This is a genomic window from Oligoflexus tunisiensis (assembly GCF_001748245.1).
GTDB lineage: Bacteria > Bdellovibrionota_B > Oligoflexia > Oligoflexales > Oligoflexaceae > Oligoflexus > Oligoflexus tunisiensis.
Genome location: NZ_BDFO01000001.1, coordinates 3552551 through 4013923, shown reverse-complemented (window position 1 = coordinate 4013923; position 461373 = coordinate 3552551). Strand labels below are relative to the sequence as shown.

Genomic DNA, 461373 nt, shown 5'->3' with positions numbered 1-461373 from the left:
CGTCCTTTTCAAGCGAAAGGTACGGTCGGTCATGAAGTCGAGGGGGTCCACTTTAGCCTGGTTCCCGTCATCGGCTCGGGGCAAGACAAGAGCTGCGTTTTTCAGTATGTTCGGGGCAGAACTATCGAAGTGAGGCTGCGTGTTATGAATCAGGATTGGATCAATGCTTTGCTGGGCGGGGTCGTGATCGGTGCGGCAGTGTCGCTCATGCTGCTCCTGAACGGTCGCGTGACCGGCATCAGTGGAATTGTCAACGGGGCGCTGACACCCGTGAAAGGGGACGTGGCCTGGCGCTGGCTGTTCGTCGCCGGCCTTGTGCTGGGTGGACTGGTCATGCGGTTTATCCAGCCCGAGGTCTTCTCGGGACAGCTGGAGACCGGCCTGGGTTCCACCATTGCCGCGGGACTTTTGGTGGGCTTTGGAACGGTGATGGGCAGTGGCTGCACCAGTGGTCATGGCGTCTGCGGTATCAGTCGACTCTCGCCCCGTTCGCTGGTGGCCACGATCACCTTTATTGCGGCGGGCATGGTGACGGTTGTGCTGCTGAGAAATCTGGGGATACTGTCATGAAAAATGGAATCAGCGCTTTGCTTGTCGGTTTTATATTTGCGATCGGTCTCGGCATTTCGGGCATGACCCAGCCGCAGAAGGTCGTCGGTTTTTTGGATCTCTTTGGAAACTGGGATCCGTCCTTGATGTTTGTCATGGTCGGTGCGATCGGCGTTCACTTCATCACCTATCGCCTGATACGAAAAAGGAGTTCGCCGCTTTTTTCCAGGCAGTGGCTTGTGCCTGAGAAAAAGGACATCACGCCGGCGCTGGTGATCGGTGCGGTGCTGTTTGGCATCGGCTGGGGTCTGGCCGGTTTTTGCCCGGGCCCTGCGGTCGTTTCCGTGGCCAGCCTGGGGGTGAAACCACTGGTTTTTGTGGGAGCCATGCTTGCAGGTATGGTGCTGTTCCGGGCGGTGGATGCGAAACTGAAACTGCAGAAGTGATCAGAAAGGGGGGAGTCGGATCTGACAGAGGTCCGGTCCCACCCCAAGCCTTTTTACTATTGATCCTCCTCCTGTTTGAGGTGAGTTAAAGAGCTGACTTGAACCAGCACGCGGGTCGATAGCCAATCTCATAATTCATATACTGCGTACAGGTATGTTTCGCTGAAATCATCTCGGCCTCGGGACTGTTGCGTTTGCTGCCGAGGTCCTTGCCGGGAATCAGGTTCATGTCAAATTCAAGATCACAGACGGCGCCGGCCATCATCGTATCGAGACGGCACTGACTTTGCGGATGACCGTTGTAGGTCTTCGATACGGTTTTGCTGTCAGGCGTATCCCAGGCTACGGATTTATTGCTGACCGCAGCGGCCAGGTCAGCGATGGATTTGCTGGCCAGCATTAAGCGGTAGCACAGATTCTGCTCATCTTCGGTTTTCCAAACGGCATCACACTGAGCTTTCGGCCACTCAGGAATCTCCTCGCGCGCCTCGGCATTTTTCGAACGGTTTTCTTTCCATAACTGCCGCGCGCAGCTTTGAGTCGCAAAATAATCCGACTGCCCTTCGTTGGCTGCCCATGCTGCGGAGAAGGGATAACCTCCCAGGTGATGACCGAGTTCATGACAAAGGACCAGAGTAAAACCATCAAGCGTGACTTCAGGCCGCCGCGCGAGGCCTCCATACATATTCACGTGCCAGGTCCTGCCGAATTGCATGGCGCTGGCATTGACCGTATTGGTGTCCCAGAGTCGGCTCACTTTGAGTGTGGCACCATGCTGTTCCTTGAGGATGGGGCCATACAGGGCTTCCGCCTGGTCGATCACACCATTGAAATCCTCTTCCGTGACATTCGCATCCCGCAGAAGACTGTCTTCCAAATGCAAATCGTTGGGTGGGAGAAAATCAGCAAAGGCAGGTGCCGCGACGAGAGGAAAACATGTAAATAAAAACTTGTAATATCCAGTTAGCATCTTCTTCTCCTAACAAAAAATTTCCTGCTTACGCATCGCCAGAGTCTTTTGATTGGCTGGTCAAAACAATTTACGATTGCTAAATTTTTCGGGACTTGTGACTCCAGGCTTTTTTTCTGCACCTCCCTGAAGCCGGCATGGAAAAAAGCCTCCCAGTCCTTTTTGGTGATTTCGCGAATAACCCATTTGAGGTGAAGCAGCAGGCCGACATGGGATCTGATCTGCAGGCTGACCAGACCGCGCGACTCACGTTTTTCCCCAAAATGCCGAGGACAGATTCAAGCAATCGTCTCTTCAGGGAAATTTGCATGCGCCTCGTGCTCGTCGTCATCACTGCCTTGACTCTGGCCTGGCCCTTTGCGGCTACGGCACAGAAGCTTACGGCGCAGGACGGACGGCTGACTCTGCCGCAGGAAATTTTTCGCGACCGGATCTTCGATCTGAATGGATCCTGGCGCTTTTACCCAAACCAAATTTTACCCATCGATGCCGCCTGCACAGGGGGAGGCCTTCTCGATCTCATGGATTACTGGCTGGCGGCGCAGCTGCAGCAGCACCCGGAATGGAACGGGACGAGCACGTTCTGTTTGGAAATCGACAATCCCAATGTGCAGACGCTCAGCTTCTGGTGGCCGGAGCGCAGCGCCGTGGATGTTTATGCCAACGGTCGCCTGGTCTTCGGTCGTGGTCTTTTCAAGAAAGGCGACAATGCGGATCGTAATCGGCGACAGACCGGAACGATCCATCTGCCCGCCGAGAGAAAAATTACCGTTCTGATTCATGCGAATAATGAATTCATGCGCTGGCGCAAAATTCGTGGCCAGCTTCTCCTCGGCGATACCATCGGCATCTCGCGAGGCAAGGAACACAAACTCTTCAAAGATACGGGCATGGTCACGGCGCTCCTGGTCACCGGCTTTTACCAGTTCGCCCTGTTTGTGATCCATCGCACGCGCCGGGAAACTTTTTTTCTGGGCTTTTTCTGCTTCTTCCTGGCCCTTCGTCATGCCTCCGTCGGTCATAGCAATGTAGTTAGCATCATGGCGCCGGATCTTTTAGGTAACGCTTCGTTCGCGGTGGGACACGTCGGCTATTTTATGGCGGCGTCCTGCTTTTATCAATTCCTGAGCATCAGCTATCCGGGTCTCATGCATCGCTGGATCCTGAAATGTCTTTGGGTTCTTTCCGTCACCTTTTCCTTGATATGTGCGGTCCTGGGCAGCCCTGTCTATGCTTTTACACTCCTGAGCTTTCATCTTTTTGGTTGCGTGGCCATGCTGTCAGCTCTCTATGGAGTGGGCCGGGCCTTGTGGCAAAAGCGGGAAGGCTCCCTGGTTCTGGCGATCGGTACGGTATTCCTGAGTCTGACGGCCTCGGGGGATATGCTGCGTTCCCAGGGCATGGGGCTGGGTTTTGATGTCTTTCCCATCGGTCAGCTCGTCTTTGTAACGGCCGCGAGTCTGCTCGTCTCCATCCGCTTCTCTTACGCTTTCGATGTCCTTTCCCACCTGACTCAGGAACTTTCCAAGATCGTGCCCTTGCATGTGATCCCGCTGCTGCGCGCGGGCACGAGGCTCGAGAAGTGCATGCCGACGATCGAACAGGAGGCCGTGGTTCTGGTCTTTGATGTGGTGGGTTCCTCGAAGGTGAAACATCCGGATTTTCGGAAGGCCCTGGATACCTGCATGGGTCGATTTTTTGATGCCATCAATCATGATTACGATGCCGAGCGTCTCGAGGCCACCGGTTATCGCGTCAAGGAAATGGGCGATGGCATGATCTGTACGGTGGGTTTTCCTTTCCGCGTTCCCCAAGGCAAAGCTCCCGATACGGTGGCGCTGCGACTTGCGCAAAGGATGTGTGCGATCTTTCATGAAGAGATGGCCCGGCTCGATACCCCGGAGCCGGTGTACTGTGGCATTGGACTGGCCCGCGGCCGGGTGGAAGGCTTTTTCCCTCGTTCGGGTCAGAAGCAGTATGATCTGCGCGGCGCGCCGCTGACTCTGGCCACGCGTTATGAAGCCATGCGGAATCCGGTTTACCGACGCTTTGGCAAGCAGGGCAGTGTGATCTTTATCCACGATGCCGTGTATCAGAACCTCGCAGCCGCTGACAAGATGGGTTTTCAGCGCTGGGATACGTCCCTGCCAGGCCAGGCAATTCGTGATGATGAAAAAGCCAGCCAGGCCTGGTTCAAATTTGTGGATAAGGACAATGAAATGATGTTGGAGGTATCATGAAACGCAGGGAATTTCTTAAGTTCACCGTGGCCACGCCCTTCGCGATTCTGCTGAGTCCGCTGGCGCTCTCCTGCACGTCGCGTAAAGTGACTCTGGCTGGTACGCTGGATCTGATCGCAAAGCTGAAGGGTTCAGCCGATTTGCGCAATAACGGGAAGCAGACTGTGCATCAGGTGATCCGACACTGCATCCAGGGCGTTCACTGCGCGCTCGAGGGTTATCCCGAAGTGAAGGCTGCATGGTTTCAAAATTCCATCGGCAAGGCTGTGTTTCACATCTTTACCATGCTGGATACCATGAAGCATGATCGGAATGATCCAACGGTTCCGGGCATGCCTGCGCCCGCCGCGGAAGGCGATATCGTCCTAGCCCTGACCGAGCTGGAAGAGGCCTTTCGCCGTCTGGAAGCGGCCGCTGCGGTTAAACCCCACTTTTTCTATGGCGAGCTGAGCCCTCAGGATATGCTGCACGTCCACCTTCTGCATTTCTACGATCATGTCGGCGATCTCAGCTGGAAGGCGGCCTGAGCCAGCGGCGAACTCAAGGCAGAAGCTCCTCCTCGTAGTCATGGGCGGAGCGATAATATTCCGCGTCCTCCTCGACCTCTGGCGGTGCCACGCTGGTGACAGGTTTCGTCCAGGGCGCACTGAGCCAGCCAAAGAATAACCCCAGAGCAAAACCGATGGCATGCGTGCGATAACTCACCTGTGGTTCGAACTGGGTCGGCACCAGAACGACCAGGACAAAGGCCAGCGCGCGCATCACGCGATGCGCCCAGCTCAAATAATCAGCATATCGCAGAAAAAGAAGCAGCCAGAGTCCCACCATAAAATAGACCATGCCGGAGGCTCCAATGAGCCGCGTATTCGGTCCATAGGTAAGCAAGGCCAAGGCCCCCGTCGCCATGCCGCCGAGCAGCGAAAGACTAGGAAAAGCCCAGAGTCCAAAATAATGCCGGAGGAATAGTCCGAAGATCACAAAGAGGCCGCTATTGGCCAAAAGGTGGGCGATATCCGCATGCACCCAGAGTGTGGTCATGAGACGCCAGATTTCACCCTGCTCATAAACAAGGCTCTGCGTGGCGGCGAGGTGATTCTCATGCGGATGCATCCAGGACCAAAAGGAACCGGCGCAGAAGAGCAGAAGCAGGAGCGCTGCCGGCATGAGACTCTGGCCCTGTGGCCTTTGACCCAGAGGATGCTGACGCAAATCCGGTCGCTGGATGATATCGTCCTCGCGTTCCTCGCCGAACTCCGGATGCAGGATGCGCGGTCGGCTGGAGCGGTAGCGTCGGGGCCTGGGCCATTGGGGGAGTTCGGATTCAGGGAGCGCCATGATCGGTTCCTTTCAAGGAAAACGCCTGTTTTCCCAATGTAAGTCCGCTTCGGCATTTGTCAAATCCCAGGCGCCCGCCTGCTTAACCTATCAATGGTATCGGTGGCTTGCGTTAGAATTCATAACCCACCTGCAGAGTGGTTTTTTCGTCCTCACGCGAAACACCGGGAGCCGTTTGCAGGGACTCGAAACGATAGAAGTAAGCGTACTTCAGGTAAATCCGTTTGGTCAGATGCCAGGCCAGCGAGGATTCCAGCGTCCAGCTATAATCATTTTTTTCCACACCGGAGACAGGATCCACATTTTTTCGCGTCACTGGAAGATAGAAACCGACCAGTGAAAATTTGGTCAGATCCGTATCATAATTGAACTTGAGTCGAGCCGAGATCACTTTGTCATCCTTGGTCGTCACCCGGTTTTCCGTATAGGGCTGATTGTCGGCATCCAAAAGTGTGGCGTTGTATTCGGTTTGTTTGGCCCGCTTGAGATAAGCGACCCCGACATTCAAGGTGTAGGCCGCATTCCGCATGATGTCGACCTTGACCCCGGCTCCGCTGAGCTGCGTATAGTTCAGGCCGAGCACCCGATTGCTTTCCCAATCCAGCAAAAGAAAGAGCCAGAGGTGCGAGCCGATGTAGCGGTCATAACCGAAGAACGCGTGACGGCGATCATCGACGGTTTGACCTTTGCTGCGCAAATAATTGCCGTCCGCATTCAGTCGCACTTCATCCAGTCCGTTTTCATATTTGGTCCCGAAATTGGTGGTGCGATTGAGATAGGAGGTCTTGCCGGCTGCGTGGTTCTGGCCATATTCGATCTTGAGGCCAAAGGGTTTCGGATTGTCGCGCGTCAAGGCTGGTTCGTCGTAAACCCAGGGGGAAGGCTGCGGAGTCTCGGCTTGCAAGGGTTGCGTGCCCAGGAGGGCGAGTAAAATCAAGCGTTTCCAGATCATGTCCTGTCTCCTTCATGGTGCGGCCTCAACCCTAAAGGATGATTCCTGGTGTTGCAAGACGGAATCACGACAAATCACATCACAAATTGAGAGTGGCGATGAACAGCGAAAAAAAATCCGGGGCACTATAACGAGACTGTCAGATAACAGTTCAGGCAAAGGATGGATCATATGAAACAGTTCTCTTCCCGTAAACGTCTCTGGATGGCTCTTCCCCTGGTTTTGACGGCGGCCTGCGGCGATGGTATAAGCCCTTCCGACCTTGACGCCGGTTCTGCCCAAGGTGTCATTATTCGCTCGGACAAAGGGCGTTCGCCCGCCGATATTCAGGATACCGTGGATCTCTATCGCCAGGATCTCGGTGGAGACAATAACCTGGCCGCGGTGGGAACACAGCCCGAGGGTCATCGTGAGATCAATTGGGATGGCGTGCCGGCCGCGCAATCCGCCCCCAACCTGTTCCCCGGTGATTTTTTTAAAAACCGCGGAATTCTGATCAGCGCCCCCTGCAATCAGCTGCAGGTCAGTGCCAAGGTCGGTGAAGCGGACGTTGAATTCGGCAATATCAACCGCATTTTGCCAAAACTTTTCCGCAGCTTCAGTCCGGAAAAATTGTTCGCGCCGCTTGGCAGCAACATTCTGGAGATGACCTTTACCGTGCCGGGCAGCCTCACGCCCGCAACCGTTACCAGTTTCGGTGCCGTGTTCACCGATGTGGATCTGAAGCATGTTTCCAAAATCGAATACCTTGATGAAAAGGGTCGCCGCTTGCTTTCCGTTCCCGTGGATGCGGTGCCCAACAGCAACGAAAGCCTTTCATTTCTGGGCGTGAAATTCACCGACGGTCGCCGTATCGCCAAGGTGCGGATTACCAACGGCAGCGTGGCTCTTGGCTATACCTCGGCGGAAACGCATACCAAGGACGCGGTGGCGGTCGACGACTTCCTCTATGGCGAACCCGCAAAAATTAAAGGCTGGTAGGAACGGGCCTGCCTTGTCCGCTGGGACAGGGCAGGTTTCCGGCTCCCCACAAAAGCTCGCATTGACTTCATTTCCTGTCCCCCTGACAATGGTTATCTGGGGGAATCAGGATGAATCTCGACCGCTGGATGAGCTCCATCATCTTCAGTTTCGGTGTCTTTTGCCGTGCATCCGTGGAGGCGGCGCCGCAGGAGAAAAAATCCGCGGTCGGCGTGCCTCTGCAGTTGAACGTCGGCATGATGGAATATCATCCCTTTCTCATCCCCGATGACGATGGCCCCAAAGGTTTGATCATCGAATACACACAGGACATGCTGGCCAGCCTGGAACTTCCGCTCACGTTTCAGACGGTGCCGATCAATCGTTCAGTCGAACAGCTGCGCAACCAGCAGCTGGATATCATGCTCGTTCTTTATAAAACACCGGATCGGGAAAAATCCGTGCTTTATGCACAGGAACCGCTCTTGCATTTGGGTCAGGGTTTCTGTACGGCTGTGCCCATGGAGCTGAAACCACTTCATGCCGGCTCGCGGCTCGCTTATGTTCGGGGGACTGTCATTCCCAAGGCGCTGCAGGGCATGACGCAATTTCCCGTGGCTGGGGATCGGGCGCAGGAACGCATGCTGCAGATGCTGCACAAGGGCCGCGTCGATGCCGTGCACAGTCCCATGCCGGGCGTGCTGGTCCTTGCCGCCCAGCATGCGAACATTCAGGTCGCGCTGCATTGCTATGAAATCAAAAACACCCGGCTGCCTGTTTATTTAGGTTTTTCGAAGGGTCTGCCGACAGCCCTGAAGAGGAAACTGGAAATCATGCAGCAGAAGAGGATTGCGAAAGAGGATTTCGACACGTTTGTGAAACGCCGCTTCATGAGCCAGGGTTTCACCTACCCACCGGTGACTTTCATCGAATCCTCGCAGCTGCCGCAGGCTCCTGATTAACCCGTATTCCTTAGACCCCCGGCAATCGCATTGATGGTCAGAAGCAAGGCCTCAAGGCTGGAGTCCCGCTCGGGACTGTTCTCCGGCCAGGCGCGCCAGGTGCGGAGCTGCTCGATCTGCAGGCGATGCAGGATGGCCAGACTGGGTTCCCTCAGTTGAATGGTATTCACCACATGCGGGCGACGGGCCTCGACCGTGGCCCCAAAGATTTCAATCAGAAGCTGGCGCGTGCGCCGGAATTCAACCAGGATAGGATCCATAAAACGGGCCCGCAGGGCCGGATCTGTTACGAGATTCGCATAGGCGTTCATCTGGCTTTCACTGGCCGAGGCCACCGTGGTTTCCACATTGTAGAGGACATAATTCAGAAGTTTCAGCTCCGGCAGACTTTGCTTCAGCTTTTGAAAATCGTCCGGTCGCTGATTCCTGATTTCCTCGAGCGCGGTGCCAACCCCGTACCAGCTCGGCAAATAAAAGCGCGCCTGATTCCAGGCAAACACCCAGGGAATGGCCCGCAGATCCTCGAGACTCGCCTGACCGCTGCGCTTCGGCGGGCGACTGCCGATGCGGGAATGTTCCAACGCATCAATCGGTGTGGCCTGACGAAAGAAGGATACAAAATCGGGATGCGTGATCAGGCTGCGATAGGTTTCCCGGCTGCGGCCTGACAGCTCCTGCATGACTTCCATGAACCAGGGATCGACTTCCTTCCGTTTGCGACTGAGAAGGGTTTCGGCCGTGAGGCTCGCCTGCATCAGTTCCACATTGTAAACGGCCGTGGCCTGGTTGGCGAACTTCCTGGCGATGGTTTCCCCCTGCTCTGTCATGCGCAAGGTGCCGTTGACGGCGCCCTTGGGCAGGGCCTGAAGGAAACGGTGAACCGGACCAGCCCCGCGGCTGACCGTGCCCCCGCGACCATGGAAGAAGATGATCTCGATGCCGTGTTTGTCCCCGAGGGCGGCGAGTTCCTTTTGGGCCAGATAAAGATGCCACTGACTGGCAAGGATGCCACCATCCTTGCTGCTGTCGCTGTAACCAATCATCACCTGCTGCTGCAGTTGCGTATGGCCCTGCAATTGAGCCTGCAGCTGCAGACTGCGCCGCGTGATGGGATGCGCAAGGAATTCATCCATGATACGGGTGCTGTCCACCAAATCATCTATCGTTTCAAAGAGCGGCACGACCGGGATCGGACAGACGAGTTGGGCATCAGATACCTGAGCCAACCCGGATTCCCGCATGAGCAGGTATACCGTGAAGAGATCCTCAGCCGTGTGGGTCATGCTGACAATAAAGGAACCGATGCCCGCATAGCCGTATTTTCGAGTATAGTCCGCGACCACTGCATAGGAGCTGAGCACCGACTCAGCCGGGCCATCAAAGGGATACTGGGGCAGGGAGAAGGGTCGCACCACGCCGAGTTCCTTGTGAATCAAAGCTTTTTTGGCTTCGAGGTCCCACTTCGGATAATCCCGACCGTTATCCAGTCCCGCGGTATGCAGCAGCATCGCCATCGCTTCATCATGGAAGCGGCTGTTCTGTCGAATATCAAGTCGGGCGGAATGAAATCCAAAGGCCTGAAGGGTGCGAACGGCGTCCTTCACTTCGAGCTGGGCCAGTCGATGGGCGCGAATGGCTTCCAGCCCTTCCCGCAGGTAGGCGAAGTCCTCCATCACCTGAACCGGGGACTGGTAGCAGAAGGGACGCTCATCGAGTTGCGTGGCATGATCCCGCACCACCTGAATGGGCAGGCGGGCCACCATAATGTTGATGAGCACTCGAAATGATTCGCCGCGATTCGCGCGCTGTGCGTCGGCGAAGATCTCCGGATGATTTTTTTCATACCAGGCGAGGCGTTCCGTGAGAACGCGCGGTGGCGTCTGCATCTGATCCGAGAGACTGACTTTCTTGACAAGATCGGTCAGCTTGCGGCGCAAAACGATCAAGGCATTCAGCCGCAGATCCAGCAGGGCTCTTTGGGTGATATCCGCCGTCACCAGCGGATGCCCATCGCGATCACCGCCCACCCAGGTGCCGATATCAAAGCGTGGATAGTGTCCCCGCATGTAATCAAGCGGGCACTGAAATCCCGCCTGCTGCCAGGCTGTTTCAAACCGACGATCGAGCCAGGGCAGAATCTGCGGGAAGACATTGCGCAGATAGTGCATCATGTTGCGCAATTCATGGCGAACTTCCGGCCTTTGCAGATAGATTTCCCCGGTTCGCCAGAGGCGTTCGAGTATGGTTTTGACTTCATTCTTCAGCCACTGCCGTTCCACGGGCGTCCACATCTGGTTTTCGCGCTTGACGAGCTGCAGATAAAGATCGCGGTGATGATCCAAGACGGTGGCCCGTTTCGATTCGGTCGGATGCGCGGTGAGCACGGGCTCCACATGCAGGCGTTGCAGGGCTTGCAGAATTTCCTTTTCGGATAATTGCGCCTGCTTCAAAAGATCAAAAGCCCAGGGCCAAAGTCCGGCTTCCTTTTCCAGCGATCCGGAGGCCTGCTGCAACCGACGATTTTGAACGGTGATGTTCTCTTCAACCATGCCGAGAAGCTGAAAAGAGATCGAGAGGAGCTGGACCAGACGATAGGAGGAGACCGTTTCAGGCAGGGCGGTATCCTGCGGCTGGCCGAGCCAGGGAATAAAGCGAATCAGTTCCTTGTGCTGGAGATCCTCCAGCACCTCCTTGAGCGATTCCATGAAGAAGGCGAGATCCTGATCCAGCTTATCGGTTGTGTTGTCAGCCACGAGGCACCTCAACGCAGGAGCAAAAGGACAAACGTTGTGAAGTGTAGAGAAAGGCAGACGAGGAAACAAGTGTGAGTCTCTGGAACACGCGAGGAAGGTTACCAGGTGGTAAGCTGCGGCTGACGGATGGATTTTCTGCATTCTGGGGTGGACGGATGGAGGAATATTCATTATTCGGACTGTTGAGCTTGTGAATGGGGAAAATTACATGATGTCTCTTTTTCGCTGGGTTGGTCGTTTTGAAGGGCTGTCGTTCCTGATCCTTTTGGGCATTGCCATGCCACTCAAGTATATTTGGGGTGAGCCTCAAGCGGTGAGGGTGGTCGGGATGGCTCATGGCGGCCTGTTCCTGGCTTATGTGGCCATGGCCAATTATATGGCCCTGGAGCTGCGCTGGAAACGCAATGTCTGGCTGCTGAGCATGGTGGCCGCTGTGCTTCCATTGGGCACCTTCGTCTTCGAAAAAAAGCATCTGCCCTGATCGGAATTCCTGCGAAAAAAATACGGCGCTCTTCGTTATCTGGACAGACCCGATGGTGAGGGAAGGGGAGGACTTTGTCCTCGCCCTGAGCTCACCTGGAGCTGACATCATAACGAGGAGAACTTATGAAATCGCTCTGCCTTTTTCTTGCACTGACGGCCTGGGGTGCGGTCCAGGCCAGACCCATCGAGTCCCCGCTCCCACCGACCTGCAAGGACCATCCGTCTGAACCGGCGGCCTGTGCCATTCTTGAGCTGGGGGCCCCGGCTGTTGCCGTGGGTCCGCTGCAGTTGGCCTTTCGGGATGTTCAGGACAGCCGTTGTCCCTTGAATGTGGTTTGCGTCTGGGCCGGTTTTGTCACCACCACGATCGCCCTGGATAGTGAAGACGGATCGGTGCCGGCGCAGAAAATTCAACTCAGTCTGGATCCCCGCTACCCGGAGACGGATGTCTGGATGGATGAGGCTTCGGGATTGATGGTGCAGCTCGTCGATGTTTCGAGGACGAAAGCCGGACCGCAGCCGATTGGCTTGAAGCGTTATGCGAAGGTGCTGGTGGGCTATGATCTGAAAATCGACCGGTGAGAACAGGACCACATCCCTGGTGCAGGGATGTGGTGCAGCGGATCAATTGGCTTCCATTTTTACCAATTTCAGAGCCGACGCGTTGAGATCGAAATCGCGATGATCGGCATCGGAGCCGGCGACCGCGTTGTTCGAGATCAGCAACTGATTGCCCTGGACAGAAAAGACCCGGTAGACGGTCGTTGAGGTCTTTTCGTCTTTCTTGCCGATGGTGAGATCCAGAGCGCTGTCGGATCCAGCCACGTAACTGCCTTTCAGAGTCAGCAGAACAGTTCCTGCATCACTGCAGTCCTTCGTGCTGAACGATACGGACTTGAACTCCAAAGAGCCGTCGGCGCGGAATGTATAGATCGCGCCGGACGCTGTGGTCTCGGAGTCTTGAGTACATTGTTTCCAGGAACCCAGCAGATCAGAAGGAGCGTTCAGAGGAATCTGGGGACGAACGGGAGTCACTGCATCGTCCTTGTCCTTATCCTTGGAACCACAACCCACCAGAACCGGAACCAGGATCACAGCAACAGACAGCATTTTTTTCGACAGCATGGAACAACCCTTTTCTAAAATTGCGTCTGGGTTTTCTGCCAGACGAAGGGCCAATTGCACAAGCTGTTCTTTAATATTACTGAATGAAAACAACTAGTTATAGCGTACTAAAAGGCCGGGAATGTGGCGGCTGTCAAAAGATGTGACAGTTTCCTGGAAGCTGAGAACATTATTTGGCGTGAAACGCTTGAAAACCCTGTTGTCAAGAGACTATAAGGTCAGATAGGTCACACCATGGAGGTTGTCCCTTGATTACGTTATTTGAAACATTCGATGTGATCCAGGCCGATATTTTAAGAGCTCAGCTGGAGGAGCTTGGCATCAAGGCTCATGTTTATTCAGCGGATCTCCATGGCCTGAGCCCTTCTCTCGCCTTCGTTACACCGATCAAAGTGCTGGTGCCTGAACCACAGCTGGTCGAAGCTCAACGCGTGTTGAAGGACTTGGGTTTTTAGCGATAAACCATGCCCCCGTCGATCAAAGGCGCCTGGCCCGTCATGTAATCGGAATCAGGACCGGAAAGAAACGATACGAACGCGGCCACGTCTTCCGGTGTCTCAGCGCGACCGAGCGCAATCCCGCCGACATATTTCTTGTAAGTTTCACCGATGGCTGCTCCGGTCAGCTCGGAAAAGCGCCTGTCGATCTCAACCCACATATCAGTCCCGACCACGCCGGGGCAATACGCGTTCACCGTAATGCCAGCGCTGGCATATTCCTTGGCCGCAGTCTGGGTCAGGGCACGCACTGCGAATTTGGTGGCGGCATAAACTCCGAGCATGCCGTAACCTTCATGCCCTGCGATGGAGGATGCGCTAATGATTTTTCCCTTTTGCTGACGCTCCTTGAATTTTTTAGCCGCGGCCTGAATTCCCCACAGGACGCCTTGTACATTCACCTTGAATATCTTGTCGAATTCCTCGGGCGTGACGTCGGCCAGGGCCTGAACCTGAACAATGCCTGCGTTGTTGATCATGATGTCGAAACCGCCAAGCCTCCTCTCCGCATCGTTGATCGCCTGGTAGACTTCATCACGATGCGAGACATCCGCCCGAAAGATGCTGGCCTTGCGGCCTATTTTGGAGACTTCGTTCGCGACGTCAGTCATCTTGTTTTCATTCATGTCAACAATTGCAATATGGGCACCGTCCTGAGCCAAGCGTAAAGCGATGGCGCGCCCGATGCCTTGCCCCGCGCCAGTAACCAGGGCAACTTTTCCATCAATGCTCATGGTGAACTCCTCGGGAATGGTCGAGTCGAAAGTCAAGTCTTTCGCTGCTGGCACTTTGAGCGCCCCGCGAGCCCATTGCAAAGGCTTTTGGAAATTCTGCGGGAAAAGAAAACTTTGGGATAACTCAAGCGTTCGCGTTTCCCGCTAAGAAGCTCTTTCGGAAGGCATCACCGGATCGGTATGAGGCGCTTCGATCCAGCACGTCGCGGGAAGCAGCATTTCAAAACTGAAGGGCATGCCTTCGTGGGCTTCGTCCTGGCCCATGAAATGCAGACGGATCCGCGCGCCTTTCTGTTCGAGCGCGGCCCGAACGGCATCAAGCCCAACCCCACGTCCTGAAACGAGGGAGGCCTCAGCCTTCGTGCTGAATCCTGGGGAAAAGATCAATTGCTCCAGACGCGCGGCGGTGAGGCGTTCATGGACACGCAGAAGACCACGATCGTAAGCTCGCGCGAGAATCTTTTGCAAATGCAGGCCGTGACCATCATCATGCAAATGTATCCGAAGGTTTTCCCCTTCGCGTTGACACTGAAAGTAGAGGCGACCTTGCGGCGTCTTGCCGGCCGCGATACGCTCCTCCGGGCTTTCAATGCCGTGATCGATGGCATTTCGCAGAAGATGGCCCAGGCAGTCCGTGAGAAGATCCGCGGTGGATTGCGTCAGGTAAATGCCGTGGCTTTCCAGGATGACCTCGGGCCTGTGTTTGCCCAGATCCTTGGCCAGCTTGCCGAGCCCCTGGCACACTTCGCGAAAAAGCGTCTCCGCGGGAATAAACACTTCCGGCAGCAGGACCTCTTCGAGACGTCTCAGGCGTTGGGTCACGACAGGATTCTTTTCCAGCAGAACCTCTTCAAGCTTCTGCCGGACGGCTGTCAGCCGATCCTGGCCCGCAGGCCCTTGGATATGTCGATGGAAGAGGGCCTTATAGGATTCAATTTTCGACTGAATCTGCTGCAATCGCAGCTCCAGGTTTTCCTGGGCATTGTTTTGAAGAATCAACTCCGCATCATGAATGAGGCTGGCCAGCTCGTCCAGACCAAAGGATCGCGCATTGCCTTTGACCGTATGCAGATCGCGAAAGGCTGTGCGCAAACTCCGACCCGCCGGCTGTCCCGGTGCCTCGCGGGCCTTGCTGATAAGCTGAAGGCTGGAATCCAGAAAACGCAGAAAGCGCTCGGGTTTGGCCGAAAGTATGATCTGCAGGAGCTTCATTTCCTCCTGATTCCGGCGGGCATCGGACTGCAGCTGGCGCAGGCTGGTCACGTCGCGTGCGGTAATCAGTATTTTGTCGATCACGTCCCTGTCGTCCGCTATCGCAGCCCAGGAAAGTTCAAGAATTTTTTCTTCATGGCCATGAGTGAGGTACACTTCGGTGGGCAGATTGGAGGCATTCACCTCGAAGTTGACAGAGTCTTCCCCCAAACTCGCCTGCAGAGCGGCGATCATCCGGCTGCGCTGATCGGCTCCCAGCCGGCAGCGATCCAGGACGGTCTGTTCAAAACTTTGCCCGGCAATGTTCGGTGTGCCTAGGATGGTTTCCAGGTGCTCGGAATATTCCGCATGGATCAGCAGGTCAGGGCCGGTCAGCATGAAGATGCCCTGCTGGATATGTCCCAGAATGGAGCCGATCTCCCGGGTTTTTTCTTCAACCAGTGCTTCCACCTTTTCCACATGGACCTGCAGCGCCGCGTTCAAACTCTGGATGTCGGTTAAAAGCTTCGCCTGAGTCTGGAAGGCGTCTTCGCGTTCCGCCTGATAGCGTCGCACCAGGATCAGCAGCATGGCCAGCAGTGTGACCAGACCACCGATGGGAATCATGGTCGTGATCGGTGACCGAAAATTGGCCGAATAGCGGACAATATCGTGAACGGCCGAGAGCGCCATCGCCAGGCTGCCTACCATCAGAACGCGGGCTTCGGTATTGCGATGAAAGGCCGACCAGATGATCAAAGGAATGAGGCCCAGAAGACTGGGAAAAACGGCAATATGCAGAAGAGGAAGCAGATACCAGGCATGAATGCCACCGAAACCGGAAGCCACCGCCACCGTGAACGCCATGCCCCAGTTCAACCAAAAGACAAAGCGGATCAGGCGACTCCGGGATTGGGCGACAATGGACAGAAAGGAAACGAGACAGGCTGCGGACAGGTAAATCCCAACCAGATCAAAGTAACTCCAGCTCCGTGGTGGAAGACCCGTGTAAGGTTTGATCAAAGAATCCTGATTAAAAAGGACCCACGATGAAACGGAGATGGACATCAAAGCGAAATAAAGAAAAAGATCCACCTGGCGCCGCATGAGGGCGACGGCCAGAACCACGAGACCCATGAGGCCGAATGCGCCGGCGAGGTAAATCAGCGGAATGGATTTGCCGGTATGTTCCCCCAGGGCTTCCGATTGAAGTCGAATGACGGGATAGAGCGTCCGCATCACATAGCTCAGGGCGTAATGGGTTCGAATCTCAAGGCGCTGATGGCTGTGTTCAGGTCCCAGTGGAATCGCGTGCCAGACCTGAGGGCTGACTTCATCCCAGGCTTTCCGGAACGACCCATAGCTATAGACCAGCTCACCGTTGATATAGACGGCAATATCCTCAAGCCCGTTGGCAAAATACAGAACGTGGCGTTGATCCGGGATCGCCGGCAACACATTCCACAGCCAGATTGTTTTATTGATGCCCGGCGGCACAGTGGCGGCCTGATAGGGTTTCCAGCCTGTCAGTCTCTCGGGCTGGACTAAAGCTTCGTCACGGGACCACGCCGCGGGCTCGTCCTCGGTCAGATACCAGGGCTGCTCAAAGACAGGAGGGCGCGCGGCTTCCGCTGTCCCGCCGAGCCCGAGACAGCCAACTCGTATAATTAACCATAATATTCGCTTCATAAGGGGAAACCGCTCCTTATGCATATCTAACGGCGAAGCGGACTGAAATGTGAGGGGAAGGCTGTGATTTTTCGGTAGTGTTGATGACCAGGTCGCGGATTGCCGTAAGTTGGATCCGCGGACTTTGGCCTGATCCATGCTCCCTTGGAATTCTGGTGGTTTCGAGCACGCACGGCGTGTACCAACAGATGAGGTGAATTATGTATCTGCCCTATATTGCTCTTGTCGGAGCCGTTTTGATCTTTGGATTTTTTATCTTTTACTTCATGAAGCGGAATAAAACGCTGGAGCAGGCCAAGGAGGATCCCAATAAGAAGATCGCGGGGGAATATGATGCAATAGGCCGGAATATTATCGTGGACAAACAGGGACGGGAAAGTCGAACCTGATACGAGGGTGGGCAGCGCATGGGCCCACCAAGGCTGAAGAGTGGCAGGAACCCCGCAACCGAGGTTGAGGCGATGATCACGTTATTTGAAACCTACGATAGGATCCAGGCTGATATGCTCAAGTCGCAGCTGGAAGAGCTTGGAATCAAAGCCCATATTTATACGACGGATGTCGGCGGGGTTCAGCCTTCTCTTGCCTACGTGACACCGATCAAAGTGCTTGTCCTGCAGGAACAGATTGAAGACGCCAGACGGGTGCTCAGTGATATGGGCTTCTAATGCCTGAATCCGCCTTGCTTATAACCCCTACCTGTCCGCCTAACTTTTTTCACGACAGCATAAAAAAACCCGAGACAGAGCCAGCATCAAAGGCTACATTGCCCTCATCCAAGACTCATAAGTCGTAGGTTTTACCAGTGCAACCTGCAAACGGCGCCCTTCGGCGTTTTGCGCGGTGCATACCCTCGTCCATGGAGTGAAAGATGATCAACGTCAGGATTTCGGCATGCGTCCTCGTGTCCGCTCTCGGTTTTTTACACTATGCCTGCAGTGATGGGCATGAGGCACCGGGCTCGCAGCCCGATCCATCCGCCACGGTCGTCCCGGCGCCTGAGGCGACGCCGCCCGCTCCCGTTGAAGGCACTCCTGATCAGCCGGCCCCTGTTGACAGGGCTCCTGATCAGCCGACCCCGGTCGTGGCGGAACCGATCCCGCCCGTTGAGACCCTGCCGGAAACTCCGGTGTCTCCAACGCTCCAGGAGGCCATGAAAAAGCTGAAAGAGGCACGAGCGGGTACGGCGGCCTTTGCGTCCGGTCGCATTGCGGACTATGGCCAGGCCTTTTGGATCGGCGATGGATACGACATGCTCACGGGAGCGCGCAGCCCGTCCTGCCTGGATCCCGAAGGCCTCGAAACCCAGGTTCAGCCACTCTATGAAACACGCGACTCGTTTCAGTTCGTGCATAGCTATGTCGACCTCTATAAAAAGATGGAAAGCGAATTCGGTACGGAAATCGGTGGCGCCTGGCAGATGTTCTCGGCGTCCATTTCCGTAAAGACCAGCATGCTGCAGGAAACGCAGATCACATCCGATGACCTGGTCGCGGTCACCAGCTTTTCCTATCTCAAGGACAGGATCTCGCTTTATAAAGCGTGGCCCGACTATGCGCCCTTCTTCCGTCAGCTTCAGGAAAAAAGTCCGCAGCTCTTTCGGCGTCAGTGCGGCGACCGTTATACCCAGGACCTGACGGTCGGTGCGGGACTTTATCTGGTCATCAAGGCGAAAAAACTCGATAGCTCCAGCCACAACCGTTGGGAAGTGGAAGCGGCGATTCAGGCGGGTATCGCCAATATCATCACGATCGGCCGGACCTTTGCTCACCTGACCAACGAGCAGAAGCAAATCCTGAAAAGCTATTCCTTCTCGACCCGATGCTACAGCATGGGCACGAGCGCGGATGTTTGCGGGGCCTATAGCCTGAATACGCAGCTGGATCTCCTCGCCGATTCCGCCCAGATGCAGCAGAAAATCAATGAAGCCCGGCAGAAGATTATCAGTGAAGTGAAAGAGGGGAATAACCTTGTTGTGATGCGGGAAACGCTGAAGGACTATGAAGTCAGTCTGGATAGCTGCAACGGAAGCTGGGAAAATCCCTGTCCGGATCGCTGGTCGATGTTCTATGATTATCGTCCACGCGCGGACCTGGCTCAGACGCTTCTGGATCGGAAACATGAAGTGGAGGAGGTCTGTACCTATGCTGACTTCTGGCCGAAGCGCTGCGCCCGGGCCAACAAGGATTTGCAGACCGCGATCCTGAATTGCCTGAGCGTGAACGAAACCTGTGCGAATCCGGATTTTTCGATCGTGAACAGCGTGCTCACGGCCCGCAATCCCGGGGTCGTCCGCGTCTGGGAGGATTCCCATCGCCGCGGCAAATTCCAGGAGATGAGTTTCAACGATTACGCCGTTCGCGGATCCAACCGGCCGCTTCAGTTCTTTTCGATTCATTCCCTCGGCTGGCAGAAGCTGAACGATGAAATCACCAGCATCGAAGCCCTTCTGCAGCCGGGCTGGACCATCCGTGCCTATGAACACACGGATCCACGGGCGGCCGGGAACTACTGGGATCTAACCGGCAACCACTATGTGAGCAATTTGCAGTGGTTCAATGACAAGGTCTCGGCCTTCATGCTGATCCCGCCTGCCGACCTGCCCTGAAGTTGAGGACGCGCCGCGCTGGTCAAGGCCAGCCGGCGGCCCGAATCCTGATGAATCTCAGGCAGCCGTGTCGTTGGCGCTCCAATGATACTCGTCGAACAAATTCAGCGGCAGACGGATGACCAGGGAAAATGGATGGAAATCTTTTGTCTCTCTTCCCTCACTTTGCAGGGCAATGGCTATGGATCCACCATGCCGTTGAATAAATCGTTTCACAGCATCCATGCCGACGCCACGTCCGGAAATTTCGGTGACTTGATGGGCTGTCGACAGGCCGGAATCGAAAATAAGCTCAGCGACGCGTTTGATATCGTTTGCGCTGTTGGTATCCAGGAGGTTGCGGGCCAGACCGATGGCGCGGATCCTGCCGATGTTCAGACCTCGGCCATTATCTGAGTAAGTCAGGGCCACAGTGTCGCCAGACGGTTCCATCAGAATTTTGAGCGTGCCTTGGGGATTCTTGCCCGTGCGGATGCGCTCCTCGGCACTCTCGATGCCGTGATCCATGGTATTGCGGAGGAGGTGAACGAAGATATTGCGGAAGAGATCTTCCGCACGCTCTCCAATCCGAATGCCATTCGTTTCGATCTCGACCCTGGGGACTTCCTTTTGTAAATCCCTGGCCAATGCAGGCAAACTTCCACAGAGCTCCTTGATGACGTCACGGGCATCCTTGAAGATCCTGGCGTGAAAAAGATTTTTCACAAGCGAAATCCCAGCCTGAACGTCCGCGGGCAGCACCTTCCCCTGGGTTGCAGCAGATAGGACCCGGTAGGCGTGTTCGATTTGTTCCATGCCGAATTCGACGATATGGATGGGATCGGAGCTTCTGCCCAGCTTATCCCGGGCGATGCCATCATAAAGGTCAATAATCCTTTCGGCCTCAGCGAGATCCTTCTCCATCCTGTGGAGGTCCCACGGTGCCGACGGGCTTTTCAGGAGATCCGCATAGTACTGCTCAACGGCATGAAGAACGTCCGCCATTTTCTGGAGATAAAGGGAGCGGGCTGAGCCCTTTATGGTGTGAATATTGATAAAAAGCAGTTTGAGAACTTCGGTATTGCCGTTGTCAATTCCTTGCGATTGGATGAGGTTCTTGTTCTCCTGCATCAGATCCCTGCAGGATTGAATCACACGCGTAAAGCGCATGGCTGGCACGCGAAGAATCTCACGGATAAAATCCAGTTCTTCTTCCTGGTATTTGCTGCGCGCTTGCAGCATGCGGATATCGGTTACATCCCGCATTGTGACCAGAATCTTATCCGTGCGGTGTTTTTCATCCGTGATGGATCCCCAGGTCATTTCGAAAATTTTCGAAGGCCCATGGCCTTCCCTCCGATGGATTTCCAGAGGAAGCGCATGCGAATTGGCATCGAAATTCACAATATCCTCGCCCAGTGAGGCCTCCAGGCAACTGACCGCCTGGCTGAGTTCGTCGGGGCTGAGATTGCTGCCCGAGAAGATCAGCTCTTTCGCGTCCAGGCTTTCGATGGACTCCTTGGGAAAAACCTGAAGGATATTTTTCGAGTGGTCCTTGTGAATCATCATATTGTCCTGGATCATGAAAATCCCAAGCGGTATATGATCCATGATGGAACGGATGTCCCGAACCTTCTCCTCCACCTGCATTTCGAGATTCCTGCTGTATTGCTCCAGCCTGTTCTTGTAGTCGTTGATCTGATCCGCCAGACCGAGCGATACCACGATCATTTCGAAGCATAGGGCGAGGCTGAGAGCGTTTTCCGTGAGAAAATTCAACGGCGCGTAGCGGTACTGCCCTGCGGCCCAGATCAGCACAAAGATGCCAAAGCCCAGCCAGCCAAGAACATAAAAACGCATCATGCGATGTTTATGAGGCGGGAAATTATAGAAGACTGCCATTGTAATAAGGGCGGTGAGAACAAGGTTCAAATCCGTGACGTAGACTATGCGCTTCGTCACGCCTGATAAGAGCAGCGTTCCGCCGATCAATCCGATGACGACGCAAAGCGTGTAGAATCGATGGACACCTTTCTTATGCCCCGATGCATTCACATAATACTGGGCAAAGAGGGCTGTGCCGGCCACTGTGTAGTTGCCGAAAACCGGCAACAGGGAATTCCAGCTGTCGGTGCCCAGGAAATAGTAGGACAAACCGCTCAAAATAAAGATGGCATTGGACATGAGGAGAGCGATCATCGCATGGAATAGGAACACTTTTTCGCGAGTCAGCAGGAAAAGACCGACGTTAAAGGTGGTCATTGCGAGGAGGATTCCGAAGAACACCCCTATGTACTGCATAACAGTGTCAGGCTTTGCGGCCGCGTTTGAATCGGCCTTTTCCATGGTCAGGCTTAGAAATTCGCTCAGCCCAAATTGTATTTTAAGAAGCAGGTCCGTCTTCTGGAATGGACCAAGGGTGATGGATAGGGTTGGAATGCGGGCCTGAATGCGTGCGATGCTTGCGATGTCAGGGCCGGGATTCATGATGAAGGTTTCGAAGTGCGATATCACCAGATTCCTGGCGGCCAGATTCACGGATTGGGTGGTGTTCGCGCTGTTTGTAAGAGGGAGGTGAATCCAGTAGTATCCATCGGTGTAGCCTCCCTGGAGCACCTCTGGAATCGGCCTGCCTGCGGAGAGTACGATTTGTTCCATTTCGGCCCGACTGCGTCCTGCTTCATCCAGGACGGCTCTTCCGAAACGCGTGATGTCCTCGGAACCTTCGATTTTGGAAATATCCAGAGGGTCGGGTTCTGCCGCGAAAGATGGAGAGGTCAGCAGCAGTATATTCAATATGATGGCAAGCCATGGAAATTTCATCTGTGTTCGCCCCCTGGAACGGCAGGAGATCTAAAAGTTTTGTGACGATTGATCATGATACCACATAGTTCCAGGCCTGGCGTGTTGGAGGAAGGGGAGCCCGAACGTGCTTTTGAGTTGAGATTTTCGCAAAAAGAGGCAAAAACGGGGGGAGGGATAGCTCACTTGAGTTCCGTGCACCATTTAAAGGAGTTAGGGCATGAAGAAAACAGATGAACCCGTTTCATTTGGTCGCGAGCAGGCGGATTCCTATGATGAAAGATGGGTGAAACTGGCGCCTATGATTGATGGACTCCACTTTCTGAGCCGCATTGTGCTCAGTGATCTTCCAGCGGATGGGAGTGTTTTGTGCGTTGGTGCAGGGACAGGTTCGGAACTTATCGCTCTGGCTCAGGCTTTCCCTGCCTGCTCGTTCACGGCGGTGGATCCGTCGGGTGCCATGCTGGATGTCTGCCGGAAGAAGGCGGAGAGGGCTGGTGTTTTATCGCGATGCCAATTCCATGAGGGATACTTGAATACTCTGGCCGCTGATAAAAGGTTTGATGCGGCGACCTCCATTCTGGTTTCCCAATTCCTGCCCAAGGAAGAGGAAAGGCGGAGCTTTTTTCGTGAAATCCTGCGCCGCCTGAATCCCGGTTCCTCTTTGATCAGTGCGGATCTCGCGTCCCCGGTCGAGCCGTCTGTTTATGGCAATTTAATGGAATTCTGGGTGCGGGCCCTTATGTACTCAGGCTTTCCGCGGGAGACCGCTGTGGCATCGACATCGCGTTGGGGGCATGAAGTCGCGGTGTCAAAGCCCAAGGAGATCGAAGCCATCATGGCTTCGAGTGGATTTGAATATCCGACGCTTTTTTATCAGGCGCTCTTTATTCACGCCTGGCATGCGAAAGTTCCGAGTCACCCTTGACGTCGCGAAGCTGAAGGCATGATCCTGAGCCAACGGGCCAGTCCTTCAGCGCCGGCATGCTGGAGAGGATCATCACCTTTGAGGAAGGCCTCCATGGGTTCAAGGGCATCCGCTCCCCAGAAAAGTTCGTTGTTGACGATCATAGTGGGCACTCCAAAGACTCCAGCCGCCAGGGCCGCATCGGTCTGCTGTCTGAGCAACGCTTTGATTTCTGCTGAAGCGGCGGCATCCAGGATGGGCTTGGGATCAAGTCCAGACTCCTTGATCACTTCAGCCACGGACCCCGGCGTTTCGATTTCAATGCCGCGTCCCCAGGCCGCTCGGAACAGGCCATCGATCAGGCGTTGACGCGTCTCGATTGCCTGAGGTACGGTCGCGACGCGCAGAGCCAGCAGGGGATTGAACGGATGCGTGGGTGGAGCTGTGAACGGTACTCCCAGGCGGTGCGCGCGCCGGAAGATATCCTTAAAAAGATAAATGCGTTTCGGTGGCACTTCCGCTGGGCCCTTCTGTCCGTGGGCATCGAGCAAGGCGGCGAACAGAATGGGTATGGGTTCAACGGTTGCGTTCACTCGTTTGGCCACAGTATGAATCTGTGTCCAGGCCAGGTAAGCGTAAGGTGAAATGAAATCGAAATAGAAAGGGATGGTGATGCTGGACATTGCTGTTTGCTCCTCGATGGGCTGAAAGCCATGGAAAATCCCTTCCCATGGCAGCCAGCCCACATTTTCCTTATTTGACCGCGTTCAGGCGCTCTTCCAGGCGGTCCCAGGTTTCGGTGATGCCCTGGAGCATGCCCATGTCCATGACAGCCTTGAGGGCTTCCGCCGACGCATATTCTCCACGGCTGACGAGCTTCGTCCTGCCACCGAGATCGATGAAACTCATCGTGACTTTGGTGGATGGCATGGTTTCATTCTCATTGCCGTCAGCGTCCGAGAAGTAATCCATGTAGACAATTTTTTCCGGCTCAAGGATTTCCTGATAAACCGCTTTGCCCCAGGCTTCCATGCCGTAGTATTCACCTTGATTCTTATCAGCGCATTTCATGCAGTAATGCCAAACGCCGCCCGGCCGAAAATCAACCTTGCAGACGGGAAGCTCCCAGCCTTTCGGTCCCCACCAGTGCTTGAGGTGCTCGGGATCCTTGAACATCTTGAAGACGAGATTGCGTGGCGCGCTGAAAACCCGTTCCAGGACCAGGACCCGATCGTTTTCCACGCGCGAAATCATTGCGTTGTTGGTCATTGCGAATTCCTCCTCATTCGAATGGAATACCCTAATTCGTTTGGGAATGACATGAAAACGGTTCTTTCGCAACCTGTTGAGAACGTTGTTGCGCCATCGGGACAGTTATCGGTCCTGATAGGTTCCGCAGGTTGACTTGCAGCAAAATGCAGGAGAGCCCGTCTTCCGGGTCAGTGGCTGGAGGAATATCTATGGTAGCCAACAATTTTGATAAAACCTTTAGCCTGGAAGGGGCGGCCAATTTCAGGACCCACCGCCTTGTCCCGGTCACGCGACAGCGCATTGAGATGAGACCCACGATAGGAAATCGCCTGTTCAGCACCTGCTTTATCGCGCTGCCAGCGGCATCCCTTGCCTACTGGGAACCCGGCTGGATTTTTGCGCTATTGGCCCTGCCTATCCCGATCCTGGGGCTGGTGATGCTCCTCAGGACCCAAACTTTTATTTTCGATCAAGGTGAAGGTCAATTCCGTATCACGAGGATCTGGCCCAGTGAAAAAGATCAAGCGATCAAACTCCGTGATATCGAAGCTGTTCAGTATCTTACGGGGCAAGCGGATGACTATGCGGCGGGTCAAATCAATCTCTGTTTGAAGAACGGGCTGCGCTATCACGTGCTGACCCACGCCCGGCAAAAGGTCCTGCGTGTCGAGGCGGAAGCTTTGGCTGCTTTCCTCAATGTTCCACTTGCTGTTTGAGTCCATTCCGAAAGGGGGGCGGATTCAGCTCGCTTTCTTCGCGGAGCTGTCGTTGAGTGATTTCGAGAGGTCTGCATCGCGAAGATCCTGCTCGATTCCCGTCTCATGAACTCCTTTTCTGGGTGTTAACCAGTAGGAGAGGGCCACCGAAACAAGCAGGGCGATAAAGGTGCCAACGGCCGTAATGATCTCGCGGTCGAGCATGGAGGGTCCTCGCAGTTCATGGTTAGGTCATAATGCTTTAATGTTACACTACAGTTGGAATGGAGTCCAATTGATGGACGACCAGGGAGAGCCGTTCAAACATTCAAATAAAAGCTGGCGATGTTCCGGCCAACGGCCGGATTAACATCGCCAGGCGAAGTTAGATAAACCCGTTACTCGACAGGTATTGGTTGTGAAGGCTGCTGAGGCTGAGTGGGTTCGCTGGCGCCTTGTTGGAGTTGTTGAGCGCTTTCCAGATTTTCCTGGGTGACGGGACGGAACTCGCCGATGGCTGCGATCAATTCAGCATCAGCATTGGCCTGCTCAACTTGAGTGTAAAGACCGAGAGCTTTTTCGTGGTTGGTGATCAGAGCCTGGATGGCAGCCGCGCGGAACTCTTCATCCGACTTCTCGCTCAAAGTCTGGATGTCCAGTAACATTTGCGCTTCAATCATTTTCGCGGTTTCAGTCAAGGCCTCAGGAGCCAGGCTTACACTCTTGCTGGCCGCCAGCTCTTCGAGCTTTTGGGTAACCATAGTCACATCCTGTGACAGTTCCTCGACGAACTGTTGAAGTTCAGCGTCGGGGCTTCTTTGGCTAATGAGATCAATGATCTTCATTTCCGATTCGACGCCAATGTGGAGGACCTGGATGACTTCTGTGGCGTTGGTGACTTCAACAGTGACAGGACCTGGCTCCTGGGCAGGTGATTGTCCTTCGGTTCCGGGTTGAGCAGCCTGGGCTGCCATGCTCAGGGAAGAAATTAAAAGGCCAGCGCAGATCTTTGAAAAAACAGACATGATGGGTCTCCTCAAAATAGATGGATTCACATTTGAACCTTCGTCATCTCTTTTAAAGGGATATTTCGATAAAAAATATCCGGTGTAACCCTCATCGCGAAAATTTTTTGCAAGAATGTCTTTTATTTCGACGTGTGGGAAAATTCTTGCTGTATGTGGATGCCGACAAGCAGAAGGCAGAGAGGAGCCGGGATTGCTCGCTTGATGAGCACGTGGCCCCCGCCTGTCCATACAGGTTCAATACTGAAGCTATGATTCCTTGGGGTACGGCCTGGGTCGCAGGCACAGCTTACCCAGGTCTGAACTCATGATTTTTCCATAGTGCCTTTGGGGATGTATGGCAATGACTTGGATGCTGCTATGGTGCGAATAATATCCATTCGACAGCTTGGATCCAAATACAGGAACTCGATGCCAAAGCCTGCTGATAAATCCTTTTCATCCTGCAGCCGTCGCCACAGCACCACACCCATTCCTTTCAATTGCATGCCTGACATTTGAATTTCAAAGCTTACTTTATGCCCGCGTCGAATTTGAGGTGCATCTGTTTTCAGGAACATTCCACCCCGGCCAAGACTCATCACGGGGTTGGCCTTTCCTTCGTCACTTAATTGAAAATGATGTGCAACGTGGGCTGCATTCGGATCCAGGAACGATTCGGACCATTTTTGTTCCATAGGGGTTTTCTTATGCTCAAGCAGGTTCTGCAGGTCAGATAGTCGGAAGGGTTTGCCGAAATAACCATCAGCACCGGCATCATAGGCATCCCAGAACTGAACATCGGTATGCGCGCTCATGAGAACCACGGGTGGCTCAGTCCCGAATTTCGACCTGATGTTTTTCAGGAGATGAAAGCCAGTCACTTTCGGCATGCGAATGTCCGTAAGGACAACATCCACGGTTGTGCTGCCTAGGAGTTCGATGGCTTCATCTGCGCTCTGTGATTCTATAACGTCCCATCCCAAGTCGCGGAGATCGTCGCGGATGATACTTCTGATTCCCTCTTCATCATCTACGAGTAGGATTCGTGCCTGCATGAACAATCCTCTGATTAGACGGAAGTCGGGTGTTCCGACTTTAAAATGATGCACCTCACGATGCTGGTCGACGCTGCTTCAGTTTCGGTGCTTTTTGAAAAAGTTTGATTGATTCCTCGGATGCTATTCCTTCTGACGAAAATATGCGGTAGCAGCAAATATCGCCCTGTGAGGCTGCTATGCCATCAACCAGAGCTGCGAAGTCTATTTCCGGGACCAGTGCCTTCGGATCATTGGGGTTATTCAACTCCTTGGCCTCAACAGATATCGTCAGATGGGTATTGGTTTGCTGAGCATGCAAGATTTTTTTCCTGAGACTATGGGCCTTTTTGCCGATTCCGGTAGTTGGACCGGATTTGACTTTTTCCAAGGATTGAAGAGCTCTCTCGTATTCGGAAAAGCGTATATGGGCGAGCGACAGATTATAGCATACAGTATCATGAGCATGTCCCCACGGAGGAGGCAGAGCTTCCAGAGCACTCTTATAGAGAGCGATCCCTTCTTCAAATTTGTTATTTCTTACGAGGGCCACCGCTTTGTTGTTGATAAATGCCACGATGCGATGGAGGGATTCCAAACTGGCCATGGCTTTGGTTGCTCGCTCAGCGTCGCCTGAACCTAATGCCAGCTGAGCTTCCGCTTCCAAAACCAGAATATTTTTAGCGTCAAGGTTCTTCGCCTGGAGAAGTTGATCCTCGGCGTCTTCGAAATCTCCCATTTCAGCACAAAGGCTGGCCATGCGACATGCTCTTTCGATGTTGGCGGGAGACAAGGATTGAGCCTTCTTCATGCATTTCAAAGCTGACTCAAAATCTCCCAGCTTCATGAGAGCCTTACCCAAAAGATTAAGAAGCTCAAGTGAGTCGTGGGATTGCTTGAGCGCAGCTGATGCCAATGTGCAGGATTGCATATAGTGCCCTTCATAGAAAGCATATTCAGCTTCCATTCTTCGCTTTCCTGCATCATCATAGTCCGGATTCGAGAGGTAGATGCCGATGAGGCGGTTCGCCTCAACTTTGTTTCCCAGCTGCAAACACTGGATGATTTTGCGATCCATCGAGATCTGCTCGGTCGGATATTGCTGCTGCTGAAGCAGGGTAATAATCTCGGCCATGAGTGTGGCATTGTCGAAGGGCTTCTCAACAACCGCGTTGACTCCCATTTCTTTCACCAGTGGAACTTCTGACTGAGAGACGAGGGAACTGACGACCATGATTGGCACCGAGATTAACCTCTGTCGAACGCGCTGGATAAACTGCACGCCAGTCAGATCAAGGGTTCGCCATTCCATGATAATGAGGCTTGGCTGCTGCCCGTTGCTTATCCAGTCCCATGCTTTTTGCCCCGAATCAAATACTTCAAGGTCCTGGACGCCCGCGCCAGCCATGACCTGCTTCACCGACTGTTGAACGGCAGAGTCCGGATCGACGAGAATAGCCGACTGGATGCCCAGAGCATTTAACAGAGGGCCTGTCATATCGAGTGGTTCCAGGTCGTCAAAGAGCTCGTCCTCTTCGTCTATCAAAATATAATTGGCCTTCAGCTGATCAACCTGTGCGGAGAGAGACGGGTTCAGGAGCTTGACCTGCTGCAGTGTACGCAGGCCGCTTTCATGGTCACCACTCGCCAGTTGAGCTTCGCCTATGGAAAGCAAGGTATCAGTTGTGCCAGGAAAAAGTTCGAGCAGGGCTTTTTCGAGTTTGATGATCTCGTTCCATTGGCGTTTGGTGCGCAGCATACTTCTAATATAGAATGCCGAAATCAGGGTTGCATTCAATGAGGTGTTTTTAACGACCCTGAGAAGCCCCTGCAGCTCGTCCGGAAGTCTTGAAGGCATCTCAATGTTGTGGGCAGACATCAGTCCCATTTCAAAGGCAATGGGCAGAATGTGCTCCTCCGAGTCCCGATACATGAGGCTAACCCTCACTTTGCGGAACTGGGGCTCCTCAATACAGAGTTTCAGGATATGCAGGGCATTAACTTCCGTGGAGGCAAACGCGGCCGTGATGATCCAGTCAACCGACTCAACCTCCAGTAGATCCAGGAAGCTTTTGAGGTCTGTATAGCCGATAGCCCCCTCAATCCCCAATTGTCGCAAGGCTTCAACGATTTGAAAACGCATGGCAACCAGGGGTTCGATCACATACACACGTGCACTTTTCAGATTAGAAAAGAATTGAGCCACCCGAACCTCATCAATGGAATCTTATAAGCTTTTCGCATTTTTTGGAAAAACTGGAAGAGACGGACCAATATATGCACATTTTCTTATAGTATGATGCAAGGTTTCCGTGAATGCAATCCAGCGTTGCGACCTGCAACGGGCCGAATGTCGGGATAACTATGCATTTATTCGGATTCCAGTAGGAATAAACTCCCTCTGAAATACGGATGCTGTCCTGAAGTATAATTTATAAGGAGTTCCAGGATCAATATTCCAGAAGGTTTGCTTCTGGCATTTCTTTGGAACGAGGGTATACAATGACTGTCATCATTCTTGTCCTGATGGTCCTCAGCATTCTCTCGCTGTTATACATCATACGGCTGCGTCGCATCGTTAATGAATTGAGTGAAAGAGAGAAAGCCCAACCGGGCCGTATTCAAGGTACGGAATCTCATGCCCAAAGTATGCTATCCAGCATGGACTTGGGAGCCATCGTTGATAAATCTATTGGCATTGTGCGCTTTGATGCTAACCATCGCTTAGTTTATGTGAATGAAGTTTTTACGAGCATGCATGAAACAGTTGCTGCAGAGTCCATTGGCAAGGACATCGCCGAAGTTCTCGGTATCAATTCCAAAATATCGGCTCCCACTCTGGAAAGTATCAAAGGCGACGAAATATGGAAGGGGGAAATAAGAGGGCAGAAAAAGAACTTCAAAAATTATTGGTCCGGTGCCGTTGTTCTTCCAGAGAAAGACGGGAGCGGCCAGTACAAAGGCAGCCTTCTGCTTCTCGTTGACATTACCACGCAAAAAAAATCGAGCATGCTTTCTGAAAGAGAAAGACGCCTTACCGGATTTAAGCAAATTGTCAAGGGCATGGCCCATGAAATTAATAATCCCCTCACTATTATTTCGACTCAAGCAGAGCATCTTTTGCGTCGTATTGACTCGCATAAGCTTGATTGCGACAGCTTAGCAAAGGGTCTGGAGAAAATCCTGATAACAGCAATGCGGATTTCCAAGATTGTCCAGTCAATGAACTTTCTGTCTCAAGGCGACATCGAACAATCGGAAATCAATATTGAATCCATTGAAGAGGTTGTGAACGCCGCGCTGGCTCTGAATCATCAGAGAATTGCTCGATGCGCAATCGATGTGCAAATTGATTGGGGAAGATGTCAGACTAAAACCATCCTTAGCCATAGGGTTGGATTAACTCATGTCATTGCCTGTGTGATTGAAAATAGCATCGATGAGATTGTCGAGAGAGGAATTGCGCAACCTTGGATTCGAATTGCTATGGAATTCATCACCGGCCCCATGGACAACGATATCATCCGAATCCTTATCAGCGATCCAGGAAACGGCATAGATGCAGCCTATCGCGACCACCTCATGGAACCTTTTTTCACAACCAGGGATGTTGGAGAGGGGAAAGGTTTGGGTTTGAGTTTCTCTCAACACATTATGGAGTTGATGGGTGGGCGGATATACTATGAGGACCAAAGCGTGAACACGACCTTCGTCCTGGAGTTTCCCTGCTGTTCACCGGAACGGCAAACTTCAAAAGTTTCATAGATGCAGAGCAAATCTACAGCAAAAGTCATTTTGAAAATTTTTCTTAAATTGCATGACACCATCACATTGTTATGTTAAAAATTAGTAAGATTTTGAGAACAGCCCGTCTCTGGGTCCTCTATTAACCCGAAGAATCCATTCTTTTCCCGTGGCATTTATAGGCCATGGAAAGACTGCTATTGGCTTGCATAACATCTAAGGATGGAGCCTGCGGAGAAGTATGCAGCGAGAGTCGATCCTGGTTATTGATGATAGCCCTATCAATCTTAAGCTCATCAAGCTTCTGCTTTTATCTGAAGGCTATGAGATTCGAACTGCAACCAATGCCCCTGAGGCTTTGACTGTCCTGGAGACCTTCTCGCCTAGCCTGATTTTTATGGACCTGCAGTTGCCGGGGATGAGCGGTTTGGATTTAGTCCGAAGTCTGAAGAAGCAACCAGCTACCAAAGACATCATCGTTATCGCTCTGACAGCTTATGCCATGCTGGGGGATCAGCAGAAGGCTGAAGCTGCAGGATGCGATGGGTATATCACCAAGCCGATCGATACACGAGCACTTCCAGGTATGGTGGCCGAATTTCTTCGTCGTGCGCGTAAAAGCGGGAGTTAAGCATGGCACAGACAATATTAGTCGTGGAAGATAATGCAATTACCCGCAAAATGTATCGTCATGCCCTTGAGAGTGAAGGCTATTCCGTGCTGGAAGCGCCGGATGGTCAAGCATCCTTGCGTTTGATTCATGAAAACCGCGTTGATCTTGTGCTTCTGGATATACGATTGACTGATAGCAGTGGCAATGATTTGGTTCATCAGTTACGAATGCAGTCGCTCAGGCTGGATTTGCCGATTATCGCGATTTCCGGCGCTGTGGGTGCTGCTGATGGAGTCGATAAAACCTTCACGGCCGCGCTTCTGAAGCCGGTTTCCGTGTCCACACTGCTTAAGGCTGTCAAAGCCCATCTGGTATCCGATCATGATCCGGAATCACCAGGTCGTGGCAGGCGAATACTGATCGCTGACGACGATCCAATCCAATTGAAATTGTTGAAAGTACAGTTGGAGCAAGCGGGGTTCGTGGTCGTGACCGCGGTGGATGGGGAGGATGCGCTGGAAAAGGCGGTACTCCTGCAACCCGATGGCATCGTCAGCGATGTGCTTATGCCACGCATGGACGGCTTTCGGCTTTGCCTCGGGGTACGAAAAGATTTTAGGACCTCCAAAATTCCTGTCTTTCTGATTTCTTCCGTATTTATCGATGAACAGGATCTGCGCCTTGCCAATTCTGTCGGGTGCAACAGGTTTTTTTCACGACAGCCTGATAGCAAGGAAATTGTCGATGCCCTGATTATTGCCCTGAATGCACCATCTGTCGAGCCGCTAACTTCCCAGCAACCTGCGGCCAATCAATATATCGAAAGGATTGTGGGACAAATCGAGCGGCAGGTCGGGCTAAAGGAAAACCTGACCATGCAGGTCGCCCTCTTGGAGGCGCAGCTGTGCATGCTCGGGCGATTTGCCAGCAATCCCATCGATGTCCCTATTTTCGAAGACATGCTCAATGATCTGCTGCAGACCAGCTTCGATGCTACGGGAATATCCCTGGGAGCCGTCTATCTCCTGGATGATAATGACGCTTTCAAACTCAAAGCATTCGTTGGCCTGCCAAAGAATTCCGCAGACGCACTGCTGGACTTTTGTCGTCAAAGCTCTTGTTTGAAGCAGGTATTGGAATTCGGGAAGCCGTTGGTGCTTCCATCTCCTGTCTTGAAGAATGAAGAGGTGGAACTACTGTTAAGGCGTTTGAAGGTTGGTTCGCTGGTCATGACACCCGTTGTTATCGACGATCAACCCATCGGAACGTTGCTTTTCGTGCCATCCCAGCGGGAAACCATGGAAAGCGCGAACAATCTGGCCATTACCCTCAGCATTCAGATCGGCCATGCGATCAGCCTGGTTCGTATCATAAGGAGTTCTCGCGAGGCCCAGATACAACTGCTCGAATCTACCAAGCTGGCGACTCTTGGTCAGATGGCCGGAGATATTGCTCATGAGATTAAAAATCCCCTATCAGTGATTCTTGGCAAAAGTCGACAGATCCTTTCTCTCTTATCGACTGAGCCGTTATCTGTTAATCAGATCAACAAACACACTCTGCAAATCTTTGAAGCAGCGGATAGGACTTTAAAAATAGTCAATGGCTTGCGAACGATTTCCCGTCTGTCAGACGAGGATCCCTTTCTGGAAACCAAGGTTGTCGAGCTTGTTGAAGATACTCTCTCCCTGTGCGAAGGAAGATTTAAACACGAAGGCATCAAATTCACGATCGGGGAATATCCAAAAAATTTGACGATCGACTGCCGCGCCGCTGAAATCAGTCAGGTTTTACTCAATCTTTTCAACAATGCCTGCGATGCGATAGAGTCCCAGCCTGATAAATGGATCACACTCACAATCCGAAGTGATCGTGACGTGATGGAGTTCGCTGTCATGGACAGTGGGTCAGGAATTACGTCTGATATTCGTCAAAAAATTATGCAGCCGTTCTTCACAACCAAGGAGGTGGGCCGTGGCTTTGGGCTCGGTCTCAGCATCTCAAAGGGCCTTGTCGAAGGACATAACGGACAATTTTCATTGGATGAAAGCAGTCCACACACCTGCTTTATCGTGAAACTGCCACTGCGGCAGAAATAGGCGGCAATCGCATTGGAGAAGAACCTGCCAACGAATCTCCAAAATGTACCATCAGATACGCTGACATTGATTGTTCGCGTTCACACGCTCTATTGCGCTATTCCTCTGGTGAATGTTACCGAAATCATGCGCCCTCTGCCGCTTGATAGGATGGCGGGTATGCCTGCGTTTGTCCGCGGCGTTTCTGTCATTCGTGGAGCTGCAACCCCGGTTGTGGATTTGAGAGCTTTTTTAGGCATTCCGGACGGCAGCCCAGGACGACTTGTGACTCTGCGGGTGGATAATCGGCAGGTTGCTCTTGCGGTCGATGAAGTTCTCGGTGTCCAGAACTTGAACCAGCCAACTCTCCAGAATCTTCCTCCCTTGCTTCACGGTGCGGCGCAGGAACATGTTGAAGCCGTTGGCAGACTGGACGCTCACCTTCTCATTATTTTACGCAGTGGATGGACGTTGTCGGAGGCTCTTTTTCAGGACCTCCAAATTCAAGGGGCTGGCTCTTGGCGATAGAGATTCATCGGGACGACATAGAATGTTTTCGAAAGTTGATCAGCGATAGGCTCGGTCTCCATTTTGATGACGGAAGACTTGACTTCCTTGCTGACATCCTCCGTCAGCGGATGCAGGGATCTGGGTGCAATCTCGTCCCTCCTTACCTCAACAAGCTGGCGTCGTCAGCTCTTGAAAGGCAGGAGATTCGAAAGCTCGCGACTCAGCTTACCGTCGGAGAAACCTACTTTTTCCGTAATATCGCTCATTTCAACGCTATGGCTGAGGTTGTCATCCCCGACCGTATGCGAGTCCTTAGCCATCTTCGCCAGCTTCGCATCCTCTCTGCTGGATGCTCGTCTGGGGATGAGGCTTACTCCCTTGCCATTCTTCTGCGGGAACGATTCCCGGAGCTCGCTTCCTGGGATATCACCATCCAGGCCTTCGACATCAATCCCCTGATGATTGAAAAAGCTTTGAAAGGCCGGTATTCCAACTGGTCGCTCCGGGAAACACCGGTCGAATGGCGCCAAAAATACTTTCGAAACGAAGGGCGCGACCTTGTGTTGCATGACAGCGTGCGGGGCGCTGTATCCTTCAGCGAACGGAATATCGTTGAAGAGGATCCAGGGTTCTGGCATCGAGGAGCCTTTGATGTGGTTTTCTGTCGGAACGTAACCATGTACTTTGCACCATCCATTGCTCAAGCCGTCATAGCAAGGATCGCAGAGGTGCTTGCGCCAGGAGGATTTCTTTTCCTCGGTCACGCGGAAACCCTAAGAGGAATTTCTCAGGAATTTCACCTGCGCCACACCCATGGCACCTTCTATTATCAGCAGGGGGAAGAGAGTGATACATTCATAGAGCAGCATGCCGGGCCTGCAGAGTCCGAGACTTTGACGAAGCCATGGTTTGAGGCTATACAGGAAGCATCCGAACGCATTGCCAACCTTTCGCAGATAAATATGGAAAAGGACGCAGGAAAGGGACTTAATCCCCTGCGGCCTGCCCCACCGCCACACTGGGATCCAGCATCAATAATCGCACTTTTGTGGCAGGAGCGTTATGCGGAGGCTCTGGAAACCATGAGAAACCTGCCTCTGTGCGCCAAAGCCGATGTCAATGCTCAGCTGCTGCTGGCTGCCCTTCTGACCAACAGCGGAAATCTCGAAGAAGCCAAAAACGTGTGCCAGCAGCTTTTGGACGTCGACGAACTCAATGCTGGCGCGCATTATCTGATGGCTCTTTGCTGTGAGCATTCAGACGATCTGAACGCTGCCATGGAACACAACCAGGCTGCCGTCTATTTGGATTCAACATTTGCCATGCCGCATCTTCACCTGGCCCTCATTGCACAACGTAAAGGCCACATGGATGTTGCAGCGAAAGAGTTTGGATACGCCGCGGACTTACTGCCCAAAGAGAATTCAACGCGTATTCTTTTATTTGGCGGCGGTTTTACCCGGGAAGTGCTGATGAAGATTTGCGACAAAAGGCAAAGTGCTCACGGAGGAAAATCATGAATACCGAATTATTCAGCCCGGAGCGGATTCAGGAGATGCGGCAAACGTTCGATGATGCGTTCGCCAGGCCTCACTCTGAACTTCATGATCAAAGCGAGGATATTCTTGCCATTCGCATCGCTGGGGATCCCTATGCGATCAAGATAAGAGAGATCATCGGTCTTGTTAACAGGAAGAAAGTTATACCCTTCCCAAGCCCCGTCCCCGAACTGCTGGGTTTTGCTGGTATTCGCGGCGACATCGTCCCTGTATATAGCCTGGCCGCGCTTCTTGGTTATAGTCCTGAGGCAGACCCATCCGGATGGTTGATCCTTTGTAAAGCTGAAGCAGCTTTGCTTGCTCTCACATTTCATCATTTTGAAGGCCATTTCCGGCTGTCATTACCAAAGATTCAGACCGCGGACGTGGAAAGGTCAGGGAGGAAGTACGTGAGCAACATTGCGCACGTGCAGGGTGAGGCTCACACTCTCATCAACCTTCCATCGTTGGTGGATTTCGTTCAAGAGCTTTCTGCTGGAGACCATACACCCCAGGAGGGATGATCGATGACCAAGACTTGGAGTTTCAAACGCAAAATTGGTACCGGGCTGGCAGTGGTCGTAGCGCTCACTGTCTTGATCAGCGCTATTGCGGTCTATGCCCTGAACACCGTCATTGCAAGCAAGGATCGCGTCATCTCCGAAAATGCCCAGGTGCTCACGGATGCAGCTCGACTTGATGCGGCCCTGGAATGGAAGGTCTCGGCCGGGCGAGGCTTCCTTCTCGCCCACGAAAGCGATTACATTGACAAAATGAAGAAAGCTCGTGGCGAATTCCACAAAATATTGGGCCAGATTAGATCGCACGTGGACATGAACAGCCCATCGCAGCGGCTTATTGATCAGATCGAGCAAGCCGAAGGCGAACATCAAGCTGCTATGGATCAAGTCATCGCACTGAAAATGGAGGGGGCCTCCGCCGAGGCCGTTTCAAAAGGTTTTTCTGAGAAAACATCGCCACGACGCGAGGTTCTTAACCAAAGAACGACAGCCTTTGTCTCACACGAGCAGAGCCTCCTTGCGGAGGCAAAGAAGGCTGCGACGGACGCGGCTTATTCCGCCATGTCCATAGTCATTGGCATGGCGATCATAGTCGCACTTTTTGCCGTCTGTATCGCCTATTTCCTGACTCGCACCTTGACCAACCAGATCGGGGATGCAGTCCACCATGTCCAGAGTTCTTCAGCTGAGCTGCAGTCAGCCGCCAACCAGCAGGCTTCGGGGGCCAAAGAAGCTGCAATGGCCATGACAGAAATCACGACCACGATCAGCGAGCTGCTGGCGACCTCACGACAGATTGCTGAGAGCTCACAGAGAGTCGCCCACATTGCGGCTGAAACTGCATCGTCGGCGCGGGAAGGTGACCAAACGGTGCAGAAGACACATGATTCGGTTGTAAGCATTCAACGACAAGTCGATCTCATCGTGACTCACATGCTCGAGCTCGGCAAAAAGTCTCAGCAAATCGGTGGCATCCTTGAGATCATCAATGAGCTGGCGGAACAGACCAATATTCTTGCGATTAACGCTACGATAGAGGCCGCCGGTGCTGGCGATTCCGGCAAGCGCTTTGCGATCGTAGCGGACGAAATCCGTAAACTGGCCGATCGAGTGGGTGGCTCAACCAAGGAGATAAAAGCGCTTATTGATGAGGTTCGAGCCGCCGTGAATACAACCATCATGGCGACGGAGAGTGGCAGTAAAGCTGTGGATGCCGGCGCTCGACAGTTTTCGGAAGTTGCTTCCGCTCTCAAGCAAATCATCGGCATGGTAAAAACCACGACCGAGGCAGCTCGTGAGATTGAACTCAGTACAAAACAACAGTCGACGGCGGTCGAGCAAGTAAACTTCGCAGTTTCGAATGTCTCGCAGGCCACGCGAGAGACTGAGGCCAGTTCTGGCCAGACACTGGAAACAGCCACGCAGCTCAATGAGCTTTCGCGCCAGTTGACGCGTCTTATCTTGCCCAACATGAGTGCCTAATTTGATGACGAAGGATCCCTACAAGTATTTTCGTATCGAAGCTCGTGAGCTTCTGGAAGCCCTTGAGCAAAATATGCTCGCATTGGAGAAGGATGATAAGGGAAAGGAATGCATTGAACGAATCCTGCGCCTGGCTCACACGCTCAAAGGAGCGAGCCGCGTTGTAAAATTGCCAGACATTGCCGAGTGCTGCCATGTCATCGAGGATACTTTTGAACCTTTCCTGGACAAGAACACCAAGGTATCAGCAGACGTCACGAGCCGAGGCCTTGAATTGCTCGATGCCATCGCCAATAAGATTGCAATCATAGAGCCGGAGGTCCCTCGCATAAACGGGGCTGTGGCGCAACCCAGTCCGGAAGAGACGTTCGAAACAGTGCGGGTTGAAATACAGGAGGTGGATTCTCTGCTCAGCAGTTTATCCGAGGCCTCGACAGCCCTGTCGGCTTTGCGAAGTGCTGTCGTGATGGCCGAGAAGATACGAAGACTCACTGAAACGCTTGGTCATCAGGTCATCCACTGGACACCGGATCGTCGCGATTCACAAGCCTTATCGCGCCTGCCATCATTTGTGGATGAGCTCCGAGCCTATGCGACGGAACACGAGCGCAATCTTGCGTTGAGCTTCAGGCAATTGGAGACTCAGATTGCTCAGGTTCATGAGGCCACAAATCGTGTCCGTCTTCTCCCCGTCAGGACAATTTTTTCTGCTTTGGAGAGAGCAGCGAGGGATGCCGGTGAATCCCTGCATAAAAAAATTCAATTCACTTCTTCAGGCGGTGAAATCCGCATTGATGGAGCTGTGCTCGCTCCCATTCGCAACGCTTTACTCCATGTTGTGCGAAACGCCGTGGCTCATGGTATCGAGACGTCATCAGGACGCGCAAACTCTGGCAAAGCCGCTCTGGGTAGCGTGGAGGTCAGTGTGCAGAGGCGAGGGGGGTGGGTCGTCTTTGTCTGTCGTGATGATGGGCAAGGCATTGATTTCGAAGCCATTCGCCGCGCTGCGATCCAGAAAAAAATGTTGACGGTTGCAGATGCCAGCTCGCTCACTCATGAGGAGGTTGTTCACCTGATGCTGAAGGGCGGGATTACGACCTCTGCTGCTGTCGATGATGTGTCGGGAAGAGGCATCGGCCTCGACGTTGTTCGAACGACTGCGGAACGTCTCAAAGGCCATATCAAAATTGAGAGCATCCCCGGCAAGGGATCCACTTTCGAAATCTGTGTTCCCCTTTCTCTGTCCTCACTTATGGCCCTCCAGGTTGAAGTGGGTGGGATGATTATCTCTGTTCCTCTGGACGGCGTGCGTCGAACACTACGTATTGCCGACCATGATCTGGCGCGATCCTCGGAAAACGATTCCATCATCTGTGACGGGCAGATCATGCCCTTCGCTCCTCTTCACTCGCTCCTGGGGAAAAGGCAAATTTTAGGGTCGAGGCGAAAGATATGGTTGGTTCTGGTGCTGGAAACCGCGACAGGGTTAGCTGCGGTTGGGGTGGACCGTCTATTGGGGACGGCAGACATTGTTATGAAACAACTGTCCTCGACGACAAGGCTTGATGCCATTGTTGCTGGCGCTTCCCTGGATGCCGAAGGTAATCCACAGCTGGTCCTGGATCCCGATGCATTGATTCGGGCAGTTTCTGTGAGGAAATTGCCTATCGCGAGTCCCACCAGGACTCATCACGCCCCTATTCTTGTCATCGACGATTCTCTGACGACGCGCATGTTGGAACAGAGCATTCTCGAAGCCGCTGGCTACGAGGTACACTTGGCATGCTCGGCCGAGGAAGGTCTGACCAAAGCGCGTGAGCGACGTTTCGGGCTTTTTCTGGTCGATGTTGAGATGCCGGGGATGGACGGTTTTGAATTTGTGTCTCTGGTCCAGTCTGATCATCAGCTGCGCGAAATCCCGGCCATTCTGGTGACATCCCGGAATGCCGAAGCGGATCGCCGTCGCGGTGCGCAGGTTGGTGCCCAAGGCTATATTGTGAAGGGTGAATTTGATCAGGGGCATTTGCTGCAAATGATCCATAACCTGACAGGATAAGAGATGCAGAGTATCCGCATACTGGTCGTTGAAGATTCGCTCACGGTTCGCAAGCATATCGTTGAAATCCTGAATGCTGAAGAAGGTTTCGAAGTCATCGGCGAGGCGGAGAATGGTCAGGTTGGTATTGAAAAGTGTCGGCAGATGCGGCCTGATGTGATGACTCTCGATATGATGCTGCCGGTTATGAGCGGAGTCTCCGTAACCGAGTACATCATGGCCTATTGCCCAACGCCTATTCTTATCGTCTCGGCATCGACCAATCGAGGCGAGTTATTCAAAACTTATGAGGCACTGGCCGCGGGAGCGGTTGATGTATTGGAAAAGCCGGTCGGGGACGACTGTGATCAGGATTGGGGACAACGGCTCATTGAAGCCGTACGGGTGGTCTCACGCATCAAAGTCATTACCCACATCCGTGCAAGACTCGAAACGCAGGGCCACGCCTTGGCCGCACATGATCTGGAAGCGAAAGATCCTTTCACCCCTAGAAACGTCGTTGCCATAGGCGGATCCACGGGAGGCCCGGGTGCGATAAACCAAATCCTGCGGCAATTGCCTGTGGGATTTCCCCTGCCTATCCTGCTCGTGATCCATATCAGCGAACCCTTCGGAACAGCTTTTGCGGATTGGCTCAATGGACAATCGACCCTCACGGTTCGGTACGCCGAGGACGGTGAGCCAGTTCCGAGGTTTGGCCAGGCCGGAATCTTTATGGCCCCTCCTGGTCGGCATCTGATTGTGGAACGCGGGCATTTGAGACTGAATACATCCGCCGAACGGCACTCATGTCGCCCGTCCGTTGACATCCTGTTTGAATCTCTCGCCAAAGAGATGGGACCGGAAACTGTGGCCTGCCTCCTCACAGGCATGGGCAAGGATGGTGCGAGTGGCCTGCTGGATTTGAAACGCGCGGGGGCCCTGACGCTGGCGCAGGACGAAGCCTCCAGTGTGGTTTTTGGAATGCCGCGTGAGGCGATTCAGATCGGTGCCGTTGATCGGATCCTTGATCTGGAACAGATTGCTTCCACATTGACTGCCGTGGCCAAAGGCGATGGGCATGGGAGAAAAAAGTGAAGCCACAGGTTCTTATCGTCGATGACAGTCTGACAGTCAGGATGGATTTGGCAGAAGCATTCGTAGCAGCAGGCTTTGAATGCGCACTTTGCAGCAGTGCAGGGGAGGCCCGTCAAGCGCTTTCACAGAGAATGTTCGGTATTATGATCCTCGATATCGTGCTGCCAGACGCTGATGGGATCGATTTCCTACGTGAAATTAAGAGCAGTTCAGCCACCGCCGCCGTTCCTGTCCTTTTACTGTCATCCGAAACGGAGATTCAGGACCGGGTTCGAGGGCTGACGACTGGTGCAGACGACTATGTTGGCAAGCCATACAATCTTGACTATGTCGTGGCACGCGCTCAGGACCTGCTCGGCCTGCGGGGACAGGAGGGCCCACCATCAGAAGCGAGTAAAGTTCTTATCATCGACGATAGCGAAACGTTTCGCCGTGCTCTGCAGGAGGAGCTGGAGGCTGCCGGATATGGAGTGATGACCGCCAGTAGTGGAGAGGAGGGCCTTCGGGCTGCTTTCGCCTTCCGTCCGTCGGCGGTTATCGTGGATGGTATTCTGCCTGGCATTGATGGGGGAACCGTCATCCGTAAAATTCGAGCGGATACTTTATTGAGGCGGACACCGACCCTTCTGCTGACGGCTTCGGAAGACAGAACCGGCGAACTCAAGGCTTTGGATGCGGGGGCAGACGCCTATGTCCGCAAAGAAGAAGACATGAGTATCATAACCGCTCGCTTGAAAGCCATGCTGCGGTCAGCGGGATCCCCGCCTGAGATTTCCACAACTGCCAATCTCCTTGGGCCGAAAAAGATCCTCGCTGTGGATGACAGTCTCACCTATCTTCATGAAATTGCCCCTCACTTGCGGCAGGACGGATATGATGTAATCTTTGCACAATCGGGAGAAGAGGCGCTGGAGCTCCTTTCGGTTCAGACTGTGGACTGCATTCTTCTGGATCTCGTCATGCCGGGGCTTTCCGGCAAGGAAACCTGCCTTCGCATCAAGGGTTCTCGCAAATGGCGTGACATACCCTTGATCCTCCATACGGCACGCGAAGAGCAGGATGGAATGATTGAGGGAATTAATGCCGGCGCAGACGATTACATTTCAAAATCGAGCGAAATTGAGGTCTTGAAGGCAAGGTTGCATGCCCAACTCAGAAGAAAGCAATTTGAGGATGAAAATCGCGCCATTCGCGAGCAGCTCGTCCAGAAGGAACGGGAGGCGACGGAGTCCCGCTCCGCTCGCGAGCTGGCCGAAACCCGAGCTGCGCTTCTCGCTGACCTTCAGAAAACCAATATCGAGCTTTTACGGGCCAAAAGTGAGCTTGAAGATAGGAATCAGCGCGTCCAGGAAGCCAATCGCCTGAAAAGCGAATTTCTTGCCAACATGTCCCACGAATTGCGTACGCCGTTGAATGCGATCATTGGATTTGCCGAACTCATGCACGATGGCAAAGTTGGATCCGTAACGGAGCAGCAAAAGGAATATCTGGGAGATATCTTGACCAGCGGTCGGCACCTCTTGACCCTCATCAATGATGTGCTGGACCTTTCCAAAGTCGAAGCCGGCAAGATGGATTTCCGACCGGAGAAGACCAATCTTGCGGTTGTGGTTCGGGAAATTACGGATATCGTCCGCGAGCTTGCTGCGAAAAAACGTATTTTGATTGAAACCGACATTGACGCGAGCTTGACGGAACTCTTTCTGGATCCTGCAAAGCTCAAGCAGGTGCTCTATAACTACCTGTCCAATGCCATTAAATTCACAGGTGCGGAGGGAAGGGTCACCGTTCGGGCTCGACCTGAAGAGGAAGGAAAGTTTCGTGTCGAGGTCGAAGACACCGGGATAGGGATTGAACCCAAGGATCTCGATCGTCTCTTTGTTGAATTTCAGCAGCTAGATTCCAGCTCGGAAAAGCAGTATCCAGGCACCGGTCTGGGCCTCGCCTTGACAAAAAAAATCGTGGTCGCTCAGGGAGGTCACGTGGGTGTTCGGAGTGTTCCCGGGCAGGGCAGCATATTTTTCATGGTCCTTCCTTGCAGGCCGTAGGCGGGAAAAAACCCATGGGTTCCAGCTCTTGACGGGCCAGCTGATCAGAGGCATAAAGCGGGAAAACAAGGAGACCGCCGATGAGCTGTCAGTTGGCAAACAAGGAAGAAATCAAACAGGCTTTTGCCCAGGTTCATAGTGTTTGGCCCCATGATCCTGATCCCGCCGTTCACCTGCAAAAACGCCTGTCTTCCGTGCAGCATCAAAGGGCGACCTGGTTTGTCGTCAAGGAGTCCGGGCAGGTGGTCTGCAGTCTGGGAGCCTATCCCTTCCAGCTTTTCGGTCCGGACGGGGATCGACCGGCCCGGGCCCTGGGCGCTGTGTTTACGCCTGCGGAACATCGCGGCAAGGGTCACGCCCCGAGGCTTATTCGCTGGGTCTGTGATTACTATGCGGCGCAGGGAACGCAGGATTTTATCCTCTATTCGGATATTGATCCGGCCTATTATCAAAAGCTCGGCTTTCAAAGCCTGCCGTCCTATGAGTGGAGCTGGGAACTGCCGGCGTCCGTACCTCAGGTGGATCTCACCGTGTTTCCGGCCCGGCCCCTTGATCCCAGCCTCGCAGGCTTTCGCTATGGCATAAGGCGACAGACGGAAGAGGCGCGCTGGGTTCAGGAGAAGCAACACAGCTCCCTGCGCCTTAGCCGCTGCCTGGCCTCGGGAAAGTGGCTGCTTTCACGCCAGGATCATGGTACCTACACCCTTCTGGAAAGCAATCTGGACCAGACCGCCGCCCGCTGGCCCGAACTGGTGCGTCTGGTGGAAAGTGACGCGCGTCAGGCCCAGTGTCATCGCGTCAAGGGCTGGTGGGTCAGCCCCGAGGCGGAGCCTGCGCCCGAGCTGCGTGACCGGATACGGCCCCGCTCTGAGGAAATCCTGATGTGGGCCTCATTACGTGGCGACGAGGATCCCTGGCGGGCGGATATCAGCCGTCATGGTTTCCGTGCGCATCTGAGTGAGCATATTTAATCGAAGGAGTCAGTCCCATGGAAGGATCCAAACTCATCCATATTGAATTCATGAATGAACAGCGGCCGATTCGGGTCGTGGACTCGTTCGACACGTTTCTGGATGAGTTTGCCGTGCAAGTGGGAGGGCAGCTCACCGATGAGCGTTGCCCCTTTGGGGTTCTGCTGTGGCCGAGTGCCCGCATCGTGGCCCGCTGGCTGGTCAAGGAAGCTCCCTGGGATCGCGATGCTCCCTTGCAGATTGTCGAACTCGGCTGCGGGGTTGGCTTTTTATCCTGTGCCCTCGCTCTGCTCTTTCCCAAGGCCAGCATCATCGCCTGTGATTATGAAGAGCATCTGGAACGGTATGTGAAGGCCAATGCCGCGGCCTGGGGTGTGGGGGACCGCGTGCAGTTTCAACAGATCGACTGGCGGCAACCGGTGCCGGCGGATATGAAGGGTCAGGCGGATTGGGTTCTGGGTGCTGATGTCTTCTATGATGACAGTCACTTGAAGCATCTCCCGCCCTTTGCCCGTGAGCTTCTCAAACCCGATGGCCTTCTCACGCTGGCCGATCCCAAACGCTTTCGATTTGGAACGGCCTTCGACATCCTGAAGGGTCATTTTACGCTCAAGCGCTGGGTGGAGGAGGACTGTGATATCGAGAGGGAGGGTATCGAGGACTTCATGGTCAACAGCGGAGTGCTCAAGCTGAAGGTCTCCATACTTGAATTCGCACAGCGCCGTGGATCGAACAGGGCCCCTCCCGAAGGAAGGGCCACGGAATAGAAGGGAGTCTCTCACTTCCCGTGACAACCAACTAGGAATGACGTCACGCCCATTCAATGGCTCCCGCCGGCGGCCGCATCCTGCAGATCATTCGCCTTCAAAGTTGCGGCTGGGAATCGCCTGATTCTCAGGTGCCTGGTACAGATAAGCAAAAGCCAAATAAAGTGACTGCTGCTCCAGGTTCTCTTCATCCGTCAGCTGGGTGGGTTTGGCAAACTCCCACGCCGCCTGACTCATGGCCTTGCGCTCGGGCGCACTGAGAACAGCCCCATTCCCTTCGATCTTCTGCAGCTCGCCGTCTGCATTCATACTCATTTCGATTCGATGCTGGTTCACCTGTATCTGAACATCCACGGTCTGCCGAGGGGCATCAGTTTTGGTTTCATAGATGATAGCAACGACCTCACCATCGACATCATATTGAAGACCATTCCGTGGGCCTTCCTGCTGAGGCTTGGGAATGCCACAAGCGACAAGAATCAATGCTGACAGAGTGAAAGACTTCATAGGAGTACCTCATGGCTAACTGGACTTTCAATCACCATCGGCCGCCGGGCGGGTCCTTCAATCGGAACGGCCGGGGTGCGTCAAGGATCTGAATTCAGACAGGTCCTGGGTGCGGTATTCCTTTTTTAAAGTTTCTCCCATCCCAAGCCGCCCGGCGGGGCTGGGAAAAGACTGCCTCTTTTTCACGAGGACGGGGTGTCAGCTAAAATGGAAGAAGAGCAGAAATATTCCCGCCGGGACTTACAATAAAATCATTTTCTTATCAACCGCAGTGAATTCCTGGGAAAAACCGCCGACTATGGTTTAAACCCGAAATTGTAGCAAGCTAGGGAGGAAGGTGCATGGGTATGGCTTTGGCCGTGACGGTGGCTGTGGGGCTGGTAGGCAGTTCACTCACCTGGCTATGGTTTCGTATGTCGAATGATAGGCCTGCGGACCCGGATATCGAAAGTCTCGTCAAGCAGCGCCGCGCGACGTTCGAGGAAAATGTACAGAGTGCGGAAAAGCTCATCCGCAAGGGATGAAGCCAGGGTCAGGCGGCCGGTTTCCCCTGGCGTTGCAGCTCCTCGAAGATCCGATTTCTTTGCAGTCCATTCAATCCCAGAATTTTCGCACCGTGCTTGAAGCGGTGCTGAACGACCTTGCCCCAACGGATTTCTATCGTAAAACTCGATAGACCCCATTGGTGGAGTCGGGCCATCAGTTCCTCGTCCTCGACATCCAGGCTCACATCGAGCGTCACATCCTTGGCCAGAAAGATATCACCGACCAGAGCAAGGCCGGTGCGGGAAAAATCGGTGATTTCAAAGACACCGTGCTCCGAGCGAAGGAGGATCTTCAAAGGCGGCAGCTCCAGCCGCTCCTCCATCCGTTCAAAGCGGGCAAAGTCCCAGTAAAGGCGTTCGGCGCGTTCAATCGCTCCGGGCTGGGCGTGAAAGGGATCCACCTGCCAGGCCTTGACCAGCTGCAAGGAATGTTTGATGCGCACATGGCGCGGGATCAGACAGCTGTCATCGGCCCAGGATTGCAGAAGTTCGCGCGTGTCGGAACCGATCATGATGCGGAAGGGCTCGCAGGCGCTTTCCAGGCGTGCTGCGAAATTCACGCCGTCACCGATCAGCGTGAAATCGAAACGGGTTTCATTGCCGATGTTGCCAATATAAACCTGGGCCGTGTTGATGCCAATGCGAGCCGGGTACAAGGCCTGGCCCCGCGCATGCGCGTCGATACAGTGTTCATAAAGGCGCCTTTGAATGGCCATGGCGCATTTTACGGCCTGGTCGGCATGCGCGCTTTGCGTTTGACCCAGAAGGTTGTAGCCGAAGAAGCAGAGCAGCCCGTCACCCAGGGTTTTGTCGATCACCCCTTCATGCTCATGAATGATGCGTGTGGCCCCATGCAGCAGGTCCTTCAACTGATCAAAGGTTTCCCGCGGGGGCAAACGCTGGGAAGTCAGGGAAAAACCCACCAGATCGAGAAACATGATGGTGACCTTCTGGGAGGAAGGTTCCGTCATCAGGGCTTTGGGATTTTCCAGAATTTTCTGCAGCTGCTCAGTGGCAATCACGTCCGCAAGGGCCGCGCGCAGGGTTTTGTGCTGGCTGTCACGGCGAATCATTTTCCAGGAAAAACAGCTGAGAGCCATCAGAGCAAAGCCCAGATCCGGCCAAAGCCAGAAGACCTTGAGATGAACCAGCGTGAACAGCCCCAGACCCGCGGAAGCCAGGCCCGCTGTGCCCAGCAGAAAGCTGAGGGTAAAGGCGAGAGGCTCCAGCAAAAGCCCCACGATCACACCCAGGGTCGTCCAAAGAAGAAGGCTGAGCAGCGAGGCAGGAATGGTTTGAATCCACTGACCCGTGATCACACTGTTGACCATGGAAATCATGAGATATCCACCCGGGATGGAACCATAGGGCGACTCCACGCGATCGGCGCTGCCGGTGTACATGGCCGGCATGATCAGCACGATCTGATCCGGGCGGATGACATCCGCGAAGCTCGCGCCCTTTTCCGTGCGCTTGATGGCGCGATCGAGACTGTAGGATTGGTTCAGGATCGCGGCGCGGTCGACAAAATTGACAAGCACCTCCGTGCCCCGGGTTGTCACGCGCTGCTCGTTGACCAGAATGCCTCTGGCATCCACCCGCACCTGGTCCGCTGCCCATAGACTCCAATGGGGAATCAGAACATCAGGCGCCGGTCGATGGAAAAGTTGCACTGTGCCGTCGCCGTTATAATGCGCATGACCGAAGAGCGAAACGCTTTGCTGCACATCAGGGTGCGGTCCATAGACGGCCTTGGGCGTCACCGGCAGCCAGGCGGGATCCACATCAGCCGGCATCCAGCGTTCACGGGCCCAAATGCTTTGAGTCAAGGCAATCGGTTCGACGAATTTTAATGTTTCATCCGTAAGGAATACGATGGAGGCGATCGGCACGCCCATCTCCAGAAGCCTTGCCCGAATCTGTTCGGGATCATAACGGCCGCGTGGTGTGGCAAAGACCTTGTCGATCATGATGAGACGCGGTCTGGCCTTGGCGACGGCTTGAAAGAATAGACTCCATTCCTGAAAGTCGAGATCATCGCGACCCAGGCTGCGCAGCGAACGATCATCCATGAAATAAATTTTGAGGCGTGGATCCAGTGCAGGACCCTGATCCCAGGCGGACCGTGAACGGAATTCCAGCACCTGCACGAGTCTTTGATCGACAAGCTGTCCAAAGGAACTCGTCTGGATCATGCGCAAACCCACAGCCAGCACCGCAGCCAGCAGCAGCCATCGGAAGAGGATGCCGCGGTGAGCCTCACGGGCGTCGAGCCAGGTTTGTAGCGCTTTTAACATGCTGCCTCCCCGAAAGGTTTCGGCAGCTTCGGCCTCTGGATAAAGCTCAAATCCTGGGCGGCTGCAAATCTTTAGTCGGAGGCATGGGAAGGCATTAACCGAATCAATTTCATGGGATGGAGCGCTCGGGAAGCCGGCATAAAAGCCGAGGAGGTGGGGCCGATAAGCCCAGGATGAGATAAGGAAATTCCAATGATATTGCGATTTGCACCTCACCAGGTGATTGTATCTTTGGCTCTGATTCCCGTCCTGCTGGGCGCCTGTGTGCCCGGCAGCAGCAATAAGGATACGCGGCAGATACCGGCGGCGGAGGAAAGAGGAGGGCCGGCTAACGGCAGTCAGGATCCCGATATCGAGGAGCTTGGGGCGACCGATCCTGTGTCGATCGCCGGGGTGAACCTGGTCGCGGATTTTGACAACACCCGGGCTCGCTGTGAATTCAAAAACACTGCGGATGATCAATATGAGATCTTTTGTCGAGTGACCATTACCAGCGAACTCGGCAGTGAATTCATACCGCTGCGGATCAAGCCCTCTCTCCGGCTCGCCTGGCAGCAGCCGGTGCAGTATCGCGGGGACTTCCTCCTGGACCGTTGTCTGGAATCGAACGACCACCTCAGCATTCAATGTTCCGGTGAACTGCGCTCGGGAACGTCGGCCCTGGAATTCCCTCTCCTGATTACGGACAGCGATCGCCAGCAGACCCGCACCGAGCGGCCGGAAGTGCTGCTGCCTTACTTTGTGGGCGTGATTGAAGGTGACTTCAGCGATACCCACCGTTCCTTTACGGGTCTGCCCGAACTGGAAAGCGACAGGCTGTCGCTTGAGAATCAACCGGTGCAGGCCGGCTTCTTCCGATCAAAGGTGGAACGACTCGACCATAAGGTCAACGTGCAGGATGTCTGTGATCATGAAGACCTCGTGATCATGGCCAGTCCCACCTATATTTATATCCATGATCGCAAGACGGACGAGGTCCGTCCCATCGCGGGCCGTTTTGATGAAAACGTGCGGTTCAGCTATCAGTTTGAAGATCCCATGCGCTTGAATCATCAGACCTGGCGCGTGGTCTGTGGCGCCAATGGATTCACCACGTTTCATGCGAACAGCGGCTGGGATATCGACGTCAGTGGCAATTTCTCCAGCGCCCTGCGCGCCCTGTACTTTGATTACAACGGACGGCTGCTTCGGGCCGTGGATACGCTCACCGATGGTCTGACCGGACGCGTGCTCGTGAACAAGACCAACCGCAACCTCGCGGATCTGGGAGCCTCACGGCAACGCATCAGTACCCAGTCCAACTTTGATGGGGAAAACTTCGTCGTTGTGGATGTTGTCAAGTCAGCGGATAAGCTGGTGTGGATCGCCAGCACCTATGCGCCGGACAAGGCCGATGCCATCGGCACCCGCGTGATTCAGACCCTGGATATCAGTGCCGGGGATGGGATCACACCGGGCCTGACGGATCCCTCAGTGCTGACCCGTTTTGTGCGCGATCGGCAGGAAGTGCTGCTGTACTCCGGTTATTGCAATTATGCCCTTTACGATCTGAAGGCCGGTCGTCTGCTCCGCGAAGTGGGGCCGAAGAAAGCGGTGGTGACCGCGCCGGGCTCCTGTGCGGATGATACGGTGGTTCCCGCTCGTGAATTTGCCCGCTTTGGGGTTGACTCTTTTATCTACCGGATCACCTTTGAAAACTGGCGCACGGTGGACAGTCAGCAGCAGATTCGAACCTTCGGCGAGGGGACATTCAACTGGACGACCGAGCCGGTGGACCTTATGAAGCAGGGCCAGACCGTGGCCTTTGATGGCCGTTTTCCCGATAATTCCAGGATTTATCCCCTGTCGGGTGAGCGGATGCTGGTCACTAATATGGAATACCTGGGACTCGTGCACGGCGATAAAATTCAGCTGATCACAGCCAACGATCGGCAGCGCTCGCCCGAGGTGGGACGCATCAACAATATCTTCTGGGAATCGTCCACGCAAAGAGTTCTGCGCATCTATAACCGGACCGTTTCGGGCGCGAGCACCGCAGTGGTCGAGATCTTCCAACGCGAGCAGTTCCAGCCTTTCCTGGAAATTCCCTGTAGCGTCATCGTCGGGAGCGGCAGCTGCGCGGAATATATTTTCAAGACCGGCACTCAATCCGCGAGTTTCCTGGTGACCACACCGGGGCCCAACAGTACAAGTCCCGATCGTTCGGATGTCATCACGTATGATGCCGCGACCCAGCTGGTGACGAATACCGCCAGTCATGCGACGCCACGGGCCTATCGTTATCGCAATACCCGTGGGGAATCTATGTCCAACCGTTTGATTCTGCGGCACGAAAGTCAATCGACCTTCATGCTCTTCGACACGAGCAGTGGAGTCACGACGGCCATCACTCTGCCAGCCAATGCGTATTTGGATTCCACATCGATCTATTCCATCAGCGATACCACGGCCTCGCTCGACCTGCTGGTGGCCAATACCTTTGAATCGGATCCATCGAAGTCCTTCTCGGTCTATCATCTGGATCTCAACGCTCCGGTGAGCACAGGGTCTGTGGCGGGACTGGTCAGCGTTCCGGCAGCCGGATCAGGCAATGCGGCGCTGCCTTATACCACCCCTGAGGATGGATTGAACATAGGTTTGAACATGGGCTTTCAAGCCAACGCCAAGGCCTTTGATCAGCAGTCGAATTTGTACTTCTATTTGCCGTCTGCCATCTATATGGCGCCCCGCGGTTCCACGAAACTGGTGAAGCTTCTGGATCTGGAAAGTGCGCCCGACTGTGGGGGACAGGCCTTTCAGGGCTCGGCCAAGGACGGGGATCTGCGCGTCAGTCTGAAGACCACGATGAAGAATCTTTGTTACAACAAAACGGATGGCTTCTTTGTATCGAATGGCTGTTCGGATAAGCAGGGCTTCATAAACTTCTTTATTCGTCAGTACTACGGATCCGAAAGTGCGAATCTGACTCTGGTGACAGCGCCCTGTACCTTGCTTCCCTGATGTGGTTATGACAAAATTGCAGCTTGCAGTTTCTTTCATAAGCGGCGAAACAGAAACCGTAACATTTGTCGAATATTGTGAGCCAGTCGCGTGAGTCAAACATACAAAATACTGGTGGCGGAAGATAATGAGCTGATGCTTGAACTCCTGGCTACCGAGGTGAAGGATTATCTGGTGAACGTGTCGCTGACCCGGGCCCATGATGGTCTGGAGGCGATGAAACAGGCCATGTCCCAGACCTTTGATCTGATTCTGTCCGACAACGTCATGCCGGGCATGTTGGGTTCGGCCGTCCTGCGCGAAGTGCGGGGGAGTTCAGGACCCAATCAGGATACGCCTTTTATTTTTTGTTCAGGCAATTTCTCGCAGGATGAGGTCAAGGGCATCAAGGATTGCTATCTGCTGCAGAAGCCCTTCGACATGAGAAAGCTGCATGGACTGCTGGCCCGCCTCCTTCAGGTCGAGAATCCTCACTTCGCCTGCACCCCTGGAATGGACTGAAGCGGTCCTTTGAATTTCCCTTTGAGAGTATCGACACCTTCCTGCGGTTTGGCGAGTTTGGTCAGATCGCTGCGCAGTTTGCGTTTTCCCGACACCGAAATATCCAGTTTCTTTTCCATGGTCTGCACCAGACCTGGCTGAGCTTCTCCATCATGATTAAAAGACCAGGCCAGCATCGGCTCGCCATAGGGCAAGGGGTCGCCCTTTTTCTCCATGTTGCCCGTGTTCCAGACATGCCAGGTCTTGCCATAGGAATTCATCTTGGTCCGCATGAGCGCCTTTTCCGCAGCATCCGGCAGACGGGGAGCCACCAGCTGGCCCGAGAGGATTTCGTAGTTGTGCGGATGCCAGAACTGGCGTTCCTCCTTGGGCAGCTGTTCAAAGAGCTTTTCGGAAATGATGTATTCGATCCCATTCATGTTGGCATTTTTCGTATGACCATCGAAGAGCACACACTGGGCGAAGTCTTCATTCACCTGGCGACAGAAGTGATGCGCTTCCATCTGATGCTCCGGGTGCTCCTTCATGGGATGGAAACCAACCAGGTGAATATCCAGAGCATCGACAGGCGCATCACCCTGCAGGACCTTGGAGCCTGTCTCCAAAGCCCTGGTCTTCGTGGTTTTCTCCGTGCCGGGAGGAGCCGCCCTGGTCTTGTCCGCTTGCGCCAGCAGGGGTGCAGTGGCGAGACTACACAGGAGTATGAAGGGGAAAGTTCCTGGTCGAATTTGCATGAAAAGCGCTCCAGCTTTGGTGTCCCGATGTCCCAGGAGAAAGCTAGCTGATCATGCCGATGAAGTCGAGACTGGGGAGATTACCAAAGGTGGGTCTTCATGAGCGATGGGGCAGACGCGGGCAGGCGAGTCCATAGTTTTTATAGAGCGCGCAGAAGGTCCCCTGCTTTTTGATCTGCCGCAGGCAGCCGTCCATCTCCTGGAGGAATGCCACGCGATCGGGTATGCGCCGTGAGTTATTCGACACCGCCGTATAATATATTCCATCGTGAGCCACCCAGTCCAGAGCCTTCACCTTGTCGGCGTAGCCCAGGCGCTGCGCGGCATACTGAGCCGGTTCCGCAGCATTGACAAAGATATCAATGCGGCCTGCCAGAAGCTTGCGAAAGTTCTGCTCGGTGCTTGAGGCTTCATCAATGGTGTTGGCCAGCCGGCGGCGTTCCACATACTTCATGAAGTCCGGGGAATAGCGCAGACCCAGAATATGACCGAGGCGCAGCGTGTCGAAGTCAGAAATTTTTTTTATCGTGATGTTGGCATCAGCCCGCACGAAGGGTCGGTATTCCGTGCGGAAGAGGGCTTCATGACCAAAGGTGACAAAGCTTTCCCGGCCCTTGTGATAGGAATAGGTGTGAATATCGATCGAGCCCTCCTGCATGGCGACCTGCATCCGTTCAATCGGAAGATCCACGAAAATAAAGGGGCGCTTGATGCGATTCAGGCAAAGGGTCAGGGTTTCGGTGGTGATGCCGGTCCTTTGACCCTTGTCATCGAAAAAGTAATAGGGTGGAAAGTCAGGAAAATTGATCTGGATCGGAGCCCGAGGCGACAGGCCGTAGCCCGCACTCAGCTTCGGGAAAGAGAAGATCAGCATCATCCATATCAGGTGTCGCAGCATAGGCATCACGCTTATTTGAGAACACAGGGCAGTTGATAGGTCTGCAATATTTTGCAGTAGGTTCCATCCTTCTTGAGATCAGCCAGACAATGGTCAAACTCCTGGACGAAGGCCCTCGGGTTGATAACCCGCGGCGACTTTTTGGAAAGGGAAAGATAGTAGTCACCTTCGTAGATCCGGAAATCCAGCAGACGAATGCGATCCAGCACGCCCATATCCGCAGACAGGCTCCGAATCGATGAAGCATCCGCGACAAAGGTATCGATACGGCCGGCCAGAAGTTTTTTCAGGTTGGATTCGTTGCTGGGTGTTTCATCCAAATCGTTCCGCTGCTTGCGCTTTTGGATATAATCCCAAAATTCCGGCGCATAACGCAGGCCAATGGTATGGCCGAGTTTGTATTTGTCGAAGTCGGCCAGGGACTGAATCGTAATATTCGCATCCTTGCGAACAACCGGCTGGTATGCCGTGCTAAAGGCCAGTTCCTTGCCGAAGGTCACAAAACTCTCGCGCTCTTTTTTGTACGAAAAGAAATTGATATCGATTTCGCCCGACTGCATCAGGTTCTGCATGCGTTCGATGGGAAGCTGCACATACTCAAAATTTCGCTTCATGCGGGGCAGGCATATCTGGATGATATCCTTGGCCAGCCCTGCTTTCTGCCCGGGAGCGCGGTCCTGGTAAAAATACGGGGGCCACGTGGCGTCATTGATGCGAATGGTCGGCTGGGGCGCTTCAGCCCCGAAGGACACCTGATTCGCCAGGAGGAGGGTCATCAGAATGTATCGCAGTTCGACCATGCGTAGCTTCCCCTGCAAAGATTTCCCAGCTTCCATCTTATGTTTAAATGCAAAAAGCCGAAAGGTGGGAAAGCGAAAACCATCAGGAAAATCATGATCACCCTGCGCACAAAAATTACGATTATCGTGAGTCTTGTCACAGGTGTGTTGATGGTCGGAGCGGCAAGCTATGAAGCCCATCATCTGATCGAGCAGGGGCAGAGTCTGGAACGGGAAAATCAGGCCGTGCAGATTGCCAACATCCTGCCATCGGTCAGCGATGGCCTTTGGGACTTTGATGAAGTCCGCACGGAATCCGTGATTCGTGGGCTGTTTGATGCGCGCGCCACCCGCCGGGTTCAGGTCATCGATCCGACCGGTGCCGTTTATCTCGGCCTGGCTCGGGAAAGCGCCGAAGCTCCGGCGGCGGTTGATACCCAGCCCCGTCTCACAAGGGACGAGGCGCGGCAGGCCCAGGTTCCCTGGAACGAGACCCGCCTGCAGACCTTGAAGTTCGTGCAGATGGATCCCACGCGCTGGCAGGCCCTGGCCCCGCTCTGGCATCACTCCGCACGGGAACCGCAGAAATTCATCGGCCATCTTCTGGTTGAATATTCGACGGAAGAGAGTGTGGCCCGCTCCGAAAACATGCTCTATCGCCTGCTGATCGGTGGCTTTTTCATCGCACTCCTTACCGTAATATTGCTCTCGATCGCTCTCCAGTATTTTGTCCTGAAACCCGTCAACATCCTGATGCATGGCACCCAGGCGATCGCCGCCGGGAACTTTGAAGAGCCGGTGGGTCTCAGGACCAACGATGAGATGGCAATTCTGGCCCGCAGCTTCGAAACCATGCGTGTTACCCTGCGTGACTTCACGTATAAACTGCAGGACCTCGTGAACCTGCGTACCGCGCAGTTGGAAGAGGAAAAGCGCAAGATTCAGAACATTCTGATTCACATCAATGAAGGGATCCTGACCTTTGGCAGCGACTTCCGGATTGATGCGGAGATCTCCGATCAGTTAAGCCGGATTCTGCAGGAGAGCCCCGAGACGATCGTCGGGGGGCATGTGCTGGACCTCGTCTTCCGCACCGCGCAGCTGTCGGCGAATACGCGGGATGAAGTGAAGGCCAGTCTCTTTTCCATCATTGGCGAGGACCTGCTGGGGTTTGAGGTCAACAGTGTCCACCTGCCAGGGGAAATCACCCGGGGCCCGGATGGAGCTCAGATTCTGGATCTGGATTGGATGCCGATCGTGGATGCCAGCTCGGGTCTTGTGTCACGCATGATGCTGACCCTGCGCGACATCACCGAAAAACGGAATATGGAACGCCAGATGCAGGAAACGCAAAAGGCGCATGAACTCTTCATGCGGCGCGTGAGCGACATCGTGCAGGCGGGTGTCGGACGCACGGACAAGGCTTTGGACGATGCGGAACTGCGCATCAACGGTCTTTTGGATCGACTGCGCGCGGCCGGATCCTTGACCCATCAGGAATCCTTTCCCATCCTGCATACAGTGAAGGGCAACATGCGCTCCCTCGGGTTTGAGCCTTTGACTGAAAACATCCACCTGGCCGAAGAGCTGATTCTGCAGCAAAGAAGCGGGAAAACCCTGGATCAGGAACGCCTGCGGACACTGCTGGAGAGTTTCCGTCGGGAGTCGGCCGCCTATCGGAATACCCTGGAACGGGTCTGGGGGAAGCGTTCCCATCAGCGGCATCATTTTGTATTTGCGACGGTCGATCAGGTGCTGCTCGAAATCCGCGAGGATTTACAAAAAGCCGGCATCACGATTCAACGTCTTGATGTGCAGGATGGTTTCGTGCAGTGGAGTGCGCAGGGCATGAGTCTTCTGTCCGACATCCTTTTGCATGCCCTGGCCAACTCCCTGGATCATGGCTATCTGAAGCCCAAGGCGCGCGGTCAGACGGTGGGTCCTTTTGTGTTTCACATGGAAGCCCAGCCGGTGGACGCCAACGTGCGGCTTGTGATTCGCGATGGTGGCTGTGGCATTGGAATGGAAGCTCTGCGTGCGCTTTATCAGCAAAGGGGGCGGCCATTCCATGAGCAGGATCCCCTGCGCATCCTGTTTGAAAGTTCCGTCAGCACAGCCGGTGAGGTGACCACACGCTCCGGACGTGGGGTCGGACTCTTTGCCGTTCAGGATCTGGTGCAGAAACATGGGGGCGAGGTCACGGCCCGCTCAACGGAAGGACAGGGTTTTGAATTGGATATACTCCTGCCACGGGCCATCATGGGCCAGGAGAGCCGCACCATTAACGCCGCCTAGTTTCATCCTTCAAGGCTTCGGAAAGGACCCGGCCTTCTGCGCCGCTGGGGGGCAGCGTGCCGCTCAGGAACGCCAGTGTCGGCGCAATATCCACGATGTTCACCACTTCTCCATAGCGGCCCGGTTTGATGCCAGGGCCGGCCATCAGGAGCGGCACATAGCGATCATACGAATAGCCCGTGACGTGCACCGTGGGAACTTTGCTGTAAACGTGATAGGGCTTGGGAATGAAAATGATATCGCCACTGCGACCTTCCACATAAGTCTTCAGAATCTGATCGGCAAAGATCCCCGGCGGCAGCGTGCGTTCCCGCACATCCTCACCGGTGAAAGCATACTGAATGCTGTCCATGATTTTGGCCTGTCCCCGCACACTCTGTCCCAGTTTTTTGCGCGCCGTCACCAGATCAAGACCCGCCGCCTGCAGCGCCTTGTGATTGATGTAATAATTCAGGTTGGTGTAGCCGCGCATCCAGGAGCCGTGTCTGGCCTTGCCGAAGGCTTTCACCATGATCTCTTCACAGGTCTTCAGAATCTTATCTTCATCAATGCGTCCTGCCGGAACGTTGACGGATTGAAGGTATTCCGTCAGCGGGGAAGCGCCGTGATCGGAGGTGAGCACGAAGAGGGTATTCTTCAGCCCCACCTTCTGGTCTATGCTGGTCAAAAGTCGCGACAGCATCTTATCCTCAAATGCAGCCAGGAATTCCAGCTCGCGGCTGTTGGTGCCAAAGGTATGAGCTACCGAATCATGACTTGAATAGCTCACGGCCAGCACATCGGTGTGAGGCCCTTGACCGAGTTTCATGGAATGAAGGGCCGCCAGGGCCATGTCCGTGGTGATCTGCACACCAAAGGGAAAAAGCGCGGCATGGCGCGAGCCGGTTTTGGTCTTGTGCGGGAAATTCACCCCGATTTCATCAAGCGGCGCTTTTTTTTCCAGGAGCCTGTTGTCCGGCAGCGACGTTCCGCTTTCCTTCGCGTCGGCTTCCCAAAGGAGCATGTCCTCCTGCTGGGCCTTCAAAGGGGTATTGATGGCATTGACCCAATCGGGAAGTTTGCCCTCAGGCAGATAGTAACGGCTGGACACCCAGGCCGCGGCTTCCCTGTTGAACCAGAGAGCCAGATCCGCCCGATGGCCGCCGAGCAGCACCGCGGACCGTTCCTTCAAGGCAATGGACACAGCCTTGGTCTGATAGCCGGAGTTTTTCAGCTCATCAATAAAAGTTGATCCGCTAAGGTTTTTCGGTGAGATCCCCTTGTCGGGAAAACCTTTGGCATCCCCGACGATCGGGTACCGTTCATCGGTTGGGGCATGGATCACCTGGCCGGTTTCCGGATGGATCCATTCATTTAAAATGATTTGATGCTGATAGGGAAAAGCGCCCGACATGATCGTCGCATGACCCACGGCCGTGAGTCCTTGCAGATGCTGATACTGGGCCAGGGGAAAGTAGGCCCCTTCCTCCATCAGGTAGCGAAAGCCCCCTGGTGTTCCCGATTTGCTGCGAGCCGGAAGAAAGCCCTGGCTCCAGCGGGGCAGCTGGTCGGCACGCAATTGGTCGATCACGACCACGACCACAAGTTTGGGTGGCGGCGTCTGGGCTTCAGCAGCAGCTGTCAGCCAGACAAGGGAAAGGCAGGCAATCCCCTGCTTCCGGACCAGGCGCATGTTGGACCCTCACGTTCAGTTTTTCCTGATTGTACCATGAGTGACTAGGGTTTGGGTAAAATATCCAGTACTGACTGAAGAGGCTCCGGGATTTGCTTGTAGCGAAGATGGGAGGCGAAGATGGTTTGATCGGGCAGCTTCTTGTTGTGATAACGGAAGAGACTGTCATCCACCGCGGTCAGCATATGATCGGGCAGCACAGCGATGCCAATGCCCTGTCGCACGAGTTTCATGATGGCGGTCATCGAATTCACCTGAATGATCCGACGCGGATGGCGGCGTCCGAGCTGCAGAAGGTGATCACCGGAACCATAGGTGATCCAACGGTGATCGCTCAATCGATCCAGGTCCACTTCGAACGCGGACACGAGGACGAAGACTTCATGCAGCACGGGCCGCGAGACGATCAGTTCACTGTCGATTTCAAAGGGCGTGAAGACCAATTCAAAGCGCCCGGCCTCCAGACCTTCCCGCAGCGCGGGAAGATCGGCCATGGTGATATTGAAGTTATGGTCGTTCTGCTGATAGTAGGGGCCCAGGAGCGTTTGAAACCAGCTTTCCAAAAGCCCATGAGGAATGCCGACGCGAATCAGACTGCGTTCGCCGTCGGCCAAAAGACTTTCCGCTTCCGATTGAAAGTGTTTGACCGCATCATAGAGCCGTTTGCCTTTGGCGGTCAGGGTCAGGTGTTTCGATGAGCGAATCAAAAGCTCATCGTTGACCGATTCCTCCAGGAGTTTCACCTGACGACTGACGGCTGATTGCGCAATGTTGAGTTCCTCGGCGGCCTTGGAAAAACTGCCCTGTTCTGCGGCAGCAAGAAAAGCTTTCAGATAGCGAAAGTCCATGAGTCCTCTTTATTTCTGGCCAGGTGCTGAACGAAGCATGTCATAGCAAGCGGCTGTGCTCCCCGAGTAGCTGTATCTCTCGATGGATTTCTGACTGGCATCCGTAAAGAAGCTGATCTTGCAGTTTTCACTCTGCGTATAGATCTCCGGACGGCGCCAGTAGCCCAGCGTGCGGGAGTAGAGCTCGCTTGCTTCAAAGGTCAAAACCTTGTTGCCTTTTTCCATGACATACACGCTGCGCGGGGCACCCCAAAGTTCCACCAGCTGATCGGGATGTTTTCCAACCCAACCTTGCAACGAGGACTCCAACCGCTCACTGTAGTGGGCACAGGCGCTGAGGATCGCGCTGATGAAAATCACGTAAAATTTGGATTTCTTGTAAACCATGACACATACCTCCGAGACATGGTGAAGCCATTCTATATCCGTTTTTGGGTAAAGCAAAGCCCCGTCCTGGCGTACAGGACGGGGCCGACCCGGATGAGGTTTCGATTAGAAAGTAAAACTGGCCCCCGTCGTCACATAGAGTTGCTCCTGTTCATCGAGGTCGTTCACATCCTCGTCGGTTTCGACAACGTAGTTGACCGAGGCTGCCACCACCTGCCAGGCAGCGCCGGCCGTCAGAGTCAGGTGGCTGAGGCCATCCTCGCCCGTTTCACGATCCAGGTAAGCCAGCGTGCCCCCAAAGCTGCCCGTGATGCCGTATCGCGCAAAGATTTCCTCTTTAAGCCCCAACTCATAGTAATTGGTATCGAGAATCCCGCCGCCGACCCCGCGAAACGCGGCAAGGGTCGGGTTGAGCAGCGTCGGAAGAGTGATCCTGAGCATGACCTCCTGGTCATTGTCAAAGTCGGATTCGGGATACATGTATTCGGTGTAGCCGACGGACAGGAGCAGGGCATCCAAGGGAAGATCAAAGCTGGCAAAGGCGTCGACCTCCTGCTCCAGTTCGCCGTTCTCGGCATCGAGCGCCCGATTGCCCCAGCCCCCCAAAGTCAGACCGCCCGACTGAACTTTCAGGAGCGGCTGCAGGACCGGATTTTTGTTCACCGTCGTGCCGCGGAAAATATAGGCCGACGCGAGGTCGACACCGGCCGTGGCGCTCAGGTCGCGGCCGGGGGCGAGCCGTTCCATGTCCACAGCCCAGGCGGGCAGGGCGGTGAGGGCAAGGAATCCCAGGGTGATGCGGGCATGAAGCATAGTGAGTCCCTTTCTTTTGTCGAATGATTCGATGGCTGAGCTGATTCTGGATTTTGCTGCTTTTTCGTGCAAGCCAGGCCGGCATTTTTTCGAACGCCATGATCCTACGCTAAGGTCGCCTTCAACCTCCGTTTGGAAGCTTTTTTTGGGAAAACACCAGGCGGATGTCGTCCTTTGCGGTAATTTGCCTTCAGGCCTTGCGGGCGGCTGCCGATGGGAGACCTAGGAGATTCCCGCATGCGGCAGCGCTTGAGATTCAGCAAGAGATGGCATCCGATCCTGTTCGGTGCCTGGTCTGCCCTATGTCTTGCGGGTCCCCTGCTGCATGGGCCGAAGGCCTGGGCCCAGAGCCCAACCGAGGATCAGAAGAAGGCTGTGGCCGAGGAGCCGGTGACATCAGATTTTGGCGGCATGCCTCTGCTCTTTCGCACACCTGAAACGGGTCTAGCCATCGGCGGTGTTCTTCTTTATACCTCGGGCCTCGACAAGAAACGCCCTTCGCCGATTATTTCCGGCCTGATGTACACCGAGAAAAAACAGATCCTGTGGGGTGTCGGCGCAAGGGAGATTCTGGATGGCGAGGAAAGTTCGGTTTACGCGTACACCGAGATCGCCAGGTTTCCGCAGACCTTTTTCGGAACCGGCCGGGATACCGATCGGGATGATGCCACCGCCTATGAAGAGGAGCGGCAGAGCCTGGAATTCGGCGGGGATCGGGAATTGATTCCCCACCTGAGCGTCGGGGGAGGTTTGATCCTGCGCAATGACAAGTTCAAAACCCTGGAATCGGATGGCAAGGGCCTCCTGGGTCACAACCTCTACCATGGCGAGAATGGTGGCCCGCAGCGCGGGGCTCAATTCTATCTGCTCTGGGAATCCACCAATGACAATTACTTCCCCAGCCAGGGCATGAAGATTCAGCTCTTTTCCCGGCATTATTTCAAGCAATGGGGCAGCCGCTATCCGTTCTCAGGACAAAAACTGGATGCCCGCTTCTATCACATGCTCGGACCCAATTGGATTCAGGCGCATCAGTTCTTTGCCCAAAATGTGAATCACGATCCACCCTTTTATCAGCTGGCGCAGCTGGGCGGGAACGACCTTTTGCGAGGTTATTACAAAGGCCGATATCGCGATCGCAAGATGATCGTCATGCAGACCGAAACCCGGTACCGCTTCTCCAAGTACTGGAATGTTGCTGTTTTTGGTGGCTTCGGTAATGTATCCCACGACTGGGATGCCATGCCTGATCAGGCTTTGAAACCTTCCTATGGGACCGGTGTGCGTTATCAGATCAGTCCCAAGCAGAAAATCAATGTTCGTCTGGATGTCGGTTTGGGCGAGGATCAGGGTGGACCACAGCTCTATCTTTACGTGATGGAAGCCTGGTAAAAGAAACAGGCGGAGCATCGCCCCGCCTGTCGTGGAAACTCAAACTCAAAATTTAAAACTGATAGCGCAGGGCGATGTCCGCCGAACGATCCGTCATTTTCTGACGAATGTCCTCGACGCCCTGACTGCGACGTCCATAGTGCAGGTTTCCTTCCATGCTCCACGCTGCATTCCAGCGGTACTGCAGTCCGGTCGCCACACCATAGCTCGAACCGCTTTCCACCTCATAATTTTCGGTTTCGGCGGCGGCCAGGTAGCTGCCATCAAAGCCGAGATTCCAGCGCCAGTTGTCGCTGACGACCAGATCATAACTTATCGCCAGTCGCGCGAAGTCAACAAAGGCTTCTTCCAAACCCAGTCGGTTCAAGGGCTTTTGGACCACGAAGAAGTTCTGTTCACTGCCGAGTTCCAGACCGAGATGCCAGCGATCGGCCATGGTCAGATCACCGAACACACTCAACTTGTAGAGCTGGCGCGAACGGCCTTCGAAGCGGTCATCGGATGTGTCGTCATAGGCGGCGTTCTTCAACCCCAGAGACAAACCCACGCGACTATCCACTGTAGGCTTATAGTAGGCATCAAAGTCGACCAGCGTCTGCAGCTCGGAATCCACTATGCTCTTGAAGCTGCGCTGATGATCGACGGCTTCCAGCTCCTCCTTGGACAAGCCAAGACCCAGTTTGAAACCAAAGCGGGCGGAGTCTTCCTGTTCCATGCTGCTGGCCGGATCCTCGACGGGAGCAGGTTCAGCAGGCTGATCGGTCGCGGGTGCCGTCTCCTGGACCTCAGGTTCCGGCGTGGGTTCCGCCGCGATCGGATCATCATCGCTGATGCGGATGATCTGATCGGGATAAATGCGATCGGGATTTTGGATGTCCGGGTTCTTATCCAAAAGTTTCTGGAGGGAACCCTGAGCGCCCCAAACGGGCCGGCCCAGTTCGCGACCGGCTATATGGGAAAGTGTGTCACCCTTTTGAACAGTATAGGTTCTCGCTTGCAGCGTCTGGCTGTGCAGAACAACGGCCAGCAGCGCGAGGTTTATGTGCATTGTGCGGCTCATCTTCGACTCCAATTTGATCATCGACTGGCGGATGATGGCTGCCGGTTAAAAGCCGGGAAATACCACTGTGGTATTGCCGCAGGTCAGCACTGCGAGACCACCCCACTTGTCAAGCTTACAGGTCTTAATGTTCGACAGCATGTTGGAGAGCTGGCTGATCTTCGTATTGGTCGTCGACGCATAATTGTCGAAATCTTTGCGCAGTTTTCCATGCTTGGTTTTTAGAGCTTCAAAATCGTCACGCTGATCCTTCAGACTGTCCTTCATGCTGGAAAGACTGATGTCCATTTCATCCGCCCGGTCCTGAAGTCCTGTGACATATTCGGACAAATTGGGCAGGAGAACGTTCATAATCGTGTCGATGCGCTCCGCTTCGTCATCAATCTGACCTTCCAGAGTCGTCTTCAGGTTGTTGATGTCACCGGTTATCTTGGTGAAATGAGTGTCGATCGCGGCATGGGTGGCCGCTTGCTCGGCGACGAAAGCCTCGAAACGTGTCTGCAAAGTGTCGAGCTGACCCTGGGTTGCGCTTTGGCTCTGCTTCAGAGCCAGAATTTCTGTCAGCAGGGCAGCGTCCTTGGTCGATAGTTTTTCCACTTCCTCTTTCAGTTTGGCTTCCACCGCCTCGATTTCTCCACGAAGCCTGGCGTGTTCCTGGGCATTGCCGATGGCCACAACCAGGATTTGAGCCTGAAGGAAGACATAACCGCGCCAGAGATTGCGGATCTTGCTTTCCGTGCTGTCGATCACGTCATCCACGCGATCATCCAGACGATTGATTTCGTCACACAGGTCCTTGCGGATATCAGCATCGGCATCCTGCAGAGCCTCGATTTCAACTTTGAGTTCCGCTTTTAACTCTTTGAGTTTTCTCGCGGCGTTTTCGGCAATGGCCTGATCCCTATCTTTACGCCGCTCCCGCTCCGCTTGGATGCGATCCCGAAGATTCTTGATCTTTTCCTTGGTTTTTTCTTCCAGGGTTTCGAGGGAGGCCAGCAGACGACTGTCAGCGTCCTCCAGATCGAGCCGCAGAGCGTCCAGAGCCGCTTCCTGCAGGGCAGCCTGCTCGTCAATTCTGGCATTCATGGCGTCTTCAAGGTCGATCAGCGCCTGAGCCTGCGCATGGATTTCTTCTTCATGATGTTCGATCATGCCATCAATATCGTTGAGACGGACGTTCACACTCGACGCCTGATTTTCCAGGGTCTTGAGGCGGGATTCGTGCAGGTTCACCGCTTCCCGCAGAAGGGCGGCCAGCGCTTCGGTCGCGCCCAGACGGTTATAGATATCCTTGATTTTGGTTTTCAGATCATCCTGTTGAGCCTGAGCATCAGCCGATTCACCGGGCTTAAGGTCGTCGGCCAGCACCACGCCGTTGTCCGAATTACAACCCTCAAGGGCACAGGTCATGGGACGACTGCACGAAAGGGTGAGGAAGCTGCTGAGCAGAACAAGACGCAAAGAATGCTGTGGCCACTGACGACTCATGGTTCGTCTCCTTGGGATTGCGAAGGATTGAGTTTGGGGAAATACGAAAGCAAAATGTGAACCGTGCAAACTCATACCCGAAAGGTAATGGAATGCGCAGGTTTGGGTCTTGATTCTTACCCGAAAGGCTGACCAGATTTGTGACGTGTAGTACTTCGAAAGTGACAGGGGAGGATGAGGAGGGGACCCGGGGTCCCCGAGGCTTTAGAACATCATGCCGGCGTGAAGGCTGATTCCGTAGTTGATATCCCAGGCTTCCGTTTTGAAATCACGCTTGTTGCGGCGCTCGCGTTGTTCACGATCCAGGATATCGCCGCTGCTGCTGGTGCTGAACGAGGAACCGGTGAATGGAATATAGAGATCGACCCAGTCCACCCCATAAGTCCACGATCCGCTTTGCCATTGATTGCCAAAGCCCATCTGCAGGAACACCTGGCTGACGTTGCCTTCGAAACCGTAAGTGCCCGAGTCGGCGGTGGAGACAGCCTGTCCTTCGTCAATGGTGGCCTTGATCTGGGTCAGATCCAGTGCGCCTTCCAAAAAGAAGGAACCTTCCAGACTGAAGCGGCTTTGCAGGCTGACGGTGGTCAGAGCCAGCTCATCAAAATGGGAGATATCCTTGCCGGTGTACTGACCAATTTTTAAACCGTAGGTCTGTTCCTCATCACGGTACCAGCTGAAGCGCAGTTCCGCACCCGGGCCCTTGCGAAAGCCCGCACCCAGTTCAACAGCATACTGAAAAGTGGGAACATCTTCGGCATTGGCGATGTCGCTTTCAATTTCCGCTTCCACTTCCGCCGGAGTTTGAGCGTCCGCCGGGGTTGGCTGAACTTCCGCCGGGGTCGGCTGAGCTTCCGGTGCTGTTTCTGTCGTCTGAGCCAGAGCGAGGGTCGATCCTCCGAAGATCATCAAGAGAGCAGCGAGTTTTTGCGACATTACCAACGCTTCCTTTTTACAAAATAAGCTTCGTCACCCCTATTGTACCGAAAAGCAGGTCTTTAGGAAATGTACGGCATGATCCTGCACCCGAACCGCGAGCTGTGATGACGGGAAATTCTGCCGACCTTGCTGTGCTAAAGTGATGAAAGGACGCCCTTTGGCGTGGGCGGTTGATCAGGACGTCATGCGCAAAAGATTGAATAAAACCCTGAAGCATCTCCTCTATATCGGACATCCCACGGTGGATGATCCGATGTTGAAATTGCGTCTGCTCGCCTTCAACGGAACGGTGATGGCGGTGGTTTCGGTCTGTTCCCTCGTCCTCTTCGTTTATCTGGGCTTCGGCTATTTGGATCGTCTGCCTTCCCTGATTCCCTGGCTGATCGTCTTTCCCTTTATGATGTATCTTTGCCATCGTGGACATTTTTTGCTCGCCCGTGTGGGCTTCATGGTGTGTGCCTGGGGCGGCATCGGCGTGGGCGTTTATCTCTTTGGACGTGAGGGCATGGTCGGGCTCTACTGTCTGCCGGCGACCTTCTTTCCCTTTGTGCTTTTCACCGGACGGGAATGGCGCTGGCTGTCGCTTTTTGCCTGCGGTTCCCTGTCGCTCTTTGCCTTTGTGCAGCTCGTGCATGAGATCCCGGCGGCCTATCCATTGCCGCGGCATCTGGCGGAAACCTCCGCCGTGATCCATACCACGGCCGCGTTCCTGATGGCGGTTCTGCCTTTCACTCTGCTCTTTTTCCAAAGCGAGTTCTTTTATCGCGAGATCCTGCGCAAGACCGAGGAGCGCGTGCATGCCGAGCGCATGGCGGATCTGGGGCGCATCGCCGCGGGCACGGCCCATGAGGTGAACAATCCCCTCACCATTGTGCATTTCGTTCTGCAGCTTTTGGAACAGGATGAACTTCTGCGCCATCGTCCGGATCGGATCGAACGCATTCATAAGGCCTTCGAAGCCATCGAACGCATCAAAACCATCGTGCAGCGTCTCCTATCCCTGACGCAAAGTCCCATGGATGCCTATGAATCCATCCAGCTCGTGGACTTTCCGGATTTCGTCAAACACCTTTTCGGCGAGCATATGCGTGATGCCGGCATTCGCTTTGAGATTCTGCAGCAGGGGCTCGACCATGCGGTGATCTATGGGCAGAAGGGACATATTCTGGAGATCCTGATCAATCTCATCTCGAATGCCATGGATGCCGTCAAGGATGGACCCAATCCCTGGATCCAGGTGAGCTTCCGTCGCGAGGCCGAAACGTTTTCGGTCCTGGTTCGTGACAACGGCCCGGGCGTGCCCAAGGAAAAAGTCGAGCGCATCTTCGCACCTTTCTTTACCACCAAGGAAATCGGCAAGGGCACCGGCCTCGGCCTTTCCAGTTCCCGCAGCATCGCCCGGCATCATGGAGGCGACCTTGCCTGCATTCCGGGTCCCGGGGGCCAGTTCCTTCTTCAGCTGCCGCTTTTCTATCAGCCTGCACAGGCCGTATCCGCAGCCTCCTGATCAATTTGCCGTCTTGCGCATCCCGGAAAAAGGCCGCATTCTCAGGCCAAACTTTTCCAGGAAAGGGCATCACCTTGTCAAAAATAGCCTTTGTTACCGGCGCCTCGACCGGATTGGGCCACGAGCTGGCCAGGCAACTGGTGCAGGCGGGTTATGATGTCGCGCTGGTCGCCCGGCGCTTCGCTCTGCTTGAAGCTCTCAAAAAGGAACTCGACCCCCTGGGCCGCCGGGTGCTGGTGATCGCTGCGGATGTCAGCCGGTGGGAGGACATCAAGGGGGCGGTCGATCGCACGGAAAAGGAGCTGGGACCCATTGATCTTCTGATCGCCAATGCCGGGGTCTCGCTGGATGCTCCGCTCAAGCGCTTTAATGTGGCGGAAGCGCGTCTGGTTTATGAAGTGAATGTGATCGGCCTGATGCAGACCGTGGCCGCGGTCCTGCCTTATTTTATGGAACGGAAGCGCGGGCATATCGTTGGGGTTTCCAGCCTGGCGGCTTATCTGTCCTTCCCACGCTCCACGGTCTACTGTTCGAGCAAGGCGGCGGTTTCGAGCTATCTGGAAGGGCTGCGCATCGAACTCATGCCTTTGAAAATTCCCGTGACCACCATCTGCCCCGGTTTTGTGCGCACGCCGATGACGCAAAAGAATAAATTCAAAATGCCGTTTCTGCTCGATGCCCCGGACGCTGTTCGCATCATGATGCGTGGGATTGAAGCCCGCAAGGCCACGGTGCATTTTCCGTCCTCACTCGCCGTGATCGTGCAGCTTCTGCGTTTGGTTCCTAAACCGCTCTTCCGTCAGGTGCTGCTGCGTCTACGTCCCGGTTGAGTCGTCCCAGGGGGAATGTTACAGTGAAGGCTTGGTAACATTTCTCTCGTCATAGGAACGTCCATGACCTCGACCTCCAGCCAGGCTCGCGTCCGTTTTATCTTCTTTACGATTTTGCTCGATGCCATGGGCATCGGTATTCTGATCCCGGTGATGCCGGATATCTTCCGGCGTTTCAGTACCGATGCCACCGACGTGAGCCGCTATTACGGGCTTTTTATCGGCGTTTATGCCCTGATGCAATTCGTTGCCGCTCCGGTGCTGGGGGCTCTTTCAGATCGTTTTGGAAGGCGGCGCATTCTTTTGATCTCGCTGCTGGGAGCCGGGCTGGATTACCTGATCATGGCCTTTGCCCCGAATCTCGTGCTGCTCTTTATCGGCCGCATCATCTCGGGCCTGACCGGCGCGAGCATGACCGTCGCCAGCTCCTACATGGCGGATATCAGCGATGACAACAACCGTTCCGCCAACTTTGGAATGATCGGGGCCGCGTGGGGGCTCGGCTTTATCACAGGACCCATGATCGGTGGTGCCATCGGTTCATTGGGACCCACGGCTCCGTTTGTGGCGGCGGCTGTGCTGAATCTGGCCAACTTTCTGTTTGGGATTTTTGTGCTGCCCGAATCCCTGCCGGAGTCCATGCGGCGACGACTGGAGTGGCGTCGGATCAATCCCTTTGCAGCACTGGTCAAAATTCTACGACCTTCGCCGATTCTCGTGTTGCTCTGGATCTACTTTGTCGTCTTCATCGCCGGCCAGGTGCATCCAGTGAACTGGACGCTTTATACGCAGCTGAAATTCGGCTGGACGGCCTGGGAGGTCGGCGTCTCGCTGTCCTTTGTGGGCGTGGTCTTTGCGGTCGCGCAGGGTGTTCTGCCCCGTTATGTGATTCCGAAGCTGGGAGAACCCCGCTCTCTGACGATTGGGCTGTTCCTGTATGCGCTCGCGTTTGCCGCCTATGCGCTGGCCACCCAGGGCTGGATGATCTATGCAATCACCGCGGCCTCATGCCTCTCCGGAATCGCGATGCCCGCTCTGCAGTCCATCATCACCAAAGGCGTGCCGATGAATGAACAGGGGGAACTGCAGGGCAGCCTCGTTTCGCTCGGCAGTCTGGCGAGCATCATAGCTCCTTTCGCCTATACCGAACTTTTTGTGCGGTTCACAGCTCCCGAGTCCCCGATCTTTTTTCCCGGTGCCGCCTATATCGGAGCCACTGTGATCTGTCTCGTGGCGCTGGGACTCGATCTTTTGGGACGCTCATCCACGGTGGCGGCCAGTCGTGCCAGCACGGGGGCGTGAGTGCACCAGGGAGGCCAGCATAGCGACAGTCATGCCGGCGACCCAAATCCCGGCACGGACGATAATCCAATGTTTTTTCGTTTCCATGGAACCTCACAACGCATATATGACAGACTGGCTGATGCCAGTGCGGACGAGTTCTGTCCTTTGTACGGGACGCGTTAAAACGGAAATTGCTGCTTTTCCATACTAGCAAGTCTGCATTCAGCGCAAAATGCTGCATGTCCGGCATGGTCTCTTGTGCGTGGCAGTCGCTTCGTCTCAAAAAAAGTGCCAGGTATTCCCGCTAACTGCTTTTCTTTACTGCTTCTTTCCTCATTTTCTGTTACATACAAAAGTCTCGCCCAGTCGATGAGGACAGGTGCGCCTGCCTATCATTCAGTCGTAGCCTTCTTCATAAAAGATCAAGACGGCGACATGGAGGCGTTGAAAAGGCCTCTCAGACCAGGCGCGAGAGAGGCGAGCACCGGAGTGTACACTGGTACATGAGGAGCGGTGCCGACTGAAGCAACGCAGAATGAGGGGCCTTTTCAACGCCCTCCTATTGGTTGTGAATCGAATTGCTGAGCATGGGACCTTATGACTTTTATTCAGCCGAAACCCAATGCGGGTTCTTCCTCGAAGTCCGATTCAGGTTCGGCTGAGAGCCACCCGACCTCGAATCATGGCCAAAGGTCCGGGAAACCCAACAGGGAGATCCCCGCCAAGGGGAAGACGCGGCATTTGAATGCCAGTCTTGGCGAAGGCACCTATATCGTCTTTGATATAGAAACGACCGGCGGCAATCCTGAGAAAAACGGCATCACGGAAATTTTCGCCCTGCGCTATCACAAGGGCGAGATCATCGATACGTTTTATAGCATGGTCAATCCCGGCGTTTCGATTCCTCCGATCGTAAGGCGGATGACCGGTATCACCAACAAGATGGTCCGCGATGCGCCTCCGATCAAGGCGATCATGCCGGAATTCATCCGCTTCATCGCCGATGATATCCTGGTGGCGCATAACACCATTGGGGATATGAAATTCATTCGCTATTTCGCTCAGCATGAATGCCAGCATGAGGTCACGAATTACTTCATGTGCACGCATCTGCTCGTCGAGAAGATGGCGCCGAATGCCCCGGATAAATCATTGCGGGGCCTGGGTGACTTCTTCAAGCTGCCGACTGATGCGCAGCTGCACCGGGCGGAAGCGGACACCTATCTCACGCTCGAACTGTTCAAGGTCCTTCTGCAAAAACTGGAAGACAAGGGCATCAAATCCATTGCGGATGCGATCCGCTTCCAGGGGGACTTTGAATCCGGCACAAGGCTGGGCTGGGGCGTCAAGCCCGAGGCTCTCGCGCATCTGCCGGATACCGAGGGTGTGTTTTATCTTTACGACTTCAGCGGGCATGTCACCTTCCTTTCGAGTGCCCATAGCATTGCCCGGGAAGTGAAGCGCCTGCAGAAATTGAACGCGCTGCCGAAGCAGCTTCTGCGTGCGGTGCTGTCGAGTTCCGACATCCGCATCGAGGAGACGCCAACCGCCTTCGCGGCCGCGCTCCTGGAAGCGCAGAGCCTCGTGCGGCATCGCATTCGCTTTGATCCTGCCAACTGGCATCAGCGCACCGCGAATTTCATCTACATCTGCAAGGACGAGGATGCCTATCGCTTGACGACAGGACCTTTGGTGGCCGATGTGGTGAGCTTCCTCGGTCCGATTCGCGGCGGCAAGGATATCACGACGCTGCTCGATCACATCGCACGCATCCTGGGGCGAAAGCCGGCGAAAAAAGGTCTGCAGATCCTGCCCGAGGAATGGCCGATACTTGATACCTTCTTCCGGCGCAAAAGGCTGGTGCCAACGCTGAAGGAAAAGTTCCTCTCCTTCTTCCCCCGTTTCGAGGAAAAGTCTCGCCACCTGCAAAGGATCCGCGATCAGCTGAACGAGATTGCCATTCCTGAAGATCTCCATGGCGCCAGCATCTGTTCCGGAATCGTGGCCGTAGCTGTGGAGGAGGATCGCTGGCATCTTTACTGTGTGGCGGTGGGCCGCCTGCAGTCGGAGTTCAGCGTGCAGGGCGACCTTGTGCAGGGTTTGAAAAAGAACGATTTGAATATTCGCGTCTATCGGCAGCTCAAGGATGCCTTGCGCGAGATCAGTGCCGTCAAGCAGCCCTTGACCTATGGCGATGCCATTCTTTTGAACCGCATGTTCTGGTGGGCCTTCTTTGGCGAGCGTCATGAAAATGTGCGGGTGATCCCGCTGGATACTCTGGCCCGACTATGATGCCTTAACGTGACGATCGACGAATTCCAAAACCTGACGGACGCTGAACGGCTTTTCCAAAAAAGCGATACACCCGGCGTCCAGAGCCTCCTGCCTCCAGCTCGACATTCCTGAAAAAGCCAGCACCGGAATTCCCCGGGATCGCGCGTGTTCAATTACGGACCCAGCCGACACATCCGGCAGACACATATCGAGCAGCAGAAGATCCGGTCGCGCCTGGTCGAGAAGTATTTCGAGCTGTAAGAATTGCCCGGGTCGAATGACCTGCAGGCCACGTTTTTTCAAGAGCGATTCCAGGACCGCTGCACTCTCCTGGTCATCATCGCAAAGCAGAATTTTGATCATGCTGTGTCCCCCGCTTTCGAATAAAATACCTCGCCCATTATACGCGAAAACCCGCAAACGGTGAAATTAGCCAAAATAGTATAAGTTTCGGACTTTCGGTAAGAATTTCAACTCGTGGAAACGATGAACCAAAGAAAGGCAGGAGGTCGTGGTTGCCAAAAATAACGCGGGAACCTCTCAAGAATCGGCAGATTTTGCCGACACGATGCCTGCACAGTTTCCCTGGAAAGGGGATTGTCGAGGGATCAGGATGTTAGAGGAGACAGCCATGTTAGGAAGCAATCCTGCCCTGATGACGAAGTGATCCAGGAATCCATTAATATCCGCTTTGCGGGGATGCAAGTCCTCGGGGGAAGGAATCATGAGATACGTCGTGAGCGGTCTCGTGGGATTCGTTGTGACGCTTGTGATCAGTCTGCCCGTGCAGCATCTCATGCAGATCAAGGAAGCCCGAGCCTCATCGTTGGGAAGTTCGAAGGTCAAAAGTCGCGCCGGCTCTCGCGCCGTCACCGAGCTTTTGGTGGACGTGCCGCCGCTTGCCGGTGGGATCGATCCCAAGGAACCGCGGATTAAATTCATGCCGCAGTATCCGACGGAAGCCGCAGAACAACAGCTGGAGGGTTTTGTTGTTCTCAGCTTTCAGGTGGGCAGCGATGGTTCGGTGCAGAATCTGAAGGTCGTGGAATCCGTTCCACCGATGGTTTTCGATAAGGCCGCGAAACGCGCGGTCTCGCGTTGGAGCTTCCGCCCACTGCCGGCTGGCAAGGATGCCGCGTCAGCCGACAACGAGCAGAAGCTGCGTCTGAATTTCAGCCTGAAAAAGGCGCTGGCCTCAGAAGATTCTTCCAATCCCAGCTTATAGCCTGTTACAGGCAGGTCCCCGGTGTGGGCCTGCTCTGTAATTTCCAAACGCCATCCACTTTTTCCATGGATTGACCACTCGTCACGAGCGGCAGATGCACGGCGCTCACGGTCCCGTCAGGGCCTTTGAAGCCGGCCCTGTTCTCCGGTCCGCCGTAGATCACCGCATCGATCGGCAAGACGTCGCCTGTGATCGCCGTGGCCTTCATCGCAAAGAGACCGATCGCATCGGCGGCTGTTCCACCGTTCTGCAGGCCGCCTGGGAAGCTTTCCGCCTGGAAGAAATTCGGGCTGAAGTTCTGGGCGGTGCTTTTCGGTCCGCCGATCACCACACAGCCGCCCGCCGGTAAAATGCCTTTCAATTGATAACGAAGGTTCGCATAGTTTTGCCCACCGGCGCCGATCGCATATTCGGCAAGATCGAGATCGCGCCCGCTGGTGTTCATGATCTCAATCCATTCCAAGCCAACATCATCCCCGCTGGGGTCGAAGAAGACTTCGGTCAGACTGATATCCTGAGCGATCAGGATCATCGTCCAGCTGACTTCCGATCCTGGAAGGCGGGCCCTGACCGTGGTGCTGCCCGGTGCGAGACCGCGCAAACTCAGGCTGATCTCCTGCTGCCCGGCGGCGAGCCGTGGCTCGGTGAGAACCTCGATCATGCCGGCGTCGAAGGTGAGCTCAATCGCTTCCCCGGTCCCAAGGAACGAAGCCGGCAGATCCGTGCGCAAGGTGATGACGCTGGTGGCGCCGACACCGGCCCGCAGCTGATCCTTTTCCAAGGCAAGAAACTGGGGCTTCGGATTCTTCAGAACTGTAACCGTGGTCTGCACTTCAATATCCCGCAGACGGGCGATCACCGGAACAGCGTCGGGGTTCGCAAGAAGACCTTGAAAGGCGGGCACAGTCACGGTGCTGGCGCCTTGCGGCAGGATCACACGGGCCGGGACTCGCAGTTTTTCCGGAGCCTGGCTGGTGAGCGTGATTTCCAAATCCTCGGGTGCCGGACGATCGATGGTCAAGTGCAGGGCCGGTGTCACGAGTCCTTCATAACCCTCTTCACTGAAGGCATGCTTCTGGCTGAAGCCCAGGAGGACAGGCTGCCCCGGGTCCTTCATCTCGATATCCTCGGGGCCGCGCGGTTCCAGATAAAAACGACCGGAGAACTTACGGAGGATTCCACTGACGAACACCGTGGAGCCGCGCAAAGGTTTGGGATAAGTCGCGAGATATTGGCCCACTGCGATCGTCTGATCAATATAGAAGGCGGCGCTATCATTCGCATCGCTCGGCCACGAGACAAGGCCGGAGACGGCCGTGCGCACGAGCACACCTTCCAGGGATTCAAGGGCAGCCGGATCATTCCAATGAGCCGCTGTCAAGGAATGGAGGGGCAGGGTTTGTCCTTCCGCAATCGTTTCCATGGCCGTCAGGTCCTGCAGCTGATACTGATCCCTATAGACATCATAGGTGGCTGTTATGCGAATGGTTTGACCCAACTGTGGCTTTTGACCTTTGGGTTGATACACGAAAATGCCGGACGGCTTCGTGGACTCACCATCCTGCAGATAAAAGCCGGTGGAAGCCACGGCGGTGACAAGGCCACTCAGATGAACCTTGGCCTTCAGTTTAATACCCTCGAGACCACTCACCGGAAATTTCAGCTGCTGGATCGCCTGCACCGGGCAGGACTGAAGGTCGGGGTTGCTGAGACTCGCGCAAGGATCACAGAGATCGCCCCGACCATCCTGATCAAAATCCAGCTGGTCGGCGTTTTTTAACAAAGGACAGTTGTCGCGATAATCCGGAACCTCATCATGATCCCGATCCTCGGCACGTGCCTGCGCACACAGAGCCTCGCCATCACCGGCGGGACAGACGTCACAGCTGTCGCCGTGGCCATCCTGATCAAAGTCCGCCTGAAGACCATGATCCACCGGGCGAATTGGATTGAAGACCTTGGGGCAGTTGTCCGCAGGATTCAGAACACCATCCCCATCGCCATCCTCTTCCTTCGGGCCTTCATAGGATCCGGCGCGCACAGGTTCGCAAACCGGCTCCTCGGCGGGCTTTTCACAGAAAAAGAGTGGATAGTCGTTCTTCACCGCCTCCTGGAAGGCCGCAAAGTCGGCAATGCCGGCAGCTTTCAGAGCGGCGGATTGATTTTCATAACAAAGCTTTTTGGGCGTGCCGCAGACATCGATCTCCTGGCAGCTCGCTTGCATGCTATCCAGCAAAGCCGCATCTCCATAAAGCACCTGGCCGCCGCGAATCACCAGCGCGGTGTCGCGAGCCTCAGCCTGGAAAACCGCCTGATACGGATTGCGCGCGTCCTGGGAACGATATATGGCCACGTCCGCTATCAAACCGGGAACCAGGCGACCGAGACGCTGTTCCGCTTTCAAAGCCGAGGCGGCCTGAGCGGTCACCATCAGCCAGAGATCGCGATCGGAGAAGGCATAGTCATAGTATTTCGCATTCAATTGCGCAGCGCATTGAATTTCCCGATTGAGGTGGGCCGATCCCGAGGGCGTCCAGTCGGTACCCAGGGCGATGTTAATGCCAAGCTGCCGATAAAGAGTCACCGGCGCGGTGTTGCCATAAAGGGAAACATTCGAACGCGGTGACCACACCACCGCGGTGCCACGCGCGGCCATTTTTTGCGCATCCGGTGTCAGAAGACCGATCGCATGCACATAGGAATTGTTGGGTGCAGTGACATCAAAGCCACCTTGTTCCGCGCTGCTGAGACAAAGGAATTCATTGCGTGCTGCATCATCGATTCCTTCGGCGACATGCATCAGATTCAAACCATAGGCCATATCCGGAATATATTTCTGCCTTGCATACGCACAGTCACCGACGCGGAAATCATAGTCACTGCTGTTTTCCAAAGGAAAGGTGTTGTAGTACACCGGCTCGGTGATCAGACCTTCCAGATAGCGGCTGTCATCCAGATTGCGCAGAAATCCGGCCACTGCGGAGGAACCGGCGATCGATGCCGTGCCGATCATCAACTGACGGATTTCGCCCAGGGCGTTGGCCACATCATCACCGGATTTGGGCACCCGGATCTTGTCATGCTCCCGCTTGCCGCCACGCCAGTCATTGCGGTGTTCAAAGCGCTCCTGACCCCAGTCGCCGGGTTTGGCGGCGGCCCAGCCCAGGTGATCATGCGCGTTGATCAGCGCCGGGGAAATCACGGCATCAGGGCACGAGAGACGTTTGGCCTGACGGGCGATCGCTTCCTCCCGACAGCCGCAGCCGGTACAGGTCAGGACACCCTGACCGTTATAAAGTATACCGCCCCCAATCACGGGCTGCTCAAAGGTCAGGACGGTGCCTTCGATATAGGTCCAATCGCTGGAACCGGCTTCGGTCTGGACGCAGGTGGTCGGGGCTGATGTGACTTCAAGGGGCTGGGGGCATGTCAAAGCGTCTGGCAAAGGGGCGGGGTTGTCTGGAATATCGCTGGGCGGAGGCGGCTGGTCGGGATCCTGCGGCTGAATCGGTTGATCAGGAACAGGTGCAGCCGGCGGCGGTGATGAGCTGGATTTGGAATGGCAGCCCAGCAGGCCTCCGAGCCCTATAAGAAAGACGAGCAAAACTCGTAACCTTGCGCTTCCAGGATTTGACATGGTTTACCTCTGCCTTTTGGTGTTTAGCAAAAGACGGTTAGCACAAAAAGGCTTGCGGGACAAGGTTTTCAGACGAAATGGAAGGGTGAGATAAATTGAAGTTGCGTGTGCGGGGGAAGAACAAAGGGCGGTTCCCCAAGGAACCGCCCTTCCGGATGACCGTTCAGGATCGATCAGCTGCCGAAGTATTCCTTCAGGCCTTGCTGGTCAGCACGCATGGTCTTCTTGCCTTCAGTCCAGTTGGCTGGGCAAACGTCACCATGCTTTTCGTGGAACGCGAGCGCATCGACGAGGCGCAGCATTTCATCAATGTTCCGGCCGAGCGGAAGGTCATTGACGGTCTGCTGACGCACGATGCCCTTCTTGTCGATCAGGAAGGTGGCGCGCAGAGCCACGCCGTCTTCATGAAGAACGTCGTAGTCGCGGGTGATGGTCTTATGAATGTCCGAGATCACAGGGTAGGTCACGCCTTCGATACCGCCGTCTTCATGCGGGGTATTCAACCAGGCCAGGTGAGAGAATTTACTATCCACCGAGCAGGCCAGGACTTCCGTATTCTTGGATTTAAACTCGTTCAATTTCTCTTGGAATGCATGGAGCTCCGTTGGACACACAAAGGTGAAGTCCAGTGGGTAAAAGAAAAGAACGACATTTTTCTTGCCGCGAAAGCTGGACAGACTGATGTCCTGGAACTCTTTATTCACAACAGCTGGTGCGGTGAAATCGGGAGCCGGTTTGTTGACGAGTACGGCCATTTTTCACTCCTTAGGCAAATGCAATTGAACCAACAGAAACTTGTCGCCATCGAAACATAGAACCCGACGACTGTCAAGGACAGCGTCGGCTGGGTTCGCAAAGCCGGACGCTCCCTCAGCTCTGCATATAGGGATAACGGAAGTCGGTGATCGGGTGAAAGGTCTCCTTGATGGTGCGATGCGAGCACCAGCGCAGGAGGTTCCAGATGCTGCCGGCCTTATCGTTGGTTCCCGACGCACGACCGCCGCCGAAGGGCTGCTGGCCCACCACGGCGCCGGTGGGTTTATCGTTGATATAGAAGTTGCCGGCGCTGTGTTCAAGAGCACGGGTCAACTGCGCAATCACGCGGCGATCCTTCGCAAAGATCGCCCCGGTCAGGGCATACGGGGAACTCGTGTCACAGAGCGTCAACGCCTCATCAATCTTCGCATCATCATACACATAAACAGTCAGGACCGGTCCGAAGATCTCCTCCTTCATGCTGCGGTAGTGCGGATCCAGGGCTTCGATGATGGTCGGCTGGATGAAGTAACCAACGCTGGCATCACAGTCGCCACCAAAGATGATGCGGGCATCCTTCGATTGTTTGGCATCATCGATATAGCCTTTGATTTTGTTAAAGGCCTTTTGATCGATCACAGCGCCCATGAAGTTGCTGAAGTCAGTCGGGTCACCCACCTTGATTTGTTCCGCGGTCTGCACCAGCCCTTCCTTGACCGCAGGCCAGAGGCTCTTCGGAATATAGGCACGGGAGGCAGCGGAGCATTTCTGTCCCTGAAATTCAAAAGCGCCGCGGATGAGTCCGGTCACGAGTTCCTCAACGCCGGCACTCGGATGGGCAAAGATGAAATCCTTGCCACCGGTTTCGCCGACGAGACGCGGATAGGTCTTATAACGATCGATATTCTGACCCACGGTTTTCCACAGCATGTTGAACACACCCGTGGATCCTGTGAAGTGAATACCGGCCAGGTCCGGATGAGCCAGGGCCACCGAACTGATCACGGCCGGATCGCCCACGACGAGGTTGATGACTCCGGGAGGCAGACCAGCCTCTTCGAGCACCTGCATGCCGACCCAGGCGGAAAGCAGCGAGGTTGGGGCCGGCTTCCACAGAACCGAGCAGCCCATCAGCGCGGGCGCGGTGGGCAGATTCACGGCGATCGAGGTGAAGTTAAACGGACAGACGGCATAGACGAAGCCTTCGAGGCCGCGGGCTTCGCTGCGGTTCCACATGCCGGGAGCGGACTGCGGCTGCTCACTGTAGATGCGTTCCGCGAAATGCACGTTGAAACGGAAAAAGTCGATCAGTTCGCAGGTCGCATCGATCTCGGCCTGGTGCGAGGTCTTGCTCTGACCCAGCATGGTGGCAGCGTTGATGATGGGGCGATATTTGCCGGCAAGGAGTTCCGCCGCTTTCAAAAAGACCGCCGCGCGGTCCTCCCAGTTCAAAGCCGCCCATTCCTTGCGGGCTTCGAGATTCGATTGAATGGCGGCCTGCACCTCATCGGCGGAGGCGGCGCTATAGGTGGCCAGGCGGTGCGCGTGCTTGTGCGGACTCACGACAGCGTGTTCGGCCTTGGTGTTCATCACCTTGTTCGTACCGATGACCAGAGGAATTTTCTCTTCGGTCGCAGCCTGTCGCTTCAGCTCGCTGATCAGCGTCGTGCGCTCCGCGGTGCCTGGTGCATAACTCAGCACCGGTTCGTTGCGTGGAGGAGGGGTTGTACTGCGAATATTCGCCATATAAGTATCCTTTCTTCTGACTTCCAGGACAGGCGGTAAAGAACCCCCAATATGCGGCGACGGGCGTTAAAAGGCAAGACCTCCGGCTGTCCCATCCACCCATAATGGCAGGGAAATTCAGGGCGCTTCAGAGCCATCTCAAGATTCGAAGGTTTTTGCCGATAATGCATCTACGGAATTTTGCGTCTGTCATGAATTTGACTCCAGTGGGGGGAGGTCAACGCATGCGTATTGGGTTTCTTCGGATGCACCATATTTTCATGGTGTCCACCTTGATTGTAGCGTCCTGTACTCAATACAAGCCGTCTGGTGGCCGGTTTGGCAAGACCACGACCGGCCCTGGCTCGGCCATCAATTCCAATGTGCCTTTGGTCGATGTTTCCGTCGTCATTGCCAATACCAAATTGGCCGTCTTAGGTGGGAATTTGACGGCCAAAGTCACCTACAATGACCAGTCCGCAACCCAGCCCTTTACGCCAACCGGGACCCAGTCCGAACTCAAGGGGATTAAGCTCCCAGCCGGCACCGCAGGCGTCATGAAGGTGGAAATCCTTCAGAATGATTCCATTAAATTTGTGGCCAAACGCGCCAACACCAGTGTGCAATCTGGTGGCAGCGTGGTGATTGATGATTGTTTGATCCTTCGTGCTCCCTGGGCGGGGACTGTCAACGAGGGCAGCTGTGAGTGGAATATTACAGAGGTGACCAATTAGGTACCCGATTGATTTTGGATCGTGGGGCACACGAAATCACTGCAGGGGAACAAGGTGAAATATCATATCCACGCTTCGATCGTAATCTCTCTCTTGGCCTTTGCCTGTGCTGAGCAGCGCTCGTCCGTGACAACGTGGGGTCACGCCGAACGTGGCAGCGAGGAATTCAGTGCCCAGGTGCGGATCGGCTATGGTTTCAACCATCCGGCCATACCCCGTCCGGGTTCATCCTTGAATCTTACCGGGCAGGATAGCAGCGTGTTCAGCCTCGCCATGGATCCGGCGGCTGATATCTGGCAATCCGCGCTTTTCGATACGACTCAGCAGAGTCTGATCCCTTCTGAGACTTCGCTCGTCGATTGGAGCACCCAATATATCGCCAGCCACAAGGCTGAGCTTGGTCTGGATGTGAGCGAGCTCGCCCATTTCAATAATACGCTTTACGAACCCTTCCCGGATCAAATTTACGTGACGTTCCAACGGCAATTTGAAGGCCGTGAAGTCCGCGGTGCCTTCGTGCAATTTATCTTTGTGCGCGGAGCCGACGGTTATCGTCTGCGTGAGGTCCAGAACAACAGCTATGGTCCCATCGCTCTGGGCAGTTCTGCGACGGACTCTGTAAGCGCGCAGGCGGCTGTGGATGCGACAGGCATTCCTTCGCTGGAGCCTGTCTGGCAGAAATCTCTTATCTATCCCCAGCTGGGCGCGGATGGTCGCTATGAATTCCGCCAGGCAACGGAATTTGAGCTGGCGGACCATGCGCAGGATGAAAGTTACAAAATCATTCTCGATAACGATACGCAAACCATCCTGGCTGCTGAAGGCAATCGCTATCACGCGAAGCAGCAGCTGACGATGGAGACTTTTAAGAACAGTTATATCACCAAAGAGGTCGTGGTTGGCCCGATGTCGGGAGTCCAGGTTGATACTCTGACTGCGGACGCCAACGGTACGTTCGACACCAACGCGACTCAGGCCACCGTAACCCTGACAAGCGCCAAAGGTCCCGTGGTGAGTCTCACCGGGAATCAGCAAAATTTGACTCCCTATTCCTTCCCTGTGACCTTTGCCGCCAATGGTGTCACCAAGGTTGCACCAAGTCCGAATGTCGATGCAGCGGCGTTGAATGCTTATGCTGCGCTTCTGGAGGTGAATGACTGGGTGGGGCGTTTCCTTACACCGCAGCAGGCACCCATTCTGGCGACTGGTATCCTGGTCAAAGTCAATATGATTGATGGGGGGGAAGTTCCGTTTTGTAATGCATTTTTTTCGGCAGGTTCGCTGAACTTCTATGCCCAGGGGGCGGTAGGGGGCGTAACGTGTCCGAACACGGCCCTGATCAAGGACGTTATGTACCACGAGTGGGGGCATGCGCTCGACTTTGATGTCGGTGTTGTCAAGAACACCATTACGGATGGCGCTTTTTCGGAGGGTATCGGTGATATCACGGCGACGCTGGCGATGGGTGATCCCGTCGTGGGACGTGGTTTCACGCTGAATAATCCCGACAGCAAGGTGCGTACGGTGGATCCCGCGGGGACGCCCGAAGAACCCATTCGGGTTTATCCACCTGCCAACGCCACGGAAGCCGCCGTGCATTCCCAGGGGCAGATCATTGGCGGGACATTCTGGGATCTGCGCAGAAACCTGGTCGCCCTCTACGGACCTGAAGAAGGAACGACGCGCACGGCCAACTTTTTCTTCAAGCACCTTTTGGTGACGGATCGCTATATTGATTCCTATGCTTCTGTGTTGCGCCTTGATGATGACGATAACAACCCAGCGACGCCATCGCCTCACTATTGCGCGATCAACAAGGCCTTCGGCAAGCATCGTCTGATCGGTGCGGCCACCCTGGAAGGTCCCTCGTGTGTGGACCAGGATCAGGGTTTGAAGGTTCGCGTGGATGTGGATAACGGTGACGGGACACTCAATCTGCTCGCCTCGTCCTTCGGCGCTGCTTCGATCGTCTTCTGTCCTGGCAAGGTGACTAGCTGCCCGGCCGATGCGAATACGGTCGAGTTCACCTCTACTTCAATCACAGGCCTGACCGCCAGCGAAACGAAGAAATTCTATCAAGCAGCCGGAACCGTGAAGGTGAAGGAAGGGGAGATGTATACCCTGATTTCCCGCGATTCCAAGGGCGCTGCAGTCGGCTTGAAGACTCTGACCTTCGGCAAGCGTGATCAGAGTTCAGATTTGTCGCAAACTCTCAAATAAGACTGGAATGACAGAATCAAGGGTGGGGCTGGTGTTGTGAAGCACCAGCCTTTTTGTTTTTTGTCAGGCGGCCATTAGCTGGTTCATGGTCCCGGTCAATTCCTGAATTCTTTCATTTTCCGCCTTCACATGCGAGGTGATGCCAAGCCACCTGTTTGGAAGCCGCGGCGTTGGCCTGCCCGGTCTTATCGATGACATCCATCCTCTCGGAAAAGTCGGTCATGCCGATGGGTTTGTTCGCGTTCTGTTGGCCGGTTTGATCCTCGAAATTTTCCGCTTTCAGAAGGTCCGCTTTTCCACTGCAAACTTACTCTGTTCCGCCTGTACAACCTGAGTGGCCAGAAGGTTCAAGGTATGGCAGGTGTTGAGCTTCCACTGCCATTAGTTGGCGGTACTTTAGCACTATCAATGGTTGGATGAACCCTAATTACTTTCACTACGGTGACTCAAATTCAATAATTGCGGCATATTGAGGTCTATGCTTGCCTGGATATTCGGCCGGATTGACAAATGAGGGCTGCTGTCCTATACCCATTCCGGGCATGTCAAAGAGAGCTATATATGATGATTCAATATTTTTCGATCCTTAGTCTGCTTTTCTTGGGTCTAGGTTGTCAAAGACTCGACAATGTCGTAGACGACTCTCAGGTGACCTGCGGCGTTAAAAGCGAAGCCCATGATCGACTTATCAAGATTGAAGGTGACAGCGATCTGGATGCTGTTTTCATGGCCCATGATGGCGTTCAAAGTAAAATCCAGCCGACCGCCAAAAACTGTCTGCTCGTGCCCCCTGAAATGGATGGCACCCTCTATATCAGAGAGAAAGAAAATCACGACCAGGGTCTGAGCATTCTCACGGAAAATCTCATTCGGGGGTTATCTTTCCATTCTCTTTCCAGCAGTGATCACTTGGTCCAGAAAACGCGGCGCCTCAAGTGTCCGGATAACGGAGCAATTCAGAGCCAGGTTGTTCTCAGGACTTTGAGTGCAGATTCGTTACGGGCGCACCTGCCGTCGGCGAGGGTCACTCTCTTCAATAAAGAGAACCAGATAATAAGTAGGAAGGTTGCTATTCTGAGTGAAGAGACGCTGGCTTTGCCGCTACTGCTTGACGAAGGAAAATATCGGCTGTCCTTAGAGAATTTCGATGCGTTTGAGCCTGATTCCCTGGAACCTGGAATTACGTGTGAGCTGACTGTCGACAGGAGCCCGCCTCAGTTGGCAGCTTCCAGGGAAGGGGTGGTCGAAGTGAGACCGGGCCAAGTGCTGGAATTTCCGTTGGATGATGCCTCACCTGCCCAGCTCTATGTATGCGCCAGAAAGCGTGAAAATGAAGACAACGCAACTGCAGGCTGTCAGGAATCAGAATTCCTGCCAGCGTCATCCTATGTTGTACCAGAAGACAGCGTATGGGATCTTCAATATTTTGCAAAAGATCAGGCCGGCAACACCAGCAACATCAGGCAGCAAGTGATTGCGGTATTCCACCGGGACACGATTGAACAAATAAAACTGCTTAGCAAGGAATTCCAGCGTTTAACTGCGACCACTACACAACAGTATAGAGCTTTCAAAACTTATCAAAAGCTGGTGAACCTGGCTAAGAAACTGACTCTTAAGGCTGAGATTAATGAGGTCTATTGGAAACTGCTCGGCAACTTCGCTACCGTATCCCAACTGACCTTGGTTTCGCGAGAAAAAATGCCCAATGGACCTGGCTCCAGACCTGCCGGCGTTGGAAACCTTAAAACGGTCGAGTCGCAAGATCAGGACTATCCCTATCGTGTGACGATCGTTCGCAATGGTCTGCAGCATGAACTCAAGATTTATGACATGCGTTATCCAAACATGAAACCTCTGGGCCAATCCATCAGTGCCGATGCGACCGAAAATAGCTTGGCGGCGATTCTGAGTTTTCACCCGACCATTCCATATTTGGTCTATGTTGCAGCAGGTCGTTTCCTCCTGGAGTTCGATCTGCGCGCCATACACTACTCGGGGTCTGGCGATAGCTTGACGATGGAATTTCCGTGGTCGGATCCCTATTTGCGGCAGGTTTCGGCGGAATCAGTGATATCAGACATTATGCCTGCGGCCGATGGTCGTCTCGTGACGGTAGCTACGCTTGGCGGCTGGCTTGAAACCCACGCTTTGAACAGTGCCAATCAAAGCCTTTGGCCACATAAGAAAATGTGTGGTCGAGGAATTTGTCGCTACAATGCCGAGCGAAGGACAAGCGTTTCCTTCAATCAGGAATCCAGAATTACGATTTGGCAGTCGGACAAGGATGATGATGAACGACAGATCGAAAGCCCAGTGGATATTTACGATTTGCTGGAACTTGACAACGACACTGTTCTGCTAATGGGCAAGGATGGTTCCTTGTATCTTTGGATGCTGAAGACGGGTGAGTTGCACAAAGCTGGCAGTACATCGACGCAGCCATATGCAGCCTATGAGATGACCCAGTTCCATGCTGTAATTATCGAGGGTGGGGATCATTCCGCAGTGCTCCGGAAAACTGCCCATGGCTGGGAACTTCTCAACCAAACCTTTCCGGGTGAAATCATCCGCGTTCCGAATTATCCTTTGCCGGTCTTCAAGCGCGAGGACGATGGGTTGCAATACGTGATCGACATTTATGACACAAACTTTATGCTCAAAAAGACCATGCCTGTGAACCCATTGCATCTGGATGCGATCTTCGTGAAAGATCACGTTCTTTATTATGATAACCGAGGTTTGGTGGAACGTATTGACATCAGTAGCCAGAAAAATCTGCCGCCACTGATTTTGCCAGACGGGTATGATGTGGTAGGAGGCGCTAAAAGTCTTGTGCTGAAAAGATGGAATAGCAATGACAATGCGTTCGCTTATTTTGAATGGATACCATTTGACGGCAGTCTAATGCCTATCGAATCCTCGACCGTGAATTTTGAAAGCAAAGAAGGATCCGTTGTCGACGCGGACGGTGAACGCTTCTTTCTATCGCCGTCGCAGTACTTTTTCCTTGATGAGTTCCATGGCGTGCACCTCGACCGTGATGATGACAACGTGATCCATAAGGATGTTTTTACCGTTGAACCCAACTGGTTTGACGAACAATTACGACAACGTCCATTTTATGGCGATCCTGAGTAAGGTCCAAGAGCCCCAACCCATCTCGTCGAGCTTGCGCGGTTTTTTTCCGCTAGGTATTGGTTCCAGTCTGAATCTTCCAAAGACGGGCATAAAGCCCATTCGTTTGCAATAATTCCTCGTGCTTACCCGACTCCATGACCTGCCCATCCGCCAGCACCAGAATCCGATCCGCATGCCGAATGGTCGAAAGGCGATGAGCGATCACGATCAGGGTTCTTTGATGGGCCAGCTTTTGAAGGGATCTTTGAATCACTTCCTCGGTTTCATTATCGACCGCGGAGGTGGCTTCATCGAAAATCAGAATCGGCGGATCGCCGAGTATCCCGCGCGCAATGGTAAGTCGCTGCCTTTGTCCACCGGACAAACGTTGGCCGCGTTCGCCGATCGAAGTGTCCAGACCCTCCGGCATCTGCGCAACGAAATCCCGGGCGGCTGCGATATCCAGCGCTTCCCAGAGGCGTTCATCAGGGAGTTCGGGTTTGCCCATTTTCAGATTCTGGCGAATGCTGGTATCGAGCAGAAACACATCCTGCCCCACATAGCCAATGTTCCGCCGCAGTTCCTTTTGGGAAAGCTGGGTCAAAGGAATGTCATCAATTAAAACCTGGCCGCGGGTCGGATCATAGAAGCGAAGCAGCAGTTTGATGATCGTGCTCTTTCCCGCGCCGGTCGGTCCCACGAGGCCGATAAATTCCCCGGGTTGAATATCCAGATTGAAATTTTTCAAGAGGGGAGGGGCATCCGCATAGGCGAAGTCCACAGCCTGAAAACGAAGGGCTCCACGACTGCGACCCAAGGCCTGGGTCTGGGGAGGATCGATGATGCCGACCGGTGCGGTGATCAAATCCAGGGTGCGCTTCGCGGAAGCCATCGAGCGTTCAAAAAGATCCAGGAGTTCCCCAAAGGCCGTGAAGGGCCACAGAAGTCTCTGGGTCAGGAACACGAGAACTGTATAAGCCGCCGGGGACAGTTCTCCCTGCAGCGTCTGCCAGCCGCCGAGCACCAGCGTGAAGAGAAAGCCGGCAAGCACCGACATGCGAATGATCGGAACAAAGGCCGAACTCAGGGCGATCGCCTGCCGATTGGTTTCTATGTAATTTTGCGAAGACTCATGGACGAGCTGCACCTGCTCATCCTCGGCCACCGCTGCGCGAATGGTCACCACGCCCGTGATAATTCCCGACAGGCGTGCTCCCAGCATCGAGGCCGCCTCACGCACCGCCGCGTAGCGTCCTGCGAGCCGGCCACGGAAGCGAAAGCCTCCATAGAGGATCAGGGGAATCGGCAGGAGGGCAAACACCGCCACGAGCGGCGAGAGATAGAAGAAGACAGCACTCACCAGAAGACTCGAAACAAAGAGCTGAATGAACTTATGCGTGCCCTCGTTCAGAAAACGCTCCACCTGGTTCACATCATCATTGAGAATGGACAGCAGGCGCCCGGAATTTTGTTTCTCGTACCAGGATAAACTGAGCTTTTGAATGTGCCGCACCCCATCCATCCGCAGGGCATGCTGCAGCTGCTGGGCCAGATTCCGCCAGCGCACCAGCGCTCCATATTCCGTGATGGATTCCAGGAGCCAGATCAGAAAGGTAATGAAGGCCAGCACCGCAAGCTGCTGCCCCGGACTTGTCAGGCCGAGACGCGCGAGGAAACTTTCTTCGCGCGCGACCACGATGTCGATGGCTACACCGATCAGAACCTCAGGCAGCACATCAAAGATCTTGTTCAGAATCGAAAAAACAGCGGCCACCACTGCCTTTCGGCGCAATGGGGTGGCATAATCCCAAAGTCTCTGCAGAGGGCTAAGGCGATCCGGGCCAGGCATGACAACTCCTGTAGCTGGTTTTGCAGGACCTAACCTTTAACACAGAGCCCCGGCCTCGCCAATCCCTCTCAGCGTCCCACCAGTTCACGCGACGACGCGCCGTAGCGGGCTTCCACGGCATCCTCGACGGTGCCGAGGACGAAACCACGGTCCCGTAAGGTATCAATCAAGGATGGCAGCGCGTCAACGGTCGCCGCATAGACACCGTGCATGAGGACGATTCCATAGGCCCCCGCGTCGACCCGCTGCATAACGTTGTTCGTGACACAGGCCGCATCGGGACAGGTGTAGTCGAAGGCATCAATGGCCCAGCCGATATGAACGCCATGGCGGGCCACCACGGACGCCACCTTTTCAAACTCCGGCGTGGGGAAGCCCGGCACATGATCGCGATAGGGTTCGCCATAAGGTGCGCGCACCAGGTTCAGAGGCGGGGCCGCGGGACCCAGGATCTGCGCGGTGAGACGTTCCACCGTGGCGATTTCATGTTCAATGTCCGCGGCGCTCAAGGCTCCGAGATGCGGATGCCGCGCCGTATGATTGCCAAGCTCATGCCCTTCGCGGGCCATGCGACGGATGAGCTCCTGCATGGGCGCTTCCGTGGGCACGTTTGACCAGTTCGAAGTGTTGATAAAAAAGGTGGCGGTGACATTCTTCTCGTTTAAAACATCCAGCACGCGGGCGGTGTGATTCCAATCGGGAACATCATCAAAGGTCAGAGCGATGAAATGATCGGGAAGGTAGGACGGTCGTGCAGCGAAATCCAGCATCAAAGGGTCGATCCGCGGCTCCTGATCATTCAAATCACTGGAAGCATCCCCGCAGGCGGCGAGGACCCCGAAACTGATCGCAAACAAGGCAGGCTGCCATGAATGGAAAGTGGGCATGCGTGAACTCCTTTCCTGATGAGGAACATGGAGTTCATCCTAACGCACGCCCGCTCGGCGTAAATTTATTTTTTCGGCTTGATAAAGCGCAGGGTCATGCGATCACTTTCGCCGATGGCGAGGTACTTTGCTCGATCCTGATCCTTAAGTGCCAAAGTCGGAGGCAGCGTCCAGACGCCTTGCGGGTAATTCTTGGTGTCCTTGGGGTTGGCATTGATCTCCGATTTCGCATCGAGTTTGAAACCGGCCTTGGTTGCCAGACGGATGACCTCGCTTTCCTTCACATAGCCGCTCTTGTCCTTGGGATCCATTTTGGTTTTTTCATTGGCCCGATGTTCGACCACACCGAGGATGCCGCCTGGCTTCAGCGCGGTGTAAAAGGCTTTGAAGGCCTCATCCGCTGAGTCATTGCTGGTCCAGTTGTGGACGTTGCGGAAGGTCAGGACCAGATCAGCCGATTCGGGTTTCGCAAAATTGGTGATATCGGGTGGCGTGAAGGAAACGTAATTCATCTTCACATTCGGATGCTGAGCCGCCCATCCGGAAAGGGTGTCATAGGCTTTCTTGAAATACTCATTTTTCTCCGGAGGCACGATGGCGGCTACATAAGTTCCCTGGTTGCTCAAATAGGGGGCAAGAATTTGTGCGTACCAGCCCGCGCCGGGCCAAATTTCAACGACAGTCATATTGGGTTTGATGCCGAAGAATTTCAGCGTTTCCACCGGGTGGCGATAGATATCGCGTTGCATGTTTTGCGGGGTGCGAAAAGGCGAAGCGACAGCCTCTTCCAGGGTTTTGGGCAGTTCCTGCTGCACCACCTCGCGTTTGGTTTCCGTGCTGGGCGTGGCTTCAGGAGTCGGGCTCGTGGTCGTACAGGCCGCAAGAAGGCTACCAACAAATAGAATCGGAGTCTTTCTCATGAATTGTCCTTTCCGGTAATGGGACTCAAAGCCTACCAGAGACGCGGGCTGTGACCCAGCGAAAAAGTCCGAAATGTCCTGGTCAGGGGACTCTAATCTGCATGAATTAAGTCTTATTTACCTATAGTATCCAGGAGTTGCGGACTTTCCTTAAGTTTGAATCAGGTCCACCGAATTTGAGCGCATAAGGAGGGATCTATGAAAAAATTACGTGCGATTCAGGAACGCGTGGGTTCTGAATCGATTCCCAATGATCTACGGGGTGTGGGACAGACGCCGGTTCTGGCAGAACTGCCGCCGTGCCCGTATCTGGTGGTCGATGGTTCTGATCTGCCCACGCTGGAAAAAGTGGAAAAACTTTTCACGTTGCAATTGTATCCGCAGGATCGGGTTCTGGTGCTGGAAAGCGCCTTGGATGAAAGTCATAAACATAAGGCCTTGCGCCTTTGGTATGCGTCCCGATTTCTCCTTCAGCAGTATCCCAGCCTCAGGCTGCAGCTCGGTGAACGCGATCTTCTGCGTGAGACGCTTTTGGCCAACATCAATCAGACGAAGTTTTTTCATCCCGATCGTTTGCGCCGCGAACCCGTGCCTTTGAATCTGCCGCAGCCGGGCCACCTGATCCTGACTGTTCTCGTCCAGCATCTGCTCGTTCAGATCGGTTATCCCCTCGAGGTCCATGATGAGGATATCGTGGTGCAGGCCGGTGATGCCATCTTCCAGTTTGAAGTTCCCCTCACCCCGCCTCAAGCGATTGCGGTTTAGGAGTTTTCACGATATGCCGAACCTTTTACCTCTTCTGATGCTGACGGTGATCTGGGCCGGTTCCCTTGTGATCGCCACACTGCCCCTGTCCTTTGCTTTGACTCAATCCAATGCCTGGTTCATTCTTGGAGCCTTTGTCCTCTTTCCCTTCCTCTTTGTGCCGAGTTATATCACGCTCGCCGGATTGATGAGCCGCTTCGCTCATTCGAAGATTATTCCGGGCCGTTTCCCGCGTGAGGCCTTTCATAAGATCTATGGCTGGCGCCGGGTTTATGGCATCTGCTGGACGCAGGTCTTTTACTTCAAGCCGGTCTATGCGATCTGTCTCGCGGTGCCGCGTTTCAAGAGTTACATGCTGAAGCTCTTTGGTTACAAAGGGGCTTCGACCTCCTTCGTCGTCTATCCCGATACCTGGCTGCGGGATCTGCCGGTTCTCGATATCGGCAAGGACGCTTACCTGGCGAACCGCTCCACCATCGGCACCAATATCTGTTTGAACGATAACACCATCATGGTCGATGCGATCCGGATCAAGGACAAGGGACTCGTCGGGCACCTTGCGGTGCTGGCCCCGGGCTGCAGTATTGAATCCGGTGCGGAAGTGGGGGTGGTAACGTCGATCGGCCTTCGAAGCTGGATCGGACCGCAGGTTTCCATTAAACCCAACTGTCTCATCAATCACGGCTGCAATCTGGAAGAAGGTTGTGAAATCGGCACGCGATCCTATATTGGTCTGCGTGTTCGTATCGGCAAGGGGGTCAAGGTCCCGGCCGGCGCCAACATTCCGGAAGGGGCGGTGATCATGAATCAAGGCGATATGGATCGTTACTATAGTTCAGAAACACGAGTGCTGCAGGACTTTGCAGCATCCCTTGCGGTGGTGAAGTAAATTGGAATCGACACCCAATCCAGCTCATCAGCTTGATCCGGACGCCCGCCTCGTGCGGGAAGTCAACCGGCGCCAGGCTGTGCTGGCTTTGGTGTTTGGTTTGGCTTTTGGATTTTATGGTTTGACCAGTTTCGAGTTCATTCGGACGTTTAAACCGGAGCTGACGCTGTGGGGGAACGTCTGGCCACGCCTGCTGCTGAACACGCTGCCATACTTTCTCCTGGCCTGGATCAGCCATCGCCGCCTCCTGAGTGATCGCCTGACCGCGCGACTCGGCATGCTGGCCTTTCCCGGAATCTTCATGGTGGCCTGCATGATCCATGTCTGGCCTTTGATGGCCGATGGTCACTCCGGTCTTTATGGTTTTGTGCACGGGCCCAACATCTTCATCATGGTCATTACGCTGCTCGTCCTGAGTCCGCCGATTCCCCTCCTGCTGCAGTTGATGGCTGGATTTTTCGTGTGCTTTGCCCTGCCGGTCATAGGCATTCTTTGGCAAAGCGGGAACACGGTCCTCCTTCAGCTTTTTTTCAACGACATGCTCGTCATGATGCCCGTCACATTTTTTCTCGCTCGTAAAATTCATCGCACCCAGCGGCGTCTCGCCCAGGCGGAACATGATTTAAAGCGTCGGGTGACGCCTTTCCTTGGGCAGTATGTGGCCTCGGCCCTCTATGAAAATCGCTATGATCTTTTACGGGACCGGCATTCACAGGGGCTGATTCTCAGCCTCGATATTCGCGGGTTTTCCCGCCTGATGCGCGACCTCGGGCCTGGAGAGTTGAATGAATTCCTGCGGCTTTACTATGGACTCGTCGGGCGGGTGGTGCATGCGCTGGGCGGGCATGTGCATAAGTCGATGGGCGACGGGCATTTGATATCCTTTGGGGTTATGGATCTGCCGGATCTCAGTGACATTCCCGATCTGAAGGATGCCCTGACTCAGGCGGAGACGCGCCGTAAGAATGAATTGTATATGCATGCGCTCACCGCTTTCTTTGAGATTGAAAAGTCGTTTATCGCGCTGCTGCGGCAGTTTCCGCGCCTGCCTCAGGAGGGGCTGGGTCTGGGAGCCGGCATGGCCTTTGGTGATGTGCATCTGGCCACCTACGGGGATGAGGCGCACAAGCGGGAATTTGAAATTTCCGGTGAAACGGTGGTGCTCAGTTCGCGCCTCGAACAATATACCAAGGTCCTGCGAGAAGAAAACAGCGCGTGGCAGCATGGATTTTTCAGTGTGGTGGTGACCTGCGAGCTGCCCCCGGTTTTGCAGCAGGATGCGACGGCCAGGACCTGGCAGCATCTGCGAACGCTCCAGCAACCTATTCCGGATTTTCCTCAGGTGAAATCCGTCTGGTACACCGGCCTTGTCACGGGAGCCAGGTCGATGCCGGTGTTTTCGCGGGTGGGTTGAGTCCTTCTTGCGAAATTCGCGCACCGGCCTTTTCCGCAAGTTGACTGAATTTCCGGCAGCTGTTTATGATAGTACGAAGATTCCGCCCCCGATCTGTAAAAGAAACGGAGATTGTCATGCCCCGTCTGCTTTTCGTCTGCCTCGCGATGTCCGGCTGCTTCTCGGCCAAAGGCCCGACGCTGGACACCAAGTCGGAATCAGCCCCGGAAGAAGCATCCCTTGTGGAGAGGCCTCCGATCAAACCCACCAATTTTCAGGCCAAGGTTCAGGGGCAAACGGTTTCCCTGAGCTGGGACGCCATCTCTGGCGCCCGGAAATATCATATGCAATGGGCTGCGGTTGCCGCGCCTCATGTTGTTCTGGGCAAGGCGTCGATCACCACACCGAATCTCAAGGTGCGGGATCTGGACGAAGGCCGGTATATTTTTCATGTGGCTCAGGAAACGACACGCGGGCCGGGACCAATGGAGTCCCTGGAAGCGACGATTGAGTGAACGCCCGTCTGCGCATGGCATCCCAGGGACGACCTGGGGCAAGCTGAAAACCATATGAGGAGACCGGCTGTGAATATTCTGATCTGCGAAGATGATGAAGACCTGGCCACCATGCTGGCAGAAGAATTCGTGGCTTTTTTTGATGATTCCATTTGCACGATCGTGGCCAACGGGGATCGGGCCTATCAGGAGCTGGAAACGAACGCCTATGACTTCATCAACATGGATATGAATATTCCCGGCATGATGGGGCACGAGGTCATTCGGCGGATCCGGGCAGGGCAGGGGCCCAATCATAAAACTCCGATCATCCTTCTGAGCGCCGAGGTCAACGACAGCAGCGAGGCCTTTGCCACGGACTCGATTGTCAAGATTCATAAACCGGTGCAGATGGAGAAAGTCCTGGAAATCGCGGCTGTGATGACCAACTATTTCCCCAAAATGGCCTGAGTTCAGGAGCGACTGCCGCGCGGCAGCCCTGGATCGGCTTGCCAGAATGTATCGAATTTTGTCATAATGATGAAACTCTATCAATTCTGGACGAGGCGTCGCTCATGAGGCAGTTTTGGAGCTTGCTGGGATTCGTCACCGTGGTTTTTGCCTGTCAGACCACGACTCAGCCGGCCGTACCGGGCGTGGCCACGGAAGTCACGGACGCCGCGCCCCCGCGTTTCAGTGCGCGTTCCTATATCAGTTTTGTGGATATCTGCAAAAACCCGGCGGCGCCGGCCGCCATGCGGCAGACCATGCAACAACTCAAACAGGAAATCGCCGTCGAGGACTGCGATGAGGCCTGGATTCAGCTGCAAAAGCTCGACCAGCTGGACCTGACGGGTTTTGAAATCAGCGACGTCACCGCTCTCGCTGGCCTGACGCAGCTGCGCGTGCTGCGCCTCGGCAACAATCAGATCGAAGACCTCGGACCCCTGGCCCGCATGAATCAGCTCGACACGCTGCAGCTCAACGATAACAAACTGCAGGATCTCACGCCGCTCAGTGCTCTGGATCAGCTGCGGGTCCTCGATCTCGGTGGCAATGCGAAACTGGAACACATCGGGGCACTGCGTCACGTCAAAGGTCTGCGTGAACTTTATCTCAGCAGCACGGCCCTGCAGACCCTCGCGGCGCTCGCCGATCTGCGCGAGTTGCGGGTACTGGATCTCGGCCACACCCGGCTGACGGCGATCAAGGCTCTACAGGATCACAGCAAACTCGAATGGCTGGATGCCTCCGAAAACGACATCACCGATCTCAGCCCCCTGCGGAATCTGAAAGCCCTTTGGTATCTCTCGCTCGCCAACAATCAGATCGAATCCATCGAAGCCCTCAGTGGGCTTGAACAGCTGCGTGAACTTTATCTGCAAGGCAATCGCATCACCAGCCTCAAACCTCTGCGTCAGCTCAAGAATCTGGAAGGGCTGGCGGCTCATGGCAATCCATTGGTACAAACCGAGTGCCCGCGCGGCGCGGACGTGCCGGCTGCCCTGGATGAAGCCTGCAACAGTTGATGTGTCGAGGCTTCTGGACCTGCCGTAGCTGAAGGGTCGACGCTCCTGCACCTGCCGCAGCTGAGGTGTCGAGGCTTCTGGGCCTGCCGCAGCTGAAGGGTCGACGCTCCTGCGCCTGCCGCAGCTGAAGCACCGGGACTCCTGTAGGCCAGCTCACGACTCTCGCCGCAAAGCCGGCCTGCTATTTCAAGGATTGGTGTAGATCATCAGGTTCGGCGAACCCGCTCCTGGCCAAATGATAATATCCGGCGTCGCATTCTCCTTCATCAGGGCATCGACTTCCGCGGGAGTCGCGCTGGGATTTTTCTCCAGATAAAGAGCGATCACGCCGGTGACATGTGGTGCCGCCATCGAGGTTCCACTGATCGTGCTGGTGGCCGTATCGTTTCGATTCCAGGCGCTGGTGATGTTCGTTCCCGGGGCAAAGATATCCACGCATGGGCCAAAGTTTGAATAAAGCGCACGCCAGCTGGATTTGTTGGTGGCACCCACGGTGATCGCTTCCGGAACATGAGCGGGCGAAACCAGGCAGGCATCACGGAATTCATTGCCGGCTGCCGCCACAAACACAACGCCCGAATTCACGGCCGCTTTCACCGCATCATCCACGGATACCGACACATCACCGCCCAGACTCATGTTGGCCACAGCGGGCCTGATGGCATTCTCCGCCACCCATTCAATCCCGGCGATCACACCGGCATCATCTCCGTTGCCGGTGCAATCCATCACACGCACGCCGTGAATGGTCACATCCTTCGCGACACCATACGCGGTGCCTGCGACCGTCGCGGATACATGTGTACCGTGTCCATGGCAATCTTCAGCTCCGCGCCCATCATCGAGGGCGGAAAAACCTTCCCCAACGCGACCTGTGAATTCTGTGTGGGTGGCGCGAATGCCCGTGTCGATGACATAAGCGTGAATGCCTTTACCGGTCGCACTGTAAGTATAAACGCCATCCGTTCCTTCGCGGGAATCGACGCGATCGATACCCCAGGTGGCCGAGGCCTGCACAGCGTGCGTCCGCATGGTTTTGTTGGCTTCAATGCGTTCGATCGCAGGATCCTGCATGAGCGCTGCCAGCTGCTCATCATTCGCCTTGATGGCAAAACCTTCCATAACTTTGGAATACTGCCGCATCACCGACACGCCATACGTTTGACTTAAACGCTGCGCTTCCTGCCGGACGAATTGTTTGGCGGTAAATTCATGGCGATCGCTATCGCTTTTAAGTTTGATGATGTACTGATTTGGTATTCGATTGGGACTGTCTTTATCGATTAGGGTGGCAGCGAAAACACTCCCACTCAAAACAAAAGCACCGACACACACGAAAGACTTCATGCCCAGACCTCCTCATATGCTTTGCGTTCCAGTTGCCCGAACTATAACGCAGAATGCACACTGTGGGTCAAGTGAGAGTTATTCCATTCGATTGAGAGTTCTTAGGGATTGATCCGCCGCAACTTCAGAGTTTGCGGCATCGGGTGAGCGCTTCGCTTGTTTCCGTGTTCTTCACATATTTATGATCATCCAAATCGGTGAGGAACTGGGCCGCGTAGTAGCAATGCATTTTGCTGGTCGGATGAACCTGATCCCAGAATTTGTAGGCAGAAGGCTGCTGACAGAATCCTGGCTGGCCTGGAAAGCGCCCCAGGTAATCGCCGTTGTAGCAGGCATGTGTGATGTTGCGGAAACCAAATTCGGCCGGACGCTGGAGCGTGGCCCGATTGATGTCATAGGCCTGAAAAAACGCGAATCGTTCGTCGGGACGCTCCTGCTCCAGTTTCTGGATCAGGTCCTTCAAAGCTCGGTTATGCGCCCGGGTATAATCTCCGAGTTTGCGGTCATGAGCCGCGGCCGATGGATGTCTATAGGCGGGCAGACCGCTGAGTTCCGGCATGGTGCCGATCATGAAGTGCTTGATTCCACTCTGAAGGAGCTGGCGTATGGCGATTTCCATATCCTTCAGGGTTTGGCTGACATCGCCGGCATCCGGATCCGCAAGATAGTTATTCGGCCCGATCCAGATCACAGCCAGGACATGGCGCTGCATGGCCTTGCCGGCATCATCCTGAAAACTTCCCACCTGGTCCTGGAGCGAAGGTATGAACAGACTCTTCAGCCAGGGCGCCTCAGTTGCAGCACCGGCGACCGCATAGTTCGTGGTTTTCCAACCAAGGGCCTGGCTCACATAATCGATCCAGATCGGTCCGTTGCTGGCGCGCGACCGCCAATAAACTTCGGGCGGATAGACAAAGAGCGTGCGTTTCCGCAAGCGGCCGATATCGGAAAGGCTATCACCGAAGACCACGATGCGGTTGATGGCGGCTTCGTCCGGAGTGCTCACGGTTCCTTTCAGCCAGGATTCCTGATGGGGTCTGACCATTTGCAAGAGGGCGGATTCAAGCTCCTTCTCCTGAGCTGAGGTCGTGCAGCCCAGCAGAAACATGAGAGGGGCGAGGAGGTACGTCAGAGCTTTCATTATGGTTGATCCCTCTTGCGTTTGCGGGTTCCTGCACACCTTCCGTGCATTTTTTTTCAAGTAACCAGGATCATTTTATTCGTGCTCCGATCGTAATGATATCCCTGACCTGGCTTCACGTCAAAAGTATCATAACTAATTTTTAGCACATCCAATTGACATAAAGCTGGAAGCCACGTATCACGCTGTATCAAACTCCACCCAGGATAAGGACGAAGGTGAGATGGCAATTTTTGAAACTCCGCGACTTGCACGAGATGACAGGGATCCTGATGAGCGCAGGAAACAACTGGACGAGGCCCGCGAGAAATTTCGATTCAATTACACCACGATCGATCAGATGCCTATCTCGGAAACCGTGCCCGATGAGGCCGTGGCCGGTGCGGAGTGGAAGCTCAAACTGGTGGCGATCGCCTATAAGAACCGCCGCAATCTGGAAGCCATCCTGAAAGACAAGCCTTATGTCTTTGAGAAGGAACTGCCTCACAAGAATCCCATCGAAATTGCGAAGATGCTTATTGATGGTGATCTGGTTTCGTTCCTCAACTATTGTCAACCCAGTCTCGGCGTTGTCACCAATCAGATCCGGCCCCAGAGCTTTGAAGAGTATTATGACTATTTCAAAAAGATCGATATTCCCAAGAGTTCATCGACGCTGTTCGATGATCGGGATTTCACCGAGTATTTCCTGAGTGGCATGAACCCTCTTCTGATCGAGAGAGTCAAGGAACTCGATCTTCAGAAATTTCCGGTCAGCGACCATCATCTGCAAGCTGTCCCCGGTTTTGCCACAGATACGTTGGACCAGGCCCTGGCTGCAGGACGCCTCTTCATCATCGACTACGAAGCGCTGAGTTCGCTTGAACCGGGAACTCATCCCTATGGGGCGAAGCTCGTCTATGCCCCGATCATTCTCTTTGCCGTGCATCCCGAAACCGATGAACTGCATGTGATCGCGATACAGACCGGGCAGGATCCGAGCGTCTATCCCATCTTCACGCCAAGCGCCACATGGTCCTGGACCGCTGCGAAACTGGTTTGCAAGAGCGCGGACGGTAACTACCATGAATTCGTTTCCCATCTTGGTATGACTCATCTCCTGATTGAGCCTATCATCGTCGCGACCTATCGTCAGCTCCCCAGGATCCATCCGATTCATTGTCTGCTGGTGCCGCATTTCGAAGGAACGATTCCCATCAACGCGATCGCCACCCGCAGGCTGCTGTCTCCGGATGGCGATGTCGCCCAGCTCCTGGCCGGGACCATACCCTCCGGCTATGCGATGCTGCGAGCCCTTCGGAATGCGGCGAGCTTCAAGGACGGCTATCTGCCCAAGGCTCTCGAACGCCGCGGGGTCGAACCGGGTTCGGCCCTCAAGCATTATCCTTATCGCGATGATGCCCTTTTGGTTTGGGATGCTATCAAAGCCTGGGCTGAGGCCTATGTCCGCGCGTATTATAAGAATGATAGCGATGTGGCCACCGATGAGGAGCTGCAGGCCTGGGCGCAGGAAGTTGTGGAAGCGGGACGTATTCAAGGTTTCGGCACGGACGGCCAGATTTTGGATCGGGCTGAATTGGTCGACACCCTTACCATGATCATCTTTACGGCCTCCGCGCAACATGCTGCTGTGAACTTCCCGCAGCTCGATGCCTCCCTGGTGTCGGTGCAGCCGGGAGCCGGCTATGCCGATGCTCCGACACGCTTTGACCTGACGAAGGAGGATCTGGTGGATTTCCTTCCACCGGTCGATCGAGCCATCAAGCAGGTCCATATCATGTCCATGCTGGGGTCAACCTATTACACGCAGCTCGGAAAATATCATCTCGGCGCCTTCAAGGATCTTTGGATTCTGGATGACATTCTGCGGTTTCAGAGTCAACTGCGCAAGGTTGAAGACACGATCAAACAGCGGAACAAGCAGCGTCGGAAGCCCTATACGCATCTGCTTCCTTCGAACATCCCCAACAGCATCAATATTTAAGACGAGGAGTCCAGTATGTTGAAATTCCAGGAATCCCGACGCAATTTTTTGAAAGGCCTTTCGGTTCTCGGTGCGGGCAGCCTCAGCCTGACGAGGCCCCTCATGGCTGCCGCCGTCAACCCTGCTTTGACGGATACCATCGTTCAAATCGTTCATAAGAGCTATCCGGCCAGCAAGCCCTTTCCCGACGTGGTGAAGGCCTTTGCGGAAGGCATCCAGAAGGGGTCTATCCCGCAGGTCGAATCTCCGGCCTTTGTTGCCAAGGCGTGGGCCTCCGATCGGGATGAACTGGCCCTGTATGTGACCGTTCAGTTCACCCTGAGCACGAATTACTTCCTTTTTGCGGAAGGCAAAGCCGCAAAGCTCTCGCTCCTGGTTCCTGCTGGTTAAATAGTCTTTATCATCCTGGGGCCCAGGGAGGGCCTGCTCATGGGATCGAAGTTAGAGCAGCGGGTCAAAGCTCAATGACGGAGCTGGGAATCAAAGCAAAACAGTGAGTTCAACTGCTCCTGTCACCACAGAGCCGCCGAGCGGCCTTCCCACTGGCAAGGTCATGGAAGCACCAATGGAGTAATGGGAGATCTTCATGAATGCTTCCGGCTGAATGACGAGTTGCCTATGTGCCTCAATATCTGGCACCTCGATCGTTCGCTGCATAGCATGCGAGTGCCAAACCTCAACAGCGCCCGACATTTGCTTCCAAAAATTCCACTCGGCTCGACCACCACCCACGGCATACAAACCCGTATCGTTGATCCTGGTATGCTGTGCATCGCTTTCGCGTGATCCGCTCCTGTCGCTTCGCATCATGAGTGAGGCCTTGAAAAATACTTCAAGCGCAACATTATCCACGGGCCGATATTCCAGACGCATCGCTGGCGTTAACGACACGCGTCCTCGCTCGAACAGCTCTCGATCGCGCCAACCACCTCCTGCGCTGGCTATCGCCAAAGCTTTGTTTTCAAGATAGTCCTTCTCGAGGTCGGCACCGCCATGGCCTGGAGGGAAAGCGAGACCTAAACTCATAACGAGGCGAGTTCGCTCGTTCCACGCGAGGTCGGTCTCGGCTGACACCTCCGGATTCCCCCATAAGTTGGTTTCCATGATGGCGCCAGCTGGCAATTCTACTTCCGCAAATATCCACGGCAGACGTACTTTCAAGGCCACGCCCGGGCTGACCTCGTCTTCGTAACCAAGCAGCAGCGCATAATATTGCCCCGAGGCCTCGGTGGAGTTATAAAGTGGATACGGACTTTGCTCAACGATACCGACCTGCGTGCGTAACCAAGCGCTCGATGGTTCAGCCGTTGTGTGTTCGGCTCCACTCATCGTTAAAAATGCGGCGAAAGCCAGTCTTTCAAAGCGCATCAATCCAGCGCCCCACTGTCTCGACACCCTGCCGATCGACAGTCTCCGTGCCCAATGGTGGCATGCCTTGATGATAACCACGCTTCTCCATTTCACGAATAACCCTACTGCCGGATGCGTCTCCGCGCTCAATAACTTTGCCGATCGCCGTTTGGTAGGTTTCCGTCTCATCCACATGACCTTCGCTCGTCAGAAGAAAACTAAAATCCTTTTTAGGATTAAAACACCGCTGCTTATCATCGTTCGGACGATCGCTGTTGTGGCAGTGACTACAGTTGGCATGAAGATAACCGAGTGCCGCGAGCTCGATCTCGTTTCCTGGGAGTGGTAGCAAAGGAGTCGGTGGGTGCGACAGCCATTCACGCTCTATTGCTTCCGCCACGGTGATTTCGCCGGCATCGCCCGAAAGCTGTGTCGCTGAAAATCCCAGAATGCGGTTCTGCCGTCCGCCATGGCAGCCCATGCATTCGGCTGCTGCGGGCACATTATGCTGAGTGCCGTTGACATTGATGCCGCCCCATTCAGCTTTGTAAGCATCTGTTCCGTCATCGTTCCAGATGTAAGAGACGCCTATCCAACTCCGGTCGTCCCCTGCTGTCTTGCGCAGAAGTCGCGTTTCAACCCGCCTGCCGTCGACGCGAAACTCCTTCCAGAACCTGGTGCCCATCGGGAACGACCACACTTCGCTATCCTGAGTATCGATCTTTTGTCCGGCGGGAAGCATAATCCAACGTGATTTCTGGGCTCCATCACTCCAAAGCTGGAAACGTGGTGTATACGCTTCCACTCCCGGACCTATGTTATGAGTTGAAATATCGGTATAGAGTCCTGTTTCGGACAATAGGCTAGGAAAACTATCCAGGGCCGCTCCAGGCGGAGGACTACATACGCGAAAGTCGTCGGTAATCTTCGCGCAGTTCATGACCAGAATTCCAGGTATGGCGGTCAACAACACGTATGGTGCAATAAGTGACCTTTTCATGGGCGCACAGGAGTCGCAAGCGCCAATACCACACCGATCAGCTTGCGCCGCGACTTCAGCTTTTCGGTAGCCATGAGATCTCCTTTGCAATCGAAATTTCCGTGATTATCCGGTATTCTATACTTCCTCGATAATCTGATATCTTGATTTTCAAGATATAAAATTTTTTTAGGAATTGCAAGTTGTCAACAGATAGACGTCAGAGGCGCGCCGAACTCATCGAAGCCACCCTCGCATCAAACCGGGAGGTGGGGGCACTCTCTATCTTTTTTCACGGAGCCGTCGCATCACAACTCGGGCTGACGCCGGCCGAGACCAAATGCATCGATATCATATTGCGATCGACCAACCCCGATCGGGTCACGGCCGGTTGGCTCGCCGAGCATAGCGGCCTCACGACCGGAGCGATCACGACTCTGGTCGATCGACTGGAACAGGTTGGCTTGGTCCGTCGGCAGCGTAGCAGCGAAGATCGGCGAAAAGTCTATGTGCAGTTGCTGCCAAAGTGCTTTGAGCGCCTGGCGCCGCTTTATGAGTCCCTTGGAAAGGCGATGCAGCAATTGCTGGATGAATACAGCGAGGAACAGTTGCTCCTCATCGTCAACTACCAGAAACGCTGCGCGGAAATATTAGCGCTCGAAACTGCGAAACTAAAAAAATAAACGGAGAGCCGGCGATTGAGAGGGATGATCCATTTCCAGGGCGAGAATGCACGTCTTCGCAGGAAGGCAACAGGTTCGTCAGACTCCTGCCATCGTTCGTTCGCATTTGGACTTCGATGGGAAATTAAGATTCTGTGCCTTTTAAGGCCGGACAGAACCGGAGGGGGGGAGGCAAGCCTTCCTGAGAAGGCCCGCCTGTGGAATTCAAAGGGCTGGAATATCAACCAGCTTGGTTTTTGCCGTGCCCAGCACCCAGGCGGCTGAGAACTCTCCGCTGGCATCGATGACAGGTGTCGGCGCGGTGCCTGGAAAATCGAGATCCGTACAGGCGGCGTTGGAAGTCGGGGCGGTGGTTGGCGTGTCGAAGTCCATGCAGCCCTGGGACTCAGAAACGACGCCCGCTGTAGGGGACGATTGAGACGTCAGCATGTTGCTGAACGTCGTGATCGTTCCCAGATCGGCCTGATCAAATCCGGTCAAACTTGAGAAGCTGGTCGGATCCATGTAGGCGGTTTCACCCGAACCGGTTTGATCGCCTGTGAAGCGGCGCATGCGCAGCGACATCTGATGGGATGAGTAATTGCCCTTGATGTTGGCCGTGTCCATGGCCTTGACCGAGGTTCCGCTGAAGTGGGTGGCCGCGGCTCCCCAGATCGAATACTGCTTTGCGGTTTCATCGATATCCACGTGATACACATAAGCAGCCCGCACGTTATTGGCGCTGGTCTGCTCGATCACGTAGACATCGCCGGTCCGCTTGCTGTCCTTGGCGCCGACCCAGACGTTGATATGGCGATTGAAACCCGAGGTGGCGGTGACCATGTTCATCGCAATAAACGCGGTATCCGCCTGAGCGCAGGACAGTTCAATCACCGCCTTGGTCGGTTGGCTCATGAGAGAAAAGGAGATTTCAATGCGGCGGTCAAAAGCGGTGCCGCCGCCGGTCCATGCTGCAGGAATCGACTGCTGGGCCGCGGCGAAGGTCGCGGTGCCGGTGAGCGTGGAGTTCATCGCGGTGGTGGAAAGCGTCTTGGTTCCCGTGACAGGTATATCCGCGCAGACCGTGCTATCGAGGCTCGCGAGGAAGCCCTCCACGATGCCCACGAAGGTACGGACCATGCCCTCACGAGGCGGTCCATCGCAGGAGTTTCCAGTGCCGGGATCTTCACCGAAGCAGGCGTATTTCACGTAGGCCTGCTCGTTGCCATAACCGAGGACAAAGCCCATCTGGGACCAGGCCGAATCAAAGAAAGAGGAGCTATCGGCAGCGGCGTGTCCAGTGGATGAAGCCGAGACAGCAGAGAGCGCGCCAAGACCAAGGACCGTTTGCTTGAAATGTTTCAACATGTTCATTCCCCTTCCGTGCCAACGCAGGACTTGTTTCCACAGGTGATAGCCAGTTTGCCGATCTCGGCCGTGCCTACGGTCGTGTCCGTTGTGCTGGCCGCTTCATCCGTGCTCTCCTTGTCACCACAGGCCACGTAAACGCTGGCTGCGGCCACCACCGCCGCAATAAAAAGTACGCTCTTCGTCATCCCATTCTCCATTATGCGAATAAAGAGCTGGACCACAATGGTCACCAGCTCTCCCTTTCATTGTACTGTACTCGTATGGAAAGCCGTGATGACAGGGAAGTATCTGCCGACGCCGTGAGGCACGTGAAGGCCTGGTAGAGTCTCCAGCAGGAGACGCGATGCTCACTTTTGAGTAATACTCCTCAGGCCTCTTGCTGCCGGGCTCCTGGGACTGGGCAATTCGTCATGTTGATAAAAATTCCAGCTCATCAATCTTCGATCCACTTTTGCGGTCATCTGCCCTAGGCTACAGCGGGTGAAATCTCCCTAGAATAAGGATTGCAAGCATGAGAAATTTTCTCGGTCTATTGAGTTGGATGGCCATCATCGCGGCAGCTTCGCCTTTGCAGGCCGAAGTCGCGGGTCCTCTTCCCAACTATGCAACACCGGAAGAAATACGTTCAGCAACGGCGGCTGACTGGGAGCTTCCCAGTTACCGCGATAGCTTCAGGCCGTCGCCAGGTCTGCGTCTGCCTGCAGAATATGAACCGATGGCGGCTGTGGTCATGACCTATGCGGGGTATCCTCAGTTCATTCAAAGCATCGCGCGTGCCGTGGTGGACGCTGGAGCCAAGGCTTACGTGCTCGGCGGCCCATCCTCGATCTCAGGCCTGGACAGCAGTCGTTATCAGTCTCTGAATATTTCCTACAACACGATTTGGTCGCGGGACTTTGGACCTGTGGCGATCAACGAACAAACAGGCGAGCTGGCCATCGTCGATACTATTTACCGCCACTATGCATATCGAAAAGCGGATGACGCCGTTCCCGCTCGCATTGCCGACTTTCTGGGCATGGAACGCTATGATGCTCCCATTATTTTGGATGGCGGAAACCTTATGGTGGATCGGCGAGGTCACCTCTACATGACCGAGCGTACCTATGAATGGAATAGCCAGATGAGTCGGTCGCAAGTCGACCAGTATTTGAAGGAGTACTTCGGCGTCAAGAAAATCCATGTGATCCCTTATGCCGCGAGCCGGCCGGGAACGCCTGCCGATGGCACCGGACACATCGATATGTTTGTCAAGATTCTGGATGACTGTAAGGTTCTGGTCGCAAAAAGCAGCTCGCAGCCATTTGCCAGTGCCCTGGAAAATGCCAGTCAGTATTTCAGCAACTCGGAATGCAGCCCCGGCCGCAACTGGGATGTTTATCGCGTGCAAGGCTATGCAAGCAGTGGCGTCTGGTATACTTTCACCAACTCACTCATCGTCAATAACAGCGTCATCATCCCCAGCTATGCAAACTATGATGAAGCGGAAGCCCGTCGCGTCTATGCACAGGCCTTGCCCAATCATAAGCAGGTCTTCGTGAATTCCGATGGACCGATTCAGGCCGCTGGCGCCATCCATTGCACGACCAAGGAAATCCCGGCCGTCAACGGTTTCTGATGCGCTTGACCTCGCCCATGAAAAAAGCACCCGGGCTGGTTAAGCTCGGGTGCCGTGATAACTCGACGAGGTGATTAGAGCTTCTTCAGCATTTCCGGCAGAGGATTGCCAACCTTCTTCTTCACGAATTTGGCCAGGCACCATTCATAATCGCGGCTGAAGCGAACGGATTCGGGATTCACGGTGGCATTGACCAGGAATGTTCCGTCAAGGCTGCCCTGACTGAAATTGATGCCCGCGTACTTATCTTCCTGACCATAGTTTCTCACGAGGTCCCATGGCCACACTTCCTTCCCGGTCACGCCCAGAGCGCAATCGGTTGTGAAGAGCTTGTCATTCCATTCGGAATAAGCGAAGTCCTGGGTGTAGGGGTTCTTCTCGCCGACAGCTTCAGGAATCTTGTGGAACTGGATTGCATGCTTATAGAACAGACGAACGTCAGCAGCTTCGGATACAACGAAGTTGGAGTTCACGACGAGCTTGCCGATCAGCTTCGCATCCTTTTCCGGTTCATAGGTCCAGGTATCGGAACCGTAAACCAGGAACAAAGGCGCCTGACCGAGTTCCAGCTGGCCATTGAGGGCGAGGAAGTGACGACGGAAGTCCAGATCCTTTTCAGCTTTCTGGCGGAACAGTTCCCTGGTGTCGGCGCTCGGTGGAACCATCCAGACAAAGCGTGGACCTTTGGGATTCTCGATTTTGTGGCCGGAAACATCCATCTCGGCCAGGTGGTTGGCCTGCAGTTCCCTTGGGTCAAAGATATAATCAAGCCCCAGAATATGCCGCGAAAAGTATTGCGCCGTATAGAAGAAGCGTGAGAAAGCGCCAACACCCGACAGGGCACCTTTTTCAAAGCTCAAACGATTCGACAGGTACTTCGAATAGAAGTTGTTGTCGATGATGGGTTCGCCGTTCGCATCCTTTTCCCAGCTTTGACCGCCGATATCATGCTGCGCGATCAGCACCTGGCTTTCGGAAGCGCCATCCACGAAAAACTTGGCCGCAATCGCTGGCGTAAAGCGATCCTTCACGCTGGTGGGAACCGCGCTCGATAGACGACCGAGAACGCAGTCGTTGCGGGTTGCGTACTGGCCGGTGAGGCCGAGTTCTCGGGCGCCGTCCAGAGGCACATAGCTGAGCCGCACGTTCACACCGAACCGGTGGGTCAGGCGCACGGTGTCGCGCAGAGAGCCTTCGCGGTAAGGGCGGATTTCACTGCCCAGGAAATCCTCGTCCTTGGCCTTGGGGCCCGCCCAGTCCTGTTTGGTCCAGCCGGCGAAAATCTTCCAGAAGCGCAGAGCAGAGCCGTTACCGAAGGTGACGACATCCTTGAACTCGGACTCGGGAGCGTAGAGGGCATCAGGCTGCTGCGCCGTCGCTTCAATCTGATTCCAGACCAGATCGAGCTTGCCGCAGGCGGTGGAATCGGCTGTTGTGTTGGCCGCATGCAGTTCGCGCGCCACATCCGTGAACGAGAGGATTTCCTGCTTCAGCTGAGCCTTGTCAGGATTCTTCACATAGCCATTTTCCGTTTCCGCGACAGCGGGTGTCGCGATGAAGAGCAGAGCGATCCAGGACGAAACTTTGAAACTTTTCATGTTATCTCCTCTATGAGCGTTATTTATCCTGCAAGGCGATAAAGCCGGGACTGGTCATGAATTGAACGAGAACATAGCGTTCCAGCGCGGACTTGTCCGTTTTACCCGCTTCCTGCTTCAGAAAGGTCTGGGGTTCCAGGCAATCCATCTTTCGGGTCAGAAGGTCCCGCACGAACTGGTCCACCATCGGGCCATGGTCTCTGGCCTCGGGGTAATGCGTGTGAATAATTTCTTTGATGAGACCACTGAGTTCCGCCTCAGTGGCTGAAAAGGCCAGAGACGAGCCGATGAGGAGACCACCCAGGGACAGGCCCGAGATAGTCAACACATCGCGGCGATTGCAAGCTTTACGAAACATCCTGAACTCCTCGGATTAAATATTGATGCTTTGTGGAATCTGCGACGGCTTCAAATAGGGATAGGCGGTCCGTCGATGGAGATTGCGATGATTGATTTCCACTTCAATCTTCACAAGCCGTGCCTGGAATCGGAGCAGCGCTGGCATAATACGGACTTCATCAAAGGATTCCATCGGATAAACACCAAGTTGCGTGTAGTAGGTATCGCCGAGCAGAGTCAGGGTGTGAACCTGCTTGATGGCCCGATCAAGAGGCGGAAGGAACTCCAGCGCATCGCGCTCGGTCAGGCCCAGACGGGTGGGGGCTGGGGCATAGCCGGCCAAAGGTTGATAGGGCACGGCCGCGGAACGCTTCTGTGGGAAATTCACCGCAGCATGCTGGGCCGATGAGGTGAAGATGATCATGGTCAGAGTTTCGATCAGAACCTGACGGGTGGTGATTTGATCGTTCGGAGCGAAGCCTTGAATGCGTCCACCGGCGGGATCCATGATCTCGGCCGTCCAGAAGGCCAGCTCATCATCCTGCACCACGTCGGCGTCGCTGGCATAAAAGGATTCCACATAGTCCGACACCCAGTTTTCAATCGCGTCCCAGATGAGCAGCGCATCATCACGATAGGGATAATTCTTAAGGGGACTGCCCGTGCCTACCCTACGACGCGCGATATCGTTTTTCAGGAAACTGTTGCGGAAATGAAAATTGTTGCGAACCATCTCCAGTACTTTATAGGCCGATTCAATTTGGGGTGCGAGCAGCTGCTCCACCTTGCCATCACGATTGATCAGGCGACGCACGGCCAGGGAATTGATGGGGATGGTGCCTTCAAAATGAGGCGCGAGCAGTCGGTGCAGCGGGTGATTGCGGGAGAGCTGCCGGAAGGTTGCCACCACGATCGGATCGATAACGAGATGAGTCAGACCCAGGTGCGTGGCCACCTCGTGATAGTTGCTATCGGCTGTTTTCACCATGGTTTTGGCCACCAGCCAGTCCCAGGTCCCTGAACGTGGGGTGACGATGGGATACTGGGCCTTGTTCTGACCGACCTGAATGGCGAGCACTTCAAGATTTTCCGAGCCACGCGGCAGGGCCAGCACCACGATCGGCGCATAAATATATTTCGGCTGGTCGGGATGAACACCGGCTTCCAGAGCGGTGAGGATTTCATAGTCCACGATGAAGAGGCGCCCTTCGGCCAGTGCCGTCTGCAAATCGTCCTGGGCAAAGGCCGGATGAGCGGCGAAGAGAGCCTGATCCAGGTGAAGTTTGCTGGGAATTTCCGTCATGGTGCGGATCATCACCGGGTTGAGTCCGGCCACGAAATAGTCCGCAAAGTCCTGATCATTCAGAAGTTGATCGGTTCCTTCCGGAATTCCGAAGTGCTTGAAGAGTTGATAGTACTCGGTGAAGCGGGTGGGGCGTTTATGAGTCAGCGCCACGCCCAGGTCAGGATCCGAATAGGTAAGGATTCCGAGCAGATCTTTTTTCAACAGCATCTGGGCGATTTCATGGACGGATTTCTGGGGAAGCTCCTCTTGAAATTTGTAGCCATGCTCCGCCAGGATTTTTTCCCAGTTGCGGCGCAGCTTATAGGCTGTGGCTACGAGTTTCAAACTCCAGCCTGGTCCGGGCTTGGCTTCCTCCGGGACGCTGGCTGAAATCGGCACGTTCTGAACCACGCTGTGATCAAACTGAAACTTTTCCCGAAAGATCGCAAGGCGCTGCTGACGTTCGTTGTGGTTCTTCTCGTGCTGGGGGAGGCTGACTCCCTCGAACATCGACATGATAAACTCCGTTGGGTTGAATCGCTTGGTGCAAGACTGTTTGGTGGTAAGTGACCGTTGGTCAGCAGTGAATAGATTGTGTAAAATATTTTGTCAAATACGATTTTGCCAGCTAGCCTGAATGAGAAGGAAAGTCTTATACTATGAAGGCTTTGCACGAACTGAACGCCGTTCATTAAGGGGCAGGGATGGGACAACGGGCACTGAATGAAGCGGATAAGGAACGCAAGTACGAGAAGATATTGACTTCGACGCTGCTCCTCTTCAAGCGTGAACGCCGCTTGCACACCGCTGCGGAGATCTGCAAGGAGGCGAAGATCGCGAAGGGGACTTTGTATCTCTACTTCCGGACCAAGGAGGAGATTTACATGGAGCTCCTGGTTCGAAACTTTCAACGCTGGCATGAGGGTGTTCGGAATTACCTGCTGGATCAGCCTCCGGATCCAGTGGCCTTCCTGAACTTCATGTGTCGCAGCCTCGCGGACTTCACGGACTTTGTGGATCTGACCGCGCTGAATAACGTCATCCTTGAGGAAAATCTGCCGGCGGACTATGTGCTGACAGCCAGGCAAAGGCGGCGTCAGGAGACCATCCGAACCTGTCAGCTGATCGCGCGCAGTTTTCCCGGCTGGACCGAGGACTTCTGTGAACTCTCCTTGCGGCGCTTTTATACCTATGGGATTGCGTTTTGGAAGGAATGTTTTCCTTCGTCGCAGGTGATGGTCGCTCTATCCGGAGGCAAAGCGGATATGGAAGTGCAGCGGGATATCTTCTTTGCTGAGATCCTGGTCATGAATCAGTTGATCTGGGGGCTTAAGGCTGCCGGCGTCGCTTGACGACGCGTTCAGCTGGCCTCAGGCATCCCGGTCTTCAGTGCCGGCAGCAGGCGGTAGAGATGGGGCGGGATGCGGATGTGAAACACGAAAGGTACAAAAGGCTGAAGATCCTGATTTTTGGTTTCAAGGATGATTTCCACCTGGGCACCCGACTGCAAAAGAAGGCGTCGGACCGCGTCCATGCCCATGCCCCGGCCCGAGATTTCATTGACGCCCGAGCTGGTTGAGAATCCTGATTCAAAGATGTACTGAGCAATTTTTTGAGGGGTTACGATCGTATCCGGGGGCAGCAGGCCCCGGTTGACAGCGATCTGCTGAATCATCTGGAGAGCCAGGCCCCGCCCATCATCACGAATGGCGAGGGCAAGCCAGCCGGCGGCATCCGGGGTGGCGCTGATCCTGATGAGCCCTTGGGCTGGCTTGTTCTTCATCGTGCGTTCCGAGGCTGTTTCAATCCCATGGTCGAGCGCATTCCGCAAAATATGGACGAAGACATGCCGCAGCATATCTGCACAACCATGCGAGAGAAATATATCCGACGCCTCGATGCGGATATCAGGCGGTTCCTTGCCGATGTCCCTGGCGAGCTTGGATGCGGGCTCACAGAGTCCCCCCAGCACTTGCGCGGCGTCGCGATAGGCCAGGGGCAGGATCCTTTGCTTCATGCGGAACAGGGATCCACGGACCGCGCCTAGATCATCAACCTTCTCCAGTTTCTCAATCACATGGACTTCGCGCTCCAGGTCCGCTATGCGGATCTCCATGGTGTCGGGTGGATGCAGGGAGCGGTTCAGTTTTTCGGTGTGGATGGACTCATACCGTGCGAGGGATTCCTCGACCTCGCCAATGAACTCAAGTTCCTTCTGATGCCTTGTATAGGTAAAAATATTGGCTCATGGAAAAGTCGAATCAACCGAGAGTGGCGTAAAGCTCAATCCAAAGATCTGCTTAAAGGAGTCGTCGTGAGATTTAAGTCCCTGGGCCTATTAGTGGCTGGAATGTCCCTGGCTGTGCTGAGTAACGGATGTGTGAGCATGCTGGCGAAGATGGCCTTAAGCATGGCGACATCCAAGACCAATGACCTATCACTCTGTGCGCTGCAGACACGGTATGTCACCAATCTCTATCCAAAAGATGCCCATACTTTTGAAATGGCCTATTATACGAGTACCTGGACCGAAGGCGCTGGGCTTGTCATGGTAAGCTGCACGGCCCGTAACGGGAGCAGCCTCTATGAAATCGAAGGCACGGTCCAGGTCGATGGCCAGCCCATGGAATATGTTGCTGGGGGAAGCTATTCGAAAATTCTGCCCGCTGGTGACACCAAGCCCAAGACAATTACCATAACCACAACCTCTGGGCAAAAAACCTCGTTTACAGTAACACCGACGCAGCCTATTGAACTTGTTGCTGTGAACGGCAAGAAAACTGACTCCAAGGTCGATGTCTCCGAGGATATGACCCTGGAATTTGCCAATGTCGGCGCAGATGCCGGATATGTGCGGGTTGGTCTGATCACAGACACCTCGGGCATGAGAAACTTTTCGGATATCGGCGTTTACAAGCTCGGCAAGAAAATCAAAGTCCCGGCCGTCGCCTTCCGTCATCCGACCCTTTTTCAAACCAAGGGCGGTGGTACTTTGAATGGCAAACGCCTGGCCTCTCTGTCCACCAGCACTCAATTGGTCACAGGTGCGAATTACATTTTTGTTGAGCGCTATGAAGCGACACCCATCAAAGCCGAAGGTGCAGCGGCTGTCGAAAACCTGGGTCTGGCCTGGAGCTGGATGCCAGTCACTGTCAAAGGCTCCAGTGAAACCATTCCGGGCGTGGCCATTGCCAAAACCATGAACACCAGTTCGGGTGGCGTTGATTATTTTTCAACCAAGCCGGCGTCGGCCACAGGCAAGCCACTGGCGAGAGCCAAAAAATTTGCTCTGGTTTCCATGTCTCTGGATGGCCAGCTGGAAGCGATCACCGATGCGACCAAGTATGAGATGGGCACCGGCGCGACCACCAAAAATGCAGCCGGGATGGATGAACATATCTACCACGCATGGAAGTTTCCTCAGCTGCCCGTGCAGCATTGGGACTCGGAAATGGAGCGCTTCTACGGCGAACTCACCGCCGTGTTCCAGAAGGATTTTGGTATCACCTTTATCCCGACCGAGGATGTTTTGAAGGCTCCATCCTATAAGGAACTGACGGCTCTGGAAGAAGTCGCGAACGCACAAAAAATTTCCCACACCTTTCGGGGCTTGAAATCCTTCGCAGGCCCGCGCATTGGAACTGCGACTGTCAGTTCTGACAAGACCGAAGTTCAGTTGATGCGGGAACTGGGTGTGGACGGCCTCGTCGTCGTCAATCTCGCCCTGACTTTGCCCACTGAAAAGGTTACGAGCGAGCCCTGTAATGGCCTGGTTTCCCTGCCTGAGGGGGGTATATCCACCAGTATCACCTGTCGCCTCGGCGAAGCCAGCCTGCAAACCAAGGCTACTTTCCGGATCATTGGCATGCCGAAAGCCTACGGTCCTCAACTGACGACTTATGCCGAGGGCGAACTGGCGACGGTCAAAGGCATTGGTTATCAAAGGGATGAGTTCAAGGACGCGGCGGCTCTGGGTCTTGTGGTGCGCAGCCACGATCTGGTGAACGCATTGAAGACAGCTCTCAGAGAGCAGGAAAGCAAGGCCACTGAACTCGGCTATAACGATGTATGGGCGACCTCGCCTCAGTTGAGTGCTTCAGGAACATGACCATCTGATCGGGTGCATGCCCATGCACCCGGATTTTCAAGGGCAACTGGTCTTCAGTTGAAAACCCAGAGACGTCCCCCCAAAAGAGGCGGACGTCGCATTCCCCTCATTCACGACCGTCAGATTCTGATAGTAGTAGAGCCCTTTGGGAGCAAAGCTGGGCGACGCCACACTATGGTATTGGATGACCCGATAGGATCCCGATCCCAGGTCGACGACGTCGGAAGGCCCGGAACCTCCGCCTTCCAAATTTTCCGTAGGACCTTCAAAGCTGCGGTTCAGCCAATTCACAGGCACATTGGAATTGCTCACTTCAAGCACCAAAGCCACGATCAAAGGGTCCGGTTGGGATCCGGCTTCGAGGCAGGTCCCGGTGACCAGGGCCCCCAAGGTTAAAGGATCATCTCCATAATTGGCAACCGTGTAGACATTTCCACTGTCGATCACGGGGGTGGTTGGAACCGTATTGCCGGCGACCGTAAAACTGGGAATCGAGCCGTAGTTATCCGAGGTGACATTGGCTTCGCTGGCAACTGAAATCGCATTGAATTGATAGGTTCCGTTTTCAACATACTGGGACGCCGCATACTCATAAGATTTGTACCAGTATCCTGAGCCGAAAGAGCCACAGATCGCCGGCTTGCCGCTGGTAAAGGATGAGCATTCCTGAAAGGTCGTGCCGCTTCCGCCCCCAAACACATTGGACGTGGGCCCTTCCAGGCTTAAATTCAACCAGTTGACGGGAATGGTCGAGGAAACCAGAATATCGAGCTTGACCGTTCCACCCAATCCATTGCCCAATGACGAAGGTGCATCCATGGTCACTTGCTCCACCACAGGCTTGGCCGCGCTGCTGTTGGCGTTCTGAGCTTCCACCGTTGCCTTGAGTGTTCGTGATGTCAGCAGCGCTGCGTTCTTCACCGAAAACTGAAACGTATAGACGCCGGAAGGCTGATAAGCTGTGATCACATAGTCCTGCCACAAGGTCCAGAAGCCACGGCTATGCTCGCAGAACGTGGAGGAACTCTGGGCAAAGGCGGTCGTGCTGCACTGTCCCAGCGTTTGATAGGTGATACCGCTCCCGCCACCGGAAAGGTTGGTGGTCGGCGAATCCCAGGTGATGTTGAGCCAATTCACAGGTGCGTTGCTATTCACTGAAAGTTTGACCCTGACCGTGCCGCCGTCGACAAGAGGACCGCTTGTGGGATTGCCGCTGCCATCCAAAGGAACGGCCTCCAGGCTGGTGAGGATGGGAGTATCGTAATCATATTCAAAGGACGTCCAATTCTTGCCGCGGGACATTTTACCGCTCATTTTTCCACGCCAGAGGCTATTCTCCTTGTAGAGCTTATAGACAGCTTCAAGACCGAGTTCGCTGATGTCCCCAATTTTCCCTTGCTGGAGTGACACTGTCCCATCAATCGATGTTTCAGTCGTGGCCAAATCAAAGGCCAGCAGTCCCTCGTCAAGAGCAGGAAAACCCTGTCTTCCCATGAACGCTGACGGCTCCAGGGTCCCTTTGAGGCGACTGGCGGAGATGTCTTCGCCCTTCAAACGCACAGAACCACCATAGCTGCTGCTGATCAGGTATTCATCGGACGAGGCGAGTCGTAACCCGGGCAGGGAGATTTGCAGGGTTCCTGCGTTATTTTGAGTCGGATCGGCAACGAAAGAGGATACATCCTTCACGATATCGTAAGTCACGGTCGGAAGATCCGCGCCGCTGACCTCTCCTGTTGCGATTTGGTCGATAATGAGACTTCCCGCTTCCGCCGGATCAAAGGTGGAAGTGTCTTCAGGATCTTCTTCGGGATCTGTATCCTCATAAGGAGACAGGCTCGATGGGTCGGTCGTGCGGGAATCGCTGGAAGTGGAACCGGCCCCACAGCTTCCCATGAGAATCGATAGCAACGTAAGAATGACAAGAACCATCAGTCATCTCCTTGGCTGGCACTTCTGCTTCGGAGATCCGATGGAAAATGTGAGATTTTTCCAATGGGGTTGTAATGACCTATAAAAATAAGGAATGTAGCAGGCCCATAAAGAATTACGCGCGAAAAGAATCTTGAACGACGTGCAATGTCCCCGTATGTCCTCCTCCACAACGCGACAAACTTCGAAGTTTCTGTTAACTCCTTCAATGAAATGTGAGGACACACTGAAATCGAACGCAAAGGAGGGCGTCGCGGGTCAACGGGCAGAATCTGATGTACAACTCGACCCATGTGATTCAAACGGGAGATGAGTCTGTTTTTGTGTACAGCGAAGCATATCAACGGTGGATGCTCGAGCACTCCACAGTCAGACACGTAACGGCCGAACAGGGTGCTGCCCTTGTCAGCCTCACATCTCCGTACACACAGATCAACTTTGATGACAGCCATTACGTTCCGAGCCTCATGCTCCCTCATCAGCCGGGCGATCGTGATCGGATCACGTTGCATTCCACATCGCCCCGGTCTGCTCGGATAGACGGATCCAACATTTCCGGTTATGGCGACCTCATGCTTAATAAAGGAGATGACTATGAATTCATGTACATTGCTGAACGGAAGAGTTGGGTGCTAACCCGGTATCCAACCACAGAATATCAGGCCAGGGCGCTGAGGAATGGCATTCTTCCCCAACTGGTGAGACCCCGCACCAGGGTGACCTTCGCTGACGGCAACTGGGTGAGAGACCTCCATCTGCCCAACCCATCGCCAGCAGGTTATCGCGTGGTTGTGGAAACGCAGGCGACCTGGTCATTATCCGTTCGCGGTCTTGGAGACGCCTCAGCTCACGCAACGAACCTGAAGACGGGCGATACCGTCGCCTTCGTCGTGGACGAGCAGGGCAAGTGGAAGCAGGAAACGATTACCATCGATATGCTGCTCCTTTATAGCGATAAGGCGGCCCAGCGGATCGGTGAAACGCAGGAACGCTCGCGCATGCTGGAAGGTCTGCGCCTGACCAACGAAGCGCTCGAGAATTCCCGGGCCAATTTCCGGGTTCGCATGGTCGGTCTCGAAATGGTTCCCGCCAGGGATCATTGGACGATTCTCGATCACCCCCTCAGTGATCTGCGCATCGACGAGGCGGTTCAGAAGAGACGTAACGAGCTGCGAGCCGACGCGATCTACTACGAAGGAACCGAGGCAGGTTGCGGTCTCGCCTGGATCAACCGTAGCGATCCTCAAACATCGGCCTTTAACATGGTCGGCACGGGATCACTGAATTGCGGAACGACGGTCATGCGGCACGAATTTGGCCACAACATGGGACTGGACCACGGCGTCAGCACGGACGATACGGGCGGCCAATATTGGGTCGGGAACAGTCGCGTGGGAACGATCATGGGCGGCAATAAAATTCCGTTCTATTCCTCTCCGAACCTTTACACCAGGCACGGGGTGCCGCTGGGTGTGGAGGGAGAGGTCGACGCCGTGCGTGCCATGAATGAATTCTCAGCCACGGTTGCAGCATTTCGCTAAAGTGTGCCCGAGGTGGATTCATGACGAGGGGGCAGAGATTCGGCGAAAATTCTCAGCACAAAGATCTCGGCCAACAACCCAAAAATAAAAAGGATTAGGCCGGTCACTATAAGAGAACTTTGTAACAGGGGCATGGTGAATTCCGCCTGCCACCGACTCGCGAGACTATGAATCCCAAAGTTCACAAAAGTGAAAAAGACAATAAACAGCGTGTCGATGAGGTAGATGCCCATGATATGAAAGAAGACCGGCCGGAAACCCCAGATTCGTGGCCGATCCCCAAGGCCGTCCCTGAGCAGGCGAAAACTACTGTGAATGGCCGCCATCGGGCTCTGATCCTTGAACACTGTGATGGTGCCTGCGGCTACAAAGATCGTGAGCATGATCAAACCCGGGACAACCAGGAGGGCGACGCCGATGGCTGCGGGAACCAACATTAAAAGCAGAATGCCGAGGCTGCGGAAGAAAAACCGAACGATGCCGACCACGTCCCTGTCCGCAAACGCCGGACTGCGATCTGCCATATAAATCAAAGCGTTGAATCCGTATAGGCTCAGGAGAAGCTGTGCAATCGTGCCCCGCCAGGTTGTAGCTGCTTGCAGTTTCCATTCCGCAGCATAGAAAGAATCCATAAACGGAAACCATTGAGCCAGTTTATCTTGAATGCCCCCGCGCGATGGGATGTCCGAAAAATTGGCCATCTGAAAATCCCAGACAAGCAGGAGGGCGTAAATTACGAGAAGTCCAAGACTCACAGCGCTCTGGTCGCGAAGGAAAACCCCGACCGTCCGGGCACTGGCTCGAAGGCGTTCTCCAAAGCTCAGGGATCGGGTCGGAACCTCTATAAAAACAGGGTCGTTGCGCATGGAGTTGTCCTCATTGATGCCTATCCTGACAGGAATCCACCTGAATGGCCGTTTCTATCCTACATGGCCTGGGCTTGCAAGATTGGATCGTTGATTGAGTACGCTTTTTCGAAGTTGAAGTTGGGCGAGACAGGCAATGACGGCCGAATCTCGCCGATCTCATGGTGCGCTCGTCAGTTCTCCATTAAAGACCTGGGTCAAAGCCTGCCGCCTGCCGCCGGAAATTAACATTAAGAAGTCGATTCGGTGAGTCATGCAAATCACTGGTCCGCATAACACCCTGGGTTGAGGCTGTGATCAAGGCTTGCTTGACTTCTTCCACGGTGGCGTGAGGGAAGAGTTCCAGATAGAGCGCCGCCGCACCTGTCACATGAGGTGCTGCCATCGAGGTTCCCTGCATGACCACAATCTCAGTGCTGCTGGCCGTTCCAGCGGATCGGATTTCTTCGCCAGGTGCGAAAAGAGTGACGCAAGGACCATAATTGGAGAACCAGGAACGGGCCTCTCTGTTGGTTTCATGCGGGATGGGATCACCTTGGGTGGTGTAGGATCCGACCGCGATGACTCCTTCGACGCCAGCCGGGGACCAGTTGCACGTATCGGCTTCGCCAGGAACTTCACTTTGCGCAGAGTTTCCGGCCGCAGCCACCATCACAATGCCTTCACGGGTGGCTTTGACAAGGGCGTCTCTCAGAGCGTCCGGCTCGTTCTTGTTCGGCACGGGGCTGCCCCAGGACATATTCACCACAGAGCGCCAGGAGTTTATTTTTGCATCGCGGATGATCCGGTCTATGACTGAGATTTGAACGCCGATTCCAGCAGAATCGCATCCGGCGCCATTCACCGAATGCAGGATGACATCCTTGGCGATTCCGTGAGTCCTGCCCCCAACCGTTCCGGCAACATGAGTGCCGTGGTCGGTGACCTGACTGTACGGACAGCCCTGATCCATGCTTGAACCAAAGGCCTTGCCGGCGAATTCAATATGATCGCGGCGGATGCCTGTGTCCCAGATATAGGCGTGGACGCCTTGTCCAGTTGCCGGAAACGTGTATTGACCGTCCAAAGGCAAATGTTTTTGGTCGATTCGATCGAGATTCCACAGATCCGGCGTCGCCTGCGTTGCCCGGGTCTCAATGGGTTCGATCAGGTGAGTTCGATAGTCGTGCTGAACGTAGGCTACTGCGGGGTGTTTAGCCAACATGTGTGCTGCTTCGTCGGACATTTCTGCTGCAAATCCGGGGCCTGCATACTGATAGATGGACTTGATCTGTATCCTTTCGCCGTTGGCCAGAAGATTTGCTGTCAGGTCATGAGTGAACGTTTCCGCTGTATCGACCTTGGATTCGTCGTACATGACTATATAGGAACCCGGGATGATGTCGGGATGGGTTTTGCCTTGCACGCTTGTATCACGTTGCCAGCTGATGCCTGAAGCATCCGTGGAGACATAACGGAGCTTTTCAGTAGCAACCACATACCTCTCACCGTCGAAAGACAAGTGATGCAAGGCTTTCCCTTCGTGGGTAAAGGCGAGTTTCCATTGTTCGCCGTCGAAGCTATGGTAAATGGAATGACCGTCTGCACTGAGGGCAACATAGCTATCATTGCCTTGGACAGCTTTGTCAATTGTCAGACCGGATTCGGGCAGAGAGCAGGCCAAAGGTCCGGCGATGGAAAGCGCGAGAATCCACAGACGGTTGGAACAGGATCCCATTTTGAAACTCCTATAAATAAAGGCTTTAAGCACAAGTATTATGGAGGCCCTGTTCCTTCGGCAATCAATTTCTGCTCAAATGAAAAACAATCTCGTGATGACTCGACATCGCGTTGTTTTAGAGTCCTGCTTTATCCAAACCAAAAACCTTATCAAGGCTGCCTGGGACCGGCTTGAACGCCACACCGAAGCGATTCCAAATATTAATCAGACCTATGGTGAAGGTCATTTCGGAAATCTCTGTGTCGTTAAAATGCTGGCGCAACTTTTCGAGCAGAGGCTCCTTGTCTTCAACCGGGCGTATGGCTGTCAAGGCATCCGTCCATTCCAAGGCGGCCTTTTCCCGGTCCGAAAAGAGCTGCGATTCATGCCAGGCATACAGGTGATGCAGACGCAGCTCGCGTTCATCATCACGACGGGCTTCCTTCACATGCATGTCGAGACAGAAGAGGCAACCGTTCAATTGCGAGGCGCGGATGCGAATCAGATGGCGTAGGTTTTGGGGTAAAGAGCCATTTTGAACGATCTTATCAAGGGCCAGGAGCGCTTTATAAGCCTCGGGCGAGATTTGGTTGTAATTCAATAAAGATGTCATGATGGGTACCTCCTAATTAAGGACAAAATATATCCTTAAGTCGAGGCCAGGCTATCGGTAAGGATTCTGATTTCATTAAAGTGACATACTGACTCTCGTCGAGTCCGTTTAGGTGCCCAGGCACATCATTCAGGCTTTTTTACCCGGCGTTTCTTGTCTTGAACCGCTATGAATTCAGCAAGTTCAGCCGCACTGATTCGAGGCACCCGAACGGATGGAAGGAGACTGATGCGATTGCCGCAGAGCGGGCACGCGAGGAGTTTATCATCGACTTTGTCATGCGTGACAAAGCTGAGGCATTTGAAGCAAATCCGCTGTCTCTGAACAGCTTTTTCATCGTAGTAGCCATTACCCACGGGATGTCTCATTTTTCTGAGCGGACATGAAATCAGGCGAATCAGGAACACAGGCAGGAGCATACGCAAACCGAGTTGTTCTTGCGATTATGACTGCAAAGAAAATTTAGCACAAGATCTGGCGTTTTGAGGAAAAACAAGGCCAGCAGATATCTGCCGGCTTTGATCTGATTCCATTTGGTTTTCGGTGCATTCTTGCTTATAGCGCCAGGTTGGGCGCGACCCATCACATCGGTCGATGGCCTTGCTCGTTATCACTCTCGGAAAATACCTGTTTGAGGCCAGCTGTCACGCCTGGAATGGAGGCCAGATAGCGAAGTGCATAGCGCAACCCGTGGCGCCCGTCGCGCTGGAGCAAAAATCTGTAAAGGTCGGCGGCCTCTGAAAAAAATTCGTCAGTCTTGGGACTTCCGGTCGTCAGATCTGCGTCGCTCTTAAATTCCTGGCGCCATTTGTCCATGAAGTCTGCGAGGCGCCTGTCGATAGCCAGGCTGGTCATTGGGGGTTCCTTTTCAACGAGGGGGCTGTTGGCCCGTTTCAATGGGACTGAACTTCAATTTGAACTTACCTGTTTTCACCGCCATCCGTCACGTCTCCTTTTTAGAACGGGCAGGGCTACAGCGTTCTTGCAGGGGCCGTCTGGGGTGGACGCCATCCGGCCCCCACCGGATGAAGGGGTTTTGCATCTTCATGTAAAATGCTATCCTGTTTTGCCAATGCAAACCAGGGAGTATTTCATGCGTTGTCTGCTTCTGAGTCTATCTTTAACCCTCCTGTCCTGCTCCACACTCTCGCATAGCCGGTCCGATAAGTTCCTCAGCCAGTTTACGGTCAAGGAAATTGCTCCTCAGACCTATGTTGTGACCGATCTCAGCTACCACAATTCCAACGTCATGGTCGCGGTCATGCCGGATCAGACGGTTCTCATTGCATCGTCTCCTTTTGAGACCCAGGGAGCGGACGCTCTCCTGCAATGGATTCGAGCGGAACTCAAACCCCGGAAGGTTATCGCCATCAATACCCACTTTCATGCGGATGGGACCGGGGGCAATGAAGCTTATAAGGCGCACGGCGTTGAGATTTGGGCGAGCGACCTGACTCGGAAGCTCCAGCAGGAACGCGGCGAGTCGCAGAAGATAAAGGAGGCGGCCGGTTTCGAAAGCCAGCCCGAGCTGAAAAAACGCCTTGAAAGAAGGCAAATTGTTATCGCTGATCACGAGTTCAGGATTCAGGATGGCAAGACCTTTGAATTCGGTGGAGAGAAGGTGGAGGTCATCTATCCCGGTCCAGCCCACTCCTCGGACAATGTTGCCGTCCATCTCCCGCAACGCAAGGTGCTCTTTGGTGGCTGCATGATCCGTCCCGTCAATACCCTGGGCTATGTCGGCGACGCGGATGTCAAAAGCTGGGCCGATTCCGTCTCCCGTTTGAAAGCCTTGGCACCACGCGTTGTGATTGCAGGTCATGAGACGGTCGGCGGCCAGGAACTTATCGACAATACGGTGGAGACGGCAAGACAGGCCGTGTCCCGCTAGGGAAGGCGTTTAAGAAGACACTCGCCGCCAATCACGATAAAGCCGCTGGGCGTGCTGTCCTGTCGGAGTCTTCCGCAAGGACTGAACTGTGGCTTTGAAAGAGTCAGGAAGCAACTCGATCGGATCCTGTGTCACGATCTGCCGATCATGCCGATGGATGCTTTCAGGCCACATCAGAACAGGCCCTGACAGGGCCGCCAGGGTCAGGTCAGCCGCTGTGAAACGGCTTCCGACCAGAAAGGGTGATCCTGCCAGCCTTGCATCAGTCTCCGCGAAAGCTTTTCTCACGCGCTCTTCCCCCTGAGCAGCCCGATCCGGAGTGATGCGATATCCCTTCCGGATGCCGCCACGCAAACCGCGCATCGTTACGCCAAGGCTCAGCTTTCCCAAGGGTCCATAGCCCTGGCCTGCGACCTGCACAAGGGTCGGGATGGAATCGAGCAGGTAGTGATAGGCCAGGAGTCGTGTGGATGGCCCAAGATTTTCATCCAGCCAGTCTTCGAGCCTGAGGACCTCGCTCCGGGCTGCGTCATCGTTTCCAAAGAGGCCTGGTACTCCGCTTTCGCGCTCGCGATCCACGAACTGCAGAATATCGCTGGAATCCGTCAGGTGCTCCGCTCCAGCCTTCAGCATCGGCACCGTCTTGCCATGGCCACGCAGTGCTGTTGCGGTGAGATGCAGGCCAGGCAGATAGGCCCGTTCCTGATAAGGCCGCCGGCTATAGTCCAGGGCCCACCTGGCTTTCTCACAGTAATGACTAAACGGAATGGTGAACAGTTGCCACATGGACGTTTCCCCTCATCGTGCGCCGAAAATCAGACAGCAGTTAAGCAGGCCATGAGTCATCTGTCAAAGCCGAAGCTTATGAGCTGCGCCCCAGCACGACGCGGGACCGGCATCAAACGCTTGAGCATGGATGGGCTGGCCAAAATCCGTCAGGGCGTATGCTTTCAACCCTAAGGGGGATAGGGTGATGAGCCGGTCATCCACTCTGTAGATGCGGTTGACGTCCAAGGATGCGGTTTGGTTTTGCCACCACTGTCCGTAATATTCCTGCTTGCAGCTCGCAGGAAGCCATTCGGCATGGGAAACGCGGCCTTTTTCAATCAGCTTGTCACCCGTGAAACCGAGCAGGATGGCTCCTGAAAAGACGCGTGATGTCTGCTCCCCTTTGAGACTGTCACCGCCCAGCTGCACGATGGGGAGCCCGATCAATCCGGACGCGGCATCGTGGAAGAAAGCATGGTGGTTGCTGGTCGCTTCGGAGCTGGACCCTCGCGTGCCATAGATGTGATTGTCGATGCGAGCCATCTCCAGCGGATTGCTGATATCAAACAATGATACCTGGACCCCTTGGTAGTAGGCAAACGAGCCCTGCTCGGCTGCATCAAAACCAAGGCCGAACATGCGACCATCAGCCAAAGGATGAAGGTAGGTCGAGAACCCGGGAATTTTCAAACCGCTCAGCAGCTTTGGATCCGCGAGATCAGCAAGGTCAAAGGCAAACAGGGGATCGGTTTTCTTGAAGGTGACGATATAGGCCTTGTCGCCGATGTACCGAACAGCTCGAATATCCTCGTGGGTGCCGAAATTCATGATGGCACTCTTGATCTGAAGGCTTTTGGACGCCACGTCCTTATCCAGCACAAAGAGATGATTCTGTGCAATATTTACCTCTGTTGACCACAAAAGGCCCGTACTGGTCGCAACAACGAGGTTTTGCCCCGCATTGAATCCACGGAGGGCCCAACGGTCCTTGATGCGTCCTGCGACTTCGCCTTCAGCCTCCATCGTCAGGGTGCCATCTTCCTTATTGAAGGACGCCTGACGAATATAGACGCGCTCATCCGGTCCACCGTATGGATTGTAGGAGGCATAGCCGCCGAAATTAAACCACTGCAGGTTCGATTTCACGAGGTAAACGGAGTCGGCTGTCACATAGATCTGGCTTCCCTGGCCGATGCTGCCGATACCTTTCTCAGCGGATTCAGGCGCATTGATATTGAGGGAGAGTATCTTGGCAAAGCCCAGATCAAAATCGGCGACCTTGCGGCGGCTGATCGCGGCGCAGGGTATCCCTGAAATGGCACCATCCAAAGGCCGCAGACTTGCGCGTGTGTAGTAGGTTTTCGAGTATTCATAAGCCCTTTTCGCAATGGGATCGTGAAACCATTGCTCCTCGGCAAATTCCTGCCATTCAAAGGGCTCATTTTCCAAGGGAAGCCTATCGTTCATCACCATGATCAGGTGCGGCCCGACGAGGCGACTGTCGATATAGGAACCCGGCACGGACCAGGTGCGTTCCAGCTCGGGCATGGAGCCAGCCTGCGTGCGGAAAATGCGAACCTGGGACGCCCCGCTCGAGTTTTCAATCAGGATGAGCTTGTGCTCCTGCGTGAAAAGCAAAGCGTTGGACCCGGAGCTGAGAGGGATGGTGCCCAATGTTCCAAGACTGACTCGATCAACGACTTGAACGCGATCAAAGGTGACAGCGAAAATCTGATCCAGACCCACACGATAACGATCGGCTTCATCCACGCCGTGTTCCTGTACGTTGGTCATGGTTTCGGTCGCCCCGGCAGCTGAATCCTGCATGGCTTCTGAGGCTTGGCTCGGAGGCCGTCTTGCCCAGTTGCTGGCCTGTTGGATGGCCAGAGCAAGGTTGGCTTTCTGAAAACTATTCTGCTGTTCCAGCGAATTTTGGATATCAGCTGTCAACTCTTCACAGTCTGAATAGGAACGCAGCCCCAGATTTACATTGGGGGCCACGGCTGCCAGCTTTAAAGCTCCGTGCACGGCAAAGGGCGTCCCATACAGATCCGCCTCCCGATCCGTGCGCTGACCACAGCTGGGCAGGACCGCCAATAACCCCAGGATTGCGGCTACGTTCCTCAGCATCGCGTATTCTCCTTTTTCGACATTTTGTGAAGGTTGATATTCACTTGTCGGCAAAAGAGTTGTGATTCTGTTTGCTTGGCAGGAATTTTCGTATTCTGGCGTATTCTACGGGAAGGGGGGGAGACGGCCGCCTCAGGAGGAAGGCGGCTCGTCGTCAGGGTCCGAACCTTCGTAATAGGACACTTCGGTAAAGGTGGGTTGGGCTCGGCTACTCTTTCTAAACAAAGGTTCGATTTGTTAGCACGTTCAACGATCAGGCCTTTGTCGAATGCTCCGTATCGCCCTTATAGTATTAATCAATCCTGCTCTTTTAAAGAAGAGGTGCGGGAGCGGCGAAAGAGGGATAGATGACACTCGTCAAATCTTATTTGAAGTATGGTGGTACCAATGAAGTCAATCGGACTTTCAATTCTGCTACTCGCAGTCAGTCTGGAGGCTTGCACCCAGGACGAAATGCCCACGCAAGCAACACTTCAGGATTCGGATTCAGCGACCACAGATTTGAGTGAAGATACCGTAAGCTCTCCGGTCAAAGAGGAAGCGTCGCATGGGAGGGAGGCGAGCCTCTTTGCCTTCGCTGGTGCGAATAAAGACTCGCTGCGCAATTGCAATGCGGAATTGGAGGGAGCGATTCGCTACTCCATCGATGATAAGACCTTTTATGTTTGCTCGAACAAAAGCTGGGCAGCAATAGATCTGAAGGGACAGGATGGTTTGCCTGGTTACCAAGGTGCAGCAGGAGCCAAAGGCGATAAGGGCGACAAGGGTGCTACGGGTGCGACTGGGCCCGAAGGTCCGCAGGGTATGGCGGGGCCTCGAGGCGAAAGAGGCGAGCCTGGATTGGCGTCAGATGGACAAGGTCACCTGGTCTTGAAAAATGACAGCGGGCAGGTGATGGCCTACTTTGTGATGGATGTGCCACGCGAGGGAAATTCAAGGGATGAGCCCCAGGTGATAGTGGTTACGGAAAGCGGCGATTTTTTTCACGTGATCGTTCGCACGGGTCAAATAAAGTCCCAGGGAGTTTGGTTTGAAACTTCTTCGGATTGCACATCTGGAAATGTTCTTGTGCGAAGCCTCATCCCCATGGCTGTGGTCAACCGAATCGTGAAGGATTTCAACGGCAATTTTCATCGCGTCACTGGAATGAACAGCACAACTCTTGGTGACCCGGCGGCTGTTCTGAACGCCGGGAGCAATAACGTCCCTTATTGCACAACGAATGCCTATAATTCATGGCCGGCAGGTTTGGCTCTTTTGACGAGCCCAGTCGGGGCCGAGACCGAAATTCCTGACTTTACCGCGGTCGCTCCTTTGACATTTACAATCCATTAAGCCCGCTAACGAGGGCCTGACCGGCAAAGGCGGGTCGCAGAAACCGACAGCGACCTGCGGACAACACCAGCCCTCCTGGAACGTGAACTCGAACGAAACCTCTCACCACTGTCACAATCCTTGACAGTCCACCTACCGTAAATTCGTACCACCACTCAGGATTTATCTGGCCAGAGCCTTGCAAAGTATGGCGTTGGTGAACTCTTCGTTGAGGACCTGATGCTGTTTCCGTTGATCTCCCGCTACCTGCTGTTGCTCGCAGTCGCCGTTCCTCACAAGGCGAAGGCCAGCGAGCCCATTCCCGAAACCGACATCGGTCGTATCGTGGTGGATTTTACAAGCCTTGATCCCGATCGCCATTGGATCGCGCGAGCGCATGAATTCAATGTGCTGAATATGTTCAAGGACTCACCGCGACTGCTCAGCGTTGCCAAGGATTCACTCCAGCTGGCCAACTGTCCGGATTTTCCCTGCCGCCGCCGCGTGTTGAAGGATGCCGGGATCGATCTTTATATCGAAGGCGAGGTCACGGTCGATACGCTGCGTTATCGCGCTCTCATTCCGGAAACCGAGCAGATCCTGAGTGAAGGCGGGATCAGCATTGCCCCGAATACCGCTCCCGAGCATGTAAAAACCGCTTTTTTGCATGCGATGAAACCCTTCACCGAATCCGGAGGGATCCTGGATCAGCGCGCGGCTCTCCGTCGTGCTGAAAAAGCCGCGGCTGAGAACGGTCCTAAAGTTGCCAGGCAGGCGATGGGGCTGGCACTTGGTGCCCTGGCCTTTTTGGTTCTGGCGGTTATCTTTGCCTCGCTCTTCTATTTTCAACACGGTCGTCGCTATCTCCTGATCATCGGCGCCGCCTGGATATTCTTTGCCCTTGGGCCACTCTGGTTGATTTCCGAGGACCTCGCCCTGGTCAAGCCGATTGCCATTTTCGCCATTCCGGATCCCTGGGTCCTTGCCGTTATCGGCGGACTGGGCGCGGGCTGGGCGCTTTGGGGGCTTGGTCTCTGTGTCCTTCCGCAGCTGCGCGGCCTCGAAACTCTGAAACAGAACCGCATGCCCCATGTGGTCGATGCGCTGATGACCGTCTTTTTCTATCGCGCGATTGCCACTCTGCTTTGGATCGGCGTCGCCGCAGGCCTGGTTCTGGGGGCACGGGAAATCTTCGGTCTCGATAAAGTCCACAGCGTCGCCCTCGGCCTGATGGTCTTCGGTGGCCTCGCAACCCTCAGCGCCCTGGTCTTTGAGCTGATCGCGCAGGCGCTCGATCGAAAATTCATCAGCGGTCAACCCAACGCCAGCAATCCCTGGCATTCAAGGATCGTCGAGGCGCTGGCGGGACATCCGCTGCTCGCGGATCTCGAAGATCTGGCGGCCCATGCTTATTATCTACCGACCGAACAGAATCGCCCGTTAACCTATGGCGGCGGCCTGTCCCGTCCTCGTGTTCTGATTCCGCGGGCTGCTTTGGAAAAAGCCTTCAACACGCGACCGGAGGATAACGGTCTTGCCTATGATTTCCTTGCGGGACTCGTGCTCGATGCCCTCGGTCGTGTCAGCCTTCGCACGCATCTGGAAGCCACGCTGCGCCTTGGGCAGGAGCTGAAGGAATCCAGTCCGGGTAAAATTCGTGGCTTCCTCTTCGATCCCTACCGCCGCGCCCGTCGCCTGCTCGAAGGCTGCTTTATTACCGTTCATGATGGCCTCGGTCCCTTTATTCAGTATTTGTACTGGCGCCATAATCCTCAATCGGAACTGCTGACCGTTTCCGCCAGTCCGAGTCAGCTGATCGCCATCACTCGGCTCATCCTCGGCCGCGTTCAAACCCAGGATCGACCGAAGTCCATCGACACACCCAGCGACCATATCTGCTGGCTCGTCCAAAACTTCCTCTATTCGGCGCCGACCGAGGACTTCTCTACGCGCAAAAGAGGGCGGATTAAACCCCGGACGGCAGTCATCATCGCCCTGATGGTCTTCTTCACCGGCTACCAACTGGTCGCTGCCGTTCTTTATCACTCGGTCTACGAAGAGCGCATAGCGTCTCAGCAGGCCCGTATCGAAGAAAAGAAAAAGAAAAAAGAAATAGAAAAGGAGGGCCTCGCCCATGCAGTCGGAGAATCCCCAGCGCCTGTCGTCCAGTCAACAGCCCCAGCGACCCCTGAAGTGGTACCAAAGGCTGCTCCGAAGAAACAGAGAGTCGGAACCGGAAAATCCAAACCAGCCAAGCGGAAAAAAGCCAGTCGCCCACGCTAGAGCGCGTGGCCATGCCGCCGGTGGTTTTGTTGGTCTGATGGGTATGATAGGCCTGACGTTGATCTCAGGTCTTCTGTTCATCACCGAGAATTTTTTCTTTTCGATGCTGCTCTTTTCGATCGGTCTTCTGCTCTATACGACCGGCACTGAAATCGTGCGTATCGTCATCTCTTTGATGACCACTTTCTTCTCGACCAAACATTTGACCGAAGACGCCGCGTTGATCGGTGAAACGGGTCGCCTTTTGAAGGAAGCACTGATCGACCGTGAGGATGACGGCAACGCCGTCGTCGTTCCCCGCAATGCTCTGACCGAAGACCTGCGCAAAGCGTCGCAATCCGGTCAGCAGGATCGCCTTGAATATATGGCTCATCGTTACTACTTCGACTGCCATGAACTCTACGAGTTCTCGCGCCTCAACCTGCAATTCGCCTCCGAAGCGATGCCCTATGTTGGTCTGGTCGGTACCGTTCTCGGTCTGATCATGATGTTTGATGGACTGGGTGCCAGCGTCAACGTGGAAGCCCTGACCCCGCAGCTCGCCATCGCTCTGAAGACTACGCTTTACGGTGCCTTCTTTGGTGCCACCTATAAGATCCTGGCCGCTCGTTTCGATCAGCGTCTGCAAAAACTTGAGTATGATTATGATGATCTTTTGCGTTCACTCGATCTGATCGCGAAAAACAATATGAACATTGAGGTTCAGTCATGAGAGCGCCCATTCGCCGTAAAAGGGGTGGAGCCAGCGAACTCTGGCAGACAGCCTATATCGACTTGATGACCAATATCATGATTTTTTTCGTGATATTCTGGTCGTTGAGTCAGGCCCAAAGCAAAGGCATCAGCGAAACCGTGGGGGATGTCTCGACCCGCATGGTCAACCTGCCCGGCGACGTTCTCTTCCGTCCGGGTCAAACGCAGCTTTCGCCCGAAGGTCAGGCCGTGTTTGCCCGACTGTTCCAGGAAGATGCCGACAGCACCCTGAATTTCAAGACCAATGGTCTCGTCAAACGCGTGCTCTTCATCCATGGCCATACCGACAATCAAGGTCAAAAGGACAAGAACTTCGTCCTCGGTTTTGAACGTGCCATGGCCACCTACAAGCAGATCGCGCAGTACGGCAAGGATGTGCCCGATCACGTTGTGGTCTGTTCGCATGCCGATAACCTGCCGGCCCATGACGTGCCGAAAATCGACGGACCCGTGTCGAGCTTTCAAAAGGCTGCGATGGATCAGGCCAATGCCAAGAATCGCAGGATTCAAATTGAAGATCGACTCATCAATCAGTTTAAAGAGGAACCATGATCCGCATCGGACTTAAAAGTCTCGTTCTCGGACTCGTGGTTACGGGTCTGATCACGTTCGCCGGCGTGCAGCGCCTCTTCGATATCAGGCGTGTACTGTCGATGCAGCCCGAAGTCCTCTGGCTGATCGGTTGTCTGGCGAGCCTTATCAGCCTTGGATTGGCTTTCTTTCTGCGAAGTCGCCGGGAAAGTTCCTATCATCTTGCCATCGGTCGTCATGAATACCGACGTCCTGGTTCGCTGCCACTGCTTACGATCAGGAGCTGGGGAATCTGGATGGGCGTTCGGGATGAACAGCCCGCCAGCGAGTTTGGTCGGTTTGGTTTCCCCTTGATTTCTGGTCTTGGGCTGCTTGTCTTTGGTCTCATCATTCTGGAAAATCGCAGTCTGGTTCTTCTGCAACATTTCTATCACAATATGACCAAAAACTATGGTCCGATCTGCCCCAAGGAAGGTGAAGAGATCACCGCTGCCAAACCACCGAAGATGGGTTGTGACCTTGTAAAAAGAGCCTATGCCCTGGGGTATGCCAAGGATCTGGGAGATTGCGCGGATGATCCTGCTGAGCAGGACGAAGAGATCTGTACCCATCGGCAATGGGATGAGCCTCCCGCTCATTATTCCTATCGCCTGTTGCAGCGTTTTGTGAAGACCCTGCTGACGGACTCGGCACCTTTGAAGATCGATACCGAAAAATTACCGGAGCTGGTGGAAAGCCATGCTCAAGGCTTCCTCGGTGTTCCACGCTCGGCGATTCACATCTTTACAGATTTGCCCGAGCCCGGCACGTGGCTGGTTAAAGCCCGCCGCCGTCTGCATCCGAATCATTGTCAGGATGAATTACGCGAGCTGCGATTCCGTATGGCCGAGCAGGGAACGGAACCCGGCGCGCAGCTCGAAGATGCTCTCAGTCACCTGCTGTTTAGCCCCGCTGTCGGCCGCGATGCCAATTATTGTCGGCCCTATATCATTCACTGGGGGGCTCAGCCGAATACCTGCTCTGAATTGATTGATAAGGGCGAGGCGGCTTTGGATACCTATGATCTACGCCAGTCGATCGACACCGTGATGAAAAGACCGAAGTCGCTCGTCAGCTTTCACTGTCTGATGGCGGCAGGCTCGTCTTCTCTGCAAGGCACGCTGCCCTATGTCGGACAGAATTTTGAAGTCATTGCCTCGACACTGCCGGCCGCGGGAACGGATGGAATCTATCCCTCGAACGAATTGTTTGCGGCTGTTGCCCGGGCTTTTGTTCCCGACTTCGATTACAACAATATGGATCGCACCCGTCCCCTCGGTCTGAGCGAGGATCGCTTTCGCAGTGAAATCGCTCGTGGCGGCGACGACCTGATGCTGGCGAAGTTCGAACTGCTACGGTCCAGTGATGTGTTGGCAGGTGACCAATGGGTGTATCGCTATCCCGAGTATATGGAAGTCTATCCCTGGCAACCGCATATTGCCAACTTTGTGAAACGTTTCCGCAAGGCCTACCGGCAGAATGAGGAGAAACCATGAAGAAGATCCTGCTGTTTCTTCTGGCTTTCACTTCCGGCGCTCAGGCCGTGGACGAGCGCATCAAACCCTCAGGTCCCGACTCGTTTGAACGTATCATCGTGCCTCGGATGGCGAAGCCCGAAGAGGTGGAGCCGATGCCAGAGGAACAGGCGCCGACAGAACAGGCGCCAGGGCCCAAGGAGCCCGTCGTTGCCCAGGAAAGTATCCAGCCGCAGGCCAGCGCCAGACAACGCGCCGAATATCTGGAGCGATTGATCCGTTCCGTCCGTGCACTCTCCGAAGCCGAACGCACGCGTTTGCAAATTGAAGCTGATGCCATATTCTCGGGCGTTTGTCGCAGTTTTGATCCCACGCTGGCCCTGAGTTGCTCCTTCGAGGCCGCCGCTCATATCTGTAGCATCAGCCCCGATCAAGGGGCCTGCCTGGCCATGATCGATGCCCTGGTTGTGGAACGGCTTAATGCCAATCGATTCATCTCGGCTCGCGAGCGTTATGAAATGATGACTCGCGGTGAATCCATGGCTGCAGCCTTGAATCATCGCTATGGAAGTCTCGCCACGGCCTTCAGCCTGAGCAAGGCCGCCGCCTGTCAAGCCAGCGACTTCCATTGCCTCTCCCTTGGGATCGACGCTTATTGCCAGAACGAAGCCCGGCAGGGGCGTCTGAGCTATCAAAGCTGCGCCGCCATCATTGGTCTCTTCATCGGCAGACATGCTAACCAGGAAGCTGACAAAACGTGAGAGTCTCACGGGCGAGCTCCGGGATGACTTCCGCATTGCTGCGACCGCTGCTCTTGAGCACCGCAAAGCCGTGATCCGCCCCTTGTACGACGTGCATTTTCGCAAGAGGGAGAGCGCGGGCGACCTCTCGCATCAGAGACAAATCGGCCAAGGCATCGCGAGTTCCCTGCAGAAAAAGGATCGGAACCTTGACGTCCTTCAAATGCGCCGCTCGATCCACGGAAGGCTTCCCGGCCTGATGCAAAGGAAAACCGTAGCAAACAAGACCTTTCACGGATTCAATCATGCCGAGGCTCGCCGCCGTGGTCGTCATTCTTCCGCCAAAGGACTTCCCGCCAGCGAATAAGGGAAGATCAGAAACGCGTTCGAGTGCCCACTGGATGGCTGCCGCAACCGTAGCCGTTGCGAGTTTTGCATTGTCGGGGCGTTTCGCTCCATCTTCCCAATAAGGAAATTGAAAACGCAAGGTCGCAATCCCCACTTCACCAAGGGTTGTGGCCAGATCGCTCATGAAAGGGTGATCCATGCCGGCCCCCGCCCCGTGCGCGAGGACAAGGATGGCCACGGCATCGGCCGGTCGAACAAGGATTCCGGATACCGAACCGGTCCGACCCTTGATATTGCTGATGGTCACGTCGCGTCGAGTCTGTTTCCTGCTCGTCATTGGACTGGTCACCCTCCCTCAGTGAATCCTTGTCTGTCGCCACGCCCCAGGTTACTACATCCTGACCTGGACTGGTGAATTTCCCCGCCCGTCGCATCCAAAAAAACCCGCGCGACTCCCATGGTGCGGCAAATATTGCAATCCTGACAATTCCTAGGCATAATTTCAATTAATTCCACCAGAATAGACAAGCCTGGCACGCGCGATAGTTCCACACAGACAAGGCCGAGGGAGGACGTTACATGGCAGATCAGGAAGACGTAAGGATCAAAGCTGTCTTAAAGCAGCTGGAAGATGCCGGTCATCAAAAGGTCAAGGTTGCAGTTGCCGATATCGATGGGATCCTGCGAGGCAAGTACCTCAACTTCGACAAATTCAAATCGGCTTCGCAGAAAGGCTTTGGCTTCTGCAACGTCGTGTTCGGCTGGGACAGCGCGGATGTCTGCTATGATTCATGCACCTATACGGGCTGGCATTCGGGCTATCCGGATGCTTTGGCAAAGATTGATCCGGGCACCGAGCGCGTCGTTCCCTGGGATGGAAACGTGCCGTTCTTTTTAGGGGAATTTTATGAGCAGGACGGCAGGACTCCCCTTGAAATTTGCCCGCGCCAGGTTCTGAAAAAAGTTCTGAAAAAAGCTGAAGGCATGGGCTACAATGTGATGGCCGGTTGTGAGTTCGAATGGTTCAATTTCCAGGAATCAGCAGAAAGCCTGGAGCAAAAAAATTATTGTGTTCCGACGCCCCTGACGCCAGGCATGTTCGGATACTCCATCCTCCGTTCGAGCCAGTACAGTGATTTCTTCAACGATCTGATCGACCTCCATCGGAATTTCCGCGTGCCCCTCGAAGGTGTTCATACCGAGACGGGACCGGGTGTGTATGAGGCGGCGATTCAAGTCAGCAATGGTTTGGAAGCGGCCGACCGAGCCATACTCTTTAAGACGGGCACCAAGGAAATCGCCCAAAAGCACGGGATCCTCGCCAGCTTCATGGCCAAGTGGAATGCCAGGCTCCCTGGGTGCAGCGGGCATATCCATCTGAGCTTGTGCCAGGGCGATAAAAATCTATTCTATGCCGACGATGATCCTAACTGCATGAGTCCGGTTTTCAAAAAGTTCCTGGCTGGCCTCATTCGCTATACCCCGGAATTTCTGGTGATGATGGCGCCGACTGTGAACAGCTACAAGCGGCTTGTCAAAGGCTACTGGGCACCGACGTCATCCACCTGGGGCCTCGACAATCGCACCTGCGCCTTCCGGGTAATTCCCTGGGGAGCTTCCTCGACCCGCGTCGAAGTCCGGGTTCCCGGTGCGGATATGAATCCCTATCTTTCCCTGGCGGCCTCAGTCGCAGCCGGTCTGAAGGGAATTGAACAGAATCTGTCGCTCGAACAGGCCCAGGTGCAAGGCAGCGGTTACGATAGCACGGATGCGGCAGCCTTCCCCAGCAATCTGCAGGAGGCCGCCACGGCATTCGCTAACTCAGAGGTCGCACGGACTGTTTTTGGCGAAAGATTTGTGAAACACTATAGTGAAACCCGCTTTTGGGAGTGGGAACAGTCGCAGAAGGCGGTCACCGACTGGGAAATCAAACGTTACTTTGAAATCATATAACGAGGGTCTCGCATGAGCATTTCATCCTTTCGCTTTCCAACGGATATCCGCTTCGGTGCGCAGGCGATTCAACTCCTGCCAAAGCTTCTGCAACAGGCGCAAGTCAAGCGACCTCTCCTGGTCACCGACAAAGCCCTGGCTCAGCAGCCCGTGTGTCTCAATACGATAAAACTTCTGAAAGCGAATGGGCTTGAACCTGTTGTTTATAGCGACGCTCAGGGCAATCCTGTGGCTTCTCATGTGACGGCTGGTGTCGCCCAGTACAAGCAGTCCAAGGCCGATAGCATTGTTATGATCGGCGGCGGCTGTGCGATCGATGTGGGCAAGGCCATAGCACTCATGGTGGCTCATCCAGGCGATCTCTTCGACTATGAGGACGACAAGCCAGGCGCTCGACCCATTGATCAGCCCATTCCTTTGACGATTGCCATCCCGACCACAGCCGGAACCGGAAGCGAAGTGGGCGGCAGTTCGGTGATTTCCGATGACAAGACTCATCAGAAAGTCATCGTCTGGTCGCCCCGCCTGATACCCAGGCATGTGATTGCCGATCCGGAGCTCACGGTAAGCCTGCCGAAGAATCTTACGGCCGCCACGGGCATCGATGCCTTGACTCACAATATCGAAGCCTTTCTGGCGAAAAACTTCCATCCTATCTGTGACGGCATCGCCTTGGAAGGCATCACCCTGGTCGCTCAGAACCTGCAGCGTGCCATGGAAAAGCCCGACGATCTCAAGGCCCGAGGCAACATGCTGTTGGCGTCGATGATGGGAGCCATCGCTTTCCAGAAGGGATTGGGTGTGACCCATTCCTGTGCCCATTCGCTGTCGACCTGCTATGATCTGCATCATGGCCTTGCCAATGCATTGATGATCATTCCCTGCTTGAAGTTCAACGCCGAAGTGGTTCCTGACCGCTTTGTGCGCATGGGCAAGGCCATTGGTCTGACCGGGAGTGACAGTCAGATAATCGCCGGCTTCTTCGATTGGCTGCGGGACTTGAAAACGAAGATCGGCATCCCGTCTTCGCTGAGTGCTGTGAATGTTCAGATCACCGATCGGCTGATCTCGGTCGCCGTTACGGATGCCTGTCATGGGAACAATCCTCGTCCCTGCAGCAAGGAGGATTTCGCAAGACTCTTCAAGGAGGCATTAGCCGGTGAATGACAAGTCCAAGGTTCAGCGGGGGAGAAGCGATGGCTAAGCGATCGCTGCGGATCGGACTGTCCGCGTGCATGATGGCAACCGATCCGTCACGCAGGATTTTCAACGGCCGACCCCTGCTGTATGCTGAAGAGTCCCTGGCACGCTATCTGCAAAGTCTAGGAGCGACAGTCTACATGCTGCCGACGGTACCTTCGCCGGGGCCGAGCCTCGATGAGGTCTGCGGCTGGCTGGATGGCCTTGTTCTGCAGGGCGGGGTGGATGTCAGTCCTCTGTCTTACGGGGAAACGCCTCTGAAAGACGAATGGCAAGGCGATCGCCGCAGGGATGAGTACGAAATCAGCCTGATCCGTACCTTTCATCGACAGAGGAAACCCATCCTCGGCATCTGCCGGGGTCTGCAGATTCTTAATGTGAGTTTCGGTGGAACGCTCTATCAGGACATCAGCACGTTCCGTCCTGAAGCCCTTATCCATCGCGACGCCGATATCTATGAGAAGAACAGCCATAGGATCGATATTTTGTCCGGCCAGAGTCTGTCCGAACTTTATCTCGGGCAAACCACGGGGCTTGTGAACAGTGTGCATCACCAGGCGATCAAGGATCTGGCGGAAGACTTCGTGATCACAGCGCGCTCATCGGACGATGGGATCATCGAAGCCATCGAGAAACGTCGCCAGTCGCCGGATGATCCGCTCTGCTTTGCAGTGCAGTGGCATCCGGAGTTCCAGGATCCCGCCGACACCTCGATGCTCGACCCGAAGGTGATCCTTAGGCATTTCATGAACGCTATGGAATCCTCCATCTCACGCAACGACCACTCTTAATCAAGGCAGGAATATGCTTTCAATCGTGAATCCCGCAACGGAAGAAGTCATTCAAGAGGTCAGGACGCCCAGCGCCCAGGATATCAAGGCGGCTTATGCTGCGGCTGTGGAGGCGCAGAAGCGATGGGCCGACACGCCCTATCTGAGCCGCGCGAAAATCATCACCGAATTTCGCCAGCTGCTCGAAAAAAACAGCATCGAATGCGCGTCGGTAACAAGCTCGGAAATGGGCAAGCCTGTTCATCAAGCTGTCGGCGAGATCAAGGCCACTCTCATGCGCATCGACTGGTTTTTGGAAAACACTCCCAAGGAGCTGGCCGCCGAACAGGTCCGCGTCGCTCCCCCGATGATCGAAGAGATCAGCTATGAGCCCTTGGGCGTCATAGGCAATATTTCAGCCTGGAACTTTCCCTATTTCGTGGGCAGCAATGTTTTTATCCCGGCGTTGCTGACCGGCAATGCCGTGCTGTACAAGCCCTCTGAATTCTCGACTCTGACCGGCCTGAAGCTGGCCCATCTGTTCGAGGAGGCCGGGCTGCCAGCCGGTTTGTTCCAGGCTCTTCCCGGTGGGCCGGATGTCGGCAAGGGCTTGAGTGCCCTCCCGCTGAACGGGATGTTCTTCACCGGCTCATTCCGTACCGGGCAGAGAATCGCCGAGACCCAGGCGAATCGATTCACCAAAGTTGGCCTGGAACTGGGCGGCAAGGATCCCGCTTATGTCTGCGATGATGTGGATGTGAAGACCGCCGCGGAGTCTGTGGCCGATGGGGCTTTCTACAACGCGGGACAGAGCTGCTGCGCTGTCGAGCGGATCTATGTGCATGCCAAGGTCTATGATGAATTCCTTGCGCATTTCAAAGCGTTCACCGCATCGCTGGTCATCGGTGATCCCAGGGACAGCAAGACCTATATGGGACCTGTCGCGCGCCAGGCGCAGCTTGAAATCCTTAGGGAGCAAGTGCAGGATGCATTGGACAAGGGCGCCCAGTATCTGGTCAAGGGCGGACGACGGGAGGGCAGGGGGTACTTTTATGAGCCCACCGCGTTGATCGGCGTCAACCATAGCATGAAGATCATGCGGGACGAATCCTTCGGACCTATCATCGGAATTCAGAAGGTCGCGAGCGACGAGGAAGCGTTGGCTTTGATGAATGACAATGAGTATGGCCTGACAAGCAGCGTCCACACGCTCGATAAGGCCCGGGCCATTCAACTGATGAAACGACTCAACTCGGGAACGGTTTATTGGAACTGCTGCGACCGCGTATCGCCCTATCTGCCCTGGACGGGCCGCAAGGCCTCGGGCATGGGCAGCACGCTCTCGCATATCGGAGTCAAGACCTTCCTGCAGCCCAAAGCCTGGCATTTGAGGCATCCTGGGGTTTGAGGGAAGTCGAAAGGGTTGGCCACCAGCCTCGATAAGACTGCCGAAGATTGAGGTGCAGGTTCAGCCGCCCGCATAAAAAGGTTCAACCTTCTGGTCCTTCAGGCAGTCCTGGATCGATGAGTGATGTTTCGCGTCCTTCGCCGCCAGGTCCCGGCAGACTTTTGTCTTGTATTTTTTGTTGATGGCGCATTCGTCCTTCTGACTGAGATCCTTTTCCGCTTTTTGAAAGCAGGGGCTGTTCTGAAGGGCGATCTCATCGCCCGTGTTCATCTCCCGTGCGCAATAGGCCAGAATCCAGTTGATAGGGGCACCGGGGTAGGGGCATGTCGGTACTGAGGTTCTCTTGGGAACCGGAGTACCATTGGCAAGGGCCCCTGCAGGCAGGACAATAAGCAGAAGAAAGCATCGTAGGCTCATGGGAGTCTCCGTAATGATTCCCTAAGTCCGATATGGACATCATACCGCATCGCACTGGATTCAGGCAAAACAGGCACTGAAAACACTCCAGGGTCCAGATGTGACCAGCACTGTAACCGATCGAATCAAAATAATTACGCGAAAAACTGGATCCCTCGACTGGCCTTCTATAAAGTAAGCGGGGGCTTCTCCCCTGACAGGCACCCATTCCGGCGAGAAGGAGGTCCATGCCTATGGATGCAATTCGCTATGTTCAGGTGGCTTCCCTTCGCAAGAGGCTGCGCACGCAACTGAGTCCCGTGGTGTTCCTGCACGGTTTTCCTGATTCCCCCGACATGTTCCAGGCCTATCACAGCCCGGAAGAGAGGAACGAATCATGGCTCAAGGAACGCAATGTTTATGCGATTGCGTTGCCGAATCGCCAAACCAACCCCATCGTACCGTCTCTCGCCGATCTCATGGCGGATACTCTCTACAAAGAGTTTACGGTGCAAATGGATGCCTTGATCAAGGAAAGTCCCAGCGGCAAACTTATCCTTGTTGCGCATGACTGGGGAGCGGCTTACGCGTGGCGCTATATCAAAGATAAAGGGGACGCATGCATCGAACGCATGGTGGCTTTGTCTGTGGCCCCCAGTCCTCGTTTTGATATCTGGGAACATGGCGTTCGTGCCCTGGGCTGGTCTTATCGCATGCTGTTCAGCATCCCATACTATATCCCCGCCAGCTCGCGGGCTCTGGGCTGGGCCTTGACTCATATCGCCGGGTACGAAGGATCGGATTTGCGGCATCTGAGCAAGGATTGCTACCATTACTGGGATGGTATCGCCTGGCCTTTCCTGGCTCCCTTGACTTTGCTCGGTCTGGTGCAGAAGCCCGAGGAGCGTCTGGATTTTACCTTTCCTATCCTCTTTATTCGCGCGCCTATGGATCGTTTTGCCACGACGGAGGCCTTTGAAGATATGCTCGCGCGACGAGCGGGCTGCCGGCTCATCATTCTCTCTCCCGAGTGCAATCATTGGTTTCCCGCTCAGCAGAGCGAACTGGTCCTGTGGGAACTGAGATCATTTCTGGCTCCTGAGGTGGAAGTGAAGAAGAGCGTCCGGGCAGGAGCGCAGAGCGAATCCAAAGCCAGGCGAAAGACTTCATCGGCGGGAGAATCCGCTGCAGCCGCTGGGAAGAAAAAAAAGAAGTCAAAACCGCAGCAGCCGGCCGCGACGAGGCATTGAATGTTGCCTGGATTTTGTCTCCAATCCCCTCATAACAAAGGCTGAATCCCGCTCTGCGAATCGTATTCAAGTTCTTTGATCCAACAGGCGATGCATTATAGTGGGATTCTAGCTTATTCAGACGTTGACCAGGCTTTTTTTCCAACAGGTGGAAGTTTTTTCACCGACAGGGAGCCGTCATGTTTGGAAGCCCCAAAATTCAGGTCACTTATAACGCCCGGCTCCGTCGCGCCCGGGCTCAATTCAAAGCCGTCGAATGTTTCAAGTCACGCAAGCCCCCTGCTTCTGCCCTGCGGAGTATAGAGATCCGTTTTGAAGAGGAAAAGCTCGAGGGACACATCGAAACTTATGCCATTTTTGGTAAACGGCTGGAGGAGCTTTGGTCAACGATCAGGAGTTTGGAGGATAGCCTGGATCCTGAGATGCTGGTCAAGATCACGATAGGGCAGGGAGCCCGGCTTTACCCTGAAATTTCCCTCACTCCGGATCCAAAAGGTGGGAGCCTGGCTCTGCTGAAAAGCAGCTTTACCGAGCGTAAGATTCTGACCGTGCCCTTCAACACTTTCCTGTTCAATATTCTCCAAAAACTGCAGGAACTCCATATCGAGGGAAAACCCGATCGGGCGCAGCTTCGCTTTCTCCATCTTCTTCTCCAAAAAGGCCAGCGGCTTGAAAATATGGCTCTCAGATTTCAACCACGTCGCGAGCAATTCGAAGGTCGGCTTTTCGGCGTCAAGTTTGACAGCACGCTTCGCTATGCCACACTTCACATTTTTGACCCGCGCTGTCTGGGGAGCTCGGAACAGCGAGCCGAGCTGTTAAAACAGGCCACAATCGAATTGAATCGTTTGAACACGGGCAAAATCAAACTCAATCTGCTCAAAGAGCATAGCCTTGAAAAGCTCGAATCATTAGCACATAAGATGCAGGCCTTGGGCCTCAATTTACCCTATGATCTTCTGATCGCCTATGACAAGACTTTGCAACTCAATCCCAATCACCTCGTGGCCAGCAAGTCGAAGGCGCAGCATGAGCAGGCGGATCTGCCACACTGGAAAATGCGGCTCGGGGCCCTGACACAAAAGGCTCAGAACGAATTTTTTACCATAGGGACCCGTAACAAGGATATGCTTGCCGTTATCACGGCCGTGAATAAACCGGCGCTCGATAAGGTGAAAGACCACATCGACTTGGAATGGCTCAGCATGGAACTGCAAAAGCAGGGCATAGTATTTGGCTACGATGATTTCCTGGAACCCCTGTGGCAGGCGATTCAACTCGATAGTCCACTCGTGGGCATGCGTGTTGCCAAGGGCTTGCCTCCCGAGCCCGGTGAAAAGTTGGATTTGCACTGGACCCACGACGACGACAAAGGTGAGGACCACCAACAGCTCAACATGAGAGAGAATCAGAATCGACAGCTGGTTAGAACCGGCGATCGGGTGGCTGAAATCCGCTTCACCGATGGCACTCCTGGCAAAACCGTGCTCGGAGCGGACTGTTATGCCCAGGGTTCAGCCGTGATCGCTGGCATTGCAGCAGGCCGGGGAATTGAAGTGAAGGACGACTCCGTATTTTATGCGACATGCGATGGTTTACTCCGTATGGATTCCAATGTCCTGCTCTGTGAGAACGCCTATATCCACAAAGGCTCCATCAATTTGAAGAGTGGTGATTTGCGCTTTGAAGGAACGGTCGTGGTCCAGGGTGATATCGAGTCAGGCGCATCGGTTGAAGTGCAAGGGAATCTCATTGTGGAAGGAATGATCAGCCCCTCCAAAGTTCACTGCACGGGAGATCTGGACGTCAAAGGCGGCATCATAACGGGACCTGAAGGATTTATTCACACAGGTGGCAACTGCCGCTGCAACTATATCGAAAACAGCATGCTCCAGGTGAAGGGGAATTTGACTGTTCAAAAATCAATACTGAACAGCACGGTGATGGCCCACGGCACGATCGTCATTCTCGATGAAGGCAAAGGAGTGATAGCCGGTGGTTTGCTGAGCAGCTGGTCTGCGATTCGAACAGCCCATCTTGGAATGGAGCAGGGGCAACCGACCGAGTGCAGACTGGGCAGCAATCTGAGCAGTGAAAAACGCCTCCACACATTGCGCCAGCGTCTGAAGCGGCTGCAGGTTCATCACGAAAAATTGAATGTGAGCCTCAAAGGTATTGACCGCAAGGATCAGCAGGACCAGGCTCGCCTGTTGCGCGAAAAATCCCAGAGGCTCGAGAAAATTATCCATCGGTTGGTCAGCTGGCGCGACCTGCAGGAAAAGAAAGTTCAATGGAATCACAGCGCCACACTTATTGTGACCGGTATTCTGAATCAGGATGTTGCCCTGTTCGTCACCGGACAGCGGGTTCAGATTCAAAACAATATTCGAGGCGTATTGGTACCAGGAGTTCCGTATCACGGCACGCAGCTTGTGGACCTGAAGGAGCTTTCGGGTTATGTCGCAGCCACGCCCGGTGCCATAGTTGCGAGTGGGAAGGCATCAAGAATGTAAAGCCTGAGCGACAGGCTTCGCTCAGAGTTCAGGGTCATTCCTTAATATTACTAAGTGGCAGCTCCAAAATAAAGCGAGTCTCGCGACTGTGCTCATCCAGGTAGACTTTGCCACCGTGTTGCTCGGCTATGGCGCTTGAAATGCTAAGGCCCAGGCCTGTGCCATGGCCATATGTTTTGGTGGAAAAGAAAGGTTCCATTATACGGAAGCGAAGGTTTTCCGGGACGCCTGGCCCATTATCGTGCACCGCAACCAGGGCCCGCTCAGGTTCATGATAAAGATGGAGCTTGATCCAAGGTTTAGGCTGGTCCTTGGCAGCATCAAAGGCGTTGTTCAAGAGGTTGATAATGATCTGGCTGATTTCCACAGGACGGCAGTTTACTATTATCCTGGTGAGTGGTATGTCCACTTCAAAGTTGATATGATTTTCCAGAAATCTCATCCTGCAGAGGTTCGCTACGTCGCGTACCACATCATTCAACGCAATTTCCTGTAGATTCGCTGGCACGTCATGGCTGGATAAGCGCAGGAGGCCACGGACTATGCCCGTGATGCGCTCGATGGTTTCCTCGGCCTTTTGCCCAAAAAAGGCCAGTTTTTCGGGCAAAAGACGCGGGCTGTCCATGTGAGACCGAATGATGCGAATGTAACCTGAGATGATCATCAGGGGATTGTTGATCTCATGGGCAATGTTGCCAGCCATCTCGCCTAGAGCAGATAGCCGCGCGGAATTCTGAATCAGCATTTGCTGCCGTTCGTTCTCCTGAATACGCTTTTGCACCTCAGCTTCGAGGCTGGCATTCAATTGGCGAAGCTTGGTCTCCACCTCTTCCAGCTCCTTGTAGGAGTTTTCCATCGTCCTCTGCATCTCCTGGAGTGCCTCCACGACATCCTTGAGTTCTCCTTGGAGATCGGTCGATTCCAGTGACGTCCATGAGGGGGAGAGCCTGCGGTTTTCAATGTGGAGCCAACGGGCATGCCTTGCGATACGGCGCAGGTGCTTCATGATCAAATGTTCAAAAATGAAGAGCATGAACGCCGCCACGAGGAAAGTTTTTGTGGCCTGCGTAACCAGGATGATCAGGAGTTTTCTGGCAAGTTTTTCATAGACCCGGCTCTTGCTGGATCCCATTAGGATCCGTCCAACAAATTGCCGCTGCCCGGCCTGGGTATAGTGAAGATCCACCTGATGCATGATGAGATTTGCCCTGGCATCGGGCCTCTGCAAAGGTTCTTCAGAGAAAGTGATGACCAGAAAATCTATATTCGGCAGGTCCCGAAGGCCGCTATCAATCCTTTTCAGGGATTCGAGGTCCACGTGCCAGAGTGAGGCTGCAATCACACCCTGGTGGCTTTTTTCGATGTAGTGAAAGGTGGAATGAATTTCATCCAATTCGCGCTTGTAATCATACAGGAGTTGGGTAAACGTTACGAAAATTGTCACGATGGAACTGGCGAGGATAATCGACCAGGTGAGTTTACGTGACAAGGGTGACAAGGACTGCGGCCATGTGGGATTCTTTTTTTTCACCAGCCCAGGGTCCTCCATTCGTACCCGGTCGAATTAACTTTTGGGAAAGGTAAAGTCATAGCCCTTCTGCGGGTCTTGCCAGCGTGTATAGCGCGTGAAATCAACGGGATTTTTGAGCTGGGGGTTGAGTACCTTGAAATAGGCGTCCACCTCAGCCCGTGTCACCGCTTCCATCGGGGTCAGCCAGGTTTTCTGTGGGAGTTGGCCCAGTTTGAAATAGTCATGGAGGATGACCAAAGCGCGTGCACCGTCCAAAATGTGGCCTCCCACTGTGGTGATGAGATCGCCTTGCTTCACGGCCATCAAACCCTCGGGTGAGATGTCTATGCCACCAATAAAGAGATTTCGTCCCAGTTGATATCCGGAGCGTTTGGCCTGCTCCGCCACCCGAAGTGCTATGGTATCGTTGCCTGCCCAAACCGCATTGATCATAGGATATCTTTTTCTCAGAATCTCAAACTGCTGGGCCGCATGAGGTGCGGTCCAGGCGTCCGATATCAGCTGATGGAGCTTAATGTCTTTAAATTCAGCCACCGCGCGCCGCAGACCTCGTTCTCTGAGACGAGCGGGACTATCCGCTTGATCGCCATTGATGGCCACCATGTGGAGAGTTTCGATCTTGCGCTTTTTCATTTCCGCGCGCATCGATTGCACCAGAGCGTAACCCGCCTGTTCGTCGTCGGGCAGGAGCGAACCAATGAGTGTGGGAGAATCGGGGCGTTGGTGAGGAGGAAGAAAAATCGGAGCATTGACGGCAAAGGTTTTGATCTGATGTTGCGCAGCGATCTGCATGATCTGCTTGCCGTTGCCCTTGAAGCTCTTGAACATGATGACATCCGGTTTGTCCGGTTTCGCTGCCAGTTCCTTGGCCTTCCGAATCATATCAAGATGAGACTCGTGTCCATGAAATACGTCGACACGCATTCCCAGCTGAGCGGCTGCGACTTGAGTCAGGCGTACAAAGTGAATCCAGAATTCATCGAGTTTATCGATCAGTAGGGTGACATGAATGGGCTTGTGCCGCGTGGGTGCGGCATCCAGCGACGACACGAGTACCTTGCCGAAAAGCAATATGAGGAGCAGCAGTCCGCTGCGAAAAATCGTCCGTCTCAAAGCACACCCCATGCCAGCAGCCCTGGAACCAATCATGGCCTAGACGTAAACGCGCTTCATAATGGAGAACTTTATCGAAGAAAGCAATTAGATGTGTTTCTGCGTAAGTTTGGTAGCGATGGAAAAGAGAGAGCGGGAAACGGGACTCGAACCCGCAATCCTCGCCTTGGGAAGGCGATGCGTTAGCCATTACGCTATTCCCGCACTTAATTCAGGCTGCTGAGTGTAGACGCAAAGCCAGGCGCTCGTCAAATATTTCTTCGTCCCATAGCCGCGCTGATGAGTCGCTAGTAACCAGCTCCGGTGAGGACTGCCTTTTCGACCCGCCTGGCCAGGTATGTACCTGGAGAGTCAACCTGCCTTCGCCAGCATTCCACGCGCTCTTGCATCACGGAGGTAAAGACCGATCCAGATGAAAGCTGCGATGTAGATGGGAAACAGAATGTGAGAAAAGAGGGGATTGCTGACCCGAATGTGACTGGCGACGGCTCCTCCCAGATAACCGGTAAGAAGGACAGCACCAAGAACGGACGTTCGAGGCATGAGGTACAAGCCTACACAAAGGAGCAGAATCGTTCCCACCGTCGGCATGAGTTCTATGGGCCACTGAAGAGCTGCGCCGGCCTCAAGTGCTTCGGGTGGAAGTTTATCCATGAAGAACTTCATGACGCCGTCAAATACCAGAAAAAGCACAGCAAGACCGCTCAAAATCCTGCCGATCCATAGGCCCTTTTTTGAAATCTGTTTCATGTCGCTTCTCCTTGTCGACTGCCTTGGTTGCTTCGGAATACATCACGTCAGTATACCGAACAACCTCGTGTCGCGAAAGCCAGGGAACACGGGCTTGTGCTAGATTACCCGCTCGACATCTTCCGTGCTCCGGTTCGCAGGTATCATGTCGTTGTCGGCGATAACCCGAGCGGGAATGCCGACCGCGACCTTGCCTTCCTCGATATTATCGACCACCACGGCGTTGGCCCCTAAAAAACAATAGGGACCGACCTGGATGGTTCCAAGGATCCGCACGCCGGCTCCAATCACGGTATGAGCCCCGATCACCGGGCTGCCCCGAAACCGTGCGGCCCCGATCGTATTGTTGCCGAAGAAGACACAGCCCTCGCCGATTTTTGCATCACCACCGACCACGGTGCCCACGGAATGCACGAAATAAACCCCGTGCCCGAGTTCGATATCAATGCCCAGTTCAATCGCATAGAAAGCGGTTTGCCAAAGGCGAATCAAGCGATTGAGGAAGGGCACGCGCCAGCGCCGCAGCAGCTTCCGCAGACGAAAGCTGACGAGAATCGCAAAGGCATCGCAGGCCAGCCAGATCCAGAGATAATTTTTCAGATTCGCAGGCCTGTTTTCATAGGCCAGGATCATAAACATGTCGCGGCGAATATCATAAAAAAAGGACTGTCCCACGGGTCTAGGCTGCATGGTTTTTGGCCTCCGGATCGGCTGAAGGATCCTGCACCCTCAGCGGTGAAGCTTCATAGCCGCGGACATACTGCAGACAGTAGAGCACACTGCAAAGTGGAACCGCGAGACGCCGCGGCAAACCCCAGGCCAAAGGCAGAACCAGCCAGGACAGGGGCTGAATAAGAAACGGCCATTGAAACGCCACCCGGGCGAGCAGCCGTTTCACCCGGCTCGCACTCACGAAGATCTGCCGTGGATGCAGCTCGGGCTGATCGGGATAGTGCAGGGCGATCGCCAGATCATAGTGCCCATAGAGGCGCGCGCGTTGCATAAAGGAACGAAAGCGGCCGGTCGGGGAATTGTGAAAGGCGGCCGCCTCGGGCACAAACGCAAACTTCGCGCCACCCTCATGCTGAAGACGCAAACCCAGCTCGCGATCCTCGGCCTGGCGGAAGGCGGCATTGAAACCGCCAACCTTTAGAAACAGGTCCTTCGGCAACGAGACATTCGCACTGAAAAAATGCACGCCCGCCGGCACAAGCGTCCCTTTTTGAAAGCTTTCATACATGGTGCGAATGGATTTTTCATAGAACCATTCGAAGGCCGGCCGCCGGGGATTGTCTCGCGGGGGCAGGATCGCACCCAGCGCCACAGTCGCTGCGGCTTCCCGTTCGTGAAAGGCCAGATGACTTTGCAAAAAGCCAGGATGGGCCGCTTCCATATCATCATCGAGGAAGAGGAGAAAACGCCCTCGCGCCTCGCGCACCCCATACTGCCGCGCCACGGCCTGGCCCTGATTGTCCTGAGACAGCGTGCGGATCCAGCCATCCTTTTGTTTCTGCTCATAGCTCTGCAGAACACTCCAGGTGCTGTCACGGCTCCCGTCATCGACAATGACGATTTCCGATCGACTGTGATCGATCGTCTGCTGCAGCAAGGCTTCGATGAGAACCGGCAAACGGCTGGCCCGGTTATAGGTCGGAATTATAACGCTCAGGAGTATATCCATGAAGGTATTGTACCATGGTGACAGGCGCTTGGCAAAGGCACCAAAAATATCTTGGAAGTTAAATAAAAGTGTAAAACCTGCGCAGAAAAAATTCAAGTCCCCGGGACCCTGCGCCGAAGTTGGAAATGCACAATCACAGTCATTTGCGAGCAGGGGTCTCCATGAAGGACTTCAGTGAAAAACTGGAAGAGGAAATTCTCGGTCAATGGGGTCGGCAAAAACCATTGCCTGACCGAATTTACTTTTTCAAGGTTTTCCGCCGCAATGTGGGCATGATGAGCGTGGGCGTTCTGATCACCGGAGTCCTGGCTCTGCTTCTGCCCTTGATAGTGGACAACACCTATAAGTCGAGCGTCTATGCGATCTTCGATCACGTGGATGTTTCGGGATCCGGCCTGGGAACCTCGCCGCAGGTGCGGTATAACACCGTCGCCCGTCTGTTCCGGGCCCGCTTCGAATCCCAGGATTTCCTGACCGAAATCGCCAACAAACTCGGCGGACGCGATGTCTTCATGCGGGAAAGTCCGCTGATTCCGATTCTTGAGAAAATCACCAAAGGGCGCCTCAGCTTCCAGGATGAAGAACCGGAGGAGAGGGACGAAAAGGTAATCCTGGCCCGGATGCTGGGCAAACAGCTCGATGCCTTCCCGGAACCTGAGTCGGGGGTACTGACGCTCACGGCCTATACTCATTCCCCCAAGCTGTCCCAGGACCTGGCGAACGAAGCCATGGAACTTTTCATCCGCAAGGAGCTGGATGAGCAGATCCGGAGCCTCGACATAAAATTGAACTTTCTGCAAAAAAACATAACAAGAGAGCCGGAAGCCAGAAGTTCGAAGAAGTCCAGTACCCGGGAATCCCGAGCCTCGCGCGTCACCAAGCTGCAGGCTGAGGACCAGCAGACGGAACTGGAAGATCGTCTGCGCACCCTCAACAATCAGCTGGACAATGTGCGCATGGAAAAGGAACAGTCCATGGCCAATGTCAAACGCGAGCTGGTCCGTCTTCAGACCACGCTGCAGCCCAACCATCCCGAGGTCGTGGAAAAGCGCAAGGAACTCGACGTCATCGCCTCGCAGTATGCGAACAGTGAATATAAAATTCGGAGCAGCCTGGAAGGCATCCGAGGTCAGCTCCGTTCCTTGCGTTCGTCGTCCGTGCTGGGTCCGGATGTGACCAACCTCGATATCCGCGATTCGCAGGATTATCAAGGGAGCTTCTTCGTGGCGGTTTCCGATCGTATCAAGGATATCGAGCTGGAACGCAAGAACCTTATCCGGCAGAAGGATGACCCCTCTCTGCGCACGCGTCTGCGTATCATCTATCCCGCTGCCTATGAGCCGGCCCCTTATAAGAATAGCCGCCGGAACATGGCGCTGGCGGTGGTCGCCGCCGGCATAGGCGTGATCTTTCTCCTGGTTATCCTGCGCGAGCTGCGCAATCCACGGGCCCGCGATGTCTGGCGGGTGGAACGCAGCACAGGGCAGGAAATCGTCGCCCAGATTTCCCTGAAAAGCGCCAACGAGTTTTCGGATATCACGCCCAACCTCGCGGATAAACTGCGTTCGCATCTTTCCAAAATCAACAAAGTCGATGACGCGGCCCGAACACTCCTGTCCTATCGCCGCCTGGAACTGGCCATGGAAAAAAGCTGTCAGGGTCGGGTGGTGCTGTTGATCAACGCCGGCCCCTTTGATGAGACGGGTCTGGTCATCAAAAACTTTTTGAATATCTATGCGACGGATCATCAGGATGATTATCTCCTGATCGACTGCAACCTGCAGGATCCTGTCTATCGCAAGGTTCAGGGCGGACTGGATCTGGTGGACTTCTGGGAAGGCCGGGCGACCTTTGAAAAGGTAATGATACCGCGCGAGGAACTCGATGGCTTTGCCTTTGATGTGATCCCACCGATGCACAAACTCAGTGGTGAGAAAACCCGCTCCTTCCGTGAGGAACGCATTGAGCTGGCCCTCGACAAAATTCCGGGACATTACAAAAAGGTTTTCATCCGCGCCATGCCGGAGTCCCATTTCATTGAAAATATGGCTCTTTTGAAAGTCTCCAGCGATGGCTTTGTTTTTGTCGATGCCAATCACACGAATTATTTCGACCTGCAGCGGACACTGACGCATTTGCGTTCAGAGAAGCTGCGTGGCCTTGTGGCTGTGGGAACGTGAACGATGATCGACGCGCGCCAAAATTCTTCGATGCTGCCCCGGGCGATTTTGATTTTGCTCGGGCTGTCGCTGTTTTTGGATATCCCGGCCGCGCGTGCTTACAATGAGCACAGTGCCTGGACCGCGATGGTCGGGCGCTTTCTGTTTCACGGTATCCATGAAGTCTATGGCATCCCGCTTTCCTTTACGCTATTTGAAGTGCTCAGCTATGGGCTGGCCGGTTTGATCGCCATCCGCTGGGGCACGCAGCGCTCCCGCTTTTGGCTGATTCTGGCTCTCTCGGCCTTGCTCGTGCCCGTGGCCTGTGCGTTGGGAACCCTGACCGGTATTTTCCGTGGCAATGTGCTGGCGCTGGCTTTCAGTCAACTCCACTTTGTGCCCATGATTCCGGTCTGGCTCATCATCGGCTACTATCTTGGGATGCAGCCGGTCCTTTTGCAGAAAGCCGCACGCCTTCTGTTTTGGATTTGCATCTGGCGTAGCGTCTATGCCCTCTATGTCTTCCTCGTGATTTACGAGGGGCGTATGGGCACCCGGGAATATCTGATTGATCACCCGACGTCGGTGACTCTGGCCCTCGCGCTCGGATACGCAGGCTTCCAGGCCTTTACGCAAAGAGCGGATCGCAGCCGCCTGCTGGCCTACGCCGGTGCCTTTGGGTTGATGCTCTGGCCCTATATTCTGAATGATCGCCGCACGTCTTTTGTGGGACTCATGGCGGCCCTGCTGCTTTTGCCCTTTATATTGCCGAAAGCCTTCCGCCTGCGTCTGCGGGCGACCTTCCGCTGGGCGCTGGTGGCCGGCACGCTCCTGATAGCCTATAAGGTGGTTTATAGCAAGGCGCCCACCAACCTTGGTGAACGGGAATATGGATCGGATCTGATTGATGTCGGCAACCTCGACTATCGGCAGATTGAGAATTTCAACCTGATGATCGGTGTCATCGAGCGGCCTCTGCTCGGTCTCGGCTTTGGTACACGCTTTCCGCAGGCGGTGCCGCTGCCGGATATTTCCTTCTCGTTTGAACTTTTTGATGCCATTCCACACAATACCATGCTTTATCTTTGGACTTTTGCCGGTCCCTTTGGGATCGCGGCGCTGATGACGGCAAGCTGCATGATGATGGTGGTCCTTTCACGGATCGGTCAGCTGGCCCGCACGAAGCGGGAACTGATGCTGGCGTTTCTGGGGCTGATCGTGGTCACGCAGTGGGGAATGTATGTGAGTTTTGATATGGGCCTTTTGGAAAGCCGCACCTCCATGCTGGTGGGCGTCTTTGCCGGCGGCCTCTTTCCGGTATACGGACGGATTCTTGTGGAGCAATCTTATGCGAAGTATCAGAAAAATCTACAGCCTGGTCCTGCTATGCGGTCTGAGCACCCTTTTGGGCTGCCTCCGTCACTACAGTGGCAACGACCTCAAACTGGCGCCGCGCGGACGCACATTTAACGCGCAGGGTGAATACATCATTGGGCTGAATGATCGGGTCACGATTCGCGTGATCGGCAGCAATGATATGAATGGCGAATTCGTGGTCTCGCAGGCCGGAACGGTGAGTTTGCCCCTGATCGGTGCAGTGCAGGCCGCGGGTCAGACCGAAAAGGATCTGGCGCGGTTGATCACCGAGCAGTACAAGACTTTCTTGAAGAATCCGAGCGTTTCCGTGGGTGTGACCGGTTACGACAGCTATAAGATTTATATCACCGGCGAGGTGCGCAAACCCGGGGTTTATACCTTCCAGGAAAAGACCACGCTGCTCCAGGGCATCGCCACCGCGGGAGGGCTGGGTGAGTTCGCGCGCGGCGAGATCATTCTCCATCGCGCTGGCAGAAACGGAGCCATCGAAAAGTTTGTGACCGATTATGACTCCGTGTTGAAAGGCGAAAGCCGTCTGGACGGTTTCATTTTGGAACGCGGTGACGTGATCAACGTTTACTGAGGTGCCCCATGTACGCGAATGCGCTGGTCCTTTTTCTGCTGGCCTGGCTGGTTCTGCCCGGCCTTTGGCTGGCCCAAAGACCATGGGCTCTGTCACCAAAGGTGTGGTTTTATACCCTGCTCGGTAACATCGTTCTTTTTACATTCCTGGGCGTGCTGTTCAAGGTTTTTCCCTGGCTTATCGATCCGCGCGTGAGCCTTTAGTTACGTTTTCTTCATTTATTGGATCCCTAATTTCACCGATAGAGTTTCATGTTCACGCAAGGGAGCAACTCCAGCAATGTTGGGGCTTGGGATTAAAACTCATCTTCGGGCGTATGCTGCCAAATCCTGGCTGCTTTTTGTCCTGTGTTGTGGGATCAACCAAACTGCTCTGGCTCAGTTGCAGAGCACGGATCTCGCCGACCTGAAGGACGATGAGCTTGTCGAATTGAAGGGACCCTGGGATTTTTTTCCGAGTGTCTGGCTTGACCCCGGTGACGAGCGGGCGGCGCCTGCCACACTTCCCGCAGGCCAGTCCTGGACTTTCGGAGCGGCGGAAACGCAGTTCCGCAGTGGCGAAGGCTTTGCCACCTACCGTCTGTCCCTGGTGCATCTGCAGCCGCGCATGGAAGGTTATTCCCTGGCTCTTCGGAGCGCAGGCACTGCGCTTAAAATCATGATTTACCCACGGAACAAGCCACACAAAATGCGGTTTGCAACGGCGGGTCGCCTCGGACGGAATGCCGAGGAGGAAATTCCGCAGTTGCGGCTGGTTTCGCTGCGCTTTTTTCCAGAAGAGGACGAAACCGAATGGGTGGTCCTGGCCCAGGTCTCGAATTTTCACTATGCCCGCGGTGGACTTTGGACGGTGCCTTTCATCAGCGCCGGTGAGAGTGCCAACTTACTCATGGAAACAGATCGGGAACTTCTGCTCCTTTGCCTCGGCATGATCGCTGTGATTGGCATTTACAATGTTGTCCTCTTCATACGCCGCCCTGCGGATAAACCCACGCTTATGCTGGCTCTCTTTTGTGTTTTGGTGTGCCTGCGCTCGATGGCGAGTGATGACCTGATCTCCTGGTACATCCCCACTCTGGATACCCGTATCTTCGAATTTAAATATCTCGTGGAATATGCGACGATTATCCTCGCTCCCTGGACGGGCAATAGCTTTTTGCACATGACCTTTCTCTCGTCCTCGTCCCAGCGCTTCTATCGCTTCACATCGTTCCTCAGCCTTGTGGCCCTTGTGGCTATCGTGGCACTGGATACCTACTATCGCTCGCTGATCCTGAATCCCATCCAGGTTGTGACCCTGGTGCACGTCATCTTTGGTCTGAGCGTTGTCGTGCGGGCGGTTCTCCATCGTCGGCAGGAGGCGGTGCTGGCTGCCCTTGGGGCCTTTGCGCTGACCGTCTGCGTCGTCCACGATAGTTTAATTTCCTACAATATCTTTTCGCAGCCCTACCTGATGGCCGTCGGCATGTCGGTCTTCATCTTTATGCAAGGTCAGGTTGTGGCCCAGCGTTTCGCCAAGGCTTTCCGGGTTGCCGAACATCTGAGTCAGAAACTGAAGGACGAGGTGGAACGGCAGACCCTGGAACTCCGCTCCATTATGGAAAACATTCCGCAGGGCGTGTTCATCATGCTCGATGATCAAACCATACAGGGCAACTATTCACGGGAACTGGAGCAGCTTCTCCATGAAACGGATCTGACCGGTCGCGCCGCGCTGCCCATCCTTTTCAAGGACTCTCAACTCACCAAAGAGGATCGCTCCATCACCGATACGGTGCTTTTGAATGCGTTTCATGAGCCGACCTTTGTCTGGGACCTGAATGCGCCGCTCCTGCCTCACGAATTCGTCCGGCAGGATGCCGAGGGGCAGCCGCAAATTATTGCCATCGAGTGGCATCCCATCGTCAACCGGCGGGATGTTGTGGATCGGGTGCTGGTTACCGTTCGCAATGTGACCGAAATCCGGAATCTGCAGGCATCGCAGCGCAAGGATCAGCAGGCTTTTGCCCTGCTCCTCGAAATCGTTCAGGTGGCGCCTGGTCGCTTCCGTGATTTTATTCAGCAAAGCCATATGATCCTGCATCAGGCGCAGGAGGAAATCAGGGCCGACGTCACGAATTTTGCCGTGGTTCAGAGAAAGGTCCTGATGTGGCTCCATACCTGGAAAGGTGTGGCGCGCAGTCTGCGATTCAAAACCATGGCCTCGCATATCCATGATGTCGAGCAGACCCTGGGAAGTTTAAAGAATGCCGATGGCGCGAACATGCAGAAGGAAATCGAAGGCCTGCAGGAAAAGCTCAGGGACTATGAACAGGTCGGCAAGGAACGTCTGGGACGCATGGACGAGCATGCCGTGGGCGCTGCGGCGACGGCAGAAGCGAGACAGCTTGTGCAGGCCTGGTATCGTTATCATCATGAAACCGGGGAACGGCATCGTCAGGTCATGGAACACGCCGTCGAAGCCTTCGTGCGAACCGTGCCTGATATCACCACGGGGCAGCTGCTGCAGAGCCTGCAGGGCGAAGTCAACACGCTGGCTCAGGAGCTGGATAAACCCCAGCCCCGTATTGAAAGCCTCGGTGCCCTGGATCATCCCCTGCCTGACTCCATCTACAAAAGCCTCAGTTATGCCTTGCAGCATTTGATTCGCAATTCCATGGATCACGGTCTGGAAGTTGCGGATGAACGACAGAGCAAGGGCAAGGATCCCCGTGGTCGGATCACCATCAGCTTCTCCGTTCATCAGGGAACTCTGATTATGGATTATCGTGATGATGGCCGCGGTCTGGATTTGACCAGTGTGCTGCAGAAAGCCCAGGAAATGGGCCTCGCGGCACCGGCCGCGGTCCTGAAGCCGCACGAGACAGCGGCTTTGATTTTTGCTCCCGGGTTCAGCACCAAGGAGTCGGTGAATATGATTTCGGGTCGTGGTGTGGGCATGGATGCGGTGCGCTTGCTTGTTGAGGAATGCGGCGGCACCGTTGCACTGGTTTTGAAGGATGAGACCGCGCTGCAGCAACCCTTCCATCTGCGTGCCACCTGGGCGGTTGAGACGCTGATGGATCAGGTCGCTTGATTTGATTTAGCGGCAGGATCCGTCAGGATTAATCATGGCCACCTGCAGTTCAAGGGTCACCACTTTATCTTCCACGATAGTTCTCGGTGGCAGGGATTTCACGCCCCGCATGAGTCCGGCTGCCTTGTCGAGTTCCGGCTTCCAATCCCTTTCAGGTTTTTTGGCTGTCAGCTGATCACGGGCCTTGTTAATTCCGGACGGCATTCCCGTGTAGACGGTGGCGTAATCCAGACCCAGCACAGCGAACTGATAATAGAATACGGAGTTGGCCTCTATCTCAAGGTTCTTGTGATTCAATATCCTGTTGAAGTCGGCTGCTTTTTTTCCGCCACAGGAACGACTGTTGGAGGAGTCCCCGCAAATATAGATGCCATACACACCGGTATCCTTGAGATTTACCGGCAGGGAAACCTTGGTGCCTTCGATAATTTCCTTCAGAGAGATGGTGCGGGTGATGGGAGGCTTATTCCCACTCATGGGTTCCAGCGAAAGGAGCAAACTTCCGTTGGGCCCCACGACATTGCGCATGGCCTCGACGTCACCGGGATGACAAACAGGTTTTGGTTTCACGCGCACGGCGAACGAGGTATTGCCTTTGGCATCAACCTGCGTGCCGAGCTGATCCAGACTCGCCAGACGCATGCCGGCATGCGGATCGGCCAGACGCTCGGGTGGAGGCGGGGCTTTGGGAAGAGCATCGGTTCGAACGGCTTTCGCGGTTTTCGCGGAAAGGGCCGGTGTGGGGGCGCTCGGCGCCATGTCGGGCATTGGCTCCACTCCGAAATATCGGCTCAGGAGCAGACCGGTGATCAGCACCCCCGCTCCAATGAAGAGAGACTTGGCCGGGTTTCCGGCTTTTTTATTGCGTTTGATCCTGGTGCGGGTTGCACTGGTTTTGAGAGGCCTGGGTGGCGTCAGCCGCGTTTTTTCCTGACGCTGGACCGTGGCGTTTAAATCGCGGAACTTGATCTCCGTCGGTTCCTGAGGTTTTGGCTCCGGTGGATCCGGTTGCTTCAGGTCGAGATCCAGCGTGACAGGTTTCTTGTTGGGTTCATTGGGCGCCATAACTCTTGCTCCAGTCGAATGCTTGCGGAGACTTTGCTCCAGTCTCATGTTGACGTTTGGTTGGAGAGCTGGTTCCGATTATTGTTCCAGCTGTATGTTCGCGAAATTTTCAAACGGATAAACCTGTGTCTTCCGCGCGACCTTCAATGCCGATGACGATTGATCGATCACCATGGAGCGCACATCCACGGAAAGCGGTGAGTCTATGGCTGTCTGAGAAAAGCAGGCTTGCATCCCCAGCACTCCATTCGTATTCACTCGGCCCAGTTGCAGCGCATTCTGCGGAAAAATTCGGTTTTCAGCGGCCAATACTATCGCATTGTCGACCATATTCAGGCCTTCAATTCTCAGAGATGGAATTTCACCCTTTGGACAAGTGCTGCAGCCCTCTTCCATGGCCACTACATAGCTCAGGTTGGAGACGAAGTCGATGACCCGCTGCTCCGTCGGACGGCGACAGGTATTTTCAATTGTAACTGCGACGTTCACCGGGGCGTTGTTGATCTTGCGTTGAATCCACAGCCGCAGTTTCGGGCATTTTGTGTTGACTGGACAATCGTTGTTGGTTGCGGTTAGCAGCGCATGCCCGCTGGGTGGCACCGCAGGGATCTGTCCCCGACTGCGAAAGTCCCAGTCCTTTTTGGCAATCGTAAGGAACTGCTCAATTTCCGTTTTGCTGGACTGATCCATCTGTTTTTGTGCCAGGTATTTTTGCGAGCGCACCATCATCTTATAGCCCCCGACCGCAATCAGGCTGGTAATGGCCAGACTGATCGTCATCTCGACCAGAGTTAACCCGGATTCCTTGTGTCGGGCATTAATAAGTCGCATTCAGTGTACCCAGCTTGGTATCGTACATGACGTTATTGCCGGCCGGTGTGGTCCAGTGCAAGGCATAGTATACCTCCAGACCAAGGCCACGATCCTTGACCATATTCGTGCAAATGACCTGCTCATCGGTTTTGAAGTTTCGAAGCTTCACATACATTTCCACAAAGGCTCCGCGGTTGGCTGCGAAGGCATCCTCGGAAGCCTTCTTGCGGACGTCATCTTTCGTTCTGAGATCAAAACAACCATAAAAGGTATCGGAGTTCGGTGGCGTCGCGGCGGAAAATGGAGTCCGCTTGCATCGATCCAGGTCGGCATTTGCCAGAGCTGGGGCCGCCACCACCGTGGGTGTTTCACCGAGGCTATAAAATTGGACATCTTTGTGTTTGATCTCGATCAAACTGCCGATGTCAAATCCATCAAAATACGCATCGGCCGCCATATTGCAATTATCCTTAATGTAGTCCTTGAATTTCTGGACCATGGCCTGCATCACCACGGTTTCCACCTCACGCGCGGACATGGCCGCTTCCGCCCGCCTCCCCGTGACGCTGATATTACGAAAACTCTGCGAGGACATCACGGCAACGATGGCGAAGATGGCCATCGATACCATGATCGTCACAAGAGAGGCGCCGGATTCGTTGTTCCATGAGTGCTTGTTTTCCAAAGGTCAACTCCCACTCAAGGCTTGAGCTGCGAAAGTTTTTCCGATTGTGACTTTGCCAGCTGTTCCTGCAAATAGAGGTCGCCTGTGACCACTCCATCAGCAAGGATAGCATGATCGGCCGGATCTTTTGAATCCGTGGCCATTTCAAAGTTCCAGACCCATTCCGCTGGTGGCGATTTCTCTTCCATGACCGTGCGGATCGTTTCCTCGCCATTGGCACCGAAAATACGGTCTCCCGCTTTCAATTGCTCGGCCGCCTTGATGCCGGTTGGTGTCAGGAATGGATGTTTGGATGTGACACGGACCTGGCCCGCTTCCGTTTGGATGGACCACAGCGGAATCTTTTCCGGACCCGGGGTTATGCGGCGGATGGGCATCGCCTTCTGCCGGATTGGGTTCCACACCTGATCATCCAATTTCAACTGATGGATGGGCTTGTCGCTTCCATCGGCCATGCGAATTTTGGTGTTGGCCTCAAAGCAGCCGAGGTCCTGACGCAACTCGGTGAGCGCTTCGCAAGCGGCCGTGTCCGCGGAATTCACCACGGTAAAGGGCGTCCGGTTGCCACCAATATCCACCGCGAAGCAGCGGGCACCCGACGGGCAAGCTGACATTGTAGTTGGTGAGGAGGCGATACCTGCCACTTCCCAGTTGGGGCTGACGGGTTTGAAGTCCAGAGTCATATGGCCTACATGCCCGTTACTCAGAACGGTCAGGGGCTGTTTCTGGCCATAGTTGGGATACTGGTCACCAAAGAACGGACACTTGTTCATCCCGGCCGTGACGTGCACAAGGCAGGTGTTTTTACTGCCGTCGTTGGCCGTGACGGTACCAAGAATACGGTAATTCACAGGCTCAGCCGCGGAATTCGCGGCTTCCGTCAAAAGACTGGCGATATAGGATCGCAGGAGCAGCGAATTATAGCTGGCCAGCTTATTGAGGACGGCGGGATCCAGATCTTTCAAGAGTGCTATGGTTGAAAGATCCCGACCTTGTGCGCCTATGACATCCCTGAAGTCATTTTCTTTCATGCCTCTCAAGGCTGCTATCTGCTCAGGGCTCAGGGTATTCAAATGGGTGATCGTGCTGAAATCCAAAGTTTCTATGGACTGGATTTCGGCCGGAGTCAGAAGCGTCAGTGCATTATACTGATGGATCGACAGCGTCTGGAGCAAGGGCTCATTTTTGAAAACCGATTTCAGGATAGCACTTAATATACCCAGCTCTTCAAAGAGAGCTTTCTTCTGGTCGGTGTTCAGCTGCGAGAGGGCTGGATAGTATTCGTCCCGGATCTCCTGGGGTACTACCACGTCCGCTGTGTAATTGCTGACCGAGGGTGTGCAGAATGCCCCTTTGGAACCGTTCTGGGTCAGGCCGCCAATGGCCTTGCCGGTCGGATCTACAGCGCTCATCACCAGTGAATTGGGTACCACCGGGCCCTTCGTTTCCGACGTGATATTTACACACTGCCCCGGCGTAACCGAGGCCTTATCCGTCCATAGCTTGCAAAAGGCTGGAGGGGCTACTTTATACTTGAAGGAGCAGCTGACACCTTTTTCGCTTTCGTTATCCACCGTACGCAGATAGGCAAAGGTTTCAAATTCCACATAGCTCGTACCATCGACAGCCAGCAAAGGCCGCGGCGTTGTCACGGTCCAAGGATTGCCAACCCTTGCATTGATCCGGCGAACGCTATAGCCAGCACTGGTTTTATCCAATTCCCTCACTGTGTGGTCCGCGAACTCGCCGGCAGGGGCCAGCAGGGCCTTGTCAGTTTCAGGAACCCTGGCCTCCAGAGCCACACCCGACACCAGCAGCTCCAGCGTCATGGGTGTATTCGGCTGGAAGTTGACCTGTCCATCCACGCTGCTCAGAATGCATTTGGGCGGAAGCGGTGGTGGAACCGGGATGGTCGCCTTGCTCACGAGCTGCTGATTGTCAAAGGACCTGCTGGTCACCTCAGCCTCATAGGCCTTAATCAAGGCACTGTTGGGTGAGGGGGCGTAGATTGGTTTCAGAAACGTGATCGTCGCCGTATTGGTGAGAGCGGGTCGAGACCCACCGGCAACATAGGCTGCAAAATCACTGCTTTTCAGGTTGGCGTCAGCAGGGCTTTTGACTTCAAGTTTCATATTGGAGAAAGACCAGGTCGACACACCCGGCGCCGGGCGTGTTGTACCGATCTTGTCACCTGGAAAATAGTTATCCGGATAAATATAAGGCAGCGCATTCAGATCATCCGACTGCGGATTAGCCCCGGTGTAACTCATCAAAGCCACCGCCATCGACAGGCTCGAAAGATTTCGAGTCTCCGCCTTCTGCTTTTCCCCGGTAACCTTCGCTGATTTCAGCGTCTGGTTCATCTTATCCATGTTGTAGTAGACGGCTGTCCCGACGCTTAAGGCCAAAATCATGGATAGAAAGACGGACGCATCGCCTCTTTCATCCCCCAAACCTGGAAATTTCAATCCCATGCAGACTCCCCCTCAATACTATCTATAGTGCTTAAATGAGGTATCGGAACCCCTTGGATCCATCGCCAATAAAGTCTTTAATGGACGGATATGGCAGATTAATCTGGCGCGATTAAAGATCCCGAAAAAACCCGGGACTGAACGGTTTAATCCCGCTATACTCCCCGATCGGTATCCCAGCGCTTTCCCATGAGGGACGGCTTGTTCAAGGAGGTGGAAGACATGCAAAAAACTGAGGTCTGCTCGCAGGAAATGCAGGAGCGCTTGACACAGGAACTCGTATCACTGATCGCAGAAACCAATGGTCTTCCCCTGATGCCCACGCTGGAGATTTTTCAAAATTCCCGCCGTCTCAAGGCTCATCCGGATCTGCAGAGGATGGTCGCTTTGTTTCGCCAGCAGCTCGAACTATCCCAGCGTGGAAGCGGCGATATTCATGCGCTGGTCGATCATCCCATAGGGCGGTCGCTCTATCGATTTTTCAAGGCCTTTCCTCTGCCTTTTCGAGAGGAGCATACGCATCTGACCGGAGCCCTGCAGGCGTCGTTCCTTTACCCGCTTTTGCAAAAACGTCTGGAAGGTCCTGAGGGTCCCCTCTGTTTGCAGAAACTGCGGGAGGTTTATGGGCAGGAGGCGGATCAGCTGAAAAGCGTCCAGGATGTGGAGCGCATGCTGACGCTCAAGGAAACCGAACGGTTTGATCGCTACCTGCAGGTTTTATATTTACCCAAACTGGTTTTGATCGATCGCGAAGCTCATCGGACGGCGGCCTATCACCTGGCGCGCACCATGATGGAGGAGTTCAACGTCGGTTTCATTCGCATCAAATTCACCTATTCGCGTCTGACCACGGATCCCAAGGAGCAGATTCCGGGGGCCGAGCTGCTCACCAACGAGGAAAGCCTTTTGGGCCTTTATGAAGGGTTCCGCGCCTTTCAAAAGGAAAGACCGCAGTTTCAATTTGCTCTCTCGCCCTGCTTCCGCAAGGAGCCCGGATTTTACGATCAGCGCTTTGCCAGCAAAAAGCTCCACTTTCAGCAGCAGGTCGATGAAATCATCGACATCCTCGAGCGCCATCCGGAGCTGGCGCCCTGCCTGCAGGAAGTGGACACAGTGGGCGATGAGCGCAGCCTCTATCGCAAGGAGCATTTCCTCGAAATGCAGCAGGGTCTGAGGAAACTGGCCTCCCGCGGCTTTTCGATCCGCAGCCATCACGGTGAAACATTCTATACGTTAAAACGCGGAATCCAGGCCGTGGATAATGCCATGAATATCTGGAGGATCGACACTCTGGAGCATGGCCTTGCTCTCGGCATCAATCCCAACTCCTACTATCACATCATGCTGGAGCAGGCCCTGGCCCTGAATGATCAAAAAGAGGGCGTGCGGCCGGAATCCACGCTGGCCCGTGAGCTTGAGGAGATGCAGTGGGGCGAGCATCGGACGGTTTTGGAGCATCTCTATCAAGGCAAACCGCTGGATCCTCAGGAGATCAATCGCTTTGTGAAGGTGAAATTCCATCACGCCCGCGAGGTGGAACATTATCAGCATGATGTTCTGAATCGGGTCCTCGATAAATCCATGACGGTGACCGCCCTGCCGACGAGCAATCAAAAGCTCACCACCGTGGTGCCGGGCTTCAAGGATCATCCCTTTTCCTGGTGGGAAAAGAAGGGCGTGGACCTGGGGGTGGGTACGGATAATTATGTAACCCTGGGGACCAATTATATCCGGGAACTGGTCCTTCTGCTCCTGGCGGAGCCTGAGGATCTGAAAATAACCAAGCTTTTGATGGTGGCCACTGGGGAAAACCGCCGACCTTTCCTCAGTCACCTGCTTTGGGAAATGCGTAAGAATCTCGCTTAATTGAAAGACCGGGGTCGAACCCGGTCTGCAGAGTTTTCCTTAGGAAAAGAAAGCTCTAAATGAATGATTCCATAAAGGAATAAAAGAGGGGGAAAGGTTTTTGCCCAATGCACCGATAGTGTGGTAGGGGAGGGACTTTCTCATGCGATTCAGCTTAGCACTTCTCAGTTCATTGCTGGTGGCGATCACAGCCTGCAAACCGGCATCCTTTAAAAGTGTGGACGACGCCGCGCTGCTCACCGGTGAAAACATCAGCTCCGATGATGCGAGCGTGGGCACGGGCAACGCGCCGGCTGTGGTGGTGGATGAACTCATCGAGGCGGTCGAAGTCACCACGGTGGAAACCAAGCTTCAGCTCCCTGAAGAGACGCCTCCGCCCGAAGAGGTGAAACTGGCCTGCGCGGATGCCGTAAAGAATGGGACGCTGAAGTCCAAAGCCTTCCCCTTGTTCTTCCCCGCGAAGACCATGACCTGTGAATTCGAAAAGAACGACAACCTGAGCCGCAAGAATGAAGTTCTGCGCGCCCGCCGCGAGGAATTCGTGGAGCTGCCCTTGGAAGGCATGACCCGGCTTTGCAATATGAAGTTTGATGCGCCGCAGCAGGTCATGCGTTTTGATGATGAGATCATGATTACGCTGAACAGCCTCGTGGTGGCGGCGAGCCAGGATTATTCGACCAAATCGAAGCACCTGGAGGACAATCTGGAAGTTTATCCGAACGGCCTGACCGTGGATGCGGATGGGCTGGTGACTTACAAGTGGCTGCCGCCCAATGGAATGCAGAATCTGGAATACTTCAATGGGAAGCTCGCCAAATACTGTCTGGGTCTGGATCCCAGCAAGCCGGATTTTGACCAGCTGTGTCGGATTCCCAAGACCTCCACCAACGGCAACATGCAGCTGACTCTGCCTCAGGATGCTTTCCTGAAACTGGCGGCGAAGGCGGGCCTCGTCTTTGACAAGCAGATTCAGTCCGTGCCGAAAGCCCAGCTTGGATTTATCACCACCGGTGATAATGACAACAGTGACTGCCAGCATCTGGACTTTCGCATGACGGTGACGATCGATTACATTCCTTGATCGACGCGTACGTTCGCCACGTAAATTCAGAACGTCACAGCATAACTGACCCGCAACAGCTGCCGATCGTAGCGTTGCGGGTCTTGTTTGATCTGCTCCTGGGTGATGCCGAGCCCGAAACTACCCAAAACCCCTGCCGTTGATGGGCCCACCTGAGTGGTCCAGCGATAATCAAGGTTGGCCACGTTACTGATAAAATCCGCGGAACCGGGAACGGTTTTGTCGATGGACTGACTGCGCTGCAGATCAATCTGCAAACTCTGTTCAGGATCGACCACCCAAAGACCCTGAATGTAAAACTGATCCGCCAGAAACTGAGGATCTCCGGCCCGCCTTTGATCCAGATTCCGATCCCAGCCGGCCCGGAACTGACTTTGGGTCCGCACGTTCTCAATACGATCGAGATCCGGGCGCCGGATCATATCCTGAGCGATCGGCTGGGCCTTGTTCTTCTGATCATCGGGTTTCGCGCTGCGCAGCACATAGGAAAGGGCTGCTCCCATCACCACCGAGTTCCTCGTCTCCTCTTCCACATTCTGCTGCAGCCCGCCCACTGTGGTTTGGACCGACCAGTCCGTATTCAAAGCCCAAAGATCATCATTCCGAATTTCCCAGGTATCGGAGGCCTCACCGTCCTTCACCTTTTGGGTCCCGCGGATCACGCTTAGAGTGTTGGTCCAGCTGCGATTCAGAAGGTGGGACCAGCCCGCGGCGACTTCGCGACTTTCCAGATCCGTCGTTCCATCGATATTGCGGCTGATGCCTCCGGATAGGGACATACTGTCCATCGTGCCGAGCTGATGTTCATGGCGATATCCGGCGCGTGTGCCGGTAAAGGGCGCGCCGATTTCCAGAACGGTTTCCTCGAGAGGACGCTGCGTGGCGTCCGCCCCATGCGTGCGCAGCCAGCCGACTTCCACGGTATCGCTGCTGTGGGCCCCGCGCCAGGTGGCTCCCGATCGCGCCTGCAGTGCGGTGAAGGACGAACGTCCCGAGTCACCGGCGGTCGCTCCCAGTTCGGCCTGTGCATTGAATTTGGATTCTTCATAAAGGAAGAGGCTGCGACCACCCAGGATGTTCAAATGATCCGGGCGTTTGATTTCGGGATTGCGGCTCGAGAGCTGCTGATCGCGGTATTCGTATTCGATAGTGTTCAGATTACGGAGAGGGGCCGCAGAGAGGGAGCCCGTCGTCAGAAGCAGAGCAGCCGGCAAAAGCCTTGAACCCATGATGACATCCTTGTCGATCGGGATGGGAGATGAGGAACAGTGGGCCTGGTTCTCCAGGCCGTCTCACCATTCCGCGCTCTACTATCCTATCAGGCTGCCTCGGGCCGAATCCACTATCAGGCTCCGTCCGGCCGAATGAAGACGACCTTGAACGTCCGGAGGATGATCTTGAAATCCACCCACAGCGAACGCGTGCGGATATAGCGGATATCCAGGCGAACCCAGTCCTCAAAGCCAATGCGGTTGCGACCGCTGATCTGCCAAAGACAGGTGAGGCCGGGCTTGACCATCAGTCTTTGCAGCTGCCAGCGCTTGTAGCGTTTCACTTCGCGCGGGAGCGGCGGCCGTGGCCCAACCAGGCTCATATCACCGATCAGCACGTTCCAGAACTGGGGCACTTCATCAATACTGAATCTCCGCAGATACTGGCCGAGCCAGGTGATGCGGGGGTCACGACGAATTTTAAATACCGGGCCGCTCATTTCATTGCGATGCAGCAGCGCACGCCTTTGTCTTTCTGCGTCCACGACCATGGTCCGGAGCTTATACATACGGAAGAGGCGTCCGCCTTCTCCCACACGGATCTGACAGAAAAAGATGGGACCACGACTGGTCAGCTTAATTAAAGCCATGCTCAACAAAAGGACAGGAGCCGCCAGAATCAACCCGACCAGCGCGCCCACCACATCCAAAGTTCTAGTTAATTTTTCCACATGCGGCTGCCTTCTGACCACTGGAATTCGACCGGGAGTAAAACGAACAACGGGTTGCTCGTCCCTTTCGATGCGCGAATCTGTTCGCCGTTCATAGCGACGCTTCAGGGGCCTTGGTACGGGATACGCTCCGTGAGCAATTTCCTGTCGTTGAGCTTGCGCGTGCATGGTGCAGACCTCTTGCGTTCGGCCACCCTGTGTGGGAGCGGCCCTGGTGTTTGAGAAAATCCCTCAAGGGAATTTTTGCAAAAAGGGGACCAGTACAATTGGCGTGCCATGGTAGGTTAACCTGCCGAAATGTAAAGGAAAAAACTTCTTACGCGAAGGAATAAAGTGTCTGAAAGGAAGGCGTTGACCGGGATTTCGACAAGCGTTAAATATCAGTCAAATCAAGCGCTTAAGGAAATAGGGCGAGAAGTGTTCAGGCCTTGGACAGGGAGCGAACCTAACGATAGCCAAGGTCCACTCTTATCGCATAGGTTATTCTCCTAAAACCCACGGGAGGACATCCTTTGAAATCACGCCGCATCGCACTGATGGCCCTTTTGATATCCACGCTCGCCGCGCCTTTAGCCTGGGCTGCAGCGGAGAAGCCGCTCCGGCTCGGGGTAGGGCTTTTTCAACCCGATAAGAATAAGAATGACGCGACCTACCGCCCCCTCGCCGATTATCTTTCCAAAAAACTGGGACGCCGGATCGAGATGCGAACCGTCGATACCTGGGAAGGTCTCGCGAAATCCCTGGCGAACGGCGAAGAGGATATGGCTCTGCTGGGACCTTGGGGATATGTCCTGGCTCATAACGAGGCGGGCGCTCAGGCCGTTGCGAGCATTCTTTATGATGGCAAACCCGAGTACCATGCGCTGATCGTAACGAATCCGAAGTCAGGGATTAAAACCCTCGCCGACCTCAAGGGCAGGACCTTTGCTTTTGGCGACAAAGGATCGACCTCGGGCTATCTGATTCCCTATCATCATTTCATGAAAATGGGCCTTGATCCTGACAAGCACTTTTCCAAGGTTCTCTATACAAAGCACCAGGCTATCGAAACCCAGGTGGCCAAAGGCGAACTCGACGCCGGTGCCGACTACAACCGAAACCGGAATGCCATGATCGAGCAGGGTCTCATCAGGGCTGCGGACAGCCGGATCATCTGGACGTCCGACCCACTGCCGAATGATGCGTTTGCGGTGAGCTCCTCCCTGGCTCAGGATAAAGCTTTTGTGGAGAAGCTGCAGAGCGCGCTCGAGTCCGTGGGGGAAGAGCTGAAGAAAAATCCCGGGCTCCTGCCTCCTCATTATACCGGTTTCGTTCGTAAGGATAATTCCTTCTATAAGCCCATTCGCGATGCGGGACTGGCCACGGGCAAACTCATCCCGAAAGGTAAAACGTGAAGCGCGGGCCTGAGAAAATCCGATTGGCTTTCTACGCTCTATGTTATGTGATGCTGTTGGGCGCCGCTCTTGGCAGTCTTCTGGCTGAAGGGGATCTGTCCCTGGGCCGACAGCCCTGGCGGAATTTCTTCCACACTGTGAAAGAGATGAGCACGCCGAGTTTTGTCGACGTCTGGTTGGGCGACCAGGCCTTTGAATTTCGCAATGAAGAGGGAGAGGTCCTGAGGACCGAAAACCAGCGGCTCGTGGAACTTGAGTTTCTCCAGTCCCTGTTTCGAGCCGCCTGGCACACGTTAAGGATCGCAACCCTGGGATCCTTCCTCGGAGCAATCCTGGGCGTGGTTCCTGGATTCCTCACGGCTCGTAATATGCAGGCGCCCCGGCCCCTGGCCCTGCTGATGAAGTTAGGACTTGATCTGTCACGTTCGATTCACACCTTGGTGTTCGGGCTCATCTTTGTCGGCATCTTCGGCCTGGGATCCATGGCCGGAATCCTGGCGATAGCCGCTCACTCCCTGGGAAGCTATGGCAAGCTCTACGCTGAGGCATTGGAGGCTCTGGATATGCAGGCTATCGATGCGGTTCGTTCAGTCGGCGCCCGTCCCATGCAGGTTTTCTTTGCGGCCGTCGTGCCTGGAGTCCTGCCTCAGTATATTTCCATTAATCTCTATATCTGGGAGTTTAATGTCAGAGATTCGACCATACTGGGCCTCGTCGGGGCAGGTGGTATCGGGCTTCTTCTCTCGGAAGCCACAGCTTTGTTTCAATGGGGGCGCCTGACAACGATTCTTTTGGTTATCGTCATCATGGTGAGTTTGTTCGACAGCATCAGTCGAAAAATTCGCAAGGATCTTTTATGAAGCCAGGAGAGCGTGCGGTCATCGATCTCAAGGGCGTTTGCGTCGAAGGGCATGGGACCAGGATACTCGATAATCTTGATTTATCGGTTAAAGGAGGCGATCGGCTGTCCATCGTGGGGCCCAATGGAGCCGGCAAGTCAACCTTATTGAAGGCCATGACGGGTTTGGTCCAGCCGAGCTCAGGTGAGATTATGGTCCTGAATCACCGGGTCTCGGCTCACCAGAAAACATCAGATCTGCGAAGTTTGCGAGCGTCGGTCGCCCAGATCTTCCAAGGTTTGCATCTCGTTTCCAGACGAACCGTATGGGATAATGTCCTCATAGGACGCCTGGGGCACCATGCCTCGCCGAAGACCTGGCTCTTTCGATTCCCCGCGCGGGATCAGGACCTCGCTCGCGAGGCCCTAAGAGCGGTCGGCATGGAGCATAAACGCGATGAGCGCGTCGATCGTCTTTCGGGAGGCGAACGTCAGAAGGTGGCCATTGCCAGGGCTCTGGCTCAGGATGCCCCCCTGCTGCTGGCTGACGAACCGACATCGCATCTGGATCCCGACGCCGCAATCGAGATTGCCAAACTTCTGAGGCAGGTGGCGGATGACAATCAAAAGACGCTTGTCACAGTCGTGCATTCCCTGGACCTTCTTCCTTATTTGGCGAATAGAATAATAGGGATCAAAGCGGGGAGAATCGTGTTGAGCCAGGGGGGTCCTAACATCGAAGAAGGTGATTTGGCCCTGCTCTATGGATAAAGTTTTATGAGGCGAGGAGGTACTGCTGATGCCCGAACCCAGGATCATTTCGTTACCTGACGCCTGTTCCCGTATCGCTCTCTGTGGTGGACCCTATAGCAACTTCGCTGCCGTTGAGACTTTTTTAGCGGAAACAGCGGAGATAAGTCATCGCTTCTGTTTAGGCGACCTGGGAGGCTTTGGGCCCTATCCGGACCGGACCATTGAATTGCTTAGGCACGGGAAGGTTGCCTGCATTCAGGGTAACTATGATGAGGCTGTGGGCCATGGGATGGTTGACTGCGGCTGTGGTTATTTGGATCCGCTCGATCGGAAGTTTGCTCAATTGAGTTACGATTACACCTACTCCCATACCTCCGAGATGAATAAATCCTGGCTCAGAGAATTACCACAGCAGATGATTCTGAAATGGAGGCAGCATTCCATTCTCCTTTGTCATGGCAGTCCGGAGCAGATTAATGAATTTGTCTGGGAGTCGGAAACCGGGGATGCGAAAATCAGAGAGTGGCTGGAAGCCTACAAGGTCACAGGAATATGTGCGACTCACTCTGGAATACCGTGGATCCGATCGCTCGATGATGGATTCTGGCTGAATGTCGGTGTACTGGGGCGTCCCGCGCACGAAGGCATGCCGCGCGTTTACTATGCAACCTTGGAGTTTTCTCCTTCGGATTCCATGCCACGCCCTCAGCTTGTTCCTATGGACTATGATCCCACTGAAGTCATCGCTGCGATGCGGGGCGAAAAACTGCCGGAAGAGTTCTGTCGCTCGTTGCAGGAGGGCATTTGGACGACCTGCTCCGGGATTTTACCGGACACCGAGAGGGTCGTAAAAATTCGGCAGGCTGCTCCTGCTGAGCCTCAAACCTCTTCATCCGGCAGATTATCCGGATCAAGATGAATCAAAACATCCGCCCGCGGAAAGCGTTCCATGATCTTCGCTTCCACCGCATCCCCGAGGCGATGGGCTTCGACCAGGGGCATGTGCGCGGGGAGTTTGAGATGAAAGTCCACAAAAAGATTAGGCCCGAGGCGGCGGGTCCGCAGCCGATGAATCCCTTCCACCAATTTATCGGTGCTGAGGGCCAGCTGCAGGATTTCCTGTTGAATCTCGGGCTCGGCTTCCACGTGCATGATATGACTGAAGGTGCTGACCAGGAGGGGCCAGGCGGTTTTAAAGAGAAAGGCCGAACCCACCAGACCCAGGATGCTGTCGAGCGTTGAGCTTTCAAACCAATAGACGGTTAACACCCCGAGGGCACCGGCGCTGTTCGTATAAAAATCCGACCGATAATGCGCACGATCCGACTGGACTGTCAGCGAAACTTCGCCGGTTGTCGCCAGTTTTTTTTCATAGCGACCAAGAAACCACTGAATAACGTAACCGGACGCCGCTGAGAGCAGCATGATGCCCACCACATAGGGCATGGTCTCCGGTTCCAGCGAGGGTTCGGACCGGGAGAGCAGTTGCGAGCCGGATTGATACGCGAGCAGGCAGCCGAGGATGGTGATCAGTACGCCCTGCGCGAGACAGCTGACCACTTCAAAGCCACCGTGACCAAAGGGATGCTGATGATCCGCTTTTTCACGGGCCTTGCCATAGAAAAAATAATTGAGATAGGAAACCAGACTGTCGGTCAGGGAATCATAAAAACTCGCCAGCACGATCATCGAACCGGAGAGGTGAAAACCCAGGAGCTTAATCAGCGTCAGCCCGAGACTGATGAGAAAAGCCTGCTTCAGTGCCATGCCATGGTCCTCCCGTTTCAAAGATAGCGCAAAAGGTGTTTGACGAGTAGGCCGGAAGTGGCCACCAGCACCACGATGCGCACGAGGCCCTGGCCACGCCTGAGGACCATGCCCGCGCCGATATAATTGCCACACAAATAAAAGAAAGCGCCCGCCAGCCCGAGCGGCCAGATGACCTTTCCGTGGAAACCAAACCAGGCGATGGCTCCGACGTTCGAAGCGAGATTGAAAATCTTGGTGATGGCGTTGGCGCTGATCGTTTTCAGACCAAGGCTTTCGAAGAGGCTCAGAAAAAAGGTGCCCGTTCCGGGGCCAAAGATTCCATCATAAAACGCGACCCCGGCGATGCCGGTGCGCGCGAGCGGACGCTTCAGGGCCTGCGCGATCGGCTGCACCGGATCGATGTCCTCGGGACCGAGGGTGGCGATGCGTTTCATTCTGCGTTCATCCCAGAACCAGCGTTTCAGCATGAAGCCCATCACTGTAAAGAGCAGGACGGGCACCATGAAGTGTAGATTATCGAGGATCACCTTTTGCTGCGAAAGCCAGGCCCCCACTGCAGCACAGAGCGCCGCTCCCACGAACAATCGGACCCATTGGGCCCGCGGCAGATCCGGCAACAGTTTGGCGCGCCTGTACCGTAGCACGGCTGGCAGGGAACCCAGAGTGGAGACGCATTTATTGCAGCCGAGGAGCAGCGGGACCGGGACATTCATGGTCAGAAAGGTTGGAATGGTGATCAGACCGCCCCCGCCACCGATGGAGTCAACCAGACCGGCGATGGATGCGGCGACAAAGAGCGGCCAGGCGTGGGTGCCCAGGAATATCAGGGTGTCGGGAAAGGACAGGGAGTCGAGCGCAAGCCAATCGGGGGACATCAAGGTGCCTCTTGAGGGTGTATCAGCTGATGGTGGGGAGAATAGTGCGCGAAGCGAGGCAAGGCCAGCCTTTTCCCCAGGAGGAAGATACTTACCATAACCAGATCTTTGTCCTGGTCACGGAAAATAGGAGCGGAGGCTCCTGCGGAGCACTCCATTCCATCTGGAGAGTGAAAGAGAGCGCATAAAAGAAACGCGCTCAATAAATGGAGCGCATTCCCTGGAGGTAGTTCAATGAAGACAGTGATCTTCATCTGATGGAGAAGTCGAGAGAGCCTTATCTTCGCGACTCTTGGCTGCCGTGAAGAGCTATTACTTTTATATCAAAATAAAAGGTGTCGCGTAAAGGAGAACCTCGATTTTCGGGTCACCGCATCAGAGAACTTCGCGCCAGTCAGGGCTTAGAGCAAATGCTGCGTTAATCAAACCGACGTGACTGTATGTCTGCGGGAAATTCCCCGAATGATGGGTCGGATGACCCAGAGTCACGTGCTCCGGATAAAGTCCCTGCTGCGTGGCATAATGGGTTAATTTCTGTAGAAGATCACGTCCCCGCTCCTTTTCCCCCACGGTCGCATAGGCATGCGCCAGCCAGAAGGAACAAACCAGGAACGCATCCTGCGGCTGCCCAAAATCATCCTCACGCAGATAGCGATAAAGCAACATACCGGCATCCTCACGCAGTCCCTGCGCCCCCAGCTTGGAAGCAATGGCCTGAACGGTCGCCTTGTTGATTTCCTTATCCGGGAAATGAAGAATCGGCATCATGAGCATGGAAGCATCCAGTGTATTATCCGAAGGACTGTTATAAACCACCAGGTCATGCGTCGCGGCGCGGATGTGATCCAAGGCCTTCTGTCGAGCCTCGGCGATACGATCGAGGGTCAGTTGAGCCGCCGGCCCCAGCTGTCCAGCCTGGCGAATCTTGAGACTGCGATCCAGGCCCGCCCAGCACATCAGGTTGGTGAAGGTGTGCTCAATTTTGGTGCCGCGCAATTCCCAAAGTCCAGCATCAGGCTGGCCTATGGATTGCATACAGCGTTCCGTGAGCCAGTCCATCAGCACGTTGAGATGGGGCGAACGGAGCGAGACAAAACGCTCGTCAAAATAAATCGGTGCCAGAGTCAGGATCATCTCCCCGTACGCATCGTGCTGTTGCTGCAGAGCGGCCGCATTTCCCGTGCGAACAGGGCGTGAGTCCATATACCCAGCCCACTGCTGGTGCCATCGTTCAGGCAGGGGGAGACTTTGATCGAGGGCGTAGACCGGAGCCAGATCGTGATCAAATTGCACGATGTTGATCAGGAATTTGAAGAATCCTTCCATTTCTTCAAAGTGCCCCAGGTTATTAAAGGCACTCAAGGTAAAGAAGGTGTCCCTGAGCCAGCAGAAACGGTAGTCCCAGTTCCGTTCCTTGCCAAAGGTTTCGGGGAGACTGGTGGTCGTGGCCGCAAGGATGGCTCCGGTATCTTCATAGCAATGGAGCTTCAGCGTAATGGCCGAACGAATGACCTCCTTCTGGAAGAGCACAGGAATCGTGCAGTGCTTCACCCAGGTTTGCCAGTAGCGTTCCGTCTTCGCCAGAAAACCCTGGACCACATCCTTAAGGTCGTCTTCGAGCGGCATATCCCAGAGCAGAGCGAAATACGCGGGTTCATCCAAAAAGAAGGATTGGCCGTCGATCAGATAGGTCAAGGGAATGTTGGTCACCAAACGCAGGCTGCCTTGCGGGTGCTCATAGCGTACGTGGCTGTTGAAGCGATGCGCACGCAAAGGTTCCTTGGTCCAACCGGAAATGGGTTGGCAGCAGACGCGAATGCGCGGACGACCGCCCACAGGTTCCACCACGCGCATCAAAGTAGCCGGACGATACATGCGTCCATACTGTTCAAAACGTGGAGCAAAATCCGTAACCGTGATCTTCTGCCCATCGTCCGTGCTCAACCGCGATTCAAGAATCGCCGTGTTCGGCCGGTAAGCCTGTTCCGTGTGGACGGGACCGTCCATGCTGATCGAGAAAAATCCGCCGTCCGGATCCAGGAGCTTGCCGAAGATAGGGTCCGAGTCGGGACGTGGCATCGACAGCCATACAATACTGCTGTCGTCCTTGATGAGAGCCGAGATTTGACAGTTGCCGACGAGCGAGAAATCATACATAGTGCTACCTCTTTGAAATAGTTTTATATCAAAGTAATTCACGGAGACAAGATGAAACTCACACTCCGCTTTTTGCTCCCGGTCCTGGCTGCGTTGGCTCTTCTGGCTTACGCGCTGGTCCCGTTTGTCGAACACCTCATGGAGGTCTGGTCCGTCCGGGATCTTAACATACGGAGCATATTGATTGGCAAAACTGTTGGGCCCGATTTGCAAAGACTGCTCGTCACTCCCGACGATGTCGCTAAGAATCGTAAGAGGCTGCAGGCTGCCTTGGAAAAAGCCACCGAGGATGAGCGTCTGCTCGCGCTTCAGATCTGTGATTCGCGGCAGAAGGTATTAATGAAAACCGATAACTTCCCCGCAGGATTTGGGTGTTCCACTCTCGAAAAGGATCCCCCCTTTGAGGGAAGACATTACAATCTGCCCAGTGGTTCCATCCATGTTTCTTATGCCCTGATTGAATTGCCGGAACCGGAAGCGACGGAACCCACGGAAACACCCACGAACGGTGTCCTGACCGACGAAGAGACTGAGGCCGGCGCTCCCTTGCAGCCTCCACCGCAACCCCTTCCGCCCGAGGTCCTGGCGCGTGCGGTTGGATTTTATCCCCTGAAGCTGATGATCGTCCAGGATATGAGTTACGTCGATCGACGCAGCCGTGAAACCACTTTGTACATGGCGCTGGTTTTTCTTTCGATCGGCATCCTGGTGGCCCTGCTGGTCCTGGGTATTGCCCGCTGGAGTTTGAGCCATTGGGTGCAGAGCGTACGAAGTCTGGTCCTTGGCGTCCGCAATCCCTCCAAGGCCAAACTTGCCGTGCGGAATAATCAGGAGTTTCTGCCTATTCTTAAGGACGTGCAGGCTCTGGTGAAGGAAATGGAATCGACCCGTCTGCAGCAGGATGATTCCCGCATGACGTGGAATGCTGCGACCCTGCGCGATATTTTGAAAAAGCAGCTCTCCGGGGAACGGGTGATCGTGGCCTCCAATCGTGAACCCTATATTCATATGCGGAAAGGCGACAAGATCAAGGTGCAGAAACCGGCGAGCGGTCTGGTCACGGCGCTCGAGCCGATCCTGCGAGCCTGCTCAGGAACCTGGGTCGCCCATGGCAGCGGCAATGCTGACCGTGAGGTGGTCGATGATCATGACCGCGTGCGCGTGCCTCCCGAGAAACCCTCTTATTCCATTCGCCGCATCTGGCTGACGGACGAGGAGGAACAGGGTTATTATTTTGGTTTTGCGAACGAGGGTCTCTGGCCCCTTTGCCACATCGCGCATACCCGTCCCAAGTTTCGGAGCGAGGACTGGCATTGCTATATGAAGGCCAATCAGAAGTTTGCCCAGGCCGTCTGCGAAGAGGCGACCGACCTTTCGCCGGTGATCCTGGTGCAGGATTATCACCTGGCGCTGGCCCCGCTGCTGATTCGTTCGCAGTTGCCGCAGGCCACCATCCTCAGCTTCTGGCACATACCCTGGCCGAATGCGGAATCGTTCGGGATCTGTCCCTGGAGGAATGAAATCCTCAGCGGCCTCCTCGGAAGTTCGATCCTTGGGTTCCATACCCAGTTCCATTGCAACAACTTCATGGAATGCGTGGACCGTTACCTGGAAGCCCGCATCGACCGCGAGACCAATACCATTATTCACAAGGGCAAGGCCACCCAGATTCGGGCCTATCCCATTTCCATCGAATGGCCACCCAGGGCGTTGGAAACCACACCGCCGGCCGCTGAATGCCGTTTGCATCTGCAGCAGAAGCATGGCATCAATCCCAAATGCAAGATCGGGGTGGGCATCGACCGGCTGGATTACACCAAGGGCATCGTCGAACGCCTCCGCTCTGTGGAAAAGCTCCTTCAGAAGGATCCCCAGGCCGTCGGCAACTTCGTCTTTGTGCAGATCAGTGCGCCGAGCCGCTCCTCGATCTCGAGCTATCGCGAGTTTGCGGCCGAGGTGGATAAGGTCGTAGCGCAAATCAATGCAGACTATAGTCAAGAAGATTGGCAGCCCATTGTCTATCTGCCTGTGCACCATGAGGCGGAAGAGGTTTATCAGTATCTGCGCGCTGCGGATATCTGTCTTGTGACGTCGCTGCATGATGGGATGAACCTGGTCGCCAAGGAGTATGTGGCCGCGCACGATGATGAGCAGGGCGTTCTTATTTTGAGTACCTTTGCCGGGGCCTCGCGGGAGTTGACCGGCGCCCTGATCGTGAACCCTTATGATATTGATCAGACAGCTCAGGCCCTGGCCGTCGGCCTGCGGATGAGTCATGAAGAACAGCGTGAGCGCATGAACCTGATGCGGACCTTCATCCGGGAATTCAATGTGTATCGCTGGGCCGGCCGCATGCTGATGGATGCCAGCCGCATTCGTCTCCTGGATAAACTGCAGCACGTGCGTCTGGCTTCCCATGGTGACGAGAGCAATGACACGGATTCCTATCAATTTGGCATTTTGCCTTCCGGAGGCCCGTTACGCCTATGAAATATCTTTTTGATGAAGAAGGGCTGCGGATGCTTGATGCTTTTTGCTATGCCGACGCCCTGTTATCCTTTGATTTTGATGGCACCCTGGCCCCGATTGTCCCGGACCCCGAGGACGCCAAGGTTTCTCCGAAGACCGACGATTACATGCGGAGCCTTTATGAAAATACCGCGATCGTCGTGATCTCGGGACGCAGCCGGCCCGATCTTTTGAAGCGTCTGCCTTTCAAGGTGGACTTTGCGATCGGCAATCACGGACTCGAGGGTCTGCCGAGTTCCACGGGCAGCCTGGAGATTGCCGCAGACATGACCCGGCAGTGGTACGAGAAGCTGAAGCCTTCCCTGGCCAAGACTCCCGGGGTGGTCATTGAGAACAAAAGTTTCAGCCTGGCCATTCACTACCGGCAGGCGACCGACAAGCGGAAGATCAAACTCAAGCTGCTCGAACTGGCCAGCAGCCTGATCCCCGCGCCGCGGATCCTGCTCGGCAAGTACGTGGTCAACCTGGTGGCTTCGGGGGCGCCGCACAAGGGGGTGGCCCTCCTGGAGTTGATGCTGCGAACGGGCAAGCGGTCGGCCATCTATGTGGGCGACGATGAAAACGATGAGGACGTCTTCCGCCTGGGTGAGGAAAGCCTCCTGACCATCCGGGTCGGCGAGGATCAAGGCTCGGCCGCCTTGTACTATTTGAAAAATCAGGCCGAAATTGATAGGATGCTTCGGCACTGTTTGGATACGTACAAAAAGATAGGGCGCAAGCGCTCCCTTTAGCGCAGGAATCTGTTTATCGAATCCTTGCACCAAATTGAATTGCTGGTCCGTCTGAGCGTTGAGTTGCACAACCTGAACGCTCAGGCGCAGAGACATCACGAACTGTCCCTGGTGCAGTGGCTCGTCCTGCGCAAGATCCTCGCTTCACCGGCGATTTCCGCTTCATCCCTGGCTCTGCTCTCCGGCATCCATCCGAGTACCCTGACGCCAACCCTGCAAAGACTGGAGGGGGCCGAGTGGATTTATATGCTCGAACGCCCCAGCGACCTGAGGCAGAAGATGCTGATCGTGAGTCAGAAGGGGTTCAAGATTTGTGTCAATTTTGAAAAGACGCTGCGGACGGTTCTTAAAAATCTGGAATTCAAGGATTGCGATGACCCCATCGATGCCACGCGGGCGCTGACCGTGACGATCGCGCAAAGGCTGCAAGAAACGAAAAACCTGGGATAAAGTCCCCATTTACGTTTTGTAATACAATCTGTTTCATACTTTTCGAAGAGCATTCGAAATTCGCATTAAATGACCAAACAGCAGTTCACGATAGTGGATTCGTAATTTGACGATATTCCACTTGGAGTCCTGTTATGAAACGTACGATTAAAAGGTCCTCACTGATATTGCCCCTGGTTCTGACCGCCGCAGCCTGCGGCAAGAGCGAAAAGACCGATGATGCCGCCGTCACGGAAGGTCCTGGCGTGACCGCCTCGGATGCTTCAACCGTCTCCATCTCGGGTCAGCTGGCTCTTAATCTGGGCCTTACCGCCGATGAAATGGGAGTCCTTCAGTTTAAACTTATGGGCGGCAGTGCCACCGGTGAACCCGTCGCGATCGAAGTGGATGCGGACGGAAAATTCTCAGTCGACATCGCCAAAACCGTTGCAGCCAAGGAAGCTTTTACGGAAGAGCTGGCCAAAACTCCGGCCGAGCGTGACAATGATCGCCTTGCCAAGGCTCTTGCCGAATACTTTGGTGTACCCCTCGCGGAAGCGGAAGGCTTCCTGAGTGAACATACGGAAGAAGAAATTCAGTCTGAAATCAAAGGCTTTGCGGAAGAAATCGAGCGCACCGGGACCATGACTGTGCTGGTGGCTTATACCAAAACCGGTGACAAGGTCACCGAAGCGGAAAGCTTCCGTTTCATCGGTATGCCCACCGCTTCCGGCAATAACCTCTTTGGTATGCCCGATCAATCGCTGATCGGTAACGCCAACCTCGGTTCGATCACCGAAGGCGATGGCGACGAAGCCACGTCCGAGCTGTCCTCGGCCGATGCTTTTGATCTTCCCGCTGAAACCCAGGATACCCTGGCGGAAGCGGCCAAGGCTCTCAAGTCGCTGAAGAATGCTTATATGAATGCGGACTGGCGCGCGGAGCCCTTCTATCTGTGGAGCTTCGGCGGCGAGGCCGACAGTCTGCTGGACGCCTATGCTGATATCAGCAAGCTCACCTATCGCGGTACCGGTTTCTACATCGGCAGCCAGACCGATACGCCATTCACTTTTGAAGACATCTGCTCGGCATCACCCAAGTCCATCCAATTCGTAGCCCCTACGGCTGTCAACGTTCGTCAGTTCGATGGAACAGGTGTGTCGGTGACGACCTTCGCGAACACGGATGCCGCGGAAGCTGAGCCTCAGGATGGCAAACGCGTTTGTCAGGGTGGTGGCGTCGGTGGTTTCTATGCTCGTGAAGATGGCACTCATGATTTCATGGTGAACTTCGGCGGCGGCGGGGGGATCATGGGCGCGATTCCTTCCGGTCTTTGGAAGCTGTCCTACGACGGTACGGAAGTTGGTCGCTTTGATTTGGCTGCTGCCACACCGCTGGACGCCGATGACAAGCCCACTGTCTTTATTCCCTCGCTCAAGTTCACGACGTCAGGCACAAAGATGACCGGCGCTGTGGTCGAATTCTATCGCTGGAACGGTACGGAAATGGCCAAAATCACTGACATGACGCCGCTGAAAAAGCTGATGACGGAAACGACGATTGGCTGGGGTAATGAAAGCTATCGTTATGATGCCACCTTCAGCGAAGGCGCGGCCACCATGGAAACGACCTTTAGCGAGCCCGTGGAAAAAACCTCACTGGCGCACGGCGTCTTCTCGTACAAGATCGGTCAGGCCACCTACCGCTTTGAGTTCCGTGATTTTAACTGAGGCAGGCAGCCCTCTGGCGGCTGTGAGCCGTCTCAACTGAAAAGCGAAGCCCCCGAAAGGGGGCCCTCACCCTCGTCACCCCCCCGTTAGGGGGCTTAATCCACAAACGCCATATCCGCAAGCGGACTGCGCCCACTGGCTCCTCACCCCGTCACCCCCGTTAGGGGGCTTAATCCACAAACGCCATATCCGCAAGCGGACTGCGCCCTGATCCAGGTGCCGGTTCCTCGCGGGCACGCCAGCGCTGAAGAAGGCGTTCCTCGAAGTCACTTACCACATTGTTATAGATCACGTGCGCATCATAAGGAGATTCGTAGGGGTTGAAGTATTTGTGAACATCCCCATCCGCAAACCATTTGGTGCACATGTAATAGAAGTGGTCGGAGGTCTGCAGCTTACGCCAGGTATGAAGCAGCTCCGGATCGCCCAGGGCTTTCACCACACCCTCCAGGCGGTAGATGCGTTCCGCCGAAGCATCCTGGATGGAGTTGCCCAGCCAGGCGCTAAGATCCCGATCCACGTCGGCCCAGGAGACCGGTTGCGGGAAGGAGAGCTTGCCAATGGGCTGGTAACGGTCGATCAATTCCCGCGGCGTGGCAAAGGCAAAGTCGGGATGGGCCAGGATCCCACCCGGCAGGGAGCGCATGAAATCAAAGATTCCTGATTCCTCCCATTGGTGCTCGCCAAAGGTTTCATAATCCATGAAAAGATTGATCACTTCACCGTTGCCCGCGACCTGATGAACCCATTGGGCAAAGGTTTCCGATCGCAAAGGCCAAGCTTCCCAGGCGCGATTGGAGAAGCGGAAGGCGATATCATCGGACAGCCGGTAATTCTTCAAAAGCAGGGTCAGCTTGTGACAGGGCGCCGGCTGATACAGGAAATTCGGCGAACGCCAGCCCAGAATGCGATCCGCCCCCTCGGCGATAATCCCGCGATAACCCAAATCCTCGATCAGTTCCCCGATTTGATCCTGGAAAATCAACTCGGTATTGCGGAAGACGACGGGTTCATAATCGAAAAGCTCAAGGACCTTGGCCCGATGCATGGCGATCTGCGCGACGAAGTCCTCGGGCGAAAAGAGACTGGCCAGGGAGTGATAGTAGGTTTCGCTGAGGATCTCGACACAGCCGGTGTCGACCAGCCTTTGGAATGATTCGATGACATCCGGAGCCCAGCGTTCCATCTGTTCCAGGCACACACCGCTAATGGAAAAGGACACCCGAAAGCGTCCTTTCCAACGGTGAATCTCTTCCAGAAGCAGCTGATTCATGGGCCGGTAGCATTTGTTCGCGACCTTGTCCAGAATCGTGGCGTTGGCGTAATCATCCTCGTAGTGATGATCGGTGCCGATGCGAAAGAAATCATAATCCTTGCGTAGACGAAAGGGCTGATGGACCTGAAAGTAAAAGCATACGCTGGTCATACATGAATCACCTTTCGATAAATGGATTTCAGTTGTTCCGCCACCGTCCGCCAGGACATCCCGGAGAGAGTCTTTTTTTGATGCTCCAGCAGATTCTGATGCAGTTTTTTGTTTTCGCAGAATTCAATCATCATCTTCGCGAGTTTGTCACGATCCCAGAAATCCACCTGCATGGAGCTGGGAAGCAACTCCGAGGCTCCGGCCTGCCGGGACACGATCACCGGCACCTCGTAGCGCATGGCTTCAAACGGGGTGAGACCAAAGGGTTCGGAGACCGAGGTCATCACAAAGAGGTCGGCCATGGAATAGAGACGATCCACGGCGGCACCGCGCAGGAAGCCCGTGAAATGGAAACGGTGCGTGATACGCAGCGTGGCTGCTTCCTCGATCATGCGAGGCAGCATGTCCCCGGCTCCGCACATCACGAAGCGATAGTTGGGATGGGTTTCCAGGACCTTGGCAGCGGCCCGCAGGAAATATTCCGGGCCTTTCTGCAGCGTGACTCGACCGACGAAGATGATGAGTTTTTCCTTGAAACTTTTCTTGATGGTCAAGGGGTCGATCAGCTTGTCATGGGTAACCGCATTGTGCACGACTTCGATCTTGGCGGCATCCATGTGATATTTATCGATCAAGGTTTGCTTGGTGCGATGACTCACGGCGACGATGCGATCCGCATGTTCCATGCCGATCTTTTCGAGTTGCGCAATTTTCTGATTCGGGTGATCGCCGGTGCGGTCATATTCAGTGGCATGAATATGAGCAATCATCGGTTTGCCGGAGCGCTTTTTAGCCGCCATGGCGGCGGGAAAGGTCATCCAATCGTGCGCGTGAATCACATCAAATTCAGATTGCTCAGCCAAATGCCAGCCGACTTCGGCGAAGCGCTGGACTTCTTCAAACAGGTTGTGCGAATAGTGGCCCGACATGGTCATGATACTCGGGGCCGGCTTGCCTTCCTGAGGGATCGAGCCCTCGAAACGCCGGATCATCCGCGCATATTCCTTGTTTTCCATATAAGGGAAAAGCGCCGTCTCCACGGTCAGCACCGTGACCTGCTCCGGAAGGGGGAAATCGCTCTCGCTGCGCTTCTTCCAGACTTCCTCGGCCGACATCACATCGTAACCTTCGCGAGGCATTCCTTCCATGGCTTTGGGTAAAACAAACAGCACCTCTTCACCGCTTTCGGCCAGGTGCCGGGTCATGCCATAGCAGGCTGTGCCCAGTCCCCCACTGATAAACGGCGGAAACTCCCAACCAAACATTAGAATCCGCATAGCTCCATCCCACCATCTGTCAGAGTTTGAACCTTTGGCCTATCCGAAAGCTCCTTGTGTGCGACGTTGTCGCGTCGTCACTCAGCCTTTCTCAGCCTTCAGCTCATTCAGAATTTCAATCAGGGCCGCCATGCTCCAGGCCTGCGTCGGACATCCATCCGGTTTATACGGGTGCAGGCCATCAAAAATTTCAGAAACACCCATGATGCCTCTCTGCATTAAGTGTTCCTGCCAGAGTGCAGAAAAGTTGCGGCGTAGAAAATTCCTTGCCTTCTGGGGATCTTCGTAAATTTTCAAGACAGCTTTCATATAGGGACTGATCAGCCAGGGCCAAACCGTGCCTTGATGATAGGCAGCATCGCGTTCCTTGGGACCGCCATGGTAGAACGGTACGAAAGCCGGATCTTCCGGACTTAGCGTGCGCAGTCCATAAGGTGTAATGAGATGGCTGGTGACCACATGCAGCACCGATTCCTGCTGCTCCTTGCTCAAGGGGCAGAAATCAAGGCTCACGGCCACAATCTGATTGGGCCTGATATGACGATCGGCCGATCCATGCGGGCTGATGCAGTCGGCGAGATAGCCGGCATCCTTCAGCCAGAACTTATTGTGAAAGGCCGCCGGTGCGGATTCCAAAAGCCCAATCCAGCTCGGGAGCTTCGTGTATGAGGCAAATTCCTGCAAGAAAGCCAGCGCCGCAATCCAGAGCGCATTGACTTCGACCGGATAACCCCCGCGGGGAGTCACGGGAACACCGTCCACCGTCGCGTCCATCCAGGTGACCTGCGTTTGGGATGAGCCCGCCTGCATCAGACCATCGGGGCTGATTTTCACGAGGTGATTGCGGCCCTGGACCAGGTGGTCGATCATCTGCACGATGTCGGGCAGCACGGTGGTTAAACCTTCCCTGTCCCGGGTGGCGACCCAGTATTGTTGCAAGGCCGAAATCATCCAAAGGGTGGCATCAACGGAATTGTAGCTGGCGCTGTGCTGACCCTGACCCAGGTAGTTGGGAATCAAACCGTCCTTCGCCTGGCGCAGATAGGTGTGAACGATCGGCAGGAGGCGTTCCGGTTCGCCACGACCCAGCGTGAGCCCCGGAAGGGCGATCATCGTGTCGCGGCCCCATTCCCCGAACCAGGGATAGCCAGCGACGATGGAGGGATGACCATCCCGTCTCTGCACCATAAATTTTTCGGCTTCAAACTTCACCTGAGCCAGCGGTTCGCCATCGGCTGCGAATCGTTGATGCAGGGACTGACGCCTTTGCTCTTCCTTATTCCAAAGGTCGCGAACGTCCGTGCGGGCCGTCGGCTGAAAACCGAAGATCAGATAAAGATCCTGGTCGCCTTCCATGTGCGCTTCGTAAACGCCAGGGCAGAAGAGGTCCTCCTGATAGTCGAAACCGCGTTCCTGCTCGCGGACATACTCCACCTGCTTGACCCAGAAAGGCCCAGGATAGAACGCGACCTCGCGATCCGTACCCATAAAAAAGGCTGGTTTGTGCGGCAGCGGTTCAATCTTGTGTCCACCGGCTTCGGGGAAGGTCTTGACCTGAAACTCGCTGGTCTCGCGCTGCAGATGATGATGATTGCGATACGCGAGCAAAGGTCTCAGAGTCATTTGAACAGATTCGGTGCTCATCAGTTTGTAACGAACGATGAGGGCATCGCGATCATGAAGCAGCATGGACGCGCGCTGCAGGAGAAAGGGCCCGACCCGATAGGTGAGGACCGGATAAAGGTCATACTCGAACGTTTCAAAATGCGAGTAACCTTCGGGGTAATAGACCGAACCTGGGTGCTTGTTCGTATAAAGATCAATCGTACGGCCTCGAAGACTCAGACTCGCCTCAAGCTTAGCAAGGCAAACATGTTTTTCGTTCAGCATGCCTGCATCACTGACCAGAAGGCCATGATAGCGACGCGTGGGGCAGTCGAGGATGGTACTGCTGGAGTAGCTGCCATGACTATTGGCATCGAGCCACTCTCTTTGAAGAAGCTGTGGAAGGTCAGCGAGGGCGGCCTTGGTAATAGGGAGCATGTTGAATCTCGTTTTGCCGATGTTTTCCTGGTCGCATCTTTAGAGGAATTTCGTCAAAAATCAATAGGTAAATAATGGACGGCTGAAACCGTCCGGTAGGAAAAAATCAAAGGGTCACTTCACCAATGTCACTTTTTTTCGATCAGGATCACCTGAAAGCCGCAAGGCTCCAACGTGCAGTGAAGGGTATGGCCTTCAAGAGTCCAGGCGTGCATGCTAAACGCATCTGTTAGAGAGGATTGCCCAAGGCCGATTGGCTGCAAATCCAAAAGGATGCTTTGCGCCTGGTGGATATCGAGGTTGGCGATGACCAGAGCGTGCGGTTCGCCCGGTGTCCTGGAAAGCCGCGCGGCAGCTATGATCGCCACGTGGCCATGATCCAGAAATTCCACATTGCCCTGCTGTTGAAACACGCTGTAGTGGGTCATCAGCTCGTGCGTGCGTTGGATCAGGGGCCAAAAATCGTGCTGGGTGGCCGAGGGTGGCACAACCGGTTGGCGACCGATGAAGTTAATTTTTTCTTCTATGCCGACTTCCACGCCCTGGGTCAAACCTGTGGCGCCGATACCCAGGAGAGCGCAGAGGATATAGCGCGGCCTTGTCGCCTGAACATTGGCGAACTCTTCCGCCGGAACGCCACTGTCATGCGAATTGATCGGCGTGAACCAGGGAATGACCGGCGTTGTTTCGTGAATATAACGGAAGTAGCGGCGAAGTTCGCCTGAAAAGTGATGTTCCCAGGTGGTGGCCAGCAAAAGGTCCACGGCGTAGTGCTGCAAGATTTTCTGGGTCGCCTCGGGATGGGTGAAGAGTTCGGCCAGGATCCCGAGATCTGGATATTCGCGGCGTAGCTTATGCGTGATATGCATGGCAAAGGCCGGGTCGGTGCTATGCAAGTTATCGAGCCGGATCATTCCGCCTGTAGCGGCCGCGTAGTAGCCCCAAAAGAGGGCATAGCCTTCCATGTGCTCCCAGATCGCCCGGCGCACACGCGGGTCCGGATGCTGATAGTTGATCAGGGCCAGGTCATCCCATTTATGGAAACCGTCGTGGCCGTGGAAACCATTCCGTTTGAGTCCATCCGGTTCGGTGGCATCGGGATATATCCAGTGAGGGCAGCGCTGCGCCAGCTCACTGTCAATGGCCACATGATTGAGCACGAGATCCAAACAAAGGCCCAGACCGAGGCGCTGCGCTTCCTCGACGAACTCTTCAAAAATTTCCATGCTGGAAGGGTCGGTGCCCTCGGGCAGGAAATCCGGTTCGAGGGTAAAAAGGTCGGCCGCTGCATAGGGACTTTGTGAACCACCCTGTTTGGTGACAGGCAGCAGATGCACCATATTAAAGCCGAGTTCAGCGGCTCTTTGCAGTACAGTTTTCCACTGATGCATCGGTCCGCTGGCGGTGGGAATGAGGGTGTAGAGACGCAGGCTTTGCAAGGGACGCGGGAAAACCAGCAGCTGCCAGAGTTCACCGCGCAGCCAGTACCACTGCTGACCGTCCATAGTATATTGAAGAGTGAAGAAAAAAGTTCCCGCCTTTTCCGTGGGGCATTGGATCTGGAAGACGCCAGGTCCGGCGGCGCGCATATCAACTTCGCAGAACTCGCCCGAGGCACTGAGGTTCGAATAAAGTCGCGCCGCCGGAGCTGTGGGCTTTTCCTTGAAGTGGAGCTCAATCTGCAAGGCCTCGCCCTGTTTCAGCCGCACGCGGCCGCATCTTCCTCCTTTGACCATCATCAAAACCTGTGATTCCTTGCCGATCCGGAATCCATTCTCAGGAAGCTGTCCTCTTCGATCAATTCTCGCATGCATGTTGGTTTCCTCGAACCCCTTTGCTAGAGTAGGGGGCGTGTTGCTGATCGCCTTGCACATAAATTCCGACCTGAAGAGGCCCACCATGCGTGACATCATCGATGTGATACTGGATCATCCGTCCTACACCGAGAAAGTGGCGGCATTTCAGATCACCTTTCGCAAAAGTCTTGAGCACAACTTTGGCTCCGTCCTGGAAAATTCCACGCCGCGCGAACAGCTGCTCGGACTATGCCACACCGTAAGGCAGCTCCTCATGAATCGCTGGATTGCGACCCAGGGCACTTACACTCGGAGTAACAGCAAAAGGCTTTATTATCTCTCCATGGAATACCTTTTAGGGCGATTGGTCAAGAATGCTCTGGTAAATCTTGACCTTCTGGGTGTCGGTCGAGAGGCCATGCAAGGGCTGGGCCTGGATCTTGACGCTATTGCTGAGCTTGAAGTCGATCCTGGGCTGGGGAACGGCGGCCTTGGGCGCCTGGCCGCCTGCTATATGGATTCGCTCAGCACCTTGAATCTGCCCGCCTATGGATATGGGATCCGCTTTGAGTTTGGGATGTTCCGTCAGGTGATCGATCACGGCGCGCAAAAGGAGGTGCCGGATCCCTGGCTGCGCTTTGGCACTCCCATGGAGATCGAAAAGAATATTCATGCCTATGAAATAGGCTTCGGCGGCAGCAGTGAATTTCACGAGAATGTCCAAGGGCATGTTTTTGCGGACTGGCAACCGGAATACAAAGTGTTAGCCGTTCCCCATGACCTGCCCGTCCCGGGTTACGGGACGATGAACGTCAACAGTCTGCGACTTTGGGCAGCCAAGGCCAACGAGGAATTCCATTTTGGAATCTTCGATTCCGGTGACTATGTCGGTGCGGTGATGGACAAGGTGCAGAGCGAGGTGCTGTCGAAGGTTCTTTACCCGAACGACGCGAACGAGCTCGGCAAACTCCTGCGGCTCAAGCAACAGTATTTTCTGGTGGCGGCATCTCTGCAGGATATCCTGCGGCGCTTCAAGAATAGCAATGCGTCCATCACGGATCTGCCGAACAAGGTCGTGATTCAGCTGAACGACACGCACCCGACACTGGCCATTCCGGAATTGATGCGGCTCCTGATCGATGGCGAGAGTTTGTCCTGGGAGGAGGCTTATGCCATTACCCATCAGACCATAGCCTTCACCAACCACACGGTCATGCCGGAAGCCCTGGAATGCTGGCCCGGTCCCATGTTCCGCCAGACCCTGCCGCGGCACTTCCAGATCATCGAGGAAATGAACCGACGCTTCATGCGCATGGTCAAGGAACGGCCGATCTATGATCAGAGCTTCATGGATCGAGTGGCCATCCTCGGTCGCGGTCCCCAGCAGGAGGTGCGGATGGCGAACCTGGCCGTGGCGACCAGTTTCTCCGTCAATGGGGTCGCGGCCCTGCATACGAATCTGCTCAAGGAAAAGGTCTTTCCCGAGTTTTATAAACTGTTTCCCCAGAAGTTCCACAACAAGACCAATGGCATCTGTCCCCGGCGCTGGCTGCGACTTGCCAATCCGGAATTGAGCACGCTCATTACGGAGAGCCTGGGGCATGAGAACTGGGTCACGGATCTGGAGCAGCTGCGTGGTCTTGAGCGTTTTGTGGAGGATTCGTCCTTCCTCGACCGTCTGGCGCTCATCAAGCGTCACAACAAGGAAGGGCTGGCCCAGCTGATTCATCAGGAACTTGGTGAAAAAGTGGATCCCGACAGCATGTATGATGTGCTGGTGAAAAGGATACATGAATACAAGCGCCAGCTCTTGAAAGTTTTGCACTGCCTCCATCTCTATCATGAGCTGCGCCTGAACTATGACAAGCAGCAGCAGCCGCGTACGGTGGTTTTCGCGGGCAAGGCGGCTCCCGGATATAAGATGGCCAAACTGATTATTCAGTTCATCCATGCGGTGGCGGCCATGGTGAATCGCGATCCTTTAACCCGCGATCGGCTCAAGGTCGTGTTCCTGCCCAACTACAATGTGTCCCTGGCCGAGCGCATTATCCCGGCGGCGAACCTGTCCGAACAGATTTCGACCGCGGGCACAGAAGCCTCGGGAACCGGCAATATGAAGTTCTGTTTGAATGGAGCGCTGATCCTCGGAACGCTGGATGGAGCGAATATTGAAATCCGCGATCATGTCGGCGAGGAGAATATTTTCATCTTTGGCAACACGGTGGATCAGTTGCGAACGTTGCAGGCGCATGGCTATCGGGCTCAGGATTATTATCATAAGCATGATAATATACGCCGCATCCTGGACGAGGTCCGCCGCGGCTTCTTCTTCCGCAGTGACCGCGAACGCTTTAAACCGATTTGGGATACCCTCATGAGCTGGGGGGACCATTACTATCACCTTGCGGATTTTCCGGACTATGTTCGCTGCAATGAGGAAGTGGATCGGGTCTTCGCCGATCCGCGGGCCTGGCAGCAGAAGTCTCTTCTGAACATTGCCCGCATTGGCTGGTTCTCCTCGGACCGGGCGGTGCAGGAGTATACGCGGGACGTCTGGCATCTGCATCCCTGTCCTCTGGATCAGGCAGGGGATGGGGAGGAGCGTTTCGGCTTTTAGGCTTCCAGGTCAGCCCCCCCGCCGCGTTGCGACCCCAGGAGACTCCGCATCCTGGGCGTCATAGCGGCATTCCCCAATGCATCCTGCGAATAAGTGTTTGAATCGGGCTATATTTCCTGGAAGACTGGAAAAAGGTCCAATCCCAGTCCGCGTGTCGTCCTTCCCTGAAATGGAAGGGTGGAGCGCGGTTTATGGCGTCGGGCTGACGTTTTCTTGTGCGAATGTACTTTACAAGAAAACGACCGGCTTTTAAGGTGTCGTCGATACATCCCTAAGCCTTGGGCTAACTGTTTGATAGGAAGGATATCATCGTGCGAATTGGATTCTGGAAAGGGGTAACCCTTGGAGCTCTCCTTATCACGCCTCATGTTGAAGGAAAACCGGCGATGAGCGTAGCGAAGAAAGATGCGGATTATCAGTGGCTGGAGGAGGTGGAAGGCAAGGAGGCTTTGGATTGGGTTCGCAAGCAGAATACTCGTACTCTTGACAAACTGCATGCTCATAAGGACTCTAAGACCTTTAAAGCCCAGGCTCTGGAAATTCTGGAAGCCAAGGATAAGATTCCTGATGGTCGCATTCAGGGCGAGTTTGTCTATAACTTTTGGCAGGACGCAGAGCACGTCCGCGGCATCCTGCGCCGCACACCCTGGGAAGCCTACAAGGACAATAAACCACAGTGGGAAGTCCTGCTGGACGTGGATGCCCTGGCCAAACAGGAGGGCAAGAGCTACGTCTTCGGCGGTGCGGACTGTCTGCGCCCCAAGTTTGAGCGTTGCCTCGTCGTCCTCTCGGAAGGCGGCAGCGATGCGGCTCAGGTTCGTGAATTTGATCTGACCAAAAAAGCCTTCGTCAAGGACGGCTTCCAATTGCCAGCCAGCAAATCCCGAGTGGAATGGCTGGATATGAATACCGTGTTGCTGGCCGATGCGCTGGAAGGCACACCCAAAACCGATTCCGGTTATCCCATGCAGGTGAAGATCTGGAAACGCGGCACTCCCCTGAGCGCGGCGACCAAGGTTTTTGAAGGACAGAAGGCCGATGTTTCGGTCAGCTCGCTCGTGCTGCATGACGGCAAGGATGATCATGTGCTGATGGTGCGTGCCGATACGTTCTTCACCGCGGAAGTCTCGGTCTATCAGGACGGCAAGATCATTCGCCTGCCTCTTCCCACCGATGTCGACGTGAAAGGCATTTTCAACGGACAGCTTCTGTTTGCCAACCGTTCGAAGCTGGCCGGATTCGGTCCTGGTTCGCTTCTGACCGCGCCGCTGGCGGAACTCCTGAAGGGCAAAACCCCGATCTCGCTGGTCTATGGACCCACGGCGACTCAGGCTCTTGATGGTGTGGCTGTCGGCAAGGATTACGTTTACGTCGCGCTGCTCGACAACGTGCGGAACAAGGTGCTGCGCTTCACCCTGGACAAGAACAAGTGGGCTTCCCAGGAATTGCCTCTGGATGACAAGGGCACCATCCATTTCCGTTCCGTGGATGAAGACAGCAATCGCCTCCTGATCAGCTATGAAGACTTCCTGAATCCCACCAGTCTTTATGCGATGGACGGCAGCACGCTGAAAAAACAACTCGTGATGCAACTTCCCGCGCGCTTCAATGCGGCCGGTCTGGAAATTCGTCAGGAATTCGCTACCAGCACGGACGGTGTGAAAATCCCTTATTTCCTGGTGCATCGCAAGGGTCTGGCCATGAATGGGAAGAATCCCACCTTGCTTTATGCCTATGGTGGATTTGAAGTGGCCATGCAGCCCTCGTATCTGACCGTGGCCGGCAAGCTGTGGCTGGAACGTGGCGGTGTTTATGTGCTGGCGAATATTCGCGGCGGCGGTGAATTCGGACCGACCTGGCATCAGGCGGCTCTGAAGGAAAATCGTCAGAAGGCCTTTGATGACTTTGTTGCGGTGGCTAAAAGTATCATCGCTGAGAAGGTGACGGCACCGCAGCATCTCGGTATTCAGGGCGGCAGCAACGGTGGGCTCCTCATGGGCGCGACCTTTACCCAGCATCCCGAACTGTTCAATGCCGTGGTGTGTCAGGTGCCCCTTCTGGATATGCTGCGCTTCCATACGCTGCTCGCCGGCGCCAGCTGGATGGCGGAATATGGCAATCCTGATGATCCCAAGCAGGCGGCTTATATCGCGAAGTATTCGCCGTTCCAGAATCTGCGGTCGGATAAGAAATATCCTGAAGTCTTCTTTATGACTTCGACCAAGGACGACCGTGTGCATCCGGGTCACGCCCGGAAAATGGCGGCACGCATGGCTGATATGGATAAGCCTTTCCTCTATTACGAAAATATCGAAGGCGGACACAGCGCGAGCGCCAACCTGCAGCAGCTGGCGGAACGTCAGGCTTTGAGCTTCATCTATCTGTGGGATAAACTCGGTCCCGCTCCCGCGACCGGGAAATCCGCAGCGATTCCTTGAACTCTCTCTCCACGCATCCTCCCGGCGGGACCCCGGTCCCGCCTTTTTCAAAATTCCTATTCAAAGTCCCACCAACCATGCGACAGTCAATTCATCATTGGCTTGTGTACAATACTCCCGTTATTCAACATGCACGAGATGAGGTTCAAGATGGCAGCGTATGATTTAAGCATCAACGGCCAGACGAAGCGCGTGGAAGCCGATGCTGACATGCCTTTGCTGTGGGCGGTGCGTGACCTTGTGGGGCTCACGGGGACCAAGTACGGTTGCGGCCTGGCGCAATGCGGAGCCTGCACCATTCTTATGGACGGCGTCCCGATTCGCAGCTGTGTGACTACGGTCAGCGCGGCGACAGGTCGTCAGCTGACCACCATTGAAGGTCTGGAAGGCAAGGTCGGAACAGCCATTAAAAGCGCCTGGCAGGATCTGAGCGTTCCCCAGTGCGGCTATTGTCAATCGGGACAGATTCTGGCCGCGACCGCGCTCCTGACGCAAAAACCGCAGCCGACCGATCAGGATATCGACACCGCGATGGCTGGCAACATCTGCCGCTGCGGGACCTATGCCGATATCCGTCGGGCCATTCATAAGGCCGCGGACTTGGTCAAACGCAGCTGAGGTCTTCACCCTATCACGCATCATGAGGAGAGAATCATCCATGTCGGATCTTTTCCCAGGTCAGCCGAGCCGTCGTGATTTTTTGAAAACGGGTGTCGCGGTCACCTCCGGTCTGGTGGTGGCGTTCACCCTGCCCATGGGTTTGGGTAAACTCGCCTTTGCTCAGGAAGCGCCAAGCCCAAACCTGAATTTTAAATCGGCCGCGCTGCCGAATGCTTTCATCCGCATCAGTCCGGATAATTCCATCCGCCTGATCATCAATAAATTGGAAATGGGACAGGGCGTGAACACCTCCCTGGCCCAGCTCATCGCCGAGGAATTGGAATGTGAATGGGAACGCATCGCGTGCGAGTCCGCACCGGTCGCTCCGGTTTATAATGCAACCTTTGCCCCGATTCAGATGGCCGGCGGCAGTACCGCCGTGACCTCGTCCTGGAATCAGCTGCGCATGGTCGGGGCCATGGCACGTGAAATGCTCATCGCGGCCGCTGCTCAGAAGTGGAATGTGCCGGCCCGCGAATGCCGCGCGGACAAGGGCGCCGTGCATCATCCGAAAAAGGGTTCCTTGACCTACGGTGAACTTGCCGACGCCGCGGCCCAGCAAACACCACCGATCGCGCCCATCAAACTCAAGGATTCCAAGGATTTCAAAATCATTGGTCAATCCATGAAGCGGGTGGATACCGCGGATAAAATCAGCGGCAAGGCCATCTTTGGCCTGGATGTGAAGCTTCCCGATATGGTCTATGCGGTGATCGCACGTCCTCCGTTTGGAGCGACGCTGGCCGGTTTCGATGACGAGGCCGCGCGCAAGGTTACGGGTTTGAAGGAGATCATCAAGCTCGATGGTCACAAGGTGGCCTTCGTCGCCACCCATACCTGGGCGGCCATCAAAGCCCGCGAGGCCGCGCAGGTGCAGTGGAAACTTTCCGATGATCCCCTGCTGACTCAGGATGGTCTGCATAAGTCTTTCCTCGCCACTCTCGAAAAACCAGGAACGCCAGTTAAGAGCGTGGGCAGCACGGCTGAGGCTTTGAAGAAAGCCCGCCGGAAACTGGAGGCGACTTATGATTTTCCGTATCTCGCCCATGCGGCAATGGAACCGATGAACTGCACGGTGACCTATGATGGAACAAGCGCGCATATATGGGCCGGGCATCAGATGCCAACCGGGGATCGCATGGCGGCCGCGAAAGTTTTCGGTCTGCCTCCTGAGAAAGTGGAGGTGACGACCACTTATGCGGGCGGCAGTTTCGGGCGTCGTGCAAACAAGGACAGCGATTATGTGGTGGAAGCCTGTGCCCTGGCCAAACAGCTGAAAAAACCGCTCAAAGTGGTCTGGACTCGTGAGGACGATACCCGCGGCGGTTACTATCGGCCGAAGACCATGCACAGAATCACGGCCGGTCTGGATGCCAAGGGTCGTATCAGCGGTTGGGATCATAAGATTGTAGGGCAGGGGGTGATGGACGGTTCGCCGTTCGGTGCTCAAATTGAAAAGACGGGCATTGACCCCACCTCGATTGAAGGCGTGGAAAATACGCCTTATGCAATCCCGGATTTTCGCCTGCAGCTCAAGCTCATGAAGCTGCCGGTGACGACGCTTTGGTGGCGTTCGGTGGGGCATACCCACACGGCCTATGTGATGGAAACCTTTATTGATGAACTCGCGGCCCTTGCGAAGAAGGATCCTTTGCAATTCCGCAAGGAGATGATCAAGAACAGCCCGCGGCATCAGGCTGTGCTGGATTTGCTGGCGCAAAAATCCGATTGGGGCAAAACATTGCCGGCCGGTCATGCCCTCGGCCTGGCCGTGCATGAATCCTTCAACAGCGTGGTTGGGAATGTGGTGGAGGTTTCGCTACAAGGCAAGGATGTGAAAGTGCATAAGGTGGTCAGCGCCGTGCACTGTGGAACGGTGGTCAATCCCAAGGGTGCGCAGGCCCAGGTGGAAAGTGCGATCGTTTATGGTCTGTCTGCCTGTCTTTACGAGGAACTGACCCTCGACAAGGGTCAGGTGCAGCAGAGCAATTTCCATGATTTTCCTGTTCTGCGCATGCCCGAGATGCCGCTTGTTGAGGTTCATTTCGTTCCCTCGAACGACAAACCCACAGGTCTTGGTGAACCCGGTCTGCCGCCTCTGGCGCCGGCGATCGCCAATGCCATTTTCAAATTGAACGGCAAGCGGATTCGCACTCAGCCTTTCAGCAAGGGACTGGTATGATCAGTGCGCTGCTGCTCGCTGCGGGGCAAGGAAGTCGCATGAATTATCAGGCGAAGGCTCTGCTTTCGCTTGGCCATACGACCTTTGTTCAGCATGCGTTGCAGCAGCTCGCGGACGCGGGAATGGACGAGATCATTCTGGTAACCGGCGCGCAGCGGGGGGCTGTGTGGGGTGCTGCGGTGCAGCAGGCTGCGGACGACAGCGTCCAGCGCCCCCCGCTGCGGGAAGCGCATAACCCGAATTATCAGACCGGTATCCTCAGTTCCATTCAAACGGGATTGCAGGCGGTGCATCCGCAGAGTGAAGCGGTTTTGATCACGCTCGTGGATCTGCCGTTTCTCAAGGCGGAGGACTATCGTGCAGCCTCGGATCACTGGCGGTGCGGTGACGCTTACACGCTGTTACGGGCGTGGAGTGAGGGCCAGCCCGCGCATCCGGTGATCATCCCGCTGGCCTATTTTTCTCAGATCATGGAGCAGCCCCCAAGTGACAAGGGCTGCTCTTTTTTGTTCAAAAAATATCCGGAGCGTGTGCGTTTCCATGAAGTCGCACGCGGACGCATCGATATCGATACGATCGAGGATTATCATGCTCACATCACCTCCTGAACTTTTTCGCCGGGCGCAGGCCCTGAAGGACAGTGGCGCCAGCTTTGTGATCGCGACGGTGATCCGGGTCCGCGGATCCGCTTCAGCCAAAACCGGATCCAAGGCCCTCTTTGATGCCCAGGGCACCAACCTCTATGGCTATATCGGGGGCGGTTGCGCCGAGTCGCATGTATCGCAGGAAGCCTGCGAGGCCCTGCAGGAAAAAAGACCGCGCATCGTGGAGATCGACCTGGATGATGAAGTGTTCGGGCTGATGCCCTGCGGGGGTGTGATGGATGTGTATCTGGAACCGCATTTTTCCAGTCCCGTTCTCAGCCTGCCCAACTTCGGCAGCTGGAATCAGGCCGCTGCCCAATTTTTGAAGGAACTGGGTTTTCAAAGTGAAAGCGCGGTGGGTCCGGTCCAGCCGCTCCAGTCCTGGCGCGAACTCTTTCTGCAGCTGGCTGCAGCTCTGGCCACCTGGAAGGGTTATCCGCTGGAACCCCTGCGCAACACCAAAGGCTCCGGACCCGCGCCGCTGCCTGCGTTGCCTTCCCGGCCCTCGTCCCTTTGCGTCTTCGGGCAGACCCGCATCACCGAGGAATTCAGCCGTCTGCTGCCCTTTCTGGATTGGCGGGCGCAGGTTTTTCGCAACAGTCCTTTGGACATGGATCTGCCGCATCTGCAGGTTTGTGAACTGCCGCTGGATGTGGAAGCCCTTGCGATACCACGCGGCGCCTGGGTTGTAATCGCGAGTCATCATAAGCAGGATGCCGCCATTGCCGAGCATGCTCTGCGCGCCGGTGCATCATACGTAGCCCTGGTGGCCAGCGAAAAGCGATCGCGTCTGATCGTGGAGGACCTTTTGGAACGGCAGCTGCCGCCGGACCTTTTGCATTGTTTCTGCGCGCCAGCGGGACTGAATATGCCGACCGACACGCCGCTCCAGATTGCCTTTTCGATCCTTTGCGAAATTCTTTGGGCTCAGAACCTTGCAAGCGATTCACCGGCGATGCTATACGAAGGGTAGGCCCCGCGCCTTCAAGCCGACCGCAAGGAGTGGATTCATGCAAATCAGACTCGTTAGCGTTATCGTCGATGACCAGGAAAAGGCCCTGAAGTTTTATACCGAGGTCCTCGGTTTTACCAAGAAGACGGATATTCCCGTAGGCGCCCATAAGTGGCTCACGCTGGTGTCACCGGATGGACCGCAAGTGGAGCTGGCCCTGGAAGTCAATACGCACCCGGCCGCCCGCGCTTTTCAAAAAGCGATCTTTGAAGATGAGATTCCTCTCCTTACGTTTTTCAGTACCGACGTCCAAAAGGAAAGCGAAGCTCTCAGTGCGAAAGGTGTGGTTTTCCGCGTTCCACCGACCGAAGCCGCTTGGGGAACCTATGCTGTCTTCGAAGATACCTGCGGGAATTTGATTCAGCTGCACCAGTGCTGAAGGGACCAGTACCGTGAAACATAGGTTTGGTCCAAGGCTCTGATTTTATATTCACTAAGCTCTCCAAAGGCCTGTCAGAGTTGATTCTGCCGCCACGTAACAGAATACTGACAGGCCTTAGTCCCCGCCGCGCCTGCCGAAAATCCCTGACCCTGTCCAAGGTTCAATAAGACTCAAGAAGGAAGCACACGATTCCAGAGGCTTGGCTTGTGCATGATCGTTGCATTATCCGGGGTCCTGTACGCTTTGTTGAGGAGCCCTGAAGACACATGATGATGAAAAACTGGAAACGGACCTCGAGCCTCGCTTTGATCGCCTTCCTGTGGATGAGTGCTTGCACCAAGAAAAGCACGCCTGCTGACGCTGAGACAGAACCCGAAGCGGATGCTCCCGCGGCCGATGTCACCAGCGAAGTGTTGTCAGCGCTGCCGAATCATGAGGAGGTCGTGCAATACTATGGTCAAGACTATGACATTCCTGATGAATTGAAGACCGAGGTCGCCCTTCGCAATGGCGATCTTTGGGCTTATTTGAGCCGTATGCGTGACGCGGAGCGTCAGGATTATTTTGAACAGAATCAAGCGGGCTATGATGCCTTTGTGAAAACACCCGTGTCGTTGAACGGAACGCCTGCTGTGATTTTCCGTCTGCTGCCCGAGGTGATGCCGGAAGTTTTCTCGGACGCCGAATTTGAGCAAGCGACGGGTTATTACAAACTGAGTCCCAGCGATTTTCTTCCTTACGGTTTTACTTATACCAAGGCTCCTGCGGCAGCGGGTGCTCCGCCGAGTCCCTTGATGGTGACTCTTGCCTGTGCCGCGTGTCATACGGGTCGTGTGCAGGATGCATCGGGTCAAGTGAAACAGATATTGGGAGCCCCCAGCACTGTGGGCGATGTCAACGGTTACCGGTCAACGCTTTCCCGGGCTGTGCAGAATCCCAGCTATACTGTGGAAAAATTCACGGCCGCTTTGCTGGCTAAAAAGGACGGTGAACTTTACGGCCCGGATCGCATTGCGGAAGAGAAAATCGACAAGGCCATTTTCCTCGGGACAGCCCAGTCACCCGCTTTGGGCGCTGCGCTTATGCAGCAGTTCAAGGATGGACTCGTGAAACGTGGAGCCTATGCAGTGCAAACAGCGGGCGCTTATACCCTGAAAAATGATTTGCGCCTCCTGCTCTCTTCGCCGGGACATAGCGACTTCGCTGTGGCTGTGGCTTTGGCTGCTGTTCCTCCCACGGAAGTTCTTGCGGATCCGGCGGTTGGGTTAAAGAAATATTTTCCAACGACTCCTGGTATCGGCGACATCATGAGCGTCTGGAGACAGGATCAACGCGCCTTCGCTCAGTGGGATGGAAACCTGAAGAACAAGCTCACGCGTAACCTCGGTGCGGAAATTGGCATCGCCGGTGAGGCGAAGTCGGTGAACTTTCCGAATGCCGTGGCGACCACAGCGTTTGTCGATAAGTTGCCGGCTCCGGCTTATCCTTTCAAGGTTGATCTGCGCAAGGCTTCCGAAGGACGCGCGATCTATGAGCAGGCCTGTGCCTCGTGTCATGAAGCAGAAAAATTTATTCCGGTGGCCACCATCGGTACGGAACCAGGTCGTGCGACCGGTTTAACGAAGGACACGCGTCCCTATGTGGTTGCCGCTCTCAAGGACGCCTGCCAGGACAAAACCCTGCCGGACTGCAATGTGCCGGATGATGAGATCGTGGTGCCGCGCGAGGACAACCCCGGATATATTTCCGTTCCTCTCAACGGCATCTGGGCCCGTGCTCCGTATCTGCATAACGGTTCGGTTCCCACGCTCTATCATCTGCTGGTCGCTGAGGAACGTCCCACGGAATTCCAGCTCAATGATTTCAGCTATGATGAAAAATGGCTGGGCTTCCAGTGGAGACTGAATGGCAATCCCATGGATGATGATGCGGGTCAGAACGATCCGGGCCAGAATTCCGGCAAGTCGCCCGGCAAGTCCGGCTTTGTGATTCTCTACGATACCCGGATCCCGGGCTATGGCAACGCCGGCCATGCTGATATCCAAGTCTTCAATGGTGGCATCGATTTCCGCCAGGATAAACGCAAACGCGAAGCGCTCATCGAATACCTGAAAACGCTTTAATTCGAGAAAAAAGAAGCCCAGGAAGACAAGGCCATGAAGGCAATGTGTTCCTGGGCTCAAAATGTTGACACCGGACCTTATGTCCAGGAAAAGTCGTTGATGGGCAGACGACGGATTCGTTGTCCCGTCAGTCGATAAAGGGCATTGGTCACGGCCGGAGCCGCCAGGGGCGTGGCGAGTTCGCCGAGCCCGCCGATGGCCTCCTGGCTGCGGACAAAGTGAACCTCCTGCACGGGGGCTTCCGCCAGCTTGATAAAGGGACGATCAGCAAAAATGGTTTGATCGACTTTACCGCCGGTAACGGTGACCTTGCCAAACAGCGCCGCTGCGAGCCCATATAAGGCCGCGCCCTGCACCTGGGCTTCCGCTCCCTCGGGGTTGACGACCGGACCGCAGTCGACCACAGTCCAAAGACGTTCCACTTTCACCGTGTTCGATACAAGGCTGACCTGTGCCGCCATCGCCGCCAGTGAGCCAAACCCTTCCGTAAAGCCCATGCCGAGCGTGGGCTGGCTGTTCCAGTCGCAGATTTCCGCCAGGGTATCCAGCAGACGCTGCGCGCGCGGATGCGCGTTCAAATGAATTCGACGCAACTGCAGCGGATCGATTTGCATCCGGGCGGCGATCTCATCCATAAACGATTCGACGAAGAACGTGTTCTGAGATTTGCCGACCGAACGCCAGTAGCCCACAGGAACGGAAAGGTCCACTTCTTCATGAAACACTTCCTGATGATCAATGCCATATGGAATATCCGCAAAACCATCGATCGATGAAAAATCGATTTGTGTGCTGTTCGGATTATTGCGTTTCGCTATCGAAGGACCGGCATTTTTTCCGGTCCAAACGGCAAGGTGTTCTCCCCTGATCCCGGCCTTGAGTCGGGCCTGATAGGCCGGCCGATAGTAATCATGCTGCGTGTCCTCGCTACGCGACCAGATGACCTGAACCGGTCCCTGCACCGCTTGCGAAGCCAGGGCGGCATGCACCACATAATCACTTTCCACCTTGCGACCAAACCCACCGCCCAGATAGGTGACGTTGACCTTGATCATGTGCGGCGGACGCTTCAGGGCGCGCGCGGCTCCATAGGCGGCCAATTGAGGGCTTTGGGTGGGAATCCAGAATTCACAGCGATCGCCTTCCACCCAGGCTGTGCAATTGAGTGGCTCCAGGGCTCCGTGGGCTAAAAACGGCGTATGATATTCCGCGTCCACGACGGTTTCACAGAGTGCAAGCGCACCGCTGCCGTCCCCGTGTTTGAAGACGCTCGGGCCGTTGAAATTTTGAACGGCCTCGCTCAGCCGCTGTTCGATCGCCGGCTGCGAATTGCTGTCCATGACCGCTGTCGTTTCATAACGCGGCGCGAGCTGATCCAGAATCCGCTGAGCCCGCCAGTAACTGGGGCCGATGGCGATGATCGCGCCGGGAACTTCCACCAGCTGATAACCGGCCGGCATTTGCCCCTGCAGTTCGGGGAAGTTCAGAAGTCGGGATCCGAACACCCGATGCTGCCTGACGGCTCCGTATTGCATGCCTGGCAGCCGCACATCCATTCCATAGATGGGCTGGCCTTCGATTTTCAGAGCGGCATCCTTGCGATGCTGCCGCTGTCCTACAATCCTGAATTGATCCTCATGTTTCAAGGGCGGATCGCTCGGCAAAGGCAGTTGCGCGGCGGCTTGAATCAACTGTCCATAAGAGACCAATTTTTGACCTGCGGCATCGACCACCCAGGAGGCATTCCCCTGCAGTTCATGGACCTGGTGCCCGGTTTGAGCCGCTGCAGCCTGAAGCAGGACCTGCCGCACGGCCGCTCCGATTTTGCGAAGACGCAGATAATTGCTGCGAACGGACGTGCTTCCAAAGGTGCCGGCAAATGGTGATTGGGGATCGACAAAAGCGCCCATTTCACCTTCCAGTTTCACGGTGACCTGGGACCAATCCGCGTCCAATTCCTCGGCGATCAGCATGGCCAGTGAGGTGATGACGCCCTGACCCATTTCGGCCTTTACGACCGTAATTTCCACCTGATTGTCGGCGAAGATGCGAATAAAGGTATTTAAAATAATGGAATTCGGTGACGCGCCGTGGGCTGCTTCACGCCCGACCCAGGGAAGACTGAAACCAAAGACGAGGCTGAGCGTGCCACCCAAGGATCGTGTGATCAGTTCCCGTCTTGTGCTTTTTACATTCAGCACGTTCAACTCCCCGTCGCTGTCTGACTGTGCACATCGAGCACAGCCTGTCGAATGCGATCATATGTTCCACAGCGACATAGGTTGGTGACTTCATTCCAATTGGGCGTTTGACCAGGTAAAGTTTTTTTAAGAAGCTTATGAGCACCCAGCACAAAACCAGGCTGACAGTAACCACATTGAGGGACGTCATATTTCAGCCAGGCCGCTTTCAATTTTTGTGCAAGCTCATCATTCAGCCCGTGAATCGTTGTAATTTTTTTTCCTGCTGCGGTCGCCACAGCCGAGGCGCAGGCGCGCACCAGATTGTTATCGACGTAAACCGTACAGGCTCCGCAAAGTCCCGCGCCGCATCCGAACCGGGCCTGCGTTTGATTCAAGTCTTCGCGCAGAACCCACAGCAAGGGCTTGTTCGGTTCGGTATCGACCGTATGGACCTTGCTATCAATAGTAAGTTCGTAAAGCGCCATCTTGGGCCTCTCCCGTCCTGATTGTGCGATCGTCTATCAAGGCCGATAACAGTCTTTGATGAGAAAAACAATCCAGAAAATTCACAAGGACATTCCTGCCTCCATGTCACAGCAGGAAACCTGTCGCATGGAAGCGGATGGTTCTAATTAAAATCAATCAAGATAAGAAGGCGGGTGAGATGAACTCAGGGGAAGCCTTGATCCTGCCAGGCCCTCAGATATCGTAAAAGACGAGGTCCCTGCACTTCATCGACTTTCGGGGGCATTTTTCTGTTTTCAACAGCCTGCAAAATGCGAGGCATCGCGGTCTTCCATTGATCCTGGGTTTCAAGGCGCAAACCGGCTGGTGGCTGATCCCCTTTGTGACAGGAAATGCAGAGTGCGTTGGCCAAACCACTCACGGCGGGCGTCCAGGTTATTGTGAAATCAGATAACGCATTGGCATAGGCTTCATTGCGGCCCCAATTCGTGAGCGAAATCGCAAGCTGTGCGAGCAGTTTTTTATCCGCTTCCGACTTATCCGCGGCATTCGGCGGCATCTTTCCGCTCGTGATGGCGGCCGCCGCCTGGGTCGCAGCAGCCTTCAGGGTTTCTGCGGTATTCAGAGTCACCGGACCAGGAGCCGGCGCACCGGTGTGGCAGCTTCCGGTACAAAGCTGTTGGACCATGGGCTGAAGTTCATCGGTATATCCCACAGGAATAAAGTCGGCCAGGGCAGGGTTGGGATTCCCGGCGTTGGCGATGGATCCGGGTGCGGGATTCGCATCGGAACCCGTCATGATATTGTTGGGCTTGCCATCGGCATTCACACGCGTGTCGTCGACGTTCGCGGTGCAGGCGCCTAGCAGGATGCAGGCCACGATCATGAATTTCACAGCAAAACCTCCGGGCCAGGGGATGCTTTACTTTTCGGCATAATGTGGTGGAATCTTGAGAATAAAATTCGGGCAGCCCGTCCCGAAGGACAGCCGGCCCAGGGCATTTCACTGTGACCCGCCTTAATCCCAGGACATGGAATACTTTTTTGTGAAACAGACGATCATTTCCTGGCTGCCGTTGAAACCGGTCTTCTGTCGGATGCCCGCGGAAAGACCATGATGGGTAAAAAGCATCGAGTCCTTCGTGTTAGCATAAGCTTAAAAAAGAGATGTTGGGGTGGCTGCCATGAGAGGATGCCCATTTGGGAAACACCGCAGAATCAAACTGGGGTGGCTATGGATCTTTCTGGGCTCTTTTGCCTGTCAATCAACCGAGGGCCGCCTGAATTTGCAGCACAGGGCTCGTGCTCTGCTCGAAGAATCCCGTTTCCCGTGGCTCGCTGTCACCGAGCAGGAACTTGTGGAACATACCTTGGAACCTCGATTCGGAACCGTGATCAGCCGTCCGGCCACGGACCCTTTGCGCCAGCGACTGCAGTTCTGGCTGGAGCAGCTGGATCGCTTCCTGAGGGAAAAGGATCCGATCGGGATGCAGGGCGTGCCGCAGCCCCGGATTTTTCTGTTGGAGCATGCGCAGCCCCAGGCTTTTGTGGGACGCATGGACGTCTGCCTGAGGAAGATGGGACAGCTGCAGGGAGCCGAGGGCACCTCGGAGGATTTTCTTGGTCTGGATCGCGAACGGGGTGGGCTTTTCAGTGTCCCGGGTCCGCGTCCCTGTGTGCCGTTGCCTTATCAGGGCGTGGCGCTGCAGCGCTTTATGGATTGGTATGTGAAACCCTTTGCGGGATGCACGACGCGGGTGACGAAGCGCACCGTGGACTTTGCGCCCGGCTGTCTGCAGGCGTCGATTGATGGTTCCCATGCGCCCGCGCAGACCAGGGAAATTTTTGTGCGCATGAGCGGACACTGGCTGGTGATGACCACCGGCCTGATGCAAAATCTCACGGAATATGAAGCGGTCGCGACGGTCTTTCACGAGGCGGCGCATTATTATCGGGCCCATCGTTCGCAGCCCGATGCCCTGCACGATTTTCTTGCGCCTCATGCGGCGGACAAGGAGATGGCGGAGCTGGCCCAGGAGCTGATGTACTGGCGGAAGGCCAAGGAAAATGGCTATCGGACCCTGGCGAATGGGGCTCCAGGACAGCGCTATCACAGTGGTCTTTATTTCATTGCCCGCCATGTGATTCAGGATTGGATACGAAAGGAAGGCCAACGCAGCGCCTGCAAGGATCTGTCGCAGCATTTTCTCACGGCTCCGGGATTGACCCATTTTCCTTTGGAAAAACCGGATGAACGCGGATACGTTTCCTATCAGGATTATGAGCGCAAGGTCGATGCGTGTCTGGTCGATCTGCCTTTGAATGCGACCCTGCAAAAACGTATGGTGGACAACATGGAGCGCCTCGCGCCGTGGTCTCCGCGCGTTCTGGGACCGGTGCCCGAGCTGACGACGGTCAGGGAGCTTTGGGATTGGCTCAATCGGGCTTTGCCGGCCGTGGTCGCCGCTCCGGACACGAGGCTTGCTGAGTTGTCCCGGCGCGCGGATGCCCTCGGTCTTGGCCCTTATACGCGTGAGCAGGAAGCGAATGAGCTGGTCGTGGATTGGCTGACAAAATTTGGGATCGATCCGCAGCATGGGGTGAAGGCTGCCTTGAAACTTTTGAAACTGGAAACTCAATCCCCCCTGGCCGCCGAGCCGCGCCCTGGTGCTTATACCTATGAACAATGTGTCGAGGCTTATGAGGCGAAATTCCGCGCCGCTGATGGCAGCGAGTGGCGTGTGCCGGTTGGCGATTACAGCGATCCGCATCAGAGCAGCTGTTATCGCGCCTTCAATATGTATCGCAACATCAACACGCAGGGTTACGCGCTGAAGCGGAAGCCCGAGCGGGTGGCCCCGCCTGATCCCGCCTGGGATACGATGGCTCGTTGAGACCTTTGTGTGCGTTTCTTGAGACAGACTCTGACTCCCTGCAAAACGGCCCGTTGACAAGGTCCTGTGCATTTGCCAAGTTTTCCGATTCAGTCCGCTTGGCAATTTCAGGAAAGGTCATGGCTATGAAAAAACTGCTAGTGGGTCTTGCATGTCTGACGAGTGGCTGCGTGGGCTATGAAGAGACCATTAACGAAGCCATTCAAGTCGGCCAGAACCAAATGGGTCAGGTCAGTGCAGCCCCAAGCCAGAGCGAATCCGTGTCCGCCACACGCCAGGCTCTGGAAAAAGGGGTGACCGTTGGGATTAACATGCTGCAAAAGGAAGGTGGCTTCAGCCAGTCCATGCACCGCATCCTGATCCCTGCTGAGATGCAGAAGATGGCCCAGTTTGCCCGCAGTGCCGGACTCGGGGCTCAGGTCGATAATTTTGAAAAGAGCCTGAATCGTGCTGCGGAACAGGCCATGTCCTCGGCGATGCCCATCTTCAAACGGGCCATAACCCAGCTCACCTTTCAGGATGTGGTCACCATCCTTACCGGCCCTGATCAGGCCGCCACCAATTACTTTCGCCGTACAAGTGAACAGCAGCTGCTGGATACCTTCAAACCCATTGTGGCCAAGGCCACCCAGCAGAACAATGTCGGCCGGTACTACAACCAAATCATGACCACCATCAAACCCGCGGCGACGCTCGCCGGCATACCGATTGCCACGGTCAACCTTGATGAGTATGTGAGTCAGAAGGCCAGCCAGGCCCTCTTCACGGAAATCGGCAAGCAGGAAAAACTGATTCGCGACAATCCCGTGGAACGCAGTACTGCGCTTCTGCAAAAGGTGTTCGGTTATTACGCCAACCGGAAAAGTTAAGAAGGCCCCACGTGCAACAGCTGGCTCTGGTCATCGTGTTTGGTGCGCTCGGGGTGACCCTCCGTTATGGAATCAGCCTATGGGCGCTGAAGGCCGTCCCTCAGGCTTTTCCCTGGGCCACGTTTGTCATCAACATCGTGGGTGCATTCCTGATGGGCGTCCTCTATGTGCTGGGCCTCGATCGGATTTCGCTCGCGCCTGAGATCCGGACGGGATTGGCCGCCGGTTTTTTAGGCGGTTTTACGACGTTTTCCGCCTACTGCAATGAGTCCCTCCGCCTTTGGGAAGGGGGTGAACGGGTGATGGCCGCGCTTTATTATTTCGGCAGCCCGGCCTTCGGTCTTCTCGCTTGTTATGGCGGTGTGGCTTTGATGCGCACGCTGGAACGGGCTTGAGCTGTTCTTCCATAAGCCTCGATGATTTCGGGTGAATTTCCATACCCTTGTTCTCCCAGAGCACTTTTTTAAGAACAGCTTTGCATTAAATTCCAAGGTCACACGTCAGGCCCTATGATCCTGTATGATGCGTCTGTGCTTTTATGATATGCGATAGTCAAACTTGCGGAGCTTACCTGTCATGGCCTTAACGATGGAAGAGCGATCCTTCATTTACAACCAGTTTCTGGCGAGTGATAAACCATCCCTCATCTTTCGTGCTCTCTTTGAACGCAAGAAGCAGACTCATCCGCATTTTTCCATAGCCCAGCTTTGCAAGTCCTGCGGCATTCCCTCGCGGGGTTATCTGTCGGAATTTCTGAACGGCAAAAGACGACTCAACAGTCGTTACTGGAAGGGCTTTATCAAATGCTTCGGCCTGACCGGACGCCTGGCCACCGCCGCGCATGTAGTCTTCGAACTGGAGGACGCCGATAGCGAGGACGAACGCCGCGTGCTGATGGAGAAGCTCGAAAGCCTGCGGCGCTCGTTCAAAAAGGTCGAGGAAAGTTTTCCCTCGCGTCTCCATGGAATGGTGTTTGCGGCCGAGGTTTACTGCGCCTTCGGACTCTATGGAAACAATCCGACCAAGGAGCAATTGAAGAGCTACTTCGGACGCTCGCGGGCGCTGGATGTGGAATATGCGCTGGCCTGTCTCATGGGGATTGAAGTGATCGGTCTGGATACGGACACGCAGCGTTATTTCATTCGGGAGAATACCATCCGCTTTACCGACAGCGAGGACAGCGGCCTCACCATGAACAGCTTTCATCAGTATGCGGTGCAGGATGCGGAGCGGGCCTTCAAGAAATGGTATTCCTCACAGGACGCCTATTTTGAAACGATCATGATTTCGGTGAAGAAAAGTCGGCTTCCGGAATTCATCGAGAAGGTGAAGGATCACAGTATCCTCACCGCTCAGGAAGTTGAATCCACGGAAGCCGATATGCTGATCCGCTTTAATGTGCAGATTTATCCTTTGCATTAGGATAACGGATCGTCAGTTCCTTCAGAAGGTTCTCGGCCTTGTCGACCTCGGCCATGACCCAGAGCATGTAACGAATATCCACGTGAATCGCGCGGGTCATGAGCGGATCGAAGTACCAATCCTTGGTCACCGACTCATAGGTCGAATCGAAATTCAGACCGACCAGTTCCGCGCGTTTGTTCATCACGGCCGAACCGGAGTTGCCTCCGGTGGTGTCGGCGGTGGTCAGGAAGTTCACCGGAACGGTGCCGAGGACCTTGTCCTTATAGGCTCCATAGCGTTTGGCCCGTGCCGCCTCCAGAAGGGCTTTGGGGGCATCAAAGGGGGTCTTGCCGGTATATTTTTCCAGGACGCCTTCCAGGGTGGTGAACGGGCCTTTGATCAGACCGTCCTTCGGCGAGTAGGGAGACACGGTTCCATAGGTCACCCGCAGGGTGGAGTTGGCATCCGGATACACGGGTTTGCCCTGGGATTTTTTCCAGGCTATCACCGCGCGCATGTACTCGGGAATGATGCGATCGAGGTTGCCATCGATTTCCTTGCGACGGTTTTCAAGCGTCATGTGAATGTCATGCAGTTTCACCGCCAGCTGAATCAGGGCATCCTTGGATTGGGTGAAGGCCTTGGCATCCTTGTTCATCCAGTCAAGACGCTGGACGGTGTCATGCAAGGTCGATTTTTGATAAAGGCCAGCTATCGCATCGACCGTCGGCAGGAGCGCGTCCAGGCCGAGCGGGTGGGAGTCAGCCGACAGTTTTTGGTAGCGCTGCAGAGCCGCTTTCCAGCGCGCCTGATCCACTTCGCTGGCAAAGGTTTGCTCCAGACGGGTCAGACGGGCCTTAATAAAGGGCAGATCCCGATCCTGGTAACCGGATTCACGTTCGGCGTCCGGTTTCTGCCGTTCCACCGCCAGACGGTAGAGTTGCAGCGCGCTGCTGAGAAGATCGCTCTTCGTGGCGACCGACCAGGCGAACTGCTCTTCAGACAGTCTTTCATCGGCCTGGATCAGGTGATCCATCTGGGCGAGCACTTCCTGCAAAGTTTTGGCATTGGGCTGCTTTTTCATCCACTGATTGAATTCAGCCTGTTGCTCGTCCTTGATCGCCGCAATATCCCGACGGGCGAATCCATCGAGCAGACCCTGCAGTTTCTTCAAACGATTGCTGATGCCTTTGGAAACGCTGGCATAGCGTACCGCGGTTTCAGGATTGGTTTTGGTGACCTGCGCGATGGCTTCAAGATCCGCATCGTATTCCGCCACGTATTGCGGGTAACTTTGATCGCGGACGAAACGAATTTCGCGCGGCAGTTTATAGCGATTGGTGCGACCAGGATAGCCGGCCAGCAGAATGGGATCCCCGTTTTTCAAGCCTTCCGCTGATATGGCCAGAAAATCTTTGGACGCATAAGGTACATTGTCCGGCGAGGGATCGGCAGGTCGCCCGTCCTTGCCCACATAACCCCGCAGGAAGGCAAAATCTCCGGTGTGGCGAGGCCATTCAAAGTTATCGATCTCGCCTCCAAAGTTACCGATTTTGTCAGAGGGCGCATAAACCAGGCGCACGTCGCGTATCATCATCTGCCGAATGCGATAGTATTCCATGCCGCGATGAAAGCTCGGAACCGAACAACGATAGGCTTTGTCCGCTTCACAGCTGGCGATGAGATCCTTGATGCGCTTTTCGATTTCCTCATACCGTGCCTTGCCTGACAGCTTGGGATCCAGTCCGCGCAGCACCGTTTGGGTCACATCCTCGACGCTATCGGTCACATAAATCCGGGTATTCGGGCTCGCCGGCAATTCCTCGGCCCGTGAGCGCGCGAGGAAACCATCGGCGATAAAATTTCGTTTGGCGGAGGAGTTGTGCTGAATATCGCCATAAGCGCAGTGATGATTGGTAACGATTAAGCCTTGAGGGGAAACAAAGGACGCCGAACAGCCCCCCAGGGAGACTATGGCCGACATGGGAGCCCGTTTCAAATCGGCGAGCCTTTCCGCCGGCGTCTGAATGCCGATACGCTTCAACTCTGCCTTCAAAAGCGGCAATTGGTGCGGCTGCCATTGCCCTTCATCCGCCTGAGCTGTCAGGGGCAGGGCGATCATGAGACTGGTGTACAGTATACGCGTAAACAAGGGTCACTCCAGGCTTGTTGAAGGGCCAGTATAGCCATCCACAGGGGTGCTGACAACGCGGTCACTTATGACTATGATCTCGGACGGTCCAGCTCATAATTGGCTATGAGCGTGAAAGAGCCCACAGCCTGAACGATTCCTGGATGAAGAAGAGTTGAAAATGTAAAACCCCAGTGGTTAATCCGGGGTTTTAATCAGTTTACCTATTTGGCTTGAAAGGCAAGGGGTTCACGGGATCAGCAGGATTTGTCGGCAGCTGTTTGATCTTGGAAAAGTCTATCGGGGTCTTGTCCAGATCGTCTTTTGGGTTTCCAAAGTCAATATGCCCCATATCCTGAATCTCGTCGAATAAAGTTGATTTATCCTCGTCCACCGGATCCTGCATATGCTCTGTGGTAAGCTTGTCTTGTCTGAATTTCTGGCAATATGCCGTTCCATAAAAGCTAGTGTCACAAACGCCTTTTTTCAAAAGGGCTGCGGCCTCTTTTTTACGCTCTTCGGCGGATTTGTTGAACCCATCCTCGTTATAAGTTTTATCATTGTCCTTCGATACTTCTTTCATGAAGGACTCGAAAAGGCATTTTGCCACGGGATTGTTGAAGTTTTCATGATCGTAGGTAGCGAGCATTTCCCCCGGGGGCGTTACAGGTGAGGGGTCGCCTGCGTAGGTATTATGGTGCTCTTTAACTTCTCCTGTTTTGTCGGATTTGCTGGGTGAGGAAGAAGGGGTTTTATGATTATTGTTGCCATCGTCGCCTTTCGAACTGGAGCTGCTTTTGTTAGCGTTACTCGATGGCTTTTCTTCCGGCTTTTTAGGTTGAGGAGTGTAGTCCTCATTTGGAATATTGCGCGAGAAGCTGCTGGAGCAGTTTGGCTCGTCCTTCTCGCACATGATATCAGGGTTAACTTTCGTCAAATTAGGATTGTCATATGCTGCTTTATAAGCCTTAGCGTAGGCTTCCTTGGCTTGTGCATCAGTCAAAGGCCCTTTTTCCGTAGTTGTTCCATTTGACCTTGAGTGGTCCGCCCCAGCCTCGACATCGACGCTGGACAATCCGCTTAATCCAACTTGTGTTAAGAATTTGCCGAATGCGCTTGTTGTGGTGGCAGTCTCAGTTGTGGTCTTGTTTACGGCGGCGCTTTCTTTTGCCTGCCGCACAGCAAGTGTCCCCGCATCTCGGCCAGCGAGATCTCTGGCTCCCTCGCTCCAGTCGTGGCGATGCAAGCCTTCTTGCTTGCTGTACTTATAGTCAACATGCCAGTAGCCGTCTGTAGCAGAACCGCCTCCACCAATTTTATGGCCAACGAGTTCCTCCCTCAGATCAACCTGCTTTTGCACGGCTTCATCAACACATTTTCCAGCAGCTTCCGCCATGCCATGCTTGACAATGCTTTCTACACAATTTTTTAAGTCAGGGCGGCCAGTAAATTTACAAAAAGCCGTGGCTGCGGCCTCTTCCTTCTCTTCCTGAGTGCATATTGGAATTTCCTCAGCGTTAGCCTGTTCTTCGGTATTGGCACAATGGCTGGCGCCGTATGGAACCTTGTGAGCAAAGCCTGCCACCGGCGTCAGAGCCAAGATTGCTATGGGTAAATAGGTTAGTCTCGTCATTGACGTATCCTGCTCCCTTCAAGGGTTTCAAAAGATTCTACCGCCTCCTTATATCTCAGGGCACTTAAAAGCAGAACAGTCATTCTGGCATTTATTGAAATTATCGTTTTCAAGTGGAGTTAATTTTTCTGATTCCGAACGGCACCCTGCATCAATTACTCCGCTGGCAAGGATTTCCAATACTTCGGTGCCTTCCAATAGACAATATTAATATGTCAATTCAATCATGTTTTCCGTTGCGCGTCCCACCAGACTGCCGTTGCTGCTGGGCAATCACTGAGATCCCTTGTTCAGAAAGATTCGCAGGAGAGGCGCTACGTCTGTTGCAAGGAGGAAGGAGTCCTCCCGATCAACAGCCAGTGACTTGAAGTCCACATCCGAGCGCCCCAGATGCTCCCCTATCTGTGTGTTGGTGATGACCGTAGCCCAGGTTCCGTTCACGAAGCGCTCCACGCGGTCCCCGTACAGCGCAAACAAGTGCTTCGAATCTGGACTTTCCTGAAGGTTGAGCAGGTTCTCGGACAGCGGAAAGGGGCCTTCCGACTTCTTCTTGTCCAGATCCACAATGTAGAACTTATCGTCTCCAGCGGCGGCCTGGAGTGCCAGCCTGCTTGTGCTGAGCCTTGCGATAAGGGCCGGAGGACCTTCGAAAGGATAGTCGGGAATAGTCAGAGGTTTGAAAATCATGTCCTCGAAGCTGGCGAGACAATGGTTGGCTCCGCCCACAATATAAATGTGGCTCTCCGTGTGGGTGAGAATTGTAGACGCGCCGCTGTGGCATTCAGCGGGAATGTTAAGGTTTTGGATGGACCCATCCGGTGAGATTCGATGAATTGTTGGAGATTTCGCATCCATGGCCCACAGCTGGCTGTCTTTAACAAAGTGGTCGCTCGTCAGCTCGAAATCCTTGGGCATTTCAAATTCGATGAAGGATCCCCCACCGACATCCACCATAATCTTGCCGCTGCGAATAGCTATGACAAGCTGGTTTGTCATTTTGGTCATGACGTCTTCCGCTTCAGCGAAACGGCGATAGACTTCAAAACCTCCCGATTCCCGGTTCTGGCGATAGATCAGCTTTTGACCTGCTGTAAAAAATGTTGCACCCGAATTCATGCGCGTCAGTTGAAACTCTTCGTAGTGCGGGCTATCGGTGACCGCAGGCAACCAGTTCATCACTTTCCGTTTTCGAATGGAAACAAGCTGCAATTCTGTTGAAGACTCCACGTAGCTAAGGACAGCAAAGAACTCCTTAAACTTGCTGTGATAATTAATGGCATCCTGGGAAAGCGCCTTCCATCGATCAGTTGGGAACGTAAACATGTAATCAGTTCGGCCCATGCTGATAACCAAGCTCGAATCCCACAGGAGGAATGAGTCATTCAGCAGCCCATGCACAGTGTTGAGAGGTATGATCGCGAGTGGGTTCAGAAAAGAAAAACGTGGCTTCCAATCCTTAAGGGAAGAGTCCCAAACAAGGCTCCCGTATTGAGCGTCGCCTGAGCTTGAAAGGCTCGGGAAACCGATGGTTGAAGTTTGGAACTTCAGAACCGTCCCTGACACCGCATCGTTCCATTGGCCCAGCGGATCAAAATAGCCGACAAAGAATTCGTCTGACCATTCGTCACTGCTGATCCAGATATTTCCATATTTGTCCTCAACCGCATACCCCGGAAATCCATCTCCAAATTCTTTGCGCCGAGTCCATGTGTCGTCAGCGGCTTGTCGCGAATGAACCCACCCACTACAGAACACCCATTGTGACTCATTGACGGTAAAAAACTTCATGCGTCCAGAGCAAAGCGCGTCACCTTCATTGTCTGTTAAAGTGATTTCTTTCCAGATGTCGTTAGTGAAGACATAAGCCAGTCCTTTATTTTGGCAATACAGGTTTCCTGACCAGTCTCTGGTAAACGAGGAACAGCCAGGTGGGTTTTGATCTCCAGCTAAATGCTCCCAGGGCTTCCCAGGTTGTCTTCTAAGGATTAAGGAGTGTTTGGCATCGAAGCTGTCATGCCAAAGACCGTAGACGCTTTGATCAGGCATTACGATCAGCTCCTGAAACTGCACATCTTCGGTCGTAAGCTGGGAAATATTGAATAATTCTTTCCAAGTCTGGCTCTCCGACGAATACTCCAAAATCTTGTTGCTTTGACTAATAATGTGAATGCGATCGTCGGTAATTGGAACAAACGCGGCTAATTGTTCATCTTCCAGACTCGTGCCCGGTCCGGTTAACGCCACATATTCCCAGCGGTCTTTGTCGATCAGAACACTGTTCTCATTGGTGCTGATATTGCCTGCTCCGTCTTCAGTTCTGACTATGAACTTCAAATAGGCCTTATCAATGAGATTGGTTTTATAGACCCCACTGATATCAATTTCAACTTCAGGACCACAAGCCGAAAAATCCTTGAGGCTTTTGCCGCGACACTCTGCCGATAGACATGTCACGGTATCGGAAGCCAAATTCACCTGACCATGAAAGGAGAACTCGACTCTGCACATCTGATATTTTTGCAGATCTGATTTTGTGGCTAGCTTATGGTCAGCCTGCACCTGATATTTCAACCTAATGGTCGGGAAGTCAAGGATGGGGAGATCCGTTGCGATCGCTGGCGTGTCGATGGCAATTTTAATCTGAGGCTTCGTGCCGCTCACTCTTATTTCTTTGCAAAGGATCTCACTTTTTTGCCCCACTCTGTTTTCGAGAAGAAAGCAGTAATCCCAAACTCCTTCGTCCTGATTCAGCACCTCACTGGCATCGTGGAAATCTTCCGACTTGGAGCAGCCCGCGCCCTGTTTGCGACAGAACTTCATGTCGGTATGTTTATCGCTCGTCCAGCTCAATTTACTTCCCAAAGGCACGATGGTCGATTCTGGAAGCCGCAGGATCGCGTCCGGAAGGTTCGGAGTTTTTTCGACTATGGTCAGGGGGCACGTGGCAACGTCCGCGCTTGTCAATTGAGATTCGGAGCGAAGGTCAACAACCTCGCGAGTGCTTTTCAGGAGGTACTCACCCGGCTTCAATACAGATGTGTTGAAGAGCTTTATTTCACCTGCTGAAGACTCGCCAAAAGGTTTCTCGAATAAAACGACCCCGGTATGTGTCGACTCGTCGTAAGCCACAATTCGATTTCTCTCGCTGATGCTATTGGGGGCGGAGGGTATCACCAGAGGGACAGACAACGAGTCCACTGCAAAGTAGCCGTCCACAGGGCAAACAAAACCAAAGTGGCTTTCCTTGATAGGCAGGAGGCGATGCTTCGAAAAATCGGGGTTTGATTTTTGCAGATGAATGGAGATGCCTTGCCTGGGGACCTTTGTATAAACATCCAAGCGACCACTTTCGCCCTTCGGGATAGCGACACAGCCCTTACTGGATACCTGGATTCGCTTACCCGTATTTGAAGATTGCATGGCATCCTCTTCTACATGAAAGGCGACTAGGTTTTCTTCGGCCTGCTGGATTTCGGCATCCTGGCTTTGTAAGAACTTCATATAGGATTCACCGGAAGATGCGTCCGCTCCGCATTCCAGCTCTATTGTATTCATACTATTCTGCAGTTTATGGCAGCCCGAGGTTATCATGAGAAGCAAAAGAATGACGCGAATTGTGCGATTCATTTGAGACATCCTGGCTAGATTTCACGGACTTTATGAAAAGTACGTCCACTCCTACCATAATGGCCGGTGCTAGTTTTGTTTGGGATTGCGTTAGATCCGGCTGGATGGCAGTGATGGGGCAAAAGTCCGGGGAAAGCGGTGTTTTCGGCTCTGGCGGACCTGATGGCCCCCCAGAGTCAGATCCTGCGCAGACTTACTTTTTCTTGCCCACCAGGATGACATCAAACTCCACGTGGTTTTTGATTGCCTTGTCGCCGAACTTTTTAAGATCAAGTGTGTCTGGCGAATTATAACGGATGTCCCATTCCATGCGGTTGATTGTGAACTTACTCTCCACCTTGACGTTTCCATCTTTCTCAATAATCTTCGCTGGTAAGGTTACTGGTTTGGTTATCCCTTTGATGGTCAAGTCACCGGTTGCTTCGTAGTGTTGCTTGTCCTTCGGATCGGGCTTCAGAGTTTTAAGGACGAGAGTTGCTTCTGGATGCTTGGAAACGCTAAAGAAGTCATCCGACTTCAGATGACCTTCAAGCTTCTTCTTCAGGTCGGGCTTATCATTCAAATCCAGATTTTCGATGCTTGTCATATCAATGACAAAGCGGCCCTTCTCCTGTTTGCCGTCCAGATCAAGTGTGCCGTCCTTGATCTTGACGAGCCCATTGTGTTTGTCTTTTACCAAAATCTGTTTCGTGCCAACCCATTTTACAGAACTCTGAGCAGGATCGATCTTATAAGCGGCAGCAAAAGACGCAGCAGACCAGGTCAGACCAAGCGATACAAAGGATGCGACAAGGAGACGAACTTTCATGCTTACCATTCCTCGTAATTAAAGAAAGACAGTCACTTAATTCAATTGTACCCTATCTAACATTATTTGTTGAACGATATAAACATGTTATTTGCGAAGTCAGCGATCAAGGCCTTGACAGCCAAAGCATGCGCCATTCGTACGCTAAAATTCCAATCAGGATTGGCGCTTCGAAAAAAAGGGAGTGTTTGGCAAAAGAATTCGTTGCATTGTTGCAATCCTGCCCGTGAGAGTCCGCCTGCGGGCGGACTCCGCCTCGCCTCAGAAAATCCTCTTCAACTGACCCGCGACCAGCAGCGCCAGCATCCCGCCCGCAACGCCCGCGAGTATTTTAAGAATGGTACTGTGGCGTTCACTGAATGGTCTTGGTTTTCTAAGAATCAATTTGGGATCGGTCGTGAGAAAAGCTTCCGGCACAATCTCATCTTTCCCTTTGGATTTCATCAAAGCCCTCCTGGCAAGATTTTGGCTGTCGTATCCATCAAGGATGTGGCGTAGTCCGGTCAGCTGCGTTGCCTGCCCAAGCCCGCCTTGTCTCTTTATTGATGCGACAGCCAATAGTATGAACGGCTCCCCAAGGGGAAGTCCATTCGGAAACTTTGTGCGGAATTTTTGGGCAGCCGGAGGATCCGGCCACCCTTGCATCCTATGGGGAAGAACGCTTAGCGGATGCGATTGTCGATCACGTATTGATAGGGAATCAGGTCAGCGTTGCTTAAATGGAGCTTAAGCAGACTGCCGTAATAGGAACTGACCGCCTGCAGAACAACCTCCCGATTTTCTCCGTTTTCACCGACGATGGGCGTGGCCAGACCCCGGGTGATGACGCGATTGCTCGAATCCATCAGCACGGCAATGCCCGGCTCCTTCTGCTGGGAAAGATCACAGCCGGGACAGGCGAGGGCCTCAACCCTGAAGCGCACCCGCAGCGTTTTCTGGTCCGCGTTGTACTGGAGCGAGGGCTGTCCCTGGACGCGCAGCGGCAGGCTGTGACGCAGTTCCATCGAAGGGTCGCCGAACAGGTTGTAGACCAGCAGATGGTGACGATTGGTATTTTCCAAAAAGGCGCTTTCGCCTACCGCGCCCGTGATTTTCTTGGCAAAGACCTTGGCATCAACCAGGACGTCACCCAGATGCTGGCTCAGCGGCAGGCCATTGACCTGACGGTCGATCAGGGAACGGGCCAAGCCCGAGGTTAAACGATTGTTGAAGCTCCACTTGCTCTGCCGCGAGGAGGCCACGACACCCAATGCCCCGTGACTGTCGAGCAGCATGTCCTCGGCCATGAAACGCTCGTTCGGATCGATGCTGTTGAATTCGCTGCGCTCGCTTGTGATGTGCCCATTGTGAATGGTTTCGCTATCATAAAATCCGGTCAGACAGGAGATGGCGAAAACCACAGGCGGCTTGTCCGTCGGGAAAAGGGAAAAACGTTTGGGATCATAGCTGAAGCCCGGCCAGGCCCAGCTGCTGGTACTCGCATGGCCACGGTTGATCAGAAAATTCGTACCGCGTTTCACCGCGCCGTCGATCAGATCCTGCGAACCATCCATATGGAAGAGGAGGGAAGGAACGGCAGGCTCCGCCCGGGTCAGAGAAGCATAGTCAATCGGTTTGGAAGGCGACCAGTTTACAGGTTTCAGCGGTTGCTCAGTATCCGTCCGGAAGATCCGTTCGGGCCGGAATCCCGCCTGGAAATAGCGCTGGGCTACGTTGCTTTCCATGAACTCTGCATAATTGTTCAAGGTGCCGGTATCCTGCGAGTTGGACATCTGCAACGTCGCGGCGATCGTTGGGCTTTGATAGTAGTGGTCCACCATGGGCGGCTGATTCTCAAAGGCGATGATGCGCGAGGTCACCCGGCGCAGTTCCTCAACAGTTTTCGCAGGAATACGACCGATGCTAAAGTTAGGATCCTGCGAAGGGGTATAGGCTCCTGCGTTCCCTGGGAACTGCGTGTAGAATACGTCACCCGCGCTCAGAGCATAGTCTCCGTGTTTGGGATCGCCCAGGGCCGTATCATAATACGCGGGAATGCGATCGACATCGCCGAGCAGAAGAACCCACTGCATGAAGTTCGGACGCAAGGCCTGAGCGGCATCATTCAACTTTTCCTTCAGCTGCTCCGCGGTGCCGCCATTCCAATAAAGAACACTGGTGCGTATGCCGAGCGTTTCCTTATGGGCCCGCAGACGTTCCGCATCCTCCTTGAAGTCACCCGGCGCGACGATCACAAGATTCGGGCCAGCCGGCTCCGTGACAGCCCGCATCATCATTGCATTCCGGTAACGGCAAACGCTTAGCACATCCTCAGGATTCAGGATCAGCTGGTTCAAACCCACGAGCTGACGGGCGTGATACAGGTCAACGGCATCGCGACCGCGTACGGGTGGTCGGAAACAGCTCGATTCACTTTTGAAGTTAACGATGATTTCGAGATCTTCATAGTAACGCAGCGCCGGTTGCTTCGCGAAGAAATCCACGAGCGGCGCGGATACCTTCACGATATTCTGCTCGCGTGTGGTGATCATCTGCAGGCGGGCATCCCTTTCCACCGTGACATCACCGTGACCACCATAATAGATTTTTTCATCAAAGCGAGGCGGTATCGCAGCGTGAAACTGGGGTGTGCCTTCCTCGGCCTTGGGAATGAGCGGTAGACTGAGTCCACCGACCACACGACCTGGCTTGACGGTCACGCCGGTGACCTGGGCGTCCAGGGGCAGCGCAAAGTAAAAACTGGTCTGCGGAAATTCCGGCTGCAGGGGTTCACCGGTCCAGCTGTTGCTGATGACGTCCGGATGATCGGACGTTAGCTGGACAAAGGAACGACCGGCAAGCCAGATTTTTTTCTCACGAAAGGGAGGAATCTGCAGGCGCACGCGGGCGATGCCCTGTTCCAGGTCCACGACAGGATCCTGATAGAGTTTGCGCGTGCAAAAGCAGGTTTCCACATTCAGGTTGTTGTCTTTTAGCGCGACCGATTCCGTCATGGGCTCATAACCATCGAGCTGACAGCGCAGCTGCACTTCCTTCACCCCGTCATTCAAAAGGAAGGTGCCGCGGATTTGATATTTGTCCTTGCCCTTGAATTTGTCATTTGCGAGGACGATGCCTTTGTATTCAAGAGTGCAGGAACCGACGCCCGCCGTGGGTTGATTCATGGCATGTATCACGACCGAGTAGGGGACCTTCACCGTTTTGATGCGCGGGATATGGATATCCTGCAGAACGGGTCTCAGATCCACAACGGGTTTGATCAGGACCGGTCGGAAGTCCTGAGCTGCCGCTGGTCCTGCCAGCAGCAGACTGAAGAGAAGCCACCTTTTCATTAAAGACCTCCTTCTTCTGCATCGACTGTCACAGGATGGGTTCCTGAGCCGATCATCGGATCGGAACCTTCGCCTATGGGGTAACCACTAGCCGAGAGGAACTGGCTGCATATATAGCTGGAGGTGCCGTCAGGACTGTCAATGCGTGTGCAGCTCAGACCTGTGCGTTGCTTGATATAGAGCAGGGAACCATCCATGGCCTCGTCCATGTCCCCGTCCTCGGACATACTGTTATAGACCTGAGCCAGAGATAGACCTTTCAGGTTGATCTTCAGCATGGAACTTTTTTTCAGCTGATCCGAGTAAGGAAAGTTGCCAAATGCCTCGGCATCCTTGCTCAACCTTTCCCAGCATATGTGATTCTGTTGGACGTTATCCGCGACGCAGATCACACCGAAACCAATTTTCAACTCAAAAAAATCTGAATCGAATCGTCTCACTTCTGGATCACGAAGATGTTCAAAGATCTTACGGGCTGTCGTCCCATTGAATTCGAGGATCCATTGCTCCCGACCTTCTGACACGCTGAACGGGGGGCGGGTCGCGGGATCCGGGCTGACCGGCGCGCCGGCAAAGGAGGTGGAAACAGACGCGAAGAAGAGTAATGTGCCTGAAACAAACAGCTGGGCTTGCATGTTGATTCCTTTTCCTTAGGGTCGTTGATTGCGGGCCATAACGGACTCAATATGTCCCTACCGGGGAACCCGCAAAACATGAAAGGGTGGCCTCCAGGAGAAACTGTTCTCAAAAATCCACTTTCCAAGAACAGGTCAGGGCAACGGACAGGAATCCCTGGGAAAAAACGATCCATTAATTAGATCATGATGAGCTAAACCTTATACTTTATTTTGATCGTGTTATGCCGTTCTATAAGGAGTGGAATCTGAGGAGGATGAAAGACATGCTGCTTCCAAGAAAAAGTTCGGAACGAGGATTTGCGGATCACGGCTGGCTCAAGAGCTGGCATAGCTTTTCCTTCGCCGGTTACTTCGATCCCCGTTTCATGGGGTACCGTCAGCTGCGCGTGATCAATCAGGATATCATCGCGCCGGGCCAGGGTTTTCCGATGCACAGTCATGCCGATATGGAAATCATCACCGTGATCCTGCGCGGCACGATTGAACATCAGGACAGCATGGGGAACAAGGAACTGGTGAAGGCCGGTGAAATCCAGCGTATGAGTGCCGGCACGGGAGTTCGACACAGTGAATTCAATCCTTCGAACCAGGAAGAATTGGAACTGCTCCAGATCTGGATCGAACCGGCGCAACGCGGCATCGAACCGGGTTATGAACAGGCCACCGTGCAGACCGTCGATGGCGAGAAGCTGCGCCTTCTGGTGGCGCCGCTGAAGGAAGAGGCTCCGGTTCATATTCATCAGAACGTTCGCATCTATCGTGGCGAACTGAAGAAGGGCGAGACCCTGGAACTGCCTCTGCAGGCGGAACGCTACGGCTGGCTGCAAATGATAAGCGGCACTCTGGAAGCCAGGGATTGCACGGTAGCGGCTGGTGATGGCCTGGCGATTGCGCGCGAGCCCGGCCTGCCGGTGAAAGCGGCCGCGGATGACACCGCGTTCCTGCTCTTTGATCTGGCTTGAGTGGTTTTACCCTTTAAAAAAAGCCGAATCCTTCCCCCCGGAAAGATTGCCAAACGCCTGGGATAACAGGCGAACTCCACAAGAAGCCCACGGCGCAAAATAACCTTGAATGTTTGCGCGTGGGCCGCCGAATGGATTTTTGTCTGTTCAACTGTGGAGGAAAATCCATGAAATTAAGTTTGTTTTTAGGTTCTCAACTTCTGGTCGCCACCGTGGCGATCGGGGCTGATATGCCTGCAACCACGACAACGGCTTCGGCCACTGTCGAGACGCAGACAGCTGCCCCAGATCCTGCTGAAGCTCCTGCCGCGACCGACACCGCGAGTGGCTCGGAGGCCGTCTGCACACTGTCGGGCAATACCCGTCGTGTGAAGATGGATATGAGTCAGCAGAAATGCCAGGTTCTCTATTACAAAGAGACCGAAAAGCCAGGCATTGAAGACAAACTCTGGGAATACAACCACGAGTTTGACAAGTGTCAGCAGAACTACAGCAATTTCGTCGAGAAATTGCGCGGCATGAGCTGGACCTGCAGCTGATCCGCAAAAACCGGGCTTTGTGTCTTGACACAAAGCCCTTGGTTTTTCTCTCTTCGCTTGTGATCACCGGCTGGATTTGACCGAAGGGGCCGGACAGTTATAGCGGGTATAGAGCCTCGTTTCCCCCAGCGCATCTCCCAAAGGAAAGCTTACGCCGAACTCAACCGAATTCCAGGTTGAACGTTGAAACACGTCCACCGTCTCCGGCGGAGGGCAATCCCGATCGAAGCGGATCGGGCTTTCACGGACCTGCTGCTCCACAGCAAAAGCCGTTCGGTTTTCATCCACCTCTTCCGCGGGTGGAATCTGCAACGGCTCGGCAGCCCGGACGGTCAGAGACCAGGTAATCGAGAGACTGGCTGTAACGGCACGTATCATGAGTTCCCCCTCTACTCTTCCCACTTCAGCTCGAAACGTTGGATGATCGCTCGCCTGGGACTGTATCCGGTACAATCATGGTGGCGACTCCTTCCTCCATCATCGCATCGTATGGGATTTTGCCAAGCGAAAAGCGCTGACGATGGAACAGATGGTGGCGTCCAAAGACGAGGAGCTGTGGCTTATGAATGCGGGTGGTCCGGTGCAGTTCATCGACCGGTTTCCCAAAGTTCACCAGAGCCTGGTATCGGGACGCCACGGCCTCGGCCTTGGGAATTGAACGGAAACGGCTTTGCAGCTCCTCAGCGATGCGGCGGCGCAGTTCCTCGGTATAGGTCGTCGTTGAAAATTCGGGATTCAACGGAATACGGCCGAGGTTCATCGCCTCACGGACCTTGTCCACCATATGCTGCACTTCCGTGCTGCTGAGCTTATGCACATGCACGTGGCAGATCTCAGCGCAGTTCAGCTCGACCGCCATCTGAATCGCAGCTTCCAGAGCCAGACGTCCTTCCACATCCAGGTTATCGGCCACCAGCATGCGCGGGGATTCCGCAAAGTTGATCGTGGCATCGAGTGGCACGATCAGGACCGGAACATCCGCGTGCGCGGCGAGCGAGAACGCGGTCGACGTGCCTTCCAGAATATTATTGCCGGCCCGCTTGCTGAGCCCGGTCATCACCAGCCCGGCATGAACCTCGGTGGCGATGGTGGTGAGAGCTTCCGAGGTATAATCGCGCAGCACGTGAAGACCGAGGCGAAGATCCGGCGGCAGACGCTGGCGCATTCCTTCCAGAGTCTTGCGCGCCTCGTCATCCTCCATGTCGTTGATCACACGGTCATAGCCATAGTAGGGATTCACGACAACGTCGCCGGCGCCCATGTAATTAAAAATCGGCTGCGTGGCGTGCACGAGCTCCAGCGGGCTCTCCAGCCTTCGGGCCAGGGCCGCTGCGCTTTGAATCAGGTATTCATCCGAATTATCCAGGGAAATACCGACAACGATCGGTTTACGGCGTGGATTCCAAATCGCAGTACTCATAACCTACCTCTTTTCTCCAAACGTCCGGGATGGTCGCAGCTCCTTTCTTATGAAAAGCAATTCCCGGGCCAAGAGGAGGTCGCACTGGAACAATTTGGTAAGAATGACTGCATGGAGGTTGACTTCAAAGAACGCCGCTGGCAACGACCGGCAGATTGTTCTCGATCCAGCCGCGGAAACCGCCGGTCATGGAGAGCACATTGGTGTAGCCCATCTTCTGGATGCTCTGTGCAGCCAGTATCGAGCGATAGCCACCGCCGCAGTAGAGTATGAGCGGCGTTGAGGGATTGGGAATTTTCGTTTCAATGTCCCGCTCAATCAGGCCCTTGGAAAGATGCACGGCGAACGGCAGGTGTCCGGCCTCCCATTCCGTCTCTTCACGCACATCCACGAGCACGAAATCCTTTTCCGGCTTCAGACGGCGGGCCACTTCCTCGCGACTGATTTCCTTCACTTCCTTTTGCGCGTCCGCCACAAGTTTAAGAAATCCTGGCTTATGATCCAAAATGCGCCTCCTGAAGCTGGGTCTTTAACATGGCCCGCATGTTCTCATAGCTTTCCGGCCTTGTCAAAACACCAAGCTGCTGACCTGCCCGTTCTTTGCACAACAAATATGCAGCCGCCCGGTTGTCTACGTATCTTGCCTCAAGTCCCCCACCATCCATCCGTTAAGTTAGCGGGAGAATTGCCATGGACAGTCGACTTCAGACCCGGACCCGTTTATTCTGGGTCAGAAGTGCTAGCTAAAAATCTGTAGTGGCAAGTCTTGTGGAGGCTTCGATGCGCGAGTTTGTGAAAAAGCATAGGGTCCATTGGGTGCAGTTGGCAGCCCTGCCTCTCTTCTTATGCTGTTGGGGTGTGACTGAGGCACGAACCCTTACCCTTGAAGAGTATCTGACTCAGGTGCGAACCAGCAATCAATCGCTGCGAAGTGCGCACGCCACGATCGAAGCCACCAAACAGCGGGAATATTCCAGCGATCTCATCACCACGCCCCAGGTCTTCGGCCAGGTGGCTCATTCGGTGGATGAGAAGCCACCCAGCAACATACTCTCCGGCGACAAGATGGAAGCCACGACCTATAGCCTCGGCGTCCAGAAAATCTGGAGCTTTGGGCTTCAATCCCAGCTCAGCTACAACCTGAACAAAATCGATATTGAACGCGATGATTTTCCCTCGCTCCTGGCACCCGGTGTAATCAACCCTTTGGTGGCCTTGAATGACGACAGCACCAAACGCTGGTCTGAAGGCCGGACCCAGCTCGACCTTGTGCAGCCGCTCTGGAAGAACTGGATGGGCCGTGAGTATGATCTCAACCGTGAGGCCACGCAGGCCAAGCTCTCGGCGCAGCGGCAGGGTGAGCAGTATAAGATCAAGGCTCTGCTCGCTCAGGCGGAATTCATTTACTGGCAGCTGGCCCTGGCCACCGATGCGGTCCGCACTCAGGAAGGCGCCCTGGTGCGCTTTCAAAAGATTCGGGATTGGGTCAAAAAGCGCGTGAATCTGTCACTCGCCGATCGCGCGGATCTTCTGCAGGCGGAAGCGGGTCTCAAGGCGCGACGCTTTGAATTGGAGCTCAGCAAGCGGGATCGTATATCCCTGCAAAGAACATTCAACTCCCTGCGTTCGGTGCAGGGGGACCGCCTCGAAGTGGATATCATGCCGATCAGCTCGCGCATGCTGAGTGATATGACCATGGCGGCCGGTTCCATCAAGCGTCTTGATGTGGAGGTGGCCCGCTCCCTGGAAAAAGCCGCGGAATCCGAGGTTCAGCAGTGGCGCGAAAAATTCAAACCGGATGTCTCCATCTTTGGCAGTTACGCCGCGAACTCGCGCGATGACTCGCTCAGTGGCGCTGCGTCGGATGCCTTCAAGTCGGATAAGCCGACCATGGTGATCGGCCTGAAGTTTTCCACGCCGCTGGATCGGGATCTGATCAATCGGGAACGCACGGGCCTCGTCAAGGCCAGTGAAGCCGCGCGGCAGGAACGTGAGCAGATGGAATTCAATGCCCGCCAGGAATGGGAGGACCTGATGCGCCAGCTGAGTGACGCAAAAATCCGCCTGCACCTGGCCAATGAAATCGAAAGCGCGCAGAAGCAGAAGCTTGATTATGAAAGGAATCGACTCGAACGCGGTCGTACCACGACGTATCAAATTCTGCTCTTTGAACAGGATTATGCCAGCGCGCAGCTGGGTGCGATCAAGGCGAAAGCGGATATCCTGGGTATCATCGCCAAACTCAAGTCCTTCGGAGATGCCACATGAATCTCGCCAGCTTATCCATCAAGCGCCCGGTTTTCATCACATGTATCGTGATCGCGATGCTGGCATCCGGGGCCATGTCCTTTATGAAGCTCGGTGTGGATCTCTTCCCGAACGTCACCTTTCCCTTTATTTCGGTGTGGACGATCTACCCGGGAGCAGGTCCCAAGGAAATTGAAACGCAGGTCTCCAAGATCATCGAAGAGCAGATCGCCACCATTCCTGGACTCAAGAGCGTGGGTTCCGTGAACCAGGAAGGCTTGAGTGTGGTTTCCGCGGAATTCACCCTCGAAACCGATGTAAAGTTCGCCGAGCAGCAGGTCAAGGATAAGATCGCGCTGGTGAGGCGCAACCTGCCCGATGGGGTGGAGGAACCGCTTCTCCGCAGGATCGACCCTTCCGAGCAGCCGGTGGCCATTATCGCAGTTCAGGCCGATATGCCGGAAACCCAGCTCTTTGATCTGGCCGATCGCGTGATTCGCCCGATGTTCGAACAGATTCAACATGTAGGCCTCGTCGAGGTTCTGGGCGGACGCAAGCGCGAAATCCACGTTCTGCTCGACCGTCAGAAAATGAAGGCGCGCGAACTGTCGGTGAATTTGGTGGCCCAAAGACTGGGCGCCTCCGGCCTCAATATCCCTGCCGGCAAGGTCATCGAGGGTGGCAAGGAAATCGTTTATCGCACCCTTGGGGAATATCGCTCGCTGGATGAAATCGGCAAGACGGTGGTCAACTTCCTCGGCAACGAGGTTCCGGTTCAGGTCCGCGATGTGGCCCAGGTCACCGACAACATGAAGGATGAAACCACCCGCACCTTTTTCAATGGCAAGCAGGCCATATTCCTGAATGTCTATCGCCAGTCCGGATCCAACACCGTGGACGTGGTGGACAACGTGATCAGGAAGATGGAAAAACTCGCGGTCACCTTGAAGACTCAGCCGGGCGCGCCCCAGGTTGAACTCGTGCGCGACGGCAGCAAGCTGATCCGGGCCAACATTGCCGACGTTTATGAATCCATCATTATCGGTATCATCCTCACCATTATCGTGGTGTACTTCTTCCTCGCCAATGGCCGTTCCACCATCATTACCGGCCTGGCGCTGCCGAACTCGCTGCTCGGTGCCTTCATCCTGATGGCGATCTTTGGCTTTACCATCAACATCATGACTCTTCTGGCCTTGAGTCTCTCTGTGGGACTTCTGGTCGATGATGCGATTGTGGTGCGCGAAAACATCTTCCGGCACATCGAACTCGGGGCTTCACCAATTGAAGCGGCCATCAAAGGCACCTCGGAAGTAACCCTGGCCGTCATCGCCACAACCCTGGCGGTCATCGCCGTGTTCGGTCCGATCGCCTTCCTGCAAGGGATCGTCGGTCAGTTCCTGAAGGAATTCGGTCTGACCATCTGCTTTGCCATGGCGATCAGTCTCTTCGATGCTTTGACCATTGCCCCCATGCTGTCCGCGTATCTTGCGGGCTCCTCGCATGGAGCGGTCAAGAAAGGACTCGCCTACTATACCACGGGCGTTCTTCTGCGCGCCTTCGGACGCTTCCAGGATTGGCTGGAGCACCTCTATGAAGGCCTTTTGAAACAGGTGATCCGGCTGCCCTGGCTGTTTATCGCCCTGGCGGTCGCCGTGTTTCTGGGCTGCATGAGCCTCTTCCCGTATATCTCGAAAACGTTCCTCACGCCCCAGGATTTTGGCGAGTTTTTGATCACGCTCGACACGCCCCCCGGCACCAGTCTGGATGAAATGTCCAAGCTGGCTCTGGAGGTTGAAGGCACCGTGCGCAATTACTCCGAAGTCCGCCGGACGGCTATGACCGTCGGCAAGAACAGCAAGAGCAACTTCGCCGAATATTATGTGGAGCTGGTGCCGCGTAAGGAGCGCAACATCAATACATCCGAATTCAAGGATGAATTAAGACGAACCTTGCAAAAGTATAAAAGCGCCAACCCGATCGTCAAGGATATCGACCTGATCGCGGCCGGCATGCGTCCCTTTAACGTCAACATTGAAGGCGCCAACCTTGAAGAGATCGAAGGCATCGCGCAGGAACTCTTCAGACGCATCAAGGATCATCCGGCCCTTCAGGATGTGGACATCAACTATCGCCCCGGCAAGCCTGAGGTTCAGGTGCATATCGATCAAAAACGTGCGGAACGTCTCGGGGTGCTGGTCAACAGCGTCGGAGCCGAGCTGCGGGGTCAGATCGAAGGCGTGACACCGGCCGTGTTCCGGGTGGATGGTGAGGAGTATGATATCCGCCTGCGCATGCGCGAGGACCAGCGGAATCTGAAGGAGGAGTGGTCCAGGATCTTCGTGCCCAACATGAACTTCTCCAACGTCCGCCTGAGTGATTTCGCCCGCTATGAAGAGGCGGAAGGTCCCTCGACCATCAACCGCCGCAACCGGATGCGCTACATTCAATTGAACGCGGACATCAACCCGTCCGGCGCCGGTCTTGATGCGGCCATGAAAGAAACGGCGCGCATTCTGCAGGAAGAGATGAAAATTCCATCCCATATCGGCTTCAAGTTCGTCGGCCAGGGGGAAAGCTATCAGGAGATGAAGGAAAACATGATCGTGGCGATGTCGCTCGGCGTGCTCTTCATTTACCTGGTTCTTGCGAGTCTTTACGAATCCTTCGTCACACCGTTTACGATCATGCTCGTTCTGCCGTTGGCGATCTGCGGTGCGGTGGCCGGGCTTTACGTTTGCAGCAAGTCGCTCGATCTCTTCTCGATGATCGGTTGCATCCTGCTCCTTGGGGTGGCGATTAAAAACTCGATTCTGCTGGTGGACTTTGCCAACCACAAGGTGCAGGAAGGCATGAGCCGCAATGAGGCCATGATCCTGGCCGGCAAAACCCGCTTGCGGCCGATTCTGATGACAACGTTCGCGCTGATCGCCGGCATGCTGCCGATCGCGATCGGTTTGAACGAGGCCTCGGCGCAGCGCACCAGCATGGGGGTGGCGATCATCGGCGGTCTGATTTCGTCGACACTCCTGACTTTGATTGTGATTCCGGCGGCGTATTCGTACGTTGATCGTTTCCGGGTCTGGAGCCTTGAGGTGATGAAGAAACTCTTTATGGCGAAGTGATGGCAGAAAAGCGGAAATACAGTCGTTCGCTGCAAAGGCGGCTCGTTATCACCATTTTGTTGGCGAGCTCAGTCCTCACGACTGTCTTTACCGCGATTTCCTTTTATATGGACTATCGCGAGGAAATGAACAGCCTCGAGTCCACCTTTGAAAGCCTCGGTCACAGCAGTGTCGACAACATCGCGGAGTCGCTTTATGACTTCAACCATCCCGGGGTCATGACCCAGATCCGAGGCATTACCGGCATTCGCGATATCACAAAGGTTGTGGTCATCGATGAGGACGGCAAGGTCTATGCCGAGGCCAAGGGCGATGTGGATAAGAGCGCGGTGGTCAGTTACATCGGGCTGGAGCGTTTTTTCGAGGACAAGCGCACCGCGAAGGTCTATCCCCTGATGAACCCCAGGATGCCCCAGCAGATGATCGGGAGCGTGTCCGTGGAAGCCTCCCAGCGCAATATGTTTGTACGTCTGTCGAATAAGGCGATTTATTTCTTTCTGACCCAGGGTTTGAAGACCCTGATCGTGTCCCTGATCATGATCGAGATTTTCCGCGTGCTGGTCACGCAGCATCTCAAGCGCATTGTGGACTTCCTTGCCCTCTATGACTTTCAAGCCAAGGAAGCGGGAGAACCCCTGACGTTGAAGCGTCATCCGCCGCGGCGTCCGGATGAACTCGATTCCATGGTGGACACCGTCAATACCCTGTCCCAGCGTTTGCATCAATTCAATGCGGCCATGCAACAGCAGTTTTACCGCAAGGATCAGGAAGTCCGGGATCAGCGGGCCATTGCCAGCAATGTGGTGAAGCTGGCCATGCTCGGGGAAATGGCCGGAGGCGTGGCGCATGAAATTAACAATCCCCTGCACATCATCAAAGGCTACAATGATATTCTGGTCGATCAGCTCGGACAGGGCGTCATGGATCGCGAGGTTTTGCATCGGGCCTCGCTGGTGATCGACCGGAACACCAACCGCATCGCCCGGATCGTGTCGAGTCTCCTGATGTTCTCACGCCGTGGCGATCAGGAATTTTTTGAATTGATCAGTCTGTCCCAGTTGATCGCTCAGGTTGTTTCCATCACGCAGCCTCTTGCGGAAAATCACGGCATTCACTTCGAAGTGGAACTCGATGCCTTGCACGATGTCCCGCCCGTTGCATGTCAGCAGTCGCAGATTGCGCAGGTTTTGATTAATATCATCAATAATGCCATTGATGCGATCATGGACCAGGAGCACAGCGATCCCTGGATCCGCGTGACCGGTCGGGTTGTGGTCGATCAGGTGCAGATTGAAGTGATCGACTGCGGTGCAGGCATACCCGACGCCGTGGCCGCGAAAATGTTTGAACCCTTTTACACCACCAAGGAAGTGGGCAAGGGAACGGGGCTGGGTTTAAGCCTGAGCCTTGGGATTATCGAGCAGCATGGGGGTCGGCTTTATCTGGACAAGCAGAAACCCCATACCTGTTTTGTGGTGGAATTGCCGTTATCACAGGAAAAGGCCCAAAGGGCCTCTTAAATCGGGAAGGGACACAACTTGGCGAAAATCCATGGACCATCCGTCACCCGCGCGACCATTCTGTATGCCGCAGCCGTCGGCGCCTGGTTATGGGCCCGCACACCCAGTGGACAGACAGGAAAGCCTGCTTATGCCGCCATCGCGATGCTGGTTCTGGCCATGGTCTGTGGACCTGTGGCCCTCATCAATCTTTGGAATATCGTCTGGGGCAGTTTCAAGACGCAGCGTTCCGTTCCCATGTTCCTGCTGGAACTGACCTACGCTGCCATCCTCCCTGGTCTTTTCTTTGGCTGGCACGTCCTGAACATGATCCGCTAGATCGCAAACCAGCGACTGGACTTGATGCCAAGGGTCTTCATCAGCCAGCCGCGCGGCGCAATCGTCGCGGGTGGCACGAAGGCTTTGCGCTTCAGGATCTTCGCAATCATGATATCGCTGAGGATGTGCGAAAGATCGGCAAAGGTCCAGATCATGTACCAGGGCGATAGGATCACGCTGCGATAGGTTTCCAACAGGTCGTAGCCCTTATAATGGAGCCAGGGCGCCACCAGCAGAAACAGCCAGGAGGCCTTGAGCCAGGTCCCGATCAAAGGCCAATGCAGAATGCCGCGATGGGTAAAAAGATAGCCGAAGGGGGCCCAGATCAGGTTGTGCATGATGTTGAGCACAAATTGGAAGGGTTTCACGAGGCGCAGCAGCAGCCTGAGACGCATGCGGCGCAGCCCGTGAGTCAAAAATCCGAGCGGTGCGGTTCGCGCCCCGCAGCGGTTTCCCCGAACATCCAGGTCAGGGTTCAGATAGCGGCAGCAATAAGCGTAGAAAGCCGCATAGCCCACCCAGAGGGCGGCTTCTTCCGGCTGTTGCGGCAAACCCTTGGCCGCGACGATCGAAACACCGGATATGGTGCCAAACACCCAGTCCATATACCAATTTTTCATGAGTTCTCCCATTCCATCCTTGGAATGACAAACGAGCCCATCTTGCCGATTTCAGAAAAAAATTCAATGCAGGTTTCCGGAGATACGGACATAATGGGCGGCAGTTCTTACTTTCGGGCTCTTTTGTTCAGGACTTGACATGGTACCGATTGAAATTCAATTGCCTCACTCCCGGCTGGTCATGCAGGGTTTCCAGTCCAATCCCTATGCCTCGCGGCGGGCCGTGGCCCTGCATGGCTGGCTGGATAACTGCTACACGTTTCGTCCTCTGGCCGAACTTCTCCCTGAAGTGAATATCATGGCCTTCGATCTCCCTGGGCACGGGGATTCCAGCACGCTGCCCGAAGGGGTGTCCTACGATTTTCATCAGTACCTCGTGTGGCTGCATGAACTGATCGCAGCCCTGGATAGGGTGCCGGACTTTTTTCTGGGGCACTCGATGGGGGCGGGGATCATGAGTTTGTATGCGGGTGTCTTTCCGGAACGAGTATCCCAACTCATTCTGATCGAAGGCATCGGCCCGCTCACGGCCTCGGAGGCGGAGGCGCCTCGCAAGATGCGGTCGTATATCGAAAGCTGGTCGCAGCAGGGTCGCCTGCGCAATGCGCTCTATGCGAATCGCGAGGAGGCCATACGGGCCCGACAGAAAAATGGACCGTTGAGCCTGGAAGGCGCTCAAACCCTGGCCGAGCGTGGTGTGGAAACCCGCGGGCAGGGTGTGGTGTGGAAACATGATCCGCGCTTGAAATTACCGAGTCGTTATCAGTTCAGCGAGGGCCAGGCGCTGGCTTATCTTGGCAACATCACGGCTCGCACGCTTTATATTGAAGCCACGCAGACGATCATTCCGGACAATGACCTCACGCGGCGTCGCAAGCAGGCCATCCGGAACTTCGAGGCGGTAACGCTGGCCGGAGGGCATCATCTGCATCTGGATGATCCCGAGCCTGTTGCCGCGGCTCTGCGGGATTTTTGGAAACATACTCTGACCTGATAAAGGAGGTTCCATGAAACGATGGTTTGCTGGTTTGGCTTTGATCGCGTCCTTTGCCACTGCGGAAGCGGCTGAACTCAAGGTCAATGACCCGGCTCCGCTGTTCGAATTGAAGAATCATGAGGGCAAGGCCTTCGATTTAAAATCCCGCGCCGGACAATGGACGGTACTTTACTTTTACCCCAAGGCCGACACTCCGGGCTGCACGAAGCAGGCCTGTGCCTTTCGCGATAACATCAAGAAGATTCGGGCGCAGGGTGCGGAAGTTTATGGCATCAGCGCCGACACTGTGGAAAAGCAGGCCAGCTTTCACAAGGGGCAGAAGCTGAATTTCGATCTGCTCGCTGACCCTGAAGCCAAGGTCATCGAACAGTACGGCACGAAGATGCCGATGATGGCGATGTCCAAACGCTGGACGTTTATCGTCAGCCCGGAGCTTAAGATCGCGTCGATAGACAAGGATGTGGACCCGGTGGTCGATTCGGAAAAAATTGCTGGGAAGATTGCGGCGCTGAAGAAGAAGTAGGGAAGGGCGACTCAGGTCGCCCCCTTGGGTTCATGGCTCGCGGCATCTGGCGACTCAGGTCGCCCCCCTGCATACGCGATAAGGCCCATCTGCACGGGCGATTCAAGTCGCCCCCTGCTTCATTTCGGCTTTTTGATGTAGTTCAGCGTCGCCGTAATCTCAAGCGCCGTATGAAAGCAGTCCATTTTCTCATTACTATCGTCATTATCACCCGTCGCGACCAGGTCCACGGGCACTTCAGCCTTTCCCTTGATGGCCTTGGCGATCCCGACGATTTCATTGTAATTCAGTTTGAAGCTGATGGGTCCTACGGTATCCGTCTTGGGGAAGGCGCAGCGATCCATGGCACCGATGCAGTAGGGTAGTGCATCGAAATCCACGGGCTCTCCCCTGACCTTCAGGAAGTCCCACTTATAAAGTCCGTTCACCTGATCGAGCTTCGGCACAAAGTCCTTGTTGCTGGAAAAGATAACGAAGTCATCGATCGTTAAAATAAGAAAATCATCGTACTGGATTTTGGCATTGGCCGGGGCTTCCAGCGTCATGCTGCAGATCTCACTGTCCTCCGGCAGCTTCAGGCTGGATGTGGAGACCTCGTGGGCCTGCAGAAAAGCGTCCCTTGGTTCCTTGTTCGGCTCCACATTGAACCGGCATTTCTTGCGTTCTGGAAAATTCAATTTCACCTGGCTCTTGAGAAGCTGCACCGGCTTCTCACAGCTCTGATTGAGCTGCAGCTCGGTGGTCGAGGTATCGACCGAGGTCGTGTCCACCGGAGGAATATTCGGAGTCTCCGTCCCGGTTGTCACCGTCGGGGTGGTGGTGGTGATTTGGGGCTCTTCCGGAGGATTTTCCACCGCAGCGGCCCCACCTTTGAAATTACTGGTTTTACAGGCGACCAAACCGAATGTGCCGATCAGGATAGAAAACGCGATAAACTTCATGCACCACTCCCTTTAAGCCTTGCATTCCAGCTTAAAAGAGACGCAGGGGACCGTCAACTCACAATAAGTCAAAAGATTCATTGACTGTTTGGCATGGTGGCCGGAGAACTGTTGCCATTCCCGGTAAACTGCCTTACATTGCCGCGACCGCAAAAAAATTTGAGGAGCTTCCCCCGATGACGTCCCCGTTTATGATCGCCGTATCCGGTGGTTCTGGTTCAGGCAAGACAACCTTTGTCAGTAAACTGTGGAATCGTTTGGAAGTGGAACGCCCTCTGGTCATCAGCATCGATCACTATTACAGCGATCTCTCGCATCTGCCCTTTGAGGAGCGCGCCCTCAAGAATTTCGATGACCCCGACGCGATCGAACGCGACCTTTTGCATGAACAGATCAGCCTTTTGCGCAACGGTGTTGCGGTGGATCGCCCGTGTTACGACTTTGCGAGCCATTCCCGTCTCAGCAAGACGGAACGCCTGGATCCCAGCAGCATCATCATCGTCGATGGCATCTTCTCCCTTTGTTATCCGGAACTGCTCAAGCTCTTTGATCTGAAAATCTTTCTGGATGTGGAGGACGATGTGCGCGTGGTTCGCCGCATCGGTCGTGATATCGCGGAACGTGGCCGCAGTTTTGATAACTGCGCGGGTCAGTATCTCGGCTCGGTGAAGGCCATGTATCAGAAGCATATCGAACCGTCCCGGAGCCAGGCCGATTTCATCATCCCGTGGCACAGCTTCAATGAACGTGCGGTTGGCTTTTTATCCAATCTTGTGCAGATGGAAGTGCAGAACAAAAGAAAAATGACTTCCCGGTAAGATCCCCTCAAGCCGTTTTGGGGATAATTCCGCCATCGTCCCGCCTTCATATTTCTCCAATTATTTCAACGAACTGAATTCCGAAATCCTGACGTGACGTTCAGGTTCGCCCGGAATTCGTTCGTCAAGGTCACGAAAATTCGCCTCCGCATACGCCTGGTCCAGAATTAAATCACCCCTCTCTTTCCTTGTAAAAGCCATGGCTTATACGTTTTGTCTAACTCACAAGGATCGCTTACCGTTTTGTATGTTTGGCTGCAGGGAGCAGAAACTTTCCGAAGCGGTTGGTTACAAGGACGGTCGAGGACCGCATATAGAGGAGGAGTCCATGAGTAAATTCAGCCCGTTAGTGGTGCGGGCCCAGATATCTGGGCCACTTTTGTTATTGCTTCAAGCAGCTTGTGGTAGTCCGCCCCCGGCATTCAACGAGGAAATGAATCCTCTGAGCAGGGTTTACTACTCTGGGGATGCCACGGCGGAATACAACAGTGATCTCAATCAAGGGGATGACCATACCGCGGCGGATCGCGGTGAGGAAGGCCCTGGCTTGCCCGCTGTGGCAGCCGCCAGCTGGAGCTTCCAGGCCACCACCGTGGCCCCTGGGAGCCTTGCTTTGGACGTCACCAACGGCCAGATCCGGCAACGCTTTCAAATGGAAAACAACGTCGTGGCGACCCGCCTGGATTTTAATCAGGTGAACCGCCCCGTCGTGACCGAAGCCTTCCGCCAGGGCTCGGAGCAGGAATTCAAAACCGAATCGTTTGCGCAATCCGCAAGCGCCTCCGGCCTTCTGGATGTTCTCGTGGTGATCGATACCTCGGGTTCCATGAAAGAGGAGCAGAGCAACCTCAGTACCAAGCTTATGCCGCTGCTTTCCTATGTGAAGGACGCGGATTGGAAAATTGGTGTGGTCACAACCGACCCGAACGCCGGTTGTCTGCGTGGTCTGATTCGCAAAGGGGATCGGAATGCCGAGCAACTGTTTGCCAATGCTGTGAATGCCGGTATTCAGGGCAGCGGTAACGAACGCGGTATCCTGCAGGCCGTCAATGGTCTGAAAGGCGAGTGCAACCAGAACGGTTCCTGGCTGCGCACCAACTCCACCGTTGCTGTTCTGATCGTCAGTGACGAGGACAACTGCTCCGCCGGTCAGGATTGCGGCAATGTTCCCTGGGCCAGGGCTGATTACCTGGTCAACTACATGAACAGCATTCGTAAGGTCGGCGTCAACGCCCGGACTTACGGCCTCGTGTGGCACCCCACGGTGACCCAAAGCGCCTGTAATACAGCGTTCCACAAAGCCTCGATTTATGCGGATGCCATCTTCCGCACGGGCGGGAGCTGGGGTTCGATCTGCGAATCGGATTACTCGAACACCCTGCAGGCCATTTCCTATGACCTCAGCGTGATCCTGAAAACCCAATTCGCTCTGCAGTATGAGCCTTATGCCAGCTCGTTGAAGGTTTATGTGAACAATCAGCTGCAAAAGTCAGGCTACCGCTTGACCGGCAACGTTCTGGAATTCACGTCGGCTCCTGCCGAAGGTTCCAGCATCCGCGTCGAGTATGAGTTCACCAACGAACCACCGAAAAACGAGTTCTTCCTGGCCAACCAGGTCGATGGCTCGACTCTTCAGGTCTATCTGGATGGAGCCCCCACTTCGGCCTTTACGTATGATGCCGGGGCCCGCAGCATTCGCTTCAATGATGCGCCCATGGTTTATGAGATCAAGGCTGTTTACCGCAAGGAAGGCGAGCTGAAATCCGACTTCCAAATCGGTAACAATGCCAATCCTTCGAGCGTGCGCGTGTCTGTCGATGGAAAGGCCACCACAGGCTTTTCCTACAGCTCCAGCACTGGTCTGGTTCGCATGACCAAAGCGCCTGCGGACTCCGCAGCGGTGAGCATCAGCTTTGATCAGACTCTGACTCCCAAACTGAGTTATCCCATCTATGCTGCCACGGACGTCCGCAATGAGGTTCGTGTCTATGATGCGAAAACCACGCGCGCGATCCCGGTCCGCATCGAGAACGATCAGGTTGTGTTTCAATCGCGTGATTACCGGGCTCTGCGTGAGATCCTGGTGGTTTATCCGGCAGCTGGCAGCGATGCCCTGAAGGTGGATCTTGGGCGTGCGGTTCTGGAGGATAGCATCGTCGTCAAAGGTGAGAAATCTGGCGCCTGTGCGCCTGCCCTGTTTACGGTCAATGGTTCGGAAGTGGATTTGAAGAGCTGTAAGTTCCAGGCGAACGAAGGCATTCTGATCGACTTCTCTTATGCCGCTGCGCATAACCATATCTTTGATCTGGGTTCGCTGGACATGGATCTGTCGCAGTACAGCTGGAAAGTGGCTGTGAACGGCGTCGAGACCAAGGACTACAGCATCACGGACAATCAGCTGATCTTCCCGGATCTGCCGATGCACTCCAAGGTGGATGTCAGTCTCTTTAAGGTGACCCACTAAGATTAGAGAAGAAGACCCGACCTGAAGGCAAACGAATCAAAGGCGCTCGCTGAAAAGCGGGCGTCTTCTATTTTTAGCTGACCTCTTTCTTTTTTTGCTTCTCTTCCGAAAGAATCCGCTTGATAATCTGCAGCAGCTCTTCGCCCTTGAAGGGCTTGATCAGCCAGCCATTCACACCCAGCTCCCGGGCCTTGCGGATCATCGCGTTATCCCCCTGCTGGGTCAGAACGATGATCGGGCCGGTGAAACTGCGGTCTTCGCGCAGAATGCGTGCCAGTTCCAGCCCTTCGAGCTTCGGCATGTGAATATCGGTGAGGATGATGCGAACCCGATCCTTGTTCGCATCAAACAGCGCCAGGGCCTCGATCCCATCCTCAGCCGGGAGCACGTCCAGTTCGGGGAGTTTGAGAAAGAAGAGCAGTTGATCCCTTATGGTGCGGCTGTCTTCCGCGATAATGAGACAAGGTTTTTGGATCATGCAAACGTTCCTCAGCCAGCGTGGTTAGAAGCAGGTGTCAGGAGTCAAACAGTTTTGAACGAGCTCGCATTTGGTGACCGATCCATCCTGGGCCGTGGAGACCGTGGCGTCATCTGTTAACGCCTCATAAACGCATTGCAGCCCCAGGGCCTGACAGGCCGCACTGGAACCGCAGGCGGGTGTGGTGGAACAGCCCGCATCCGCATTCTGATTGAATTTGGCGAGCTGGGCCTCGATGGCATTCAATTCATTGCCCGTGCCGGTGGCGTCAATCAGTTTGCAGTCCGAGGTGGCTTCCAGGATCAGACTGAACCGCGTCTGCACCGTGGCGATGGTGGTCAGGCTCGTGTTCAGATCGGAAAGATCCGGACACTGCGCGGCGGGATTGGTGACATCCGTTGTCGCGGCCAGGTTTGCCAGACTGGTCGTCGTGCCTTGAATGGCTGTGGTGGCATCGGTGACGGCCGGCAGCGCCATGACTCCGGCCAGGAAGCAGGCAAGGTTTTTCACACGGCTGGCGCTGCGATCGGGCGCGCCCAGAAGATCGTTGACGCTTTCCGTCAAGGCTGTCAGACGCAGATCACGGGTTTCCCCTTCACCGACCACGGCGCCCGAAATTTGATCGAAGAGATTATCAATCCCGTTGCCACTGCCCCTGTCAAAGCTATCGCCATCGACGATGTCGGTGAGGATGGTCCACATGCTCAGACCGGACTGTCCGAGACGTGCCGTGCTGCGCAACAGCCGCAGCTCATTGCTATCACGCTCGACTTTTTCCAAGCTGTTCATGGCCCCGGTATAATCGTGCTCGTCCATTTTAATGCGCGCCTCTTCCAGAAGCGCGGTGTCATTTTCCGGTTTGACGACCGACTGGTAGACATTGAAATCACAGCCTGTGAGAGCCCAGCCGATCGGAAGGGATAGCAGTAGGCGACGCCACATGGGTTGCTCCTCAAAAGCTCATGGTGGATTGCAGAGTCGCGGCCCAACGACGATCCATGCGCTGGCCCGGCGTTTCACCTAACTCCACGGCATAATTCGCGATATCAAGGCGGAAGATCCAGGCATCAATGAAGGCGCCTGCGGTGATGTAACCTTCCCTTAAACCCGTGGTCACGCCCACATCATGATCCTTGCCATAGAAGCTGCGACCAAACTCAGCGCCCCAATGGAGGAGTCGGGTCAGGTTCAGGCCCTGGCGATTCATGAGGTCGCGCATTTCACCCGACAGATCCAGATCCCACGAACCGAACTTCAAACGGTAAAGGCCGCCCGTGCTGATCACGGATTCCAGTTTGGGTGGGATTTTGGTTTCATCGCTGTTTTCAAATGACGTGTCACCCACGTTCTGGACCGTCAAACCCAAACGCAGAGCGGGAGTGGGTCGCCAGATCAAACCCAGGTCACCGCCGTAACCCAGACCGCTTTGCAGCTGCGCGTAGTCATCGAATTCCGTTTCCGACGGCGGGACAAATTCCAGAATATCTGTGAACCCCATTTGACCATGGATATAGAGTCGATACATGGGCCGGAAGGTGGCTCCGAGCAGAAACTGCTTCCCCAGTGGCATCGCATAGGAAAACTGCGCGCCGGCAAAGGTATCCGATTCGAATTCAGCCTGGGGTGTCGTGGGATCCCGCAGTTCCAGCCACGAGGCGTTGGTGCCGAAGAATTGAACCTCAAAGGATTTGATGCGCATCGACAGGGCCGAGAGTTGGCCGCGGACGTACTGCCTTTTGCCAAATTTGTCATCAAAGCTGCGCAGAAAGCCAAAGCCGCCTTTACCCACGGAGCTGAGTTTCATCAGATCGGAAATGGTATCAACGGAATTTTGCCCCACAACGCCATCAAACTGCAGGAAACTCAGCTGGAACGTCGAGCGGCTTTCGGCGAGCGCCGCAGGATTCAGACGGGCGGCCTCGGTGGAGTCAAAGGCTCCGACGAACGTATCTCCGCGACCTGCCGCCCGGGGAGATACGAAGATCGCCTCGCGTTCAGCAGCCCAGGCCGGACAGGAAACATAAAGCAAAGGCAGAAGCACAGTGCTTCGGGCGAATCGCATAAGGCGCTCCCTTACGATGGCAACCTGTAAGTCATAGCGCTTATTGTACCCGAAGACAGCAGGGCCTCGTCAACGACATTAAGGGCCCTGTATACAGAACTCTCAAGGCGTGCTGCCGCCACCGACTCCCACGAGACTGATCCAGGGGATGTACGTGATGATGAGCAGGGCCAGGAGCAGCAGGAGCAGGAAGGGAAGCGTGGCCACCACCAGTTCCGGAATGGGCTTTTTGAACCGCGTGCTGGCAATCAGGAGGTTGATGCCGAGCGGTGGATGCACAAAGCCGATCTCCAGGTTCACCAGGAAAATGATGCAAAGGTGCATGGGGTCTATGCCGAACTGTGCGGCAATGGGGATCAGGATGGGCACGACCACGACGATGGCCGAAAAGATGTCCATCACAAAGCCCACACCGAGCAGGAAGATGTTCATAACCAGAAGGAAGACCAGCTTGTTTTCGGTCACCGTTTTCAGGCTTTCGATCATCCGGGTGGGGATGTCTTCATCGATCATATAACCTGTGAAGCCGACGGCAAAACCCAGGATCGTGATAATGGAACCGGTCAGTACCCCGGCTTCAATCATGGAGCGGGGTAGATCGGAGAAGAGTTTGAATTCCTTTTTAATGAACACAGCGACTACGATCACCCAGACCAGGATCACGGCCGAGACTTCATTTACGGTAACAAAACCACCGTAGATACCAATCATGATGATGAAGACGATCGGCAGTTCCCAGATCGCATCCCGGGTGGCGCGGACCACCTCCGTCCACGAGAAGGGGGAATCGGACATGGACAGGCCGAGGGACTTACGGCGGCGGTAATCATAAATGATCGAATAGATAAAGATGATGACCAGCATCAGAACGCCGGGCAGGAATGCGGCGTTAAAGAGTTCTGTGATATCAGTCTTGGCCACCACCCCGTAAAGGATCATGGGAAGGCTGGGCGGGAACAAAAGGCCGATACAACCCCCGGTAATCAAAAGGCCCAGGCTGAAACGCTCGCTGTAGCCCTTCTCCAGCATGATCGGATAGAGAATGCCGCCGAGGGCGATGATGGTCACACCGCTGGCACCGGTCAGGGTCGTGAGCAGAGCGCAGGACAAAAGCCCCGCGATGGCCAGACCACCCGGCATCCAGCCGACGATGGATTCCATAAAGGCCATGATGCGCTGCGGAGCCTTGGTATCTTTCAGAATACAACTGGTCAGGGTAAACAGGGGCAGGGCGACCAGGAGAGGGGTCGAGGCCAGACGGTTCAGCTCAATCAGCACCGTCTGCATGTTATCGGAGTCCATATCGATGAAATACAGACAGGTCAGAGCCAGGGCGCCGAAGACGGTAAAGAGGGGGACTTCAATAAGAGCGAAAATACCAATAACAATCAGGACAAGAGTTAGAATCGACATCGGTCAGCCTTTATTTGTTCTGATGAAGGGGATACAGGATCAGAATGAAATAACGGAAGGCAGCAGTCGCGAAAAATATCGGGATGATCGATGAGATATAACCCTTGGGTCCGAAGATCTTCAGCTCACCTGCCATGAAGTCCTTGGACAGGTAAAGGAGGACCAGCATCACCACGCAGCCGAAGGCGGCTGCAAAGCGATGCAGGATGTCCTTGGCATTTTGCGGAACAAAGCGCAGGACGAGTTCCATGCTGATGTGCTTGCCATCTTTCAAGGCCAGCGAGGCGCCGATCAGAGAAATCCACATGACCATCGTCGGCAAATATTCCAGGATTTCCTGTGAGGATTGGCCCAGAACGTTGCGTTGGATAATGTTGACGGTCATCAGCACGATCAGCGCTGAGAAAAGGGCGATTATAAGAGCCCTCTCGACCTTCTCCAGGACATCGTCGAATCTTTTCAGCATGGAACCCACCTCTGTTACTTACGCATACCTTTCAGGATACCTTGGACTTTATCAAAAAGCTCTTTGGAATAAGTATCACCGATACTCTTCTTGTAAACGTTCTCCGCATAGCTGTGATACTTTTTGATATCGGCTTCGGAGGGTTTCAGGAATTGGATGCCGTTGGCTTTGAGCAGGCCCTTGGCCTCCTCATTTTCCTTGCGGGACACATCGACAACTTTCTTGCAATAGACTTTGGCCGTATCCCGCAGAATTTTCTGCTGATCGGCTGGCAAGGCGTTGAAAGTCTCTTTCTTCATGATAAAGGCCCCCGTGGAATTCACAAAGGGATAATCGAGCATGTACTTCACTTTTGAGAACCACTGGAAGGCCACGGCGGCCAGAGGGGGGCTATAGAAGGAGTCGATCATGCCCTTGTCCAGACCCATGGTCACGTCGGTCAGGGTCAGAGGCGTGGCGCGAATGCCGAACTCTTCCAGAAAACGGGAGGCTACGGTGTCACCGGTCCAGACCCACATCTTGATGTTTTTCAGGGAGGCTTCGTTATCGATCTTCTGCTTCGAGAAGACGTTCACAAAGCCGGCTTCGGCGAACCCGAGGAGGACATAACCCTTCTTATCGAATTCCTTGGCAAAGTCGTCGAACAGGACTTCCTTGACCTTGTCGATCTCCTCATTGGTTTTGAAAAGCAGGGGGGCTTCCAGGATCCGGATCGACTTCACGAGGTTTTCCAGGCCCACGCCGGTGAACGCAGCGGCCTGCAGCGTATTTCGCTCCATGGCGCGCAGCATATCGATCTCGTCGCCTTTCTTGCCGCCGTCCATAATTTTCAGGTCGAGCTTGCCGCCGGTTTGTTTCTTCAGGTCGGCTTCCATCTCTTCAACGATGTTGGTCCAGGTGCTGCCCTTGGGCGTCACGATTCCGAACTTGATGTTCTTAGCGGACAAGGTGGTCGTCATCAGCAGAGCTGCGACACTGACACCAAATTTTGTCATGAGTGAAGGTAAGCGCATGCCAATCGTCTCCTCAAAGTGATCCGAATTAAAAGAAATCTTCAACGCTGTTAAGATACAGTTTAGCACGGGATTTGGCCAGACTGTTGTATAGCCGCAGCTGCGGAGCCTTGTCGGTATCGACTTTTTTCTCGATCACAGCCTTCAGCACTTTTTCGAAACCCGGGCGGTCCTGTTTTTGGACCAGGACGTAGCGGGCGTGGAAGACATCGGCCAGCAGAAAGTCAGAGCCGGCCTGCTTCTGAATGGCTTTATAATGAGCATCCGCCTTTTCAAAGTTGCCGCCCATCATTGCGGGTCGCGCACCGTAATACAACATGAGAAAGAGATGAGCGGAGCCGAAGTTGTAGGATTCGTCGAGTGCGATCACACGTTCCATGACTTTTTCCATTTTGGGGCCCTGGGCCAACGCAGCCATGGAGTTCATGTTGCGGTTCAGAAAGGCGGCAACGTTGAAGCCATACCAGTAAAGAGCCGGCACATCATCCTTGTCCAGATCATTGAGGCAGCTGTCCAATTCGGCGATGACTTTCAGACCTTGTTCGCAGCGCTTGCTGCTGGCGATTAACGCGCGTTCGCCATATTGCTGACCGCGTTGATAGAAACGATTGATGCGCTCCTTAAGCTTGGCCTTATCACCTAACTCCGGTGTTTCCAGGTCAGCTTCGAGAAATGCGAAACCATAACTTGCGTACATCTGTGACAAAATCGCGGGAATTTGTTTATTTTCCGGGTCGCTCTCCAGCATCGCTTCGAGGAGTTTCAAATTTGCGGGGATCGCATCGCGAATCAGTTCGAGGTCTTCATCTTTTTCAAAGGCCGGAACCCCGCTTGCGACCAATTCACCCATCTGTTGAACCGCCATGGTTTTCAGTGAGCAGTTGGACAGTGAAACACTCGTTGCCAGGAGGAACAGGAGGGATCCGAAACGCATACGTGCACCTCAACCAGATGTATGGACCATGTCTCTGACCACAGGAATTGGCCATCATAGTAACGGAAAAGGTGCGGCCTCGCAGCCCAAAATGGGGTGGGGGTACAAAAAAAGGGAGCCCCGGTGAGGGCTCCCCTGTGAGATACGAGAAATTCGATGGGATCAAGTGAGGACTTTGAGCGAATGATGTCCGCCTGATTAAACAGGGGTCGCGGCTTTGAAGGATGCTTTGTAGCGTTCCAAAGATGCGATCACAACCCGATCAAAGGCTTCATAGAGTTCCTGTTGCAGACGCTGAACATCACGCGGACCATTGGGTTCGCGGTTCAGGTTCTTCAGCAATGCCGATGGCGTTTGCTGGAATGTCTTGCGGAAGAAGCGCGAGAAGTGTTGTGGACTGTTGAAACCACAGAGGGTCAACACATCCATCAAGGGCAGACCCAGGTCCATTTCAATAACGTCCTTGGCCAGGTGAGCCCGGAACGACCACAACCAGCGCATCGGCGCCTGCTTGTAGTGTTTGTGAAAGAGTCGGGTCAGAGCAAACTTGGAAATTTTGACCGCATCCGACATGTTTTCCAGAGTCATGTCCTCGCCGATGTTCGCGACGATGTAGCGGTCAAGGATTTCCATGAGTCTTGGGGCGTTTTCTTCACGCAACTCAGTTTGGGATGCGGGCGTATTCAAAGTTTCGGCGTACAGCATGGTCGGCTCCACTGAGTAAGGTTGCCCGGGAGCGGGCAGGTAAGCCAGTTTATACCCATGTCAGATTTTCCAGTCAAGTCTTTTTGGTAAAAAATAAAAAAGCAATGATTTCACGGTTGTTAACCCCCAGTCGCAACCCCAGGCTTGCTGCGAAGGAAAATCGCATGCTAGATAGGCAGGCACTAGGAGTCAGACCGAGGTGAAAGTCATGAAACAGTTGATAATAAAGGGCTGCGTGATCATTGCGTTAGCCATTCTAAACACCGGACGGGCTGCTGCTGTTGATGATGGTTCCTCTGTGATGCTGGACCTGGGTTCGAAACGTATAACGTCGCAATCGGTGATTCGGGTTAAAGTTTTCCCCCACGAGCGGGCCTATCCCCCCCATGGGCTGGACAGTATCCGTGACCAGATCACGATCCAATCCGAACGTCCATGTTCTATATATAACGCCAGCCCCGACCGGCCTGTCGCCCAGGGCGCAGCCACAAGCAAGGAGTCGGTCATCGCCCTGAACGCGGCGACGATGCCGCAGCCGGTGATGATCAGCTGCCCGGCGGGATTCAAATTGGAACGCAAAGGCACGGGCGGTGCTCCCAATTTCAGCTATGAAGGCCGCCTTTACGTGCGTCCGGTGGCCGGTACCTCCGGGGCCCGCGAGCTGGAAGCCATCAATCTCATCAATCTCCGCGACTATCTGCGCGGCGTTGTGCCTTCCGAGGTTTACCGTGAATGGGCCATGGAGGCGCTGAAGACCCAGGCTGTCGCCGCCCGCACCTATGCCGTTTATCACCTGCTTTACGCTCGCCGTTATGAAGCTTCCCGCCTCTGGGATGTGGACGATACGATCAATTATCAGGCCTATACGGGTACGAGTTTGATTTCTGAGCGTACAGACATCGCTGTGCGCGAGACCGATGGCCAGATCCTGACCTACCATGGGAAGGTGATTCAGGCTTACTATCATGCGGATAGCGGCGGACAGACCGAGGAAGCTCTGGCCGTCTGGAGTCAGTCGGTCCCCTTCACCGTGGCCCGTCGTGAGGCCGGTGATATGAATCTGAACAAGACGATGTGGGAAAGAAAATTTACCCTGGGCTCTTTGACTCAAACCCTGCGGGCCTACGGTGTTTTGGAAGGTGATCGCACCGTGCGCAATATCGTGGTGCCGATGGTCGGGCGAACCCCCACCGGTCGCGTGCGTTCCCTGGCCATCATCGATCAGAGAGGGCGCTATAAGCTGATCTCGGTCAACGCTTTCAAACGAGCCGTGACAGGACTGCAATCCAATCTGTTTGCCATCGAGCGTGACAGCAAGCCCGGACACTTTATCGTGAAAGGTCTGGGCAATGGCCATGGCGTGGGCATGAGTCAGATGGGGGCCGCGGCTCTCGCAGCTCAGCGGGCCTGGACGTATAAGCAGATTCTGGAATACTACTATGTTCGCACGACACTCTGTTCGCTCGATGGCGAGAAGAAATCGCTGCCGGATTGCAACGAGGAATCAGAGAAGTATGCGAGTGATGCGACTCTACGTGGTTCTTCGAGCTGAGTGCCTATCCGAAAACCCCTCGTATGCGGCGTTGTCCGCCTCGCTGCGGTGCTCATTTACCTGATGTAAACTGCGCTCCTCGCTCGTTGACGCCTTGCCTCCGAGGGGTTTTCGGATAGGCACCAGAGGGGCGCTCAGGCCTGTTGCTGCATAGGCCGCAGAGGCAGCTGCAGATCAAACTTCGTATGCGAGGAGGCCGGGTCGAGACGCAGATCTCCGCCGTGCCGTTTGGCAATCGAAAGGGAAATGCTGAGACCAAGACCGGTGCCTTTGCCCAGGTCCTTGGTGGTAAAGAAGGGTTCCATAATGCGATCGGCCAGCGTCGGAGGAATGCCACTGCCGGAGTCGATCACCGACAGGGTAAAGCGATCGCCCTCGCGACGGCCAATGACCTGAATCCAGGGCTGCTCCTGTTTGTCGATGGCATCGCAGGCATTGCTCAAAAGATTGAAGAGAACCTGGGACAGTTCCACCTCATTCGCATAAAGCATGACATCCTCCGGAAGATCGACCACCAGGTTGATGCCCGCGCGACGAATTTTTTCCTCGCAAATTCCCATCACTTCATCAATCAACTGCCGAACCCGGAACTGGGTGCGTGGCGTGTTGGTGCCATCACGCGAGAGTTTGCGCAGACTGTTCACGACCTGGGCGATGCGATCGCCGGTGGCCAGAATCTGCTGGGTGCAGCGCTGCACCTGGTCGAGATTCTGTCGACCCAGTTCGCGCGACAGGCGCTGGGCCGAAGCCATGATGATGGCCAGAGGGTTATTGATTTCGTGGGCGATGCCGCCGGCCATTTCCCCAAGGCTGGCCAGACGTGCCGATTGAATGGCGCTGATGCGCTGGGTTTCCAGTTCGCGTTCGGTCGCCTGCAGACGCTGGGCATTCTGTTCGTGATGACGGTCGAGTTCGCTGATCACAATATTTAAACTCGTCACCAAGGAATCCAGCTCATCCGGTTTTCCAGGACGCCGTTTCAGATCCAGATTTTGCCCGGAACGAAAGCCATTCTTGCGATAGGATTCCAAATAATGAGCGACATGCACGAGATGGCGAGTTACGTAGCTTTGAAAAATGGCGAGAATGATCAGGGAAATCAGCAGCGTTTTGATGCCCTGCATGATGAATATGACCTGTAACTTTTCCATCAGGCGTTCGATGATATTGATTTTGGAAGCCTTGACAGTCAGAAAACCAACAATCCGCGGCGGCTCAGGATTCTGCTGCAGGTTGAGGTTGTAACGGCGGGTCACCTTGGGCTCGGTGATCAGGGTTTCCCACCAGGCACCTGGTCCGGGATGCGATGGCCGCTGCATGATATACAGTGGCGAACCATCGATGTCGCTGACCGTGACTTCAATGAAATCACCGGTCGCGACAATGCCATCCAGGAATTTGCGGATCTGTCCATCATCAAAACTCCAGACAGCCGCACTCAACGGATTCAGCGTCAAACGCTCAAGCTGGTGGAAAGCGTTTTCCAGCAAACCCAGCTCAGATCGATAGTCCAAGTAAAGGTTGATGCAGGTGAGGACGGTGGTGATCAGCGTCGAAGTCGCCAAAATCATGGATAGTATTCTTCGCGAAAGGGCGTGTGACCCCATAGTTCCAATTCCTATCTTGAACCACCTATCTGTCAGGATGTTTCCATTCTTACAGGATCCTCTGGTTTCCTACGAACAATTTTTTTTCGCGGGATCCGGCGTTATTTGCGTACAAAAGTTGTACGGACGGGGCTTCCACGTCAATTGTGCAGTGCGATAGAATGAAGGATATGCGCTCCCGATGGCATTCCACCCCCTTTCGCACGGATGCATGGCATGACCCGCCACCGATCTTCTGCCTTTTATTCCAGAATGTCACGCGCTTGCGGGATGGCTGGGCTCAGTCTTGTCCTGTGTACGGCCCGTCCGGCCCAGGCTGAGCGGGTGCTCGATCTTCATTTCTGGCCGATGGAGGCGTCAGCCCTGGCCCTGGGAGGGCTCTGGGAATTTCACGCCCAGAGGCTGCTGGAGCCGGCTCAGCGACTGCGGGGGTCGGAACTGCTCCTGGAGATCAGTCAGCCCTGGCGCGCGTTTCAGCCCTTGAATGGGCAAACGGAGGGGGCGCTGGATCGGGGCAGTTATGTTCTTTTCCTCAAAGGCTTTGTGCCGCGGCCCGAAGGCTATGCCTTGGAAATTGACGCGCCCGAGAGCATGACCCGCGTCATCGTCTCCCCCAAGTATGCGCCGGGGCGCAGTCATCGTGTGCAGACGGAAGGGGCTTTTGCCGTCTTTCCCTGGTTGCGGACCATTTTGGGCGTACGCCTGAGATTATTGTTTGTGCCGCGCGCGGCAGATGAAATCTGGATGGTGATTATTCAACGCTGGCAGACGGACCCGGATGTCGAGTTCGCCGTGCCACGTCTGAAATTGGCTCAGCAAAAGGATTAACGCTGGAGAAGACAACCCCGGCGTTCATCCTGAAACTTCGCGACGGATGGAAAAATGGGTCGTGCTGCGCCGAGCCACTGAAAGCTGCCGGTGACCGACTTGCTGCTTTTATCCACGCGATAAGCGGCACCCATGGCGATATCGCGTGTCCAGGCATCGCAATCCTGCTCGCTGCGTTCGAGCACGAAAAGACAGCTGCAGATTTCCTTCGCGCGATAACCGGTGGCGAGCTGCAGGATATCCAGGGTGCGAAGGCCGGTATAGGAATCCGGCCAGAGCAGCAAAGCGAGAATCGTGAGTTGGGCGATCAGCAGAGCGATCCAGCGTTTCATAAAAACCCCTTCGCTTCACGCCAGCTGGCGAGCTGGGCAAAGAAATGATCCTCGGGCCAGAATTCGGCCGAGCGATCATCAGCAAAGCGTACCACCACCATGTTCCAGGCCGGGATGATGTAAAGCCTTTGACCCCAGTGCCCCATGGCGATCAGGATGTTCACCGGTGCCTTCGCATAAGGCGGTGCCTTGCCACTCTGGTCGCTGGGAAGATTGATCCAGAAGTGCCGTCCGGTTTGATCCGGCCATGGCACCTTGCCTTTGATATGAGTCAGGACCGCTTCGGTCGGCGCCATCGCCAGCTCGGTCCAGGAGAGTTGCGTGAAACCGGGAATGCTCCCTTTGCGTGGCAGCAGGGCTTCACCCGCAACACAGCCGTCGTGCAGATAGAGTTCCCCGAAGCGCAGAAAATCCCGGGCAATCATGTAACTTGAGGTCGGGCCATAATAGGTGCCTTCCGCATCGGCTTCCATAACCGCGGATTGAATACCCAGCGGCTCAAACAGCCGTTGCCAGGGCATTTCCTTGTATTCGGCGCCATAGATGGATTTTAAGATCAGAGAGAGAAAGGCCGTGTCGCCACCGGAGTAGTACCAGTGGGAACCCGGACGATGCCTGGGACGATAGGGGAGTAGCGCCTTTTCAATGCTGCGTGGACCCAGGCCATAGAGCAAGTTGGTAATGGAGGATTGTTGAGGAAGGAGATGCTCCTCGTAGGTTTCCTTCCAGTCCAGACCCGAGGAATAGCTCAGAAGATGATCGACCTTGACCTCTTTGAGGTGCGGAAAACGCGGAAGATAATCCGCAACGGATTTGTTGAGGTCGAGTTTGCCATCGGCGACCGCGATGCCGGTCAGGGCATTGAAGATGCTTTTGGTGCCGGACCAGAGCAGATGTTTTTTCGTGGGACCGTAATTGTTGAAGTAGGCTTCGAGTTCAATCTTATCCTTGTATGCGATGACGATCGCATCGGTTTTCCATTCGGTTTGCCGCGACCCATCCGGCCTTGTTGGGTTTTGCATGAAGTCGATCAGCTTTTGATCGTGAGCATCCACGGTCGGCACGGGCGCATCGGTCCAGGCTTTGGGATCAAAACCCGGTTTATCGCAGGGAACAGCGTATAAGGGGGAGCTAAGAAGCGCAAGGACCAGGGGCAGATTGGAGACTCGCATGGCATCGCCGTCTGTTGTGGTAGGAAAGGGTTTACCTCGGCAGTATAGCATGAAATGAGGAAAGGCTGTAAGGGAGTCCCTTACAGCCTTTTTTTTAAATGGTTCGATGTTTGCTTACTTCGTCAGTTGCCTTATTCGACTGCAACGCCACCGACGTAACGCAACTCGGAATCCACATCACCCAGATCGGTGTGTGTGATTTCGGTCAGGTTATCGATCGACGGCAGAGCGGGCAGGTTATCCAGCGGGATCGAGGCGCAGCTGTTCTGATCAGCGGCCTTGGCCAGGCGTTGCTCACCGTCAACAGCATAGATGAAGTAGTCGCCCACTTGAGTTCCGCTGCGGATACTGAAGAGTGGCATGTGGTGGCCGATGTCCTGAGCCATTTTCCAGGGGATACCCTGGAGCTGGCCTGGGCCGGCATACTCAAGACGGTAGGACTTGCCAACGATCGAAGAATCGGTGTTGCCGTCCCAGTCATTGGCGGTTGTGTGCGTATAGGACAGTTGCAGAGGAGCATCGAAGGTCACGAATTGGCCGTCGCTGCCTTTCAGACCGGCGAACTGATTCCAGGAACCGGCACCCGATTGGAACGTATAGTAGGTGTCGAGTTCGTTGGACAGGCGCCAAGGGTCGATTGATTTATCGCTGATCGCCGCGTGAACGTCCGAGCAGACCAGAGCGCCGGAGAAGATCATATCCAGCCGAGACAGCTCGTCCTGGCTGGTGGGCAGGTCGGAAGGCAAGGCGAAAGCGGTGCTGCCTTCTTTCAGGTTCTGGGTGGTGCTATCCCAGGTATAGGTCGCCATAGCGGTTTGGATGTTTTGCGCTTGGTTCACGGTATAGTCCTGACCCCAGTTCACAGTTGTGGTGTGATAGAGGTTCGAGTACATCGGACCCGATTGGCCGCCTTCCGAACGTTGGAAATTTTGTGCCGTTGGGGCCATGACGGGGCAGTTCTGGAAACAAACGAGGCTACAGGTTGGAGCTTCGGCTGTACCGGATACGATTTTTTGCGAATGGTAGCTCAGAACCAGACTGTCACTCAGCGTCATGGAGTTGGAGATCTGAATATTTGCATTCAGACTTGGAACCCAGATGTTGGCACCCCATTCTGGAATTGTCACGGTACCGGAAGCGGCTTCCTCAGTAGGTGGGCCGTCGCTGCTCCAGACCATTTTCGCGGTTTTGGACAGAGTTGAACCATCCCATTTCACGATATAGCTCGTGCCGCCATCGTGGTATTGAAGGTCAACACCTTTCAGAGCGCCGAGTGTGGTCGTGGATTTGGTCAGTTTGGTCAGCTTGCCAGGAGCTGCAAACACAGTGTAGGGCGTGCTCACCTTCTGACCGTCAGTCCAATCCACTTTGTTCACTGTCATGCCGGAGGTGGCAGTGCCGTTCTCACCGAGCCACATCCCATGGTAGCCAGCCCAGCCGTAGCGGACAGCACCGTCCTGGGTATATTCAATAGGGAAACCGGAGTTGCGTGTCACCGTAGCGCCGGTGGCATCCACGAGGTCATAGCGGAAGATAGCGGTTTTGTATTTGTTCAGGTCATAGCAACCCTTGATCTCTTCCTGATTTGAGCCTTCCGGGCTCGTATAGGAGACAGCATAGTCCACGTTCAGGAAGTTGGCGTCGAAACGAGCGGAACCTTTGGATGTATAGCTCCGATCCGATCCTTCGCTCCCACTGGAATCACTGTGCACATAGCCAATCACAGTGTTTTCGTCGAGAACTTCGAGTTCGGCAATACCCTGGCCGAGGCCGGTACGGCCGTCGCCGCTTTCATCCATACCTGTTTCCAGGATGAATTTGCCAGCGCTGGTGCGTGAGGTCCGAATGAAGCCTTTGCCCATGATCTGGCCATTGGCATGACCTGTATAGCGCATATCGAAGACACCAGCAGGTGCTTCATCCGAAGGTGGTTCCACGACCACGACTTTAACATGGTATTTGCCATGATCACCTTCGTCCAGCAGGAGGTTGGCAATCAGAGGCTTGTTCTCTTCACGAGTGGCGTTCACATAGACCGTCACCAGCTTGGGTGTCTGGCCGCTGCTGGAGGAAGCACCGCTTTGCTGGCCACCGCCACCTTCCTGTTCACGGCTACACTTGTTTTCGTCAACCTGGGCCTGGTAAGCGCCGGCGTTGGCCTGTTCCCAGAATTTGGTTTGCGAGAGGAAGCACATGATCTCACCGGCTCTCTCGACTTCTTCGAAGGCTTCGTTGGTCATACGCAGACGAACTGTGCGTTCACCCGCGAGTTTGAAGGATACTTCCCTCATCGCGAGTGATGCGCCGGCATCCTTACCTTTCAGAATGGTCACTTCACCGGCCAACTGCAGAGCACCGGTTTCCAGGGTCACGATGGTGTCTTCATTGGGTTCGATCGAATCGACTGTCGAACCACCACTGCTTTTTTTCTTGCCGCAGGACGCCACCACCAGAAGCGATGCGGCTCCAAGGAAAGCTGACTTTTTAAGCATTGGTTTGATTACCATGTAACGATCTCCATCAGAGTTCGGACAAGTTGTGCATGAGGCGCACAAGTTAATCTGAAATTCGCTGAACGCGGGGGCGGAGTTGAATGTGTTTTTGGTATGAATTCAGAAGGTCGGATTATCAACAGCTTGGGACTGAAAAGTCGGGTAGCCGAGCATTTTTTTAAGTGGCGAGTGTGTAGAGCGGTACCCAAAACGGACCAGTTTGGCCCCAGACTGAGCCTTATCCAGGGCAGATATTCGCAAATTCACTTAGTTAGTGACGGAATTCCAAGCGCCCTCAGGTTTTGCGCCTGGCGCACCGTAGCCCCAGGTCCCTTTAAAGGTGGTGCGTTCGGGATTTGTCCAGGTGAATTTGAACCAGCCGGCCACGGTCGCCCCTTCGTGCCAGGCGCCTTCCATGGTCGTTTCCGTCTGACTGATCATGGACATCACGTCCATGTAGGTGGTGTTGTCCGGTGAGGGGCAGCCGGGGACCGAGACGCGGGTCCAGGCATAGGTGGCTTTGTCGCCTTCAATAGTGAGCTGGGCGTTCACCCGGGCATTGGCTGTGCAGCCGGGCTCTATGAACTCATAGTAAGAGTCGATCGTGCGTTTAAAGACGATTTTTTCAAAGTTGTAGCTGAGGGCTTTGTTAAGGTCCTGCCATTGCCGGGTGGGGAAGTGGAAGGCGATGACGCAAAGGACCTGCGGCCCCAAGGGCATTTTATCGAGGCTTAGAACGATTGGGTTTTTGGCTTCACTGACCGTGTAACCACCAGTTTTGTCACAGTTGGATTGGGTTTCGAGCTTGTAAGCATAGTGACTGATGGATGGATCGGCTTTAACGGGGAGGCTATAATTATAACGATCGGTACCGCCCGACGGCACGCCTTCCACGCTAAAACTTACCACAGGGAATGCCACACCGGCTTTCCGGGCAAAGGTATTGGGATCATCGGGACGAAAATCCGGGTCCACGGTTCCCAGGGTGGAATCGTCGGGATTCTGATTGGAGGTGGCGTCGCCGCTGGGATTTACGGCCGTTTGATTGCGAGGGATCGTGCGCCGTTGCTCGATCTCAGTGCCGCGCTCGCAGGCACTCAGAAACAGCAAAGCCAGCATTAAGCCAAAAGCCCAGTGCCCGAGTCCCATAATATCTCCAAGATAATCTGATAGGACTGATCGGCGATCCTGGTGTTAAACTTGATAAAAGGGTAATAGTGCGGTCATTTCCAGAATTTGATCCGACCCATTCTTCGCGCCCTTCCGCGCGGGGAAGCCCCGACAATCCTTACCTAATACTTACCATAACCAGATTCATACTTTTTTACAGAGGCCCGCGAACCTCCGTGAACTGCTGGACTCAGCTTTGTTCAAATTATACCGAAATTTAAAGTGTCCAAGGAGCAAAAAGTTGACGGGTGGGAATGAGATGACGACTTCGTGGACGAGTTGTGCGTTGGGAATCATGAGGACCGCTCGGGAGTGAGTTAAAGACCTCGTGAGGGTGAGCCAAAGGGTGGAATCGAGCGTTGGAAACCTGATGACGGGTGGGAATAAGATGACGACGTCGTGGAAGAGTCGGACGTTGGGAATAATGAAGACGGTCGGATGTAAGTTGAAGACATCGTAAAGGCGGAGCCAGAGCGAAGAATCCAGCGTTGGGTACCTCATGATAGCTGATGACGTCGTGAAGGGCGAGTGAGAGTTACGAGTCGAGCGATGGGAGCCAGGATGCGCGGCAAACGATGGGACGGCATGAGTGGAATGACTCTGATCGAGTTCATGATCGGATTGGGAATCCTGACGATGATTGGCTATGGTGCGACGCATTTCTATTCGCGCGTCACGCAAACAGATGCAGAAATAAGCGCCAAAGCCAAGGCCCAGTCCGAGCTGGCAGCTCTGACCAGTCTATTGGAAAAGGACTTGAAGTATCGGGACATGAATAACCTCACTGACCTTTGTCCCGATAATCTTTGCACGCAAGTCAGCATAGAAAGACTGGCTGCAGGAGGCGACGGAACCTATACGGTCCGCTACACAAGTTCGTGTCAGCCGCTGCCGGAACATTTGAATGATCTTCAGTTTCAGGACATCAAGAGCCAATGCATAAAAGCCCTGAACTGCCCTGCAGGGACCCATCCCAGTCTTGCCATCGAACTTTCCAAACCACTTTCGGGTGGTCCCTTGTATCCCGGAAGAACACCACCGGCAGGGCAAAAGCGGAGCGCATACAATTTGGTTGGTGCCGCTCTGTGTGTGAGCCGAACCACGACCGCAAAGGGTGACAGGGAGCGGATTATTCTGGAAGGCGCCTTCCTGGGTTCGAACAAAATGATCCGGGTTGAGCGCAAGGAGACGGCTGTCTCGAGCCAGAACCTGGCCCGGACTCAAATGCTGCCGAACTGAATTCAAAGCAGGTTGATGCGCTGGCTCATGGGAAAGTGATAGTTTTCCAAACTGTACTGCGTCATCGCCCTCACTTCATCCAGGCTTTTCGCCTTCATGCAACGCGAATAGTAAGCATGGCCGAAAACCAGCCACTTGCAGGCGTTGATCACATGAAAACGCAAACGGCGCAGTTTCTTGTCGTCATCAGTGAAATACTGATCGAGATAATCACAGTATTGCAGCATCGCCCGCAGAAAAGCCTGGCCTTCCTCTTCCGGAGTTTCCGGCGGCTTCTGACCGGGAAAGGCGGCGGGCGGCTTCGTGTAACCCAGGCGCCAGGCCACCTGCCAGATAATCCAGGGCCGGGCTGTGGCGGCGCGGCCGATCATGATGCCATCGACCTGAATATCCCGAAGGAGATGCAGGGCATCCTCGGCTGTTTGAATATCACCGTTCACCACGATGGGAATCCTGCGCTTGGGTATCAGATCGGTGACCAGACTCCAGTCGGCTTCCCCTTTATGCTTTTGCGATTGCGTCCGCGCATGAATCGTCAACCAATCCGCGCCGGCCTCTTCGAGCCCGCCGGTAAAGCGTTCCAAAAAATCGGGATCGGCCTTGTCCTGGCCGCAGCGCATTTTCACACTCACGGGTCGGGTGGAACTGCGTTTGGTCATCGCCACAATTCGCGCGGCATAATCGGGATCGCCCAGTAAGCGAACACCCCAGTTATGCTTCAAATGCTGGCGCGCGGGGCAGCCCATGTTGATATCAAAGCCCCAGGGATTGAGCGGCATCAGCTTCTCAATCGAACGGGCGATGTAGGTTTCCTCATTGCCAAGGAGCTGGGGCACGAAGTGCGACTCCTGATCCATCACCCGCAGCTCATCAACCTGGTCGATGCGCTCAAATGGCAAGCGACGCGTGGAAAGCATCTCGGTAAAAAGAAGTGGGTTCAGCCCTTCTGGCGTGAAATGGCGAACCAGATGACGAAAAGCCACATGACTCAGCCCGACCATGGGCGCCACGGTGACAGGAAAGGCGACGCCAAGGGCCGCCAAACGCGATTTTTGCCAGGTATTCTGGAATTGTTCGAACGACATGAAAGCTCCGGCGGTGCAGACCACCGTGTTACGCGAAGCCTGCCGCGAGGTCAACCGACGCTTTGCCTGGGGAGGAGGATTATGCGGTTTTCTTGCCGAGCTGCTGCAGAATCATTTCTTCCAGCGATTTGCCGCGTATGGCATTGAATTTATTAATGAATTCAACGCTTTCAGGAAGATAGGGTTTAATATGATTTTCCGGAAACGATGACACGACGATCACCGGAATCCCGTGATTCACACAGTAATGGGCGAGGGAGGCGCCATCACCGTCCTTCATATTGTAATCCGAGATGACGAGGTCGTACTTATTGTCTTTCAGGATATTGATCGCTTCGTAACCGGCCGAAGCAGTCATGCTCTCACCCAGGTCCCTTAGTTTGTCCTGAATGACAAGAGCCAGTTCCTGGTCATCATCGACGATCAGCACTCTGTACATGGGCACTTCCTATGCTCAATGGCTTAGTTACCTTCACTATAGCAGATCCCGGTGACAGGGAAAAGACGCGGAGTAAACCTGCACTCGTAAGTTCCTGTATCGAATCCTTGAAATCTAACGCGAATTCAACATACTATGTCCCCTAAACCTCGGGGGCACCTGCTGAATCGCCTCGGGTAAACGGGGATGAATGCGTGGCAGTACGAGCCGGTTTCAGTTTTATCCAATGGGCCGCCTGGCGTTACCTGATTGCTCGCAAAGGGCGACACGGTCTCTCTTTCATGACCACCTTTTCGATTTTAGGCGTGATGATCGGCGTGGCCGCTTTGATCGTCGTGTTGTCGGTCATGGGCGGCTTCGAACAGGATCTCAAAAACAAGATGCTGCGTGGTCAGCCACACCTTGAAGTTCTCGCCGAGAACGCGGTGGCCGGTTTCAGTTTGCAGGAATATCCCCTAAGCAGCTTTGAAAAAATGTTTCCGGAAGCCAGCGGGATTGCACCCTTTATCCAGGCGGATGTAGTCCTCAAACAGGGGAAACATCTGTCGGCCGTCGTGCTGTTCGGGATCGATCCCGAGGTGGGCGGTGACCTTTGGGCCTTCGACTCGTCGATGACGGATGGGAACCTGAAGGATATCACGACGGAACATGCTCCTTTAATAACCACCGACGGGGATCGCAGCCGTTGGCCAGGGATCGTGCTGGGCGATGGCCTCGCGGGACAGCTCGGGGCGGATATCGGGGATGAGATCACGGTGCTCAGTCCGCAGGCATCGTCGACGTCCACCATCATGAGCGGGGGAACGATCACACGTTCCTATGTCCTGGTTGGAACCTTTCACACCGGGCTGTTTAACTATGATTCGAAGTGGGCGGTCGTCTCGCTCAGCGAAGGCCGCAAGTTCATGGCGGACTATGAACCCTCCCTTGATGATGAGGAATACGTCATCGGCGTCGGCATCAATACCAAGGATCCGATGCATATCGATCCGCTGGCCGAACGCCTGAAAAAGGTCAAAGGTCTGAGCGGCAAGACCTGGAAGCACACCAACTCGGCTCTCATCTTCGCCTTGCAGCTCGAAAAGTACACCATGGGTGCCATTCTCATGTTGATCATCCTCGTGGCCGCGTTTTCCATCAGCGGGACCATGATGATGACGGTTTACCATAAAAAACAGCAGATCAGCCTTCTACGCTCGCTCGGCATGACCCAGCGGGATATCGGCCGGCTGTATCTGGTCCAGGGTTTTACCATCGGAACCGTGGGCATTATCCTGGGCCTCGGCCTCGGGCTGGGGCTTTGCTATCTGCTCAAGGAATTGCGCTTCGCGGATCTGCCGGTCAACCTCCACTCTCTGCGCAGTCTGCCGGTTCGGTTTTTACCCTTCGACTATATGATTATCTGCGGAGCTGCCTGGATTCTGAGCCTTCTCGGCGCATTCTATCCGGCCGTCACCGCTGCCCGACAAAACCCTTCGCAGGGACTGAGGTATTCGTGACAGTGACGACCCCGATTATCGAACTCCAAGGTGTCTTTAAGACTTATCAAGTGGAACGGCAACAAGTGCAGGCTTTGCAAGGCGTAAACCTGAAAGTCCGCAAAGGCCAGCTGGTTGGGGTAACCGGCCGATCTGGTTCCGGGAAAAGTACGCTGTTGCATGTGATCGGCACTCTTGATACTCCAAGTGCTGGCTCCGTGAGGCTGAACGGCAAGGATGTATCGAACCTTAGCGATCATACAGCGTCAGCCTTTCGCAATCGCACTGTGGGTTTTGTGTTCCAGATGAATAATCTGCTGCCCGAATTCTCGGCGATTGAAAACGTGATGATGCCCGGCCTTATTTCGGGTGGCAACCGCAGCCTTCTGCGTGATCGGGCGATCAAACTTTTGCAAGCGGTGGAACTTGGCCATCGCTTGAACCACCGGCCGGCAGAGCTTTCCGGCGGGGAACAGCAAAGGGTGGCCATTGCCCGCGCTTTGCTGATGGAGCCACCGATTCTCCTGGCGGATGAACCCACGGGGAACCTCGACAAGAAAAGCGGGGAACTCGTGGAGTCCTTGCTGATGGATTTAGGTAAACGGAATCAATTGACCATGCTTCTGGTAACACACGACATGGAGCTGGCCAAGCGGATGCCCTACCAGGTGGTGATGGAAGACGGAAATATTGTGGATTTTGGGGGACCCTGGTGAGACGACTGCTCATCGCATTGCCACTGCTCGCGGCTTTAACGCCGAGCCTTTCGGCTGCGGAACGTATTTCTGAAATGGTTGTTCGCGGCAATAAAAAGGTCGAGGCTGATGCCATCCTAACGAGCATCCAATCTGCCAAGGGCGAAAACCTCGATCCGGTAACCATTCGCGAAGACATCAAAAAACTGCACGAGCTTGGCTATTTTTCCGATATTCGCGTCTATCGCGAAGACGTCGCGGGTGGCGTTCGCGTCATCATTGATGTGAAGGAAAAACCGGCGATTGTCGCGATTCAGTTCAATGGCCTCGAAGAACTGAAGGAAGATGATTTCAAGGACAAGCTCGAAACCAAGGTCTATACGATCGTCAATGAAAGCACGATCACCAACGACCTGCGCATGATCGAGAAGCAGTACCTGGAAAAAGGGTACTATCTCGCCAAAGCGTCCTACAAGCTGGAAGTCAATCCCAACAACGAAAACGAAGTGACCCTCGTCTATAATATCGAGGAAGGCGGGAAAGTCCTGGTGGGCGACGTGCACATCATGGGCAACCATTTCTTTTCGGATGCGGAGCTGATCGGGAATTTCTTCTCGCGTCCCTACACCCGCATGTCGAATCTTTCGGCGCCGGGCTCGGTTTATAACGACGAATTCATCAAGCGCGATACGGAAGTCATCAGTTACCTTTATAAGGATCAGGGTTTTGCCGAAGTCAATGTCGGGACCCCGGTGAAGGTGATTGAGGAAGATCGCCGCTTCGTGCGCCTGACCTTCGAACTGGAAGAGGGCATTCAATATAATGTCGGTGGCATCGAGATTTCCGGGGATGTTCTGTATCCCGTCGAGGAAATCAAAGAATGGATGCAGCTGAAACCGGGCGAATTGTTCCGTTTCTCGAACTTCCGCAAGGACGTCGAGATGCTGATCGACAAGTACGGGGACAAGGGTTATGCCTTCGTCGATGTGAACCCCAAGCATCGCTATGACCGCGAGCAAAAGCTGGTCTATCTGAATTATGAAATCGCCAAGGGTGAGAAGGTTTACTTCGGTGACTTTACCTTTATCGGCAACACCAAGACCCGCGACAACGTTCTGCGGCGTGAGCTGGAGGTCGCGGACGGCGAGCTTTACAGCGGCACGCGCCTCGCCACATCCAAGGCGAATATGGAACGCCTCGGCTTCTTTGAAGAGGTGCAGACGGTTCGGCAGCGCGATGAAAAGCAGCCGCATATTCTGCACTACCGCTTCAAGGTGAAAGAGAAACCAACCGGCCAGCTGCAGGCCGCTCTGGGCTTCAGCCCGGGCGCGGAAGCTGCGGAAAACAAGTGGTTCGGCCAGGGCCGTTATTCCGAAGAAAACCAGAGCGGAAAGGGCTGGCGCTCCAATGTCACCGGTCGTTGGAACGGTGGGAAGAACTACTCGCTCGAATTGGGTTTGACCGATCCGCGGGTGAATGATTCCTATTGGTCGCTGGGCTTCTCGGCCTTTGTGCGGAATGAAGTGCGGCTGATCGCGGATGATGTGGATATTCAGGAAGGTCGCAAAGGCGGCAGTATCAGCGTCGGCCGGCGGATCATCGAGCTGGTGCGGGCATCGATCACCTACCGGACCTCGATCATCGATATCCAGTCGGATACGTCCCTGGTGGGCAGCTTCGTCGAAGCGGGCCGGGAAAACAGTATCATCCTGGGCGTGGCGCGGAATGCGACCAACAACTATATCGATCCTTCCGAAGGTTCGGATATTCGATTTGCTCAGGAATTTACCGGTGGCAGCCTGCTCGGCGGAACCCGGCAGTATCTGGAAACGTCGGCCTCGGCCGCGTTCTATATTCCCTGGGATTTCTCGGAAACCTATCGGACCTACTTCCGCTTCTTCGGTGACTTCGGTTTGCTATGGCCCAACGGCGACCAGCCGATTCCCATGCTGACCCGTTATCGCTTGGGTGGGGCCGAGAACATGCGCGGCTACGATAACCTTTCGCTCGGTCCGAAGTACAGCATCATGCAGGCGCCGAACAGCGAGGCCAATGTTATCAACAAAGGTGGTAACAGAAAGCTGCTCTTCCAGGCGGAGTACTTCATGCCGATTATCAAGGAAGCCAATATCAAAGGTCTGGTCTTCTACGACATGGGTCGGGTTTATGATGAGACCGAAGAGATGGAACTCACCGGCTTTCATCGGGATGTGGGTTTCGGCTTCCGGTGGATTACCCCGGTGGCACCTTTCCGCTTTGAATGGGCTTATCCCATTGAAAACGGACGACCCGGTGATCTAAAATTCATTTTCTACCTGGGTTATTAATAGTATTTTCAACTTAGTCAAAAGGGATGTCGCCCATGCATTTTTCCGGACTGCTCCGTCAGGTTCGTCAGTGGTTGCCGCTGCTTGTTCTTTGTACTGCCTATGCCAGGACAAGCCCGGCTGAAGCCGTGGCCGCACCTGCCGCGGGTGGCAAATATGCGGTCGTGGATATGCAAGCCGTCATCCTCAACGTCGAGGAAGGCAAGCAGGCCCGTGCGGATTTGGAAAAACAGATCAAGGCCAAAGAAAAAGATTTGCTGAAGAAGAAGGAAGAACTCGACAAGATGAACCAGGAGTGGGAAAAACAAGCTCCACTTCTCAACGAACAAGCTCGGATGACCAAACAAAAGGAATTCCAGGAAAAGTTCATGTCGCTTCGTAATGAAGAGATGAGCTTCCAGAATGAGATCAAAGGCAAGGAACAGGCGGCGACCCAGAAGATTGCGATCGCTGTCAGCAGACTGGTCAATGATATGGCGAAGCAGAGAGGCGTCGATATGGTTTTTGAAACCAACAGCGCGGGCCTGCTTTACCTCAAGGATCCAGTGGATATGACCAAGGATGTGATTGCAGCTTTCGAAGCGCAGAGCAAGAAAGGCAACACGGCCAAGAAATAAGGAGCAGCAGCCACCATGATGAATTCAGAAACGGCCAACAGCACCAACAGTTCCACGCCCACAGCCGGCCTGGGTTCCATTCAAGATTGGTTGCCCCATCGTTATCCCTTCCTGCTCGTCGATCGCGTTCTGGACTATCGCCCGGGTGAATACATCCGGGCCCTCAAGATGGTGTCCGGACTCGATCCTTATCTGCAAGGCCATTTCCCTGGCAATCCTGTGATGCCAGGGGTTTTGATTGTTGAAGCCATGGCCCAGGCGTCTGGTATCCTGGGCCGCCTTACTTTCCCCGAACGCAAAAACTCCTGCCTGCTCACCGAGATCGGTGAAACACGCTTCCGGCGTCAGGTCACGCCTGGCGATGCCCTGGAACTTCATATCGTGGTGGAAAAGCAGCGCAAGGACTTCTTTTGGTTTAACGGCACGGCCAAGGTTTCTGGTGAATTGGCTGCGTCCTGTGTATTTACTGCCAAGCTGAGCTAAACGAGTAAAAATCCATGCTGGACTACAGAGCTGAAGAGCAAAAAGAGGCGCCTCAGGGCACTTATATTCACCCGACTGCGCTCGTTTACAAGGGTGCGGAGCTTGAGGAAGGCGTCCACGTCGGTCCGCGAGCTGTTATCGGTCCCAAGGTCAAGCTCGCCCGTGACGTGCAGGTGGGTGCAGGCGCTGTGGTCGAAGGCAAAACGACAATTGGCGAGGGCACTATAGTTTATCCGATGGCCACCATAGGCTCGGATCCCCAGGATTTGAAATACCGTGGGGAAGACACCGAGCTGATCATTGGGAAGAACAATCGCCTGCGTGAGTATGTGAATATTTCCATCGGAACAGTGAACGGCGGTGGGCGAACCACGTTGAATGATAACAATCTGATTATGGCCTACACCCACATAGGTCACGACTGTCACATCGGAAGCAACTGCATACTGGCCAACGGCGTGCAGCTAGCCGGTCATGTGGAAGTCGAGGATTTCGCGGTGTTTGGCGGAATGGCCGGCGGGCATCAGTTCTGCCGCTTCGGTGAGCGGGCGATGATCGCAGCCGGAGCCATTGTAGTCCAGGATGTGCCGCCCTACTGCATGGTTCAAGGGGATCGGGCTCGCATCTCGGGGCTCAATGTGGTCGGTTTGCGTCGTTCTGATTTACCAAAGCAGCGCATATCTGATATAAAGAATATGTTCAAAATCCTCTTCAATGAGAATCTTACGATCGAAGATGCTGTCAGCCGCATGGAATTGGAAGTTCCTGATTCCGAACAGCGACGCAAGTTTATTGATTTCCTCAAACGCAGTGAAAGGGGAGTCTGTCGTTGAAAAGGTCGAGCTATTTCATTTCCGCCCGTTCTGCGTCTGCCGATATTTTGGCTTCTGAACTGGTCCTGGCAATGAACGACCAATTCCCCAAGGTCGAATGCCTGGGGATTTTCGGCGAATGGTCGGGTCGCACGCGATCCACCCGTCTCGGTGATCTGCAAACCTGTTTGAATCTTGGCCTCCATGATAAAGCTCAGATGAGCGAGGAGGCCAAAAACTTTTATACGCAGCTGACTCAGGAACTCGAAAAAAATGCCCCGCAGGTGGCGATCCTGGTCGGGTATTCGTTCCTGCATCATGAGCTGGCCGGATTTTTCAAATCTCAAAACATTCCCGTGGTCCTCTATGAAATCACGCCCGTCGGCGCCATCAAAGGCATCGACTTCGCGACCGTGGGCCAACGCCTTGAGCTGGCCCTTGGGATCAGTCCGCAGGGCAGTGAGCTGGTTCAGAAAGCGGGCGTTCCTTACTATTACATAGGCAGCCCGCACAAGGATCGCGTGGACCGCGTGATTGTCGAAGCTCCCTCGCTCGGTCTTTTACCGAATCGACCGATCGTGTCCATCTTCCCCGGAGGACGGGTGGAAGGCTTTCAGGCCACGCTGCCGGTTTTTCAGCAGCTGGCGGAATCCCTGTCGCAGGAGAAGGATATCCAGGTCGTCCTTTCCGTGGCCGATCAGCTGATCGAGGACCCGAGCGTCAAGATCTGCAATCTGTCTTTGAAAGAACATATGGAAAAGGGCAAGGCCCAGCCTCAGTCCCTGCGGGTGATGCCGGGCATGCACCTGGAACTTTTATCCCTATCCGCGCTCGCCATAACCGGCTGCGGTGCGATCACGATGGAATGCGGGCTGTTTCAAGTTCCCGTGATTCCGATTTATCCAAGCCACATGCCACAAACGGGACTGCGCTGCCTTCTGAATCAGACCGTGGGCAAAGCCGTGCTCCCGGAGTATGGATCCGATACAGCCCCCGACCAGCTTCTGGCTGTGGCGAAAAAGCTGATCAGTGCTGGCCCTGAGCGCGATAAGATGCTACAAGACCTGCTTGATGTGAAGCTCAGCCTGCAGGGCTTCGCTGCCGAAAACGCTGCTGACTATATTGGCCGCGAAATCGGTCAATGGAAGCAGGGCAAACGCGCCGCCAAGAGCAACAAAACTGCATGAATCCCCGGATCCGTCTGCGCACCTGGTTCAAGCCCTTGTTGCTTGAGCCTCTGAGCGAAATTAAATCCTGTCTCGTCCAAATCGTGCTGTCTCTCGGCCTTCTCTCCGTCGCGCAAGGTCTTTTCCTCCTCCTCATCGGTCCCCTTTTTAAAGCGATGTTCGACACACCGGTCGACGGTTCGTTTACCTTGAATTCGCTGCTGCCTCCTGCGGTCGTCAAGTGGCTGCCCGATTTCGGTCCTTTGTCCATTACGCGGATGGAGCTGGCCCGGTATCTTCCGTTCATGATTTTTTTTGCAGCTGTCGTGAATGGCTTCGCCGGTTTCATCTATCAGCACCAGCAGCAGGTGATGGCTCTGCACCTCGGGCGTCGCTATCGGGAAAAATTATTTGCCGCGATTTTGCAATTGCCCTTTCAGAAAGTCACGCAGAAGTCCCCCGGTGAGTGGATGTCCGTGATCATGAACGATGTGGCCTTTCTGCAGATGCGGCTCTCCGATCTGCTGACCGGACTTGTACGCGACGGCATTATGGTGATCGCTTCGGTGATCGCTTTATATTTTATTCATTGGCCCTCGGGTCTGATCCTGACCCTCCTGGCCATTCCTTTGATGGCCAGTACGGGCCGGACGGGCAAGCGCATCGCAGTGTTTGCCGAATTATGGCAAAGGGAACTCGGGCGTATGGTGAGTGCCGTTCTGGATCTGCGCAAGCGTTTCGAATTTATTCGCGCGCAGCGGGGCGAAGGGCTGGAAAAGGAACGCTTTCGCCAGATGAATCATGGCTATTATCGCATGATCCGACGCTCGATCTTTGTGCGGGCGGCGCTCGCGCCCAGTGTGGAGATGGTCGGCTTTCTGATGTTTGCCGCCATCCTTTGGGCCGTCACGCGCCAGGTGCAAGGCTTTCGCCTGGAGGCCAGTCAGCTGCTCCAGTTCTTTGCGGCGCTGGGTATCGTCCTGCGGCCTTTGAAGAGCGTCGGCGAGCAGCTGGCCCGCTATCATGAGACCAAAGGTATCCTGAAACAGAGTCTGCAGACCTTTGCCACGGTTCGGGAGCTGGCCGAAACCCGCCGGACCATCGACCCTCATATCAAACCCTGGCAGCCCGAGCAGGGCTTAACGATCAAACATCTGACCGTGGCGTATAAGGAAGGCTTCCGCCTGACCGCGGAAGATCTGGAGCTGGTGCCGGGCAAGACCGTGGCCCTGATTGGCCCGAGTGGTGCGGGCAAATCGAGTCTGATCAAGGTGCTATCCGGACTTTTGCAGCCGGAAGTCTGGGACGCGGATCATGATCTGTCCTCCGTGGTGCAGGCGGCGACCCTTGTCAGTCAAAAGCCTTTTCTCTTTTCCGCCAGCATTCGTGAAAATCTTTTGTATGGTCATCCCACCGGCTGCCCGGATGAGCGTTTGCAAAAAGAACTGGAATTTGTGGGTCTCAGCACTGAGTTGAACGCCATGTCCCAGACTTTGGATAGTCCGATCGACTTTATCCAAACGCCGCTTTCGGGTGGGCAGATGCAGCGCTTGACCATAGCCAGGGCCATGTTGCGGCCGCAGCCCCTTCTTCTTATGGATGAAGTCACGGCCGCCATCGATCCGCTGGCGGAAGAGGCCATCACCCGCCGTCTCATCGAGCGCTGCCAACAGAGCAAACTTTGCATGCTCTTTGTCACCCATCGCCTCCAGCAGCTCCCTTATTTTGATGAGATCTGGTTTGTGGAAGCAGGAACTCTAAGGAAATTCGAGTCCTACAACCATCTTTTTCAGGATTCGCGGATCCATCGTTTCATCGATGACCAGCATTCGCCTTGACTGCCAAAACATTGACGAAAAGCAGCTGTCTTGCGTCCAGCGTTGAGAGGTTTTAGAATAATTCTAGGACTGCCACACGCATCATTCAAAGCAAGACTCATTATTCTGGGCGCCCGCCCTGCTGCTTCCAGGGAGACAAGGATGAACGATACGAATCTCGATCCAAATTCGAATGCCGCCTTTAGCCAGAATTCAGGCGCGCAATCCAATCCTTTTACGGGCGAACTGAAAGGCGAATTCTCGAGCGATTTCGGCACCAACACCAATGCCGTCTCGCAGATTTTCAAGAGCGGTGGCTTCGCTTCTGAAAACAAGACCAAGTTGATCCTCGGTGCCGTGGCCGTGATCGGTATCCTCGGAGCCGCTTACTTCTTCATGTCGGAACCTTCCGAAGATGAGATGACAAGCGCTGAGGAAGCGATGGACGACGAGGAAATGATGGACGAAGAAGGCATGGCTGATATGGGCGACAATGTCGAGGACATGTCGATGCCCATGGATGCGGCCAAACCGGTGGAAACAGCTCAGCCCATGGCTGAGACTGCGCCTGCGCCCACCGGCGCGATCACCCTCATCTCGCCGGCGGATGGCGCGTCCCAGTCCTATGACGAAACGGAAGGCCCAGCTGAATTCCAGTGGGAAGGCCCGGCCGATAAGATCGTCTTCTCCCGCAGCCAGACGATGAATCCTCCCGTGAAAATTGTGACTCTGAATGGCGCCAGCACCTATAGCTTTGAAAATCCCTATCCTGGCACCTGGTACTGGCAGGTGAACAATGCCAGCGGCGCCAGCGAAGTCCGCAGCTTTAAGATCTCGTCCCCGGCACGACGCTCGTTCCCCGTCACGCAGCCCGCACCAGGCGGCACGCTCTCGGGTAACGGTGGAGTTGTGACCTGGCAGGCCGGCGAAAAAATCGCCCGTTACTCTGTGGAGTTCACGCCGGCTGGACAGTCCTTTGCAGCGCCTACCTACCGCTTCGGCTCGTCAGGAACAAGCGTTGCTATCCAAGGTGTGAGTCCCGGCAGTTATGATGTGCGGGTTGGTGCTTTCTCGGAAGTCGCAGGGCGCTGGGAATGGCAGGTTATCCAAGGTGTGACCGTCCAATAGTCTTGCAACTCCCTGGGAAATTCCGTAAACGCTTTCATTAGGAAAGCGTTTTTTTTTATTTTGGGGGGAAGCCTTGCCTAAAGCCGCGCTCCGGACGCAACTTTTGCATAAACGCCTGAACATGCCGGAAGCTGAATGGCGTGAGAAGAGCCATCAGCTGGTGGAACATATCCTCGCCTGGATGAAGGGGCGCAGCTTTGATCATTACATTCTGTATCGCAGCTTTCGCCGTGAACCTTCCCTGGAACGGCTCGCCGCGATCCTGCCTGAAGAGGCGACCTATTATCCGCGCATCCAGGGCAAGGGCATGAAGTTCTATTCGAGCGATGGCACGTTTGTCACCAATCGCTTTGGATTGGAAGAACCCGAGGCTCATGCCACCCGCGAGCTGAGGGATTTTTCCCCGCGAACCCTACTGATCATCCCCGCCGTGGCTTACGATGAACGCGGCTTTCGTCTGGGTTATGGCGGCGGTTTCTTTGATCGCTTTTTAGTGCAAAAAAGCGTCAGCACGATGGGCGTTTGCTTTGAAAGCTTCCTCGTTCCTGAGCTTCCGATCGATCCGCATGATCAACCCGTAGGCACTGTCGTCACGGAACGACGAGCTCTGCCGGGATTCTCATAATTCTGTTACAATTTTAACGGTAATCAGAAAAGGGGGACATCGCGGGTGGCACGCATTGCAGCCATCGTGGGCTGGCTTATATTTTTGTCCCTAGGATCCCTTCAAGCCCAGGTCACAACACTGGTGCCCAAAGTATGGAATGGTGAAGCCCTGCTCAAGGATGAAGGGCTTTTCTATCTCCAGGCTTCCATTCTCGACTCCGACGCGAAGCACAAGGGCGGCTCCTTTTCCTTTGTTTTATTCGGAAAAAAGCAGAAAAAAAGCTATAGCGTGCAGTTTGATACGATGCCTCTGGGTCAACATCCCGACAAGGTCTGGAAGTTGAAAGAGGACGAGTATCAGATCACTCAGGTGCAGCATGTCGACAACCAGGGGCGTCGATGGACCTGGAAGGGGCCCTATCGCACCCCGTTGAAGGTGAAGAGCCGGAGCCTGTCGAACCTTGGCATCTGGTATCTCGTCCAGCTGAAGCAGCCGGGCCAGCTCAGTATCCTGATCAAAGACAGCCGCAATGTTTTTCAGAAGGATAAAACCCAGGGCAGCATCGCCCGGGTGATCGATGGCCTGAGTGGACGCGAGCAGGCGACGTTTGAACAGAAGGCTGCCGCTCGTCAGGGCGAAATCCGCGCCGTGTTTCGGTCCACACGAACGATCGGCATGTTTTATAAATTGAATCTTTTCCGTCAGAACCACCATGCTCCCAAGGTGATCGGCGTCCTTCAAAGCAATGATCCGGACATCCGCACCTGCTATACCGATTTTCTGGAGCGGACGGCGCCCGCGCAAGGGACCATCACTTATACGATGCTGCTGTCGCATCAGACCCACAGCATCCGTAGCCTTAAGGTGAAGCAGTCTCAAATCAAGGATGATCGTTTCCTCGAGTGCCTCTATTATAAGCTCATGGCTCTGAGCTTCCCCATCAAGGAAAGCATGATCGGTGAGCTGTCGCTCATTTTCCAGATCAGCAGCTGAAGGAGATCCGGCATGAGTTTTTACAGAGAGAAACTACTGAAGCGTCGTCTGTCCAATTTTCTCTTGCAGCCGATCATGCAGACCCGCATCGGAGCCTACTGCATCAGTCTGTCCTTTCTGTTTGCGGGACTGATCGCCGGCATCGTCTATGTGCACCTGGGCAAACTGTTCGGCTTTATCATTGAGATGACGGACGCACCTGAGGAGGTGCAGACGATTATTCTCAGTTACCTGTCGAGCATTCAAACCTGGGTTTACCTGACTCTCGGGGCCTATATCCTGATCGTTCTCGCCATTTCCATCTGGTACACGCATCGGATGGTCGGGCCCATGGTGGCGTTCAAACGGCACTTCGAGGCGCTGCAGCAGGGTAACTTTGCCCATCGTACCAATCTGAGAAAGAACGATGCCTTTCATGAAGCGGCCATGGAGCTGAACAAGGCCACCGAGCTGCTGGGGCAACGGTTCGGCGATAAAAAATAAATAATAATAGTAATTTATAGCTAGCGCGCCACCCGACGCCGGCAGGATTTCAAGTGAAGTTCCCTTTGTACCGATCCCTTGAAAATCAAGCGGATAGGTAAGGGGACCATGCCGATTCTGGCGCTCATACTGTTCCTCATTCTCGGCGCAGCCAGCACCCTGGCTTTTGCTTATGAGCCTATTGTCTTTCCCAGTGACACGCATCGTCTTCATGTCTCAAAATTTTATACCCTGGATAACCGCAGCACCCAGTGGACTCACGAGGCGATCCTTTCCGGGCAACACGATGCGGCCTTCACGAAATATGAAAACGGCCCCACACTGCTCGGCATTCCTCAAAATTCGCAGGCCGGGGACTACTGGGTGCGGGTCGAGGTGGATAATCGCACAGAGCAGGAAATCCATCTGCTCGCGGAGTATGGGATCAATCCGAGCATTGCCCGGGTTTTTGTCCTGAATGCGGAGACGCGTGAAACCTTGCGGATCCATACACCGGGTGAACGATTGCCACGGACGGTTCATGTTTACCCGCTGCCGACCGGTCCTTTGCGGATCTATCTGGAGATTCGGCTGGACACCTTTTCGCTGGCGGCCGTGAATCTTGAATTGAAATCGGCCCATGGGATGTTGTTCGAGGACCCCGAGCGGCATATTCTCGTCCTGTCCTATGGGATATGCCTGGCGCTGATCGCTTATAACTTTGTGTTGGCCCTGTCCGTGCGCCATCGGGCTCATGTGATTTACATAGCCTATAACATCGCGGTCCTTTTGTACTATGAAGGGCGCTATCAGGTTCTGGCCCAGCAGTTTGGTGTTCCCGAGCTGCCGCGTTGGTCTCTCATTCCGATCAACGCTTCGTCCTCTTTCCTGTATTTGCTATTTCTTTATTATATGCTGGAAGTCCGAGAGAAAATGCCGGCCTGGAAGTGGCCCGTGCGTGGCATGTTTGCCCTATGTCCCGTGCTGGTGGTTTATTCCTTCGCCGATATGGTCCTGGCCCAGCTGGCCCTGATCAATGTCCTTATCCTTTGTGCGCCGTTGACCATTGCGCTTGGGATACATGCGAGCCTGAAGAAAGTGCCGGGAGCCCGCCTGCTTCTGGTCACCGCGGTGCTGCCAGGTCTTGGTACGATCATTCATCTGCTCCCGGGCGTTTTCGGAAAATTCCTCCCCTTGTCCGTTATCAGCAGTGCGCAGTTGATCGCGCTGGATATCGAGATGGTCCTCCTGTCCATGACGGTTGGATTCAAGATCAACCGGGAACAGGAATGGCTTCGCAGGAAGATTCAGCATGCCTATGCGGAATTGAAGACGATTGTGTATCCGCATCAGGTGAACCAGATCTGGGAAGGGTTGCCGCTCGGGCGAACCATGCCGGTGGGCGTAGAGAATGCCTTTATCCTCGTGTTTGATGTGGTGGCCAGCAGCAAGATGCAGATTGCCGATCCTCGGGGTTTTCTGTCCGCGGTGTTCCGCGACTGTTCAGATTTGATGATGCAGAACTATCAGCCGGATCCCCTGGTGGCCAATGCCTATCGGGTCAAGGAAATGGGGGATGGGTTTCTTTGCAGTGTAGGCTTTCCCTTCGGCTGTCCCCATGAGAATGCCGCGGATCATAGTGTGGAGCTGGCCCATCAATTTTTGGAAATCTTTCGACGGCATGTTCAGGCGGTGGGCGCTGCGGGGCGTATTCATTGTGCCATTGGCATCGCCTATGGGCCCGTGGAGGCTTTTTATCCGGAGTCGGGGGCGCAGGTTTATGATCTTTTCGGTCGCGGCATTATCCTCGCGCATCGGTATGAGAGCATGCGGGATATCCTGTTCCGCTGGCTGAAATATCGGGATGATATCATCATCCTGCATAAGCCGGTCTTTGATCAGGTTTCCGAGAGGCATCGGCAGGAATTTGTGGAAGTGGATCTCATCAGCTCGAACTTTAAGGTCCGGGATGATGAGGATGCCACTTGTCTTTACTATCAGTTGGCTTCAGGCCGTGAACAGAAGAGACTGCCCCGGGGGGCTTAGCCTCAGGCCGTGAACAGAAGAGACTGCTCCGTGGGAAGCAGCGCCGGATTCAAAGCTTCAGGCCATTGACCCGATTCCGCAGCTCCTGACAAGCCTTGGGATTGGGAACCAGATAATCGCTGCTAATATGCACATTGCCTTCACTCACCCGCAGCGTGAAATATTCCTCACGACAGCTGGAAGTGACCCTTAAACCCCCGACAGGCGTATCCTCGATGGGATCGGCCGAGGGCAGTTCGAGTTTGTCGATCTGTCTTGCCAACGCCACGCAGCCTTCAAAGGGCTGAAAATTCGTGACGTTTCGGATAGTTAAACCTTCGATAGTGAGCTGAAAGCTGTCGCGGCAGCTGGCGGATACACGGAACTTGCCGGTGGCCCAGGCTGATTTTCCGAGACGATCGCTGCTCTGTCCCAGCCCAAGACCTGGCAGAGATTCGATGTCATCAGATGAGGCAACGTCCAAACTTTGCTCAAGGCTCCGATTGATGGTTTTGTCCCGATCCAGAGCGCGAGCCTGCAAACGATACGGGCCGTAAGGCTGGGTTTTGCAAGCGCTTGCCAGTTGACTTACGCAAACAGCCAAAACAAAAAAAGCGAAGCTTCTCATGAAGTCCCTCGATGGTTGCGAACCTAACTTTTACCCTCGGCCATTGTTGCTGCAATAAGTGATCCAAGCTGCTGTTTATACTCACAAGCTTTCGGAGGTTCGGCTGCCAGTTTATGATGGAAGACTGAGGCGTCGTGGGCTGGCCGGCTGCCGGTTTATGATGGAAGACTGGGACAACATTCGTGAGGACAGGGCATGCAGGTTCACCTGATCGACGGAACTTATGAACTTTTCCGCGCTTATTACGGAGCCCCTGGCAGTGTTGGGCCGGACGGTCGGGAAGTGGGAGCCACCCGCGGCCTCCTCAGCAGTCTTTGGTCGTTTCTCAGGACCGGTGCTGTTACGCATGCGGCGATCGCGTTTGATCATGTGATCGAGTCCTTCCGCAATGATCTATTTGCCGGCTATAAAACAGGGGAGGGGATGGACCCCGATCTTTATGCTCAATTCGAACTGGCCGAACGTGCAGCTCATGCGCTTGGGCTCGTTGTCTGGCCCATGGTCGCCTTTGAAGCGGATGATGCGCTCGCGACCGGTGCCCGGATCTGCCGCGAATCCAAAACTGTCAGCAAGGTATTGATTTGCTCGCCTGACAAGGATATGGCCCAGTGCGTCCAGGGACAAAGGGTGGTGATGTTCGATCGCCATAAGAATGTTGAGATCGATGAAGAGGGTGTGCACGCAAAATTTGGAGTCGCGCCGTCCTCCATTCCCGACTGGCTGGCCTTGGTGGGGGATACGGCGGATGGCATTCCCGGTGTTCCCAAGTGGGGCGCAAAGTCAGCGTCCACGCTGCTGGCGGTTTATGGTTCCTTTGAGAAAATTCCTGATATGGCCAGCCAGTGGTCAGTCAAAGTCCGCGGGGCTGAGGCTCTGGCGGCCAGTCTCAGAATGCATCGCGAGGACGCCCGACTTTACCGTCAGCTGGCGACACTACGCGAAGATGTGCCACTCCAGGAGAAGGTGCAGGACCTTTCCTGGCGTGGCGCGCGACGCACGGAACTGGAGATGCTTTGCGACTCGATCGGCGCGAGCACCTGGTTCCAAAGGGTCAATATTTGGGCCGAATAATCAGGCCTGGGTGCCATACACTGTGCTGGTGACCATGACATCCTTCACGACAAACTGATCATTCACCAGTTTCCACATGGCCGCGAAAGTTTTTTCCCAGGAGATATCCGTAAGGAACTTATCCACTCTGCTCAGCCAGGCATCATAACCGGCGCCATCGGCCAGCAGAGCTTCCGCTCGAATAATAAAAGTGTCCGCATCATCAGCGATCGCTACGAGATTCTTCACACCATAAGGATGCACGACATCACGGATGGACGTGGAAATCACGCGGCGTCCGGCCGCCAGATATTCGGGCGTCTTGGTCGGACTGATGTAACGGGTCGCCTCGTTTCGCGCAAAGGGCAGAAATGCAATGTCCCAGCCTGCGAGATAATGAGGCAGTTCATCATAAGTTTTGCCGCCCAAAAAATGAATATTGGGTCGACGCGGAAGCGTGGCGGGATCGATTTTGACAACGGGTGCCGCCCAAAAAATGAATATTGGGTCGACGCGGAAGCGTGGCGGGATCGATTTTGACAACGGGTCCCACCATTATAATCTGCCATTCAGGGCGTTTTACAGCGATCTGATCCAGAAGCTCCAAATCAATCCGCTCATCGATCACCCCAATATAGCCCAGACGCGGGTGCGGGATGGCTGCCTGATCCGAAGGATCCTGAGTCAGCTGCCGAGCCTTCGCAAAATGGGCAACGTCAACACTGCTGGGAAAGGGATACACTCTTTGATGCAAATGCCGTTTGGCATTGAAGAGGCTGAATCCGCCGGTAAACACGAGGTCCACTCGATTCAAAAGACTCTGTTCCAACAAAGGCAGCTCCTGGGGTGCGCCCTTGAAGTTGGACAGCTGATCCATGCAATCATAGATGCTGACGACCGGCCTTAGATGATGAGAATGCTTGAGATGCATCGGACTGTAGTACCAGGTCATGTAGCGGATGATGCCATGGTCGTTGATCATCTCGTTCAGAAATTTCTTCATCCAGAGATTGGTTTCCATTTCGCCGTATCCCTGAGGCAAATGAGGAGTGGCTACAAAGATATTGTCGGCTTCCTCTCTGACCTGCAGGCTGGGCACTGCACTGTCATCCATAATCGGTTCTTCAAAAAAGAAAACGCGCCCCTCTTTGGCAACGCGGCTCATCAAATGCTGGGGACGCTGAAAAACAAAGTTCCAGCGGAGATGCGAAAAACAAATGAGATCGGGGGAACTGCTGTTTGGAAAAGCCATCTGAAATTTTTTCATCGTTCACTCCTCGCTACAGGCACTATCATTGCAATAGCTGTACCGAGGTGAGCAAACCCAACGGACTCAATATTCGCTGAAGTGACGTAACAGAATCAGTATGGTCTCAGGAACGCATAATCTTCACCCATTGACTCCTGGGGATCATACAGTTGTTCAGAGCCCCGCGTATGCGGTCCTATTGTTTTGGCAATTTACATTGTGTTATCTTTTCGCTGGATGTCTGGCAGTTCTCCAGAGAACGTAGATTTTTCTTCTTTCACATGGTGGGCAGAGTATGAAGGAGAAGTACAGAACGTCGCTGGACTTGGATCTGCATCAATCTCATCCAAGGCCTCAGTTCTGCAGAAAGCACTGGCACTCACTGAATGGGCCTTGGAAGTTTTGTTTTGATGACGAGCAAAAGTATCGGCAGCCGTCCGATGTGCTGCAGTGGGACCATGTGATTGAAGTTCCATTTGCTCCCGAAACGGAACGCAGTGGAATCCGGGACACGGGATTTCATTCCGTCTGCTGGTATCAGCGCGAATTCGAACTTCCCCTCAATAACAAGGAGCACCTCATCCTCCATTTCGGAGCGGTGGATTACATCGCCCATGTGTGGGTGAACCAGCATTATATTGGCATGCATGAGGGCGGTCATACGCCCTTTCGCTTTGATATTACCCATGCCTTAAGGTCTGATGGGCCGCAGGTCCTCACCGTGAAGGCCGAGGACAATCCCCACGATCTGGCCAAACCTCGTGGCAAACAGGATTGGCAGCTGGAACCCCACAGCATCTGGTATCCGCGCACGACAGGTATTTGGCAAACAGTGTGGCTCGAGCCTGTCCCTGAAACGTATATCAGTCGCGTGCGTTGGACGCCTCACCTGGAGCGCTGGGAGATTGGATTCGAAGCCTTTGTGGAAGGTCAGCTGAATCATAAAAACCTTGAGATCCGCTTGCGACTGACCTTGGGCGAACAGGTTCTGGTCAATGATTGCTACCAGGTGATCCTGGGTGAAGTGCACCGCAGGATCGCTCTTTCCGACCCGGGCGTGGATGATTTTCGCAACGAAATCCTTTGGAATCCGGAGGAGCCGACGCTGATCCAGGCCCAAATCGAACTCATGTGCAACAACGAATGCATCGATCGCATGCATTCCTATACGGCGCTGCGTTCAGTTTCCATCCAGCATGGCGACTTCATGCTGAACGGTCGTCCCTATTATCTGCGGCTGGTGCTCGATCAAGGTTATTGGCCGGAGAGTTTCCTGACTGCACCTGATGATCAGGCTTTGAAGCGCGATATCGAACTGGTCAAAGCCATGGGCTTCAATGGAGTGCGAAAGCACCAGAAGATTGAAGATCCCCGGTTTTTGTTCTGGGCGGACGTTCTCGGCCTGTTGGTCTGGGAGGAAATGCCCAGCGCGTATCGCTTTACGCATGAAGGCGTGGAACGCATCGCGCGGGAGTGGCTCGAAGCCATTGATCGCGACTACAGCCATCCTTGTATCGTAACCTGGGTGCCTTTCAATGAGTCCTGGGGCGTCCCTGATCTGGCGGAAAAAGCCTCGCATCGCAGCTGTGTGCAGGCCCTTTATCATCTGACGAAAACGCTGGATCCTTCGCGGCCCGTTATCGGCAATGATGGTTGGGAAAGTACAGCCACCGACATCATCGGGATCCATGATTATGACAATCATCCCGAAGTCTTCAGGGAACGCTACGATCCAGCGATTTCCATGAACGAAATCCTGAATCGCCGCAGCCCCGCTGGACGCATGATCACCCTTGAGGGATACAGCAGCCAGAACCAGCCTATCATGCTGACAGAATTCGGCGGCATCGCTTACACGAAAGATAAGCCAGGCACCAGCAATGCCTGGGGCTATGCGGTCAGTTGCACCGCGGACGACTTTAAAAAACAGTATACGGAACTGCTGAGTGTGGTTCACCAGCTGAAGATCTTCCGCGGATTCTGCTACACCCAGTTCACCGACACTTTCCAGGAGGCCAACGGTCTACTCTTTGCAGACCGTACACCCAAGATCGATATGGAAACTCTGGCATTGGTTACGCGGGGCTTCCAACGCGATCGTACGGAAGTCACGCTGGAAGATGCCGGGAACGATCCACATCACATGGGATGCGAATGATATGTTGTACAAGAGCCGCTTCACAAAACCCGATGGCCGCGTACTTTATCTCTACAGTCGGCGTCCTATCGATGCCAACATTGTGGCGCCCAGCCCCCAGCTGAACCCCGTGTCGCTGGAAGGATCGCACATGCGTTGGCATCCCTTGCGGGGTGAGTGGGTGGCTTATGCACGGCATCGGCAGAATCGGACGTTTCTGCCGCCGAAGGAATTCAATCCCTTGGCTCCCATGTCCTCACCTGAGTTTCCCACCGAGCTGCCACAAGGCGACTATGATGTTGCCGTGTTTGAAAACATGTTTCCCACGCTGAGCGAAAAGGCTGTGCCGCCTCCCACCATTTCGGGGGTGGAAACCTTTCCAGCGCTTGGCGTTTGTGAAGTCGTGGTCTTTACCAAGGATCCCACCATGACCCTGGGACGGCTGCCGCTGGATCATATCGTGCTGCTCTTCGAGGTCTGGGGGGATCGCACCCGTGAAATTGGGCAAAAGGATCAGATCCAATATGTGATGCCTTTTGAAAACCGCGGTGTGGAGGTGGGCGTAACGCTGCACCATCCGCACGGGCAGATCTATGCTTACCCCTTTGTGCCGCCTGTCCCGGCCCGCGAGCTCGCCCAGCAACAGCTCTACTTTGAAAAACATGGTGTCGGCCTGATGGCTGACTTTATCGCGCGGGAAATGCGTGATCGCATTCGCATCCTCTATGAAGGACCCCATGCGCTGGCATTTGTTCCGGTCTGCGCCCGTTATCCTTATGAGGTTTGGGTGGCTCCAAAACGTCCGGTGCCCACCATGGATCGTATGGAGGACCATGAACGGGTTGATTTGGCCCGAGCTTTGAAAACTGTTCTTTTGAAATATGATGCGCTCTGGTCGCGACCCTTTCCCTATTTGATGCTCATGCATCAGGCGCCCACGGATGGGCGTGATCACCCCGAAGCGCATTTTTATCTGGAATTCAGTCCTCCTTATCGCAGCTCGGATCGGCTCAAGTTTCTGGCAGGAACGGAACTCGGCGCGGGCCTGTTCGCCAGTGATAGCCTGCCGGAGGAGAAGGCCCGGGAGCTGCAGGGGGTGGAGGTGTCTTTTGAATGAGATAGATCAAAAACTCGCCACCATGCGCCAGATCCTGGCCAAGCAGGGCATGGCGGGCTTTCTTTTGCGGGGCACGGATTGGTTTGCCTGGGCGACGGGCGGCGCTTGCAATGCGGTTCTGCTCGCTGCGGAAACCGGTGTCGCCGAAGTTCTGGTGACCCTGCGTGATGCTTATATTTTAACCGATTCCATCGAAGCGGAACGCTTTCTGAATGAAGAGGCGGTTTCGCCCTATCTGGTGTGGAGTGCGCCCTGGCAGGACCCCTTCTCACGCAAAGCCTTTATTCTGGATCAAACCCGTGGAGGGCTTTTGGCCAGCGATCGGCCGCGCGGCGTGGAGTATGCGCTGCCACGCGATCTCTGGCTTTTGCGACGTGAGCTGATGCCCGAGGAACAGGATCGCTATCGGCTGCTCTGTCTTGAAGCTGCCGAAGCGATGACTGAGACGCTGGAAGCGGCGACACCGGACTGGACCGAACATGAACTGGTTGCGTACGGGGCTTCAGCCCTTTGGAAACGCGGGATTCACCCTGCCTTGACCATAGCCGGCGGTGAAAATCGCTTGCCGCGTTATCGGCATCCGGTCGCCACTCGCGAAAAACTTGGCAGTCGGGCGATGCTGGTGTTCTGCGCGCGACGCCATGGACTTTATGCAAACCTCACCCGCTTTGTTTATTTCCGCAAGCCTGACAAGGATGATGAACGTCGCAAACTCGATCTGGCCCAGGTGGAAGCTGTCGCCTGGCAGGCCAGCCGCCCGGGTGTGCCGTTAAGCAAGATCTATGAAAAGATGGTCGCGAGTTATGAAAGCATGGGCTATGCGGATGAGCCTTCGCGTCATCATCAGGGTGGCCCCACCGGGTATCTGTCCCGCGAGGAGCTGGTGTCACCGCAAAGCACGGATCCAATCACGGATAACACAGCCCTGGCCTGGAATCCGAGCGTCAAAGGCGGCAAGATTGAAGATACGATCCTGATTCGTGGTTCACAGACGGATATTCTCACGGTCGATCCGCGTTGGCCGACATTTGAGTTTGCGGATCGGAAACGTCCTGACTTTCTGGTGAAACTATGAAAACAGCCTTTCAAAAGCTCTATGAGCGTCCTCCCGCGTGCATGGCAGAGGCTCCTGGCCGCGTGAATCTCATCGGCGAACATACCGATTACAACGGTGGCTTTGTCCTGCCGACCCTGATCCCGCAGAAAACCATTGTGCATCTGGCGCCACGGAGTGACAGCAAGGTGCAACTGGCGACCATGGATCGGGATGGGAACTTGCGTCGTTTTCATTTCCTTCTGGGTGAGGAACATGCGAAGGACGGGTGGGGGGATTACGTTCAGGGCCTCACCTGGCTTTATGCACGTGAAGGCATAAAAATTCAGGGTTTTGATGCGATGATCAGCTCGCATGTGCCGATGGGAGCCGGACTTTCGTCCAGCGCCGCCCTGCTGGTCGCTTTTTCACGAGCCATTCGTCAGGCCTTTTCGTTGGATTTGAATGATGTGCAGATCGCGCTCCTTTGCCAACGGGTGGAAAATGAATTTGTCGGAGCACGGGTCGGCATCATGGATCAAATGGCCATCAGCCTCGGGGATCAGGAGCATGCCTTGTTTTTAGACACGCGCGATTTGAGTTCGCGGCTCATCGCCCTGCCCTGGGACAGGATGGATCTTTTCGTCATCAACTCGGGCGTGCGGCATCGTCTGATGGAAGGCGGAGGTTACAACAGCCGGCGTTCCGAATGCGAAGAGGCCTGTCATCTTCTGGGCGTAAAACAACTGCGCGATGTCGAGAGCTCTGATCGTCTGTCCCAGCTGCCGGAACTTTATCAGAAGCGGGCCCGGCATGTGGTGACCGAAAACCAGAGGGTCCTGGATGCTGTGCAGGCTCTGCAGAAGGGTGATATGAAGGAACTCGGACGACTGATGCAGGCGTCGCATGCCTCGATGCGCGATGACTATGAAGTTTCCGTTCAGGAGATCGATATTCTTGTTGAGGAATCGATGCGCGAGCCGCAGGTTTTCGGCGCCAGACTCACGGGCGGTGGCTTTGGGGGATCGATCGTGGGTATCTGCGAACCCGGTCAGGCTCGTGCTGTGGCACAGCGTATCGTGGAACGGGCCAGTCGGCGTTTTGATGAAACCCCTTCCATTCTGGTTCCCGAATAGGATCAAACTCTCTTGAGCATGAGCTCGACCTTGGCGAGCAGGTTCTCCAGTTCGAAAGGCTTTTCCAGCCAGTTGTCGGCTCCGATTTCCTGAGCGCGCGCCTGAATGTCTTCCGCCGCGGAGACGATCATCGTGGTCACGTGAGGTCTTTGTTCCGCTCTCATCCGGCGACTGAATTCCCAGCCGTTCATCACAGGCATCTTCACGTCGAGCAGAATGAGATCCGGTTGCTCCAATTCCAGCGTTTTCAAAGCTTCCAAGCCATTGCAAGCCACGCGCACCGCATACCCATTCATGGTGAGGATCTCCTCCATGAGATCCCTGCAGGCGTCGTCATCCTCAACAACCAGGATCAAAGGCTGCCGTGTTTTCGTCATGCTGGGCTCCTCTCGGGTATCTCCATGATAAATGAGATGCAGCCGGCTTAAAACACGTAAGGCTGCCACCACATTTAGCTCTCCAAAATGGGGTGCACCATATGCTTAACTGTCTTACATAATATAAGCCAGATACGGGTTCGCGTTTTGTTGCTATGAAAGACCAGGACTTGGTTTCATTTGAATTGGAGGAATCATTCGATGAAGATCTCTGAAATGATGACCCAGGAAACTGTCCTGATCAGTCCGGAAACCGACGTGCGCAAAGCCTGTGAGATCATGCGTGACAGCGATATTGGTTTTATTCCCGTGACCGATGGTGAAAAAATTCTAGGTGCCGTCACCGATCGTGATATTGCCACCAGGGCGATCGCGCAGGGTCTCAATCCTGATAACACGCCCGTACGCGATGTCATGAGCCGTGATATTGTGTACATCTTTGAGGACCAGGATGAGCTGGAAGCGGCCCGCCTGATGCAAGTGAAGCAGATTCGTCGTTTGGTCGTACTGAATCGTGACAAGAGATTGGTGGGTATCCTCACGCTTTCCGATCTTTCGGGCCACGTCCGCGATCATGCCCTGGCCGGTGAAGTGCTGGACAGCATGCTTGACCATGAGCGGCATTCCACGCCGGGTCATTGAAACGAAGGCATGAGCAGGGGGCAAGATCCCGCTGGAAGCTTTTCGGGCAACGTGGGAAAATAAATTGGATTGTGAATGAATAACGGAGATTTCGGTGCCCCCTGAACATGCTGTTCATCCTGCAGTTGTTTCCAGCAGTCTTTACCCTTTGGAAATTCCGATTCATGTGCCCTTTACTATCTCACGGGAAAGTATGTCTGCCGCCGGGATTGTTCTGGTGGAAGTCAAAAATGAAGATGGTCTGGTCGGCCTGGGCGAGTGCGCTCCCTTCCCAACCCTGACCCACGATACCATGACCACGGCGGCAGACGTCGCGCGCGGGCTCCTGGATGAAATTCACGGTTGCACCACGCAGAAAGCCCTGGAGCGGCTGCGCCGCCTCAAGCAGGAGGCCGTTACCCAGTCGATCACGGGATTCGTCGGCGTGGAAGGCGCGCTGTGGGACCTGCATGCGCGGGAATTGGAGAAGCCGCTCACCAGGCTTTGGGGCAGCGGACGGCAGTCCCGGCTCGTCACGGACATCACTCTGCCGATCATGGAGCCGCACGCTATCAGTGCCTTCTGGGATATTTATCGCAATTTTGACTTTCCTACGATCAAAGTCAAAGTCTCGGGGCAGATCGAACAGGACCTCGCCATGATTCGGGCGCTGACCCAGCTGGTTCCGGCCGCCACCCGGTATATCCTGGACGGCAACCAGGGTTTTTCCGCAGCCAATGCCGTGACCCTGGTTCAGCGTTTGCAGAGCATGAATATCCATCCCTTGTTTTTTGAGCAGCCGCTGCCGGATGATGACTTTTCCGGGCTCGCCGGCCTCTCGCAGAAGCTGCCGATCCCCATCTGCGCGGATGAAACCGTCCGGACGTCGAAGGATCTTTGGCGTCTTCTGGAGCTTGGGGTGAAACCGGTTGTGAACATCAAGATCATGAAATCCGGAATCGAGGAATCGTTGCGCATCATCGCGCTGGCTCAGCGTTCGGGCTGTCCTTTGATGATCGGTGGCATGCTGGAGAGTGAAGTGGCGATGGGATTATCGCTGCAAATTGCCTGTGCGACCGAGGCCATCAGTTATGCAGATCTCGATACACCGTTCTTTTTTAAAGAACGCGTGACCGAGGATAGCCCATGGCATGCAGGTCGTGCGGAACTTCATTTGCCTGAAGGTCATGGGCATGGTTTAGTGCGAAGGGTCTGACGACCAGGTCGCGTGCAGACAGAGGCGGGACGCTTCGGCTGGAATATTCGGCAGAACATGACTCCGCCCGTGGGATTCCACTTCCAGTTTTTCCCCGGCATCCCAGTACGCTGCTACGGATGCAGGCGCCTGATGTTCCAGTTCCGGCCAGTCGGCGAAATTCCAGGCGCCGTTCACATGATTATAGGAATAGGACGTGGCCCATAAGGATCCCTGGGCTGGCGGACAGGACCAGCTGAGTTCCGAACGTTCCAAAAGAAAGGACTCACGCGGGCAATTGACCTGTAAAGCCAGAAGGTTCATGTTTCCAAAGACCGGCATTTGCGGCAACGTGAAGGTTGCGTCCTGGCCGGGAAGATCATAGCGAAGTTCCAGCCAGGCACCAGGCCTCACATCCTCGGACTGAATCCAGACGAAACCATCCTGCCATTGCACCGGAATGTTGACTTCCTGCCCCTGCTCGACCCGCCGGGCCCGGAGATTTTGCGGTGGCTGCGCTGATTTCAAGGGATAGCGAATCTGGGGCACATTCTCCCGCGTCCAGCTCAAGGCGATATGCTGCGTTTCGTGGCTGGAATGCCAGACCAGGGCGTCCTGGGCAATGGCCCACGTATGACCGACGCCGGAGACTTGAATGTCCTTGGCATCGCGAATCGAGCGGGGCAGGGGAATATGCAAGAGGGCAGCCGTATCTTGAAGCGGCGCCGTTTGCTGTTCGGGCAGCGAAAGCATGGAGTCCGTAGCCAAGGGCATGCAGCGGGATGGGTCGAAGGGTTGATCCGCGGTCTTCCCTGTCTGAGCCTGACTCTGATGCACGAAGCTCAAAGTCACCTGCTCCCGACTGGGAATCATCTTCAACTGCACGGTCACATGTTTCCCTGCGGAACTCTGTTCCACTTTCATGCGGGCTTCCGATAACACGTTGGTATCACGACTTGTTTCCAGATGAATGGAAAACGGTCCCAAAGCGCGCGCCGCATGAGGGAAGATGGCCGGCAGGTCCCCTGGCGCGTCTGTCCTTTGTGGATGACAGCCAAGGTTCAACATCGTGCCAGCGAGAAGGGTGCCTATAAATATATGAAACCTAACCAAGGTGATCCCCTGAGTGATTTTTCCCTTCTCTCTCGGACAAAATAAAGGGGAGGCTTAAGGCGATCTTGCCGCCCGTTGAAAACACAGGGGAAAATACGGTAATTTTTCAGTCAATTAAAAAGGGGCCGGCCTGAGCCGACCCCCGTATGTCCAGGAATCTTTAGAACACCTGGTTCAGGTTCACGTAAAGTACGCGACCATCAGGTGAGTAGAGTTCCTTTACGCGGGTATCGTCGCCCGCGCGTTGACTTTCATCCCGAGGGAAGTCCGTGTCGAATACGTTCAAGGCACCGAGCGCAATCGAACCGTTCCAGGGATGGGCCCAGGAATACTGAGCGTCGTATGTGGTGAAGCTTCCAATGTCGAGATTGGGATCAAGAGCCGATTCCTGCTTGGCAATGATGTTATTGCGCACGAGGAAGGCTTGATTGCCAAAGGCCACGGTTCCGGTGTTGACCATCCGCCAGGCAGGTTTTCCGCGCTCTCCCAGCACATCCACCTGGGGTTGGCCAGGGAATGGAACCAGGCGGGTATAGAATTTCCTGGAGTATTCCGTACCGATGGAAGCCCGGGTGGCTCCAGCACGGAAGCGATATTCGGCCATGGTATCAATACCGGAGTTTTCCGATTCTCCCAGGTTCCTGGTGGGGAGAACGAGGCGTTCCAAACGTCCGTTGGGATCGTTCCCCGCGCGAATCACCTGGACACCTTCAATGGTCTGGCCGCTGGCAATGGCATCCACCACCCTTTGGGCATCCATGTCCTGGACGATGTCATCAATTTGAATGTACCAGTAGTCAGCTCCGACCGAAAAACCCTCGAAAGGATCGGCCACGACACCAAAGCTATAGGACAGCGAGGTTTCCTCCTGCAGGTCCCGATTCCCCTCGGTCTCGATTTCCACTTCGGTCGTGAGGGGGATTTCGTCCTGACCCGCGTAAAGGATCGTATCGTTCAGGTTATTCAGGGCCACGGACTTGCCCTTATAGATCTGACGCAGACTGGGCGCTTTGAAACCTGTGGCCGCGCTGCCGCGGAACAGAAGGCGATCGATCGGACGATATTTGAAACCGAACTTGGGATTGGTGGTGCCACCAAAGTCGCTGTACTGGTCATGACGCACAGCGGCTTGCAATTCCACTTCCTTGAGCACAGGCAGGCTGACCTCGGCATAAACCGCATTGACCTGACGTTCGCCTTGATCACCCTGATCATTCACGATACCGAAGACGTTGTCGTTTTCGGATTGGGCATCAATGAGTTTTCGGTAATCCTGCTCAATGCGGTTGACACCCACAGCCAGAGCCGCAGTTCCGCCGGGCAGATCGAAGAGTTCGCCCGAGGTGTTGGCATCGTAAGTTATCATCTGCGTTTCGGTGATGACGAAAGGCTGATAAGCCGCACGGTTGACCACAGCTGCCAGACCGGGATCGGCGAGATTGGTTTCGAAAGGATTGAATTCTCCAGTCGCCACCGCAGCCACGAGCTCACTTTTCAGCATGTACCCGGTGGGGTTCACCTGATCCTTCTTGCCTTCGGTGCGGCCCACCACCGCTTCCCATTGCCAGCTATCACCGATTTCCCCGCGCACACCGAGGTTACCGCCCATGACGGTGTTTTCCTCTTCAAAGCGACGAAGGCCCCAGGGCACACCGCGATAATAAACGTCGACATTGCCTTCCACGGTGGTCAGGCCCAACTGCGCGAGCTTCAGTTCATCCATGCGAGCCGCGGCAATGGCTTGAGGAATGGTGAACTCACCCGCATTGGGCGCCTGGTTCCAAAGGTTGGTGTTGCGATTGGCCCGGATATTCGAAAAGAGACTGATGTTATCGTTGAGGCGATACTCAAAGTTGTTGAGGAAACTGATCTGCGTGAACTCGGATGAGAACGCGCTGGTCTCGCCATAGTTATAGGCGCAGAGGGTCCGACCCTCTTCCGACAGTTTATCGGGATTATCGGCACAGTTGGGATGCGCCTGCAGCGGAAGTCCAACCGTCTGAAGGTTGGCGGGGAAAGCATAGATACTCAAACCGCGCTCGGTCCACTCCCGATCGCGGTAATAAATCGGCTCCCGATGCTGGTAATCCAGTACGGTGAGATTGCGGTAGTTATCCCGGGACACGCCGGAGGTATAGGAAAATTGAGTGCCGACACCGCCGTCACCTGCCTGGGGCTGGCTGGCACGGGCAAAAACTGCGCTGCCTTCAAAGTCCTTTTTGGTGATGATGTTGACCACGCCACCGGTGGCATCGGAACCATAGATGGCCGAAGCGGAATCCTTCAGCACTTCGATGCGCTCGATCGCGGCGACAGGAATCACGGAAAGGTCGACGATACCTTCGCCGCCTTCATCCGGCAGGCGCCGTCCGTCGAGGAGAACCAGAGTGTTCTCCGGGCCAAGACCGCGCAGGTTCACGTTCATGACCGTGCCGCGTTTATCTTCGACCGAATAGCTGCTGTAGGAGCCGTCAATGGAAACCGACAGGTTCTGCATCAGTTCCGAAACCGAGGACACGCCCGACTTCTGAATGGCTTCACTATCGATTTGGATGACAGAGGATACGCCTTCCACATCGACACGCTTGATGCGGGAGCCTGTAACCTGGATACGCTCGGACCTTTTATCAGCCTTTTTCTCGACCGCTGTGGAATCCGCCTCTTTGGTGACCGGTTCCGGCTCCTGAGCGCGTGCCATCGGCATGAGCAAGGTTCCCGTAGCCAGTCCGCCTGAGACAGCGAACGCCAAGCGATGAGATCGCAACAAACGTCTACCCACCTTAGACTCCTCATAAGATTGGTGCAAATTTGAAAAGTTGTTTGTTTATAAAGTAAAGATCGGCGGGAAGTCAATTGCGGCATGAGCTGTGCGTGACGTTTGCCGCTGCTGGCCTGATTGAACAAAAATAAAGCCGCTCGATGCAACATCGAGCGGCGTTTTCTTTCCGAGCAGTCCCGAGCGCGAAAACTTGAGAATTCTTGACGAACGAACGACCGCGCTGCAGCCTTCAGGCCGCTGCGGGCTTGCTTTCCGCGGCAATGGTCTTGGCCTTGATATGGGCGGGTGGCTTCCGAAGGTCCCAAACCAATCCCAGCCAGGAAGCGACTTTCAGTGTGTAATACGAAAGGTCTATCTCCCACCAGAACCAGCCCTGGTTGGCAGTCGCTTGGTAGTAGTGATGATTGTTATGCCAGCCTTCACCACAGGTAATCAAAGCCAGGAGGAAACTGTTGCGACTGCCATCACCCGAACGGTAACGGATGCGTCCGAACATATGAGTCAGGGAGTTGATCACAAAGGTTCCGTGAAAAAGAAGCATCGTCGAGAAGAAGAAGCCCCAGAAGAGGCCAGCCCAACCAAAGATCAACCAAAGCGCCACGGCATAGATCGTTGGGGGTACAAGATGATACTTGTTCAGCCAGACCAGCTCCGGATACTTGGCAAAGTCCTGGATCCATTTCCATTGCGTAGGGACCGAACAGGGACTCATGATCCAACCCACCTGAGCCCACCAGAAACCATGCTTCTCAGGGGAATGGAGGTCCTCCTCCTTGTCCGAATGCTTATGATGGTGGCGGTGATTCGCGGCCCACCAGAGGGCACCCTTCTGAGCCGAAGTTTGGGCCATGAAGGCGATAATGAATTGCATAACCCGTGAGGTCTTATAGGTTCGGTGAGAAAAATACCGATGATAACCGGCCGTAACGGCAATCATGCGGACATAATAGGAAGCGAACACAAGCCAAAATATCTGGCTATTGAATTCCCAGAAAAACGCGCACAAGGCGGCGATATGCATCAGGATAAAGGGAATGGACCCTACCCAATCGATTTGTCTGCTCGTGGCCTCTGTCGTCGGCCCGGTTTGTGTCTGCCCTATTTGTTGTGCGGCGACTTGCATAGATGATCTCCTTCCAGCACTGAGTCTTCTTCTCTCTTCGGTCAGTATAGGGCAGGACATCAGTGTTTCCCATGTGTTGCACGCAGGTTTTACCATTGTTTTACAAGTTAAGACCCAGACGCAGACAAAGCAGAGCCTGGCCTGCCGGTTCCTTACAAAAAGTCCTTGAGAGTTCGCCTTCCAACGCTGTGACGAAAACTTCACGCAAATCAAGCCAGGGTTTGCTTGCGCCGCATCATGTCGCTGTCATAAGATTTTATAATTTAATACAGCATAAATATTACCGGAATCGCTTGCGTTTCAATGCATTCACCGTTTCGTGAGGCTGTTCTTTGTGAACGGCTTGGGACCGGTTTGTCTTATTTCCTATCGGAGGTATTTCATGAAGTGGTGTCAAGTCGTGGTTGGTTTGAGCTGGCTTCTCAGCTCAATCAGCTCAACTGCTACGGCCGATCCCAAGGAGGATCTGGCCAAGGCGGTGATGGATCAATGCAAACTTCCCAAGGACAAAGCGGAAGCGCTGGCCACTCCCGGCCGGACAGGAACGATTGTGCAGTTCACGCTGTGCATCAGTTCCACGGTTGATGTTGGCGAAGGTTGCAAGGTCACATGCAAGAAGCAAGGCAGTAACATTGGTGGTTAATCCATAAAGGAAGAATGTTCATGAAGCAGTTTCTCCTCCTAACTTTGTGCACGGTTCCTGGCAGCATGGCCCTGGCAGCGGAAGACGATCTTGCCAGGCGTGTGGAAGCTCTGGAGTATCAGAGTTATGCCAATACCTTAAGCTGGAACGGTTTCTTTGAAACGCGCTATGATCAGGTGACTTTCAAACCTGAAGGCGGCGACAAGACCAGAATGAACCTGAGCCGAAATCTGGCAGGGATTGATTTCAAATCCCAGCCGCTGCCGAACGTCTCGATCTTTGGACGTTTTGCCTATTCCAGTGTGTTCAATAATTTTGGCAAACTGTCGGGGACCACGGGCAGCCTGGGACGTCCTTATGCCAATAACGAGTTGCGCGTGGAACGCCTCTTCATCAATTACGGAATCCTGGATGGGCTGACGTTCTCCGCGGGACGGCTGCCGACTCTGGATGGACCTCCCGGACATCTTTGGGATGGTCTCTCCCGTCAGGGTTCCTATCCACGTCAGGTCTATTCCTCGTCGCTGGACGGCTACGCTTTAACCTACAATATTCCGTTGGGCAGCGCCACACAGCAGCTCTCGGCCCGTCTCGTCTACACTCCGTTATCCCATATTGATGTTACGAATGGAGCCACGGGTGTCGACGTCTTTACTCCTTCCGAGATTGAAGTGGGAGGCGTCGGCACAGGAACCTTCAAATCCAGCACCACCCCCTTGACGTCGTGGATGCTGGACTATAGCTGGGATGGATCCGGCCTGGCGCAAAACATCACGGCCATCTATCAGGGTTTTCAGTTCAAAGATTTTAAAATGATGCCCGGCTGGAAGATTGATTACTCAATCAACGCCCTCTATGTGGAAGTGAAGGACATTGCGTCCCTCGGCCTGACCGTTTATGAGTCCTATGCGAAAACCAAAGTTGTCAACGAGGGCGGCGTGACCGTCGCTCCGGGTGTGACCTATGGCATCGGTGCCGCGAAACCGGATGCGACGGTGGAAGGCGCCATCAATCTCACGGGTCTGACCTATACTCTGCCCGTGAAGTCCATGAATCATCCTTTGATTGGTTATGAGATTTATGACGCTGACAAGAATTCTCTGCAGTTCGAAGCTTCCAACCGCGACCCCATAGGTTTTTACGTCCAGCGCGGCAAGGGCAGCCACATCTTTTATACCCAGCCCATTAACGCCAACATCAAGTTGCGCTTAGGGCTGATGGATTCCAAGCCTGATTACGCTGCAGGAATGCTAACGGGTGAAGTCCCCAGTACCAAGGACAAGGTGACCTCGATCTACGCGAACCTCCGAACCGATTTTTAATTCCAACTCCTTGTCAGGGAGAGGACGGCTTCTCCCTTGGCTCGCTGATGAGTTGGCGGGCGAGCTGCAGGCCCTCTTCCGGAGTCTGCCACTCACCCAGACGCCAGCGTTTTTTCAGGTCCTGAAGGAGAAGCCCCAGTTCCGGTCCTGCTTTCACGCCGCACTGGGTGATCAGAGCCTGCCCGTCCAAAGGAACCTTGCTTCGGCGTCGATGGCCGAACCGGGATTCGATTCCCTCCAGCTGATCCAATACCGCTTTTTGATCGGGATACATCACACGCCATAGCGGAAGCAGGGTTTCCAGGAAGGATGCCCCCTGGGCTTCCCAAAGATCGATGTGTTCCATCCAGACCCCCGGATCCTGACCGAGTTGATCCAGCGGAACAAAGAGGGAAAGGAGAACCTTTTGCTGAACACTGCGCGATAAACGCAGGTTTTGCATGGCTTCTTCCAGGAGTTTTGCATCCCGACCCAAGCGCTGCATCAGGATCAGGCCCAGCCGGGCCGGTCCCCTCTCCTCTTTTCTGCTTATTTGTAAGGCATCCAGCGTGTTCAGCAGGGTCTCGGGAAGTTCCCGGACGCCCAGCACCAGCTCCAGGATTCCGGTCTCCGCCATGGCCTTCAAAGGCGGACCGACGTGATCGCCTCCCAGGGTTTCCAAGAGTTCGTTCGTAATCCGTTCCTGGCTCACGATGCGCAAGCCCTGCCCTTCGGTGCGACAGGCCTCAAGGGTTGCGGCATCAGGCTGAAAGCCAAAGCGGGACCAGAAGCGAAACATGCGCAGGATGCGGAGGTAATCCTCACGGATTCTTTGCTCGGCCTCTCCCACAAAACGCAGGCGGCCCTGCTTCAGGTCCTCCTGCCCGCCAAAATAATCGTAGATACGCCCCTGGGCGTCCTCATACATGGCATTGAAGGTGAAGTCCCGCCGTTCGGCATCCTCTTCGAAGGTGCTGCCAAAAGCAACCGTGGCGCGCCTTCCATCGGTGGAGACATCCCGTCTCAGGCTGGTGACTTCCATGCCCTGTCCCGCCATGACGACCGTAATTGTTCCATGGTCGATGCCGGTGGGGACGACCTTGATGTTTTTCTGTTTAAAAACTGTGCAAATCTGATTGGGGACGGCGGTGGTGGCGACATCATAATCCTTCGGCTGAATGCCGAGCAGACGGTCCCGCACGCAGCCGCCCGCCAGCCGGGCTTCGTAGCCAGCCTCCTCCAGGATTTTGATGGCCCGCAGGGCCAGAGCATAACGGCCATCGGTCCCCTTTTCCGCCGCGGAGGCCCCCTGCCCCTGGGTTTTCTGTTTATTTTTTGCGCGATCATCCATGCTGCTGGGCCCTCCCGGTTTCGATTTTCCGATTGTGCCCGGCGCGGAGCGCTCACGGAAGGGACTTTTTGTTCAAAAATGTGTCAAAGCGAAACCACAGCATTCATCAACACAACAATTTCAGTGTTACGTTATAAATTCTATACAACAACAGTGTTTTTGTGTGTGTTGCTGAATATAGGATATGCAACATTGCCCTCTTTTTCATCACGTCCCCGGATTTCTCTGATTCCCCCTCCCCAGGCGATCAAAATACACCTGTATTTTGGATGAGTTTGAAATCACGTATTACCAAATGATTTTAACTACATACAGAGGAAGAGGGGGTTTAAAGATCACCTGGAGGGGTCTGAAATCCATTCTGATCACGATTATGCCCAATATTAAGGCAGGAATCACGAACACCTTTCAATCTGCTCACAAAATGAACAGAAAAACCGGGAAACCTGAAAAAGCGGGGTCGAAAAGGGGAGTGAACCGGGCTCGATGTACGAAATGTGAATCGGGTCTTTTTGCAAAATACCACGCTTACCTTTATGATCCTGGCAGCTTTGGCAACTCACATCATCACCAAAAGGACCAGAACATGGTTGGAAAAACGCGTTGGGCTTTTCTGCTCGGCTGTATCCTTGGCCTGACCCAGCTTCAGGCTGCCCCGTCTTACCCGGATGACTTCCGGCTCCTGAGTTTCAATGTCCTTTTCCTCCCCAAAATCATTGCTCCGTATGGCCAGCAGACCCGCGCGGAACTTATCAGCCAGACCGAATTTTCCAAGGGCCAGGACCTCATCATCCTCAATGAACTCTTTGAAGCCGGGCCATCTGCCACTCTTTTGAACAATTTGAAGGAGGAGTACCCTCACCAGACTCCGATCCTGGCGTCGCCGTTCAACACCTGGGATGCCTCACTCGGCGCCTTTCGCCCGCTGACCCTGGGAAATGGCGGCGTGGCGATCGTTTCACGCTGGCCCATCCTTGAACGCGTGCAATATATCTATGACGACAGCTGTGGCACCGACGGCCTTTCCCGCAAGGGTTTTATCTATGTGAAGGTGAATAAAAACGGGCGTCCGTACCATGTGATCGGCACGCATGCCCAGAGCGAGGCGCGGGATTGCGTGAAGTCCGACGCGGCCGTGCGCGCCAGCCAGTTCGATGCCATCCATGCGTTTCTCACCAGCAGGAATATCCCCGCGGATGAGATCGTCTTTATTGGTGGCGATTTGAATGTCATCAAGGATACGCCCGAGTATCACGACATGCTGCAGCGCCTGGAGGTCCTGGAACCGGACAGCTATGCAGGACATGACACCAGCTGGGATCCCATCAGCAATGGGCTGGCCTTTATCCAGTATCCGGACTATGAAAAGGCGGAATACCTGGACTATATCTTCGTCTCCGCGCGCCACGCCCGTCCCAGCTACTGGCATAATCAGTCGCTGGATATTCCTTCACCCCGCTGGGCGGAAGGGAATTACTACTATCAGGAATACTCGGATCATTATCCGATCATGGCCTTTGCCTATGCCGATGAACGCACGCCCACGCAGAGCTTTCGCCCGGAAAACAGGCCCTATGATACCGTCCATCTGCGGCATGAGGCGAGCGGCCGCCTGATCAGCGGCAATCCCTCGCGGGCCGATGACTGGCTGACGCTGGGCAGCGATCAAGCGGGCCCGGAGACCGCCTTTCGCCTCGATAACTGGTACCCGGCGAAACATGCGTTCTGCATTCTTTCCGGCGATTTCGTGCAGCTGCAATCCCATTTGCACCCTGGCCATTATTGGAACTGGTATCTCGGTTTCAAGGGGAATTACGGCTATTATTTGAAGGAAAATGACAGCTCGAACCAACTGCGTCTCTTCATCGTCGATGACCACAAGGGCTGTCTCAAGGATGGGGATCGGATTTATTTTGTGGATAAGGACACCCTGAAAGGACGCGATGCTTATCTGCAGATTCAGCCCGCAGGCGACTGGCAGCATCACATGTTCCTGAGCTCCTCCACGGTCGGATCCAACGAAATTTTCACCGTGGAAATGCCCGAGGAACCGGTTTATACCGACTGGTCGGACCGGCTCCGTTATCAGGATTGATGGGAATTACTCCTGATCAATTTCATGATTCTGGCAGAAGCCTCCGGCGGTGATGGGATTGCAGCGAATGGTCAACTGATCAGGCAGCTGCACGTAATAACCGCCCAGGCTCTGTTTCGGAGCATCCCCCTCGAAATCATCCATCAAAAGCTGGGTGCCGGCATTCAGCGCTTTGTTCAGCTTCGCATGGCAGTCGGCCGCTTTATTTTCAGGCGAGCAGAGGTTGTCGGCCACCAGAAAATTCCGCTGCAGGGCGGCCGTATGGAAACTGCCAGGACCGGTCTTGGCGACCACGGCCCAGGGGCTGTTCAGGTTGGATTCGCCGGCCCGGGGCAGCATCACCCGTCCTGCAAGACTGCCGTTATCCAGATAAACATCGGGCGTGCGATCATCGGAATCGAGGAGGAAGATGAAACGGCCGCGCGCCTCATCCAATCGCGGCCAGCCGTCCTTTCGAATCGCGGCCTGAAGGGTTTCATGACCGTTTTGCAGGTCGTCCGGAGTGATCAGTCGATCCCCCAGGATATCCCGAATTTCCTCATCAATTCGGTCGAAGTTATCAAATTTCAAACCGCCCGTTGAATCCTTGGCCTCGATCCAAACAAAGATCGTGACATGATTCGGATGTTGATCCGACCAGTTTTTCATCTCACGCAGGCAATCCTTGAATTTGGAGCAGGTGCTTTTCGAATCGACCGCTGCGATGTGATAGACCTCGAGGTCAGAGCCGAAGAGCGGCCGATGCACGTCCAGCTCAAAGGCTCGTATGCCGCGCTTTTCCAGCTGATCGCTCAGGGAGAGATGCGTATACTTATGGCTGGCGTGCCAGGCGATCAGGCCCTGCTGGTGATAACTGTTATGAGTCCCTTTGATCTGAATGTGATTCAGACGCAAATCCTCTGCGGCCGCAGCGAAAACCGGTGTAAGGCCTAAAAAAAGGCATGCAAACGCACGAGTGGCTAACGTCATGGTTAGACTCTTTCACAAAAAGGTTAAAATTTGGGGTCAAAGCTGGGTCTGACGTTAAGAAAAATCTGGAAAATTGACAAGCGCCTTTGAAGGAAAAGCCAGACAGCGGGATGAGTATTTTTTAATCCCGAAAGGCATGCCGGAAAGGCTTTCCGGCTGCATAAAACCTGGAATCCTGGACGGGCCACGTTGTTTTGGGTATTCTACAGGGCCATCATAGGAGGGCTTGGATGTTGGAAATGCAGTATGTGGCGACGGTGCTGTTTGCCTGCGCGGTGATTCATACCTTTTGCACGAAGGCGATTTTGAATCTTGCGCACCGCTATCCGAATGGATCCATGCAGGAGAATCTTCTGCACTTTCTTGGCGAAGTGGAGGTGGTGTTTGGCATCTGGGCCGCCATACTCGTTGCCATATGGTCCGTCCAATCCGGGACGACGGCAGACGCCGTGATGTATCTGGATAACCTGAACTATACCGAAGCCGTCTTCGTTTTTGTCATCATGTGCATGTCAGCGACGCGCCCCATCCTTTATTTGGCTGAGAAATCGATCAGTGCCCTGTCCCTGCTCATGCCCATCCCGCGGCCCATTGCGCTCTATAGCGCCTGTCTTATTGCCGGTCCGCTGCTGGGCTCGTTGATCACGGAGCCTGCGGCCATGACAGTGACGGCGATTCTGATTCGCGATCAATTCTTTACGCAGAAAACCAGTCTGCGCTTCAAGTATGCGACCCTTGGTCTCCTCTTTGTGAATATTTCCATCGGGGGAACGCTGACTCACTTCGCTGCGCCACCAGTCCTGATGGTGGCCGGGCCCTGGGGCTGGGATACTGCGTTCATGCTGCAAAATTTTGGCTGGCGTTCGGCCTTGGCGGTGGCGATCGGCACATTGGCAACGGCGGCCGTGTTTCGCCGCGAACTCATGGGCGCCGGGGCACGAGAGGGAAAACCCACCCCGAGGGTTCCGATGTGGGTGGTCGGTGTTCATGTGATCTTTTTGGGGCTCACCATTCTCAATTCGCATCATATGGCTTTTTTTGTACCCCTTTTTCTGCTGTTTTTGGGCTGGTGCTCGGTGGCTCGCGAATATCAGGACGAGCTGCGGCTCAGGGAGAGTCTTTTGGTTGGCTTCTTCCTCGGCGGGCTCGTGACCCTTGGGAAACTGCAGGAATGGTGGTTGCAGCCGGTGCTTTCCCAATTGGGAGATACGCCTCTGTTTTGGGGTGCGTTGGTCCTGACCGCCGTTACGGATAACGCCGCACTGACTTTTCTGGGAACTCTGGTGCCCAATCTGAGCGATAGTGCGAAGTATGCTCTGGTTGCCGGCGCTGTGGCTGGTGGGGGTCTGACGGTTATCGCGAATGCTCCCAATCCCGCCGGCTATGGACTTCTGCGTGGTTCCTTTGGTCAGGCCGGCATCAGCCCACTGCGGCTTTTACTGGCAGCCCTGCCGTATACACTGCTGGCAGCGGCGGCCTTTCTTCTTTAGGAGACTTCATGAAGATTTATCACAACCCTCGTTGCAGCAAAAGTCGGGAGGCCTTGAATCTCATCAAGGAACAGGGCGTGGAACCCGAGGTCGTGGAATACCTGAAGACCCCACCCAGCGCTGCGGAACTGCAGGACCTTCTGAAACTGCTGAAGCTGCGCCCGCGTGATATCATTCGGAGCAAGGACGAGTCCTTTGCCGCCTTGAAACTGAATCTGGATGACGACAAAGCCGTGCTTGCGGCACTGGTCAAACATCCCGAACTTTTGGAGCGACCCATTGTGGTGCAAGGCTCCCAGGCGGTGGTGGCCCGGCCGCCGGAAAGGGTGCGTGAACTTTTCCCGCGCTAATTCCTGCAATAATTCATGCGTGTTTTCGTCTCTTTTACGCCTGCCAGGTCAGGCCATGTAATCCTGATCTTCTCTGATTTTTATAAAGGATGCTTATGCGTTACGCCTTGGTTTTGGTCCTCGCTGGTCTTGGATTGTCCGTCGCTCCACGCGCCTCAGCCGGAACATTTGGCTGCGAATCGGTGGCCGGCAGTGTGATTTTCAAGGACACTTTGTATGGAGTCCTGACCGGATCGGTCCTTTCCGGCCTCTATCTTCTGTCGCAGGATAAGGATGATCGCAAGGATACGGAGCAGGCTCTGTCCGGTGGCGCCGCCATTGGCGGTCTTTTGGGCTTTGGTCTCGGCATCACGGAAATCGCCATGCGGGAATGTCCCGGCACGCGCCTCCAGTCTGAACAGAAGGGATTTTCCACTTCCTTTGCCGCCGTTCCCACTGCGGAAGGCAACCTGGGTGCCGGCTGGCGCATGTCCTGGCGCTTCTAAGCTGCCAGCAAGCGCCATGCTCTTCGCAGCTGGCGCTTTCCCGCCTCCTGATGCGTGAACCAGCATTCAGCATGACGTCGCCAGATGCCGATAGTATCGCGTCCAATTTCGAGGGGGGACGGGATGAACAAGGCGCAAGGCTTCGCAGCATTGGGTTTGCTGCTGCTGCTATCGTGCAAGGGCGCGACATTTAAAAATCAGATTGATGAAAAACAGGATTCCACAACGGCTCAGGCGGACAACGATGATGATCAGGTGATCGCCCTGGAACCCTCGTCCATCGGAGGCGCATTTCTGGGATGTTTTGTGGATTCCCAAATCCAGCCTGAACTCCTGGAGGATCTCCCAACAGAGGGCGAGGCCATAGGCTGCCAGGCCTTTGGGGACAGCAATTTCACTCAGGTGCTGGGGCGCGGCAGCCTGGTTGCGGATCAGGGGACCATTCTGGTGGGAGACAGCGAGCAGAGTCTGGCCTTTCAGCCGGTGGATGCACATTCCCGCTGGGCGTGGGTCACCCGTATTCCCACAGAGGCCCGAATGGATTCACTCAATCTGAAAGTCCGTGCCGAGGAAGGGGACGAACCCGTGAACCTGCGTGTGGAGCTGCTGGATAGCATGCCCGCTGTGCTGGCCGCGGACCCGGAGGCTCTGAAATCCTCAACGTATAAATTGCGCCTGAAGGGGACGGATCAGTGTCTCGATGGAAATCCGGTTTGGCGTTTGAATGTCATCACCCAAAAACCGGTCGCGGATGCGCTGCAAATCGCGGTCTGTAGCGAAGCCCTGGATTTTCGTTTCCGACCCTATGAGGATGGCTATCGCCTGTTCGTTGCGAACCCCAAACCGGCCTTTTGTGATATTTGGAATTACGTCGTGGATCTCTGCAAGCACAGCTGTTTGGATCTTGAGGACTACGGCCAGGGTCAACGCTTTATACTCTGGGCCTGTACGTATTCCAAGGCCGCGCAAAGTTATGTGATGATTCCTGACGAACGCGGTGCGGTACGACTGCAGGTCAACAGCCGTTTTGTGTCTTTACGGGACGGGCTCATCCAGCCTGATCCTGAAGACGGCATAGCTTTCGAGCTGGTTCCTTCCCTTGTTCCTTAAATCGAGCTGAAAAAAATGGGTTCTCCCAGGGCCGCTTTTCCGGTAGCGTGCTCGCATCTGAAATCAGGGAGGTCCCATTCGATGAAGCTGGCATTCTTTGATACTCACGGTTTTGACAGGAAGGCCTTCGATCAAGCCAATAGCATGTGGCAGCATGAAATTACCTATTTTGAACCCCGTCTGCGACATGCCACCGCCCAACTTGCGAAGGGTTTTGATGCCGTCTGTGCCTTTGTGAATGACCGCATCGATCGGGATACCATACAACTGCTGAAGCAGGAGGGCATCCGCATCCTGGCGCTGCGCTCGGCGGGATTCAATCAGGTGGACATGAAGGCCGCGCATGAGTTCGATTTGCCCGTGGTGAGGGTGCCGGAGTATTCCCCCTATGCGGTCGCGGAACACGCTGTGGCTTTGATTTTAACGATGAACCGCCGTATTCATCGCGCCTCCAATCGGGTCAGGGAATTGAATTTTTCACTCGACGGCTTGGTGGGGTTCGATCTGCATGGGAAAACTGTAGGAGTGATTGGAACAGGTCGTATCGGGCAGGTCTTTGCCCGTATCATGCAGGGCTTCGGCTGTCAGCTGCTGGCCTATGATGCCTGGCCCAAGCCCGAACTCAGCCAGCAACTCAATCTCCGCTATGTACCATTGCAAGAGCTTCTCGCACAGTCGGATATCATTTCCCTCCATGTGCCGCTTTCACCGGAAACGCATCATATGATTGACGAGGCCGCGTTCCAGAGCATGAAACCGTCAGTGGTGCTGGTCAATACCAGTCGGGGCGGGCTGGTGAAAACTTCAGCTCTTCTGCAGGCGCTGAAAAGTGGGCAGATCGGCTTTGCCGCTCTTGATGTTTACGAAGAAGAGGAAGGCATCTTTTTTCATGATATGTCGGAATCTGGTGTGCAGGATGATGTCCTCGCCCGGCTGACGACGTTTCCCAACGTCCTGATCACCGCGCATCAAGCCTTTCTCACCCATGAAGCCCTGGCCAATATCGCGAACACAACCCTTTCCAGTCTGAGGGCTTTTGAACACAATGAGCCGTTGGTGCATCAGGTTCAGTTGAGAAGCTGATCACTCCTAGTTGATGCTTTTGGCCAGGTCCGGGCTTTGTCCGTTCCATTGAAAATGAAAACGCGGATTTTCGGGATGAGCCTTGCCATCGGGCTGCACCAAAGTCAGCGTCATGGCAACATCGGGATGCCAGCTGTCTTCGGCCGGGGGCAGGGCGGTAAAGAGATGCCGCATAACGGCCGGTGCCGTGACAGCACAGCCTCCTGGGGATCCCACCAGACAACCCTGACTCAATTGCAGTTCATAGATACCTGTAAAGGGGTTCCACACCAGGGGAAACACACCCGCGGCGCTGCGGCCATTGGCTCCCTGAACCTGAACGCTCATGGCCTGGCGGCGCAGGGCAGGGGTTTCCGTGCGCAGACGGATATCAAAAGCCAGCGCACCATCGGCTTGCTGGATCAGGCAGACGCGGAGAGGGGTCTGGTCATCCCAGTCCACCGGAATGCTGCGATTTTTGGTGGCGTCCAGACCCAAACATTCGAATCTCACGGGCGTATTGGCTGGATTTATATCAATATCGGCAAGGTTCGCGGTCTCGGCTTTTTCGCCGCAACCTATCAAACCCGCAATCGCGAGGATTTTTTGGAACATCTGCCGCATAGGTTGACCCTCCGCGATTATCATACAAAATCCGAAGCCATTTGGCTGCTTGAAGATACATTTTCCATCAGAATGACCTACCGATTGGTCCACGGTTGCCATCCGAAGGGCGATTTCAACAGTAACAAGCGAAACATAAGATCAGTTGGTTCAAACCGCAAGTGAGTCGCCTCGACCAATCCGCGAAAACCCGCAAAGCCTTGTCCTCAAGCCATTTCCCGCCTTTGCCGAATAGGGAATGTCAAGCAAAGGAGACGGAACCATGTCCTGGACCGATGCCCAAAGGCTCCAAGAGCTGGTGGAAAAACTGCAGACACAGGTGCAAGAACCGGCGACTCAGTCCGCGATTCTTATTACCTTGAATGAGCTGAACACCCATGCCCAGCGGATTTTTGAGCAGGAGGAAATCCTCCTCGGCACCATGCGCCCCACGGATTTGAAAAATCGACAAACTTTGCACAAACGCCTTTTAAAACAACTGGCTTACCATACACAGGACTTCAAGGACGATCTCACACCCCAAGCCTGCGCGGATTTTCTTAGCTTCCTTCAGGGCTGGGTGCAGAAGCAGCAGCAGACTCTCCACGCCATGTCAGAAGGCAGACAACCCAACTGACTCTGGTTTTTCCCGCCTGCCTGAACTAAAAGGGTGTCCTCAAGAACGTGAGGAAGAGCCCATGCGTAAGGACATCGCACTTTCCCTTCTGGCCGTTGCCATTTCCAGGCCGGCCTATGCCCAGGCGGAAGCCGCTTCTGAAATCGACTCATCGACAGAAGAACATATTGTGGTCACCGCCACAAGGAATCCTTTACCCGGTCGGGAAATAGGAGCCTCCGTAATCGTCCTCCAACGGCAGGATTTTGAAATCAGCGGCGCGCAGACGGTCAGTGAAGTATTGCGCGGACTGCCAGGCATTTCGATGCGACGCAGCGGGGGACCCGGTTCCAATACCGAGATCCTCATCCGCGGTGACAAGGGCGGCCACACGATGGTGATGGTCGATGGCGTGGAGCTGGCGGATGTGGCCACCATCGAGAAAAATTTCGATCTGGGTGATATGCCTCTTTATGATGTGGAACGGATCGAGATCGTCAAGGGACCGCATAGCGTGGCTTATGGTGGCTCCGGATTGAGTGGAGTGATCCACATTATCACCCGACGTCCGCAGGAAGGCCTGGGAGGAAGCGTCGGGCTGGAGCTGGGCAGCTACGAAACCTATGGGGCCCATGGCCGCGTCTCCGGACGGCAGGGGGCTTTCGGTTATGTCGCCGCCGTCGCCGGCACCCGGACAGGCGGATATTCCCATACCGGTTCGCGGGATGATGGGGAGCGCGACGCCTTCGAACGGAAGGACGCCAGTCTGCGTTTTCAGTATGGAGCGGGTGAGAGCTACACCGCGGATTTTCTGGTGAAGGGTTCGCAGTCGGTCGCGGATATCGATGCCGGGGCCCATACCGATGACCCGAATTATCAGGTGAAACGTCAGGAGCTGATGGGCCAGCTGACCCAGAAGCTGCGCCTGCATCAGAAGTATGAAACGCGCCTCGCGGTGGGCGTCACGCAAACCGACCGCCGCTTTTTTGATGATCCCGATCTTTATAATCCGGACCGCGATCAGACCTGGGAACGCACCCGATTTCAAGGGGAACGGCGCTCGGTGGATTTCAGCCAGCTGATCAAGCTCGCCCCGGCGCATACTGTGGTCGCCTCTGTGCAGTGGCTGCGGGATAGCGCGGAGATTCGAAACAAGGCCAATTACCAGGGTTTCGCTGTGGATGACCGGCTGCCGGAGGAGACGCTTCAGGAGGTTTCCTATGCGCTCCAGTATCAGTGGGGGCTTTGGGATCGGGTACATGGCCAGTGGGGTGTGCGAACTTTAAAACATAGCGATTTTGGAACGACCACGGTCGGGCAGGCGGCTTTCAATTTTATTCTGGTGCCGGAGGCCACAACCCTGCGCCTGAATTATGGACGTGGGTTTAAGACCCCTTCCCTTTATCAGCTGCGCGTGCCCGTTTATGGAAATGCGGATCTTCAGCCTGAGGCCGTGATCACCGCAGAGGCCGGTCTGGAGCAGAGGTTTGGGGAAGGGCTGACCGCGTCGGTCACTGGTTTTCAAAATGAGACGACCAACCTGATCGAATTCGATGGAACGACCTCGCGTTATTACAATATCAATCGGGCCATGATCAAAGGCGTGGAAAGCCGCATCGACTGGGATATCGACGATAATTTCAGCACGGGTGCCCAGTACACACATATTTCCACCCTCGATAAGGAAAGCAATGATCCCCTTCCCTCGCGCCCGGATGATGCATGGAGTGGGGATGTGACCTGGAAACAGAATGGGTTCAGCTGGATGACGTCCGTCCGCGGCCAAACCCGCAGTCGTCCCCATGCTTATACGGAAGGCACGGAAGGGTTCCGGGTGGTCGACACCGCTCTCAACTGGCGTCTGGGCCCGGCACGCTATGCGTTGAAAGTGAATAATGTTCTCAACACCTCGTATCAGGAAGTGGCCGGATATAACACAGCCGCGCGCGGTTTCCTCGCGCATGCGGAATATTCCTTTTAAACGGCACGATGGGAGGATCCATAACATGGTTCAGCTCAAGCGGGTTTATGAAAAACCATCCCGAAAGGATGGCACGCGCATCCTGGTGGATCGCCTTTGGCCGCGCGGTTTGACCAAGGAGGATGCCGCGGTCAAAATCTGGATGAAGGAGGTGGCTCCCAGCACGGAATTGCGGAAGTGGTTCGACCACGACCCTGAAAAGTGGAAGGAGTTTCAGAGCCGCTATCGAAAGGAACTCAAAGAGAAGACGGACCTGCTGGATTCCCTCCGGCAGGAGATGAAAGAACATACGGTCACGCTGGTCTATGGCGCTCGGGATCAGGAGCACAACGCAGCCATCGTTCTGAAGAAGGTTCTGGAAGAGCAGGATTAGTCCGCTTTCAAAACCCGAAAACTGCGCGGCGCCAGGCTCAGCGTACTGTCAGTCACCCTTCCTCCCTGCATCAGATCCTCATAGGTTCCGGCAGGCAGCGCCACGTTTTTCCAGCCATCCGATTTATTGATCGCGACCGTGATTTGATCAAAGCCATCACAGCCCCCCATCGTATAAACCCAGGCATCGCGATCGACCCAGTGCGTGCGCCGCTGCCCACGGCCGAGCACCTTGTAGCGGGCGCGGATATGCGCCAGCTTACGGACCTTGTCGCGCAGGACGAGCTGATGAATGTTCAGCTGACGGTCATCCCAGGGCATCATGCGCCGGTTGTCAGGATCCCCTCCCCCGGCCAGACCGATTTCATCGCCATAGTAGATCAAAGGAATGCCGGGGTTGGTGAGCATGGTGGCAAAGGCCAGACCCAGACGTTCATAGGGGGCCGCGTCCAGCGGCTGCTGATACTGATGGCTGCTCCAGCCGTTCCCGGGGAAACTGCCGAGCACACAGCTGTCGATCTGCCGACTGGCGAAATGAATGGCACGTGGAATATCGTGATTGCCAATCCAGTTGACCATGAGGGAGCGATTGTAAAGGCCGCGATCATAGTAACGATCATTGGAGGACAACCAGTAATCGAGGTAACCGATATCCCCGTCGGGGCGGAAAAGGGCTTCGCAGGCGGTTTTCTTAAAGGGGAAGTCGAACTGCCCGTCGAGCATTGTTTGGGAATCGACGTATTTTTTCAGGTTCTCCTTGTTGTAATAGTCGAAGACTTCGCCGACGAGATAGAAACGATCCCCTTCGGGATTGGGAAAAGTCTCCTTCAAAGCCTGGCGCAGTTCAATGAGCCATTCACCGGGAATATGTTTCACCGCATCCAGGCGCAGACCATCCAGCTGAAACTCACGGGCCCACCAGACGGCATCGCTGACGGACCAGCGCCGGACCTCGGGATTATAAAAATCAAAGCCGGGCAGGTAGTCCGTAAACGAGCAGCGGGTGCCCCAGTAGGGATGCTCCCAAAGATTTTCCGGACCACAGACCCGGATGCGCCCATTGTCGGTGGCGAACCAGTCCCTGTGCGCCTGATAAAGTTCGCTCTTGCTGTCGACATGCTTCATCACATAATCGAAGAGCACCTTGACTCCATGACCGTTGGCACTGGCGGCACCATGTGCGGTGGCGATGAGCTCCTTCAGTTCCTCTTCGGTTCCCAGACGGGATTCCACCCGGGGGCGCGGGCTCGGAGCCTCAGGCTTGCTGTAATCAATATTCCGGGGTGACGGCCAGTAGCCGTGATAACCGGAATATAGATGCGGATCCTGATCCGGAGTTACTGAGGCGCCCGATTCATCACGGGCATCATATGGTGCCGAGAGCCAGAGTGCGGTCACACCGAGATCGGTGAGATAATCCATCTTCCGGGTCATCCCCTGGAAGTCACCGCCCACGTATTGAGCGGAGGGTCCATGCTGTGCATCGCCACCCGTGGCACCCGGCACGGGGCTGGCGCGTCCATCGCTATCATGAAAGCGATCGACCAGCGCAAAGTACATGACCGTATCCCGCCAGTCAAAGGCCTCAGGGTGTCCGCATTGCGGCAGCGGCTGGGTCACCACAGGATCGTCGCCGCAGGGATGGATGCTGTTCATGGCGCCGAAACCATCCGCCTCCTGGAGCAACGCATTGGGATCCGCCACCCAGCTGCGACCATCGACCACAAATTTATAAAGGTTTTTCCCAGCGGGCAGGGTGACCGTCGCCGTCCAGACATCACCGGATTTGGTGAGGGGAATGGCGCCCAGATCGGGATGTCGCGCCCAATCGGTGAAGGAACCGGTGATCCAAACTGAGCTGGCGTTGGCGTTCTTATAGCTGAATGTCTGCTGACAGGTTGTGCCGAAGGCCATTCCTGACAAACCAAGCGAGGCCAGGCCAACAGATGTGACCCATCTGAAAACAAGGTTCATGAATCCCCCCTGGGAAGCTGGCCTCAGGATCCATCCCGGGATACCTGGCACAAGCTTCCATTCTTTGCATTGAAGTTAGGCGGGTTATAACAAATGAAAAATACAGGGTGAACTCACATCCATGGGCTTACGCCACCGCTCCTACCAGCGCGAAGGCTCCATGCGTCATGCCTGCACACATGGCGCCATCCGGTTCTGCGAACACCAGGATTTTCAAAGCATGATGTTTTCTCAACTCCAGCCGTCCTGCCGTACAAAAACGAGGAGGGACAAGGACTTCCGACTATTGTTAAATTTTTCTAAACTCACCAAAAAGTCTTGCAGCTCAGGCATTTGGCGATTCACAGGAGCGATTTTTGGTTAAATAACAAATTTTGTTCTGGCCAGTCAGTCAAAGATCAAATAAGTTCCGAATCAGAGAACAGCGAAGGAGTCGTTCAATGAAGAAATCGGTAGCATACAAGATCCTGGGAACCGGACTGTTGGCCTCTGCTTTGATCGGTTGCGGAGGTTCCGCACAAAAAAGCGAAACAAAAGTGACCAACGGCCGCGCGATCGCTGAAAGCAGCTATCCATCCGTTGTGCTCCTCGTGATGCAGACGGATGAAGGCCAGGGTATCTGTACCGGTACATTTGTGAACGACTCGCAGATCGTCAGCGCCGGCCACTGTGTGGACGGTCTGGACTCCGAGGATCCGGCCATTTATCTGGTGACCATCAATGCCGAAGGTCAGTACGTGGCCACAGCGAAAGCGGTGAGCTTTGCCCAGCATCCCAACTACAGCATCCGTCTGGGTGTGAGCCCTTATGATGTGAGCGTCATCAACTTTGAAGATGACACGGCTCCCGCTGTGAGTTCGCTCGCCACCCGTGCTCCTTCCGCAGGCGATGCCCTTACCATCGTGGGTTATGGCAACAACGTGAATGAATTTGACCGCTGGGGCAACCTCACCGGATCAGGCGCAGGCACCAAGCGTGTCGGCACCAACGAAGTCGGTTCCGTGTCCGGTGGTTTCATCAACTTCCTTGGTCTGCCGGAAGCTGATGGCGAGACCGACGAAGGCACTCTGGTGTCGAGCGGTTCGGGTGACTCGGGCGGCCCACTGTTCGTGAGCGGCAAGCTCGCTGGCATCACATCCGGCGGCGGCCTGCGCAGCGATGGTCGCGGCGGTTACGTGGCCACCTCGAAATATGTGGACATCAACAGCCGCTATGTGAAGTCCTTCTTTGAGAGTGAATTGAAAGACTGATCAGTTTGGAACTTAAACAGCAGGAAGGCCTCGACTCGATTGGAGTCGGGGCTTTTTTGCGACCGCCGAAAGGCCAGGGGTTTTCCTTCGCGGGGCTTTTTTCGCTTCAGGACGCCTTCCCAGGCGCCTCGCGCTGAATCGAGGAGCGTTTCTTGAATCGCAAGGGCCGATCGATGTGGTCCTTGAGTTCGGGGGATACGACCGGTTCGAAGTAAATCTTATGACAGCAGAGATCCCCGGGGTTGATCTTCAGCGCCATCATCAGCTCTTCATAATCCTTCTGCGGATCCGTACTGACAGCCTCAGGGGTATTTTCCCGGCAAACGGTCAGTTCCAGTTTCTGCTGGGTATCAATCGCTTTTTGGATCCGCCCCTTCAGACTCGTCACCTTGCTCCTGATCTTATCGCTTTTCAAGGCCGCCGCCGCTTCCATCTGCGCCTTGGCCTCATCCAGGCGATTGGCCCGGGCCAGAGCCAGCCCCTGGTTATAATGCAGAATGGCCAGGACCTCGTTCCGATTCTCCGGAACGGCCTGGAGAGCTTCATTATAGAGTTGCAGCCCTTCCTCAAAACGATCCGTCCGGATCAGGGAAATGGCCCGATTGTTGGTGAAGGAGACGATGCTCAGGAGCGATTGGAGGGACTTCATCAGATTATGCGCCTTGTCCCCTTCCCCATTCACCAGAGCCCCTTTGACCTCGACTTCGGTCACTTCGCTGGCGGTCGGGGCGATGGCTTTCGCCGCATCGAGATTTTCACGGAAACCCTGCTGTTCGCCCATTTCCAGGTGGGCCTCGGCGATATTGCAGATGCGTTTGACGTTCGAGGGGCAGATGACTTCCGCGTTTTCCAGACAACAGAGGGCACTGGTAAAGTCCCTGAGCTTCATCATGGTCTTGCCCAGAAGGTTCAAAACCTCGACGCTGGCCAGCCCGCTTTTCAGGACATTCAAGGCGAGATTGCGTGCGGTGGGATAGTGCCCGCGATAATACGCGAGTTCCGCCTGCAGGAGAGACTTTTCCGCTTCGCTGGACTTGTCGCTGTCCATATAGCGTTTGGTGAAGGCCGCCAGCTTTTCAAAGTTCTGGTCCGCCATCGCCTGCCTGATCTTTTGCAAAAGAATCACAGGCTCGCTCGGGGAACGATCCTGGTTGATGACCCAGATCACATCCTGAAAGAAGGCCTGCGGCTCGATCGGTTTACGGATGCGATCGGTCACGCCCATCTCATGAAGGACGGGCATATCCCGTTCGGTCAGATCCTTGTTCATCACGGTTAGAGGAACACCAAAACCGAGGACCGTGCGGAGCTTTTGCACAAGGATCGGCCCCGGCATCTGCGGGAGACGCCATTCCAGGATCACCAGCTCGGGCACAATCTTTTCATCGAGCCACTGCTCCGCCTGGGTGGGATCCTGAAAGGTATAAATGTTCTGCACGCCGAGCTGTTTCAGAAGGCCGACGATCAGATTCAGGGTTTCCGGATCGGGCTCGACCACCAGGCAGCTCCTGATCCCAAGGACCTCAGGCGCACGGGCTGCGGCCTCGGCCTGTCCCTGGCTCCGGGCTTCGGGGAATTTTTCGCAAAGGGTATTGATCTCGGGCTCAAGCGTCGCATCCACCAGCAGCGCCTGGCTGAAAAGATTCAGCGCCGGCTCCACCTGTCCGTTCAGAAGGTGAGCCTCGGCCAGATGCAAAAGAAGCTTCAGGTTGCCCACATGAAACTGAAAGAGCGCCTTTTCAAACCGCAAAAGCTCAGCATGGCGCTTTTCATCCTTGAGGAACTGCCGGAGATATTCCGCCGCGACCAGACTCAGCTCGCCGCCACAGGCCACGTCGCGGCTGAAGAGCATTTTGAATTCCTCTTCTATATCCGCCTTGCTCGCCATGTGACGATGGAGAGACAAAAGTCCCATATCAAAGGCCTTGCTGATCAGGCCGGGATCACTGCTGGCATCCACCATAAAGGATAGGCGCATATCCATCATGGTCGGATCCTCGGTAATCAATTTCAGAATTTGAAAGCTGTTGATCTTGTCGTCCATCATGATGGGCGCGATCAGCCAGTGGATGAGTCCGGTCTCCAGTATGCCCACGACGGTTTGCAGGTCAGGAGCACCCAGGACATCGGTGTAACCTCGATTGCGAAGCTCGGTGTTGATCAGGTTGCGCACGGTCCCGCTGGGATGGACCGTTACGATTTTTATGGCTGTATCCGTCAGCTTCATGGAACCATAGACTCCTTGTCCACACGTTCTTTTCGGATTGCGAGGTAAAAGATTGAGCGGATCACCATGCGCGGCGGGGAGTGTATTTGGTCATTTGATAAAACCCAGGCCTTTGCTGAATGAATACGGTCGAGCGTTCCTCTTGAGCGCATCCGCATGCGGGTTTGAAGGATTTTTGCATCTCATGACAATGGTATGGTCTTTGCTGATTCATAACGCAGGGTTTGGCTTATTTACGGCTAGTATCAAGGGGAGAACGGATATGAAAACGCTGAAACTCATCACCAGTCTTGGATTGGCCTTTAGTATGAGCGCCTTTGCGCAAAATGCGGAACCGGTTGTGACCGATGCGCCGGTCGATGCCATCTATGTCCCATCCGGTTTCGATGATAATGACAATGTCGAAGTCGTGATTCACGGAACCTTTCCGGACGCCTGTCATCAGGTGGGAAAGGCCACAGCGGAGGTTGATCAGGAGAAGAATCGTATTACCATCTCCGCCACGAGTGTGGTGGATCCGGATGAATACTGTGTGCAGAGCCTGACACCTTATATTCATCCCGTGCCGCTCGGAAAGCTCAAGGAAGGCGCCTGGCAAGTGATTTACGCCGCCAACCCCGAAATCATGGAGAGCATTTACGTCGCCCGTCGGAAAACGGAATCACCCGATGACTACCTTTTCGCAACAGTGGAAAATGCCTACATCGCAGTGAATCCGGAAAGCGGCAAGCAATCCCTGAAACTGCAGGGTCATTTCCCACACTATCTGATCGGCTGCATGGTGATCCGTGAAGTGCGGGTGGTGCGCGATCCGGTGGATGTGCTTATGGTGCGACCCATTGCCGAAGTTGTGAACACGGATGTGTGCGCAACGCAGCCCGCGGATCGCTCATTTGAATATACCGTGGGTCTGCAGGAACCCTTCCAGGGCGAAGGTCTTCTCCACGTGCGCACCCTCCACGGCCGCTCGCTCAATCGCTTCCTGAATATCCCCTGAATCAGGTCCCGGATTATGCCGCTTAGGCGGCATCCTCTTTCCTCATGAAGTTGACTGGCTGGCTAACTTAATGTTAGCTTGAGGGAGTCTGCTGAGTTTCACTCAAGTGAGAGGGTGGATACCGTGATCCGTCATGCTGTTTCCTTGGGTGCGCTCGTTTTCATCACAGCCTGTCAGCCGTCCGAAAATTCCAAGGTGCTTTCCATTATCGATCAGGATTCCCTTATCGAAATCAATGAGGACACCCCCCTGCCCCATCAGAACCTGAAGCATGATTTCCCGGCCATCGGTCGCATGACGGGAGGCTGCACGGCGTTTCATGTGGGCGAGGGACTGGTGGCCACCGCTGGACATTGCCTCGCGGATCTGGCCGCGAATCCGGTGGATGTGTCCTGTCATTCCATGGATATCACCTGGGGAGATTTGGCTGGTGAATCCCATCCGAGCCGGTCGCGCTGTTTGAAAGTCCTGGAATATAAATACGACCAGGAGGCCGACTATGCCCTCATACAGGTGGATCCCATTCCGGCTACAGCGGTTGTTCTGGAGCGTGACCCGCGGGCCATGAATTTTCGCGAGCAGGCCATGGTTGTCGGCTATCCCAAGGGTCGTGCGTTGAGCCTGAGCGGAACCTGTGAGGCGCTGCTGAATCCCGATCCCAAGGCACAGATCTTCCATCATCGCTGCGATACGCTGCCAGGCAACAGCGGCAGTCCGGTGTTTGATGCCGCCACGCTGGAAGTCATCGGTGTCCATAACGGGGATGCGGATGACAGCGCGAACTACGGCAGCTATCTGCCGGGCCCGGAACACGTCGCGGCCTTGACCGGGCAGCTCCAGACGCCCGACGCGCAGCCTGAGGCGCTGCAGTTCGGTCCCTTTGCGGATCAGTTGAAAAAGGATCTGGTGCATTTCACCCGTGAGCAAGGGGACCATGTCAGCTTTCAAATGAAACTGGACATCGAGGACGGCTATGACAAGGTTGTGGTGATCGATGGTCTGGGTCGCATTCAGGAATGGACCGGAACGAAGGACACAGCCTTTCAGCAGCTCGCCACACCCGTGAGCATCATCGTGCTGACGGATTACTCCGGCACCTCGGAATCCCTCGCCCTCTCCTCCATTCAATTTGAATGAAAAAATGAACCGGAAGCTTTTGAAGCTTCCGGCTCAACCTGTTGGGACGGATATACGCTACATGCTGTACGGCCTTTCCCTCGACCATGTCCTCGTCCAGCAAAGGGACCACCGAACAGCAGAACATTTTGTTGTTCCATCCCGGGTGGAGCAACTATCATGCCGTCGTCCTTTTTAGTTATTTCAAAGACTTAGGCAGCGTCTCTTCCAGCATTTTGTGAGCTTTCCCCCGCCGCATGCGCACTTTCCCTCAGTCGTTCGCGCCTTGGACTTCGTCCGCGAAGGGGCTAGACTGGGGCCATAACGCGTTGACCCACACACGACGAGGAGAGCCAGCCATGCTTGAACTATTCAGCACCTACACCACCATAGTGGTCGGACTTTCCCTGAATGACCGCGAGGATCATATCATTCAATCGGCCGTGTCCCTGGCCCAAAGAACGAGCGCGCAATTGATCATGGTGCACGCCACCGAACCCTTTCGCAGCTATTCGCTGGCCCGTGAAGGCTTTGCCCTGCCCTATGAGGAGTTGGAGCCGGACCAGGGCGATGCGGAACTGATCATGGCCCAGAACCGGATCGACAACCTTCGCGACAGTCTGCCGAGCAGTATCGTCTGTGAGACGCGTATCGTTCGTGATTATCCCGAGGACGCCATCGAGGAGGTGGCCCGCAGCGCCAAGGGCACTCTGATCATGTGCGGTTTTCATCGGGAGCGGCATCCGCGCTTTTTGGGAGGCATGTCCACCGCTCTGGCCCTGATGGCTCATTCCAATCATCCGGTCATGGTCGTTCCGGGGGACAGGCCCATGGACTTTCAGAATCATCCGCTGACCGTGCTGGTGGCCGATGATCTGCAGAGCGACGGCGAGCAGGCCCTCAGGGGCGCGATGGGATTCTGTCGGTCGATTGATGTGGATCACCTGGTGCATGCGCACGTCAATCCGATGAGTTATCGCGAGATCAATCACATGGTCGAAAAAATTCAGATCGCCATGCTCGAAGGGCGAATTCCGAGCAATCCGGATTTCAACAGCCAGGTCTATATCGAGGAAACCAAGGCCAGTCTCAAGACCCTGCTGCGGCAAAGGATTGATGCGATCGATCCGACGTTTACAGCGGAATTCAAGTATCGGCCCTGTGTGCGGTTTGGCGAGCCGATCGAGGAGATTCATCGGCTGACGGTGGAGACCAAAAGCAGCGTGCTCGTCTTTGGCAAGCATCACATGCTGCACCGCGGCCGGCTCAGCCTGGGCAAGGTGCCTTATGAAGCCATGGTCGAGCCGCATGTGGCGACGATCATCGTGCCGGACCGAGGCAGCGCTTAACGCTCCTTGAGAACGCAGGCAAAGGGGGCGAGGACCAGACTCTCGGTTCCGCCCTCGCGCTTCATGACCAGAGACGCATCGCGCTGAAACCTCAGGGTGTAACGCTGGGCCGATTCATTGGGGCGCAGGACCGTGGCGGTGAGTTGACCCGAGACCGGAATGCAGCCCGCCGCACGGGTGAAGGTCAGGTTGCGGAACTCGAGGCGCAGAATCTCGCCGCTGGTCGGGATGAGAAATTCCTGGCGGCCACTGGGGATGTCATAACGAGTCCACTGACGGGTGTCATCCAGGGTAATGGTAAAGTCGAGAGGGAAACGCTCCTGCAGGTGCAGGGTAACGGTGGCTGGATCCTCATTGTCTGCAGCCTCTGGAACCAAGGTCAGGGCACTATCGACCTGATTGCTGAGGTGGGCGTCGAGGATCACGTTGCGGCCGATTTCCGCGTAGTTCGTGAATTCGAGAGTCCGGCGGCCGGTCTTGTGAAAACTGAGGGTGGACTCGAGCGCCTGATTTTGCCCTTTTGGGGTCAGGTGCAGGCTGCGGGCCATATCTTCTGTCACCTGACTTTCCAGGCGAACCGGACCCATCTGCAGGCGTTCATGGTTGAAGCGGATTGCCCTGGTGCTGGGATCGCAGGCGAGCAACACCCCATTCTGGGTCCAGGCATCCTCATAGCTTCGCTTGATCGTGACTTCCGATCTCGCCAGCCAGGCGGGCGAGTCATCAATAACGGAATGCCGGGTTTCGGCCTTGTCGAGCAGCGAAACGCGTGTGCCCGCCTGGGTCTGGCAGGAACGGTCCGTCGAGACCCGACTCTCCAGGCGGGAATAGGCGTAGTCGCCCATATTCATCCCGTCCACCGTCTGCAGAAAAGCAGCATTCACCAAAGTGTTCAAAGTCGCAGGATGATCCGTCACGCGCACAATACCCGAACCCGTGGGATTGCCGATCTGTGTTCCGCAGCCGCCGGTGAAGCTGCTGAGGAACACGGCGATGGTGGCCAGGGAGCGAGGGGATTGCATGCGATCATCCTTTCACATCAAACAGGAGGGGAACAGCTGCATATTGAGGCGGACTACCCGATCCGGGTTTCCTTGGGAACGATCCCGTTCAAGTTCTAACAGCCTTTGTTGAAACAATTCAATCTCTTGTTTGATTTTCTCGAACTGCGATGCGGAAACCGAAAGCACAAGTGCCGAGATGTGACGAAGCTCGGGCGGAGTCGTGACCATGGCTTCCAGCCCGTGCGGTATCGATTCCTGATGGAATTTTTGAACCGAAAGGCTCATCACTTCAGGGCCGGTCGAGATGATATGATTCGTTTGAACGAAGCGCCCGGTGTCCGGATCCTTCTGGATCAGGTTGAGCTTCTGCAGGAGCTCCAAAGATTCCTCGGCCTGCTTTGCGCTAATCGCGGGGCGAATCACCGAGGCGATCCAACGACCGTCGGGTTGAAATTCATCGAGCATCACCATCTCGCGGATCACCGCATGATACCACTCGCTGTAATAAGCAAACTGATCCTGTTCGAGGCGCGAGGTGATCATGCCGCTGCGGATTTCCAGAGCTTCACGAAAGGTCCGGGAAATATCCTCGGAGGATTTCTCGCGGGTGAGGCGGGCCAGGGCCAGGAAATAGCGACGTTCATCACGCTTGAGATCCAGGGCTTCGACGATCTTGGTGGCCGCGCGCTCGGTGACCGGACGCTTGCCCTGGACAATGAGATGCACAAGGTTGGTGGCGGAAAAACCCAGGTCGACAGAAAGCTGTCGATAGGAATAGTTGCGTGTCTCATTTTTAGTCTGCTTGTGCAGGGTGCGGAAGAAATCACTGCAGCTGTAGAACGTGCTGGGCGGGAATCGGTGCGTGACTTCCCTTAACACCTTACGACTTTCTGTATCCATCGTGTGACCTCCCTGTGTGTAAGCTCAAACTCGAAGGTTATATACCTCAGCTCCCAAGCGTATACAAGAAGCTACGCAGCCAACGGATTCAAACCAGTTTAGCTTTTTTATCAGCCGGCAATCATTGCTGAATAATGGTTTGCGAATGCAATACCCGTATACAAGAATGCGCGAACCGATGGGGTGTGCGGTTTAAGTCGATTTGGCATTCCTACCGACGTTCCGTCAAAGTCCTGTAAACGCCACGGCCTTGGATGTACAAGTCCACAACCCTTCGCAAATAATAGACGCGCCCCATTCTTATTAACAGGAACGGTTGTATTCCGACCGTCATACACACGAGGCAGTATACATGAAGCGCAAGTTCCAAAAACCGGCTGGTCTGACTCTGGTTGTCATCCACGTTCTCGGCTTCGCCAGTCTTCTGCTGGTTCCATTCGAATGGAGTCTGCTCGGGCTCTGCTTTGCGATGTATTATTTTCGAATGTTCGGCATCACGGCGGGCTTTCACCGCTACTTCTCGCATAAGAGCTATAAAACCTCGCGCCCGGTGCAATTCGTCCTGGCCTGGATCGGAACCTCGGCGATCCAACGAGGTCCCATCTGGTGGGCCGCGATTCATCGGCATCATCACAAGCACTCCGATACACCGAAGGACTTGCATTCGCCCAGACAGAAGGGGCTTTGGGAAGCTCATTTGGGTTGGGTTTTAAAAAAGGAAAACCGCATCATTGATCGCAGCAAGGTCAATGACCTCACACGCTATCCGGAAATTGACTGGATCGATCGCCACTATCTTGTGCCGCCCATGACCTTGGCCGTCCTGATCTTTGCCATCTGGGGCCTGCCCGGACTGGTGTATGGTTTTTTTCTAAGTACTATTCTTCTGTGGCACGGGACGTTTACAATTAATTCGCTGTCCCATGTTTTCGGTCGACGCCCGTATAATACAAAGGATGACAGTCGGAATAGTGCATGGCTGGCCTTGATTACCATGGGTGAAGGCTGGCACAATAACCATCACTTTTATCCCTTTTCCGCACGACAGGGTTTTACCTGGTGGCAGTTCGATCCCAGTTTCATGATTTTGAAGCTGATGGAACTGTTTGGGCTCGTGTGGGACGTGAAAGTGCCGCCGAAAGAGCTGCTGGTTCCCCAAGGGGCGGAGCCGGCGCATTGAAGCCATAGGAGTCAAGCGTCTATGCAAAGTCTGGCGATTGTGGGGACCGGCATTGCCGGGATGGGCGTGGCCCATCTGGTGCAAAAAGATTACGCGATCACCCTGTTTGAGAAAAACAGTTACGTTGGAGGGCACACCAACACTGTTTTCGTGGAGGAAGGTGAACGCAAGGTCCCCATCGATACCGGCTTTATGGTCTTCAATCACGTGACCTATCCCCATATCCTGCGGCTCTTCCACCAGCTGGACGTGCCGATGAAGAAGACGGACATGAGCTTTGCCGTCCGTCATACGCCCACCGATTTGGAGTATTGCGGAACGGGCCTGAATGGGCTCTTCCGTCAACGCCGCAATCTGATGAACATCAGCTTCATCCGCATGCTCCTCGCCATCGACCGTTTCAATTCCGATGCGGTCGAGATCCTGAAGGACCCCCGCTACGATCAGTGGACCATCTCTGATCTGGTCGAGGCCCGGGACTATGGCGAGGACTTTTTTCACAAGTATCTGATTCCCATGAGTTCCGCCGTCTGGTCCACACCTCCGGACCGGATGCGGCAGTTTCCGGCCAAGACCCTTCTGCGTTTCTTTCATAACCATGGATTTCTCGGACTGCATACCCAACATCAGTGGTATACGGTCGATGGCGGCAGCGAAGCCTATAAGGAGCGGTTGATTGCGCCCTTCAGGGATCGCATTCGGTTGGATCAAAAGATTCAGAGTATCACGCCGCAGGATGATGGAACTGTCGGCATTCAGCATCAGGATGGAACGCGGGAAACCTTTGACAAGGTGGTCCTGGCCTGTCATGCCGATGAAGCTCTGCAGCTCCTCGCGAAGCCCATGCCTTTGCAGAAGGAACTCCTCAGTGCCTTCTCGTATCAGGAAAACACCACCGTCCTGCACAGCGACGAAAGCGTGATGCCCCGTCTGCGTGGGGTCTGGTCCTCGTGGAATTACCGGATCGATGCTGACGAGCGCGGCGCTGTGCTGCCGACGACCATCTACTGGATGAATCGCCTGCAGGGCCTATCGGATCGGGTGAATTACTTCGTGTCCTTGAACGAACCCGGAGAGATCGATCCAGCCAAGGTTCACCGGCGCATCACCTATCACCATCCCCTCTTCGATTCCGATGCCATCGCAGCGCAAAAGCGCCTGCATGAACTCAATGAAAGTCCCGACCCCTTTTATTTCTGCGGCAGCTATTTCCGTTATGGCTTTCATGAAGATGCCTTCATGTCGGCTGTGAACCTGGCCCGCGTCCTTCTGGGGAGAGAACCATGGTAAAACCGGTCCCCGTCTTGCGGAGTCGACTGGTCAATGCCCTGGTTATCCATGAACGCCTACGAGAACGAGAGAACCATCGTTTCACGTACCGCGTTTTTTATGGATTTATTGATGTCGATGAAATTCCGCAACTCGATCAGGAACTTTGGACCTTCTCGGCCCGTGGCCGCTCCCTGTATAGTTTAGGAGCCCAGGATTTTCTGAATTATGGAAAGCCGGATATCAAGAGCAATATCCAGTGCTGGCTGAAGGATCATGGACATGATGTTCAGATCCAAAGGGTGCAGGTCTTCGCTCACCTGCGCACCCTGGGTATGAACTTCAATCCGCTCAGTGTCTTCTTTGTGGAAACTCCGAACGAAACCCTCTGCCTGGCAGAAGTGGACAATACTTTTGGCGAAGCCAAACTCTATCTGGTTGGCCCTTTGGGGAAGGATGGGCATGTAACGAAGCGCATCCCCAAGGAATACTATGTTTCGCCGTTTATTGAACACGATGCCGACTTTATCTTTGATATCAGACGAAATGAGGATACTCTTAAGGTTCAGGTCACGACTGTGAAAGGCAAGGAGCCCATACTCTATGCGAGCATGGAAGGGCATCTTCACGCCATCACGGATTGGAATCTTCTTAGCTATCTGTTCCGTATGCCCATGACGCCGATCAAGGTGCTGGGTGCCATCCATTGGCATGCTTTACGTCTGATGATCAAACGCATTCCTTACTTCAAAAAAGAGGACCATCCTGAACAGCAGAGGGATTACTATGTACACAAAGATCATAACCGACACATTACGTAAGGCTTCGGAACAAAGCCCATCCCTGTTCGCGTCCCTGGTGGAAAAACATTTCAGCAAGATGAAACGAGGCCGCCTCATCGTCGAGGATAAGGAAAGCGGTCGCGTCTATCGCTTCGGCCAGGGTTCCGAGCTGCAGGCTCGCATCACGGTGAACGACCCGGTGTTTTTCCGGAAGCTGGTGCTGGCCACCGATATCGGCCTCGGCGAGTCCTACGTGGATGGCGATTGGGATACCGATGATATCGGCAAGGTGATCCGCTGGTTTATCCTGAATCTGCAGGATATGCCGTCGATGTCCGGCGGCCGCTCCAATATCCGCAATCTTATGGTCAATGCGATGGCGGCCGTCAACCGTCTGCACCATAGCCTGAACCTGAACAGTGTGGAAGGTTCGCGGAAAAATATCAGCAACCATTATGATCTTGGCAACGAATTCTTTTCGAGTTTCCTTGATGAAACCATGACCTATTCCAGCGCCCTCTATGCGAGCGCAGAAGCCGAACCCATGGCCGACGCCCAGCGTCGTAAATTGCAGAGCCTGGCGGAGCTGGCGGGCGTGAAATCGCATCACAGGATTCTGGAAATCGGCACCGGCTGGGGTGAATTCTCGTGTTTTCTGGCCGCGACCTATGGCTGTCAGGTGACCTCGCTGACCATCTCCGAGCAGCAGTTTGCCTATGCGCGGCAGAAGGTACGGAAGCGTGGTCTGGACCATCTGATCACCATCAGGAACATGGACTATCGGAAGTTCCAGGGATCGTTCGACCGCATTTTCACGGTGGAAATGCTGGAGGCTGTCGGGGCCGAGTTCCTGCCCACCTTCTTCGAAAAATGCGAGAGCTGGCTGAAGCCAGGCGGCAAGATGGTTCATCAGGTGATACTCAGCCCGGATTCCCGCTTTGAGGAATTTAAGAACGGGGTGGATTGGATTCAGAAGCATATCTTCCCGGGTTCCCTTCTGCCATCGATGTCCGCGCTTTTGCAGGCGGCGAACCAGGACGACCGCAGCTTCATCCTGTCCGACTACAAGGACATGGGTCTCGACTATGCGCGGACCCTGCGGGAGTGGCTGCAAAACTTCAATGCGAATTTCCCGGGCATTGAAAAGCTGGGCTTTGATACCGCCTTCCGCCGGAAATGGAACTACTACTTCTCCTACTGTGAGGCCGCTTTCAGCATGCGCAACATCACGGTCGCGCAGATTGGAATGACCCGCCCCAACAATCATCAGCCGGACTGAACCTCTCTGCATCGGAGCCTTTATGGAAGCCCTTTTGAGCCGTGGATTGATCCCTGAACCTGTGATCCGTCTCAGCATTCAGCAGCTTTTGCGCAAGCGCATCGCGGATGAGTCGAAACATGATGTCGCCGCCACCCAGGAACATTTGAACAACCTGATCCGGCAGTTGAAAGAATCGCCCATTGCCATCGAGACCGCCGAAGCCAACCGTCAGCATTACGAGCTGCCGCCCGAATTCTTTAAATTCGTCATGGGTCGCTGGCTCAAATACAGCTGCGGCCTCTGGGATTCCTCCACCAAGGACCTGAGCCAGGCCGAAGAGAAGATGCTGGACGTTTATCTGCAAAGAGCCGGCATTCAGGACGGGATGGACATTCTGGAGCTGGGTTGTGGCTGGGGATCGTTCAGCCTTTTCGCTGCCAAACGCTTTCCCAAATGCAAGGTCACCGGCGTTTCCAATTCCGGACCGCAGCGCGCATTTATCATGCAGCGCGCGGCGGAGCTGGGCCTCAAAAACCTGGAGATCATCACCCAGGATGTCAATAAACTGGAGATGGATCGAACCTTTGATCGTGTGGTTTCGATTGAAATGTTCGAACACATGCGGAATTACGAGAAGCTTCTGGGCCGCATCGCCGGCTGGCTCAAGCCGGACGGCAAGCTGTTTGTTCATATCTTTACGCACAAAAACCTTGCCTATCTCTTCGAGGATAACGACGCTTCGGACTGGTTGACCCGCAATTTCTTTACGGGCGGCATCATGCCGAGCGATCACCTGCTCTTTTATTTCAACAAGGATCTGCGGGTGGACCAGCACTGGGTGGTGAATGGCCAGAACTATCAGAAAACCTCGGAAGCCTGGCTGGCGAATATGAAGGCGCATGAAAAGGAAATCATGGCGATCTTCCGCCAGCATTACAAGAACGAAGCCCTGAAATGGTGGAACTTCTGGAAGATCTTCTTCATGGCCTGTGCAGAGCTTTGGGGCTTCCGTCAGGGCAATGAATGGCATGTGAGCCATTACCTTTTCAGCAAAGTGAAGTGAGATGACTCTCACACGCGGGCGGGAGTGTGGGTATGCCGCGGCCGAAGGGGGACTTTCGGCCACGGAAACTTTTATCCGTCTGCATTTTCTCTTTTATCTGACCCACGAACTCCTGCTCCAGCCGGCCATGGCCGGTCTTCTGGTTTCCATGGGCGTGCTGTGGGATGGCATCATCGACCCCATCGCCGGCTGGCTCTCCGATCGCACACGTGGCCGCTGGGGTCGCCGGACCCCTTACCTGTTCCTCGGGCTCGTGCTCCTGCCCATGCTCCTTGCAGCCCTGTTTTTGCCTCAGCTGAAGTCCATGCAGGGTCTCAGTCGGAATCTCGCCGTGGGGGGCCTTTATCTTTTGATGAATACGGCCATGACCTTGATCGGAGTTCCGCATGCGGCCCTGGGTGGGGATCTGAGCCGCGATGCAGCACGGCGGACGCGTATTTTTGCCTGGCGCTATTTCTTTACCACCCTCGGTTTGCTGAGCGGCATCGCGATTCCGGGATATTTCATGTCCCGGCTGGGAAATTCCTGGGCCGCCTACTGGCAAAGCGCAGCGACCCTGGGAGGCTTTGTGGTGCTCTGTACCCTTATCACCATCGTGGCCAGTGCGCGGGCGGATCGTATGATGAATCAGGAAGAGGTTCAGACCCGGCATCATCCCCTGGTGATGCTTCGGGGGTGCTTGCACAATCGGCCTTTCTTGATTTTGATCACGGCCTTTATTTTGGCAACTATCGGCCAGGCGATCAATTCGAGCCTGGCGCTTTATTACTACCGACTTTTCCTCCAGCTGCCCGAGACATCGATCGAACAGGTCCTGATCCTGTTCACGCTGATCATTATCATCAGCATCATCGCCTGGAATCTTTTGAGTCGCCGTTTTGAAAAGACCAGACTCCTGTCCCTGGGGGTTGGGCTGATGGGTTTGTCAGGTTCCATCGCCTATCCGCTGATGCCACCCGGGGCGATGCAGGGACCTCTTCTGATGGCGGTCATTGGCGGTCTGCTGCTGGGTTCGGTTTTTCTCTTGGAAGTGATGGTCGCTGATGCCGTGGATTACGGAGCCGTGCGCACCGGGAGTGCGGACTATGGGAGTTACTTTGGTCTCTGGAAACTCGGGACCAAGATCGCGCGAGCGATTGCGATCGGTCTTTCCGGTGTCCTTTTGGAAGCGATCGGCTTTGTGCCTGGCACCAGCCCTTCAGAAGGAACCCTGCGGGGGCTCGCCTTGCTCTTTGGTCCGGGCGTAGGGATTTTCTTCATGGCGGGCGCTCTTCTGGTTCTCGCCTACCCGCTTCGGCAGAGAAAGGTTCTGCAACTCCAGCGCATTCTGCAAAGGCGCAGAGCCACGAGTGTTCCATGAGTAGGAGCACTTATTGGACAATTGCTCACCGGATTGTATAATAGGCCGATAAGATATCATTTTTTTCCAAGAAAGGATGCTCATGAAGTTATTCATCGGCCTGGCCATTCTATTAAGTGCTCCCATCCTGTCAGGGGCAGGATCCCGTCCCGTCGTGAAACTTCAGGCTGATGTCTGGTGTCCCTTCAATTGCGAAGAAACGGACAAAAATCCCGGCTATATGGTCGAGATCGCCAAAACAGCATTTGACAGCATTGGGATGGATGTCGAGTACAAGACGATTTCCTGGAACAAGGCTATGGATAACGGCCGCAAGGGGATAGTTCATGGCATCATCGGCTCGGCCGTGAGCGATGCACCTGATTTCGTATTCCCCAGTGTTCCGGTCGGCCGGACCATGAACTGCTTCTATACCCTTCCCGATTCGACCTGGAAATTCACCGATGTCGAGTCCCTGAAGAAGGTCAGGATCGGCGCCATTGAAGGTTATACCTATGGCGAACCTTTTGAGGCTTATGTCCAAAGCGTTCTTAAGGAGAAGGAAAAAGAGAAGGAAAAAGAGAAGGCCACCATGAAGATGGCAGCCAAGAAAAGCAGGAATGACCTGGACATGAACAGTCCTGTCCAAACCGTTCCCGGCGATGGCTCTCTCGCTTTGAATATGAAAAAAGTCAAAGCCAAGCGGATCGAGGCGTTCGTCGAAGAAGAGAGTGTTATCAAGAATCATCTCCACTCGGTGAATATGCCTGAAAACACCTTTCGCAATGCGGGTTGCCTCACGCCTGATGCCATCTATGTCGCTTTCGGGCCAAAGGAACCCAAGGCCAAAGAATACGCCAAGCTCATTGGCGATACCGTGACCGCCATGCGGAAGGATGGTCGCTTGAAAAAGCTGCTCGAAAAATACGGTATCAGCGACTGGGAAAAGTGAAACATCTTGGAGCTGCCCCAGAAGGGCAGCCAGGGAATGAAACTTCAGGCCACGCGGCGATTCTTTTCGGTGGATTTATGCATGGGAATGCGAAGAAGGAACCGCGTGCCGACCCCGACCTCGCTTTGAATGGTCATGTTCCCGCCAGCGGATTCGATCGCGTCTTTGACCGCCTTCATCCCCACACCACGCCCTGAAATATCCGTGATGGTTTCGGCCGTACTCAGCCCTTCATGGAAGATGAGGTTGAGGATTTCATCATGGCTTAAACGCTTAGCCTGATCCGGTGTCATGATATTGAGCTGCAAGGCTTTCTTTAACACGCGATCGGGGTCGATCCCGCGTCCATCGTCCTCCACCGTGATCAGATAGTGATCCGTGTCGGTGGTGATATTCAAACCGAGGCGACCCTTTTCGGGCTTTTTGCCACGCTCAAACGAAGGCTCCAGGCCGTGATCCACAGCATTGCGGAAGAGGTGGACGAGGTTCTGGAAAATATCCGCCGCTTCGTTGCGCCCCATCCGAATTTCACCGCCTTCCACCACGAAATCCATATCGATGCCGCGCTGCATGGCCAGTTTCTGCACGTAGTTACTGATCGGACCCAGCATGCTGTCGACCGTGTCCTTCCGCATTTCCGCCAGCCAGTTACTCATATGTGATTTCAATTCATCCTGATTCTGCAGACGGGAGATATCCGCCTCGATCACGTCCAGCAAATGCTCGTCGATCGAAAGGAAACGACGATTCTCGCTATCAAACTTGATTTTCAAGAGGGCATAGTGCCGGTCCAGGAACTCCTTGAGGCTCTCCTCAATCGAGGTCAGATATTCCGGAACGATCTTTTCCTTGTCCTCGGTGGAGTGGATCAGCTCAGCGACCTGACGGATGCCAAAGGCCGCGGAGTTGCCTTTCAAGGTGTGCAGATCGCGGCGTAGAACCACAGTATTGCCGGTTTCCAGCGCGGTATAGCAATTCTTCAGACGGTCGCGGGAATCCTGGATAAAGTCCCGGAACGAATTCATATTCTGCATGATATTGACGATCGAACGATTGATTTGATTTTCCAGCTCGATGCTCTTCAGCAGCGTGACGTCCACGACTGTGAAAAGGATCTTGCTGACCTTGCCCTGGGCATCACGGATGGTGCTGCCTTCCAGGGAGATGGTCCGGTCGCCGATCACAAAATTCCTGGGGATCTGACTCAGGGAAACGGATTCCGGCATTTCATCATCAAAGACTTGAACCAGGGACATGATGAAATGCTTCTCGGGCTCCCCCGTGATTCCAAGGACCGAGCTCAGTTTTTTGGCTTGAATCTGACTGGATCCCAGCAGGGTCTCGCAGCTCCGGGTATAGCCTTCCAGGACCGAAAAGTTCTGATCGATCAAAAGGAAGCCGGTTTTCACATGATCCAGGATCATCTTGATGGTGGCCGTACGTTCCTGAACCTTGATTTCCAGCTGATCATTCATGACGGTCAGGGACTGGTTCTTTTCCTCCAGCTCAGCAAAGAGCTGAGCCAGAGACTGTCGGGTGGATTCGAGCGACTGCCCCAGCGTCCCGATCTCGTCCTTTTCATTCCAAACGAAAGGTGTGGTGAGCCGCTTTTCAGCGATTTCATGGGCTTCCGACTTCAGTCGATCGATTCGTGAAAGAACGCGATAGTGCAAGAGAACAGCCAGAACCAGCACACAACCTACGATCTCGGCCAAAGCCAGACCGATGAAGTCGATCATGCGGGAGCGAATTTCGGCAGCGGCCTGGGCCATGCTGAATTCCACGACGACCTTGCCTAAAACCTGATCATCCGCGAGGATGGGTATTTCCTGAGTCACGATCTTTCCGACCCGTCTGGCCTCGTCCTTTTCCTCCCAGAAAACAACATCGCTGGCATCGTAGATTGTCACGCGAACGATCCGGGTGTCTTCCATCGTGGATTTGGCTAAAGGCGCCGCGCTTTCGGGAGAAAGGTCCCAGATGGCCTTCTGTACGCCAAGGGCCAGAACCCGGGTGACGCGACCATGAGTTTCATGAACGTCCTGAAGCAACTTCTTTTGCTGATCACTCAGAAAGATCCAGGTACCCAACGCGACGGACGAAACGATGGTCGCGAGCACACCGCCAATAACCCAAATGCGAAGAGAGAGATTTTTCATAACCATCCACATAGAAAAAAACCCGATGCCTTCGGTTTATCGTGAACAGGTCGGTCGCAGTTAAGCTTCTTTCGGACCGGGTGGTCCTTTTTTAAGCTAACATGGCATTTCCATGGACGATTTGGATTTATACGTTATGCAATAAGGCCCTGATTCAGGAATGATTTGGCGGGAATATTGGGGCGGTCATTTTCTGGTGATACATAAAAATAGTTTTAACTTTGCGCCGTACCGGCCAGGGGAGAGGCAAGAGAGGATGAGGAAATGCCCGAGCATGACTCGATTCAGGCTAACGGGCACATTCTCTCTTTGAGGACACGGGGGCGAACTCGTCTTAGCGACTCAAGACCTTTTCAATGGCCGGCAGCACTTTGGATGGAACCAGAGGCTTCACAATCCAGGCCAGGATACCGGCAGCCTTGCCAGCAGCCTTGATATCGGGAGTGGCTTCCGTCGTCAGCATCAGCATGGGAACTTTGGCCAGTTCAGGAATTTCCCGAACTTTCGAAGCCATTGTCACACCGTCCATCTGCGGCATGTTGAAATCGGTGATAATCATGTTGATGTCCTTGTTCTCAACCGCCTGACGCAGACCATCAGCACCATCAACACCTTCAATGACCTTGTGTCCCGCGCCTTCCAGTGCTTCCCGCAGCTGGATACGGAGGGTTTCCGAGTCATCGACAATCAGAATCTTTGCCATAATGTATCCCCACAAGAAAGCACGGTTGGTACGAGGTCAGACAACCTCTGTATCAGATTTTAAACGAAACTGGAGCATGAGTCCAAGACCCAGCTGAGAAGTTAATCGAATATCGGTCGCCTTATGCTCATCAAAGAACCGTTTCAGGCCGGTAAAATCCACGATAGGACCCGCCTCATGGTTCTCTTTATGTAGAAGCGACGAGGCGAAAACCTGCTGAAAGACCTGCTCGTCCGTCATCTTTTGGAGGATGGCTTCGCTCAGGATGCCCTTTTCCTTCATAATTTCACGCAGTTTGCCAGCCGACATGCCGCGTCCATCATCCGACAGTTGAAATTGAACACCTTGATCATCCGACACAGCCTTGATGCGGATGTGTCCGTATTCCGCCTTGCCCAATTTGCGACGCCGGGCCGGTGTTTCAATGCCACCACTGATCGACTTTTCAATCAGCACAGCAAAGATATCCCGCAGAGGCCGGGCCAGTTCAGGCGGAACCAGCACCGAATCCCACTCAAAGGTTATCTTCACCATCTTGCGATCGTGGGCCGATTGAACTTTGGCCAGATCAGCCAGGAAAGGCTCCATGGTCGAGAGGCGCAAATAGTTGATTTTCAAGACGTGCTTGCGCAATTTATGCAGAACATCACGCGCCGCTTCCAGGGAGTCCGGCCGAATGCTTTGAATGGCCTGATCGATGGTGGCTGTAATGTCCTTGTAAAGGGTCGGATCCAGTTTGTGCTGGAAATCACGGGTGATGTCATCATCCGTATTCAGCGTATAGAAAATGCGCACGAGCTCCACACACTCGGTGCGGATCTGCGAATATTCCTTGGCGAGTTCATTCCGATTCTTGAAAAGTTCCTGACCGGGTTCACCCGCCAGCTTCACTTCCAAAATCTCGACCATTTCCTTGAGGGTGAGAAAACCCGCGCTATCCGCTGCGAATTTAATCCCGTCCACCCCGGTCTTGAAGGCCTTGAAGTCATCCACTTCCAAAGCGTGATCCAGGCGACGGATCAACGCCTCCAGATCGAGACAGATTCCTTGCAGAATACTGTTTTCGGCGTTTTGAATTTCCAGGATGCGCCGCACCGCCGACTCATTGCGCTTGATCCAGACGTTGCGCTCCTCGCGCTCCCGAATCAGATCCGTGCGATTTTCAATGATCATAAGGATTTTCTGAACGATACCATTAGCGGTCACGGCGTGGTAATCGACTTTCAGCCACAGCTCACTGTCCCCGATGCGACGACGCAGAAGGTTCGGGAACTGAGTCCTCACCGATTCAAACCAGTACTCGGATTCCCCGATGGCGCGCACCAGCAGTTTACAGGCTTCAATCTCAGCCGGCCTCATGGTGGCGAAGGCTGGTTCAAAGAGAAGTTCGACGATACCGACCTTGGCAAAGCCGTTATTCAGACCTGAATAGCGGGCATGCTGAAGCAGGTATTCGCAGTAGCGACTGTAGTTGGGCTCCACCTGGCCGCGCATCCCCACGCTCATGATCCCGATGGGGATGCTGCTGTAGATCTGGGATAATTCGCGTTCAAAACTGCGAATATCCACCAGGTTGCGGCCGTAGAGGACGATCAGGGGGATTTTGTCGAAGCGCAGAGGCACCAGAGGACGCAGCGCCCAGTGATAAGGTTGCTGTTCATCCTTGCCGGTAATGGCCTGGAGTTCGAATTCATGCGGGCGCTCAAAACTTTTGGGGTTTTGGGCCACCAGCTGTATCTTATTGAACAGGATATTGGATGATTCCACATCGAAAACTTTGGCCAGGTTGGTGCCGAGATAGTATTCAGGCTCGGCTTTGAGCAGGCGGCAGCCTTCGAGGTTGGCCTTCAGGATATTGCCCTTGATGTCGAAAACGAAAAGCGCGTCCGGCATTTCATCGACCAGCTGTTCGATGCTTGATTTCGACTGTTCAAGGGTCGAGATGATGTTATGCGTGGCGTGCAGGTTCTGTATGGCTTCGATCTTGGCGGACACGCTCATAGGAACTCCATATCACTTTCGGAGCCGTTATCGGTGGTGGGATCCTTGAGATCCTGCGCCGCCGCCCAGACATCCGCGCGTGCTGCCATGGTGCAGATTACGCTACCCGAAGGCCACTTGAGGTGCCAGGCGTCGATCGAAATAATCTCATTGCTGATATCCCGATCCATACGCCAGATCTCATCGAATCCACGGGTGACGATAGGTATACTCAGACCGGTGTTGATGCCCACATCCGCGAGCCTGGCTTTGATCACACCAGCCGTGAGGTTGCAGTACTCACGCATAAAATCACCGATCAGGTCGGCGTTGATTTTATCAACGTCCTTGTTGAGCGCCCGGGCCACGAGTCCCTGGATATCGCTCGAACTATAGTGAGCCTTGAAGGTGATCTTGCCGCCTTCGCCGGCCAGCAGGATGAAGGCCATCCAGTGGGCGTGAACCGTCAAGCGTTCCGCGGCATAAGGCAATTCTTCGGAAATGATGTCCTGACGATGCGCAACGGTCTTCATCCGTTCCAGAGACGCAAAGCGTACAAGCTTTTGCAGATTCTCGGAAACTATACCGGAGCCGGGTATTTCCAAGGTACGCGCTGCGGAGTCGATGATACACCTCGCGGCAAAGATCGGAGCAATTGTGATGGAATGCTAGGTCTATGATACCGAATACTGCCGAAAACTGTCAAATGTGATTAAATAGAGGTAAGAACCAGTACAGGGGGGCCCGATCTCATGTCGGCGACTGCAGAGCAGAGCAAACAAGGTGGACATTCATTGGCTTACCTGAAGGACGCCCATCAACACCTCTATACCATGATTCGCGAACTCTCCCGAAAGCGGTTTGCGGATATTACCGCGCGACGCGATCTGGTGATCGAAGAACATGAGCGCCCCGACGACTTCATCTATGGTTCCCACCTGACCGTGATTCAGATCGCGGCCAAGGATTTGCGTATTACCTACAAGTCGCACTTCAACCTCACCGATGTGATGGCCTTGACCCAGCGCAAGGGTGCCCCCGAGCGGTCGCATGAGCAGATCCTGAAGTCGTCGTATGACCTTTTCAAGGAATACAATAACCTTGTGGCCGGCGGGATCACGCAGCAGCTGCACAGCTGTGGCATCGTCGCGGGAATCAGTTTGCCCATCGCCACCAGCGGATTTGATGAATTGATTTCGTCGGATGAAGTGCGTGGGTCGCGGCTCTACGATTTCTGGCGGGTTCGCGGCGAAGGTTTCCACTTCACCTGCAGTGTCTATGCGGAGATATTCGAGACCGAACTCCTGGATCTCTTTGTTTACGGTGAAGTTGCCATGGATGACGACGGCGGCGAGATCGAGCTGCTTTAACCTGCCTTGTTTTTCTTACCCATGAAGACATCAACGCTGACCAGAGTCAGGTCATCGGCCAGCGGCTGCTTGCCGAAGTGTTGCAGGGCGCTATCGACGATGGAATCACGGAAGGCGACGCCCTCTTTCTCCATGCTGCGGCCGATGGATTTGCGGAAACTGGATGACCCATACATCTGCCCTTCCTCGTTCTTGCACTCGATAATGCCGTCCGTAAAGAGGATGAAGCGATCGAGGTCGGACAAGGGCATTTCCTTTTCCTGATAAACAGTGTCCGGATCGAAGCCGATCGGGTTGCCCTGAATGGCAAGAGCCTCAGGACCACGGAAGGGCTTCACGTTGTCCGGCAAAGCTTCCTTGCGGAGAGCCTGGCGGCGGTACTGCCCTTTCAGGTGCAACGGAAAGTTGTGACCCGCGTTGCAGGCTCGAACCACACCGGTTTTGGTGTCGAAGAGCATGGCGAAGAAGGTCATGAAGAACTTGCCTTTGAAGGTATCGTAAACAATCTTATTGATCTGGTGCAGAAGTTTCGAGGGATGCAGGTAGTCCTGGGACTTGCCGATGCGCGCGGTATTCGCGTAGGCCATGCAGGTGGCCTGCGTCATGGCTGTCACAAGAGCGGAAGCCGCGCCGTGGCCGGTGACGTCACCCACGCACACAAGATCCACTCCATCACCGAAATTGAAGTGTCCCCACCAGTCTCCGGAACATTGTTCGGCGGGACGATAGAAGGAACAGATTTCAATACCGGCGGATTGGATGCGGTTCGGCGGAAAGAAAGCGGACTGCATGATTTGAGCGGTTTCCAGCTCGGTTTCGAGCTTGGCTTTTTCGGCTCGTTCGCGCAGAACTTCGGTGATATCACGTCCGACCAAAAGCAGGATGGTCCCACGCCGTATGCTGACGGCCTGAAATGGGCGTACACTCCAAAGAATTTCGCGGGAATTGGGGCCCTGTTGAATCGGCAGCTGGAATTCACTGGGCTGGCCGTTCAATCCGCTGTTCTGATAAGGTTCCAGACGGTTCAGGAACTGGGTCCAGTCGTCTCCTTTAAAAAGTTGTTTCATCTCACAAAGGTGGACCAGGTCATGATCAATTCCCAGCCATGTGGCCGCCCGCTGATTGCCCCAGATGATGCGACCATCGGTCGTAATCAGGCAGGTCAGGTCCTGCATGCCGTTGATCAGCGACTCCAGGGACGACTTGGCCTTTTCCAGATTCACCACGATCTCGTGCGTCGCGATCATCGTCGCGCTCGCCAACTGTTCTCGTGGTGTCATGGACATGAAAAGCTCCGGGTACGAGATTCCTACCTCGATCTTATCGGCCACATTTAATTAGTCACAAGCGGCAAAAGCTTCCCGGCCAGACTTTGCCGGCCCACACAGCCTTGCAAACCTGTCGCCATGGTTCACCAAAACTCTCCGTTTTGTCGATTTTCCTACTGCAAATTCAGGAATCATGAAAAGTCCGTGGGCTATGCCTTGCGGTTCAGTTATATAAGCCCGTTGTGCCACAGAGCACAGCTGTGAACAGAGGATCAGAGATTTACCGAAAGACAAGGAGTGTATCGTGAAACAGATCTCCCGTTTGATGCTGCTTGGCAGTCTGGCTCTATCGGCCCAAGCCTTCTCCCAGGAGTGGTCCTTCACCCCTGAAATCTATTCCCGAGGGGGCGTAACATATAAATCCGACTTTTCGAAGGAAATGGGACCGGGCAACCAGTATCAGAATTTCAACCTGGGTCCTTATAATAACGAAGGTCTGATCGACTATCCCCTGACCGAAGTGACTTTGCATGCCGGTTATGGCGACAGTTTCAAATTCCATTATGGCTTTGACGTGAACGGCAACCGCCAGTTCCTCTATCGCGATGATCAGGATCCGAGCAAGAAGACCTACCTGGCCGAGCGCGTGGCCTATGGTGAATTCAAGATCGGCAACGGCTGGAGCATCTGGTACGGCAACCGTCCTTTCCGCAGTCCTCCAGAATTCCTCTCGCGCTCGTTCTACTTCGATGAAAAAAATATACTGGGCGGCGGGGTCCGCGTGGAAGGACTTGGGCCACTGAATGTGGACCTGGCTTATGGTTCCAAAGTCAACGAGTTCACGGATGCCGGGAACAACGTCCAGGAGATCGACAATATCCTGATCAATAAGATCGAATATCCTCTCACCAACGGCGCCATCAAAACCAATCTGGAATGGCACAAAACGGACAAGAATATTCAGGGCGGCTCCGGAGAATTGGCGACCAAAGCTTATGTTTTCGGCGTGGCTTACCAGCGCTGGGGTGATCAGCTGGCCGGTGGCGGTCTTTTCAACCAGCTCGTCGTGCATACGTCGAAGGGTTACATAGGTAACGGAGCCATGTCGTCGGCCTTCCAAAACTTCGATGATCAAAAGTACGACAAGTCGAAGGAACCTTCGAAACTTCTTGTGGGCTGGAATGGTGATTGGAAAGTCCAGGGCTACGGAGTGTACTGGCTGGTTCTGTATCAGGACCACCAGGGCGAGGCTCCGGGTTACACCGACAGTGAAATGAATTGGAAGTTTATCGATGGCATGATCCGTCCGGTTTATGCCTTGACGCCCAATGTCACCGTGGGATTTGAGCTGGATCGTCGTTCGATCCTGAAGGAAGGCCGCGGTCTGCGCGACGGTGTTTACAACAGCACCGATCAATGGGCCACCAACGGCGGCACCACACGGTGGGGCGGAATTATCAGCTACAATTTGGAAAACCGCATGTTTGATTATCCAACCATCGGCGTCTACGCAGGCGAAGTGATCAAGGACAAACCCACGACATTTTTTGCCAGTGAGAGCCCGCGCCGCTCCACGCATTTTGTTCGCTTCTATTATGAAGTGAAGATCAACTAGGCTCCCGGTGGCGCCCCACCCCGTTGATATTCCAGCGTATTTTGAATCTGCAATATTTCAAAGCCCTTGGCGTCCTCTCCTGCGAGTCCCGATCTTTTGAGAGGAGAGCGACAGCCATGGCCAATAGTTTTCAGTCCTGCGCCCTGACAGCCGTCAGCTATGGAATTCCCTACAATCCATTCAGCGCCGAGGTCGATCAGGTTTTGCTGCAAGCCAATCACGCTTCCGAAATTCTGCGAACCCTCTACTGCCTCTTCAAAGGGAAGCAGAAAAAAGTATCCCTCACCTTTATCTGCCGCAGTGCAGGCATTCCTTCCAAAGGCTATCTGGCCCTGGTGATGAATGGCCAGCGCCGCCTGCATGCCAAATACTGGGAAGCGATTTTCCGCACGTTCAAACTCAATGACCAACAGCGTGATATTCTGCGCGCGTTTTTGGAGCTGGATCAGATCACCTGTGAACACTCGCAGGCCTTGCAATTCCGGCAAATTATGACTCTGCGGGAAGGATTGCGCTCCGAAGCTTGAGTCTGATGGACAATTACCCACCAATGATCAGCGACTTGCATGAAAGTGACTTTCGAGGGCTGTTGACGGGCCGTAATTATTCCCGCCAAGCCCTCGACTTTCCAGTCTTATAAAGAGTTGTTCAAGAGAGCACCCGTAAAGACCGAAATAGTTCCATGGGAAAAGTACACATAGAGGAGTACACATGGGACCCGATTCTTTGCAGCCTATGGATCTTCCCAAAAAACCAATCAACCTGTGGCTGGTGGCCGCCATGGTCTTCTTAATAGGACTGGGCGCCGGCGTGGTGATTCCCGCCGGGATGAAATATTTTGATCAGGAAGACAACAAAGTCGCTTCCGATGAAAAGGAACCCGTGACCTTACCCTTGCCCAACGGCAAGCTGCGTCGCGTGGACCCTCCCCTATCCCATGAAACGGCCTCGAAGGAAACCAAAACAGCCAAATCGAAGGCTGAGAAACACCGGCAGAAGCTGGCCGCTGCGGCTTTCCGCGAAAACAGAAATAAGAAGGAAGAGTCCCGAGCGACCAGGGCGGCTGCCAAGGTTGAGACGCGGGCCGAATCCAGGGAAAAGGCTCCAGCTAACCGCGAGAGATCCGCACCAACCCGGACCAGACTCGCCAAGACTGAGAGGGCTGCGCCGTCCAGCGAGCTTATCGAGGAAGTTCCATCGGCGTTGACCGCGGTTCAGGTGGAACGATTGATGCTGTCGAACTCGGTTGGGTCCGCCAATAACCAAAGGGCTGTGGCCCGTCCGGTCTCGTTGCCGCCAACTCAAAACCTGGGCAATCCAGGTCAGGCCGTGACGCCCCTGCCCATCCTGAAGACGAGTCCACGTGGATCCAGCAAAACCTATCCTGTCAGTATCAATAACGCGAGTTTCTCAAAGGCGAACCTGGCCAACTGCACCAGACGTTGTGCCCTCATGGGTATGGATGCGATGGGCAAACCCATCAAGGCTATCATCAATGGAGCCACCTATGCCGCGGCTCTGATGCAGCATAACGGAACCATCAACATCTCGGGTCAGCCTCGCATCATCAAGAATCAGCAGGTGCTTGTGGTTGAGAATATTACCTTCAACCTGGCTCCATCCCAGAAGTCTGTCGCCGCCCGTCGCGGTCGTGCAGCTGGTGTGCCGGCTGCAGAAGAGGCTTCAGGCTATACGGAAGTCTCCTTTGAAGGGGATGATCTGAAACCTGGTACCGTGATCAAGAGTCGAAAACAGATACCGATCGAGGATCAGCAGGAAATCCCTGCTCCTTAATCTTGAAGTCATAAGCCCCGTAAGGGGCTTTTTTCTATTTAAAACCCAGCAATCCTCTGAACCCCGCTTGCGCTATGGTTTTCTGCATGCGCCTTAGTTTTATTTTCAAACATCTGGTTATGGTGAGTTTATAGCGGATTCGATGCGTCTGAACGGCTTTACCCGCCTCGGTTTGAATAAGGCGAACTCATCAATCCTTTAGTTTTCCTCACTTTGAGCAATGCTCCGCACTAGCACTGTCCAGAGCTTTGTATTATGGTGCCCCCTGGAAGACCAATAAACACAATGCACTCTGATTCCAAGGCGTGGGGAGTTTATGCTGGCAGATTTAAAAGAACTCATTGACGCATGGCTTAAAGACCGGCCGACCCGAAACCTGTCTCTTCTGTCGAGACAGTCTGGAGTGCCTTACCCGACCTTGCGTCGCGTCTATCAGCAGGAGAATGTACCGACGCTGGAAACGGTGCTCGCCCTCTTGAATGTTATTGCGGCCAATGAAGCCGCCATGAGCTTTCTCAACCGGCACTTCAGCGACATCGGCGCCTGGGTTGGCAAGATGGTTCACAGCTATGATGTGAGCATTACCAGCGGCGACTTCAACGAAGAGCTTCGTGATCGCATCAGTTTTGCCATTATTACGCTGGCCAGTTCCGGTGGCACCACCATGGATATCGTGGGTCGGAAGTTTGGTGAATACGGCCTGGTCAAACTCAAGCGCCTCCTGGAGATCGAGGCGGTGTATGAGCAGGATGGAATCCTTCGCTGCCGTTACGAAAATTTTTCAGTGCTGGATCCACGCTTGATTCTCGAACAAATCAAACATACTGTCGATCTCTTTGATATGACCCAACTCGGGGATCCAGCTGTGTGCGCGCAGTTGCATACTGATGGCCTTGACACCCAGGGTGTTGCGGAATTGCATAAGCGTATTATGGAATTCGAAGAGGATCTTCGCCAGATCTTCAATCGTTACCGAGGGCCCCAGGTGGTGATGCTGAGCTATATTTCAAGCTTCCTTCAGAAAGGCACAACTTTATGAAAAGAACACTTGCAACGATAGGCTTGCTGCTGTTTGCATCGGCATCTTTTGGCAGCGATGGACAACATACCGGCGTTGGTGGCAATCCCTTTATTCCGCCGCCCAACCCATCGGGAAGCGCTGTGAACCCATGGAGCATTCAGATGCTGATCAATCCTGGCCTTCTCATTGTAGCGCCTGAGTTCAATAGCCAGGATGCTGCCGAGCAGGAGGAAGCATCCCGGGAGGAACAGGATCAGAAAGATAAGGCCGGCCGCAGCTCAGCGCAGTGATTGCGCCAGAGCATCGCGATAGCCTTGCAGGCCGGCGTAAATCGCCGGCTTTTCCTTTTCCAGGAGCTGCACGCTTTCCTGAGCCAGGATGCTTTGACTGCCGTCGACGAAATTCTTCTGACGGCTGGGATCCTGCCGCAGGCGGAAGGCCAACGCGATCAATTGAACTTCGGTCCAACGAGCCCGCACTTCAGCGGCTGGATCGTCGACTTCCGCATATTCCTTCTGTGCGCCTTCCAGTGTCTTATCCAGAGTCGCCAGCATGGACGGACTCGGCTCCATCTTATGGCTACGGACGAGGATCATGAGGTTTTTCAAGCTCACAAAAACCGTATGAGCCAGATACCCAAAGCTCGTGCCATGCTCCTGGGTTAGGCGCAGCGCCTGATCCAAAGTCGCCAGTCCTTCATTCTTCTGCCCTGCCTCCAGCTGCCAGCGCGCCAGATCCTGAGTTTCCTTGATGCGCTGAGCACTCAGGGTTTCATCCTGGAAATGGAATGCCTTCGCCTGTTCCATCACGCCCGGAAACATCGCCAGACGTTCCTGAATGGCTGCAATCTTTTTGGTTATGGGAAGTTGGAGGCGGGCCAGCAAACCCAGTGCCACGAACTGAACCTTGGTGGGTTGATAGACCAGGTTTACGCCTTCACCCTGGGCTGGCTTTTCCTGTTTGGCAAGGCTCACGGCTTTGCGCAGGGACTGCTCGGCCTCATTCCAGCGCTTCAGTTTTCCGAGGACATAACCCTGGCTCAACCAGAGGCTGGCCTTGGCCTTGTCACCCAAGGCGGCCATGACTTTGGCATAATGGGCGGCGGCCTCGTCATACTTTTGGGCATTCCAGGCATAAAAAGCGGCCTTTTCCTGGAAGGGCACCAAATTTTTCGGCTGCGTTTTTAATGCCTCCTCGATGGATTGCCAGGCTTCCTGGAAACGGTAACTTCGGTAGAGGGCCTTGGCCTGGAGCCACAGCACAGCCTGCTTCATTTCCACGGATGGATAATTCATCTCGTGGCGGCGCAGGAAAAACTCGGCGGCCAGGGAATGGTTGCGAATCGCGCCGTGCAGAAGCCCCAGGTTCTGATAGGCCGCGCTCTTGATGCGATCGTTGTTCCAGCCGGCATCAATGGCAAAGAGATAGGAGCGATGCGCCTTGTCGGAAAGGTCGCGATCAAAGGTGAAATCCTTTTCCGTGGCCAGCATGAGGCGATGGTAGATATAACCCTGGAAGAGGTAACGCGCGCCCACTCCCACATGATCGTCGCTCATTTGATTCAGAGCTTCGGCCGCCTCTTCCAGGTCGCCCTCGTCAACCTTGTCCGGATTCATGAGGATGCGGCGCAGGAGTTCGACAAAGACCCGGCTTTCCGCCCGGATCAGGCCGTCCTTCTGCATGCTGTTGTAAGCCGACTCCAGCTCGTTCCAGGTTCCAAAATGCATGAGCGCATACTGATAATGGGATTCCAGGTCATCGCTGGTGCGGATGCTGTCCATGAAGGCGCCGCTCGCCAGCGGCTTCTCCTGGGGCTTGTCGCTATGATAAAAGCTGTACGCGAGGTCGAGGCTGTTTTGCCGTAAGGCTTCGATAGCGAAGGGAAATTCCTTGCTGTCGCGCTTCACATAGGTCAACCATAGACTCATGATCGTGGCCAGGTCCCGGCTTTTCTTCGCCTGATAAAGAACGATCATGCCGCGATTGAAGAGCAGACGCATTCCATAGTAGTCATCCTTCAGGCGCTTGATGCGTTCGACGATGGCCCGCATTTCCGTGCGTGAGGCTTCCTTGGTGGTCGCGGTCGCCACACGGTAGAGCTGCTTTTCATGCTCCAGAAGATCCTGAATCACTGCATTCTGATCCACCTTGGCTTTCAGGGCGTCGATCGCAGGCGTGGGATCCGTGCCTGGTTTCAGAAGTTCGAACCAGCGTGACAGATAATAGAGCCGCGTTTCCATCGTAAGATCGCGGTTGAGCAAACGCTGTTCCAGGGCGGCGCGATACACGGCATCATTTTTGCCTGCGGTGAGCTTGATCAGTTGCGTCAGCCAGTAAAGGGTCAGGCCATCATCGGAATGGATCGCCTGGGCCCGGGCCTGGGCATCCTTGGAACGGTTGGCAAAGAGGTCCATGTAACCCAACGCAACCTTCTGCAGAGCCGTTGCGGGAAGGCTTTGCAGCTGGGTCCTCTGCCGATCGATCATCTGCGCAAAGGCTCCAAGGTTTTCCTTCCGGGGAAGGATCTCCCAGTTCGCATAGGTTTCCAGTAGAATCTTCTGGACCTTGTAATCATCAGTGCCCTGGCTCAGTCTGCCGGCATAGAACGTCGCGGGCATCCATTCTTCCCAGAGAATGAAGTTGCTCATCGTGCGTTCCATCATCTCGCGATCCGGAATCACGCGAAAGCGCGAGTGCAGATGATTGAGGAGCAGAATGCGATCGGAATAGGAACGGGCCGCCCGATGCGCTTCCCAAAGGTCGTCCGCGTTCCAATCGGTCGGGACGATACCGGTCAGCGCCGTTCGATAAACATCCAGGGCTCCTTCGAACGCGCAGGTCATATACAGAACTGTGGCTGCCGGAAATGGATAGGAGCAGTTCTGATTGAGCGAGGTCAACTGCTCAGGATCCTTGGTGGAACCATCGACCGGGATACGGAAGATGGCGGCGGCGTCCCGTCCGTCCAGACGCAGATCGCGGTTGCTGTCGACCATGTACTGCGCAAAGTAAATGAATTGCCCATTCACCGAAAATCGGGCCGGCCCGGTGGCCCCGGCGAGTTGCAGGCTCAGGGTGCGTATAGGTTTGCGGGTCTTGATATCGTAAAGGATAAGGTCGTTCCCCTTGCCCTTGTAAACCAGGGTCCGCCCATCCTTGGCGAGACTTGGATTGTAAATCGGCCCTTCCAGTACTGATTCGGTTTTTTTGGTTTTCACCGTCAGGAAAATCAGCTTCGCCTGGGTGCCGGTATCGTTGCTGCGAACAAAGGCCAGCGTTTCGTTATCCACCCAGAACGGCGAATGCTCCGGGGCCCCGGGGCCGGTGACGCAGAGGATATCCTCGCCGTCCAGCATACAGATATCGCCCTTGGCATCGCGCCGGAAATAGGTGAATGCCAGTTCCTTGCCGTTGGGACTCAGCGCCGGCGTCTTCGCATCCGTGTCCGCTGTGGTCATGGCGCGGATTTTACCGGACTTCATATCATAGCGCATGATCTGCGAGGAAAGATTCTGACTCCGCGTGAAATAAATCACCGACTCATCATCGGAGACCGCGGACTGAAAATTATCATAAGGGCCGACGGTGATTTTCTCGAGCTGGGCCAGTTTTTGGGATTTATCCGCAGCCAGAGCCTGAAAAGGCAGACTCAGCAGCGAGGCCAGCAACATTCCTTGTCGCATCCGCATGGGTTTCCTCATTTCGCTTTGGGCTCAGGCTTTTTCTCATGATCACTATGGGTCATGCTGAAGATCTGCCGTTGTTCAACCGGGCTGCTGGTGGACTCCAAGGGCTGGGGTCCGGGGTTCAAGGCCTGCTTGTGATAAGCCTGGTCCAGCTCCTCCCATTCGCCGCTGGCTTCCAGCTCCAGCACGGTCTGTCGATCGATCAGATAAACATCCGGCAGACACCCGGTACCCAGCAGGCCACTCCAAACCGAAATCATCAACAGGCGACGCATTACGGACCTCCCTCTTGCAGAAGTTTTTCGATTTTTTGCAAGGCTTCCCCAGCCTTGGCATTGATCAGACCCGTCAGGGGTATGGACCTTAGAAAAATATCCTTGCTGATCACGCCACCCAGGTTGATGTTCATATCCATCAAACCCTGTTCCATGCTGATGGCCACACCTTGCGGATAGGACACGCGCAGGGCCCGGCGGGCCATGACCATCTGTTCATCCTTATACTCCGGGTCCAGCACGTCGAGCAGAGATCGGAGCTGCTGTTGGCCGATTTCCGTTAAATCAAGGCGCCCGGTGGCCAGACGTTTGCGGATATCAAAATTCACCGCCATGCGACCACTCAAAGGCGCCCAGTCCTTGGGCGGCAGGCGCTGGCTGGGTTCCCTCAGCAGTTCCGCCTGAATGCCCGAGAAGCGGCCCAGAAAACCAAGCTGCAAGCGATCGGGATGCAGGTCGAGGTAATAGCGGCCCAGGGCACTGCCCTGAAGCAGGTCGATTCTGAGTTCATTGAGCATGATCAGGTTCTGCTGCACTTCAAAGTTCTGAATGAAGGGTCCGGCGACGATATGCTTGAAACGGATCTGCGCAATGGTCAGCTGGGGTCGTTCGCTGACATAGGGTTCAAGACTCTCATAATCCACACGAGCAAAGGGATTCATGGTATTCAGATAAAGAAAACCAATCTGCCCATCCTGAAGCTGCAGCTCCTCATGAATGTAGACCCCACCATTGACGTTCTTGATGGCGATGTCTCCATACTGAACCGAGAAGTTTTGAAAGCGCGGCTCAGCATCCAGGGAAATTCGGGTTTTGTCGAAGAGAACCAGTTTGATTGGAACCTGCAGGCGTCCCGTCCCCTGGACCGGAGCATCGGTGACACTGCCGATTTGCGAATCCATCGTGGCATTGAAATAACCCTGGCTGTTCAGACGGAACTCGCCGCGCCCTTTGAATTGGAACAGGGCATCATGCAGGCCCACAAAAAGGGTCTTGATGGTAAAAAGATCCTTGTTTTGCAGATTGCCGTGAAACACCACCTTGAATTTCTTCAGAAGCTTCTGGATATGCTCCTGCTCCGGGATTTCCTTGAGGAGTTCGATGCTGTCCGCATCGACCATCAATTTCACTTCACCGTTGTCAGGCTTCTCCAGATTCTGGACCGACGCCTTGATGAGGGTTCGCAGGTTGTGAACCCGGGCCAGATCCTTGGCGGTGATGGTGGGTTCGGTCAGCCTTGTCAGGAGTTCACCCCGCCCCTTCTCCACCTTGATGCGACTCTCCAGACGCAAAGGCACAGCCCAGCTGATGCGACGTTTGGCGGCACCAACCGGAGTCTGCTCCAGGCTTTGCGTGAGCTGCAGGTCGGCTTTGATGCGATTCAGATTCAAACCCTTGATATCCTGCAGACGGTCATAGCCATGCACGAGGGAGATCTGATGCTGGCTGGACACCCGCACGCCGCCCAGTTCATCCAGGGCTTTGGCCGCTTCGACTATTTTTTGCAAGGAGGGATCGGCGGCGACTCTCACCGTGCTGCGGCTGGTCAGTTCCCCTTTCTTGTCCTGCCAATCCATATCGATATCCACGAGCCGATGCTGATCGATTTGGGTCCGACCCTGCAGTTGCCCGCTGATGCGATCGCCGACCTCGGCTTTGACCGTCAGGTCCTGCTGAACTTCGATCGGTTTGCGCAACGCGCTGTGCCGCAGGCCCTCGGCATGAACCTTCACGGTCCAATCCAGGGGACTGGCACTGGCCTGGTCCTCACGCGCGGGAAGATTAAGTTCACTCGTGACGCGCGCCTTCTTAAAGCGCACGAGGTTTTTGGCGGAAGAACGCTGCTGCCGGATGTCCAGGGATAATGAGTTGGTTATGGTAAGTTGTTGCCAGTTGTCCTTGGTGATGTCGGTCAACGGCATGGGATGGAGCAGGTGCTGGTTGATGGACAGGTCCAGGGCGGGCCAGCCGAGCTGGTCGAGCTGGGCAAGTCCGGCGTGAATGGGTTTCAGGGAAGGATGCGGTTCCAGCTTCACTTGCAGTTTGGATTGAAGCATCCCGTTCTGGTCCTTGCCTTCGCCGCTGAGTTGCAGAATTTTTTCGCCGTTCGCGTGGCCCTCGCCTGTCAGGCGTCCCGCGTGGTTGACCAGATTGAAACCGATATTCAGGTCCTGGCGCCAGGCCAGAGGCGCGGCCAAGAACTGCGAGGTCAGAGGCTGTATTTTCAAATTCATTTCAGCCTTGCCCTCGCCCTGTTCCGCCTGGGATTCGAGGGTCAACGTCAGGCCCTTGGTGCTGGCCAGGGTCTTGCCATTTTGTGTGGCTTTCAGCTGGGTGACCTTCAGGTCTTCGGTGATATCCCAGCTTTGATCCTTGCCCGGCGTGCTGCTCAAAACGCTTATTTTCCAGCTGTTTTCATTGGTGAGGGAGGCCGAAGCCAGAAGTTTTTGAGCCGCCTGCCTTTGGTCGATGTTCGCTTGATCCAGGACGATTTTGAGTTGCCCTTCACTGGTCAAGGGAAACAGGATGTCGGCCACCTGGGGCTCTTCGGGAATGGTTCCCTGGCGTTTGGCTGTGAGTTCGGGCGTCACGTGCAGCTGCGCAAAGGCCAGATCCAGTTGGGAACCGTCGCTGCCGGTTCGTTGCAGGCTGGTTTTCTTCAGCAGAAGATCAAGCTGCTTGAGTTCAAAGTCCCAGTTGAATTCCTCACCGGGAGCGCGGACGGCCAGTTCAATCTCGGGTTCCATGGCGATGCTGGTGTTGAGTTTTACGCTGCCGACGGAAGGGTCGTTCTGCTCAAACGCAATCTGCACATCCATGGCGATCTGTGCCGCCAGGTCCAGCATTTCCGGCTTCAAGGCCACCGAGGCGTCGATGTCCGCTTTTTTCAACTGGGCGTTGATGATTTTTGAACCCTGCGTGAGATGCAGGTTCAACTGATTGTCCCGCACGATCAAGGACGGCCCATCCAGCTGCACCGGTGGGCTTTTGATTAAATCAATCAAAGGACGCAGACCCTGGGAGGGTTCCTCAGGTTTTTCCTCATCCGCCAGAACGAGCTTAACGTCCCCGCGCAAGCCTTCCACAAGGACTTCGCTGATCTCCAGACGTCTCTTAAGGAGAGCCCAGAAGGAATAACCCAAACGCAGACGGGCCAGAGTCAAATCCGCCTGAATGGTCGGAGGGCGATCGATTTTTACCTGCAGGTTTTGCAGATTCACGCCCGCGAAGACATCCAGGGCCAGGCTCTGCGCGTCCAGAGTCACGCCGGCCTCCTGAAGAGGTTCCTTCAGCGAGGCCAGAATCTTTTGCTGGACATCCGGGGACCGTAAGACCAGCCAGGCCGTCGTAAGCAGGCCGATAAAGAGGAGCAGCAGTCCCCCCAGAATGATCAAGACCAGCTGCCACCAACGCGCCTTCCCTTTCATGATACTCCTCTATAGCTCAGGCGATCATTCAGGGGCGCCGTTATCAATCCATTTTTTCAGATTGGCGAGACTGCCGTCGGAAATACAGATGCTCTGCGGGGGATCCTTGTGAGGTTTCACCGTACAGCCCACCGAAACCGCCGAGGCATCCAACACAGCGACCACCAGGGATTCCGAGGACTTGCCCGCATTGATGAGGGGCGTGGTCAGGCAACCACCCAGAGTAATCTGAGCCTGATCCCAGTCGGGGTAATCGTTCACCGTTTTGCCAACCAGGTTCGCATGGAAGGCTTCCTGGGTCCGCAGATCAGGGCCACCCAGGGTTCCCGTGGCATTCACCCCATGACAGGTTCCACAACGCCCGGAAAACACGTTGGTCCAGAGCGAGTCGAAGGTGGCTTCGGCGACGACGGCATTGGCTGAGGCGCAGGGCGCGGCGTCTTCCTCTTTGCTGTCTGATCCGCAGGCGCTTAAACCGAGGGCAAAGAGCAAAGAGAGGCCGACTTTGAGGGTCCGTTGGAGCAAGATCATAAGGTTCCTCTACAGCTGGGGTCTGGCACACAATAAGTCTAGGGACCTCATGCGGAAAAGTAAAGCGCCGGTCCGCGGGCCATTCTGACTAGACCAAACCTAATAGTCCCGGGGGCAGAGTGCCGCCGAAAGCGTACCTGTAAGCCTGGACAAGTATTCCGTTTTTCAGAATACACTGTAGACTCTTTATTTTAGACCGAAAGCATAACTGGGAACCCAGATCCGCCTTCGTCAGCGTAAAATTCCCTGACAGGGGGACCCGCGGTAGGCAGAACGTGTGTACGCAGACCGACGCCGGCAACCAGCCCAGGACTGCGATGCAGCAAGGATTCGATCACGGAACGCGGTACGGAAGTTTCGTTGATTTCTGCAGGGCAAGAGTTTACTGTGTCAGCATTCGCCCACACGATGATGTCATGCGACGAGAACATTGAGGTTGTACCATGAAGAACAAACAGAATTTTTTTACTGACAATCCCGACATCGCTTACCACATGAGTCCCAAGCGGATGAGCGAACTGTTCGCGTGGATGTCTGACGCTGAAAAGGAAGCCATCGGCGTGTCCACCGCGGAAGAGTTTCGCAAGAATTGGCTCGATATCGGCCAGGTCGTGGGCGAATTCGCGGGGACCACTCTGGAGAACAATAACCAGAAAGTGGCCAAGGAAGATCTGAAGCTCGAGAACGGCGAGGTGATTTTTCCCAAAACCGTCCAGGAGAATATTCGCATCTTCAAGGAAATGGGTGGACCAGGCATGTCCATCCGCTCGGAATTCGGCGGGATGAATGCGCCGTTTACCATGGAACTTTCCGGCTTTGAATGCATCTACCGCGCCTGCCCTTCCACAGCTCTGAATGTCTGCTGGTATGGTTCGATCGCGACGGTGATCGACCAGTTCGGCAGTCAGGAAATGAAAGAGGAATGGATTCCCCAGATCGCGTCGGGCGAAGTATCCGGTTCGATGTCACTGACCGAACCCGATGTGGGCTCCGACCTGGCCGGCATGCGCACCTATGCGGAAGAGCAGGGTGATGGCACCTGGCACATCTACGGTAACAAGCAATTCATCAGTAACGGTTGCGGCGAGATCAGCCTGGTTTTGGCCATGAATCAAAAAGGTGCCAAAGGCCTGAAGGCGATCAACCTTTACCTTGTACCCCGCAAGATGAATGGCCAGAATAACTATGAAGTGGCGAAGATAGAGGAAAAGCCTGGTCTGCACGGTTCCGCCACCTGCGCTCTGAAATTTGAAAAGAGCGTGGGCTATCTGATTGGCGAGAACGGCAAGGGCTTCCACTACATGCTGCACCTGATGAACGAAGCCCGTCTCGGCGTCGCCTTCCAGGCTCTCGGCGTGATGGAAGCATGCTATCGTTTGTCGCGTGATTACGCCCATCAGCGGGAAGCCTGGGGCAAGCCCATTGCGAAACACGAAATGATCGCTGAGCGTCTCTACGATATGGAAGTGGAGCTGAAGGCCTTCCGCAGTCTTTGCTATCGCGCGGCGCATTATACGTCTCTGATCGCCCTCGGCGACCGCCGTCTGGCTGAAGATAACCTGCCCGAAGCCAAACGCCAGGAGATAACGTCCAAACTCGATTATTACAAGCGCAAGGTGCGTGAATGGACTCCGCTGGTCAAGTGGTGGGGCGGTGAGCGTTCCTACGTCTATGCCCGCAACGCGGTGCAGATTCACGGCGGCTATGGTTTCACCACCGAATACAAAGCCGAATGGTGGCTGCGTGAAAGTTTGATCCTGAGTATCTACGAAGGCACTTCGGAAATTCAATCTTTGATGGTGATCAAGGACACCGTGAAAGACATCATGAACAATCCGAAGGATTTCGTGGAAATCACGGTCGGAACCCGCGTGATGGCTTTGGCCGAAAAAGACTGGCTGATGCGTCGTTACTTCAAGATGCGCCAGACCTTTAACCTCGCCCTGGTTTCCATTTTCTTCAAGCTGGTGAAGACCAAGGTCAAGAGCAAGTTCTCGGCCGACAAGCCCGCTGATCTGATGAAACTGCTCAAACTCATTGGCCCTGAGCTGGTGAAATTCGACAATCTTTCGCCTGCCCTCTTGCATGCCGGGCGAATTGCCGAAATGAAATCCATCCTCGCGATTGCGCATTCCGTAATCAAGGATGCCGAGCGCGACGAAAGTTTCCGTTATGCGGCTGAACGCTTTGTGAACAAGTACGGGCCAGTCATGGGCCAGATCAAAGCGCAGATCGATATGGATGACGAGTATTTCCAGGAGCAGATCCTGGGTGAGAAGGAGGAGATGGCGAAGGCCGCGAATAGCGAGAGCTAAAAAGGTTTTGAAGTCGCCTAAAATAAAGAGGGAGTGGGTTTCCCCTCTCCCTCCCAGTCACCGCCTGACCTTCAGGTTGACGATGAATCCGTAGTTCCTGATGAGCTGCACTGTTTCAGCAGCTCCGACTGAAGGCTGGCGAGGCGACCCTACCGCAAGTTCCGCCCCGGGTAAAGCGGAATTAGGCATCCAAAGCTTTTCTGGCACGCTACTTTTTGACTAAACTTTCGCGGCCTCTTGATGATATGCTGGACCTATGGCCAAAAATCCTGGGTTAATAAGCATCATAATCGCCTGATACTGTTCAGTGTGCGCGCGAGAGGTGAAGCAAATGAAGACGCTTGTCCTGAATTCCGGTTATGAACCGGTGCGAGTCGTCAGTTGGCAGAAGGCAATGATTCTGCTGCTGACTGAGAAGGCGGAACTTGTCAAAGCTTACGACAGTTTCGTTCGTTCTGCAAAGAAGGCTTACTCCCGACCTCAGATCATCAAACTCAAACGGTACATCAAGTCCTTTACCGCCGCCGCCGGCGCCGTGACTTACTCCCGCCACAACGTCTTCCGCCGCGACAAGTATCACTGCCAGTACTGCAACAAAAAGCTCAACGAGAAATCCGCCACCATCGATCACATCATCCCCAAGTCCAAAGGAGGAACAGATACCTGGGAAAACACGGTATGCGCGTGCATTGCCTGCAATTCGAAGAAAGGCAACAGGACTCCGGAGGACAGCCAGATGACACTGGTCCGCAAACCGCGACGTCCGAGTCTGAAGCATGCGCTTAAGGAACTGATGGATGAGTTTGATTGCGAGGCATGGGGACTCGAAGGCGTGAACGGCAACTTCGAGCCCACGTAGCGTTTAGCGGGCGTTCATGTCCACGAGCTGCACGGGGAGGCTGCGACGCTTGCCCTCCCGAATGAAAGTGACTTTCACCGTATCACCCACCTGATAAGAATCCAGCGTATTCAAAAGATCATCGAAGGAACGAATCTTCTTGTCGTCAACGCCAATGATGATATCGCCGAGGATAATATCACCGTTGCGGGTCCGATGCGTTCCACGGAGTCCTGCGCGCGCCGCGCCTCCCCCATCCGCCACGACCCGGATGATGACGCCTTCAATGTTCAGCTGCCGGTTGATGCTGCTGTCGAAGGGCTCAAAGCCCAGGCTCGGTTGAATCACGCGACCGTTCTTGATGATCTGGGTCACGATGCGATTGATAGTGTTGGCGGGCAGTGCGAAGCCAATGCCTTGCGAGGCGCCACTTTCTGAGAAGATCATGGTGTTCATGCCGAGCAGGTAGCCGCGACTGTCGAGCAGCGGCCCCCCGGAGTTGCCGGGATTGATGGAAGCATCCGTCTGAATCATGTCGCGGATGGTGTTGCCACCAAAGCCAGGAATCGACCGACCCAGAGCCGAGACCACGCCTTCAGTCAGCGTCTGATCCAAACCAAAGGGGCTGCCGATGGCGATCGCTTTTTGTCCCACGAAGATGCGACTCGAATCGGCCAGGGGAAACCGGCTCATGCTGCGGGTCGCTTCCGGCTTCACCCTCAGAACGGCGATATCCTTTCTTTGATCAAAGCCCACGACCTTGGCCGGAAGGCTTTTACCATTCTTAAAGGAGATGGTGATGCGATCGGCGTCCTGAATCACATGAAAGTTGGTCACGATGGTTCCATCGTTATCCCAGATGAAGCCGGATCCGGTCCCGGCAGGAACTTCGGTGACGTCAAAGGAAAAGAATCCCACCCGGGCATAGCGCAGGTTGCTGACGTTGACCACGCGCGCTGAGGTGCGTTCGAATACTTCGATGGTGTTCCGCTCGGATGGCAGGAGGTAACCGTAGTCTTCCGGGCCCGCAGACTGGGAAGACGCCTGGGCCCACGCCGCTGTGGTGACAAGACCGCAGGCAAGAAGCCACAGCACATGTTTTCTCATTGACCCTCCTCAGATAGCGTTCCCCTTATTATACCGGAGGTTTCTGCCAGAAGGTAAGGAATGTCCCTGCCCCTCGACATCATCGGGCCGTGCAAGTCCCTGTTCCTCCAAGGTGAAGTCCTTTGTTTTGTGGTCTTTCCCGTGGATCATCCCCCAGGTCCTGGCCGGGAAGGCCGCGGCGGGGCCTCTTTTCCCACTGCGTCACATAAACCAGATTTATTTCAATCAGTTGGGATGCTAACCTGATGGACTTGGAATTATCGCCATCGGAGGAGTTTGCGATGCTTATCTCACGCTGTTTCGCTTTGACTTTGGGAATGACTTTGGCTTTGCCGGCTCTGGCGGCTGATGAAAAGAAGGCGCCGGCCAAGGTCGAAGCCACGACCAAAAAAGAGAAGGATCCAAAAGAAGTAACCCGGAAATGCTTCTTCGACATCAACATCGACGGCAAACCTGCTGGAAAAATTGTAATCGGCTTGTTTGGCAATACCGCGCCTAAGACTGTTGATAACTTCATGGAAATCTGCATCGGTCAGAAGACTGCTAAGAACCCCAAAGGTTTGACCTACAAGGGGAGCAAGTTCCACCGCATCATTCCTCAGTTCATGCTGCAAGGTGGAGACATCACCCAAGGCAACGGCATGGGCGGGGAATCAATCTACGGCCGTACCTTCCCTGACGAAAACTTCACTCTGAAGCATGAAGGCCCAGGTTATCTCAGCATGGCCAACGCGGGTCCGAATACGAACGGCTCCCAGTTCTTTATTACTACGGTTACCACCCCATGGCTGGATGGTCGTCATGTCGTCTTCGGCCAGGTTAAGGAAGGCATGGATTTGGTCATGAAGATTGAGAAACTTGGCACCCAGAGTGGCAAGCCTCAAAAAGAAGTGACGATTGCTGCGAGTGGCGAGAAAAAATAAGCCTCTGCACCCTGTTTCATGCGAGGACGGGCCACCGTCCTCCAACAGGCAGAATGGTTACTCGAGGAAGCGGAGTCCGTACCGCACAACCTTGTCATCCAGGACACGTTCCCAAACGACTTCGGCTTTCAGCGGAGCCATCTTGCCAACTTTAAAACGATAGACCGAACCCTTCGTCAAGCCCACCGCCCGCAAACAGGCTATCCCGAATCCACCCATCGGCGACTCCTCGACCAGAAGAGCGACTTCCTGGAAATGGAACTCGGAACTTTGCGCATTTTTGTCGATTTGCACAAAATCCCCACTGTCGGGATCGAAGCGGATATATTTGCGTTGCTCCTGATGATCTGGCATGCGGCCCCCTTCTATTAACTCTGGAGTTATTATAGCAGGAATGGCGGGACGGAGAACCTAACTCGACGCCGACTCGTAACTCCTCAACCCCAACCGCCAAAAAAAACGTATAGCCGCCCAAATCACAAGCATCATCACCAGCATTCCCAGCAAATCCCGGGCATGCTCCGAGGGATTCAGAAGCGCCTTCACCGGCGTGCTCCCTACCAGCAGCACAGGAATGACCAGGGTAAAGAAGCGCCGCGCCGCCCCCCGATAAACGAAGTCCGGCCAACGCGAAATGTTCTGCAGCTGCATCCGAAGAAAGTTGATCCCGAAGGCCTCGACTGTCCAAAACATCAGCATCGAAATCAGGATCTCCATGGAGACAAGGAAGATGAGCGAAAAGACCACCAGAAACGGCAGACTTACCCACTGCCCCAGCCCCAGGTCCACCGCACGCCCGAAATGAATCAGGAACGCCCAGGGCGTTACGAAGTTGATCATGGTGGCGGGCCGTATGTACCGGAAGAATAAGGAAAATAAAGTATTCAGAGGCCGCAAAAGCACAAAGTCCAGCCGCCCCGTTCGCAGGTCAAAGGAGAAGTTCCAGAAGCTCTCACTGACAAAGGTCATATGCAGATGATCGACCGCCAGCATGAAGGCGGTAAAGAACATGAACTCGTTTCTCCCCCAGGGACCGATCACCGCAACATGATCAAAGATGAAGGACACCGAGCCGAGGGTACTGAAATAAAAAAGCTGGTCCATCAGGATCAGCAAAATGAAATGCATCCGATAGCTGCTCGCCTCGGCAAAGGCATTGCCCACAAATTCCTTATAGACCCCCAGGTACCGCACAAGCCACCGCACCATCTACATCCCCGCTGCTGTATAGAGCCTCAGCCCCCGTCGCCACACCACATAGGACAGTAAGCCCACCACCCCCAGCCAGGCGCTCACCGTCACCACCCCCAGCAGGAGCGGCTCCGTCCAGGTCCCCATAAAGATCTTCACCGGCACATAGGTCAGATAGGGAAAGGGGGTCCACTGCAAAATCCGCACAAGCCAGTCCGGATAAATCTCAAGGGGCAGGATGGCCCCCGACATGAATTGGGCCAGGGTCACAAACATCACCCGCAGCACCCAGGTCTCCTCCAGCCAGAAGGCCGCCAGCCCCAGAACAAAGCTCACCTGATACCAGAAGAGCCCCATCAAAAGGGAAAAGCCGATCCCCTGCAGGACCCCCAGCCAATCCCAGGGCCCCAGCATGCCCGTCACTCGTAGGATCCCGAGCGTGATCAGAGCCACCAGCAACTGGAGCACCTGAAAGGCGATAAACCCCGCCGTATGAAACTGCCAGAAGCCAAAGGGATAGACGAGGTAACTCGAGATGCGCCCGAGCCGGATATCCTCCGCCAGGTTCATATTCTGAAAACCCTGGGCCAGAAATCCAACGATCATCCCCCAAATCTGATAATCCAGCATGGCCTTCAGATCGTAACCCTGGATGGTCGTCACCCCTTCGAGCTCATAGATCGACCGCCAGAGATTGTACTTCACGAAAAAGAAGACCAGGGTCGGTCCAATGACCAGCAGCAGAAAGTTCAGCTTGTAAGCCAGATGCCGGCTCCAGCTGATCCGAATGGTCGCCAGCCATTTGCCGAGTTCAGCCAAGGGCCGCCTCCCCCCGGAGGAGATGCGGATTCGCCAGGAGGGCATTCATCACCCGCTCGATCGGGAGCTGCTCCATACTGAAATCCGTCACCGGAAAATTCTGCAGAATGGCCACCGCCACTTCCCGCAGCTGACTTTCGGGTATGCGCAGGTCGACCCGGGTGCGGGTCTCATTCCAATGCGGATCCCAGCGTTCAAAGAATTCCGCGCCGCCCACCGCCTGTTCAAAACTCACGCGCACGTACTTCTCGCGACCGAGGATCACCGAGAAATCGTGGATCGACCCATCGAAGCGTTTGGTCCCGTCCAGCACGAGCACGATCCGATCACAGAGCGCATCGACATCGGCCATGTAATGGGAGGTCAGGATCACGGTCGTCCTATGCTGGGCCTGCCAGGCGGCGATGAAGTCCCGCATGTTGCGCTGGGCGACAAGGTCGAGGCCGATGGTCGGCTCATCAAGGAAGAGGATCTCAGGCTGGTGCAGAAGACAGGCGATCAGCTCCATCTTCATCCTTTCCCCGAGCGAAAGTTTCCGCACGTGGACCTTGAGCATCGGTTCGACCGCCATCAGCGCGGCGAGTTCCCCGAGGCGCTTGCGAAAATCCCTTTCGGGAATCTCATAATACTTCTGCAGGAGCAGAAAGGAATCCATGGCCGGGATGTCCCACCAGAGCTGGGACTTCTGGCCCATGACCAGGGCGATCTTTTTGCGAAAGGCCTGCTCCCTTTCAAAGGGCACATGACCGGCGACCTTGATGCGGCCCTGACTCGGCACGATAATTCCGGCAAACATCTTCATGAGGGTGGTTTTGCCGGCGCCGTTGGGCCCGAGCAGCCCGACCATTTCCCCGCGCCCGACCGTCAGGTCGAAACCGTGAACCGCCGCGCGCGTATCGTAGCGACGCTTGAAGAGAGAAAGAAGCGAGCCCTTGATACCGGGATCCTTTCGATAGACGCGGAATTCCTTTCGCAGGTCCTGACATTCGATCATGCTGTCCTCAAGCCTGGGTCAACGGAGGGGAAGATTAACAGGGACCGTCCCGAAAGGCGACCTTTGATCTTGAGCCGGAGTGCGGGACGGACGGATAATAAGGAGACACAAATATGGGAAGTCACAATGCCAATAGGACCCAACGCAATCGATGCGGTCGTCCTCGGTGCGCTGTCGCTGACGGGCCTTTCTCTCCTGCTCCTCCATGCCTTCCGCCGTCATGATCCGGCGCGCGGGGCCTTCGGTGGATTCTGTCTCGCGCTGCTCGGTCTGCGGCTGCTGAGCAGGAGCCACCTGGATCCCGATCTTATCCTGCGTCTCGACCCCATTGCGTCGGCCGCAACGGTTCCCCTTCTTATGCTGTATGTTCAGTCCCTCTTTCCGCGGAAATGGTTTCAGGGCATGACCGCCTTCACCTGGGCTTATGTCATTCCCTACGCGGTGATTCTTGCGGTTTATCCGAACGAACAGCTGCACCCGATTATTCCGGTCATGGAGAAATTCTCCTGGCTCTCCCTGATGGCGACGCTCCTGGTCGCGGTGCAGGTCCGTCAGGAGCAGGAGCCCGGGTCCACCCTGCTTCTCATCGGGCTGGGTTTTCTCACCTTTGGGTTCTGGCCGCATGAGCTTGCGCCCTTGTCCCTTTTGCCTTTCATCGTCTCTCAGCTCTGGCTGCTCGTTCGGTGGCGGAACAAGGCTGGCCCGACACGCCCTTAACGAGTAGCCGCGCGCGTCTCAGGGATTTTACGAGCCAGGAATCAGGGTATCTTTTCCCTCCGGTTTCGCTAGAATTGGCCGGGAGCAGGGAGGATTCCGATGAGCAGCATTTCCTTTGAACAGTCCCTTGAGATCCAGCGCCCGCTATCGTTTGTCTATGCGTACCTCAGCGATTTCAGCAACACCGCCTCCTGGGATCCCAGCGTGCTGCAGGCGCAGAAGACGACGCCCGGGCCGCTGCAGGTGGGGACGCACTTTGATATTCAGGTGAAATTTGCCTGGACTCAGATCAGTTTGAATTACCACATCACGGATATGCAAAAGGATCGTTACCTCGAGCTCAAGGGGATGGCGGACACCTACAGTCTGGTCGATCGGATTCGTTTCGAAGGGGATGAGACGCGCTGCACGGTTCACTATCAGGTCGATGTCTATTATCAGGAGCCGATGGCCCGGCTGGCTCCGATCTTTGCGCCGCTCGTCAAAGCCAATGCGGAGCAGGCGCTGCGCACCCTGAAACGCACACTCGAAGGCGAATCCACCGACTGGCAGCCGACCGCCTGGACGAAGCTGAGTGATCGACTGGTGCTGCCCGGACTTCTTAAATTCACCCGGCGGGGCTTCATGGCGAGCAAGAGCCGCTGGACCGGGATCGTCACCGACCTTTCCCGGAAAAATATTCTGATCACCGGCGCGACCTCGGGGATTGGAGCGGCGGCGGCGCGGAGTCTCGGGCGTCTGGGTGCGAATCTTATCGTGGTGGCGCGCAATGAAAAGAAGGCCCAGCATTTCAGTGAGCTTCTCGTGAGCGAGGGCTGCCAGCCGCCGCGGATTGAGATTGCGGACCTGAGTCTCATGCAGGATGTTCAAAATCTCATCAAGCGTCTTCTGGAGCGGGAGGAGCCCATTCATGTGCTCATCAATAACGCCGGCGCTCTTTTCAATCAGCGGGTGGTGACCGCCGAGGGCATTGAGCAGTCCTTTGCCACGCTGCTGCTCTCCCCTTATCTGCTGACCGAGGGATTGAAACCGCTTTTGGAAAAAGCCGGCGGGGCCCGGGTCATCAACGTAACCTCGGGGGGCATGTACACGCAACCGATCGTGCTGCAGGACCTGGAATCCGAGCAGGAGGATTACAACGGCACCAAGGCCTATGCTCGGGCCAAGCGGGGGCTGGTCGATCTAACGGAAATCTGGGCCCGGGAATGGAAGGACGCCGGCATTATCGTGCACAGCATGCATCCGGGCTGGGCGGATACTCCGGCGGTTTCGCATTCGCTGCCGAAGTTTTATGAAAAAACGCGGGCCTGGCTCCGGACTCCCGAGCAGGGGGCGGACACCATCGTCTGGCTTGCGGCGACCCCCGAGGCGGCGGAGACCACGGGACTCTTCTGGCTGGATCGCACACCGCACAGCACGGCGATTTTTCCGGGAACGAAGAGCAGCCCGGAGACCCAGGCGGCGTTGCGATCCAAACTGAATGAGTATGTTCAGAGGTTTCGCGAGACGCCGCGGGGGAATCAGCGGGCATGAGGGCGGACGATGCCGCGAGGCGCCGTTGACCACTGGCGGGGCGTTCCCCACACGAATCGGAGAAACGCCGTTCATGCCTGGCGTGGCGTTCCCCACCCTCACGTCATCTCAATACGAAAACTGTGTCGTCAGCTCCTGGTAAACCTCCGCCCCTTCCGCCGAATGCAACCCGAGCTGCACCTGGGGACCTGTGCCGGTCCAGTCGATGGTGATCATTCCAAAGTTCCTGCGACCGACCGTCTTCCCCACCCGCTCCGGACAGGGAAGTGTGATGCCTAGGGAATGGGTCAGGCCACTCGACATGATTTCGTAAACCGGTTTGCCGTTCGGCATGATGATGCGATACATCTCCCCCATGTGCCGATCCCCGCTCATCAGAACACAGGGTTTGTCGGTGGAGGCGAGCAGATTATAGAGCCGCTGCCGCTCCTCCGGAAATCCCCGCCAGCCTTCAAGCCCGCCGATGACGATGGGTGAGCAGACGTTCAGACTGGAGCCGATCAGAATGAGGTCGGCGTCGGAGCCGGCGATTTCCTCTTCCAGAAATTCCCACTGCAGATCCCCGAGCAGCGAGCGCCGGGTCAGGTTTTTATCCAGGAAGTAACGCAAATCGAGGAGGATGACCTGGGTCTTCTGTCCGCTGGGACCGAAGCTGTAACTTTGAAAAACCCCGGGCCGTCCCCAGACCGGATTATCGTGGGCGACATCCAGGAAATTCAGCATGAGGGTTTTGCTGCCGTCCTTGTCCACGTAACTGGCATCGGCGTTGTTATCGTAATAGTCATGATCATCCCAGGTGCCAAGGACGGGAACCTGGTCGATGAACGTTTTGTAATCGGGATTTTCCTTGAGCGATTGATACCAGCCTTCGCGATCCTCGATCGAGGCCTTGTTCGCATAGATCGTGTCACCGAGCCAGATCCAAAGCTGGGGATTTTCCCGGGCGACCCAGCGCCAGTGGGCTTGATCCTTGGTTTGATTGTTACAGGAACCGAAGGCGATGCGCCGCAGCGGTTCATCAGTACGCAGGGTGGGACGGCGGGGAACAGACGCAAGCAGGGATTTTGGTAACAAGGGGGCCGCGGCCGCTGCCATGAGGCAACGACGGACGAATAGTCTCCGATCCATGAGCTTACTCACTGTTATTGTTATTTATTTCTGAGCCCATTGAAGCATAAAACCAAAAAGAGCGCATAAAGATTCGTGCGGCGCTAGTTTTTATAAACTGTTCAACAGATCCGCTATCACAAATCACGCATGGCGTTGAGGCAGGTGATCGTGAAATGCAGCGCCGCCCCTTCGGGGCTGACGGGGTTGAGTGGATTATGGGGGTTCAGATTACGGGGGTTGAAGGGACCGCCCCTTCGGGGTTGAGTGGATTGTGGGGGCGCAGATCAGCGGGATAACTTCGGTTGCTGGAAGGGACGCCCCTTCGGGGCTGACGGAGGTCGGCCGGCTGATGGACGTCGGCCGGCTGATGGACGTCGGCCGGCTGATGGACGTCGGCCGGTTGCCGATGGGGTCGGCTTAGAATGCCGGCATCGGCAGGCGGTCATCAACCATGAATTCACCCATCGCGAATTCCATGGTTCGTTCCTGGCCGGGGACGGCGCGGTAGAAGCGCATATGCCCGCGGGTTTCGAAGGAATGCCAGAGCATCTGTTGTTTGGGTTCGGCGGAACTGAAGACCGCGGGATGAAAGAGCCCGATATTGCGACCCCTGTTTTTATCGCGGGCGGAGCCGAACAAAAACGCGTCGACTCCATCGGCGCGCATGGCGCCACCGAGCTGCTGGGTGTGGCTGTAGTCCACCTTCGATTCGATGATGGGATGATAGTCGGCAAAGTGCTTCGCACTCAGGTCGACCGCATGGTTGGCTTTCACGGAGGCCGCGAAGGCGGTGTACTTGTTCTCGATGGAATCCTGAAACGGGATGGCCATCCCCTCATGAAACACAAAGCGATAGTAAGCCTTTTCCGCGAGGGCGGTCTCGACCGCCTCCGAGCCATACCAGATGCTGACCTCGAGCCTTGTGCCAAAACGCGATCCATTCCGCAGCGGCGGATAACGGAACGGCGTCCAGAGGAGATAGTGCAGCGTCTTTTGATAAGGCGGAAATGGAAAGGTCGGCTTGCGATCTTCCAGGATGTCCTCCAGGATCGCCTGCTCCGCGCTATTGCCGGTCAGTTTCATGGTGGAACAGCGGCTTTGATCCTCAACAATTCGCCAGGCGCTCAGCGTCAGGCTGCTGAGCTTAGATTTTCCCCCGCATAGCGTCCAGATAGGCGCAGACATGACTCAACCCTTCCACTGATTTCACCAACTCCGCAGGAACCATCTCACCCATATGCCGATTCCTGGTATGAAACCAGTGCCGGATCGCCTGCTCCTTGCCGCCCACGATCGCATCGAGACTGCGGAAGGCCCGGATCAGCAACACCGCCAGTTCGCCTTCCTTGCTGCGCTCCCGAATACTCCGGGCGCCCTGGAAGGTGCGGCTCATGGTGGCCTCGCTCTCGCCGATGATCTGGGCCAGATCGTTCTGAGTTAAACCAAGGATTCCCGCGGCTTTCAGCAAAGCCTGGGTCAGGATCCGGTCTCTTTCTTTTTGATTAATGGAGGGGGCTGTATTCGTTTGCATAAATCCCTTCCTTTCAAATGAAAGATACCACACCTTTTCTTTCAATTGCAAGTATCGGCAGAAAGCGGCTTGGGCTTGAGAGTTCACCTTAAGTTATAACCCATAGGGATGACAGGATAAAGGGAAAAGGGCCCCTCCGGGGCTGACGTGGGGTGGAGGCTGACCGAGGTGGAGCAGACAGGAAGGAATCAGGCACCACTCGGCAGAGCCACGACTGGACTCGCCGCAGCTAGGATCCGAATCACCAGCACGGTGACATCATCCTCCGGAGGCCGGTCCTTCCAGACGGCTTGGGCGCTGTCCAGAAGAGCCTGCAGGTTTTCGCCGGGCCGTTTTTCGTAGCTGAGGATGCGGGCGGCCCGGTGCATGGAGAAGACCTCGCCGTCCGGTCCCTGGTTTTCCACCAGCCCATCGGAATGCAGAAGGATGGTATCGCCCACCACAAAGTTGAAGGAGAGTACGGGAAAGCGCGCGCTGTCCCCATTCAAACCGAGGATCGAACCTCGGCGGAAGATGGGGGCGAGGCGTTTTTCATTGAGAAGGTAGGAGGCGGGATGCCCGCAGTTTACGTAATAGCCCCGCATGAGGCGAAGGTCGATGGCAAATACACTCATCGTCATCAGCCGGTCGTTGGATGTGGCAGTGCGGAAGAGGAGCTGATTGAAGGTTTCCGCAAGACGCCCAAGCGAGCCCGCCATCGCCTCGGGAGACCAGTCGAGATTATGGACGGAAGCCTCCAGCGCGCCGCAGGCAAACGCCGTCATCATCGAGGACGAAAGACCATGACCCGTGACATCCCCCAGGGCGAAGACCGCAAAATTCTGTTCGGGTCGATCGATGATACTGAACCAGTCCCCACCGGTCTGCTCGGCGGCGCGGTAGTAGGAAGCCACCTCCAGCGTGGTCGACCGCACGTTTTTCGAAACCAGGGACTCCTGAATAATGCGAGCCGATTCCATCGTGCCGATCAGTTTCGAGGTTTCAATTTCCGAGGCGATGAGGGCCTGGCGGATTTCCTCAAACTTATAACCCATCGCAATCGACACCAGAACCGACTCCATCGCGGAACCGGCAAGCATGCCCCATTGCGTCATGAGGCCTTCCTCCATCAGACCGAGATAGCCCAGCAGGGTGCAGCTGTCACCGACCACGAACAGCAGCCAGGCGATGAGAAATATTAAAGCCGGTTTGGAACCCTTGCGGGCCAGCACATAGGAGGTAAAGATCAGCCACATCACCATGCAGATATTGGTGACAAAGGCCGTCGCCACGCCGCCACCCAGATGAACCAGCGTGAGGGCGGCGGTGCACAGGGCGCCGCGTTCAAACCAGCGGACGATGGCCGCGACCCGGCTCATCCTGATTTTGAGATCGAGATAGATATCGAGAAAGCGATACACGAAGAAGACACAGAGGTGAGCCGCAAGGATGCCGAGTTCGTCGTTGAGCCAGGGATGATCAAATCCATACTGAAACCAGAGCCCATTCACGCTGGCCTGGAACACGACAAAGAGCAGGCCATAGACGGTATAGTAAAGGTAGGAGGAATCCTTGAGCATGAAAAACAGCATGCAGTTATAAAGGGGCATGATCAGAAGACAGCCCAACAGAAGCCCGAAAACCAGCTTTTCCACCTCGCGGGTCCGGTTGAAGGTCGTCTCGCTCGCCAGAAAAAGACGCGAGGACAAAAGATCATTGGTCTCGTAGCGCAGATAAAGAAAGCTTTCACCCGGAGGCAGGGTCATATCGAAGACCGGATAGCGATAGGGCACACGACGCATCGCCAGCGGCATATGATCGCCGGATTTTTGCTGCCCGATTACACGATCCTGGTGCAGCACATAAAATTCAAGGAAGTTGGTCAGCGGCCAGCGGTCCTCGACCAGGAGTTCGAGGGGTGACAGGGTGCTGTTGTGCAGCGTCACGCGGACCCACAGCGCGTCCTGACTGAGCCCCAGCATAGGGCGTGGCAGGGGTCGCCACCGCACGCGGTTTTTCTCGAGGATCTCGGGCAGGGTGAGCTTGCGGGTGGTATCGCGGTAAAACTCCGCATGAGCGCCGAGAGCGATGCTCTCACGCAAAGGTCCATCAAGGTTGATGGTTTCCGCACTCAGGGACAACGCCTGCCCCCAGAGGATGACGAAAACCAGAAATAGGCGCCTCATGATTTCGCGTCCTGCTGGAATATATCCAGTCATCGGCAGGACTTGCAGAAAACTGAAAGCCGGGAATACCAGTCACGTGGGTGCTTCTTTGAAGGGGTTGTGGAAAAGGCAAAACTCCGGGAGTTCCCTCGTGCTCTCGCGACCCGGAGTCGACGCGCGGTGGACCCGTGGGGCGGGCCCTGGATTTACCGGCCCAGCTGTCCGGCATGATGCCGAACGTGGTCCTCGATAAAGGTACTGATAAAGTAGTAACTGTGATCGTAGCCATCCGCGTAGATCACGGTATGATCCTGATCAACCGCACGGGCCGCCTCCTCGAAATTCCGGGTGAGCAGCTGATTTTCCAGGTACTCATCCTGCGTGCCCTGATGAATCAGAATCCGTCCTGGATGGCGCTGGCCGTTTTTTAAAAGCTCGCAGCTGTCGTGCTGCCGCCAGAGGTTCGGGTCGTTTCCAAGATAACCCTGAAAGGCCTTGATTCCCCAGGGAATGGCGGAGGGATTGACGATCGGGGAAAAGGCCGAGACGCTGGCAAAGAGCGAAGGGTGTTTCAACCCCAGGGTCAAAGCCCCATGCCCGCCCATGGAATGCCCAAAGAGCCCGAGCCGCTGAACCCCAAAATGTTTTTGAATCATCGGCACCAGTTCGCGAACGAGGTAACTTTCCATGCGATAGTGCTGATCATAACCGGGGGTACGGGCGTCGAGATAAAAACTGGCGCCTGAACCAAAGTCATAACTCTCATGTTCGCCCGGAAGGTTCAGGCCACGCGGTGAGGTGTCGGGGGCCACCACCATCAGCTGATGTTCCGCAAGATAACGCTGGGCACCGGCCTTGGTGGAGAAGTTTTCCTCTGTGCAGGTCAAACCCGAAAGCCAGACGAGGCAGCCTTTCAGCGGCCCCTCCGGGACGAAGGTCGAAAACTTCATCGGGGTTTTCGTTTCACGCGACTCATGCGACCAGAATGCGGTCATCCCGCCAAAGGTCTTATGCGCTTTCAACTGTTGCATGTCGGACTCCTGTTTCAGAAGGTCACCACACTGCGAATGCTCGTGCCTTCCTTCATGTAACGGAAGGCATCGTTGATCTTTTCCACCGGCATTTGATAGGTGACCAGATCATCGAGATTGATTTTGCCCGCCATGTAGTTGTCCACATACTGAGGCAGCTCCGTGCGGCCTTTGACGCCGCCGAACGCCGAGCCTCTCCAGACGCGACCGGTGACGAGCTGGAAGGGCCGCGTGGAAATTTCCTCGCCGGCTCCGGCCACGCCGATGATAATCGACTGGCCCCAACCCTTGTGGCAGCACTCCAGCGCCTGGCGCATGAGCTTCACATTGCCCACGCATTCAAAGGAATAATCCACGCCGCCATCGGTCATCTTCACGATATGATCGACCAGGGAGACCTCAAGATCCTGTGGATTCACAAAATCCGTGGCCCCGAATTTTTCCGCCATTTCAAATTTCGAGCTGTTGACATCGACGGCAATGATCCGGCCGGCACCGACCATCTTCGCGCCCTGAATCACCGACAGGCCAATGCCGCCCAGCCCAAAGACCGCAACGTTTGCTCCCTTTTCCACCTTGGCCGTATTGAGCACCGCACCGATGCCGGTGGTGACCCCGCAACCGAGCAGACAGACTTTATCCAACGGCGCCTTCGGGCTGATCTTCGCGAGCGAGATTTCCGCCACGACTGTATATTCGGCAAAGGTCGAAGTTCCCATGTAATGAAAAATGGGTTTGCCATCCTTGGAAAAACGCGAGGTGCCATCGGGCATCAGGCCCCGGCCCTGGGTTTCCCGGATGCGCTGGCATAGGTTGGTCTTGCCGGAAAGACAGAATTTGCAGGTTCGACACTCAGGCGTGTAAAGCGGAATCACATGATCCCCCTTCTGCACGGAAGTCACGCCCTCGCCCACAGCCTCGACGATGCCGGCTCCTTCATGCCCGAGGATAACGGGGAAAAGACCCTCCGGATCCACACCGGAAAGTGTGTAGGCATCGGTATGGCACACACCGGATGCGGCGATGCGCACGAGCACCTCGCCCTTTTTCGGTCCTTCGAGGTCCACGGTCTCAATGCTGAGCGGTTGATTCGGTCCCCAGGCCACAGCTGCTTTGACTTTCATCTTGATCCTCCGCACGTTAAATGTGTCCGGATTCTACGGACTCGCCTCCCACTTGACAATCCCATGGGAAGATTAAAGCAGATCGTAACCCATGTGGGGCCTGGCGAATCTTGTTGAGTCTGCTTCAATTTCCGCGAATTGACCTTGTGGGGAAATCCATGTTTTTTGGAGCAGCTGACACCCGTGGGCTCTGGACCTCGTGGCTTCGCATCTGCGACGGCAGTCGCGCCGCACGGTGGGCTCTGGACCTCGTGGCTTCGCATCTGCGACGGCAGTCGCGCCGCACGGTGGGCTCTGGACCTCGTGGCTTCGCACCTGCGATGGCAGCGGCAACCAGCGCCAAAAAAAAGAGCAGCGATGGTTTAAAGCCATCGCTGCTGTGAAGGAAATTGCTCCTCACCTCATTTCGAGGAGAAGGTCGTAAATCTATTCAAAGCGAGGTCAAAACGGTCTTTGACACGTCTGACTGTCAAGTACAAATTGCCTTAGTCGGCTCAAACCGTCAAGTCTTCGGTTCTCAATTGTTCCGTCAGGTTGGACGCTGTGCTTTTCCAGCGTGAGCAACGCCCATAAATACTGGGTTTCAGACCGGTTTTCAAGCCGTTTGCTGTTCTGTGAGCCAACGCTTTCTCCCCCATCGCGCACGGCGGGTTCATCCGCGCTGCTTTTCCTAAGACGCGGCCCCTGGCGATTTGCGTCAAGGCATGTCCTTCCTGCTCTGGGCACGGACAAAGTTGTAGGATATTGTCAAAGCATTCTCATTGGAGGTGGCTGTGACATCAGATCTTCATCTGGCTCAGGACGACGTTGTTCAAACCCTGCTGGGGCTGGCGGATTTGCCCATGCTCCTTTTGGATCCCGACTTTCAGGTCATCGACTTCAGCCCGCAGACGCTGCGCCTTTTTCCCTTGCTGGAAAAAAATCAGAAACTCAATCAGGCGCTGAATGCCGAACTCAGCGCGCCTCTCTATAAACTGATCGACAACGGCAGCCGCACCACCGGACCGGTCAGCCTCGCCGTTCATCATGAGATCACGCCGAATCAAATTCTGCACCTGACCTGGAAAGCGCAGCGGCTCCTGAAGGCGGACGGCAGCACCCGCGGCTACTGTCTGACCGCACTGGACCAGACCTATCGCGACAAGCTCGAGGATGAACTGAAAAAATCATTCCGCCAGATCCGTGATCAAAAAATGGCGCTCGATGAATCCGCCATCGTCGCCATCACCGATCAGCGGGGCGTGATCAGTTACGTCAATGACACCTTCTGCCGCATTTCCGGCTATGAGCGCGAGGAACTGGTCGGCCACACCCACTCCCTTTTGAAATCCGGTTTTCATGGTCCGGATTTTTTCCGGGATCTGTGGCGCACGATCGGCTCGGGACGCGTGTGGAAGGGTGAAATCCGCAACCGCACCAAGGCGGGGGACATCTACTGGGTTGATACGACCATTGTCCCCTTTCTGAACGAGCAGGGCCGTCCCTACCAGTTTGTGGCCATCCGCTTTGATGTGACGGAAAAAAAGCAGATGCAGGAACGCCTGGAAAAGGAACGCATGCGCAGCATGTATGCAGAAAAAATGGCCAGTCTCGGTGAACTGGCAGCGGGCATTGCGCATGAGCTCGGCAACCCGGCGGCCTCGATCAACGCCTGGCTGGATGTGATTGAATCACAGTATGAGCGCCAGAACCTGGATCTGAATATGTTCATGCAGACGGTGCCGCGGGTGCGTCGTGACGCCAAACGCATGCGGGACATCATTCAGGGAATGCTGACCTATGCCCGCGATGGATCGCGTGATCCCTTTCAAAGCGAAGGCGTGCTGACCATCCTGCAGCAGGTGTCGGATTACTGCAGCTATAAGCTTCGCAAATGCGGCGTGCGTCTGACGCTGGAGGTTCCCAATCCCTATCTGACGGTGGAGTGCCGGATTACCGAAATCAGCCAGATGCTGGTGAATTTCATTCTCAATGCCTGCGATGCGGTCCAGGAGCTTGAGGATCGCTGGATTCAGATCGCGGCCATCGAACAGGATGGTCAGGTGGAGTTTCAAATCACCGACAGCGGCTCCGGCATTCCCCAGGACGTGGCCGACAAGATGTTTCAACCCTTCTACACGACCAAACCCGTCGGCCGTGGCACGGGTCTGGGTTTGAGCATAGCCCGCTCCATCATCGACAATCATCAGGGGACGGTGGCGCTGGATCCTGCCTGTCCCAACACGCGCTTTGTGATTACCCTTCCCAGGTTGCACCAGGCCGAGAGCAAGGATTGGACGCAGGAAGAGAAAATGGGCTGAGGAGTTTTTCAACCTCGCGGATCAGGACATCCAAATCAAAGGGCTTGCGCAGGAGTCGCTTGACGCCCGCGGCGTACAAATCCTCGGCTCGGGGCGGAGTGAAGGCGGTGATCATGATCACAGGAACGGGACGCTGCAGGCGTCGGACAAACTCCGTTCCCCAGCCATCGGGCAGACCCTGATCACAGATGATAAGATCAGGTTCAAATGATTCGAGCGTTTCACGAGCCATTTTGAGGCTGCTCGCGGTTCTGACTTGAAAACCCATGGAGCCGAGTTCCGTCTCGATGCACCAGGATAAAAGATCCTCGTCATCCACCAGCAGGATGCGCGCCTTATTTTGTATCAAGGTTCCATTGGGGGCCAGCATGGTGTTGTTCCTCCGGGGTGGTGTCCCCATTCGTCAGGATTAGCAACTCCGATGCCACTCGCTGGCCTTTCCAAGGCATTGAAATCCATGAAATAAAAAAGAGCCGACGGCGGCTCTTGCCCTTTTACTGCTGGATGTCGTGGCAAATGCACCTGCGGCAGCTGGATGCCCAACTTATCGTGGCAAATGCACCTGCGGCATCAGGTTTATTCCGCGGAATTTGTGGCAAATCCTGCAGCATTTTCCCTTTTCATGAACCCCGGTTTTCACCTGCAGGACGATGCTCGGGTTTCAATCGAGCGTAAATGCGCTTGCTGACCCGGGCGACAACGGCTCCGTTCTTATCGATAATTTCCGTGAGAAAATCGCGCTCAAATTTCCCGCCCGCTGCTGTTCCATCGCGCATTTCCTTCAAATCACCAGGCGTAATCCGCATTTCAGCCACGACCCTGCCCTTGCCTGGCGCCACGAAATCGATATGAGCGGAACGATCCCAAACATAGTAGCGACTGCCCATATTACGCATAAGCATCAGCATGAAGAAGGGATCGGTCATCGCAAAGAGGCTGCCTCCGAAGTGAGTGCCCACGTAGTTGCGGTTGAAGATGGTCGCCTTCAAGGCAACGCGCACATAGGTGTAGTCCGCGGCGAGCTCCTCGACGACGATACCGGCTCCGGCAAACGGCGGCCACACGTTCAATCCCAAACGTAGGAGCCTTGCGTCTTTCGACATATTCTTCCAGATGGTCATTGGCTGTCCTCCTGCCCCAAAGCTTAGCCAGGGCCGAAGGCTTGTCAAGTCCATGATCCGGAGGACGCGCGACCGCTTTTGATCCGATCATGAAACATCAGAGCCTGCTGGCGGGATTCCGCAAAGTCCACGATCGGCGCGGGATAGTCGGTGGCGAGAGAGCGAACCTTCTCCGGTGCCTTCCACGGACTATGAATCCAGCGGGCCGGAATCCGCTCGAGTTCCGGCACCCAGCGTTTGATATAGGTGCCCTCGGGATCGAAGCGCTCGCTTTGAAGGATCGGATTGAAGATGCGGAAATAGGGCGAAGGATCAATGCCGCAACCGGCCACCCATTGCCAGCCCATCGCATTGTTCGCGCGATCGGCATCGACCAGCCTGTCCCAGAAAAAATCGAAACCCGCGGTCCAGTTGATATGAAGGTTTTTGATAAGAAAGGATCCCACGATCATGCGCACACGGTTGTGCATCCAGCCCGTTTGCAGCATCTCGCGTAGGCCGGCGTCCACCAGCGGATATCCGGTTCGGCCGCTTTTCCAGGCTTCCAGCTGTTCCGGTTCATCGGCCCAGGGGAAATCCTGAAACGGAGCGATGATCGGCAGGCGGTCCATGGTCGGTTGATGGAAGAGGCTGGTGATCGCAAACTCCCGCCAGATCATTTGTCGCAGAAAGGATTCCGTGCCGGCGCTGGGGGCTTGCGCGCGGGCATCGGCCCAGATGGAACGCGGGGAAATTTGGCCGAAATGCAGCGCCGCACTTAGGCGGGAGGTTCCGTCCTCGGCAGGAATATCGCGGGCGGTCGGATAATGCGGAAGACGTGTTTCGCGAAAGTCTTTCCAGGCCTGCCACCAGCCGCTTTCCGTGGTGATCCAGGAGCGCATGAGCTCCAGATCCCAGCGCGAGCCTTGCGGCAGAAGATTCAGGGCGTCCACCACCCCATCCTGCAGAGCGGGATGATCCACGCTCTGTATGCGGTCCGGTTTTGGCCATGGTTTATGGGTCATGCCACGCGCCAGGCAGGTCTTATAAAACGGTGTAAAAACCTTGAAAGGTTTCCCGCTTTTATTTTTGATGTCCCAGGGTTCGAACAGGATGGATCCGGGATAAACCTCGGGCTGCAAACCCTGAGCCTTGAGTCGTGCCTCGATCTGATGATCACGATCAAAGAGAGCCGGTTCATAGGAACGATTCCACAGCACCCGCTCCACACGCACCGCACGCGTGATCGTTGTCAGAGCTTCATCGAAAGTGGGCCGGATCAGAAGCCGGGCCCCATACTCATCACGCAGATCCTTTTGAAAGGCTTTCAGCGCGTGATGCAGGTAAACGCGGCTGGCGGCTCCCATCGCCCTGAGGTCAACACCATCGGCGGTGAAGACCAGGACCAGCGGGCGGCCGCGGCCGGCGGCCAGAGCCGGGTTATCGGTCAGACGCAGATCATGACGAATCCAGACCACATCGACAGTTTCCATGGCAGCTACACCCTTTTGATATTGGCCAAAAGTCGATCCAGCTCCTCAAGCGACGGCAGTTCGCGCACGCGTTCCGATGGGAATCTTTGTTCTCCATGCGGCACGCCGCCGACCCAGACTTCACAGACTCGCGGCAGACGCTTCAGAAGGTCTTCCATATAAATACGGTTCGCGGCTTTATGATCATCCAAGGGCGGCAGTCCCACCACCACGCAGTTGGCAGCCATGGCTTCCGAGGCTTCCGCCAGCGATCCGGCCGGCAGATTGGGGCCGAGGTAACAGGTTGGATAACCGTGAAAGGCGCAAAGAACAGCAGCCATCAGCATCCCGAATTCATGCAGGTTGCCTTCCGCCGTGGCCACGGCAAAGGACTTGGGTGCCTGCCTGTCCCTCGTCATCGCATGCGAATGCGTGAGGAGATAAAAGAGCTGCAGCAGGTGATATTTCACCAGAGCCGAGAGCGCATGCTCCTGACCGATGGAAAATTCCCCGCGGGCCACTTCATCCCCGACCCGGCTCATCAGCGGCAGCACCACCTGAAACAGATACTCTCGGACGCCATATTCAGCCTTGGCCTGCTGCAGAAGGACATTGATCGTAATCAGATTATAGCGGCTGAGGGCCTCTTCAATGCGCTGGACGATTTCCTCGGCGCGGGAGTTTTGCAAAGCGGCGGCATCGCCCATATCCGGAGTCTGCGCTGCCTCATTCAGAAGCCGGCTGAGTTCCTGCAGGTCATGAGCTGCAACGTTGCCAATTAGAAAACCCTTGCGGATCAAAAGGGCGATGAGCTTCAGTTTTTCCAGATCTTCAATCGAATAAACGCGCCGCCCATTGTCCAGGCGTCTCGGCTTCACAACGCCATAGCGTCGTTCCCAGGCGCGCAGGGTGTGCTCATTGATGCCGGTCAGCTGGCATATGGTTTTGACGCTTAATTTATCCTCGATCAAAGTCAACTCCAGGGTGGGCGTTCCTTCCTGTGCTGCAAGCCTCCGGAAATCATGATCTTAATCCTCCAGGGCGGCTGGCACAAGTCAACCCTCCTCCCCATCTCAACGAAATGCGCCGGCCTTACGCGAAGCGCAAGACGAATGCGTCAAATTTTTCTTCATTTCATCCCTACATTTCGTTCGGATGCTATCATGAAAAAACAGGTCTTTATGGAGTGATGGGGTCGAAACTATAACTTGTGGTGATTATGTCTCGTCATCAGGGCTATTGCTTTTCCATTCTTTGCGTCGTAGCCACCAGTCCCCTCCTGGCACAGGAGAATATCTTCTCAAAAGCCAAAAAGTGCCAGCAAAAGGGTGGCGTCTGGATTAACGACAGCTGCGTGATAGAAATCGATGACGATTCGAGCCTCCCGCAGCCCTCTCTGACGACACCTGATCCGAGCGCGACCGACGCAAAGAGCACCGACTCGCCATCACGACAACATTCGTTGTACATTTCTCTTGGCCAGACCTTTCAGTCTCCCAAAAGCCGCACCAAAGTCAAATCCTATGGAACACCGGATCCGTTTTATACCTGGGATGCAAATGGTTACTATGGTCCCGTATCATTTGGGGCCCAGAAGCTCTCACTTGATAGCGAATATTCGAGCGAAACCGAATTTACCATCGGCTGGGCCAGCGTTCAGAAAAATGCTGTTGGATTCTCACTTCATCTGACTTATCTGCCCGAATCTGAAATAGAGAGAGAGACGGAGGAGTCCACGGATCCCCACGATAAGCTCTCAAGGCTCAACGTCGGCGGTCGGTTTTTCTATTCGTTTGCGACGGCTGGCTCAGACCTGCTGATCGCACCCTTTATCGGGGCCCATCACGCCCTCAACGGCGAATTCGAGTCAGGCTCCCCCGACGTTTCGGTTGAATCCTTTGCGATTTCCCAAGGCCTCGAGTATGGCTTTAAATTCACGCTCCATCGCCATTTCGAAATCAATCTCGTTCAACGGGAAACCAACTGGTCCACCAAAATGAGTCAGGCCATGCAAGGGCAGTTTGCAACGCGCAATGCTGATGGATCTTATACAAGGATTTCTGAAATCACGGTTTATGCGGAAGTTAAAGAAGCGCTGAAGGAGCAGCTTTTACAGTTTGTTTTTATACTGTGAAGAAATGGACCGTGGGCGTACGGCCTGGCCATTTTTTCAGCATGGGAGCGACGGGTTCGGACCGGATCTGACGCGAGGCCGCCTTTGAACAGGTTTTGCATCGAATTTTCATGCGAATTATTGGGCAGTTTCTTCGATGAAGACTGGACAAGGGATCATAAGAAGTATAATGACAAAGGCTTGTCGATGATCGGATATGAGGATGCCCTATGCCGAAGAGCAACAAAAATCTGCGCAGTCAGCCCATCAACCTGCCGCCTGAGGCCGCCGATCTGAACGCCGTCTCGCGGGTCACAGCACGCGCCATTCACAAACAGCACAGCGCGGTGGAAGCCGGTCGTCGCATATTGGAAATGACGGGAGAGGACGGCGATCGCGAAGGTCTGCGTGACACGCCTTACCGCTTCGCCAAGGCCTACCAGGCTCTGCTGGATGGTTATAACCTGACGCCCGACGAAGCGGTCGGCAAGGGCATTTTCGCCAGTGAAGGTCAGGGACTCGTGGCGGTCGAGGATGTGGAATTCTATTCGATGTGCGAACATCATCTTCTGCCCTTCTGGGGCAAGGCCACGGTTGCCTATTTTCCGGGTGAAAAAATTCTTGGTCTGTCGAAGATTCCCCGGCTGGTTGATGTCTTCGCACGCCGTGTGCAGGTGCAGGAACGCATCACCCAGCAGGTGCTCGATGCCGTGCAGGATCTGATCGCCCCGCGGGCCGTCATGGTCAAGGTTCAGGCCCAGCATCTCTGCATGATGATGCGCGGTGTGGAAAAGCAGCAGTCGCAGACGACCACGCAGTCGATTTATGGTTACGAGAAATTACAGGACTACGAAAAGCAGCAGCTGCTGCGACTGATGAAGTAACAAGTTGAGGGCGAGTGCTGGCTCTTTGTCCCCGCCCCCTCACACCATTTTTTCCCTTGGAATCAACAGAAGCGCCGTGGCCCCAAGACTCGGGCCCGGACTTTCCAGTTTCAGCTGCAGGCCGAGATGCTTGCAGGAATTCGCCGCATAATGCAGACCAAAACCATGCCCCGTGTTCTTGGTGGTAAAACCAAAACGGAAAATCCGGTTCGCCACGTCCGCATCAAAGCCATGACCGTTGTCACGGATGGCGAGCATGAAGAATTCAGCATCCAGCTTTGTGCCAAAGCTGATCTGCGGGTCCGGTTGATCCCCGATGGCATCGATGGCATTGCGGATCAGAACGGTGAGGATGCTCTCAAAGCGAAAGCGTTCCGTTTCAAACACCACATCCTCCTGCAGCTGCATTTCGAGCTGAATGCGATGGCGCTTGAAGGTCCCAAAATAAAGGGCCATCGTGTGATGCAGAAGCTCGGATAATTTATAGGCGGCGGCTGTTTCCCTTTGCTGCACGAAGGCCAGCTGCGAGGAAATCGCCGCCATCGCGATGCGCACGTTATCGATCAAACCCCGGATCAGGCTCTGCATTGCGTCCCGAGTGACAGCCTCGGCCGTCTCCAGACGTTCCACATGTTCGGGAAGCCGTTCGGGATAGCGTCCCTCGGCGCTGATTTTTTTCAGGTAATCCAGTGCCACCTGACCCGGAGCCTGATTTTCCCAATGCTCACGTAAAAGAGTGCTCTGCACGTTGAGCGAGGTGATGATGTTTCCAATATTATGGAGAGTCAGCGCCGCAACCTCCGCCTGGCCGAGACGTTTGGCGGTATCAAGCAGTTCCTTCTGGGCCTCGATCAGCTGATCATTCGCGTCCATCAGTTCGGTCCGGCTCCGTTCCAGTTCGCGATTGCGTTCCTCCAGATCAGCCGCGGTTTTGTGCAGCTCGGCCGTACGCAGAGAGACCAGCTTGCGCAGATGCTGGGACAGAACAAGGCGCCGGATATAGGCGATGGCCAGCAACAGAAGACCGACCGAGGCCAGCAGGATCAAACCATAGGACATGCGCACGGTATCGGCGAGTTCTCGCGAAGCCGTGGAGGTGCCGACCGTCAGGCGAATGCTCCAGCCGAGGGACGGTGCAAAATGAGGATTCTTAAGAAAGGACGAGGCCACCATCAGATCCCCTTCCTCCGTTCTCCTGAGCGACCAGATTTTGGCGAAGCGGGCGCGGGAGGCGGTGCCGGGATAGGTGACGGGAATTTCCTCGGCGTCGGCGGCCGGCAGAGCGGCCCCGGCCTGGACCAGAAGTTCGCCCTCGGAATTGATGACTTCGACCTGCGCCACCGAAAAACCGCCCGCATGGAACATCGCGTAAGCTGTGTCCAATTCCTTTTGTATCCAACGGACACCGGCGCGAATGCAGATGACGCCCACAGTCCGGCCGTCGGAATCGGTCACCACTGTGGCAAAGGTATTGGTGCGGGCGGAGCGACCGTCGATCATCTTCAGATAGGGATCGAACGCGGGTTCATCCACATAAATTTCATCCCGCCTGGCGCCCTGAAACCAGGGTTCGTGACTGAAATCATAGGACTGGAGAGGACCTGTGTTCAGAGGCTTTCCGCTGGGATTGAGGGTGTTGCTGCCCACAAGACGACCTTGGGCGTCGATCAACAGAATCAGGTCATACATTCCGTAGAGCTGGACATACCCATTGAACACCGAAGCGATAGCCGCCGAATCCAGGGACTGCACCGTGCGAGAGCGGGCAAAGGATTGCACATCGTAGTAGCGCTCATAGAACTGCGTGGTCAGACTCTCGTGCACCGCATGCGACATCGCATCCAGGGCATCAAAGAGCAGGCTCTGCGCCTGATCCGCAAGACGTTTGAACAGAAGGAGAGAACCCACGGCCATTGACAGGATGACAAAACCGATCAGCGCCAGGACCTTGAAATCCAGACTCCTGATAATCCGGGAAAGGATTTTGAACCTTTTCAAGCGCTGTCATCCTTCATGCATGGCGTCACGCCTGCAGGATTTTTTCTATATCCTTCGCAATGGCTTCCGGCTTGACCTGCGGCGCATAGCGTTTGACCACCTTCCCGTCCTTATCCACCAGGAACTTCGTGAAGTTCCATTTGACGTCTTTGAAGCCGAGCAAACCGGGCTTTTCCTTCACCAGATACTGATAAAGAGGATGGGCCTTGGGGCCTTTCACTTCGATCTTGGCAAACAGTGGAAAGCGCACGCCGAAGGTCATTTCGCAAAAGGATTTGATTTCCGACTCGCTGCCTTTTTCCTGATTACCGAATTGATTGCAGGGGAAGCCCAGGATGGAAAAACTGCGATCCTTGTACGTTTCATAGAGCTGTTCCAGCCCCTTGTACTGCGGCGTGAAACTACAGCCGCTGGCGGTATTGACGATGAGCAGGGCCTGGCCGCGGAAATCGGCAAGGGATTGCTCCCGACCATCAATGGTTTTGGCTTTGAAATCGTAAATGGCCATGGACACAGCTCCTCACAGGGAATAGGGCAAAACCTGCGCTCATATTTGCCTGAGCCTGAGCTTACGAACAAGTCCTAATTGTGAGGATCGACTGATTCCAGCAAGCGTCTTCAAAGCTTGCCGCCAAAGCGCTGCCTGAAAGCCGATGTTTTTCGGTGTCCAATTTTAATTCCCCTATTATTTCAGATGGTTAACATTATTACAGCAAACGTTACGCAGCAGAAAGTGACAGAAATGGGAGGGCAACCAGCTGTTCATAAAAACAAATTTTGTGGATTAACTTTTGCAAAAATTGACGGTATGAGGGAGGAAACCATTCATGCGTAACATTCATTATGGGCTGTGCCTGCTGGTGATCGTGCAGGCTTCATGTGCAGACTATCAGCCGAGTCAGCTGCAGACGGTGCCTTTGAATTCCCGCACGGTCTTTCAAAGAAAAGTCCAGGTGGCGTTGCACGAAGCCGCGGATGCCCTGAGCGACAGCAACCCGCTTGGGGTTCAGGCTCCCGGAGTCGCAGCCTTCGCCTTGCAGGACATCGTGCAGCAGACCTGTGTGAATCAGGCCGGTGGCGCTTTGATCACCAGGGCTTCGTCCCAGACCAACTCGTTCGCCATGGATTCCCTCGAAAAAAGCTATCAAAAGGATGTCTTTGTCAACGCGCAGGTGGAACGATCCTATAAGCTCGTGGACGAGGATCTGGAATGTGCCCGTAAGCAACCCATCATCGAAGTCGACCTGGACAAGGATCTGCTGAATTTGCAGCTTGATGTCAAACATCGACGCGAGGAAAAAACTTATATTTCCGAGCTGCAAAAACCCGAAGAGGACGAGCCGGCCGCGGAGACGGAAAGCACCAGTACCGCCGTGCCCACGCCTCCTCCGTCCCGCCAGATGACGTCCATCATCTCGCTGGTGGAAGGAACCCGCAAGGTTACCTTTACCGCGGCCTTGGGGGAAGTCCAGGATGAAGTCAGTTACAGCAAGGAATCCCAGGGCACCGGCACCCGGCGTGAGATCGTGCAGTCAAGTGCGAACGTGGATCAGGAACTGAATTTTACCATCCAGAGCCAGTTCACGATGGTGGATACCTATAACGAGGACGACCGGGATCTGGCCGTGGGCCGTGGGCCTCTCCGCAAGGAGATCACGACCGGAACCGTGAAATCGATCCTTGCCGGTGAGGGTTCGGTCGAAACCACCTTCACCAACCTGAAACTGGAATTCACGCAGGGGTCCTGCAAGGCCGTCTCAGGCACCATTCAGAGCCGTTTCCTGCTGGACGGCGACAGCACCCCACGCAAGACGGTGGATTTCGATGTGGCCAGCGGCTCAGTAAAAGTCACCGACACGATCCAGCGGGAGGATTCCAATCCCTTGCTGGATCAGGCGGATATTCTCGCATCCATGGATCTTCAGAAGGAGCTTTGCGCCCAGGATTCCTTCCTGGATTGATTGACCGCGTTTTTTAGGGGGCTGGCGGCCGGATCTCCGGTCGCCAGTTTTTTTCATCTCTTGGCATGATCAGCACGCGCCACAGGGCTTCGCTCAACGCTTCCGGTTATGGGAAGTAACGGCACGTTCCCGTTGAGCTATGCATTCCTGAGCTGCACATTTTCCTCAGAGCCCCGACGTGGGGCTGCCCTGACGTAAGTCGATTCAACTCTCTATCCACGCTCAGAACACTCAAGTACCATGTCCCTGCTCATGCAAAGAGTCCCGAACCCCCTGGTAGGATGGGGGCACTTAGCCCAAGCCTGAGGAGTAACCAATGAGTAATTTTGAACAGGACAAGCTCAAAACCACCAGCATTGAAGAGGACATGCTCGAAGACGAAAGCGAGGAGGAGGACTCCGAGGAGATCGAAGTCGATACGGAAATGTTCGCCGAAGGACTGGTGCGATTCCCCTGCTTCGAAAGCGTTCCCAAAGAGAAGAGCGCGGAAGAAATCTTCGACCTCGTATTCGAAGCCTATCAGGATGAAAATTTGCTCGAGGAGCAGGATCATGTGGTCGAACTTCTTCTTCACCTCCAGGATGAAGAAAGCCCGTTCAACCTGAGCCGCGCTCTCGAAGTCTGGTCACACGACGACCGCCAGGCCTTCCTGGAACTCGTCGATGAACTGTGCCAGGAAGCGGATGAAAGCGAAGCCGAGGAAACGACGACCTGAGTTCAGGTTTCCTCCGTCGATTCCATACCCGGTTCGCGGCCCAGGCTATGGGCCGTGCCACGACTCATCCCCAGTTCCTGGGCGATCTGCTCGTAACTCAGGCCCTGAGCTCGCTTCTCGCGAACCAATTCCTGCTGCTCCGCGGTGTACTGCCGCGGACGGCCCAGTTTCACGCCCCGCTTCTTCGCAGCCGCCAGCCCTGACCGCACCCGCGAGACGATGGTCTCCCGCTCGATTTCCGCAATTTCTGAAAACGCCGCCAGCATCGTGCGACGGAAGGGATTATCCAAACCCAGATTCAAAACGGGTTGCGTGACGGAAATGAAACCGACACCGGCCTGGTCCAGGATCAAAAGGGTCTGAATCGCTTCGGTCGCATTACGACTCAAACGATCAAGTCGATAGACGACGATGGTGTCGATTTTTTGTTCAAAGGCGGCCTTCAAAAGCGCCTGGTAGGCTTTGCGCTGCGTGGTCTTGCCGGAAATGCCGTGATCCTTGAATTCCTTGATGCTGAGCGGCTTCTTATTCTCGGGCAGAGTCGCCAGCCAGGCCTGGAATGCCGACTTCTGGCTGGCCAGGTCCTGACGATCGGTGGACACACGATAGTAAACGCCGAGATGTTTCATCCCACTCCCCTGCGAACCGTTTTCTACATCCTACAAATTTTCAGTTAAAAGTGCGACCATCCAAAGGAAGTCGACGCCATGGAAGGTTTCAATGCAGGTGGCCTTGGGACGTGGAACGTATTCCACCGAATGACGTTGCCACAGGTAATCCGCCCGCCGATCGCAGTTGCGCGGCAGGTGTTCATCCGGGAATTGCGGCATTTCCAAAAGCTTCTGCAGAAGCAGGGCCTGGGTCTTCCAGGTCAACGCCCCGACACTGCGGAGTTCCATATATTCAAAAAACAGATTGGGGCGATCGAGGCTCGCCAGCTGATGCCCGATCCAGGCCCAGCGCTGATCCTTGATCCGCGGGGAACCGAGCGGTGCGAAGGCCGTATCGATAAGTTCGGATATGCTGCGCAGGGCACTTTTGGGCTGATGATCGGTGAGCTCCAGCTCGATCCAGAGCGTCAGGGCATTCAGGTGGGCTGTGAAACCAGGCTGAGCCATCCAGGCATCGAGCTCCAGCGTGGAGAAACCCATGCGCACTTCCTCGGGAATGTCGCGGAGGGGCACCCCATACTGCTGACTCATAAGGCGCATGATAGCACCTATTCCGGGGCTCAGGCGGCTGACATAGAACGGACCATCATCCACCGAGCCGCCGGTGGTATCGACGATATTCAAAAGCTGCTGCAGACGGCGAACCTCGGCCGGCGGGTTCTGGGTCATCGCCACCAAAAGACCCACAATCATATCGCGCGAAGTGCTTTTTCTACGGCATTTCGGATGGCGAACCCAACGGCCATTTTGAAAGGCGTTCTCAATGCCACGCCAGGCTTGATAAGCCTTGTCCTGCCAGCCGAGTTTCATCAGGGCCGTGTAGCGCAGGCTTGAGAATAGAAGACTGTCGCACTCCCCCGACGGACGCCCATCGCTGTGTCGATGGACGACCATGCCTTGTTCCAAAAAGCCTTCTTCCAGCCATTGTTCATAAAGAAAGGCTTTTTCCCGTGCTTTGATGCCGAGTCTTTGCCATTCGCCCCGCCAGTATTCGGGATTTTCCGTGGAACTGGCGCGCAAACGGGCCGTCAATTTTTGAATGGAATGCCGGTTCTGCTGGAGCGACCATACGATGGATACCCAGCAGAGAGTCATAAGAACCGAAATCAACAGGATCCGGCGCATTTCCACCCCATTACGGAAAACAATCCGCCCTTCACTGCCGCTATCGGTCGCTTTATTGTATTCCTCAACCCCCTCCATTTAGTGTATAGTTTCCAATACCTACGAGAGGGTTGTCACCTTTAGGTCACAACTGGGCCTTCGAAAAAAATTTTGCTTTTTATTTCCCGCTCTCGTATTTGAAGAAAGTTGTCTTCGAGGAACTTGTTCGTAGAGTCCCTCTGCAACCAATGGTTTCGCACTTACATGGAGTACTTAAAGATGAAAAGACAGCTCACCTGCCTCGCCCTCATTCTCGCCGTCGGCACCAGCGCCTGCGTGACAAAAGATGCCACGACCGACCAGAACGAAGTGTCCGGCGCTACCGTTGGTGCAGTGGCTGGTGCCGTTGCTGGAGCCGTCTTGGGCAACCAGGTGAAGGGCGACAAGAAAACTCGCCAGAACGCACGTCTTGCAGGCGCTGCGGCGGGTGCAGCCATCGGCGGTGGAATCGGCAATTACATGGACAAGCAGGAAGAAAAACTGCGTCAAAAGCTGCGTTCCAGCGGTGTGAGCGTGACGCGCAAAGGCGATCAGATCGTTCTGAACATGCCCGGCAACATCACCTTTGAAACCGCCAAAGCCCAGATCAATCCTGGCTTTGAAAACGTACTCGACAGCGTCGCTGCCGTTCTGAAAGAGTACAAGGACACTTCGATCGAAGTTTCCGGTCACACCGACAGCCGCGGTAAAATGGAAGCCAACCAGGTGCTGTCCAAGCAGCGTGCCGACGCCGTTGCGCAGTTCCTTCGCCAGAAAGGCGTTGCTTCCAACCGCATCTCGGCCGTGGGTTATGGTCAAAGCCAGCCGATCGCCGACAATGCCACGGAAGAAGGTCGCTCGCAGAACCGTCGCGTGGAAATTCTGCTGACACCTAAAGGCAAGTAATTTTCAGCTTGGGATGGGACCGACGGAAAGAGTCGGTCCTTTTTTTATTCCGGCAGGGATTTTTTCAGGTATTCGTACAGAGCCTGAAACGATTGCACATTGATCTTGCCGGCCTGTCTTACGCTCGTTCCACACAGCGCGACGGGAAAGATCTGGGGGACCGAATCCGCGCTCTCGATGATCAATTCCCAGTCGGTGGCCGCTGAATCCGGGGGGCAGACGAGCTGCGGGCCGGACACCATTTCCAGCGTCCCTACAAATTTATCCAATTCCTGGACCTGAGCCGGGGAAAGCGTGATCTTCTTTTCGATGAGATTGGAGCTGCAACGGCAGGAGCTGAGTGCCAGTTCGCGGCTTTGCCGAATGAAGCGATAGGTGGTTTCGTTGCCGCAGCCGCCGCCTTCCCCGACTGTTTCCTCGGAGTTTTCGGTCGGACACGTGGCCGAACGGTGGACTTCAAGGGCCTTGCCACCCTGCACCCAGGCCTGACGGACTGGAAGATCAGGCATGTCCATGTTCACTTCCACATTGCGATTCGAGGGCAGGACGCTCGAGGGATCATCTGTTCCATAGAGGTTCGTGGTGGTGGAATTCTCACCACTCGGGTGCTTGCAGGCAATCAATCCCAGGAGCAAACAGCCAGCTAAGAGCTTAGCACGCGGCATAAATCCCTCAATTCGTGTGAAGAATATGCCTATTATACAACTGGTCACATGAAAGAGCCAGCGCGGTAAAGCTTGTATCTGCAGGAGATGACGCGCGGGGGAGCCAGGGGTGGAGTCAGAGAGCCAGCTCATCGTGACCCGCGGGGGAGTAGGAACCGGTCTCAGAGCGCCAGCTCATCGTGACCCGCGGCGGCGCCGGGGGTGGTATCAGAGCGCCAGCTCATGAGGTCCGCGGCGGCGCCGGGGGTGGTATCAGAGCGCCAGCTCATCGAGATCCGCGAGCGACTCCTCCACTTTCTCCGGTTCGTGAAACGTCGCAATATGAAACAGCGCGTCCCCCTCGTGCACCACGGGCAGCATCGAGGCACAGATCACGATGCCTTCGACCCGGGTGCGGACGGTTTCGATTTCGTCGCCGTAGGGATCGGAGATCACGCCGATCACTTCATCCTTATGCACATGCTTCCCGATGCGGGCGAGCAGGCGAATGATCCCGCTGCGGGTGGCGCGGATCCAGTAGCTGCTCTTGGCAATGAAGGGCTTCTTTTCGGTTTGCGAGAGGCGCGGCGGCCGCTTTTGAAGATCGAGCATTCCGATCTTGTACATGACGGACACGATCCCATCGAGAGCCACCTTGATCACACGATCATCAAAACGCAAAGCCTCGCCGCCTTCAAAGAGCAGCATCGGGACATCGCGTTCCAAAACCGCCTGTCGCAAGGAACCGTCGCGGACGTTGGATTTGATGATCACCGGAATGCCAAACGCTTCCGCCAATTCCAGCGTTTCCTGATGATCAATATCAGCCCGAATCTGCGCCAGATTTCGCCGATGCACGGCCCCGGTATGCAGATCAATCCCGTGCGTGGCCTTCGACACGATCTCGGTCATGAACACATAAGCCAGGCGCGAGGCCAGCGATCCATTCGGCGAACCGGGAAAGGACCGATTGAGGTCCCGGCGGTCCGGCAGGTAGCGGGAAAGATTGTTAAATCCGAAGACATTGACGATCGGAATCACCAGCAGCGTACCGGAAATATCCTTGAGCTGCCTGAGATCCAGAAGACGCTTGCAGATTTCCACGCCGTTCAATTCATCACCGTGAACGGCCGCGGACACAAAAAGCGTCGGACCGTCCAGCTTGCCGCGGATGACTTCAACCGGAATATTGATATCGGTGTTGTCGTAAAGCTTGCCGATCTTTAAATGGATCTTCTTGCGTTCGCCGCGTTTGATGGTATGCCCGGATATCACAAACGGTGTCGACTCGGGGCTGACCTCGTCTCCCGTCGCTTGTTCGCTCACGACTTATCCATCCACTGAGGTTTTGCCATCATCCTGAAACAGGGGTTTGCCCACCGGACCAAAGCCAAGAGGCTGGTTGCTCTTCTTGTCGCGTTTGACCGGAACGACTTCCTCGACAGCCTCTTTTTCTTTTTCCTTGTCCTTTTTATCCTGACGCGCGGCCTGTTTGCGCAGCTGGGCCTGAGCCTCATACTGCTGCTTCCGCCGCTCAGCGTCCTCATCTGCTAAAAGATGCCAGGCGCGCTGATATTCGTCAAATCTTTCCGGACGATACTTGATGGCCTTGTCAAAAGCCTCCAGCTCGCCACTGGAATAGAAAAGCCGCGGCAAATACTGGCGCGCGACTTCGGGAAAGTAATTGTTGTCGATCAACTGCTGCAGATAAGGAATGCACTCCTTGATGCGATTGAGCATGATAAGAGCCTGCACCGCGTCCACGCACAGGAAGTTGGGCTTGTTGAATCGCTCAAAGGCCATTTCAATCAAGCGCAGAGCCAGCTTCGGCGCGCCGGAGTAAAGATAAAGATCGATCAAAGGCAGAATGATGGACATTTCAAAAATGCCCTGTTTGATGGCCGAAACCAGCAGTTTTTCGGTCATCTTGATATCGTCCTGCCGGCGATAATAAAGCGCCAGCGCGGACGCTGCGATCGGAGCCTTCTGGCCGCTCTGAACAATCTCGGTCAGGATACGAAAGCCGGTCTGCATCTGGCCTTCCGCCATCTTCGCCGCAGCCCGCCGCACGTCCACAAGGTATCCCTGCGACCATTTCTCGCAGAGTTGATCCATGCCTTCGAGCAGAGTTTTCGGCGAAATGGGCTTCGGCACCATCACAGGTTCGCCCATGCTGGCCATGCATTTGAAATCCGTCCCGTTATGCTGCGAGCAAATGATCAAAGTCGGTGTGATGCATGCGACCTGATGAAAGAGCTGTTCCCTTTGAATGATGGCGGCGGGATCCTGGTCGGTATCATCCAGGATCAGCATCGAAGCTTTGCCGATGGCGGTATTGGCAAAGGCGGCCTCTTCCGAGTTGGTCGTATCAATGATCTTCCACTCGCGCTTCGACAGGATATCCTTGAGTTCGATACCGATCGCCCGCTGGCTGGTGCTGTAAGCCACCGCCCAGCGATTTTCCCAGGTTTCCGCCTGCTTCTTGATGCGAATACCCACGTGCGCCCCCTAGACAGCGTTGCCCATTTGCAGCTCTTTGATAAAGCGTCCGACTTCCAGCATGAATTCGCGAGGAGGGTTGAGAAAGGCCATCCCCATCTTATATTTTTGAATCGAATAACCGGCTTCCGAACTGGTGGTGCGTTCCCGAATCCGCTTGGTCCAGCGCAATTCGAGACCGATCGGAATGGGTTTCATCATGGGAAAAATCAGCTGCGCGCGGGTGCAGGTTGGATTGGCTTCCACCCAGTTGAGCAGCGCGGGAAACCGCGTTTCCACGCAGACGCCACCAAAACTGATATCGCTGACCGAAGCCCAGCTGGACAAAGGCATATAGAGGCCAAAGACCGGAGGTGCGGCGATATCATTGGGATCGACTTCCCAGGCCTTCGGATCCACGAAAGGCAAACGGTCATCCGAGGTCTTGAAGCGCTGCGCGATGCGTCTTTCGGCTTTGGAGAGAGTCAGAGGCAGGGTCACGTAAACCCCGGCCGGCGTAAGCTGCAGCACCGAACAGGTGAAGGCGATGCGCTTGTCCGTGCCGAAGACTTCCACGATCAGGTCCGTGTGGGTCTGCAGACGCGCAAGGCCGTGGTCCGAGATGCTGCCGAGGACAAAACAGGGCGGCCGGGAATTGAAAAAGGTATCACCAAAGGTAAAGCGCACGCCCAACTTACGCTCCTGAACGGGTCGAATGATACCGTCCGCGCGCTGGTCGGCAAGGTCGGAGATGATCGTGCGTATGATGGCTGGATCCGTTATTTCACCGGAAGGAGTGTAACGACTCATAGTTCTCACCTACCCCGCAAGCTTTCCCCCCATTGTAACATAAGTTTAGAAATCGCGCTCCAAACCAAAGCGGAGACCACTCTCTTCAAAGTGCCCCGTGACAACACCAGCCGAGTGCCGGGTATTGTAAAGATAGGCGCCGAGGAAGGGCTGCATCGACCAGATGGTCCAGGGTGCGATCCAGGAGCTGTCGATCTCGCGACTGCCGCTCTTGAGAAACAGAATGGACAGTCCCACGCGGGATGGATGGTAGTGACCTGCGATGTGAAGACCGTAGTCGGTGAACTTCTGCTCGTTCTGCTGGAGTGGCATCTGGACAAGGCCGGCAACCGGTCCAAGATTCAACGACCAGTCGGTCGTCCGGATATGGGTATTCAGCAGATCGAGACCAAGGGCCACGTGCAGACGAATGCGTTTCTGTTCCGTATTAGGCGCCTGCGTGCCGCCCGCTTCATAGTCGGTAAGGGTCGCGTGCGTGTCGATGGCTCCGGAAAGAAGCAGATTCGGCGCCAGATAATACCGGCCGGCCGCGCCCGTTCCCAGGCCCGAGCTGGGTTCCGCTTCGAAACGATCCTTTTTATCAATGCTGAATTCCTCGCGCAGATAACGGAACCACACGAGGACTTCATGTTTCCGCACCAGAGGCGGCAGGTTCGAAGGCATGCTGCGCGCGACAAACGAGCTCATGGGACCTTCATCCGGGCCGCTGAGAAGATCCTTGTCGTCGGGCTCATAAACCACCTGGTCGTCATCAGGCGCACTCAGATCAATGAAGATTTCGGGTTCCTTGGGAGTGACCGGAGCCGGTCTGCCCCAGGTCGCCGGCACCCACTGAAAGCGCAGCTCCGGAACCGGAACGAGTTCCCCGTGGGCCGTGATTCCGCGCAGACGAATGAGCCAGGGCGCCCCGACCTTCGTCAGGTGAGCCGCCAGTCCCTGGGTTTCAAACCAGCGGGTCCGCAGAGGATAACGCCCCAGCCAGAGCCGATAGCGCACCGCCTGGGGGACACTGATCCAATCGAGGCGCGGCCGACGGGTGGCATCCGAATTGGCAAGCAGAGCCACGATCGCCTCCTGCCACACCACCGTCCCCTGCTGCCGCACGCGCACATAATAGACAGCCGTTTCCGGGAAATTGACCAGATATTCCTGTTTGTCACCCAGCTTGAAGGACACCAGTATGTTCTGGAAGCCGGCATCGCGAGCCACATCCAGGGTTCCCACCTGATGCCCGACCCGTCCCATATCCAGCGGAAAAACTTCCGCCTGCAATGGAACCAGGGCGGACCCCAATCCCAAAAGGATCATGAGCAGGTGGCAAAGTCGCAGCATCAATCCCAACCTCACGCCAGGTGTTCGGCTTCCCATCGGCAGATAGTGCAAAGAGTTGAGGAACTTGCTGCCGAGCCCAAGCCAGGCTAAGATCACCCAGACGATCGGCAGCCAAGGAAGGAACCTGGTCGAAATGAAATCAATCGGCATTTATTATCGTGTTTCCACCGACAAGCAGGACCTGGAAAGCCAGAAACATACAGTGGAAGACTGGCTGGCCCGCCTGGATCCCAGCCGTCAGCCGAAACGCGTTCACATCTTTGAAGATGAAGGGCTCAGCGGAACCGACAGCACCCGTCCGGGCTACCAGGCTCTGCTGGCTGCGGCGCAGGCTCAAAAAATAGACACGATCGTGGTGTATCGCCTCGATCGTTTCAGCAGGAATGCGACGGAAGCGATTCGCACGCTGCTCGCCCTCGATGAAGTCGGGGTGGGTTTTATTTCCGTGACCCAGCCCGTGCTCAACCTCGGTCACGAAAATCCCTTTCGTCGGACTATGCTCGCGGCTTTTGCGGAAATCGCCGAGATCGAACGCCAAACCATCGTGACCCGCGTGAAGGCCGGCCTCGAAGCGGCCCGCCAGCGCGGGGTGAAACTCGGAGCGCCCAGCAAGATTTCGCCGGAACTGCGCGAACGCGTCCAAACCCTGCGCAAGGAAGGGCGGAGTTTTCGCGCGATCGCTCAGCAGCTGGATGTCAGTTATGGTCTGGTGTACAAGGCGGCCCAGGAGGATACGGCCGCCGCGATCGATGATTAGAACATCACGACGGAAGCGACTTCGGGTTCAAGGGCCAGACCATCGATATGAGCCCGGATCACATCGCGCTCCGAAATCATGGTGGTCTTGGACATGAGGACCTTGCCGAACTCCTGCAATTTTTCCGGTGTGATCTGCATGGGCAGGTTTTTGCGGAATTCAATCCACGCCGGCAGCATGCGCACGGCGTTTTCCAGATTCTGCCGCAGTTTGTCCTGAAACTGGAGGGCCTGGATGATCGGCTGTATCACGTTTTGCACTTCCTCGTGCTCACCCGCCAGCGCTTCAAGATTTTTGATCAGGGCCACAAAGTTTTCCCGGCTTCTGTCCCCCAAACGCACCGTGATCGCCTTCTGCAGGCCCTGGATGGCGGCCAGGCTCTCGGCCGAGATCTGCGAAACGCGAGCGGTGTTCTGCAAAAGCAGGTCAATGGCTTCCGTCACCCGCGCGGTCGAGGTTTCTGATTCCTTCGCACACCATTCCAGTGTTTTCTGACTGAAGACGTGCAGGCGTTCCACCAGCTGATCGATCGTAAGCGACATCCGAAACTCCTGATCTGTTAAAACTCGATAAAGATGGAACGCTGATCCTGCCCCTCGGGCGGCTTCTCATTCAATACCAGTTCATAAAAGGTCTTGGTTTCATCCACGGACGAAAGAACCTTGGCAAGGTCCCGGGCCACGTCCTCGAGCTGGTTGGGATTCAAATCCTTGTGCAGTACGTCGCCGACCTTCCACCAGGAATGCACCACATGCGCCAGACGCTGACGGATGGCATCCTCGAACTGCATGGAGGCCAGCGCAGGCAGCACCTGCTCCTTGATCCCGCTGTCGAGAACGATCAGACCTTCGAGCTGCTTCTGCACCGCGGACAGACTGAGCCTTTGACGCCTCAGGTCCTCGTTGTCATCCACGCCCGAGGCCCCGTCGATGTTTTCACCGGCGGCCATGCGTTCCTGAAGTGTGCTTACAATATCATCAACATTGGCATTGACTTCGTCTTTTTTCTTATCGATGTCCGTGTTTGAAAAATACAATTCATAAAACTTACGCAGCGAGTCAAAAGCCGGTTTGTCCATATAGTTGGCAGACAACTCGAAAATGGCTCCGGTACATGCTGCTGCACCCGCCAGAGCTGATTGAGACAGAGATTCAAAAATCCGGAGGAAGATAACGTCCAATTCCTCTTTGGCAATCAAATGAGACATTTTCTGAGCCGACGACGATTTTCCCATGCAGCGACACCTCGGGCGTTGCTTGTTTTATTTCCAGGATAGCATGGAATTTCCGCGCACCAAAAGGGTACGGCGTGAAAGAGCTTGAGGGCACTCAAGTTTCTGCGAGCGCTTTTTTGGAGTTGGAACTTTCTTGGGCAGGGATATTGACGACTTATAAAATTAAATTAAGGGACCGACGCCAAGTGCCGACTCTTTTCGCGAGGCTGCTGCTTGCAGTAGCCTAGGCTGAATACTCAGTCCTTGGTCCCCTCAAGCCTCCACCCCCGCAACGGGATGGAGGTTATTCTTTTTTGGAACTTTTACGAAATCGTCAGAGTGTTCTGCTTAAAATTTTTGCATGTTGTCGATGTCGCGTAACAGCGCGGCCACCCACTCGTCCTTGGGATTGCTGTCCTGCAGAGGCTGCAGAATGCCTCGTGCCTCCCCATACTGCTGCTTCTTGATCAACGCCGAGGCGATGTGAATCTTCGCGACACGAACCTGATTGGGCTTATAGGGGCCATCCACGATCTGCTGGTATTCGCGAATGCCTTCGTCGATCCGACCGGAATCGATCAGGGCGTCGGCCAGACCCTGGCGCGCTGAGTATTCCTTGTAACCATACTCATAGACCGCTTTTTGCAAGGACGGAATGGCTTCGGATGAGCGCCCCATGCTGACGAGGGCCGAGCCGATCCCATAATCAACGTAGCCCGACTTCCGTGGATCATTCTGCATGGAACGCAGGAACGCGAGGCCCTGTTCCCAGTTATGCGTCTCTTCATAAACGCCGAGCAGTTCCTGAACCGCGGCTTCATTATCGGGATTCACTTCGATGGCGCGTTCCAAATAAGGCTGCGCTGCGCGACTGTCATGCTTGTCGATCAACAGAAGCATGGCCATCTCCACCAGAGCGCCTTCATTCCGTGGATCCTTCGCCAGGATGTCGAGCAGCATGGTTTCCGCTTCACGCCACTGTCCGCCATCGATCAGCTGCATGGCCCGCTGCAAAGCGGTCCCTTCTTCAAGCTCGGGTCGGGTGTCGACGGCTGCGGTCGGTGCCGTGCTGCGGCTGGCTTTGTCGAGAGGAATACTGGGCAGAACATCCACGCGTGGTCTTTTTTTGGCGGGAGTCTCGGTCGCCACGCTTTCCACTGGTTTATCGAGAAGAGAATCCTGGCGTCCTTTGCTCTTCATGAAAAACAAAATACCAATCGCCAGAATCAACAGTACGCCCAGGGTCAGCGATGACCGCAGAAAATCCGACTGACTTTTCGAATGCTTGACCGCCACGATGCGCCCCCGCTTGCTTTGGATGAGGCGATCATACTGGCGGAAAATCGGCGAGGCAACATCTAAGTCAAGAGCCTGCCATGGGATCCAAAGCTTCCCTGGACACCGTGCGGGACACCCTCTGCCGGCTTCGCCAGCGGCGATAAAAAACTTCGCTCAGAAGAAAGAGGGCCGCAAGACCGGTCAACCAGTGATGGGCCTCGTTCCAGACTCTTTCCCTTTGACTCTGTTCGGTCTCCTTCAAAGGCGGCCGGATCGATTCCTCGTAAAGCCGGTCCAGACCGAAGTCACCGGTTTCCGAACGCAGAAAATGCCCGTCCGTCGCCTCTGCAATTTGACGTAATATCGTCTCATCCGGCTTCGACACGACCAGGCTGCCGCTGTCATCCTTGAGGAAACCGCCTTCCGGAAGTGGAATCGGTGCCCCCTGTCCGCCCACGCTGATCGTATGAATCACGATCCCCTGCTCCGTCGCACTGCGCGCCGCGGCCAGAGGATCCGTGTCCTGATCCTCGCCATCGCTGATCAGTATCATCGCCTTGCCCACACTGCCGGCTTCCGTTCCATCCTGCAGAGCCTGCATGCCCAGACGAATGGCCTGGCCCATGGACGTGCCTTGAACAGGAATGGCATCGCTATCGACCTGATCCAGAAAGAGTTCGAGCGCCTTCATATCCTGGGTCAAAGGACATTGAATGAAGCCGACGCCGGCAAAGAGCACAAGACCGAGACGATCGCCGCGCACGACCTTCAAAAGATCGAGGATCTCCCGCTTGGCCCGGATGAGGCGGCTGGGATTGATGTCCGCGGCATTCATACTGCGGGAAACATCGAGCACGATCATCACATCGGCGCCGCGTTTTTTCACATCCCTCCATTCAAAACCATAGCGCGGGCGCGCCAGGGCGAGCAGCATGCAAGCCACGCCCAGGAGGAGCAAAACCCAGGAAAACCAGGGTTTGCGCAAAGCCCATCCGGGCAGAAGCAAAGGTTGAAAATCCCGCCGTGTGAGCAGCAGAAGGCGCCGTTCATAACGCTTTTGAATGGCGATGAAGATGAAGAATAGCGGCAAGAGAAGGAGCAGGAACGCAAGATATTCCGGTTTCGCAAAACTCATGGAATGACCCTCCAGCGTGAGGCGGCCAGGGCCTGTTCCACAGCGAAAAACCCGAGCGCAGCCAGCAGAAAGGCCCAGGCAAATTCCTCGCGCGGCCGGGGATCATCGACATCCTTGCGGGTTTTCTCCAGCCGATCGATCGTGGCATAAACCTTTTCCAGCGTGGCGGTGTCGCTGGCCAGAAAGAATTTCCCGCCGGTTGAATCCGCGATGAACTGCATGAGTTCGGTATCCATTTTGAAAATGCGCTGCTGATATTCCACACCAAAGAAGCCCTGCGTGGGATACGGCACCGGACCATTGCTGCCGACACCGATCGCATAGACCTTGATGCCCAGGGTGCGCGCCGCTTCCACGGCTGCCCGCGGATCCACGGATCCGGCTGTGTTCGCTCCATCCGTCAGAAGAATGACGATTTTCGATTTGGCTTCCACATCCTTGATGCGCTTGACCGCAGTGGCCAGCGCATCGCCGATGGCGGTTTCCGGCCCGGCCATGCCGATGGTCACCGGCTTGAGAAACTCGAGCAGCACCCTATGATCCAAAGTCAGAGGCGCCTGGGTAAAGGCCTGGCTGCCGAAGATCACCAGCCCGATGCGATCATCCACGCGTTTTTGAATGAACTGCTCCACCACATGCTTGACGACTTCCAAACGGTTTTGCCGCTGGCCATCCAGTTCAAAATCCATGGCCAGCATACTGTTCGAGGTATCAAGGGCCAGCATGATATCGAGTCCTTCCACCTGCCGTTTGGTGTTGACGTCCATCAGCTGCGGGCGGGCGGCCGCGAGGATCAAACAGGCCAGAAGACCAAGGCGCAGAAGGCCGGGAAGGTGCAGCCAGAAGCTCTGCGAGTTCAGCGTGGAACGCAGAATGCCGACCGCCCCATAGCCAAAGCCCGCACGTTTCTGCGGCGCCGGCAGGAGCAGCCAGGCCAAAGGCAAAAGCAGAACAAGGGTGAGCAGCACCCAGGGGTAGGCAAATCGCATTAACGTCTCCGTGAACCCATGCTCAGAAAGCGATGCAAGGCATCGGCGGTATTGTCACGCGTGCTCATGCTGAGAACCGAAGCTCCCGCGCGTTCCATCTCGCGCTGCCAGAGTTTTTGTTCCTCGTCGCGCTGCCGCGGCCATTCGCTTTGAATCCAGGGATCGCTGCTGTCGACGAGCACACGCTCGCCGCTTTCGCGATCCTGAAACCAGACGAGACCGGCGTCGGGCAGGGCATGCTCCGCGGGATCATCAATACGCACGCAGACCAGTTCATGCCGCCGTGCGGCCTGCTTCATGGTGCGTTCATAACCCTGCGTTTGAAAATCGGACAGGACAAAGGCGAGACAACGCCGTTTGCGCAGGCGCAGAAAGGATTTTAAAGCCCCATCGAGATCGGTCCTCTGACCCTGGGCCTTATGCGTCAGAATACTGCGAATGATCGACCAGACGTGAGCCCGCCCCTTGCTGGGCGGGATGAAGAGTTCCGTGTGATCGGAAAATACCAGAAGGCCGACCTTGTCCTGACGTTTGATCGCCAGGAAGGCCAGCACCGCGGCCAGTTCCGCCACGAGTTCATGTTTGGCCCGGGCCGAACTGCCGAAGAAGAGCGAGGAGCTGACATCGACGAGCAGCATGAGCGTCATCTCGCGTTCTTCGCGGAAGAGCTTCACAAAGGGCTGTCCCATGCGCGCGGTCACATTCCAATCAATGCTGCGAATTTCATCGCCGATCTGATATTCCCGCACTTCATCGAATTCCCAGCCACGACCTTTGAAAGCACTTTTGTATTCGCCCAGCAGAATATCACTGGCCAGATGCCCGGCCTTCAATTCCAAACGACGAATGCGACTCAGCAGCTCGGGTGCCAGCAAACTTAATCCTCCGTAGGGGAGACAAGACCAGGCCGCGCATTCCAGCGCAGAGCGCCGGGCCAGTAGGCCAGCGGCTCACCGGATTGCAGAAGGTCGGTGGCACGCTCCAGTTGATCCAGTCCCAAGGGCATTTTCATGTGACTTTTCCATTGCAGCAGGGATCGACTGGCGCCGATCGAGCCCAGACATTCGCCGAAGTTGCCGCTGCGGATACAATCGAGCAGGTTTTCAGGTTGCGGCTGATATTCCACCAGGGAATAAAGTTTCTCCGGATCGAGTTTGGCCAATTCCTTGGCCGCCCGCACCGCTTCCGCGAAACCACCGAGGCGATCCACGAGCCCCATCGTCACGGCATCCGCTCCGGTGTAAACGCGACCTTCGGCGATCTGATAGATACGCTCCGGTGTCTGCTTGCGACCCGCAGCCACTTTTTGCACAAACGCATCATAGGTCTCCTTGATCGAATTCCGGATCAGCTCCTTGTCCTCCTCGCTGCTTTTCGTCGCAAAGTTCAGATAATCCTTGCGATCCGAGGCGGTCACCATATAGAAGTTGACCCCCCATTTTTCCGCGATATTCACGCCCTTGGGAATGCCGCCGATCACGCCGATGGAACCGGTAATGGTGGTCGGCTCGGCCACGATCATCGTCGCGGGCGCAGAGATATAATAACCGCCCGAGGCGGCGACCGCACCCATGGAAACGACCAAAGGTTTTTTCTCGGCCAGTTTTCTCACTTCATCCCAGATCAAATCCGAAGCCAGGGCGGAACCACCGGGGCTGTCGACCCGCATGACGACCGCCTTCACATCCTCTTCTTCAGCCGCCCACTGCAGCTGTTCAATCATATAATCCGGGGCGATCTGCTCGCTGTTGTTGCGGGTTTCGCTGACGATTTCGCCTCGGGCTTCGATCAGAGCGATCGCTTCGGGTCCTTTCGAAATACGCGGTTCATCCAGATGACCAGAGCCCTGCAGGTAAGGCCGCAACTCCACATAACGCTGGGCCTTGGCTTCGGCTTTGAGCTCCTCCTGCCAGGCGGGCAGATAACCGACGCGATCCACGAGGCCGGCCTTCAGAGCCTCCTGACTGGTAAAAATCGATCGCTTCAGCCAGGCGTTCACTTCCGCTGCCGAATGCTTACGGTTGCTCGCAATGGCCGTGGTCACGGTTCCACGCAAGGACGCTTCGAGGGCTCCGTACATTTCCAGTGTCTCGGGTGAAGGCGCATTCTGCACAAAGGATTCCATCGCCGACTTGAATTTGCCGGCTCGAATCACTTCAAAGTGCAGACCGAGCTTATCAAGAGCCGATTGAAAATAGGCGAGCTGAAACGCAGGCCCTGTGATGGTGAGGCCACCCAGTGGGCTCAGGTTGATTTTGTTGCCGGCCGTGGCGAGAAAATAAAGTGCCGTGTTGCCATCATTGAGGCTGACATACAAAGGTTTTTGGCTGGCCCGGTAGGCATCCAGCGAACGGCGCAGGGCCGTCATCGTGCTGAAGCTGCCTTCGGTGTTGGAGATGTCCAGCAGTACGGCATGGACCCTTGCGTCCTCGGCAGCCCGACGCAGAGCGGTTTGCAGGTCCATCAAGGAAACGGGAATGGTGTCACTGAAGAGCGAACTAAAGAAGCGCTCACTGTCATCCATGGATTCAGCCACGATCGGCCGGTCAAGCTTCAGATGCAGAATGGACTGTTCGATTTCGGTGTTGGCCGTTGGACTGGTCTTCACCGACTTCATGGAGTCCTGATCGCGAATCGCCGAAAAAATGTAAACGCCAATCAGTATCCCGAGAATGGTCACCATCAGCCCCACCAGGGCCAGATAGGACGTAATAATGACAAAGAGGCTGCGTAACAGCCTGCCAAGAAAACCCCGCTTCTTTCCGTCACCCATGCATCGATCCCGTCTCAACTATGGTGTCTCGCCCACCCCTCCCTTGGGGTGAGGTCGAAACATCGCGTCTGACCGATCAGTGTAACGAGGTTTTCCGAAAAAAAAAACCAAAGCTCGGGGTCGGTGCCGCCCTTGCAGAAACGGAAGAGGCATGTCATCATGCAGGCAGAGGGTGTAGAAAAAGCCCGTCAGACAAGGCGCGAACGAGGCGAGCACCGCAGTGTACACCTTGGTACATGAGGAGCGGAGCCGATGGAGCAACGCCGAATGAGGGGCTTTTTCAACACCCTCTAGCTGGATTTGAAGGACGAGGAGACGTAATAGCATGCTGGAAAACATGCCGGAACATCCCAGCGAGCTCTGGGAAAAAAATCCCGTTGTCGCCGCGGCGATGCTCGGGGCCCTTCGTGAGAATCCCCAAACCAGGGACCTGCAGGACCATCAGCGTATCATGTTGGTCGAGCGGGCCTTGCGTGACCAATGCCGTGGTGATCATGCCTGGCTTGCCGTCATGGTGCCGCGAATTCTGGCGGGCGAAAATATTCTGCAGGACACCCCGGCACCAGCTTCCGCAGCCACAGCAAGCGCCGGAACGCCTGGCAAACCGGGCGACAAAAAACCGGAAAAAGCCCATCCCGAAATTACCGTTTCGCAGCCCACCGTGGTGACAAGCCAGGAGGAGCTGGATGACATTTTGGAGATGCATCGGCACTGGATCAAACAGGTGCTGGAACCCGGTCTTGATCTGGGGCCCGGTCGCGCCAATCTCAAAGGTTCCGATCTGCGTGCTTTCAATCTCGATGGAGCAGATCTTCGTGCGGCGCGTCTGGAACATTGCAACCTGAGCGGCGTTTCGCTCATGGGTGCGAATCTCGCGGGTGCCAACCTTTCAGGCGCCAATCTTGAGGGTGCCTGTCTGGATCGCGCGCGTCTCCGTCGGGCGAATCTTGCCGGCGCGAATCTAAGCCGGGCCAGCCTCTGCAAAGCTGATGTGCGCCATATCCAGTGGAAGGGAGTCACGATCGAAGGGGCTGATTTTACCGATGCCATGGGTGCGCCGGAGTCCGCTCCAACGAGTCCGCTGGAAGCCTGATACGCCTTTCCGTAAGGTCATTTTATGCCATAAAGTCCGCAGCTTCGACTGCGGCTCCTCCTCCCCCTGCCAGGCCCCCCTTAAAGTTTTCCTTGATTCCACACGATGAGAAAAAGGAACCGGGGCTCTCTGGATAGGGAAAGAGTCTGATGTCAGAAAATGCAGCCAAAACACGCGACAAACGGGTCAAACCCCGCTTCAAAATTCAGGTGCATGCCCGCATCAAAGCGCAGCTGATCGGCAGCTCGCACAAGTTTCCCTTTGTCACGGAAAACATCTCGGAATCCGGTCTGCTCGTCACCCACGACCCCGTGTCCCGCCATGCCTTCAACAAGCATTCCATTCTGGAAGTCTGGGTCAACAACGAGCTGGGCGAGGAGATCTATTTCTTTGCCAAGTATGTTCGCAAGGCCAGTGATACGTCCTTTGCCATCAAGATTATCGACATCGATGGCGCCAATTCCAAAAAATATCAGGACTTCATCGACGCCCACCGTGAATACGCGATCCCGGATGAATCGCCCGAGGACGACAAGAAATAATCCCCGCTTTCACAAAATATTCAGGTCGCGGCCGCCACGTGTTCCGCCAGCTGCATCCTATACCGCTGCCGCTGCCGGCTGAGACGTGAGGACACTGTTGCTGTGGATTCCGCATTGCGTTCGGCAATTTCCCGAATACTGAGATCGTCATCATAATACTGCACCAGGGTGCTCGCTTTGGGATCATCGCGGAGCGCCTGCAAAAAATCCTGGACCGCCAGCAGCTGTTTCAAATGCTCAGTGGCATCTTCATGCGGCAGCTCGTGCATGACCTCCTCCATGGGCAGATGCCGTTCCGCATGCCGACGTCTCTGCCGGCGATAATAATCGATTGCGAGGTTGCGCGCGACTGCCAGCAGAAAGCTTTTCGGTGGATGCGTGTCGAGGTTGGGCGCATGTTCCAGATAACGAAGGAACACGTCCTGAATAAGATCCTCCTGCACCTGGATGGGAAAGCGGAACCGACTCATGGCAAACTGCACAAGGCCGACGTTGGCTTCGTAAACCTGTTTGAAGTTGGGAGGGGCTGCTGTTTTTCCATTTCTGCTGGTCATACAATCTCATCTCCATTCTGACGTTTGGCAGGTTGTCCAGAACGGATCATGCAGATTTTTTCGGAAGCGCGCGCCGGACATAGGCGGACATTGGTGTCCGCTGCGCCTTAACACATTGATACTACGGGATAATTTTCAGGACGCAAATCGCAAGGGGGGACGTTCAGGGGATGGAACGGGACATGGTGATGTGAGGGAGGCCCTCTTCATGAAATACGGAGCCTTCGCTGACGAATCCAAACTTCTGATAGAACTTTTCGAGGTAAAGCTGGGCGGCCATCGTCAGATGACAGCTGCCGAACTCCCGGGGCACCAGCCGCAAGAGCTGCTCCATCAGAGCTGCCCCATGCCCTTGACCACGCCAGGCGGGACGCGTGAGAACCCGACCGATTTTGTAATGACCGGCCGTCGGCAGCGGGATGATACGCAGATAGGCAATGAGTTCTTCATTCTGCCAGCCGCTCAGATGAAAGCTGGTAAAGTCCCGGCCGTCCGCATCCACATAGCGGATTTTTTGATCGACGATGAAGACCTCCTGCCTGGCGGCGAGGATGGCGTAAAGTTCGCGCTTCGAGAGGCTGTCCATTTTTTGCCAACGCCAATCCACCTGATCTCCTTGCAACGCAAAAATCCAGGACGGAGTCAACCGGTCCTGGAATTACAGATGACTAAGAGCGGACGGAGCCCGCCCTTTGAATGTAAGATGTCGATAGTCGAGGCCAGCGTAGTCCGCGCCTCCGCGTCGTCCGCAACTCCGCGTCGTCCGCAACTCCGCGTCGTGAAGCGGTCAGCGTAGTCCGCGTCTCCGCGTCAGCCACCCAACATCTGAATGGCATTAGCGGACGGGATCGGCGCAGTTCGCGCCCCCACGTCAGCTCGGGGCCAACGCAGTCAGCGCCCCCACGTCAGCTCGGGGCCAACGCAGTCAGCGCCCTCACGTCAGCTCGGGACCAACGCAAAAAGCCCTTCCACACCACTCAGAGCGAATTCAGAATCTCCTTCGTCTCTTTGATGCAAAGCGTCGTTTCCGGCTTGATAAACTCAGGCACCAGCTCTTCCGCCATGTAAGCTGTAAAATCATCCACCGTCTGCTGGGCCAGGGCCTTGGCTTCCGACGTGCGTTTCAGTTCGATCAGAACATCAACCTTGCGACGATAGTTTTCACAGAAAAGATTGCCCGGCGCATTATCCGGATAGGCATCCGATTCGATCGCGGAATCGATCAGCTTCAAAGCTTCCTCAGGATTATAAAGTCCACCGGGAATGCCCTTGGCCTCAGGATTGGCTTTCACAGCAGCCTTGACCCTTTTCACGCCACCGCCTTCATAGATATCCCCACCAGGCGCCGCCAGGCCCTTATCAAAGGATTCTGTCAGCTTGGAAAGGTTCGTGAGACGCTCCAGAGCCGTCGAAACTTCCGCTTCCCGGCTGATGCAGTTGGCGCGGAAATACCAATAAACTGGCGATTGAAAACCGAGATTGGCGGGATTGATCGTTTCCAGCGCCTTGCGCCAGCAATCCGCTGCCAGGGCTTTGCGCTCTTTTTTCTGCGCTGGCACATTGATGTCGAGATAGGCATTCAGTTCATAAAGATAGGAACGCGCGATGTATTCGGTGGCACGAATCAGATCCGTCGAACCCTTGGCGCTTTGCGCCGCCAGACCTTGGTACGCAGCGCGTGCTGCCTGGACCTTCTGCCGACTCTGGGCACGTTGAGCGAACAAGGCATCAGCCTCAGAAAAGTCAACAGCCTGAGCCTGTGAGTGAGCACCTAGAGTGAGGGCGAAGACGAATGCGTACATGGGCTTGGTTAGCATACTGTGTCCCCTTCGAATTTGGAAATGTTTGAAGTGATCCTTCCCGCACTCTAAGGAGGGTCTGGAATTCTGTCAATTCAGAAGGATAAACAGAACAGTTTGGTGGGGTTATTCGTCCGCTCGGTAGGAATCATCTTGACCTTAAACACTGCGAAAAGGGGGCGTTCGGCCCCCTTCTGCGTAATTTAAGTCGGCTAATTTTTTTTATCGAGCCGGTGCAAATTCCTCTTCTACAAAATCATCGGCCGGGTTGGGTGGCAAGGGAGCCGCGGCTTCCACAAAAGGATCGGCCTTCGAATTGTAACGCAACATTCTGTCTTTTTCGCGCGACAGCTGACGATGCACGTTGTCCATCACCAGGTCCAGCGATTTATGCATGTCGTCGCTCATTTCTTCAGCTTCCAAGATCGCATTGTTGCGCGCATGCAAACCAACGTGGATCTTATGCACGTCAGCATCAACCGAGAAGGTGATATGAATGGGAAGCGAAGTCTGAATGAGGTTTTCCATTCCCGCCATTTTTCTTTCAAAATCATACTTCAGTGCATCCGAACTCTTCATATGGCGGAAGGTGTAATGGAAGTTCATAACGTGCCTCATTATCGAAAGGAGTGTACCAAATCGTGGTGGGTAACGGGACCCAACCCCATCTTCCATGAAGCAAGATTCGACCCAAAGGCAATGGGCTGCAATGAAAGGGAAAACATGGCTTGGGAAAATCAAGGCGCGTGAAATGAGGCAGGAGTCTGTGGGATAAGAAGCGCGAGGCAAGGAGGATTCGTTAGAGCGCGGCGTCCGGCGTCTCGTCCTGTTTCGCAACGCTGCGGCCCTGGGCACGTTCCTTGAACTCATCGTGGACTCGAACGGCGGCCAGGAACTCTGCATAAAAATTGCTACTGGCAAAGCCAAAGCTCGGGGAGCGATACTCCTGGATGATATCACTCAACTTGCGACTGCGGGTCTGCAACACCGCACGCTTCATGCCGCCGAGTCCATGATTATAGGCTGTGATGGCCAGCGGCCAGTTGCCGAGTTGCCGGTAATTCGCCCGCAGGATTTTCGCAGCCGCTTCGGTGGCCTTGAGCGGGGAATTGCGTTCATCGACGTGCCGATTCACACGCAGATAGGCGCGCGCGGTGCGTGGCATCAGCTGCCAAACACCGGAGGCGCCGACCTTGGAACGGGCCTTGAGATTGAACATGGATTCCACAAAGACGATGCGGGTCAGCTCGGGCGGCAGGCCGTGATTCCGAAAGATGCGCTCCATGCGCGGCAGATAAAGTTCCGAGGTGCGATAGGCATCCTCGAAGGTATCCGCCAGGCCACCCTGCGAACGGACGGAGATGCGGCCTCGCAGCAGTCTGGCCCGCGCCTGCGGCTCTCGGCAGGCTTCCCAAATCGTGGCCGCCAGAGCATGTTCATGCCGCATGGCCGGGCCGCGTTCGGCAAAACCTCGCAAGGTTTCCGTGTAACGGCGCAAGGTCATCTTGATAAAGGTGTCGGCCCCTGGACTCTCGAGAGACTCAAAACCCTGGGAGCGCAGCTGAATGACCCCAAGGATCAGGGTTACATCATTTTTGTCATGGACCACAATGTGATGACTCGGGTAGCGGGCAAAGATCTTTTCCCAGAATTGCACCCGCGGCTCGATGATCGGTGAGGTCGGGAACGCATTCCACGTTCGGGCCTCCACCGTCCAGGGCAGCCACAGGCAAAACAGGGCTGTTCTTATATATCTCATGGTCCACTCACTCTTTCCCAAGGATTTTCGAACAATGTCTCAATGCATCAGGCTTGCGCTGGCCACCTTTTTCCGGGCCGGCGCTTTCTGCGTTGCCATGTCAGCAACGTTATGTTGAAGGTCCTGGATCATACTGCGAATCTCTTCCAGACGGACGTTCTGTAATTGCGCATCGTTCGGTTTTTCGAGGGTGGTCCGCACGGTTTTCTTGAATTGGTTCTCCCAGTACGCATAACACTGGCCGCTGTAATATTCGCGAAGGGCCGGGTTATCGTATTGGGCGTGCTTGCGACCGTAGTAATCGCCGTAAATGAAGCCGCCGACGAGGCCGAAGAGGCCGATGACAAACCCCATGAGATAAAGGGTGAAAACGATCAAACGCTGCTCATGGGCGTCAGGGGCACGGTCGCGGAAACGGAGCGAGGTCGTTTCAGAGGGGCCGAAGACTTGGGGAAAATTGTGATCTTGATCTGAGTGCATGGCGAAAGCGATCTCCTGGTTAAATAGAGTGAGATTGATCTTGGAATTTGGTTAAAACATGCGGCTACAGCGGGAAAGGCAGTGGCAACAACCCTGTTCAGAAGGCATGGCGAACGGGCTCTTCGTAGCTGTTTTTCGGGGAAAAGGATACAAAAAAAGTGCGAAGAAAGAGCTGCGGAAGGAAAGGTGAAAAGCTCGGGAGATCGCCGAGGAAGAAAAGGCAGGAATCAAGCCGCTGCGGCCATCCAGGGGGTAGCCGCAGCATCCAACGCTCAGGGGGGTGATCGGCCAGCCGAAGCCTTAAGGCTTCAGCCAGGTCGCCGTCACCGTCAGGCGCCCAACATTGTTATTCCACTCATATTCATCCATGATCGCCACGTAGAGTCGCGTCGCACCCTTCGGCACCATGAAGGCCTGCATCGCGCCCGTGCTGTCCTTGCCATCACCGATGAAAAAGATCTGGCCAAGAGCCGGGGCGAGCATTTTGAAATCCCGCTTCTCCGCGCTCCGGAAATCCAGCTGGGGCGCGGTGGCAGACCGCTGATTGGTCGGCGTTGCATCCAGGAAAACTCCAATCAAACTGTTGATCGGAGCCGCGGCCATCGCAATCCTGTTCACACTGCCCAGGGTATGCTGCACGACTTTCGTCCCGATCCCGTCGGCATTGGACTCCTGGTTATCTCCATCATCGAACGCAATGCGACCGTCGACCTTGAAATAAAGGGCGCGACCGGGCTCCATGCACTGGACATCCGTCGGCGCCAGCTGAATCGGAGCATTCCGTGGAACGCGGTCGGAGCTATTGGGATAGTTGATGGTGGAGTTGTTCGGCATCCCGGCCAGGAACGGGTTGGTGCTGGCTGTAATCTGATACTGACTCGTGCAGTTGGTGAGAACCGGAACCTTCTGCACTTCTTCCGTCGGCGTATAAATAATGGTATCAGTGCTGCTGTCCACGGGCCGGTTCTGCTCCAGCGTCACGGAACCCAGCACGCTGACGTTCTCGCTTCGAATCTCAGCCGCGGCACTCTCCGCACTCTCATCCGGGAAAAATTCTTCAGGCAGCGGTGGATTTTCACGGTCGGATCCACAGGATCCAAAGGTGGCGCCCAGTAGACAAAGGCCGATCGCCCGTGCGACAAGCACGGCAGTCAAGGATCGTTTCACAATGGTCCCCTTCCCTCTAACGTTCGCGCTAACATCGGCACGAGAGCGCATAATTTAAGCGAAATCATCCTTACTTTTCCGAAAGTAAAAATGGAACCGGCAGGGGCTGTTTCAGGGCGGGTAATAAATCCTGCCGTATCAGGAGGATAGTGACCCTGATCAAGAAACGAGCAGGTGGAACCGAATGAAGGGTAAGGACTGCAAGGCATCGAGGGAGAACCTGTCATGACCGTAGAAGACGACATAGTACACGAGGTTCAGCAAAGTTTAAGCCGTTGCACGATCCATGGGAAGTTTTTTGATCGCTTCTGCGCGAACTTCAAAGCAGCTCACATTCCCATTCCACCTCTCGCGGGTCGTCAGCAGAAATTTCTGAAAGAGGATCTCGCCCGGCTCGTCATGTGTGCGGGCGATGCGAATCTCGCCCACCAGGGTGGAATCGGACAGCTGAATGTTCCGCCCCAGCTGTCCAAATTCTGGATTGATGCCCTGCTCGCCACCGTGCGGGAATGCGATGAGAAGTTTACTCCGGAATTGGAAAGGAAATGGCGCATCGTCTTAACAAAAGGAATGGCCGCTGCGGGAAAGGCTAGACTTCCTGCTTGAGGCGGATGATAAAGCGCGCCCCGCCATGATAATTCTTATCAAGGGCGATCGAACCGCCATGATCATGAATAATCTCACGAGCGATATAAAGACCAAGGCCCGTGCCTTTCGACTTGCCGAAGGTGGCAAAGGGCTGAAACAGGGTCTGGGCCAGTTCCGGAGGAATGCCGGGGCCGCTGTCCGTTATAATGATTTCCAGCCACTCGCGATCCACCGTCCGTGATTCGATGCTGATCTGCCCGCCGGCCTTCAGAATTTCCAGCGCATTATTGGTCAGGTTGAAGATCACCCGCATCAGCTTGGCTTTATCCACCCGCACGTTGCCGGCATAGTTGAAGCTGGTCGTAAGCGTGACCTTGTGTCGCTCGGTTTCCGCCTGCAGCATGAATTCGACTTCGCTCAGCACCTCATTGAGGGGCAGAATTTCGAAACGGAATTTCTTCTCGCCGCGTGCAACGCTGAGCAGTTCCTCCACCATCGTAATACAACGGTTGGCCTGGTTGCGGATAATCGTACAGACCCGTTCCACCTGATGTTCCGCCATCTGATCCCGGCTGCCTAGAAGTTCGGCGCAGCCGATGATCGCGGAAATGGGGTTTTTCAGATCGTGGATAATCGTACTGGCAACCTGCCCGATCGCGGCCAGGTTTTCCGAACGCTTTTTTTCCTCGATCAGCTGCTTGCGCATGATCAGCGAGAAGATCTGGGCGCCGATGATCTGCATGAAGGCGAGATCCTCATAGAGGAAACCGCCCGGCTTGTTGAAAACCTCCAGGATGCCCTGGTTCACGTTGTTCTTATGAAGATCCATCGACTGATGAATGGGAATCGCCAGAAGATTGGTGAGCGGCGTATCCACCTGCTCGGACACCTGATCAAGATAGGGATCGCCTCGATTGAGGCTGTTCACGATCACCGACTTGCCTTCCTTGAGAAGGTTCTTCAGGTAAATGCTGTTGAGGTCCCCGCGGGTCCAATGACTGACCTTGCGTCCCTCCTCCACCTGAGCGGCGTAGGCATCCCAGGAATGACTTTCGGTTTGAATCATCAGACAGCCGACCTGGGCGCCGACGGCGGCCACGGCCTTGCGGATCACCGCGCTGATGAAGTCATAAAGGTTGGAGGATTCGTTGACCGCTTTTTCCAGTTCGCGGATCACTTCCAGCTGGTCGAGCTTCTGCTTGAGGCGGACCTGGGTGTTGGAAAGATCGCGGATGATGCGGGCCTTTTCCTGATAAAGATAGGCGGATTCGATCGCGACCGCGGCCTGGGAGGCGAAGGCTATGCTGAAGGTTTCGTCGGCCGGTTCGAAATCGCCTTCATGCTTGTTGAGCAGCTGCAGACAGCCGATCGTTTTTCCATCAAGATTGGCCATGGGCACACAGAGGATATTGCGGGTGCGATAGCCGGTGGAACGGTCGACGTCCGGATTGAACAGCGGGCTGTTGTAGGCATCAGGAATCAGTATGGTCTGGCCCATTTCGATGGTGCGGCCAGCCACCCCCGCGCCACGCGGAAAGCGGATGATCTGACTTTCGCCCAGCTGGACCTTGGACCAGATCTCGTCGCGTTCTTCATCGAGCAGGAAAATACTGCAGCGGTCGGCGTTCAGAGCCTTGCGTCCCTGATCAGCGATATAAATCAAAAGATTGTCGAGGTTTTTTTCCAGCCCCATAAAACGACAGACATCGAGCAGCTTGAGCAGCTGATCGAGACTCGGCATGTGCGAGTCGCTGAGATGGGGGACGTTCAGGATCTTGGCTTCTGACATGGAAAATAGTCCTCGTGCATATTTCCATTCTGCTGGAACCCGAACGCACCGGACAGGGGTGAAAAGTTCCCAGTGCCGTGAGACGGATCAGGAAGCGATGCGCCGACGTTCCTGAATGATGGCGTGGAGTCGTTCGATAAACGGCTCCACATTCAGAGGTTTTTCAAAATATTCGGCCACATTGAGTTTACGGGCCAGCTGGTGAAAGCCTTCCGGAAACGCCCCGGTGATAACGATCACCGGTGTCCGTACCCCTTGCTGGGCCAGAAATTCGATCAGCTGAAAGCCGCTGAATTCCTTGACATGAATATCGGTGATAATGGCGTCAAACGTTGCGGTCCGCAAAAGGCGCAGACCCTCGCTGCCCCGGGATGTTGTCGTAACGCGAAAACCGGCTTCCTGCAAGGCCATCACCATAACTTCCGCCAGCCGCCGATCATCCTCCATCAGGAAAATGTGCGGCCGATTCAGGCTGCGCTCCCTGGCGATATCCATCAGACTGCGGGCCAGCACCTGATCATTGCCCTCGTCCACGACCGCATGCTTGAGGCCGAATTCCACAAAAGGTTCCAGGCTTGGCTCCGTGTCCTGACGCGACAGCCCGACCAAAGGCACGGCCCGAATATCAACCTGCAGTGTCAGCTGCTGCAGCTGCGCGTGTTCTTCAGGATTCGAAGCATCGAGGTCCACCAGCAGAAGATCCGGCACATGCTGGCGAATCAGTTGAATGGCGTCGAGCACATTGCTTGCGGGCCAGACGCGAACGTCATGAAACTTGAGGCGCAGAGACAAACTCTGGCGGCGGGAGCTATCAGCACTGAGATAAACGACAGTGGCAGTCATATGCATTCCTGCATGATCTTGGTGATGATTTAAGCATAGAGGATCAGAGAGGAAAGACATAGAGGTGGGCTGATTTTTATCGGCTCACTTTCGAGAAGCGACGCCAGCCGATCACAAGCAGTGGTACAGCAAGCCAAAGCCCGGCGCCTCCGGCTCCACCGCCCACCACACCACAGGTGGTGAGATACTGAACGTCCTCGGACTGCCCGGGTTCGGGATAGAGAAAACTCACGCCAGCCTTGTCATCCAACGCAAGGCTTGCTGACTCATCAAGCGTGGAATAGGACATGATGGAACGATAGCTGCTGTGCGGATGACCGAGACCCAGGCAGTGACCCAGCTCATGCACGAGGGTGCGCAACAGGGATTTGGCTGATACGCTGCTGCTGGAGACACTGATGTCACAATCATGAATGATATGCGTGTTGTTTTCCGTGTCGGACGGATCCGGATCAGTTGTGATAAAACTCGGCAGGGCGGCCGCGGCCACCGCTTCCGATTCCTGCGACTCCACGACGATGGAGAAGGTTTCATCGTGCTCATCGATATGCGCAGCGTTGTTCTGATCCAGAATCAGGATGATATAAGCTGTGGGAACATTGGTCCAGGTGTTCATCGCGGTAGTCAGCAGGGCGGCCATGAGATCCTGGTCGCTCGAATCGGCAAAGTTGCCATCGAGCACCTCTCCCTTTTCCGTGAGCTCGGGTGCATCCCCATTCCAAACAAAGGTGAGCGTGGGATTCTGTGGGCTCACAGGGAGCCTGGGTTTCAGCTGACTGATATGCACAAAACTGAAGGCCGGTTGACTGAAGAGCGCAAGCCACAGCACGGCTTTATAATGCATAGCTCATCCCCATGCGGAAGGTGTAAGGAAACTGCCAGCCATAGGACCCGACGCCGATCACCTGCCGGTACTCGACCTGATAACGGAAGCGCTGGAAAAACGGGCTGGATTCATACCCATAAGCATGATCCACACCGACACCGACACCGGAGCTGGTCACGAGGATGCCACCGCCCAGCGCGGCATAGAAACCGCCTCGGTAAAATCTTTGGCCCCATAAGAGTCCAGGCACGAGGCTCACGACCCATTCGCGGTGAGCTTCGTTCACATAGACGAATTGCCAATCGACAGGATTGGCCGGTGGAATCGAAACGGGGTTGGAACCGCCCTGCCCGAGCGATGGCGGGCCGATAAGCAGGTGCAGCTGGCGCGCATGCACGAGGGAGGGACAAAGCGCCAGGAGGAGCAGCAGGCGCTTCATAGGGCCACCTCAGCGCCCAGGGAGAATATCGACTTGCGGGCCGTGGTCAGGAAAAGAAAGGCAAAGCCGGCCGCGTAGAGCTGGGAATTCCATTCAGCGTTCACCCGCCACTTGTCCTGGCTCCAGATCGTATAGCCGACACCCAAACTAAGACCGACGTTGATATCATGGACAGATTCCTTGGGTCCGGCCGGGGGATCATAGGCGGTGTAGGCATCCATGATGGTAACCCCATAACGAGCCGTAAGTTCAGGCCAGGGGAAGATTTTCAGGATTTCGTCGCGGCTGACCATGGTGGTCGTTTCCAGGAAGGAGCCGAAGCGGCGGCCGGTAAAATCCAGTCGATAGCGGATTCCATCCTCGAACCCAAGACCGAGCTGAATACCCGGGTGGAGCAGGAAATCGCCCTGTTCCATCACGCTTTCGCCAGCCTGGAGCCAAACGGCGGCATGGCCCATGGCTGGGCTTAAAATCCATAGCACGACACCGCGCACAAGTGTTCGAACGAACATGGCTGGCTCCTGGAGCAAGGCTTTCCGGAAAGTTATACGATCCAGCATAATTGGTTCCGAGAGCCGGCGTCAACTGAGCGAGACTATTCGGCTTTGCGCGGTGCCTCTCAAAGGGTTCAAGAATCTGTGTCGGTTCGCCGAAAAGTTTCAAAATTTTTTTAAAGTTTGGATTCGTAGTGCCCCGAGCTAAGCTGGGGTTGACAGCGGGGTGAACGCCTTTCCATAATGTTAGACATACCACCCCAGTAGCCAACGGAAAGGATGCTGCTTATGCGCGGAAGGATCCAGGATTGCCCACGATGTGGGAACGCCGCGAGGCTCGAGAAGCGCCCATTCAGCGATCAGGCTCTTGCCGCCCTGATTACTTGGGGTGACATGGAGAGATCTCTGCTCGGCCAGGCTATCTGTGAGGAGTGCTACAGCGAACTGCGTGATATTCTCATCGAGCGGAGTGAGGATATCAAAAAGATCGATCCCAAAACGATTACCAAAGCCAGTTGATCACCATGGGGCTTCCCAGCCCCATTCCCGCCCGTCGATAATCTGATGACAGCCTTTCGTCTTTCCCCTATACAATTTCCTCAGCTGTCAACAATGAGGATCACACTATGGACGCAACGACTTTAACCTGTCAATTTGCTCCCGTATTCCCCTATCGACCCGAGCTGAAGCGCAAGAAACCTCAGGTGCCTCAATGTCCGCGCGGTTTTCCTGACAAGGAAAGCGATTGGATCGTCGAGTTTGAGAGTTTCGAGAGCTCCGATCGCAAGGTACAGATTTTTGGTCATCTGTTTCGACCAGAAAATGTGGCCCCCGAGCTGGCCCACCGTGCGCTCGTGATCCTGCACGGACAGGGTGAACATAGCGGCCGTTATATCCATTGGCCGCATTACGTGAAGGATCAGATCGGTTCCATTTATCTCATCGATCATCGCGGCCATGGTCAATCCACTGGAATCCGCGGTCACGTCGACAAATTCGATGATTATGCCGACGACGCGGCGATTGCGATCCGGCGTTACCATCGCTATCTGATGGACAAGTACGGCAAGGCCGAGATTCATGTGGTGGGCCATAGCATGGGTGGGCTGATCTCATTCCGGGCCGCGTTGCGCTACAACCTGCCGATTCAATCCATCGTGGTGAGTGCGCCCATGATCGAGCTGGGTTTTCCGATCGGACGGGTCAAGGAAATGGCCGGTCGCATCATCAACCGCTTCGCGCCCTACCTGCCCCTGCCTTCAGCCCCTCTTGGGGATTTGATTTCCCGGGATCCGGCCGTGATCGAACACTATAAGAAGGATAACCTGAACCACGGGCTCGCCTCGCCGGCCTTTTATTTTTCCTATCTGGATGCGCGCACCGATACCCTGCGGCGGGCCAAGGAATTCAAGGTGCCGGTGCTGTGCCTTTTGCCGATGGCGGATCAGGTCATCAATCCCGAAGGGACCGAGGAGTTCTATCGCCTGCTCAAGGCGCCGGAGAAAAAGATCATTCGTTATCCGGGGCTTTATCATGAGGTGTTCAACGAGCCGGAAAAGGATCGGGTTTTTGAAGACCTGAGAGCCTGGCTCAAGGCGCATCAAGGGAACAGTCCCTGACGGCTCCATACAGGATTTTCCTTAATCCCTACGCCAAGACTATGATTTCAGTGGTGTTTCGCTTTCCGCTTTGCTCTTTTGGCCGGCTGGTCGAAGAGTATTTTAAGTTGAGCGAGAGTTATCGGGACTCTCCAACCATCAGAAGGAGGCAACATCACCATGAGTCATCGTTCCTGGCGCCAAGTCCCGAGCGACGGGCCACCTTAAGGTGAAGCTGCCTTGTGCAGCTTAGGAAATTGGGGAATTCCTGCGTTAACTGCCATAAAGGAGTACGCGACGAGTCGATAGAGTAACGAGGAGTTCACGCCCCAGTGCTGGCTCATCTTTGATGATGCGCTATGGGCTGACGTGAACCTTGAGGATCACCATCCTCAAGAGAAACATTCCAATTCAGCCAGGCCGCCTGCCAAGCAGCGGCCTCTTTCTTTTTCTGCTCCTGATGCACGGCCCTGAGGGTCAGCATGAACGCCTTCCGCACGGCCTCATTCAGTTCCTCGCAATCCTTTTCCAGGCTTCTTCGTTCTTCAATCATGTACGCCTTCCCCTGGCTTGTCATACAATGAAAGGAGTCTTGTGAAAGGATGGATTATGCCAGCACGCGAAACACGGGGCAGCCTCCTGGCCCTTCGGGAACGTTACCTTTGGCTTTGGCAGCAACTGCAAAAGCTCGAACAAAAGATAAGGACCACACCCGGTCCTGCGGATGAGCCCGAGCGTCGGGACCTTTGGACCCAGCGCATGAAAAAGCAGCTCAAGCGCTACTGGCCCTGAGTGGCCTTCACCATCCCGGAAGCCACCGCGGAGCTTGCGCCTTGAGCCTTGCGCAGGACAGACTGCAGTTGCTTTTCGTAGATGAGCACGCCCAGCGGCGGGCACAGATAAAACAGGCGGAACAGGAAACGGGACACCGGCTTTTGTCCGCTTCTTTGCGCCATGAGTTCCAAAAGGCGCCAAAGCCCGCGCATGGAGCGCCGATAGCGCCCTAGCCACAGAGGATGCCGGAGCTGTTTCAGAATCTCCGGCGCCATCTCCACTCCCAGATAACAACCCAACGCAAAAATTCGAGCATGCGCCCAGGGACGGAAGCTGCGACCCAGGCTGGTGAAGGAAGACCAGGCCAGCGCCCAAGGGTTCCGATGACCGAGATCGAGCAGATCGCGGCCGAGTTTATGGCGATGTTCACGCAGGACCAGCATGCGGTAGCGATGCGCGAGCAGATCGGGGCTTTCCTGAATGATCGGGTGTTGCGGGACGGCTGTGTCCTGGGCCGGGCTGTTGGGTGAGGCCTCGGTCGTTGGGGTTTGCGTTTGATAGGAGGTGGCATTCGTTTCCGGTTGTTGTGGAGCGGCGGAAACAGTCGCGTTCTGCATCGGCTGCGAGGTGGCAGAATTTGTTTCCTCTGGCAGCGAAGCATACTCTTGCGCAATCGGCTGCGAGTTCACAGCGGCTTTCACTATCGGCGCTTGCGACTTGATCGGAATACTTATACGCTCGGTCAACTGCGAAGCGGTCGCAACCGTAGCGTCCTGTTCTTCCTCCCCCGACGGCGAAGCAACAGAGACCATCATCACGTCAGCATCCGACTCCACATGATCGGCCTGCGGCGCCGGCTGCTTCCAAAGACCTTTGTAGGCTCCAATGGTTTTTGCCATGATCTCTCTCCTACAGTGTCCTGTCCGTGTTGCCCTTGGTCGCCAGCTCCAACTCCTGAGCCCGCATGTATTGATCCGGACCCACGCGCAACCATCCACTTTCAAGTTCCTGGACTTCCACTTTATGATTGCGGAAATAAAGCCCAAGCACAGGATACTGCGCTCCCGGCCCTCCGCGTATCTCCGCCTTCTCCACCGATACCCGCATGACCGCAGGCAACTGAAGCTTGCGAGGCGCTTCGTTGGTCACAAGTTTACGGAACACAAAACCACCGTCAGCAAGCTGAGCCCACTCGTCGTTAAAGGCCTGCAGTTTCAACTCCGATCCTGGCTGCGCCTTCCGTAGAATACGAGCCGTAATCAAAGGAAACTCGCGAATGTTGGCAATATGCCCCCCGACCCAATACGGTTGGTAACCGGCGGATGTTGCATCCTGAAACTGCACGGCGTCGACGCTGACAAAGGCCCCCGGTTTTACCCGCAGCCATTGCCGATCGGTAGTCAAATCACCTTCCAAGGCAAATCCAGGAGGAAGGGAATCGACGATTTCAAAACCAGTTCCTGGCCCTTTACGCAACTCAACCGCACGCAGCGTCATCCCCTTAAGAGTCGACTCGGCGGCGGCGCTCGCTTCAGCCTTGGAAGCGGCCGGAGCGGGCTCCGGGGTCGGTGCGGGAACGGGGGACACAGCCGCTGTTTTCGGACTGCTGTCCCGGCTTCGGCGGGAGGGCGCGACTTTTTCCTTGTCGCTGCAGCTGGCATCGGCCACCATTCTCGATTTCGCGGCCACCCCGCCCTTGCGGGTCAAAGGCTGGGCCTGCTGCCAGGCATGATTCAGAAGAAAACCGATGGCCGTGAAAATAAGACCCATGGCCACCATGGTTCCCAGGCCCGAACCTTTGGACACCGGACGTGCCGGGGCTTGTCGCATGGCGGCAGGCGGCAAGGAATTGGCTTTCGGAGCTTCCATCGGGGCTGCCTTTCGTGCCGGAGGCGGTGGTGCGGCGCGCCTTGAAGGTGGGCTGACCATGGTCGAAGCCTGGAGCTCATGCTCCGCTGTGGACCGCAGCTCATGAAAGGCCCGCGTTTCACCTTGAATATGCTCTTCCATGTGACGCCGAAAGACATCATAGGCTGGATCGACCGCAGGCCCCTCACGATCTTCCGGCCGTTCACTGCCGAAGATATCCGTTGGATCGTCCATGTCGCGCCACCTTTTTTTCTTACGTGCCATGACCCCTCCGTGCACATAAGGATTCCTGCTTTCAGTGTAGCGCGGAAAAATCGGACCGGGAGCACGCGAGCAGCGGCAGATTTTGCCCGACCAAACCCGGCAAAACCTGGACCATCAAACCGGCTGCCTTGATTTAAAACCTGCAGAGAGGCTATGCTGTGACTTTTGATCAACTTCTCAACATAAAGAACTGGCTATGGCACTTAAACTTCAAGGTCTCATGACCCGGATCCGCGGCTGGAACGATGGATCCCGCAACGTGGCCAGGGAAGGCTGGGATCATCTCAGCCGGGTCCCACGCGGCAAGCAGATTTTTAGCTATCTGATTGGACGTTATGCCCCGTATACCGGCACGATCGGGGCCGTGGTGGAGGAACTGCGTGAAGGACATTCCGAGGTCAGCCTGCAGGACAACCCCAAAATTCGCAATCACCTGCAAAGCATTCATGCCGTGGCCCTGGCGAATCTCGCGGAACTGACCGGCAACATCGCCTTGTCATACAGCATGCCGCCGGATGCCCGATTTATCGTCAGCAAAATGGAAATCGAATACCTGAAAAAGGCCCGCGGCAAGGTTACCGGCATCTGCGATTGCCCCATACCGACCAGCAACGAGCGCAAGACCTGGCTCGTGCCCGTCGACATTTTCAACGAAGCCGGCGAGATCGTCTGCACCGCCGTGCTGCATTCTCTGGTCGGTCCTAAAAAGTAAGCGCCTGCAGTTCAGCTGGAAAACCGAAGAGGCTTAACATCCCGCCGGAATGAAGAATCAGCACCCGGTCCTCCGGGGCCCATTCCGGCTGTGCCTCCCGCACTTTCATCAAGAGCTTCGCCGAATAAATCGGATCAAGCAGCACCCCGTGCTCGCGGGCCGTGCGCGCAATTTCCAGAAAAACGGCCTGATTGGTGGAACCAAAGGACCGCGCGGTCCCCGGCACATGACAGCGCCAGGCTGCGAGCGGAATCTCAGTCTGCAGCGCGACGCTGAGTTCACCCCGTCTCCGTTCCAGATCCCGTGCAAAGGTGCCCGCATCACCGGCACAGAGCAGAACCTCAACCTGAGCCCTGTGCTGCAAAAGTCCCAGGCCGAGGATCAAAGCCTGCGCGGTCAGTCCTGTTCCGGCATCCACCCAAATCCTGGTGAACGAAAACCCGAGGACTTTTTCCTGGGCTACAATATCCAGGGGCAGAGTCAGGGCGCCCCAGAGCGCTTCCACCTGCGCCCCGCCCTCCCGCACCAGAAAGACCTTTTTGCCGGCGGCAGTCAGGGCCGCCTGCTCCTTCTGCGCCCGATGTTCCACCTGGGGCCACTCGGCGCGGCTGATCATGGTCACCGTGTCCGGGGTTGTCAGGAGCGGCCACAAAAGATCGGGACCCTGCGCCTGACGGGGACTGCCCTCCTTGACGAGCAGGCGGACGTCAAGGCCCAGTTCACGCCCCAGGGCCAGAAGGCCGAGCAGATGTTGCGACCGGCTGCCGCCCCAGGCCAGGATCGTATCCGCCCCCTCCTCCTGAATGGCCCAGGCCAGTCCCTGCATCTTGCGCCATTTGCTGCCATAGGGTCCGAGTTCATCATCGCGTTTCAGCCAGACCGGGACGCTCCAGCCCTTCAGGGGATGCATGCGGCTCGTGAGCCAGAATCCGCAGCGACCGCCCCGCAAAACCGAATGTTCGAGCTGCCTCGCCAGCCTTTCCTGCCATGTCTCACGCAAATCAATGACCTCCTGACCGAAACGAAAAGGGGATTGAAACATATTCCGGAAAGCTGCTCAACATGGAGCGGAAGCTGTGCTACCCTGCTTCGATTGAACGATCCATTGCCAGGAGGGTGCATGCGACCCGCGCTTATTCAGTCCAAACTCAAACGCTATGCTGCGGGCCAGCCTTTGCGCGTGCTCGATCTTTTTGCGGGTTGCGGCGGCATGTCGCTCGGTTTTCATCGGGCCGGATTTCACATCGCGGCCGCCATTGAATTCGATCGCCTGGCGGCGGCGTCCCATGCCTTGAATTTTGAGGGGCATAGCCTGGAAGCGGTCACGGCACCCAGTGTCAACCATGCCCGCGATATCACCGCGACCCGTCCCGAGGAGGCCGTGGCTCATCTGCAATGCCCGCTGGCGGAATCCATCGATGTCATTATCGGCGGTCCCCCCTGCCAGGCCTTTGCCCGTGTGGGTCGCGCCAAGCTGCGGGAAATCCAGGATCATCCGGATGCCTATCTGCGCGATCCCCGCGCTCAACTTTATCTCAGTTACCTCGATTATGTTCAGGCGCTCAAACCGCTGGCGGTTCTGGTGGAAAACGTGCCGGATGTTTTGAATCACGGCGGCCTGAACATTGCCCATGAAATCTGCGAAACGCTGCAGGCTCTGGGTTATGACTGCCGTTACACCCTGATCAACAGCGTCCACTATGGTGTGCCGCAGATGCGGGAACGGATGTTCCTCCTCGCGTTGCGCAAGGAATTGAAACAGACCATCGTGTTTCCGAGGCCCACGCATGCCTTCACATTGCCCAAAGGCTATGCCGGAACCCGGCGCACCGCTCTCAAAACCCTGGAGAAGCTCGCCGACACCGACAGTTTCTTTCAGGAAACCCCACAGCCTGATGCGAATCTTCCGCCGGCCGTGACCGCGGCCGAGGCTTTGATGGATCTGCCTTTGATTACCGCGCACCTTGAGGGTTCGCTCAAACGTGGGGCGAGGCGTTTTACGCAAGGCATTCCCTATGCGGATCGCGAGCCCAGCACCTATGGGCATTTGATGCGGCACTGGCCCGGCTTTGAATCCAAGGGTCATATCAATGATCACGTGATCCGTTCCCTGCCGCGTGATTATAAAATCTTTCGCGCGATGCAGCCCGGCGATCAGTATCCCGAGGCCGTGGCGGTCGCGGAAAAACTCTTCAAGGCCGAGGCGACGCGCCGGCGCCTCTCCCCGCAGTCCAAGGCTTATAAGGACCTGCGCAAGGACTTTGTGCCGCCGTATGATCCGAGTAAATTTCCCAACAAGTGGCGAAAAATGGCCGCTGGAGAGCCCGCCCGCACACTGATGGCGCATCTGGGCAAGGACAGCTATTCGCATATACACTACGATGGCCAGCAGGCGCGGACCATTTCGGTGCGCGAAGCGGCTCGTTTGCAGTCGTTTCCTGATGGTTTCCATTTTGTGGGAACCATGAACCCGGCCTTCAAACAGATTGGGAATGCGGTTCCGCCTCTCATGGCTTATGCGCTGGCGCAAACGATCAAGGCCGCCCTTGATGATGTGGCGGCAAGGAGTCCTTATGAGCGACGTCATGACTCGCGAGCAGAGACTGGCCTGCATGCGGCGTATTCAGGCTCGTCACACGGGACCTGAGCAAAAGGTTGAAGCGCTTCTGGATCGCTGGGGTTTCGCCTATGAAACCCACGTCCCCCATCTTCCCGGTCGACCGGATTTTGTGTTTCAGGATCGATCCCTCGTCCTCTTCGTCCATGGCTGCTTCTGGCATCGGCATTCCTGTCACGAAGGGCAGCCCTGGCCCAAGCAGAATGAAGGCTTCTGGCGTCGCAAACTGAGCGGCAACCAGGCCCGCGACCAACGTCTGCAGTCCAAGTTGCGACTGCTCGGCTGGAAGGTCGGCGTGATCTGGGAATGTCAGACGAAAAAACCGGAAGACCTCGAACCGCGACTGCTCAGTCTCCTTCTTCACTCTGCGCCACCTGCACCTGTTCCGTGAACCTCCCAGGGTGTTCTGTTCCGTGCTATCCCCTTGAATTTACATGGCCACAACAATTCACAGAACACTTCGTTCTTTGAGCCCTTTGCAGAAATTGCGGCTTTCTGTAGGATGGCTCCAGTGAAGGAAATTACGTTAGCGAGGAATGCCTTATGAAATTTATCAAAACCGTTCTATTGGCCCTTTCATTCGTTGGTCCTGCCGTCATCACCAGCACCGCTGCTCAAGCTCAGGCTTATGATTGCTTTGAATCCGAGGCTCTCGAAGCCACCTGCGGTCTCATGAACAACGCGCGTCAGGCCCGCAGCCTCGTCCTCAGTCTGGCTTCCCAGGACCCCAATACTGATTTGACGAATGCCGCACGCTACAGCCTTTTTATCGTCAACCAGGCCGATCAACTGGCCCGGCTCCTGTCGAGCTCAGCGTCTGATCAAGCGATCGAAACCCATCTGGAAAGATTACACACCACGGTTCTGCAATTGGACGCCACCAAACGCAAACTGCAAAGCCGTTATCCAGGCAATTACACGCTCGTCCGCTCGCTGACTTCTGTCCGGACCATGTACTACTATCTGGAAGGCTTGCTCCTTCCAGTTGAAGATTGAGTTTTTTTACTTTTGAGAGAATCAGGGACCGCCTGTTAAATCACGAAGGTTGAGGAGCATTCCTTCGGGTGTGCCCCTGATTCTCAATTTATCCCAATCCCCGGTTTTTCCTGCCTAAACCTGCCCTGCTTAAGTTTTATCCATAACGATCCGATACATACGATACCACTCTACCAGGGGTCAACCATGCGACGTTGTACTCAAATGAAAGTTTTTGTCGGCCTGCTGCTGACAGCCTGTTCAGGCGGAAATTTTTCGGGTGGCTCCGGTCAAGGAGCGGCACCTGCGGGTGGTATTTCCGGCAACGAAAGCGATATTACGATCGGCAAGGATGATAACGCCACCGGAACGCCTGGTGAGCCGGCTCCTCTACCGCCTGTGGATCAGGTGACCGCACTGAAAGAAAAGTGCGCGAATGCCCAGGCCGCCAGCTTCAAAACAGTCGAACAGACCATCACCTATCCGGAACGAAAAACCTGCGCGTTCGGAATGAACTCGAATCTGGCGACCAAGCAGGGCTTTGTTCAGGCATCCGAAACATCGCCGGCGACTCTGAACCTGCCGGCGGGGGATATCTGCGGCATCGACATCGATTCCCCGGCGGATGCGCGCCTGCATTATGATGACTTTCTGATTCTTTCCATCGACTCCCGCATTGTCTTCCTGAGCAATGGCGGTCTGACGAAATATCTCGATGCCCCGCAGCAGGGGATCCTGTCCTGGGACTTCACCAAAGTCGTGGGTCAGCCTATCGGGAATTTTGAAACGCCAGCCTACTGCCTCGGTAAAGGCGCCGCGTGCGACCTGCCCGCTCATGACAAGGAAGGCCCTGTGGCCCTTCATTTGACGGCGAATGAGATCGCCCCGATTGCCGCGGCGATTGCCGGCAAGACCACGGTGAACATGGATCTGACCGCCACCGGTGATAACGATAACACCGACTGTTTCCATACAGCGCTCACGGTGGCCGTGAAGATCAAATACATTCCCTGAACGTTTCTATCGAGTCAAACACAAGGAGCTGCAGCATGCTGCTGGAGATTGATTTTGCCCGCAAGAAGAAGAAGGCAAGCCGCCCGCCCGCGATTGTCATGCCCTTGCATCCGCCCGTTCCTGAACCTGGGAAGGGGAAGAAGAAAAAGGCGGAGCATCTGACGCTATCGATTTAGAGGTTCGCGGAATCTTTCGCCTTGAAATAACGAAAAATCGCGCTCGTGCGGATTCTTTCGCGTCGAATTTTTTATCCTGCCTGCATCCAACAACGCTGTCTTTCAGGTCTTTCTGCAGACCTTTTCCAAAAAACCCGCAAGGCCCTGTGCTCTCCGACAAAGACTCGATGCAGTCAGGAGACAGCACATGGCCCAAAAAATTGGCTTCATTACCTTTACCGCTCTGGATCCACCCTCGCCGACGGAATACGCGGCCTATAAAAAGCTGCAGCGCCTTCTGGAACCGGGCAACCATGTAAAAACCCTGGCCGAGACCCATCCTATCATGCCGCCCTGGAGATTCGAAGCGCCGGCGTTAAACCGGACACCGGATCATCGGGCCTATAAACTCGCTGCGGAACTGTCGCCTTTGATGGATGAGTTTCACCATCGTGTCCTGGATCGTTCCCGCGTGCGGGAGCGTTTGAAGACGATCGAACGCACGCGCTTCCAAAATGATATCGCCGAGATCAAATACTTTCGGCAGGTCGACCTTTTGCACGCCTGGATCTCGGAACTCCTCTTCGAACGCATCTACCGCCGGATCGGGCGCGAATTCTCGATGTTTGAAAAGGCCGCAAAGAAACAATGGCTCGAGGACGAGCGTTTTCGGGACTGGCATCGGGAGAAACGTATCGCCCAGGCTGAATTTTATCCCGAGCTGCAGAACAAGGAGCTGCTGCATCCCTATAAGTTCGAAATCAGGCTGCCGAATGAAAAGAAAGCGCTTCAATTGATCCAGGAGCATACCCGGGATGAGCGGCGCATCGTGCAGGAGGCGCGGGCTCAGGCGCATCAACTGCAGCAGGTCCTGCATGATATTATCTTCGACTCGGTGAAACAACACCTGCATCAGCAGTATGCCAGCCGCCGCAGTTCTTACGATAAGCAGGCGCGCTGGCATCTTCACGATGTGCTGCAGGCTTTTGAAAAGGCCTGGGTGAATGCCTGGGAGAGCCGCGGCACCTTCCGCGAGCCCAATGAGAAGGATTTCAAAACCAAATTGAAGGAACATATCGATCAGGAGCGGCAGCAGCAGGCGCTGGTGAAGATGGAAGTGGAAGCGGATCGACAACTCTTGAAGAATAACAAATTGGAGCTGGATACCTACCGGCACGTTGCAGCGGATCAGATGGAAGTGAAGCGGATGGACAGTCAGTGGCAGGAGCATGTGCTGGTGGAGCGGCAGCATCAGCAGGCTATCGAACAACGCGATCATGTGTCGGATGCCAAAAGCGCGGAAAGCCAGGGCTATCATCTGCAGGCTGGCCACATGCTTCCACAGCCCCGCTTCGGGGTGGATGCGGATCTCGTCACGCGGGTGCCCCTGACCCTGGGATTGAGCGGTGATCCCCGGGCCCCGGAGCATGTGGCGCCGAATCCGCTTCTATTGGTTCCCAGGCAGCAGCGGGAGAATTGGCAGAAGGTTCGGACGATTCAGGACGCGCAGGATCGGTCTGTGCTCGGGGATGATTTGCAGGGCTGGAAGAAGACCACGCAGGGCATTCGGCAGAACCTTGCGGCTATTGATTATGCGGAGCAGGCCACGCGCGAGGTGCAAAGGCCGGAAGGTCGGGTTGTGGGAGATGCTCCGGCGCCGGCGCATGATATCCAGCGAGTGGCGGAGACGGAGCCGGCTTCGGCATTGGATCCTTCGAGGAAGGATGGGAAGTGATGGAGCGGGGCGCATGGCGGCCCCCTTCGGGGGTGACGGAACCGGGCGCATGGCGGCCCCCTTCGGGGGTGACGGGACCGGGCGCGTGACGGAACCGGGCGCGTGACGGAACCGGGCGCGTGACGGAACCGGGCGCGTGACGGAACCGGGCGCGTGACGGAACCGGGCGCGTGACGGCCGTCGGCGCCGTTAAGCCACCAGCGCCTTCCTCACAATCTGAACGAGCATATCGTTATCATAGGGTTTCAGCACCCAGCCCTGAACGCCCAGCATTTTGGCCTTCTTCAGCACGCCGACCTCGCGAACCGACGTCAGCATCACAACGGGCAGATCTTTCTTCTGCAGCCGGCCGCGGATAATGGCCAGCATCTCCAGACCGTCCATATTGGGCATTTCCACGTCGCTGATCACCAGGTCCGCCCTGCCCCCATTCTGAAGAAAACGAATGGCGTGAGAGGCGTCGGGAGCCTCCACAACGTCAAATCCACATTTGTTGAGCAGAGCGCGGGTTACATTGCGGAACGATGCCGAGTCATCAACCAGCAGTATCGTCCGCCGTCCGACGCCGGCTTCTGTCAGGCGATCGACCGCTTTGTGATAGCCGCCTTTTTCCGCCATATGATAATAGCTGTCCGCTATGGACTTATCCACTGGCACGCCTTCGGCGCCTTTTTCATGCATGACACCCAGATAAAGCGCAGCCAGAGGATCCCCGGCTTTGGCGGATTTGGCATAAAGACGCGCGGCCTCGGCAGCACTGGCCTCGGGGATCAGGCCCAGTTCGTGGAGCATCGCCAGAGCATTCTGCGCCTCGATGTTGCCACCCTTGGCCTCCGCCATCAACTCCTCGATCGGTTTTTTGCTATAGTCCTGAGCCATGGGCTGCTGTCCTCCACGTCCCAGGATCGACAGATTCACCCAACCCTTGAGTTGAGGCCCCCAAGAGTGCAACTTTAGTCCGTAATGTCAAAGACTTAGACTGGTATCAGGAGGCCTGCAGGCAAAACTCCCTCAGCGCGCTGACAAGCTGCGGCTCATGCCCGACATGGATTTCATGACTCGCGCCTTTGATCTCCTGCAGGTTGGATCCCGGTACGAGCTTATGCATGCGCCGCGTATTGTAATGCGGCACGAGGCCATCGAGGGATCCATAGAGGAACAGAATGGGCAGCTCTTCCGCTTTCAAGCGACCGCGAATGGTAAACCGCGCCGCAGCCACGATTTGCTTCAGCACGCAATCCACAGCAAGACCTTCCACTTCCTGGATCGCGGCCCATTGTTTCAGAATCTCCTCGCCACGGACCTTGGCCACGGCGGAAGGAATGGTGCGATGGAGCAGAGCTTCATGCAATTTCCCCCGGACGCGACCGATCACGATATCCTTGATGGCCAGAGGATTGACCCGGAAGCCGGGATAATCCGCACTGGAGCAGTTGGCAATCGCCAGCGAACGACAACGCTCCGGATGCCGCGACCCCAGTCGCAGCGCGACCATCCCGCCCAGCGACAGGCCAAAGACATGGGCCCGGCCGATCCTCAGCTGATCCAGAACTGCCACGCAGTCGTCGGCGAGATCATCAATCGTGTCGGTCCAGGCCATGGGCACACTCGTGCGGCCGAGGCCTCGCATATCGATTTGAATCACCTTGAAGGATTTCGCCAGCTGCTTTTCAAAGCCCAGCCAGTATCGGGAGGAACGCCCGAGACCCCGCAGCATGACGAGTGCCTGTCCCTTCCCCTGCGTCTCATAATGAATCTGACCTGACTCTCTTTGTAAAAAAGCCATAAAGCCTCCCGGGCAAACGCATCTCTTTTTGGAGCAGTTTAACCCAAGGGTCCGAAAGCACAAGGGAGAATTCAGGGTACAGCCGCATTCCGTCGGCGGCTGCGATAGAGCAGCAGTTGCTCCACACTCAAGGCCAGGAGCGAGAGCCAGATCAGACCAAAGCTCAGCATACGATGGGTATCAAAGGGTTCATTGTAGAGGACAACCGCACAGAAAAGTTGCAGCGTGGGGGCGATGTACTGAAAAAATCCTAAAGTGGAATAAGGCAGAAGACGCGCGGCGATGCCAAACGCAAAAAGGGGAACCAGCGTGATAATGCCACTCAAAAAGTAGAGGCCATGTTCCGCGGGACTCAGGTCAGTAATAAATCCGGTCCCTGGATAATAGCGTTGGATCAGGATAAAGGCAATCGGCAGCATCAGGACGGTTTCAAGCCCAAGCGAAAACGCGGCATGCAAGGGCAGCATCTTCTTGACCATACCGTAAAAGGCAAAGGTGCCGGCCAGAATCAGGGAAATCCAGGGCAGCTGTCCATGGCCAAACACCAGGATGCCCACGGCCACGGTCGCCAGACCAAAGGCGAGCCAGCGGACCACACTGAGGCGTTCCTTGAAAAAGAAAATGCCGATCACGATATTGCCCAAGGGATTCAGATAATAACCAAGACTCGCTTCCACGATCCGATTCTGCGTCACGGCCCAGATATAGGTGAACCAGTTCACCGCAATCAGCAGCGTGGCGATCACCACCAGGAGCACGCGCCTTTTGCTGCGCAGCCACTGGCTCTGCTCACGCACGAACGGGCGAAAGAACAAACCAAGGACCACCAGGATAAGACAGGACCAGGCCACCCGAAAACCCAGCATGGCCTCGGGTGGAAAGCGCAGAAGCTGCTTCCAAAAAATCGGCGTGATGCCCCAGAGAACATAGGCCAGGATCGCGTAAAGGCTGCCCGCGACACTGATGCGGGCGGAATTATCGGTCATTCGGTGCCGTCCTGAAAATTCTTCATAAAGAGACGCGCCACACGCCGCGCCTCCTCTTCATTGTGCGGATAATCGAGGAGCTGATAGAACGTCTTAAGCTTTTCCAGTCGATGAATTTCCAAAGTCGCGCTGCGGAAGACCTGCCAGAGAGCCAAAAGAAACAGCGTATAACCACGCGGCAGACTATCAAAATCCAGACCGTGAAAACCCCAGGTTTCGCGGGTAAAGGTGAAATACCGATGCATGAATGTTTCCAGCTGCGGCTCGAACTCCACCAGCGCAGCGCTCAGACAGTCACGGTTGTGCAGACCGGAGGCATTCAACATGCGAATCAAATAATCCGGAAAAAAAACCTGAGCCCCGAGCGCCTTCTGCAAGGCCGCGGCAAGGCGTTGATCCGCCGCCATCACATCCGCGGTAGCCACCAGCGTTTCCAGGCTCAAGGCATCCCAGGGCAGATCCGCGCGCGGCCCGGAAAGCCCGGCATGCAGGTCCTGAGCATAGCTATCCATCGTCTTGCGGAGTTCCACGAATTCCGCGTCCGCGATTTCCAAAAGGCCCGCGAGCCGGGAAAAGCGCCGACGAACGGGCTGCGGCACCGCCTCAGGATATTTGTAGCCGAGGTCATGTTCAATTTCCGCCCAGGCATGCTGCAGGATGGTGCGGATCTGGATTTCAAAGGGAAAGAATTCACTCAGAGGCTGCTGCGGTGTGGCCAGGCGACAAACATAGTGCAGCGAGCGATAACCGAAACGGCTTGGATCACCATGCAGACGCTTGTCGATGGATCGTTCCCAGTCCACCGCGTAGTGCTTTTCGATCAGCTGCGCAACGCTTTCAATGCTGTCCTCAAAATAGGTGACCACTCGAAGGCCGATCACATCGGTGACATCCTCCAGACCCGTATAGATACGGTCCGGCCGGGAGGCCTTCTGGACAAGGCTGGCAGCGCTTTTGACCCGGGCGCTGATATCGTGAACAGGTATACCACTTTCGTCAAGCAGCACACTCAGGCGCTTTTGCAGCTCGGCCGCCTGCTGGTCCAGGGCCGGCTTGCAGCGCTGATAGTCTTCGATAAGCTTTTGATGTTGCATGGCGGCCTCTTGCAGTGATCCGGGCCCTGTCCCGGGTCCTGATTAGATATTATGGATGGTCGGGGAAGGCAACGCCAACCTGAAAAGAAACCCGTTGCCGCTGGGGCAACGGGTCCGAGAGGGTATTCGGCACTCAGTTACTGGTAAACACGACGTCGACGTTAAAGTATTGATAGCTGGGACCTGGACCCTGGAGGATCAAAAGCATATTGGGGTTCTCGTGCAGGAGGTCGGGACCTTCCAAAACGTCCTCACCGCTGCGAGTCATAAAGCCTCCGTACTGTTTCCGCTCCGCCTGAAACGGCTCAAAGTCAGCCTTGGCATCCACGGTCCAGCTGCTGCGGGTGGCGAACAAGGCCTCGGCATCGTCCAGGGTCAGATTGGAATCGTAATCGTCCTTCACGAGCATGTATCGGATTGCGCTCAGCGGTATCCCGGTACAGGTCGGATCCTCACCCGTGGCTGTTTTGATGGCCTGCAGGCAGTCCAGATGAAACACGAACTGTCCGGCACCGCTGGGACTCAGCCCCACATACTCGGTCTTGCGAATCCGAAAGTTCGGTGCCGCATGCCCTTCCACACCGACGGTCAGCAGCGTTTGACTGCCAGCGTCGGGAGCGGCATCGCTGCGGCTGATGGTAAAGGCCACGTTCTCGGTAAGCGAAGGCGTACTGGAGAGCTGATGATCCACCCGCACGTCCAGCGCTTCGAGTGATCCGTCATCCGCCTGGAAATGCAGGACATCACCTGTCTTCCACTCCGGCTGGGCGTCGCTGATATGAAAACCCCGGTCCCCTACTTTCAAATGTTCAATCGCCACCCGGCAGCCGATCGCTTCATCCGACAACGTAATCCTGTTATCTTGAAAGACATGATCCACATGCCCGGTGCAGTTGACGAGGGAAAAGCTTCCGGTCACAGCACTGAGACCTTCCTCCAGTTTCAGGATGGCCTCGACGGTATGCTCGGGTGCCAGCAGGGTATCAGACTCTCCCTGGTCGGCATCGTTTCCTTCATCCATTTCCTTCTGCTTCAATGCTTCCGGATCCACCCCACAGCCCACCAGCAGTTCCAGCAAGGGAACGCCCAGTACTGCGCTTAATTTATGGAACATCTGGGGCATCGAAACTCCAGTGATAAAGAGGGCCTTCCTGCTTCTGGCCTTCTTAAACCATCGGGCACTCAAAAAGAGGGCCTTCCTGCTGCGGACCTTCTTAAACCATCGGGCCCTCAAAACCCCGGCTGAGTATGATTATTATCCGCTTCGTTTGAGGGGCTTTGCCCGCATATTTTCGGCGGCGTAAGATCCGCTCCGGGGCCAAAACCTTCAATTCTGCCCTCGCGAATACATCCTTTTCTGAAATTTCCACTTTCTTTCTGCAACTAAAACCCGGGGCGGCAGTCCCTGAAATCACTCACAAAGATCGTCTTCATTTTATCCGCAGCCAGGCAGGTCCGAGAGATTTTAGGACTGACACTTTAGAGGAGTTTGCTTTCATGGCAAAGAAGAAGGATAAAACGACAGAGATCAAGAAGAAACCCGACACGAAATCGAAAGGAGAAAGTTTTCTCGATAATCTGCGTCCCACGGCGATCATGGGAAAGGCCGAGACACTTAGAGGATCGGGCAGTTCCAAGATCGACAGCAAAGCGGCAAAAAATGATAAGGCGAAAAAAATCGCTGCGGGCGGAATCGTGGCTGCGGCCATTGGTGCCCTGGTACTGGCTGGATTGAACTTTCCGAGCAGCTCCAATGATTCCGCAGTGACCAAGGATACTCCGGCTGCCGTAACCACGCGCGCCGCGAGTGAAGCTGCTGCTGCCAGCATGCTGCCTCAGCCTTTGGCTCCCAATAAAGCCCGTTTGGCTGAACCCACGAAAAAGGGTAACGAGATAGCCAAACCCGGAAAAACCAGCGCCAAGAAAAAAGGCAAGCTGGCGAAAAAGTCCAAAGGCAAGGATGTGAAGAAATCAGTCGCCAAGAGCAAGAAACAGAAGGCTTCGAAGAAGTCCAAAAAGACTCTTGCAGCCAAGTCCATCGACTGATTCAAGGTTTGTGTGGAGCCTGGGTGAAGGTACGCCTTCCCCAGGCTTTGCTCGTTTTGCAGTGACTTCGAATTTTTTAGGCTCCAATGACCTGTTTGATGAGCTGGCGTCGGCGGAGATTCATGAGCTCGGTTTCGATCTGTCGAGGCAGGAAGTTGAAGTAAACAGATCCTGTACTGGCCCCACCCATGGTAAAGCCTTCGTGCAAGGCTGCGACGATCACCGCTCCCGGGCTGACGGGTCGTCCCGAGTTCCATTCGATCAGCGCGCCGATGCGTTCCGGCAGGCAGTTGTTCTTCTGCCATTGGGAAAAACGAGTGGATTTGCCAATACCGCGAAGGAATTCCACAGCATCGTTGGCCTGCTGCAGATAGAGAGCATTATTCACGAAGTCCTGACGCTTGGAGAAAAAGTCGGCAGCAAGAGGCGAGGTGACGCCGTCAGCCGTTAGATTGGGAACTTTTTGCACCACCTCATTGAATTCCTTACGCATCATATAAGGTCTCCTTATTCGGACAAAGAATGACTCCAGAAGGATGGATGACAACCCAGAGTGCAAAACTGCCAGCGAGTTGATGAGAGGATCATGAACCATGGAGAGGGCTTACTTTTTAACAGGAATTGCCAGGGCCCGGATGAGTTGGAAAAGATCTGAGGTTTCACGTACTTGCCAAAGCAGCCCCGGACAACCCCTTGCGCTTTGGGCTTCACCTTTCCGCCTGATCAGCCGATATCTTCAGGGTCTTGTTCCTTTTATGGCAAATGTCGGAAAGGGTGACGCCCTTGGATCCTAAATCATTTCAGACTTCAAAAAAATTCATCATCAAAGATTCGACGCGCAAGCGTTGCAAAATCTTTCCGGCCGATGACGCCACATTGCAACAGTTTCGTCCAATCAGCCTCGAGCTGTTCACCTATCTTTGGGAAGTCCCCACCATAGAGTTTTCGATCTACATCCGGGTGGAAGACGAGATGATCGAATACATCCGCCCGTCCGAGCTGAGCGATGAGCTGCTGCAGCATGTTTGGGCTGCCAGCTTAAAAGAGTATGGTGGTGTGGAAGTTTTCATCGCGAAAAAGGATTATCCAAAATTTGAGCATACTCTTTCCTATGTACGAACGCGAAAGATCAATGCCCTTCTAGAGAAAGACCCTTCGCTCGACCGCAAGACCCTCGAAATCTTCAGCGACCTGAGCGGAGCCAGTCAGATGGTCCTGCGCGGTGGGGTGAACAAGCAGGTCGCCGAACGGGTGAAGACCGCGGCCGCGTTTATGGTGAACCAGCTGATGGCCAACGACCTGGCCATGAGTACGCTCAGCCGTATGATTAGCATTGACCCGACTTTATACGATCACAGTGCGTCCGTCGCCATGTTTTCCACCATCATGGCCAAGCAGTATATCGACCCCAAGCTGCCGTTCAAGGATGCCGAGATTATCGCTCAATGCGGCCTTTATCACGATGCCGGGAAGAGCTGTATTCCCAATGCCATATTGAACAAACCCGGGGCTTTTACTCCGGATGAGTTTGAGGTCATGAAAACTCATGTCCAGTTTGGACATAAGGAATTGATGAACGCGATCCAGAACGGGGCGCCGATCGAAGAGATCGTGGCGCGTGTTGCCCTGGAACACCACGAGCGTTTCACCGGCAAAGGCTATCCGGCCGGCCGACGGGGGCGGTGGGAGGAGGATCCCGAGCTCGGGATTCATGTTTATTCCCGTATCATCTCCATCGCCGACGCCTACTCGGCTCTGCTCATGAAACGGGTCTACAAGCCTGCCCTGCCGGCGGAAAAGGCTTTGGAACTCATGGAGCGCTCGGCACCGGATGACTTTGATCCTGATATATTCCAGCCTTTTGTCACTGGCGTGCGGATCAGCCTGGACACCTTGAAAAAGCGGAAGGACGTGATCGAAGCCAATACGGGCGCGATCTATATGATTGATTCAGATGAAAAGCTGGTGAAGCAGATCCAGGATGCGCGCAAGCAAAACGCTTCGCAGCAAGTTAAAAAAACAAGCTAGAAGCGGCATGACTTGGAGTCTTATCGCCCCGGGAGCATTTTCTCCCGGTTAGCCCCTGGTCTGAGCGAGGACATCGTCTGCCTTGCGTTCGTTCTGGGCTGAGGGAGGAGGATCCACTCAATCGCGGATGACTCCTCGGCCTCATTCAGCGTGACGAACGACACCTATTAATTTCTTACACAGAAGACCGCTCTAATCTCTGTACCTTTGATAGTGGGAGTGATCTCTCCCCTGAAGAAATTGTAGATATATGCATTATTGGCATCAGCTTCATCCTTGGCCCAGCCCGGGAACGAGTCAGCAAAAAGCGCGCCGTTCAATTCAGAGAACCCGTCTGCATAAGCCGCTTTATACTCTTCCAAGGTCGGCATGCGCCAGTCGCTGTAGCCTCCGTAAACCTTATCATCACAATACGTAGCAGCATTCCACCAGGTATAATAAAGCTTCCGATCTTTTTTGGCCCAATGGCGGCCATTGGAAACCTGAATGTAAACACAGTCCTCTTTTTCCTCACACAAGCCATTGCCCGTGATTCCATTTTCGGGGCCGGCACGATCTGAGTTTGGATCGCGCATGAATTTGGTGATGGTCTTGTAGCCATAGGTTCCGTCGGCCTGGCAAGTATAGAGCCCGCGATCCACCAGCCATTCTTCACCCGGAAGACGTCCGTTGTCGCAGGGACGCACGCAGCTGCTGTCAATCTTTACGAAACCACTCGGACACTGAAGTTCGAAGCCATTCAGCTTGAGAGTTTTCTTAGCCTCATAAAAAGTACCTTTTTCCGCGACGATCTCGATTTCACAGGACGCAGGTTGATAAAAGTTTCCGGGCACTTGACCCGTGAGAATAACGCTGCCGTTGATCACCTGTGTCAGCAGCCAGTCGCAGTTGCCTTTCATGCTGTAGCCAAGCTGAGCCAGCGAAGAATCAGGCTTCTGAGCCGTAAAGGATTTGAAGACGGTCTGCCCGGCAGCGGCTGTCAAAGTTTCGTCCTGCCCGTTCATCCAAACCAGGCCCGCTCCCGCTTCGGTACCGGAAAGGCAGCTGACGTCATCCTTATCGTCCACTGAGAACAGGCTCAGTTGATCGATGAACGTCGGATCGATCGCCGTGGCGTTTTCCAACTTGAAGCCCATGGCATCCACAAGAGCCTGGCAGCCAAACATATGGAGTTTGGTTTTTGAAAATTCCGAGTCGGCAAAGAAATACTTGGTCTTCCCGTCAAGCTCGGACTTGTAAAACGTCTTGGCTGAATTATCACAGGAAAGGGTCGGCTGACTCTTCACACTGAGTTCAAGATATTTCTCATCGTCAACTTTCAGGATTTTGGTCGAAGTCAGAAGTTCCGTAGGAAAACCGGTGGCCTTGATGAGTTTTATAAGGCCCAAGGGATTGCTGCACTCCAAGGGGTAGCCGACTTCCTTGCCTGCTTTCGCATCAAAGTTCGCATAGATATACTGGATGGTTCCGCCGTCATTGACACGATAAATGGTGTTGTTGCTCTGATTGGGGATCGCACTGCGGCTCAGCTGCGACGTTGCTTCCGTGCCACCACATGCCATAAGGCTGAGACATGCACCGATAAGGCTTGCTTGTGTGAAGGATTTCATAACCACGCTGATGCTCCAGGTATTGAGAACTTAATTTCTTTACGTTGCTCCAAAAGAACGGGGAATGGACACATGCGCTGTCGCGATATTGCGTCAGACCTCGCATCTTTGTTCAATTGGTCAAGCTCATAGAGCAGGGCGTGCAGACACGAAATGAATCATGTCAATATGGCTGCATAAGGCTGCATATTGGACGGGTTGAACCTTGGGGCAAGCGCTGGGTTATGGTATAAAGAGGCCCAGATCAACACGTGGGATTACCATGGCTGAGGTTTGGAAATTTCGACTCCTTGTTCTGGCCGCATTGAGCTTAAAGAGCTCGCCAGGCCCGGCAAGCACCTGCTTCGGCACGCCCAGCAAGGGACGCATCGAAGGTGCTGTTCCCCTGCCCTCGGATGGGCCGAACTTCAAAGCCTATAGCTACATGGGCGTGGTTCTGCGCCGCAATTATGTTCATGAGAAAGTTCGTGATGTCGTAGTGGATGCGTATGCCCGGCTGGAAAAACACGTAGCGGATCAAATGTTTGTGTATGGGGAGACCGGCTGGCCCAAGGGCGGGGATTTTTCTCCGCACAAGACCCACCAAAACGGTCTATCCGTGGATTTCATGGTTCCCGTTCGGACGCAGCAGGGCAAAGCGGTGGAATTCCCCGCCAGCGTCACGAACAAGTTTGGCTATGGACTGGAATTTGATGCCAAGGGCCGATGGGAGGATCTCGAAATCGACTTCAATGCCATGGCTCTGCATCTGCAGGCGCTTGACGAGGCGGCTCAAAAATCCGGCATCCGCATCCGGCATGTGATTTTCGAGCCCAGCTACCAAGGAATGCTGCGCGCGGCACCTGCCTGGAAGAAGCTGAGCTTTCCGCTCTATCCCCACAAGGTCTGGATTAAGCACGATGAGCATTACCATGTGGAGTTTCAGATAGCCTGTAAATCTTGAGAATGGTTAAGGGTTATCGACCGGTTCCCCATTCTTATAGAGAAGTTTACCCTGCAAGGTTTCAATCCAGCCCTCCGCTTTGAGGACCAGATCTTCACCCTGCTGGTCCTTGAGATCAATGGACCGTTCCCCACCCATTTTGAATTCATAAGGTGGCACCACTGGACGCGAAGGTATGTAGAGTCCCCTGCCGAATAATGAACCGGATTCACCATAGATAGAACAATGAAATTCCTTCAAGTCATTCTGCGGATCACAGTGAATCCAAGTCCCTCCATCCAATCCACCATACCACTCATGATCGGCAGGAATTCCTGCGGCTCGCGGCGGCTTGCCATTTTCGTCGCGATCGCTTGGCTCGGTAAATACCTTGATGAAGATCACAAAAGCTACGGCAAGGATCGCAACAGCCGCTCCCACCAGCAGGAGCACTTTCCCTAAAAATGACTTCATCCCATCAATTCCTTTTATAAGTGACTTCTTTCTTATCTGGGTCGTAAGAAACCGCGGCATCTGCCGCACCCTGAGCTTCTCCGACATAACTGTTAGGACGAGGATCCACCTGCGCCGGCATATCCACACCGCCAGCAGCGATTGTATCACGAGCAAAGGTGCCACAGTTATTGGAACCTAGACTATAGGGCTCTCGCTTCGGATCAGAGTTTTGGGCTTTTCGCTTCAAAGCATAATTATTCATGTCCTTGAAGTTGTCGTTCTTGAAGTATGCCCCCTCCACACGCCCATTTTGACCCGATTCTCGCGAAATAGTGCTCATAACGTTCTTCAGGGATTCTGGAGTTGGATTCCCATCCTTATCAAACTTTACGTTTGGTGTCGCATATACCTTGTTCACATTACCTTGATCGCTCTGATATCGACCGTACTCATAATAGCGGGTTTTTCCAGTCTTGGGTTCAATCAAGAGCACACCAGCATGGCCGAGGTAGCTCAATTTGGTCTTGTTTTCAAGACCAAGCGCACCCCGCACTGAGTTAGGAATCCACTTCGGAGTCGATACACTTATTTTATAATCAGGAAACGCAATGTAAACTGCATCCTGGCCTTCCGGGTCCGTAAACTTCAGCGGATTATTCCGGGCATAGGAATAAAGATTACATTCAACTACACTCTTGAGACAAAGCTGAGGCTGATCCAGAAACAAGGGATCAGGCTGCACAAAACGTCCCAGCAGCGGATCATAGAAGCGGGACTTCATGTAATACAGCCCCGAATCGTCATCCAGATAGTGACCTGTAAAGCGGTGGTGAGTCTTTTCCCGAGGTGCGATGTCCTTGTGCGCCTGGCTGTGCGCGCGCCAGTCGGCCGACATCTCGGCGGGGTCCTCTTCACTGCCATAGGGCTGATACAGCATCTGCTCTACGGGCTTTCCACTGGAATGCATCACGATATCCGATGATCCGATATGATCCTTCAAATAATAGTACCATTCTCCTGTGTTGTCTTCCAATCTTACCAGGCGCGAACTTCCTACGAAGATATAGGACTGGGTCCCTGAGGGCTCCACTGCAACGCTATCCATGGGGTAAAGGGAAAGACGGACGGCACCGGTCTCCTTTTCGGTGACCTGTTTGTAGACGCGCTCGCCCTGAGCGTTATACCCGAAAACCGAGCGGTACCTCGCTGTTTCAATTCCAACCAGCTGGCCCAGGGCATTGTAATCGGCACCCAGAACCTTGGGACTCTTAATCAACTGTCCGAAACCATCAAACTGATACTGCAGGGCACCGGGCCCCTGAGGAAGCAACGGCGATGCGTCCTGAGGGAGGATCTCGCCCTGGCCATGCTCATCGTTGCGCGTCATGACTCCAGCTGGGCTATAGGCGTATTGGAGGGTCCTCTTATAGCGCTCCGCCTCAATCAGCTGGCTCTTCCAATCATAATCGAAGCGAGCCGAACGATTGATGTGCCCGTAACTTGCTTCCTTGTTCCGGTCTTCGATTTCAAGGACATTGCTATACCCATCCAGCTGAATCTTGAGATCCTGAAGGGTCATCGCGCGTCCATTCACGCTATAGTGCGAATGAATGCCCGTCATGAGCAGTGTCTTGGGATCATATTCGAGATCCGTTATCGAGTGGGATCCGTTCACCGGGCGATAGAGGATCTCATCAACCTGACCTTTGGCGTTGTAACTGATGCCATCGATCACGGATTCGATACCCACGGCTCCCGGCAAGCGAATCTTGACCGATTTGAGATGGCCAGCTTCATCCAGAGTATAGTATCCTTCCGTCCCACTCGGATTACTCACAGCCTTGACGGTCCCATCCAGGAGATGCTGGTAGTTTTCCGTAAAGGACCGCTGACCCAGGGCAACGGACTTCGCGATCATGAGACCATTGACTGCATAAGACAGCCGCTCTTCATGATCCAGGAGCTTATGTTCATGATCAAAGCGCTTGCTGCCGGTAATAAGCCCTAGCGGGCTTGGAATCGCCAAATGATAGCGGCTCTCCGGCACCACCTTGTCCGGATAGACATCATAGATATTGCTAACCGCTAGTTGCCCATCCATGATCTGCGCCGTCAGACGGTTCTGGATATCATAGACATTTTCGACGACACGAACGTTCTTCCCAGCCTCATCCACCTTCACTGTGGCCGTCATGCGGCCTCTTTGGTCGTAAAGATAGTAACTCTGGCCCAGGCCTGGGATGATTTGCTGCTCCAACAAACCCCTATTATCATACATCAAGCTTCGCACCGCATTGTCACCCGGAAGCGTAATCCTGGATAGGTTGCCAAGAGCGTCGCGTTCGAAACGAGCGATGTGAGTTTCGCCGCTCTTGAAGTCTTGTTCGATCAGCGCCCACAGGCCGCGATCATTTTGAATGTGCCAGGTCGCGGTTTCGACCTTCCTTCCCCGACGATCATAGCTTTGCTTCATTAGATAACCCCAAGGAGCATACTGATAGTGCACCTCCATCCCGGAGGGGTATACTTCCTGGGATGGGCGACCGAGATAATCATAGCGCGTTCGCAATCCGATCTGATCCGAGGGTGTGGGGATTTCACTGCCAATCGCGAACAGGGTGGCTACCGAGGGATTTCCTTCGAAAAGGGTATAAGGCGTCCATGTATATATCTTGCGTTTGTTGCGGTCGTAGGCTGCATATTCCTTCACCCGAATGCCCTTGCGTTCAGACTTGAGCCCTTCATTGGCATTTTCCACCGCGGCGATCAGCTGCCCATCTGCGCGATAGGCTTCCAGCTTTTCAATCCAGACGCTTTCTCCAGCATCAGGTTTCACATGATCTGCATAGCGTCGCACGCGGGTCTTGAGCAGCGTAGGCCGCCCTTTAAGCCCCTGCCGGTATTCGTAACGCTGCTCACTTCCGTCCGATCCCTGGTATTGAATACGGCGCCCGAGCTTGTCGTACTCCATGGAAACCTTAAGGCCCAATGGGTTGGTAAACGATTCCAGGCGTCCATTCTTGTAGTCAAGGCTCCAGACCAGGTCTTCGGCTGCCGGGCTCGCTTTGGGAAGCGTACGGCGGACGGCAAAAATCCCTTCAGGGTCATAGCCAACCGTCTCCACCAGACCAAAGTTGTCTCGCACGCTCGTGCGATTCCCAAAAACATCATAACCAAAGGTCACGGTGCGCTCATATTCCTTCAGGTGCTCACCCGTAAATCCAGGAATATCTCCACCCAATCGACTTTGCACATAGTCGCTTTCATGCTCAATGAAACCGCGACCTTCATAGGTGAAACGCTTATAGGAAAGAATCTCGCCGCCGCGTTGAACCAGCTGATAATCAGGCTGCGAGATGATGCCGCGATCTTTCAGCTTCCGACGGGCTTCTTCATAGTCCAGACTCGTCTCGGTCACAAGCTCGGGAAGGCTTTGATCAAACGGAGCCTTGATGGCACCGATTGTTTCGCGAATGAGCTTCGGCATATTATAGGCGTCGAAGTCTTCATAAACCACTTTCTTCCGGTATGGAGATATTGTAGCTTCGCCTTCCTCATCTGCATTGCGCTGCACATTTTGCTCTATCAGGCGCAGGAAGAGCCAGTTGCCGCTCTGAGGCACAATGTCCCAGACAAAATCCTCCCGACTCGCGAGTTGTTTCACGGGTGGAAGCCCCTGACGTTGGGATTCATCGAGCCAGGAATGGGTGGCCGGGTCATTGGGGTCGAAGCGATTGCTGCGGGCCGCCTTTTCCCGATACTGGGTTTCATCCGCGACGCGGAACACAGCCTTTTCCTTGAGCTTCCCAGCCAGTTTACGGGAAGCTCGATCGTCGGCGAAGGTATGGTAGCTTTCGCGAGTGAGAGAAGATTCCTCAGCATAGCTGTCGCCGTAACGCAGAATTTCGACCTCGCTGAAGCCTAAAAATTCCTTGTCATCAGCATCATAGAAGGGCTTATGATAAAAGAACTCCTGGACCTCAGCCGACTCGCGCGTCAGAGACGGGACACCCTGTGAGATCACAAGCTGTTTCGCCAGGACGATAGGAAAATGCAGAGTGGATACCGGCAAGCCCAGGCGCTGATCGCGCAATCGTTCCGTTGTCGAGGTCGCATACCGGATGTCGTAACGAAGGCCGGATTCAAACGCGACAGTTGTCATCAAATTGGACTTGATGAGCTGACGATCCGACTGGCGGTTGAAATCAATCATGATGGCTTTCGCTTTGGCATCCGCACCAGCATCGAAAAGCAGGATTTCCATCTGCCCATCGCCATCAATATCGGCCACGCGACTGCGCGAGGCATCAACTGCCCCAGATACCGTCAGAGGCAAGTTCAAATGGAGCTTCAAAGGAACATCGGCAAGGGTTTGATCTCCGTACCCTAGCCATACGAGCAGTTCCGTACCGACCTCACCCAAGGTGGCGACATCCATAATGCCATCGCCATTCACATCGACAAGCCAGAGACCGGAGAGATTGGGCTGCCCTCTCAGGCCTTTCAATCCCAGAAACCTGCCGCCATCTCCACAGCGGGGATCAGCGTCCTCTTTAGTTCCAAAGAGCAGATCCCCAGCTTTGTTCTCATAGAGACGACCGTTGTTGATATACAGGCAAAGGCCGCTCTTATCCGACTCCGGTGAAGCCATGAGATAGATCACATCGGGCAGTTGATCGCCGTTCGCATCGATCAAGCGAAAATTGGGATCGGCCAGGTTCGTGGTACTACGACTGAAGGGAAACCGGAAGGTTTTTGGCAGGAACCGAAAATTCCAGCGCTCGCCGGTTTTCATCGAAGTGTTGAGATAGACCTTCCAGACCGTGGCGCCCGATTCATCAAACGCCGTCGTCAGTATATCCGTCAGACCATCGGCGTTGATATCGTGGAACTGGGCACGGCCATCCTCAAACGAGGACACACCGAGAGAGTTGTCCTGGGTCAAGCGCTGAAGCTGCCCTGTCCATTGGAAGCTGCCACCAGCCTCTCCCAGGTAAAAGGCGCTATCAGAACCATTCGCATTGAGCTGAAGAAGATCAAGATAGGAGTCACCGTTGAAATCAGCAAAATGGAACGCCGGCGACGAGAGATCGGGCGAAACCTGGGTCGATCCCCGCTTCAAAGTCCAGAAAACAGGCGCGGCAAAGGGCTGCTTTAAATCACCCGTGGCGTGGAAGACATCGCTCGTGCCATTGCCATTGCGTCTCAGGGCATCAACCAGTCCATCATGATTGACGTCAGCCAACTCATAATTTTCAACGGAATAACCTGTTTCGCTCAACAGCTGAGGTATCGGATAAATCAGATCACGTTGGGCCAGGCTGTCCTCGGTCCACGATGAGTATTGGAACTGCATCGAAGGCAGGCGATCCGTTTCATTCTGAAGCACTGCGTCGCTACCATAGCGATAGATGGCCCGCAGCTCATCCAGGACAGATAGCGAAGCGCTATTGACCTTGGGGAAGAGATCGCTGGCGGCCTGGGCCGCACAATCAGGATGAGCTTTGACAGCAAAATCCAGCCGATCCAGGCTGTTCCGCCCCACATAGGTAAAGCACCATTGAGCATGAACAGCATTGCCAAAGCTTGCCACGAGCTTGCTATAAAGCTTACGGCTCTGCTGTGGATAACCCATCATATAGGACGTCAAGTGGCCAAGGCCGTCAAACAGCTCAAAATGGTAACGTGATGCGCCCCCAGCAAAGCTGATGTCAGTCAGATAGCTGCGCCCGCCGTCCTTGAGGTAATGATAGTGAATGACTTCACCCCAGGCCGCGACCTCAGCAACCACAGGATAGCGTGTGATGACCTCAGAGCTGCCTTCCGCAACGTCCTGATCACCGCTGAAGAGCTGACGACGCCCATCGGAATAGAGCACCTCGAAGCCTGAAGGGATTTCGGCACCCCCTCGGGCATGCGTGATGCTGTAGGGACGCCTGTGATAGGCGATCTGCACCTCTTCCTCTGACGCTTCGAGCCGATAGACCAGGCGATCGACTTCGCGACGAATAAAGATCAGCTTTTGTCCATTAAGAGTGAAGTAGTTGCGGAATTCACCCGATTCCAGCTCACCCTTCAAAGGAATGCCCAATTCCAGGGAAACGTCAATGGCCGGCACCGACAGCGACCAGCCGATGCCAAAACCCTGGCCGCTATCCCCGGTAAACTGGTCATAAACGAGTTGAACAGCCGGGCCGAATCCGGCGCGAGTCGGAAGGTCTGGCAACGGCAGGGTATACTGGCTGGCTCCTTTGTTATTGCTAATGGTGAAGGCGCCACCCTCTGTCCCGACCGTGCCGCCGGCTTCCGGCATCTTGACAAGACCAGAGCGCGCACCGGACTTGTCCTGTGCTGAAAGCGAAGTCCATACGTTGCACAAAAGAAACAGACCAATCCAACTCTTCGCTCTCATCACGGATTTCCTTAGATGCAATAGTTCTTGAACTTGTAAATCAATTTACCTTTGCCGGTACAACGCAGGAAGTAACCCACTTCCTCTTCAGACACCGGGACATCCTGCTTTCGATCTTCACTGTAACGGGAGAACTGACCGAGGCTCATCTGAAGGACAGCTGTCCCATCGGAATCCGCATAATCCGCAAAGCGGAAGTTACTGACCTGCTCGGCCGGCAGACCCGAGATTCCGTTGTTTTGCAGTTCCAGGGTGAAGGGTTGTTTCACACCACGGCTCAAGAATTTGAACGCGGACACTGGCTTCACCAGGGTGTTACCGGAAATCCTGAGCTGACTGTCTTTGATGAAAAGCCTGCTGGTCGCCCCGAGCAGCGATAGATTATCGCCCTGGACTTTGGATTTGGCGGTCAAAGCTTCCGCTGAACCGCGGAGTGCGATGGCAATGGACTGTCCCTGGATATTGGCTTCTTTTCCGCGACCAAAAATGAAGACCTGGCTATCGGTGGCATCCACACCGATATTTTCCACTTCGATTTCGCATTCAAGGCAATAAAGCTTCGAACGCTCGGGGTTGTTCAAAGGAAAGCCATTCTCATCGATCACCGTTGTCAGGACCCTGGCACCCATGTTCCAGAGATTGCGGCCTTTATACTCACTGCGCTTGATGGACGTCTTAAGAAGGGTTGCGACTGCTCCATCGCTGATTTCGATTCCAGCGAATTTCAGCGTGCTGCTCTCATTATCAGCAAGGAAGCTGCCACTGTTGATCGCTGATTTCAGTTCAACCCCTTGGAACACGACGTTCTTCCGCCCCGAAATCACAAGGGTCCGCACATCGGTCGTGGACGTGGGCAAACATTTATCCTTGCTCGTACAGAGGAAGCGATAGGTCAGAGTCCTAATATCGGAAGGCACCAGGGCGTGGAAGCGTGTATCGGAGTAACCCACGTTGGAACCCAGGCGAATCGGGTCCACGCCTTCGACCACCACGTTGGAATCCAGCTTGATGACCTGCTGCGTTGTACCGACGGGACAGCGCGATTTGTCTTCCAGGACTTTGTTAAATTCAGCCACTGTATAGAAGGAACGATCGAGTATTTTCTCACAGGAAACCTGCTGAGCCACCTTGGGGCAGGAAAAGACATTGCCGCTCACCTGACGCTGACCCATCAGCTGCGCTCTGACTGTGGAGAACCATTCACGGCTGCTCCCAGCCAAACCGATCTTCTTCAAGAGATCGTCGCAACCCATAAAGCGATAACTGTTCAGTTTATCCAGCTTGGCCTCTGCGGCCTGCTGAGCGTCCAGTTGAACATCCGGCAGGGTATTCACGACAGGAGCGGCCGGCAAGGCGACGAGTCGCGGCGCGGGGCGCATGGCTAGAGTTTCAATCTTCGGTTGAAATGCTGCGCAGTTGCCCTGGCAATAGTCCAGGAAAACCTTATCAGCGCTGCGGCTGACTTCGACGAGGCTCGTATTTTTGATATCTTCCGGCTTGATCTTATATTGGACCGTCAATTCACCGATCAACGCATCATATTCGTGACTCGGGAATTTGATCAGCTGCCCATTCATACGATGAAAGCGCAAGGTAGTGTCGATCTTTCCGCCTTGCGAATCAATATCCTGATAACCAAGGAATACCAGCACGCCAAAGGGCAGAGGCCTGGCTGGATCAGGTTTGAAGACAGACAAGCGATACTTCGTATGGTCGGCGTTTGCACAGCTCAAATCCATGATCTGAGTGGCGTCTTCGGGGCGCCCGAAGGCCAAATAGGGACTCCGCTTTTCAAAACCGAAGAGCTGGTTGGCAAAATTATACACGCAGCCTGCGGACAGGCTGTCGATGCTGTAATATTCACCAGTCTCACCTGTACCGAGGAAATAGCGGTTTTCGTCAACATAGAGAATGGGGTCATTCTCCAGTTTGCTATCAAAGTTCCTTGGCAGGAACTCACCCTGACATGAGAGTTCGCTTCTGATGATATAGTGGCTATTGTCGTCCACGGGCTGGGTTAGTGTCAGGAGGTCCCGATTGTCGAGGTCAGGACTGGTCTTGGTATCCAAAAGCGCATCCAGCTGACTCAATGAACTGCAACCCACGACGACATGAAGGTTACGTCCCGCAGCGACGAAGTAGCGATTCTGCGAATCCTGGGTATCGAAGCCAACCACGCGAATCTCGGCCACGCCCGTAGCATCGCTGACCTGTATGATATTCAACTGGCTTGTTTCTTGCTGGCCACATGCGCTCAGCAGACCTGCAATCAATACTCCACCTAAGGCGATAAACTTTTTCATTTTGGTATCCTGGTTACTTGATTTCACAGCTACCGACCTGGTCAAAGCCCATGCCGACCGTCCCATACTTCGCGACATCAAACCCATAAGTCGCACAGAATTCGCGGGGCGTTTGACTCGTCCCATCGACGACGAGCTTCTGCTTGGTATTTTCACAGAGTGGGTTCTTTTGCTGCGAGAACAGTGCCGGGGTGTTACAGGCGCGCTTATAGAAGCTGTCCGCTTCCGGACCAACGGCCAGGTAACAGAAGTACATGGCACACATTTTACGCGCCAGTTGGGCATTTTGAGTCTTCAGAGTCTGTAATTTCTGGATCCGTTCGCCAGCGAGCTTGATCGTGCCCGCATAACCCGTGATAGGCCCCATCACATCGTTACGGCCATCGAGGAGTTTCTCAAGTGATGCAGGCGACTCACCGGCCAAAACAGTGGCAAGGTCAACCGTATTGCCTTTATCATCCTTGTCCGCAAGCAATCCGTCCTGCCATTCATCGTAGCGCTCGAGGATCGCTTTTGCGGTCGAATAGGACCACTTGTAGTCTTCAACGATTTTATCCAAAGCTGGCACCACCTGAGCATCAAAGTACGCACGGGCGGGCTCATAGGCCTGTGCCGTAGCCGCGGCCTTGGCTTCTCCGTTCTGGACTCGTCCTTCCATGCCATCGAGCACCTTTTCAGCCATCGTTTTCTTTTCCACGAGGAGTTGGGTGATCGGGGAAACGCCTCCGAAGTATTTCCTGGCCACTTCATCATAAGTGGCGTCCACAACGGCCTTTTCACGCTCCGAGCTCAAGCCCTCGACGATTCCGCAGATCGAGTTATAGCGGGAATTGAGAGGACCCTGATCCGACTCCTGGCAAGCTGCGACCTCTTCTATGAGTTCAATCACATCCCATCCGCTGTCGGATGCATAACTCAGTCGTGCATATTCCCAACGGATCGCACGCAGAGCCGCAAATCCACCCTCACGCGCCTGACAAAAAGCCGTGCGTTCACTCACGTTCTTGTTGACCTGAGGGAGGGCCAGGCGAGCCCTTTGACAATGAGCCAATCCTTCCATCAGGCCGGCCATCAGCTGGCGCGGCGCATCCAGACCTTGATTTTGTAACCTCTGCCAGCGTTCGACGCGAACCGTGATCCCATCAATGGAGTCCGGTCTCGGCGTTTTGTGATAGTCGCAAAGCCACTCCCGGAAGTCGGCTTCAGCTGGCACAAGTTTGTCGCGTAACCCGCTACAACTGCCGTTCACGCCCTCGACCCAGCTTCGTTCAATCGTCAACTCCGCGGGCTCCGCCGCTGCAGTTTGAGCCCCCAGAATCAGGACGCAAGCGAGTAGGCGAACCCAGAGGGTCGTTCTTGGAATTGCACGACAAGGCAATGTAAATTTCATGATTCGTTCCTTTTCCGTCCCAATCAGTTTCGCCGGTTTGTCGAGTATGTTAAGTACATGACATAGGTCGCATCATCGTAACTGCAGCCCTCGCTAGGTGGTGGCAAAGTCAACTCATAGGTACCGAACAGCGGCAGACCCAGGAGCGGAGGCAGGCTTCCTTGATCCCCCATATTGGGTGGAACAGCCGTCGACATAAAGTTGTTCAGGAGCCACCTCTTCTGCCAGAATCCTGCCACCTGCTCGGCGATCGAACCGGTCGTCTTGATATCATAGCTGGCGGGGACCGTGCGATCGCGCGCAACGACCATAATGGGCGCCGGCGTGGAATCCTTTGGTGAGGTTTCCTTGAACACAAAACCATTACCCGTGTGCTTGAGCACATAAATCTTGGGTGCCGCGTTCTGGCAAGCTGAAAGGTTGACGACCAGGTTAAAGTCCACCAGCAAAAGGTTCTGGGTCATACCATTCAAGAGGTCGGCGTCAAAATCCGATGACCAGAGCGAGAAGTAACCCAGGCGTTCCATTTGTCCGCGGGCAAAGGGATTAATTTCAAAGTTAGCTCGTCGTTCCGTAGCCAAAGCGCGTGCCAGGCCACTCCCCGATGGAATGACGATCTGGGTCGATTGGATGGTGAGCACCTGATCCTCGCTCCAGAAAGGAGCTTCAATTACGCTCTTCAGTTTGGTCAGATCACCGCTGTTCTTCACATACGCGAGGCTGTCTGTATTACCCAGCGAGAGGGGATTGCTGCCCTGCAATGACGTCAATGAGTTGATCTGGTTCCGCAGGAGTACCAGAATACGGTTGGCCTGCTGCATCAGCTCACGCTTCTGCTGGATGAAGTTGGGAACGCTTTTGCTGAGTGCCGCCATCTGTTCCTGGGTAGCCATAAACATCTTCTGCTTTTGGCCATTGGAAGCGTCCGCGGCCTGCATATAAAGCGTGTTGATCAGTTTCTCGCGTTCTTCCGCGACCTGCTTATCGATGCTGACTTTGAACTGGTTGACTTCCGAGCGCAGGCCCTGGTCAACAGCGTCCAATTTCTGCAGCTTATCCGCATATTCAACCAATCGGCTGGTAAAGGTCGAGCTTTGGTTGATCACGCGTTCAACCTGAGCGTACTCCTCGTCTGCAATGGCAAGAAGCTTGTCTTTTCTCAGCTTATCCAAGCGCGCAATGGCTTCTTCGGTGGCAGTAGCTTCCCGCTCCAGACCCGAGATGGTCGTCTGCAGGGTTCGGATCATGTCCTGGCGCGCCTTGGTATCATTCTTCAGGCGACGCAGCGTAGCCAGCTCGGTATCGATCGATTGAAGTTCGATATTGAGGTTGGCGTTTTCCGCATTCAGGATCGAGATGCTGGCCTGCTCTTTCTGCTGGTTGAGCTGCTCGTTTTGAATCGAGCGATTCAGGGTCGTGGAACGCAGCTCCACGCTGTTGATTTCTGTCACGAGGCGATCATGCTCGATTCTGAGACTGGCCTTGGTTTCAGCCAGGGTGGAACCTTCCCGATTGCAATCGACAATGATGGTTTCACGTTCGATCAGCTTGCCGATGATATCCTGCTGGAAACCTTCGCTGCGGCCCATGATCTCTGCAATGGCCTGCATCGCATGGAAATTCTTGATTTGCTTGCTCAGCTTCCCCTGCTCGATGGCATCCGCCAGGGCCTTGATCCGTAGCTCCAATTCCTGGGCTTTTTCATAGCCATCCATGAGGAACTTCGCCCAAGTTATGTACTTGTTCGACGCTTCCCGAGCCGTTTCTACAGCCACTCGAGCGGAAGCTTCCACATCAATCGTGGTGATCGCCCCGGACGACATGCCGCAGGCACAGATCGACGTCTTGGGAATGGCCGCAGCCACGGAGAGGGATATCTCCAAGCTCTTGACGACCGTTTCCATGGTGGCCTGGGTTGCGACATTAATGGAAAACTCAGTCAGGAATTTTGTCAGAAGGCCATACAGGCGAGCGCGTGTGCCTTCGGCAGCCGCGATCTCCTTGTCCGCCAGCTCCATCTCTTTCTTGAAGATCTCACGGGCGAATTCCAGCTGTGTGCTGGGCGTTACACCTTCGCACTCCGTCAAGCTTTTCTTCACGATGGGATCATTCTGCAGTTCCGGCGGCAGAGTATCATAGCCGATTGCGCAAAGGGCCTTGGCTACCGTGTTAATATTCTGAGCATTCAGGTTTTGACGCAGACCATTCGATCCGCACATCTTCTCGCGATAGGCCGTTTCCGTCAGACCAAAGTCGGAGACCTGGCAGTTGTACTGCCTGGCCTGATAGGCTGGCACCGCTTCGCCCACAAAGGCCATACGGTTGCGAACGGAACACAGCTGGGCCTCGAGCGAACGGACGGTCTGCTTATTGAGTTCATCACGCTCAAATTCAAGATTCAACTGGCTGTTCCTGGAAGCCTCGATATTGGCATTTGAAATCTGGATCTGTTTAGCGTTGATGATTTTCCGGTTATTGGTTTGCAGCTTTTGATTGGACTTCAGCTGAATATCCGACTCAAGACGGGCAATTTCCGACTCGAACTGGCTTACCTGGATGTCAAGGTTGGTCTTGGATAGTTCCCAGCCCATCAGCCAGCGCAAATCATTCAGCTTCCGGTCCTGATCATTCAGATCAAACTGGACGATATCAGCTTCCTTCCTGGAATGGATAAGGCTTTGGCGGTCCGTCAGCTCCTGCAGCTTCATCTTGAGGCCGAATTCATATTCAAACTTCTGACGCTCGTACTCGTAGCTCTGTTTCTGATTGGCGACGTCCAGGAGCTTGGTCTCGATAGAGTTGCTCATGGCCTGGGCCGATTGCTCCAGCTTGGCAATGCGATAGGAACTCTGCGCGATGGAGATATCCTTGCGGCGAGCCTCTTCATTGATTTCCTCGGTATCACGACCGAGCTTTGACTGTTTCCAGGTGCTCATGAGTGTTTCGATCCGGTCCTCGGCTCCTTCGATGCGGCTCACGAGCTTATCGAGTTCCGCCTTGAGTTTCTCGAATGAGATGTTGGAGAACTCTTCGGGATCTATATTGAGAAAGATGTAGCCTTTATCCAGCGAGGACAGACGCTGCTCGACAGCGTGGCGCTTCGCGAAGAGGTCAGCTGAAAGCGAACTGAACTGTTGATCATCGGCTGGGATTTCCAAGGCCGCCGACTGGAGGACCCAGTTGGCTTTTTCGTAGTTGTCACGGGCCAATTCCGTTTCCGACTTCTTTTTCTTGTCCTCTTCTGATGTCGCGTTTTCCGTGTCTTCAAGCGTTTTGCCGATCAGGTAACGAAGCCTTTCCAGCTTGGTTTCCGAGACAGCCTGATACCAGATGTCACCCGCAGTCATATAAAGTTGAGCCAAAGTCAGGTTATACTGGCTGTTCTGGAAAACATAATCCCGAAAATCACCCGTCTTCTGCTCGCTCAGGAGTTGCCTGGCCGACTCGACGATCGAGACGCCAGTCTGGGCAAAGGCGAGAATTTTCTCCGGCTTCAGCGGTGAACTGCTGCCAGTCCCTGAGGACTGGTAATAGTAGGCCAAATCATTGGCCATGAAGAGGTTGTATTCAGCCAGTTCCGTATGGCAATCAAAGCCGCAGAACTTCAGCTTTTCTTCCGGCTGGCATTTATTGAAGAAGTTGTCTGCGAAGGTCTGATAGGCGGACGTCATCGTTTCGATGTCGCCACGCGCCTTGGCAATCTTCATCTCCTGGACGAATTTCGCGGCCTTGCCCTGCGCTGCCGCAACATCGACATCATTCTTCTCGCAGAGCGCATAAGCCTCGCTCTGACCCAGGGTCAGGGCTAAAGCCAGGACAATCTTCATTTTTATCAAGCTTTTCATATCTCGTTTCCTGTCCTTTTAGTTCGATACGCGAATGATTTCCTGGGTCAGCGCTTCCAGATATTTGGCAAATACTTCAAGCATCTTTTCCTGGCTGTTCTTTTGATTGAGTTTCTGCAGGTATTCGCGCGACTGGCTCAGGCAGCTATCGAGTTTGGTCAAGAGAACGTCGGTTGCTCCCAGTCCCGGATAGACCGACTGAGCCCCCCAGGTCGTTGGAGTTTTGGGAAGAGCACGATCGAACTCCTGACTCAATCCTGAGCAGGACGCAATCTGCGATTTGTCGGCTACCGGGACGAGATCCTGCAATTTTTCAAGATTCACAAGGAACTGGCGCGTGAAATCGTTCAGCATCTTTTGCTTCGCGCTTACTTTTTCAATCGCCTCTGGTATGAACGAAACCTTGGCCGTCTTGCGGATCAGATCGAAGTTGATCTTATCCAGCTCGGGCATCATCCCCTGGACCTTGAAGAGATCCTCGTTTACCATCGTAAGACTCGCACCGGCTGCTCGAACGTCCTGCTCCAACTGAAGCAGGGGGCCAGTCAAGGGATCGATCATATAAACGCGGTTCAGGATGGGTTCGAAGGTTTCCGCTACCATCGTTTGAATAGGAGCCAAAGTTTGATTGGATTCCTTCTCGAGTGAAGCCACAATGCGGCCGTTCACCTGAGTTTCAATACGGGCCAGCGATTCGGCCCGATCCTGAGCAGGTTTCGCCAGACATACCCATTTGCTGTCGAGTTCAGCGTTGTAACGATTGGCCAGGTTATCCGCATAAGTTTTCAGGCTGGCGGCATCGACAGTTGTGGCATCACCGCCGACCTGACTATCGCCGATTTTCAGATAGCGCTCAGCCTCTTCCAAGGCCTGACATTTCTGACCCAGGGTGCCGCCTTCACGGTATCGAATCACTTTAAGGACGAAAAGCTCATATGCTGCCTGCTGCCGGCGACTCGCCAGCGTTGCCTGCTGCCTTCTCACCAGGGTTTTGGAAGCCAAAAGTTCGGCGGGCGTTGCGGGTACGGGTGCCTGGTATCCGGCTTCGCGATTCAGATAGAGATGCAGGCTGAGCTCACGGCGAGCCACATCCGCCGCTGCATCTGAGGGCAAGGCTTCAACAAAATAGGGCACCTTGACCACAGTGTCCTGATCTTTTTGCCAGGCCCCTTCCTGCCGGGATCTTTGGTCGACTGGCACGCTATCCATATCAGACAGGACAGATCGATAAAGATCAATTTGTGGGCCTTGCTCACCTTTGAGGGTATTCTTCCAAAAGACATCGAGATCGCTGAAGGTATAACGTCCATTGAAGGCCATAGCCATGGAAGACGCCAGGAGCCCCACACCAACCCATGGCCAGAGCGCCAGACGCGATCCTGAGGATTTCAAAAACCTTGCTGTCATGGGAATGCTCCAGTGTTCGGGATCGCCCGCATCATTTCATTGGTTTCCTGGCAAAACCAGGGACTATAGAAGGCACACTCCGCCGCGCCGTTGGCCGATTCACGGAGGCTTTTTTCAATTCGGGATATGGCCGCCGCTGGTCCATTGGCATCCAGAGGATTCTGGATCTCGGTCTTGATCGACGCCAATGCGCTCGGCTGTGTGATCCTGGTATTCAGGTTGAGGTGACTTGTGGCTTCGTCCCGCGTATAGCGTCCGCGGATCACAAAATTTTGACGAGCTTTCTCATAGTCGTTGATATTCATACCATCGAAGGCAGCCAGGAGCTCCCGCTCGACAGAACCGACCTTCTCTCTCCAGGCACCAGACTTGTTTTGAGCCTGAATCAGGCCGCGCGACGCATCGAGCTGAAAGCCCAAGCCATTCACATCGCCTTTCCCATTCCGGGTGATACTGGTCGTACCCAATGCCTCATCAAAGGCCTTGGCTATCAAACCCAGGCGCTCCTGCGAGGCGACCAGGGCCGTAGCCCGCAATTCCACCTGGGTTTCGAGTTTGACGGCTTTGGTGACAAAGCCGCTGATGGTCGTCTGAAGATTGGACTTGGTATTCTGGATAGCCATGCCCAGGGCATCATCCGAAGACCCACCGATAAAGAGGGACTTCAAACGTTTGTCCGCATAGTCCGCCACACGGAATCGTATTTCATCCTCGGTTACGCCGTTCTCAAGACAGCCCGTAACAGTCCGCAGGCCATCAATAATTTTCGAGGCCAGGTAAACCCTGTCGAAGTCAACAGGATTCTGCAGACCCTTATCCTTCATCAGGTAGAGGTAGGCAGCCAATTCCGTTCGGGCCAACTTTGCGAACTGACATTGCAAGCTCTTGGCTCGATTGCGGACATAGAGACCATGATAAGAAACGCCTTTGAAATAGCGCGCGACCGCCAGACTACTGGAATCTTCCGCTGCGAAGTGTTGTATGATTGCATCATACTCACCGCAGGCGTGATACTTAATCAAGCAGGCCTCATCACTCAGAGACGCGCAGCTGGACAGATAGCTACTCGTGCAGAACTGCTCAGCGGCCGCCCGAACCTCGCCGATTCCTCCCAGACAAAGGAGAGCGAGGCTTAAGTTCTTCAGCGTTTTCATCATGGTCTCTAACCTATAGTTAAACAATTAAAGCGCAGATGCCTTGGTGACAGTGCCCCAGTTGTTGATGAACCACCCATTCGAGGGGTCCACGAAGTCGCAAACAGCGAGATTATCAGCATTGTCCGCGGTCAGGATTTGACCCCAGCTGCGTCCGCCGTCACGGCTGGAGAGGATGCGATTGCCCAAGGCCAGGAAACCCGTCTGGGCATCGACAAAGTTCAAGCAGCCGATGGTTTCGTTGCCGCTGAAAACCTTTGACTGGCTGAACGTAAGGCCGCCATCTTCCGAACGGTAGATATAGCCTGAGGACGAGACCAGTGAGATTACGTTGGCATCGAGCACATGCATGGACAGGAATTCCATCGCGCTGTTGGCTGGAGGGTTATGGGGAATCTGCAGTGAACGCCAGCTGAGGCCGCCATCATTCGTTACATAGAGGGTGACCTGAGCGGTGATGCCGATTGAAGTCAAGACATAGCCGTTGGTCTGGTCAGCAAAACGAATTTCGTTGATATTTCCAAAGCCGACGCCGGCCGGAGCGTTAAGTTTGCTCCAGGTCTGCCCACCGTTCACGGTTTGATACACGTCTTTATAGGTGGCTGCCCAGGCGTGGTCCGCGTCAACTGCTGTAATGAAAGGAGTGAATTCGTTCGACCCCGTCCTCACATCCGTCCAGGTTTTGCCACCATCGAGGGTTTTGCCAACGTAGCCTTGGCCACCTGCCACCCACACAATGTCCTTGTTCACGGCAGCCACGTCGTCGATGGACTCAGGGATCTTAAGCTGCTGACTCCAGGTAATACCGTCCCGGGTTCCAAAAACAATGCCATCGTTCTCAATCATCCCGACAAACCAGCCTGTTTGCGCGTCAGCCATGTCCAACGCTGGCGAGAAGATCACACCATCCTTATCCGCAGGACTGGAGTTCACGGTCAGACGATTCACAAGGGTATGGCACTGGCCATTCGCGCTCAGGATGGCGTTATTCGCACAGCTCTTGAACTCCAGAGTTCTCTTGTCTTCTGTCACAGTACCAGCAGATGCCGTGATGGTGACTTTGCATTGCTGGCCGCGGAAGGATAGAGGCACTTCACCGTTAATAAGCAGAACGGTAGGAAGCTGGGTCGGTTGGATCCACTCGCAGGCACCTTCCGTGCTAATGGTCAATGGCGCCTGGGTACCATTTGGATTCCGAACGCTGAACGAATAGGTTGGAATTTTCTGCTTGGGGGCAACGAAGACTTGCTTGTCTTCGCCAAGGTCCCAACGAGGCTTGGCGCCGATGGCAACACCCGAAAGACAGTTGATATCATTGGCGTCGCTGGCGTCGAAAATTTCATCTTCGATCAAGGTGGGATCCAGGACCCGGGCCTTGCTCAGGTCAAAACCCATGGCGTCGGCCAGAGCCTGGCAGCCAAACATGAACAGTGTGTTGGAGCCGCGCTTTTCACCGAAGAAATACTTATCCTGGCCGCCGAGATTGGATTTATAGAGAATGCGCGGGCCGACTTCGCAGTCGAGCTTCGGCTGTTCATCAATTTTCAAAGCCAAAACTTCTTCACTATCGATGGATTTCGCAGGGTAATTGCTAAGAAGGCTGCTGGGAAATCCCGTGGCGTCCACCAGCTTGAGGAGACCAATAGGGTTCTTACAGGTTAGCTCATAACCTTTGCCGTTGGAGACCATGACAAACCGCGTCAAATCGTTATCACGCACCCGGATGACGGTGGTGTTGGGATCTTCAGCTTTGGCATTTTGGGACAGCGTACTGTCACCGGGCGTGGCACTGCATGCTGATACGAGAGCAGTAACCAGGCCTAATCCATAGAGGTCTTTCTTGTTGAACACGCATAATCTCCTGACGACTCGAATGTAAAGTGGGTCACACGGCAAGGACTCGGATGCGGAAGGCAGGGGTTTGTTGCAGAAGCATGAAAAAAAGTTAAGTATTCTTCATGCCCGACAATGCCCCCGTTCTGTGACGCGCCGAAGTCAGCCGTTATTCAGCTGTGATTCGAAGGGTGTTTCCGCGGTCGTCGTAACCAACGACAAGGGAAGGACCGAAGGCTTTCAAATTAACAAAGGTACTTATGCCTTCAATATTGGCATTGGGAGCGAGATACCAGGTGATCCCGCCGTCCCGGGTGAGAAGAAGCGTCTTGTGCGACGCCTCTGGCAGGCGGACCACCGCCCAACCGATTCTCTCGTCATGAAATGCCACCTGCTCTGCCTGGGCAATGACAGGCATAAACTTTGGCTTTTCCCAGGATTTGCCGCCATCTGCGGTCCGATAAATCGTCCCCTGCGTGGCAAGCCAGGCATGATTTGCAGTCCGTGCATGGATATCAGTTGGAGGTTCCTGATAGCCTAGCGCCAATACCTGCTGCCAGGTTTCCCCGGCATCCAGGGAACGCCAGACCTGGTTGGGATGATCGGCATCGGATGAGGTCTGCAGAGTCAGATAAACAATCGACGCTGATACGAATTCGAGCGAGCGGACGGCATAGTTCGGGAAGATGGGCAGCCGGATCTCTGTCCAGCTTGCGCCGTTATCCTGAGTCCGCACCATCTGATTATAGTAACCAGTCACCCAAACATTGTTTTCAGAGGGAGCAAAGAGTTGCTTCCACATGACTTTATGAGGAATGACGATAGGTTCAAATGTTGCGCCAGCATCGGTGGTGCGATAGACCAACCCATTAGCCTCGCCCGAGTACCATCCCACGGTGGGGCTGCTGAACGACATCGTTTCCGCCCGCCCTTCAAATGCATAGGTCCAGGTCTGCCCGCCATCGTTGGTTTTCAAAACGTGGCTCATGGCAGCGCGAAATCCCACCTGTCCCGTGGCAAAGTCAACGCCGGGCGTGTAGACTGTTTCAGAACCGGCCCATTTGAAAACCTTCGGAACGGATGCGATCGGTTGGCAAACGCCACCGACGTTGATGGTGTTGGGTTTACAGGTTTCGATCAGAAGGCTTTTGGAATCCTCAGCGATGGTGCCGGCATCCGCGGTCACTGTCAGCTTGCAAGTTTGTCCGATGAATTCCGTGGGAACTGTGCCGTTGATCACCAGAGCGCTTGGCAGGTTGACTATATTGAGCCAGTCGCACTGCCCTTCTTTCGTTAAAGACAAGGATGCGCTCAAGCCGTTCGGGTTTTTCGCCGCGTAAGTCAGCACAGGGATTTCCTTCCCCGGGGTGACCACCATGGAACCTTCTTTTCCGGCATCCCAGCTCGCTTTGCTTCCGATCGCCACGCCCTGAAGGCAATTCAGGTCCTGTTCGTCGGAAACATTGAAAATGGGATTTTCATCTATGAGCATGGGGTCGAGGGGATGGGCCTTCATGAGGTCAAAACCCATCGCGTCGACGAGACCCTGACAGCCAAACATATAGAGTTTGGTCGAGCCCTTGGCACCGAAGAAGTATTTGGTTTTCCCGTCCAGATCAACCTTATACAAAAGTTTGTCGTCCGACTTACAAGTCAGCTTGGGCTGTTGGTCGATCTTCAGATCGGCAGCAGCGTCCATGGTAATGGGAGGATAGGCGTTCAAGAGAATGCTGGGGAAGCCCGTCGCATCCACGAGCCGGAGCAGTCCCAAAGGGTCGCTGCACGAAAGCTCGAAGCCCTTATTGCCAGAAACCATCACGAACTTGATCAAAGAGCCATCCATAACGCGAACGACGCGGACATTGGGGTCGTTGGGAATGGCGGATCGTTTCAATTCACTGGTCGATTCGCTGTTGCAGGAGAACGCAAGGGCAGACAAAAGAATGAGCTGCGATATTTTCAGCACGATATCTTCCTTAAATTCGGACAGAGCCTGTAGTCCAGAGCATACAGTTATTCAAAACGGCCTATCGATACCATCTAAACACCCCCGAAGCAAGGGTTAACAGTTGGCCTTTTGCGACAGTTGACGGCGGATATGGTTAAGTTTTTTAAGAGCGGGCGGGCCATGTCGGGTTCCCGCTCTGGAGGATAGCTCCAGCGAGCCCTTATCGAATACAGAGGTGCATAAGCAACGTGGTCTTGGCCTTCTTCAGCGCCTCACCCGTGTAGAAACTGACGAAGTAAGCCTGAGCAGGATCGTTCTCCACAGCATTGACAGACCAGGAATAGGAATACATATCCAGCTTGCCAGGTTCCTTCAGATCATAAATTTTGTCGCGATAAGCCAGTCTGAGTTCGTCCACTGTCGGCAGGCGCCAGTCGCTGTATCCGCCATAGACAAGCTTGAAGCAATTGGTTTGCGCCTGGTCATAGTTGCGATACGTGTTATCCACGCGTGACCACAAGCGCCCCCGTGTGTCCCGATACACGCAATGTTCATTGCCATTGCAAAGGCCATCGCCCGCTTCACCGGGGGCTCCCCCGACGCCTGTGTCAGACTTGGGATCCCTGATCCAACCGTTGCTTTCCACAGGCAGAGGCTGAGCCTTGATATGAAGGGTCTTTTTCTCGGCCTGGGGCGTTCCTTCTTCTGCCGTGATGTCCAGGGTACAGCTCACCTTTCCTTGAAAGTCATAAGGAGTTTGACCGGTTATGAGGAGTGCTGCGTTGACCTGTGTACTCTCCACCCAGTCACACGTTCCGGTTCTCTTCAAGCTCAAGGTCGCTGAGCTTCCGTCAACCCTGTTCGCTGCGAACGTCGTAAGCGGCAGTCGCTGCGCTTTGTTCAGCACCAGCGTCGTGTCAGCGCCGCTGGTCCAGGCGAGGCCGGCTCCTATCTCATATCCTTCAATGCAACTGATATCATCACCGTCATCGGCTGAGAATACTTTCAAATTCGTGATGAAATCAGGTGTCACTGCAACGGCTGCTTCGGTTTTGAAACCCATGTTCTCGGCAAGGCTCTGGCAGCCAATATTGTAGAGGCGCGTTCTGGATTTGGCGCTATCAGCGAAAAAATAGCGTGTTTTATCAGGGAATTCGACTTTATAAAACGTCTTTTCCGGGTTATTGCAACTCAGAAGGGGCTGTTCATCCAGCTTAAGTTCCATGGTCTCCTGGCTATCAAAATCATGGATGGGAGTCGCATTCAGAAAATCCGTCGGGAAGCCTGTCGATGCAATCAACCTGCGCAATTTGGGTATCGTATCGCAATCAAAGCGATAGCCCTTCTTTGCACCAGTCTCTGGAAGGTTCGTGACGTAAACATAGAATATGGTGTCACCATCGCGAATTCTGGCGACTGTATTGTTTTCATCGTTCGTAACGGCGTTCATTTTAACTTCCGAATTTTCCGTGCCGGCCCCGCACCCAGCCAGTAAAGCCGCTAACACCAGAGGTTTCGCGAACAATGAGAAAGGAGATTTCATAGTCAAGAATCCTTATGATAAACATTCGACTCAACGCCTGATCGATAACCTGCAAGCGGCTCATCAAACGCTCATAAAGAGAGACGTATCAAATCCGATATTACTGCAAACGCAGCAAATCATGGCTATCTTGGCGATGGGATTGAGTTTATTGAGGGATGAAAAAGCTTGAAGAGGGAGGTGCCAGGGCCAAAGACTGCCCTGGCCATGGACTTAGCCACCAATAGGATAGATTTCAACTTGGGATTTCGGGACGGTGAACTCGATCCAGTCGCCGACCTTGCACGCGAAGTTCTCGGAATTGACCATCTCGATCCAGTTTGTCGCAAGACGCACTATAATCACGTCATCTTCGTGAACAGCTTCGCATTCCCCCCTGAAACGGAAATAGTCCTGGCCGGCAGCCTGCACTCCTGGTTCATGATCCTGCTGGGCTGTAAGTACACGGAGTTCCGTAGGATCCGGGAGAGTCAGCTCAACATCGTGCTCCTCGCCAACCGTAGGCATGTGCCTGGATCTCCAGAGTCCTGACATGATCCCCAATCCAGTATCACCTTCGACGACTGTTTCAGTTCCGCTTGGCTTCTTGACATTCAGGATTTCGAGTCTCATTGATAGTGAATTGCCCCGCTAGTACGACTTCCCAAATTCAGTCTTAACCTCATATTCTAAATTAATTGTTAGTGTAGGCACTTATGGTTTGTAACCAAATTAGTCCGCAGTCCAACCAGAATTTAGAGCTGCTCCCATTAAACGTCACTTTAAACCTGGCTGGACTTTCCTGCACTATCTCAAGCTGACCAACATTGCGAGTCAACCATCCGTGTATTTGCACGCTTGAAAGCTGATCAAAGACGAGCACACACTGAACTGTATTAAATCCCGATTGAGCCCATTTTAATGGAGGGTTGCTTGGGAACTTACCGAAGTCAAACCTAATCTTTAAACTTGGGCCGTTTTCATCAAGAGTAAGTTCCCGAATACAGACTGAGTCTAAATCAGGGATTTCTGCTCCATAGATAGATTCCAAAGAACGTTTATCATTCAGTGTATCGAACCAATTCATGTCTAGTCCTTAAAGTTGTAGTGCTCTTTTGTGCCTGGCACACTTCCAGTTCGAGTATTTTCGGGCGGCCTAACATTAAAGTGTGGCCCCTGATCACCCACTCCCCCTTCACCAAACTTATGCCCAGCGCTGTGATCCTGAATTACAACCTTTGATCCATCCGGCTTAGTGTACGTATATTCTCGAGTCATGATAGGCTGTTTATTTTCATTGAGAATTGTCGAGCCATCTCGGTTTGTCATGCGCTCCCGCGTAACTGAATCTGGATGTTGAGACCGCGGAATTCCCAGATCTCGTTTTGCCTCATTGAGGGCACCTGACCTACCTACTGGTGCTTTGTCTGCAGCCTTCTCAAGCCGTTTCGCCGACTTTGCTGCATCAGCGGCTCCCTCAGCCCGCTTCGCTGCTTTCAGAGCATCGGCAGCCTTATCAGCCGCACGCGCAGCCTTGATCGCTGTACCCGCTCCACCCGGTACGCCCGGTACCACAGTTGCAGCGACATCGGCTGCAAGTCCCGCCGCATCCACGGCCGCGCCGGCCCAGTTACCCGACGCCACGTTACCGGCCAGTGATGCCACATCCATGGCTACGTTAGCGATATCCCAGACCGTTTCAATTATCGTACCGGTCGGGTCTGTATATTTCAACGGGTTATTCTGTGCATAACCATAGAGGTTACATTCCCGCACACGCGCCTGACAAAGCGAAGGCTGGGCCATGAACAGAGGGTCAGGCTGAATGAAACGACCCAGCTGCGGATCGTAGTAGCGGGCCTTCATGTAATAGAGACCCGAGTCGTCATCCAGATAATGACCCGTGAAGCGGTGGTGGGTTTTTTCACGTGGCGCGATCGAAGCCACCTTGCCCGTCTGTTCTGCCCAGGCCGGCGCGAGCGTCTCAGGTTTCTCCTCAGTTCCATATGGCTGATAGAGCATCTGCTCCACCGGCTGGCCCGAGGCATGCATCATGATATCCGAAGAGCCCAGGTGATCCTTCAGATAGTAATACCATTCCCCAGTCCTATCCTCGAGGCGTACCAGACGTGATTCACCCACGAAGATGTACGACTGGGAACCCTTTGGTTCGACCGCCATGGAACGCATCGGGTAGAAGGATTCCCGCAAAGCACTATTGGCTTTCTCCACAACACGCTTGTAAACGCGATCCCCGGCGGCATTGTAACCAAAGTAGCTCTTGGTTTGAGCAGTCTCGACGAACACCAACTGTCCGAGAGCATTGTATCCCGTCGCAATCACCCGCGGGCTGCTTTGCAACTCACCAAAATCGTTGAATTTATAGGTCTGCCCCTCCGGTCCCTGCGGGATCATCGCGTTGTCCGGATGCGCAGTGATCGTACCCGGTCCCTGCTCATCATTTCGAACAAACGAACCCATGGGACTGTAATCGTAATGCAACGTTCTTTGGAAACGCTGGGATTCGATCAACTCTCCCTTCCAGTTGTAGTCAAACCGGGCCGTACGGTTGACCAGACCCAGGGCGCTATCCTGAATTCCATCCTCAATGGACAGAATATGGGCATGACCATCGATACCCATGGTCAGGTCCTGCAGCGGCTGCCGAGCCTTCCCATCATGGAAACTTGATTGAATTTTCTGCAGGAGCAGAGTCCTGGGATCGTAACTCAAGCGGGTGGCTGAATAGGATCCCTGGAAGGGTCGATAGAGAATTTCATCAATCTGACCCTTGGCATTGTAACTGATGCTATCCATGATGGATTCAATCTGCTGCGAACCCGGCAGTCGAATCTTGACCGCACGCAACGCACCTGCGGCATCACTTGCGTAAAAGCCTTCAAGCCCCATCGGGTTTTTAACGCCCTTGATGCTTCCATCAACGAGATACTGATAGCTCTCCTGATAGATATCTTTGCCAAGCTTGACCTGCCGATGAACAATCTCGCCCGAACTGTTGTACGCCAGCTTCTCTTCGAAATCGAAAAGCTTGTGAGCCACATCGTAGCTACGGGTGCTGGTCAGGAGTCCCAGCGGTTTCTTTACGGCTCCATGCTGAGCGTCAGGCGTATATCCATCGGCATAAACATCGTAGCTATTGGAATGGGCCAGCGATCCATCCAGGATCTGCGTCGTGAGACGATCCTGCTGATCATAGATGTTTTCGACAATACGCTGAGTTTTTTCATTCTTATCCAACCGCACCGATGCGACCAAACGATCTCTTTGATCATAAAGCTGATAGGTCGTGCCCAGGCCTGGAATTTCCTGCTTTTCCAGCAGCCCGCGGTTATCATAAACCAGTCGCCTCGGGGCGCTTTCCCCTGGCAGATAAATGGCCTCGAGCTGGCCACGCCCATTCCGCTCAAAACGCGTGACATGGGCTTCGCCACTCTTCTTGTCCTCTTCCACTTGCGCGTAGAGCCCAAGATCGTGTTGAATCAGATAAGTGGCCACCTGAATGTCCTGGTTACGCCGCTTATAGCTCTGACGCGCCACCTGTCCCCAGGGGGCATATTCATAAGCGACCTCAAGACCGGATGGAAACGTCTCACGGGAAACGCGGCCTAGGAAGTCATACCGGGTTCGGACTCCAATCTGATCTACCGGAGTGGGTATGGCCTCAGCGTTAGCAAAAACTGTGGCGACTGAAGGCGCCCCATCAAAAATGGTGTATGGCGTCCATGTGAAAATCTTGCGCTTGTTACGATCGTAGGCCGCAAATTCTTTCACGCGAATTCCGGTTTTCGCTGGAGATCCCGCGACCGCAACCGCAGTCGCGTCCTCAACACTGGCAATCAACTGACCATCTGGACGATAAGCTTCCATTCTTTCAATCCAGCGCGTTTCACCGGCATCCGGCTGTAAGGCTTCCACATAGCGACGCACGCTGGTTTTGATCAGCGTCGGCTCACCTTGCAGACCCAGTTTGTAGGCATAGCGCTGCTCGCTGCCATCCGAACCCAGAAAGCGAATACGGCGACCCAGGTTATCGTATTCAATCTGAATATTCAGGCCGAGAGGACTGGTAAAGTGGTCCAATCTCCCTTTTTCGTAATCGAACTTCCAGATCAGGTCCTCGGCTACGGGGCTGGCTTTCGGCAGCGTTCTGCGCATGGCAAAGACGCCCTGAGGATCAAACTCAACGGATTCGACCAAACCGAAATGATCACGGATACTCGTGCGATTCCCAAAGGCATCATGACCGTAGGTCACGGTTCTCTCATATTCGCTCAGTCGTTCGCCGGCGAAACCTGGAATGTCACCACTCAGACGGCTCTGGACAAAATCGATCTCCTGTTCGACAAGGCCGCGATCCTCGTACACATAACGCTGATAGGAAAGGATTTCCCCACCTCGCTGGACCAGCTGGTAGTCAGGCCGATCCACAATGCCCCTGGATTTGAGCTTGCGACGCGAATCCTCGTAATCCAACGACGTTTCGGTGACAACTTCTGGCAAATGCTGTTGGAATGGAGCCTTGATGGAACCGATCGTTTCCCGGATCAGATGTGGCAAGTTATACGCGTCAAAGTCCTCATAGACTAACTTCCTGGTGTAAGGCGAAGCCGTGGCCTCCCCTTCTTCATCACCATTGCGCTGCGAGCTTTGCTCGGTCAGGCGCAGAAACACCCAGCCATCCGCTTGCGGGACCGTTTCCCAAACATGGCTCTCGCGACTCACCAGCTGCCTGACAGGAGGCAGACTCTGACGCTGAGATTCCTCCAACCAGGAGTGCGTGACAGGATCGTTCGGATCAAAGCGGTTGCTCTGGGTGGCCTTCTCACGATATTTTTCCTCATCGGCCACACGCAGAACTTCCTTCGACTTGAGTTTGCCAGCCAGCTTGCGTGCGGCACGATCATCGGCATAGGTATAGTAGCTTTCACGGGTGAGGGACGATTCCTCGGCATAATTATCACCGTAGCGAAGCACCTCAACCTCGCTAAAGCCAAGGAACTCCCTGTCATCGGCATCATAGAACGGGCGGTGATAGAAGAACTCCTGGACCTCCACGGAGTTCCGAGCCAAAGACGGCACGCCTTGCGAAATCACGACCTGCTTCGCCAGCACAACGGGAAAGTGCAAAGATGAAACAGCCCGACCCAATCTTTGATCACGCAGCCTTTCCGTGGTCGACGTCGCATAGCGAATGTCATAACGGAGACCGGATTCAAAGGCCACGGTCGTCATAAGGTTGGATTTGATGAGCTGGCGATCGGCCTGCCGGTTGAAGTCGATCATCACCGCTTTGGATTTGGCATCGGCGCCAGCATCAAAGAGCAGGATTTCCATCTGTCCATCGCCATCGATATCCGCCACGCGGCTGCGCGAGGTATCGATACCGGCCGAGACTTTCAAGGGCAAATTCAATTGAAGCTTCAACGGAAGATCGGCCAGGGTCTGGTCGCCAAAGCCTAGCCAGACCAGAAGTTCGTGATTGTCTTCTCCCAGCGTGGTGACATCCATAATGCCGTCACCGTTGACGTCAATCAGCCAGAGTCCAAAGAGGTTCGGCTGCCCCTTCAGCCCTTGAAGGTCCAGGAAGCGCCCTCCCTCACCACAACGTGGATTTGATTCCGCATCGGAACCAAACAGCAGCTTGTCAGGACCATTGCTGTAAAGCTGACCATTATTTATGTAAAGGCAAAGGCCGCTCTTATCGGCCTCCGGTGAATCGCTCAGATAGATGACATCAGGGAGCTGATCACCGTTCACATCAAGGAGGCGGAAATTGGGATCAGCGAGAGTCATCGTGCTGCGACTAAAGGGAAAGCGAAAGGTTTTTGGCAGAAAGCGGAAATTCCAACGATTGCCGTTCTTGACTGATGTATTGAGATACACCTTCCAGACTGTGGATCCCGCCGCGTCGAAGGCGGTCGTGAGGATATCGGTAAGTCCGTCGGCGTTGATATCCTGGAACTGGGCGCGACCACGTTCAAAGGAAACTGGGCCAAGGGAATTGTCCTGAGTCAGACGCACAAGCTGACTGGTCCATTCGAAATGCCCATTGGCCTGCCCCAGATAAATGGCGCTCTGATCGCCATTGACGTTGAGCTGAAGGAGATCCACGTAGGAGTCGCCATTGAGATCAGCAAAATGAAAGGCTGGCGAGGATAGGTCAGGTGAAACTTGGACAGACCCGCGCTTCAGTGTCCAAAACGTCGAGCTGGCAAAAGGTTGCTTCAAGTCACCCGTCGCGTGAAACACATCACTGGTTCCATTGGAGTTACGCCGCAGTGCGTCCACCAAACCATCATGGTTCACATCCGCCAGTTCATAATTCTCTACCGAGAATCCGGATTCACTGATGAGCTGCGGAATGGGATAAACAAGGTCGCGGTTGACGAGACTGTCTTCGGTCCACGAAGAATATTGGAAATACATCGACGGCAGACGATCCGTGCTGCTTTTGAGTTCGATGTCATTGCCATAGCGGTAAATGGCCCGCAGTTCGTCCAAAACTGAAAGGGAATCGTTATTGATCTTGGGAAACAGGTCCTTTGCGGCCTGTGCAGCGCAGTCCTGGTGGGCTCTTACGGCAAAGTCAACACGATCCGTACTGTTGCGTCCGACATAAGCAAAGCACCATTGTGCATGGACCGCATCCCCATGGCTCGCGACGAGCTTGCTATAGAGTTTGCGGCTCTGCTGAGGATAGCCCATCATATAGGACGTGAGGTGACCGAGGCCATCGAACAGCTCGAAACGATAGCGCGAGGCGCCACCAGCAAAGCTAATTTCCTGGAGATAGCTGCGTCCTTCATCCTTGATGTAAGTATAATGAATAGTCTCACCCCAGGGAGCGACGTCCGCCACCAGGGGATAACGGGTGGTTACCGCACCATTCGATTCAGCGACGGCAGGATCTCCGCTGAAGATTTGCCGCCGACCATTCCCAAAGAGAATTTCAAAGCCCGAAGGAATCGATGCTCCATCATTCGCGTGGGCAATCGCATAGGGATGCCTGTGGAACGTGACGAGCACCTCCTCCTCAGACGCTTCCATCCGGTAAATCAGGCCTCCGATATCACGACGAATAAAGATGAGCTTTTGCCCCTGCAGGGTCAAATAGTTCCGCAACTCGCCGCTTTCCATTTCTCCTGCCAACGGGATACCGAGTTCCAGCGATACCTCTATCGATGGAACCGACAGCGACCACCCGATGCCAAATCCTTGTCCGCGATCGCCTGTAAACTGATTGTAGGTCAGCTCAACTGAGGGACCAAAGCCTGAGCGCACGGGCAGTTCAGGCAGGGGGAGTCGGTACTGGCTGGCTCCCTTGTTACTACTGACGCTGAACGAGCCGCCCTCAGATCCAACCGTCCCTCCGGCCTCCGGAAGCTTGACAAGACCGGAGCGGGCTCCCGATTTATCCTGGGCCGTTCCTGTGACAGTCACGAGAAGACAAGCGAAAAGGGCAAAGAAAATTCGATACATGGGTATCCTCTGTGGTGCGCAAGGCAGAAGGTCTTCGCAAAGACTGGCATCACTTGCAAGCTCTAAGACGCTTCAGACTCACTTTTCCTGCAAAGCGCATGGGGTCCAGTCCCCTGCCCTTGCTTTTAAACACGAACTTGCGTCATCGGCTCGCGGCCCGCAATGCATTCAAATAGTTAAGTAAAGCCTCGAAGTGTGGAAGTACATTCGCAGGACCAACGCGTATAGCCAGGTCCTGGCTGGTCGAGGTGGTCTGAATGAGTTCATCCAGAAGTGCGTTATACTCCGCAGTATCGAAACTCAAAAGGCTCTTCTGACCGTTGTGATTACGCTCGACGCTGATATCGCGAGTCTTGAAAAACTCAACCTCAGTAAATCCACTGCGGCTGTTAAGTTGCAGTCTTGCGAGAAGGTTTCCACTGCCTGGAACAATACGGAACATGACCGGGGTGTAATTCTCTGCGCTCATATCGGCTCGAAATCTCTGCTCAACTCCCACTTGCTCCATCAGCTTGGCGGCAGCGGTGTCCGCGGCGGAGGGGGTTGGGGAAACAAGTCCGTTTACATACTGATAGAGTTCCTCTCCCGTTGAATTCGGGTCGCGGAGAATAGCCAGATCTGTCAACAGGTCCTGAATCAGGCTGGAATAGGAGCTTCCCCTCTTCTCGACTGTGGTGGCCGTAGTCTCCTGCATATAGGGCGTGCTCTGCAGACTCACGGTCTCACTGTCCACATTGATGCGAAAGACTTTTGCGAGATGGCGGCGGCTGATCTGAACGACCAGTTCCCTTTGTTCGGCGTAAGCCTCAACGGTCAGCATGTTGTCGTTTTTCGAGATCCTGGCCTCACTGAGTTTGGCGAGGACTTGCGCGCCAACAACGGAGGAATTCTGGGGAGTTCCGCCATATTTTTTCTCAATTTCCTCCCATTTCTTCCTATTGGCGAGGATGTCTTCAGCGGCAGTCTCCACAGCGGTATCCAAAGTTTCCTGTCCAGCAAAGGCCAACTGCGGGAAATCCTTATGTAGCTGCAGAACGGATCGGAGATGGTCCGGAGTCAAAGCTTCAGCTTTTTCCAAGGCCAGGGCTTTCAAGTACCGTATCGTGGCCGCAACCGACTCGCTGCTGGCATCAAGGGGTTGCGGCTGTTTGCGGATCCAGTCCAAGGCATGGAGTAACTGGGTTCGCGGTTCGTCCAGGTGAATCCCATGCGGGCATTCAAACCGACTTTTCACGGCTCCCGTCATCGAGTTACCTTTGATCGACGCATAGGTCGCATCGCTGACATCCGTCAGACTCATGAAAATGTCGCTCATACCTGTTTCCATTTTCGCAGGATGATGCTTGATCTCAGTTTCTTGACAAGATGGGTTGACGTTTTCCTGGATTTGCTTCGTGGGCAAAGTGTAGGTAACGGGATGATACTGGCCGAAGACATCCACTTCGATACGAATCTTGCCACAGTCACTCGGCTGCAACGGACGCCCTGTGACACCGACGACTCCCGTGCCGCAGGACCATCCTTCTTTAGCAATCCCTTTCGGAGGCAGAATGGCATCATCTGGAACCTTTTGGCTGCCGACGAGTTGCCCATAATAGGCATAGCTAGCGTCCAGGTAACTGGGATTGATAAGACCTGGTTCTTTGTAAATATTTTTGTCATAACCCTGTTTTACATACTCAGCTACAACGAGTTCGACGGCACGGCGACGAGCCTCCTGCAAGTCGGGTGTTTCAACGTTAGCCTGGCCACTTCCAATCAAGACTTCGGCAATCACAGGCGAGAGGCCGCGACTCGGTGGCGCGTCTCGATCCAGGACAGTGACCGTTCGCTTTTCGCAGTTGTTTGTAATCGTCTCAGTCGTGGAAGGACGGATTTCTGTCCAGGTCCAGTTTGCAGCGCAAATTTTGCTCTGGCTCAAGAAGTCGACCCATTGGTTTCCACCCTGAGCCTGTGCGGCAGTGGATATCATGGTGGGTATCAAAACGAAGATGGAGAATTTCCTGGCATGCTGCAGTCTCATGGCTTCCTGTTCCTTGCTAATACTTTGAATGAGTTGAATTCGAATCAATCAGTCGATTGCCAACAGAAACTGAATTTTGAGAGATATTGCATGGCCTTCGGGAAATCAAAACCAGGCCATGGTTGATCCGGGATATTCTCAGGTAGGGCGGCGCAATATTTCTCCCAAGGTGGCTTCCTGACTCCAGCGAGCGCTCTGCCATGTCCTTCCCTTACGTAGGCAACAGCGCATATTCCCTACACATGCTAGAGTGACATCATGAAATTCCATCGCAAGCTTCTACTTCTTTTGTTTGCCCTCCAGACATCATGCAGCCAGGAAAAGGAGGTCAGCTCCCTGCATCAGGATGCCAGTCCTCATGATCCCACTGTCAAGGTTCACAGAATCCAGGACGGCTCCGCCTCTTTCCATGTCTATGTTTCTAAAAACAAGGGATACCGGATCGATTGCGGAGAGAATGAAGAAGGCGTCAACCGCTTGATCAGGGGTTTAGGCGTTTCGTCCGAACTTCTTGCGAGCAGCCGGACGCTCAGCATCGACAGTCAGGAATACGAAAGCTGGAAAGTGGCGGAGCAACCGCGTTTGACTTGTCAGCCCGAGGGCAAATTTTTATACAAGATCGATCTGCAAGGACAGGAGAAGTATTTCCTTACGGATCCCTCAATATCAGCCACGCGGCTTTACAACATTGGCTGCTCTGGGCTTATCGAAACGATGGGTTTCTCGCTGCAAGATGCCTATATCATTCCAAGCTATCTTGTGACGGAGACCAAAGTCTTTACCGCTCACAATGAAGACGACTTGAACTGCGTATCGGGTTTTAGCCCTAGTAGTAAGTTCACCTGGACGCGTGGAAAAAGCGAAAATCTTACGCTACAGGTGGGCATGGACTTGCCCATGCGGATTTTCGAGGCACAAAAAGCGGACGGAACGTATGCAGAGCTGGAAGCTCGCATGGAAGGCGTTTGCGACTGGGTGCAGCTGACTCCCGTAGCCAAAAGCTTGCTCCTGGGCGGCAAAGTTCCGCAAGAACTCCTCAGCAACGAATGTATTGTGACTATCGGTGAGAAGGATGCCACCGATCCTCAATTTTCCTTGCAGTTGAAGTTGACCGCTGAACGGCTGAATTGGGAGCGCAGCGGGGAATCCGATGTCAATGGCGATAAGGCCTGCGACGGGATAGAAGATTGCGTTTATCTCCAGCCCAGCGAATCCACCTTTTGGGCGAAACGCCTGGACCATGGTCTGCGCAACTGGACCATGGCAACAGCATACTGCGACAAGCTCGAGTACAATGGGTGGAACGACTGGCGGCTCCCTACCAAGGATGAAGCACTCAAGGCAGTGCAGGCGAATATTTGGACCGAGTTAAAGGAAATACTCCTCAACAATGCTCCCAGCACGTGGACTTCAACTGAAACGCCAGAGGGCAAGGCCTGGATGATCAACTTATCAAATGGTAACGGTTCTCCCTCCTCAAAAGGTTATGTTACGTCCAATGCTGTCCTTTGCGTAAGAAAATAGCACGAGCCTGGGAGTAGGCCGGAAACCGGCCCACTCCGGGTTGCTCCCACGCCTCGTCACATCTCGGCAGTTGCTCCCTGATGGAAGGAATTGATATTCTAAGATCCTGGCAAGCATCATACTCCTCTCCCGAGGATGACCAGGATCGCCCTTTCATCCGTTAGAGGCCTCATGTCGAATAAATTGATCGCTGTGCGCACATTGTTTACGTTCACAGGCATGATTGCAGCGATCATGATTTCCTTCATGGCCCGGCTTCTCTGTCACATATTTAACTCCCCTCATCAACTTGACTTCATGGCCATACTCGGCTGGCAGTTCATCTGGTCCTTGCCATTTGCCATGCTCTTTCTCCTCGACATTCCGATGCGCTTTAGCGCGGAACGCAGGACCCGGAAAATACTTCTGAAACACCTGACCTTTGTTGCGACGACATGCCTCGGTGTGATCGGCAATCTTTTGATGGTGTCGGACCTGCCGGACGCCTTCAACTCCTACATCACACCTTTGTGGTTTGTTTTCGGTTTCATGTTTTTCAATCTCGGCGGCGCCAGATTCCTGGACACAATCCTGTATGGGCTCCTGTATGTTTTCAGTCTGATCCTGGGCATGATAGCCTGGGATGTCGCGATCGGCCCGGATGAACATGTCAGCTATCTCTTGATTGCCTTTCAACTTTTGACGTTCATCCCTATTGCCCTCATGTCACGCAGTAAAAACCAGGCCATCCAGCATGCCTTCAAGCAGCTCGAGAAAGTGTTCTACAGGCATCAGATCCAGCAGATTCGGAAAGGCAACGAGCTCGAAGAGACGATGCCGACCACCCCATCCACGGCCTTTGTGATCAGTTTTGATATCATCGAAAGTTCGAAAATTGACGCGAGCAAGGGCAAGGAGCTGTTCCGTGCCGTATTTCAAAGATGCAATGCGATCATGATTCAAGGCTATGACGGCAAGCAACTCATGGCGCGCGCCTATCGGGTCAAGGAGATGGGCGACGGCTTCCTCTGCAGCGTGGGCTATCCATTCCGTTATCCCGAGGGCTCCCTGGCCGACGGAGCCTTGCAACTGGCGGAAGAATTTTATCAGGCCTTTGTCGCCGAAGCCTCCCGTCTGGCGCCTCAGGGTTCCATCCACTGCGGGATCGGGATTGCATTCGGGCCGATCAGTGGCTTCTATCCTGAGACGCCACCGAAGGAATACGATCTCTATGGTCAGTCCCTTGTTCTGGCCAAACGCTATGAGGGCATGCGGAAGATTCTGCTGAAGGGTCAGGCGCCTGCCAGTATTCTGATTCTGCAGGAGCAGGTGTACCGGGAACTCGATTCCAGTCGGCAGGCCGGGTTTCTCTGTTGTGAACTGGAACAATGCGGGTTCGTCATCCGTGATGACCCTGCGGCTCGCTCTCTTTATTACAGCATCATGCACCGAGAGCGACCAGCTTGCCTCCCACCAGTTCATAGCGCTGCTGGCAATTTTTGAAACTCTCCAGGCGGTGGCTGACCAGGATCGTGGTACGGTTTTGCACGAGTTTTTGCAGGGCATCGATAATCAGCTTTTCACTGGACTGATCCACGGCACTGGTGGGTTCATCGAGGATGAGGATCGGTCTGTTTCGAAGAAAAGCCCGCGCGAGGGCAATCCTCTGCCGCTCGCCTCCGGACAGCCTGAGGCCACTTTCGCCGATATGCGTGTCATAGCCCTTGGGCAGTTGCATGATGAAGTCATGGGCATGGGCGTCCTGGGCTGCTTTCTCCACTTCATCCCTGGAAACATTCTGCATACCGAACGCGATATTGTCGCGAATGGTGCCAGAGAACAGGACGGTATCCTGAAATACGACGGATATCAGCTGTCGCAGGGATTCGGCCCCGATCTCCGGCAGTGGCCTGCCATCAAAATAAACCAGGCCCCGATCCGGCTTGATCAGGCCCAGGAGAATCTGGAGCAGAGTTGATTTGCCGACACCGGACGATCCGGAGATTCCAATGAAGTTACCGGCAGGAATCCGGAGATTAAGACCATCCAGAGTGGGAAGGCGATCGGCATAACGGAAATGGAGATCCTGCAGCTCAATCTCGCCTTGAAACGCCTGCTTCTCTGTTACTCCCGTGAGATACAGAGGATCGGGCTTGAGATCGAGAATCGCGAAGATGCGCTGGGCGCTGACCATGGCTGATTGCAAATTTGCGGTCTTTTTCGCCAGGGTTTCCAGTGGTTTGTAGAGTTGGATGAGATATCCCATAACGAGGATCAGGTGGCCCAGGCTCAATGTCCCGCGCAGCACGGCGTGGGTTCCAACGTAAAGGACCAGCCCGGCTCCCAGAGCCAAAATCAATGCAATCAACCCACCGAAGAGCGATTCGATGAGTATGGCTTTCATATTTTTCGCGAGCACCTTCCTCCCGATTTTTCCCAGCTCTTCAGCTTTCGTCCGCTCCATTCCGTAGCCTTTAATGAGCAGAACCGCTCCCAGCGCCTCCTTGAGGAAGGCCAGAAAGTGGGTTTCCATTTCCTTATAATCATTCCAGCCAAGCCTGGCCTTTGGCTCATAGACTTTGAGAAAGATATAGACAAACGGCAGGACACCGATGGCGAGCAGGGCCAAACGCAGATCAAGTCGGGCCATGACGTAAAGCATGCCACCAACCGTTACGGTCGAACTTGCCATGATGATCCATTGGATCGGGATATAGGTGACAGCGGGGATATCGGTCTGCAGGCGGTAAAGATAATCGGCTGAATGAATATCCCGATATTTTTGCAGTGGAAGATGAAGGATGTGTTGGAAAAAGAACTGTTTGATGTCGATGGAGACTTTTTCGCCCAGGTAAGTCTGGAGCAACCAGTTGCCATAACTGTCCAGCTGCTGCAGAAGGGTTGTGAAAATCATGATGAAGAGGGCGATGAGCAGCAGCGTCTCGGGTGATGTGCCGATCGAAAATGGCAACTGGGCCAGCCAGCTGCCCTCCACGGGTCGTGAACCGACGACGAAGTCCGCGACCAGAGATAAGGGCAAAGGGGCCAGCAGAGCCAGAGGAGCTGACAGGAAGCTGAGAAAAAACAGGGCCCCATAGTATTTCCAGTAAGGTCGCGTCAGTGAGAGAAGGCGCTTCATCCCATGTATCTGGTTTAACAACCCGCTCCCTCTGCCTTCGCCCATCAAAGTGACTCCTTCAGAACCTTACGAGCTACCCCAACCGCAACAGCGATATTGATACAGGTTAGTAAACCAAAGAGGACCACTATGGTAAAGAAGAATAGCGCCACCTTTTGGTTATTCGAAAACAGTGTGATCAGAGCACAGAGGGCGAAAAAGCCTAAAGCCAGGAGAGCGGGCAACCGGGGCAAGGGCTTGATCCTGATGCGAACCATCTGGGGCGCATGGTAGCTGTCCATCGCGATGAAGATTCGAGCCTTTCCGAATATTCCACCACGAATCTGCAGATCCCAGCGATCAAAGGGCCCTCCCCGTCGATCCAGGAATCCTTGCTGGTGAAAAACAGACTCCACGCGCTGGAGACGCTGGCTCGGAACTGTCCACTCATCACTCCAATGAGCGAACGTGATCGGCAGGGGCCAGTAGAATTGAAAGGGTTTTTTCCACCAGGGTTTGAGGCGGTAGCGGATGCGACCGTAGAGCCGGGCCACAGGCTGCAGAAAATAGCAGGCCGCGGTGACAAGTCTCAAGGACCAAGGGCGCTCCTGGAAGAAGGGCGAACGACGGAAATTGATGAGCTTCAGGTTCTTGAAGACATTGAGACAAGCGACAGCAAGGGCGCCGGCGCCCAGAATCCAGAGCAGGTTCAGGGGTGGCCACAGAATTCCTCCCAGCGAGAGGACAAAAAACGTGCTGATGATGAGATACCACTCGGGCATGATGGTCCAGGATGGAATCCAGCCCGGCGTCTCCCACTGCCTCAGCTGAAACGGAGCGAGGCCCCATTCCCCATGGTATACGGACCATTTCATGAAGATCGGAGTCAGGACGCCATTGCCATAGATCCGTCCACGCCAGCTCAAGTGACCATAGTTATTGTATTTGTTTGGCCATTTCGCTTCGAGAAGAGCTTCAGCCTTGCCATATCCAGCCTGCTGTTTCCAATATTTCGGAATCGTCTGCCGCGCAAAGTGCCAGACGAAAGCTCCTGCGTGAAAACAGATCATTCCGCCATCTTCCAAAATCCGCCAGCAGATATCCACATCGTCACCTGCGACGCGGAACTGGGGATCAAAACCCTTGAGGCGCAGCAGAACATCGCGACGGATACACATGTTGCAGCCCGGGATATGTTCAGCTTCCGTATCGGTGACGAGCACGGCCTTTGGCCCACCCGGCGCATGGGCAATGGCATCCGCGACAAGACTTTTCCCCAAAGGCGGCATATTCGGTCCGCCCACTGCCGAACATGGGTGGCGGCGGAAACAATCCGCAATGAAGTGGAGCCAGTAAGGATGAGGGAAGGCATCATCATCGAGATAAGCGATAATTTCGCCTCGCGCCTCCTGCCATCCGGTATTACGCGCGGCACTGAGGCCGTGGTTGGCGGTGGAGATGAGTTTAAAAGGATAGCGTCGGACCATCGCTGGAGTCGCGTCGGTTGAGCCATCGTCGATAATCAGAACCTCATAGTTGGGATAAGCGAGACAGGATAAAGCACGCAAGGTCAGATCAATCGTATTCGCGCCGTTGTAGCTGCAAACAACCACAGAGATGAGAGGCCAGTTATCGTCCCGCTTGAAGGGTACATTTTGAAATATCCTCCCCACAACCTGGAGAGCCGGTTTCGGGCTGCGGTCGATTCGTGTCAGGCCAAAGGCCCAGTCGGTGAGCAGATGTTTCACGAACCATTCATCCGTCCACGCGAAGATGCAGACACCGGCGCATCCGGCCGCGTAGGATTCTTCAAGCGCCCACGCCAGGACTTCTGCTTGTCGAGCTTCGCCAGCTTGCAGGCTATCCATGCCGGTTTCAGAAAGTACCAACGGCCGATCTCCCGCCAGGTTCTGCAGTCTGGGAAGATAGGCGGCGTAACGCTCGCGATCCTCAATGTAAACATTGAAAGAAAGAAAATCGAGGAAGTTCAGTTGCAGGTATTCCGTGGTAGGGAAATTCACATAGGTAACATAGGCCGATGGGTCCAAGCTGCGAACGGTCCTGGTCACACGCCTGAGAAAGCGTTCCACTTTTCGTGGACCATACCAACGAACCTGAGCGGGGCGTATCTCATTTCCCAACGCATAGGCCAGGAGAGCCGAATGCCCCTTGACACGACGCACCATCGCCTCGATCTCTTTCAAGACATTCCGCTTTTTCTTCCTATCCATCGCAAAGTCAAGACTGTGTTCGCAGCTGAGGGAGACCATAACATAAAGGTCATACTGAATCGCGATATCGAGCACGGAACGCAGAGGAACGGTATGAGGAATTCTGACGAAGTTAAAACCGTGCTGGCGCATGAGAAGAAAATCGCGATGAAGCTTGTCCGTATCCGTATACTCATTGTTGTCTGCATCCGGCTCCAAAGGGCCGTAAGTGCATCCTTTGAGAATAAAGGGAGTGCCATGAAGCTCAAAGAATTTCCCTGCGATGGTCGGCTTCGCAAGGTAACTGGTCCGGGTGTCCATGCAAATTTTCCTCTGATCCGCTCGTTAGCCATTTCGCTTGTACTATAAATCTCTCGAAGGACGTTACTGGAAGAACTGCGTAGTCAAAGTGTGAAATTCCTTGAGTTTAACAAGGAATTCCTGCTCCTTGGACAGGGAGCAGTCTGCGGCTTTCAGGCTCCTTGTTATCAGGACAAAATGGCTTTATTTCCATCCTCCTACAGATTCCACACCTTCTTCCGAAAAACGACATGGACCCGAATCCTGAGGAGACTATGGACAAGAGGCTTGCGATATCCTTACTCACCCCACTCCTCATGCAGTGCACGCATGCCTCTTTCCGCTATACCGGCGAATTCGAAACCCAGGATGGAACGGCCCGAGGCCGCTTTACGAGCATTCAAAACACGACCCATTATGGGAAATCCATCGGCTGCGCCCTGACCTTTTGGATGTATGGTGGCTTCTGCTGGGGGTACATGCTTGTCCCTTCAACCCTCGACAAAAGAACGGTCAGACGGAACACGGAGGATGCCTTGGCTCATGCCCTGGGTAAACCCGTGCATATTCCCCTGTCTCCGATCGCTTTGGAAGGCTGGGAAAAAAGCCCAGAATCCGTGAACTATTTCCTGGTGAAGGAATCGTCCGCGCCAGCCTCCGGGACTGCGAATGACAACGAGAGCAGGAACGCCGTCGAGGAACCGACTCCGATTGAAATCCCCAAAAAGCCTATGATGGAACGCCAGAAGGCAGCCCCGCTGAAGCTCCTGCTTCCCTTTATGACCGGTATGGGCCTGGCCTATGAATGGCAGTCCCCCTGGAAATTCTCCCTGGAGGCTGGTGGTGCCGCTCATATTACCAATACCCGTGGCCTCTTTGCTGAAGTGAAATACCCGATTGCCAGCAGCAACTCGGAAGTTCTCAAGCTTGGACTCGTTGGAGCACAGATTGAGCAACGTCAGCAGGGCTGGAAGCGCGAAAAATATGGATACTACCTGGTCGAGAGGTCAGCCGGCATCATGATGGAAATGGAGTCGGATTATCTGCCTCCTTTTCAATTCCTCTACTTCATCGACAAAAGTCATTACCAGATCATTGATTTTGTTCTTAATATAACGTACCGGATCAATATCTGAGGTCGTATGAGCCTGAAGAAAGAAAAACCAAAGACTGAGGAATACGAGCGCAAATTCCAATTTCTGCTCGAATCGGCTAAGGCCATGGCTGAAATCCGGGACCTGGACAGACTTCTGGACTTCCTGGCCAAGCAGTCGATCAAAGCCATCCGAGCTGACCGATGCAGCATATTCCTGCTCGACACGGATGGAAAGAGCCTTTGGTCCAAGGTGGCTCTGGGTGTCCAGATGATAAAGTTCCCCAAGGATACAGGCATCGCGGGCTATACGGTCACGACCGGAAACGCGATCATCATGGATGATCCCTACAGCGATATTCGTTTCAATAGGGACATTGATAAACAAACGGGATACCTGACGCAAAGCATTCTGTCCGTTCCCATGTTCACCAGTGACGAGAGAATCATTGGCAGCTTCGAGCTCATCAACAAGAAGGATGGGAAATTTACCGAACAGGACCTGGATTACCTGCAGGCCTTTGCGAACCAGGCTGCCCTGGCCATCGAGATGTCCCTTCTGTATGGCCAGCAGAAAAGAATCATCGAGGATCTGAAAAACACGCAGAAGAGACTGGAACTCAAGATCCAGGACATCGAGTTTGTTTACCGGCTCGAACAGGCTTCCAGTCAGGCCATGAGCATTGATGACTATCTTGGAAAATGCTTTGACATATTTCACAAGTTCTTCAATGGCCAGGATTTGGTTTTCTATTTAGTGGAAAACCGCGACCTGGCCTTATACCATGTGTTCGCCGAGGGAGAAAAAATTGGCCAGAAGACTTACAACCTTCATGATCTGCTGCAGCTCACCAAGGCTCGCAGGCAGGGCAACATAAAATCCATCAAGAACTTTGCGAACGGATTATCATTTAAGGAACTTCAGGCACTGTTAAAGTTGAAAGGCGAACGCCTGGCAAACATCACCTTCAACCTTGAAATCGGCAAAAGTGGGCAGACGTCTTTCGGCTGCCTGGAGGTCATCTCAAGAGAACGGACCGTCACGCCTATCGAGGCTTCACTGCATGAGATTATTTCCCAGCAGATCTCATCGTCCGTTCATCAATACAAGCTCCTTGAGGAAAGAGAACGGGCCAATAAGTTCGCCGAGATTGGCCGATTGGCGGCGGCGATTGTTCATGATTTCCGCAGCCCCTTCAACACCATCACGATCCTGGCCAGTCGAATGGCCAGCAAGAGCAATCAGGAAGGCCTTTCCAAAGAAGAGCTGGCGCGATCGTGCTCCGTCATCGAACGCCAGACGGATCGCTGCTCGCAAATGGCGGAAGAGCTGCTGTCTTTTGCGCGTGGTGAGAAGGTTCACAATCTCCAGGACGTCCAGGCCAAAGAATTTCTGCAGGAAGCATTCGATGCCTTCAAGGTCAAAGCCGAGGCGTCTCAGATTCAGTGTGAAATGCGGGTCGACTATCATGGGACGCTTTTGATCGACCGGGAAAAGATGACAAGGGCACTCCTGAATCTCCTCAATAATGCCTTGGACGCCCTCGAATCGGGCGGAAAGATATCCTTATCCTGTGGGCTGCGTGATGACGGCCGTGTCGAACTTCGTGTGAGTGATACCGGACCAGGTGTGCCCATCGGTTTACGAGATACCTTGTTCGATTTCCTCGTCACCGAGGGCAAGGAGCAGGGGACGGGTCTTGGGCTCTATATCGCCAAGAATATCGTGGAAGCCCATGGAGGCGTGATCTACCTGGATGATCAAGTGAATCAGGGGGCAAGCTTTGTGATTTGTTTATCAGCCTGACGCGGCCTCCTCCACACGTTCCAACGCCACCCCTCCTTCGTTCTCCGAACAATTCTCTTTTGACAATTCCGGATCTCCAGGCTTACAACCTCGGTAGCGCCCTCCCGGCATCTTCCAGGGCGCAACCCTGTGTACGACATGTTGAACTGCGAAAGGTTTCCAATGGGCAAATGGCAATTCTGGATCGACCGCGGCGGAACCTTCACCGATATTGTCGCAAAACACCCAGACGGTTTCCTTGTCACACACAAACTCCTGTCCGAAAACCCTGAGCAGTATCGCGATGCAGCCGTGGCAGGCGTTCGGTACCTACTGAAAATTCACGCCGGAATCACAGAAAGCACAGGGAGGTGGAGCGATGTCATCAGCGGGATCAAAATGGGGACCACCGTCGCGACCAATGCGCTGCTCGAGCGCAAAGGGGAACCGACGGCACTCGCGATAACGCGGGGCTTTCACGATGCTTTACGCATTGCCTACCAGGCCCGGCCACGCATCTTCGATCGTTCCATCGTACTGCCCGAACTGCTCTACAGTCATGTCATTGAAATCAACGAAAGGATCAGCGCCCACGGTGACGTTCTTGTTGAACTTGATAAGAATGCCGCCCGGGCCGCGCTTCGCGCCGTTTACCGGCAGGGGATCCGTGCGCTTGCCATAGTGCTCATGCATGGTTATCGTTATACGGCTCACGAAGAGGAACTCGAGCGTGAGGCCCGTGAGATCGGCTTTTCGCAGATCAGTGTCTCCCACCGTGTCTCGCCCTTAATGAAGCTTGTATCACGCGGTGATACGACCGTTGTTGATGCTTACTTATCACCGATTCTGCATCGCTATGTCGAGCAGGTCGAATCGGAACTGCCCGGTGTGGATTTGCAGTTCATGCAATCGAGCGGCGGTCTGACCAATGCCCGCTGTTTTCAGGGCAAGGACGCCATCCTTTCCGGACCTGCCGGGGGTATCGTCGGCATTGTACGCACAAGCCTGAATGCGGGCTGCGAGCGGATTATTGGTTTCGATATGGGGGGAACGTCGACGGATGTTTCTCACTTCGCAGGCTCGAGTCTTCAGGATCTCGAACGATCCTTTGAAACCCAGGTCGCCGGCGTCCGCATGCGATCCCCCATGCTCTCCATCCACACCGTCGCTGCGGGTGGAGGCTCCATTCTTCACTTCGATGGATCACGTTATCGGGTCGGACCCGATTCAGCGGGTGCAAATCCAGGGCCAGCCTGCTACCGACGCGGTGGGCCGCTGGCTGTCACCGATTGCAATGTCATCCTGGGCAAGATTCAGCCCGACTTTTTTCCAAACGTGTTCGGGGCTGAGGCTGATCAACCTCTCGACGTGGACACGACGCGCGCGAAATTCCGGCAGCTGGCTGAGGAGATCGCGGTCGCGACCGGCACGATGCGTACCCCTGAGGAAGTGGCAGAAGGCTTCGTTCAGGTTGCAACCCTCAACATGGCCAATGCCATCAAACAGATCTCGGTGGCACGGGGTCATGACGTTACCGAATATACTCTGGCCGTTTTTGGAGGCGCCGGAGGGCAGCATGCCTGCATGGTGGCCGACGCGCTCGGCATGAAACGTATTCTGTCCCATACCCTTGCAGGCGTTCTGTCAGCCTATGGCATGGGTTTGGCGGATCAAACGTCCACGCGGGAAAAAGCGATTGAACAAACTCTCGATCCGAGCGTGATGCCGATCGTATCCACAATCCTGGAAAGCCTCTCGGAAGACGCCATCGCGGAGCTTGCTGGTCAAGGCGTTGCACCGGAGCGTATCCAGGTGATTCATCGCGTGCATCTTCGCTATGAAGGCACGGATACGGCCCTGGTGGTCAACAAAGGAACTATTGAGAGCATGCGAACGGCCTTCGAAAACGCTTACCGCAAGCGATTTGCTTTTCTCATGGAAAACAGGTCGATCATCATCGAGGCGGTTTCGGTGGAGGCCGTTTTCTCCGGAGAATCCGTCGGTGAGGTAATGCTCGCCCTGCCGCCTCGCGATTCGGCGCTCCGTCCCGCGGCCTCTGTGCGAATGTTTTCGGGCGGGCGTTGGCATGATGCCCCTCTCTATCAGCGGGAGGCCATGAGGCCAGGCGATATGGTATCCGGCCCAGCGATTATCGTCGAAAAAAATCAGACCATCGTGGTCGAGCCTGGCTGGCAAGCGGATACTGTCAGGCAGGACAGTCTTATGCTCGTTCGCAGCGAAGCCAGGCCAAAGAACTCCGTGAGAGATACCCAGGCTGATCCTGTGCTGCTCGAGGTGTTTAATAATCTCTTCATGAGCATCGCCGAGCAGATGGGCTTTCGCCTCCAGAATACAGCTCACTCCGTCAACATCAAAGAGCGGCTCGATTTCTCGTGTGCAATCTTTGATGGCAAGGGAGACCTCATCGCCAACGCTCCCCATATGCCTGTTCATCTCGGCTCCATGGGCGAAAGCATCAGGATGGTGATCCGCGATAATCAGGGAACGATCAAGCCGGGCGATGTCTTTGTGCTGAATGCACCCTATAACGGCGGCACTCACCTGCCAGACATCACGGTCGTCACGCCGGTCTTCGATGAATTCCAACGGGACGTCTTATTTTATCTTGGATCGCGTGGTCATCATGCCGACATTGGCGGCATCACACCCGGCTCCATGCCAGCCGACAGCAAGGAAATTCATGAGGAAGGTGTACTGTTCGACAACTTCAAAATGATCGACGGCGGCCGCTATCGCGAAGCGGAAACCCGGGCCGTCCTGGCTTCCGGCCGGTGGCCTGCCCGGAACATCGATCAGAATTTGGCGGATTTGCGGGCCCAGGTCGCAGCCAATGCCAAAGGAGTTGAGGAATTGTACAAGCTGGTCGAGCATTGGGGACTCGACGTGGTGAAGGCTTACATGCAGCATGTTCAGGATAATGCGGAAGAGGCCGTGCGCCGTGTGATCACCGCCCTGGAGGATGGCGACTATGAATACCGTCTCGACCAAGGCGAAGCCAGGATTCAAGTCAGGATCCGAGTGGATCGCGTGAACCGCGCGGCCACCATCGACTTCACCGGCACGTCCGGACAGTTGCCAACCAACTTCAATGCGCCCCGGTCGATCGCAGTGGCAGCCGTTCTTTATGTGTTCCGCACGCTTGTGGATGCGGACATTCCCCTCAACGCAGGTTGTTTGAAGCCCCTTCATATTATTGTGCCAGAGGGTTCCCTGCTCAACCCACGCTATCCGGCAGCGGTTGTGGCAGGGAATGTCGAGACGAGCCAGTGCATCACGCAGGCCTTGTATGGGGCGCTCCGCGTGATGAGTGAAAGCCCGGGAACCATGAATAACTTCACATTCGGGAATGGTCGCTATCAATACTACGAAACGATCTCGGGCGGGTCGGCGGCCGGCGTCGTGCGGGGCAAGGATGGAACGATCGTATCCGGCTTTAACGGGACGGATGTGGTGCAGACTCACATGACGAACTCGCGGCTCACCGACCCCGAGGTCCTGGAGTGGCGATTTCCCGTGCTGCTGGAGGAATATCGGATTCGTCAGGGCTCGGGAGGTGCGGGCCGCTGGAAAGGTGGCAACGGTGGAGTGCGGCGCATTCGATTTCTCGAAGCCATGACGGCATCGATCCTTTCCAACAATCGGGTCCACGCCCCCCGGGGAGCGGAAGGTGGCGCTGATGGACAGATTGGTCTGAATTGGGTGGAACGTCAGGGCGGACAGATCGAAAAACTTGCAGGATGCGCTCGTATTGAGATGGCGCCGGGGGATGTGTTTGTCATCGAGACCCCTGGTGCTGGTGGCTATGGTCGTCCTATAGGGTGACTCAATGGAAAAGGAGTTTTTTCGTGTGGATCAGGAAAACCAGCAAGGATGAACGCAAGACGCTCATCGCGGCCTTTGCCGGCTATGGAGTGGATGCCTTTGATTATATGATTTATACCATGCTTATCCCGACACTCATCCTCGCATGGGGCATGACCAAGGCTCAGGCCGGATACATTGCAACGGGAACTTTGATAACCTCAGCCATTGGTGGCTGGGGCGCGGGTGTGTTGGCGGATAAATACGGCCGTGTTCGGATCCTGCAGCTCACGGTCCTTTGGTTTTCCTTTTTTACCTTTCTCAGTGGCTTTACCAATTCCTATGAGCAGCTTTTTTTCACCCGAGCCATGCAGGGCCTGGGTTTTGGCGGAGAATGGTCCGTGGGCTCCATTCTGGTCGCCGAGATGATTCAGGCGCGGCATCGCGGAAAAGCTGTTGGTCTTGTGCAGAGCAGCTGGGCGATTGGCTGGGGAGCGGCTGCTCTCGCGTTCTGGATTATCTATTCCCTGATTCCACCGGAGCTGGCATGGCGGGTGCTGTTTGGAATCGGCGTGTTGCCCGCTGTCCTGATTCTCTATATTCGGCGCCATATCAAGGAACCGGAAATCTATCGGGACCATAAGGCCAAAACCAGGAGCGATGGCGATGAAGGCAGCTTTCTGGAAATCTTTTCGCCTCAGCTGCTGAGCATCACCTTGCGCGCCAGCTTACTTGCTACGGGCATGCAGGGCGCATACTACGCCGTCACCACCTGGCTTCCGACCTACCTGAAAAATGAACGTCACCTCTCCGTACTCAACACCAGTGGCTATCTTCTCGTGTTAATTCTTGGATCATTCCTGGGATACCTGACCGGTGCCTGGCTCTCCGATCGCATCGGCCGCCTGCGCTGCTTTATGCTGTTCGCCAGCTGCGCGGGTATCCTGATCGTGACTTACACGCAGATTCCGATTACGGATGGGATGATGCTCATCCTCGGTTTTCCTCTTGGTTTTTTCCTATCAGGCATCTTCTCGGGAATGGGAGCCTATCTCAGCGAGCTGTTTCCCATCCGGGTGCGAGGTTCCGGTCAAGGCTTCTGCTATAACTTCGGTCGCGCGGCAGGATCCATTTGTCCGGCCCTGGTTGGCTATATGAGTGAGACCATGCCTCTTGGTGTTTCCATTGGCTATATGGCGGCAGGCGCCTACCTGCTGGTCACGATGAGTGCCCTGACCCTGCCCGAGACTCGTGGTCGGGAATTGAGCCATAAAGTCGCTTAGAATTGATAATGATTTTCATTTCCAATAATGGTAAGCACTCTCCCACGTCCACGACAGAGGAGAGTGAATCACATGAAAATGTTATGTATGGCCGCATTGGTCCTGGCTGCATCGGGTTGCGCGGAACCTCCATCAAATCTCAAACATAATCTGAAGCAGCCGGTGAACAGCACGGACAGCGGGCAATGGCGGGTCCTGAACGAGGACGAGTTGAGACGATTCGCGCAAGCCATGTTTGGTGCGGATGCCAGTCCGTCCCTGATCCTGGCCGACGATCAACCTGAGGTGCAAAAGCTTCAGGGCTGGCTGGACCGAATGGATGCCGCCTTACGGGCCCGCTATCCGGACCAGCTACGTTGGGCTCCCAAGCCACAGGCCAAGGTCCTGAATCAACCTGAAGTCAACGCCATGGTCAGCGCGGTGCCCGCATGCCTCGACTTTGCTCTACGCTTTGAAGGTTCATCAGGACCAGCAGCAAATTCCGTGTTACTCGACCGCAGGGTTCGGGATATGAAGGTCTTCGGCGATTTCTGCATCGAGACTGATCTGACTCATGATCAGCAGAAGTCACTGCTGTCCTGGTGGCTCCAGCCGTACAGAGGATGCACGATACGCTTCGAGGAGCAGACCGTGATCGCGGAAAAGGGCTGCGATTTCTATCTGGCTGCGGGCCCGGGAAGCATCGGCAGCGCGAGCAAGCTTATGGTGGCGCAGACCAGTTCCATCGTATGGGTCAACTCCGGTCTTCTCCAGCAATTGGATGAGCACGAGGTCGTCAGCGTTCTGGCCCATGAGCTCAGCCATTACTATATGAGCCACGGCAATGCTGATCCTGGGCTCTATTATTTTTTCTATCAGCTTGGCCCGCATAACAGCCAGCAGAAGCCCGCCCCTGACCCAAGTCTGGCCGCCTTCGGGGAAAAGCTCTGGAAAGCGTCGCAGCAGAAAGCTGACTTGATGAACCTCCATGCCGTGGAGGGACAGGCCTGGCACTCCATCCTCTTTGAATTCACAAAATATACGTCGAAACTCTTTTACGAAGCTGAGTGCCGCAAGGAGATATTCGACGGAAGGCCGTGCGAGAAGCCCTGTTATCACCTGAAGCAATTTTTTGATGATCCTCTCATCAGCAGTCAGCTGGCAGGATTCCCCGCCGTTCCTTTGAAGGCGGACAACCTTATGCACTACCGCCGCTATGAGGAACTTCTGACCTCATGCACGTCCGAGCTTTTTCTGACAGAAAAAGCCTTCGCGGAAGGCGGCGTGGCCCGCTGGTTGCTTGAACTCATGCCCTCTTATGTCGGCGATGGGGCTCTCGCAGCCCTGGGCATCCCTCTGGCGCAATTCCAGAAGGTGCGCGACGTCTACGACTTTATCCAAACTGAATATCCAAAGACGAGGGCTAGTCAGGAGGCCGAAGCCCATCAGGTCCTTCAGGAAGCCATCGACCGGCAGCTTGTCTACTACACAACGGAGCAGGAGGCCGATGAGCAATCCCTGGAGATGCTGCATGAAATGGGCATCGACCCCAAAACCGCGATTACAACTCAGCTGAAGATCGCCAGACTATCTGATCCGTTGGACCTTGCCTATGGTGAAGTCAGTGGAGAGGACTGCGAACGTCTCTACCAGAACCATTGGCAGGATCCATCAGGTGGGCGTGTGATGATACCCGTAGCCGACTGGCAGGATGATCATCACAGTCATTGCTTTCGAGCCTTCAATATGGATCGTGAAATTCAAGCCCATGATCTGAAACGCTGAACGATTGGAGCCGTCAGCCATGATGGAATGCATGGCTGTCAGCCTGCCAAGTCATACCCGCCTGTCCAGAACCCTTGAACTTCCCAAGGCACGCGCCGCAAGATTCAACAAAATATACCGGGATCACGTCCTTGGATCTCACGGAAAATCTAAAGTGACGGTCGCAAAACCTCATGATGCCAGCTGTTCCCAGACATATTAATTCGAGCCCATTTCAGGGCGAAATGAACTTTATAGGAATCGGGCACACAATAGAGACGAATTCCAAAGCTCAGAAGGACACTTGGCATCCATTTAGAGGAATACGCAATGAACTTCAAGATACTCCTGACCTTGCTCCTCGCCTCCCACACAGCCTTGGCCATGGGATCCCGCGAAAGCGAACAGCTTCTCGGCCTTCCCGAACGACCAGGCAACGCGCTCACAGGGACCCAGTTCATTCAGAAGATCAAACATGTGCCTCAATATTTACGCGAGAAAATGATCATCAAAGAAGTTTTGACGGGCAATATCCCTGAATTCCAAAGAACCCTGGTGCCTGTTGAAAGCACAATAACATCAGGCCCTTACCAAGGGC

General features: G+C 54.8%; 386 protein-coding genes and 1 tRNA gene (1 of these 387 running past the window's edge). 194 read left to right on the top strand and 193 right to left on the bottom strand.

Annotation, left to right across the window (positions count from 1 at the left end; translation table 11 throughout):
- Positions 1 to 144 precede the first annotated feature (144 nt).
- Both OLTU_RS16755 and OLTU_RS16750 read left to right on the top strand, forming a co-directional pair.
- Positions 145 to 570 carry a YeeE/YedE family protein gene (locus OLTU_RS16755; protein WP_141733915.1) on the top strand — a complete coding sequence of 142 codons (426 nt, stop codon included), beginning with the start codon at positions 145 to 147 and terminating at the stop codon, positions 568 to 570.
- Entirely contained in the window at positions 567 to 995 is a 429-nt protein-coding gene (locus OLTU_RS16750; protein ID WP_141733914.1) for a DUF6691 family protein, read from the top strand. The genes OLTU_RS16755 and OLTU_RS16750 overlap by 4 nt, the downstream gene beginning before the upstream one ends.
- Positions 996 to 1080: 85 nt before the next feature.
- Here OLTU_RS16750 and OLTU_RS16745 read toward each other — a convergent pair whose 3' ends face one another.
- Positions 1081 to 1965, bottom strand: coding sequence for a hypothetical protein (locus tag OLTU_RS16745; RefSeq protein ID WP_141733913.1), 885 nt, complete (start codon positions 1963 to 1965; stop codon positions 1081 to 1083).
- A 308-nt stretch (positions 1966 to 2273) separates the two neighbouring features.
- Here OLTU_RS16745 and OLTU_RS16740 point away from each other — a divergent pair, with 308 nt between their 5' ends.
- Together OLTU_RS16740 and OLTU_RS16735 are read left to right on the top strand one after the other, a co-directional pair.
- Entirely contained in the window at positions 2274 to 4205 is a 1932-nt protein-coding gene (locus OLTU_RS16740; protein ID WP_176736701.1) for a 7TM diverse intracellular signaling domain-containing protein, read from the top strand.
- Entirely contained in the window at positions 4202 to 4732 is a 531-nt protein-coding gene (locus tag OLTU_RS16735) for a DUF1569 domain-containing protein (RefSeq protein WP_141733911.1), read from the top strand. The genes OLTU_RS16740 and OLTU_RS16735 overlap by 4 nt, the downstream gene beginning before the upstream one ends.
- 13 nt (positions 4733 to 4745) lie before the next feature.
- On the opposite strand, the gene OLTU_RS16730 is transcribed toward OLTU_RS16735, so the two are convergent.
- On the bottom strand, positions 4746 to 5540 hold the full coding sequence (locus OLTU_RS16730; RefSeq protein WP_141733910.1) for a rhomboid family intramembrane serine protease: 795 nt from the start codon (positions 5538 to 5540) through the stop codon (positions 4746 to 4748).
- 112 nt (positions 5541 to 5652) lie between these two features.
- Positions 5653 to 6492 carry a DUF481 domain-containing protein gene (locus OLTU_RS16725; protein ID WP_141733909.1) on the bottom strand — a complete coding sequence of 280 codons (840 nt, stop codon included), beginning with the start codon at positions 6490 to 6492 and terminating at the stop codon, positions 5653 to 5655.
- A gap of 171 nt (positions 6493 to 6663) precedes the next feature.
- On the opposite strand from OLTU_RS16725, the gene OLTU_RS16720 reads away from it, so the two are divergent.
- Together OLTU_RS16720 and OLTU_RS16715 are read left to right on the top strand one after the other, a co-directional pair.
- The gene (locus tag OLTU_RS16720; RefSeq protein WP_141733908.1) at positions 6664 to 7473 is read left to right on the top strand and encodes a hypothetical protein; all 810 of its coding nucleotides are present in this window, start codon (positions 6664 to 6666) and stop codon (positions 7471 to 7473) included.
- Between the two features lie 110 nt (positions 7474 to 7583).
- Entirely contained in the window at positions 7584 to 8414 is an 831-nt protein-coding gene (locus OLTU_RS16715; RefSeq protein WP_141733907.1) for a substrate-binding periplasmic protein, read from the top strand.
- Here OLTU_RS16715 and OLTU_RS16710 read toward each other — a convergent pair.
- The gene (locus OLTU_RS16710) at positions 8411 to 11167 is read right to left on the bottom strand and encodes a phosphoenolpyruvate carboxylase (protein WP_176736700.1); all 2757 of its coding nucleotides are present in this window, start codon (positions 11165 to 11167) and stop codon (positions 8411 to 8413) included. The genes OLTU_RS16715 and OLTU_RS16710 overlap by 4 nt on opposite strands.
- A gap of 208 nt (positions 11168 to 11375) precedes the next feature.
- On the opposite strand from OLTU_RS16710, the gene OLTU_RS16705 reads away from it, so the two are divergent.
- On the top strand, positions 11376 to 11648 hold the full coding sequence (locus tag OLTU_RS16705) for a DUF3817 domain-containing protein (RefSeq protein WP_141733905.1): 273 nt from the start codon (positions 11376 to 11378) through the stop codon (positions 11646 to 11648).
- A 125-nt stretch (positions 11649 to 11773) separates the two neighbouring features.
- Positions 11774 to 12232, top strand: coding sequence for a hypothetical protein (locus OLTU_RS16700; protein WP_141733904.1), 459 nt, complete (start codon positions 11774 to 11776; stop codon positions 12230 to 12232).
- 42 nt (positions 12233 to 12274) lie between these two features.
- On the opposite strand, the gene OLTU_RS16695 is transcribed toward OLTU_RS16700, so the two are convergent.
- A complete protein-coding gene (locus tag OLTU_RS16695) occupies positions 12275 to 12775 on the bottom strand; it encodes a hypothetical protein (protein WP_141733903.1) in 501 nt (166 codons plus the stop codon).
- Positions 12776 to 13023: 248 nt separating this feature from the next.
- On the opposite strand from OLTU_RS16695, the gene OLTU_RS16690 reads away from it, so the two are divergent.
- Positions 13024 to 13230 carry a putative signal transducing protein gene (locus OLTU_RS16690; protein WP_176736699.1) on the top strand — a complete coding sequence of 69 codons (207 nt, stop codon included), beginning with the start codon at positions 13024 to 13026 and terminating at the stop codon, positions 13228 to 13230.
- On the opposite strand, the gene OLTU_RS16685 is transcribed toward OLTU_RS16690, so the two are convergent.
- Entirely contained in the window at positions 13227 to 14006 is a 780-nt protein-coding gene (locus OLTU_RS16685) for an acetoin reductase (protein WP_141733901.1), read from the bottom strand. The genes OLTU_RS16690 and OLTU_RS16685 overlap by 4 nt on opposite strands.
- Positions 14007 to 14150: 144 nt before the next feature.
- A complete protein-coding gene (locus tag OLTU_RS16680; RefSeq protein WP_176736698.1) occupies positions 14151 to 16886 on the bottom strand; it encodes an Hpt domain-containing protein in 2736 nt (911 codons plus the stop codon).
- 200 nt (positions 16887 to 17086) lie between these two features.
- Here OLTU_RS16680 and OLTU_RS16675 point away from each other — a divergent pair, with 200 nt between their 5' ends.
- The 3 genes from OLTU_RS16675 (at position 17087) to OLTU_RS16665 (ending at position 19494) form a co-directional block, all read left to right on the top strand.
- Positions 17087 to 17275, top strand: coding sequence for a hypothetical protein (locus OLTU_RS16675; protein WP_141733899.1), 189 nt, complete (start codon positions 17087 to 17089; stop codon positions 17273 to 17275).
- 72 nt (positions 17276 to 17347) lie between these two features.
- Positions 17348 to 17554: a putative signal transducing protein gene (locus OLTU_RS16670; RefSeq protein WP_176736697.1), complete on the top strand. Its 207-nt coding sequence runs from the start codon at positions 17348 to 17350 to the stop codon at positions 17552 to 17554.
- 203 nt (positions 17555 to 17757) lie between these two features.
- Positions 17758 to 19494, top strand: a complete 1737-nt coding sequence (locus OLTU_RS16665; protein ID WP_141733897.1) for a hypothetical protein — start codon at positions 17758 to 17760, stop codon at positions 19492 to 19494.
- A 57-nt stretch (positions 19495 to 19551) separates the two neighbouring features.
- Here the strand turns inward: OLTU_RS16665 and OLTU_RS16660 are convergent, their stop codons facing one another.
- Positions 19552 to 22296: a 7TM diverse intracellular signaling domain-containing protein gene (locus tag OLTU_RS16660; RefSeq protein WP_141733896.1), complete on the bottom strand. Its 2745-nt coding sequence runs from the start codon at positions 22294 to 22296 to the stop codon at positions 19552 to 19554.
- Positions 22297 to 22495: 199 nt separating this feature from the next.
- Between OLTU_RS16660 and OLTU_RS16655 the strand changes: the two genes are divergently transcribed.
- Complete coding sequence (locus OLTU_RS16655) at positions 22496 to 23203, top strand: class I SAM-dependent methyltransferase (protein ID WP_141733895.1); 708 nt, start codon at positions 22496 to 22498, stop codon at positions 23201 to 23203.
- On the opposite strand, the gene OLTU_RS16650 is transcribed toward OLTU_RS16655, so the two are convergent.
- Positions 23194 to 23865, bottom strand: coding sequence for a 2-hydroxychromene-2-carboxylate isomerase (locus OLTU_RS16650; RefSeq protein ID WP_141733894.1), 672 nt, complete (start codon positions 23863 to 23865; stop codon positions 23194 to 23196). The two genes, OLTU_RS16655 and OLTU_RS16650, sit on opposite strands and share 10 nt — an antisense overlap.
- A gap of 70 nt (positions 23866 to 23935) precedes the next feature.
- Positions 23936 to 24451, bottom strand: coding sequence for an SRPBCC domain-containing protein (locus OLTU_RS16645; protein ID WP_141733893.1), 516 nt, complete (start codon positions 24449 to 24451; stop codon positions 23936 to 23938).
- Between the two features lie 191 nt (positions 24452 to 24642).
- On the opposite strand from OLTU_RS16645, the gene OLTU_RS16640 reads away from it, so the two are divergent.
- Entirely contained in the window at positions 24643 to 25149 is a 507-nt protein-coding gene (locus OLTU_RS16640; RefSeq protein WP_141733892.1) for a hypothetical protein, read from the top strand.
- Between the two features lie 24 nt (positions 25150 to 25173).
- Here OLTU_RS16640 and OLTU_RS16635 read toward each other — a convergent pair whose 3' ends face one another.
- The 4 genes from OLTU_RS16635 to OLTU_RS16620 form a co-directional block, all read right to left on the bottom strand.
- Entirely contained in the window at positions 25174 to 25353 is a 180-nt protein-coding gene (locus OLTU_RS16635) for a hypothetical protein (protein ID WP_141733891.1), read from the bottom strand.
- A gap of 173 nt (positions 25354 to 25526) precedes the next feature.
- Positions 25527 to 26384 carry a DUF4142 domain-containing protein gene (locus OLTU_RS16630; RefSeq protein ID WP_141733890.1) on the bottom strand — a complete coding sequence of 286 codons (858 nt, stop codon included), beginning with the start codon at positions 26382 to 26384 and terminating at the stop codon, positions 25527 to 25529.
- A 74-nt stretch (positions 26385 to 26458) separates the two neighbouring features.
- Positions 26459 to 27190 (bottom strand): response regulator, encoded by a 732-nt coding sequence (locus OLTU_RS16625; RefSeq protein WP_141733889.1) that lies wholly within the window; start codon positions 27188 to 27190, stop codon positions 26459 to 26461.
- 55 nt (positions 27191 to 27245) lie between these two features.
- Complete coding sequence (locus OLTU_RS16620; RefSeq protein ID WP_218110080.1) at positions 27246 to 28928, bottom strand: response regulator; 1683 nt, start codon at positions 28926 to 28928, stop codon at positions 27246 to 27248.
- A 743-nt stretch (positions 28929 to 29671) separates the two neighbouring features.
- Between OLTU_RS16620 and OLTU_RS16615 the strand changes: the two genes are divergently transcribed.
- The 12 genes from OLTU_RS16615 (at position 29672) to OLTU_RS16560 (ending at position 44574) form a co-directional block, all read left to right on the top strand.
- Entirely contained in the window at positions 29672 to 30934 is a 1263-nt protein-coding gene (locus OLTU_RS16615) for a PAS domain-containing sensor histidine kinase (protein ID WP_141733887.1), read from the top strand.
- A gap of 220 nt (positions 30935 to 31154) precedes the next feature.
- Positions 31155 to 31544 (top strand): response regulator, encoded by a 390-nt coding sequence (locus tag OLTU_RS16610; protein ID WP_141733886.1) that lies wholly within the window; start codon positions 31155 to 31157, stop codon positions 31542 to 31544.
- Between the two features lie 2 nt (positions 31545 to 31546).
- Positions 31547 to 33625, top strand: a complete 2079-nt coding sequence (locus OLTU_RS16605; RefSeq protein WP_141733885.1) for a response regulator — start codon at positions 31547 to 31549, stop codon at positions 33623 to 33625.
- A 12-nt stretch (positions 33626 to 33637) separates the two neighbouring features.
- Positions 33638 to 34132, top strand: coding sequence for a chemotaxis protein CheW (locus OLTU_RS16600; RefSeq protein WP_176736695.1), 495 nt, complete (start codon positions 33638 to 33640; stop codon positions 34130 to 34132).
- The gene (locus tag OLTU_RS16595; RefSeq protein ID WP_176736694.1) at positions 34123 to 35634 is read left to right on the top strand and encodes a CheR family methyltransferase; all 1512 of its coding nucleotides are present in this window, start codon (positions 34123 to 34125) and stop codon (positions 35632 to 35634) included. Before OLTU_RS16600 ends, OLTU_RS16595 begins: the two co-directional genes overlap by 10 nt.
- On the top strand, positions 35631 to 36176 hold the full coding sequence (locus tag OLTU_RS16590) for a chemotaxis protein CheW (protein WP_141733882.1): 546 nt from the start codon (positions 35631 to 35633) through the stop codon (positions 36174 to 36176). Before OLTU_RS16595 ends, OLTU_RS16590 begins: the two co-directional genes overlap by 4 nt.
- A gap of 3 nt (positions 36177 to 36179) precedes the next feature.
- On the top strand, positions 36180 to 37655 hold the full coding sequence (locus OLTU_RS16585) for a HAMP domain-containing methyl-accepting chemotaxis protein (RefSeq protein WP_141733881.1): 1476 nt from the start codon (positions 36180 to 36182) through the stop codon (positions 37653 to 37655).
- A 4-nt stretch (positions 37656 to 37659) separates the two neighbouring features.
- Positions 37660 to 39711 (top strand): hybrid sensor histidine kinase/response regulator, encoded by a 2052-nt coding sequence (locus tag OLTU_RS16580; RefSeq protein WP_141733880.1) that lies wholly within the window; start codon positions 37660 to 37662, stop codon positions 39709 to 39711.
- A gap of 3 nt (positions 39712 to 39714) precedes the next feature.
- The gene (gene cheB / locus OLTU_RS16575; RefSeq protein ID WP_141733879.1) at positions 39715 to 40788 is read left to right on the top strand and encodes a chemotaxis-specific protein-glutamate methyltransferase CheB; all 1074 of its coding nucleotides are present in this window, start codon (positions 39715 to 39717) and stop codon (positions 40786 to 40788) included.
- Complete coding sequence (locus tag OLTU_RS16570) at positions 40785 to 42836, top strand: response regulator (RefSeq protein WP_141733878.1); 2052 nt, start codon at positions 40785 to 40787, stop codon at positions 42834 to 42836. The genes cheB and OLTU_RS16570 overlap by 4 nt, the downstream gene beginning before the upstream one ends.
- Positions 42837 to 42916: 80 nt before the next feature.
- Positions 42917 to 43807 carry a GNAT family N-acetyltransferase gene (locus OLTU_RS16565; RefSeq protein ID WP_141733877.1) on the top strand — a complete coding sequence of 297 codons (891 nt, stop codon included), beginning with the start codon at positions 42917 to 42919 and terminating at the stop codon, positions 43805 to 43807.
- A 17-nt stretch (positions 43808 to 43824) separates the two neighbouring features.
- Positions 43825 to 44574, top strand: a complete 750-nt coding sequence (locus OLTU_RS16560; RefSeq protein ID WP_141733876.1) for a class I SAM-dependent methyltransferase — start codon at positions 43825 to 43827, stop codon at positions 44572 to 44574.
- Between the two features lie 87 nt (positions 44575 to 44661).
- On the opposite strand, the gene OLTU_RS16555 is transcribed toward OLTU_RS16560, so the two are convergent.
- Positions 44662 to 45081, bottom strand: coding sequence for a hypothetical protein (locus tag OLTU_RS16555; RefSeq protein ID WP_141733875.1), 420 nt, complete (start codon positions 45079 to 45081; stop codon positions 44662 to 44664).
- A gap of 341 nt (positions 45082 to 45422) precedes the next feature.
- Here OLTU_RS16555 and OLTU_RS16550 point away from each other — a divergent pair, with 341 nt between their 5' ends.
- Complete coding sequence (locus OLTU_RS16550; protein WP_141733874.1) at positions 45423 to 45605, top strand: hypothetical protein; 183 nt, start codon at positions 45423 to 45425, stop codon at positions 45603 to 45605.
- Positions 45606 to 45613: 8 nt separating this feature from the next.
- Here OLTU_RS16550 and OLTU_RS16545 read toward each other — a convergent pair whose 3' ends face one another.
- Positions 45614 to 47923, bottom strand: coding sequence for an adenylate/guanylate cyclase domain-containing protein (locus OLTU_RS16545; RefSeq protein WP_141733873.1), 2310 nt, complete (start codon positions 47921 to 47923; stop codon positions 45614 to 45616).
- A gap of 192 nt (positions 47924 to 48115) precedes the next feature.
- Between OLTU_RS16545 and OLTU_RS16540 the strand changes: the two genes are divergently transcribed.
- Positions 48116 to 50923 (top strand): hypothetical protein, encoded by a 2808-nt coding sequence (locus tag OLTU_RS16540; protein ID WP_141733872.1) that lies wholly within the window; start codon positions 48116 to 48118, stop codon positions 50921 to 50923.
- 90 nt (positions 50924 to 51013) lie between these two features.
- Positions 51014 to 51424, top strand: a complete 411-nt coding sequence (locus OLTU_RS16535; RefSeq protein ID WP_141733871.1) for a response regulator — start codon at positions 51014 to 51016, stop codon at positions 51422 to 51424.
- On the opposite strand, the gene OLTU_RS16530 is transcribed toward OLTU_RS16535, so the two are convergent.
- From OLTU_RS16530 to OLTU_RS31960, 3 genes are all read right to left on the bottom strand, one after another.
- Positions 51394 to 52158, bottom strand: a complete 765-nt coding sequence (locus tag OLTU_RS16530; protein WP_141733870.1) for an OBAP family protein — start codon at positions 52156 to 52158, stop codon at positions 51394 to 51396. The genes OLTU_RS16535 and OLTU_RS16530 overlap by 31 nt on opposite strands.
- A 97-nt stretch (positions 52159 to 52255) precedes the next feature.
- Entirely contained in the window at positions 52256 to 53056 is an 801-nt protein-coding gene (locus OLTU_RS16525) for a substrate-binding periplasmic protein (RefSeq protein ID WP_176736693.1), read from the bottom strand.
- 11 nt (positions 53057 to 53067) lie between these two features.
- Positions 53068 to 53856 (bottom strand): substrate-binding periplasmic protein, encoded by a 789-nt coding sequence (locus tag OLTU_RS31960; RefSeq protein WP_176736692.1) that lies wholly within the window; start codon positions 53854 to 53856, stop codon positions 53068 to 53070.
- A 39-nt stretch (positions 53857 to 53895) separates the two neighbouring features.
- Here OLTU_RS31960 and OLTU_RS16515 point away from each other — a divergent pair, with 39 nt between their 5' ends.
- The gene (locus tag OLTU_RS16515) at positions 53896 to 56130 is read left to right on the top strand and encodes an ATP-binding protein (protein ID WP_141733868.1); all 2235 of its coding nucleotides are present in this window, start codon (positions 53896 to 53898) and stop codon (positions 56128 to 56130) included.
- On the opposite strand, the gene OLTU_RS16510 is transcribed toward OLTU_RS16515, so the two are convergent.
- From OLTU_RS16510 to OLTU_RS16495, 4 genes are all read right to left on the bottom strand, one after another.
- Positions 56117 to 57802: an alkaline phosphatase family protein gene (locus OLTU_RS16510; protein WP_141733867.1), complete on the bottom strand. Its 1686-nt coding sequence runs from the start codon at positions 57800 to 57802 to the stop codon at positions 56117 to 56119. The genes OLTU_RS16515 and OLTU_RS16510 overlap by 14 nt on opposite strands.
- A 44-nt stretch (positions 57803 to 57846) precedes the next feature.
- Positions 57847 to 58650 carry a LysR family transcriptional regulator gene (locus OLTU_RS16505; RefSeq protein ID WP_141733866.1) on the bottom strand — a complete coding sequence of 268 codons (804 nt, stop codon included), beginning with the start codon at positions 58648 to 58650 and terminating at the stop codon, positions 57847 to 57849.
- A 9-nt stretch (positions 58651 to 58659) separates the two neighbouring features.
- Positions 58660 to 59037: a hypothetical protein gene (locus OLTU_RS16500; RefSeq protein WP_141733865.1), complete on the bottom strand. Its 378-nt coding sequence runs from the start codon at positions 59035 to 59037 to the stop codon at positions 58660 to 58662.
- Positions 59038 to 59142: 105 nt separating this feature from the next.
- On the bottom strand, positions 59143 to 59850 hold the full coding sequence (locus tag OLTU_RS16495) for a TorF family putative porin (RefSeq protein ID WP_141733864.1): 708 nt from the start codon (positions 59848 to 59850) through the stop codon (positions 59143 to 59145).
- Between the two features lie 237 nt (positions 59851 to 60087).
- On the opposite strand from OLTU_RS16495, the gene OLTU_RS16490 reads away from it, so the two are divergent.
- Positions 60088 to 61242 carry a BamA/TamA family outer membrane protein gene (locus tag OLTU_RS16490; RefSeq protein ID WP_176736690.1) on the top strand — a complete coding sequence of 385 codons (1155 nt, stop codon included), beginning with the start codon at positions 60088 to 60090 and terminating at the stop codon, positions 61240 to 61242.
- A 52-nt stretch (positions 61243 to 61294) separates the two neighbouring features.
- Here the strand turns inward: OLTU_RS16490 and OLTU_RS16485 are convergent, their stop codons facing one another.
- From OLTU_RS16485 to OLTU_RS16475, 3 genes are all read right to left on the bottom strand, one after another.
- Positions 61295 to 62302, bottom strand: a complete 1008-nt coding sequence (locus OLTU_RS16485; RefSeq protein WP_176736689.1) for a LysM peptidoglycan-binding domain-containing protein — start codon at positions 62300 to 62302, stop codon at positions 61295 to 61297.
- A 45-nt stretch (positions 62303 to 62347) separates the two neighbouring features.
- Complete coding sequence (locus OLTU_RS16480) at positions 62348 to 63790, bottom strand: coiled-coil domain-containing protein (RefSeq protein WP_141733861.1); 1443 nt, start codon at positions 63788 to 63790, stop codon at positions 62348 to 62350.
- Positions 63791 to 63994: 204 nt separating this feature from the next.
- Positions 63995 to 64726, bottom strand: coding sequence for a hypothetical protein (locus OLTU_RS16475; protein WP_141733860.1), 732 nt, complete (start codon positions 64724 to 64726; stop codon positions 63995 to 63997).
- Between the two features lie 160 nt (positions 64727 to 64886).
- Here OLTU_RS16475 and OLTU_RS16470 point away from each other — a divergent pair, with 160 nt between their 5' ends.
- From OLTU_RS16470 to OLTU_RS16455, 4 genes are all read left to right on the top strand, one after another.
- The gene (locus tag OLTU_RS16470; protein ID WP_176736688.1) at positions 64887 to 66236 is read left to right on the top strand and encodes a sensor histidine kinase; all 1350 of its coding nucleotides are present in this window, start codon (positions 64887 to 64889) and stop codon (positions 66234 to 66236) included.
- A 74-nt stretch (positions 66237 to 66310) separates the two neighbouring features.
- On the top strand, positions 66311 to 67066 hold the full coding sequence (locus OLTU_RS16465) for an SDR family NAD(P)-dependent oxidoreductase (protein ID WP_176736687.1): 756 nt from the start codon (positions 66311 to 66313) through the stop codon (positions 67064 to 67066).
- Between the two features lie 63 nt (positions 67067 to 67129).
- Entirely contained in the window at positions 67130 to 68368 is a 1239-nt protein-coding gene (locus OLTU_RS16460) for a TCR/Tet family MFS transporter (protein WP_141733857.1), read from the top strand.
- 723 nt (positions 68369 to 69091) lie between these two features.
- Positions 69092 to 70642 (top strand): 3'-5' exonuclease, encoded by a 1551-nt coding sequence (locus tag OLTU_RS16455; RefSeq protein WP_176736686.1) that lies wholly within the window; start codon positions 69092 to 69094, stop codon positions 70640 to 70642.
- Here the strand turns inward: OLTU_RS16455 and OLTU_RS16450 are convergent.
- The gene (locus OLTU_RS16450; RefSeq protein WP_141733855.1) at positions 70637 to 70987 is read right to left on the bottom strand and encodes a response regulator; all 351 of its coding nucleotides are present in this window, start codon (positions 70985 to 70987) and stop codon (positions 70637 to 70639) included. The genes OLTU_RS16455 and OLTU_RS16450 overlap by 6 nt on opposite strands.
- 361 nt (positions 70988 to 71348) lie before the next feature.
- On the opposite strand from OLTU_RS16450, the gene OLTU_RS16445 reads away from it, so the two are divergent.
- Entirely contained in the window at positions 71349 to 71849 is a 501-nt protein-coding gene (locus OLTU_RS16445) for an energy transducer TonB (protein WP_141733854.1), read from the top strand.
- 4 nt (positions 71850 to 71853) lie between these two features.
- Here OLTU_RS16445 and OLTU_RS16440 read toward each other — a convergent pair whose 3' ends face one another.
- Entirely contained in the window at positions 71854 to 75282 is a 3429-nt protein-coding gene (locus OLTU_RS16440; RefSeq protein WP_218110079.1) for a thrombospondin type 3 repeat-containing protein, read from the bottom strand.
- On the opposite strand from OLTU_RS16440, the gene OLTU_RS32355 reads away from it, so the two are divergent.
- A complete protein-coding gene (locus OLTU_RS32355; protein WP_218110078.1) occupies positions 75276 to 75440 on the top strand; it encodes a hypothetical protein in 165 nt (54 codons plus the stop codon). The two genes, OLTU_RS16440 and OLTU_RS32355, sit on opposite strands and share 7 nt — an antisense overlap.
- Before the next feature lie 219 nt (positions 75441 to 75659).
- Here the strand turns inward: OLTU_RS32355 and OLTU_RS16435 are convergent, their stop codons facing one another.
- Complete coding sequence (locus tag OLTU_RS16435; protein ID WP_141733852.1) at positions 75660 to 76241, bottom strand: peroxiredoxin; 582 nt, start codon at positions 76239 to 76241, stop codon at positions 75660 to 75662.
- 115 nt (positions 76242 to 76356) lie between these two features.
- Positions 76357 to 77988 (bottom strand): L-glutamate gamma-semialdehyde dehydrogenase, encoded by a 1632-nt coding sequence (gene pruA, locus OLTU_RS16430; RefSeq protein ID WP_141733851.1) that lies wholly within the window; start codon positions 77986 to 77988, stop codon positions 76357 to 76359.
- A 224-nt stretch (positions 77989 to 78212) separates the two neighbouring features.
- On the opposite strand from pruA, the gene OLTU_RS16425 reads away from it, so the two are divergent.
- The 4 genes from OLTU_RS16425 to OLTU_RS16415 all read left to right on the top strand — a co-directional run bounded on the left by OLTU_RS16425 (position 78213) and on the right by OLTU_RS16415 (position 84062).
- On the top strand, positions 78213 to 78701 hold the full coding sequence (locus tag OLTU_RS16425; protein ID WP_141733850.1) for a hypothetical protein: 489 nt from the start codon (positions 78213 to 78215) through the stop codon (positions 78699 to 78701).
- A gap of 54 nt (positions 78702 to 78755) precedes the next feature.
- On the top strand, positions 78756 to 80921 hold the full coding sequence (locus OLTU_RS16420) for a gluzincin family metallopeptidase (RefSeq protein ID WP_141733849.1): 2166 nt from the start codon (positions 78756 to 78758) through the stop codon (positions 80919 to 80921).
- Positions 80922 to 81060: 139 nt separating this feature from the next.
- Entirely contained in the window at positions 81061 to 81255 is a 195-nt protein-coding gene (locus OLTU_RS32350) for a hypothetical protein (protein ID WP_218110077.1), read from the top strand.
- A gap of 227 nt (positions 81256 to 81482) precedes the next feature.
- Complete coding sequence (locus tag OLTU_RS16415) at positions 81483 to 84062, top strand: hypothetical protein (protein ID WP_141733848.1); 2580 nt, start codon at positions 81483 to 81485, stop codon at positions 84060 to 84062.
- 49 nt (positions 84063 to 84111) lie between these two features.
- On the opposite strand, the gene OLTU_RS16410 is transcribed toward OLTU_RS16415, so the two are convergent.
- The 3 genes from OLTU_RS16410 to OLTU_RS16400 form a co-directional block, all read right to left on the bottom strand.
- Complete coding sequence (locus tag OLTU_RS16410; RefSeq protein ID WP_141733847.1) at positions 84112 to 85890, bottom strand: ABC transporter ATP-binding protein; 1779 nt, start codon at positions 85888 to 85890, stop codon at positions 84112 to 84114.
- A 68-nt stretch (positions 85891 to 85958) separates the two neighbouring features.
- The gene (locus tag OLTU_RS16405; RefSeq protein WP_141733846.1) at positions 85959 to 86777 is read right to left on the bottom strand and encodes a polysaccharide deacetylase family protein; all 819 of its coding nucleotides are present in this window, start codon (positions 86775 to 86777) and stop codon (positions 85959 to 85961) included.
- 65 nt (positions 86778 to 86842) lie between these two features.
- Entirely contained in the window at positions 86843 to 87697 is an 855-nt protein-coding gene (locus tag OLTU_RS16400; RefSeq protein WP_141733845.1) for a class I SAM-dependent methyltransferase, read from the bottom strand.
- A 198-nt stretch (positions 87698 to 87895) separates the two neighbouring features.
- On the opposite strand from OLTU_RS16400, the gene OLTU_RS16395 reads away from it, so the two are divergent.
- The 6 genes from OLTU_RS16395 to OLTU_RS16370 all read left to right on the top strand — a co-directional run bounded on the left by OLTU_RS16395 (position 87896) and on the right by OLTU_RS16370 (position 92767).
- A complete protein-coding gene (locus OLTU_RS16395; protein ID WP_141733844.1) occupies positions 87896 to 88462 on the top strand; it encodes a hypothetical protein in 567 nt (188 codons plus the stop codon).
- Between the two features lie 13 nt (positions 88463 to 88475).
- Complete coding sequence (locus OLTU_RS16390) at positions 88476 to 89351, top strand: LbetaH domain-containing protein (RefSeq protein WP_176736685.1); 876 nt, start codon at positions 88476 to 88478, stop codon at positions 89349 to 89351.
- A gap of 1 nt (position 89352) precedes the next feature.
- Positions 89353 to 90765 (top strand): adenylate/guanylate cyclase domain-containing protein, encoded by a 1413-nt coding sequence (locus OLTU_RS16385; RefSeq protein ID WP_141733842.1) that lies wholly within the window; start codon positions 89353 to 89355, stop codon positions 90763 to 90765.
- 116 nt (positions 90766 to 90881) lie between these two features.
- Positions 90882 to 91259 carry a hypothetical protein gene (locus OLTU_RS16380; protein WP_141733841.1) on the top strand — a complete coding sequence of 126 codons (378 nt, stop codon included), beginning with the start codon at positions 90882 to 90884 and terminating at the stop codon, positions 91257 to 91259.
- Between the two features lie 69 nt (positions 91260 to 91328).
- Positions 91329 to 91709, top strand: a complete 381-nt coding sequence (locus tag OLTU_RS16375) for a response regulator transcription factor (protein ID WP_176736684.1) — start codon at positions 91329 to 91331, stop codon at positions 91707 to 91709.
- Between the two features lie 104 nt (positions 91710 to 91813).
- Positions 91814 to 92767 (top strand): leucine-rich repeat domain-containing protein, encoded by a 954-nt coding sequence (locus tag OLTU_RS16370; RefSeq protein ID WP_141733839.1) that lies wholly within the window; start codon positions 91814 to 91816, stop codon positions 92765 to 92767.
- A gap of 186 nt (positions 92768 to 92953) precedes the next feature.
- Here the strand turns inward: OLTU_RS16370 and OLTU_RS16365 are convergent, their stop codons facing one another.
- Both OLTU_RS16365 and OLTU_RS16360 read right to left on the bottom strand, forming a co-directional pair.
- Complete coding sequence (locus tag OLTU_RS16365) at positions 92954 to 94114, bottom strand: S8 family peptidase (RefSeq protein WP_141733838.1); 1161 nt, start codon at positions 94112 to 94114, stop codon at positions 92954 to 92956.
- Positions 94115 to 94238: 124 nt separating this feature from the next.
- Positions 94239 to 95255, bottom strand: a complete 1017-nt coding sequence (locus OLTU_RS16360; protein WP_141733837.1) for an SGNH/GDSL hydrolase family protein — start codon at positions 95253 to 95255, stop codon at positions 94239 to 94241.
- Positions 95256 to 95478: 223 nt separating this feature from the next.
- Here OLTU_RS16360 and OLTU_RS16355 point away from each other — a divergent pair, with 223 nt between their 5' ends.
- Both OLTU_RS16355 and OLTU_RS16350 read left to right on the top strand, forming a co-directional pair.
- Positions 95479 to 97239, top strand: a complete 1761-nt coding sequence (locus OLTU_RS16355) for a lipoxygenase family protein (RefSeq protein WP_141733836.1) — start codon at positions 95479 to 95481, stop codon at positions 97237 to 97239.
- A 15-nt stretch (positions 97240 to 97254) separates the two neighbouring features.
- Positions 97255 to 97629 carry a twin-arginine translocation signal domain-containing protein gene (locus OLTU_RS16350; RefSeq protein WP_141733835.1) on the top strand — a complete coding sequence of 125 codons (375 nt, stop codon included), beginning with the start codon at positions 97255 to 97257 and terminating at the stop codon, positions 97627 to 97629.
- A 90-nt stretch (positions 97630 to 97719) separates the two neighbouring features.
- On the opposite strand, the gene OLTU_RS16345 is transcribed toward OLTU_RS16350, so the two are convergent.
- Together OLTU_RS16345 and OLTU_RS16340 are read right to left on the bottom strand one after the other, a co-directional pair.
- Positions 97720 to 98610, bottom strand: a complete 891-nt coding sequence (locus tag OLTU_RS16345) for a hypothetical protein (RefSeq protein ID WP_141733834.1) — start codon at positions 98608 to 98610, stop codon at positions 97720 to 97722.
- Entirely contained in the window at positions 98597 to 99562 is a 966-nt protein-coding gene (locus OLTU_RS16340) for a hypothetical protein (protein ID WP_218110076.1), read from the bottom strand. The genes OLTU_RS16345 and OLTU_RS16340 overlap by 14 nt, the downstream gene beginning before the upstream one ends.
- A 209-nt stretch (positions 99563 to 99771) precedes the next feature.
- Between OLTU_RS16340 and OLTU_RS16335 the strand changes: the two genes are divergently transcribed.
- A complete protein-coding gene (locus tag OLTU_RS16335; protein ID WP_141733832.1) occupies positions 99772 to 100251 on the top strand; it encodes a MarR family transcriptional regulator in 480 nt (159 codons plus the stop codon).
- A gap of 204 nt (positions 100252 to 100455) precedes the next feature.
- Here the strand turns inward: OLTU_RS16335 and OLTU_RS16330 are convergent, their stop codons facing one another.
- Positions 100456 to 101598, bottom strand: a complete 1143-nt coding sequence (locus OLTU_RS16330; RefSeq protein WP_141733831.1) for a hypothetical protein — start codon at positions 101596 to 101598, stop codon at positions 100456 to 100458.
- A 2-nt stretch (positions 101599 to 101600) separates the two neighbouring features.
- Positions 101601 to 101786, bottom strand: coding sequence for a hypothetical protein (locus tag OLTU_RS16325; protein WP_141733830.1), 186 nt, complete (start codon positions 101784 to 101786; stop codon positions 101601 to 101603).
- Positions 101787 to 102112: 326 nt separating this feature from the next.
- On the opposite strand from OLTU_RS16325, the gene OLTU_RS16320 reads away from it, so the two are divergent.
- Positions 102113 to 103219, top strand: a complete 1107-nt coding sequence (locus tag OLTU_RS16320) for an agmatine deiminase family protein (protein ID WP_141733829.1) — start codon at positions 102113 to 102115, stop codon at positions 103217 to 103219.
- A 74-nt stretch (positions 103220 to 103293) separates the two neighbouring features.
- On the opposite strand, the gene OLTU_RS16315 is transcribed toward OLTU_RS16320, so the two are convergent.
- From OLTU_RS16315 to OLTU_RS16305, 3 genes are read right to left on the bottom strand one after another with little or no spacing between them, the layout of a single operon-like run.
- Positions 103294 to 104817, bottom strand: a complete 1524-nt coding sequence (locus OLTU_RS16315) for a hypothetical protein (RefSeq protein ID WP_141733828.1) — start codon at positions 104815 to 104817, stop codon at positions 103294 to 103296.
- A gap of 19 nt (positions 104818 to 104836) precedes the next feature.
- The gene (locus OLTU_RS16310; RefSeq protein ID WP_141733827.1) at positions 104837 to 105175 is read right to left on the bottom strand and encodes a hypothetical protein; all 339 of its coding nucleotides are present in this window, start codon (positions 105173 to 105175) and stop codon (positions 104837 to 104839) included.
- A gap of 15 nt (positions 105176 to 105190) precedes the next feature.
- Complete coding sequence (locus OLTU_RS16305) at positions 105191 to 106957, bottom strand: lipoxygenase family protein (RefSeq protein WP_141733826.1); 1767 nt, start codon at positions 106955 to 106957, stop codon at positions 105191 to 105193.
- A 188-nt stretch (positions 106958 to 107145) separates the two neighbouring features.
- On the opposite strand from OLTU_RS16305, the gene OLTU_RS16300 reads away from it, so the two are divergent.
- Positions 107146 to 107793 (top strand): TetR/AcrR family transcriptional regulator, encoded by a 648-nt coding sequence (locus OLTU_RS16300; RefSeq protein WP_141733825.1) that lies wholly within the window; start codon positions 107146 to 107148, stop codon positions 107791 to 107793.
- Between the two features lie 8 nt (positions 107794 to 107801).
- Here OLTU_RS16300 and OLTU_RS16295 read toward each other — a convergent pair whose 3' ends face one another.
- Positions 107802 to 108557 (bottom strand): ATP-binding protein, encoded by a 756-nt coding sequence (locus tag OLTU_RS16295; protein WP_141733824.1) that lies wholly within the window; start codon positions 108555 to 108557, stop codon positions 107802 to 107804.
- Between the two features lie 198 nt (positions 108558 to 108755).
- Between OLTU_RS16295 and OLTU_RS32690 the strand changes: the two genes are divergently transcribed.
- Positions 108756 to 110549, top strand: a complete 1794-nt coding sequence (locus OLTU_RS32690; RefSeq protein WP_245676824.1) for a hypothetical protein — start codon at positions 108756 to 108758, stop codon at positions 110547 to 110549.
- A 36-nt stretch (positions 110550 to 110585) separates the two neighbouring features.
- On the opposite strand, the gene OLTU_RS16285 is transcribed toward OLTU_RS32690, so the two are convergent.
- Complete coding sequence (locus OLTU_RS16285) at positions 110586 to 112481, bottom strand: hypothetical protein (protein ID WP_141733823.1); 1896 nt, start codon at positions 112479 to 112481, stop codon at positions 110586 to 110588.
- Between the two features lie 275 nt (positions 112482 to 112756).
- Between OLTU_RS16285 and OLTU_RS16280 the strand changes: the two genes are divergently transcribed.
- Positions 112757 to 114022 (top strand): zinc-dependent metalloprotease family protein, encoded by a 1266-nt coding sequence (locus OLTU_RS16280; protein WP_141733822.1) that lies wholly within the window; start codon positions 112757 to 112759, stop codon positions 114020 to 114022.
- On the opposite strand, the gene OLTU_RS16275 is transcribed toward OLTU_RS16280, so the two are convergent.
- From OLTU_RS16275 to OLTU_RS16265, 3 genes are all read right to left on the bottom strand, one after another.
- Positions 114019 to 114888, bottom strand: a complete 870-nt coding sequence (locus OLTU_RS16275; protein ID WP_141733821.1) for a hypothetical protein — start codon at positions 114886 to 114888, stop codon at positions 114019 to 114021. The genes OLTU_RS16280 and OLTU_RS16275 overlap by 4 nt on opposite strands.
- A 184-nt stretch (positions 114889 to 115072) precedes the next feature.
- Positions 115073 to 116605 (bottom strand): S8 family peptidase, encoded by a 1533-nt coding sequence (locus tag OLTU_RS16270; protein WP_141733820.1) that lies wholly within the window; start codon positions 116603 to 116605, stop codon positions 115073 to 115075.
- A 118-nt stretch (positions 116606 to 116723) separates the two neighbouring features.
- Positions 116724 to 117200 carry a carboxymuconolactone decarboxylase family protein gene (locus OLTU_RS16265; protein ID WP_141733819.1) on the bottom strand — a complete coding sequence of 159 codons (477 nt, stop codon included), beginning with the start codon at positions 117198 to 117200 and terminating at the stop codon, positions 116724 to 116726.
- 158 nt (positions 117201 to 117358) lie between these two features.
- Between OLTU_RS16265 and OLTU_RS16260 the strand changes: the two genes are divergently transcribed.
- Entirely contained in the window at positions 117359 to 117586 is a 228-nt protein-coding gene (locus tag OLTU_RS16260) for a hypothetical protein (RefSeq protein ID WP_141733818.1), read from the top strand.
- A gap of 196 nt (positions 117587 to 117782) precedes the next feature.
- Here OLTU_RS16260 and OLTU_RS16255 read toward each other — a convergent pair whose 3' ends face one another.
- A complete protein-coding gene (locus OLTU_RS16255; protein ID WP_176736681.1) occupies positions 117783 to 118055 on the bottom strand; it encodes a hypothetical protein in 273 nt (90 codons plus the stop codon).
- 238 nt (positions 118056 to 118293) lie between these two features.
- Here OLTU_RS16255 and bla point away from each other — a divergent pair, with 238 nt between their 5' ends.
- On the top strand, positions 118294 to 119091 hold the full coding sequence (bla, locus tag OLTU_RS16250) for a metallo-beta-lactamase (RefSeq protein ID WP_176736680.1): 798 nt from the start codon (positions 118294 to 118296) through the stop codon (positions 119089 to 119091).
- Positions 119092 to 119100: 9 nt separating this feature from the next.
- On the opposite strand, the gene OLTU_RS16245 is transcribed toward bla, so the two are convergent.
- Both OLTU_RS16245 and OLTU_RS16240 read right to left on the bottom strand, forming a co-directional pair.
- Complete coding sequence (locus OLTU_RS16245) at positions 119101 to 119877, bottom strand: glutathione S-transferase family protein (protein WP_141733815.1); 777 nt, start codon at positions 119875 to 119877, stop codon at positions 119101 to 119103.
- Between the two features lie 63 nt (positions 119878 to 119940).
- The gene (locus tag OLTU_RS16240) at positions 119941 to 121989 is read right to left on the bottom strand and encodes a beta-propeller domain-containing protein (RefSeq protein WP_141733814.1); all 2049 of its coding nucleotides are present in this window, start codon (positions 121987 to 121989) and stop codon (positions 119941 to 119943) included.
- A 387-nt stretch (positions 121990 to 122376) separates the two neighbouring features.
- On the opposite strand from OLTU_RS16240, the gene OLTU_RS32915 reads away from it, so the two are divergent.
- The 6 genes from OLTU_RS32915 (at position 122377) to OLTU_RS16215 (ending at position 129145) form a co-directional block, all read left to right on the top strand.
- Positions 122377 to 123324: a collagen-like triple helix repeat-containing protein gene (locus OLTU_RS32915; RefSeq protein ID WP_218110075.1), complete on the top strand. Its 948-nt coding sequence runs from the start codon at positions 122377 to 122379 to the stop codon at positions 123322 to 123324.
- 219 nt (positions 123325 to 123543) lie between these two features.
- The gene (locus OLTU_RS31955; protein ID WP_176736679.1) at positions 123544 to 125586 is read left to right on the top strand and encodes a hypothetical protein; all 2043 of its coding nucleotides are present in this window, start codon (positions 123544 to 123546) and stop codon (positions 125584 to 125586) included.
- Positions 125587 to 125623: 37 nt separating this feature from the next.
- Positions 125624 to 126298 carry a MotA/TolQ/ExbB proton channel family protein gene (locus tag OLTU_RS16230; protein WP_176736678.1) on the top strand — a complete coding sequence of 225 codons (675 nt, stop codon included), beginning with the start codon at positions 125624 to 125626 and terminating at the stop codon, positions 126296 to 126298.
- Positions 126295 to 126891, top strand: a complete 597-nt coding sequence (locus OLTU_RS16225; RefSeq protein ID WP_141733812.1) for an OmpA/MotB family protein — start codon at positions 126295 to 126297, stop codon at positions 126889 to 126891. The genes OLTU_RS16230 and OLTU_RS16225 overlap by 4 nt, the downstream gene beginning before the upstream one ends.
- Positions 126888 to 128405 (top strand): hypothetical protein, encoded by a 1518-nt coding sequence (locus tag OLTU_RS16220; protein WP_141733811.1) that lies wholly within the window; start codon positions 126888 to 126890, stop codon positions 128403 to 128405. Before OLTU_RS16225 ends, OLTU_RS16220 begins: the two co-directional genes overlap by 4 nt.
- Positions 128402 to 129145: a hypothetical protein gene (locus OLTU_RS16215; protein ID WP_141733810.1), complete on the top strand. Its 744-nt coding sequence runs from the start codon at positions 128402 to 128404 to the stop codon at positions 129143 to 129145. The genes OLTU_RS16220 and OLTU_RS16215 overlap by 4 nt, the downstream gene beginning before the upstream one ends.
- On the opposite strand, the gene OLTU_RS16210 is transcribed toward OLTU_RS16215, so the two are convergent.
- The gene (locus OLTU_RS16210) at positions 129120 to 129809 is read right to left on the bottom strand and encodes an alpha/beta hydrolase family protein (protein WP_141733809.1); all 690 of its coding nucleotides are present in this window, start codon (positions 129807 to 129809) and stop codon (positions 129120 to 129122) included. The genes OLTU_RS16215 and OLTU_RS16210 overlap by 26 nt on opposite strands.
- 242 nt (positions 129810 to 130051) lie before the next feature.
- Here OLTU_RS16210 and OLTU_RS16205 point away from each other — a divergent pair, with 242 nt between their 5' ends.
- The 4 genes from OLTU_RS16205 to OLTU_RS16190 are packed head-to-tail and all read left to right on the top strand — an operon-like array spanning position 130052 to position 134803.
- The gene (locus tag OLTU_RS16205; protein ID WP_141733808.1) at positions 130052 to 131425 is read left to right on the top strand and encodes a glutamine synthetase family protein; all 1374 of its coding nucleotides are present in this window, start codon (positions 130052 to 130054) and stop codon (positions 131423 to 131425) included.
- Between the two features lie 12 nt (positions 131426 to 131437).
- Positions 131438 to 132592 carry an iron-containing alcohol dehydrogenase gene (locus OLTU_RS16200; protein ID WP_141733807.1) on the top strand — a complete coding sequence of 385 codons (1155 nt, stop codon included), beginning with the start codon at positions 131438 to 131440 and terminating at the stop codon, positions 132590 to 132592.
- A 29-nt stretch (positions 132593 to 132621) separates the two neighbouring features.
- Complete coding sequence (locus OLTU_RS16195) at positions 132622 to 133416, top strand: gamma-glutamyl-gamma-aminobutyrate hydrolase family protein (protein ID WP_141733806.1); 795 nt, start codon at positions 132622 to 132624, stop codon at positions 133414 to 133416.
- 13 nt (positions 133417 to 133429) lie between these two features.
- On the top strand, positions 133430 to 134803 hold the full coding sequence (locus OLTU_RS16190) for an aldehyde dehydrogenase family protein (RefSeq protein ID WP_141733805.1): 1374 nt from the start codon (positions 133430 to 133432) through the stop codon (positions 134801 to 134803).
- A gap of 60 nt (positions 134804 to 134863) precedes the next feature.
- Here the strand turns inward: OLTU_RS16190 and OLTU_RS16185 are convergent, their stop codons facing one another.
- Positions 134864 to 135220: a hypothetical protein gene (locus tag OLTU_RS16185; RefSeq protein ID WP_141733804.1), complete on the bottom strand. Its 357-nt coding sequence runs from the start codon at positions 135218 to 135220 to the stop codon at positions 134864 to 134866.
- A gap of 227 nt (positions 135221 to 135447) precedes the next feature.
- Here OLTU_RS16185 and OLTU_RS16180 point away from each other — a divergent pair, with 227 nt between their 5' ends.
- Both OLTU_RS16180 and OLTU_RS16175 read left to right on the top strand, forming a co-directional pair.
- Positions 135448 to 136449, top strand: a complete 1002-nt coding sequence (locus tag OLTU_RS16180; protein ID WP_218110074.1) for an alpha/beta fold hydrolase — start codon at positions 135448 to 135450, stop codon at positions 136447 to 136449.
- Between the two features lie 179 nt (positions 136450 to 136628).
- On the top strand, positions 136629 to 138962 hold the full coding sequence (locus OLTU_RS16175; RefSeq protein ID WP_141733802.1) for a flagellar assembly protein A: 2334 nt from the start codon (positions 136629 to 136631) through the stop codon (positions 138960 to 138962).
- 34 nt (positions 138963 to 138996) lie between these two features.
- On the opposite strand, the gene OLTU_RS16170 is transcribed toward OLTU_RS16175, so the two are convergent.
- From OLTU_RS16170 to epsD, 6 genes are all read right to left on the bottom strand, one after another.
- A complete protein-coding gene (locus OLTU_RS16170; RefSeq protein WP_218110073.1) occupies positions 138997 to 140451 on the bottom strand; it encodes a sensor histidine kinase in 1455 nt (484 codons plus the stop codon).
- A gap of 75 nt (positions 140452 to 140526) precedes the next feature.
- Positions 140527 to 141606, bottom strand: a complete 1080-nt coding sequence (locus OLTU_RS16165; RefSeq protein ID WP_176736676.1) for an ABC transporter substrate-binding protein — start codon at positions 141604 to 141606, stop codon at positions 140527 to 140529.
- Positions 141607 to 141737: 131 nt separating this feature from the next.
- Positions 141738 to 141810 (bottom strand) — tRNA-Gly (locus tag OLTU_RS16160).
- A gap of 147 nt (positions 141811 to 141957) precedes the next feature.
- On the bottom strand, positions 141958 to 142356 hold the full coding sequence (locus OLTU_RS16155; protein ID WP_141733799.1) for a DoxX family protein: 399 nt from the start codon (positions 142354 to 142356) through the stop codon (positions 141958 to 141960).
- 99 nt (positions 142357 to 142455) lie between these two features.
- Positions 142456 to 143046 carry a serine O-acetyltransferase EpsC gene (gene epsC / locus OLTU_RS16150; RefSeq protein WP_141733798.1) on the bottom strand — a complete coding sequence of 197 codons (591 nt, stop codon included), beginning with the start codon at positions 143044 to 143046 and terminating at the stop codon, positions 142456 to 142458.
- The gene (gene epsD / locus OLTU_RS16145; RefSeq protein ID WP_141733797.1) at positions 143036 to 144037 is read right to left on the bottom strand and encodes an exopolysaccharide biosynthesis glycosyltransferase EpsD; all 1002 of its coding nucleotides are present in this window, start codon (positions 144035 to 144037) and stop codon (positions 143036 to 143038) included. Before epsD ends, epsC begins: the two co-directional genes overlap by 11 nt.
- A gap of 161 nt (positions 144038 to 144198) precedes the next feature.
- Here epsD and OLTU_RS16140 point away from each other — a divergent pair, with 161 nt between their 5' ends.
- The 5 genes from OLTU_RS16140 (at position 144199) to OLTU_RS16125 (ending at position 151231) form a co-directional block, all read left to right on the top strand.
- Positions 144199 to 146217 (top strand): GumC domain-containing protein, encoded by a 2019-nt coding sequence (locus OLTU_RS16140; protein ID WP_141733796.1) that lies wholly within the window; start codon positions 144199 to 144201, stop codon positions 146215 to 146217.
- A gap of 3 nt (positions 146218 to 146220) precedes the next feature.
- A complete protein-coding gene (locus OLTU_RS31950; RefSeq protein WP_176736675.1) occupies positions 146221 to 147666 on the top strand; it encodes an O-antigen ligase family protein in 1446 nt (481 codons plus the stop codon).
- Complete coding sequence (locus OLTU_RS16135; protein ID WP_176736674.1) at positions 147602 to 148156, top strand: polysaccharide biosynthesis/export family protein; 555 nt, start codon at positions 147602 to 147604, stop codon at positions 148154 to 148156. The genes OLTU_RS31950 and OLTU_RS16135 overlap by 65 nt, the downstream gene beginning before the upstream one ends.
- 8 nt (positions 148157 to 148164) lie before the next feature.
- Positions 148165 to 148359: a hypothetical protein gene (locus OLTU_RS16130; RefSeq protein WP_141733794.1), complete on the top strand. Its 195-nt coding sequence runs from the start codon at positions 148165 to 148167 to the stop codon at positions 148357 to 148359.
- Between the two features lie 76 nt (positions 148360 to 148435).
- Positions 148436 to 151231 (top strand): 7TM diverse intracellular signaling domain-containing protein, encoded by a 2796-nt coding sequence (locus OLTU_RS16125; RefSeq protein ID WP_141733793.1) that lies wholly within the window; start codon positions 148436 to 148438, stop codon positions 151229 to 151231.
- Between the two features lie 6 nt (positions 151232 to 151237).
- On the opposite strand, the gene OLTU_RS16120 is transcribed toward OLTU_RS16125, so the two are convergent.
- The 4 genes from OLTU_RS16120 to OLTU_RS16105 all read right to left on the bottom strand — a co-directional run bounded on the left by OLTU_RS16120 (position 151238) and on the right by OLTU_RS16105 (position 156268).
- Complete coding sequence (locus OLTU_RS16120; RefSeq protein ID WP_141733792.1) at positions 151238 to 152296, bottom strand: hypothetical protein; 1059 nt, start codon at positions 152294 to 152296, stop codon at positions 151238 to 151240.
- A gap of 78 nt (positions 152297 to 152374) precedes the next feature.
- Complete coding sequence (locus tag OLTU_RS16115; RefSeq protein ID WP_141733791.1) at positions 152375 to 153127, bottom strand: PulJ/GspJ family protein; 753 nt, start codon at positions 153125 to 153127, stop codon at positions 152375 to 152377.
- Positions 153114 to 153794: a PulJ/GspJ family protein gene (locus tag OLTU_RS16110; RefSeq protein WP_141733790.1), complete on the bottom strand. Its 681-nt coding sequence runs from the start codon at positions 153792 to 153794 to the stop codon at positions 153114 to 153116. Before OLTU_RS16110 ends, OLTU_RS16115 begins: the two co-directional genes overlap by 14 nt.
- 14 nt (positions 153795 to 153808) lie before the next feature.
- Positions 153809 to 156268: a Hint domain-containing protein gene (locus OLTU_RS16105; RefSeq protein ID WP_141733789.1), complete on the bottom strand. Its 2460-nt coding sequence runs from the start codon at positions 156266 to 156268 to the stop codon at positions 153809 to 153811.
- A 222-nt stretch (positions 156269 to 156490) separates the two neighbouring features.
- Between OLTU_RS16105 and OLTU_RS16100 the strand changes: the two genes are divergently transcribed.
- A complete protein-coding gene (locus OLTU_RS16100) occupies positions 156491 to 158134 on the top strand; it encodes an amidohydrolase family protein (RefSeq protein WP_218110072.1) in 1644 nt (547 codons plus the stop codon).
- Positions 158135 to 158276: 142 nt separating this feature from the next.
- Positions 158277 to 159215: a hypothetical protein gene (locus OLTU_RS16095; protein ID WP_141733788.1), complete on the top strand. Its 939-nt coding sequence runs from the start codon at positions 158277 to 158279 to the stop codon at positions 159213 to 159215.
- Between the two features lie 26 nt (positions 159216 to 159241).
- Here the strand turns inward: OLTU_RS16095 and OLTU_RS16090 are convergent, their stop codons facing one another.
- Together OLTU_RS16090 and OLTU_RS16085 are read right to left on the bottom strand one after the other, a co-directional pair.
- Positions 159242 to 160444 carry a hypothetical protein gene (locus tag OLTU_RS16090; RefSeq protein ID WP_141733787.1) on the bottom strand — a complete coding sequence of 401 codons (1203 nt, stop codon included), beginning with the start codon at positions 160442 to 160444 and terminating at the stop codon, positions 159242 to 159244.
- Positions 160445 to 160560: 116 nt separating this feature from the next.
- Positions 160561 to 161157, bottom strand: a complete 597-nt coding sequence (locus tag OLTU_RS16085; RefSeq protein WP_218110071.1) for a sugar transferase — start codon at positions 161155 to 161157, stop codon at positions 160561 to 160563.
- 512 nt (positions 161158 to 161669) lie between these two features.
- Between OLTU_RS16085 and OLTU_RS16080 the strand changes: the two genes are divergently transcribed.
- The 4 genes from OLTU_RS16080 to OLTU_RS16065 are packed head-to-tail and all read left to right on the top strand — an operon-like array spanning position 161670 to position 165061.
- The gene (locus OLTU_RS16080; protein ID WP_218110070.1) at positions 161670 to 162551 is read left to right on the top strand and encodes a phosphate/phosphite/phosphonate ABC transporter substrate-binding protein; all 882 of its coding nucleotides are present in this window, start codon (positions 161670 to 161672) and stop codon (positions 162549 to 162551) included.
- A gap of 23 nt (positions 162552 to 162574) precedes the next feature.
- Positions 162575 to 163411, top strand: coding sequence for a phosphonate ABC transporter, permease protein PhnE (gene phnE / locus OLTU_RS16075; protein WP_218110069.1), 837 nt, complete (start codon positions 162575 to 162577; stop codon positions 163409 to 163411).
- Positions 163408 to 164160 (top strand): phosphonate ABC transporter ATP-binding protein, encoded by a 753-nt coding sequence (locus OLTU_RS16070; RefSeq protein WP_176736673.1) that lies wholly within the window; start codon positions 163408 to 163410, stop codon positions 164158 to 164160. The genes phnE and OLTU_RS16070 overlap by 4 nt, the downstream gene beginning before the upstream one ends.
- A 28-nt stretch (positions 164161 to 164188) precedes the next feature.
- The gene (locus tag OLTU_RS16065; protein ID WP_141733784.1) at positions 164189 to 165061 is read left to right on the top strand and encodes a metallophosphoesterase family protein; all 873 of its coding nucleotides are present in this window, start codon (positions 164189 to 164191) and stop codon (positions 165059 to 165061) included.
- Here OLTU_RS16065 and OLTU_RS16060 read toward each other — a convergent pair.
- From OLTU_RS16060 to OLTU_RS16050, 3 genes are all read right to left on the bottom strand, one after another.
- Complete coding sequence (locus OLTU_RS16060; protein WP_141733783.1) at positions 165022 to 165909, bottom strand: cation diffusion facilitator family transporter; 888 nt, start codon at positions 165907 to 165909, stop codon at positions 165022 to 165024. The genes OLTU_RS16065 and OLTU_RS16060 overlap by 40 nt on opposite strands.
- Positions 165910 to 165926: 17 nt before the next feature.
- The gene (locus tag OLTU_RS16055; protein ID WP_141733782.1) at positions 165927 to 166787 is read right to left on the bottom strand and encodes a TSUP family transporter; all 861 of its coding nucleotides are present in this window, start codon (positions 166785 to 166787) and stop codon (positions 165927 to 165929) included.
- Between the two features lie 375 nt (positions 166788 to 167162).
- Positions 167163 to 168944, bottom strand: coding sequence for a glycoside hydrolase family 15 protein (locus tag OLTU_RS16050; protein WP_141733781.1), 1782 nt, complete (start codon positions 168942 to 168944; stop codon positions 167163 to 167165).
- A gap of 51 nt (positions 168945 to 168995) precedes the next feature.
- Between OLTU_RS16050 and OLTU_RS16045 the strand changes: the two genes are divergently transcribed.
- The 4 genes from OLTU_RS16045 (at position 168996) to OLTU_RS16030 (ending at position 174363) form a co-directional block, all read left to right on the top strand.
- Positions 168996 to 171434, top strand: a complete 2439-nt coding sequence (locus tag OLTU_RS16045) for an alpha,alpha-trehalose-phosphate synthase (UDP-forming) (protein WP_141733780.1) — start codon at positions 168996 to 168998, stop codon at positions 171432 to 171434.
- A 29-nt stretch (positions 171435 to 171463) separates the two neighbouring features.
- On the top strand, positions 171464 to 172204 hold the full coding sequence (gene otsB, locus OLTU_RS16040) for a trehalose-phosphatase (protein WP_218110068.1): 741 nt from the start codon (positions 171464 to 171466) through the stop codon (positions 172202 to 172204).
- Positions 172205 to 172228: 24 nt separating this feature from the next.
- Complete coding sequence (locus OLTU_RS16035) at positions 172229 to 172654, top strand: MarR family transcriptional regulator (RefSeq protein WP_218110067.1); 426 nt, start codon at positions 172229 to 172231, stop codon at positions 172652 to 172654.
- 134 nt (positions 172655 to 172788) lie between these two features.
- The gene (locus OLTU_RS16030; protein WP_141733777.1) at positions 172789 to 174363 is read left to right on the top strand and encodes a hypothetical protein; all 1575 of its coding nucleotides are present in this window, start codon (positions 172789 to 172791) and stop codon (positions 174361 to 174363) included.
- Positions 174364 to 174532: 169 nt separating this feature from the next.
- Here OLTU_RS16030 and OLTU_RS16025 read toward each other — a convergent pair whose 3' ends face one another.
- The 4 genes from OLTU_RS16025 to OLTU_RS16010 form a co-directional block, all read right to left on the bottom strand.
- Positions 174533 to 175789 carry a glycoside hydrolase family 57 protein gene (locus OLTU_RS16025; RefSeq protein ID WP_141733776.1) on the bottom strand — a complete coding sequence of 419 codons (1257 nt, stop codon included), beginning with the start codon at positions 175787 to 175789 and terminating at the stop codon, positions 174533 to 174535.
- Entirely contained in the window at positions 175786 to 177066 is a 1281-nt protein-coding gene (locus tag OLTU_RS16020; RefSeq protein ID WP_141733775.1) for a glycosyltransferase family 4 protein, read from the bottom strand. Before OLTU_RS16020 ends, OLTU_RS16025 begins: the two co-directional genes overlap by 4 nt.
- A gap of 81 nt (positions 177067 to 177147) precedes the next feature.
- Positions 177148 to 179109, bottom strand: coding sequence for an amylo-alpha-1,6-glucosidase (locus OLTU_RS16015; RefSeq protein ID WP_141733774.1), 1962 nt, complete (start codon positions 179107 to 179109; stop codon positions 177148 to 177150).
- Between the two features lie 128 nt (positions 179110 to 179237).
- Positions 179238 to 180923 (bottom strand): alpha-amylase family protein, encoded by a 1686-nt coding sequence (locus OLTU_RS16010; protein WP_176736671.1) that lies wholly within the window; start codon positions 180921 to 180923, stop codon positions 179238 to 179240.
- An 85-nt stretch (positions 180924 to 181008) separates the two neighbouring features.
- Between OLTU_RS16010 and OLTU_RS16005 the strand changes: the two genes are divergently transcribed.
- The 8 genes from OLTU_RS16005 to OLTU_RS15970 all read left to right on the top strand — a co-directional run bounded on the left by OLTU_RS16005 (position 181009) and on the right by OLTU_RS15970 (position 192963).
- The gene (locus tag OLTU_RS16005; protein ID WP_176736670.1) at positions 181009 to 183522 is read left to right on the top strand and encodes a glycogen/starch/alpha-glucan phosphorylase; all 2514 of its coding nucleotides are present in this window, start codon (positions 181009 to 181011) and stop codon (positions 183520 to 183522) included.
- Positions 183523 to 183908: 386 nt separating this feature from the next.
- Entirely contained in the window at positions 183909 to 185960 is a 2052-nt protein-coding gene (locus tag OLTU_RS16000; protein WP_141733771.1) for a prolyl oligopeptidase family serine peptidase, read from the top strand.
- Between the two features lie 150 nt (positions 185961 to 186110).
- The gene (locus tag OLTU_RS15995) at positions 186111 to 186578 is read left to right on the top strand and encodes a (2Fe-2S)-binding protein (protein WP_141733770.1); all 468 of its coding nucleotides are present in this window, start codon (positions 186111 to 186113) and stop codon (positions 186576 to 186578) included.
- Between the two features lie 40 nt (positions 186579 to 186618).
- Positions 186619 to 188802, top strand: a complete 2184-nt coding sequence (locus tag OLTU_RS15990; RefSeq protein ID WP_176736669.1) for a xanthine dehydrogenase family protein molybdopterin-binding subunit — start codon at positions 186619 to 186621, stop codon at positions 188800 to 188802.
- A complete protein-coding gene (locus tag OLTU_RS15985) occupies positions 188799 to 189410 on the top strand; it encodes a nucleotidyltransferase family protein (RefSeq protein ID WP_141733768.1) in 612 nt (203 codons plus the stop codon). Before OLTU_RS15990 ends, OLTU_RS15985 begins: the two co-directional genes overlap by 4 nt.
- A complete protein-coding gene (locus OLTU_RS15980) occupies positions 189391 to 190419 on the top strand; it encodes an XdhC family protein (RefSeq protein ID WP_141733767.1) in 1029 nt (342 codons plus the stop codon). The genes OLTU_RS15985 and OLTU_RS15980 overlap by 20 nt, the downstream gene beginning before the upstream one ends.
- A 37-nt stretch (positions 190420 to 190456) precedes the next feature.
- Positions 190457 to 190837, top strand: coding sequence for a VOC family protein (locus OLTU_RS15975; RefSeq protein WP_141733766.1), 381 nt, complete (start codon positions 190457 to 190459; stop codon positions 190835 to 190837).
- 269 nt (positions 190838 to 191106) lie between these two features.
- A complete protein-coding gene (locus tag OLTU_RS15970; protein ID WP_141733765.1) occupies positions 191107 to 192963 on the top strand; it encodes a c-type cytochrome in 1857 nt (618 codons plus the stop codon).
- A 77-nt stretch (positions 192964 to 193040) separates the two neighbouring features.
- On the opposite strand, the gene OLTU_RS15965 is transcribed toward OLTU_RS15970, so the two are convergent.
- The 3 genes from OLTU_RS15965 to OLTU_RS15955 all read right to left on the bottom strand — a co-directional run bounded on the left by OLTU_RS15965 (position 193041) and on the right by OLTU_RS15955 (position 196497).
- Positions 193041 to 195164 carry a xanthine dehydrogenase family protein molybdopterin-binding subunit gene (locus OLTU_RS15965; protein ID WP_176736667.1) on the bottom strand — a complete coding sequence of 708 codons (2124 nt, stop codon included), beginning with the start codon at positions 195162 to 195164 and terminating at the stop codon, positions 193041 to 193043.
- Between the two features lie 2 nt (positions 195165 to 195166).
- Positions 195167 to 195631 carry a (2Fe-2S)-binding protein gene (locus OLTU_RS15960; RefSeq protein ID WP_141733763.1) on the bottom strand — a complete coding sequence of 155 codons (465 nt, stop codon included), beginning with the start codon at positions 195629 to 195631 and terminating at the stop codon, positions 195167 to 195169.
- Positions 195632 to 195816: 185 nt separating this feature from the next.
- Complete coding sequence (locus OLTU_RS15955; protein ID WP_245676868.1) at positions 195817 to 196497, bottom strand: c-type cytochrome domain-containing protein; 681 nt, start codon at positions 196495 to 196497, stop codon at positions 195817 to 195819.
- A gap of 484 nt (positions 196498 to 196981) precedes the next feature.
- On the opposite strand from OLTU_RS15955, the gene OLTU_RS15950 reads away from it, so the two are divergent.
- The 4 genes from OLTU_RS15950 to OLTU_RS15935 all read left to right on the top strand — a co-directional run bounded on the left by OLTU_RS15950 (position 196982) and on the right by OLTU_RS15935 (position 200796).
- Positions 196982 to 198505: a hypothetical protein gene (locus OLTU_RS15950; protein ID WP_141733761.1), complete on the top strand. Its 1524-nt coding sequence runs from the start codon at positions 196982 to 196984 to the stop codon at positions 198503 to 198505.
- A gap of 125 nt (positions 198506 to 198630) precedes the next feature.
- On the top strand, positions 198631 to 199374 hold the full coding sequence (locus OLTU_RS15945; protein WP_176736666.1) for a DUF4197 domain-containing protein: 744 nt from the start codon (positions 198631 to 198633) through the stop codon (positions 199372 to 199374).
- 11 nt (positions 199375 to 199385) lie between these two features.
- Positions 199386 to 199769, top strand: coding sequence for a fluoride efflux transporter FluC (locus OLTU_RS15940; RefSeq protein WP_141733759.1), 384 nt, complete (start codon positions 199386 to 199388; stop codon positions 199767 to 199769).
- Between the two features lie 181 nt (positions 199770 to 199950).
- Positions 199951 to 200796, top strand: coding sequence for a TIGR02147 family protein (locus OLTU_RS15935; protein WP_141733758.1), 846 nt, complete (start codon positions 199951 to 199953; stop codon positions 200794 to 200796).
- Here OLTU_RS15935 and OLTU_RS15930 read toward each other — a convergent pair.
- The 4 genes from OLTU_RS15930 to OLTU_RS15915 form a co-directional block, all read right to left on the bottom strand.
- The gene (locus OLTU_RS15930; protein ID WP_141736801.1) at positions 200768 to 202900 is read right to left on the bottom strand and encodes a S46 family peptidase; all 2133 of its coding nucleotides are present in this window, start codon (positions 202898 to 202900) and stop codon (positions 200768 to 200770) included. The two genes, OLTU_RS15935 and OLTU_RS15930, sit on opposite strands and share 29 nt — an antisense overlap.
- Positions 202901 to 203129: 229 nt before the next feature.
- On the bottom strand, positions 203130 to 204542 hold the full coding sequence (locus OLTU_RS15925) for a hypothetical protein (RefSeq protein ID WP_141733757.1): 1413 nt from the start codon (positions 204540 to 204542) through the stop codon (positions 203130 to 203132).
- 273 nt (positions 204543 to 204815) lie between these two features.
- Complete coding sequence (locus tag OLTU_RS15920; protein ID WP_141733756.1) at positions 204816 to 208169, bottom strand: hypothetical protein; 3354 nt, start codon at positions 208167 to 208169, stop codon at positions 204816 to 204818.
- 193 nt (positions 208170 to 208362) lie between these two features.
- Positions 208363 to 208977 (bottom strand): YceI family protein, encoded by a 615-nt coding sequence (locus OLTU_RS15915; RefSeq protein ID WP_176736665.1) that lies wholly within the window; start codon positions 208975 to 208977, stop codon positions 208363 to 208365.
- Between the two features lie 84 nt (positions 208978 to 209061).
- Here OLTU_RS15915 and OLTU_RS15910 point away from each other — a divergent pair, with 84 nt between their 5' ends.
- A complete protein-coding gene (locus OLTU_RS15910) occupies positions 209062 to 209475 on the top strand; it encodes a hypothetical protein (RefSeq protein ID WP_141733754.1) in 414 nt (137 codons plus the stop codon).
- 164 nt (positions 209476 to 209639) lie between these two features.
- On the opposite strand, the gene OLTU_RS15905 is transcribed toward OLTU_RS15910, so the two are convergent.
- Together OLTU_RS15905 and OLTU_RS15900 are read right to left on the bottom strand one after the other, a co-directional pair.
- Positions 209640 to 212309: a C25 family cysteine peptidase gene (locus OLTU_RS15905; protein WP_141733753.1), complete on the bottom strand. Its 2670-nt coding sequence runs from the start codon at positions 212307 to 212309 to the stop codon at positions 209640 to 209642.
- Positions 212309 to 212944, bottom strand: a complete 636-nt coding sequence (locus OLTU_RS15900; RefSeq protein ID WP_141733752.1) for a hypothetical protein — start codon at positions 212942 to 212944, stop codon at positions 212309 to 212311. The genes OLTU_RS15905 and OLTU_RS15900 overlap by 1 nt, the downstream gene beginning before the upstream one ends.
- A gap of 266 nt (positions 212945 to 213210) precedes the next feature.
- Here OLTU_RS15900 and OLTU_RS15895 point away from each other — a divergent pair, with 266 nt between their 5' ends.
- Together OLTU_RS15895 and OLTU_RS15890 are read left to right on the top strand one after the other, a co-directional pair.
- Positions 213211 to 213909 (top strand): pirin family protein, encoded by a 699-nt coding sequence (locus OLTU_RS15895; RefSeq protein ID WP_141733751.1) that lies wholly within the window; start codon positions 213211 to 213213, stop codon positions 213907 to 213909.
- A 167-nt stretch (positions 213910 to 214076) separates the two neighbouring features.
- Positions 214077 to 214448, top strand: coding sequence for a hypothetical protein (locus OLTU_RS15890; RefSeq protein ID WP_141733750.1), 372 nt, complete (start codon positions 214077 to 214079; stop codon positions 214446 to 214448).
- Positions 214449 to 214511: 63 nt separating this feature from the next.
- Here the strand turns inward: OLTU_RS15890 and OLTU_RS15885 are convergent, their stop codons facing one another.
- The 3 genes from OLTU_RS15885 to OLTU_RS15875 form a co-directional block, all read right to left on the bottom strand.
- A complete protein-coding gene (locus OLTU_RS15885; RefSeq protein WP_141733749.1) occupies positions 214512 to 214826 on the bottom strand; it encodes a hypothetical protein in 315 nt (104 codons plus the stop codon).
- 25 nt (positions 214827 to 214851) lie between these two features.
- Complete coding sequence (locus OLTU_RS15880) at positions 214852 to 215868, bottom strand: universal stress protein (protein ID WP_141733748.1); 1017 nt, start codon at positions 215866 to 215868, stop codon at positions 214852 to 214854.
- A gap of 124 nt (positions 215869 to 215992) precedes the next feature.
- The gene (locus OLTU_RS15875) at positions 215993 to 216376 is read right to left on the bottom strand and encodes a rhodanese-like domain-containing protein (protein WP_439956694.1); all 384 of its coding nucleotides are present in this window, start codon (positions 216374 to 216376) and stop codon (positions 215993 to 215995) included.
- A gap of 272 nt (positions 216377 to 216648) precedes the next feature.
- On the opposite strand from OLTU_RS15875, the gene OLTU_RS15870 reads away from it, so the two are divergent.
- Genes OLTU_RS15870 through OLTU_RS15855 form a run of 4 tightly spaced genes read left to right on the top strand, consistent with a single transcriptional unit; the run spans position 216649 to position 223078 of the window.
- Positions 216649 to 218136 (top strand): TolC family protein, encoded by a 1488-nt coding sequence (locus OLTU_RS15870; RefSeq protein ID WP_141733746.1) that lies wholly within the window; start codon positions 216649 to 216651, stop codon positions 218134 to 218136.
- Positions 218133 to 221240, top strand: coding sequence for an efflux RND transporter permease subunit (locus OLTU_RS15865; protein WP_141733745.1), 3108 nt, complete (start codon positions 218133 to 218135; stop codon positions 221238 to 221240). The genes OLTU_RS15870 and OLTU_RS15865 overlap by 4 nt, the downstream gene beginning before the upstream one ends.
- The gene (locus tag OLTU_RS15860; RefSeq protein WP_141733744.1) at positions 221240 to 222760 is read left to right on the top strand and encodes a sensor histidine kinase; all 1521 of its coding nucleotides are present in this window, start codon (positions 221240 to 221242) and stop codon (positions 222758 to 222760) included. The genes OLTU_RS15865 and OLTU_RS15860 overlap by 1 nt, the downstream gene beginning before the upstream one ends.
- Positions 222761 to 222778: 18 nt before the next feature.
- Complete coding sequence (locus tag OLTU_RS15855) at positions 222779 to 223078, top strand: hypothetical protein (protein WP_141733743.1); 300 nt, start codon at positions 222779 to 222781, stop codon at positions 223076 to 223078.
- On the opposite strand, the gene OLTU_RS15850 is transcribed toward OLTU_RS15855, so the two are convergent.
- The gene (locus OLTU_RS15850) at positions 223075 to 223698 is read right to left on the bottom strand and encodes a hypothetical protein (protein WP_141733742.1); all 624 of its coding nucleotides are present in this window, start codon (positions 223696 to 223698) and stop codon (positions 223075 to 223077) included. The two genes, OLTU_RS15855 and OLTU_RS15850, sit on opposite strands and share 4 nt — an antisense overlap.
- Positions 223699 to 223837: 139 nt before the next feature.
- On the opposite strand from OLTU_RS15850, the gene OLTU_RS15845 reads away from it, so the two are divergent.
- Both OLTU_RS15845 and OLTU_RS15840 read left to right on the top strand, forming a co-directional pair.
- Positions 223838 to 224692: an alpha/beta fold hydrolase gene (locus OLTU_RS15845; protein WP_141733741.1), complete on the top strand. Its 855-nt coding sequence runs from the start codon at positions 223838 to 223840 to the stop codon at positions 224690 to 224692.
- 13 nt (positions 224693 to 224705) lie between these two features.
- Positions 224706 to 225218, top strand: a complete 513-nt coding sequence (locus OLTU_RS15840; RefSeq protein ID WP_141733740.1) for a peroxiredoxin — start codon at positions 224706 to 224708, stop codon at positions 225216 to 225218.
- Between the two features lie 119 nt (positions 225219 to 225337).
- Here OLTU_RS15840 and OLTU_RS15835 read toward each other — a convergent pair whose 3' ends face one another.
- A complete protein-coding gene (locus OLTU_RS15835) occupies positions 225338 to 226159 on the bottom strand; it encodes a hypothetical protein (protein ID WP_141733739.1) in 822 nt (273 codons plus the stop codon).
- Between the two features lie 176 nt (positions 226160 to 226335).
- Here OLTU_RS15835 and udk point away from each other — a divergent pair, with 176 nt between their 5' ends.
- Together udk and OLTU_RS15825 are read left to right on the top strand one after the other, a co-directional pair.
- A complete protein-coding gene (udk, locus tag OLTU_RS15830) occupies positions 226336 to 226977 on the top strand; it encodes a uridine kinase (protein WP_141733738.1) in 642 nt (213 codons plus the stop codon).
- A gap of 433 nt (positions 226978 to 227410) precedes the next feature.
- Positions 227411 to 229441, top strand: a complete 2031-nt coding sequence (locus tag OLTU_RS15825) for a vWA domain-containing protein (RefSeq protein ID WP_141733737.1) — start codon at positions 227411 to 227413, stop codon at positions 229439 to 229441.
- 73 nt (positions 229442 to 229514) lie between these two features.
- Here OLTU_RS15825 and OLTU_RS15820 read toward each other — a convergent pair whose 3' ends face one another.
- The 8 genes from OLTU_RS15820 to OLTU_RS15785 all read right to left on the bottom strand — a co-directional run bounded on the left by OLTU_RS15820 (position 229515) and on the right by OLTU_RS15785 (position 236512).
- Positions 229515 to 229919 (bottom strand): response regulator, encoded by a 405-nt coding sequence (locus OLTU_RS15820; protein WP_141733736.1) that lies wholly within the window; start codon positions 229917 to 229919, stop codon positions 229515 to 229517.
- 24 nt (positions 229920 to 229943) lie between these two features.
- Complete coding sequence (locus OLTU_RS15815) at positions 229944 to 230861, bottom strand: outer membrane protein assembly factor BamD (protein ID WP_141733735.1); 918 nt, start codon at positions 230859 to 230861, stop codon at positions 229944 to 229946.
- Positions 230862 to 230871: 10 nt separating this feature from the next.
- The gene (locus OLTU_RS15810) at positions 230872 to 231981 is read right to left on the bottom strand and encodes a hypothetical protein (RefSeq protein WP_141733734.1); all 1110 of its coding nucleotides are present in this window, start codon (positions 231979 to 231981) and stop codon (positions 230872 to 230874) included.
- Positions 231982 to 232083: 102 nt separating this feature from the next.
- The gene (locus tag OLTU_RS15805) at positions 232084 to 233394 is read right to left on the bottom strand and encodes a TRAP transporter large permease (protein WP_141733733.1); all 1311 of its coding nucleotides are present in this window, start codon (positions 233392 to 233394) and stop codon (positions 232084 to 232086) included.
- A 10-nt stretch (positions 233395 to 233404) separates the two neighbouring features.
- Complete coding sequence (locus tag OLTU_RS15800; protein WP_141733732.1) at positions 233405 to 233860, bottom strand: TRAP transporter small permease; 456 nt, start codon at positions 233858 to 233860, stop codon at positions 233405 to 233407.
- A 14-nt stretch (positions 233861 to 233874) separates the two neighbouring features.
- Positions 233875 to 234873 (bottom strand): TRAP transporter substrate-binding protein DctP, encoded by a 999-nt coding sequence (dctP, locus tag OLTU_RS15795; protein WP_141733731.1) that lies wholly within the window; start codon positions 234871 to 234873, stop codon positions 233875 to 233877.
- Positions 234874 to 234901: 28 nt separating this feature from the next.
- The gene (locus OLTU_RS15790; protein WP_141733730.1) at positions 234902 to 235807 is read right to left on the bottom strand and encodes a TRAP transporter TatT component family protein; all 906 of its coding nucleotides are present in this window, start codon (positions 235805 to 235807) and stop codon (positions 234902 to 234904) included.
- Between the two features lie 198 nt (positions 235808 to 236005).
- Positions 236006 to 236512: a helix-turn-helix transcriptional regulator gene (locus tag OLTU_RS15785; RefSeq protein WP_141733729.1), complete on the bottom strand. Its 507-nt coding sequence runs from the start codon at positions 236510 to 236512 to the stop codon at positions 236006 to 236008.
- A gap of 208 nt (positions 236513 to 236720) precedes the next feature.
- On the opposite strand from OLTU_RS15785, the gene OLTU_RS15780 reads away from it, so the two are divergent.
- Positions 236721 to 238064 carry a SpoIID/LytB domain-containing protein gene (locus OLTU_RS15780; protein WP_141733728.1) on the top strand — a complete coding sequence of 448 codons (1344 nt, stop codon included), beginning with the start codon at positions 236721 to 236723 and terminating at the stop codon, positions 238062 to 238064.
- A gap of 134 nt (positions 238065 to 238198) precedes the next feature.
- On the opposite strand, the gene OLTU_RS15775 is transcribed toward OLTU_RS15780, so the two are convergent.
- Positions 238199 to 239635 (bottom strand): sensor histidine kinase, encoded by a 1437-nt coding sequence (locus OLTU_RS15775; protein WP_176736663.1) that lies wholly within the window; start codon positions 239633 to 239635, stop codon positions 238199 to 238201.
- Positions 239636 to 239923: 288 nt separating this feature from the next.
- Here OLTU_RS15775 and OLTU_RS15770 point away from each other — a divergent pair, with 288 nt between their 5' ends.
- Positions 239924 to 240499: a hypothetical protein gene (locus tag OLTU_RS15770; RefSeq protein ID WP_218110065.1), complete on the top strand. Its 576-nt coding sequence runs from the start codon at positions 239924 to 239926 to the stop codon at positions 240497 to 240499.
- On the opposite strand, the gene OLTU_RS15765 is transcribed toward OLTU_RS15770, so the two are convergent.
- The 4 genes from OLTU_RS15765 to OLTU_RS15750 all read right to left on the bottom strand — a co-directional run bounded on the left by OLTU_RS15765 (position 240496) and on the right by OLTU_RS15750 (position 245644).
- On the bottom strand, positions 240496 to 240831 hold the full coding sequence (locus OLTU_RS15765; protein WP_141733725.1) for a hypothetical protein: 336 nt from the start codon (positions 240829 to 240831) through the stop codon (positions 240496 to 240498). The two genes, OLTU_RS15770 and OLTU_RS15765, sit on opposite strands and share 4 nt — an antisense overlap.
- Positions 240828 to 242003, bottom strand: coding sequence for a serine hydrolase domain-containing protein (locus OLTU_RS15760; RefSeq protein WP_176736662.1), 1176 nt, complete (start codon positions 242001 to 242003; stop codon positions 240828 to 240830). The genes OLTU_RS15765 and OLTU_RS15760 overlap by 4 nt, the downstream gene beginning before the upstream one ends.
- 131 nt (positions 242004 to 242134) lie before the next feature.
- Positions 242135 to 244510, bottom strand: a complete 2376-nt coding sequence (locus tag OLTU_RS15755) for a hypothetical protein (RefSeq protein WP_141733723.1) — start codon at positions 244508 to 244510, stop codon at positions 242135 to 242137.
- A gap of 252 nt (positions 244511 to 244762) precedes the next feature.
- Complete coding sequence (locus OLTU_RS15750) at positions 244763 to 245644, bottom strand: hypothetical protein (protein WP_141733722.1); 882 nt, start codon at positions 245642 to 245644, stop codon at positions 244763 to 244765.
- A 582-nt stretch (positions 245645 to 246226) separates the two neighbouring features.
- Between OLTU_RS15750 and OLTU_RS15745 the strand changes: the two genes are divergently transcribed.
- Positions 246227 to 246904 carry a PulJ/GspJ family protein gene (locus OLTU_RS15745; RefSeq protein WP_141733721.1) on the top strand — a complete coding sequence of 226 codons (678 nt, stop codon included), beginning with the start codon at positions 246227 to 246229 and terminating at the stop codon, positions 246902 to 246904.
- 2 nt (positions 246905 to 246906) lie between these two features.
- Here the strand turns inward: OLTU_RS15745 and OLTU_RS15740 are convergent, their stop codons facing one another.
- The gene (locus OLTU_RS15740) at positions 246907 to 247989 is read right to left on the bottom strand and encodes a tRNA dihydrouridine synthase (RefSeq protein WP_141733720.1); all 1083 of its coding nucleotides are present in this window, start codon (positions 247987 to 247989) and stop codon (positions 246907 to 246909) included.
- Positions 247990 to 248068: 79 nt separating this feature from the next.
- Positions 248069 to 248428, bottom strand: a complete 360-nt coding sequence (locus OLTU_RS15735) for a response regulator (protein WP_141733719.1) — start codon at positions 248426 to 248428, stop codon at positions 248069 to 248071.
- A 194-nt stretch (positions 248429 to 248622) separates the two neighbouring features.
- Between OLTU_RS15735 and OLTU_RS15730 the strand changes: the two genes are divergently transcribed.
- The 13 genes from OLTU_RS15730 to OLTU_RS15670 all read left to right on the top strand — a co-directional run bounded on the left by OLTU_RS15730 (position 248623) and on the right by OLTU_RS15670 (position 263059).
- Positions 248623 to 249927 (top strand): FtsX-like permease family protein, encoded by a 1305-nt coding sequence (locus OLTU_RS15730; protein WP_141733718.1) that lies wholly within the window; start codon positions 248623 to 248625, stop codon positions 249925 to 249927.
- Positions 249924 to 250622: an ABC transporter ATP-binding protein gene (locus OLTU_RS15725; RefSeq protein ID WP_218110064.1), complete on the top strand. Its 699-nt coding sequence runs from the start codon at positions 249924 to 249926 to the stop codon at positions 250620 to 250622. The genes OLTU_RS15730 and OLTU_RS15725 overlap by 4 nt, the downstream gene beginning before the upstream one ends.
- A complete protein-coding gene (gene bamA / locus OLTU_RS15720; RefSeq protein ID WP_141733717.1) occupies positions 250619 to 252928 on the top strand; it encodes an outer membrane protein assembly factor BamA in 2310 nt (769 codons plus the stop codon). The genes OLTU_RS15725 and bamA overlap by 4 nt, the downstream gene beginning before the upstream one ends.
- Positions 252929 to 252963: 35 nt before the next feature.
- A complete protein-coding gene (locus OLTU_RS15715; RefSeq protein WP_176736661.1) occupies positions 252964 to 253545 on the top strand; it encodes an OmpH/Skp family outer membrane protein in 582 nt (193 codons plus the stop codon).
- A gap of 18 nt (positions 253546 to 253563) precedes the next feature.
- Positions 253564 to 254028, top strand: coding sequence for a 3-hydroxyacyl-ACP dehydratase FabZ (gene fabZ, locus OLTU_RS15710; protein WP_141736799.1), 465 nt, complete (start codon positions 253564 to 253566; stop codon positions 254026 to 254028).
- A gap of 14 nt (positions 254029 to 254042) precedes the next feature.
- The gene (gene lpxA, locus OLTU_RS15705) at positions 254043 to 254861 is read left to right on the top strand and encodes an acyl-ACP--UDP-N-acetylglucosamine O-acyltransferase (protein ID WP_141733715.1); all 819 of its coding nucleotides are present in this window, start codon (positions 254043 to 254045) and stop codon (positions 254859 to 254861) included.
- Positions 254858 to 256027: a glycosyltransferase family protein gene (locus OLTU_RS15700; protein ID WP_176736660.1), complete on the top strand. Its 1170-nt coding sequence runs from the start codon at positions 254858 to 254860 to the stop codon at positions 256025 to 256027. Before lpxA ends, OLTU_RS15700 begins: the two co-directional genes overlap by 4 nt.
- On the top strand, positions 256024 to 257844 hold the full coding sequence (locus OLTU_RS15695) for an ABC transporter transmembrane domain-containing protein (protein WP_176736659.1): 1821 nt from the start codon (positions 256024 to 256026) through the stop codon (positions 257842 to 257844). The genes OLTU_RS15700 and OLTU_RS15695 overlap by 4 nt, the downstream gene beginning before the upstream one ends.
- A 141-nt stretch (positions 257845 to 257985) precedes the next feature.
- Positions 257986 to 258951, top strand: a complete 966-nt coding sequence (locus OLTU_RS15690) for a hypothetical protein (RefSeq protein ID WP_141733712.1) — start codon at positions 257986 to 257988, stop codon at positions 258949 to 258951.
- 73 nt (positions 258952 to 259024) lie between these two features.
- Positions 259025 to 259576, top strand: a complete 552-nt coding sequence (locus tag OLTU_RS15685; RefSeq protein ID WP_141733711.1) for a 5-formyltetrahydrofolate cyclo-ligase — start codon at positions 259025 to 259027, stop codon at positions 259574 to 259576.
- A gap of 45 nt (positions 259577 to 259621) precedes the next feature.
- Positions 259622 to 260551 (top strand): hypothetical protein, encoded by a 930-nt coding sequence (locus tag OLTU_RS15680; RefSeq protein ID WP_141733710.1) that lies wholly within the window; start codon positions 259622 to 259624, stop codon positions 260549 to 260551.
- Positions 260552 to 260563: 12 nt separating this feature from the next.
- Positions 260564 to 261034, top strand: coding sequence for a methyl-accepting chemotaxis protein (locus OLTU_RS15675; protein WP_141733709.1), 471 nt, complete (start codon positions 260564 to 260566; stop codon positions 261032 to 261034).
- 108 nt (positions 261035 to 261142) lie between these two features.
- On the top strand, positions 261143 to 263059 hold the full coding sequence (locus tag OLTU_RS15670; RefSeq protein ID WP_141733708.1) for a 7TM diverse intracellular signaling domain-containing protein: 1917 nt from the start codon (positions 261143 to 261145) through the stop codon (positions 263057 to 263059).
- 49 nt (positions 263060 to 263108) lie between these two features.
- Here OLTU_RS15670 and OLTU_RS15665 read toward each other — a convergent pair whose 3' ends face one another.
- Positions 263109 to 263642: a hypothetical protein gene (locus OLTU_RS15665; RefSeq protein WP_218110062.1), complete on the bottom strand. Its 534-nt coding sequence runs from the start codon at positions 263640 to 263642 to the stop codon at positions 263109 to 263111.
- A gap of 219 nt (positions 263643 to 263861) precedes the next feature.
- Between OLTU_RS15665 and OLTU_RS15660 the strand changes: the two genes are divergently transcribed.
- A complete protein-coding gene (locus OLTU_RS15660; protein WP_141733706.1) occupies positions 263862 to 264737 on the top strand; it encodes a 5'-3' exonuclease in 876 nt (291 codons plus the stop codon).
- Here OLTU_RS15660 and OLTU_RS15655 read toward each other — a convergent pair whose 3' ends face one another.
- A complete protein-coding gene (locus tag OLTU_RS15655) occupies positions 264738 to 265145 on the bottom strand; it encodes a glycosyltransferase family protein (protein ID WP_176736658.1) in 408 nt (135 codons plus the stop codon).
- Entirely contained in the window at positions 265126 to 265983 is an 858-nt protein-coding gene (locus OLTU_RS31945; RefSeq protein ID WP_176736657.1) for a glycosyltransferase family protein, read from the bottom strand. The genes OLTU_RS15655 and OLTU_RS31945 overlap by 20 nt, the downstream gene beginning before the upstream one ends.
- Before the next feature lie 277 nt (positions 265984 to 266260).
- Here OLTU_RS31945 and OLTU_RS15650 point away from each other — a divergent pair, with 277 nt between their 5' ends.
- Genes OLTU_RS15650 through galK form a run of 4 tightly spaced genes read left to right on the top strand, consistent with a single transcriptional unit; the run spans position 266261 to position 271388 of the window.
- A complete protein-coding gene (locus OLTU_RS15650; RefSeq protein ID WP_141733704.1) occupies positions 266261 to 268123 on the top strand; it encodes a glycoside hydrolase family 2 protein in 1863 nt (620 codons plus the stop codon).
- 4 nt (positions 268124 to 268127) lie between these two features.
- On the top strand, positions 268128 to 269219 hold the full coding sequence (galT, locus tag OLTU_RS15645; RefSeq protein ID WP_439956693.1) for a galactose-1-phosphate uridylyltransferase: 1092 nt from the start codon (positions 268128 to 268130) through the stop codon (positions 269217 to 269219).
- On the top strand, positions 269212 to 270294 hold the full coding sequence (locus tag OLTU_RS15640; protein ID WP_218110061.1) for a M24 family metallopeptidase: 1083 nt from the start codon (positions 269212 to 269214) through the stop codon (positions 270292 to 270294). The genes galT and OLTU_RS15640 overlap by 8 nt, the downstream gene beginning before the upstream one ends.
- Positions 270291 to 271388: a galactokinase gene (gene galK, locus OLTU_RS15635; protein ID WP_141733702.1), complete on the top strand. Its 1098-nt coding sequence runs from the start codon at positions 270291 to 270293 to the stop codon at positions 271386 to 271388. Before OLTU_RS15640 ends, galK begins: the two co-directional genes overlap by 4 nt.
- Before the next feature lie 2 nt (positions 271389 to 271390).
- Here the strand turns inward: galK and OLTU_RS15630 are convergent, their stop codons facing one another.
- The gene (locus OLTU_RS15630; protein ID WP_141733701.1) at positions 271391 to 271765 is read right to left on the bottom strand and encodes a response regulator transcription factor; all 375 of its coding nucleotides are present in this window, start codon (positions 271763 to 271765) and stop codon (positions 271391 to 271393) included.
- Positions 271766 to 271966: 201 nt separating this feature from the next.
- On the opposite strand from OLTU_RS15630, the gene OLTU_RS15625 reads away from it, so the two are divergent.
- Together OLTU_RS15625 and OLTU_RS15620 are read left to right on the top strand one after the other, a co-directional pair.
- A complete protein-coding gene (locus OLTU_RS15625) occupies positions 271967 to 272407 on the top strand; it encodes a CBS domain-containing protein (RefSeq protein ID WP_141733700.1) in 441 nt (146 codons plus the stop codon).
- 94 nt (positions 272408 to 272501) lie between these two features.
- Complete coding sequence (locus OLTU_RS15620; protein ID WP_141733699.1) at positions 272502 to 273602, top strand: dipeptide epimerase; 1101 nt, start codon at positions 272502 to 272504, stop codon at positions 273600 to 273602.
- On the opposite strand, the gene OLTU_RS15615 is transcribed toward OLTU_RS15620, so the two are convergent.
- The 3 genes from OLTU_RS15615 to OLTU_RS15605 form a co-directional block, all read right to left on the bottom strand.
- Positions 273585 to 274649, bottom strand: a complete 1065-nt coding sequence (locus OLTU_RS15615) for a hypothetical protein (RefSeq protein ID WP_218110060.1) — start codon at positions 274647 to 274649, stop codon at positions 273585 to 273587. The two genes, OLTU_RS15620 and OLTU_RS15615, sit on opposite strands and share 18 nt — an antisense overlap.
- A 205-nt stretch (positions 274650 to 274854) precedes the next feature.
- Positions 274855 to 277473 carry a TonB-dependent receptor gene (locus tag OLTU_RS15610; RefSeq protein WP_141733697.1) on the bottom strand — a complete coding sequence of 873 codons (2619 nt, stop codon included), beginning with the start codon at positions 277471 to 277473 and terminating at the stop codon, positions 274855 to 274857.
- A 229-nt stretch (positions 277474 to 277702) separates the two neighbouring features.
- Entirely contained in the window at positions 277703 to 278596 is an 894-nt protein-coding gene (locus tag OLTU_RS15605) for an acyl-CoA desaturase (protein WP_141733696.1), read from the bottom strand.
- Between the two features lie 382 nt (positions 278597 to 278978).
- Between OLTU_RS15605 and OLTU_RS15600 the strand changes: the two genes are divergently transcribed.
- A complete protein-coding gene (locus OLTU_RS15600; protein ID WP_141733695.1) occupies positions 278979 to 279239 on the top strand; it encodes a hypothetical protein in 261 nt (86 codons plus the stop codon).
- Positions 279240 to 279259: 20 nt separating this feature from the next.
- Positions 279260 to 280561: a hypothetical protein gene (locus tag OLTU_RS15595; protein ID WP_176736656.1), complete on the top strand. Its 1302-nt coding sequence runs from the start codon at positions 279260 to 279262 to the stop codon at positions 280559 to 280561.
- Positions 280562 to 280574: 13 nt separating this feature from the next.
- On the opposite strand, the gene OLTU_RS15590 is transcribed toward OLTU_RS15595, so the two are convergent.
- Positions 280575 to 281891 carry a CCA tRNA nucleotidyltransferase gene (locus tag OLTU_RS15590; protein WP_141733693.1) on the bottom strand — a complete coding sequence of 439 codons (1317 nt, stop codon included), beginning with the start codon at positions 281889 to 281891 and terminating at the stop codon, positions 280575 to 280577.
- Positions 281892 to 282477: 586 nt separating this feature from the next.
- Between OLTU_RS15590 and sph the strand changes: the two genes are divergently transcribed.
- On the top strand, positions 282478 to 283986 hold the full coding sequence (gene sph / locus OLTU_RS15585; RefSeq protein ID WP_176736655.1) for a sphingomyelin phosphodiesterase: 1509 nt from the start codon (positions 282478 to 282480) through the stop codon (positions 283984 to 283986).
- Between the two features lie 6 nt (positions 283987 to 283992).
- Here the strand turns inward: sph and OLTU_RS15580 are convergent, their stop codons facing one another.
- The gene (locus tag OLTU_RS15580) at positions 283993 to 284955 is read right to left on the bottom strand and encodes a phosphatidylinositol-specific phospholipase C domain-containing protein (RefSeq protein ID WP_141733691.1); all 963 of its coding nucleotides are present in this window, start codon (positions 284953 to 284955) and stop codon (positions 283993 to 283995) included.
- A 230-nt stretch (positions 284956 to 285185) separates the two neighbouring features.
- Here OLTU_RS15580 and OLTU_RS15575 point away from each other — a divergent pair, with 230 nt between their 5' ends.
- The 5 genes from OLTU_RS15575 to OLTU_RS15555 all read left to right on the top strand — a co-directional run bounded on the left by OLTU_RS15575 (position 285186) and on the right by OLTU_RS15555 (position 289473).
- Entirely contained in the window at positions 285186 to 286445 is a 1260-nt protein-coding gene (locus OLTU_RS15575) for a putative Na+/H+ antiporter (RefSeq protein ID WP_141733690.1), read from the top strand.
- An 8-nt stretch (positions 286446 to 286453) separates the two neighbouring features.
- Positions 286454 to 286795 carry an arsenate reductase (glutaredoxin) gene (gene arsC, locus OLTU_RS15570; RefSeq protein WP_141733689.1) on the top strand — a complete coding sequence of 114 codons (342 nt, stop codon included), beginning with the start codon at positions 286454 to 286456 and terminating at the stop codon, positions 286793 to 286795.
- Between the two features lie 95 nt (positions 286796 to 286890).
- Positions 286891 to 287280: a hypothetical protein gene (locus OLTU_RS15565; RefSeq protein ID WP_141733688.1), complete on the top strand. Its 390-nt coding sequence runs from the start codon at positions 286891 to 286893 to the stop codon at positions 287278 to 287280.
- A 123-nt stretch (positions 287281 to 287403) separates the two neighbouring features.
- Positions 287404 to 288390 carry a hypothetical protein gene (locus OLTU_RS15560; RefSeq protein ID WP_141733687.1) on the top strand — a complete coding sequence of 329 codons (987 nt, stop codon included), beginning with the start codon at positions 287404 to 287406 and terminating at the stop codon, positions 288388 to 288390.
- A gap of 81 nt (positions 288391 to 288471) precedes the next feature.
- A complete protein-coding gene (locus OLTU_RS15555) occupies positions 288472 to 289473 on the top strand; it encodes a 2-hydroxyacid dehydrogenase (RefSeq protein ID WP_141733686.1) in 1002 nt (333 codons plus the stop codon).
- A gap of 6 nt (positions 289474 to 289479) precedes the next feature.
- Here OLTU_RS15555 and OLTU_RS15550 read toward each other — a convergent pair whose 3' ends face one another.
- Complete coding sequence (locus OLTU_RS15550; protein ID WP_141733685.1) at positions 289480 to 290076, bottom strand: hypothetical protein; 597 nt, start codon at positions 290074 to 290076, stop codon at positions 289480 to 289482.
- Between the two features lie 262 nt (positions 290077 to 290338).
- On the opposite strand from OLTU_RS15550, the gene OLTU_RS15545 reads away from it, so the two are divergent.
- From OLTU_RS15545 to OLTU_RS15535, 3 genes are all read left to right on the top strand, one after another.
- Positions 290339 to 290692 carry a hypothetical protein gene (locus OLTU_RS15545; RefSeq protein WP_141733684.1) on the top strand — a complete coding sequence of 118 codons (354 nt, stop codon included), beginning with the start codon at positions 290339 to 290341 and terminating at the stop codon, positions 290690 to 290692.
- 61 nt (positions 290693 to 290753) lie between these two features.
- Positions 290754 to 292652 carry a TonB-dependent receptor plug domain-containing protein gene (locus tag OLTU_RS15540; protein ID WP_141733683.1) on the top strand — a complete coding sequence of 633 codons (1899 nt, stop codon included), beginning with the start codon at positions 290754 to 290756 and terminating at the stop codon, positions 292650 to 292652.
- 25 nt (positions 292653 to 292677) lie between these two features.
- Positions 292678 to 293025, top strand: a complete 348-nt coding sequence (locus OLTU_RS15535) for a DUF488 domain-containing protein (protein ID WP_141733682.1) — start codon at positions 292678 to 292680, stop codon at positions 293023 to 293025.
- On the opposite strand, the gene OLTU_RS15530 is transcribed toward OLTU_RS15535, so the two are convergent.
- On the bottom strand, positions 293022 to 294998 hold the full coding sequence (locus OLTU_RS15530; protein ID WP_141733681.1) for an alpha-amylase family glycosyl hydrolase: 1977 nt from the start codon (positions 294996 to 294998) through the stop codon (positions 293022 to 293024). The two genes, OLTU_RS15535 and OLTU_RS15530, sit on opposite strands and share 4 nt — an antisense overlap.
- A 440-nt stretch (positions 294999 to 295438) precedes the next feature.
- On the opposite strand from OLTU_RS15530, the gene OLTU_RS15525 reads away from it, so the two are divergent.
- Positions 295439 to 296248, top strand: coding sequence for a trypsin-like serine protease (locus tag OLTU_RS15525; protein WP_141733680.1), 810 nt, complete (start codon positions 295439 to 295441; stop codon positions 296246 to 296248).
- A 106-nt stretch (positions 296249 to 296354) separates the two neighbouring features.
- Here the strand turns inward: OLTU_RS15525 and OLTU_RS15520 are convergent, their stop codons facing one another.
- Positions 296355 to 298475, bottom strand: coding sequence for a response regulator (locus OLTU_RS15520; protein ID WP_141733679.1), 2121 nt, complete (start codon positions 298473 to 298475; stop codon positions 296355 to 296357).
- A gap of 262 nt (positions 298476 to 298737) precedes the next feature.
- On the opposite strand from OLTU_RS15520, the gene OLTU_RS15515 reads away from it, so the two are divergent.
- From OLTU_RS15515 to OLTU_RS15505, 3 genes are all read left to right on the top strand, one after another.
- The gene (locus OLTU_RS15515) at positions 298738 to 299472 is read left to right on the top strand and encodes a hypothetical protein (protein ID WP_141733678.1); all 735 of its coding nucleotides are present in this window, start codon (positions 298738 to 298740) and stop codon (positions 299470 to 299472) included.
- A gap of 123 nt (positions 299473 to 299595) precedes the next feature.
- A complete protein-coding gene (locus OLTU_RS15510; RefSeq protein WP_141733677.1) occupies positions 299596 to 300609 on the top strand; it encodes a trypsin-like serine peptidase in 1014 nt (337 codons plus the stop codon).
- Between the two features lie 338 nt (positions 300610 to 300947).
- Positions 300948 to 301937, top strand: coding sequence for a universal stress protein (locus OLTU_RS15505; RefSeq protein ID WP_176736654.1), 990 nt, complete (start codon positions 300948 to 300950; stop codon positions 301935 to 301937).
- On the opposite strand, the gene OLTU_RS15500 is transcribed toward OLTU_RS15505, so the two are convergent.
- Entirely contained in the window at positions 301934 to 302959 is a 1026-nt protein-coding gene (locus tag OLTU_RS15500; RefSeq protein WP_141733675.1) for a hypothetical protein, read from the bottom strand. The genes OLTU_RS15505 and OLTU_RS15500 overlap by 4 nt on opposite strands.
- A gap of 12 nt (positions 302960 to 302971) precedes the next feature.
- Positions 302972 to 303841 carry a TIGR02147 family protein gene (locus tag OLTU_RS15495; RefSeq protein ID WP_141733674.1) on the bottom strand — a complete coding sequence of 290 codons (870 nt, stop codon included), beginning with the start codon at positions 303839 to 303841 and terminating at the stop codon, positions 302972 to 302974.
- A 352-nt stretch (positions 303842 to 304193) separates the two neighbouring features.
- On the opposite strand from OLTU_RS15495, the gene OLTU_RS15490 reads away from it, so the two are divergent.
- The 7 genes from OLTU_RS15490 to OLTU_RS15460 all read left to right on the top strand — a co-directional run bounded on the left by OLTU_RS15490 (position 304194) and on the right by OLTU_RS15460 (position 311687).
- A complete protein-coding gene (locus OLTU_RS15490; RefSeq protein WP_141733673.1) occupies positions 304194 to 305021 on the top strand; it encodes an acyl-CoA desaturase in 828 nt (275 codons plus the stop codon).
- A 21-nt stretch (positions 305022 to 305042) separates the two neighbouring features.
- Positions 305043 to 306311, top strand: a complete 1269-nt coding sequence (locus tag OLTU_RS15485) for an NAD(P)/FAD-dependent oxidoreductase (protein WP_141733672.1) — start codon at positions 305043 to 305045, stop codon at positions 306309 to 306311.
- The gene (locus OLTU_RS15480) at positions 306305 to 307111 is read left to right on the top strand and encodes a DUF1365 domain-containing protein (RefSeq protein WP_141733671.1); all 807 of its coding nucleotides are present in this window, start codon (positions 306305 to 306307) and stop codon (positions 307109 to 307111) included. The genes OLTU_RS15485 and OLTU_RS15480 overlap by 7 nt, the downstream gene beginning before the upstream one ends.
- Entirely contained in the window at positions 307077 to 308351 is a 1275-nt protein-coding gene (locus OLTU_RS15475; RefSeq protein ID WP_141733670.1) for an SAM-dependent methyltransferase, read from the top strand. The genes OLTU_RS15480 and OLTU_RS15475 overlap by 35 nt, the downstream gene beginning before the upstream one ends.
- A gap of 22 nt (positions 308352 to 308373) precedes the next feature.
- Positions 308374 to 309396, top strand: a complete 1023-nt coding sequence (locus OLTU_RS15470; protein WP_141733669.1) for an SAM-dependent methyltransferase — start codon at positions 308374 to 308376, stop codon at positions 309394 to 309396.
- Position 309397: 1 nt separating this feature from the next.
- Positions 309398 to 310756 carry an MFS transporter gene (locus OLTU_RS15465; protein ID WP_141733668.1) on the top strand — a complete coding sequence of 453 codons (1359 nt, stop codon included), beginning with the start codon at positions 309398 to 309400 and terminating at the stop codon, positions 310754 to 310756.
- 82 nt (positions 310757 to 310838) lie between these two features.
- Positions 310839 to 311687, top strand: a complete 849-nt coding sequence (locus OLTU_RS15460; protein WP_176736653.1) for a substrate-binding periplasmic protein — start codon at positions 310839 to 310841, stop codon at positions 311685 to 311687.
- 44 nt (positions 311688 to 311731) lie between these two features.
- Here OLTU_RS15460 and OLTU_RS15455 read toward each other — a convergent pair whose 3' ends face one another.
- From OLTU_RS15455 to OLTU_RS15440, 4 genes are all read right to left on the bottom strand, one after another.
- Positions 311732 to 313846 (bottom strand): ATP-binding protein, encoded by a 2115-nt coding sequence (locus OLTU_RS15455; RefSeq protein WP_176736652.1) that lies wholly within the window; start codon positions 313844 to 313846, stop codon positions 311732 to 311734.
- A gap of 334 nt (positions 313847 to 314180) precedes the next feature.
- Positions 314181 to 314549 carry a response regulator gene (locus OLTU_RS15450; protein ID WP_141733665.1) on the bottom strand — a complete coding sequence of 123 codons (369 nt, stop codon included), beginning with the start codon at positions 314547 to 314549 and terminating at the stop codon, positions 314181 to 314183.
- 36 nt (positions 314550 to 314585) lie between these two features.
- Entirely contained in the window at positions 314586 to 316550 is a 1965-nt protein-coding gene (locus OLTU_RS15445) for a PAS domain-containing protein (protein ID WP_141733664.1), read from the bottom strand.
- A complete protein-coding gene (locus OLTU_RS15440) occupies positions 316547 to 317062 on the bottom strand; it encodes a chemotaxis protein CheX (RefSeq protein ID WP_141733663.1) in 516 nt (171 codons plus the stop codon). Before OLTU_RS15440 ends, OLTU_RS15445 begins: the two co-directional genes overlap by 4 nt.
- Positions 317063 to 317281: 219 nt before the next feature.
- On the opposite strand from OLTU_RS15440, the gene OLTU_RS15435 reads away from it, so the two are divergent.
- Positions 317282 to 317899, top strand: coding sequence for a hypothetical protein (locus OLTU_RS15435; protein ID WP_141733662.1), 618 nt, complete (start codon positions 317282 to 317284; stop codon positions 317897 to 317899).
- Here OLTU_RS15435 and OLTU_RS15430 read toward each other — a convergent pair.
- Entirely contained in the window at positions 317896 to 319185 is a 1290-nt protein-coding gene (locus OLTU_RS15430) for a SpoIIE family protein phosphatase (RefSeq protein WP_141733661.1), read from the bottom strand. The genes OLTU_RS15435 and OLTU_RS15430 overlap by 4 nt on opposite strands.
- Before the next feature lie 286 nt (positions 319186 to 319471).
- On the opposite strand from OLTU_RS15430, the gene OLTU_RS15425 reads away from it, so the two are divergent.
- From OLTU_RS15425 to OLTU_RS15405, 5 genes are all read left to right on the top strand, one after another.
- The gene (locus OLTU_RS15425; RefSeq protein ID WP_141733660.1) at positions 319472 to 320782 is read left to right on the top strand and encodes a carbohydrate porin; all 1311 of its coding nucleotides are present in this window, start codon (positions 319472 to 319474) and stop codon (positions 320780 to 320782) included.
- Between the two features lie 116 nt (positions 320783 to 320898).
- Positions 320899 to 321309, top strand: a complete 411-nt coding sequence (locus OLTU_RS15420; RefSeq protein WP_141733659.1) for a hypothetical protein — start codon at positions 320899 to 320901, stop codon at positions 321307 to 321309.
- A gap of 184 nt (positions 321310 to 321493) precedes the next feature.
- Positions 321494 to 322576, top strand: coding sequence for a hypothetical protein (locus tag OLTU_RS15415; protein ID WP_141733658.1), 1083 nt, complete (start codon positions 321494 to 321496; stop codon positions 322574 to 322576).
- A 316-nt stretch (positions 322577 to 322892) separates the two neighbouring features.
- Positions 322893 to 323615 carry a hypothetical protein gene (locus OLTU_RS15410; RefSeq protein ID WP_141733657.1) on the top strand — a complete coding sequence of 241 codons (723 nt, stop codon included), beginning with the start codon at positions 322893 to 322895 and terminating at the stop codon, positions 323613 to 323615.
- 23 nt (positions 323616 to 323638) lie between these two features.
- Positions 323639 to 323887: a hypothetical protein gene (locus OLTU_RS15405; protein WP_218110059.1), complete on the top strand. Its 249-nt coding sequence runs from the start codon at positions 323639 to 323641 to the stop codon at positions 323885 to 323887.
- On the opposite strand, the gene OLTU_RS15400 is transcribed toward OLTU_RS15405, so the two are convergent.
- From OLTU_RS15400 to OLTU_RS15385, 4 genes are read right to left on the bottom strand one after another with little or no spacing between them, the layout of a single operon-like run.
- Positions 323876 to 327286 (bottom strand): PD40 domain-containing protein, encoded by a 3411-nt coding sequence (locus OLTU_RS15400; RefSeq protein WP_176736650.1) that lies wholly within the window; start codon positions 327284 to 327286, stop codon positions 323876 to 323878. The two genes, OLTU_RS15405 and OLTU_RS15400, sit on opposite strands and share 12 nt — an antisense overlap.
- Positions 327287 to 327294: 8 nt before the next feature.
- Positions 327295 to 327558 (bottom strand): hypothetical protein, encoded by a 264-nt coding sequence (locus OLTU_RS15395; RefSeq protein ID WP_141733654.1) that lies wholly within the window; start codon positions 327556 to 327558, stop codon positions 327295 to 327297.
- On the bottom strand, positions 327558 to 330986 hold the full coding sequence (locus OLTU_RS15390) for an AsmA family protein (RefSeq protein ID WP_141733653.1): 3429 nt from the start codon (positions 330984 to 330986) through the stop codon (positions 327558 to 327560). Before OLTU_RS15390 ends, OLTU_RS15395 begins: the two co-directional genes overlap by 1 nt.
- Before the next feature lie 24 nt (positions 330987 to 331010).
- Positions 331011 to 331517 carry a hypothetical protein gene (locus OLTU_RS15385; protein ID WP_141733652.1) on the bottom strand — a complete coding sequence of 169 codons (507 nt, stop codon included), beginning with the start codon at positions 331515 to 331517 and terminating at the stop codon, positions 331011 to 331013.
- Positions 331518 to 331960: 443 nt separating this feature from the next.
- Here OLTU_RS15385 and OLTU_RS15380 point away from each other — a divergent pair, with 443 nt between their 5' ends.
- Positions 331961 to 333832, top strand: coding sequence for an acyl-CoA dehydrogenase family protein (locus OLTU_RS15380; protein ID WP_141733651.1), 1872 nt, complete (start codon positions 331961 to 331963; stop codon positions 333830 to 333832).
- A gap of 331 nt (positions 333833 to 334163) precedes the next feature.
- Positions 334164 to 334691: an HNH endonuclease gene (locus OLTU_RS15375; RefSeq protein WP_141733650.1), complete on the top strand. Its 528-nt coding sequence runs from the start codon at positions 334164 to 334166 to the stop codon at positions 334689 to 334691.
- A 3-nt stretch (positions 334692 to 334694) separates the two neighbouring features.
- Here the strand turns inward: OLTU_RS15375 and OLTU_RS15370 are convergent, their stop codons facing one another.
- Positions 334695 to 335777 (bottom strand): S1C family serine protease, encoded by a 1083-nt coding sequence (locus OLTU_RS15370; protein ID WP_141733649.1) that lies wholly within the window; start codon positions 335775 to 335777, stop codon positions 334695 to 334697.
- Between the two features lie 281 nt (positions 335778 to 336058).
- On the opposite strand from OLTU_RS15370, the gene OLTU_RS15365 reads away from it, so the two are divergent.
- Positions 336059 to 336700, top strand: a complete 642-nt coding sequence (locus OLTU_RS15365) for a peptidylprolyl isomerase (protein WP_218110058.1) — start codon at positions 336059 to 336061, stop codon at positions 336698 to 336700.
- 57 nt (positions 336701 to 336757) lie between these two features.
- On the opposite strand, the gene OLTU_RS15360 is transcribed toward OLTU_RS15365, so the two are convergent.
- Genes OLTU_RS15360 through OLTU_RS15345 form a run of 4 tightly spaced genes read right to left on the bottom strand, consistent with a single transcriptional unit; the run spans position 336758 to position 339704 of the window.
- Positions 336758 to 337054 carry a hypothetical protein gene (locus tag OLTU_RS15360; protein ID WP_141733648.1) on the bottom strand — a complete coding sequence of 99 codons (297 nt, stop codon included), beginning with the start codon at positions 337052 to 337054 and terminating at the stop codon, positions 336758 to 336760.
- 57 nt (positions 337055 to 337111) lie between these two features.
- Positions 337112 to 337909 carry an ABC transporter permease gene (locus OLTU_RS15355; protein WP_141733647.1) on the bottom strand — a complete coding sequence of 266 codons (798 nt, stop codon included), beginning with the start codon at positions 337907 to 337909 and terminating at the stop codon, positions 337112 to 337114.
- On the bottom strand, positions 337910 to 338710 hold the full coding sequence (locus OLTU_RS15350) for an ABC transporter permease (RefSeq protein WP_176736649.1): 801 nt from the start codon (positions 338708 to 338710) through the stop codon (positions 337910 to 337912).
- Entirely contained in the window at positions 338703 to 339704 is a 1002-nt protein-coding gene (locus OLTU_RS15345; protein WP_141733645.1) for an ABC transporter ATP-binding protein, read from the bottom strand. Before OLTU_RS15345 ends, OLTU_RS15350 begins: the two co-directional genes overlap by 8 nt.
- Positions 339705 to 339830: 126 nt before the next feature.
- On the opposite strand from OLTU_RS15345, the gene OLTU_RS15340 reads away from it, so the two are divergent.
- Both OLTU_RS15340 and OLTU_RS32910 read left to right on the top strand, forming a co-directional pair.
- On the top strand, positions 339831 to 340421 hold the full coding sequence (locus OLTU_RS15340) for a 7TM diverse intracellular signaling domain-containing protein (RefSeq protein WP_141733644.1): 591 nt from the start codon (positions 339831 to 339833) through the stop codon (positions 340419 to 340421).
- 99 nt (positions 340422 to 340520) lie between these two features.
- On the top strand, positions 340521 to 341954 hold the full coding sequence (locus OLTU_RS32910; RefSeq protein ID WP_141733643.1) for an SDR family NAD(P)-dependent oxidoreductase: 1434 nt from the start codon (positions 340521 to 340523) through the stop codon (positions 341952 to 341954).
- A 108-nt stretch (positions 341955 to 342062) separates the two neighbouring features.
- Here the strand turns inward: OLTU_RS32910 and OLTU_RS15330 are convergent, their stop codons facing one another.
- From OLTU_RS15330 to OLTU_RS15305, 6 genes are all read right to left on the bottom strand, one after another.
- Positions 342063 to 343082, bottom strand: coding sequence for an alkaline phosphatase D family protein (locus tag OLTU_RS15330; RefSeq protein WP_141733642.1), 1020 nt, complete (start codon positions 343080 to 343082; stop codon positions 342063 to 342065).
- Between the two features lie 399 nt (positions 343083 to 343481).
- A complete protein-coding gene (locus OLTU_RS15325; RefSeq protein WP_141733641.1) occupies positions 343482 to 344249 on the bottom strand; it encodes an RES family NAD+ phosphorylase in 768 nt (255 codons plus the stop codon).
- Positions 344209 to 344595: an MbcA/ParS/Xre antitoxin family protein gene (locus OLTU_RS15320; RefSeq protein ID WP_141733640.1), complete on the bottom strand. Its 387-nt coding sequence runs from the start codon at positions 344593 to 344595 to the stop codon at positions 344209 to 344211. Before OLTU_RS15320 ends, OLTU_RS15325 begins: the two co-directional genes overlap by 41 nt.
- A gap of 188 nt (positions 344596 to 344783) precedes the next feature.
- Complete coding sequence (locus OLTU_RS15315) at positions 344784 to 346760, bottom strand: 7TM diverse intracellular signaling domain-containing protein (protein WP_176736648.1); 1977 nt, start codon at positions 346758 to 346760, stop codon at positions 344784 to 344786.
- A 185-nt stretch (positions 346761 to 346945) separates the two neighbouring features.
- Entirely contained in the window at positions 346946 to 347770 is an 825-nt protein-coding gene (fghA, locus tag OLTU_RS15310) for an S-formylglutathione hydrolase (RefSeq protein ID WP_141733638.1), read from the bottom strand.
- A gap of 14 nt (positions 347771 to 347784) precedes the next feature.
- Complete coding sequence (locus tag OLTU_RS15305; protein ID WP_141733637.1) at positions 347785 to 348894, bottom strand: S-(hydroxymethyl)glutathione dehydrogenase/class III alcohol dehydrogenase; 1110 nt, start codon at positions 348892 to 348894, stop codon at positions 347785 to 347787.
- Between the two features lie 158 nt (positions 348895 to 349052).
- Between OLTU_RS15305 and OLTU_RS15300 the strand changes: the two genes are divergently transcribed.
- Together OLTU_RS15300 and OLTU_RS15295 are read left to right on the top strand one after the other, a co-directional pair.
- Entirely contained in the window at positions 349053 to 349277 is a 225-nt protein-coding gene (locus OLTU_RS15300; protein WP_141733636.1) for a hypothetical protein, read from the top strand.
- 390 nt (positions 349278 to 349667) lie between these two features.
- The gene (locus tag OLTU_RS15295) at positions 349668 to 351194 is read left to right on the top strand and encodes a sensor histidine kinase (RefSeq protein WP_141733635.1); all 1527 of its coding nucleotides are present in this window, start codon (positions 349668 to 349670) and stop codon (positions 351192 to 351194) included.
- Here the strand turns inward: OLTU_RS15295 and OLTU_RS15290 are convergent.
- From OLTU_RS15290 to OLTU_RS15275, 4 genes are all read right to left on the bottom strand, one after another.
- Positions 351130 to 351564, bottom strand: a complete 435-nt coding sequence (locus tag OLTU_RS15290) for a response regulator (protein WP_176736647.1) — start codon at positions 351562 to 351564, stop codon at positions 351130 to 351132. The two genes, OLTU_RS15295 and OLTU_RS15290, sit on opposite strands and share 65 nt — an antisense overlap.
- A gap of 250 nt (positions 351565 to 351814) precedes the next feature.
- Entirely contained in the window at positions 351815 to 352315 is a 501-nt protein-coding gene (locus tag OLTU_RS15285) for a DUF4442 domain-containing protein (protein ID WP_141733633.1), read from the bottom strand.
- A 44-nt stretch (positions 352316 to 352359) separates the two neighbouring features.
- Positions 352360 to 353787: a cryptochrome/photolyase family protein gene (locus OLTU_RS15280; RefSeq protein ID WP_141733632.1), complete on the bottom strand. Its 1428-nt coding sequence runs from the start codon at positions 353785 to 353787 to the stop codon at positions 352360 to 352362.
- A gap of 5 nt (positions 353788 to 353792) precedes the next feature.
- Positions 353793 to 354737: a MerR family transcriptional regulator gene (locus OLTU_RS15275; protein WP_141733631.1), complete on the bottom strand. Its 945-nt coding sequence runs from the start codon at positions 354735 to 354737 to the stop codon at positions 353793 to 353795.
- A gap of 491 nt (positions 354738 to 355228) precedes the next feature.
- Between OLTU_RS15275 and OLTU_RS15270 the strand changes: the two genes are divergently transcribed.
- Both OLTU_RS15270 and folE read left to right on the top strand, forming a co-directional pair.
- Positions 355229 to 355900: a hypothetical protein gene (locus OLTU_RS15270; protein ID WP_218110057.1), complete on the top strand. Its 672-nt coding sequence runs from the start codon at positions 355229 to 355231 to the stop codon at positions 355898 to 355900.
- A gap of 209 nt (positions 355901 to 356109) precedes the next feature.
- A complete protein-coding gene (gene folE, locus OLTU_RS15265) occupies positions 356110 to 356763 on the top strand; it encodes a GTP cyclohydrolase I FolE (protein WP_141733629.1) in 654 nt (217 codons plus the stop codon).
- Between the two features lie 39 nt (positions 356764 to 356802).
- Here the strand turns inward: folE and OLTU_RS15260 are convergent, their stop codons facing one another.
- Together OLTU_RS15260 and OLTU_RS15255 are read right to left on the bottom strand one after the other, a co-directional pair.
- Positions 356803 to 358761 (bottom strand): sensor histidine kinase, encoded by a 1959-nt coding sequence (locus OLTU_RS15260; protein WP_141733628.1) that lies wholly within the window; start codon positions 358759 to 358761, stop codon positions 356803 to 356805.
- A 25-nt stretch (positions 358762 to 358786) separates the two neighbouring features.
- Complete coding sequence (locus OLTU_RS15255; RefSeq protein ID WP_141733627.1) at positions 358787 to 359269, bottom strand: glutathione peroxidase; 483 nt, start codon at positions 359267 to 359269, stop codon at positions 358787 to 358789.
- A gap of 319 nt (positions 359270 to 359588) precedes the next feature.
- On the opposite strand from OLTU_RS15255, the gene OLTU_RS15250 reads away from it, so the two are divergent.
- Together OLTU_RS15250 and OLTU_RS15245 are read left to right on the top strand one after the other, a co-directional pair.
- Positions 359589 to 360722: a hypothetical protein gene (locus OLTU_RS15250; RefSeq protein WP_141733626.1), complete on the top strand. Its 1134-nt coding sequence runs from the start codon at positions 359589 to 359591 to the stop codon at positions 360720 to 360722.
- 316 nt (positions 360723 to 361038) lie between these two features.
- On the top strand, positions 361039 to 361437 hold the full coding sequence (locus OLTU_RS15245) for a hypothetical protein (RefSeq protein WP_141733625.1): 399 nt from the start codon (positions 361039 to 361041) through the stop codon (positions 361435 to 361437).
- 2 nt (positions 361438 to 361439) lie between these two features.
- On the opposite strand, the gene OLTU_RS15240 is transcribed toward OLTU_RS15245, so the two are convergent.
- Positions 361440 to 362066, bottom strand: coding sequence for a recombinase family protein (locus OLTU_RS15240; RefSeq protein WP_141733624.1), 627 nt, complete (start codon positions 362064 to 362066; stop codon positions 361440 to 361442).
- A 30-nt stretch (positions 362067 to 362096) separates the two neighbouring features.
- Positions 362097 to 363311 (bottom strand): hypothetical protein, encoded by a 1215-nt coding sequence (locus tag OLTU_RS15235; RefSeq protein WP_218110056.1) that lies wholly within the window; start codon positions 363309 to 363311, stop codon positions 362097 to 362099.
- A gap of 180 nt (positions 363312 to 363491) precedes the next feature.
- Between OLTU_RS15235 and OLTU_RS15230 the strand changes: the two genes are divergently transcribed.
- On the top strand, positions 363492 to 364157 hold the full coding sequence (locus OLTU_RS15230; protein WP_141733622.1) for a YiaD family glycine zipper/OmpA-like lipoprotein: 666 nt from the start codon (positions 363492 to 363494) through the stop codon (positions 364155 to 364157).
- A 44-nt stretch (positions 364158 to 364201) separates the two neighbouring features.
- Here the strand turns inward: OLTU_RS15230 and OLTU_RS15225 are convergent, their stop codons facing one another.
- From OLTU_RS15225 to OLTU_RS15205, 5 genes are all read right to left on the bottom strand, one after another.
- Positions 364202 to 364822: a hypothetical protein gene (locus tag OLTU_RS15225; protein ID WP_141733621.1), complete on the bottom strand. Its 621-nt coding sequence runs from the start codon at positions 364820 to 364822 to the stop codon at positions 364202 to 364204.
- Positions 364823 to 365074: 252 nt separating this feature from the next.
- Positions 365075 to 366127 carry a succinylglutamate desuccinylase/aspartoacylase family protein gene (locus OLTU_RS15220; RefSeq protein ID WP_141733620.1) on the bottom strand — a complete coding sequence of 351 codons (1053 nt, stop codon included), beginning with the start codon at positions 366125 to 366127 and terminating at the stop codon, positions 365075 to 365077.
- A gap of 3 nt (positions 366128 to 366130) precedes the next feature.
- The gene (locus OLTU_RS15215; RefSeq protein ID WP_141733619.1) at positions 366131 to 367300 is read right to left on the bottom strand and encodes a tetratricopeptide repeat protein; all 1170 of its coding nucleotides are present in this window, start codon (positions 367298 to 367300) and stop codon (positions 366131 to 366133) included.
- A 9-nt stretch (positions 367301 to 367309) separates the two neighbouring features.
- Complete coding sequence (locus OLTU_RS15210; protein ID WP_141733618.1) at positions 367310 to 368089, bottom strand: PilZ domain-containing protein; 780 nt, start codon at positions 368087 to 368089, stop codon at positions 367310 to 367312.
- Positions 368090 to 368134: 45 nt separating this feature from the next.
- Positions 368135 to 369421, bottom strand: coding sequence for a hypothetical protein (locus tag OLTU_RS15205; protein ID WP_141733617.1), 1287 nt, complete (start codon positions 369419 to 369421; stop codon positions 368135 to 368137).
- Between the two features lie 133 nt (positions 369422 to 369554).
- Here OLTU_RS15205 and OLTU_RS15200 point away from each other — a divergent pair, with 133 nt between their 5' ends.
- Positions 369555 to 370178, top strand: a complete 624-nt coding sequence (locus OLTU_RS15200; RefSeq protein WP_141733616.1) for a recombinase family protein — start codon at positions 369555 to 369557, stop codon at positions 370176 to 370178.
- Here OLTU_RS15200 and OLTU_RS15195 read toward each other — a convergent pair.
- The 7 genes from OLTU_RS15195 to sppA all read right to left on the bottom strand — a co-directional run bounded on the left by OLTU_RS15195 (position 370175) and on the right by sppA (position 377566).
- Positions 370175 to 370720: a hypothetical protein gene (locus OLTU_RS15195; protein WP_141733615.1), complete on the bottom strand. Its 546-nt coding sequence runs from the start codon at positions 370718 to 370720 to the stop codon at positions 370175 to 370177. The genes OLTU_RS15200 and OLTU_RS15195 overlap by 4 nt on opposite strands.
- Before the next feature lie 17 nt (positions 370721 to 370737).
- Positions 370738 to 371385 carry a hypothetical protein gene (locus OLTU_RS15190; RefSeq protein ID WP_218110055.1) on the bottom strand — a complete coding sequence of 216 codons (648 nt, stop codon included), beginning with the start codon at positions 371383 to 371385 and terminating at the stop codon, positions 370738 to 370740.
- Between the two features lie 354 nt (positions 371386 to 371739).
- Complete coding sequence (locus OLTU_RS15185) at positions 371740 to 372687, bottom strand: tetratricopeptide repeat protein (protein WP_141733613.1); 948 nt, start codon at positions 372685 to 372687, stop codon at positions 371740 to 371742.
- A gap of 67 nt (positions 372688 to 372754) precedes the next feature.
- Positions 372755 to 373804: a VWA domain-containing protein gene (locus tag OLTU_RS15180; protein WP_141733612.1), complete on the bottom strand. Its 1050-nt coding sequence runs from the start codon at positions 373802 to 373804 to the stop codon at positions 372755 to 372757.
- Entirely contained in the window at positions 373801 to 374793 is a 993-nt protein-coding gene (locus OLTU_RS15175) for a vWA domain-containing protein (RefSeq protein ID WP_141733611.1), read from the bottom strand. The genes OLTU_RS15180 and OLTU_RS15175 overlap by 4 nt, the downstream gene beginning before the upstream one ends.
- On the bottom strand, positions 374793 to 375668 hold the full coding sequence (locus OLTU_RS15170) for a DUF58 domain-containing protein (protein ID WP_176736646.1): 876 nt from the start codon (positions 375666 to 375668) through the stop codon (positions 374793 to 374795). The genes OLTU_RS15175 and OLTU_RS15170 overlap by 1 nt, the downstream gene beginning before the upstream one ends.
- Positions 375669 to 375670: 2 nt before the next feature.
- The gene (gene sppA, locus OLTU_RS15165; RefSeq protein ID WP_141733609.1) at positions 375671 to 377566 is read right to left on the bottom strand and encodes a signal peptide peptidase SppA; all 1896 of its coding nucleotides are present in this window, start codon (positions 377564 to 377566) and stop codon (positions 375671 to 375673) included.
- Positions 377567 to 377891: 325 nt separating this feature from the next.
- Here sppA and OLTU_RS15160 point away from each other — a divergent pair, with 325 nt between their 5' ends.
- Both OLTU_RS15160 and OLTU_RS15155 read left to right on the top strand, forming a co-directional pair.
- Positions 377892 to 378659 carry a pentapeptide repeat-containing protein gene (locus tag OLTU_RS15160; RefSeq protein ID WP_141733608.1) on the top strand — a complete coding sequence of 256 codons (768 nt, stop codon included), beginning with the start codon at positions 377892 to 377894 and terminating at the stop codon, positions 378657 to 378659.
- A gap of 149 nt (positions 378660 to 378808) precedes the next feature.
- The gene (locus OLTU_RS15155; RefSeq protein ID WP_141733607.1) at positions 378809 to 379201 is read left to right on the top strand and encodes a PilZ domain-containing protein; all 393 of its coding nucleotides are present in this window, start codon (positions 378809 to 378811) and stop codon (positions 379199 to 379201) included.
- A gap of 20 nt (positions 379202 to 379221) precedes the next feature.
- On the opposite strand, the gene OLTU_RS15150 is transcribed toward OLTU_RS15155, so the two are convergent.
- The 7 genes from OLTU_RS15150 to OLTU_RS15120 all read right to left on the bottom strand — a co-directional run bounded on the left by OLTU_RS15150 (position 379222) and on the right by OLTU_RS15120 (position 384960).
- Positions 379222 to 379755, bottom strand: a complete 534-nt coding sequence (locus OLTU_RS15150; RefSeq protein WP_141733606.1) for an RNA polymerase sigma factor — start codon at positions 379753 to 379755, stop codon at positions 379222 to 379224.
- 163 nt (positions 379756 to 379918) lie between these two features.
- Positions 379919 to 380362, bottom strand: coding sequence for a GNAT family N-acetyltransferase (locus tag OLTU_RS15145; RefSeq protein WP_141733605.1), 444 nt, complete (start codon positions 380360 to 380362; stop codon positions 379919 to 379921).
- 370 nt (positions 380363 to 380732) lie between these two features.
- Positions 380733 to 381572: a hypothetical protein gene (locus OLTU_RS15140; protein ID WP_141733604.1), complete on the bottom strand. Its 840-nt coding sequence runs from the start codon at positions 381570 to 381572 to the stop codon at positions 380733 to 380735.
- Between the two features lie 204 nt (positions 381573 to 381776).
- Positions 381777 to 382160, bottom strand: coding sequence for a ribosome hibernation-promoting factor, HPF/YfiA family (hpf, locus tag OLTU_RS31940; protein ID WP_176736645.1), 384 nt, complete (start codon positions 382158 to 382160; stop codon positions 381777 to 381779).
- Positions 382161 to 382353: 193 nt separating this feature from the next.
- Positions 382354 to 383313 carry a lytic transglycosylase domain-containing protein gene (locus OLTU_RS15130; RefSeq protein WP_141733602.1) on the bottom strand — a complete coding sequence of 320 codons (960 nt, stop codon included), beginning with the start codon at positions 383311 to 383313 and terminating at the stop codon, positions 382354 to 382356.
- Positions 383314 to 383352: 39 nt separating this feature from the next.
- Positions 383353 to 383793, bottom strand: a complete 441-nt coding sequence (locus tag OLTU_RS15125) for a hypothetical protein (protein ID WP_141733601.1) — start codon at positions 383791 to 383793, stop codon at positions 383353 to 383355.
- Positions 383794 to 384093: 300 nt separating this feature from the next.
- Entirely contained in the window at positions 384094 to 384960 is an 867-nt protein-coding gene (locus OLTU_RS15120) for a hypothetical protein (protein WP_141733600.1), read from the bottom strand.
- Positions 384961 to 385185: 225 nt separating this feature from the next.
- Between OLTU_RS15120 and OLTU_RS15115 the strand changes: the two genes are divergently transcribed.
- The gene (locus OLTU_RS15115) at positions 385186 to 385566 is read left to right on the top strand and encodes a hypothetical protein (RefSeq protein ID WP_141733599.1); all 381 of its coding nucleotides are present in this window, start codon (positions 385186 to 385188) and stop codon (positions 385564 to 385566) included.
- Here OLTU_RS15115 and OLTU_RS15110 read toward each other — a convergent pair.
- The 5 genes from OLTU_RS15110 to OLTU_RS15090 all read right to left on the bottom strand — a co-directional run bounded on the left by OLTU_RS15110 (position 385550) and on the right by OLTU_RS15090 (position 389957).
- Positions 385550 to 387337: a GAF domain-containing protein gene (locus OLTU_RS15110; protein ID WP_141733598.1), complete on the bottom strand. Its 1788-nt coding sequence runs from the start codon at positions 387335 to 387337 to the stop codon at positions 385550 to 385552. The genes OLTU_RS15115 and OLTU_RS15110 overlap by 17 nt on opposite strands.
- A gap of 87 nt (positions 387338 to 387424) precedes the next feature.
- Positions 387425 to 388180, bottom strand: a complete 756-nt coding sequence (locus OLTU_RS15105) for a response regulator (protein ID WP_176736644.1) — start codon at positions 388178 to 388180, stop codon at positions 387425 to 387427.
- A 76-nt stretch (positions 388181 to 388256) separates the two neighbouring features.
- Positions 388257 to 389024: a matrixin family metalloprotease gene (locus OLTU_RS15100; RefSeq protein ID WP_141733596.1), complete on the bottom strand. Its 768-nt coding sequence runs from the start codon at positions 389022 to 389024 to the stop codon at positions 388257 to 388259.
- Entirely contained in the window at positions 389014 to 389445 is a 432-nt protein-coding gene (locus OLTU_RS15095) for a hypothetical protein (protein WP_141733595.1), read from the bottom strand. The genes OLTU_RS15100 and OLTU_RS15095 overlap by 11 nt, the downstream gene beginning before the upstream one ends.
- On the bottom strand, positions 389442 to 389957 hold the full coding sequence (locus OLTU_RS15090) for a hypothetical protein (protein WP_141733594.1): 516 nt from the start codon (positions 389955 to 389957) through the stop codon (positions 389442 to 389444). The genes OLTU_RS15095 and OLTU_RS15090 overlap by 4 nt, the downstream gene beginning before the upstream one ends.
- A gap of 270 nt (positions 389958 to 390227) precedes the next feature.
- Here OLTU_RS15090 and OLTU_RS15085 point away from each other — a divergent pair, with 270 nt between their 5' ends.
- Both OLTU_RS15085 and OLTU_RS15080 read left to right on the top strand, forming a co-directional pair.
- Positions 390228 to 390458, top strand: a complete 231-nt coding sequence (locus OLTU_RS15085; RefSeq protein ID WP_141733593.1) for a hypothetical protein — start codon at positions 390228 to 390230, stop codon at positions 390456 to 390458.
- Between the two features lie 107 nt (positions 390459 to 390565).
- A complete protein-coding gene (locus OLTU_RS15080; protein ID WP_141733592.1) occupies positions 390566 to 391558 on the top strand; it encodes an alpha/beta hydrolase in 993 nt (330 codons plus the stop codon).
- Between the two features lie 319 nt (positions 391559 to 391877).
- Here the strand turns inward: OLTU_RS15080 and OLTU_RS15075 are convergent, their stop codons facing one another.
- Positions 391878 to 392090, bottom strand: a complete 213-nt coding sequence (locus OLTU_RS15075) for a hypothetical protein (protein WP_141733591.1) — start codon at positions 392088 to 392090, stop codon at positions 391878 to 391880.
- Between the two features lie 56 nt (positions 392091 to 392146).
- Between OLTU_RS15075 and OLTU_RS15070 the strand changes: the two genes are divergently transcribed.
- The gene (locus OLTU_RS15070; RefSeq protein ID WP_141733590.1) at positions 392147 to 392329 is read left to right on the top strand and encodes a hypothetical protein; all 183 of its coding nucleotides are present in this window, start codon (positions 392147 to 392149) and stop codon (positions 392327 to 392329) included.
- Here OLTU_RS15070 and OLTU_RS15065 read toward each other — a convergent pair.
- Positions 392317 to 393210, bottom strand: coding sequence for a hypothetical protein (locus OLTU_RS15065; RefSeq protein WP_141733589.1), 894 nt, complete (start codon positions 393208 to 393210; stop codon positions 392317 to 392319). The genes OLTU_RS15070 and OLTU_RS15065 overlap by 13 nt on opposite strands.
- A gap of 10 nt (positions 393211 to 393220) precedes the next feature.
- Positions 393221 to 394414: an SH3 domain-containing protein gene (locus OLTU_RS15060; protein WP_218110054.1), complete on the bottom strand. Its 1194-nt coding sequence runs from the start codon at positions 394412 to 394414 to the stop codon at positions 393221 to 393223.
- 226 nt (positions 394415 to 394640) lie between these two features.
- Between OLTU_RS15060 and OLTU_RS15055 the strand changes: the two genes are divergently transcribed.
- Positions 394641 to 395156: a DUF4442 domain-containing protein gene (locus OLTU_RS15055; protein WP_176736643.1), complete on the top strand. Its 516-nt coding sequence runs from the start codon at positions 394641 to 394643 to the stop codon at positions 395154 to 395156.
- On the opposite strand, the gene OLTU_RS15050 is transcribed toward OLTU_RS15055, so the two are convergent.
- Positions 395146 to 396156, bottom strand: coding sequence for a pyridoxal-phosphate dependent enzyme (locus tag OLTU_RS15050; protein WP_176736642.1), 1011 nt, complete (start codon positions 396154 to 396156; stop codon positions 395146 to 395148). The two genes, OLTU_RS15055 and OLTU_RS15050, sit on opposite strands and share 11 nt — an antisense overlap.
- A 120-nt stretch (positions 396157 to 396276) precedes the next feature.
- On the opposite strand from OLTU_RS15050, the gene OLTU_RS15045 reads away from it, so the two are divergent.
- The 6 genes from OLTU_RS15045 to OLTU_RS15025 all read left to right on the top strand — a co-directional run bounded on the left by OLTU_RS15045 (position 396277) and on the right by OLTU_RS15025 (position 401652).
- A complete protein-coding gene (locus OLTU_RS15045; RefSeq protein ID WP_141733586.1) occupies positions 396277 to 397803 on the top strand; it encodes a DNA cytosine methyltransferase in 1527 nt (508 codons plus the stop codon).
- Positions 397730 to 398164, top strand: a complete 435-nt coding sequence (locus OLTU_RS15040) for a very short patch repair endonuclease (protein ID WP_176736641.1) — start codon at positions 397730 to 397732, stop codon at positions 398162 to 398164. The genes OLTU_RS15045 and OLTU_RS15040 overlap by 74 nt, the downstream gene beginning before the upstream one ends.
- A gap of 152 nt (positions 398165 to 398316) precedes the next feature.
- Positions 398317 to 398769: a hypothetical protein gene (locus OLTU_RS15035; RefSeq protein WP_141733584.1), complete on the top strand. Its 453-nt coding sequence runs from the start codon at positions 398317 to 398319 to the stop codon at positions 398767 to 398769.
- A 186-nt stretch (positions 398770 to 398955) separates the two neighbouring features.
- On the top strand, positions 398956 to 399762 hold the full coding sequence (locus OLTU_RS15030; protein ID WP_141733583.1) for a hypothetical protein: 807 nt from the start codon (positions 398956 to 398958) through the stop codon (positions 399760 to 399762).
- Between the two features lie 35 nt (positions 399763 to 399797).
- Entirely contained in the window at positions 399798 to 399938 is a 141-nt protein-coding gene (locus tag OLTU_RS31935) for a hypothetical protein (RefSeq protein ID WP_176736640.1), read from the top strand.
- Positions 399939 to 400125: 187 nt separating this feature from the next.
- A complete protein-coding gene (locus OLTU_RS15025) occupies positions 400126 to 401652 on the top strand; it encodes a hypothetical protein (protein WP_141733582.1) in 1527 nt (508 codons plus the stop codon).
- 189 nt (positions 401653 to 401841) lie between these two features.
- On the opposite strand, the gene OLTU_RS15020 is transcribed toward OLTU_RS15025, so the two are convergent.
- From OLTU_RS15020 to OLTU_RS15000, 5 genes are all read right to left on the bottom strand, one after another.
- The gene (locus tag OLTU_RS15020) at positions 401842 to 402531 is read right to left on the bottom strand and encodes a response regulator (RefSeq protein ID WP_141733581.1); all 690 of its coding nucleotides are present in this window, start codon (positions 402529 to 402531) and stop codon (positions 401842 to 401844) included.
- Positions 402532 to 402637: 106 nt separating this feature from the next.
- Positions 402638 to 403438 (bottom strand): alpha/beta fold hydrolase, encoded by an 801-nt coding sequence (locus OLTU_RS15015; protein WP_141733580.1) that lies wholly within the window; start codon positions 403436 to 403438, stop codon positions 402638 to 402640.
- 71 nt (positions 403439 to 403509) lie between these two features.
- On the bottom strand, positions 403510 to 404424 hold the full coding sequence (gene rarD, locus OLTU_RS15010; RefSeq protein WP_141733579.1) for an EamA family transporter RarD: 915 nt from the start codon (positions 404422 to 404424) through the stop codon (positions 403510 to 403512).
- Positions 404421 to 405518, bottom strand: coding sequence for a GTP pyrophosphokinase (locus OLTU_RS15005; protein ID WP_141733578.1), 1098 nt, complete (start codon positions 405516 to 405518; stop codon positions 404421 to 404423). The genes rarD and OLTU_RS15005 overlap by 4 nt, the downstream gene beginning before the upstream one ends.
- Before the next feature lie 133 nt (positions 405519 to 405651).
- Positions 405652 to 406641 (bottom strand): hypothetical protein, encoded by a 990-nt coding sequence (locus tag OLTU_RS15000; RefSeq protein WP_141733577.1) that lies wholly within the window; start codon positions 406639 to 406641, stop codon positions 405652 to 405654.
- 374 nt (positions 406642 to 407015) lie between these two features.
- On the opposite strand from OLTU_RS15000, the gene OLTU_RS14995 reads away from it, so the two are divergent.
- The gene (locus OLTU_RS14995; protein WP_141733576.1) at positions 407016 to 407564 is read left to right on the top strand and encodes a hypothetical protein; all 549 of its coding nucleotides are present in this window, start codon (positions 407016 to 407018) and stop codon (positions 407562 to 407564) included.
- A 76-nt stretch (positions 407565 to 407640) separates the two neighbouring features.
- Here OLTU_RS14995 and OLTU_RS14990 read toward each other — a convergent pair whose 3' ends face one another.
- Positions 407641 to 408060, bottom strand: a complete 420-nt coding sequence (locus OLTU_RS14990; protein ID WP_141733575.1) for a hypothetical protein — start codon at positions 408058 to 408060, stop codon at positions 407641 to 407643.
- A 287-nt stretch (positions 408061 to 408347) separates the two neighbouring features.
- On the opposite strand from OLTU_RS14990, the gene OLTU_RS14985 reads away from it, so the two are divergent.
- Positions 408348 to 409592: an HD-GYP domain-containing protein gene (locus OLTU_RS14985; RefSeq protein WP_218110053.1), complete on the top strand. Its 1245-nt coding sequence runs from the start codon at positions 408348 to 408350 to the stop codon at positions 409590 to 409592.
- 167 nt (positions 409593 to 409759) lie between these two features.
- On the opposite strand, the gene OLTU_RS14980 is transcribed toward OLTU_RS14985, so the two are convergent.
- Positions 409760 to 411154 (bottom strand): Lcl C-terminal domain-containing protein, encoded by a 1395-nt coding sequence (locus OLTU_RS14980; RefSeq protein ID WP_218110052.1) that lies wholly within the window; start codon positions 411152 to 411154, stop codon positions 409760 to 409762.
- 310 nt (positions 411155 to 411464) lie between these two features.
- Here OLTU_RS14980 and OLTU_RS14975 point away from each other — a divergent pair, with 310 nt between their 5' ends.
- Positions 411465 to 412145: a penicillin-insensitive murein endopeptidase gene (locus OLTU_RS14975; RefSeq protein ID WP_141733572.1), complete on the top strand. Its 681-nt coding sequence runs from the start codon at positions 411465 to 411467 to the stop codon at positions 412143 to 412145.
- A 6-nt stretch (positions 412146 to 412151) separates the two neighbouring features.
- On the opposite strand, the gene OLTU_RS14970 is transcribed toward OLTU_RS14975, so the two are convergent.
- From OLTU_RS14970 to OLTU_RS14905, 14 genes are all read right to left on the bottom strand, one after another.
- On the bottom strand, positions 412152 to 412598 hold the full coding sequence (locus OLTU_RS14970) for a hypothetical protein (protein WP_141733571.1): 447 nt from the start codon (positions 412596 to 412598) through the stop codon (positions 412152 to 412154).
- 4 nt (positions 412599 to 412602) lie between these two features.
- Positions 412603 to 418992, bottom strand: a complete 6390-nt coding sequence (locus OLTU_RS14965) for a toxin TcdB middle/N-terminal domain-containing protein (protein WP_141733570.1) — start codon at positions 418990 to 418992, stop codon at positions 412603 to 412605.
- 11 nt (positions 418993 to 419003) lie between these two features.
- Entirely contained in the window at positions 419004 to 421217 is a 2214-nt protein-coding gene (locus OLTU_RS14960; protein ID WP_218110051.1) for a hypothetical protein, read from the bottom strand.
- A 91-nt stretch (positions 421218 to 421308) separates the two neighbouring features.
- Entirely contained in the window at positions 421309 to 422685 is a 1377-nt protein-coding gene (locus tag OLTU_RS14955; RefSeq protein ID WP_141733568.1) for a hypothetical protein, read from the bottom strand.
- Between the two features lie 23 nt (positions 422686 to 422708).
- Positions 422709 to 426530, bottom strand: coding sequence for a coiled-coil domain-containing protein (locus OLTU_RS14950; protein WP_141733567.1), 3822 nt, complete (start codon positions 426528 to 426530; stop codon positions 422709 to 422711).
- Between the two features lie 18 nt (positions 426531 to 426548).
- Positions 426549 to 427937 carry a hypothetical protein gene (locus tag OLTU_RS14945; protein ID WP_141733566.1) on the bottom strand — a complete coding sequence of 463 codons (1389 nt, stop codon included), beginning with the start codon at positions 427935 to 427937 and terminating at the stop codon, positions 426549 to 426551.
- Entirely contained in the window at positions 427934 to 429094 is a 1161-nt protein-coding gene (locus OLTU_RS14940; protein ID WP_141733565.1) for a hypothetical protein, read from the bottom strand. Before OLTU_RS14940 ends, OLTU_RS14945 begins: the two co-directional genes overlap by 4 nt.
- Before the next feature lie 24 nt (positions 429095 to 429118).
- The gene (locus OLTU_RS14935; protein ID WP_141733564.1) at positions 429119 to 430942 is read right to left on the bottom strand and encodes a sialidase family protein; all 1824 of its coding nucleotides are present in this window, start codon (positions 430940 to 430942) and stop codon (positions 429119 to 429121) included.
- 151 nt (positions 430943 to 431093) lie between these two features.
- Positions 431094 to 432890, bottom strand: coding sequence for a WD40/YVTN/BNR-like repeat-containing protein (locus tag OLTU_RS14930; protein WP_141733563.1), 1797 nt, complete (start codon positions 432888 to 432890; stop codon positions 431094 to 431096).
- Between the two features lie 202 nt (positions 432891 to 433092).
- A complete protein-coding gene (locus tag OLTU_RS14925; protein ID WP_176736638.1) occupies positions 433093 to 434322 on the bottom strand; it encodes an Lcl C-terminal domain-containing protein in 1230 nt (409 codons plus the stop codon).
- A 306-nt stretch (positions 434323 to 434628) separates the two neighbouring features.
- Entirely contained in the window at positions 434629 to 434922 is a 294-nt protein-coding gene (locus OLTU_RS14920; RefSeq protein ID WP_141733561.1) for a hypothetical protein, read from the bottom strand.
- Positions 434923 to 435088: 166 nt separating this feature from the next.
- Complete coding sequence (locus OLTU_RS14915; RefSeq protein WP_141733560.1) at positions 435089 to 435481, bottom strand: Imm50 family immunity protein; 393 nt, start codon at positions 435479 to 435481, stop codon at positions 435089 to 435091.
- 2 nt (positions 435482 to 435483) lie between these two features.
- Positions 435484 to 441894: an HNH/endonuclease VII fold putative polymorphic toxin gene (locus tag OLTU_RS14910; protein WP_141733559.1), complete on the bottom strand. Its 6411-nt coding sequence runs from the start codon at positions 441892 to 441894 to the stop codon at positions 435484 to 435486.
- Positions 441895 to 442036: 142 nt separating this feature from the next.
- Positions 442037 to 443917 (bottom strand): hypothetical protein, encoded by a 1881-nt coding sequence (locus OLTU_RS14905; protein WP_141733558.1) that lies wholly within the window; start codon positions 443915 to 443917, stop codon positions 442037 to 442039.
- A 258-nt stretch (positions 443918 to 444175) separates the two neighbouring features.
- On the opposite strand from OLTU_RS14905, the gene OLTU_RS14900 reads away from it, so the two are divergent.
- Together OLTU_RS14900 and OLTU_RS14895 are read left to right on the top strand one after the other, a co-directional pair.
- Positions 444176 to 445441 (top strand): Lcl domain-containing protein, encoded by a 1266-nt coding sequence (locus OLTU_RS14900; protein ID WP_141733557.1) that lies wholly within the window; start codon positions 444176 to 444178, stop codon positions 445439 to 445441.
- Positions 445442 to 445612: 171 nt separating this feature from the next.
- Entirely contained in the window at positions 445613 to 446923 is a 1311-nt protein-coding gene (locus OLTU_RS14895) for a hypothetical protein (protein ID WP_141733556.1), read from the top strand.
- On the opposite strand, the gene OLTU_RS14890 is transcribed toward OLTU_RS14895, so the two are convergent.
- Both OLTU_RS14890 and OLTU_RS14885 read right to left on the bottom strand, forming a co-directional pair.
- Positions 446862 to 448559 carry an ABC transporter ATP-binding protein gene (locus OLTU_RS14890; protein ID WP_176736637.1) on the bottom strand — a complete coding sequence of 566 codons (1698 nt, stop codon included), beginning with the start codon at positions 448557 to 448559 and terminating at the stop codon, positions 446862 to 446864. The genes OLTU_RS14895 and OLTU_RS14890 overlap by 62 nt on opposite strands.
- 44 nt (positions 448560 to 448603) lie before the next feature.
- Positions 448604 to 451069: a glycosyltransferase gene (locus OLTU_RS14885; RefSeq protein ID WP_141733554.1), complete on the bottom strand. Its 2466-nt coding sequence runs from the start codon at positions 451067 to 451069 to the stop codon at positions 448604 to 448606.
- A gap of 254 nt (positions 451070 to 451323) precedes the next feature.
- Between OLTU_RS14885 and OLTU_RS14880 the strand changes: the two genes are divergently transcribed.
- The 6 genes from OLTU_RS14880 to OLTU_RS14855 form a co-directional block, all read left to right on the top strand.
- Positions 451324 to 452184 (top strand): hypothetical protein, encoded by an 861-nt coding sequence (locus tag OLTU_RS14880; RefSeq protein WP_141733553.1) that lies wholly within the window; start codon positions 451324 to 451326, stop codon positions 452182 to 452184.
- A gap of 6 nt (positions 452185 to 452190) precedes the next feature.
- Positions 452191 to 453948 (top strand): sensor histidine kinase, encoded by a 1758-nt coding sequence (locus OLTU_RS14875; protein ID WP_141733552.1) that lies wholly within the window; start codon positions 452191 to 452193, stop codon positions 453946 to 453948.
- Positions 453949 to 454110: 162 nt separating this feature from the next.
- Positions 454111 to 457770, top strand: coding sequence for a hydantoinase B/oxoprolinase family protein (locus tag OLTU_RS14870; RefSeq protein ID WP_218110050.1), 3660 nt, complete (start codon positions 454111 to 454113; stop codon positions 457768 to 457770).
- A 23-nt stretch (positions 457771 to 457793) separates the two neighbouring features.
- On the top strand, positions 457794 to 459032 hold the full coding sequence (locus OLTU_RS14865; RefSeq protein WP_141733551.1) for an MFS transporter: 1239 nt from the start codon (positions 457794 to 457796) through the stop codon (positions 459030 to 459032).
- A gap of 72 nt (positions 459033 to 459104) precedes the next feature.
- Positions 459105 to 460796, top strand: coding sequence for a M48 family metalloprotease (locus OLTU_RS14860; RefSeq protein ID WP_176736636.1), 1692 nt, complete (start codon positions 459105 to 459107; stop codon positions 460794 to 460796).
- A 309-nt stretch (positions 460797 to 461105) separates the two neighbouring features.
- Positions 461106 to 461373, top strand: partial view of a hypothetical protein gene (locus tag OLTU_RS14855; RefSeq protein ID WP_141733549.1) — the beginning only. 563 nt of this gene lie beyond the right edge of the window; 268 of the gene's 831 nt are visible here — the first part of the coding sequence; its start codon is at positions 461106 to 461108; its stop codon lies off the right edge, out of view.

Bases quoted from the DNA above. Each gene is read 5' to 3' on its own strand.
- OLTU_RS16755 (WP_141733915.1), top strand. From the start codon at position 145: ATGAATCAGGATTGGATCAATGCTTTGCTGGGCGGGGTCGTGATCGGT.
- OLTU_RS16750 (WP_141733914.1), top strand. From the start codon at position 567: ATGAAAAATGGAATCAGCGCTTTGCTTGTCGGTTTTATATTTGCGATC.
- OLTU_RS16745 (WP_141733913.1), bottom strand. From the start codon at position 1,965: ATGCTAACTGGATATTACAAGTTTTTATTTACATGTTTTCCTCTCGTC.
- OLTU_RS16740 (WP_176736701.1), top strand. From the start codon at position 2,274: ATGCGCCTCGTGCTCGTCGTCATCACTGCCTTGACTCTGGCCTGGCCC.
- OLTU_RS16735 (WP_141733911.1), top strand. From the start codon at position 4,202: ATGAAACGCAGGGAATTTCTTAAGTTCACCGTGGCCACGCCCTTCGCG.
- OLTU_RS16730 (WP_141733910.1), bottom strand. From the start codon at position 5,540: ATGGCGCTCCCTGAATCCGAACTCCCCCAATGGCCCAGGCCCCGACGC.
- OLTU_RS16725 (WP_141733909.1), bottom strand. From the start codon at position 6,492: ATGATCTGGAAACGCTTGATTTTACTCGCCCTCCTGGGCACGCAACCC.
- OLTU_RS16720 (WP_141733908.1), top strand. From the start codon at position 6,664: ATGAAACAGTTCTCTTCCCGTAAACGTCTCTGGATGGCTCTTCCCCTG.
- OLTU_RS16715 (WP_141733907.1), top strand. From the start codon at position 7,584: ATGAATCTCGACCGCTGGATGAGCTCCATCATCTTCAGTTTCGGTGTC.
- OLTU_RS16705 (WP_141733905.1), top strand. From the start codon at position 11,376: ATGATGTCTCTTTTTCGCTGGGTTGGTCGTTTTGAAGGGCTGTCGTTC.
- OLTU_RS16700 (WP_141733904.1), top strand. From the start codon at position 11,774: ATGAAATCGCTCTGCCTTTTTCTTGCACTGACGGCCTGGGGTGCGGTC.
- OLTU_RS16695 (WP_141733903.1), bottom strand. From the start codon at position 12,775: ATGCTGTCGAAAAAAATGCTGTCTGTTGCTGTGATCCTGGTTCCGGTT.
- OLTU_RS16685 (WP_141733901.1), bottom strand. From the start codon at position 14,006: ATGAGCATTGATGGAAAAGTTGCCCTGGTTACTGGCGCGGGGCAAGGC.
- OLTU_RS16680 (WP_176736698.1), bottom strand. From the start codon at position 16,886: ATGAAGCGAATATTATGGTTAATTATACGAGTTGGCTGTCTCGGGCTC.
- OLTU_RS16675 (WP_141733899.1), top strand. From the start codon at position 17,087: ATGTATCTGCCCTATATTGCTCTTGTCGGAGCCGTTTTGATCTTTGGA.
- OLTU_RS16670 (WP_176736697.1), top strand. From the start codon at position 17,348: ATGATCACGTTATTTGAAACCTACGATAGGATCCAGGCTGATATGCTC.
- OLTU_RS16665 (WP_141733897.1), top strand. From the start codon at position 17,758: ATGATCAACGTCAGGATTTCGGCATGCGTCCTCGTGTCCGCTCTCGGT.
- OLTU_RS16660 (WP_141733896.1), bottom strand. From the start codon at position 22,296: ATGAAATTTCCATGGCTTGCCATCATATTGAATATACTGCTGCTGACC.
- OLTU_RS16655 (WP_141733895.1), top strand. From the start codon at position 22,496: ATGAAGAAAACAGATGAACCCGTTTCATTTGGTCGCGAGCAGGCGGAT.
- OLTU_RS16650 (WP_141733894.1), bottom strand. From the start codon at position 23,865: ATGTCCAGCATCACCATCCCTTTCTATTTCGATTTCATTTCACCTTAC.
- OLTU_RS16645 (WP_141733893.1), bottom strand. From the start codon at position 24,451: ATGACCAACAACGCAATGATTTCGCGCGTGGAAAACGATCGGGTCCTG.
- OLTU_RS16640 (WP_141733892.1), top strand. From the start codon at position 24,643: ATGGTAGCCAACAATTTTGATAAAACCTTTAGCCTGGAAGGGGCGGCC.
- OLTU_RS16635 (WP_141733891.1), bottom strand. From the start codon at position 25,353: ATGCTCGACCGCGAGATCATTACGGCCGTTGGCACCTTTATCGCCCTG.
- OLTU_RS16630 (WP_141733890.1), bottom strand. From the start codon at position 26,384: ATGGACAGGCGGGGGCCACGTGCTCATCAAGCGAGCAATCCCGGCTCC.
- OLTU_RS16625 (WP_141733889.1), bottom strand. From the start codon at position 27,190: ATGCAGGCACGAATCCTACTCGTAGATGATGAAGAGGGAATCAGAAGT.
- OLTU_RS16620 (WP_218110080.1), bottom strand. From the start codon at position 28,928: ATGCTGCGCACCAAACGCCAATGGAACGAGATCATCAAACTCGAAAAA.
- OLTU_RS16615 (WP_141733887.1), top strand. From the start codon at position 29,672: ATGACTGTCATCATTCTTGTCCTGATGGTCCTCAGCATTCTCTCGCTG.
- OLTU_RS16610 (WP_141733886.1), top strand. From the start codon at position 31,155: ATGCAGCGAGAGTCGATCCTGGTTATTGATGATAGCCCTATCAATCTT.
- OLTU_RS16605 (WP_141733885.1), top strand. From the start codon at position 31,547: ATGGCACAGACAATATTAGTCGTGGAAGATAATGCAATTACCCGCAAA.
- OLTU_RS16590 (WP_141733882.1), top strand. From the start codon at position 35,631: ATGAATACCGAATTATTCAGCCCGGAGCGGATTCAGGAGATGCGGCAA.
- OLTU_RS16585 (WP_141733881.1), top strand. From the start codon at position 36,180: ATGACCAAGACTTGGAGTTTCAAACGCAAAATTGGTACCGGGCTGGCA.
- OLTU_RS16580 (WP_141733880.1), top strand. From the start codon at position 37,660: ATGACGAAGGATCCCTACAAGTATTTTCGTATCGAAGCTCGTGAGCTT.
- cheB (WP_141733879.1), top strand. From the start codon at position 39,715: ATGCAGAGTATCCGCATACTGGTCGTTGAAGATTCGCTCACGGTTCGC.
- OLTU_RS16565 (WP_141733877.1), top strand. From the start codon at position 42,917: ATGAGCTGTCAGTTGGCAAACAAGGAAGAAATCAAACAGGCTTTTGCC.
- OLTU_RS16560 (WP_141733876.1), top strand. From the start codon at position 43,825: ATGGAAGGATCCAAACTCATCCATATTGAATTCATGAATGAACAGCGG.
- OLTU_RS16555 (WP_141733875.1), bottom strand. From the start codon at position 45,081: ATGAAGTCTTTCACTCTGTCAGCATTGATTCTTGTCGCTTGTGGCATT.
- OLTU_RS16550 (WP_141733874.1), top strand. From the start codon at position 45,423: ATGGGTATGGCTTTGGCCGTGACGGTGGCTGTGGGGCTGGTAGGCAGT.
- OLTU_RS16545 (WP_141733873.1), bottom strand. From the start codon at position 47,923: ATGTTAAAAGCGCTACAAACCTGGCTCGACGCCCGTGAGGCTCACCGC.
- OLTU_RS16540 (WP_141733872.1), top strand. From the start codon at position 48,116: ATGATATTGCGATTTGCACCTCACCAGGTGATTGTATCTTTGGCTCTG.
- OLTU_RS16530 (WP_141733870.1), bottom strand. From the start codon at position 52,158: ATGCAAATTCGACCAGGAACTTTCCCCTTCATACTCCTGTGTAGTCTC.
- OLTU_RS16525 (WP_176736693.1), bottom strand. From the start codon at position 53,056: ATGCTGCGACACCTGATATGGATGATGCTGATCTTCTCTTTCCCGAAG.
- OLTU_RS31960 (WP_176736692.1), bottom strand. From the start codon at position 53,856: ATGGTCGAACTGCGATACATTCTGATGACCCTCCTCCTGGCGAATCAG.
- OLTU_RS16515 (WP_141733868.1), top strand. From the start codon at position 53,896: ATGTTTAAATGCAAAAAGCCGAAAGGTGGGAAAGCGAAAACCATCAGG.
- OLTU_RS16510 (WP_141733867.1), bottom strand. From the start codon at position 57,802: ATGCGCCTGGTCCGGAAGCAGGGGATTGCCTGCCTTTCCCTTGTCTGG.
- OLTU_RS16505 (WP_141733866.1), bottom strand. From the start codon at position 58,650: ATGGACTTTCGCTATCTGAAAGCTTTTCTTGCTGCCGCAGAACAGGGC.
- OLTU_RS16500 (WP_141733865.1), bottom strand. From the start codon at position 59,037: ATGGTTTACAAGAAATCCAAATTTTACGTGATTTTCATCAGCGCGATC.
- OLTU_RS16495 (WP_141733864.1), bottom strand. From the start codon at position 59,850: ATGCTTCATGCCCGCATCACCCTGGGATTCCTTGCCCTCACCGCCCTG.
- OLTU_RS16490 (WP_176736690.1), top strand. From the start codon at position 60,088: ATGCGGCAGCGCTTGAGATTCAGCAAGAGATGGCATCCGATCCTGTTC.
- OLTU_RS16485 (WP_176736689.1), bottom strand. From the start codon at position 62,302: ATGAGCCGCACAATGCACATAAACCTCGCGCTGCTGGCCGTTGTTCTG.
- OLTU_RS16480 (WP_141733861.1), bottom strand. From the start codon at position 63,790: ATGAGTCGTCAGTGGCCACAGCATTCTTTGCGTCTTGTTCTGCTCAGC.
- OLTU_RS16475 (WP_141733860.1), bottom strand. From the start codon at position 64,726: ATGTCGCAAAAACTCGCTGCTCTCTTGATGATCTTCGGAGGATCGACC.
- OLTU_RS16460 (WP_141733857.1), top strand. From the start codon at position 67,130: ATGACCTCGACCTCCAGCCAGGCTCGCGTCCGTTTTATCTTCTTTACG.
- OLTU_RS16450 (WP_141733855.1), bottom strand. From the start codon at position 70,987: ATGATCAAAATTCTGCTTTGCGATGATGACCAGGAGAGTGCAGCGGTC.
- OLTU_RS16445 (WP_141733854.1), top strand. From the start codon at position 71,349: ATGAGATACGTCGTGAGCGGTCTCGTGGGATTCGTTGTGACGCTTGTG.
- OLTU_RS32355 (WP_218110078.1), top strand. From the start codon at position 75,276: ATGTCAAAGCGTCTGGCAAAGGGGCGGGGTTGTCTGGAATATCGCTGG.
- OLTU_RS16435 (WP_141733852.1), bottom strand. From the start codon at position 76,241: ATGGCCGTACTCGTCAACAAACCGGCTCCCGATTTCACCGCACCAGCT.
- pruA (WP_141733851.1), bottom strand. From the start codon at position 77,988: ATGGCGAATATTCGCAGTACAACCCCTCCTCCACGCAACGAACCGGTG.
- OLTU_RS16425 (WP_141733850.1), top strand. From the start codon at position 78,213: ATGCGTATTGGGTTTCTTCGGATGCACCATATTTTCATGGTGTCCACC.
- OLTU_RS32350 (WP_218110077.1), top strand. From the start codon at position 81,061: ATGCCAAGCCACCTGTTTGGAAGCCGCGGCGTTGGCCTGCCCGGTCTT.
- OLTU_RS16415 (WP_141733848.1), top strand. From the start codon at position 81,483: ATGATGATTCAATATTTTTCGATCCTTAGTCTGCTTTTCTTGGGTCTA.
- OLTU_RS16410 (WP_141733847.1), bottom strand. From the start codon at position 85,890: ATGCCTGGCCCGGATCGCCTTAGCCCTCTGCAGAGACTTTGGGATTAT.
- OLTU_RS16405 (WP_141733846.1), bottom strand. From the start codon at position 86,777: ATGCCCACTTTCCATTCATGGCAGCCTGCCTTGTTTGCGATCAGTTTC.
- OLTU_RS16400 (WP_141733845.1), bottom strand. From the start codon at position 87,697: ATGAGAAAGACTCCGATTCTATTTGTTGGTAGCCTTCTTGCGGCCTGT.
- OLTU_RS16395 (WP_141733844.1), top strand. From the start codon at position 87,896: ATGAAAAAATTACGTGCGATTCAGGAACGCGTGGGTTCTGAATCGATT.
- OLTU_RS16390 (WP_176736685.1), top strand. From the start codon at position 88,476: ATGCCGAACCTTTTACCTCTTCTGATGCTGACGGTGATCTGGGCCGGT.
- OLTU_RS16380 (WP_141733841.1), top strand. From the start codon at position 90,882: ATGCCCCGTCTGCTTTTCGTCTGCCTCGCGATGTCCGGCTGCTTCTCG.
- OLTU_RS16370 (WP_141733839.1), top strand. From the start codon at position 91,814: ATGAGGCAGTTTTGGAGCTTGCTGGGATTCGTCACCGTGGTTTTTGCC.
- OLTU_RS16365 (WP_141733838.1), bottom strand. From the start codon at position 94,114: ATGAAGTCTTTCGTGTGTGTCGGTGCTTTTGTTTTGAGTGGGAGTGTT.
- OLTU_RS16360 (WP_141733837.1), bottom strand. From the start codon at position 95,255: ATGAAAGCTCTGACGTACCTCCTCGCCCCTCTCATGTTTCTGCTGGGC.
- OLTU_RS16355 (WP_141733836.1), top strand. From the start codon at position 95,479: ATGGCAATTTTTGAAACTCCGCGACTTGCACGAGATGACAGGGATCCT.
- OLTU_RS16350 (WP_141733835.1), top strand. From the start codon at position 97,255: ATGTTGAAATTCCAGGAATCCCGACGCAATTTTTTGAAAGGCCTTTCG.
- OLTU_RS16330 (WP_141733831.1), bottom strand. From the start codon at position 101,598: ATGTTGAAACATTTCAAGCAAACGGTCCTTGGTCTTGGCGCGCTCTCT.
- OLTU_RS16325 (WP_141733830.1), bottom strand. From the start codon at position 101,786: ATGACGAAGAGCGTACTTTTTATTGCGGCGGTGGTGGCCGCAGCCAGC.
- OLTU_RS16320 (WP_141733829.1), top strand. From the start codon at position 102,113: ATGAGAAATTTTCTCGGTCTATTGAGTTGGATGGCCATCATCGCGGCA.
- OLTU_RS16315 (WP_141733828.1), bottom strand. From the start codon at position 104,817: ATGAAAAGTTTCAAAGTTTCGTCCTGGATCGCTCTGCTCTTCATCGCG.
- OLTU_RS16310 (WP_141733827.1), bottom strand. From the start codon at position 105,175: ATGTTTCGTAAAGCTTGCAATCGCCGCGATGTGTTGACTATCTCGGGC.
- OLTU_RS16305 (WP_141733826.1), bottom strand. From the start codon at position 106,957: ATGTCGATGTTCGAGGGAGTCAGCCTCCCCCAGCACGAGAAGAACCAC.
- OLTU_RS16300 (WP_141733825.1), top strand. From the start codon at position 107,146: ATGGGACAACGGGCACTGAATGAAGCGGATAAGGAACGCAAGTACGAG.
- OLTU_RS16295 (WP_141733824.1), bottom strand. From the start codon at position 108,557: ATGGAGATCCGCATAGCGGACCTGGAGCGCGAAGTCCATGTGATTGAG.
- OLTU_RS16285 (WP_141733823.1), bottom strand. From the start codon at position 112,481: ATGGTTCTTGTCATTCTTACGTTGCTATCGATTCTCATGGGAAGCTGT.
- OLTU_RS16280 (WP_141733822.1), top strand. From the start codon at position 112,757: ATGTACAACTCGACCCATGTGATTCAAACGGGAGATGAGTCTGTTTTT.
- OLTU_RS16275 (WP_141733821.1), bottom strand. From the start codon at position 114,888: ATGCGCAACGACCCTGTTTTTATAGAGGTTCCGACCCGATCCCTGAGC.
- OLTU_RS16270 (WP_141733820.1), bottom strand. From the start codon at position 116,605: ATGGGATCCTGTTCCAACCGTCTGTGGATTCTCGCGCTTTCCATCGCC.
- OLTU_RS16265 (WP_141733819.1), bottom strand. From the start codon at position 117,200: ATGACATCTTTATTGAATTACAACCAAATCTCGCCCGAGGCTTATAAA.
- OLTU_RS16255 (WP_176736681.1), bottom strand. From the start codon at position 118,055: ATGACCAGCCTGGCTATCGACAGGCGCCTCGCAGACTTCATGGACAAA.
- bla (WP_176736680.1), top strand. From the start codon at position 118,294: ATGCGTTGTCTGCTTCTGAGTCTATCTTTAACCCTCCTGTCCTGCTCC.
- OLTU_RS16245 (WP_141733815.1), bottom strand. From the start codon at position 119,877: ATGTGGCAACTGTTCACCATTCCGTTTAGTCATTACTGTGAGAAAGCC.
- OLTU_RS16240 (WP_141733814.1), bottom strand. From the start codon at position 121,989: ATGCTGAGGAACGTAGCCGCAATCCTGGGGTTATTGGCGGTCCTGCCC.
- OLTU_RS32915 (WP_218110075.1), top strand. From the start codon at position 122,377: ATGAAGTCAATCGGACTTTCAATTCTGCTACTCGCAGTCAGTCTGGAG.
- OLTU_RS31955 (WP_176736679.1), top strand. From the start codon at position 123,544: ATGCTGTTTCCGTTGATCTCCCGCTACCTGCTGTTGCTCGCAGTCGCC.
- OLTU_RS16230 (WP_176736678.1), top strand. From the start codon at position 125,624: ATGGGTATGATAGGCCTGACGTTGATCTCAGGTCTTCTGTTCATCACC.
- OLTU_RS16225 (WP_141733812.1), top strand. From the start codon at position 126,295: ATGAGAGCGCCCATTCGCCGTAAAAGGGGTGGAGCCAGCGAACTCTGG.
- OLTU_RS16220 (WP_141733811.1), top strand. From the start codon at position 126,888: ATGATCCGCATCGGACTTAAAAGTCTCGTTCTCGGACTCGTGGTTACG.
- OLTU_RS16215 (WP_141733810.1), top strand. From the start codon at position 128,402: ATGAAGAAGATCCTGCTGTTTCTTCTGGCTTTCACTTCCGGCGCTCAG.
- OLTU_RS16210 (WP_141733809.1), bottom strand. From the start codon at position 129,809: ATGACGAGCAGGAAACAGACTCGACGCGACGTGACCATCAGCAATATC.
- OLTU_RS16205 (WP_141733808.1), top strand. From the start codon at position 130,052: ATGGCAGATCAGGAAGACGTAAGGATCAAAGCTGTCTTAAAGCAGCTG.
- OLTU_RS16200 (WP_141733807.1), top strand. From the start codon at position 131,438: ATGAGCATTTCATCCTTTCGCTTTCCAACGGATATCCGCTTCGGTGCG.
- OLTU_RS16195 (WP_141733806.1), top strand. From the start codon at position 132,622: ATGGCTAAGCGATCGCTGCGGATCGGACTGTCCGCGTGCATGATGGCA.
- OLTU_RS16190 (WP_141733805.1), top strand. From the start codon at position 133,430: ATGCTTTCAATCGTGAATCCCGCAACGGAAGAAGTCATTCAAGAGGTC.
- OLTU_RS16185 (WP_141733804.1), bottom strand. From the start codon at position 135,220: ATGAGCCTACGATGCTTTCTTCTGCTTATTGTCCTGCCTGCAGGGGCC.
- OLTU_RS16180 (WP_218110074.1), top strand. From the start codon at position 135,448: ATGCCTATGGATGCAATTCGCTATGTTCAGGTGGCTTCCCTTCGCAAG.
- OLTU_RS16175 (WP_141733802.1), top strand. From the start codon at position 136,629: ATGTTTGGAAGCCCCAAAATTCAGGTCACTTATAACGCCCGGCTCCGT.
- OLTU_RS16155 (WP_141733799.1), bottom strand. From the start codon at position 142,356: ATGAAACAGATTTCAAAAAAGGGCCTATGGATCGGCAGGATTTTGAGC.
- epsC (WP_141733798.1), bottom strand. From the start codon at position 143,046: ATGCAGCCTAGACCCGTGGGACAGTCCTTTTTTTATGATATTCGCCGC.
- epsD (WP_141733797.1), bottom strand. From the start codon at position 144,037: ATGGATATACTCCTGAGCGTTATAATTCCGACCTATAACCGGGCCAGC.
- OLTU_RS16140 (WP_141733796.1), top strand. From the start codon at position 144,199: ATGAAGGACTTCAGTGAAAAACTGGAAGAGGAAATTCTCGGTCAATGG.
- OLTU_RS31950 (WP_176736675.1), top strand. From the start codon at position 146,221: ATGATCGACGCGCGCCAAAATTCTTCGATGCTGCCCCGGGCGATTTTG.
- OLTU_RS16130 (WP_141733794.1), top strand. From the start codon at position 148,165: ATGTACGCGAATGCGCTGGTCCTTTTTCTGCTGGCCTGGCTGGTTCTG.
- OLTU_RS16125 (WP_141733793.1), top strand. From the start codon at position 148,436: ATGTTGGGGCTTGGGATTAAAACTCATCTTCGGGCGTATGCTGCCAAA.
- OLTU_RS16120 (WP_141733792.1), bottom strand. From the start codon at position 152,296: ATGGCGCCCAATGAACCCAACAAGAAACCTGTCACGCTGGATCTCGAC.
- OLTU_RS16115 (WP_141733791.1), bottom strand. From the start codon at position 153,127: ATGCGACTTATTAATGCCCGACACAAGGAATCCGGGTTAACTCTGGTC.
- OLTU_RS16105 (WP_141733789.1), bottom strand. From the start codon at position 156,268: ATGGGATTGAAATTTCCAGGTTTGGGGGATGAAAGAGGCGATGCGTCC.
- OLTU_RS16100 (WP_218110072.1), top strand. From the start codon at position 156,491: ATGCAAAAAACTGAGGTCTGCTCGCAGGAAATGCAGGAGCGCTTGACA.
- OLTU_RS16095 (WP_141733788.1), top strand. From the start codon at position 158,277: ATGCGATTCAGCTTAGCACTTCTCAGTTCATTGCTGGTGGCGATCACA.
- OLTU_RS16090 (WP_141733787.1), bottom strand. From the start codon at position 160,444: ATGGGTTCAAGGCTTTTGCCGGCTGCTCTGCTTCTGACGACGGGCTCC.
- OLTU_RS16070 (WP_176736673.1), top strand. From the start codon at position 163,408: ATGAAGCCAGGAGAGCGTGCGGTCATCGATCTCAAGGGCGTTTGCGTC.
- OLTU_RS16065 (WP_141733784.1), top strand. From the start codon at position 164,189: ATGCCCGAACCCAGGATCATTTCGTTACCTGACGCCTGTTCCCGTATC.
- OLTU_RS16060 (WP_141733783.1), bottom strand. From the start codon at position 165,909: ATGGCACTGAAGCAGGCTTTTCTCATCAGTCTCGGGCTGACGCTGATT.
- OLTU_RS16055 (WP_141733782.1), bottom strand. From the start codon at position 166,787: ATGTCCCCCGATTGGCTTGCGCTCGACTCCCTGTCCTTTCCCGACACC.
- OLTU_RS16050 (WP_141733781.1), bottom strand. From the start codon at position 168,944: ATGTATGATTTCTCGCTCGTCGGCAACTGTCAAATCTCGGCTCTCATC.
- OLTU_RS16045 (WP_141733780.1), top strand. From the start codon at position 168,996: ATGAAACTCACACTCCGCTTTTTGCTCCCGGTCCTGGCTGCGTTGGCT.
- otsB (WP_218110068.1), top strand. From the start codon at position 171,464: ATGCTTGATGCTTTTTGCTATGCCGACGCCCTGTTATCCTTTGATTTT.
- OLTU_RS16030 (WP_141733777.1), top strand. From the start codon at position 172,789: ATGAAACGTACGATTAAAAGGTCCTCACTGATATTGCCCCTGGTTCTG.
- OLTU_RS16025 (WP_141733776.1), bottom strand. From the start codon at position 175,789: ATGACCAGCGTATGCTTTTACTTTCAGGTCCATCAGCCCTTTCGTCTA.
- OLTU_RS16020 (WP_141733775.1), bottom strand. From the start codon at position 177,066: ATGCGGATTCTAATGTTTGGTTGGGAGTTTCCGCCGTTTATCAGTGGG.
- OLTU_RS16015 (WP_141733774.1), bottom strand. From the start codon at position 179,109: ATGCTCCCTATTACCAAGGCCGCCCTCGCTGACCTTCCACAGCTTCTT.
- OLTU_RS16010 (WP_176736671.1), bottom strand. From the start codon at position 180,923: ATGCATGCGAGAATTGATCGAAGAGGACAGCTTCCTGAGAATGGATTC.
- OLTU_RS16005 (WP_176736670.1), top strand. From the start codon at position 181,009: ATGCGTGACATCATCGATGTGATACTGGATCATCCGTCCTACACCGAG.
- OLTU_RS16000 (WP_141733771.1), top strand. From the start codon at position 183,909: ATGAGCGTAGCGAAGAAAGATGCGGATTATCAGTGGCTGGAGGAGGTG.
- OLTU_RS15995 (WP_141733770.1), top strand. From the start codon at position 186,111: ATGGCAGCGTATGATTTAAGCATCAACGGCCAGACGAAGCGCGTGGAA.
- OLTU_RS15990 (WP_176736669.1), top strand. From the start codon at position 186,619: ATGTCGGATCTTTTCCCAGGTCAGCCGAGCCGTCGTGATTTTTTGAAA.
- OLTU_RS15985 (WP_141733768.1), top strand. From the start codon at position 188,799: ATGATCAGTGCGCTGCTGCTCGCTGCGGGGCAAGGAAGTCGCATGAAT.
- OLTU_RS15980 (WP_141733767.1), top strand. From the start codon at position 189,391: ATGCTCACATCACCTCCTGAACTTTTTCGCCGGGCGCAGGCCCTGAAG.
- OLTU_RS15975 (WP_141733766.1), top strand. From the start codon at position 190,457: ATGCAAATCAGACTCGTTAGCGTTATCGTCGATGACCAGGAAAAGGCC.
- OLTU_RS15970 (WP_141733765.1), top strand. From the start codon at position 191,107: ATGATGATGAAAAACTGGAAACGGACCTCGAGCCTCGCTTTGATCGCC.
- OLTU_RS15960 (WP_141733763.1), bottom strand. From the start codon at position 195,631: ATGGCGCTTTACGAACTTACTATTGATAGCAAGGTCCATACGGTCGAT.
- OLTU_RS15955 (WP_245676868.1), bottom strand. From the start codon at position 196,497: ATGATCGTGGCCTGCATCCTGCTAGGCGCCTGCACCGCGAACGTCGAC.
- OLTU_RS15945 (WP_176736666.1), top strand. From the start codon at position 198,631: ATGAAAAAACTGCTAGTGGGTCTTGCATGTCTGACGAGTGGCTGCGTG.
- OLTU_RS15935 (WP_141733758.1), top strand. From the start codon at position 199,951: ATGGCCTTAACGATGGAAGAGCGATCCTTCATTTACAACCAGTTTCTG.
- OLTU_RS15930 (WP_141736801.1), bottom strand. From the start codon at position 202,900: ATGATCGCCCTGCCCCTGACAGCTCAGGCGGATGAAGGGCAATGGCAG.
- OLTU_RS15925 (WP_141733757.1), bottom strand. From the start codon at position 204,542: ATGACGAGACTAACCTATTTACCCATAGCAATCTTGGCTCTGACGCCG.
- OLTU_RS15920 (WP_141733756.1), bottom strand. From the start codon at position 208,169: ATGAATCGCACAATTCGCGTCATTCTTTTGCTTCTCATGATAACCTCG.
- OLTU_RS15915 (WP_176736665.1), bottom strand. From the start codon at position 208,977: ATGAAAGTTCGTCTCCTTGTCGCATCCTTTGTATCGCTTGGTCTGACC.
- OLTU_RS15910 (WP_141733754.1), top strand. From the start codon at position 209,062: ATGTTATTTGCGAAGTCAGCGATCAAGGCCTTGACAGCCAAAGCATGC.
- OLTU_RS15905 (WP_141733753.1), bottom strand. From the start codon at position 212,309: ATGAAAAGGTGGCTTCTCTTCAGTCTGCTGCTGGCAGGACCAGCGGCA.
- OLTU_RS15900 (WP_141733752.1), bottom strand. From the start codon at position 212,944: ATGCAAGCCCAGCTGTTTGTTTCAGGCACATTACTCTTCTTCGCGTCT.
- OLTU_RS15895 (WP_141733751.1), top strand. From the start codon at position 213,211: ATGCTGCTTCCAAGAAAAAGTTCGGAACGAGGATTTGCGGATCACGGC.
- OLTU_RS15890 (WP_141733750.1), top strand. From the start codon at position 214,077: ATGAAATTAAGTTTGTTTTTAGGTTCTCAACTTCTGGTCGCCACCGTG.
- OLTU_RS15885 (WP_141733749.1), bottom strand. From the start codon at position 214,826: ATGATACGTGCCGTTACAGCCAGTCTCTCGATTACCTGGTCTCTGACC.
- OLTU_RS15880 (WP_141733748.1), bottom strand. From the start codon at position 215,868: ATGAGTACTGCGATTTGGAATCCACGCCGTAAACCGATCGTTGTCGGT.
- OLTU_RS15870 (WP_141733746.1), top strand. From the start codon at position 216,649: ATGCGCGAGTTTGTGAAAAAGCATAGGGTCCATTGGGTGCAGTTGGCA.
- OLTU_RS15865 (WP_141733745.1), top strand. From the start codon at position 218,133: ATGAATCTCGCCAGCTTATCCATCAAGCGCCCGGTTTTCATCACATGT.
- OLTU_RS15860 (WP_141733744.1), top strand. From the start codon at position 221,240: ATGGCAGAAAAGCGGAAATACAGTCGTTCGCTGCAAAGGCGGCTCGTT.
- OLTU_RS15850 (WP_141733742.1), bottom strand. From the start codon at position 223,698: ATGAAAAATTGGTATATGGACTGGGTGTTTGGCACCATATCCGGTGTT.
- OLTU_RS15845 (WP_141733741.1), top strand. From the start codon at position 223,838: ATGGTACCGATTGAAATTCAATTGCCTCACTCCCGGCTGGTCATGCAG.
- OLTU_RS15840 (WP_141733740.1), top strand. From the start codon at position 224,706: ATGAAACGATGGTTTGCTGGTTTGGCTTTGATCGCGTCCTTTGCCACT.
- OLTU_RS15835 (WP_141733739.1), bottom strand. From the start codon at position 226,159: ATGAAGTTTATCGCGTTTTCTATCCTGATCGGCACATTCGGTTTGGTC.
- udk (WP_141733738.1), top strand. From the start codon at position 226,336: ATGACGTCCCCGTTTATGATCGCCGTATCCGGTGGTTCTGGTTCAGGC.
- OLTU_RS15825 (WP_141733737.1), top strand. From the start codon at position 227,411: ATGAATCCTCTGAGCAGGGTTTACTACTCTGGGGATGCCACGGCGGAA.
- OLTU_RS15820 (WP_141733736.1), bottom strand. From the start codon at position 229,919: ATGATCCAAAAACCTTGTCTCATTATCGCGGAAGACAGCCGCACCATA.
- OLTU_RS15815 (WP_141733735.1), bottom strand. From the start codon at position 230,861: ATGTGGCGTCGCCTACTGCTATCCCTTCCGATCGGCTGGGCTCTCACA.
- OLTU_RS15810 (WP_141733734.1), bottom strand. From the start codon at position 231,981: ATGCGATTCGCCCGAAGCACTGTGCTTCTGCCTTTGCTTTATGTTTCC.
- OLTU_RS15805 (WP_141733733.1), bottom strand. From the start codon at position 233,394: ATGTCGATTCTAACTCTTGTCCTGATTGTTATTGGTATTTTCGCTCTT.
- OLTU_RS15800 (WP_141733732.1), bottom strand. From the start codon at position 233,860: ATGCTGAAAAGATTCGACGATGTCCTGGAGAAGGTCGAGAGGGCTCTT.
- dctP (WP_141733731.1), bottom strand. From the start codon at position 234,873: ATGCGCTTACCTTCACTCATGACAAAATTTGGTGTCAGTGTCGCAGCT.
- OLTU_RS15790 (WP_141733730.1), bottom strand. From the start codon at position 235,807: ATGCGTTTCGGATCCCTCCTGTTCCTCCTGGCAACGAGTGTTTCACTG.
- OLTU_RS15785 (WP_141733729.1), bottom strand. From the start codon at position 236,512: ATGCTGTACGCCGAAACTTTGAATACGCCCGCATCCCAAACTGAGTTG.
- OLTU_RS15780 (WP_141733728.1), top strand. From the start codon at position 236,721: ATGAAACAGTTGATAATAAAGGGCTGCGTGATCATTGCGTTAGCCATT.
- OLTU_RS15775 (WP_176736663.1), bottom strand. From the start codon at position 239,635: ATGATTTTGGCGACTTCGACGCTGATCACCACCGTCCTCACCTGCATC.
- OLTU_RS15770 (WP_218110065.1), top strand. From the start codon at position 239,924: ATGTCACGCGCTTGCGGGATGGCTGGGCTCAGTCTTGTCCTGTGTACG.
- OLTU_RS15765 (WP_141733725.1), bottom strand. From the start codon at position 240,831: ATGAAACGCTGGATCGCTCTGCTGATCGCCCAACTCACGATTCTCGCT.
- OLTU_RS15760 (WP_176736662.1), bottom strand. From the start codon at position 242,003: ATGCGAGTCTCCAATCTGCCCCTGGTCCTTGCGCTTCTTAGCTCCCCC.
- OLTU_RS15755 (WP_141733723.1), bottom strand. From the start codon at position 244,510: ATGGTAATCAAACCAATGCTTAAAAAGTCAGCTTTCCTTGGAGCCGCA.
- OLTU_RS15750 (WP_141733722.1), bottom strand. From the start codon at position 245,644: ATGGGACTCGGGCACTGGGCTTTTGGCTTAATGCTGGCTTTGCTGTTT.
- OLTU_RS15745 (WP_141733721.1), top strand. From the start codon at position 246,227: ATGCGCGGCAAACGATGGGACGGCATGAGTGGAATGACTCTGATCGAG.
- OLTU_RS15740 (WP_141733720.1), bottom strand. From the start codon at position 247,989: ATGTCGTTCGAACAATTCCAGAATACCTGGCAAAAATCGCGTTTGGCG.
- OLTU_RS15735 (WP_141733719.1), bottom strand. From the start codon at position 248,428: ATGTACAGAGTGCTGATCGTCGATGATGACCAGGAACTGGCTCTTGTC.
- OLTU_RS15715 (WP_176736661.1), top strand. From the start codon at position 252,964: ATGCATTTTTCCGGACTGCTCCGTCAGGTTCGTCAGTGGTTGCCGCTG.
- fabZ (WP_141736799.1), top strand. From the start codon at position 253,564: ATGAATTCAGAAACGGCCAACAGCACCAACAGTTCCACGCCCACAGCC.
- lpxA (WP_141733715.1), top strand. From the start codon at position 254,043: ATGCTGGACTACAGAGCTGAAGAGCAAAAAGAGGCGCCTCAGGGCACT.
- OLTU_RS15695 (WP_176736659.1), top strand. From the start codon at position 256,024: ATGAATCCCCGGATCCGTCTGCGCACCTGGTTCAAGCCCTTGTTGCTT.
- OLTU_RS15690 (WP_141733712.1), top strand. From the start codon at position 257,986: ATGAACGATACGAATCTCGATCCAAATTCGAATGCCGCCTTTAGCCAG.
- OLTU_RS15675 (WP_141733709.1), top strand. From the start codon at position 260,564: ATGAGTTTTTACAGAGAGAAACTACTGAAGCGTCGTCTGTCCAATTTT.
- OLTU_RS15670 (WP_141733708.1), top strand. From the start codon at position 261,143: ATGCCGATTCTGGCGCTCATACTGTTCCTCATTCTCGGCGCAGCCAGC.
- OLTU_RS15660 (WP_141733706.1), top strand. From the start codon at position 263,862: ATGCAGGTTCACCTGATCGACGGAACTTATGAACTTTTCCGCGCTTAT.
- OLTU_RS31945 (WP_176736657.1), bottom strand. From the start codon at position 265,983: ATGAAAAAATTTCAGATGGCTTTTCCAAACAGCAGTTCCCCCGATCTC.
- OLTU_RS15650 (WP_141733704.1), top strand. From the start codon at position 266,261: ATGAAGGAGAAGTACAGAACGTCGCTGGACTTGGATCTGCATCAATCT.
- galK (WP_141733702.1), top strand. From the start codon at position 270,291: ATGAAAACAGCCTTTCAAAAGCTCTATGAGCGTCCTCCCGCGTGCATG.
- OLTU_RS15630 (WP_141733701.1), bottom strand. From the start codon at position 271,765: ATGACGAAAACACGGCAGCCTTTGATCCTGGTTGTTGAGGATGACGAC.
- OLTU_RS15625 (WP_141733700.1), top strand. From the start codon at position 271,967: ATGAAGATCTCTGAAATGATGACCCAGGAAACTGTCCTGATCAGTCCG.
- OLTU_RS15615 (WP_218110060.1), bottom strand. From the start codon at position 274,649: ATGTTGAACCTTGGCTGTCATCCACAAAGGACAGACGCGCCAGGGGAC.
- OLTU_RS15605 (WP_141733696.1), bottom strand. From the start codon at position 278,596: ATGCAAGTCGCCGCACAACAAATAGGGCAGACACAAACCGGGCCGACG.
- OLTU_RS15600 (WP_141733695.1), top strand. From the start codon at position 278,979: ATGAAGTGGTGTCAAGTCGTGGTTGGTTTGAGCTGGCTTCTCAGCTCA.
- OLTU_RS15595 (WP_176736656.1), top strand. From the start codon at position 279,260: ATGAAGCAGTTTCTCCTCCTAACTTTGTGCACGGTTCCTGGCAGCATG.
- OLTU_RS15590 (WP_141733693.1), bottom strand. From the start codon at position 281,891: ATGGATGATCGCGCAAAAAATAAACAGAAAACCCAGGGGCAGGGGGCC.
- sph (WP_176736655.1), top strand. From the start codon at position 282,478: ATGGTTGGAAAAACGCGTTGGGCTTTTCTGCTCGGCTGTATCCTTGGC.
- OLTU_RS15580 (WP_141733691.1), bottom strand. From the start codon at position 284,955: ATGACGTTAGCCACTCGTGCGTTTGCATGCCTTTTTTTAGGCCTTACA.
- OLTU_RS15575 (WP_141733690.1), top strand. From the start codon at position 285,186: ATGTTGGAAATGCAGTATGTGGCGACGGTGCTGTTTGCCTGCGCGGTG.
- arsC (WP_141733689.1), top strand. From the start codon at position 286,454: ATGAAGATTTATCACAACCCTCGTTGCAGCAAAAGTCGGGAGGCCTTG.
- OLTU_RS15565 (WP_141733688.1), top strand. From the start codon at position 286,891: ATGCGTTACGCCTTGGTTTTGGTCCTCGCTGGTCTTGGATTGTCCGTC.
- OLTU_RS15560 (WP_141733687.1), top strand. From the start codon at position 287,404: ATGAACAAGGCGCAAGGCTTCGCAGCATTGGGTTTGCTGCTGCTGCTA.
- OLTU_RS15555 (WP_141733686.1), top strand. From the start codon at position 288,472: ATGAAGCTGGCATTCTTTGATACTCACGGTTTTGACAGGAAGGCCTTC.
- OLTU_RS15550 (WP_141733685.1), bottom strand. From the start codon at position 290,076: ATGCGGCAGATGTTCCAAAAAATCCTCGCGATTGCGGGTTTGATAGGT.
- OLTU_RS15545 (WP_141733684.1), top strand. From the start codon at position 290,339: ATGTCCTGGACCGATGCCCAAAGGCTCCAAGAGCTGGTGGAAAAACTG.
- OLTU_RS15540 (WP_141733683.1), top strand. From the start codon at position 290,754: ATGCGTAAGGACATCGCACTTTCCCTTCTGGCCGTTGCCATTTCCAGG.
- OLTU_RS15535 (WP_141733682.1), top strand. From the start codon at position 292,678: ATGGTTCAGCTCAAGCGGGTTTATGAAAAACCATCCCGAAAGGATGGC.
- OLTU_RS15530 (WP_141733681.1), bottom strand. From the start codon at position 294,998: ATGAACCTTGTTTTCAGATGGGTCACATCTGTTGGCCTGGCCTCGCTT.
- OLTU_RS15525 (WP_141733680.1), top strand. From the start codon at position 295,439: ATGAAGAAATCGGTAGCATACAAGATCCTGGGAACCGGACTGTTGGCC.
- OLTU_RS15520 (WP_141733679.1), bottom strand. From the start codon at position 298,475: ATGAAGCTGACGGATACAGCCATAAAAATCGTAACGGTCCATCCCAGC.
- OLTU_RS15515 (WP_141733678.1), top strand. From the start codon at position 298,738: ATGAAAACGCTGAAACTCATCACCAGTCTTGGATTGGCCTTTAGTATG.
- OLTU_RS15505 (WP_176736654.1), top strand. From the start codon at position 300,948: ATGCTTGAACTATTCAGCACCTACACCACCATAGTGGTCGGACTTTCC.
- OLTU_RS15500 (WP_141733675.1), bottom strand. From the start codon at position 302,959: ATGCAATCCCCTCGCTCCCTGGCCACCATCGCCGTGTTCCTCAGCAGC.
- OLTU_RS15495 (WP_141733674.1), bottom strand. From the start codon at position 303,841: ATGGATACAGAAAGTCGTAAGGTGTTAAGGGAAGTCACGCACCGATTC.
- OLTU_RS15490 (WP_141733673.1), top strand. From the start codon at position 304,194: ATGAAGCGCAAGTTCCAAAAACCGGCTGGTCTGACTCTGGTTGTCATC.
- OLTU_RS15485 (WP_141733672.1), top strand. From the start codon at position 305,043: ATGCAAAGTCTGGCGATTGTGGGGACCGGCATTGCCGGGATGGGCGTG.
- OLTU_RS15480 (WP_141733671.1), top strand. From the start codon at position 306,305: ATGGTAAAACCGGTCCCCGTCTTGCGGAGTCGACTGGTCAATGCCCTG.
- OLTU_RS15475 (WP_141733670.1), top strand. From the start codon at position 307,077: ATGTACACAAAGATCATAACCGACACATTACGTAAGGCTTCGGAACAA.
- OLTU_RS15470 (WP_141733669.1), top strand. From the start codon at position 308,374: ATGGAAGCCCTTTTGAGCCGTGGATTGATCCCTGAACCTGTGATCCGT.
- OLTU_RS15465 (WP_141733668.1), top strand. From the start codon at position 309,398: ATGACTCTCACACGCGGGCGGGAGTGTGGGTATGCCGCGGCCGAAGGG.
- OLTU_RS15460 (WP_176736653.1), top strand. From the start codon at position 310,839: ATGAAGTTATTCATCGGCCTGGCCATTCTATTAAGTGCTCCCATCCTG.
- OLTU_RS15455 (WP_176736652.1), bottom strand. From the start codon at position 313,846: ATGAAAAATCTCTCTCTTCGCATTTGGGTTATTGGCGGTGTGCTCGCG.
- OLTU_RS15450 (WP_141733665.1), bottom strand. From the start codon at position 314,549: ATGGCAAAGATTCTGATTGTCGATGACTCGGAAACCCTCCGTATCCAG.
- OLTU_RS15445 (WP_141733664.1), bottom strand. From the start codon at position 316,550: ATGAGCGTGTCCGCCAAGATCGAAGCCATACAGAACCTGCACGCCACG.
- OLTU_RS15440 (WP_141733663.1), bottom strand. From the start codon at position 317,062: ATGAAGACCGTTGCGCATCGTCAGGACATCATTTCCGAAGAATTGCCT.
- OLTU_RS15435 (WP_141733662.1), top strand. From the start codon at position 317,282: ATGTCGGCGACTGCAGAGCAGAGCAAACAAGGTGGACATTCATTGGCT.
- OLTU_RS15430 (WP_141733661.1), bottom strand. From the start codon at position 319,185: ATGTCCATGACACCACGAGAACAGTTGGCGAGCGCGACGATGATCGCG.
- OLTU_RS15420 (WP_141733659.1), top strand. From the start codon at position 320,899: ATGGCCAATAGTTTTCAGTCCTGCGCCCTGACAGCCGTCAGCTATGGA.
- OLTU_RS15415 (WP_141733658.1), top strand. From the start codon at position 321,494: ATGGGACCCGATTCTTTGCAGCCTATGGATCTTCCCAAAAAACCAATC.
- OLTU_RS15410 (WP_141733657.1), top strand. From the start codon at position 322,893: ATGCTGGCAGATTTAAAAGAACTCATTGACGCATGGCTTAAAGACCGG.
- OLTU_RS15400 (WP_176736650.1), bottom strand. From the start codon at position 327,286: ATGCGGATGCGACAAGGAATGTTGCTGGCCTCGCTGCTGAGTCTGCCT.
- OLTU_RS15395 (WP_141733654.1), bottom strand. From the start codon at position 327,558: ATGCGTCGCCTGTTGATGATTTCGGTTTGGAGTGGCCTGCTGGGTACC.
- OLTU_RS15390 (WP_141733653.1), bottom strand. From the start codon at position 330,986: ATGAAAGGGAAGGCGCGTTGGTGGCAGCTGGTCTTGATCATTCTGGGG.
- OLTU_RS15385 (WP_141733652.1), bottom strand. From the start codon at position 331,517: ATGATCTTGCTCCAACGGACCCTCAAAGTCGGCCTCTCTTTGCTCTTT.
- OLTU_RS15380 (WP_141733651.1), top strand. From the start codon at position 331,961: ATGAAGAACAAACAGAATTTTTTTACTGACAATCCCGACATCGCTTAC.
- OLTU_RS15375 (WP_141733650.1), top strand. From the start codon at position 334,164: ATGAAGACGCTTGTCCTGAATTCCGGTTATGAACCGGTGCGAGTCGTC.
- OLTU_RS15370 (WP_141733649.1), bottom strand. From the start codon at position 335,777: ATGAGAAAACATGTGCTGTGGCTTCTTGCCTGCGGTCTTGTCACCACA.
- OLTU_RS15365 (WP_218110058.1), top strand. From the start codon at position 336,059: ATGCTTATCTCACGCTGTTTCGCTTTGACTTTGGGAATGACTTTGGCT.
- OLTU_RS15360 (WP_141733648.1), bottom strand. From the start codon at position 337,054: ATGCCAGATCATCAGGAGCAACGCAAATATATCCGCTTCGATCCCGAC.
- OLTU_RS15355 (WP_141733647.1), bottom strand. From the start codon at position 337,909: ATGGTGCGGTGGCTTGTGCGGTACCTGGGGGTCTATAAGGAATTTGTG.
- OLTU_RS15345 (WP_141733645.1), bottom strand. From the start codon at position 339,704: ATGATCGAATGTCAGGACCTGCGAAAGGAATTCCGCGTCTATCGAAAG.
- OLTU_RS15340 (WP_141733644.1), top strand. From the start codon at position 339,831: ATGCCAATAGGACCCAACGCAATCGATGCGGTCGTCCTCGGTGCGCTG.
- OLTU_RS32910 (WP_141733643.1), top strand. From the start codon at position 340,521: ATGAGCAGCATTTCCTTTGAACAGTCCCTTGAGATCCAGCGCCCGCTA.
- OLTU_RS15330 (WP_141733642.1), bottom strand. From the start codon at position 343,082: ATGGATCGGAGACTATTCGTCCGTCGTTGCCTCATGGCAGCGGCCGCG.
- OLTU_RS15325 (WP_141733641.1), bottom strand. From the start codon at position 344,249: ATGTCTGCGCCTATCTGGACGCTATGCGGGGGAAAATCTAAGCTCAGC.
- OLTU_RS15320 (WP_141733640.1), bottom strand. From the start codon at position 344,595: ATGCAAACGAATACAGCCCCCTCCATTAATCAAAAAGAAAGAGACCGG.
- OLTU_RS15315 (WP_176736648.1), bottom strand. From the start codon at position 346,760: ATGAGGCGCCTATTTCTGGTTTTCGTCATCCTCTGGGGGCAGGCGTTG.
- fghA (WP_141733638.1), bottom strand. From the start codon at position 347,770: ATGCAACAGTTGAAAGCGCATAAGACCTTTGGCGGGATGACCGCATTC.
- OLTU_RS15305 (WP_141733637.1), bottom strand. From the start codon at position 348,894: ATGAAAGTCAAAGCAGCTGTGGCCTGGGGACCGAATCAACCGCTCAGC.
- OLTU_RS15300 (WP_141733636.1), top strand. From the start codon at position 349,053: ATGTTTTTTGGAGCAGCTGACACCCGTGGGCTCTGGACCTCGTGGCTT.
- OLTU_RS15290 (WP_176736647.1), bottom strand. From the start codon at position 351,564: ATGCTGGCCCCCAATGGAACCTTGATACAAAATAAGGCGCGCATCCTG.
- OLTU_RS15285 (WP_141733633.1), bottom strand. From the start codon at position 352,315: ATGACCATCTGGAAGAATATGTCGAAAGACGCAAGGCTCCTACGTTTG.
- OLTU_RS15280 (WP_141733632.1), bottom strand. From the start codon at position 353,787: ATGGAAACTGTCGATGTGGTCTGGATTCGTCATGATCTGCGTCTGACC.
- folE (WP_141733629.1), top strand. From the start codon at position 356,110: ATGCCGAAGAGCAACAAAAATCTGCGCAGTCAGCCCATCAACCTGCCG.
- OLTU_RS15255 (WP_141733627.1), bottom strand. From the start codon at position 359,269: ATGGCCATTTACGATTTCAAAGCCAAAACCATTGATGGTCGGGAGCAA.
- OLTU_RS15250 (WP_141733626.1), top strand. From the start codon at position 359,589: ATGCGTAACATTCATTATGGGCTGTGCCTGCTGGTGATCGTGCAGGCT.
- OLTU_RS15245 (WP_141733625.1), top strand. From the start codon at position 361,039: ATGAGTAATTTTGAACAGGACAAGCTCAAAACCACCAGCATTGAAGAG.
- OLTU_RS15240 (WP_141733624.1), bottom strand. From the start codon at position 362,066: ATGAAACATCTCGGCGTTTACTATCGTGTGTCCACCGATCGTCAGGAC.
- OLTU_RS15235 (WP_218110056.1), bottom strand. From the start codon at position 363,311: ATGGAGGGGGTTGAGGAATACAATAAAGCGACCGATAGCGGCAGTGAA.
- OLTU_RS15230 (WP_141733622.1), top strand. From the start codon at position 363,492: ATGAAAAGACAGCTCACCTGCCTCGCCCTCATTCTCGCCGTCGGCACC.
- OLTU_RS15225 (WP_141733621.1), bottom strand. From the start codon at position 364,822: ATGCCGCGTGCTAAGCTCTTAGCTGGCTGTTTGCTCCTGGGATTGATT.
- OLTU_RS15210 (WP_141733618.1), bottom strand. From the start codon at position 368,089: ATGAGTCGTTACACTCCTTCCGGTGAAATAACGGATCCAGCCATCATA.
- OLTU_RS15205 (WP_141733617.1), bottom strand. From the start codon at position 369,421: ATGCTGCGACTTTGCCACCTGCTCATGATCCTTTTGGGATTGGGGTCC.
- OLTU_RS15200 (WP_141733616.1), top strand. From the start codon at position 369,555: ATGAAATCAATCGGCATTTATTATCGTGTTTCCACCGACAAGCAGGAC.
- OLTU_RS15195 (WP_141733615.1), bottom strand. From the start codon at position 370,720: ATGTCGCTTACGATCGATCAGCTGGTGGAACGCCTGCACGTCTTCAGT.
- OLTU_RS15190 (WP_218110055.1), bottom strand. From the start codon at position 371,385: ATGTCTCATTTGATTGCCAAAGAGGAATTGGACGTTATCTTCCTCCGG.
- OLTU_RS15180 (WP_141733612.1), bottom strand. From the start codon at position 373,804: ATGAGTTTTGCGAAACCGGAATATCTTGCGTTCCTGCTCCTTCTCTTG.
- OLTU_RS15175 (WP_141733611.1), bottom strand. From the start codon at position 374,793: ATGCGATTTGCCTACCCCTGGGTGCTGCTCACCCTTGTTCTGCTTTTG.
- sppA (WP_141733609.1), bottom strand. From the start codon at position 377,566: ATGGGTGACGGAAAGAAGCGGGGTTTTCTTGGCAGGCTGTTACGCAGC.
- OLTU_RS15160 (WP_141733608.1), top strand. From the start codon at position 377,892: ATGCTGGAAAACATGCCGGAACATCCCAGCGAGCTCTGGGAAAAAAAT.
- OLTU_RS15155 (WP_141733607.1), top strand. From the start codon at position 378,809: ATGTCAGAAAATGCAGCCAAAACACGCGACAAACGGGTCAAACCCCGC.
- OLTU_RS15150 (WP_141733606.1), bottom strand. From the start codon at position 379,755: ATGACCAGCAGAAATGGAAAAACAGCAGCCCCTCCCAACTTCAAACAG.
- OLTU_RS15140 (WP_141733604.1), bottom strand. From the start codon at position 381,572: ATGCTAACCAAGCCCATGTACGCATTCGTCTTCGCCCTCACTCTAGGT.
- hpf (WP_176736645.1), bottom strand. From the start codon at position 382,160: ATGAACTTCCATTACACCTTCCGCCATATGAAGAGTTCGGATGCACTG.
- OLTU_RS15130 (WP_141733602.1), bottom strand. From the start codon at position 383,313: ATGAGATATATAAGAACAGCCCTGTTTTGCCTGTGGCTGCCCTGGACG.
- OLTU_RS15125 (WP_141733601.1), bottom strand. From the start codon at position 383,793: ATGCACTCAGATCAAGATCACAATTTTCCCCAAGTCTTCGGCCCCTCT.
- OLTU_RS15115 (WP_141733599.1), top strand. From the start codon at position 385,186: ATGACCGTAGAAGACGACATAGTACACGAGGTTCAGCAAAGTTTAAGC.
- OLTU_RS15110 (WP_141733598.1), bottom strand. From the start codon at position 387,337: ATGTCAGAAGCCAAGATCCTGAACGTCCCCCATCTCAGCGACTCGCAC.
- OLTU_RS15105 (WP_176736644.1), bottom strand. From the start codon at position 388,180: ATGACTGCCACTGTCGTTTATCTCAGTGCTGATAGCTCCCGCCGCCAG.
- OLTU_RS15100 (WP_141733596.1), bottom strand. From the start codon at position 389,024: ATGCATTATAAAGCCGTGCTGTGGCTTGCGCTCTTCAGTCAACCGGCC.
- OLTU_RS15095 (WP_141733595.1), bottom strand. From the start codon at position 389,445: ATGAAGCGCCTGCTGCTCCTCCTGGCGCTTTGTCCCTCCCTCGTGCAT.
- OLTU_RS15090 (WP_141733594.1), bottom strand. From the start codon at position 389,957: ATGTTCGTTCGAACACTTGTGCGCGGTGTCGTGCTATGGATTTTAAGC.
- OLTU_RS15085 (WP_141733593.1), top strand. From the start codon at position 390,228: ATGCGCGGAAGGATCCAGGATTGCCCACGATGTGGGAACGCCGCGAGG.
- OLTU_RS15080 (WP_141733592.1), top strand. From the start codon at position 390,566: ATGGACGCAACGACTTTAACCTGTCAATTTGCTCCCGTATTCCCCTAT.
- OLTU_RS15075 (WP_141733591.1), bottom strand. From the start codon at position 392,090: ATGATTGAAGAACGAAGAAGCCTGGAAAAGGATTGCGAGGAACTGAAT.
- OLTU_RS15070 (WP_141733590.1), top strand. From the start codon at position 392,147: ATGCCAGCACGCGAAACACGGGGCAGCCTCCTGGCCCTTCGGGAACGT.
- OLTU_RS15065 (WP_141733589.1), bottom strand. From the start codon at position 393,210: ATGGCAAAAACCATTGGAGCCTACAAAGGTCTTTGGAAGCAGCCGGCG.
- OLTU_RS15060 (WP_218110054.1), bottom strand. From the start codon at position 394,414: ATGGACGATCCAACGGATATCTTCGGCAGTGAACGGCCGGAAGATCGT.
- OLTU_RS15055 (WP_176736643.1), top strand. From the start codon at position 394,641: ATGGCACTTAAACTTCAAGGTCTCATGACCCGGATCCGCGGCTGGAAC.
- OLTU_RS15045 (WP_141733586.1), top strand. From the start codon at position 396,277: ATGCGACCCGCGCTTATTCAGTCCAAACTCAAACGCTATGCTGCGGGC.
- OLTU_RS15040 (WP_176736641.1), top strand. From the start codon at position 397,730: ATGAGCGACGTCATGACTCGCGAGCAGAGACTGGCCTGCATGCGGCGT.
- OLTU_RS15035 (WP_141733584.1), top strand. From the start codon at position 398,317: ATGAAATTTATCAAAACCGTTCTATTGGCCCTTTCATTCGTTGGTCCT.
- OLTU_RS15030 (WP_141733583.1), top strand. From the start codon at position 398,956: ATGCGACGTTGTACTCAAATGAAAGTTTTTGTCGGCCTGCTGCTGACA.
- OLTU_RS31935 (WP_176736640.1), top strand. From the start codon at position 399,798: ATGCTGCTGGAGATTGATTTTGCCCGCAAGAAGAAGAAGGCAAGCCGC.
- OLTU_RS15025 (WP_141733582.1), top strand. From the start codon at position 400,126: ATGGCCCAAAAAATTGGCTTCATTACCTTTACCGCTCTGGATCCACCC.
- OLTU_RS15020 (WP_141733581.1), bottom strand. From the start codon at position 402,531: ATGGCTCAGGACTATAGCAAAAAACCGATCGAGGAGTTGATGGCGGAG.
- OLTU_RS15015 (WP_141733580.1), bottom strand. From the start codon at position 403,438: ATGGCTTTTTTACAAAGAGAGTCAGGTCAGATTCATTATGAGACGCAG.
- rarD (WP_141733579.1), bottom strand. From the start codon at position 404,424: ATGACCGATAATTCCGCCCGCATCAGTGTCGCGGGCAGCCTTTACGCG.
- OLTU_RS15005 (WP_141733578.1), bottom strand. From the start codon at position 405,518: ATGCAACATCAAAAGCTTATCGAAGACTATCAGCGCTGCAAGCCGGCC.
- OLTU_RS15000 (WP_141733577.1), bottom strand. From the start codon at position 406,641: ATGCCCCAGATGTTCCATAAATTAAGCGCAGTACTGGGCGTTCCCTTG.
- OLTU_RS14995 (WP_141733576.1), top strand. From the start codon at position 407,016: ATGGCAAAGAAGAAGGATAAAACGACAGAGATCAAGAAGAAACCCGAC.
- OLTU_RS14990 (WP_141733575.1), bottom strand. From the start codon at position 408,060: ATGATGCGTAAGGAATTCAATGAGGTGGTGCAAAAAGTTCCCAATCTA.
- OLTU_RS14980 (WP_218110052.1), bottom strand. From the start codon at position 411,154: ATGGCATGTGGTGGCACGGAAGCAACGTCGCAGCTGAGCCGCAGTGCG.
- OLTU_RS14975 (WP_141733572.1), top strand. From the start codon at position 411,465: ATGGCTGAGGTTTGGAAATTTCGACTCCTTGTTCTGGCCGCATTGAGC.
- OLTU_RS14970 (WP_141733571.1), bottom strand. From the start codon at position 412,598: ATGAAGTCATTTTTAGGGAAAGTGCTCCTGCTGGTGGGAGCGGCTGTT.
- OLTU_RS14965 (WP_141733570.1), bottom strand. From the start codon at position 418,992: ATGAGAGCGAAGAGTTGGATTGGTCTGTTTCTTTTGTGCAACGTATGG.
- OLTU_RS14955 (WP_141733568.1), bottom strand. From the start codon at position 422,685: ATGAAATTTACATTGCCTTGTCGTGCAATTCCAAGAACGACCCTCTGG.
- OLTU_RS14950 (WP_141733567.1), bottom strand. From the start codon at position 426,530: ATGAAAAGCTTGATAAAAATGAAGATTGTCCTGGCTTTAGCCCTGACC.
- OLTU_RS14945 (WP_141733566.1), bottom strand. From the start codon at position 427,937: ATGACAGCAAGGTTTTTGAAATCCTCAGGATCGCGTCTGGCGCTCTGG.
- OLTU_RS14940 (WP_141733565.1), bottom strand. From the start codon at position 429,094: ATGATGAAAACGCTGAAGAACTTAAGCCTCGCTCTCCTTTGTCTGGGA.
- OLTU_RS14925 (WP_176736638.1), bottom strand. From the start codon at position 434,322: ATGAACGCCGTTACGAACGATGAAAACAATACAGTCGCCAGAATTCGC.
- OLTU_RS14920 (WP_141733561.1), bottom strand. From the start codon at position 434,922: ATGCCTACGGTTGGCGAGGAGCACGATGTTGAGCTGACTCTCCCGGAT.
- OLTU_RS14915 (WP_141733560.1), bottom strand. From the start codon at position 435,481: ATGAATTGGTTCGATACACTGAATGATAAACGTTCTTTGGAATCTATC.
- OLTU_RS14910 (WP_141733559.1), bottom strand. From the start codon at position 441,894: ATGTATCGAATTTTCTTTGCCCTTTTCGCTTGTCTTCTCGTGACTGTC.
- OLTU_RS14905 (WP_141733558.1), bottom strand. From the start codon at position 443,917: ATGAGACTGCAGCATGCCAGGAAATTCTCCATCTTCGTTTTGATACCC.
- OLTU_RS14900 (WP_141733557.1), top strand. From the start codon at position 444,176: ATGAAATTCCATCGCAAGCTTCTACTTCTTTTGTTTGCCCTCCAGACA.
- OLTU_RS14895 (WP_141733556.1), top strand. From the start codon at position 445,613: ATGTCGAATAAATTGATCGCTGTGCGCACATTGTTTACGTTCACAGGC.
- OLTU_RS14890 (WP_176736637.1), bottom strand. From the start codon at position 448,559: ATGAAGCGCCTTCTCTCACTGACGCGACCTTACTGGAAATACTATGGG.
- OLTU_RS14885 (WP_141733554.1), bottom strand. From the start codon at position 451,069: ATGGACACCCGGACCAGTTACCTTGCGAAGCCGACCATCGCAGGGAAA.
- OLTU_RS14880 (WP_141733553.1), top strand. From the start codon at position 451,324: ATGGACAAGAGGCTTGCGATATCCTTACTCACCCCACTCCTCATGCAG.
- OLTU_RS14875 (WP_141733552.1), top strand. From the start codon at position 452,191: ATGAGCCTGAAGAAAGAAAAACCAAAGACTGAGGAATACGAGCGCAAA.
- OLTU_RS14870 (WP_218110050.1), top strand. From the start codon at position 454,111: ATGGGCAAATGGCAATTCTGGATCGACCGCGGCGGAACCTTCACCGAT.
- OLTU_RS14860 (WP_176736636.1), top strand. From the start codon at position 459,105: ATGAAAATGTTATGTATGGCCGCATTGGTCCTGGCTGCATCGGGTTGC.